Consider the following 461,373-nt stretch of genomic DNA (forward strand, 5'->3'; position numbering starts at 1 on the left):
GCAAATAATTATAATAATACATACAAAAAAATATTATAAAATATTTTAAAAGAGGTATAATAGCTATGTGGAAGTTTATCGTATATGAATATATTAAAATATACATAGAGGTGATCTAATTGCAATTTAAAAAAATACCGTTATTAATAGTATTAACACTTGTGCTTTGTGGTTGTGCAAATGACAGACAAAATCAGATAAGTTTAAGTAATGCAAAGCAAACAAATAGCAGCCTTAAAACGGGAAGTGATGGAAATACAAACTCTAAATCAACTTTAAAAGAGAATAGTCCAAATCTACAGACAAAAACTATTAACTGGTCATGGGCTTATTCACCAAGAGAAAATTCAACATTATTATCGAAATATCATGCTTATGATTTTGGCGAAACTTCTAAAAAAGTAATTTATCTAACTTTTGATGAGGGGTATGAGAATGGTTATACAGCAAGCATTCTTGATACTTTAAAAGCTAACAATGTTAAAGCAGCTTTTTTTGTAACAAAGCCCTATGTAACGGGTTCTTTTAATGGTGCAAAAGATATTGATCTTGTAAAAAGAATGATGAATGAAGGCCATATTATAGGGAATCATTCAGTGCATCATAAATCCATGCCTTCTATAACTAATGAAATGGATTTTAATTCAGAGATTACAGAAAATGAAACTACTGTTAATAACATCCCCGGTTTAAAAATGTCGAAATTTTTTAGACCGCCTATGGGTGACTTCAGTGAACTTTCTCTTTATTACACTCAAAAGCTTGGTTATAAATCAGTGTTTTTTACACTTGCTTATAAAGATTATGAACCTAAGGATCAGCCAAACCCTGAAACGGCAAAAAAAAATCTTTTAAAGCAAACAAAGCCTGGAATGATATGTTTGCTTCATGCAGTTTCAGAAACCAATACAAAAATACTCGACAGTCTGATTAAAGAGTGGAAAAGTCAGGGATATGAGTTTAAAACATTGAATGATCTTCCTTAGAAAATAGCATAGACTTATATAGACATTTTTGGGCTTAGAACTGTTTGAGAAATTAAATGACGATGGAGGGGTGGAATAGTATGAAATTTACAGATTATATATTTGAAGAGGTAAAGGAATTTTGGAATTCATATTTAGAGCATCCATTTATAAAGGAGATAGGAGAAGGTACCTTAGATAAGGAAAAGTTTAAAAACTATCTTATACAGGATTATCTATATTTAAAAGAATATTCAAAGGTATTTTCTGTAGGGTTAATTAAGGCAAAAACTATGGACGAGATGAAATTTTATTATAATTCAATAAGGGGAATTATGGAGGATGAAACGGCTGTTCATATAAAATATTTAGAAGACTTTGGATTAACTGCTAAAGAAACGGAAAAATGTGAATATAAATTAATAACTACAAGTTATACAAGCTATATGCAAGGTGTGGCGCTTACCGGAGATTTAAAGGAGATTGCCCTTGTTGCTATGCCGTGTACGTGGAGTTATAGCTACATAGGCAAATATATTAAAAAGACTTATGGACATAAGCTAGAGGGAAATTTTTTCAATCCATGGATTGAAGAATACGCTTCTGAAGATTTTGAAAAATTCACTAATGACTGGCTGGATTATATAAATAATTTATGCGAAGACATAGATGAGATAGAAAAGAAAAAGTTATTAGCTATTTTTATGAAATCATGCATGTATGAATTAGAATTTTGGAATAGGGCATATAATTAATATTAGATTATAAAATTGGGAAACTTTCCTTCTGAAATGTCGTTAAAGTGAGATTATAAGAGTATAATGTATATATAAGTATAGTTTTAATAAAGTAACAAAATAACTTGTTAAAAAATATTGAATTATTTAGGAGGCAACACATATGTTAAAACAAACACTGAAAGATGATATTATTAAATATATGAAGAGTAGGGATAAGGTAAGACTGACTGCTTTAAGGACTTTAATGGCTGACGTTAAATATAAAGAAATGGATCTGAAAAAAGAACTTTCTGACGACGACTTAGTTGGTATTATTGAGAAAACAATTAAACAATTAAATGAAACTCTTAGTTATGCGAAAGAAGCTAATAAAGAAGATATTATAGCTGAAACAGAAATTGCTATCGAAATGTTTACATTTTATATGCCCAAGCAATTAAGTGACGATGAAGCAAAAATAATTATCAGTGAAGTTATTACCCAAAATCACTTTAGCGGAAAGGGTGACATGGGGAAGGTTATGAAGGCTGTTATGCCTAAGTTAAAAGGAAAGTATGATAGCAGGAAGGTAAATCCTCTTGTGAATCAATTATTGGCATAGGAAAAATGGAGTAATGATACCATTTATTAAAGGTAAAGGCAAATTAGTAATTATGAGTGAGTTTTATCCCATATGTAGGGATAAGATTCACTTTTGAATTTTATTAAGAAAGTATTTTTTTGTGTTAAAATTTATAAAATGGAGTTTTAATAAGTAATGAGTCCTTATTGAATAATCAATTTAAGGGTATAACAATAGTTGATAATACTGGATTTAAATTATATAATAAGTACTAAATAATTGCAAATATAATAGTGTAAACAATTACAATATGATTTATTAACAGGTTAATTAATTCATTGTGATGTTATCTGCCTATAAATATCAAAAAACTCTTAGTAGCAAGTAGTTATCTTCAGGTCATATCATAGTACCCTTGAGGTACTTATTTTTTTTATGTGGAATACCACTTAGAGTCAGATGTAAAATTAATCTTAACGGTAATCTTGCAAAGTAAATAATATTCAAAATATTCAAATTAAAGGTTGTATTCGATATAACCCTAGGTATATTAAGAATTAATTTTCAATTTCAAATGCTTTAAAGCGCCGTAAATCAATAAATATTGAGTAATAAATTAGTCTTAATTTAGTTAAAGACTTACTTGTGATACTTAAAAAGACAGATGTTTATTTGACAAAATTTATTTCAAAGGGTATTATTAGTATATTATAGTAAACAAGGAGGAAATATTATGAATGAAACCATGCAAAAATTTAGGGTGGAAAGCGATTCTGTTGGCTCTAAGAATGTACCTATAGAAGCATATTATGGAGTTCAATCATTAAGGGCGTCAGAAAACTTTAATATTACAGGTAGGAGGATGCACAAAGACTTAATTGTTAGTCTTGCGCAAGTAAAAAAAGCGACAGCTATTGCAAATAATGAAGCTGGATTAATGAGTAAAAAAATCAGCGACGCTATAGTACAAGCATGTGATGAAATAATAGTTGGTAAATTACATAATGAATTTATAATTGATCCTATTCAAGGTGGAGCAGGTACATCGGGTAATATGAATGCAAATGAAGTAATTGCTAATAGAGCAAATGAAATATTGGGTGGTAAATTGGGAGCGTATGATAAAGTTCATCCAAATGATCATGTAAATATGGGACAATCTACAAATGATGTATTCCCAACAGCAGGCAAGATGGCAGCCCTAAAACTTATTCCAAAAACCTTAGAGGAGTTAAGAAAACTTGGTGATGTACTTATTGAAAAGTCTAAAGAATTTGATGATGTTATTAAAATGGGAAGAACTCAAATGCAAGATGCTGTACCTATTAGATTAGGCCAAGAATTCCATGCATATAGCTCAGTAATAAAAAGAAATATTGATAGGTTAGAAAAAGCCAGTGAAGGGCTAAAGAGTGTAAATATGGGAGCTTCTGCTATAGGGACAGGAATAAACGTGGATACAGGATATTTTAAAAAAATCGTGCCAGCAATTAATGATGTTGTTAATTTAGATTTACATCAAGCAGAAGACTTAGTAGATGGGACACAAAATCTGGATGTTTTTGTGGACGTTTCATCAGCTCTTAAAACTTGTGCAGTAAGTCTATCCAAGATATCAAATGACTTAAGGTTAATGTCTTCAGGTCCTAGAGCAGGCTTTGGGGAAATCAATCTGCCAGCAAAACAAAATGGATCTTCAATAATGCCAGGAAAGATAAATCCTGTAATTCCAGAAGTTATGAGTCAAGTATCTTTTAATATTATAGGCAATGACATTACTATAACTATGGCAGCAGAGGCCGGACAATTAGAATTAAATGCATTTGAACCAGTTATATTCTATAACTTATATGAATCTATAGAAACACTAGGTAACGGAGTTAATACCCTTAGAGAAAATTGTATTGCAGGTATTACGGCTAATAGGAAAAGGTGCAAATACTTAGTAGATAATAGTGTAGGTATAATTACAGCGATAGTACCTCATGTAGGTTATAAGGCAGCTGCAAAAATTGCAGCTAGAGCGATTGCAACAGGCGAACCTGTAAGTGAATTGGTACTTAAAGAGAGTATTTTAACGAAAGCACAACTTAATGAAATACTAGATACAATAGCAATGACCGAGCCAGGAATAGCAGCAAAGCATTTAATGGCTATATAAATTATTTTATTAATTAAATGTAAACAATAGTATGCAATTAGGTATTTTTTGTGGTATTATAGTATAGTGAAATTGCAATCATCATGGAATAAAGTAAAGGCTCAGTTAGTTTCGAGGATTGAAACTAGAGATGATCTTAGCATTGCATATACTCCGGAAGTGGCTAAAACATATTGAGTGAATATTAAGAAAACGGTTACCAGTATGCTCCTAAACAAGATTTGGTTGTTTAGGAGCATACTGACATGAAGGGCTCCTTTCGAAATTCATTTTTAGTGTATACCCATCTTGTAAATGTATATGCGCCCAAGGTGGGCGGATTACAGCCATTTCAATATATAAAAATGTGGTATTAATGCTGGCTGTGGCATTTCATAGCCAGCTAATAAAATATATAAAGGAGGGTTTTGTATGAGTAAAAAAAAGGTGAACTTGACAACTAGAATCCTTATTGCTCTATTATTAGGATCAATAACTGGAATTATTGTTTTTCAATTTCCTAATGGAACTTTTAAAAATGCTTTTTTAATAAATGGTGTTTTCCAGTTAGTAGGTCAACTTTTTTTAAGAGGAATAATGATGCTTGTAGTCCCACTGGTGTTTATTTCCTTAGCAAACGGTGCGGCCAGTATGGGAGATGTAAAGAAATTAGGTAGGGTCGGGGGAAAGACTGTAGCTTTTTATCTATCAACTACAGCAATAGCTGTTGCTATTGCGCTAGTCTTAGGTTATTTTATAAAGCCAGGATCAGGGTTAGATTTAACAGCCGTAAAAGCAGTGAAAACTACAATTGCTACCAAAACTCCATTGGTACAAACGTTATACGAAATGGTACCAAGTAATCCAATTTTAGCTATGTCGGAAGGTAATATGCTTCAAATTATTGTAGTTGCTGTATTAACTGGTATAGGCTTATCTTTATTAGGTAAAAAAGGTCAGCCCCTAATTAATTTACTTGAAAGCCTAAATGATTTAATAATGAAATTAGTAGAAATCGTTATGACATTTGCACCTATAGGTGTATTTGGGCTTATAGCTAAAACCTTTGCTACTGTAGGGTATGTAGCTATGATGCCTTTAATGAAATATATTCTTACAATATATTTGGGTCTATTACTTATCTCAATATTAGGATATGCAAGTCTTTTAAAAAGTTTTACTGGGTTATCTATAAAAAAGTTTTACAAAAAATTCTTCCCAGTTATGTCTGTAGCTTTCTCAACAGCTAGTAGTAATGCTACAGTACCAGTGAATATGGAAACATGTGAAAAAGAATTAGGGGTATCAAAGGGTATTGCGGCTTTCACTATTCCATTAGGTGCAACAGTTAATATGAATGGTACTGCTATTATGCAAGGGGTAGCAACATTCTTTGTAGCTCAAGCATATGGCATTCCTGTTACACTAAATATGATGTTAACAGTAGTTCTAACTTCAACTATTGCGTCTGTAGGTACAGCTGGAGTCCCTGGTGCTTCCATTATAATGCTGTCTATGGTATTTCAGGCTGTAGGTCTTCCCTTAGAAGGAATCGGTCTTATAATGGGTGTAGATAGATTGGTAGATATGGGCAGAACAGTTGTCAATATTACAGGAGATGCTATTTGCACTGTTATAATAGCTAAGCAAGAAGGGGAATTAGACGTTGACGTATTCAATAGTGAGAACGAAGAATTAAGTGGCAATGTATAAATAATACAATTTAATAAAAGGGGAAGTATTGAATGAATTATTTTGTAGAAAGTTTAAAACTGCATGAAAAACATACAGGCAAAATTGAAGTAATATCAAAAATAAAAATCCAAACAAATGATGATTTGGCACTTGCGTACACACCTGGTGTTGCAGAACCTTGCAAGAAAATCTATGAAAACGTAGAAAATGTGTATAAATATACATCTAAAGGGAATATGGTTGCAGTGGTTACGGATGGCACTGCTATTCTAGGGCTTGGAGATATAGGACCCGAGGCAGGACTTCCGGTTATGGAAGGAAAGGCTATATTGTTTAAAGAGTTTGGTAATGTAGATGCCTTTCCAATCTGCTTAGACACAAAGGACGTAGATGAAATTGTTCGCACAATACAGCTTATCTCCCCAGGGTTTGGTGGGATAAACTTAGAAGATATTAGTGCTCCAAGATGCTTTGAAATAGAAGAAAAGCTTAAAAAAATATTAGATATACCAGTATTTCACGATGACCAACATGGGACAGCAATTGTAGTTCTTGCAGGTCTTATCAATGCTTGTAAAGTAGTTGGAAAGAAGCTTGAGAATTTAAAGGTTGTAGTAAACGGTGCTGGTTCTGCGGGAACAGCAATATCAAAGCTTTTACTCTCCTCAGGAGTGAAGAATTTAATTGTCTGTGACAAAGTAGGAGTACTTTATAGAGGGATGGCAATAATTGATGATGCAAAAACAGCCCTTACAGAAATAACTAATCCAGAAAATATAAAAGGAAGCTTAAGTGATGCATTAGTAGGTGCAGATGTATTTATAGGGGTTTCTGCACCAGGAATAGTAACACCTGAGATGGTTAAATCTATGAACAAAGATTCTATAGTCTTTGGAATGGCAAATCCAACCCCAGAAATCATGCCAGATGAAGCTAAAAAAGCGGGCGCGAGGGTATGTGGTTCAGGACGTTCAGATTTTCCAAACCAAGTAAATAATGTTCTTGTATTTCCAGGGTTATTCAGAGGTGCATTAGATGTGAGGGCAAAAGAAATAAATGAAGAAATGAAGCTTGCAGCAGCATATGCTATTGCAAATTATATAAAAGATGAAGATTTAAACGAAAACAATGTAATTCCAAGTGCATTAGATAGAGGTGTAGCAACAAAAGTAGCAGAAGCAATTGCGAAAGCTGCAAAAGAAACAGGCGCAGCAAGAATATAACCAAGCGCTGCTAGGATTACCTCTTCATGACCATTGAGAATCATGAATAAATTATAAATGATTTATTTTTTTAATTTAAAAAGATAGTAAAAACTTTATAATAAGGTTTTGCTATCTTTTTTTCTATTAATTTCTTATAGAATTTTTTAGAATAAATCTCCGCCTTATTACATATAATTAGTGGAGGTGGTTAAGTATGTATAGAACTATGGTGTGCAAAACATGTGATAACAATAGAGTACTCATTGAAAAAGTTGGACAGGAACTAAATATCAAGTGCTCAAAATGTGAAAATACAATAATGCAGGCGGTTTACCTAGAGTCTTGGAATGAACATATTGCTAATACATATAAATTTAGAATCGGTATTGATGATGATAGGTTAATTGAGGCGGATATAGTTGAAATGAAAGTTAATAAAGAAGAGCCTCAAACTTCGAGCGAAGAGGGAAAAAAAATTCGGTTAATGTATGTAAAAGAATATGAATTCATAAGGCAACTCCCAGAAGATGAATATGTGGAAATAATCAATTGAAATAGATTGTAGGGGGATGAAAGAGTCGAAGAGCTGCTTTGAATATGAATGTTTATTATAGGGAAAATGAAAAAAAGAGCTCACTAGGGCTTTTTTTGTTTTCAAAACAAATGAATATGGTGATAATATATAATTAGTCTTCATTTTAGTAACTTAAAAATAAATATTGACAGTAAAAGAAAACCTATGGTATTATAAATACAATGCAATACATTACTAAAACGATAGGAATACTAGGAGGGCAATAAATGAAAAAAACATCTGTATTAATTAGTACTTTATTAATAGCAACACTGGGACTTGTGGGATGCGCCGCAAGTAGTAGTAAAAATACTGAATCTAAAGACCTATTATCAAAAATAAAGAGTGAAGGGAAAATACAAATTGGTACTGAAGGAACATACGCACCATACAGCTTCCATGATAAATCAGGAAAGTTAACTGGATTTGATGTTGAAATTGCAGAGGAAGTATCTAAACGTCTTTCCGTAAAACCAGAATTTGTGGAAACAAAGTGGGATGGTATGTTTGCTGGGCTCGACGCAAAGCGATTTGATATGGTAGTAAATCTAGTTGGAATTCAACCAGATAGACAAGAAAAATATGATTTTTCAGAACCATATATAGTTTCAAAAGCAGTACTTATAGTAAACAGTGATGATAACACTATCAAAAAGTTTGAAGATTTGAAGGGGAAGAAATCTGCTCAATCATTAACTAGTAACTTATCTAAAATTGCAAAAGATAATGGTGCAATACTTCAACCAGTTGACAGCTTTAATCAAGCAATTGACCTTTTAGGTTCTAAAAGGGTGGATGCCACAGTTAATGACAGTTTATCTTATCTTGATCTTAAAAAACAAAAACCAGACCTTGCTATAAAAGTTGTTGATGAGGAAGGAAATGCACAGCCAAGTGCATTTATGTTTAAAAAGGGAAATAAAGAATTAGTGGATGCGGTTAATAAAGCACTTATTGATATGAAAGCAGATGGTGCTTATTTAAAAATTTCAAATAAGTGGTTTGGCAGCGATGTATCAAAATAAGAGGGTGATAAGATGAATTTTGATGTGCAAACACTAAGAATATTAAACATAATTAAAGACTCTTTTTTTCCTTTATTAATAGCTGGTATGAAATTTACCATTCCGGTGGCAGTGATTTCTTTCATACTCGGTTCAATTGTGGCTATGGCAACGGCTCTTGCACGTATATCCAAGCATAAATCATTAGTTTTAATATCAAGTTTTTATGTTTGGATAATAAGAGGGACACCGCTTCTCGTACAGTTATTTATAATATTCTACGGATTACCAGCTGCTGGTATAACCATGGGAGCTTTACCGGCAGCAATTATAGGTTTTACATTAAATGTTGGAGCTTATAATTCGGAAGTAATTAGGGCTGCAATTCTATCTATACCTAAGGGGCAGTGGGAAGCGGCATCTTCAATTGGTATGACTCATACTCAGTCGTTGCTTCGTATAATTTTGCCACAAGCAGCTAGAGTATCTGTACCGCCGCTGTCGAATTCATTTATAAGTCTTGTTAAAGATACATCCCTTGCTGCGTCGATTACTTTAGCGGAAATGTTTCAGATTGCTCAAAGAATAACAGCAGTAACATATGAACCACTTGTATTGTACTGTGAAGTGGCCTTTATATATCTATTATTTTGTACTATACTATCTACAATTCAACAGAAAATAGAGAAAAATCTTGAAAAATATGTTGCTAGGTAATTGGAGGAAATTCATGATTAATATACAAAATTTACACAAGAGTTTCGGAAATAATGAAATATTAAAAGGTATAGATTTGCGAATTGTAAGAGGCGAAGCAACTATTATTATAGGACCTTCAGGTTCGGGTAAAACCACACTTCTTAGATGTATGAATTTGTTAGAAATTCCTAACAAAGGGACTATGAGCATTGGGGATAATGAATTAGTGTTTGGTGAAAACAAAAATCCAACTGATAAAGAAGTAATATCACTTCGCAGGAATACCGGAATGGTATTTCAAGGATTCCATTTATTCCCTCACATGACTGTGGTAGAAAATATTATGGAAGGGCTTGTTACTGTACTTAAGCAATCTAAGAAGGCAGCCCATGATAAAGCACTTAAGCTTTTAGATAAGGTTGGGCTTTTAGACAAGTGCAACAGTTATCCTCATGAGCTTTCAGGAGGACAACAACAAAGAGTTGCTATAGCGCGTGCTATGGCTATAGAACCATCAGTACTATTATTTGACGAGCCAACATCTGCACTGGATCCTGAGCTTGAAGCGGAGGTGCTTAAAGTTATGAAGGATCTATCACTTGAAGGTATGACAATGGTAGTTGTTACTCATAATATGAGTTTTGCAAGAGAAGTAGCAGACAATATAATATTTATGGATAACGGAATCATTGTTGACAGGGGAACTCCGAAGGAGTTATTAATTAACACAACTAACCCAAGAATAAAACAATTTTTAAATTTAGTATCTGATTAGAAAATAGATTGTTTGAGAAAAAATAATTTCGACACTAAGAATTTTATTAAGTTGGAGGCGTGAAAATGTTAAATAAAGAAGTTAAAGAGAATCTATTGAGAGAAGGCATTCATGAAGATGCTGTAAGTGCTTTAGATGAAAAGGGAAAGTGCCTATTTGATATAGATAGTACAAGGGATGTATGCTTTGAACTGATTGATGTGGGTGTTAAATTTAGTTGTGAACTAAGTATTTTAGATGATGGATTGTATTTGATAAAAATTTTAAATTAGATTATAGACATAACCATTATTAGGGCTATGTCTATAATAATTATTATGTGTAAAAATTACTATTGGAAATTGACTCCTTCAATTTCCAATAGTAATTTTTGTGTAGGCGTTCTATTACCAGCAAAGCCTACCAACTTACCACTTTTACCAATGACCCTGTGACAGGGTATAATTATAGGCAATTGGTTATATTTATTAGCTTGACCTACTGCCCTTACAGCTTTAGGGTTTCCGATGGATTCTGCAATTTGCAAATAATTCCGCGTTTCACCATAAGGTATATCTCTAAGGGCTTTCCATACTTTTTTTCTGAACTGTGTGCCTTCTATAGATAAAGGTATATCGAAATTTTTCCTTTTACCTTTGAAATATTCGTCTAGCTGAACTATAACTTCCTTGCATAACTCATTATCTTTGGGAATAGCTTCATGTTTTTTCTTGTATTCTATCCAATCTTCTTCAAAAAATTCTACTTTTATAACACCAATCTCATTCACTACTACATGGATAAGCCCAATAGGGGAATCATAAACATCATAACCGATTTTCACAAAACGCCTCCTCAATTGTATAATAGAAACCATAAATAAAATGTAGCATAAGATTCATATTCTGTCCAGTTTAAAGCAATTTTTTTATCATATAAAATGAAAACGTGAATATTAATTTTCTCCAAATGAAAAAGGCCAGACTTTAAGGCGGGCCTTTCAATTTCTTACTCTATATAAGTTTTTTATTAAATATATTAGTTAAATTTAAATTTTCTATTTTACCTTTAATCTCATCTATATCTAAAGTATAGAGTCCAAGTTCCTGCATTATTTTAAAATAGTATTATTACTCCTATGAGTATTCATTTATTAATATTGATTTATCAAAACTTGTTTTTGTAATGCAACATTGAAATCAAGAAAATGTCTAATTGTTGGTTATCAAGTATAAATGCGTAAAAAAATATAATGTGGTAGAATAAATAAAATTTTTAGGGTATGAGTATGTAAAGAGTCCTCTAGTAGGTCCCTTCTGCAAAAGCATTTTAAAAACCGGCCTTAAAAGTTCTTATTTAATAATTAAATAATAGGTACATGAAAACAAATAACAAATCATATTATATTTAGAAGCTCTAGTAGGAGGAACATCTGTGTTTTTCATGAATTGTTTATTAAATATGATTGGAAATATTACATTTTTAACAGCCTATATAACTGGCAGTAGTTCATTCCCTCAACCATTGTGTGAAGAAGAAGAAAAATATTATTTAGCGAGGTTAAAGGAAGGCGATTTGCTAGCTAAAGGTATATTAGTTGAACGAAATTTAAGACTAGTTGCACATCTAGTAAAAAAATATTCCTATCCAGGAAAGGATGTAGATGAGCTAATATCTATTGGAACAGTGGGACTCATTAAAGGCATTGATTCATTTGATACAACTAAGGGAATAAGGCTTGCTACCTATGCTGCAAGGTGCATAGAAAATGAGATACTAATGCTTATTCGTAATAATAAGAAAACAAAAGGGGAAGTTTACCTGAAAGACCCTATTGGCATTGATAAAGAGGGTAATGAGATATCACTTATTGATGTGTTAAGTTGCGATGAAGATTCTATTATTGATATAGTAGAAAGTAAAATACAAATTAAAAAGCTTTATAATAAGATAAACGTAGCTTTAATAGATAGAGAAAAAACAATAATTCAAATGAGATATGGATTACTTGATGGTAACCCTAGAACTCAAAGAGAAATTGCATTGATCTTAGGGATTTCAAGATCCTATGTTTCTAGAATTGAAAAGAGAGCATTAAAGAAGCTTAATAAGGAGTTAAATAGTAGTATAGATATATAGTTGAAGTATAGAATTTTTTAGATACGTATTGTATATTATAGAGTACAGCGTACGAATGAAGTAAGTGATAGTTAATAGCCATTCTCCTCAAGAAAGTGGCTATTTTTACAGTTTGATTTTTAGGACAATTTAAAAGTAAAGCACATTTATATAATAACTAGCCCTTAAAAATCATCTATTTAATTATATTGGAATAGACATAATTTTCTATGAATATTGTTTATAATAATACACATGATAATAGTGTAATTGAAAATGATTATCAAATATAGAGGAGGTTATTATATGTCAAGAAATAGAGTATTGGTTCCAGAGGCTAAGGTTGGATTAAACAAATTTAAAATGGAAGCTGCTAAAGAAGTAGGAGTAAATCTTACAGACGGTTACAATGGAGATTTAACCTCAAGAGAGAATGGTTCGGTAGGCGGACAAATGGTTAAAAAAATGGTTGAGTCTTACGAAAAGAATTTGTAATAAGAAAAGTGGAAGAAGTTAGCCTAGCGTAATTGCTAGGCTTTTTTTGTAAAACCATTTAAATTTGATAAACAGCCCCATAGAAATATGGAAATTGTCAGTTTGCGTGGGAAGAAAGAGAAAATAAATGGTTACACATGGTTTCAAGTAAAGAAGGTATTGCACCAATAAAAGTAAATCAAGATATAAATATATATTCTTTAGAATTGGAAAAAGAGAGTTAAATAAGTTTTCCTATTAATAATGGAAGACAGGTATATTTAGTTCAAATAGAGGGATGTTCGAGTATAAACAGTATTAAGATGAAGGAAAAAGATGCTATGGAAATGCTAGCGTGGTTAATGTGGAGTTTCGTGATTATCCAGCAAATATATCTTTTAAAATTGGACAGAAGGTGATAGAATAAGAACAAACGTTTGTGGGGTGATAAAAGTGGATATAATGAAAAAACTTGAAATATTATCTAATTCAGCAAAGTATGATGCGTCTTGTTCTTCGAGCGGTTCTAATAGAAAGAATACAAAAGGAGGCATAGGTAATGCAGCATCAACTGGTATTTGCCATTCCTGGTCACAGGATGGTAGATGTATTTCGCTACTTAAAATTTTGTATACCAATAAATGCATATACGATTGTAAATATTGTATTAATAGAGCTAGTAATGATCTGGAGAGAACAAGCTTTACTCCAAAAGAAGTAGTAGATTTAACTATAAATTTCTATAGAAGAAATTATATTGAAGGATTATTTTTAAGTTCTGGGGTAGAAAGAAGCCCAGATTACACTATGGAAAATTTAGTGAGAATTTTAAAGGATTTAAGACTGATTCACAAATTTAATGGATATATTCATGTAAAGGCTATTCCAGGCTCTGATCCAAAGCTCATATATGAGGCGGGATTGTATGCAGACAGAATGAGTGTAAATATTGAGTTGCCGTCAGAAAAAAGCTTAAAACTCTTAGCACCTCAAAAGAATAAGGCAGATATATTAAAACCTATGGGACTTATTAAACACAGTATAATAGAATCTAATGAATATAAGAAAAAAGGATTTAAAGCTCCTAGATTTACTCCTGGTGGACAAAGTACTCAGATAATGGTAGGGGCAACTAATGAAAGTGATTTAAGAGTAATTAGTCTTACTGAAGGATTATATAATACTTTTGGGCTTAAGAGGGTGTATTATTCTGCTTATGTGCCGGTGGTGCAGCACGCAAATTTACCTGCTATTCAAAGCACACCTCCAATATTAAAAGAACATAGAATGTATCAAGCAGATTGGCTTTTAAGGTATTATGGATTTAAGGCAAATGAATTATTAGATGAGCAAAATCCGAACTTTGATATAAATTTAGATCCCAAAGCCTTTTGGGCATTAAATAATTTGGATAAGTTTCCGTTAGAAGTAAATAACGCTCCCTATGAAACATTACTTAGAGTGCCTGGAATAGGAGTAACATCGGCTTTAAGAATTATAAAATCAAGAAGACTTTGCAATCTTTCCTATGATAATTTAAAAAAAATAGGAGTAGTGCTCAAAAGAGCTAGATACTTTATAACTTGTAGTGGTAAATTTTATGGAGATAAGGCGATGGAAAGAGGAAGGATCAAAAATTATTTATTAGACTATGAAAGTTTTGATAAGACCACAACAAATGAGCTTGTTTACTCAAAGGAGTGATTTATTTGTTTAGATACATTTATGATGGAAGTTTCGATGGGTTTTTATCTGTTGTATATGATTGTTACTATGATAGAATACCTGAATGCATAGATAGGGTAGATAGATATACTTTTGACATGATATATAAGGACAAGTTTATAGAAACTGATATAATAAAATCAAATAAAGTATCTAAGTCAATACTAGAAAAAATATCAAAAGATGCATTAATTCATGTGTATCAAGCGTTTTTATCTGAGGTACAAAGAATAGAGTTAATATTATTTAAATATATTCAGTTAGGGTTTAAGTTAGGGAGTAAAGTTAATGATTTTCTAACAGATGACATTGTAAATGAAGTACGGAAATATTCTAGAAAAGTTGGATTTGAAGCACATAGATTTTTAGGATTAGTTAGATTTCAAGAATTCAAGGGCATATTGTATGCAGCAATTGAACCTACTTACAATATTCTTGAGCTCATAGCAAATCACTTTAAAGCAAGACTTACAAATGAAAAGTGGATAATTCATGATGTGAAGAGAAAAACAGGTGTAGTTTATGAAAATCATGAATGGATATTAAGGGATTTGAAATTTGAAAAATTGGAAAGTAATGAGAAGGAAGAGTTATTCTATCGAAACCTTTGGAAAGTTTTTCATAAAAGTGTTGGCATACAAGAAAGGAGTAATAAAAGACTACAAATGCAACATATGCCAAAGAAATATTGGGATAATTTAATTGAAATGAAATAGTGTCACTAGTTGCACTATTTTAAATTTCAGTATTTTTAAAAAAAATGTTAACAATCATGTTATAATAGATATAAACACATTATTAGGTTATTGTAATTAAAGGAAGGAACGATGATTATGAAAAAATCAGTAGAATACACAGAAGTTGAAAGTCCTAGCATAAGTATTGAAAGAAAAAAACATATGATGGAAAAAATCTATAAAACACTAGAAGATTTGGGGGCTACCAGTAAAGAAAAAGGTAAAACGAGTAAAGAAATAAACAACTCTATTCCTAAGGAGCCTACAGTTAAAGATATAGATAGTGTGAAAAAAGTCAAGAAAGTACAATTAAATACACCTTCATTTGTAGGTTCACTTGCAGGACTTATGTCTAAATCTCGAATACTTGGTAAAGTATCAAGCGTAGAGAAAAAGGAAGTTAAATGGTACATACTGGGGACTGCAAAAATGATTAATGATATAGATCCTAGAGATATGTAATATTTATCATTTGTTTTTCAGCAATACAAACACATAACCACAATAAAAAACTAAGTCTTAAAAGTTAAGACTTAGTTTTTTTTATGCGAATATATCATTAATGAACATATTGTATTATATTAGCACGTGGAAACTAACATAATTTACACAAAGCTAAATTTAATTTGTCTATCATAAAGTCTACATCATTTTCTGTTATAACAAGCGGTGGCTGGAAAGCTAGCACATTTCTACCTATTCCATTTTTACCTAAAAGAATGCCTTCATCCTTTAATATCTCTAATACAAAGTCAGTTTCTTTAAACGCTGGTTCACCATTTTCTTTTAATAGCTCTACACCTAACATAAGGCCTATACCTCTAACATCATAAATTATTGGGTACTTTTCCTTAAGTTTAAGAAGGCCACTTTTTAATTTTATTCCTAAATTTTCTGCGTTTATACATAAGTTATTCTTTTCAATGTAGTCAAGTACAGCTATAGCAGTACTTGCAGCTACTGGATTTCCGCCTAAGGTAGATGCGGAAGCTTTGGTAAATGTTGCTGCAATTTTATCATTCGTGCAGAAAGCTGATATTGGCATTCCGTTTCCAAGAGCTTTTGCCACTGTAATTATATCTGGAATTATATCATAATGTTCTATGGCAAACATCTTACCAGTTCTTGCAAATCCTGTTTGAACTTCATCAATAATTAATAGTATTCCATGTTTTTCAAGTAGGGTTTTTAATTTTTTGAAATACCACTGAGGTGGAGTTATAATGCCTCCATTACCTTGCACGGGCTCTGCAATTAAAGCAGCAATCTTATCTGGTCCTTTAGCCTCAATTAATTTTTCTACAGATTCTAAGGATTCTGTAGCTGCTGCTTCAATGCTTTTCTCTTTAGCATAAGTATTGGGGACAAAGGTAACACAATCAGAAAGCGTAGGATCTGCCCTCCACATAGGTATTCCTGTAACACTCATAGTTAAATAAGTTCTACCATGTAAGCTATTATTCAATGAAATAAATTCATTTCTGCCTGTGTAAAGTCTAGCAAGTAAAAGAGCACCTTCATTAGCTTCTGAGCCCGTACAGCAGAAAAACGAATGATTAACATCCCCAGGTAATACAGATGAAAGCTTTTCAGCTAGATCAACTATTGGCTGTGTTAAATATATAGTACTTGTATGTTGAAGGGTTTTCATTTGTTCTATTGTTGCATCTAAAATTTCAGGGTTACAATGACCGCAATTAACAACAGAAACTCCTGCAAAAAAATCGAGATATTTTTTACCTTCTGAATCAAATAAATACTGCATTTTTCCACGTGCAATCTGAGGTGGGTTTTTATAAAAATGCTGCGAACAGGGAAAAAGGAATTCTTTTTTCTTTCGAATGATTTTTTCAGGACCTATATAATTACACATTATTATAACCGCCTTCATTATTAAATTGAAATGCTCCAAGAGTAAATCCAGCATTACTAGGACTTAGGGAATGGAATAATTCTTCACATTTGCTTAAGTCATTAATGGCTTCTCTGTAAATGCTTAAAACTTTTCGTAGATTATTAGTATCATAATGACAAGCTTCAATTCTAAAATGGTTTACACCAATATCATTTAGTTCTTTTAAAAAGGGAAGATAACAAAGCTCTTTATAAAGCATCATATGATTCCTGCCATAGTTATCTTGATATATTGGGTGTTCATGTTTTTTTTCATCAACTAAAACTAACACCTTGTTATCAACGTGAGAATTATTCTCGCATATCACAGACTCTAAGACTTTGGTATTCTCATATAAATCATGATCCATATACATAACTGTTGGAGAACCGTGAACTATGATTTCAATAGGAATTGGTGATTTAGCAATGGTCTGTTTAGCGTCTAGCAGTGGGGTCTCTACAGAAAGTGTAGCAACAGATAAACCTTGCTTTTCATAGAAACTAGCCGCATATTGATTATAAATGTTTAAGGAATAATCTCCAATAAGCTCAAGTCCTAAAGATTTGTATTTATGAATAGCTCCTAAATTGGTTACTAATAAGCCATCAAGTCCTAAGTTATTTTTCACAAGTAAATGATTGTATTTTGAAAAATCCTCTTCAAACATCATTTTTGGAAAGCCTAGATATATTTTTGTATTTCCTTTTCCATTTGTTAATTTAAGTATTTCACTCTTGCTAAAAGGAAGGTTTGGCTCAAAAATTTCTCCAGATAAATAAATCGCGTCTACACCGACCTCTATCGCGACTTTAGCTTGTGAATAGGAATTGACTTTTACACTTAGATTAGGTTTCTGTGCTAGAGAAGTTTTTTCATTCAAAAGGGTTTTGATTTGTTCTACCGTTTCTTTACTAATTTCGATTTCTTCTACAGGCTTACTAAAAACTTTACCATGGCTATAAAATTTCCCCGTACCTTCATAGCGTCTATTGATATTTGAGAGCCCTGGTTTTCCAAAGGCACTGCAGGTAGATAAGTCTCTAATGCGGGTTCCATAAATACTTTGGGCATCTTTTTTTCTATCATAGCAAATAGGGTCATCAATATATCTATTTATAGCATCGCTGTAGTAATTAATCATGGTAACTAGATAATCTGCATCTTTCATTCTTCCTTCTATTTTAAAGGAGAGGATACCTGCCTCAATCATTTCAGGTAGATGTTCATACATATACATATCTTTTACAGCCATTGGATATTCTGTATGATAAGCTAGACCATCTTGTTTCATTGTAAAATTCCAACGGCAGGGCTTCATGCAAAGTCCTCGATTACTACTTTTTCCGAAAAGCATGCCACTGTACAAACATTGAGCACCATGGGCAATGCACATATCTCCATGAGCAAAATATTCGAATTCCATATCGGTTTGGTAATGCAAGTTCTTTATGGTTTGTAAATCCATGTCCCTGGACGCAACAATCCTAGTAATTCCACAACCTCGAAGTGCTTTAATAGTCTCTAAGTTGTGGACATTCATCATTACAGATGAATGGATAGTTAGGTTTAAATTTAAACTATTTATTAATTCTAATATGCTAAAATCTTGAATAATTAAAGCATCTGGTCCAGCTTTTTCTAAGAATTTTAGATATTCCACCGCATCTTTTAAATCCTGCTGACTAAAAAGATTGTTTACTGTTACATAAACTTTTTTATTTAAAGAATGAGCAATATTGATTGCTTTTTCTAATTCATCATTTGACAGGTTGTAATCTTTTCGATGCATACGCATATTTAATTTTTTGCCGCCCAAATATACAGCATCAGCACCGCTGTGAATAACCTTTTCAAAAATTTCGAAAGTTCCTGCAGGAGCTAATAATTCTATTTCATTGTTGTTAAAAAATCTACTCATATTAAAGCACCTTCCTTTACTAGTGATGTAGCCTCTTTCTACACTAAGTGAAAAAGAGGTTATATATTATTACAGTGGTATATTATTTAATAAATGAACTATTTGATAAGTCTTGTAATTTGTAATTATTAGTAGTTAGTTTTTTTGCTTTAAGCCAAGTCATAACTTCCTGTAACTCTTTTTCTGGTGGCATAGAAGCCTTTGAATAATTCGGAATAGTTAGTGTGCTTTTTATTGTATCAGGGAAGCCAGCTTCTTTAATTACAAAATCAATATAGCTTTCAGGTTTTTCTTTTTTCAAATATTCAACAGCTTTATTATAAGCTCTATAAAATGATTTTATCTCTTCAGATTTTGAGGATACTGCATCTTTTGTGAATAACATTACACCAGGGTTTATACCTAGTTTATCAGAACTACTCAAAATCTTGCCACCTGCAGAAATCGCAGTACTTGCAAGAGGTTCTGGTAATGTAGCCATATCTAATTTACCATTAGTTAGCATCTCAAGGCGAGTAGGTATTTTTGGTATTGCAACTTTTTTTTGTGAGTTAACATCTATGTTTGAACTTTCTATAATTCTATCTGTTAAGTATTCAATAATAGTATTTTTAGAAATCCCTATGGATTTTCCATCAGCTTGTTCAATTTTAGAAATATTAGAATTCTTTCCAGAGATCAATTTAAAGCTACCTTCTGTTTTTGATGTGATTTTAACATCAAAGTTATTGTCGTTAAAAAATACTACCGAAAGCATATCAGATATTGCTCCATGAATTTTCCCGGTTTGAAGAGCTGTATCCCTATCCGATGCACTTTTAAAATGCTCTAGTTTTACCTGGAAACCTTCTTGCTTAAAATATCCATTGTGCTCTGCTATAATAAGTGGAAGGGAATCTAAATCAGGCATAACACCAATAGTTAGAGTCTTTAGGGATTGTGAACTTGTATCTTTTTTTTGATTGTTAGAACAACCAATGATGCTTATACTCATTATTAATACTAACATAAGTGTTAAAAAAAATTTTTTCATAAAGTGCCTCCAATAATATAATTTTAGAAAGTTTAAAAAAAGTGAAGTATGGATAAAATAATATAAAGCGCTGTAATGAAATGTAAATAACGCAGTTATCATAACACTTATTTAAACTAGTGTAAACAGCTATAGACCCAGCTCGTGGAACATATACATGAACTAAATTAACAAAATACATTATTAATGAACAAATCGCTTTCTTATTTGCTTAGCTAAAATTATTATGATAAAATTTTAACTAAGGAAGTTCAAAATAAATAAAGAATTGGTGATAGTGTTAATAACATATTTAATTTTTTATAAAGTAATATATTTTAATCTAATGTATTAATAATTCTATGGTTTGATATTTATAAACTATGATTTTTATAAAAACAGTCCTATAAAATAATAATTTTAAACAGAAGGGGATATAGTATGAGTGAAAAGAAAAGAATAGCTATACTTGGAGGCGGATATGGCGGAATATTAACCGCGAAGAAACTAGCTAAAAAGTTTAAAAAAGATGAGAATGTTGAAATTACTCTTATAGATCAAAATCCATACCATACATTACTTACTGAACTTCATGAAGTGGCAGCTGGAAGGGTAACGGAAGAATCAATCAGAATTGATCTGAAAAAAATATTTGCAAAAAGAAAAGTAGAGGTTGTACTTGACGAAATTACAGATTTAGATTTTAAAAATAATGTGTTAAAATCTAAAAATAATAACTATAATTACGATTATCTAGTTATTGGTGCTGGCTCCAAGCCAACTTACTTTGGCATAAACGGCGCGCAGGAATACTGCCACAAATTATGGTCATACGAAGATGCTGTAAATTTAAAAGAGCATATCCTTCAAATGTTCAGAAAAGCTGTGAAAGAACCAAACAAAGCAGAAAGACAAAAATTGCTAACGTTTATTGTTGTTGGCGGTGGGTTCACAGGTGTTGAAATGATGGGTGAATTAGGGGAGTGGAAAGAAAGATTATGTAAGGAATTTTACATAGGAGAAGAAGAGGTAACGTTATATTTAGTAGATGACTTGCCTAAAATATTACCTACTTTTCCGGATAAGTTAATTGCAAAAGCTAAGAAAAGGCTTAACAAATTAGGAGTTAAAGTACTAACTAATGCCGGTGTTACGGAAGTTACAAAAGATTGTGCTACAATAAGAAATAATGGTACCATTAATACCTACACGGTAATTTGGACAGCTGGTGTTGAAGGTTCAGATATTGTCAGTAAAATGGATATAGCGCAAAAGGGTAGAAAAAGAATAGTAACTGACGACAAGTTACAATCTTTAGATTATAAAAATGTTTATATTGTTGGTGATAATATCTTCTTTATTCCTGAAGGTGAGGAAAGACCTGTTCCTCAGATGGTTGAAAATGCAGAAGCATCTGCTGAATTAATTGCACATAATGTTTATAGTGATATATTAGACTTAGAAAAAAAATCTTATAAACCTACATTCCATGGTGCAATGGTATGCATAGGTGGTAAATATGGATTAGCAAGCATTGGATCCGGCAAAAAATTCTATAGTTTATCTGGGTTCTTCGCATTATTTGTTAAACACTTTATAAATATTGTGTACTTTATCCAGGTTGCTGGGTTTAACAAATGCTTTTCATATTTATTGCATGAATTTTTCCATGTTAAAGATAATAGAAGCCTTGTGGGTGGACATTTTTCAAAGTCATCTCCAAATTTTTGGCTAGTAGTACTAAGAATATTCGTTGGTTACAAGTGGTTATCAGAAGGGCTTGCAAAATTACCTAAAATAATAGCCGATCCTTCAAAAATATTCTTAATACCTGCTCCAGTAGTTGATGGAGCAACTGCAGCAACGGCTGCGGCAGAAGGAGCAAAGACTGCAGTAGAAGCGGCAACGACTGCAGTGGCATCCTTGCCAGTGCCAGGTTTTATAGGGAAAATGGTTAAATTGTCTATGGATACTTTCTTTTATACAGGGGACGGTGGATTTACGACTTTAGCTTCAGTTTTCCAAACAGGTATGGTAATTGCAGAAATATGCGTAGGATTATTATTGATAGTTGGATTATTTACAGCATTAGCTTCGCTTATGTCAATTGCTATGGGTATAATGATTTGGACTTCAGGAATGGCTCCTACTGAGATGTTATGGTACTTAAGTGCAGGAATCGCGCTTATAGGTGGATCTGGAAGTACTTTCGGGTTAGATTACTATGTATTACCAGTACTTAAAAAATATTGGAAGCGTATAGGATTTGTTAAAAAATCTTATTTATACGTTGATTAACAATTATACATTTAAACAACAGTTATATAATTAAAAATTGAATTTTATAAATCAAATGTCCTTTTAAAAATAATTAAAAGGACATTTGATTTTGTAGTGGAATAATTATAATAAGAAATTAATAGTTATAAAATGAAAAAAAAGATTTTAAAATAATAATTGGACATAGGTGATAAAATGAGTAAGTTTTGGGGTAATTACCCTGATATTGCAGAGGAATTGAAAAGCATTCAGAAAATAATTAAGAACAATGTAAAATCTAGTGAGAAAAAGTTTGATGAAGCTATTTCTCCATTAGTTGACGCAGGAGGCAAGATGTTAAGGCCTGCATTTCTGTTATTAGCAGCAAAATTCGGGGAGTATAACTGTGATAAAATGTATAATTTAGCGGCTGCCATTGAAATGATGCATATGGCAACATTAGTTCATGACGATATTGTAGATGAATCAAAACTGAGGCGCGGCACAGAAACCATACAACATAAATACAGTAAAGAATATGCAGTGTATATAGGTGATTTTTTATTTTGTCAATGTTTTATAATGCTATCTGGATTTGATTATTCTACGGAAAACTTAAGAGATATTTCAAAGGCTATATCTAAAATATGTATAGGGGAAATAAGACAATACAATATCAGATACGCAAGAAACACAAGCCTTAAAAAATATATAAAGATTATATCTGGAAAAACAGCAGCTTTATTTGCTATCAGCTTTTACACTGGTGCAAAGGAATCTAACTGTAGTGAGAAAACTTCAAAATTACTCGGAAGAGTTGGTTACTATATTGGAATGGCTTTCCAAATTATAGATGATTCGCTGGATTACAGTGGAGATGCTAATAAACTAGGGAAAAATCCTCAAAGTGATTTAATAAAAGGGTATTATACACTACCCCTAATATATGCTATGGTAGGGGACAAAGAAAATAGGATTGCTACTATTTTAGATAACTCTTCATTAAGTGATGAAGATGTACGCGAAATAACTATATTAGTTAATAAATACAAAGGAATAGATAAAGCTCAAAACTTAGCGAATAAATATACTAAAAAAGCTTTTGATTATATAGAAAAATTACCTGATTGTGAAAGTAAAGAAATAATTAAAGATATCACACAAAAATTATTAACTCGGAATTCTTAATGAATTCTAGAAAGGAGTCATTTTATGGCTTATAAAGATTTACAGGATTTTATAAATTATTTGAAAGAAAAAAAACTTTTAGATGAAATTGAAATAGAAGTAGATAGTGATCTTGAAATTACGGAGATAGCTGATAGGGTTTCAAAAAAAAATGGTAACGCATTGCTTTTTAAGAATGTGAAAAATTCTGACTACCCAGTATTAATTAATTCTTTAGGAAGCTACGAAAGAATTAACTATGGACTAGAAGTGGAAGATCTTGATGAAATTGCGGAGACTATAATGGATTTTATGGACGTTACTAATTACGTAACGTTAATGAATAAGGTAAAATCTATTCCAAAACTTGCTAGGCTTGCAAGGGTATTTCCTAAAAAAGTCAAAAATGCACCTTGTCAAGAGATAATAGAGGAAGCGGATTTAAGTACACTTCCAATATTAAAGTGCTGGCCAAAAGATGGAGGACGATACATAACACTGCCACTCGTAATAACAAAGGATCCAGAGACTAACCAGCAGAACGTTGGAATGTATAGGCTTCAAGTATATGATAAAAATACCACTGGTATGCATTGGCATCTACATAAAGACGGCAAAGAGATATATGAAAAATATAGGAAGCTTGGAATGAAAATGCCTGTATCTGTAGCCATAGGCTGTGACCCGGCAACTATATATGCAGCAACTGCACCACTTCCAAAAATGATAGATGAAATGATTTTTGCAGGATTTCTTAGAAAATCACCTTTAGAAATTGTTAAATGTATTACCAATGACATTTATGTACCTGCTAATGCTGAATTTGTACTAGAAGGATATGTAGACTTAGATGAAAAAAGACTAGAAGGCCCCTTCGGTGACCATACAGGATATTATTCTCTTGAAGATATGTATCCCGTGTTTCATATTGAAAAGATTACAAGAAAAAAGAATCCAGTATATGTTACAACCGTTGTAGGTAAGCCTCCTATGGAAGATTGTTACCTAGGAAAAGCTACAGAACGGATTTTTTTACCCCTAATAAAGGTTCAATGCCCAGAAATAATAGACATGAATTTCCCTTTAGAAGGAGTATTTCATAATTGTGTAATTGTTTCTATTAAAAAAGCTTATCCAAAGCATGCTCATAAAGTTATGAATGCGCTATGGGGTCTTGGACAAATGATGTATACAAAAATGATTATAGTTGTAGATGAAAATATAGATCCACATGATATTTCAACCGTTGCATGGAAAGTATTTAACAATATTGACCCTAAGAGGGATCTAGTAATTTCAGATGGACCTTTAGATGCACTAGACCATGCATCAAATACTCCTCATTATGGATCTAGAATAGGTATAGATGCTACAAAAAAATGGCCCACAGAAGGACATTTAAGACCTTGGCCAGATGATATAGAAATGTCGGATGAAATTAAGGAAATGGTAGATAAGAGGTGGAAGGAATATGGTATTAAAGAAACTTAAAAAATATGGAGAGTTAGTTATGTTTTCGCATACATTATTTTCACTTCCTTTCGCTTTAATAGCAATGATTTGGGCAGCAGATGGGTTACCTTCAGGTCCTACAATATTTTGGATATTAATTGCTTTGATTGGAGCTCGCAATGGAGCTAATGCTCTCAATAGAATTGTAGATAAAGATATTGATAAAAAGAATCCTAGAACGGCAAGTAGACATTTGCCAAAAGGAATAGTAAAGGATTATGAAGTCTGGGGAATCATAATACTGTGTTTTTCAATCTTTATTTTAGCAGCCTATGAATTAAATGATTTATGTTTTCTATTATCACCAGTGGCGCTTTTTCTTTTTATAATTTATTCCTATACTAAAAGATTTACATGGATATGCCATATTATTCTAGGTATTACTTGTGGAGGAGCTCCTGTGGGAGCATGGCTTGCAGTAACAGGAAAATTTGCGCTCACACCAATTATTTTAGGTGCTGTAGTTACTCTATGGGTAGCAGGGTTTGATATAATTTATGCAACTCAAGATATTGACTTTGATAGAAAGGCAGGTTTATTTTCTATACCTGCTAAATTTGGCCTAAAGGGGGCTTTATACATATCCACCTTGTTTCACTTTATTATGATTTTACTTTTATTTAGCTTATATTTTATAATGCATACAGGTCTTATATATTTATTTGGTATTTTTATAAGTGCTATTTTATTAGCATTAGAACATTATATTGTATCACCAACAAACGAAAAGAAGATGAAAATTGCTTCTTATCACATAAACCAAGTTGTAAGTGTTTTGATATTTGTTTTTACTGTATTAGATATGTTTATATATTATTAGTATAGTCGGAAAACAATAATTAACAATTTCCATATTTAAGTATTAAAAGTGCTTATTTGAATGAAAAGTTATATTTGAATTAATTACGGACATGACAAAAAGACTTTTTTATACACTATTTTAAAAAAGCCGTAGGCTGGTTATTGAATTGAAATTTATTTTAAATTACGCAGCTATATTTTTAAGAGTTGGGAAAATATCGGCAAGGGCTATTAATCTTTCTGATGCCCAAGCATCTATGAAACAGCAAAATGCACCAAGAAATACCCTTGTTATTCTACACCCAACAGAATAAATAATTGCATCTTCAGCATGAAAATTGTTATTTATTCTATCCCAACATCTTTCAGTAGTTGAACGTCTTTTATAAAGAGATTTCCATTGTTTTGAACCTCTTAATATTGGAGTGAAATACCTTGGGTTGTCTAATGTTTTAGTGTAATAAGATTTATTGCTTTTCATAGGACATTTTTCACAGTTTTCACATTGAACTGGGAATAACCATTTATGTCTATATTGTTTACTAATAATTCCCCAATTACGAAGCTGATGTCCACAAACAGTTCCGTGTGGAATAGCATTCTTATCAAGTTTAACAAATTCACTATTTGATGAAGGTTTTGAAGAACGTGAATTTAAATCAATAATAGGATTTATTCCATAATGCATGCATAAAAGATAAAAAGCATTAGCATCATAAGCAGAATCTAAGGCTACAGAATGAAATTTAATTTCAGGATATAAATCCACAAGTTCTTTAAGTGCATAAACGCCAGTAACAGCATCATGGCGTGCCGCGCTAACAAATTTAATATGGATAGGTAGGCTGTAAAAGCTATCACAGGCAGTAAATCCGTGATAGGTATGACCATAGTAATAATGTTCATTAAAGCTATCCCAACCCCAGCTAGCACTGGGGTCGGTAAACTTTCGATAACAGTCACAATGTTCTCCTGGTTTAAGTTTGCAATCACAAACTTTTTTACCGTAAGGCGAAGCCTGTGTTGGCATACAGGTTCCGTCGCCAGCAATATTTAGTTTAGAAGGATCGCCCAAAATACCCATTGATAAAGAAGGAATAACAAATAATTCTTTAAGTATGTTGTTCATTTTGGATTCGCTTCTGTCAAGGAGCTTTGAATTATCATATTTTAAGATTCTTTTAACTAAACGGTCAACTACACCAGACTTGGAGTTATTCATCTTTTGGTTTTTCTTTTGTTTTTTACGTGGTTTACGTTTAATTTTACGCAGTTTGGATTTATTAAGGATCTTATCCTTATGAATCAGCCTATCCATAAAATCATAAAAAGTACCTACACCAGGAATTCGGTCAACATGTATGCCTTCGGCTTTAGAGTCTGAATAGCAAGCGGGTATAAAGCCAGATAAAATTGAATAGAAAGGGTCTGAACGTAATGTTTTTACCCAAGATGATATACTAGTTTCTTTACAATAAGCCATGATAATAAGTGACCTGAGTAATGCTACCGCATCTTTGGGCGGAGCCCCTTGATTAGATTTAGAGTAAGTACTTTCTATTAGAGGGACAATTCCGGTTAGGTCGGTAGACCAGATTTTAGTTATTTGTGAACTACGCTCAAACAAAGTGATTTGTTGATTGGTTTGAATATAGAATTTTTCTAAAAATGTTTCAAGAAAATATTGATATTGAGAATGAGAAACCTTAACAGTTAACATAAAAACACTCCTCGCAAATGAAATAATGTAAAAAAATATACATATTTAATTTTGCGAATTTTTACTAGCTGTCAAGTCTTATTTCACAATGTTTAAGTAAAAAAGATTAAAAGTAATACGAATAGCTTAAATTTTCTAGGTTATTCGTACAATATGAGGCACCACGAATTTTTGAGGTGAAGTTGATTTTTGAGCAAAATGAATCAAGAGTTAGCAGTACCTTAAGAGTTTCCGAGAGTGCACATATTATAATTAAGAGGTGATTTATTTGGGAAGATATATAGTAGGGATTACTGGAGCTAGTGGTAGCATTTACGGTGTACGACTTATAGAAGAACTAATAGAAAAAGATAATGAAGTTTATTTGGTTATTACAGATAATGGTAGAAAGGTTTTAGAATATGAGGTTGAAATTAATTTTGAGGAATGGCTCCAAAATATGAATAAAACCAAAGGAACGCTTAAACTATGTGAAATAGACGATATGTTTTCCTCTATAGCAAGCGGTTCCTTTAAGACTGATGGAATGGTAATTGTGCCATGCTCAATGGGAACCCTTTCAAAAATACGAAGTGGTACTTCCGATAATTTACTAATAAGAGCTGCGGATGTAATTATTAAAGAAAAAAGAAAGTTGATTTTGATTCCAAGAGAAACTCCTCTAAGTTCTATTCACCTTCAGAACATGCTTTTTTTAAGTGATTTAAATGTTAGAATAATACCGCCTATGCCAGCTTTTTATCAAAAGCCTAAAACCATTGACGATATTATAAATATCACTGTGGGGAGGATTCTTGAAAACTTAGATATAGATAGTGATTTATGTCATGAGTGGAGTGGAAATAAATGATAAAAATAAATAATTTAAATGTTTGTTATAAAAATGTAGACAAAAATGTAAAGGCGATAGAAAATGCAAATTTAACAGTGAAAAAGGGGGAAATATGTGCTGTAATTGGCCCCTCAGGGGGAGGCAAATCAACCTTATTAAAAGTTTTAGCAGGAATTATTGTAGACTATGAAGGTGAAGTTTTAATAGATGGAAAAACAGTAGATCCTAAAAATCATAGAATTGGGTTAATACCTCAGAATTACGGACTAGTTAAATGGAAAAACGTAGAAGAAAACATATTTCTTTCAACTAAAATTAAAGATGGCAAGGTGAATATAGATATAGAATTTTATAAAAAAATTCTAAAAGAGTTAAAGCTTGAGGACTTTGTTAAAAGGTACCCCAGTCAGCTAAGTGGGGGACAAATGCAGAGAGTTTCCCTGGCTAGAGCTCTATTATTAAAACCAGATTTACTTTTAATGGATGAATCTTTTTCTGCATTAGATGCTATGACTAGGGAGGATGTTCAAAAATTGTTTTTAGAAGTATGGGAAGAACATAAGGTTACCACCATCCTTGTAACCCATGATATTAAGGAAGCAATATATTTAGCGAAGGACATAGCTGTAATCTCATCGTCTCCAGGAAAAATAGTTGAAGTTATAAGCAATCCATTGTTTGGACGTGTAACTACGGAGGTAGATTTAGAATATATCCATGTAAATAGTCAACTTAGAAAAATTCTTAAAGGGGACGCATAGTAATGAGACTTAAAGAATATAAAATAATTAATTTTGTTATTGCTTTTATCATTATTTTTAGTTTATGGCAAATAATAGCAATGATTATTAGTAAGCCTTTATTTCCACCACCATATGCAATAGTTATAAATATATTTAGAACTTTTCATAAGGATATTTCAATCCATGTTATTTACAGTTTTAATAGAATTATGGTAGGTATATTATTTACATTGGCAATAGGTGTGCCAGTGGGTATTTTAATGGGATACTTTAAAAAAATTGATTTAATATTTTCACCAATTATATATTTTAATTATCCAATACCCAAGATTGCATTACTTCCTATAGTAATGCTTATTTTTGGGTTAGGAGATTTGACAAAAATAGTTATGATATTTTTAATTACCTTTTTTCCCGTAGTAGTTAATATACGAGATGAAGTGAAAAATATTCCTGAAGATGTTTTTTATCCTATGTATTCATTGGGAGCAACAAATTTTCAAATAATAAAAGAAATTGTTTTTCCAGGGATTCTTAAAGCTATATTAACATCTCTTAGGATAGGCATAGGCACAGCAATATCGGTTTTATTTTTTACTGAAAATTTCGGAACTGAATACGGCATGGGATATTTTATTATGGATTCTTGGATGAGAATTAACTATATACAAATGTACTCAGGAATTTTAATTCTAAGTATAATTGGCTTATTTTTCTTTATTATAATCGACATTTTAGAGGGGATATTTTGTCCTTGGATATAAAAATATTAAAATAATTCTCAAGAGTTTTATAATGGACTAGTAAATGGTATACTTGAAATGAGAAGAAGCTCAAAATCGATTTTATTATAATAACCGATATTTACTCCAGAGAAGGTCAAGGGTAATAACAAGAGGGGAGACTTATTTGAAAAAATTATTAGGACTAACTTTAATAATAGTTTTAGCAACTAGCCTAGTGTCTTGTGGTTCTAAAAATATAATTTATAAAGAAGGAATCTATGAGGGAAATGCAGAAGGACATATTGGGCCTATAAAAGTACAAATAGCAACTGACAAATATGAAATAAAAGAAATTAAGATATTGGAGCAACAAGAAATACCAATAATAGCTAATATAGTTTATGAAAAGATCCCAGTGAGAGTCATTAAAGCCAATAGTTCAGAGGTTGAGGTTGTGGCAGGAGCTACATATACGAGTGATGGGCTCATAAAAGCAATTAAGGATGGGTTAAATAAAGCAAAAGTTAAAAAATGACAATATGAGGTGGAGTGTTATTGAAATTACAGTATAGATTAACAATATTTATGAGCATTATAATATTTATCGTGATCGGTAGTATAGGAGTTGTTACTTATTACCAAGCACGAAATTCTGTGGAAACTCAAATGGGAAATAATGCTATGGATTTAGCTGTAACTATTGCTTCTATTGATATAATTGAAGAAACTTTAGCAACCTCAAATGATTATGGAACTGTTCAAAAGACTATAGAAAGTTTCAGAGATAAAACTAGATTTAAATATATTATTGTTATGGATATGAAGGGAATAAAATATTCTTATCCCTTTGGAAATTCGCTAGGCAAAAAATATGCTGATGGTGGAGAAGAACGGGTAATTGCAAAGGGTGAGTCTTATGTATCTAAGGACAGGAATGTGCTGATTTCTGCAATAAGAGCCTTCGTACCCATATATTATAAAGGAGAACAAGTAGGAGCAGTTTTAGTGGGTCTATTAACCGATACCGTGTATGCTGAACTTAGCTTTCATTTATTTTGTTTAAAGATAGCTTTAGTAGGTGGACTTTTAATGGGTATAATTGCCGCAGCCATTTTATCAAATAGAATAAAAAAGAGCATATTTGGTCTAGAGCCAAAGGAAATTGCACTTCTATTAGGTCAGAGAGACTTAATTTTGCAGAATCTTAAAAATGGAATTCTAGCTATTGATAAAGATGGTAAAGTAATACTCTTTAATAAAATAGCTAAGGAAATATTACAACTAGAAGATGAGGATATAGGTAAAAAGATTGTTAATTTTAACTTTAATTATACAGATGAAATGATGGAAGTATTGAGGACTCATGAAGGGGTATATAATCAAGAAATTAAAATACGCCAGAATAGAACCCTTATGTGCAGTCATACTTTATTAAAAAATCATAGAGAAGAGATTATAGGTGTTGTATCCAGTTTTCAGGACTTAACAGAAGTTAAGAATATGGCAGAAGAATTAACGGGAATTAAAAAAATGACCTGTGCCTTAAGAGCACAAAATCACGAGTTTATGAACAAACTTCACACTATTTCAGGACTTATACAATTAGAAGAATATGATGAGGTAATTGAATATATTTGTCATATATCGAAGCTACGAGGCGAAGTTTCTGATATTCTCAATAAAAAAATTAAGAATGCACACATAGCAGGGATCTTACTTGCTAAATATAGCAAGGCAACAGAAGCAAAGATTTCTTTAGAAATTGATTCAAATTCTTATATAGATAAAATTCCTGAAAACATAACAGTAGATGAAATTTGCTCTGTTATTGGAAACTTAATAGAAAATTCTATTGAAGAATTAGTGAAATTTGAAAATGGTAGGATATTTATAAGATTAAATTCTACTAATGAAGCACTTAGAATAAGGATTCAGGATAATGGGCCTGGAATTAGTGAAAATATAATAGATAGTGTTTTTGTTCGCGGATTTACAACTAAAGTTGGAAATAGAGGATTTGGGCTTAGTATTGTAAAGCAAATAATAGATTATGCTGGTGGAGATATAAATATTCTGCAAGAAAATGGAACTATATGGGATATTTTTATACCGATGAAAAGGGGGTAGATGATATGATTAAGGTTCTTATTGTTGAAGATGACCCAATGGTGGCAAAAATCAACGAAAAATTTTTAAAAAAGATAGAGGGATTTACACTATATGATAGCGTTAACTCGATTGAAAAAGCAAAAGAAGTTGTATTAAGAGGGAAACCTGAATTAATATTATTAGATGTTTTTTTTCCTCAAGGGAAGGGTATAGATTTATTAAAGTGGATACGACTCCAAAATTTTAAATGTGATGTTATATTAATCACAGCAGATAGGAACACAGAAACGGTTGAAGAAGCCTTTCGATATGGTGCAGTAGATTATTTAGTTAAACCCTTTATATTCAATAGATTTAAAGAAGCACTTCTTCAATTTAAAAGTAGAAAGAATAGTTTTAAAAACTTTGATAGTATGGAGCAAGGAGCTATTGATAAATATACCATAAAAGAGAATAGACATGTGATAGAATATGATGGGAATATTGGTGACATTAAGGGATTTAATCAATACACCTACGAAAAAGTTTTAGTGGGTATATCTAACATGAAAGATAATTCTTTTACATCAGAACAGATGGCAAAAAATATCGGAGTTTCTAGAATAACTGCTAGAAGATACTTAGATTATTTAGAGAAAGAACAAAAACTTGTAGTTGAAATGGAATACGGTAAAGTTGGTAGGCCTAAGAACAAATATAGAATAAAAGGAGAATATTAGTGTCATCTAAGATGCACTAATATTCTCCTTTTATTATGAGGGTTAGAATTTAAAACCCTTCAGTTTCTAATTTAAAGCCTTCTATAACAATATCCTCATCAATTTCAATAAGTAGACATCTTCTACCGTCCTTATTTTTTACTTGTTTAATTGAATTTAGTTCCTTAGGTGTTAAAGTAATATTTGCAATTTCACTAGTAATTTTAATGGATTTTGCATTAAATTCAGGTACAATATTGTTTATCTTAAAATCATATTCGCTACCACAAGTTTCCTCAAAAGCAGTTTCTATATCGCATATAATCTCTGCACCAGAATTATTAAGGATATTTTTAATATCTTTAGCGCAAAGAGTAGGAGTTTCACCTTCGTCAGCTTGCTCCGCAAATTCGTGGATGTTCGCATAAATATCTTGCATAAGTTCAGGTTTTATTTTATCTCCAATTATAGATTTTAATATATCACTAAAGCAATTTTTTTCATCTTCAGCAGTAAATTTAAAAGCACAGTTAAGAACATTTTCAATAAAGTCTGTGTTTAATTCCTTAGGTTTTGAGGCGTAATATAAAATTTTATTAATATCTGAATACCCATTAGTTAGGCTAGGAAACATAAAGCCTTCCAAGGGGGCATTAAGATTAATAACCGAATCTAGGGCTGAATTTGCTTTAAATTCCTTATCAGTGTAGTCGAATTTTAGGGTTCTCTTTGGAATATCTATTTTGTTTACACTTGCTAGGATAAAGTTAAAGGCTTGGACAGCATCATCGATACTTTCATTTGCATCCATATTTTTGTGGCTAGAGCCTAGCCAGTATTCAGCTTTAATGAAAGTAACCACCACATCAGTTTCATATTTATAGTTAGCCGCAATCTTTTCAATAAGCTTATTAATGTAGCTTTGAATTTCATTTTTATCACTTGATTTTAAAGCACCACCTAAAATTTCTTGAGTATTATTTTCTTCTTCTATATTTTGAACATTCAACTCGAAAATTTTAGTATCAATAGCACCGGTAAGAACTTTCTTAAAATTACCTAAGAACAACTCTTTTTTATCCATATCCATTCTATCAAAGTAATCAAATTCTGAATGAATAACTGGCTCATAATCAATTCGTACATTATCTTTTTTTAGATAAACACTATAAATCTCCTGGATTTTCATCATGCCACTATCTAATTTAAACCCTTTTCTTATGTTTGCCAACTCTTTTTTATTCATCATTAAACCTCTTTTCATTGTTATTTTATAAGCAATTCAAGAAAATATTCTCGAAATCAGTGACTTGTTATTTTCTTTCATATACATAAAATTATACCACAAAATTATGGATTGGAATTATAAAATTTCCTTTGTTGATTAATAATAAATATTGACAAATTATAATTATCATGTTATATTATAAATATAAGAAGCGCAACTTATCATATATTTAGTAAAATCTTTAAACAAACTTGATACCCCCAATAAAATATAATAGAGTGGGGAGAGGTCATAAAAAATATATAGAAACTATACGTAAACTAAGAATTCAAAGATGATTGCCATTGCAATCGGCTAGGAAGCCATTTTATAAATTACTTAGGAATACAAAAGTTAAGTTTAACCGTAATAAAGTAAGTATTAAGATTGTAACACTATACTGATTTATTGATTAAAATTTAAAAAGAAAATATAGTTTAAGGAGAAAAAATATTGTTAAATATATTAAGAACAAATAGAAGTTAGAATCTAATTCGTTGTGAATTAAGGATTCTAACTTCTATTTGTTTGTGTATTAGTATATATATTCTCTGATTTAATTGTTTTCAGTAAACCAGTCAATCAATTTTTTAGCTATGCTTATACTATCAGGTGTTAAAGGTAGTTCAGTAGAACTATACCATTTAGCATGCCCAATTTCTTTTCCGTCTACTTGTATTTCTCCGCTTTCGTATTCGCAAGTAAATCCTATCATTAGAGAATTAGGAAAAGGCCAAGGTTGATTTCCAAAATATTTTATATTTTTTACAGTAATGCCTGTTTCTTCACAAACTTCGCGAACAACACACTCCTCAAAAGTCTCTCCAACCTCTACAAAACCAGAAACTACACTATATAAATCTTTAGGAAATTGATTATTATGAGCAAGAAGTAATTTCCCATCCTTTACAACAGCTACAATTATAGCTGGACAAATCCTAGGGTAATTTACAAGTCCACACTTGGAACATTTTTTAGATCTTTCTCCACCAACGCTCTGAGTTAATGTGCCACATCTGCCACAATATTTATGATCATTATTAAAGCTTACTATTTGTTTAGCTCTCCCAGCTATCCAAAACATTTCGTTAGGTAACTGGTGAGTTAAAGATTTAAGGTCGAGCAAACACATACTGTTTGGGATAATAGCATCTTTATTCATTTCTCCACAAAAGCAATTTTCACCATTTATGGAGCCAAGATATTGAATATTATTTAATTTTAAATCTACTAGATCTCTAATTGTAGGTATTGTTGTTTTATTAGCGTCAGATTTAACTAATAACTCATCCTTGTAAAATAAAAAATAAATATCATTATTTGTTTCAGGTAAAATTGAAGCTACTGAGGGTATAAAAGTTGATATAATTTTATCGTTATGCATTAGTATCATATCTCCAATCTATAATTTTAAATTGTCTAAACAATTAGAATTCATTTTAATTATCATACAATTATATCATACACGAATAATTATTAATATTATAAAAATTAATAAATAAAAAGAATTTGAGATATAACGAAAATAGGTTTACATAATTGTAATTATGTAAACCTACAAAAATGTAAACCTACATTAATAATTAATATTGTAAAAAAGCCGAAATAACAATCTATATATTAGATATGCTTGAGTTTGTAAATTAAATCAAAAATATTGTCAAATAAATAGCATATAGCATTTTTTTATACTTTTAATTTGGTATAATATGAATGTACCTTAATTGTTATTAGTAGGAATACAATTCACTATATTTCAAAAAATAAATATAAGTATAAGGAGGTTTCAATATGATACCAACAGCGCATATTGAAGTAAAAGAAGAAGGAATTATTGCAAAAACAGTCTTAATGCCGGGGGATCCATTACGGGCACAATTTATTGCAGAAACATTTTTACAAAATGTATCCAAATTTAATAACGTACGAAATATATTTGGATACACGGGTACATATAAAGGACGTAAAATTTCTGTAATGGCTAGTGGCATGGGTATGCCTAGTATTGGTATCTACTCATATGAATTATTTAATTTTTATGGTGTAGAAAATATTATACGAATTGGTTCATGTGGTGCTTACACTGCTGATTTAAACTTATATGATGTAGTACTTTGCACTGAGGCTTGGAGTGAATCCACTTATGCAAAAACTCAAAGTGGATATGAATCCGATACAATTGCTGCATCATCTGTTTTAAATAGTAAGTTAGAGAAAACGGCAGAGGATTTAGGCATAAAAATTCATAAAAATAGAGTTCACTCATCGGATGTATTTTATCGTGAAAATTTTGATGAGTATAAGGATATTTATGAAAAGTACGGTTGTACTTGCGTAGAAATGGAATCATTTGCTCTATTCCATAATGCAAATATATTGGGGAAGAAAGCATCTTGTTTATTAACAGTCTCTGATAATTTAGTAACTCATGAGGTGACTACGTCTCAAGAAAGACAAGAAGCCTTTACTAATATGATGAAAATAGCTTTAGAGATGGCTGAATAATAGTCAAGTAGTAAATCTAGTTCCATTCATGCTTAACTCTAAAAAAACCTCAATATAAAATTATTGAGGGTTTTTTAGAGTTAATTTATTATCATATCATTAACTCTAATTTTAGGATGCTATCTTTTAATGTGTATTCATAGGATTCGTTATCTTTCTTCATAGTAGCTGCTATGGAAATTAGATTTTCGTTATTTTGCATTGCTATGCTTTTAGCAATATAAAGTGAATTACCAGTTCCTGAAAAATAAAATATCATAAAATACCTCCAATTAGCAATTACATCATACTTGCCTAATATTAGTAAAATTTCTTTGGTTAAAATTGTAAACAATACATTTCCCAAGGTAATTATATAGAAAGTAGCTACAATTCCTTCAACATATCTTTAAATTTTAAAGATATTAGGCTATAATAAGAAGATACACATTAAAATGAATAATAAGGAGTACAGTATGAGAAAAGTTTATAAGGACCCAAAAGCATTAGCATCATGTTTGAAGGATTTAGTGGATTTTTATTTGGATGATGTTATATCATATGAAAAGTTAAAAGAAAAAATAATGGTATTAGTTAATGCAAATGAGGATAGAATTTATAAGGATGGTAATATATCTTTAAAAATATCTAATATAATAGGTAGTTCCAGAGTAGACATTATTAACAAGGTATTCTCAGAAAGCCAAGATTAATTATGCAGCTATAAGAAATGAAAATAGGTAGCTCCGCAGGAGATGATTTAAGTAAACGTCTTTTTATTTAGATGATGTTACAAATAAAACTAATGATAACCGTACACTGGAGATAAAGTGTACGGTTTTTCACTTGTGGAGTAGGTTACATCCCATTCCGAGGTCGTTAAGCCATCTCATGCGGAGCTATTGTAGCTTCGCAGAAGATGATTTAAGAGAGTAATAAATTACTTGTATATATCTCTCTAAAATTATATAATGGATTAAGATTAAAAATGTTTATATAGTAAGTGGTAGTACATAGATTAGATGACCATAATTTTTTTAGAGGAGAAATTTATGAACTTTGATATACAGAGTAACAAAAGTAAGGCATTTAGCATTTTTCTTGCAGCTATTATAGTTATAACAGAGTTGTTTTTTCAGTTCCCAAGCATGCATACCTTTGCTAAAAGCGGTAAGATGAAGATAATTGTTCATTATGCTAAAAATCCAACCAGTGATTTAAAATGGAACATGTGGTTGTTGACTGATGACGAAGAGGGAAGTAAGTTCGCTTACACTGGCAAGGATGCATTTGGTCAGATATGTGAAGTTAAATTCGATGGTAAATTTAATAAAGTAGGGTTTATAGTACGTACAGACAAAGGGGAAAAGGACGCTGAGGAGAATAGATTTATTGAGAAATTCAATGATGGTGCTATAGAAGTTTGGATTAATGGAGGTGACCCTAAAGTATACTATTCAGTAGCTGAAGCTAAAGCAGGTGCTCCAAAGGTGGTCGTACCTGCTGGAAATGATTTGGATAATTCAGGTGAATTTGTAGTTGCAAAATTAGACGACTTGAATAGCATAAGCATAGAAACAAACTTAGCATTTCAATTTATCGCGCAAAGTACTGAAGGCATTATAGTTAAGGCTGATGGTAAGTCTGTAAAAATAAAAGAAGTAACAAGTAATGAAGTAAAAGATGGTATTACAACAGTTGCAAAACTAGAGCTTAGTGAAAATGTTAAACTAGGTCAAAAACTTACGGTTTCTAAGGATGGTTTTCCGGAAAAGGACGTAGTGCTTGGGGATGTAATGGGAAGTGCTGGTTTTGAAAAAATGTATTATTATGAAGGAAATGATTTAGGTAATACTTATTCTACTAATAAAACAAGCTTTAGGGTATGGGCACCAACTGCAACCGAGGTAAAGCTTGTAACATATAAAAAATGGGATGATAAAATTGGTAATGAATCTAGCATGAAAAAAAGTGTCAAAGGTACCTGGACCTTTGACTTAAATGGAGATCAAAAGGACATATTTTATACTTATAAGGTTAATATTTCAGGAGTTTGGAACGAGGCTGTAGATCCTTATGCTCGTTCTGTGTCAGTAAATGGAGATAAGGGCGCTGTAATTGACTTAAAGGAAACAAACCCTAAAAAATGGAGGCCAAGTGAAAAACCTAATTTTACAAATTTAAATGATGCAATTATATACGAACTACATGTTGGAGATTTTTCTATAGACCCAAATAGTGGCATAGAAAACAAAGGTAAATATTTAGCGTTTACTGAAGCTGGGACAAAGGGAACTGATGGTACCAAGACGGGTGTTGATTATATAAAAGACCTAGGGGTAACTCATGTGGAGCTTATGCCAATATTTGATTATGCTAGTGTGGATGAGACTTCAAAAAAGCCACAATTTAACTGGGGTTACAATCCTAAAAATTATAATGCACCTGAAGGAAGTTATTCAACAGATCCATACAATCCTATCACTAGAGTTAAAGAATTGAAACAAGCAGTACAATCTCTTCACGATAACGGATTAAGGGTAACCATGGATGTAGTTTATAATCACATGTACAATAGCTATGATTCTAATTTCAATAAATTAGTACCTGGATATTATTATAGATACGATAAAGATGGTAGCAACACAGATGAAAGTGGGTATGGAAATACCCTTGCTTCAGAAAATGCAATGACAAGAAAGTTTATTGTAGATTCCGTAATGTATTGGGCAAAAGAATATAATATAGATGGATTTAAATTCGATAATATGGGGCTCATTGATATAAATACAATGAATGAAGTTAGAAAAAAATTAAATAATATAGATCCTTCCATTATCATTACAGGAGAGAGCTCTAATATTGGGACTACTCTTCCAGAAGATAAAGCGGCAATACAGAAAAATACCAGTAAAATGCCTGGAATATCACATTTCAATGATAAAATGAAAGATGGAATAAAAGGTAGCGTATTCGAAGTAAAATCTAAGGGATTTGTTAATGGGAAAACTAATGCGGAGACAGACATTAAAAAGGGAATAGTCGGAGGTATAGATTACTCAAGTGGTATAAAAACTTGGGAAAAAGTTGACCCTGTACAATCTATTACTTATGCTGAGTCTCACGATAATAATACATTATGGGATAAACTTATTTTAACAAACCCAAAAGATAATGATGAAGCAAGATTAAAAATGCACAGAATGGCAGATGCTATAATTCTTACTTCCCAAGGTATTCCATTCTTTCAATCAGGACAGGAATTTTTGAGGACTAAAGGTGGCGATAACAACTCCTATAAGTCTCCTGATAGTGTAAATAAACTTGATTGGACTCGAAAATCAGAAAACATCAACACTGTTAATTATTTCAAAGGTTTAATAGAGTTAAGAAAAGCACATCCGGCCTTCAGAATGTCTTCAGCGGATATGATTAAGAAAAACTTGAATTTTTTAACAGTCCCTGAAAATGTGGTAGCATACGAAATGAACTACAGTGCAAATATGGATACTTGGGCGAATATTGTAGTAGCTTTTAATGCAAATAGAGAAGACACAACCATTAAATTATCTAAGAAAGGCACGTGGAATATTGTTGTAGATGGAGAACAAGCAGGTGTTAAAACTATAAAACAATTTAAAGGTGATTCATTAGTAGTCCCTGCTCTAAGCTCTACTGTAATTTATTTCGAATCAGAATATATTTTTATGACATTAACCTTTTGGATTTATGCTGTATTAATCTTAGCTGGGATTGCTTGCATGATATATGTTTTGAAGGGTAGAAAGAAATCTTAGTATTACAACTTATTGTGTATTTTGAATGGCCCTTATGATAAAATACAAGGGCTCTTTTTTTTAGAGGAGGGATTATCATGATAAATATAGCATTATTTATATCAATTTTAATTATTATTACTATTTTTATTATAGGGTGGCACTTTTCTAGTATAATTATATATCCTAGGGTTGCAAAATATAATTTTACCTATGATCACGAAGTAGAACAAGGGAAAATAGAAATAGAAAAATTTGATAATTTGGAAAAACAAGAAGTATATCTCGATTCCCAGTATGGTTATAAAATTCATGGTTTCTTCTTTCCAAATAACAATGCAAAAAGAACTATAATATTGTGTCACGGAATAACTTGGAGTTTGTATGGCTCTGTTAAATATATGGATATGTTTTTAAAAAGAGGTTTTGCTATCTTTATTTATGATCATAGAAATCACGGTCTAAGTGGTGGGAAAAATACTTCTTTTGGTTATTATGAAAAGTTTGATTTAAAAAAATGCACCGATTGGCTGTTTAATAAATTAGGAAATGATATCATCGTCGGATTACATGGCGAGTCCATGGGTGCCGGCATAGTTCTTCAAAATATTGCAATAGATGATAGAATTAAGTTTTGTATAGATGACTGTGGATATTCTGATGCAGAAGATTTATTTAAACACAGATTAGAAAAAGATTACGGTATAAAGAGATTTCCACTCATAAAATTATCAAGTAAAATCAGCAAAATTCGAGTTGGATGGGACTTCAAAGATGTATCACCTATAACTACTTTGCCTAATGTGAAAACTCCGATATTGTTTATTCATGGTGAAGAAGATGACTATGTACCTACTTTTATGTGTAACCAAATGTACTCAGTAAAGAAGGGCTACAAAGATATATATATTGCACCGAGTGCAGGCCATGCCGAGGCGTATTGGAAGAACAAAGATGATTACGAAAAAAAAGTTGATGGATTTTTAAAAGCTATCAATATTATTTAAAAGGATGTGCTTTAATGTTTCAGCTACCACAAAATGAAAAGAAGTATTTATACACAACTAATTATTCGAGTGATGAAGAAAGCCTATGCAAAATGGAAATAAAGTGCCTCTTTAATAAACACCTTGATGAAAAGCACTTGTTTTCTGATATTTATGTGGATCCATCTAGAAGTCCTTTTATAAAAAAATGCATTTCTATAATGTATACCGGAGAAACAATGAAACAGATTATCGATCAAATTGCTATGGATAAACTTACCGGAATAAATTATAAAGTTGCTTATATCAATGCTACTGATGAAAATATTGGTTTTCATGAGAGGCGTAGGATTGAGTTCGAAATAGGATTTAATATACTAGGAGAAGCTGAAATGAAAAATCCCGAAATTATCTTTGGCATAACAAAAATAGCTAACAAATGGATATTTGGTGAATGTGAGAGCAATGTTTCTGACTGGTTATTGCACAATAAAAAACCTTTTTCTTATTCAAATGCACTAAAGGTGAATGTATGTCGGGCCCTTGTTAATATAGCTGTAGCTAATAATCTAAATTGCAGCGTTGTAGATCCATGTTGTGGCATTGGGACGGTACTAATTGAAGCTATTTCAATGGATATTAATATTAAAGGTTATGAGATAAATCCATACATTGGTGAAAATGCAAAGGCAAACCTCCGGTATTTTGGATATGATGATGTAATAACTATTTGTGATATGAATGATATTGCGAATAAATTTAATGTGGCCATAGTTGATCTTCCTTATGGTATATTTACTCAAATTACGACCGAGGAACAGCTAGCTATTATAAGTAGTACTCGTAGAATAGCGGATAGAATGGTAATAATTACTTTTGATGATATGGAAGAGCAAATTACTTCCGTTGGCTTTCACATAGATGATCGGTGTACGGTGTCTAAAGGGACCTTTAAAAGGCATATATTCATATGTAGTTAATATGGTGAATCATCTCCTGCGGAGCTCTGCAATATAGAACTGTGAGACTTTCCTTCTGAAATGTCTTTAAAAGTAATGTTAAATATAAAACTTCAAAAAATAAAGAGGTGTTAAATATGACAAAAAAAAGCAGTAAAAATAATGATCTTTTATATAATTATAAGGGAACGGCTTCTCCCCAAATATATTCTATATTAATTAATTTGATAAATGAGGATAAGGAAGACTTAGCAAAAGTAGTTATAAAAATTGATTATTTACTAGAATATGCAAGTTCTTGCATAAAGCAACTGGACTTTGATGAAGCAAAGGAAGTTCTAGATAAGGCTAAAAGTAGAATAGATATATTAAAAATGGGAGACGTTAATACGAATCACCTAGAATATTTATATGCTGGAATAGCAAAAAAGGCGAAAAAATAATGTTACACAGGATATTTAACAATAGATATCCTGTGTAGCATTATTTTTTCTCATGAATCCAATAGGATATGTCCCTAGGTTCTTCTTTTTCCTGAAAGCATATCCACGATGAATACAATTGCAGCTATTAGAAGTAATATATGGATCATACTGCCACCAACTCTAAATATAAGCCCTAATGCCCAAAAGAATACTACTATTCCGCCTATCCAACGTAAAACTCCCATATAAAACACCACCTTTCACATTTATATTTATTTTTTAAATTTATTTTAATATTATAATTACCTAAATTCAGATTAAATATGCGAAGTGATTTTAACGACATTTCAGAAGGAAAGTCTCCCACTTCTACAATTGGAAGTTATATGCCCTAACAAATAGAAAACTTCAGTGAAAGTATAAATATCATTCTGAAGTCGTCAATGCATCTTCTGCGAAGATGTTGCAGCTTAGCAGGAGATGATTTAACTCCAGTTCTTGTATAAAAATAACGTATAAATATTTTTTTTATGGCAACCATATTATAGAAAGAGGTGGATACATGGCTAATAAACTTAAAACTACTAATAAACAAATGGCATCTTTAGGAATCAGGAAAAATGAAGTAGGTGATTATGAATATATAAATCCGGATGAAAAAAATAATTCAAAATATAAATCTGTTAAAAAAGAACCCAAGTAATTTAAAATTACTTGGGTTCTTTTTTAAATTTACAAAGTAAAAATACGTATATATGGTATAATTTATTCATATACAAAATCAAACCAATTTTAAAAATATTCACTACTAATCTGTCTGAAACTGTTTAAATTGATATCTTTCTAATCCTTTATGAATATAATGTCAAAGCATATTGGAATAAAAACGATGAAAATTTAATTATTTTTTAGTTTGATGGCGAATACCTTTAAATGAAATTTATGGTTTTAAATTGAATATATATTTATTAAATAAAAGAACTGTAGCAGAGGCTATGAAAGGAAGAAGTATATGTATATAGGTATTGATTTAGGAGGCACTAATATTGCAGTTGGCATCGTTGATGATCAAGGAAACATAAAGTATGAAAAATCATGTGCTACAAGAGTGGGGAGGGACCCCAATGAGATAATAGAGGATATGGTAGTTCTAGTTTTAAACACTTTAGAGGATTTCAATATGCCACTAAAAAGAATAAAGGCTATAGGTATAGGTATTCCAGGCTTAGCTGATAAAAATGGGAATGTAATATTTTGTGTGAATCTTGGATGGAAAAATGTACATTTAAGAGAGATGTTGGGAAATGCACTTAATAAACCAATTTATATAGATAATGATGCTACGGTGGCCGCACTTGCGGAATATGAGAATGGCTCAATGAAGAATTGTAAAAGTAGCTTGATGCTTACATTAGGAACAGGTATTGGTGGGGGAATTATTTTAAATGGTGAAGTATATAGTGGATTTAATGGTATAGGCTCAGAAATCGGACATATGGTTGTTGGTGAAAATTTTTACAATTGCAATTGTGGAAGAAATGGTTGCTTAGAAACCTTCGCTTCATCTACTGCTATAATAAAACATACAAAAAAACTAATTGAGGAAATGAATGAAAGCACTATAATAATAGAAAGGGCAGGAGGGAACGTTAACAATATAGATGCAAAAATAATATTTGATTGTGCTAGAGAAGGAGATATAATAGCAAATTTAGCAGTGAATCGCTTAGTGAAATATCTAAGCATAGGAATACTTAATATAGTCAATTTCATTGATCCAGAAATAATAGCATTAGGTGGCGGTGTTGCAGGGGCAGGCCAATATCTTTTGGATAAGGTTATAAATGAAGTTGCAGCGAACAAGTCTTATTCTGAATTACCTATTGCTAAAATTGTTTTAGCAGAACTAGGTAATAAAGCAGGTATAATTGGTGCAGCGATGATTGCAAAACATGGAACTATTGAATAAACAATAAAATAAGAAAGGTGAAATTAAAATGAGTAAGATTGCACTTATTACGGATAGTACTTCTGATGTTGATAAAGAAACGATTGAAAAATACGATCTATTTGTACTTCCTCTAAGAATAATATATAAGGATAGAGAGTACATTGACAGGGTAACTATTACCCCAAAAGAAGTTTATGATAATTTCGTATATGAGATCCCCTCAACTTCATTACCTTCAATGAATGATATGGAAGACTTGTATTTAAAGCTTGAAGCGAAAGGATATACACATGCCATTGCAGTAGTAATATCTGAAGCGTTATCAGGCACATATAATACATTGAGATTGGTAAGTGAAAATCATCCATCTATAGAAACCTGCGTTTTTGATTCTAAATCATTAACTATTGGCGAGGCGGCAATTGTTGAAGAATGTGGTGAAATGATCAGCTGTGGAAAAGGCTTTGAGGAAATTGTAAAAGATCTTCCTGAAATAAGAAATAGAATCACTGTTTACTATGCGGTGGATACACTAAAATATCTAACTAAAGGCGGTAGAATTGGAAAAGTTTCCGGTACCATAGGGGAAATTTTAAACATAAAACCAATAATATCAATTAATAAAGAGGGCGCATATTATACTTATGCAAAGGCAAAAGGGAAAAAGAAAGCTACAAGTAAACTTGTAGATATTGCAAGAGAAGCTCTTGCAATATCTCCTTGTAAAGTTTGGATTATGCACGGTGGCGCCTATGAAGAAGCAAAGATCTTTTCTGACACAATTGCTGGTCTTCAAAATATTACAAGATTATCCTTTGGAGAAATTAGTCCAGTAGCTGGAGTTCATACAGGGCCTGGATTACTTGGACTTGTGATAGTAAAAGACCCCCTTACTAAAAATTAAAGAGATCTATATTGTTTAATAAAAATACGTTTTAAAACAGAAATTACTAAGGAGTGGTTATGATGGAAATTCAAGATATAATTTCAGGAGATTTTTCTGCATATCCTGAAGAAACACAAATTTTTATGAAAGAATACACTGAAAAACTACGAGAAAATATAAAAGAAGAATTAATAAAGGATATATCATATAAGATGCTTAAGGATATAGATAAAAGTAAAGATTATTTCATAAGTGTTTTAACTGATATATTGGACAATGGATATAAGGGATTTAGTAAATTGTCAACTCAGTCGCTTATAGATACATATTTAGAACGTAAAAATGAAGAAGATTTTTTTATTTTGTTAGAAAAAGTTAATGAACAAGTCTAAAATTATAGTCACTTCTTAAATTTTCTATAAAACAAAAAAACATTAAAATCTTAAGATTTTAATGGATTTTTTGTTTTATTATTTATGATTTATGATTTAATATGATAAGATTTTTATTTTAAAAGAAGAACAGCATTTTAGTACTTAATTGATAATTCTCCACTCAAAGTTGTGTCTTTAGCTTGGTTCCAAGTAGCTTCAATTAAAAGATTTACTTTTAAGCCTGTTTTATAATTAAATGAAATCTCTTTATCATGTACCACATGATAATTTTCATAAACTACTAAATTTTTCCTCGCTTTATCTCTAATTATAATTGTCCATGATCCATTTTTAGGTTGAAAAATTTTTGCTGTAATCATTAAAGTTGACCAAAAAGATGTACTTACCCCAGTTTCATAAAAGCCTTTCCCATCATGGATATTTATTTTAAAGGCTTGCTGAATATTGCCACCGCTGCTTGTTGCTGCTACTTCTGTTAATTCAATATTTTCATTTTTTATATCATTAATTAACTTTTTCATATATTTTCTCCTTTTTATTATTCTCGTCGAATGTTAATTTTCTAACATAAATTCATTATATTTTATTATACGTAGGTATATAAAAAATGTTATTATTAATGTTATTTATTATTTTCAAAGAATTAAATCGTAAAGAATGCTATAATTATATTTTAAATTATATATTGGAATTTACGATTAAAGCAAAAGAAGGTGGAAGTAATGAGTGATAATAAATATTTACCTATTAGTAAGAAAGATATTATAGATAGAGGTTGGACTGAATTAGATTTTATTATAGTTACTGGTGATGCATATGTAGATCATCATAGTTTTGGAACGGCAATTATTTCAAGAGTTTTAGAAAGTGAAGGCTATAAAGTAGGCATAATAGCTCAACCTGATTGGAAGGGCATAGAAGACTTTAAAAAATTAGGCAAACCAAGGCTTGGATTTCTAGTTAATTCTGGGAATATGGATTCTATGGTTAATCATTATACGGTTAGTAAGAAAATAAGAGAAAAAGACATGTATTCTCCAGGTGCAAAGATGGGACTACGACCTGATAGAGCAACAATAGTTTATAGCAATAGAATAAGGGAAGCTTATAAAAGCGTTCCTATTATTCTTGGAGGCATAGAAGCAAGTTTAAGGCGTTTTGCACATTATGATTATTGGAGTGACAAGGTACGAAAATCTATGCTAATTGATAGTGGAGCTGACCTATTAATATATGGTATGGGAGAAAAACAAGTCGTTAAAATTGCAAAAGAATTAAATGAAGGTGTAGATATAAAATTCATTACTCAGGTACCTGGAACATGTTATGTGGTAGATAATATTGAAAATATATGTGACTACATTGAAATAGAATCATATAAAGAAGTCTGCAGAGATAAAAAGAAATATGCACAAGCCTTTAAAATACAATATGATCAGCAAGATCCTATTAGAGGAAATGGTATAATTCAAAAACATTCTAATAAGTATCTTGTGCAAAACAAACCAGAAATGCCCCTTACTAGAGAAGAATTAGATACTGTTTATGGCCTGCCATATGAAAGAAATTATCATCCTATTTATGAAAAGCTCGGTGGAATACCTGCTATAGAGGAAGTTAAATTCAGCTTAGTTAGTTCAAGAGGATGTTTTGGTAGCTGTGCTTTCTGTGCCATAACCTTTCATCAAGGCCGAATTGTGCAAAGTAGAAGTGAAAATTCAATAATAGAAGAAGCAATTCAAATTACAAAACTCAAGGATTTTAAAGGGTATATTCATGATGTAGGAGGGCCTACCGCTAATTTTAGGCGACCTGCATGTGATAAACAATTAAAAGTAGGAGCTTGCATAGATAAGCAATGTTTGCATCCAAGCCCTTGCAAGAATTTAAATGTTGATCATATGGAGTATTTAAATTTACTACGGTCGCTTCGAGAATTGCCGGATATTAAAAAAGTTTTTGTGCGTTCAGGGCTGCGTTATGATTATATTATGGCAGATAAAAATGACACCTTTTTTAATGAACTTATTAAGAATCATGTCAGCGGCCAACTAAAAGTTGCACCAGAGCATGTTTCTCATAAAGTTTTAAAATTCATGGGCAAACCAGCAGGTAAAACTTATGATAAATTCAGGGAAAAATTTTATAAAGCTACTGAAAAAATAGGGAAAAAACAATATCTTATCCCGTATTTAATGTCTAGCCACCCAGGATGTACAATAAGTTCAGCAGTAGAACTAGCAGAATACCTTAGGGATACTAATTACCAACCTGAACAAGTTCAAGATTTCTATCCAACTCCAGGAACACCATCAACAACCATGTTTTATACAGGACTTGATCCAAATACCCTTGAAGAAGTTCATATACCTAAAACTAAAAATGAAAAAGCTATGCAAAGGGCATTGCTTCAATATAAAGATCCTATGAAATATGATTTAGTATTATCAGCTTTAACAGAGGCTAATAGAGAAGATCTCATTGGTTATGAACCTAAGTGTTTAATAAAACCAAGAAGCAAAAAAAATAAGGAACATTTAAATAACACAAATATAAACCCAAAACAACAAAATGGCAAAGATAAAGTGAAAAATATAAAAAGTAAGAGCAAAGATACTCCGATAGATAAAAACTTTAAAAAGAAAAGTAAGCCCCTAAGCACCCAAGACAGAGCAAATTATGGAAGCAGACAAGATAATAAAAATAAGGCAAAGAACAAAAAAAGAAAATAGAACGTTATAATAAATACCTACATCCACGGCGTGGATGTAGGTATTTATTACAATTCTGTTTTAACTATTTTGCTTATACTTTCTTCTTCAACCAGTTCACTTTTACTGAAACCCTTTTTAAAATATCTGATTTGCTTATATTTAATTCCATTCATTTCAAAATCTAAAACATCAATTCTGTCGCCTTTGTAAATAACAGCCTTTTTATTACCTTTTAAAAATATGTGTACTTCCATAGTTTTATTTATTAGCTGCAAAGCAGCTACTCCTTCCTATTTATTTTTGATTTATTAAGGTTTTTGTTTAAGCATTCTTTAAAATTATATATTACTATTTAAATTATAATGCCATTATTTATATTTATCAAGGTTAAGAAGCAACAATTTAATAGAAGACTAGGACCTTCCTTCTGAAATGTCATTAACCATTTAATTATTAATGAATATAATATAAATAAAACTAATGATTCAGATATCTTTTTATTAAAAATTCAATATAGACTTACTTAGAAAAGGAGATAGTACAATGATTTGTAAAGAGTATTTGTTGGATACCAATATAATTATAAAAATGTGGAATAAATATCCTACCTTGCTTGATACTATTGAAAATATGAAATGTATTAATTTTAAAATATCTGAAGATATAGCTGGAGAATTATCAGTGAAAGAGTATGTAAAATTCAATGAAGACTTTGTACTCTCTAATAAATTTTTAAAATTATTAGGGCATATTATTACTAATAATGGTCATGCTTTTATTGAAGAGTGTGTAGGTCGTGATTTTATTAAATATGAGCATAATAAAAGTATATATTTAGTTAATGGAGATAAAATTTCTATAAATGACTATAGTTTAATTGATATTTGCAAGCAGAATGAAGACTACATCCTTGTGACGGATGATAAAAAACTAATTCGAAGCGCAAAAATTATATTAGATTCTTCAAGGGCAATAAACTTTCAAGAATTTCTAGATGAGTTAAGAGAATTAAATGTATTATAATAATACACTAGTATAAGAGGCTGCTCCTTTAGTGGATTACAGCCTCTTATACTATTTTGATGTTCACTTATTCAATGGTTTCTTCTAAATACTGTTTGAATTTAAGGTTCCACAACTTATAGATTTCAGGATTTTCATCACTAACTGTTGATAAAAATTCATCAACTACACCTAAGTTGTTTAGGCCTTTCATTAGATGTCTGGGGTAAATTACATTTTTAGAATAATTATTTTTAGGATCGATTACATTAATCGAAAAATCATCCGTTAAGTATAAATCTTTACACCTAATATCTAGTCTTTTAAATTTAAGCTTCTTAAATTCTGCAATAAGTTTGATTATGTTGAGTGATATTTTTTTGTTTATACCATGCTTCTTGATATACTTATCTAACCGCTCTCCGCTTGCATAATCTCGTACAATGTAGTAAGCACCATGTTCATAAACTTTAGGGAAGTATTTACTTCTTCTAGTTTTTATGAGAATATTATATTCACCCTCACAAACTTTCTTATCTTTAAAAATTTTAATTACTTTTTTGCCTGGAAGCAAATAAACTATTCCATTATGACCCGAACCTAAAAATTCTGATTTTCTAATCATTTTTTCAACCCTACTATTTAATTGAATATAATAATTTTTGTCCTCATTCATATTAGCATCTTCTTTATAAGAGATATTACTATATTATATGATTAAGTCCTGTAAATATTTCCTGAATAAAGATGAATAATATAGGTATTTCATTAATAAAAATAAACTAAGCTAGCCTTGATTAATATTATGTTTAATAATATAATGAGCATAGAATATTTTTAGAAATTAGGAAGTGAAGTTTTAATGTCTGTAACTATAAAAGAAGTGGCTAAGCTAGCCAATGTATCGCCATCCACAGTTTCAAGAGTAATTGCGGATAATCCGAAAATTAGTGACGCCACAAAAGATAGGGTTTATAAAGCAATGAAGGAAATAAATTATCATCCTAATGCGATAGCTAGAAGTCTGGTCAGCCAAACAACAAAGACTATAGGACTTATTTTACCTAATACTGATGAAGATTTATTTGTTAATCCTTTTTTCATTCAAGTTATGAGAGGCATAAGTCACTATGCTCAAAAAAAAGGATATTATATCATGTATGCTTACAGCAGCAATGAAGATCAAGAGGTTGAATACATATCAAGTTTAATGAATAGTAGAAGAGTTGATGGGATTATTTTACCAACAGTAAGGAAGGATGACAAATGTGTTGCTTATTTAAAAGAAGCAGATTATCCTTTCGTAGTAATAGGTAAACCCGAGAGTACCGAAGGGGTCTTATGGGTTGATAATGATAACTTTAACGCTATGTACAATGTTGTTAATACGCTTATACAAAAGGGTGAGAGAAAAATTGCATTTATAGGAGGTTCTCCTATGCTTAATGTAACTATAAATAGATTAGAAGGTTACAAGATGGCTCTTAAAAATATCGGAGTGGAAATAGACGGAAATATGGTACAATTAGGAGAGTTTACAGAAATTAGTGGTTACAATGCTATGAAAAAAATTTTAAATACCTCTACCCCTACAGCTGTTGTCACTACTGATGATTTAATTGCCTTTGGTGCATCCAAAGCTATAAGTGAAATGTCAGAGCGTCATATTTCAATTGTTGGATTTAACAACACGCCACTCGCAGCTTATAGAAAGCCCTCGCTATCTTCAGTGGATATTAATTCTGAAGAATTAGGCTATTTTGCAGTTAAGCTGTTAATAAACAAATTAGAAAACGAAAAAGAGTCAATATACAATTATATTATTGAGACAAAATTAGTTGAAAGGGAATCAACTAAATAACTATAACTTTTTAGGATTATTTTTCATGCGTACTACATATTATGAATAAAGAATCACTTACTCTGTTTTATACCTATGCAAACGCATGTCCTATTTCATAAAATGTCTAACAGCATTTTACAATAAAGTCCGTCATTTTTATATGTGGGTGTTTATTGCCCTAGAAAAAAAGAACTTCAGTTGGAGTATAAATATCCTCCTGACGCCGTTAGTACATCTTAAAAAAGATGTACTGCTCTGCAGGTGATGATTTAATGGATTTTTAAGGAGAGAGATTGATGATGATAAAAGTATTAGAAAACCCAGAATTCACATACTATGGGAATGATTTAGGCGCAGTTTATACTATTGAATACACCACATTTAAGGTTTGGGCACCTACTGCTCAGAAACTTGTAGTAATAGTGTATGAAACTCCCGATGATGACTTAGGACAAAAATATGAAATGAACAAGGAAGAAAAAGGAGTTTGGGAATTTAAACTTAAGGGTGATTTTAAAAATAAATACTATAATTATTTAGTATCAGATGGTTCGGAGGAAAAGGAAACACCAGATATATATACTAAAGGATCAAGTGCTAATGGTGAAAAGGGTATGATTATTGATTTTACTTCTTTAAATCCCCCTAATTGGGATAATCATAAAAAACCTTTACCAATTAATAGAACCGAGGCAGTAATATACGAAATTCATGTTAGAGATTTTTCAGTATCACAAGATTCCGGAATGGAAAACAAAGGGAAATACTTAGCGTTTTGTGAAAAAAACACCAAAACTTCAAAGGGTGTTGTTACAGGACTAGACCACCTTAAAGATTTAGGAATAACTCATGTTCATTTGATGCCTGTTTTTGATTTCAAAAGTGTGGATGAAACTAAGGGTGGATATAATTGGGGATATGACCCTTATTTATATAATGTTCCAGAGGGTTCTTATGCTACGAATCCCTATGATGGTACTGTGCGAATTCGCGAGTTTAAGATGATGGTTCAAACTTTGCATGAAAATGGCATCAGCGTAATTATGGATGTTGTATATAACCACACTTTTACAACTGGTAACTCACCAATGGATATCTTGGTGCCTGGCTATTATTATAGAACAGATGGCGAAGGCAACTATACTAATGGTTCAGGCTGTGGAAATGAAACAGCGTCAGAGAAACCAATGATGAGAAAATTTATAGTTGATAGTGTTAAATTCTGGGCACGAGAATACAAGATAGATGGTTTTAGATTTGATTTAATGGCGCTTCATGACATTGATACAATGAAAGAAGTAACGCTACAAGCAAAAATTATTAATCCGAATATTATTATTTATGGTGAACCATGGACAGGGGGAACATCATCATTACCATCTTCTATGCAGCTTAGAAAAGGTAGTCAAAAGGGTATGCAAGTATCTGTATATAATGATGCTCTAAGAAATGCAATTAAGGGAGATAATGATGGTATCCAATCAGGGTTTGTAAGTGGTAAGGTAGGCCTTGAGGTAGAAATTAAAAAGGGGATTGTTGGTGGCATTCAATATAACAATGAAATATATGATTTCTCGCAAGATCCTGGAGAAACAATAAACTATGTAAGTGCTCACGATAATTTATGCTTATATGATAAATTTGAAAAAAGCAATTCTAATAATACTCCTTTGGAAAGAGAAAAAATGAATAGATTGGCTTTATCTATAGTCCTTACATCTCAAGGAGTGCCTTTTATTCAAGGTGGAACAGAAATACTAAGGACCAAACAAGGAAATCATAATAGCTATAACTCTAGTGATGCTGTGAACGAAATACTATGGAGTAGAAAAGCTGAGTTCCCAGAAACCTATGAATATATTAAAGGGCTAATCTCTTTAAGAAAAAGCCAAAAAGTTATGACCTTAGACAATGCTTGTGAAGTAAGAGAATCCTTGATATTCCTTGATTCGCCTCGCAACTGTGTAGCTTATGAATTAACTTCACCATTCAAAGATGGTTATAGTAAATTAATTATAATTCATAATGCTAACAAAGAAGAAATAAAAATAATTTTACCAGATACTAAAGAATGGACTATTATAGCAAACGAATATGAAGTTGATAAAATAGGGGTAAGTAGAGGCATTAAAACTTGTATTAATGAGGTAAGTGTACATTCTCTTTCTACCTATATATTATGTAAATAATCAATAAAAAGGAAACCTAAAGGTCGTCTTGTTGGATAACCTGAAAATACGTAAGTTTATAATTAATATATACAAAAAACCTGCATCCTTATAGAAATGCAGGTCTTTGTATTTTATTCCAATTCATATGAAGAATTATTCATTACTTTGATATATCACCAAAACCTAAGGCTCTATCTCAATATAAGCTATTGCTTTCTTATTAAACAAATATTTTTTACCCATAGAATTAACTTCATGAGGCCTGGAGTTTTCAAAATTATAAAACCAACTTTTAAACAGATCACATTCAGATTGTTTTAAATCAAATAGTTCCGTATCACCACTAATAAAAGAAATCGTTAACATTATAAACACTCCTTTTTAATTACATTCTCTCTACTAACACATATTCTCTACTTAAAAGAAATTTCCTCTATTTATAGCACTATTTATTTTAAAATATTCATTAGAGATTAAGAACTTGGCAATACTCCATAATATAACTTTAAAGTAAAAACTTATAAATTGTATTTATATAAAAAAAAGAAACCTACACTAGAACGTCAATAGTGACAGATTTGCTTTTTTGTTGTTAGTCTAAACATTCTAAACATTCATTAATTACATCTTCTGTAATTTCAACTAGTTCGTCTTTTCTCATATAAACACCTCCTTGCTATTCTATGAGAGCACATGAAACAAATATTAATTGCTTTGCTTCCTTAGAGTGATTTGAAATACCGCTAAAACAAATTAGGATATGTTATAAGCGTTATCAGTACGTTATTCAACATAATTTTAATAAGGGATTCATTAAGAAATTTCAGAGTGAAAAGGGTAAGAATTTAAGAATTGGAATTTTAAAATTCAGGTCTTCTCTTTTGCTAAGTGTTTTAATGATCCGACTTTGCATGTGTTTGCAGATATTCTATTTTTACTAGGTAACTTTATTATTATATATCATTTCGGTTAAAAATGCAAGGGAATGATATATAATAAAAGTTAAAAGTCAATTTACAATAGTAAATTGACTTCAAACTATTAGTTTTTATTTTGATATAATGGCTTGGACTCTTCCTACCTGGCCATCTTCTAGCATAACCTTTATACCTCTGGGGTGCACTGCAGAGTTGGTTAACAACCTTTTTACTACACCTCTGGTTAGTTTAGTTGTTCTTTGGTCTTTTTTTAATACAACGTCTACTGTAATACCTATTGGTATATTATTTCTTATTTGTCCTCTGTTATCACTTTGTGTATTCATGAGTTTGTAGTCTCCTTCATTAAAATTACTTTAAAGCATATTTTTACTCTAGTAAAGATCGTATTTTTGTAAGCTTTACATACAAATAATACTCTAATTACCGCTTACTTGTCAAAATATATTTCAACCTGTTAATTCTTCTATGATTAGAATATAAATTAAAAGTATAGAATGGTAGACGAATAAAATTAATTTGTAAGGAAACTATATTGTAGAAAATACTTTTTTAAAAAGGAGAAATTGGAATGTTAAAATCGTTACTATTCATACCTGCTAATCTTATAAATCCAATTATATCCTCTGTCTCCATTATAATTGGCGCTATTTTAGGCGGTGTTTTTAGTTGGTTCATAAATAAAAATTCTACTAATATTGCAATTGAGAGGGAAAGCAAAATTGAAAAAGCAAATAGAGATCATCAGAAGCAAAGTAAATCTTTAAGGCTCAGTGAATATGCTGCTATTATTCAATTAGATATATGTACCACTTTATTTCAAAGTTTAAGAATGTTGAAAGAAATTGATGGTAAGAATAAAATTAGTATTTATCCTATACCTATGAACTTTAAATATGCTGAAGCTATTGTAGCTTTAGATAAAATTTTCAGTTTAAAAGAAATGAGCTATATTTATCAATTATATGGAATTATAGAAAAATTGAATAATGATATAAAAGGGTATCATTGTGATGAAATACATTATACATTAATAAAAGGAGATTTTGAGACGTTTATTAAAAAGATTTACGGAAACAATTTCTCAAAAGCATTAGCCTTTGATATCGATAAAGCAACCTATGAAAATTTGTATGATAATGAAATTATAAAACCAGGATATAAAAATGTACTTATTAAGTTAAACAGAATTACTTATTAATTGCTATGTATATGAAAATCTAAAAATATTTTACAGACTAAATGGCATTTTAATAAAAAAGTACTGTTATCTTTCAATATTATATTGAATTTTTACAAGAATTGAGATAAACTGATTAGTAGGGAAAACAACAAGTTGAGTTTGAGTGTAGAAAATAAAAATGTAGAGATTATGAATTGAAACATAAATTCTATAGGATCTAACATTCTTTGATTTGATGCCAAAGGAGGAAAAATTTATGTCAAGTAATAATATTGAAATGATGAAAAAACTTATCGAGGAAAAGAAAAAGAAAAGTTCTGAGCAAAGTGGTCTTTCAAGAGCTGATAAAGTAATCGGAAAATCAAAAAAAGCAGCAAGGAGCACTAAAAAAACTGGTGGTTTATTTGATAAATAGGATTATATTATTAATGGGACATTGTTTCGATAATATATTTATACGATAATACTAAAATTAAATTAGTAATGGTTAAAATAAATGAGCTCTTATTTTTAGAGGCTCATTTTTTATGTTATTATTTTAATACATTAGTTTAAAATCCAATTTGAAATTTACAAATGGAGGAATGTCGTTAAAAATTAGATAGGTAAAAAAATTAACACTTTATTAAGCATACTATTAAGTATATCAAAATATCTATACTATATAAAGAATAAAACGCTATATTCAAAATAGGAGGATTTTATGATATATCTTGATAATGCTGCCACAAGTTTTCCAAAGCCTGTGGCAGTTTATTCCGAAGTGTTAAGATGCATGGAGAATTACGCTGCAAATCCTGGTAGGGGTTCGCATGATATGGCAGTTGAGGCTTCATCTAAAATTATGGATACCAGGCAAGAGCTAAGTGAATTTTTCAACATCCCTAATTTATTAAATATTATTTTTACATGTAATGCTACCCAAGCGCTGAATATAGGGATAAAAGGAATCTTAAAGCCAGGAGATCATGTTATTAGCTCGATAATTGAACATAACTCAGTTCTTAGACCATTAAATTATCTAAGTGGAAAAGGAATAACATTTACTCTTCTTGGTGTAGATGAAAATGGATATTTGAATATTAATAATCTAAAAAAGAAGATATGTAGAAATACCAAAGCAATAATAATAAACCATACTTCCAATGTATTAGGAACAGTTCAAGATATAAGATCAATAGGGGAGATTGCTAAAGGAGCAGGAATAATATTTATGGTTGATGCGTCTCAAAGCGCTGGTGTTATACCGATAGATGTGGCATGCGACAATATTGACTTATTAGCTTTTCCGGGTCATAAAGGATTATATGGTCCCCAGGGAACAGGAGGCTTATATATAAGAGAAGATATAGAGCTTGATTCATTTATACAAGGAGGAACTGGAAGTGAGTCTTTCTCTATGAGGCAGCCTGACTTTTTACCAGATAGATTTGAAAGTGGAACCTTAAATACGCCAGGAATAGCAGGATTATGTGCAGGTATAAGGTTTATTAGAAAAGTGGGAATAGAAAATATAAGAAAACATGAAATTATGTTAGTAGAATATTTAGTAAAAGAATTAAGTAAATTATCTTATATTAAAATTTATGGAGGATGCGATTATAAAAACAGAGGAGCTGTAGTTTCTTTAGCTATAGACAATATAGATGTTTCTGAAGTAGGAGAGTTCTTAAATAAAAAAGGAATAGCAGTGAGAACAGGGTTTCACTGTGCACCTTTAATACATGGAATAATTGGTACAAATCGCAAAGGCACAGTTAGAATAAGTCCAGGATATTTTAATAATTTAGACGATATTGAAAAACTTATTAAAGCTTTAAAAGATATACATGAAAAAAGGCCCTTTTTATAGGGCCTTTTTTATCTGTTATATTATTAGCAACGATCTCCTTCTACTACTAAAGCTGAAAGGGTTGCATTAGTTATAGAACTAGCTAGATCAACGCCAAGAGTTGCAATATTTACAACTACGGAATAGGTACAGCACTCATCTGGACATACGTCACAGTCACAAACAAAGAAGCTGAAAGTATTAGATCCAAGAACCGATAGTACTTCAGAAAAAGTAAATGTAGGGCCAACTGGGATTGGAGCAAATTGATTCTTGCATTGCTTAAATATTTGGAAATTAAGAGTTATAGGTAAACCTACACCAACTGTAATGTTAATATTGCTTGCAAATTCAAACTTAATACATGGATCGCAGAAGTCCTCAGTATTTACAGTAACGGTACTAGCTGTAATATTGTTTGTTGTTAAAACACCACCTAATGCAAGTACTGGCAATGTTACTGATCCTGGACATCCACATTTCAATAAAACTGGAGTTCCTTCTTTTTTGCAGCAAACCTCTTTTTCTTTTCTATTGCAAACCTCTTTTTCTTTTTTGCAACAAACTTCTTTTTCCTCATGACAATTGCATTTTGACATTGAATTCATATATTAATTCCTCCTTAAATTTTAATAATATTTAGTAAAAAGAATTCCAAAAGGACCGTTTATAGTAGCTGAGCATTTTAGAATCCTTATACTATAATATATGAGATAGGCCTATAAATGTTCTAATTATTCGTAATTTTTCTAGAATTTACTTACTCATCATCTTCACATTCATCATCAAATAAAGGTCTAAGCTTTTGATCTGGGAAGAATTTTGGAACTGGTGCGCGATCAAATTTTTCACAAGCATCTTCTTCACATTCCTCTTCACATTGACAAGGTACAGGACAATAACCATATGCAGGAATTAATAATTGAACAATTAGTTCACATTTTACAATAAGATGGAATCCTAAAGTTATATCTAAAAAACTATGACAATCGTCAGCCTTACAGAAAACTCCATCTAAGCATTCTGCCACCAATTCTAGTTTTATAATTTCAGAATCAAGATCCTCGGATTTACCAGGCATAAAGCTAGCAGATATTTGTGCTATTGAATCTGGGCAATATAGTTTTGATATAACCTCTGTACGATTAATTTCAAAAAACTCGCATTTAGTCTCTCCGTTACAATTTATAAAATCTGCATAAAATGAAATTCTAAAACAAACAATCACCTTTTTGTAACTAGGATTTTTCTTTAGTGGGATTTTCTCTACTGATATAAGCTTAAGTTGAAAATCCCTGCATCCTGTAAATACTTTTGGGTTATCAAGGGCGTCACTTCTTAATTCTTCATCTGTATCTACCGTATCTTGTCCGCAAGCATAAACTAAACATCTTTTAATTAGGCACTGGTCAAAAACTTTTGGAACTTCAACGCAAACTAGTTCTGATGGATCAGGAAGGTGCCCTTGTTTGTTAATAATACCAGGTCTTGCAATAAACTCTTCACGAGTAATAGCCATAAATTATCCTCCTTTTATGTTAAGCGATACACGTTTAATTCGTGTTCTCTATATTATATTATGCAGGTGCCTATAAGTTGTGATTAATATATTTTCTAATTAAAATAAATAGTTTTTAAATGTTACTTTAAATTTATATATGGAGATTTAGTACTAAATGAATTAAAAAAGCGTCCTTTTATAGAGCCTTTTTATCTATTACAGTACTAGTAGCAACGACGTTGGGTTTGTACTACTATAGCTGAAAGTATTACATTTTTAGTTGAGCACTAACTGTATAATCAATATCAAGCCTCAGTACCATCTACCATTTGTACTGAGGTTTGATTTGTACATTCACTTATTTATCAGATTCACTTTCATTACATTCACAATCATTATCGAACAAAGGTCCAAGATTTTGATCTGGGAAGAATTTTGGAACTGGTGCACGATCAAATTTTTCGCAAGGGTTTTCTTCAAAGTCTTCTTCACATTCCTCAGGGACTGGGCAATAACCATAAACAGGAATTAATAGTTGAACCATTAGTTCACATTTTACAATAAGATGAAATCCCAAGGTGATATCTAAAACACTTTCGCAACAATCATTTTCACAGAAAACTCCATCTAAACATTCTGCTACCAATTCAAGTTTTACAATTTCAGAATCAAAATCCTCTGATAAGCCAGACACAAAGCTAGCAGATATTTGTGCTATTGAATCTGGACAATATAGTTTCGATATAACTTCTGTACGATTAACTTCATAAAACTCACATTTTGTCTCTCCATTACAATTTATAAAATCTGCATAAAATGAAATAACAAAACAAATTATTACTTTTTTATAACTATGATTTTTCTTAAGTGGAATTTTCTCTACTGAAATAAGCTTTAACTCAAAATCCCTACACCCCGTGAATGTTTTGGGATTATCAAGAATGCCACTTCTTAAGTCAGCATCTGTATCTAGCGTATCTGGTCCGCAATCATAACCTAAGCATCTTTTAATCAGGCACTGGTCAAAAACTTTTGGAATTTCAACGCAAACCAGCTCAGCTGGATCGGGAAGGTGTCCTTGTCTGTTAACAACACCAGGTCTTGGAATAAACTCATCACGAGTAATAGCCATAAATTATCCTCCTTTTATGTCAATGGATACACCTCTAATGCGTGTTCTCGATAATATAGTATGCAGGTATCTACAAGGTGTGATTGGTATACTTGTTTAGTAATACAAATAGTTCCTAGGTGTTAATTTAAAATTATCTAGTACTATATTATGCAAATAATTTATATATTGCCTCTAATATTAATTTTTAGGTCATATATTACTTTGGAATAAAATATAATTTCTATAAGGAGATGAGTAATATGAGAATATGTAGTCCATGTTTATGTTATGATAGTGAAGATCATATATGGAGATTCTATGTAAATGATGATAGGGATTTAATGTACAGTATTATGTATGATGAGAATAAATGGACTAAAGAAACCAAAATTGACAATGAAGTTTTTGATTTCACCGTTAATTTAGATATAGATAACAAAATTTACATTATATATAGTGTTGGAGCTAGCGATCTTAAGTATTGCGAATGGGAACAAAATAAATGGTTTGGAAAAACCATTTATAGTTTTGAAAATGAAGGCTATGAGATGACTGAATTAAATGTTATTACAATTGGTGAACAAATGCATATATTTTTCATTGGCAAAAATAGCATAAAGAAAATCCAATGTTCTTTAATGCATTTGTGCTTAAATAAAAATGAAAGTTTTTTTAATACAATAGATACCATACCATTTCTAAAAGATGTTTTCTGCCATTATCATGTACAGTATTTAGAAAATGGTGATTTATCCATAATATTTATTAAGCATGAAAAAAATGAAATAGTAATTAATTTCGCAGAATACAAAAACAGTAACTGGAGTATTCCAAGAAGATTATATGGTATTATCGGTAATAGCATTAATTTTTGCACATTATTATATTTAAATAAAATAAATATAATGAATCTGTCTAAAGAGGGCTCTTTGCATTTTATAGAACATGTATTAATTGAACCTGATGGAAAAATGAAAAGCTATAAAATTCATGAAAGTTTTGATAAGCCAACCAATCTATTACTAGTTGAAATTAGTGGAGTCCTTTGGTCGATATGGACTGAAGGCAAAAACATTCTAACTTCTTCATATAAAAATCAATGGAGTGAACCCAATAAAGATTATACCGAATTAAACAATGAAATTTCACTATATAAATTTTTATCTTTAAGTAAAAAGCATAGTGATATAAAGTGTAAATATATGCTAGGAACTAATTCTCCAGAAATAAATTTATTATTACCTCAATACAAAGGTAATGACTATAGAGATGACTTCCCAGAACTAAATAAAGTAGCTCCTGAAACTAAATTAGGTTCTGATATGCAAAAAAACAAACTAGATATTCAAGAAGAGATTTTAGTTTTAAAAAAAATTAACAAAGATTTAGAAAAAAAACTAATAGATTTACAAATAAAATATCAGCAAAAACTAAGAATTCTAGCGGAATCAGATAATAATTTCTTTAAGATTTCAAATGCAAAGAAAAAAGCTGAAGAGAAATTGAAAATAATAGCTGAAATACACCAAACTTCTATAAAAAAATTAGAAGTAATGAAAATCGAAAAAACATCTACGGATGTAGTAATAAATGAATTAAAGAATAAATCAGAACAACTTACTAATGAATACGAGGGATTGAAAAAACAGAAAATGTTCAAAGATATTGTTGTAAATGAATTGAACAATGAACTAGAGCGACTAACTAGTGAAAAAGAATCTCTGAAACAAGAACTAAATTATGAAAAAAACTTAGGGATTGTAGATAGAATTTTAAAAAAGAGACCGGTCAGATAGATATCACATCAATAACATATTTTCATATTATGGAGTAGTCTACTAGTTTATCTATTATACAAATTAATTTATTAACTTGATTAGCTAAAAGGGAGATGTTCAAAGCTATGAAAGTAGAAGAAAGTGAATATTTAGTTGTTTACCCAGGTCATAATGTTGCAACACTTTTGTACCAAAGACTTCTAAAGAAATCTTGCAAGGTTGAATTAGTATCAACCCCAACAATAATATCCTATGGTTGCAGTCAATCCATTAAATTTAAAGAAGTCTATATGAATATTGTTAGTGATGAAATTCGAAAGATTAATATAAAAGCAAAAGGTGTGTACAGAATCGTTAAAAATGGAAAATTTGATAGCTACGAAAGGGTCTAGTTTATATCCAAAGAAATTATTAGGATTTGGAATTTCCAAATCCTTTATAATTTTAGCATATTTTCTATTGTTAAAGCATATTTTCTATTAAGAAAGATAAAGGGTGTGATTGAAATAGCTGAAAATATTAGAAAAAGTTTTTATTTTGTTTCAAACATTAAAACTGGAACCTTAACTATAATTGATGGTCTTTGCAATACTATATTAAAAGAAATATCTGTAGGGAAAAGCCCATTTAGATTAGCCTTGAAAGATAACAATACCATTGGCGTTGCTTGTGATATGAGTAATACTATCTCATTTATTAACTGTATTACTGGTGAAATAAAAGAAAATATTATTCCCAATAATGGCAACTTTCAAATTGATACCATAAACAAAAAAATATACGTTTCAAATACTTCTGAAGTCACTGTATATGATATAAACTTAGACAATTTAATAGGTCGCATTAAAGGATTGTCAGCAATTATTGATTTAAGACTTAATAAAGAAGGGTCTAAGCTATATGTATTAGATACATTACTAAAGGAATTAAGAATTTATAGTACAGAAAATTATGGACTTATACATTCATTTAAAAACCTAGGTATAAATCCAACTTATCTTTTAATATCCGAAGATGATAAAACTGCATACATTTCAATGCGAAATAATATATTAAAAATAGATATTAACTCAGAAAAGTTTACTGATTTAACTTTACCTAAGGGATCATTAATTGCTGGAATGATCTTAAAAGACGCTACCTTATACGCATCAAATTTTGGTCTAAACAGAATAGAGTTAATAAATACTAATACTAATGAAGCATATGATTTTATTATTACCTCAAAACCTGAACCTACCAGACTTTTTATAACTGACGACAATACTAAGCTCTTGGTAGCTAACAGAAACCGTGAAAATCATGGCGGGATTGATATAATTGATTTAAAATCTAATTCTGTAATTGGTTCGATTCTGATGAATACACTTAATAGCCAGCCCTATGATGTTATTTCACTGACACTTCCTTATACATATGTTCCACCAGCTGCAATAACTAATTTACAACCAGGCAATCAGATAATAACCATTATAGCAAAAAAAATATTTGCATCATACAATGAAAATCTTAATTTCCCTATCATAAATATAAATTTACCTAAAAATATAAATTCTTCTTATATTTTTGAAAAAATAAAATTTGAACCTGGTATTATTGTAGAGCATTCCGAATTTAGAAGCCTTTTATCTACTACATCTGGTTTTTCAAGTATTAAATTTATTGGAAGAGTTAATTATATAATTGATTATCTTGAAGACAACAAAAATAACAGTATAAATGGATTTTTTGAAAAACCTATAGAAGTTTTTTTAGATATTCCTAAAGACCGTGAATTAAATGAATTTCAACTCAATATTAAAACAATCACTGAACTTACAGATGCTCCAAAAATTCTTCATAATGTTATAAGATTTGGTGTAACTACTTTGATGGAGTTAAATATAATAGGTGACGATGAAATATCTATTATTAATTCGAAAGAAACCCCTGATAATGTGGAAGAGCACTTCGAAGTATTCGATGGTTTTAGCGGCTCAATTTTTCCAGATGACACAGTGTTTACTCTTTAAATAAACATTTCAACATATTTATTCTGCTTACAAGATGGTTTCTGTAATATAAACAGAAGTCATCTTTTTTGGATTACATCAATATATCATTTATAGTGGTTTGATCAGATGCTTTAAGTTTCTGTTATTATAATAATGTGCACCAGCGTGTATTACTTTCCAAAGACAAACCCTTCTGAATTATGTTATAATATTCTAATGTACAGGAGGGGTGATTTTATGAGTAGCATTGCAGGAGAAGGTTGTGAAATATTAGTTCCATTTAATGAAAGAAAACCACTAGCGGAAATAGAACGTAGTCTTATTACAACCTTTAGAAAGCCTATTTGGAGAAAATTCATTAAGGCTATAATAGATTATAATTTAGTTTGCGAGGGTGATAAAATTGCTGTAGCTATCTCGGGAGGTAAGGATAGCCTAATAATGGCTAAATTATTTCAAGAGTTACAACTTCACGGTAAATTTAATTTTGAATTAGAGTATATTGCTATGGATCCCGGTTACCATAAAAATATAAAAGAACTATTAATTAACAATTGTAAACATCTAAATATTCCTGTAAAAATATTTGAGTCAAAAGTTTTTGATATAATTGATAGCATAGCTAAAGATTATCCTTGTTATATGTGTGCAAAAATGCGAAGAGGTGCATTATATGCAAAGGCAAAAGAGTTAGGTTGTAATAAACTTGCCCTTGGTCACCATTTTAATGACGTAGTCGAAACCACTATGTTAAATGTTCTTTATTCAGGAAATTTTAAGACTATGCTTCCAAAATTAAAATCACAAAATTTCGAAGATATGGAATTAATTCGTCCTCTTTATTATATTGAAGAACAATATATTGAGGATTTTACTCAAAACAGTGGTATTTGGCCACTAAATTGTGCATGCATGGTGGCAGCTAAAAAGATAGGCAATAAACGTCATGAAATTAAAGATTTAGTTAAAGAGTTAAAGAAGAATTTTAGTGGTGCTGATAAATCTATTTTTAGAGCGGCACAAAATGTTAATATGGATTCTATCTTAGGTTGGCAAAAAAACGGTGAGAATTATTCGTATTTAGATTTTTATGATGAAAAAGAAGGTTAAAAAATAGTGCTTATTGGCACTATTTTTCAGTTGGTTTTAATTCTTCTATCATAAATTTATCAAAGTAAATTTCCTCTATAAAATTATTTTCATCAAAGGCAGTTTTATGTCTTTTATTGTATTCATTAATATTAGATTTTAGCCAGTACGGTGTTGAAATATCAAATTTGTAACATAACTCTGATATGCACGCTTTTAGATTTTCTTGGTAATTATCTTCTAACTTCGACATTGACACTTCATCCACAACAATTCTATTATCTTTGATTAATTTACCCCAGATTTTTAACATCTTTTCCTCCTTGCTTATCTTTGCATATAGATAACAGCTGTTATCTATTATCCTCTTGGTTTAGAAAATATAATTTGATTGAATGTCCCTTAGAGTCGGATATTTTTTGCTAATCACAAGTTTATCATAAATGAAAGTTAAAGTCATGTAATATGTTATGTCCATAAACATAAATAGTAATACAGTATACTAGCCTATTTATATTTATGTTCCTCAATAATATATTGCAAATTTTTTATCTTAATTGAAATAGTAAAAATTGATTATTTTCTTTGAATATTGCATATACTCAATTTAAGATATCTTAAAAAAATAATTAGATAGAGCGTTTCGATTCTTAAAATAGTTAATCAAATTAATACACCAATATTTGTATGCATTGAGAATAAAACATAGGAGGGGCAACAACATATGATAAATTTAAGTGTAATTCATTATGCATATATAATCATTATTCTAATAATTACAGTTATAATTACACTTAAAAAAGATGTAATACTTCCATGCATTGTGGGCATTTGCGTAATAGGTTATATTTTTACAGGTGATGTTCTAAGTGCTGTTCAGATTATATATAAGGCCGTAGTAGTGTCGGGTAAAGAATTTATTGAAATAGTTGTAGTTATTGCTTTAGTTAATTCAATGTCTAGTTCATTACATGACCTGGGTGCAGATGAATTAATTATAAAACCTATAAGGAAATTAATGATAAATAAAACATTGTCATTTTTTGTTCTAGGAATTACGGTTACTGTAACCTCGTGGTTTATTTGGCCCACACCAGCAATAGTTTTTATAGGTGCTTTAATGGTGCCTGCAGCAATAGAATCTGGATTGCCACCTGTATGGGCCGCAGTTGTTTTATGTTTATTCGGAAATGGAGTTGCTTTATCAAGCGATTTTGTTCTTCAAGCAGCACCATCAATAACCGCTAAGACTGCAAACTTGCCTAATGCATTAGGAATTATTAAAGAATGTCTTCCCTTTTGGGGTATAATGAGTATAGTTACTATAATTTTAGCATTTATACTTATGAAAAAAGATAAAATCTCTAAAATTATGGTTGATGCAAGAATAATTGAAACTAAAAAATCAATACAAAATTATTCAATAGGGATAAAGATAATGGCAATTGTTACCCCTTTATCATTTATAATAGATATCATATTCATTAAAAAATTCAACTTCATAGGTTCAGACTCTACAGCTCTAATAGGTGGTACAGCAGCAATAATAATGATTATTTCTTCTATAATACATACTGATTTTAAAACGTCATTAGGAGAGGTTACTAAATATATTAAAAGCGGTTTTACTTTTGGTATAAACATATTTGCACCAATTATAATTATTGGTGCGTTCTTTTTTCTAGGAAGTGAAGGGACCGCAGTTGATATATTGGGCAATGGAGCTAGCGGCCTTCTAAGTGATATAGGAATATATGCTGCAAGCAAGATACCACTATCTAAATACTCTGTTATAGGCATACAAACAGCAGTAAGTACTCTTCTTGGACTTAGCGGTTCAGGTTTCGCAGGGTTACCGCTCGTAGGCACTTTGGCTAACACCTTTTCAAGTACTATTAATATAGACAAAGAAAAGGTTGCGGCATTTGGTCAAATAATTACCATATGGATAGGTGGAGGAACTATAATTCCTTGGAGTGTAGTTGCTGCAGCAGGAATATGTAAGGTTGAACCCTTTGACGTAGCTAGAAAAAATGTTATTCCTGTTATTTGTGGAATAGTTGCTACTGTGCTACTAGCTATGATAATATTATAGTCTAACGACATTTCAGAAGTCTTTGCCGCGGCACCGCAGGTGATGATTTAACCATTTTAAAAAAATAGAATAATATATTTTAAGGAGAATTTCAAAGATGAATATTCAATGTTTTGGAAGAAAAAAGTGTTTTGACACACAAAAAACTGAACGATATTTTAAGGAAAGAAATATAAAATATCAATTTATAGATTTAAATATTAAAGGACTAAGTAAGGGTGAATTACAAAGTGTGAAACATTCTGTAGGATTAAACAATTTAATTAACACGAAAGCAAAGGATTATAAAAAATCAAATTTACAGCAAATTAGAGGTGAGGAGACCAAAGAAGAAATTTTATTGAAAAATCCTCAACTTTTTAATACCCCTATAGTACGTAATGGAAAGGAAGCCACTGTGGGCTATGTACCAGAGATATGGACAACCTGGGAATAAGGGATATTCAATTAAATAATAAGTCAGTATACTAACAGCTTTGACTTGTTATTTATTTTCATGCCCCTAAATAATATTAAATATGTATTTTAGAAGATATCATTAGATTATCTCCTAAAATACTACAATAACTTATGAATATTAATTGGAATTCGAATGTTTTGATAATCTAGGGATTAATTGTTTAGCTATGATTATAGCTATAATTGCCTTTATAATATCTCCAGGTATAAATGGTATGCAAGCGTATTTAAGAGCTGCATAAAAATTTATATTTTTCCCTAAATAATTCGTAAAAATAAAATAAAAGTAGGGTATCCCCATAAGATACATTACGGAACTTCCTAAAATAACAGAACATATTATTGTAGAAAGAGATTTATTTTTCTCTGTAATCTTGCCAATTACATATGCTACAACAATAAAAGATATTAGAAATCCAAAGGTAGGACTTACTACAGAAGTTAATCCTCCTGTTCCGCCAGAAAAAACAGGTAATCCAATTAACCCCAAAATAACGTATGTGATTTGAGATAGTGCACCTAACTTGGCACCTAATATAAGTCCAGATAAAATAACAAAAAAAGATTGTAGCGTTATAGGAACTGGACCTAGAGGTATAGAAATAAAGCCTCCTACTGCCGTTAATGCAGTAAATAATGCAGTAATTATTAAATCTCGTGTAGATAATTTCAAAATAAATCCCTCCCTAAAAAATTATAAATATGATGTCTGAAACATTGTAAACTCAATTAAATTTATGGTTTACAATGATAATATCATGGATTATTTTGAAAGTCAAACAAACTATAGCTAAGAATTTATTATTCAACAGGAGGGTTTAAAATTGTATTTAATTAGTTTTCTTGAATTTATTGAAATTAAAACAAAATTGGCCAGTATGATACCATTTATATTGGGAACACTTTATTCTTTATACCGATATAAAAGCTTTAATTTGAAAAATTTTATTATTATGGGTATCTCACTATTAACATTCGATATGGCTACAACCGCAATTAACAATTATATTGATTACAAAAAAGATTTAAAGTGTAACAGACATAATCATGAAAATAAAAATGGAATCATAAGATATAACATCAAAGAATCCACAGCTGTAGCTATAATTTTTACCTTACTTGCAATAGCAATTTTCTTTGGGATTCTATTAACTTTAAACACTAATGTAGTTGTGCTCTTAATTGGAATTATTTCATTTTTAGCAGGTATATTCTATACATATGGGCCTATTCCAATTTCACGTATGCCACTAGGCGAAGTATTTTCTGGAGTATTTATGGGATTTATAATTCTATTTTTAGCTTGTTACATTCATATATCTGATAGAAATATAATTTCTATCATGTATGTTAGTAATATGTTAAACATCAGCATAAATCTAGTAGAATTATTTTATATCTTCTTAATCTCCATCCCAACAATCAATGGCATAGCAAATATAATGCTTGCTAATAATATTTGCGATCTTGAAGAGGATATAACAAATAAGAGATACACGTTGCCTTACTACTTAGGTAAGGGGAATGCACTTACCCTATTTAAGACCCTATATTATATTGCATACCTAGATATTATAATTTTAGTTATATTGAAAATTTCGCCAGTTTCAACTTTACTGGTAATTTTAACCATAATACCATTGAATAAAAATATAACATTATTTCACCAAAACCCTATTAAAAGTGAAACCTTCATTTTGTCCGTGAAAAATTTTGCGTTAATGAACATAAATCACATCATATTAGTATTAATAGCGCTTATATTTAATTGGTAGGTATAAAAGAAACTCCCTTAAATAAGAACTATCCATGTTGGATAAGCTTATTTAAGGGAGTTAATAAAACTATAAATATTTCAAATACATTCAATAAAATTCAAAAAATTGTTTATTGACAAGAAACAATTAAACGTATACAATTAGCTTAATCGGTTTAGTTAATCGGTTAAGCTAAGAAGAGGTGATCTATTATATGAGTGGAATTTGCGTACTTGGAAGTTTAAATATGGATATAGTATTAAAAGTAGAAAACATGGCTAAGATTGGTGAAACCATTTTTGCAAAAAGTTTAACTACTGTTCCTGGAGGAAAAGGGGCAAATCAAGCAGTTGCTTCTAAACGAATGGGTTCATATGTCTACATGATAGGCAAGGTTGGATTAGACAGTAATAGTGATTTCTTGCTTAGTAAGCTTTCGCGAGATGGTATAAATACAGATTATGTTTTTAAAGATAATAAAGAAACTACTGGCACTGCTATAATTAATGTTGACTGTGAAGGGAATAATTCTATAGTTGTAGTCGCTGGTGCTAATATGAGTATTAATATAGATGAGATAAAACAAAGCTATTCAATTATAAGAGATTGTAAAGTAATAGTTGCACAATTTGAAACGCCTAGCGAAATGACAATTGAGGCTTTTAATTATGCAAAATCCCAAGGAATTATAACAATATTAAATCCAGCACCAGCAAAAAAAATAGATAAGAATTTGTTGAAATGTACAGATATAATAATTCCTAATGAAACAGAAGCTTATGATATTACAGGAATCTTAGTTGAAGATTTAGGAAGTGCTAAAAAAGCAGCGACGAGTTTTATAGAAATGGGAGTGAATTACGTAATAATAACACTAGGTTCAAAGGGTGCAGCATTAGTAACTAAAGAAAAAGCAGAATTAATTCCAGCAATAAAGGTTGTAGCTATTGACACGACTGCTGCAGGAGATAGTTTTATTGGAGCAGTAGCAAGTAATTTAGGGACGCAAAAATTGAACTATGAAAATCTAAAAAAAGCTATAACTTTTGCTAATAAAGTTTCTTCAATAGTAGTTCAAAGATCAGGAGCACAGCCCTCAATACCAACAATGCAAGAGGTAATAGACATTTACGGTGAAGATAACAATTTGTAGTTGTTATTGCATACAAGGAGGATTAGTCATGAAAAAAACCGCATTACTAAATTCACAAATATCTGAAGTAATATCTAAAATGGGACACAAAGATATATTAGCGATAGGAGACTGTGGTCTACCAATACCGGATGACACTAAAAGAATAGATATCGCATTAATTAAAAATATACCAGGCTTTATTCAAACTTTAAAATGTGTATTAACAGAACTTCAAATAGAAGAAGTAATAGTGGCTAAAGAGACCTTTGAAGTTAGTCCGCATTTATTTAATGAAATAAAAAAAGCAGTTGGAGATGTAAAAATTACATTTATAACTCATGAGGAACTGAAGTCTCAGTTAAAAGAGTGCAAAGCAGTGGTAAGAACTGGTGAACAAACAGCCTATGCAAATATAATACTAAAGTCAGGAGTTGTATTCTAACTATAGATGATTTAAGTAAGTTTAAGGAGGAGATTCAATGACTAACATAAAACCTCTACTTCAGATGAAAAATGTTTCAAAAGCATTCCCAGGAGTAAAAGCTCTTGAAGATGTTAGCTTAGAAGCTTATAGTGGAGAAGTTCTAGCTCTACTAGGAGAGAATGGGGCAGGAAAATCTACTTTAATGAAGATTTTAAGCGGAGTCTATCATAAGGATACAGGAAGCATTATTATCCAAGGTTCTGAAGTAGATATAAAAGGTATAAAAGATGCTGAAAAACATGGAATAGCAATTATTCATCAAGAACTAAGTCTTCTTCCTAATTTAAGTATATGGGAAAATATTTTTTTAGGTAATGAAGGATTTAATGGAATAACAAGGAGAATAAATAAAAAAGAGCTAAAAGAAAAATCAAAAATATTACTTAACGATATTGGTTTCAATATTGATGTGGATACTTTAGTTAAAGATTTGAATGTAGGTGAAAGGCAACTAATAGAAATAGCGAAAGCTCTTTCCAAGAACTCAACAGTAATAATAATGGATGAGCCTACAACTGCATTAACTGATGTTGAAACGGATAATCTTTTTAAAGTAATTACCAAACTTAAAAGTGAAAATATGTGCATTGTGTACATCTCTCATAGAATGGATGAAATATTTAGAATTTGTGACATGATAACAGTTTTAAGAGATGGTAAACATATCGGCGAGGTTAAGACAAAGGACATTACTAAAGACGATTTAATATCAATGATGGTTGGTAGAAAATTAGAAGAACAGTTTCCATACAGAAAATCATCCAAAGGACACACTATCCTTAAAGTTGAAAACTTAAGCTTTGATGAAAAGGTTTGCGATATTAGCTTTGAAGCGAAGAGCGGAGAAATTTTAGGAATATCAGGCCTCATGGGTTCAGGTCGGACAGAAATGGCAAAAACTATATTTGGAGAATATAAAAAATCTTCAGGTAAAATATTTGTTGATGGCGTCGAAGTTAATATTTGTTCTACTAAAGATGCTATTGAAAAAGGAATTTGTTATCTTTCTGAAGATAGAAAAAAAGAAGGTCTTATTCTAGGCATGTCAGTAGGAAGCAATATGACCTTAGCTAACCTTAAAAAATATGAAAATAGAGCTAAGCGCATAAATAAAATAGAAGAAAGTAAGGAAATTCAAGAATATATAAAGAAACTTTCTATAAAGACGCCCAGTTCCCAGCAGTTAATTAAAAATCTAAGTGGGGGTAATCAACAAAAGGTTATATTAGCTAAATGGCTCATGCTTGCACCTGAAATATTAATAATAGATGAGCCAACTAGAGGCATAGACGTAGGGGCTAAAAAGGAAATCTATGACGTTTTAAATGAACTAAAGGCTATGGGTAAATCAATTATTATAATATCCTCTGATATGCCTGAAATACTCGGGATATGCGATAGAATTATAATAATGCACGAAGGCGAAATATCTGGTGAACTTTGTAGGGAAGAAGCTTCACAAGAAGCTATAATGAAATATGCAGTAGGTATAAAAAGTTAACTTTTAAAAAAATAACCCTCACCAAGGAAGGAGTCTATATTGTGAAAAGTAATTTTAAAAATGTAGTTTTAAAATATAAATCTTTAATAGGTCTTTTGATATTATGTATCGTTATATCATTTATTACACCTAGATTTTTAACCATACAAAATATTAAAAATATATTCACTCAAGTTTCGGTAAATGCGGTTATAGCTATAGGAATGACTTTTGTAATTCTCACTGGAGGGATTGATTTATCTGTAGGATCCATACTTGCAGTAAGCGGCGCTGCTGCTGCGAGTATAATAAAGACCACAGGTAACTTGTATTTAGCAATAATTGTAGCTTTAGCTATCGGCTGCGTTATAGGTCTTATAAATGGTATTCTTGTTTCAAAAGGTAGAATACAAGCTTTCATAGTTACACTAGCTACAATGACTATCTTTAGAGGTGTAACTTATGTATATACAAATGGTACTCCTATTTCAGGACTTGGACAAAATTTTTCAGGGATAGGAAATAAGATGTTTTTGGGATTACCAATTCCAGTTATATTTACAATTTTAGTATTTGGAATTGCATTTTATGTTTTAAGTCAAACTAGATATGGTAGATATCTTTACGCACTAGGTGGAAATGAAGACTCAGCAAGATTATCAGGTATTAATACAGGTAAGATTAAAACACTTGTATATGTTATTTGTGGCGCAACAGCTGCCTTAAGTGGCATAATTGTTGCCAGTAGAATAGGATCTGCTTCTCCAAATGCCGGAGTAGGTTTTGAGTTAGACGCTATCTCAGCTGTAGTACTCGGTGGTACTAGTTTAACTGGAGGAGAAGGAAGCGTAATAGGTACAATAATAGGAGCTTTAATAATAGGTGTACTTAATAATGGGTTAAATCTTATGAATGTGTCACCTTTTTATCAAGCAATAGTTAAGGGCTTAGTTATTCTACTCGCCGTAATGGTTGAAAAAAAGAATAAATAAAAAAATGGAGGATGATTTAATTGAAAGAAGTATCAAAATTGCTATCAATATCATTATCAACTGTACTAATTATGGGAACTTTGGTTGGCTGCAGCGCGCCTAAATCCGCAGAGGGTGGAAAGAAAATTGGGATGGTAGTTTCGACTCTTAATAACCCATTCTTTGTATCAATGAAAGAAGGTGCGGAGAAAAAAGCGAAGGAATTAGGATATGAAATTGTAGTCCTTGACTCACAAAATGATGCTGCAAAGGAAAGATCTAATGTAGATGATTTAGTTCAACAAGGAATAAGTGCTTTAATTATTAATCCAACAGACAGCGATGCAGTTGCAAACTCAATAGCAGTTGCAAACGATAACAAAATAAAAGTTATAACAGTAGATAGAAAAGCAAATGGTGGAGAAGTAGTTTGTCACGTTGCATCTGATAATATAAAAGGTGGAGAAATGGCAGCGGAGTTCATACTTGAAAAATTAAACGGCAAAGGAAATCTAGTAGAATTACAAGGTATTCCAGGAGCTTCCGCTACAAGAGAAAGAGGTCAAGGCTTCCACAACATAGTAGATAAAAAAGCCGGTGTTAAAGTTGTTGCTAGTCAAGCAGCAGATTTTGATAGACAAAAGGGATTAACCGTTACTGAAAATATTATTCAATCCACCCCTAAGTTTGATGCAATATTTACACATAACGATGAAATGGCACTAGGAGCTATAAAAGCAGTTAAAGCAGCAAATAAAGATGTTATCATTGTAGGTTTTGACGGTAATGATGATTCAAAAGCAGCAGTTAAAAGTGGGGAACTTGCAGCTACCATAGCACAAAAACCTGCTTTGATGGGTTCAGTTGCACTAGAAAATGCTGTTAAAATAGCGAAAGGTGAAACAGTGCAAAAAGAAGTTCCAGTAGATCTTGAAATTATAAAAAAATAGTAATGAAATATTATTACCCCAATAATAATCTAATATAAAAATTATAACCCAGGGGATTATCCTCTGGGTTATAATTTTATGATATTATAATTATTAAAAGTATACTTTGTGAATAGGTTACTACTATTAGATGCTAGATGTTCAACGATATTTCAGCTTCGAAGAAGATGATTTAATCAATAGCATTATTTACTACAAATCGGAGGATGATTATGAATAATGTAACAATGAAGGATATAGCGGAAATGGCTGGTGTTTCAAAGGCCACAGTTTCAATGGTAATGAATAAAAAGGATTCTAGCATAAGCGACGCAACCAGAAAAAGGGTATTAGAAATTGCTAAGAAAATGAGCTATATTCCTAACTCCATAGCTAGAAGTCTTAGCACTAAGAAATCCGGTACTATAGGAATTATACTGCCAGATATCACAAACCCATTTTTCTCAGAAATGGCGAGAGCTATTGAGGACGAGGCAGAGGGATTAGAATATAATTTAATAATATGTAACACTGATAATGATATTGATAAAGAGCAAAAATATATTGAACTGCTTATAAGTAAACTTATAGATGGCATTATTTTTATGTCTGGAGGTAAAAGTAATGAAAGTATAACCATGCTAAAAAACAATAACATTCCTTTTGTATTGGTTGATAGATATATTGAAGGATATAAAGATGATTATGGGGTATTTTGTTTAAACAAGCATGGTATAAAAAGTGGTATTAAATACTTATATGAAAAGAGAAACCGTAAAATAGTTTTCGTAAAGGGAAGGGAAAATTTAGAAGTATCAAAACAAAGATTAGAAGGCTATATTGAGGGAATGAAGAATTATGGAATATATGATGAAAAGTATATATTTGAAGGAGACTTTAATGTTGAAGGTGGTGTACTAGCTACGCAAAAAATAATTAGTACTTTCCCCAATTTGGATGCTATTTTTTATAGTAACGATATGATGGCACTTGGTGGAATGAAAATTTTACTACGAAATGGGTATAAAATTCCAAGAGATATATCCGTTGTTGGATTTGATAATATCCGTATATCAGAAATTATAGAACCAGAACTTACAACAATAGCACAACCTATTTATAAAATGGGCAAAAAAGCCTGCAGTATTTTAATAGGTGTAATAAATGGTGAGTTACCTATTGAAAAACAAGTTTACTTTGAAACAGAGCTTATTATTAGAGGAACTGCATAGATTTCTGTTTTTATTAAAGACAATAAGTCTTTTTTGTTAAAAACAAGAAGGATATTTTTGCCATCCCCCCGGAAAGGGGGAATAAGCAAATTACTAATCAGGTAATACCTGAAACTGAGCCAGTTCCTGAATGATTACATCCACGTTGATAGGCTTTAAGCCCAAAATATTTAGGTGAGTGGCGAGAATTAATGGTGTTAATATTAGTTTCAAATTTTTGTCCATCACTACTTGAATGGATGACTTCCTCAATATCATGGTCGATACCAAAAGATTATAAAAATATAGGTGGCATGAAACCTTTATAGCTAGGTCTTCACATCTTTATGGAGAAATATAACCTATACTGCTATGAATTCTAATTCTGTTATACTATGATTCTAATAAAGAATAGTTAAAACATATAAAACAGCAACTAATAGAAATACAAGAAAATTGGTACAGAGCAGAAAATAATTTAGTTGGTACAGTATAACTTTTTTATCCTTAACCGCATACAATGATGTGACCAAATGAAAATAGAAAAGTATAATAAGGGGATAAAAAAATGAGTATTAGACATTATGTTTTGTTAGCTACAGATGGATTAATTGACTTACCATTAGATGGAGAATTATGTACTAAAAATAGAAAAGAAGTCTATATTTTTGGGTTTGCAGGTGGACTTTTAGAGGTAGATGGAGTAAAAATAAAAGGAAATGAATATCTAGATTATACAAACCCAGATAACTGGGGGATGCTATTAAGTAAGAAAGGTACAGCTACTATTCCTTCTCCTATGGTTTGGGGAGAGGTAGATGATCATATATATATAACTCTAATTAATATTGGTATGAAATATCTTCCTACTTTTAAAGATTTACACACTGTGCATTTGCATGGTGCTCATGTTGCTACTCAGCTAGATGGTTTTCCTGAAACTTCCTTTGGGGTTCCTATGTGGGAGGCGACTAATCCTCTTACACCACCACCTCAGGCGACTTATTTCTTTCATCCGGAAAATCCAGGAACCTTAATGTACCACTGTCATGTAGAAGCTTCTGAACATGTTCAAATGGGAATGTATGGATCATTAGTTATTTATCCTTCTATGGAAAGCTTGGCTAGAAGCGGAATTACTAAATCTAAATCATCAGGATATTGGAGATTTCACTGTAAAATACAACCTGATATCCCTCAAACTGCTACGAATAGAAATTTTGCTTATAATAATATTCACAGCTATTTCGATAAAGAATATGTGATGCTTCTATCTGATATTGATTCATTGTGGCACGAAAGCGTTCGTGCAGGTATACCTTTTAATGCAGTAAATTTTAAACCAGACTTTTGGTTGGTGAATGGAAGAGCTTTCCCAGATACACTTCTTAAGCATCCTTTGACCCCAATTGTTGGAGACAATCCTAATCTCACGCAAATTAACTATGAATCCTATGTTCATGTGAAAACTAACGAGAAATTCCTGCTTAGAATGACCAATATGAGCTATCAAGTGGTTCCATGGCACATTCATGGTTGGCATTTTATGGTAGTGGGAAAAGATAGTCATCTAAGTCCTTTCCTAAATCTTAGTAAAGATTACGAGCACCTTGACCCTGGATCAGAAGAAATGGGCTTTACGAATACCATTGGGTCTGGTGAAACCTATGATTTAATTCTTATGGCCGATGATAAGAGGGCTCTATACAGAAGATATATTGTGAATGGCCAAGATGGCTTTCCTTCTCTTTGCAGCCAGCTTAGAAAAATACAAAAAATTGATCCTAATGCTATTTTTGGTATTCCAGAAGAGCCAGTAGATTGTGCTGATCCACAGCTAATTAACGATATAGAAATTTGTAATCAGCCTTGTGGTGATCCAAATGATCAGTTTTTCCCACAATTTTATCCAATGCATAATCATGATGATTATAAGGCTACCAATAATGGAGTATATCCAGGTGGTCAGTTAACCTTTATTCAAGCAGACGAGCCAGATAAGGAAATTTTGTAAGGATTTTAGTCTTGTGTAGAAAATATCATTAACTTGAGTTAATTCTTGAATGATTTCCCATGTTTGTATTTCAAAATATGGAATAATCATTTGAAGTATGTCATAAATTGTAATTTATCTTCTTCGAAGCTGTTTATCTTCTTCGAAGAAGATAATTTAATGTAATAAGACAATATTGAGTGTATAGACAATCATTTTTTTTTAGGTATAATATATTGCAGAGTTTAAATCATTAGTAAACATAAAAAGTACAATGCATTGTATGTTTTTTTAAAATCAAATTTGAAGGGTTGTAAATTAATGAATAAAAATTCGTCTATACCGATTTATACCCAATTGGAAGAGGCTATAAAAGAAAAAATAAGAAAAAAGAATATCTTCCTGGTGAAGAGCTTCCAACTGAAAGAGAGCTTACTGAACTCTTTGGTGTGAGTAGAATGACAATAAGACAGACTATTACAAAGTAGAGAATAGCATTAGAAAATAAAGGCCTTGAAGCCAGTGAAATTAAAACTTGTGAAATGGTTCATGAATATATTGATAGTCTATATTTTGAGCTTATCAAATTCCCTAATAAAGTTTTCAATACCTTAAAATTAATATTTGAAAATGTAGTTAGGAATGGTCTGAAATCTCATAAAAAGGATAAGAAAACTGTTTTTGATATTCTTGGAGTATGTTATAAATTAACATCATCGCAGGCTAAAGTTGCAGCATAAAACAACTTGATAAAATTGTAAAAATCCCACTATATACGTGGCTTTTTTTCGTGTACCCTAAAATTGTTTAAATACTAATGTACACTTAAAATTTCAATGGTAAAATATAGTATTTGATGATGACTTACTAATATTCAATATGACTTAGCTTGATGGCTATGTTTCCAGACCCCTAATAGCTATATATTTAAAACCATATATTATAAATAGAATAATGGACGTTCGACTATCATAGTTCTAGTTGGTATATCTCTTTTTATTATTAATCAGTATCTTTAATGTATGCTGTACGTTCATTAAATTTTTTAGTTTCTTCTAATGAACCATAATTAATGTTACTTGTTATCTTAGACATATTAGCACCCTTGACAGCAGTAGCTTGTTCATTACTTAGCTCTTTTATTGAACCGACAGTAAAACCGGTGGATTCATCACTTGATTTTAAATTAGCACCAGTACTGCTGCTGTTCACAGTAGCAGTTGAATTAGTGATTGAACCCTTATCAGTGTCTGATTGCTTATTTAACTTTTTTGTTTCCTCTAAATTATTTTTATTCATAATTTTCTCCCTTCAACTACATAAATTACACTGTATGTATTGTATTCAGCGCATTATTTAGTTTACCCATATTTATAAAATATATTTGAAAAGCTTACTTCATTGTACGGCGATCCTATAGTACAATTCTTAGGGTCTTTACTTCTAAAAGGATATAAAGTTGACTTACGACAAAAGTATGTGGTCATTTTCTGAAATAAATTTTAAATCTACTTTTTATTAAATTGCTTTTTTAGATATGTTGAAATTTCAATTAAAGCCTCATCTGATTTACTCGTAATCTTATTCATTGAGACGAAACCATGTGTAACACCTTCATATCTGGTAGAAATCACATTCACACCTGCTTCTCTTAATTTATTTCCATAAGCTTCACCCTCATCCCTTAATGGATCAAATTCAGCTGTGATTATGAGTGTGTTAGGTAAACCTTTAACGTTCTTAGATAATAAAGGGGAAGCATATTCACTTTTTCTATCTTGTAATCTTGGAGTATATAGCGATATAAATTTTTCAGAGTTTTCCCTAGTAAGATTATAATCCATAGCAAAATATGACCAGGATTTTGTATTTAGTTGATAAATGTTTGTTGATGGATATATTAGTACCTGAGAGGTTATGTGGGGGCCATCTTTATCACGTGCCCTTTGTGATACTACAGCAGAAAGATTGGCACCAGCGCTGTCACCTGCAACACATATTCGGCTGTAGTCCCCATTAATACTTTCAGCATTTTTGTAAGCCCATTGTAGCACATTATATATATCATTAAGCCCTGCCGGATAAGGATCTTCTGGTGCAAGACGATAATTTACAGATACCACTATTGCATTCGAATTTTTTGAAAGTCTTCTGCAAATATTGTCATAGTCATCAATATTACCACTTATCCAACTACCACCATGTGAATAAATTATAATAGGAAATTCATTTCCCCTATCAGGTGTGTATATTCGTACTGGCACCTGATTTGAAGTTGTCTTTATATCCATATTTTTTATATTGGAAAAGCGTATAGGATTGGAACTCCATATTGTTGTTGACTTATGTAAAGCTGAACGTATTTCATATATTGACTTTCCTTTAAGTGAAATTGGATTAATATATGCTTCTATTTTAGACATCATACCAAATATTGTATCAAGCTTGCCATAACCTGTTGTAGCTATACTTTTAATTAAAAAACCGTATATTACAATGATAAGGACAACAGCAGAAAAAACCCACAAAATTCTTTTCTTTTTCATATAATACCTCCACTATAATATTAATCTCAAATACAAAATTATGACCATACAAATTATATTAATAAATTAAATTGGAAATTAATTATATTTAGCGAGTATATATAAGTTATGTCCAATCTTATATAGCGAAAACATGGAGGGTTTTCAGCACCAAGTTTTGAAAATCCAAGAAGATTATAAGAACCTCATCTCTTTGTATTACTAAAAGAGTGGAGTTATTTTAAAAAATCAGAATTATAATTATATTTATAGGTGATGAAAAAACTAAATATATGTTTAAAAAGCCACTAATATTCGAATAAATATTAGTGGCTTACTTTCTTTTGTGTCTAATTATATTAATTCTAACGTTTTTAATATGGGTAGTTTTCGCGGGTAAGGTAAAAACTTATTTAGTTTATGTTAACCTTACTTTTACTTCTACTTCTCGACTGTAGATTTAGATTTGTTAAAACTATTAACTAGTTGTTGTGAAGGTGCATCATAAGGGGATACCCACTTACGGTTTACAGCTAGATCAGTTAATGCTGAATGTCCACCTATAATTTGAGTTAAGCTTGCTGAGTATATTGCTCTTAATTCAGGTGTAGCGCTTGTTAAAGTTGCTGCTAGATATGCATCAGCTGCACTTTTTGCGGACCCAATCATATTTCCAGCTATTACTTCATCATTAATGTCTGTGTTATTTTTTACAATGTTATTTGTTATCATTCCCATATTATTTTGCTCCTCCTGTAACCTGATTCTCATTAATAAATTGTTGAACGCCTTTTATTCTTCCCTCTGTTGCTAAAACCCCATTCTCTGCTTGACTTTTTAATTCTTCATCACTAATTAAATTTTTCATAACTCTTGCTACCGCTAATCCGTCTTTTTCCATACTTAATAAGCCTGTCAAAGATAATAATTCACCTTCTGATAGTTTTCTCATATTAATACCTCCGAATTTATTATTTTATTATGCTAGTATGTGCAATTATAAAATAAATAAACCTTAATTTGTTAAAGGATAAATAATTGCAGTGAGTCTGACTTAATCTCCTAATATAAATAGTATTTTTATAAACAATTCAATTTAAATTACATTAAAATCCACTGTATCTATACTTGGAAGAGTAGATGATACTTATTATCATTCTTTTTCACATTAATATAATGAAGTTCAAAACGATATAAACTAAACCGATTAAAATAACCAATGTCGAATTCATTAAAGAGTCTTTCGCAGTACCATTGTCAATGAGAGTAACTATTACAACTGTACTAGTTATACAAATAAATATAAAATAATTTAAAATCTTATTAATCAATTGTGATTTCAAGTATCAAAACCATATATAAATGGGTAAATATACGGAAATGTAAACAACAGTAAAAATTGAAATTATTATTATATCAGTTAAATTCATAAATCTATTAATATGACTAAGTCCAGAAAATTTGATTATAGAAGCAAATAATATGGTAATAGCAATTCCAATAATAAGAAAAACAAAGCTAGATAAATATCTGCTAATAACTATTTCCTTTCGGCTTACTGGCAAACTGTTAATCATTCTATCAACATCGTTTTTTTTACCAAATCCGCAACTGCTTGTAATTAATGAATTTGCAAATATAGATGGTGTTAAAATATAAATAGATGCAACTCCTAGAAATTGTAGAATACAAATGATAGTAAAATTTAATAAGATTGCTATCATTAAATCCTTAGTACCTTTTTTCTGCATAAGAATATCCTTTACAACTAAGTTAAACATTCCTACCTACAAATGCGTAAAATCGATAACTTGATGCAACTTATTAATATAGTAAATGGGTTTGTTATTATTAAATTGATTCATATTCTTTAATTCTTCTATAAAAAGCATTGTTTTTCATGGCAATAATACCCAAGGATTAATTATTAATGCTTAAACGTTCGTTCCCTCCCTTTTGCTGGGTAAATTTTCATATTAATTTTATGTTAGTTGGAATATAATAAATTATGATTATTGCTAGTCTTATTATATAATATAAAAGAAAGTTGAAAATTAGTATTGAATTTTAACAAACTTTTAATAAGGAGAAAATATATGAATGAAACCATTTTAATTGTAGATGATGAAGAAAGAATTAGAAATCTTGTGTCCATTTATTTAAGGAAAGAACAATATAATATTTTGCAAGCAGAAAACGGCAATGAAGCTGTAAATATATTTAATAAAAATAAAGTGGATTTGATTATTTTAGATGTAATGATGCCTATCATGGATGGCTGGGATGTATGCAAGGAAATAAGAAAAACCTCTAATATCCCTGTTATAATGCTCACAGCTAAATCCGAAGAAGATGATGAATTATTGGGGTTTGAATTAGGCACGGATCATTATATTACGAAGCCATTTGTCCCAAAGCTACTAGTTGCTAAAGTGAAAGCAATTATAAGGCGAACTTACAGCACTGAACCTGTTCTAAAGGAAGGAAATAACTTTGACGGCCTTGTAGTTGATAATTTAAGCCATGAGGTTACTGTAGATAATAGTGAAATATATCTATCCCCAAAGGAATTTGAACTACTAAATTATTTTATACTTAATAAAAGTATCGTATTAAGTAGAGAAAAAATATTGGATGCTTTATGGGGTATTGACTACTTTGGAGATTTAAGAACTGTAGATACTGTTATAAAAAGATTAAGAGAGAAGCTAGGTGAAAAATCTTATCTTATAGCAACCATAAGAGGAGCTGGATATAAATTCGAGGCGAAAAATGAAAAGTAAAAAGAGCATCACTAGAAAGCTTTTCGCTATAACCTCTATAGTTTTTATAGTGTTTATAACTACTAATTTGATAGTACAGTCTGCATTCTTTGAGCAGTTTTATATAAAATGGAAAAAGGATAACCTTGAACATAATCTTGTTAAATTCAAAAGCGAATATTCTTTACTCCAAAAAGATGAAGATAAAATTAATTTAGTTAGTTCTTTTGAAGAAAACAATAACTATAAAATAATTACACGAGATAGATTAGGAAATTTAAAATATCTTACAAAAACAATTGATGAAAGAAAAGACTCTATAAAAGTTAGAATCATGAACCAAATAATGTCATCTGAAATAGAAAATAGCGGTGGTATTAATAAATTTAAAGAAGAAGGAAAAACCCTGATTTTTACTACTGAAGAAACCCCCGATATGGTAGAAAGTGTATCAGGTATATTATATGCTGAAAATAGCGATGAAATTGTGTATGCTTTTGCTTCGCTACAGCCAGTAAATGAAGCAGTTCAAGTTATAAAGGTATTTTACTTGTATTTCTACATAGGTGCCCTAGTTATAACTCTATTTCTTTCTTTAATTTATTCAAGCATGATTGCAAAGCCATTGATAAAAATAACTAAGACGGCAGCTAAAATGGCAAAGCTTGACCTTACAGAAAAATGTGAGGTTAAAAGTGAAGATGAAATAGGAGCTCTCGCGACTTCACTTAACCTTCTATCAGAAAATTTAAATGAAGCATTAACCTCACTTAAAGAATCTAACGTACAATTAGAAAAGGATATTGAGAAAGAAAAGAAACTAACAGAAATGAGGAAAGACTTTGTGGCATCAGTTTCCCACGAGCTTAAAACTCCTATAACCCTTATAGAGGGGTATACACTAGCGTTAAATGATGATATTTTAGAAGGCGCAGAAAAACAATATTTTATTGATGTCATAATGGATGAATCAAGGAAAATGAACAATTTAGTATCAGATATGTTGAATTTGTCTCAACTAGAATCTGGGAATTTTAAATTGATTGAGGAAGTATTTTTTCTTGATGAACTAATAAATCCAGTTACTAAGAAATTTTCATCCCTACTTAATGAAAAAAACATTAAGCTCGAATTAAATTTAATCCAAAATGTAAAAGTAAATGCAGATTGGAACAGAATAGAACAGGTACTAACAAACTATATGACTAATGCAATAAGACATACTTATGATGGCGGATCCATAACAGTAAAAATGATAAATATAGAGGGTGCTATCCGCGTCGAAGTGGAAAATAGCGGAAGTAAAATTGATGATACTGAAAAAAGTAAGATATGGGATAACTTCTATAAAATCGATAAATCAAGGACTAGAAAGCTTGGGGGCACTGGTCTAGGTCTTTCGATAGTGAAAAACATAGTAATACTTCATGGTGGTAGCTGTGGAGTAGAAAACACAGAAATTGGAGTTGAATTTTATTTTATTTTAAAAAAACAATAGTTAGCCTGTAATTATAGCTACTATATTTCAAAAAATGGTATGTAAAATGATTTGCTTTATCGTTACTACTCAGGCAGTCCAATAGTGAATAGCTGAGTAGTAACTATCATTTTACATGCCATTACATATTTAAATTATAATTTTTATAAACTTATTTTTAAAAAATGTACACGATTTGCTCCCCAAGAATCTCCATAAAATATGTTTAAAGCCTCAAAGGTATGATGAGAAATTAAAGGCTGTGAATATCTAAAAGCGGTGATAATCGCAGAGTGAAAAATATTTCCATTATTATCTTCAAAAAAAATCAAATCACCTAATTCAAGAAGGCGAGTATCATATATTTCAAGACCCTTAATCCCTGAAGCCTCAGATTGTTGATTAGTCTTTAAAGACCAATAAAGGGAATTTGCCACAGCCCATGGAACAGACCATGTGTCATCATTTGTACTATTAGTATTAGCCTTTCTGTACCACCAAGGATGTGAGCCATTAAACCTCATAGGTGCTCCACCAGCTAATAGGCACTGAGATACAAAGTTTGCGCAGTCGCCACTAGTCTCATTATTAATAAGAGGGAAGTACCTAAAACTGGGGTTTGGATGCAAGGCATAGGTCATTGCATAATTAACCGCATTTATTCTAGAATATTGATTTGATCTAAAAAAATCCATGTTACACTCCATAAAATTACTATTATTAAATTCTATGATGAAGACAGTGAGAATGTTCATAATAGCCTCCTAAATTAATGTAATTATATTTAATATTTGATATATAAATTACTATTGTGTATAATTAAAATCAATTAGAATATTATAGTAGTTATAATGAAAATATGGGAGGGGGATTATTATGGATTATGGATTAATGATTATTTTAATAATTTTTATTATTTATTATGCTTTTCAGTATAAAAACACTAAAAAGGCTATGAATTTATTGATGATATTTTTCTTTGTTGGATCAGCATTATATAAAACAAAGTATCCTATTTATGATCAGTTACAAGAATTTCAACAAAAAATCTTGAATATAAGTTATATGCTATTTGCATTGATTTTATTATTTATAGCCTATATAAATAAAACAAAGAAGAAAAAAACAAATTAAAAGAACCGTATCCTCAATCAATGGAGAATTTGCTGAATACTACTGATTATCAATAAATGAAGCTGGGTCTTTCATAAACTCATCCAAATTTTCAACTGTTTCCTTGAAAGTTTTCTTAATATCATTTAGCCTGTTCTCAACTTCAATATAACGTTTCTCCAAATTTTCAAGTTGATTATTATGTTGTTTTGTTAAATTTTCTATTGGCTTATATTTGTCCATTTTTTGGTTTGTGGAATCATTTAACAGATAAAATTTATACATTTCGTGTTGAAGTTTTGCCATCTCCTTGGCATAATCTACAATTGATGCATTGCTAGACATGTAGTCACTATTATCAAAAGAATTTTTAATATTATCTAAAATAGTTGAAGCTTCATCATTAGTATAATCTATACTAAAATCAACGTAGTCATTGGTATTTAGTAAAGCTAAAGAATACATTTCATCTGTTTTAAGTTGATGTTGATTATTAGGTACACTATGCCTTGATATTATTGTATTTATAGGATTTAAAATCATACTAATTCCCCCCTAGGTTATAATATTAGTACTCTCGGAAACTCTCAAGCCATTGCTAATTCTAGGTTCATTTTTATTCATATATCAACTTCACCCCAGAATTTCTTCGAGTTTTATATCTTTCGGGTAGCATAGATAGTCTAAGCTATCCCTAGTATTATCGATTTTTTTTAATTAAATAGTTTTAAATAAGACTTGACAGCAGTAAAAATTTCGCAAAATGAATTTTGTATATTATTACCATTTTTCATTTATAAGGAGTGATTTTTATGTTAACTGTTAAGGCCTCACATACTCAATATCAAAATTTTGTTGAAACATTTCTAGAAAAATTCTTTATTCAAAATAATCAAGAAATTACTTTGTTTGAGCGTAGTTCAATAATAACAAAAATCTGGTCTGCCGACCTAACCGGAATTGTCCCTCTAATACAAAGTGCTTATTCTAAATCCAATCAAGGGGCTCCGCCCAAAGATGCGGTAGCTTTACTCAGATCACTTATTATTATGGCTTATTGTAAAGAAACCAGCATATCATCTTGGATAAAGACATTACGTTCAGAACCGTTTTATGCAATTCTGTCAGGCTTTATCCCTGCTTGCTACTCGCCTTTTAAAGCCGAAGGCATAGTTGCTGATCAAATACCTGGCATAGGTACTTTTTATGATTTTATGGATAGGCTGATTCATAAGGATAAAATCCTATATAAATCCAAACTGCGTAAATTGAAACGTAAACCAAGTAAAAAACAAAAGAAAAACCAAAAGATGAATAACTCCAAATCTGGTGTAGTCGAACGTTTAGTTAAAAGAATCTTAAAATATGATAATTCTAAGCTTTCTGACAGAATAGAATCCAAAATGAACAACATACTTAAGGAATTATTTGTTATTCCTTCCTTATCAATGGGCATTTTGGGTGACCCTTCTAAACTAAATATTGCTGGTGATGGAACTTGTATGCCTACACAGGCTTCGCCTTATGGTAAAAAAGTTTGTGATTGCAAACTTAAACCAGGAGAGCATTGTGCTTGTTATCGAAAGTTTACCGATCCCAGTGCTAGCTGGGGTTGGGATAGCTTTAATGAACACTATTACTATGGTCAAACTTATCACGGGTTCACTGCCTGTGATAGTTTTTACAGCCTACCTATCCATATTAAATTTGTTAGTGCAGCACGGCATGATTCTGTTACCGGTGTTTATGCACTTAAAGAGATTGTAGATTTATACCCTGAAATTAAATTCTATTCCGTAGCCTTAGATTCTGCCTATGATGCTAATGCATTTTATCTTTTATGCATGCATTATGGAATAAATCCTATTATTGATTTAAATTCACGTTCTTTAAAACCTTCATCAGGCAGTGATTTTGTTGAACTTGACGATAAGGGCATTCCTCATGGGAAAATTTGTGGACATCAGCTTCGTAATTGGGGAATCGTCCGTAAGGAATTTAGGCATAAATGGTTATTCCCAGTTCAATGTGACCACTGTGAAAAATGTCCTATTAAAAGCAAGAAAATTTATTACACTAAAACATTAGATAATCCAAGATATTTTACTCCTATACTAAGAGGTTCAAAGCAATGGAAATCTCTTTATAAACGACGTTCAACTACTGAAAGGTGTTGGGATAGAATAAACAACGACTTCCATGCTGAAAAAGCGATTATCTATTCCGTTGGTCGCAGAATAACAAGAGTATTTCTTGGTGCATTTTGCTGTTTTATAGATGCTTGGGCTAATGAAAAAGAGGTAACAATTGCTGATATCTTCCCGGTTTTCAAGAAAATAGCTGCCTAATTTATAATCAGTTTTAACTCAATAACCAGCCTACGGCTTTTTTAAAATAGTGTATAAAAAAGCCTTTTTATCATGCCTACTATTAATTCAAGTATAGCATTTCATCCAAATAAATACTTTTATTCCTCAAATATGGGAATTGTTAATTATTGTTTTTCGAGTACACTCATAATATGTGTATTAATGAAAAGTTATAGTAGCGGCTTAAAAGACTTGTACTTTACAGAAAAAAAGTTAGTATGTCTTTGTAATTACTCAACTAGTGGTTTATGTTGAAGATACACTAATATGATGAATCTAGTATAATAAAAGCAATCTGTACTCAAACATCAAGATCAAAACTCCGTAACAAAATAATTTTTTATTCATAATATATGGTGAAAACTATTTTTTATGGAGGATATACATGTACATGTGTCCCTATTTTTATAATATGATGAGATTAAATAAATATATGCAGCAGAACAATGAAATGATGCTTGCTAATACGATGCGATCCATAGCACGAGCTTCTGATGTATCCTTAAATGACACCAATATAAATTTAATTTTAGATTTAAAAAATCATCTCTATGAAATTCCAAAACATTTTCGTAAGTCGACTGATATATTAAGTATACAAAGTAGTAAAGAATTAAATCTTAGTGGATTAAACACATTAAACATTTCAGGTAGTCAACAATTTTCCGAGTATAATCTACCTCTTGTAATAAATAGTCTAGGAACTTCATTACCTATAGCAGTTATTGATTTGAGGCAAGAATCACATGGGTTTATTAATGGAATCCCTGTTAGCTGGGCTAATGCAAAAAATGATGCTAATATAGGATTAACAAAGGATCAAGTGATGTCTGATGAATATAATAAATTAAATAGTATTAAATTAAATGTGCCTATTACTTTTTATAATCATAATAATATAGGTATAGTTCCAAAAAAAGTTGAAGATGAAGAGCATCTTGTTAATTCTAAATCACTATCATATAAACGCATTCCTGTTACTGATGGTAAGATTCCAACAGATGATATGGTTGATTACTTCGTAGAGCTCGTAAAATCACAATCTAAAAATACCTGGGTTCATTTCCACTGTAAACAAGGTATAGGAAGGACTACTACTTTCATGATTATGTATGATATGATGAAAAATGCCCACCAGGTTATGGCAGATGATATTATAACTAGACAATTACTATTAGCATTTGATGAGAGTCATATTAAATCTTTTTATAATAATAATGAAAGAATTAATTTTTTGCGGAATTTCTATAAATACTGTAAGGGAAATATAGATGTTTAATATTAAATGGAGCGACTTTAAAAAAACTCTCAATAGTAGTAATTTTATGAAAAATCCTACAACTCCAACTTATTTATATGTTATTTCTCAAGATACAATGACGCCTTGTGAGCGGACAATGATAGCCACCCTTCAAGGTCTTATTAATAGTCAATCATCTATTCAAATATATACACTTAATTCCTCACAACCAGATTATCAAATATGGCTAGATGATTTAAAAAATAGTTATGGAGTTTTATACGAAAACATCTCAGATCCGTGGCGCTTATTAGATGTATTTAAAGATTATATTGATGGATATGTGCTTTACAATAATAAATCGCTAAAAGATCCTTCAATAAATAATGCTTGTTCACTTGCCTCATTAAATAATTGCATTGCAGTTGATGAAGCTATCCAAGATAAAGTACGCGCCTATGGAATCACAAATATTAAAGGCGACTGCAGAAACACAGATGAAAAATGGGCGTACGTTAATTTATGGGATTCTGGCCTCAATCATTCCATAATAATTGAGTTATCCCCGAGCAAAGATTCCGCCTTAAGAGATTATGGTATAATGACCAAATCCCTAATATTTTATGAGGATAAAATAAATGATACAACTCTTCGCGATAAAATATTTTCATCCATGGAAAAGAACTCCATTTGCTTAGGGTGGGGACCCGATGAATTTATTAATATAAGTACAGTTTCGAAATATGGTATTAGCATGGTTGCTGCAGATTGGTCATATAATTTAACTGTATTAAGTTCATTCCCATCATTACCAATGACTCAAAAAACGTTAATGAACATTCCTAATAAAGAAAATGTTCATAATGTAACATTTATTGTGTCTGATGGAGATAATCAACAGTGGAACCTTGGAACTAATTATGGTTCTCACAAATGGTATGGTTCTCCTTATAAAGGTAAATTTAATTTGGGTTGGTCATTAAGTCCATCTTTATATTACCTTGCACCTACTGTATTTAAATTATATTATGAAAGTGCAGCTCATGGATCTACTAATGATTATTTTATAGTACCACCATCTGGAAATGGGTATATGTACCCAAGTAAATTTGATAAGAATGCTCTCGGAATATATATTAATAGATTAAATGATTATATGAAAAAAGTAGATCAAAAATATATATCAATTATAGATGACTCGTCTTTTTATGACAATGAGCTTTGGGGTAAATTTACTATTAAGTCTAATATACATGGGTTGTTTTATCTTGATTATCATAGGCACGACAATTATCACGGAGAAATTATTTGGTCTAATAATAAACCTATAGTGTCCTGCAGAGATTTACTTTGGGATAATCTTGAAAGTGGAGCTGAGCTCGTAAAAAATATTAATCATAGAGTTGACTCTGGACAAACAGATATTTCCAATTCTAATAGCTACACCTTTGTTTATGTTCATGCTTGGAGCAAAAGCCTTAGTAATATCGAAAGGGTTGTGGATAAGCTAAAGGAAAATCCTAAAGTGGCGATAGTAACCCCTGAAACATTTATGGAATTAATAAAAAAACATGTTAAATAATCATCTTCGACGCTGTACAGATTCGAAGATGATGCACTAACGACTTCAGAAGGGGATTTATATTCCCACTGAAGTTTTCTCTTTGTTATAGTATGTCCTTTGATAAACTTCTGGTATGGATATGGCAACGATTCATGAAAAACCATGGTGCGAGTAAAAATTTTACATATGCCCCTATGTAAGATGTACCCGAGCTATATTATTCATACCCTTATTTGTCTAATACAACATAATTGGTGATGGTTTTATTATTGGGGCTCCATATTTCTTTAGACTGATTGGTGTGTAAATCATAGTAAAATATAGTGTTAAGCTTTTTTGTATATCCTCCATCATTTACGAAAGATTTTGCATCAAGTTTTGTTGCTAAATAAAAAAAACCCTTTCCATCTGCTGAAAATCTTGCATTTTTAATTTCTTGAAATTGCTCCGAGCTTTTAAATACTTGTTTTATTTCTCCTGTTTCTACATTTTGGGTGCAGAAAATATTTTTCTTGTTATGAGCATCATCTAACCACTCCGTACTTATAGAAATTAATAGAAGACTTCCATCTGGTGATAATGATATATTATTCACAAAATCCTTCATTGGCTTACATTCCTTAACCATTTTCCCATCTTCATCATAGATTGTGAAATTATACTGTGATGGTTCCAAAGCAAGTTGACTCTTACTTGCTTTATCCATATTATTTAAACTTTTTGCCTTAGAGTATGTTGCAACTGCTACCATTTTTTTGTCTTTGCATATATCAAAATTTAAAACTTCTATATCATTATCCTGATTTCCAAATACCTTCACTTCTTCTGTTTTTAAATTATAGGAAGCCAATTCAGAGTTCTGATGATTCTTTCTAATAATGCGCATAAATATTTTTGATGTCAAATTATCAATATACAAATATTCAACTAAAACAATGTCATTTTTTTTTAGACTTGTAAGCTGAAGTTCTTTCTGTGATGTTAAATTAAACTTGAATAACTGCGCAAATTTTTTGTTGGGATCCATTTTAGGATAGTATAAATTACCGTCATCTGATAATACATTAGGCATAAAAATTCCCGGAGTAACTTGGGTTTTTAACAAAACAGCCTTCTTTGATATAGTATCCAGCTTGTAGAGACTAATATCTGCATTTTTTTCAAAACAGGAAATAGATACCATTTGAGCTGCATTCTTTGTAATATTTTTATTACTCTCTGAGGCCTTATTCGAATTACATCCAGTAGATAGTAAGCTTAAGATTGAAAATAATGATATGACAATAATCACTTTAAAGTTAATATTTTTAAACATAATACGCTTACCTCCCTAAATTTATTTTCGTTTTTGTATATAATCAGATTGTTAATCAACAATCTTTAGCCAGCTTTCCAGCTGTATTTTCTAACTGAAAATTCCCCCATATTATAATTGAAAAATTCCCTCGCCCTTATATCAATTGATAGTGCATATGGGTTGACATTGAGCCTATGCACATATGATTACAGGCCATTAGCCAAGTCATTGTTAACAATGGCTTAGCATAGGTATAGACTACCACATGTACTCTCAATGTAAATGATACGCTTCGCCAACCCACATTAAAATTCTCAATTGCAAATTAGGGTAGAGGAAAAATTCAACTATAAAGTGGGGGAGTTTTCAATTAGTACATACACCAGCTAAATATATCGAATTTCCTTTTTTATTAATGTATCTTAATAATAGTCTTAGCACGAATCTTCGACATGTTCATAATTAATTATGAACATATTTCCCTTGAAATACTCCGGTTCCAAGAGAAAAGCCAAAGTCTTTAAACGCCTCTGGTCGTAAGTCTAATACATGATTATATTTTCTTAAATTTCCAATATCATTTTTATAAAAATACGCTAGTCTTCCAGTAGATGCACAAGTTAGTCTTATTTGTGTATTCTTTGCACAATTATCAGCATACATATCTGTCGCACAATCCTTATAACCTAATGTATTGTCATACATTCCAATAGCATCCGTATACCATGTAACTCCGCCAGCTGGTGAAGTATATTGAGATGAAGCAGCAGCATATGAACGTGTAATAGCAGAAGCAGTCTTATCGGAATAGATAACCCCGTTGATTGTTATTTTTATAGGCTCTCCTAAACCATCATAATACACTTTCATACCGGCTTGAGGTAAAGGTGTTTTAACGGCAGATGTCGGTACTTTCGATGCTACCGTTTTATCAAGAACAACCTCTTTACCATCTTCACCCTTATAGCCATCTTGTACTAACATCAGTTGAACACTTTTATCATATTCAATTATTGTACCTGGTTTCATTTGAGCAGGAACTGCATTAATTGAAGTACCTACTATTGATTGGGACGCACTACTTGTATTGGTTACGGCTTGTACACCATAAACTGGTAAAAGTGACACCGTCATACCGAGACTTAAAACAATGGTTAGTAATCGTTTCTTCATTAATAATTCAACTCCTAATTTTAAATTTTCCACTAAATATAAATAATCATTTATATTTAGTTGGATTTTTGTAACGGATGTACCAAAGTAATTATATAAGAACAAAATACCAACTTCTACATATCTGTATATAATTAGTATTTTAATTTATTGTAACAATGACCTGATATACTAAAGTTGTAACACTTAGTACTAATAAAATAGTATAATAAAATTAGGAGAGTGGTGTTACAAATGGCAAAAAAAATGTATGATCAAATTTTTAGAGAAAAACTAGTAAAATTAAATCTAGAAAATAGTAGAACTATCCCAAGTCTAATTAAAGAATATGGTGTATCTAGATCAACCCTTAATGTGTGGATTAAAAGCTATTGCGAAGAATGCAAAGAAGCAGAAGAAAAAATATCTCCTAGTGTTTATGAGGAAAATAAATTACTAAAAAAAAGAACTATTGAATTAGAAAAGGAAAATGCTTTCTTAAAAAAAGCTGCGGCATTCTTCGCCAAGGAAATAGACAATTAATCTACCAGTTTATATCTACCAACAATAAGGAATTTGGTGTCAGATGGTTATTACGCCGTTTTGAGCTATCACCCAATGCATATTATAATTATTTGAAATTCAGAAAAAGTATCTATAATGAACAAAAAAAATTAATTTTGAAACATATAGAGAAAATTTTTCACAGTGAAAATGGGAAAATGGGATATAGAATGGTAAAACGCTCATTAGAAAAACAAGGAACTAATTTGAGCTTGTTAACTGTGCATAAATATATGAAAGAATTAAATATTAAGTCCGTTTCATTTAGAAAAAGACCTAATTATGTAAAAGGAACTTCACATAAAGTATTTTCTAATATTCTAAATAGAGATTTTACAGCTGTAGCTAAAAATTTAAAATGGTGTACAGATTTCACCTATATACATCTTTCCAGCGGTAAGATAATGTACAATTGTTCTATTTTAGATCTATATGATAGAAGTATTGTAGCAACTAAGACATCTAGTAATATAACGGCGGAGCTAGCTATTGATACACTCAGTGAAGCCATATCTAATCATAAGCCCCCTACGGGATTAATAATTCATAGTGATCAAGGCTCACAATATACCTCAAAGGCATTCACTTCTTTTTGTGAGAATAAAAAAATGCAACAATCTATGAGTAAAGCAGGTTGTCCATATGATAACGCTCCTATGGAGTCTTTCTTTGGAAAACTTAAGAATGAACATATTAAGCATTACAGTATTAAAGATGCTCTGCATTTAGAAGAGCTAATAAATGACTATATTTTTAGATATTATCATCATAAAAGGCCTCATAGTTCTCTGGGAGGGTTAACTCCTTTTGAGAAAAGATATTCTAAATAATTAATTACACACAAGTGTTACAATTTTGCTTGACCAGGTCACAATGCGTTTAAGCCTAATTAATAAACACATTATACTTGCCATAATAACTTTCTTGTCCAATAATTATTTTCCTTATAATGATTATTGTTGATAATTATGTATTTATTACATTTATTTGATTTTATATGCTCATATTACACCATACAAATATTAAATGCAATATTTACCACGATTACTTTTATAATAACAATAAAGAGAAAGGGAATTAATGAAGTATATGACAATAATGCTGAAACCTTAAAGGATTATAGAAAAACAGATAGAATATATTGGTCAATTTTCTAATATTATTAAAAAGTCTATAAAATCTAATATGGTGGTGAATAAAATAGATTGGAGATCGTTGTCGGATAGGATAGTGGTCTTTTTGGTATTTATAATTTGCTTTCTCTTTTTGAACTATAAGTTTTTTAAACACTATCCCTGTTCTTCTCACTTCCTAATTTATTCATTATGTTATTTAGTTAATATTACTTATAAATTATCATTATAAGCGCAAACAAAACCATTCAATATAATAAAAGTTATATTGAATGGTTTTGTTTTTACTTGTTTTCAAGCCTTTTTACTGATTTTATATGTATTTTTCAAAGATTTCATGTATATTTATAATGTAAACATAAAGTATACATAGTGAAATACATTGTAAACAATGGTATACACGTGTTAACAATTAAAAATTATTTATATTATATAAAAAAATTCAATGATAAATATAAGTAAATCACTAAAAAATCATTGAAACCAAGTATCCTAGGAATTATACTGTTTATATAGCAGCTTCTAAGAAGATGAACAGCTCCGCAGGAGATGATTTAACAAGCTGTAGATAAATTTAGAGTATAAATGCCATTAAGTTATGAAAATAATTAAATTTATTCTACTTATTATAGAAAATACAGGCCTAAGAGAGGAAGTACGAAATGGATGCAATATTAAGCGTAAGAATCAGTGATGAATTAAAACAAAAATTTAATGAGTTAGCTCAGAGTGAAGGAATAAACAATAAGGAATTGATGGAGCAAGTAGTTAAGTATTACGAATTAAATAGAGCAAGAGAAGGGGACAGTACTATGTCCGAAGATATAAAAGAATTACAAACAATAACCAGTAGAATGGCAGATATATACATAAACATAGTAGAAAGAAATAACATTAAAGCCTTAGAGGTAAAAAATATCCATAGAAATGAGTTAATAGACAATAATAAGGAAAATGAAAAACTAAAAGGAGAAATTACATTATTAAAAGAAGACAACAAAAAAATAAGCTCACTGGGAAAAGACCTATCTGATGCAAAGCATATAACTAAAGAATTACAAGAAAATATTAAGAACTTAAAAACCCTTAATAATATGCAGGAAGAAAAAATATTAAGCCTAGCTAATACCAATGAAAAATACATTAAATTCGAAGATGAGATTATAGAGCTTAAAACATCCTTTGATAAATCATTGGATGAAAATATGCAACTTAAGAATGAATTGTTAAGTAAAAAGGCTGAACAAGATAAATTAATAAAACAGATAGATGAATTAAACCAAATAAACAAAAATAAAATAGATGAGCTGCAAATTAAAGCTAAGCAAGATGTTGAAATACAGCGGGAAAGAACAAGCTTTGAAATGGACAAAGAACTTTTAAAATTAAAAGAGGGGCAACAACTCAAAACACAGGAATTACAAGAAAGCTTTAATGAGAAAATTACTAATTTATTAAAAGAAAAAGAGGAAGTGGCGGAAAAATTTAAAAATATGATTTTAGAAATGGATAAAAAAGAAAATGAAGCTAGCGTTATTTCTAATAATAAATAACACAACAACAGAGACTGATATAACCTATATTTTTAAAAGGTAAAATTGAATAAAGAAATAAGAGGTATACTTTACTATAAAATATCCTGCTTCGGGCCTGTAAATAATTTTGTGTAAACAGAATAAAAAGCACTCTTTCTTGGCAATAATTGAGATAAGCTAATTATCAAAGATTGCAAGGAGGAGTATTTTTATGTCAAACATTTTGAAAGATATTTTAAGGGATTATATCAACGAGCAAAAGTTTACAAGTCCAAATGAGGTTTTAACTGCTATGAAAAGTATGTTTAGAGACGTTCTTCAGGAGACATTAGAAGCAGAAATGGATTCGCAACTTGGATATGATAAATATGATATATTCGAAAAACGAACTCCAAACAGTAGAAATGGTTATTCTAAAAAAACTGTAAAATCTGAGTTGGGAGCAGTAGATCTTAATATACCTCGTGATAGAAATGGTGAATTTGAGCCTAAAATATTGCCTAAGTATCAAAGAAATATAACTGGTATCGAAGATAAAATAATGGCGCTCTATGCAGCTGGAATGACTACAAGGGACATATCAGAGCAAGTATGAAATATATACCACATAAAGACAAGAAGGCATTTGCTAAAGATTTGAAAGCCGTTTATGGCTCAGTAAATGAAGATCTTGCACTAGCAAAATTTAAATTTTGCTAAAGAAAAATGGGGTAGTAAATATCCAAATGCAATAAAAAGTTGGGAAGATAATTGGGATAATCTCATAACTTTCTTTGTATTTCCAGATTATATTCGTAGAATTATATATACCACAAATGCTATAGAGAGTCTTAACAGTCAATTTAGAAAAGTTACGAAGACAAAGCTTATATTCCCGAACGATGATAGTCTTATGAAGATGCTATATTTGGCAACTGAAAAGGTAAGTAAGAAATGGACTAGAGTATATGCAAATTGGGACCTTGTTATTAGCCAGCTCAATATATTATTTAGTGAGATCCTAAATGAAGGAGCGTAGCTTTGTGACTCCGTCCCCAAAACCCCTTAAAGTAGATAAAAAAAATTATTTTTTATTTTGTACTGTGACAGTATCTTTTTTAACTCTTGGGGTTGTTTTCTTCTTCTCCAGTTCTTCTAAGAGTGATTTATATTTACTTTGATATTCTTGTATTTCTGCATTATATTTCAATTGGTTTTGATTTAATTTCTCTTGTTGTGCCTTTTGTAGTTCTAATAATGCCTTATCCATCGTTATATTTGCCTTCTCTTTCAACTGTTCAATATCTTCGATATGTTTATCCTTTAATTGCTCTTGACTCTCATTCAATCCGTTAACAACCTTCTCAATGTCTTTTCCTAAATCACTAACAGTAAAAATTTGTCTATAACGCTATTTTTTAACTTCATATTTTTAGATTGAGTATCTGCAAGTGACTTCTTATACTGTTCCACTTCAACTTTATATTGTTTATATTCCTCAAGTATTCCTGTAAGAGGGGTAGTAACCGTAAAGCGTAAATTTACAACGCTAAGCCAGTTATTTACAGTTGGATATTATTATTTGAATATTGCGAGTTAGAATTAATATGTAAAAGTTCTACCTTGAAAAAGTATATAACATCAGTGTAAAGCATTGATATACCTAGGGTTTAATGACTAAATGATAAAGCTCTTATTTTTTTGCTCAAAACAAGTTAGTTAAAGTAGAATTATAGTATTAATAACACTAACTAAGCGAGAGATAAAAATGGCGATAATTCTGATTATGATTTAGTAGATAACATGAGACCTTTGAAAGTAATTTAACATTACTCCGATAATGGGTATAATATTCCTAAAAGTTACGTCAAATTGATAAATTAATGCGTCATATAAAGTATTAATAAACACATGTAAGTGGTAATTTAGTAATTTTAAAAAATGTCTTGTTTTCTATTTTAAAGCATTATATGATGTTTATAGACATCGATGTACTTTATAAAGAAAGGAAGAATTATGAATATAGAAATTGAAAAAACTTTATTTTATAGAATTGCTTATATAAGGCAGGTTGGATCTTATGGGCAGAATAATATTAAAGTAATGGAAAAATTAAAGAAATGGGCTAAGTCTAATGGACTGCTTAATGAGCAATCTATCATACTAGGAATTGCCCATGATAACCCTAAAATAGTAGAACCCGAAAATTGTCGTTATAACGCAGGTCTCGTTATTTCAAATGATTATTGCATTAGTGATGATTATATTAGTGATGGTAACATTCTTGGAGGAAAATATGCAGTTTTTAAAATAAGACATACAGCTGAAGAAGTTCAAAAAGCGTGGCTTGCAATTTTTCCGGAATTATTCAAGAAAGGGTATCAACTGGATGAGGCAAGACCTATTCTTGAAAGGTATAAAACTGAAATGGTTAAAAACCATTTTTGTGAAATTTGTGTACCAATTAACTAAAATTTAGTTTTAATAAATTTTAGGTTATAGAATTTATTAAAATACGTAAGTCTTACGCATTAGTTGTGTCCCATTCTTCATACTTTACATCATAACAGCCACAAAATAGTAGTTCCGTTTTTGATTTATAGTTCATCAAAAATGGAGAATACTGTCTTATGGCTGTTTTTTTCACGAATCGTCTCAATACCCCATATATTTAATAACTGTTTTATTGTATCAGTGTCTTGGGAATATATGTCTTAACCGGGCGAATTTACGCTTTGCGGTTTCTACCCCAATAACATCTCCATCCTAAAGCATTATCAAATATATATGATGCTATAAGTAATGTATTCTTAAATTTCAAATCCATTTATTTACATGCTTATAGCCGTTTTTGGTTCCGTTACTACATATACCCATAGTAGGTTGAAAACAAAAAAACAGATCCTGCTGTAGTGCAGTAGGATCTGTTTCCCTTGGGGGAAGGGGAAATAATTTCATTTGCTTTGGACAAGTTTACTGACTGCTACTAAGATTAAATAGAATGATGAATGCTTAGGTACTTTAATAGATTAGTTTACTTTTGGGCAGTGAGTAGGATTGTCCAAAGCTTCATTTGTGACCTAGAGTAGTGAAAGAGCTTGTGCCACATCGGGTTTTCGTATGAATAATGAAGGAGAAAATATGCTGTGGATCAGCCTTTGACTGCGGAGTCTTATTATTATATTAAGACTGATTTGTAATACATTCAAAGTAAAGAGTCAATACGTTATGTTACATTCAAAATGAAACTTCAAAGGAATAGTCAAAGTGAAAGTAACACAATTACCATTGTGTTACTTTCACTTTGGCAGGTTGTTTACAAACCCAGTATAATTTTTTTATTATACTGGGCTTTTTACATGCAATTATGCGATAGCATTTTGAGTTATGGATAAATTTAAAATAACAACTATGTTCTTAGTTAGAAAATCAAAAAACCTTAAAGATAGCAGGCTAGCTATCTTTTTCATATTCTGCACTGCTGCTGTAAGCAGACACTGCTCTTGCACATTTTCTAATCCACGCATATGGCAATAGCGAAGCCCATGCAGTTGTTTTGAATCTGCGAAGCTTCGCTCTATAGTTTCTTTTCTTCTTCTATATATATTTCTGCCTTTATCTGTTCTGGTGAACTTTACAACATCTTCTTTATACGTTTCCCAAACATGTCTTCTAATAGTTTTAAACTTGCTTTTTGCAGAAAAGCATTGAGCTCTGTTTGGACATATGTCGCAATATTTTGCATTACCAACATATTCTTTATATCCTTCTCTTGTTGTTGTTTTATAATGTAAAGCCCTTAAGTCAGGGCATACGTAAATGTCCTGCTCTTTAACATATTGGAATTTATTTTTTGTGTACATTCCTTTTGTATGTGGAGACCTACGGTATCCCATTACAGATTTTAATTCCCTCTCATATAGTTTTTTACATATAAGATTTGTAGCATAACCAGCATCTGCACCAACATATTTTGTATTAAAATTAAACTTTTTTATTTGCACATCTAATCTATCGATATAAGGATCAACATCATTTATGTTTCCAGGAGTAACATACACATCAGTAATTATATTATGTCTGCTATCGACAGTTCTGTGATCTAAATATGAGAAGCCTTCCGGCTTGCCATCTCTCATCATATATCCACTGTCGGGGTCGGTTGTGCTAACTTTAGTTTCTTTTATTTTGGTAACAGGTTCTTTTTCTTTTAAAGGTTTTTTACCATGGTTTATTCTATCTTCTTCCACTGCTTTATTAAGTTCAGCTACATATTCTTTCGGCGTTTTTTCAACTTCAATTTTCACAAGCTTTCGCTTATTAGCATTTGCTTTTAGGTGTGTAGAATCTGTGTAAAGTATTTTACCGGTTACCATCTTAAGATTTATAGCCTTAAATACTACTTCGTCAAATATTTTTTGAAACACATCTGTTCCTTTAAATCGTCTACGTCTATTTTGGCTAATTGTTGAATGATCTGGAATAGTATCAGTAAGACTTAGCCCTAGGAACCATCTATAAGCCACATTTACTTCAATTTCCTTTACAAGTTGTCGTTCAGATTTTATTCCAAATAAGTACCCAATAAACAGCATTTTAAAAAGTAGAATGGGATCTACGCCAGGTCTTCCATTATCTAAGCAGTAATATTTTTTAGTCAGTTCTCTTATAAAAGAGAAATCCATGTATTTATCTATATTTCTCAAAATATGGTCTTTAGGAACTAAATCTTCTAAATACACCATTTCTAGTTTTTGTTGTGTGAAGTTTTTTTCATTAATCATAATAATGCCCTCCGAATTATAAAGTTTGTATACTATATATATTCGACATTGATGTCCTAAAATCCTTTTTGAATATGAAAAAAACACTCCAATTTTAAATTAGAGTGTTTTACATTTTATGTTTGTCAACGGTCTGTCAAAGTGAAAGTAACACAATTACCATTGTGTTACTTTCACTTTGGCGCTACTTGTTATGTTAAAAATGCAGTTGATTTCTGACATAACAAAAGAGTTCATTACTCATTCATCAGGGCTCCTCGCTTGTCTTATTGTACTTTTCACTTTCAATTATCAAATAAGTTTATATGTGTTGAATTACGTTTGATTGTATTTGCAACATTTCATATATTGCTTTCATTTACCACATATAAAAAGTAGCCTTAATTAATGCAACAAGGGAAATAATTAATGTTTTAAAATATATTTACAAATTTAGAGGGTTTTTGTTATTAATATAGAATCTATTTAATTCACAATAATAATCCTCAAATAATGTAATGGGGGTACCATACTCAAAAATGATATTTCGTACGTTAAGAAAAACATAGCCCATAAATGTAACGATTAAGGCTGTAAAGTGCTTAGTTTAACAATTTAAATCTTTAAGATGTCAATTTCAATATAAATTAAATTTATGATGTCTTAAACAATCAATATTATTCATCAAGTGAGTGGTTATTACTATCATAAATTCACTCCTAAAAAGTGTCCCTGAGAACACAAAATCAATGTACTCCATTTATAATATATCAGATAAAACAATACATTCAAATATACAATAAGGGAAAAGGCGTTAGTTTAATTTGATATAAACCTTTATATATCAACGCTTTATGTTGCTTTTATGAATGTAAGGTTTTGCTTAAAAGATTACATCCGTACATAAGAATTTAAAACTTGAGATTTATAAAAATAATCTGATCTATGAATTCAGCAAGTGAAATAATTACATTTATGTAACTACACTTTCCTTAGCGTACGAAATATCATTTTTGCTGACGATACCCCAACATTATATTTTTCTTTTAATTTCCGGACATTTTATATTGCAATCTACATTCTCAAAGGTTTGAGTCACAAAAAGTTGACAAAGTAGTATATTACTAATATAATACCCATTAAACATATAGGTATTATAAAAAAATTTTAATGAGGTTCACCAGAAAACTGGAGTATGAAATTATTTCTAAATTATAGAAGCTGTTTTGATCTTTTTATTTATATTTTAAACAAATAAATCAAGAAAGGAAATGAAAATATGAATAGGCAAAATTTAAAAGATGAAATGACTCCAAAAGAAAGAGCGGAAGCAATAGCAAAAGGTAAGTCTTATGATAGAATTCAATGTGGACCTAGTATTGGTGATCATGCTGCAAATCTTATAAATGTAAAGGTGTCTGAACTTCATTTTTCAGTTGAAAAATTTTTACAGGGACAAATTGCAGCAAATGAAAAATATGCCATTGAGTCAACCATTATTGGGCCAGGACTTGGAGGAATCGCAGAAGCATTGGGAAGTAAACTTGTTTTCCCTGACCATGGGGCTCCTTATGTTGCAGATTACGCAATAAAGAACTTTTCGGATTTGGACAAGATTTCCTTGGCAGATCCTCAAAAGTCCGGTAGGTTCCCCTTTATTTTACAGACTGCTGAAGCTCTTGTAGATAAGTTAGGAAAAGAAATACCAGTTTCTGTTGGAATTCCAGGACCTTTTACAACTGCAGGAAATCTTAGAGGTACAGTAAATTTCTTACGAGATTTAAGAAAAAATCCAGAATTTGCACATAGGATTCTTAGACTTGTAACAGATACAACTATTGCGTTTATTAAGGAAGTGGCTAAGCGTGATGTGAGCATAGAAATTGATGAACCAACTGCTTCAGGGGCTTTAATAAGTAAGGACATGTTTGCAAAATTTACTTTGCCATATTTAAAAGAGGTTATTGATGCAATTATCAGTTCTGGTAAAAGTGCTCCTTCCCTACACATTTGCGGAAATACAACAAAGATTTGGACACTTATGGCAGATGCCGGGGCAGGCGCTTTAAGTCTTGATGAAACTATAGATTTAAAAGAAGCAAAAAAGGTTATAGGTCACAGAGTAATCCTTGTAGGCAATGTGAAGCCTACAGCCACCATGTATTTGGGTACTCCTCAAGATGTTGAAAGAGAAGCAAAGGAATGTCTTAGAAAAGCTTATGACAGTCCAAAGGGATATATTCTTGCTTTAGGTTGTGGTTTGCCAATAGATACTCCGCCTGAAAATATTCTTTCCTTACGTGCTGCAGCTAGGAAATACGGCAAATATCCATTTGATCCTGAGCTTTTTAGATAAGGGGGGATTTATATGACTATGAAAATTATTGCTTGTGAGGTTATGAAAAAAGAGTTGCTTTCTATAACACCAGTACTTGATGTTGAATTTGAGTTTATATCTATGAATCTACATCTTTATCCTGAAAAACTTAGGAAAGAATTGCAGTGCATAATTGAAAGATCAACAGGGTATTCGAGAATTATTTTAGCTTTCGGCTTGTGCGGTGGGGCAGCTAAGGGTTTGGTGCCCACCCATTGCACTCTAACAATACCTAAAGTACACGATTGTATTTCAATTTTTCTTGATTCAGGTAAATTAAATCAAGGTATTTATGAAAAGAAAACAGGTACCTTTTATTTATCTTGTGGTTATATGAACTCAGAGAAATCAATACTTGCTGAGCACAATCGTATTAAAGATAAATATGGTGAAAAGAAAGCTTTAAAAGTCCTCTCAAGAATGTATGAAGGTTATAACCAGATATTGTTTATTAAAACCGGTTGTTGCAGCGAAAAGGCTGATATTGAACAATCTGGAGAAATAGCAAAACTGCTTAACCTAAGTCATGACACAATTAAAGGAAGTGATACTTTTATTGAACAGATTGTAAAAGGTCCATGGGACAATGATAAATTTATAAATATAAGTCCCGGGGGTATTGTTAAAGAGGATGATTTTAATATTGGTATAAAATAATGCACTAAAAATGGAGGGTATAAAATGTCAGATAATAAAGAAATGTTATTTAAGAAACTAGCGGAATCAGTGGTTGATATGGATGAAGATGTAGCAATAGCTATTTCAAAAGAGGTAATTGCGCAGAAGTATGATGCATTTGAAGCAATTGATAAAGGATTATCAGCAGGTATGGAAAGAGCAGGAGAGCTTTTTGAGGAAGAAGAATATTTTATTCCAGAGCTTTTAATGTGTTCCGATGCAATGTATGCAGGACTTGATATTTTAAAACCACATATAAAAATAGATAAAAATGAAGTGAAACACAAGGTTATTATAGGTGTAGTTGAGGGAGATACTCATGATATAGGGAAAAATCTTGTAAAGATTATGCTTGAGACTTCAGGCTTTGATGTTATTGATCTTGGAAGAGACGTTCCACCTTCAATATTTGTAGAAAGAGCGAAAGAGGAAAATGCAAATATAATAGCACTTTCAACTTTAATGACTACAACTATGGATAACATGGCAGAAGTTATAAGAATTTTAGACAAGCAAAATATCAGGGATAAATTTAAGATTATGATAGGTGGAGGTCCAATTTCACAAGGGTTTGCGGATAGAATTGGAGCAGACGGGTATTCGGTAAATGCAGCAGAAGCTGTAAGACTGGCAAGGAAATTAGTTGCTGCTTCAATTGTAGTCTAATTACTTTTTAAAATTAAAAAGAAAAGAGGGTTAAAAATGGAAGTACTTACTCAAAAAGAAAGATTGCTAAGAGTTTTAAATAAAGAAAAAGTAGATAGGCCTCCTGTTATTTGCCCAGGGGGAATGATGAATGCGGCTATAATAGATGTAATGAAAAAAACCGGGCATACTTTGCCTCAGGCACATAAGGATGGTAAGCTTATGTGCTTGCTTTCAAAGGATGTTCATACTCATACAGGCTTTGAAAACTTGGGGATTCCATTTTGTATGACTGTAGAAGCTGAGGTTCTTGGAAGTAAAGTAGATTTTGGAACACTTGCCTGTGAACCTAAAATTATTACAGAAGTATTTTCTTCCGTTTCAAATGTAGAATTTAAAAATATAAGTGAAATTCTTAAAAACGGACGTGTTGATACCATTATCCAGGCAGGTTATTATATATCAAAGCAAAATGAGGACGTGCCTGTAATTGGCAGTTTGACTGGACCTATAAGTACTGCTGCCTCTATGGTTGACCCAATGACATTTTTGAAGGAGTTAAGAAAGAATAAAGAAGGATCACATAAAGTTATTGATTATGTAACAGATTTTTTAATAGAGTATGCAAAACTTATGATTGATAACGGAGTTACTGTTATATCCATTGCAGATCCTACAGCAACTGGAGAAATACTTGGACCTAAAATGTTTGAAGAATATGCTGTAAGATATTTAAATAAGCTTATCGATGGTATTCATTCTTTGAATGTACCTGTTATAGTTCATATTTGTGGTAAATTAAATGCTGTAAAAAATCTGTTGCCCAATATAAAATGCAATGCTATAAGCACAGATTCACTAGTGAATTTGCGTATTCTTAAAGAAGAGTACCCGTCTCTTACTACTATGGGGAATTTAAGTACCTACCTATTAGAATTTGGTTCTACAGAGAAAGTTGCCAGTCAAACTGAGAAGCTTTTGCGAGATGGTATAAATATTATATCTCCTGCATGTGGGTTAAGTACTTCTTCGTCTCTTGAAAATATATATACTTTTACGAAAACAGTTAGGGAAGGAAGTGTAAAATAATGGTTCAGGTAAAATTTGTTCCGGATAATATAACAATTAGTGTTGAAGTTGGAACTACAATTCTTCAAGCAGCGCGACTTGCAGGGGTAGTAATAGAGTCCCCTTGTAATGCAGCTGTAACCTGTGGTAAATGCAAGGTAAAGCTTGATAACATCTCAATAAAGAATGTAATTTCAAATGGAGTACATCATTTATCCAAAGAAGAAGAGAATGCAGGATTTGTATTATCCTGTGCTACAAAAGTTATAGGGGATGTTTTAGTTGAGGTAACTCGTAAGGAACAAAATGAAAGCTTAAAAATTCTAAATCATGGCAAAAGTTTTGAATTTAAAATTAACCCTATAATTAAAAAGAAGTATTTTGATGATGAAGGCGTAACGAGAGTATATGCAGGGGAACAAATTATTGGAATTGAAGCAAATAATACGGAAAATAAGAAGTTTGGTGTTGTAGTTGACATTGGTACAACTACCATGGTTGCTTCTCTTATAGATTTATTTAATGGAGTGGAAATTAGTTCAACTTCTTGTCTAAATCCACAAGCAATTCATGCACAGGATGTTTTGTCGAGAATAAAGTTTGCATCTGAGAAAAAGGGCTTAAATACCATGTATAGTGGTGTTACTCGTGAAATTAAAAATATGATAAGTGAAATAAGTAAAAATGCAGGTATAGCCAATGAAAATATCTATGAGGTTATTCTAAGCGGAAACACTTGTATGTTACATCTAGCAACAAATATAAACCCTAGTTCGCTTGGTAGGTATCCTTATACTCCTAAAATTTTTGGCGGGAACCATGTTGAAGCGTTGCATCATGACTTTAATATTTCCCCTTTTGGACTAATATATCTTCCACCTATAATTTCTGCTTATGTTGGATCAGACATAACATCAGGTATCCTTGCAGCTAAATTATATGAAAAAGATGGTGTTACACTTTTTGTGGATATTGGGACAAATGGTGAGATGGTTCTAAGTTTAGACGGAGAATTATCTGCGGCCTCCACTGCTGCAGGCCCCGCCTTTGAAGGAATGAATATAACTCATGGCATGAGGGCGTCTAATGGTGCTATAGAGTTTTTCAATATAGAAGATGACGGAAACATAACTGTCAAAACAATTGGTGATGACAAAGCAATTGGAATTTGTGGAAGTGGACTTTTAGACATTGTTGGTGAGCTTGTTAAACATGGAGTAATTAAGAAAAATGGTAAGTTTGTTGATACAGATAAAGAAGAAGTGAAACCTCTATTGAAGGAAAAGATAGTTAAACATGAAGGCAAAACGGTATTTAAAATAACTGATAAAGTTTACTTATCACAAAAGGATATAAGGCAAGTACAGCTTGCAAAAGGTGCAGTTAGGGCTGGAATAGAATTTTTACTGAGGAGTAAAGACATTACGGCTAATAAAGTAGACAAAGTACTGATTGCAGGGTCTTTTGGCTACCACCTCAGAGCAAAAAGTTTAATAAATATAGGTCTACTACCCTTAGAACTTGAAGACAAAATTGACTTTGTCGGAAATACTTCAAAATCTGGAGGGCAAATATTTTTATTAAATAAGTCTTATAGGAAGGAAATGGAGACAGTAGTTAAAAAGGTTGACATTATTGAACTTTCAAACTATGAAGACTTTGATAAAGTTTTTGTACAAAGCTTGAGCTTTAGATAGAGTGAAGAAATAAGTGTTGATAGTGTTAACTAATTTATGTGATAACTAAATATTAGGAGGAATTAATAATGAATAAAGAATATTTAATTAACAAAGGATTTGCTACTAGAGCTATACATGGAGGAAGTAAGGTGGATCAATACGGAGCACTAGCTACTCCAATACATCAAACAGCTACCTTCGTTTTTGACTCAGCTGATCAAGGTGGTAATAGATTTGCAGGAAGAGAAGATGGCTATATTTATTCAAGACTGGGAAATCCCACTAACACAGTTTTAGAAGAAAAACTGGCAATACTTGAAGGTGGAGAAGCATGCATCTCTATGTCATCAGGCATAGGAGCCATAACTTCAGCAATGTGGTCATTATTAAAGGCTGGAGATCATGTAGTGGCATCAAAAACTATTTATGGCTGTACTCATGCATTTTTAAGTCATGGTATTGCAAGATTTGGCGTTGAGGTTACTTTTGTTGATGTTACGAATCTAGAAAATGTAAGAAATGCTATGAAAGAAAATACAAGGGTTGTTTTCTTAGAAACACCTGCAAATCCAACGTTACTCATAACAGATATTGATAAAATATCAAAGATTGCACATGAAGTAGAAAATTGCATAGTAATGGTGGATAATACATTCAGCACGCCATATATACAAAGACCATTAGAACTAGGCGCAGACGTGGTAGTGCATTCTGGAACCAAATTTCTAAATGGACATGGTGATGTAATTGCTGGCTTTGTTATTGGATCTAAAGTATTTATTGATGAAGTTAGATTATTCGGTGTTAAGGATATGACAGGAGCTTGTTTAAGTCCTTTTGATGCATATTTGATTATACGAGGAATGAAAACACTAGAAATTAGAATGGACAGACACTGTGAAAGTGCAATGTATGTAGCTAAATTTTTAGAAGCTCACCCAGCAGTAGAAAATGTATATTTCCCAGGACTTGAGAGTTTCCCACAATATGCATTAGCAAAAAAACAAATGAGCCTTCCAGGAGCGGTAATTGCTTTTGAAATAAAGGGTGGAGTAGAAGAAGGCAAAAGGGTTATAAATGCAGTTGAAATGTGCAAATTAGCTGTTAGTTTAGGCGATCCTGAAACTTTAATTGAACATCCTGCTTCAATGACTCATTCTTCATATCCACAAGAAGAAAGATTGGAAGCTGGTATAACTGATGGTTTAGTAAGGTTGGCAGTAGGGCTTGAAAATGTTAAAGATATTATTTCTGATTTAGATGGAGCACTTAATTTGATTGTTAAATAGTAAGTCAAGATTTATAGATAAACACAGCTCATGACTGTGTTTTTTTTGTTAATTACCAAGACAAGTTTTAGGTGGATAATCTAAATTTTGAGTGTATATAAATTGATAAAAAACAGTAAATCTTTTTTAATAAAAGTAAAAGAGCATACTTTTATTAAAAGTATGAGGCTATACTAGTAATGGTACGAATATAACTTTTAATGTCAAGACAGGAAGTTACTCTTATAATAGCACTGGAGCAGCTACTAATAAGTCAAATACCGTATTTAATAACTATAATAGGGGGTAAGGCAACATAGCCATCAAGCTAAGGGAAGTCTATAAAAATAAAGCCCCCCATTTGTAAAAATGTTATCATTTAAAAGATAACAAAACACATCAATGGGGGTAATTTACAAATGATAGAAGAAAACTTAAAATTGGATAAAGATATGAAACATTTTGCAGCTGAAATTAAAAGATGCTTTTCAAAAGAGGAGATTGAAGAAATAGCTAGAGTAACAGGCTTTGTGAAAAGAAAAGGTAAAATTAAAGCATGGGAATTCGTTTGCTTATGCTGCTTTATGGATGCAGAGGTTGCGAATAATACACTTGTTACCTTATGTACAAAACTTAGTGCAAAAATAGGAATAGTTATTTCTAATCAAGCATTAGATCAACGTTTAAATGAAAGATGTGTGGAATTTTTAAAGAAAATTTTTGAAAACCTGTTGCGCCAAACAATAACAAATAATACTTGCATACCAAGTGTATGGGATGAACATTTCAAACGAATAAGAATACTTGATTCTACTGCTTTTCAAGTACCAGAAAGCTATAAAGATATTTATCCTGGATCTGGTGGCTGCTCTCAAGCTTCAGGTGTAAAAATACAACTAGAATATGAATTGAAATCTGGAAATCTTCTTAATATACAAGTAGGAGCTGGCTCAGGAAGCGACAATACTTTTGGGAGCAAAATAAGAGATACTATCAAATCTGGGGATCTTATTTTAAGAGATCTTGGGTATTTCAACTTTGAAGATTTTTTGGACATAGAAGATAGAGAAGCGTTTTACATATCAAGACTCAAACCTAATATAGCAGTATATATAGAAAATAAGGATATAGAGTACTATAAGAATGGTGCTCCTAAAAAATCAAGCCTTTTTAAAAGAATCTATATTTCTGACATAATGAAACAGATGGGCGAGGGGGACCGTTATGAAATTAAGGATGTCTATGTAGGCAAGGAAAAGACGCTAAAAACAAGGATTATTTTATATAAACTAACAAATGATCAATTGAAAAAAAGAACAGAAAAATCTGTGAAGAATGCTAAAAAAAAGGGTATAGAAAAAAGTAATAATACGATTGAATTATTAGGTATATCTATTTATATAACGAATATTAAGGAAGAAGTTTTAAGTTCAAAGCAGGTTCATGAGTTTTACAGTTTAAGATGGCAGATCGAAATAATATTTAAAACGTGGAAATCCATATTTAGTATACAGGTTGTAAAGTTAGTTAAAATAGAACGGTTTCAATGTCAGCTTTATGGAAAACTTATTTTGCTACTAATAAGCTCTGCTGTAATGTTTAAAATGAGGACTTTAGCTTTAGAAAATAAAGGCCTTGAAGCCAGTGAAATTAAAACTTGTGAAATAGTTCATGAATATATTGATAGTCTATATTTTGAGCTTATCAAATTCCCTAATAAAGTTCTCGATACCTTAAAATTAATATTTGAAAATGTAGTTAGGAATGGTCTGAAATCTCATAAAAAGGATAAGAAAACTGTTTTTGATATTCTTGGAGTTTGTTATAAATTAACATCATCGCAGGCTAAAGTTGCAGCATAAAACAACTTGATAAAATTGTAAAAGCCCCACTATATACGTGGCTTTTTTTGGTGTACCCTAAAATTGTTTGAATACTATTGTACACTTAAAATTTACCATTAAAATTTATCAAAATAAATTTCGATGGTAAAATATAGTATTTAATAATGACTTACTAATATTCAATATGGCTTAGCTTGATGGCTATGGGGTAAGGCAACAATTCGTCAAAAAACAGCCACAAGACAGTATTTCCCATTTTGATGAATTATAAATCAAAATCGTGACTACTATTTTGTGCCTATTATAACGTAAAAAAAGAGAATTGAGAACTAATATATAACCATTGTTTGAAGTCCATCCTAATAAATTCTTTTCAATCTGGCAGCATATATCTTTTGTGTTTAATACAATTAAATTTAATGATAGAGAATGCTTCTTTAAGTCTGTACTCATTAATGTCATGATGAATGGATAAAATAGGTTCTAAATGTGAATCATTCTTTGAATTACTTACAAATGAATTGCTATTTTTCGGGCGTGTAAATTATTTTGTGTATACTCTTTCTATAGGCAAAAAATCGATCTATTAATTTTTGTAAAATAATGTTATTTAAAGTCGATTAAAGTTTTTTATCTATTCTACGAATATAATCTGGAAATACAAAGAAAGTTATAAGATTATCCCAATTGTCTTCCCAACTCTTAATAGCATTTGGATATTTACTTCCCCATTTTTCTTTTGCAGAAATTAAATTTTCAAGCGCAAATTGTTAAAATCATGCCATTTTATAAAGCAAGAATGTGGGGTGGGGGGGACCGGCTGGTCAATGAATTCCACTATGTTGGGCGAAGTATATAATGTTGTGGCTTTAAAGAATCATGCAGATTGTGAAATCCCGGAAATGAAAATGACATTATCTGAATTATATGAAGCAGAGCCAAAATGGTTTCAATGTAATACCAGTGAGTTGCCTGTTCGTGTAAATATTTTAGATCCAATTGATGATTTACCAGTGCAGATCCATCCGGGTGATGAATTCGCAAAGAAATATAATAATGGAAGAGGAAAGCCAGAGGCCTGGGTTATTTTAGCTAGGGGTAGGGCTCGCAAAGCGTAAATTTACAACGTTAAGCCAGTTATTTACAATTTGACACTATTATTTGAATATTCCGAGTTAGAATTAATAGACAATAGTTCTAACTCAAAAAAATATATAATATCAATGTAAAGCTCTTATTTTTTTACTCAAAACAAGTTAGTTAAAATGCAGTCATAGTATTGATAACGCTAACTAAAACAGTAATAAAAAATATATATTAGTTAATGTGAAATTTAAGAAAAACATTAAATTAACACGAGTATATTTAATATGGGGTAGCATACGCAAAAATGATATTTCGTACGTTAAGGAAACTAAAATGCCATAAATGTAAATACTTTACTCGTTAATTAACGGTAATAATAGTATAATTAAATAAATGTTTTGTGTCGCAACAGTAAAATATTGCGTCTTAGATAATAAAATAATAATTAATCATATGGGAGGTACAATGGAAAAAGTAAGAGGTAGATGGAGTAAAAAACAAACAGATGAAAAAGTGCTGTCTGTACTTAGCAATATTTGTTCTATAAGCATAATAATATTTGTATGTACGCAGATTTTAGGTGTTTGGAAAATTGAAACAGATGTATTTGTTCCATTGTTGGGTGTGTCAATGTTAATTCAAGCCATTCAGTATTGGAAGAAAAATAAAGAGGTTGCTAAAGGTCATTTATTGGCTGCGATACTTGCTTTGGTGTTTTCAATTTTTGAATTTATAATAAAATAAACTCAAATTTGTAAAATGGATTGGATTAGCGAAAGTAACACAATAGTAATTGTGTTACTTTCACATTGGGGATATTGTTTATTCCTTAAAAATTTCAATTTGAATGTTACATAACATGTTGATTCTTTACTTTGAATGAATTACTAATTGATATTAGTATAATAATAAGACTCCGCAGTCAAAGGCTGGTCCACAGCATATTTTCTCCTTCATTCTTCATACGAAAACCTGATGTGGCACAAGCTCTTTCACTGCTCTAGGTCCCAAATGAAGCTTTGGACAATCTTATTCACTGCCCAGAAGTAAACTAATCTATTAAGGTGTCTAAGCTTCAATCTTTCTATTTAGTCTTAGTAGCAGTCAATAAACTAGCCCAAAGCAAATGAAATATTCCACCTTCCCCCAGGGGAAACAGGTCCTACTGCAATGCATTAGGGCTTGTTTTTGTCTTCAAACTACTAATATTTAAAAAAATCCACATAACTTAAAGATAGAACCTCGCAACCCTCGGGTGAAAAATGGACAGGTTTCTCACCTCAGATTAGCATATCAGTGACTTTTGCTTCATGTATTTAGAGTTTCAATAAAATAAATTCATAATAGAGGGCAAAAACTCGTCCATTTTTCACGGCAAATAGACAGGCTTACCCGCCACTTCGTACCCCAGTAGCTGGGCTAGTCCATTTGCCAGCATCCTACAAGTTTAAAAAAAATAACTAGTTATCGTGTTTTCCTTCTTGGATATCGAAATATTATTATAGTATATATATTTTATAAAACCTTATTATAATAATTATTATATTTTATATCTATAGTTACTAATAGTATAGCGAATTTAGAAGGACAAGGTCTGGGCACGTATACCGTCACCCAAAAAGAACAAGCTTTATCATAAGACTCTCTAAGCGTACCATGGTTTTCGTCCCTCAACCACTGGTAAACTAAGAGCTTCTAATGATAAAGCTGGTCCTTTTTTTGGTACCCGACGGCGTGCATCGATTCTAATTAGATTTTAATTAAATTTAATTCAATCATTCTATATAAATAATCAAAAAAACTAAGTCTGCGCACGCATCTGTAGTTTAATCATACCTTTAAATCTAAATACGTCTATTGCCGGTGGACAAGCCCAGGGCTGGTCCACCTTGAACAAGTTGTGATTAACCTACAACTTGCACAAGGTGGCTAGGTATTTCAAATATATGTGCGTAGTATTGTTTACATCTGATACGCATGTAATTTATATGAATGAGATAATAAATATTTTTATTGCTATTTTAGTTAGTATTATCAATATTATAATTGTATTTTAACTAACTTGGGTTGATGCGTAAAATTATAAGCTGTGATTTAAGTGCAAAGAATAAAAGGGCTTTTAAGGCATATAAATGGGTTGAGGTGATATTCGTGGGAAATTTATATGTTGAAGAGTTCAATCCTAAGAGAAAAAAGTATTATTACAATAACTGTACTAAAGATTTTTGTTATAAAACTAAGAATGGTATATGTTCATTTGATTTAACCGAAGACGAAGTAAGGTCGATTCCAACCGAAGAATATCCAGGAAAGGATAATGTTAATTATTGCAGAAATATTTATAAATCTTTAATAAAAAACAGACAACAATATCCGATATATATTAGTAGCAATAAGTGTGATCACTATACATTTAATGATGGTCAACATAGAACATGTATCGCTAACAAAAAAGGACTAAAATTAAAGGCTGAGGTATCTCAAAATGATGAAATTTGCCATGTGTGCTATAGAGAGAATAGCATTCAAAACTCTATAAGAAGTGTAGAAAATATGGTAAAACAAACTACTCCCAGAAAAACTATATTTGATAAAATTAAAAAGATAGATCCACAAAGTAATTTCCAAGGCAGTCTAGATAAATGGAAAAAGGATTTGAGTGACTATCAATTAGAAAAAGAAAGAGACTTTAGGGAATTTTAAGCATAAAAACAATGATATCTTTGGTATAGTGACTTTATTATTAGTTATGTTTATGAAGAGTAAAGAGCGAAAGATCATTACTAAAGTAGTTTATTATGAAGGAATTTTATATTATTATAATAGTGCATTGTAACAAGGGCAAAGGATTCGGAACTTTCCTATATGGGGTAGAGCCAACATTTCCGACAAAATCCACGCTAAGACACAAAATGGATAAATTCTTTATAATTCTCCCACTATAAAGAATAGTGATTTTTTGCTCACAATGGTATAATTTATTTATATGTTGTTGCGAAATTTTAGATTAAAGTGTAGCAACAGTGATATAAAATGAAGATAATTAATCGAGCGTGGGGGATTTAAAAATGAAAAAAATATGTACTCAATGCCAGACTGAAATGATAGAGAATTTTAAAGTTGAATCTTTTGGTGGAATTACAATTTCAAAAAAAGGCAAATTTTTTTTGAATACAACGTATGGTACACCCAAAGCAGCGGTTTGTCCTAATTGTGGCTGTGTAATTTTTTATATTGATAACTATAAAGACGTTGTTAAGTAACCATATATAATGGTGGAATACATTAACGTTTTATATAGTATCACAAGGTTATAAAACGTTCTATAAATAAATCTAAAACTATAAGGAGCTTATAGTTAGTTGTATAATAATCCCTGATATTAAGACGCATCTGTAAATTCTCGCGACACAAGAGTAACTTAAGTGAAACAAAGGTTATTTGTATTTTGAGGAGGGGAAGTAAATTGAAACTAACGGAAACATGGTACAAACATATGTGGGTATATTTACTGTTAATATTAGTTGTGCTTGGAATCATTGTAACCATACAATATACCATTGATATTCGCAAATCATATGAAAATCTTAATCATTATGATGTTAAAACCATTGATACTGAATATGGTAAAATGAGTTATATGGACGAAGGTTCCGGTGAAACAATAGTCATATCCCACGGTATCTTTGGTGGATACGATCAAGGCTCTGTATCTTTAAAAAGCCTTATGGGAAATGATTATCGAAAAATAGCTCCATCACGTTTCGGTTATCCTGGCTCTGATTTACCCTCTGAACCAACACCGAAAAATCAAGCAAAAGCATTTTTAAGCTTACTAGATCAGCTTTCGATTCAAAAGGCATATATTATTACCACATCTGCCGGAGGTGCAGCAGGAATCACGTTTGCCATTGAATATCCCGATCGTGTCAAGGGGCTAATTTTACTTTCATCTGGAGTTCCTACTACAAAAAAGACACGTGAAGAAATAAAAGGCATGACGGGTCCGCCTGCAATAATCGTTAATGATTTCCCAATGTGGCTTTCAACAAAGTATTTCGGCTTTGTTTTTAAATCTATGTTTGGATCCGATATTAACAATGATATATACAATACCATGCTACCTGTAGAACCACGTAAAAACGGAATAAAGGCTGATGGAACAATAACGAATTTAGACATGGATATTAATTTTGATGATTATAAAGTTGAGAAAATAACAGTTCCTATTTTAGTGGTTCAATCAAAAGATGATCCTATGGTAAAATATGAGGATACTCTGTTGAGGAAGCTACAAAATTAGCAAGGCCCGTAAGCTATGATTATTTTGATTTGTTGGACAGTAGATATAATCAGCTTCGTAAATATACACCTATTTTAGTTAAGTATCTAAAGTAAAGTTTGATTCAACCAATCACGCATCAAAACCCTTAATTGAAGCTGTAAATATATTAAATAATATGCATGAGAATGGAAACCGAAAAGTTCCTGAAGATGCTCCAACGAATTTTATATCTAAACGTTGGAATAAATATTTATATGAAATAGCAACACTTAGTGAACTTAAAAATAGATTACGTTCTGGAGATGTTTCTGTTGAAGGAAGCAAGAATTTCAAAGATTTTGAAGAATATCTTATACCACATGATGAATGGAACACTATTAAAAAAACAGGGACAAGACTTGCAGTAAACCTAGATGTTAGAGAATACCTACAATAAGAATAGAATCGTTGGACAGTAGATTAAAGTGGTTCTCAGAAAATTTTGATACATTAGAGGGTACACCCTCTATAAGAGAAGGAAATATAACCAATTCCCTTATAATGGGCAAAACGGGTTCTTATTCAAGGCGGAATGCTTTAGCCACTTCATTATGATAAATGGGAATAATTGAAAAAACTATTTTCATATTAGACTAGATAACTAATAAATCACTTAGAAGGCGTATTCAGAGAGGCCTTAATAAAGGAGAAGCTATGAATGTATTTGCTAGAGCTATATTCTTTGGTAAGCGCGGAGAATTTAGAGAAAGAGAGTTACAGGATCAGCTTCAAAGAGAAAGTGCTCTAAATATTTTAATTAATGCGATAAGCATTTGGAATACAATTTACTTAAAAAAGGCTATAGACCATTTAAAACAGAATTATACATTTGATGAAAGTTTGCTTAAACATATATCCCCATTAGGATGGGAACATATTAACTTACTTGGAGAATATAATTTTGATGTTAAAAATGTTCTTGAATCGGATGAATTGAGACCATTGAATATTAATAATCCATAAAATGGCTTAGAATGGGTAAAAAGTCAACTTTTTATCCATTTAATTCCTTAACGTGGGGTTTGTCGGAAATGTTGGCGCTACCCCCTATAAAGAATTGCAAATATACTTAATTTATGGTAATTACGGTATAGTTAAATATATGTTTTATTAAGTTGTATTAAAAATCGAGAAAAAAAGTCAAGGCAAGAGACTGAAAAAAAGTTAATATGAATATATCAGCTGATGAGGGTTAAGTATTGAATTATATTGAATTAAATATTGAAACAAGTTTGAACTACAAAGGGTTGCTAATGAAGCCTGTATGTAACTTGCTGGTTTATATAGAATTTTTTATTCTCTGGTCGGATACACAATTAAGGAATATATTCAGTTTCATCAAGAACAATTATTTCACTTGAAAAAGGACAGTATAACCCCTCAATTATGCTTGCATATAAAATAGCTTCCGTTTTCAACACCACTATTGAAAAATTATATTGTTTAAAGGAGAATTTAAAAAATGAAGAAAAAAACATATAATAAAAAGAACTTTTGGAGTGGTATAATATTTTTATTCTTAGCAGTAATTAGCATTCCAGATACAATTACGCGGTTTAATACTTTGAATGCTTTAAGAATTACCAAGTCTATTATATTGGATATTTTTTGTATTCTATTTGGAGTTACAGAAATATGGAAAGGTTTGAGTAGCAGATGTACAAAACAAGATGTTCAAAATGATGATGAAAGAGTAAATTTAATTAATATGAAATCAAAAACCAGTGCTTTTAATATTACACTGATCATTTGTGTTACTTTTTTAATACTATCAATGGTTGTATGGGGAGTAACAAAAAATGATATTTGTCTCGGCATTTTCAGTTGTTTCGGCATCATTTTTGCGATTATGATGATTGCTGAAATAAGTAGTTATTTTTATCATGACAAGCGGAATTAATTTTATAATTGGGTACTTCATTAGGCCAATTTTTTTTGAAAAAGATATAAAGAGAAGCAATGAAAAAGAGGAATTTTCTAGTATTAAAACGGTAAAGTCAAATTTAGACCAAACTGAGGTTTCAAAGCGAGATATATAAATGTTGATTTCTAAGCGAATTTGAATAGTAGTTAATTTATGGTAACAATATTACTATCAAAGAATACACTGAAAATGTTATATCATAAAAATTCATCTTATCTTACTGATCTATAATAGATAAATAATTTGTACTAAATATTATGATCATACTTTGTATTAATATGTGTCAGCTAGATCATTCCTGCCTTTTAATACATCCTGCTGTATAATCTGTAACACTTTTTCAGACTCTTCAAATATTGGACTGTGGGCAGATTCCTTAAAAAGATAAAATCCCTTTGCAGGTGCACCAAGTTTTTTAAGATAAGCTTCCGACATCGAATAGTTTACCGTATAATCATATATTCCCGAAAAGAAATATACCGGAATATCAAGTTTTGTTATCTTGTTACTCAAATCCGTTCTGTAAAGCTCCTCGTTTAAAACAGTAGAATTTGAAAATGCTTTTCCACGCCATATATTAATTTTTTCTCTCAAGGTATATTCGCGATTCTGCATAACTGGCATAAAAATTCCGGTGACTACTGATTTCATCTTATGCGTTGTACCAATTCCTGCTCTATGCATCACATTATCCCTTATTTTATTGTATGCATCTGGCAGATGATCTATTGTTTCAATAGGTATTGCCTGAAGCTTCTTTACAGTTTTTTCATACCTGTTACCTTGTAGTACTTAAGCATATATTTATATGCAATTTTTTCCGATTCCATTTGATTTGATATTTGTCCGACACCAATATAAGCATGGTATAACTCATATGATTTTGCCGCTGCCTCTATAGCTATGTATGAACCCCATGAGTGTCCCATAAGGTATATTTTATCTTGTCCAAACCGTTTACGCAGATAGTTCGTTACTTCTATTGTGTCAGATACAAACTGTTCTGTTGTCATTGTTTTTGCTGAGATATCACTGCTATAGGACAAACCCGCGCCACGCTGATTCCACCATACTACCGTAAAATATTTCTCAAGTCCCGTAGGGTATGCTTCGGTAAGTGGATATTCCGGCATACCAGGGCCTCCGTGAACAAAAAGCAGTACTGGATTTGATGCATTCTCACTTTTAATAATCATTCCCATCTTAGCTCCGTTAATTTTAACATAAACTTTTTCCGAAATACTCCCCTCTATAACATTCCCATTTTTATCTAGTAATGGGTTCACTTTCCCAGGACTTTGTATTAATAAAATAACTGCAAGTGCAATGAGACATAAAGTAATGGCAGAAATTGAAATCAACATTATTTTCCCCACCTTTCGTGCTAAAAGTCTACCAAAAGAAGTACTTGTTTCGTGGCTTTCCATTTTGACGATTCCTTTCATTTATATTAATTTAAGTGTCTTAAATTAGTAAAATATACAGGCACTAAATGTTAAAATGATATTTTGCATTTGTATAATGTTTACTTTCACTTTATTTTTCAGTAATATTACTGCAAACGCAGTATTTTATAACACCTTTAGGACAATTATCAATACTTTAATTTTAACATATAAATGAAAATAAGGATAATATAAACAATTAAAATAAAGAAATTAGTAGTATGTATAAATTAACTCATCCACTTTAAAAAACAGTAATTTATGGTTCATAATGGTATAATTGACTTAAAATTATTGCATGATTTGAATTACTAAAAACAAAGTGTCATAATTTACAATATCTAACGTGTTTGTACTATTTAAGTGAATTGAGAATCAAATTATTTTATGTTGAAAGAGTGGTGATTCATATGTCCATTAGTATTAGAAAAAAATTTCATGACTTAGTAAATAAGGCAGAATATAATAGCTATGAAAAAACAGTAGAACAAATAAATCGTCTTAGATTTGATTCATTGGATAATACTGAATTTCTAAATAAATCACATGGGCTCAGGAGTAAGCTTTTAGAGGATACATCTATGGATGACATAAGTATAGAAGTCTTTGCACTTACAAAACAGGCGGTTAAAAGAGTACTAGGACTCATTACTTACGACGAGCAACTGATTGCTGGCATAGCTATGCATAATGGAAGATTAATAGAGATGCAGACCGGTGAAGGAAAAACTTTAGCCGCGGTGTTCCCCGCAGTCTTAAATGCACTTACAGGTCGTGGATGTCATATACTGACCTTTAATGATTATTTAGCGCGTAGGGATGCAACTTGGATGGGACCTGTATATGAAATGCTTGGATTAACTGTGGGGTTCGTACAGGAAACTATGAAACGGCCTGAAAAACAAAGAGCTTATGGTTGTGATGTTACATATGTAACTGCCAAGGTAGCTGGATTTGATTATTTAATGGACTCACTTTCTTATAAAAAAAGTGAAATTGTGCTACGTCCATTTAATTTTGCCATAATAGACGAGGCAGATTCCATAATAATTGATGAAGCCAGAATACCATTAGTTATTGCAACAGGAGGGAACGCTGCTGATGATACTCTTTGTTTAACAATGGAAGCTCTAAGAAAACTAGAGCCTGAAGTTGACTATGAGAAAGATGAAGTTAAAAGGAACGTATTTTTGACTAATAAAGGACTACTTCGAGCAGAAGCTATGCTTAATTGTGAAAATTTATATGCAGAAGAAAACTTTAAATTATTAAGTGAAGTACACAATATTCTTCATGTAATTGCTTTATTGAAGAAGGATATAGACTATATTGTAAGAGACGGTAAAATTGAAATGGTAGACGAATTTACTGGACGCATCGCTGAAAACAGGCTTTGGCCCGATGGAATTCAAGCAGCCCTTGAGGCCAAGGAGTGCCTTAGCCATAAGTCAAAAGGACGTATAATGAATCAGATAACTTTGCAAAGTTTCATTTTGCTTTATAAAAAAATTTCAGGGATGACCGGTACAGCAATGGACTCATTGAATGAAATCAGCGAGATGTATGACATGGAGGTGATAGTAATTCCACCACATATTCCTTGCAATCGAATTGATTATCCTGATGTAATATTCACGCACAAAAAAGCCAAATGCAAAGCTTTGAGCTCGGAAATCAAAAGAGTACATGACACAGGACAGCCTATTTTAATCGGCACTTGTAGTGTAGCAGAATCAGAATATTTGGCTGAAGAATTAAACAAAATAGGAGTTAAATATAAAATTTTGAACGCAAAAAACGATGAACTTGAAGCACGTATTATTGAACAAGCAGGTACTCTTCATGCAGTTACTGTTTCAACTAATATGGCTGGCAGGGGTGCTGATATAAAACTTGGGGGCCCAGATGGAGCTAATAAAGATAAGATAGTTTCCCTTGGAGGATTATATGTTATAGGTACGAATAGGTACGAAAGTATTCGCATTGATAAGCAGCTTAAAGGAAGAACTGGACGTCAGGGTGATATCGGCATTTCAAAATTCTTTATAAGCCTTGAAGATGACCTCATTAAAAGATATGGTATCGATGAAATATTACCTGTGGCAATTAAACCTTCTATGCAAGAAGAACCTTTGATTAATCCTAAGATAGCAAGTAAAATAGAACACGTTCAGATGATTATTCAGGGCCAGGATTCTGATTTACGTAGAGAATTATGGCAGTATTCCTTTATCATAGAAAATCAGCGACTTGTTGTTCACCAAAGGAGAATGGAAATAGTATATGATATTTTACCTTTTAATATATTAAGCCTGGAAAGTCCACAGCTATTTACAAAATTAATTAACTTCTTTAGTGAAGACACCATAAAGGAACTTGAAAAACAAGTAGCACTATATAATATCGATGAAGTTTGGGCTGATTACCTCGCTCATGTAGAATATCTTAAAGAGGGAGTAAAGTTACGTATACTAAGGCTTAAAGATCCGTTGCAAGCATTTCAAATAGAAACAGCTGGCATATTTCAGACGATGCAGCAAGAGATACAAACGAGAATTTTACAAGATTTTGAAACGTTAGATTTATCAACGCAGGGACTCATTAACTTAAAAGAACGAATAAAGCCACCCTCTTCAACTTGGACTTATCTTGTTAATGACAATTCACTAATGGATCCACTTTCTTCATTATTTATTGGTAAGGCAATTTCATCCATAGGAATGTTTCTTGCCTTACCAATTCGATTTGGAACTTTGATTTATAGAAAAATTTTCAAAAATAGCATTTTAAATGAAAAAAGTTAATCACTTTAAAGGTGATTAACCCAGACCGTTGACAAACATAAAATGTAAAACACTCTAATTTAAAATTGGAGTGTTTTTTTCATATTCAAAAAGGATTTTAGGACATCAATGTCGAATATATATAGTATACAAACTTTATAATTCGGAGGGCATTATTATGATTAATGAAAAAAACTTCACACAACAAAAACTAGAAATGGTGTATTTAGAAGATTTAGTTCCTAAAGACCATATTTTGAGAAATATAGATAAATACATGGATTTCTCTTTTATAAGAGAACTGACTAAAAAATATTACTGCTTAGATAATGGAAGACCTGGCGTAGATCCCATTCTACTTTTTAAAATGCTGTTTATTGGGTACTTATTTGGAATAAAATCTGAACGACAACTTGTAAAGGAAATTGAAGTAAATGTGGCTTATAGATGGTTCCTAGGGCTAAGTCTTACTGATACTATTCCAGATCATTCAACAATTAGCCAAAATAGACGTAGACGATTTAAAGGAACAGATGTGTTTCAAAAAATATTTGACGAAGTAGTATTTAAGGCTATAAATCTTAAGATGGTAACCGGTAAAATACTTTACACAGATTCTACACACCTAAAAGCAAATGCTAATAAGCGAAAGCTTGTGAAAATTGAAGTTGAAAAAACGCCGAAAGAATATGTAGCTGAACTTAATAAAGCAGTGGAAGAAGATAGAATAAACCATGGTAAAAAACCTTTAAAAGAAAAAGAACCTGTTACCAAAATAAAAGAAACTAAAGTTAGCACAACCGACCCCGACAGTGGATATATGATGAGAGATGGCAAGCCGGAAGGCTTCTCATATTTAGATCACAGAACTGTCGATAGCAGACATAATATAATTACTGATGTGTATGTTACTGATGTGTATGTTACTCCTGGAAACATAAATGATGTTGATCCTTATATCGATAGATTAGATGTGCAAATAAAAAAGTTTAATTTTAATACAAAATATGTTGGTGCAGATGCTGGTTATGCTACAAATCTTATATGTAAAAAACTATATGAGAGGGAATTAAAATCTGTAATGGGATACCGTAGGTCTCCACATACAAAAGGAATGTACACAAAAAATAAATTCCAATATGTTAAAGAGCAGGACATTTACGTATGCCCTGACTTAAGGGCTTTACATTATAAAACAACAACAAGAGAAGGATATAAAGAATATGTTGGTAATGCAAAATATTGCGACATATGTCCAAACAGAGCTCAATGCTTTTCTGCAAAAAGCAAGTTTAAAACTATTAGAAGACATGTTTGGGAAACGTATAAAGAAGATGTTGTAAAGTTCACCAGAACAGATAAAGGCAGAAATATATATAGAAGAAGAAAAGAAACTATAGAGCGAAGCTTCGCAGATTCAAAACAACTGCATGGGCTTCGCTATTGCCATATGCGTGGATTAGAAAATGTGCAAGAGCAGTGTCTGCTTACAGCAGCAGTGCAGAATATGAAAAAGATAGCTAGCCTGCTATCTTTAAGGTTTTTTGATTTTCTAACTAAGAACATAGTTGTTATTTTAAATTTATCCATAACTCAAAATGCTATCGCATAATTGCATGTAAAAAGCCCAGTATAATAAAAAAATTATACTGGGTTTGTAAACAACCTGAGTTAATCACTTTAAAGGTGATTAACCCCAACAATTTTTTCCGCAAACGCATTGATTTTTTCTTCTGATAATTCGTATACACTAGTGGTTACATTATAGTTTTGAATTCTAAAGGGGTGCTTAAATCCATAAGAATATACTTCTTAAGAGCTTCCTTAAGCTTTTCCTTAGGATCTTTATCTGATGGTGTTATGGAATCCTTATTCTTAAAATAATAATAATATATAATAGCTGGGGAATATTCTATTTTGTAACAAAACAATGAAAGAAGAATAATATAAATGGTAACTATTATTTTGGAGGTACTTATGTACGACTATCGTTGTAAAGACTGTGAAAATATTGGACAAAATATGCCAATGGCAAATATGCCTATGGCAAATATGCCTATGGCGAACATGCCTATGGCGAACATGCCTATGACGAACATGCCTATGACGAAAATGCCTATGATGAACATGCCTATGATGAACATGCCTATGATGAATATGGCCATGATGAATATGTCCATGATGAATATGGCCATGATGAATATGCCTATGATGAATATGCCTATGATGAATATGGCAATGCATGATGAAGATGATGAAGATTTAAAAAGCATGTATCCTAAGATCTATAGAATGATATATCCCATGGTAAAAAAACATTGTGATATGATGGAATCCAAGTATGGCCCAATGTATTGCCCTAGTAAGGATGAAATGGAGCATATGTGTAAAGAAGTATCTGACAAGTGCGAAAAACATTATAGGGATGACGATGATAATGATGATGAGGATATGAGGGACACACGCCGTCAAGGCAGAAGAGGTCCGATTCAAGATTTAACCAGAATACTGTTTATCAGAGATTTACTTGGACGAAGGAGAAGAAGAAGACGGGGAAGAATGTTTCATCATGGATATTAATACCTAATTTGTTAAAATCCTTTTGCTATACTTTATGAATACATTTTATAAATTTTTTAACCCTACGTAAAGGGTATACCTTTACGTAGGGTTATTCGTTTTAACAACAAACTATCGTTTCTATTTAAATTATGAGATATGTAATGTGATAAAATAGAAGAAAGATAATACTTACTAAGTATATAAAGGAGATTATACACAATGAAAATACTATTTGTTGAGGATGATAGAATAATTGCATCAGGGCTTTGCTACTCACTGACTCAAGAGGGATATTTTGTTACCCATTGCTTGAATGTGGAATCAGCAAAAACTATGCTACATAAAAATAGCTTTAACCTGGCAATACTTGATTTATCTCTTCCAGATGGAAGCGGCTACGATATTTGTAAAGCAATCAAGACAAAAGAAGATATACCAGTAATATTTCTAACGGCAATAGATGATGAGGTCAATGTAGTTATGGGTCTTGATATGGGAGCAGATGACTACATAACAAAGCCATTTCGTATAAGAGAGCTTCTCTCTCGGATTAAATCTGTACTTCGCCGATATGACAAGACAGAGTTTGCAAAGACACTATTCGAGTTTAGTGGTATAAAGATAGACACAGCGCAGGCAAAAGTATATAAAAGAGAGCAGGAAATTATATTAACCTCTCTTGAGTACAGATTGCTTCTAATCTTTGCAAATAACCAAAGGCAAGTTCTTAGCCGTAACCAGCTTTTAGAAGGTCTATGGGATTTTGCCGGGGATTTCGTAAATGACAATACATTAACCGTGTATATTAAACGTTTGCGGGAAAAGATTGAGGATGACTGCCAAAAACCAAAAATTATAAAAACAGTTCGTGGAATTGGGTACAAGGGAGGCGATTAATATGCTACGTAGCAAAGAAATAAAGATATATATAACTCTTTTAGCTTCAGTTTTAATAATAGGATCTGTTGCCTGTTTTTTTGTTAAGATAATTGCAGGAATTATAGCACTTTCAGCTTTGCTTTTAATGATTGTTATATCTTTCATATTTACTAAATGGAGATATAAGCAATTAGAGAAATTATCTGAGTATCTAAAGAGAATTGCAGGCGGGGAATATGCTCTTGATATTAGAGATAATGACGAGGGCGAGCTTAGCATACTTAAAAGTGAAATATATAAAGTAACTGTGACCCTATGTGAGCAAGCTGAGCTGTTAAAGAAAGACAAGCTTTTCCTTGCGGATTCAATTTCTGATATTTCTCATCAGCTTAAGACTCCAATAACCTCAATGTTTGTTATGACTGAGCTGATATGTGATAAAACCCTTCCCCAGGATAAACGCCAAGAATTCACGCAAAATATTCGGTCACAACTTGAAAGACTTCAATGGCTTGTTGCGTCACTTCTAAAGTTATCTAAGATTGATGCAGGTACAATTGAGTTTAAAAAAGAGAATGTAAATGTACGAGAGCTTATCAGTAGGGCTATCCAGCACCTGCTAATCCCTATGGAAATTAAAGATCAAACCCTTGAAATTAGCGGTGATGAGCATACTAATTTTATTGGTGATTTTAATTGGTCCTCAGAGGCTGCTTCAAATATAATAAAAAATTGTGTTGAACATACACATTTAGGTGGAAATATAGGTGTTAATTTTTGTGAAACTCCAATATATACAATGATAAAAATATTCGATAATGGTGAGGGTATCCATAAGGAGGATTTACCACATATATTTAATCGGTTTTATAAGGGTAAAAATGCTCATGATGACAGTATAGGTATCGGACTTGCCATGTCAAAAATCATTTTACAAAAACAAGGTGGTACAATTGAAGTTATTAGCGAGAAAAACAAAGGTACAAAATTTACTATAAAGATTTATAAAAGTGTTGTGTGACAAAATCGTCACACAAATAGTCACTGTAAAGTCATATTAGACAGATATACTAAGGTTATAAACTAATAGAGGAGTGAGCAGCAATGGAGATATTAAGAGTAGAAAATCTGTCTAAAATATATGGCAAAGATGAATCAGCCGTAAAAGCTCTAGATAATGTGTCTTTTTCTGTTAATAAAGGTGAATTTGTTGCAATTATTGGACCATCAGGGTCAGGCAAATCAACACTTTTGCATATCTTAGGAGGTGTAGACACACCAACTACTGGTAAGGTTTTTGTAGAGAATACTGATATTTACGATCTAGACGAAACAAAGCTTGCCATATTTAGACGCAGGCAAATCGGTCTTATCTATCAATTTTATAATTTAATACCAGTTTTGAATGTGGAGGAAAATATTACCCTACCGCTACTGCTTGATGGACAAAAGATAAAAACCGGGCAACTAGATGAGATAATTAGCACGCTAGGTCTTGATGATAGGTTAAATCATCTTCCAAATCAGCTTTCAGGCGGGCAACAGCAACGTGTATCAATAGGAAGGGCATTGATTAATAACCCAGCGCTCGTACTTGCAGATGAGCCTACAGGAAACCTTGATAGCAAAAACAGTGGAGAAATAATAGAACTTCTAAAACAGTCAAATAAAAAATACCATCAGACCTTAATAATAATCACTCATGATGAACGCATTGCTTTGCAGGCAGACCGAATAATTTCAATTGAAGACGGGCGAATCGCAAAGGATGAGGTGATTCGAAGATGAATATCATAAATGCTTTGACACTTCGTCACATGAAATTAAATAAAAAGCGTACTATTGTTACAATTATTGGTGTTATATTATCAGTTTCTATGATAACAGCCATACCTACCTCTGTGATGTCTTTCCTTAGTATGATGCAGCAAAATACCATAGAGGATACAGGAAATTGGCATGTACGCTATAACAATTTACGCAGTGAAAACATTAATGTAGTGATGAATGATAAAAATACGGCAAATGCAGCTCTAAGCAGGAATATAGGATATTCAAAGCTTGAAGGTTCTAAAAATAAGAATAAACCCTATCTTTTTATAGAAGAATATGATAAGCAGGGCATGGAAAGCTTTAATTTAGATTTAGTTAAGGGTCGTCTCCCTAAAAAATCAAATGAAATAGTCATATCTTCTCAGATTTCAGAAAATGGTGGAGTGGCATATAAGGTCGGTGATGTGCTTAAATTAGATGTTGGAGAGCGTTATGAAGATGGAAATAAGGTAGCCCTTGGACAGGATTGTAGCTTCGAAAATCAAAGCAAAGATAAAAAAGGTGAAAAATTTATTGAGAAATATAAAAAAGAATATACTATAACAGGAATTATAAGTAAGCCCAACTTTGAACCCTACTGGTCACCGGGATATACAGTGATTCCCTATCTTGATAGAAAGGAGCTTGCGCCTACTGACACTGTTAATATGTCGGTAGTTTGGAAAAATGTGAGCAAAAAAGTAAATACACAAGCAAATGAGCTTTCAGAAAGAATAGGGGTTTCTGGTGATAGTAAAATCTATAATAGTGAGCTTTTAAGGTACTATGGAATTATTAATGATGTTTCACTCGTAACTCTAGCTATTCTTGCAGGTATAATGATAACTATTATCATTATAGGTTCCGTAGCTCTTATATATAATTCTTTCGCAATTTCACTATCGGAGCGTAGTCGTCATTTACGAATGCTTGCAAGCGTAGGCGCAACAAAAAAGCAAAAGAGTAAATCAGTATTTTTTGAAGGCTTTGTTGTTGGGGTTATTGGGATACCTATAGGTGTGTTTTTGGGGACAGTAGCAATGGGTATAACTTTTAAGATTGTGCAACCATTAATAGAAGGCTTCGGAATAGTTGTTAAATTAAAACTTGTAATATCTCCTGGTGCAATACTCGTGGCTATATTACTTTCTATTATTACTATTTTAATATCAGCTTACATCCCCGCAAAGCGTACCTCCAAGATATCGCCTATTGATGGTATACGTCAATCACGAGACATCAAGCTCACCGGTAGGGTTGTGAAAACATCTAAACTGACAAGGTTTATATTTGGATTTGAAGCAGAGCTTGGGCTTAAAAACTTAAAGCGCAATAATCACCGATATAAAGCTACAATATTTTCGCTGGTTATTAGTATTGTCATGTTTTTATCAGTTTCATCCCTCTCCTTGATGTCTCGAAAATCAGCAGAAAGTGCAGCTAATATTATTCCTTATGATCTTAATGTGTTTGTATCTTCCTCTGGCACATCGCAAGAGAAGAAGAATTTTTTTAATGCCATAACAAAGGTGAAGTATGTGGATGAAAGTATTATCGACCAAACCATGAATGATGTTGTCGTAGATGTTAAAAGCGGTTTAATTCCAGATGAAATTAAAGCGAATATTGAACCAACTAATAAAGAAAAAAAGATTGAAACATATGAAACACATTTTCAAATAAAATCTATTGATGAGATAGCACTTAAAAAATATGCTAAAGAAACGGGAACTGATATTACTGGTTTAAAAGATATTGAAAATCCCTCTGGTATACTCATTAACACTGTGTCTATCAAAGCGGACAATAAATACAAACGTATGAACCGCTTTAGTATTACGCCAGGAGAAAAATTGAAACTTACTTATCCGGTAGATGATAAGATTAATGAATATAGTGTTTTGTTAGAAATAGTAGCTCTTGCAGATAAGACGCCTATTGGTGAAACCATGTTAACTAATATAGAAGAACCTATGATTATAGTATCAGAGAAGGTATATGCTAGTATACAAGGGAAGCTTCCAAAAATATCCGAGAATGACAATGTTGATATGTTTATTAAAAGTTCTAATCCTACAAAGCTTGTGGAAAGTATTAAGGAATATCAAAATAATACCTCAATTGCAAGTGTGAATATTATTGATTTTACAATTCAAGATAAACAAAACAGGCAAATGCGGATTTTTATCCAGGTATTTTTATACGGCTTTATAGCAATTATTACCGCTATTTGCGTAGCCAATATTTTCAATACCATATCAACTAGCATATCTCTGCGTAGACGGGAATTTGCAATGTTTAAATCCGTTGGAATGACACCAAAGAGTTTCAATAAAATGATTAATTATGAAAGCTGGTTTTATGGAATTAAGAGCTTACTCTATGGACTTCCAATTAGTTTTGGAATGATGTACTTGATCTACAGAGTTTTGAAAGATTCATTCGATCTCCAATTTGCTGTTCCATGGGGTAGTGTTATTGTCACTATAATTGCTGTATTTGCAATTGTCCGTTCAACGATGATATATGCAAGTTCAAAGATTAAGAAAGAGAATATTATTGAGGTATTGAAAACAGAAAATATATAATATGGTTAGTAATAAAAAACAATTTACAAAAGAAGTGTTTTAGAGATTAGTTTTTAAATTAAAATTTTAATTTAATAGTAAATATTAATATTAAAATGGGGGGCAAGATATTTTTATGATAAAAAGTTTTATAATATCAATGATAACATCAATTTTTCTAATAACTATTTTAAATGTTTTCTTAAACAATAATAGTAAGAGCCTTAAAAAAAAAATAGGATGGCAACATTACTTTTTTGGATATCTTTTCATATTATATCTTATGGTTTCGTTAACAGCAGTAGTAGGATTTCCTTCTTTGAGCCAATTGCAAAGACTTTCAAGATTAAACGAGCCAATGTTTAATCCTATTATAAATTTAGTACCTTTTAACGATGGAATTGAAATTTCATCTATACTTAATATAATATTTTTTATGCCTTTTGGATTTTTATTGCCAACATTATGGAAAAAGTATAGAAAATTATTGCCGACATTATGTACTGGATTATTATTTTCAATAATTATTGAAATTGGTCAATTGTTTGTTGGATATCGTGCATCAGATATTAATGATTTAATAATGAATACCATAGGAACTATTTGTGGTTGGATTAGTTTCAATATTATTAGCAAGATTTTTCATAAACTTGCTAATAAAACAGTAGTTGAAATTTCTTCTAATGATAGTATGACTATTAAATTAGAACCTTATCTATACATTGCGATTGCAATTATAAGTACATTTTTAGGTTGAAGAAATAATTAATTATGAATGTTTTTCTAAAAAGCTAGTTTTGAGGTTAGCATCTCCTGGCTGGCTTTTTAATATTGCAGCACCGCAGGTGATGATTTAATTCACAAGAAAATTTTTCTTATAGTGTAACTTTTTATGAACTTATACGTGTAAGAAGTATAATAAAATAGTTAAGCTATGTTTTTTTCGCAAAGAGGTGATGATTTGATTGATGATAATACAATAATGGATCTAGTCAAAAGTGGTAATAAAAAAGCTTTTGAGGAGATTGTTATTAGACACAGATTAAAGGCTTTAAGGTTTGCACAGAAATATGTAAAAGATGAATTTATATCAGAGGATATTATACAGGATAGTTTTGCTTTAATCTATATAAAAAGAATGGATTATAACACTAAATACAGTTTTAAAACATTCTTATATACAGTAATAAGGAATAAGTGCATCGATTATCTAAGAAAACAAAAGCCTGTAAATATTGATGATATAAAGCTACGGACACCTTCCGCAGAGGATATTGTTATGAAAAATGAAGACAAATTATTTGTAACAGAATTATTAGGTAAATTAAATAAGGAATATAAGACTGCATTGTACCTTTATGAATATGAGGATATGTCCTATAAGGATATTTCAAAGATAATGATTAAGTCTGTAGGTCAAGTGAAAATTATTATTTTTAGAGCAAGAAAAAAACTACAAAAACTTGCTAAGGAGGAATATAGATGTTAAAAGATGAAGAATTTCTAAGCATAATGTGGCAGAGGGTTGAAATATTTGAAAATGAGCAATTGGAAATAGAAAGAATTTTAATAAGAGATAAGGAAATTAGAAAAAAACAAACTTTTGTCTATTTGACTTTAATTGTAATGTTTATAGGAATTTCAGTTCTCTCTTTGTTTGTTTATATTGATATATCTATAATTGCCATTTTATCATTCATTACTCTTTTATCGTCAATGGATTATGAATCTAAATTAATAAAATTTACGCCAGTAATTAATTAGGAGGTAGGAATCATGCAAATTAATATAAATAATTTATCAAAAAATTTTAGTGCTAAGAGCGCATTAAAGGATGTTAATTTAACAATAGATCAGGGAATGTTTGGACTGCTTGGAAGAAATGGAGCAGGCAAAACCACTTTGATGAGGATACTAGCAACTCTGCTTAATAAAAGTAGTGGCGAAATCAGCATTTGTGGAATAGATATTTTAAAAACTAAAGAATTAAGAAAACTTATTGGATATCTTCCTCAGGACTTCTCAGTTTATCCAAATCTATCCGTTTATGAAGCCATGGATTATTTAGGAGTTTTATCAGAGGTTCCCTCAAGTGAGAGAAAAAAAATAATTCCAGAACTTTTAGAAAAGGTTAACTTGTTAGATTGTAAAAAGGTAAAGGTTAGGGCTCTGTCTGGCGGAATGAAAAGAAGACTTGGAATAGCTCAAGCACTTTTGCATAATCCAAAGGTTTTAATAGTCGATGAGCCAACCGCAGGGTTAGATCCAAAGGAGAGAATTCGATTTAGAAACCTTCTTTGTGAACTAGCAAAGGATAAAATAGTTATTCTTTCAACACATATAATCGGAGATATTGAGGCTACCTGCAAAAACATTGGAATATTAGACAATGGGAGCCTTATATTTAAAGGAACTGTTAATGAATTAAAAAGCAAAGCAGAAGAAAAAGTTTTTTCTATGAACGTTAACCCCGCTGAATTAGAAAAAACAAAGCAAAAATATGTTATAACAGGTATGGTTATGTTAGGGGACAGTATCTCCATTAGGGTTATTTCAGATGTTCCTCCAAGCGATAATGCACAAATCTGTGAACCCAATATTGAAGATTCGTATATGCTTATGATTGGAGGGATAGATAATGTTTAATCTATTTTTAAAGGAGTGTAAGCAATTAGGTAAGAGTTTGATTTATATAGTTTTTATTTGTATCGCCATAGTATTTTATAATACCCAATACTTTTCAGAAATAAAAGGAAATGATCCACAGTATCAAGGAAGTGCTTTGATAAAGCCTTCTTATGTTCAAGATGTTGAAAAGTACAATAAAGAGAATGATGGGTATCCTTATGGATCTACCTTTAAAGAGATACCAGAACAAATTATTTCTAAATCAACATCAATGATGTATGGAGAGCATATGCAAGGAACATACTCATCCTATCCACATAGCTTGTTTAAAAATGTTAAATTAGATAAGGAAGACACGAAAAAGATAGAAGAAATTTTATGTCAAATAACAGGAAAATCTCTAAGCGAGTTAGACAAATTGCATAAAACTGAAAAATGGAGTGAAATACATTTTAGCAGCAGCTCAAAAGACTATGCTAGCTTTAAAGTATTAATGGAGGAAGCTAATAATATAATAGGAGAACAATCTAATTATTCAAAAGAAAATTTAAGAAGATTTGGCGTTAGACCAATAACATATGAAGAAGCTATGAAAACTTATAAAGATTTAATAGATAAGGATAAGATTACAAATGGTTTTGCAAGGATATTTTGCGACTTTATGGGAATCGTAATGGGCTTATTTCCGGTGTTTGTTGTAGTATCTTTTATTAGGAAAGATAAAAAAAGCAATATGAAACAAGTCATTTATAGTAGAAGAGTAAGCTCTACTAAGTTAATCCTGTCGAGGTATAGTGCCTTAGTTATAATGATGATGGTTCCAATTTTCTTACTTGCAGGCGTCTCAACACTTCAGGCCGTCAGTATTAGTGGAAAACTTAATTTAACGGTAGATTATTTTGCGTTTTTTAAATATTCAATAGGATGGCTTATGCCAACGCTTATGGCAGTAACTGCGGTAGGGATGTTTTTAACCCTTCTTACAGAAACAGCAATAGCTATTCCAGTTCAAATGATTTGGTGGCACTCCTCTATATTTAAAGGTGCCTTAATTGGAAGTTATGGTTTAAGTAAATTAACGATAAGATTCAATACAATATATGAGAGAGATGAATTTGTTTCTATTATAAATAATATATTTTTAAATAGAATGTTCTTTATATCGCTATCGGCAATTTTCGTGATTGCATCTATTTATATATTAAATCTAAAGAGAATAGGAAGGATTGATTTTTATGATAAGTATTCGAAATGTTTTACAAATTTCAAAGGTAAATTTAAGAATAGCTTTTCGAAATAATATATTGCTATCAGTTATGTTATTAATTTCAACTCCCATAATCTTTAGCATTACCAACTTGGATTTTCCAATGGCTGCACGAATATGTGAGCAATTTATTGTAATGATTGGAGTATTAATTCTAGTGCCAATCTTTACACCGGAGGAAGATGGAAATATAAAAGAGACAATAAACACAAAGGCTATTTCTCCTATATTGGTTTATATAATAAGAATACTAATATCAGTAATTTTATTAGTATCACTAATAGCATTATTTGTTAATATATTGATTTATCTTGGTGGAACCTTTACTTCAGGAAGGTTAATAATTGGAACATTTATATCTGCATTATTTCTAGGCGGATTAGGGTTATTTGTTGCTACCCTTACTGAAAATGTAAGCATAGGGTATATGATATCAATAGTTTATTTTGTCTTTGATATCATGACAAAGGGTAAATACACAAAGAACTTGTGTATATTTTCTTTAATGAATAATAGCTTTAAAGAAAAGTATTATCTGCTCGTATCAGCAGTAGTGCTAATAATTTTATCATTATTAGTTTATTGGATTAAGAATAGTAGGGGCGTCGCCAACATTTGAATTTGTTTCTATTATTTGTTTATTGGACATTAGGAGCAGGATGCATTAACTCCTCAAAAACCTCCAGAAAATAAAGTTATTAGAATCTTATCTAAAGTAGGATTTGGAGGGAATATAGTTTTATTTATATGCTCTATATTAATTATTATTGGATTTGGTATTATACCTTAATAATTAAGTGACATAAAAAAGGTGTTCATAATAAATTGATACAAATTTATTATGAACACCTTTTAATTTTTGATATAAATAAAAATAATATAAATTTGAAACTTTATTCATTAATTATGTGTATATAATAGAGAGAATTATTTTAATTTTTAAGGACATTTCAGAAGGAAAGTCTCCCACTTCTATAAGTGGGAGTATAAATCTCCTTCTGAAGTCGTTAATGCATCTCCTGCGGAGATGTTGCAGCTCCGCAGGAGATGATTTAAGGTAGAAGCCGGAGGGGATGTTGTGGAGATTGAAAAAAAATTAATATCGAGATGCAAAAACTATGACAAATCCTCCTTTATGGAACTTTTTAAGATTTACGAGCGGTATTTGTATAGCATTTGCTATAGTTACACTCAAAATGAACAGGATTCTCTTGATATTGTACAAGAAATTTATATAAAAATTTTTAAAAATATATCAAGTTTTGATGAGACAATGCCTTTTCGCCCCTGGTTACGAAGGATTTCAGTAAATACTTGCATTAACTTTAAAAGAAATATTAAAACCAACGTCATTTCATTAAATTATGAATATGCTAATAAACTTTGTTTAGAAGATACTATTGTTTCTGACTACAATTTAGAAGAGGAAGTTGAGAAAAAGGAGTTTAAAAAGATTATTGAGGCTGGACTTAAGAACTTATCTGATAATTATAGAATGGTAATTGCATTAAGATATTTTGATGATCTGAGTTACTTGGAAATTTCAGAATTGTTAAATAAACCACTTGGAACAATTAAAACGGACTTGTATAGGGCTAAAGCGATATTAAAGAAACAACTAGAAAGTGAGATGGAGGCGTAATTATGTGCTGTAAATTTGATAAGGAACTGTTATATGCTTTTGATGATAAGACAATTGAACCATTGGAGAAAATATTCATTGAAGAGCACATAAAATACTGCACTGACTGTCAAAAAGACCTAAAGCTAATAACTATTATTAATGAAAATATTAAAGATGAGCTAAGTCATATTGAATTTCCTGATAAACTAAGCATAATTTCACAACTTGTTGCAGAAAACTGCATATCCGAAATGGACAGTATTAGCATTAGGATGAAGGTTCACAATATTATTGTGACATACAAGGGCATACATAAGGTTATAACAGAATCAAGCGGAGCATATAAACATAATCCATATAATAATTTCATAAGTAATAGAATTGATGCTACTTTTAACTATGTTAAAACACCTGTAAAACATATGATTAAAAATAAGATAAATGAAATGAGTATATTAAAAAAATTAAAATTAAAAGTAGGTTAGACAGCTAAAGCAAAAGGAGGTGTAAGCTTGTTTGTTTTATTTTCAATAATAAAAACACTACTTTATTTATTAATCACTATATTGGGCTTGATTTTATTGTTTATAATAATACCACTTGAATATGAATTCAATACAAAAATTGATGAAAAAATTAGGGCAGATGTAAATCTATCATTTTTTAAAAAATTTTTAAAGATGATGGTGGCATATGAGGATAAAGAAACATTATTTTTAATAAAGGTGATGGGATTATGCATTATTAGAAAAAAAGTTAAGATGTCTAATAGAAAAAAAGAAAATGAAAAGGTAAAACTAAAAAAGAAAAAGAAAAAAAATGTTGATTTTAATATAAAGGATTATATCCAAGGGGCATTCATAAATGACTTAATTAATTACTTTAAAGATATAATAAATATTACTAAACCAAAAAGAATCAAAATCAATGGCATTTATGGATTTGAAGATCCTTCATTAACGGGTATAGCTTGTGGAATCGTCCCTTTAGTACCAAGTCTTATTCCTACAAGCGATATTAATTTGCAACCAGTGTTTGATGATGAAATAATTGATATTTATTGTGAAATTCATGGCGAAATTTCTTTATTGGCAGCTACAATAAGAACACTTAAATTCGTTCTTAAGAAAAATAATAGAGGGAAAATATTTAAAAATTTAAAAAAACCTGAAACTTATTAATAATTCATGTGTATTGTTAAGTATAAAGTTAATAATGATTGCGTAATCAATAAATACTTAAATTTAAAATATTAGGAGGATTAAGTTATGATAAATATTCCAGAAAATACCGAAGCATTATTCTCAAACCTTGAAAAATTTTTGAAAACAGAAACAGTAGTGGGGGAGGCAATAATCATAGGAGAAACAACACTCATACCACTTATTACGGTTTCATTCGGATGTGGAACTGGCGGTGGCACAGGTAACTCTACTAAGGACGGCGAGGGTTCTGGTGGAGGACTTGGAGCAGGAGCTAGAATAACCCCAACTGCTATTTTAGTTATAAAAAATGGAGAAGTAACAATGCTTCCTATAAAGGGTAAATGCAATCTTGAAAGTCTTATTGAAATGGTACCAGAAATAGTATCTAAAGTAAGCTCAAAAATGGGATGTTGTAAGAACAAAAAAGAAGGGTCTGAAGATGATACTAAAACGGAAAAAGAGTAATTAAGTATTATTAAATTCATTTTTAAAAAGCATCTATAATATATTTATAAATGCTTTTTTGTATTGATAGAAAATATTTAATAAATTTATATATAATTTTATTAAATATTTGAAACTTATATTAATATTCTGTATAATTGAATAATTACACAATGGTAATTTAAGGGGAAGAGAGCTAGCCGTTTATGAGAAAATTTAACAAAGTATATTTAGGTATTATTTTAGGTGTTATAGTCGGTGTTATAAATGTTTTACCGATGATTTTGCAGAAAGTAAGTTACGATGCTAATATATCAACTTTTTTAACTTGGATTATAGTTGGATTTTTTATTTCAACAACAAACTTAAAGATCCAAGGAATTTTAAAAGGAATTATTATTTCTATACTTATATTTATTCCATCAACCGTATTTGTAATAGAATCTAATTTAACAGGTGCAATTTGGATTATAGTAATGACATTAATTTTCGGTAGTTTATTAGGATATTTAATTGATAAACTCGGTGAATAGCAGTCCATATTTTTCTTAACATTTAAATTAAGGGAGGGAGTCGAAATAGAAATATTAACTACTAATAGATTGATATTAAGGGAGTGGAAAGAAAATGATAGTGAAAATTTATACGAATATGCTAAAAGTGAGCTAGTTGGTGCTAATGCTGGCTGGCCAGCGCATAAAAATGAAGAAGAAAGTAAAGAGATAATAAAAATGTTTATTGAAAATAATGACACCTATGCTGTTGTTTTGTAATCAGTAAACAAAGTTATTGGTAGTTAACATAATGAATAGAAAAAAGGAGTTTAGAATTATGCTGAATTTACGCTACAAAGGATATGCAATGGCTATAGTCGGTGCGATTTTGTGGGGGATTTCTGGTACTGTTGCACAAAAACTTTTTCAAAACGAAGGATTTCAACCTGGCTGGCTAGTAACAGTAAGAATGATAACATCAGGTGTACTATTGCTCTTATTCGCAAGTATTAAAACTAATGGACAACATAAGGTTTGGTCTGTATGGAAAGACTCCTCTAAACGATTACATTTGATTATATTCGGGATAATTGGGATGCTCGGAGTACAATATACTTATTTTATGTCCATCAAATCAGGTAACGCTGCGACAGCCACTTTGTTGCAATATTTAGCTCCGATATTTATAGTCGCATATTTGGCAATACGATTAAAAAAAGTCCCAAGCCCAAAGGAATTTATTTCAGTTGGTTTAGCTATTTTGGGAACATTTCTTCTTGTGACTAACGGCACGGTTGATAGACTTACTATTTCGTTACCTGCCATTGCTTGGGGAGTTGGGTCAGCAATTGCCCTTGCCTTTTATACATTATATCCACATAGTTTGCTTAAGGAGTGGGGGGCTGTGATTGTTGTAGGTTGGGGTATGCTTATAGGCGGAGTTGGGCTGAGTTTCATAAACCCGCCATGGAATATACAAGGTCAAATTTGTCTTTGCTTTCTAGTTTATTTGTTGGATTTGTGGTTTTATTCGGTACACTAATTGCCTTTTATTTGTACATAGCTAGTTTACAATATATTGCACCTACTGAAGCTAGCTTATTGGCAAGTGCAGAACCTTTATCTGCTACACTTGCTTCTATATTTTGGTTACATGTTCCTTTTGGATTGTTTGAAGTAATCGGAGGAATGTGTATTATATCTACAGTAGCAATTTTAACTTTAGGGTCTAACACTAATAAAAAACCCTTATAAGAAAAAGAAAAAACCAATTATAAAAGGTTATGTTTTAAAAAACAAAAATATTGTATAATGTTGTATAGAATGATCGTTAAGAAATTTTTAGTGGCAACTTTTTATTGTGAGAGGGGTATAAAAATGATAAGAGAAGCAGTAGAAAATGATTTGATTGATATTTTAGAAATTTGTAATGATGCCATATTAAATACAACAGCTGTCTATGATTATAAAGTTCACACAATTGATGACAGAAAACAATGGTATGAAAAAAAGAAGCAAGAGGGGTATCCAATATTAGTAGTTGAAGAAAATAATAAGGTTATTGGATTTGCTACATTTGGGCCATTCAGAGCATGGCCTGCATATAAATATACTATTGAACACTCTATTTATGTTAATGGTAACTGTAGAAACAAAGGCATAGGAACACTACTAGCTAAAGAACTAATAAGATTTTCCAATGAAAGAGGATTTGCAACCATGGTGGCGGCTATTGATGACTCAAATGAAAAAAGTATCAAAATGCACGAAAAATTAGGATTCGAGTATTCAGGTAAGATAAATAAAGCTGGATTTAAATTTGGGAAGTGGCTCAATCTTGTTTTTTATCAATTAGAGCTTAAAGGCCCTGAAAACCCAATAGATGGTTAGTGTGTAAGTTTTATAATAATTATAAAATACATAGAGAGTAGGAAATAGAATGGCTGCAATGATATGAGAGCAATTTATTGTAATAATTGGAGTAGTAATTCTAGTGCCTAACTAATCAAAAATTCATTTAGACAAAGCATCTATATTAATTTATAGATGCTTTTTTGTGTTAACAAAAAAAATTTAAGTAAAACTTGATTAGTTTAATCACATATATCTCGCAAAATATAATCTCTTTATTGAAGAAACTAAAAAGCGGAACAAGAGCATACTAATAATGGAACAAATTTAATCAAACAAATAAATAAGGTATCAAAAATAATTATTAACAAAATTATTTTCCAACTACGACTTAAAATATCCTTTGCTCAGAAATACTTGTATGTTATTTAAATCAACAAGTAGAAAAAACCAATTAAGGTTACTATACGGGGTAGCGTCAACATCATAATGAAGTATTTTATGATGTTAAATTTTTATTAATGATACCACATTTGGGGAATTTGATTTGCTATCATTCGATATATGGAATATAATGAAACAAGTATTTTAACGATACTTCATTATATTTCTAGGGGGACTACAAAGAGAGAATTTCAGTGTAGGGAGCAATTAACAGGAAGCCATTGGCAAGACCATGTCTACATTAAGATGTGTAGCTACTATTACTTAGACTCTTGGATAAATCTTCTCAATTTAATTTTTAAGTTTGTCACAAGTATCCATCTACTTTATAATTTACTGAAAGTGAGTAATATAATTATGTAGCTGGAAAAACAGTAAAAAATAAGGGAGCGAAAATTAATTTTATGAATATTATTAAAACTGCAATTATAACTATAATAATATCATTTATATCTGGATTACTATTAGATTATTATAGAAATTTAGGACCTAGAATATTATGTAATGTACGAAATGGTAAACCTATAAAAACGGATGGCAAAGAACATTGTACATACATTATTACTGTTAAGAACCCATCAAATAAAACAATTCATGAGTTAACTATAAATATACAGGGTTCACAAACTAACTTAAAGAGTGCGGGTGCCACAATAACAAAAGGTTTAAAATTTGATTCTTCAATAAAGGATAACATTTTAGAGGTTTATATCCCTTTTATAAGTAAGGGTGATGAGTTTTCAGTTACAGTATATGTAGAAAAACAATCTAATTACAATAATAAGCCTATTATTGTAATCAGATCACCTGAAAATTTTAAGGAGATAGACTCTGTAGAACAAAAGGGAATACTATCATTTTTGTTTAATATACCTAAAAATGTAAAACAGGTAATCTTTAAGGCAGTGAGAAAGAACGAGGCAATAGTTCCTAATGAAAAAGAAGATTTTACAGCGGTTATGAATAAGGTAACAGGCGCTGAAAAAACAATAAATAAAGAAAATAGGGAAGCGCTCTCTAGAAATAAGAAAACTAGTAAGAATAAAAAAGCAACGATAATTATTGCAACAATTATTTTAGTTATAATTGTTGGGGTTTTAGGAAAACTTTATTTTAAAGGGACATCTCCTAATGTAAAAACTCCCGTTACTAAACTATCCACAGATGAAAAAAAATCAACTGGAACTCCAGATGAAAAAGAATCACCTGTAACTCCAGATAAAAAAGAATCACCTGGAACTCCAGATGAAAAAGAATCAACTGTAACTCCAGATGAAAAAGAGTCAACTGGAACTCCAGAGGAAAAAGAACCAACTGTAACTCCAGACGAAAAAGAACCAACTGTAACTCCAGACGAAAAAGAACCAACTGTAACTCCAGACGAAAAAGAACCAACTGTAACTCCAGATGAAAAAGAACCAACTGTAACTCCAGACGAAAAACAATCAACTGTAACTCCAGGTAACTAGTTAGCTATGATGTGATAATGGAAAAAATCGATATATCAGAAATTAAAATAAAAGTATTGGAACGTAGGCCAGTATAACTTAGCAATTGTGAACTGAGCCCAATTAAGAGGGCCTAGAAACCCAATAGATGATTTAATATAATCAAAAATACTCCATAATAATTTACGGAGTATTTTTCTACTAATATTACACTATTTAAGATAATATTAATAGAAAAGAGGATCTAATTTTTTTTATTTCTCGCTATGAAAACAATAATATTCACAGCAGATAATCCTACTAAAATGTATATTGCTCTAGCAAGGAAGGGAACAAATCCAAAGATAAGACTAACTAAGTTAACATTTAACAATCCTAAAAGTCCCCAATTTAAAGCACCAATCAATACAAACACGAATGAAAGTTTGTCGATAATACTAAGCTTATACATAATTACCCCCAGACTAATATAATTATTCTATTTGTATAAATTATATTATAAATATAATATTTTAGAACTGTTTAATAATTTCTTTAAAGCGTATATAATGTTATGGTATATAAATTTATATACTAAAAAATAATTTGGAAAGTACAAATCAAGTATACGAACATTTTCATTACTTTCAACACTATTGTATGTTATAATATGAATGAAATTTGTTTTATATTTAAAATTGTACGTATGGAGGCAGAATATGAGAAATTCTTATAATACACCATTAAATAGTAGATATGCATCAAAAGAGATGAGTTATTTATTTTCAGATGATATGAAGTTTAGAACATGGAGAAAGCTTTGGGTTGCACTAGCTGAAGGTGAAAGGATATTAGGAATCAATATTACAGAATCTCAAATTGAAGAGCTTAAATCCTATGTAGATAATGTGAATTACGAAGTGGCTGAAGATAAAGAAAAAGAAATACGACATGATGTAATGAGCCATGTATATGCATATGGGGTTCAATGTCCTAATGCGAAGGGTATTATTCATTTAGGGGCTACTAGCTGCTATGTAGGCGATAATACAGACTTAATAGTCATGAAAAAGGCTTTATTTTTAATTAAGAAAAAATTAATTAATGTAATTAGTAAATCTTCAGAATTTGCATTAAAGTATAAAGATGTTCCTACACTAGGTTTTACCCATTTACAGCCAGCTCAATTAACTACTGTAGGTAAAAGGGCAACCCTATGGATTCAAGAATTAATAATGGATCTAGAAAATTTAGACTTTGTAATAGATAGAATAAAGTTACTAGGGGTTAAAGGAACAACTGGAACTCAAGCGAGCTTTATGAATCTATTCGAAAATGATGAGAAAAAGGTAAAAGACTTAGATAAATATGTAGCGAATAAAATGGGTTTTGAAGATACATATCCCGTTACTGGTCAAACTTATTCTAGAAAAGTAGACTCTATAGTATTAAATACTTTATCAGAAATAGCTCAAAGTGCATATAAATTCAGTAATGATTTAAGGATACTTCAAAGCATGAAAGAAGTGGAAGAGCCTTTTGAAAAAAATCAAATTGGATCCTCTGCAATGGCATACAAAAGAAACCCTATGCGTTCTGAGCGAATTAGCTCTTTATCAAGATATATTATAGTGAATTCATTAAATCCTGCTATAACAGCTGCAACACAATGGTTTGAAAGAACATTAGATGATTCAGCTAATAAGAGAATATCCGTAGCTGAAGCTTTCTTAGCACTTGATGGAGTATTAAATTTGTATATGAATATAGCCGGAAATATGGTAGTATATGAAAAAGTAATTACTGCTCATGTAAACCACGAGCTTCCATTTATGGCTACAGAAAATATCCTTATGGAAGCTGTTAAAAGGGGCGGGGACAGACAAGAACTTCATGAGAACATTAGAGTTCATTCTATGGCTGCAGCAAAACGCGTTAAAGAAGAAGGCTTAAATAATGATCTTATAGAAAGAATAATAAATGATGATAGTTTTAGGATGTCAAAAGAAGAGATATTTGCTGTAATTGACCCGATTAAATTTGTAGGTAGAGCTCCAAGTCAAGTAATAGAATTTATAGATGAATATGTAAAACCAATAATCGAGGCCAATAAAGATGCATTAGGAGTAGAAACTTCTATAAACGTATAATCCTTAGTATTGGATAGAAATTATACTATAAAAAGCTATCAGTGATGCAAACAAAACTGATAGCTTTTTTAGTTTAACGACATTTCATAAGGAAAGTCTCCCAATTCTATAACTTTCGAAGAATAAAATTCAAATTGTATGTGGAAATAATAAAAATAATAAAAACATTTATTTATTTTTATTATTTTAGAAAAATCAGGATTTTGCTCCCCCTCTTGTAGTATAATAATGTCGTGAAATGTAAGTTTCACGACATTATTATGATTTTTGGAGGTACTTATGAAATCGAATATAAATACTATTTATAACAATGAACTCCCACCGTTTCTAAATGATTATCTGAATTATTTATCTACTATTAAAGGCTGTTCTAGTTCTACTGTTGTTGCTTATACTGCTGATTTATCATTGCTATTAAAGTTCTTAAAAATGTACAAAGGTCTAGTCTCTTCAGAAAATGCTCTACCTCTTGAGACCATTATAATTAGTGACCTAACTTTAGATACATTAAGAACTCTTACATTGCGGGATTTATATGCCTATATCTCCTATCTTGGGAAATATAGGGCTAATGGTAACTACGCTAAAGCAAGAAAAATTGCATCTATAAAGTCCCTATTCAAGTATTTAACCACTAAGGCTAAAGTGCTAACTATAGACCCGACAATAGATTTAGAGTCACCAAAACTTGGTAAAAGAAGTCCTGTTTTTTTAACATTAAGTGAAAGTAAGGCACTACTCGACGCTACAAGCTCTAGAGATAAGCATTCTATTCGCGACCATAGTATTATTACATTATTCTTAAATTGTGGTATCAGGCTGTCAGAACTTTGTAGTATAAATATATCCGATTTTAAAGATGATACATTATCTATTATTGGGAAAGGAAATAAAGAACGAACCATTTATTTGAATAAAGCTTCATTGAAATCAATTTATAAATATTTGCCTATTAGAAATACGAACATAGATAAAATTCATTCTGAAGATAAGGATGCCCTTTTTATAAGTGGTAAATATGGAAGAATTAATAAACGCACTGTGGAGAGAATTGTAAAAAAATATATAGGTAATGCTGGACTTAATAAAGATAAGTATACTCCTCATAAATTAAGACATACCTCCGCTACCCTTATGTATAAATATGGAAATGTAGACATTAGAAGTCTACAAGAAATATTAGGCCATGAAAATATATCTACCACCCAAATATATACTCATGTAGATAATGATAAATTAAGAAATGCGGTTAAGTCAAACCCACTTTCTGATGAATAAAAAAAAGTATATATTACTATTAATGCATTCACTTCGCTAAGAACTACTAATTTTTTTTAATTAATCTGCTAAAAAATATAAACTCACTGTCGCTCAAACATATATTTTTCTTAACGCATATTTATTGAAAATAAAATAAGAAATTCTAAAGATTGTTCAAATGCATTATACGTAATATATACTTTTTTTGCGCATAAAAAATATGCAATAGATTTTAACTATTTCTCTATTTACTTTTAATACTTATATTTTTTTTAGTCTTATAAGTCCAGGAAATTCTTCTTGAAGTAATCCTGAGTTATCATCTTCATTTTCAAGTAGCTCTTTTGCCCCGTCTATGTCATCTATAAATTCCCAAACCTCATTGTTTTCAGGTATGAACTCATCTTTATGTAGTTTTAAAAATTCATCGCTGGCTACCACTGAGTCATAATCTTCAAGTTTTGGTAGTTCATCATCTTCATTTTCATCATTATCTACTTCTTCCGATAAATTAATTTCAGAGCTGTCATAAAGAACTTCTTCTACCTCTTCAATCTCATTATCCTCAAAAACTTCATCAATTTTTATAGCTTTTACATCGTAACCTTCCATTTCTAAACATTTACCGCAATTATTACATTTTTTATTTGAATTTAATTCGCAGACTTCACATTCTCCACAACTATTACAAATTTTCTTATTATTAAATATACAATTTTTAGTCATACAACACCCCGATCTATTTATTTCGAATACTTTCATAATAGACTATTATAGCAAATATATTTTCAACAATCAAACACTAACACTCTTTAAATGATGACTTATGTATTCTCACATAATAATATACAATTTTTCACTTGTACTAATTCCTATAAAACAGAACGTAAGTTTGATGTTTTTACATTTATATGGTATAATTATACTATGAATGGGAGGCGTTTACATGTTAATTGAAAAAAAAGATAAACAAAGTGAAATATATAACTTTATAAAGAAACAGGTTCAATTAAAAGGATATCCACCTTCAGTCAGAGAAATATGTGATGGCGTAGGATTAAGATCTACCTCGACTGTTCATGGGCATTTAGCAAGATTAGAAAAAAAGGGATATATCCGTAGAGACCCTACCAAGCCTCGTGCAATTGAATTAATAAAGGATTCTGTCATAAGAAAAGAACTTATAGATATCCCTATTATAGGGAAGATCACTGCTGGCAAACCAATACTTGCAGTTGAAAATGTTGAGGATACATTTACACTTCCTTTAAATTTCACTAAAACCAATAATGAACTATTTATGCTTAAAGTTTCTGGTAGCAGCATGATTGAAGCAGGAATATTGGATAAAGACCTTGCTATAATTGAGAAAATCAATACCGCTAAAAATGGCGATATAGTTGTAGCTCTTATTGATAATGAAGCAACTATTAAAAGATTTTTCAAGGAAAAAGATCATATAAGGCTTCAGCCAGAAAATTCAACTATGTCCCCTATCATAGTTGATGACTGTGCAATTTTAGGCGTACTTGTTGGTGTTTACAGAAAGTATTAAAGATTCACTTTTAAAGATTTTATGGAACAAAAAAATCCTGCAATGAATATATCAATTGCAGGATTTTTTTATTCTATTACTAAGTCATAAATATTTACTTTCTAGTTCAAATAACTCTTGAAAGTGCTATTAGTATTCCAATTTTAGCATGATCAAACGTTAATCCACCCTGTAAATATGCTATATAAGGCTCTCTTATTGGAGCGTCTGCAGATAATTCTATAGATGCTCCCTGAATAAATGCACCTGCTGCCATTATAACCTTATCTTCATATCCTGGCATGTCCCACGGCTCGCATTGAACAAAAGAATCAATGGGTGACCCCTCTTGTATACCCCTACAGAAATTAATTAACTTTTCCTTATCATTAAATTTAATTGCTTGAATTATATCACTTCTTTTATCAGTATACTTAGGAAGAACTTCAAAACCTGCAAGTTCCATAATTCTTGCACAGAAAATAGCGCCCTTCAATGCTTCCATAGCTATATGTGGTGCTATGAATAGTCCTTGATATAAAGAACGCATAACTCCAAACGTAGAACCACATTCCCCTCCTATTCCAGGAGTTGTTAGTCTGTAAGACGCTTGTCGTACATATTCTTCTTTACCTGCAATATATCCACCTGTAGGTGCAATTCCACCACCAATATTTTTTATGAGTGATCCAGCAACTATATCTGCTCCTCCATCTGTAGGCTCCGTAACATCAATAAATTCACCATAACAATTATCTACAAAACAAATCACCTTTGGATTTATAGCTTTTGCAGCTTTTATAATATCATCTATTTCAGAAATTAATAATGCTTTTCTCCAGCCATATCCAGTAGATCTTTGAATATGAATTAGCTTTATTGACTTATCTTCAATTAATGTCTTTTTCATTAGATCAATATCAACTTTAGAGTTATCGTTTAATTCTAATTGTTTATATTTTACACCATAATCTTTTAATGAGCCTATATCCTCCTTAGCATTTATACCTATTATATTAAGAAGTGTATCATAAGGTGTTCCGCATACCGACATCATGGTATCATTAGGTCTTAAATTACCAAATAAGGCTGCTCCAATTGCATGTGTTCCATTTACGAAATGCGGCCGAACAAGTGCACTCTCACAATTGAAAATTCTTGCATATACTTTATCTAATGAATCTCTCCCAATATCGCCATAACCGTATCCAGATGAATTTGTAAAATGACATTCGCTAATTCGTTCATCTTGTAGTGCTGTCAAAACTTTAAGTTGATTAAACTCTCTTATTTCATCAAGAATTTTAAACTCCTCTTGTACATCTTGTATTGCTATATCATAAAGTTCTAGCGTTTTTGAACTTATTTTATACTTCTTTTGAAGGTATTCTTTTGTTATATCTATCATGATTCCAGGTCCCCTTTGTATTATGTATTTATTTTAAATGCCTTAATAATAGTAACATAAATAATACCGATGTAGAATAGTTTTATTTATATATCACTTATATTCGTAGGCCTTTAATTGTCTCTTTCTATACTATTGTATCACTGCAGATGATGATTTAACTTCTTCAATAATTTCTTCAACAGTTTCCTCTAATTCTTCACCCACTTTTTTATATTCAATTTCAAATTTTTCATTTTGATTTTTCATAAAGTACATTAACGCATAATAAGTAGGCTTAAATTTATCCTTTAGATTAAATTCAGTTTCATTAAATAGTTTAAATAAGGAGTTGTATTGTCTTTTAGCCATTAGAAATATTAAATATTCATTAATACACCTATTATCTTTATCTGTATTATTAGCTATTTTTAAAAATAAATGAGCTTTTTGTAAGGATTCTTCTATTAGATCATTACAAAGTAAGGTTTCCGATAAGATATAAATGGTGTTAAAATCATTTTCTTTTTTTTCACTTTTGTTAATTAGTTCCTCTTTATTGCACCAGCTTTCAAAAAAATCCACAAGCCATTTCACCTGCTGTTTTTCTTTTTCTCCCCCAAATCTCATCATGTACCATATGTTAAAAAATCGTTCGTTTATTTGGTACATATAATTTTTCTTATTTACAGGTATTTTATTTATTACTCCATTCTTTTCTAATTGATTTAGCTGAGCGGATACTTCTTTGCTTTGCATTCTTATTTTGTCTGCTATTTCTTTTGTGGTTATGGCATCAAAGCGTAAAGCTATAACATCAACAATTTCCTGTTGCACTGGAGATAACCTATCCATTGTGTGTTTATAAAGAGGTGTTTCTCTATCTATTAATATATCTAGTATTTTGAATATGGGTTCGTTGTCAATATTTAAAATATCAAAAAGTAATACCATTATTCTTGGCACCCCACCTGTTAACCGCCTTAAAGCTTCTATTTTTCCACTGTTACTTTTAACTATCTCATTTATACCATTCTTATTAAAAATTTCACCTAACTTTTCGAAAAATTCCGCAGTTTCTTCTGAATTTAACCCTTCTAATTTTATCAGCTTAAAGAAATTATAGAAGGGCTTCTTATAATCAACCGTAAATTGTAAAACTTCTGAAGATGCTCCTATAATTCGAATTTCAGCAGAAGTTAAGAGAATTTCTCTAAGTTTTTGCTGCTCATAGATTTTAAACTTCTTTAGAATATCTTCAATGTTATCTATTAAAAGTATTAATTTTTTATTTTGTTCTTTAAGTTTTTTCTCAAGTATTTTAAAGCATATATCTTCGTAGTCTTCTACCTCTGCATATTTATCCATTTCATCATAAAGCCCTACAAATTCATCATTTTCCATTTCAAGATTTGCAGCTGTTACCTCCCAAAGTTTAAACAGTCTTCGTATACTGTATTGCTCCTCAGGAAATATAACAGGAATAAACTTTGCTTTTAACTGCTTATCTCCTTTTATTTCAAAGTATAATCTTTTTAATAAAGTTGTTTTACCATAGCCTGTTTGACCTTCTATGATATAATGCTGCTCTGGATATTTCATGTCAGATTTTTTTATATCTTTAAAAATCTTTTGAAATTCTTTTTTCCTTATTACAAATCTATCAACTAATTCTTGATGCGATAAATTATTGGGATTATAAAAACTTAAACTACTAATTTGCATTTTTTTTACACCACCACATTCTTAATATAGGAGAGGTAAATGTATATAATTTTTCCTCCTCATCATTATTTATATATCCATCATCAATAATAGTATTTAAGAGATCTTTATATGTTTCGCAAAGATTATATTTTACAGCTAAATCATATATTTCGTTATAAGTTATCTTCTTAGCTTCTGTTATAGCTATTATGTTTAATACTTCTATAATAAACTTATAATCATTATTTTTGTACACCTTAAGTCTCTCATGCCAACTACTAAATTTATTATTTTCCTCTATCATACGTTTAATTGCTATATCAACCGATTTATTATATATAGGACATATTTGATCTTCATCATAAATATCCTGAATTTTATCCATAGCAAGTTGAATATAAAAAGGAATTAACCACTTAATTTTATGTAGCATATGGTCTATAGTATCATTATCCATAGTAAAATCAAGCCCTTTAAGTAGTTCATTTATAAGACTTTTTCCTTCTGATTCACTTAGTGGAGTGACTTTTAATATATCTAGATCATTTATAAACTTTGAAGAATCCATTCGTCTTGCAATACCCTCGAGGCTTATGGAACCTGTATATATGAATTGAAATTTATTATTTATATTACTATTTTGTCTTAATGCTCTATTACTTTGAAGAAGATGAACTGCATATGTAGTGCCTTCATTTTGTTGAATATTTTCTATTGTTTGAGCAAATTCATCTATCATTATAATTAATTTGTGCCCTTCTAAATCAATAGATCTCATAATTTCTATGAACTTTTCATAATAATTTAATTCAATAGTTTTAGTAAACTTAACAGAGTCTATGCCTACTTCGTCAATACTTTTAAAAATATTTTTAGCTAAATCTTTAATTGAATTTATTACTTTATCTCTTTTCTTTATTGAATCACAATTTAAAATGGCCTTTACGATCTCCTTATAATACTTATTTTCGTTATACACGGACTCTGTAATTACATAGATTATATAGTATTTATCCTTTGGATTATCTTCTATATACCTCATTAACGATGTTTTTCCAACCCTTCTTGGAGCTGAAATTATAATACTACTAGCTGAATCAATTTTTCTCCATAATTTGTTTATTAAAATAGGCCTTTTAAAAAAATTTTCACCTCGTGCAGCTTGCCCTGTTGTAATTTTCATAATTAGCACCTCCGCCATTCCTTATATTTACAATTATATCTAACAAAAAATATTTTGTCAAGTATTTTAACAAAATATTTTTTGTCATAATTGGTGGAACCATAAATAGTGACGGGAATGGATTTTTATCTGTTTTAGAAATTCAAAATTATTTATTAGCATAAAGATTATTTTGCCTTTAACATATCATAGGTTAAAATTATTTCATTGCGCTTCCACTTTGATTTTACATGTAATTTGTTGTCCACTATTTTAATATCACAATTCCAGAAGTAAGTTTTCATCCATAGCTTACCAGGCATTGGCTGCCAACCTTTTTCAGGATTCATTTTAAATACAATTGCATCCATACTTTTATTTATTGAATAAACGCCACCCATTATACCTTTAACCTCATCAACACCGATTGAAAAGTGTCCCTTAACTTCTGTATTATTCTTTAATGATATTATATTGGGTATAGCAGGCGAAAAAGATATTCGCATTTCACTATTACTATCTTTGATTGCTACACTTTTTATTTCACTATGTCCATTATTTTCAATAGTTGAATAAATACAATTATCTACCCTTATCTCTTCTACATCCTTAGTAACTTCTACAGGTTCCATAATATCCATGTAATCATTATTCAACTCTTTAATATTATTAAAATATGAATACCTAGCCAAATAAACCCTTTTAAAATTGCATAATGGAAAAAGTTTAACAGGCTTTAGATTTTTCCCATTAATCTTTACAAATATCGCTGTACCCTTTTGCTCCACCATATTAAATTTTTTTAAGTAAATAACAGGAAACTTATCTGGATTTTCGCTCATATTTCCCACTGGAGCAATAAGTCCAAAACTATCTATTTTATTTTTATTCTCCTTTATTTTAAATTCTATGCTTCTTTTTTCACTATCTTTAAATGATAGATAAACATCAATCCCCTTTTCAGTAGCCTCAAAATGAACCTTTATTGAATCAATTTCATTTAAGGTTACCTTATTCAATAAAGACGTGTAACTATCAGCATTAATCTTCAATCCAGTTGTATAGTAAATATCGGTTTGAGCTTTCTGCCCTGCCATAAGTACAATATAATGTATAGAATTCTCCTGTTTCACCTGCTGCAATTCTATACATTTATACCTAGTGTCTCCCTGGAAATCAATTAAACAAAGCTTCTCAATTAGTAATTGCTCATTTTTAAATTTTATTAGAGGATAAATGTATTTATTGTTTTCTTCTTCATAAATAGAAGGATTATTTTTTTTATTTCCCAAGTATTTTACTTCGTTAACGGGGTTATTTTCAGGAACCATAAAGATTGGACAAATTTTCGAAATTAATTTTCCTATCACTTTTAAACATCTCCTTTGAATTTTTCAGATAAAGTAAAATTTTAATTCATAAAGTCAAATTAATTGTTATTAATTAGTAATTCATATAGTTGTTTAAGGTTTGAAAGTATCTTTATTTTTATTTCCTCCTTATCTTTTATAAAAGTCCGATTATAGATCCATTTACATACTTCCCCATGCAAATAACTATGTAATATGTCGCCAATCAAGCTTGCTTTTTCTTCTGAAATTTTATTGTTACTTGATTTCATAATGCCAGCGGTAAATCCTTGACTTGGCATTTCCAATATTTTAATAACTTCCTTGGAAGGTGTTCCACCTATAGATTTAAGCCATATCAATTCATACCAACCAGGATGATTCATGGAAAAATCAATTATATTAGACAAAACCAAATAAAAATTTTCTTTCGGATTAGTCTTACTGCTTATACCGTTGTCTGCATAGTCCATCATCATAATAAGTACTTTTCCAAGCGATTCCCAAAATATATCATCTAGGCCGTTGAAGTAATTATATAAATTGGTATGAGCACAACCAGTCTTCTTAGCTATATCTCTTAAAGTTACATCCTTTCTTCCATGGCGTTCATCAATTAGGCTTAATGTGTTTTCTAAAATTATTTCTTTAGTTACACGATTTTTATTAGTCTGCATTATATCTACTCCATTCTTATTACCTATGGTAATTAAATTTAGTAGTATAATATCAAAAATAACTTTATATGTCAATAGGATTCACAAAAACAGCAACTCTAATAATAATCAGGACGACACATAGTCTCCACTTCATTGATATATCAATAATGTGGAGACTAGTACAGGAAACGGAAAGCAGTCCTATTTCGCAATTTAAATTAATTTGTCTTTGTTTTCTTCGATACTAAATTTATTATAAAATCATTAAACTTGTCCGGTTCGTTTCTCCATGGCTCGTGCCCTGAGTGTTCAAACCAAATGAGCTCTTTAGAAGGTGCTTTTAGTGAATTGAAATACTCCTCAACCAATGATGGTGACGCGTTGACATCGTGTCGACCTTCCATAAAGTACACTGGAACATCTAACTTTATAGCTTGTTTACGTAAATCTAAATTGTATAACTGAGGATAGACATGATTAAAGGTAGTAATCAAACCATGAAAATAATTTGCTTTATCATATAAACCATATTCAGTACCTCCAATTTCACCAAATGTATTATATCCTGCTCCCTCAATTTCAGAATTTTTTGTCATATGTTTACTCAAATACTGTGAGAGGGTAGAAAATTTCCAAACTACATCTTTACCATGGTATGGTGGCAGGCCTTGATTTTTCATTTTTTCAATTTGTTTTGTATCTCCGCTATCTTTTGCCATCTTGAGCACTAGTTCATACATACGGACATCGGTTTCAACGAATTCAACCATCTGACCAGTACCAATAAATGCATGATATAGTTCTGGGTAACGTTGCACAAGCAATATACCTAGTGCACTCCCCCACGACTCACCAAGTACATATACCTTTTCTTGTTTAAATCTCTGGCACAGATACTGTGTTAGTTCATATCCATCAGAAATGTATCGCTCAGGGGTAATTAATTTATTAGGTACAGCATTAGTTGACTTACCCGCCCCTGGTTGATCCCAGTTAATAACCACATAATTATCTTCAAGTTTTTTTAGTTGAATTCTGGTTGCGGCTAGCTGTGTTCCACCGGGTCCGCCAGCTAGAAAAAGTAGCACCGGATTATTTCTATTTTTTCCACGAATAGTTATCCACTGATCACTGCCACCTAGATTTACTTTCTCTAAGGTAGCAATACTACCCACTAATGGTTTGCCATTGTCCCCAAGAATAGGTGGAGTGTATGCCATCCACTGGCTGAATATCACCGAAACAACATTTACAGATACTAATATTATTATTACTATCAACTGACTGCGTAGTTTCAAAAGCCAAGGGGTTATTCTTGATCTTGTACGTGTATAAAGAGCAATAATTAATGTAATCAGAATTGAGATAAAAAGAGTTAATATTGCTACAACCAAAGAAAGTATCAATATTAACGCAAACCCTAGCTCTATGGGGACAGTTTTCATAGTAGCCATTAGATATGGACGTATAGCAATAATATAGAAAGCTATTATAACTGCTGTGATTAATGGTAAAAGAAAACGTAGATGAAGCAACAAATTGGTTTTCCCCCCGCGAAAAGTTGTATCTTTTTTAAACAATAATTTCATATCATTCTCCCTTCTATAAATATTTAGTCTGTTTTTTTCAAATAACTTTAAATCTTTATTTCTTACCAAAAATGGAAAACAGCCCCCTTTAGTATCCCTTGCTCTTACTATAACAAGGTATACTTAACTGAGACTGTTTCTAATCTTAAATCCATCTTAAATTTTAGGAATATTAATAATATACTCACACCCACAGTTGACCTCTGTGTTTAGACAAATGCTACCTCCATGTGTTACAATGATTTTTTTAACTATGGCTAGTCCGAGGCCTGTGCCACCTGTTTGTGAGTTTCTTACACTATCTGCGCGTACAAATGGATTAAATATATCTTTTGCAATTTCTGAAGGTATTCCAATTCCATTATCCTTAAAGATAATAACGACTCCATCACCCTGCTCAAATAAGCTGATCATTAAGAGTGTTCCTTTGGGATTATATTTTACTGTATTAGAAACAAGATTTTGGACTACTCTATTCATCTGCTTTAAATCAATGTCAATAAAGATTTCTTTTTCTGGTATCTCAAAATCATATGTAAATTGGGCCTTATCAAAGGTAGTTATAAAAAAGCCTATTTCTTCCCTCATATATTCACATATATCAACTCTGGTTTTATTCAATGAATATTCTAAGCTTTCCATTTTAGACAGCTCAAATAGGTCAGTAACTAAATTGTTTGCTCTTAAGCTATTTTCACATATTACTTTCATGTATGTACGGTGTTCTGCTTTTGATAAATCAGGTTTGTTATAGCTAAACTCTGCATAACCCATAATACTTGCAAGAGGGTTTTTAAGATCATGAGAAATATTAAGTATAAGCCTTTTACGGTTTTCTTCAGACTGTTTTCTAAGATATATTCCCCGTTCAATTTGTTCTGCCATTTCGTTAAATATATATTCTAATTCTCCAAACTCATTTTTCAAATTAAGCTCAACTCTTGAAGAATAATCTCCATCTTTCAATCGAGAAGCACTGTGACAAAGTTTTTTTAAGGGGTTTATAATGCTTATAGATGATAGCTTTGAATATATCACAGTGCATATTGCAAGCAGTATTGAGTAAAACAAAATAACAGCAACAATAACACCAACTACTCCCTGTTTATCAACGGAATTGTATTCTTTGTTATATACTAAATGCAAATCAATTCTAATAGAAGTGGGAAACGTCACTACCAGCCAAAAATGCTTCTTAGAATTGTATTCAATACTATAGCTATAACGTCTTTCAATACTTTTACTCTTCATCAAAAAATCAGTGAACTCCGCTGTGGTGAGTTTATCTTTTGCCATAGTGTTAAGACCTGCAGAATATGCAACTTCATAATCGGTGTTAATTACCTGTACACCGCCACCGTTATCAATAACATGTGCTACGTCAATCCTTTTATAATCATCCTTCATTAGGCTTTCTGCAGTATAATTATTCTTAACAAGGGTCTTTGATATAACATCGTTTGCAAAACCTAAAAGCATAAGTGCAAATAGAGCTATCATTATGGAAATAATAAACATGAGGACATAATTTGCTAAGAATCTGCTTTCTATTTTTCTGTTCATAGGCTAACCGAGCTCTGTTTATGAAACTTGTATCCAATACCCCTAATGGTTTTGACATATTCCGGATTTCTTGGATCAGTCTCAATCTTATTTCTGATATGACTTATATGCACCATGATGGTGTTATTGTCACAATAAATATCCTCATCCCATACTGCCTTGTATAACTGCTTCCTGGTAAAAACCCTTTCCGGATTCTCCATAAGGTACTTAAGCAACATATATTCTTTTGCATTCAGTACCACCAGCACATCTTCTTTATATACGCAGCAGGCATCTTTATCCAAGCACAAATTGCCATACTTTATTTTGGAGAAGGCGTGTGGCTTTTGGGACGAATATTCAAGGTTTCGCCTAAGCTGTGCACTAACTCTTGCAAGCAGTTCTGGCATACTAAACGGCTTTACTAGGTAATCATCAGCACCAATCCCAAGTCCTAAAATCTTGTCCATATCATCACCTCTAGCGGTTAGAAATATGACAGGAAGATTGCTTGTTTGACGGATTTTTCGTAGCAGATTGAATCCATCCAGTCGTGGCATCATAACATCGAGGATGGCAAGATCAATAGCTTTGTTTCGTATGATTTCTAAAGCCTCTATGCCATCCTTTACAGCAAATACAGAGTATCCCTCTTGCTCAAGCTCTAACTTTAAAAGGATTCTGATGTCCTTTTCATCTTCTGCGATTAATACATTCAAAAAACCACTTCCTTATTGTATATTTTATTTTGCAAACTGATATCAACCACTATTCCTCCTTAATTAATGCCTACCTTTAAACAAAATAACTTTTATGTTTCCTCAATCTACATTTACGCTTGTTCAACAAGCAATTTAATATTTTCTTCCGTTAAAAGCAACCCATTTTGTATACTCTCGAGCTTTTCTTTCAGTGAACCTATTACATTCTCTACATTGTTTGCAACACAATGTACACTATCTAATGATTCACAGATTTTTGATTGTACAACCCAATCAGATATAAGACCATCAATAAAATAATCTGCAAATGTTTCGAAAGAACCAATATTTATATCTATATTCATTATTAAATTCACATCGGATAATTCATTTTGAAATCGTATCAATGCAATTTTTGTATTATTTGCATATTCCTTAGCTTCATCAATATGTGAGTGCTTAGCTGCAGTTGCAAGTAAGCCTCCCCCTAGTATATCCCATGTTCCCCAGCCTTCAGCACTTTCAAGAGAATTTTTTACACGTCCAAGTTCAATTTGTACCGCCTCACCTGACGCAATTGCTTCCTTCAATTCTTTCTTCTGTGCTTCAAGGTCAGCTAGGTTGTCTATAAGTTCAAGTAACTTTTGAGATTTACCATCATTTAACCGCAGTATAAACTCTTCTTTGTGCTTCAATACAGTTTCATATTCACACTCTACGCCAAGTAGACTGTTTAATGAAGCTTTATAAGATACAATTTCCTTCTCTAATGCTAAAACTGATTTACAACACTCATCATACTTTAACCTAGCAGAAAGCAACTCTTGCCTCTCTTTTTCAAGCTGTTGATGTTTGCTCCCGAGTATCGAATAAAATATACTGGTAATACTTAATGATTCAAGTTTTTTAACATCCTTATCTTCATCTTTAAGAATATTTTCGAGCTCTATCTTTCTATCTAATTCTTTTTGTAATACTTCCCTAGTCTGGTTAACCGAACTTTGAAATTTCTTTTTTCTCAGCAATTTTTCTTTGACATTTATAAGTTCCCTGTTAAGTTCTTCAAACATACTAAACTTCCTTTCTCCATATAAATTTTTTGTACACAATAAAATACAATACGACGCAGATGTCAACAAAGGTTAAATTTTCGGCTTCGAAGGTTATGATTTAACAAAACAACAATGATGCAGTGGATCCAAAACTGCCCATAATTAACATTACCAATATTAATGCTATAGCATTTATAATTATCCCTAATTTTGCCAATCTATTAGATTGTATTTTTAGTGATATAGAAGCTAAAACGCCACCTATTATACTTATAATAGGTGTTATGAACACTATTAGTCCCCCTGAATTTTGAGACGGTATTATTTGAAAAATACCGTTTAATATAAGCATAATCATAGTTAATGATATACTTATAGAAGTTATAGCAAATACTTTACTAATAGCTTTCATATAGTGTTTATTTTTCATTGAATTATCTCCTTTATCACAAATATTTACTCAATTACTTTTGGATGTTTCAAAAAAACTCATTTTCTTATCCTCCTCATAGGGATTACATAAATAATCTTTACTTCGCTGTTTTTTACCAGTGTGACGCACTTTAAGAACATTACGACATAACTAAAGCTAAAAATCATGCTAATTTTATTTGATTCTATAAATCGGAAATTATCATTTGCTTCTTAAATTCTCCATTCTTTGATTTATGTTTTTCTCGAATTCTTCATCCGTAAATTTAGGGTCTCTCGTATTTCTCCATATTGAGCAAGGCACCTCACCAAAAGCAGAACAATCACCATATTTGTGGTTATTGATAGCACATTCATAAATAGCACATGCCTTTCCTTTTTCGCTATGAAAAACCATGCCTTTGATTTCATTACATCCATTACACATAGTTCCATAGCAACCACAGCTACTGCATTCAGTACCACAGTAACTAAAGGTACTTATTTCTCAAATCCTCCTCTTTTATTTCTTTATCTTTTTTTTTGGTTTCGGTTCGGGTAATTCTTCATACATAGCTACTACCATTTGTTTTAACAACTCACTATTATCGATAATATCTACAGGCAACATTGGCTTTGCACCCTCATATGGACTCTCTAAAATGATATCAGGCATATAATGTTTACTTGCTTCAGTAATTTTTACCATAAAGCCTGTTCCATAGATTCCACCAAATATTCTGCCTTTATAATAGAATATGTAACCACCCATCATAGGTATAGAGTTTATATCTTCCAATCCCTCTAATTGCTCCATTATGTATAAAGCTAATTCTTTGTTTGCCATATTACCCCCCCCCTTACAAATTTCGATTTATGGTGTTGTTGTAAATAATTCATATGTGACGCATTATTTTACACTTGCGACACAAGTCTTACGAAGATTATAACATTATTTTACATAATGCTACATACATTTATATATATATCTATGCACAAAATTATTTTATGCTTATATTACTAAATAACCATTAAAAAAACACCAACAATTATGTCAGTGCTTATATAAAGATTTAAATATTCATTAATAATTAATTTAATTTTCTTCCTGATTCCCAAATTGACTATTATAAAGTTTTTCATAGAAAGCACCCTTTTTCATTAACTCATTATGGGTTCCTTGTTCTATAATATTTCCTTCATCTATAACCAATATTAAATCTGCATTACGAATAGTTGAAAGTCTATGTGCAATAACAAAGCTAGTTCTTCCTTTCATTATATTCCTCATAGCTTTTTGAAGTAATATTTCTAATCTAGTGTCAACTGAACTAGTTGCTTCATCTAATATTAATATTGCCGGATTTGATATTATAGCTCTTGCTATAGTCAAAAGTTGTTTCTCTCCTTGAGATATGTTAGAAGCCTCTTCATTTAGAAACATGTTATACCCTTCTGGAAGTGTTTTAATAAAGTGATGTACGTTAGCTATTTTAGCCGCTTCAATAATTTCTTCCTTGGTAGCTCCAAATCTACCATACTCAATGTTTTCAAAAATTGTTCCATTATATAGCCAAGTATCCTGAAGAACCATACCGAATATAGAACGTAAATCTTCACGTTTCATATCTCTAGTATCCACTCCATCTATCTTTATAGCTCCCCCTTGAATATCATAAAATCTCATTAATAAATTTATTAATGTTGTTTTACCTGCTCCTGTTGGACCTACTATAGCAACCATCTGACCACTTTTTATCTCTGCGTTTAAGTCCTCAATTAAAATTTTATCTCCACTATATCCAAATTTTACATGTTCAAAAGTAACATTTCCACGTACATTCGCGAGCTTTATAGAAGAGGCTTTATCTGGAATCTCCTCCTTCTCATCTAATATTTCAAATACACGTTCAATTGCAGCAAATGCTGATTGTATTGCAGCAGATAATTGCGTTACTTGAGAAATTGGTTGATTTATTTGCCAGATATAACGAATAGATGCTTGAAGATTACCCACTGTCATTATTCCATTTATAGCATATGTTGCGCCAAGAATCCCAATGGCTGCAATTCCTAAATAACTTACTAATGAAACTAATGGAGACATTATACTTGATATAAATTGCGCCTTAAATCCAGTATTAAAAAGTTCTTCATTAATATTTTCAAAGTCTTTTATAGCATCTTCTTGCTTTCCATACAGTTTTATTTCATTAAAACCAGTATATATTTCTTGCACTTTACCATTCAATTCGCCCAAAACATTTTGCTGTTTATAAAATAAATTTTGTGATTTACTAACTATAAATTTTGACACTAAATAACTTAGCGGTATTATAAGTATAGCTAACAATGCAAGTTTTATATTAATTGTAAACATCATCGCAATAGCTAGAGTTATTGCCAATATTGAATTTATAACTTGGCTAAAACTCTGTTGAAGTGCATTAGAGATAGTATCTATATCATTTGTTATGCGGCTCAACATATCCCCATAGCTATTTTTATCAAAATAACTTATAGGTAATTTTCTAATTTTACCTTGTACAGCATTTCTTAAATCTTCCATAGTGTTTTGAATAGAATTAGTTAACAACAAACTTGCTGCATATGTTGATAATGTTCCAAATATATAAATAAAGGCCAATATTCCCAATACCCTTAAAATATAATTAAAGTTAACTGAAGCTCCTTTTACACCTTTTGCTATATTCACAACATCTTTGGCAAGACTAGTTGTAATTAATCCCTCTATTTTTGGAGCAATAGCAGTAAAAATAGACGCTACTACTATAAATAAAATTGCGCCAATAAGTGCTCTCCTATATGGTTTTACGAAGGGAGAAATTTTTCTCATATTATCCGTTAACTTTTTCATTGTTCCAGTTCCTCCTTTGTAAGTTGGGATGATGCAATTTCATAATAGATTTCGCAGGTTTTTAGTAATTCTTTATGAGTTCCTATTCCTACTATCTCGCCTTCATTCAATACTATAATCTTATTAGCATCAATTATTGATCCTATCCGCTGTGCAACCATTAAAACTACGGAATCTCTAGTTTCGTCCTTTAATTTTTCTCTAAGCATTGCATCTGTTTTAAAATCTAAAGCGGAAAAGCTATCATCAAAAATATAAATTTCAGGCTTTCTAACTAATGCTCTTGCAATAGATAATCTTTGCTTTTGGCCTCCTGACATATTAGATCCACCTTCACTTATTAATTCTTCAAATTTTTTATGTTTACTATTAATAAAATCATAAGCCTGAGCTACCTTAGCAGAATGTTCAAGTTCCTGTTTATCTGCAGCATCTTTACCAAATTTAATATTAGTACCTATACTGCCAGTAAACAACAATGTTTTCTGAGGTATAAACCCCATTTTTTCACGTAGTGCTTTTAAATCATATTCTCTCACATCTACGCCATCTATCTTTATGCTACCTTTTGTAACATCATAAAATCTTGGAATTAAATTAATTAACGTACTTTTCCCACTGCCTGTACTTCCTATAAATGCAACTTTTTCTCCTTTTACTGCTGTAAAGGATATATCACTTAAAACTGGAATCTCTCCATCTGGATAGATAAAGGTAACATTATCAAACTCCACAATCCCCCTAATAGCTGTATTTTTAACACCATATTTCGGATTTTTAATAATAGGCTCTTCATCTAACATCTCATTAATTCTATCAGCTGAAATTTGTGCTTTTGGATACATGATAAACATCATTGAAAAAAGCATAATTGAAAACATTGCATGAAACAAATATTCTATAAATGCTACCAGTTGTCCAACTTGTAGCGTTCCTACATTTATCATTTTGCTAGAAACCCAAAAAATAGCGAGCACTGCTAAATTCAACAAGAAAAAGAAAGTTGGCTGAGAAATTGCCATAAGCTTATATAACTTCTTAGATAGATTTGTATAGTCATTGTTAATTGCTTCAAATCTTTGATTTTCATGATCATCGTTACCAAATGCCCTAATTACTCTCGTTCCAGTTAAATTTTCTCTTGATATTCTATTTAATTTATCTAATTTTTTCTGTTGTTTTTCTGATATTGGATAAGATATCTTAGATATAATAATTACCCCAATCACTATGAATGGCACCGTTATTGCTAATACTACAGACAAATGTAAGCTCGTTCTTATAATCATTACCAAACTTACAATAAACATAACTGGTGCAAGTAATGCTGTTCTTAATAATGTATTTGTAAATTGTTGTAATTGAAAAACATCATTGGTTGTTCTGGTTATCATTGATGATATCCCAAACTTATCATATTCACTATGTGAAAATTCCTGAGATTTTTTAAAAATATCGTTTCTTAAATCTCTAATCATACTAGTAGAGATTTTTGAAGAACAGTACCCTAATAATATTGTACCCATGGCTCCAACTATAGATATTCCTACAATTATAATCCCCATATGTTTTGTATATTCTATATCCTTATTAGCTATTCCTGTGTCAATCACTCTAGCCATTATTGTTGGAATTCCTAATTCCACTAATGCAAATCCAAAAACTGATATTATATTCAGCACTAGAAGCAGTTTATATTTTTTTATATATTTTAATATAAGTTTCATTCCTTGTATTCACTCCTTTTTTAAGTACACTTGAAATCTGGTTGCAATAATATTATAATAAAGTATACAGTTACCGTATAGTCAAGAGGAGTAATTAACTATGAATGAAAAATTTAATAAATATTGAAGAACTTAAAAAAATCTACGTCATTTATGGTGCGGATCACCTTTGATAATCTTATCTTTTATTTAAACAAAAAGTGAGAACCACGCTCTTTATCGTATAACTTATCTTACTAGTCTTAAATTCACTAAAAAATTGTTATAATTACAGAAACAAAGATTACGAATATTACACTTAGAATTAACAAAATTGATTCTCCTTTTTTGTTATTAATATATGAGTCATACCCATTTGATATGCTCAAGATACCAAATAATAGTAATTCAATTGGCATTATAATTTTTATATTAATCATATTAAATAAACCTAAAAGCGATAATATAATAACTATTGGTCCAGTAATTTCTACTCACGACCTATAAAAAAAATAAGCGTTTATAATAAATCCTAAGCTTGTTTTTAAGTATTGGCACTTAATTTTTTATGTTTAAATTTATACACTGCTAAAATTAAAATCAGTATTATAATTACAATAATTGTTACATAATCAAAATATAAACTGAAAACCAAGTTACTAATTTTTATATCGAAAAGTAAAAAATTGTTAGATTCACCTGTTATGAAACTATAAAAATCTACTACGAAATGTAACCCTATAGGCAAATATAAAGATTCTGTTATTATATACAAATACCCCAATAGAATTCCCATAATAAATACAACAAATAGGGCATGAAATTGTTGATAATACTGCGTATGAAATATTGTGAATATTAATGAGCTTATTATCAGAGCAACGACTTTCCCTTTAAATTGCATTAAATGCTTTAAAATAATACCCCTATATAATATTTCTTCAGTAAAACCGACTATTGCACAAGTCACGAATGCACTAATAATAGCTACAATAATCTCATTTGTAGGGTAGAACATAAACCCTATACCTTTGAATTTTACAATTTTCATTACACTCAAAATCAACACCCCAGCGAAATACATTAGCGTTCCTATGCCAATACCTATAAATAACTGTTTAAAACTATTTTGTTTAAACTTCATGTCAATAAAATCAAAACTAACTCTGCCATTATTGTACTTTTTAATAACAAAATACTGGCCGATTAATATACTAATTTCTAAGCCACTATAATTTATAAAATTATTTTCAAGCAATTTAAGCCCAAATTTTCTACTAATAAGTGTTATTACATACCATACAAATGCAGCTAAGATAATATTTACAAAAGATACTGCTACGATTTTTAAATTTCTATTTAACCTTCTTCATTTTAACCCCTACTTTAATTTACTCGTATTTAATTAAACATATCATTCTTATTAAGCGTCATAACTATAAAACCGAACAATTCAATGTTTGTGTTTATGATTAGTGTTTTACGTTCATAGCATTCCGATAGTAGTACATCTAAGAATATTTTTGCATAAATGCAATATTTACTTACTTATTTCATAGTAATCCATAGTATAAGTCTCTTCAAAGCCACATGATTTATAAAGATTTAAAGCATTTTTGTTTTTTACAGACACTTGAAGCATAATATCCTTTGAGGTTTTCTCTTTCAATTTTTCTATTGATGAGAGTAAAATGTCTCTCCCATAACCATTACCACGGTATTCTGGAAGCACACCAAATCCATAAATACCTCCTACACCATCACATATTTCTAAACGAACTTTTCCTATGATTTTATTATTAATTTCTGCTATATAAGTAATTGCGCCACATTTTTCTTCTTCCTCAAACATACAAATATCCTCTTCTTTGAATTCCACATTTGAATATATATAATCCTGCACTGCAATTTCTTTTGCATCCTTATTTGTAGTTTTTCTTAAAACTACATCATGCGCTATTGTATTTTGTTTTAATTTATTTCTTAAAAACATCTCATATTCAGAGTTATCAAAGCTGGCACCTGTGGATTTAATAAATTCCAGTCCAGACCTAGAATTATTATCACTTAGCAAAAGCATTTTTGTTGCATCGCCTCTTCTCCATTCATCTTTAACTAAAGAAAATAACCTTTTAAATACACCCATTCTTCTATACCCGGGGTGCACCATACCATTTACTTCTAGTACAGCTCCCCCAAAGTTACATATACCAGCATAACCTATAAGCTTATCTCCATCATAGTACATGAATTCACTAATTTTGCTTAAAGTATCAATCTTTCCTTCTGCCCTGCTTAGCTTATAATCAATCTCTAATTTTAGTTTTACTCTATCCATTTCTAAACAAATCCCTTGAAGAGCATATATATCTTCATAGTCATTTTTATTTAATCTTTCTCTTAATCTTATATAGGGACTTTTTATTTCTCCCATAATCTATATCTAACCCCTTTTTATTATTTATTAGTAATAGTTAATACTATATATTTGCACCATCATTTTCTCTTACAGTTGTTTATGACGAACCTTAAGAATGATTTGTCTTAACTGTTAATTGATATGGATAATGCTCATTTTAAGAATATGCCTTTCTTATTTACTTGCAGTTCATTTGATAATAGATGAATGAATAATTCTTCAATAGCAGCGGTACTTGCAACCATACAAATTATATACATCAGCACATCTGATTGGGAAAAAGCAAGTGATAGTGGGAATGTAAATAGCACAAGCCCTGTAATTTTATTCCCATAAGTATGAAGTATCCCAAATGTTTTATACTTTACAAACACCACTATCATTGACACTACTCTTACTATTCCGATGATAACTATCCAAACAATGATTTGAACTGTTGGATTTATAATTGAATTAATAATTGGATATAGTACAATTGTCAGTATCACAACCATTATCAAATCTGCAACAGAGTCAAGTTTTTCACCCAATTTACTTCCGGTATCTGTTTTTCTTGCTATATATCCATCAAAAACATCGCTAATTCCACAAACGAGATAGATTGCGAAGAACACTATACTTAATGGTTTTGCCACAAGTAATGTAATGGAAAAAAATATTCTCGCAATTGATATATAATTTGCTATTGACTTCACTGCATCACCTCTTAAAATATAAATTAGCCTTGCTTCTTATAAGAATATAAGTTTGACATACCCCCGTTATTCTTTAAGAATTCTTGCTGTTGTTTATGACGAACTTTATGAAAATCGGACTTAACACAACCACACATTATGCTCATGCTCTTACCATATTAAATACTTTAAAATCACAAAACATATCCCTGAAATAACAATCGACCCAATTACTGATATTACACTCCCCTTTAAGAAACCGATAAAATGGAATTTATAATCTTTGTACGCTTTATTTCCCTCACTCCCAGGAAGTACAATAAACTTCGGCTGCCAAGTACAAAAAATAAGCCAGTCCATCACGATTAAATCAAATATATTCCAACACAGGCACACTATAAGTATATGGCAAAAGATTACCCAATAACTTACTGAATTTTTATGATATGTATATATTCCACTCCAAAATATAAAAGCTACAATTAAAAGCATCGTTATTGTTTCAAACATATATGCAGCTTTTTTATTTGTAAATGGAGGAAGATTAATAACATCATGTAGTTCTTTCGGATAATCTTGTAGAAATAAATGAGGCCACTTTATTTCAATAAATGTAACCGTACTGCTCCACATAAGTGCCCAAATTAATCCATGTATCAATGCTGTTCCCAAATTCACTAACATACACATCCTTTCATCTTCACATTATAGGCATATCCTGTCCAATTCATCTAATTTCTTTAGTAATTCTTACAATTGTTTATGAAAAACTTTATGGAAATTGTGTACTAATTAAAACTAAATATTACGCTCATTTGTTAAAATTGTTGTCGTTATTTTTCTGTGATTTATAGTTTGTAATACTACAACAAAAAATGGTAACGCTAGAAAAAAATATAGTAACTGCAGGCCACATTGTCATTCCGTTAATTCTTGAAAATACAAGGTTTATGGAAGTAATAATAAGTGAAAATACAGAAAGAATTAGTGTTATTTTTGCACTTTTCGTATTAGCTTTCATTTGAATCTCCTCCTATACACAAAATACCAATAATCCTCATTATACAGTTTTTTATGATTGATGCGCTTATTCTTACATATAATAATCAAATCTGCTACAAATGTTCCTAATAAAGAAATGAAAGTATATATAAAACAATAAATTAGAAAAATTGAACCCATTACAGTAAATGTTTCAATCAAACAGCATATAAAGCTAATCAATAAAATAATCGCCCTTTTTTTTACTATAAGTTCTAATCCTAAAGATAATACAAAAACTAATAATGGATATGTGAATAAGAGCATTCCCATTGGGTCATTTTAGTTTTCTTATATTCTATATAGAATTAAGAAACTTTACTGCTTCATCCATTGCTACTCTGGAACATTTCCTTTTATAAAAATTCAAAAATGCATGTTTTGCTTCAGGATACTCCTGTTTACTTAGCATTAATAACTTATAATTCACCTTATATTTACTTAATTCTTTAGCAAGTTCAACAGATTGAGGATGTATAATATCTACTTCACCTGTACATATGAAAGCTGGAGGAAATTTTTTATTAATGTAAAATATTGACGAAGTCAACTTGACTCTTTTTTTATATAAATCCAAATCCTTACCTAAAAAACTTTCATTTTGTATTTTTATAATCGGAGAATTAAGCTTATCTAAATCGCTAATATTATACACTCCATAAAACAATAAGATACCTTTTATAACATCAATTGAAATTACTTTTTCAATATTAGTAATTTTTTTCAAGTCTTCATTCTCTAAAATCGTTACATAATGACTTATCAAATGTGCACCTGAGGAATCTCCTGCTAAAAATATTTTTGTTTTATCTCCACCATAAATTTCAGCATTCTTTTCAACCCAATTTATTGCACTGGCTATATCTTGAATTTGTATTGGGTAGCTGTATTTTGGTGCTAATCTATAATTAATATTAAATGTTAAGTATCCGTCCTTAGCAAAGCTTTTACATATTCTTGTATAACTATTTTTATTGCCACTCATCCATCCTCCACCATGAACATAAATGATTATTGGAAACATCCCGTTACCATCTGGCACTGCAATATCCAATAATCTAATACTATCCTGATCCTCAACATATTGTATATTCGTAATAAACTTAAATATATGAGGAGGATTATTATTAAAAATAAATTTTTCACCTATCAGATTCATAACATTATATTGCCATTTTATTAAATAATATTTCATAAATTTCACTCCCAACCTATATAAAAATATTTAACACCTACTAAAGCCATATCTCCGCTATTCTAACTCTTTATAAAACATGACTTTCAGTTGAATACTATATTACCTACATTTATCAATTTAGTATTCATTTTTCAAGTTTCACATTATAGATATAATTTTTTTTCATAACATTTGCTCTAATACCATAATTCAACAAATGAACTTAATTACCTTTAAATTATATAAGTTTCGAATATTTTATGAAACTATGTGTGCTAATATTCTCAAGTCCTAAATAATCACATGCTAATTTAAATTGCTTTTATATAAATATTAAAGCAGCAAACGAAATAATAGAAATTAGAGTGTAGACCTCGTTTTGGGAGTGCGGAGTACGTACTTGAATATCTTGGAAGATACACTCATAGAGTAGCTGTATCTAATCATAGGATTGTAAATTTAGAAAATGGCTATGTAACATTTAAGTGGAGAGATTATAAACTTCTTCTATAAATTACTACTTATATTTTTCTATCATACAAACACATTTTGACTTCATTTGAATATATATAATAGGGTAACATAATAATTTTTGGAGGAACAATATGAATCAAATGTACAATATGGAAGAACCCATGATGCCGTGGAGGATGGCACCTGCACCTATGCCTAATATGCCAAACATGCCAAACATGCCCAATATTCCTATGCCCATTATGCCTATATCTAACAGTACTATGCCTATGACTATGCCTGAGCATATGCAAATGATGCACATGCATATCATGATGCAAATGTATATAACTATACAAATGAATACTATGAAAATGATGGATAAAATGAATAAGATGGATAATATGGATAAGAAATAAATGCAGGAAAAATTAATAAGTATGTAGTAGTTAAAATTAGAAAAGCATGAGTCTTAAACTATACTTATGCTTTTCTAATTTTTGTAAAATATAAATATTACCACATCCAGATTTTATTCTTTATTTACACAACATTTACACCCAGCATATTCCCTATATTTTCATTTTTAACAATTAATTCCACATATCGATTCAACCATTATTTTCTTTTGAATTCTTTTTTGTTAAGAGCCTAAACCCAATTTATATTACAATAAATTAAGCTACTATATTACGTAATAAAAAAGAAGCCAAATTTTTAAGCTTCTTATTATTCTATATTTATTTTATTATTCTTCTTAATAATCCTTTTTCTTAATAATTCTTTTTCCTTAATAAAAAATTCTTCTTCTGTTATAATTCGTTCATCTAATAATTCTTTATATTTCATAATTTCATCTGTTACAAATTCCAATAACATTAAACAATCACCTCATTTAATTTTTTTCAGAACGAGGTACAACACACTCTTATTTATAAGCGTCTCATAACTCATTCGTTTGTCATTATATTTCTTTAGCATTATATATTTTGTTTTCAGTTAAATTATAGTCTTAATAATTTATTTTGCTATCGATTTAAATAATACTGTCTGTTCTTTAATACCTTTCTCAGCTGCAAATCTTTCAATACTTGATGCACCAAAAAAACCATCTATTCCTTCTGTTCTTTCAATTACATATGTAGCATCTTCTGGTTCTGCAATTGGTCCCCCGTGACAAATCACCATAATATCTGAATTAACTTCTCTACCGGCTTTAATAATAGCTTCAATCTTCTTAACACAATCATCTAATGTAAGAGCTGTTTTTGCTCCAATTGTGCCTTTGGTAGTCAAACCCATATGTGCGACTAAGATATCTGCTCCTGCTGCTGCCATTGCTTTTGCTTGATCTGGATTAAATACATAAGGAGTCGTAAGCATGTCTAATTCATGTGCTGTTCTAATCATTTCTACTTCTAATCCATATCCCATACCTGTTTCTTCTAAATTTTGTCTGAATACACCATCAATTAAACCTACTGTTGGGAAATTTTGAACTCCATTAAACCCTTGATCCTTTAATTGTTTTAAATATATCTCCATAACTCTAAAAGGGTCAGTACCACATACCCCTGCTAAAACTGGTATGTTTTTTACAACAGGTAATACTTCTGAACCCATCTCAACCACAATTTGATTTGCATCACCATAAGATAATAATCCTGCAAGTGATCCGCGGCCTGCCATTCTATATCTTCCAGAATTATATATAATTAGCATATCAGCTCCGCCAGCTTCGCTGCTTTTAGCAGTAATACCCGTACCCGCTCCTACTCCTAATAGTATCTTTCCATTTTTAACTTCACCCTTAAACTTTGTAATAATTTCTTTTCTCGTCATTTTATTCATTTATAATTCCTCCTATTTATTCATTAACGCTATTAATTTTTGTGCTGCTGCTTCTGCAAATACTACATCATTAATCTCGCAATCCATTTCAATTACTTCTACAATGTTTCTGCTCACACCATTTCTTAAGGTGTCAAATAGCATCTTATCTTCTTCTACACCATAGAACGATTCACCTTCTACATCAATGGTTGATATGCCTCTAAGCGGTAAAAATAAAGCAGTTTTCTCTTTCGCCATATTTAATTTCTCAACAAGTTTCCTCCCGATTGCTTCATTTTCTCCTACAGTTGTTCTCATAAGTGTCACTGTCGGGTTGTGCTTGTAAAAATTACGTCCCGCAAACTTTTTTGGTATTGTATCGTATGGCCCAAAGTTGCACATATCAAGTGCCCCTACTGATACAACCTGTGGAACATGATTTTTACTTGCTGCCTCTAAACGATGATCCCCTGCATTCAAAACTCCACCGATAACTTCATCTGCCCACTCTGTTGTTGTAAGATCTAATACTCCTTCAATAAATCCAGCCTCAATAAGTGCTTCCATCGATTGTCCACCTATACCTGTTGCATGGAACACAAGCACTTCATATCCTCTATCCTCAAGATATTTTCTGGCTGCCGTTACACATGGAGTTGTTACCCCAAACATAGTTGCAGCAATCAATTTTTTTTTCTCTACTACTTTTATGCTTTCAAATTTAACCATACCTGCGATTGCAAATGCTGCATTTGCAAAAATCTTAGTTGAAATTGAATTAAGCCCTGAAACATCTACTACGGATGGCATCATAACAATATCACTTGTTCCTACATATGGAGCAGTATTTCCCGATGCTACTGTAGATACCATAACTTTTGGCACCCCAATAGGAAGTGCCCTCATAGCTGGTGTGACTAGCGAAGTTCCTCCACTACCTCCGAGGGATATAATTCCATTAAATTTACCTTCTTTATATAATTTAGGTACTAATTTTTCCATACCTTTTGATAATATTTCAGTTGCTAATGCTCTGTCCTTTTTATCAACGAGAGTTTTAATGTCTATGCCTGCTGCCTCTGCTACTTCATTGTTTGATACATCTGGTTTAAATGTTGACTTAAACACACCTGTGTGAATCGTAAAAGTACTTAACCCCAAACTTTCAATCAATTCTTTTAAATATAAATACTCATCACCTTTCGTATCAAATGTTCCTGCAATTGCAACTGTTTTCAATTTTTTAGCCCCCTGTACAACTTTCGTTTTATCTATCCTTCACAATACTAGATAAATGATTTTAAGAATGTTCTCATTAAAAAACGGTATGATTTATTACAAATTAATCATACTGCCATAGCTTCTTACCGTAAATGCTTTTATGTCTTATGTTTTTGTGCTTATGTATTTTTTTTAGATTTATATTGTTTTGGAGACAATCCCTTATATTTTTTAAACATTTTGCTAAATTGTGCATAATCATGATAACCGACTAATGATGCTAACTCTGATAACTGGATATTTTCTCTTTCTAAAATTTCTACTGCTTTATTTATACGGAATTTAACTATATACTCTGGAAAACTGCAACCAACTTTCTTTTTGAATAGACTGCTTAAGTAACTCCTAGATACATGCGCTACTATAGCTAAATCTATAAACGAAATATCATTCATATAATTTTCAGAAACGTATTCCTGCACAAATCCAACATAATCATAGTGTTTTGTAACTCCATCCAACATCTTAATCATTAAATCATCTTCATTCAGCTGCCCTGCTATTTTAAAGGCTTTTGTTATATTTGTAATCGCCTTTTCTGATGGAATTCTCTCAAATGCAGACCCACCTATATATCCCATTAAGTTTTTATTACTACTATACATATACTGAATATCAATTGGTGTCTTTACAGGGCCACCATAAACCAACTTAATTACTTCTGGCTTTAATTCATTACATTTATTAAATATCTTGTCCACTTTAACCTTTGCGGCTTCCAGAGAGAATACTTTTTTTGCCCCTAATAACCCTCCTCCCGTTAATCCTAAATGTGCACAAATTATATCAGCTCCAGCATCAATCATCTGAGCTGCTTGTATCTCGTCAAATACAAATGCAACTGTAAACATATCTTTTTCATGGGCTATTCTTATTGCTTGCACTTCAATTAGATAATGCTGTCCATTGTCTTTTAGAGCCTCGCTAAATTGACCGTCAATTAGTCCAACTGTCGGGTAATTATTAATACCAGAAAAACCCATGCCTTTTATTTCACCTATGTAACTATCTATGTTTTTAGTAGGGTCTGTTGCATTAAGGCCAAAAATAATAGGTATGTCAGTTACCAAAGGCATTATTTCTTTAGAAGCAAAGTCCATTACCATATCATTGCTATTACAAAACGGTAAAAAACCTGCTAGTGAGCCCCTCCCCATTTGGCGAAACCTACCTGAATTTAACATCAAAAGAAAATCAGCCCCACCCTGTTTGGCATATGTTGCCGTTATTCCTGCACCTGCAGCTACCCCAATAATATGATTACCCATTTTTATTTGTGATTTTAAATTTTCTAGTATTTTTTCTCTCTTCATGCTTTCTAAGCCCCTTATTTTATTCATAATTCATTTTTTTGTTCATATTTTCTCTTCAAAAATAATCCTTGCAGTCCTGAACCTTATTCTATCTTCATTATACTACAAATTTTATCATTTTATCTTTATTTTACCTTTAATTTCTTTGTTTTACCTATAATATCTTTTTTTGCTTTTATCCATATTTAACGACATTTCAAAAGGATAGTATCCCACTTCTATAAGTGGGAGTATAAATCACTTTGCTAATAAAAAAGATAGCAAAACTTTAATACAAAGTTTTGCTATCTTTTCTTATTATGGCATATATATTTTTTTTATTAGCATCAAACATCACTCCACATATGAGGTATATGGTAAGATAATTCAATTAAAATAGATTACACTAAACTTTTTTAATCCCTAATAAATAGTTTTTACTTATAATAAGGAAATATATTAATTATTCATTACACCTTATTCTTTCAATTACAGTTTCACCGTGTAGTTTTCTTTCTACAATATAAGTTATAACATACTGAATTGCTATAAATCCTATTGCTACTGCAAGTATTGATCCAATTGGTAATCTATATATAATGTGTTCATTACCGTCTTTATTAGCAAGGTAAAATAAATACCCTAGTGACACTCCTCCTGTAATAGACATTATTAAGCTTATTACAGAATAGTACATACCTTCAATTTGAAGCATAGCTCTCAACTGAGCGTTTGTAAGTCCTGCTGCTTGCATCATTGCTAATTCTTTTTTTCTAGCCATTATGCTTGTAATCATTGTATTAACTAAATTAATAACCCCAATTAAGCCAATGATACCAACTAAGCTCATACTAGCAATTTTCATTCCTAGCATATCCTTTTCCTGTTTTTCTTTAAACTCTTTTTTAGATGAAAATGATATTCTCTCATTTTTAGAGGAAAGTTTTTTTATAGATTTTTCCACACTTTCGTATTTAGCCTCTTCAATATTTATTGATATTCTTGCTATTCGCTTATCATTAATATTTCTATCAAAAGTTGCTTCATGGACTATAAGAGTTGGTCCCATATGACGAAATGGTAATTTTTCAGGTAACTTGTTAAATGATCCACCAACTATAAACTCTTTTTCAATATCTGAATCTGACGCTTTATCATGAACCACAACTTTTACTTTGTTTCCAACTTTTAAATTATTATATTTGTAACTAGTATCCTCTAAATCTCTTTTAACTAATATTATGTTTTTATTTTTCATATCACTTATTGATAATTTACCATCAACCATATATTTTTTGCATTCTTCAAGTGAATTCTCATCATATCCATATAAATCGCAATGTTTTCCATCTGTATATTTTGGTAAATTATGCTTAAAAGTAGTAACTTTTTCTATCCCATCTATCTTTTTAATATCATTTAATATTTTTTTATCTAGTGGGTCATCTCCTATATCACCATAAGTGCCTAAAGCATTAACACTAGTAAGTTCAATATCTCCTGATACATAAGTATCTACCAATGTATCTAAATCAATTACATTAGCCATACTTGAAAATAATATGATTAAAACTCCTGTTAATGATATAGATATCACTGTGACTATTGTCCTTTTTTTGTTTCTCCAAAGATTTAAATATGCTAATTTTTTTAAGCTTATTATTTTCTCTCCCTTTCTTTTCTTTTTCTTTGAACTAATTTTTACACCACTATATCTTATGGCTTCTATAGGCGATATTTTAGAAGCTATTTTACTAGGCTTTCTTAGAGAAAGTATAATTGTGATTAAGCTAATAAAAGTTGCTATTAATATAATAAAAATTGAGGTTTCAACTTTTATATATGAATCCGAAATAAAAACTAAATGTCCTACACTAAAGCTTAAAATGTGTCCAAGTATAATACCTAATGGAATTCCTAGGAGTGATAGCATTAAACCTTCTTTAAACACTAACTTTCTAATTTGTTTTTTAGTTGCTCCAAGTGCGGATACAAGTCCAAATTCTCTTATTTTAGTTCCTATATGAATAACAAAAATGTTATTTATAACAAGTACACATGCAGCTATTATTACAATACATATAATGGCTGAAACCATCATAATATCATGTTCAACTCCCAGTGCCTTTAAATATTCCTCATTTACATGTACATTCTTATTATCAATACCCAAATCTTTTGCTACACTATATATCGTGTCTTTAATATTAAATCCTTTTACAGTAAAATCCGCCTGTAAATCAATATCCTTATTCTTTACATGCTTAAGTATATATTCTTTTGATACAAGAGATACAGCAGTGTTCCTATTTTTTTCTTCATCACTATCATTTAAAATTCCACAGAGTACAAATTCTCCTTTTCCTTCATAGTGTGATTTTAGCTGTTTATTACTACTGCTATAATGAATATTTATTTTTTCTCCTATACTACTTTTTACTCCCATTTCTTCTAACATCCATTTTGGCACTGCTATTTCATTTTCTTTTTTAGGAAAAGTACCTTCTATAATTTTCTCATTATTATTTTTCGCATAAATTGCATCATTATAAGATAATCTTAATAAATTTGGTGCAAACCTAATGTCTTGATAATTTCCTAGCTGAATGCTTTCTCCTACTTCTTTAACATTTTTATGGTTTTTTAAAATCTCCAAATTTTTAGTTGAAAGATGACTAAACGTAGCATGACTATATCCTACTTGTTTTACTACTTTATCTACATTCATTTCATGCATACTATAGGTTAATATGCTTATTGCAGTAATAAGACATGTGGATAAAATTATAGAAATCATAGCTACTAAGTTTATTCTTTTATTCATTTTCAGGTTTTTTTTTGAAAGATTTGATAAACTATTCATTTACAAATCCCCCTTTTATCTTACCATCCTCAATTCTAATAATTCTATCTGCCATTTGTGCTATTTTATCATCATGAGTTATCATAATAAGTGTTTGGTTATACTTCTTAGCAGACATTTTCAATAAATTTATTACTTCCTGTCCTGTTTTAGAGTCTAAGTTTCCAGTTGGTTCATCTGCAAGTATAATTGCTGGTTTTGTAGCAAGAGCTCTTGCTATTGCCACTCTTTGCTGCTGACCTCCTGACAATGCATTTGGTAGATTGTCTTTTTTATCATATATCTTAATAGTTTCCATTAATTCTTTTATATAATCTTTATCTACGACTTTATTATCAAGCCCTATTGGAAAAGTTATATTTTCCCAAACATTTAAAACTGGAATTAAGTTAAACGCTTGAAACACAAATCCAATCTTTCTTCTTCTGAAAATAGCAAGTTTATCATCCTTCATAGAATAAATATCTGTGCCATCAATAATAACCTTTCCGGACATTGGCGTGTCAAGTCCACCAAGCAAATGTAGTAGAGTACTTTTTCCTGAACCTGAAGTTCCAACTATAGCTACAAACTCACCCTCTTTAATGGATATACTAACATCATCTAGCGCCTTTACTAGATTTTCGTCTTTACCATAATATTTTTTTAAATTAACTGTTTTTAAAATTTCCATATTTGTTATCCCCCTATATTTTGAAGTTGAACGTGGGAAATTGAAAGTTAAAATTTAAATTTATTCACTCTTAACTTTTAACTATCAATTGTCTTCTGTCATCTATATATAAAGAATAACATTATTTTCTTTCAATACGCTTTCATACTAGCTAACACTTTTGTAAGAAAAAGTTAAACACAGTACCTTCTCCTTGCCTTGAAGTTAATATTATACTTCCACCTTGAATTTCAAGTATTTTTCTTGTTAAATATAACCCTACACCACTACCTTCTTTTACTTGAACGCCCTTTGATTTTCCCCTGTAAAATCTTTTATAAACATCACTCATTTCATTTTCTGATATACCAATTCCGCTATCTTCAATATCTATTCTAATAAATGATTCCATTTCGATCATATCTACAGATATCTTTCCACCTTCATTTGTATATTTTACTGCATTTTCTAAAACATTAAATACTGCTTCCTTTGTCCAATTTGTATCGTGATCTATAAGCATGTTTTTGAAATTTCCAATAATTATTTCAATATTCTTTTCCTCTGCTTTAAAATAAATTTCATTAATAGCTTTTAAGATAGTATTTTTTAAGTCTTCTCTGTGCATTTTAATATTTATCATACCTACTTCGAGTCTTGACAACTTAACTAGTGATCCAACTAACCATTCCAAGCTATTAATATCACTTTCACTTCTAGTTAAAAACTCTATTCTCTCACTACTGCTTATATCGTCCTCTAATAAAATTTGATTGAAAAGCTTAATAGATGATACTGGTGTTTTTAATTGATGTGAAATATCAGTTACTAATGATTTTATATTTTCTTTTTCTGCCTCAAGCGTAGTTATATTACTTTCAAGTTTCTTACTCATTTGCTTAAATTGAAAATTTAGCCTAGATAAAATACCCTGGTCATAATCATTCATATCGAAAGAATAATTATCCTTCATGATTTCATCCACAGCTAAAGAAAAACTATCTATCTTGCGAAAAAAATATTTTATTGTGAACCACAAGAGAGCAATAACAATCATAGATATTACTACTATTATTATTATGTCATAGGTTATTATATTAAAAAAATATTCTTTTTTCACCTTATCGTAGGCTATGGTTGAATCATCATGATATCCGTATTTTGCAAGTATATCTTGTCCACTTTTATTATATTTATCATCACTTTTATCAATAACGGCCTTTACAATTTCAACTTCATTTTCTGGATACATACTAGTAAGCGTACCAACCATTGTTTGATTTATCTGAAACTGACTATTATAAAGTTTATTTATAAAATAATATTGCGAACCTAAAAATATTGTACCCATTATAAATACACTTATCATTACTATTACTGTAAGCTTCTTAAATAATGGCTCTTTTTTTATATCTACAGACATTTTTTACACTCACCTACCCACATATACCCTACGCCTCTCACTGACTTTATATATATTGGATTTGAGGCATCATCACCAATTTTTTCTCTAAGTCTTCTTATATTTACAGCTATAGTATTTGGGTCTATAAAATCCCCATCAATATCCCACAATTCATTTAAAAGCTGCTCCTTTGTAAGAATTTGCTTAGGATTCATAATTAAGTATTTGAATAATTTCAGTTCTGTTTTACTTAAAAATATTTCCTCTAGATTTTTTAATATCTTCATATCCTTAAGATAAAAAACTATACCTTGAGACATAATCTTTTCTTCTCCTTTTTTCACACAATTCCTTCTAATAAGAGCATTTATCTTAGACAAAAGCACCATAAAACTAAACGGCTTTGTAATGTAGTCATCAGCACCCATGTCTAGACCTGTAACTATATCTACTTCCTCATCGCAAGCTGTTAAAAATATTACTATAGCATTACTTTTTTTTCTGATTTCGCAGCAAAAATCAAATCCATTTCCATCTGGAAGCCCTACATCAAGTATAATAAAATCAATATTTTCATTATTAAAAATCTCTCTTGCCTCTTTAATACAACTAGCAGTAAATACCTTCATTCCTTCTCTGCTTAGCTAAAAACTAATACCTCTATTCAATGATTCGTCATCTTCAACTAATAAAACCTTTACCACATTTCCCGCCACCTTATTTATCTATGTAATATTTGTACTTTCTTTAATATTTAAGTTAACAAATCTTGATATCATTTTTGTCTCCATTACTTTATGGTATATTGTTTATATTAGTAAATAAGCCTAAATTAGACTTTATTTATATACTAAATATAACATAAATTTCAATTATAAGAAATATTCTGTACCTTCTACACCTCAAAGAGATAAAAATTGAAAATATTATAAGTATATATTAGCTAATGTAACTTCTTTGAGAAAAATATTAAAATAACACGAGTATTTTAAATATTCTCCTGGATTTATCGTTATTTTGGCTATATTTTCTTAACATAGTAAATTTATGATTAATGGTTACTACCCCTTTTTCAGCAATAATGGAAACAAATGATAAAGAAAAACTCATAGAATTCATTCAAGAAAGCGGTAAGAGTAGTAAAGAGTTTATGGGAATCCTCATGGGTGATTATGAATTAAACAAGGTAAAAAGTGAAAATGAAACAGTTAAAACCTTACTTGCAGATAGTCAGGCAAGAAAAATAGATCTTGAGAATAAAATAATATCCAAAGACATCGACGTTGATACCCTAAAAATAAAACTTGAAGTTTCAGCTGTGGAAGCTCAAAAAGAAGTAACGAGAATTTCTGAATTGAAAGAATTTGAAAAGGAAAAAGCACTACTACTGTAAGAGAAGTCTAATAAAAATATATTAGAATACCAGAAGCAGGCAGAAGAATATATAAGAGAGATGCAGAGACAAAACCCATATTCATTTTAAAGAGGGTATTTTTAAAAGGCTCTTTTTTTTAAAATGTCATTGACATATGGTCCATTATAATTTTAGTTTAGTACGCCTTTTTTTTTATTGTTATTTACAAATGTACTAATAATTATTCATTATGAATTACCTAAATTGAATAACAATTTATAGTTGATTTTATATTGTTGCTGTGAATAAGAATTACCCGCTCTACTGGATAAATCCATATATACTCTATTTAAAAATTTATGGTATTATTAGTATAATTAAATAAATATTTCATGTTATACTCGTAAAATAAAACGTAATAAAGTTTATTAATCTAACTTTTATGGAATTGGAGGAATATTAATGTCTCTTGAGAGAAATAAAGATAGCAGTATAACTATTCTAAACAATAATGTAGTAAAATTAACAGATGATAAATGGGAAGAAAAATTCCAACAGGCGTTGCAAGAATATGCTAAATTAGTGACTGCATGTGCCCATACATTTAAGGAAACAGAGCAATATTTTTTAGAGCAGTGTGATGCGCTGCCTCTAACCTCAAATGATAGGCGTATGAAAAGTTTTCAATTAAATGTGATTATGAGCCATTTTAAAGATAAACTGGAGCATAAAGCACCAAGATTTTCATTTGATATGACAGACGAGGAAATAGAAAAATGGGATAAAGAAGAAAGTGCTATGCGTCAGGAAGCAGAGAATTCTTCTCCTCAACAGTTTGGACTTAATATTCATGGATACTATTTACCTCATACAAAACGTAATGAGGTTTTTTATGAGCAGGAGTATCAAGACGTACAAGAATTTATGGAACTTACAAATCAAGATGCTAAGAAAATAAAAATGGAGGATATTTGTTTCTTCTTTGAGGAAACTACGGGAGATTATCTTTTTAGCTGCGGTGGATGTAGTCTCATTTATCAAGTGATAATTTTTATAGGTATAAGTGAGGATGATATTGAAAAACATACTCAACGTTTCTTAGGATATATCAATGCAATGCTTAAAATGGGATATTTGCCTGATTTGATTGAAGAACAATAAATTTTCATATTTAAGATTAGTTCATATTTTTCATTAATGATACATGTATGTATCGTGATTCTACGATACATGTATCATTGTAAAATTATTATGCAACTGAAAATTCTTATATCATAAAACTAATAAAATGAGATGGTGCTACATGTACTTGGTAAGTTCCTGTTTAGCAGGAGTTAATTGTAGATATGATGGGAGAAATAGTGAGAATAAAGTTATAGTTGGGTTGCCTACTCAAAGACCATGTTGTGAGATTGTCATATATGAAAGTGACAATAAAAAAGTAATTAGTAAAGAGGGGCAAGATTTTACTAAAGAGTTTATTGAAGGTGCAGAAAGGGCTTTAGCAATTGCTAAAGTCAGAGGTATCAAAAGCAATACTACAACCTAAAAGTCCTTCGTGTGGTTGTGAACTTATATATGATGGCACATTTTCTGGGAAACTAGTAAAAGGAAATGGTTTAACCGCAGAACTATTAATTAAAAATGGAATTGAAGTGTATACAGAAAATCATTTAGATAAATTATAATAGTCGTCTTATTCTTATATAGTACATCAATCGTGATTCTGCGATACATGAATAATTGTAAAAAATAACGTACAAACCAACATATTCGAAAATAATATTAACTATAAGGGAGAAAACTGAAATGATAGAGCAAAGAAAAGAAGATTGTTCGGGTAACGTAGAATGTGAACAGATATATAAAGAGAAAGATTACAAACTAATTTTAAGAAAAGAAACTCAACATTTTATAATTTATTACACTGAAATAGATAAGACATGTATAGATAAAGTTTCAAATGTTCTCGAAAATAGTTACAATAGAATTACAATTATTTTTAATGAACAACTTAAAGAGAAACTGACTATTGAGATTCATTCAGACATTAATCAGCTTCATATTGCTTTAGGATTTCCCAATGCACCTGATTGGATAAGAGGAGGGATTGGGGTAGACAAAATTGTAATAGCATCTCCTTTAAATCCACCACCTGGTTCACAATTTGATAACGTAGTAAATACAGCTGTTCATGAGTTTGTGCATATAATAGTAAATAAAATAAATAATCATACGCCCAGATGGTTGAATGAAGGAATTGCATGTTACGAAGCAAAAGATAATAATGAAAACTGGATAAGGAAAACAATTAATGAAGGTTTAGTAAACAGTACGATTCCTACACTCAATGATTTAGATACTGGAGATGATTTTGAAACATTTTTCAAACGCAACGGGTATCAATATTCATACACAATAGTAGAATCAATAGTTGAAGAGTTTGGTTATGGTAAGTTATATAATTTAATAAAATCACCGGATAACGTTATAGGCATTTTTGGCATAACAGAGGAGCAATTGCAAAATAAATGGATTGAGTATATTAAAAAGAATTATCTACTAACCTAAACATGAAAGATTTTCTATTTTTTATTACTTAATAATGTTTGGATACCATATATATTTATTAGTTCCTCTGCACATGATGCACTTCAAAGAACAACACCACTAATATATCATACTGTTTTCTACGTTAGTCGCAACAGTAGTTTATTACGAAGTAAATATTATTAATAAAATGTGAGTATGGAAGTGATAAAATGATAAGGCAGATAGAAAGAGATGAGATTAAAGTATGTGTACAAGTAATCAGAAAAAGTTTTGGAACGGTAGCACAAGAATTTAGTCTTACAAAAGAGAACTGTCCAGGGAATGCAAGTTTTATGAAAGATGAAAAATTATATAAGCAGTATGATGAAGGTCGACCAATGTTTGCTTACCTGGATAATGGTATCATTGTAGGTTATTTTTCGCTTAGCAAGAATGATGGTGGGAGTTTTGGACTGAATAATCTCGCTGTATTGGTAGAATATCGCCATAAAGGTTATGGCAGAGAAATGATTATTTTTGCAATGGATAAAGCCCGCGAAATGGGAAGTAATAAAATGACTATTGGAGTAATTGAGGAAAGTACGAAATTAATGAATTGGTACAGTGGTTTAGGATTTATACATACAGGTACAAGAAAGTATAAACATTTACCTTTCACAGTGAGCTTTATGAAAATTGGACTTTAGGCTTCTATAGTAAGAAATACTACAAATATATATAATATTTGATTAGTTCGGAATATTCTTAAATAGTTCATCAATTGTAAATATACGGTATAAGTAAAATAATATTTTAATGCGAATTAGTTGGAGGGGGATGTTGGCGTGATTCAGATTAATAAATTATTGGATAATGAACAAAAATCAAATACTACAAATTCTATATTGAGAAAATTTACTATGGTAAAGACTTTAGGTGATTCACATCCCGATAAACATTATAAGATAACGAGTGAGTTTCATAAAAATGTTGAATTCTACCCTTTAGAAGAGATAAAATCATGAAACGTATTTTTATTTTCACATTAATTATAGGCTTATTAATATTAATTTTCAAACCTTATGATGATGAATTCACAGGACTTCTACACATGAATATGATATTTTCTCTGTTGACATAAACGGAAAGAACTTAAAGCAACTTACCTTTATTAAAGAGTATCAAATAAAAGATTTAAATATCACAAAAGATGGAAACACTTTAATCTTTAACAGGTCTGATGAAGTAGGAAATAACATTTCCACAATTTCATTAAATGCTTTAAACAATCCAATTTCAATTCTATCCATAAAAGATTATGGAACAATTGAAGAAAATGACACAATTGGCGATATAAAATTATCGCCCGATAATAATTCTATTGCTTTTTCAGCTGTAGCTAAAAGTCTTAGCCCCTTTGAATATGAACTGTATACTATGGATATTAAAACGAGAAGAGCTAAACAATTAACTAATCTAAGAGTATCTGAAAATAGTCCTACTTATTATCATAAGAGCGATAAACTTTTATTTTTTAAGTATACAAACTGGCCTGATTCACCTCCTGCATACGAACTATATTTAATTAATACAGATGGTACTAATATGAATAGAATTAGTATAGATATACCGTTAACTACTTATGACTAAAGTCACTAGTACTTAGTATTATAAAATTGCTACCACTACTATCTTTCAAACCATTCAAATTCATAAGTTCATTAACTGTCATGTTAAATGATTTTGATATAAACCATAGGGTGTCTTCTTCCTACACAGTATAAGTATCTTAGCTACGATCGCTAGCTAAGATACTGCATACCATGGATTTAACCTCCGTTAAAGGAAAGTTTTGTCCTGGACAGGAAGTATCTCTTAACTCCCTATGGCATTTTATAGTGCTTATTCTGTATTTGTTACACATGTAATGAAAAATTAGAATCCATTTTCCACTAACCATTTCATAATGCTTTCTTCCCTTTCCTTAATATCGTCATGCTGCGCATCGTATTTACGCATTTTGTTCTGTGCAACAATATTTCCATCTACCATATACAATATTCTTTCGGTTTTTGATGCCACCTTTACATCATGCGTAACGAGCATTACGGTTGTTCCTTTTTTATTTATCTCTGCAAGAATTGACATAATCTCTGTTGCCGATTTGGAATCTAATGCTCCGGTTGGTTCATCTCCAAATATGATATCCGGATCATTTATAAGTGCTCTGCAAATGCCGGCTCTCTGCAGCTGTCCACCAGATGCCTGGGTGACATTATTATCTGCAAGCTTTTCAATTCCTGTCATTTTAAGTAGTTTTTTTGCGTTTTGATATACCACATTTTTATCCGCATCTTTTGATACAAAGGCAGGAAACATAACATTGTCAATCACTGACAGATTCTTTAAAAGATTAATATCTTGAAAAATAAATCCCATGTTATTAAGCCTAATCTTCGCCAGTTCTTCTTCTTTTAGTCCAACCATTTCACGTCCCTTAAATTTCACACTACCAGAAGTAATTCTATCCATACCACTTACATTATATAGCAGTGTTGACTTCCCGCTTCCAGATGGCCCCATGACCGATACGAATTCACCTTTTTCTATCGCAAAGTTTACATCCTTTAAGATATGAAGCTCATTATCTTTCCATAATTCTACTTTTTTATTATATAGGAAACAGCTTGCGGAAACCGCTGTGGATAACATTCTAGCTAAAAAATAGATAGAAAAAATCAGATAAATATGAGATGATTAAATCATGAAAAAAAATAAGATTACTATAAAACAAATATTTGAAGATAATTATCCAGAGTTTTGGAAATTGAATAAAGAAAAGTATCCTGAAAAGATGAGAGAACATATGAATATCGAAGTAATGAAAATGATAGGATGTGGAGATATTTCATTAGGTTTTGTTGCGTATATATGCTTAAAATGTTTAGAAGTATTTAAAATAGGATTTACATGCAAAAGTAGATTTTGCAGTAAATGTGGGAAAAAGTACATAAGTGAATGGGTAGAAAAACAAGTAAACAAGATTTTAGATGTACCACATAGACATTGTGTGTTCACAATACCCGCTGAGTACAGAAAATATTTTTTCTGGAATAGAGAGAGTCTTAAAGACCTGCAAGACATGGTGTATGAGGTTATAAATGAGTTTGCAAATGGTGTAAACTATAAAAATAGAGAAGAATATCAAAAGAAGAAAAGGAGCAAAAAAGGAGGAGTACTTTGGCAAAGTGGAATGATTGGAGTAGTTCATGCATTTGGAAGGAATATAGGATTTAACCCTCATGTGCATGCATTGGTTCCAGAAATAAAAACAAGGAGTAACGAAGTTAAAGATATGTGCTTCTTCGACTATGAGTATTTTAGGAAGGTATGGCAGTACAAATTAATAAATTATATGATTAGTAAAAATCCAGAGAAAAAAACAGAGTACTTAAAAATGTTCAAAGATTATCCAGATGGATTTTATATAAATGCAAAATCAAGAATGAAAAGCGCAAGAGGTGCAGCAAGATATATCGGTAGATATTTAGCAAGGCCCGCGATAGCAGAATATAGAATACTTAGTTATGATGGGAAAAATGTAACGTTTTGGTATAAGAGTCATGAAACCAATGAAAGAGTAGAAGAAACAGTTACAGCGCAAGTATTTGTAGGTAGATTATTAATGCATATTACCCCTAAATATTTCAAGATGGTTAGACTATACGGAGTATATGCAGGCAGTATAAGTGTAAAAGTTCGGAAGTGTTTTGGTCTTTTGCAATACATAAAAAGTGGTCTTAAGGCAATTCAGTTCACACTAAAAATAAATTGGAAAAAGGAAACAAGAAAAATGACTTATAGAGAATTAATGATTATTAATTTTTCCAAAGATCCGAGAAAGTGTTTAAAATGCGGCCAGCTAATGGAATTGTGGCAAATATGGCATAGAAAGTATGGGTATATATATGATATGGGAACGTATTAAAAGAATTTTTAAAGGTAAAGTGAATGAGGATAGCATACCATTTCGACCACAAGAACGTGATAAAATGATACTTTTTAAATGTAAAAAATGTGGGTTTGAAGAAGAAGTGCCTGACTTTGTTGCGTTTGAATGTTATACGCCTGAAGAATATGACAAGAAAAGTGGTAGTCCTATTGTTTTGTGTATAGAATGTGGTTCAGATATGATAATTAAGAGGTGATGCCACACTATTTGTGGAGCATCACTTTAATACTCGACCGTAGGGAGATTTTGTTCTTCATACTTCTTGCTTCTAATATATTGCTCATATATATTCCTCCAATGTAAAATATTCAAATCAAAGTCTATATCCACAGAGGCACCCCGGAATGCCTTATTTTTCGGCAGTTCTAACTTCTTAAACCTACAGATAAATCATCTTCTACTGTTACTGTGCAGCACACAGATATAGTAACTCCAACTACTACAATCAGCACTAACGGACATAGCAGTAAGGTCTGCCATGCAACATTAACAAATTGAATTCTTGCAGCTCCCATAGAGGACATTGCCATACTTACAAGAAACTCCCCTAAATAACCAGAAGCCAGCACTCCAAGTATGATTCCCAATATCAGTACCATCAAAGTTCCTGCCATATATTGATGTTTAATATTTTTAGAAGTTAATCCCACACTTCGCATGATTGCAATCTGGGACATATCCTTTGCCAATAACATCTTAAGGAATAATACAGTTACCAATGCAACAATTATTAATGCAATTGCGATTCCGCCTATAACAATTGTGCTCATCTGATCAATGATATTTCCAAGAGTCTGCCCAGTATATTCTTTGATATCATTTACCTTCGCAGAATCATAGGTATTCTGATAGTAGTCCATTTTCTTTCTAATATCAACGCCGGTCGCCACATCCATGTTTACAATATACCAAAGAACGGCATCTTCATTTAAACCAAGACTAGTATCCGACTTTGCTGTTTTCCCACCATTTGTAATATCTTGATAAATACCACATACTTTCATAGTCTTTTCTGTCCCGGCAACCTTTACTACTACTTCATCTCCCACTTTCTTGTTTAATCCGTCTTTTGACGCATTTGCATAGGAAAGTGCGATTTCTCCTTCACCCTTCGTTGCTCTCCCTTCCACATAATTTAATGGAAATAGGTCAAAATCTCCGGTTTCAATATTAATATAGTCCCAGGAACCTTTAGCATTTTTGACCTGGTAGGAACATGTTATGTAGGCAGCATGCTTTTCAATATCCGAATCTTCCTGCAGCTCTTCCTGCAGCTTTTCAAAATCTTGTGTAATCGTATCTGTCTTTCGAAGATCGATTCTCATGTCGCATTTTCCTATTCCCATGTATGTGGAAAATGACCGTGAATTCATGGTGTTATACATATTTAACGGAAGAATTACAATAACCGTACATACGGCGAAAATAAAAATCAGTAACCTGTATAACTTGAAACGCTTCCATACATCCCTAATTCCCATGTAAATATTGGTGCGCAGGAATTTGTTCTTAAGCAATGGAAACCTGTATTTTCGGTTCTTTCCACGCTCCATGATATCTGTTCGCAAAGCTTGCACCGCAGAAATCTTATCGATTCTTTTCAGTACTTTCTTGCAGTACATCACAATCATGAAATATACAAATAATGGAGCTATAAGAGATAGTACATATTTTAAGTTTCCTGATAAATCCGAAGATATATAAAGTCTCATATTACCGTTAAACAGATTTACCACTACAAAGGAAAGCACATAGCCTATTATACAGGCTACCACTGACATAACTCTGTATTTGGTAATATACACCTTCTTTATATCCTTTTTGGATATTCCCATTGCTTTCATAACACCGATTTCTCTTAAATCTTCATCAATCGTTGCCAGAAACGTAAGTCTGATACAGACCGAGGATATAATAATCATCAAAATACTGATAAGTATAATTACCATCGCAACTGCCACATCTGACATAGCAGCAAACACCATAAATATCTTTGCTCCGACTGTAGGACCGTTTGCCGGAAGACCTGCGACCATATATGCAGTCAAAGCAGCCTGAGAATCCCCGTTTTTATTAAGTTTAAATTCGATAAGATATTCCAGTTCCCCTACCTGTTTCTTAAGCATTTCATCATAGTTCGCCTGATTAATAACAAACCGTTTCGAAGAAGTAAGGGAAGAGTTCATCTCATAATCTCTTGCATAATCTGAAATGACAAACTCTTTCAGGTATCCTTCACTTTTCACCGTAATCGTATCACCTATTTTTAAGTCATGTCTTTCCATGAAATAGATGGGAACCGCCACTTCACCTTCCTTTACATTCAGCTTTTCATTATTCAGATTTAATATAAAATCAAATTTCTTATTCTGTACAACAAATGAAATATCCTGTACTGTTCCAGCCATCGTTTCATTTTTACCTAAAAGGATATCATTTCCACCGAAATTTAGAAGAACCATCGTCTCCTGCATCGCTATATTCTCACGTTGCTTTTCTGTAAATTTATCTATTTCTGCCTGGTCATATTTTCCGGAATGCATCTGCGTAATGTCAGATGGGACTGCACATTTCTGAAGTTCCGACATCGACTGAACCAGATTTGCAATGATATTTGTTGCACTAGCTGCCAAAATAACTGCCATGGTTATAAATACAGACACTGCCACAGTTATGATTTTCTTCCTGCCGAAATCATTCTTTACAATTTTAAAAAACATTATTTTTTCTCCTTCCGACTATATATCTTTGCTTCGCAAGCTCTCATCATTGAAATGATTGTTATTCATCCAAACTACCTTCTGCTTCTTTCTGCGAATCCATTTCACGGATAGTCTTTGATTTAGAAACAATAAGTGCTGTAATTACAAGGCCTAGTCCGGCAAGAATTAGTAAGAATCCGATTCCTCTTGTTTCACCAGTTCCTATGACTTTTCCAACAGTATCCGCCAGCACACCGCCTTCTACCAGTGCCGGATTAAATACATAATCTGCAAGAACACCTGCCAAAACATAAGCAATTACATATCCCAGCTGTGAAATCAAAGAAATAAGTCCCCATGCTCTACCCTGTTTCTCATTATCAATGGATTTCCTTATGAGAACATCAATACTTGTAGTTGCATATGGTAGCGAAGCAAAGAATAAAAATCCAGAAATAATAATGACGGTCATGCTTGTCGTTGCACCAAATCCTGCCATAGTAATACCAGACACAATAAAGCTTGCCACCATGACATTTACATATTTGCTCTTTAAGATTCCACCGCCAATCATGATACTGGATACCATCATACCGCAGGCAACGACTGTCTGCAGAATTCCTGTTGTTTTCTCACTGGTAAAGGATAAAATCATCGGTTTTGACAGCACCTGAATAAATCCCATATAAAACATTAAAACGGAAACAAGTACAATTAACAGCATGACTCCTTTAGCCTGGAGAATAATCAGCCATCCTTCTTTTAAGTCCCTTAAAAAATTCATTTCTTTCTTAACTTGTGACTTTACCGCAAGAGATTTTCTTACGGAAAAGATTGCAACAACCGTTACAACAGAAGTGGATAGGTTATAATTAGTTGTACAATAAATATTCGGACATGGTATAATATAAAAATATGAGAAAGAGAGAGTGGTTTATATCATGGGGAGAAATGGGAAAAATTATACTGAGGAATTTAAAAAACAACTAGTAGCACTTAGGAATAATGGTAAGGTTATTGCAGAAATATCAAGAGAATACGGGGTGGCTAAATCCACTATTAATAAATGGGTTGCAGATTATAGTAGTACTGGATCATTTAAAGCAAAAGATAATCGCAGCGATGCCGAAAATGAGTTGCTTAGATTGAAAAAAGAAAATGCTAGATTAGAGATGGAAAATGATATTTTAAAGCAAGCAGCGCTGATAATGGGACGAAAATAGAACTTATTTTAGCAAATAAGTATAAATACAGTATTAGCGCAATGTGCAGAGCACTAGGCATTCCAAGAGGGTTAGTTTACTATAAACGTAAAGAACGCAGGTTTAATTCAGAGTTAGAAAATGCAATTATAAAGATTTTCAAAGATAGTAAAAATAACTACGGTACAAGAAAAATAAAGGTTGAGCTATCCAAGATAGAAATTCAGGCATCAAGAGCTAAAATAGCATGCATAATGAAGAAATATGGACTAGTATCAAATTATACTATTAAACAGTTTAAAATACATAAATCTGGTTGTAACAATGATAAAGTTGACAACATCGTTAATAGAGATTTTCAAAATAGATCCAATCTAGATGTTGTTGTAAGTGACCTAACCTATGTAAATGTTGCTGGAAAATGGCACTACATATGCCTTCTTATAAATTTACATAATAGAGAGTTAATAAGTTACTCTGTGGGCAAGAATAAGGATGCTAAGCTTGTATATGAGGCCTTTATGAGGGCAGATTGTAATCTAAGCAACATAAATATATTCCATACAGACAGGGGCAACGAATTTAAAAATAAGATTATAGATGAGGTTTTAGAAACATTTAAGATCCAAAGGTCACTTAGTAAAAAAGGCTGTCCATACGATAATGCAGTTGCAGAAGCAACGTATAAAATAATAAAAACAGAATTTGCATATGATAGAGTATTTAGCAGTTTTGAAGAATTGGAACGAGAGTTATTTGATTACGTAAACTGGTATAATAACCATAGAATTCATGGTTCGTTAGACTATATGACACCAAAGGAATATAAGGTTAAGATGTCCGAATAAAGTTTGTACAAAAAAGTATTGACAATCCAGTTGCTACAATTACCATTGTTGTTACAGGTATTATTCTATAGGCTAGTGTCTTTTCACTTGATGTAATTGATAGATAATATCCTACTGTCAATAATACTATGCATATAATTGACAAAATAATAGATGATTTTGGTTCTGTTTTTGGTTTTTTAGTTCCTTTAAGTAATCTTAAAACCATATCTTCTTTTATAACAAATGAACAAAATATTGGAATTACTATTCCTATCAATATAAATGCAATTAAAGTAATAATCATAGCTTTTACTGGAATATAAAATCCTAGTGCATTAAATCCTAATAATTTTCCACTAACTGCTAATAATATTTTTGAAAATACTATTCCCACTATTATCCCAACTACTGCTGATACTGAACTAATTATTATATTTTCAATACTTATAATCCTCTGTATTTGTTTTTTTGATGAGCCTATAATATAAAGTATTCCAAATTCTTTATATCTACTTTTTAAAAATACACTTACTGAGTAAAATACAAAGAAGCATAAAAACAAGTATGCAATTACAGTTGTAACATAAAGTGTATTTCTTATGTTATTAGGTAATTTAAGCTTCACGAAGTCAGGATGAACTATAATCATAGTAAAAGAGAATAATAGTGTCGCTGATATGCTACTGCTTAAAAAGTAAGCGAAATAACCTTTTATATTTCTATACACATTTTTAGTGTCAAACTCTCTAAAATTCATTAGTTATCACCTCCCATTAGTGCAAGTACGTCAATAATTTCCTGGTAAAATTGTTTCCTGCTATCTCCCTTATAAATTTCATTATATATTGTTCCATCTTTTATAAATAGAATTCTATTACAATAACTTGCTGAAAATGTATCGTGAGTTACCATCATTGTAGTTACTTTTTCATCTTTATTTATTTTTTCAAATAATTCCATTACATTTTTAGCAGCTTTTGAATCCAAGTTACCAGTTGGCTCATCAGCAAGTAATAGAGTAGGATTATGTATTAATGCTCTTGCAATAGCTGTTCTCTGAGCTTCTCCCCCTGATATTTCAAAAGTTCTCTTATTAATTAGATTCTCTATTCCAAGTATCTTTGCTATTCTATTAAGTTCCTCATCCTGATCTTTAACTAGTACTCCATCTAATGTTAGTGGAAGTACTATATTTTCACCAACTGTTAAAGTATCTAACAAATTGAAATCTTGAAATACAAATCCTAATTCTCTCCTTCTAAATAATGCCAAATCATCTCCCTTAAGATTTAGTGGATTTTTATCTTTTATTCTTATTTCTCCTGATGTTGCCTTATCTACTGTTGAAATCATATTTAATAATGTTGTTTTGCCACTTCCTGATGGGCCCATTATTCCAACAAATTCTCCTTCTGCTATGGCGAAACTTATATTATCCAATGCACTGAATGTTATTTTATTACCATATACCTTGCTTAAATTCTTTACATCTAAAATCTTCATATACTTAGTCCTCCTATTATATTAGGGTGATTATGTTAAGGTGATAACCTTAGTTAATACTAGTGCTCCAAGTAAAATCCCTACTACTATTCTATATACTGCAAATACTTTCATTGGCTTCTTTTTTAAGTACTCAACAAATTTTTTCATAACAATTAAGGACACTATGAAAGCCACAACAAATCCAGCTATTAATGAAATCCATAATGTTAGTGTCATTATAGAATAATCAAATTCAAATAAGTCCTTACCTGTTGCCCCTATCATAGCTGGAATCGCTATGAAAAATGAAAATCCTGCCGCTATCGGTGTTGATAATCCTGCAATCCATCCACCCATAATCGTAGATGCACTTCTTGACATTCCTGGCCACACACAAAGAAGTTGTAATATGCCAATTTTTAATGATTGTACAGGGGTTATGCCATCTATACTAGCTACTTTATGCTTCCTATCTGCAAATTTCTTTTCGATTATCAGTAGCAATAATCCACCAACTATAAATCCTACTATAACAGCTTCTGGTTTAAACAATAATTTTATTTTATCGTAAAATGTTACTCCTACAATAGCCATGGGACTCGATGCTGTAACAACATTAATCCCAAATCTAAATCCCTTTTTTCCCTCTCTTCCTCTAGTAAATATAAACTTAAAAAATTCTATTATACTTTCTTTAATCTTCTTCCAATACAAAACAACAACTGCCATTATTGCTCCAAGTTGAATTACAACTTCAAACATCTCTACGAATTTCCCTTCAAACCCAATTGCCCATCCAATTAATATCATATGACCTGTAGAAGATACTGGGATAAATTCAGTTACCCCCTCTACTATTGCTATTATGATTGCTTTTAATAAAAATATTATATCTATGTCTTATCACTCCTCGTATAATGTAGTTGTAATCATTGATAATAAATCAGTCATAATAACTACGAATGTTATCACTAATCTCTTATCTAATATTCGCAACTCATAATTTTACTTTGTTTAATCTTGTCTCAATTCTGATTACTGATTACTGTCAATTACCAATATTGGATACTAGGAACCAGTTAGTCCACAATGATATAATATCTCCTGAATAGAGAAGATAGATGTTTCACTCCTGAGCGGTAAGTAATTACCAATACTCGTAAAAAAGCGTATCATTCCATCAGTGAGTTTTCTGTGTTTTAGCTGGTTGGGTTTCCAATTTTGGAACTACCCGTGTCACAAACGAGGTTACAGCCTCATTGATAGAAGTGGAATCTTTATTCTATCTCACTTTTACAAAAGGAGATGTTATATATGTCAAAATACTTAAATAGTCTTGTAGTAGGCATTGATGTTGCTTCTGAATTCTCTTTTGCAGCATTCCTTGCGCCTGACGGCAGTAAATATCGGAAGCCTTTTAAAATCTTCCATACTGCTGAGGGTTTTAAATACTTTATTGAGCAAATAAAAAAAGCAGAAGAAGAGTTTTCCACAAAGCCTGTGTTCTTTATGGAGTCCACAGGCGTGTATCATCTAACTCTTTTCCACTTTCTAAAGGATAACAATTTCGAAACCTTTGTTATCAATCCTCTTGTTACTAATTGTAACAAAAATAAAGACATTAGGAAAGTGAAAAATGATAGAAATGATGCATTATCTATCGCAAGTTTAGGAAAATTTGAAGATATCAAGGTATCATCCGACTCTGACATCAACATTCTCACTTTAAAGCTATTAGTACGCGATTACTATAAGCTTATTGATACTAGGTCAGTATTTAAAAAGAAACTTAGTAGTTCTTTGTGCATAACTTTTAATGGATATCAAAATGTATTTTCTAATACCTGTGGATTAGTTTCAATTAACATATTGAAAAAGTATCCTAATCCACAGGCAGTTATTTCAGCTCCAAAGCAAGATATTATAGATATTTTGATTAATTCCAGAAAGGGTATTAAGTGGGCTGAAAAAAAATACACTAAGCTCATAGAATCGGCTGAGAATGCTCAATTTGTTAGTTTAACATCACCATGGTTATCAGTTTCTATTACCACTTCTATATCTATCTACGAGGCCATTGATGGTGAAATAGCTACGCTTTTAGCAAAGATTGAAGGGTTCATAAACAGTGATCAAATGTCTCCTGCTTTTCGTAAAAATATATTATTACTAATGTCGATACCAGGTATTGGATATAATACAGCAATAACAATATTAGCCGAAATTGGTGCCATTGATAGATTTATCACGCCTAAGCAGCTTGTTGCTTTCTTCGGAGTTGATCCTGCTGTTAATGAATCAGGTAAGTTTAAGGGCGATAGAGTTAAAATATCCAAACGTGGTACAAGGTTTGGTAGACGAGCTCTATATGCTGTTGCCTTAGCTTCTATTAGGATGAAGCGTAATGGAGAAGCTACTAATCATATTTTACTTAAATATTACAAAGAAAACTTAAAGGGCAAGAAGGCAAAAGTAGCTTTAGTAGCAGTTATGCACAAGCTTATCAAATATCTATTTGCGGTTTTAAGAAATCAACAAGAGTACCAAATTAGAGACCCTAAATTACACCAAAAGATGTTTTTAGAAAATAAAACTGTTCTAGCTGCCTAATTAACTATACCACCTCCCTTTTTTTACCATCATTCGTGTTTCGAAATGGTCTTTTTGTTGAGCCTAAAATTAAACTAAATAAATTTCAAATTAATAGTTGACTTTAACTAGCTGGTCTTACAAACTAATTATTACTTTATATATAGTTTATAATAAAAATGTATAAGGTACTATCTGCAAAGCTTACAGGAATGTGACATGGTTGTAAGCTTTGCAATTATTAGTTGTTGCAGCTCCGCAGGAGACAATTTAACACCCTAAAAAAAGCATATAAAATAATATTATTTTATATACTTCCATTCACATATTATAGAAATCCTATTTTCTTCGAGTTTTGATATTATAACTCCATTCATCTTTTCCATTAAACTTTTTACAATAGACAGCCCTAGTCCTACACCATTTCCCGTTCTCACCTTGTCTGCCATATAGAATCTATCAAACATATGTAATACATCTTTTTCATCAATGCCTATACATATATTTGAAATTTTAAAAATAACTTTAGCATCACATTCTTCTAATTTTATTTCAATAACTTTCTCAGCATATTTTAATGTATTAGATAGCAAATTATCTATTATTCTCTCTAGACTATCCTTATCCCCCATTATGAAAATTGGCTTATCCGAAATGCTTATTTTTGGTTCTATCCCTTTGCTCTCAAAAGATTCATAAAGTGATAAAATTTCGTCACGTACTATATTAGTTAAATTTACTTTTGTCATCTCTAATTCATAATCTTCAGTCTCTATTGAAGCTAACTCAAAAAAATCATTTATAAGAACATTTAATTTATTAGTTTTGTTTTCAATTATCTCTAATGCCTCTTCTTTACCTATGGTATTCTGCTTAAGAAGTTTTAAATATCCTATTATTGATGTTAAGGGGGTCCTTAAATCATGAGACATATTAGCTATCCCTTGTTTTAATGTATTTTCAAACATTACTTTTTCTTGTTCATTTCTTCTATAAAGTTCTAAATATTCATTAATTTCAAAAGCTAAATCTTCTATATATTTATCAGCTATTTCAGTATTAACTTTTTTATTGGTTTCTCGTACTCTAAAGTTTTTAATTTGCTTAGTTATAGCTCTTATTTCTCTTTTATATAAATGTAACTTAATAAGAGCTACTGTTGAAATTAATATCATAAAAACAATCATTAAAATAATAGCTAAATACATCTCATTTCTCCTACTCATATAATAAAATTTTTACTTATCTTTTACTTAATATCTTCACGCCCTACATAGAACATACTCACTCCAATTGTTATAATAAAAGTTAAAAGTGATGAAATTACCCCAAGTATAATCTCTTCTTTAGGTGCAAATCTCGATATTGCCCCTCGCCCAGCAACATAAGGAAGAATATATGCACCTATATTTGAAAAAGACAATTGAAGACTCAAAAAGAATATAACTGGTGAAACAAATGTACAAAGAGCACTCTTTGTTATCATAGCAATCATAGCAATTATGCATATTGTTGCTGCATTATACATTATTCCAACAATAATTACTCTGGTTAAATATAAAATAGCACTTAAATTTAAGACTTCACAAAATCCATAAATTGTTGAAACATGTATAACTAAAATTGTTGTATAAATTATTTCTAAAAATAAACAAGCAATTATAAATACTATTAATTTACTTAATATAACCTTACTTCTCGTATATCCATAACTGAAACTTTTACTTATATTATTATTCTTAAAATCTTTAGCAATAAATTCTCCGCCTAATAATGCAAATATAAAACTAGTATATATAATATATTCGAATGCGTATTCTATTGAAGATGATCCATTCATAAGAAAATTAAGATGTACTTTCTGCAGTCGTTGTATATCCTTATCCCATACAGTAATTAAAAAAAATGAAAGCAATATCGCCATAAATATCATTCCAATAAAATATCTGCTTTTTCTTAATTTATAAAATTCTCCTCTAATTAGATTACTCATTATCTTCTCCTCCAACTAACTTAGTAAAATAATCCTCCAGAGATTCACCCATTTGCATTATTTCTTTAACTCCTATGTTATGTTTAGATAGAGCCATAGTAATCTTTTCTCCATCAAATTCATCATATATTCTTATGATATTATTTGGAAAAACTTCAAAATCTTTTATTCCAATCTCATTTTCTAAAATAACTGAGACATCCGAAGAATCATTTACTTTCAAATGAAGATAAGTTCTACATTTATTTGAAAGTTCATTAGCCGTCATTACATCAATTAATTTTCCATCATTTATAAAACCATATCTATTGGAAATGTGAGTAAGTTCAGATAACATATGACTTGATATTAAAATAGTTGTTCCTCTTTCTTTGTTTAATTTAAGTAAAAGCTCTCTTATTTCTTTTATTCCAATTGGATCTAACCCATTCATGGGTTCATCTAAAACCAAAAATTCTGGTTCACTTAATAAAGCCATAGCAATTCCTAGTCTTTGTTTCATTCCTAATGAGAAATTCTTGGTTTTCTTTTTCGCTACATCCTTAAGTCCTACTAAATTTAAAGTCTCATTAATACATTTGTTTCCTGGAATTCCTCTTTGAATTTTGACAAGTTCAAGATTTTCATCCGCAGTCATATTAAGATAAAGAGCTGGTGATTCTATTAATGTACCAATTCTACTTCTTTCCTTAATAATCTCTTTCTCCCCACTATGTCCAAATAGTTCAACTTGTCCATTGTTAGGTATAACAAGACCTGTAAGCACTCTAATCATAGTTGTTTTTCCAGCACCATTTTTCCCTATAACTCCATATATATCACCTTTTTTAATATTTATGGACAAATCATCTAAAACTTTGTGATTACCATATGTTTTTGTAATGTTACTAGCTCTAATTACATACTCACTCATTTTTATTACCTCCTTATGAATCATGCTTTTATCATAACTAATGTTTCATAAGAAAACTTTGCTAAAGTCTTTCAAAAGTCTTAATTTTTCTTAATTTATACCCCATTGCCCAAATTGTTTCTATGTAATCTTCACTATTATTTGCACTAGATAGCTTATTTCTTAATCTACTCACATGTACATTTACAGTATTATCATCACCTAAAAATTCTTCTCCCCATATACTTTCAAAAATATTAGATTTACTGTATACCTTATTGGGATTAGTTAATAATAATTCTAGTAATGCAAATTCTTTTGCAGTTAACGTAACTATAGTTTGTCCCACTTTTACTTCTTTACTTTCTGTATTTAAACTAATATCTTTATAATGCAAAATATTATCTCTATTTTTCTTTCCCTCATCGGTGAAAAATTCTAAATATCTTCTCAAATTACAATTAACTCTTGCAACCACTTCATCTGGATCAAATGGCTTACAAATAAAATCATCAGCCCCACTTTCTAATACTTCTATCTTAGTCTTTTTAGATGTTTTTGCACTTACTACAATTATTGGAGCTTTTGTGATTTCTCTAATTTTTAATATAGCTTCTTCTCCACTAATCCCTGGGATCATCAAATCTAATAAAATCATATCCCACCGTTCATTTTCTACACACATTAAAGCTTCTGTCCCTGAAAAAGCTGCGCGAGCTCTATAACCCTTATTTTCAAGAATACTACAAAGCAATTTATTAATATCATTTTCATCTTCAACTACTAAAATCTTAGCTCTTTTATCCATATTCCACCCCATTATAATCTATATCTAAAACTATTTTTCATTTTATAAATCTTATTGTAACCACTGTTCCTTCATGCACAGTAGATTCTATCGCTATTGCATGGCCTAAATTTACACACACCTCTTTGGCTATATATAATCCCATACCCGTTGATTCTCCATAGCTACGTCCATTCTCTCCAGTAAAGAATAGGTCAAATACCCTTTTAATATCTTTCCTTGGGATTCCTATTCCCTCATCAATAACACTTAATTTAATTTCTTTTCCATTTTTCAATGCCTTTATAATCAATTCTTTTCCCGTGCCTTTTGAATACTTTACACCATTAATAATAAGTTGATCTAATACAAATTTTATCCACTTCACATCACTATATACTTCAATATCTTCATCTATTTCTACTCTAGGAATTATTCTATTTTTTATGAAAAGCTTCTTTTCTTCATTTACTGTACCAAGAACTAACTGCTTCAAAAAAATTTGCTCTGCTACAAAATCCTTTTGGAAAGAATCTATCCTTGCAAAATTCATTGCCATATTTAAACCTTTATTTAATTTATTAACCTCTTCTTCTATACCTAGCGCCTTTTCTTCTCCTGCGTATTCTTGAAGGAGAAGTTGTATTACAGAAAGAGGTGTCTTCATTTGATGTACCCACTGATTTATAAAAGTTAAATGCTCATTATGATTCTTATTACACTTTTGTATTTCAGCTTGATATAAATTATGTTGCTTCTTTAATATTCCAGAAATGTTTTGACTCAAATCCGAACTATCAAGTTCCAAAAAAGCATCATTTAGACAATTTAATCCATTTCTTAATAATTTGTATAACTGTCTATTTTGATAATACCTAAAAGCTAAAAAGCATACCAAAATAAATGTATTAAATACCAGTATATAAATGATTTCACCAAACTCTATAAACCCCATAATATTACAATACATAACTGTAAGAGCTAAACTTAATAAATATGTAAAAACATAAGCTCTATTATCCTTTAAAAATAATTTCATATTATTCCACTACCAGGTTTTATTTAATCTATAACCTGCTCCTCTTATAGTCTCTATGCCCATATCTATTCCTAAAACCTGCAACCTCTTTCTTATTCTACTAATATTTACGCTTAGGGTATTTTCCTCTACAAACTCAATATCATCCCATATTTTTTCTAAAAGGAAATCTCTACTAACTACCTTAGGATACTTTTCCATAAGGCATTCTAGTAGTACTCCTTCCCTTTTAGTGATAATTAATTTTTCACCATTAAATTGTACTTCTGACCTTTCTGGGTAGAACTTAAGACTATCGACCTCAACTATTCTTTCCTCTACCTTAGGTGCATAATCTCCAAAAGCTCTTCTTATATGGCTTTTTATCTTTGCAATAACAACATCAACATAAAAAGATAGGAATAGGTAAGACTTTGAAGTTATCTCCGCCTTTTCCCCTCCTCCACACAGTGCTTGCGACTTTCACCGCACACTGCGTTCCATCAATATTTATTACTTATTTATATCACGTAATTTCCAACAAGTTTACGAAGTATATTAATTTTAACCAAACCTATGCTATCAAGCTTTATCTTATTTTTAAGTCTTTCTATTGCCTCTTCTTTTTCTTCATGAATTAGCTCATGAACGTATCTATTTACATATGTTAAGTTATTGTAGTTGTCTTTTCCACCTTTGTTTTTAGGAATTCTACGATGAGCAACCATACTAATTTTCTTTAATGTTGCTCCCGACACTCCACATTTCCCATTCTGCCCTATATATAAGGATATTCTATTATCGTTATATTCTAGGGTTTCATTGATTACATTGTTATCCATCAAGAACTTAATGGCTTCGCCATGGTCTTTTTTCAGCTTTTCATGGATTATACTTCTACCTTCTTCAGTGTAATTGCATGTTTTGGGTGAAAAATTCTTTGCATACTTAAGCTTAACTCCATGTAAGGGAAAGATTGTTATCCCTGCAATAGTTATTGTTTTACAGTTATATCTACTATAATTTTTTTTATAGGCTTTACTTATTATATTTGGACTACCTCGTATACTTCTTGTGCCATTATATAGGTTCTTTTTAACTAAGAAAGATATTTCACTAAAATCTAAGCTAACATTTGTTGCTACATTGTAATAGTTATGCCACCCTAGTATTTTACTATTTAATTTATTTACTGCTTGGCCAGAGGGGTTTTTTCTTATGTCTTTAACCATTTTTTTAAATGTTTTTATTATTCTAGCACTTGCTTTGTCACTAACATGAGTTTTAGCAATTCTTTTGTTTCTATTAACCCTAACTTTTAATTTAAATCCTAGAAAATCAGAGTAGTTCTTTCTTAAATTCACAACCTTTGATTTTTCAGGACTAATATCTAGGTTAAGTCTTTCTTTAAGCCATTGCTTTACTGCCACAAATACCTTTTGTGCAGTTTTAGCATTTCTACAGAAAATTTTAAAGTCATCTGCGTATCTAACGATATACATTTCCTTTAAGTTGGTATTCTTCAATGCACGTATTTTATTGCTATTATCTGAGTATCTATAATAGGTCTGAAAATACTCCCATTGATTACACATCCACCAGTCTAGTTCATTTAATACCACATTAGAAAGTAACGGTGAAATTACCCCTCCTTGCGGAGTACCTTTGTTAGGAATTCCTATGCCATCTATTTCAGCTTTAAGGATTTTAGATATTAATTTAAGAAGTTCTTTATCTTTTATCCCAAGTGACCATAATTGCTTTAATAATTTATTATGGTCTACGTTATCAAAGAAACCCTTTATATCAATATCAACTGCATAATGTAACCCAGCTCTGTTAGTAAGAAACATACATCTAGCTATGGCGTGTTTCGTACTTCTATTTGGTCTAAAACCATAACTGTGAGTATAGAACTTTGCTTCGCATATAGGCTCTAATACTTGTTTTATACATTGTTGCAGATGCCTATCTTCTATAGTTGGAATACCTAGAGGTCTTATTCCTCCGCCTAGCTTTGGAATTTCTTTTCGCCTTACTTTATGTGGTGTAAACTGTTCTAATCTGTTTCTAACATACTCAATTATAGTTTCAATGTCTTTTTTAGCTATATCTATAATTGTGTTTGAATTTATTCCTGGTGTTTTACTCCCTTTATTCTTTTTAATATTTCTGTAGGCTAATAAAATGTTCTCTTTTTTCAGTATTAGTGGTACTAGATTTTTAAATTCTTTTCCCTCTTTACTAAGCTTATATAAATTATCTTGTATTGCTTGAGTATTATAATACTCATTATTTCTTAGTTTCTGATTTTTCTTATACTTCATCTGTCTTGTTGTCATTAGTCAGCATTCATTCCTTTAAATTCTTGGTTTAAGGTTTATGCTTCTCTTAGTCTTACTCGAACCTAATGGACTTACGTAATATATCTTTTCTTAAATATTAACTTGTGGCTGTCCCTCCACTAACTTTCGTTAACTTCAACGGTACTGTGCCACTACTTTCACTGATATTAAAGCAAGTTATAACTATCGTCTTTCCTTGCTACCACTTCATAGAAAATAAGTCCTCCATGTTACCAGCTTACCACGTTCCAATAACTTTATCCTTACATATACCCTTAGGTAGCTCCTCTAGTCCTGTCTGTAACATACTGCCTGTAACAGTATAAGGATTTTCATACCAAACAATCTTACTCATCCTCACAGACACTACAACTTAGGTAGTTGAAGTATTTCTACCCCCTCATCATTTAGAACCTTACATTCGGAACTTTGTCAGTCTCTTATATTTAGACATTCTTACCATAGGTATTTTATGGACTCCCGACCTATCATACACTCGACCACCTCTGGTTCGCTTTTCCATAACTTCTTACGAAGTCATTAGGGTGTACTCTCAGCCGACTTCACCGAGCTTATAACAACTTCACTCTTCTTAGTAAAGATGCTATTCGGAGTATCAGAGAAAGCCCTTCGAGGCGTTACCCTCTCATTTGACTTTTCAAGTTATTAGTTCTTAGATAGATTTGCTATCTAGGCAATATTTTTAATATTGCAACGTGTCGCACGTTTGGTTATATAATCATCTGCGCCACTCTCTAAAGCCATAACCTGATCCATTCCACTATCTCTTGCAGATATAAATATTATAGGAATCTTTGATTGCTGCCTTATCTTTCTGCACCAATAAAATCCATCAAATTTAGGTAAATTAACATCTAATAATACTAAGTCTGGATTACACTCGTTAAAGCCTGTCATTATTTCTTCAAAGTTTTTTACTACTGTTACCTCAAACCCATACTTAGCTATGTATTCTTGTAATAAAGTACTTATTGATAAATCATCCTCTACAATATATATTTTGTATTTCATATTTATTTCTCCCTAATTTAACAAATTCAAAATTATTTTCAACGACATGCTTCTAAACCATATTTCTACAAAGTACCCTGATTACCCTTCTAAATTTGTAGAAAGAAGTAAAAAACATAGTAATCTCACTTTGCAAAATCCTCTTATAGCCTTAGAATAAGCCACACATTTTTATGGGGAATCATGACGAAAAAAAGGTTTTGGTTAAGCTTGTAATGTAAATCTCTTACGTATATAATAAATCTATACGGTTTAGGTATACATTCGAAAAAAATTCCAAGTATGGTTAATGCAGTAAAACATATTGATTAGATGTATTCCAAATGTAAAAATAATTGGAGGAGTTTGATGAGTTTTGCTTGCAGCAGCTCAATGTTGTGGTTTTACAGATTTCACAAAGCAACATTTACAAAACCGTATTAATTAAAGGGGGGTATATTTATGTTTTTTAAGACTAGGCAGCAACATGAAAATTTGAGGACAAAGATCAGAGAATTTGCAGAAGAGGAAGTTAAACCTATTGCATTTACCTTGGATCAGGAAAATAAATTCCCTATGGAAGCAGTTAATAAGTTAGGTAAAATGGGAATGCTGGGGATCCCATATCCAAAAGAATACGGCGGAGCAGGTCTGGATGTAATGAGCTATGCAATTGCCGTTGAAGAATTATCAAGAGTGGATGGTGGTACAGGCGTAATTCTTTCCGCTCATACATCTTTGGGCACCTACCCAATTTCTGCCTATGGAACAGAGGAGCAGAAACAAAAATACTTAGTGCCACTCGCAAAGGGAGAGAAACTTGGTGCATTCGGTCTTACCGAAGAAAATGCTGGTAGTGATGCTGGCGGTACGGAAACCATTGCCGTACTCGATGGTGATAATTACATTTTGAATGGTGAAAAAATCTTCATAACAAATGCTGGTAAGGCTGATATTTACGTTGTTTTTGCAATTACTACGCCGGATATAGGTATTCGTGGTATAAGTGCATTTATTGTGGAAAAAGATACAGAGGGCTTTACCTTCGGTAAGCATTACGACAAGATGGGTATTAGATCATCTGCAACTGCAGAGCTAATATTCAATGACGTGAAAGTCCCTAAGGAAAATCTACTAGGAAATGAAGGTGACGGGTTCAAGATTGCTATGGCAACTTTGGATGGTGGTCGTATCGGTATTGCAGCTCAGGCTCTAGGAATAGCTCAAGGCGCGTATGAAAATGCTTTAGAGTACTCAAAAGAAAGGGTTCAATTTGGTAAACCTATTTGTCAGCAACAGATTATCTCTTTTAAGTTGGCAGATATGGCGACAAAACTTAGAGCAGCTAGATTACTTATTTACAGTGCAGCAGAGCTTAAAGAAAATCATGAGCGTTACAGTATGGAAGCTGCTATGGCGAAACAATATGCTTCAGATGTTTGCCTTGAGATTGTAAATGACGCACTTCAAATATTTGGTGGAAACGGCTATTTGAAAGGTATGGAAGTTGAGCGTGCTTACAGAGATGCTAAAATTTGCACAATATATGAAGGAACTAATGAGATTCAACGTGTCGTTATCGCTGCTCACATCATAGGCAAGATGCCGAAAAACAAGAATACAGGTAAAGCTACTGAACGTGGACCTGCAACAGGTTATCGCAGAAAAGTGATTTTCAAGGAAGGAACTGCGAGTGAAAAAGTAAATGCACTTGTGGAAGCTCTTAAGGCTGATAAATATGATTTTACAGTTGGAATTCCAATGGATACTCCTATAACTAAGGCTGAAAGAGTAGTCAGCGTAGGACTAGGTATAGGGGAAAAAGAAAATATGAAGCTTATAGAAGACTTGGCAGTTCAAGCTGGTGCAGCTATAGGATCTTCGCGTCCAGTAGCTGAAACACTTAAATATTTACCACTCAATCGTTATGTTGGTATGTCTGGTCAAAAATTTAAAGGAAATCTCTATATTGCTTGTGGTATTTCAGGTGCAGGTCAGCATTTGAAGGGCATAAAGGATGCTGCCACAATAGTTGCTATAAATATTGATCCCAAAGCGAAAATTTTTAAGAACTCTGATTACGGTATCGTTGGCGATTTAATGGAGATATTACCATTACTTACTGCTGCTTTAGATAACGGAGAAGCAAAGAAAGATGCTCCACCAATGGTTAAGATAAAGTCAGCTACTCCTAAGAAAATTGTTCCAACCTGGAAACATTATGTATGTAACGGATGCGGTTATGAATACGATCCTGGTATGGGTGATCCCGAAGGCGAAATAGCTTCAGGTACTCTCTTTGAAAACATACCTGAAGGGTGGACTTGTCCATCTTGTTATGAAGAAAAAAATATGTTTATAGAAGTCTGATTTTTATAATAATTAAATTTAATAATGTGTTTTTAGTATAAAGGAGGATTATATATATGTATTGTGTTAGAAATATAACTGAGGATCTTTATTGGGTTGGTGGAAGCGATCGTCGCCTTTCCCTTTTCGAAAACATTCATCCAATTCCACGAGGAGTTTCTTATAACTCATATTTGCTAATGGACGAGAAGACAGTACTCTTTGATACAGTAGACTGGTCAATTTGCCGTCAGTTCCTTTTGAATATTCAATCAATCCTAAAAGGCAAGCCTTTAGATTATATGGTAATTAACCATATGGAACCTGATCATGCAGCATGCATTGAAGAGATTATTCTTCGTTATCCTGATGTAAAGATTGTATGCACCCAAAAAGCTTCCTTGTTCATGCATCAGTTCGGTTTCGCTATTGATGGCAAAATAATGGAAGTTAGTGAAGGAGATACAATGTCCTTTGGAAAACATAACGTTACATTTGTAGCTGCTCCAATGGTACATTGGCCAGAAGCTATGGTGACATTTGATACTTACAATGGTGTATTATTTTCAGCTGATGCCTTCGGTTCTTTCGGCTCATTAGATGGTCAGCTGTTTAATGACGAAATGAACTTTGACCGGGATTGGATTGACGATGCCAGAAGGTATTATACAAACATTGTAGGAAAGTATGGTCCTCATGTTCAGAATCTTTTAAAGAAGGCGGGCACTCTCGACATCAAGATTATCTGCCCGCTACATGGACCGGTATGGCGTAATGATTTGGGGTACTTGTTAGATAAGTACGACAAGTGGAGTCGATACGAGCCTGAGGAAAATGGAGTAATGATCGTTTATGGAACAATGTACGGCAATACGGAGGCCGCTGCAAGTGACCTAGCAACAAGGCTCGTGGAAAAGGGAATGACTAATGTGGTTATGTATGACGTTTCAAAAACTCACGTCTCCTATTTGATTTCTGAGACATTCAAATATAGTCATGTGGTTCTTGCCTCTGTAACCTACAACTTGAAGATTTATCCACCGATGCTGAATTATATGATGGATATGAAATCATTAAATCTTCAAAAACGTACTTTCACTCTTATAGAAAATGGCTCATGGGCCCCTCAATCCGGCAAATTGATGCGTGGACTTTTGGATGAGATGAAAGAAATGACTATTTTAGATAATGAGATGTCATTGAACTCCAGCATGAAAGAAGATGATGCGGATTCAATGGATGCCATTGCAGGCAGCATTATCGAGTCAATGAAGTAATTTTAGAAAAATATAAATTTAGGACCTGCTCATGGATAAAGTTCATGAGCAGGTCCCTTTTGGTATACATGTTACTATTAAATTTATATTTGTTTTTTTATATAATTTATCAGTAAGATTAGGCATGCATAACTAATCTTTATTGCATACCTAAACTTCTCCCTCTACTAGTTGTTTAAAATTTATACTTTCTAATTCCGCATTTAAATTCTTTTGTACTTTTGTCATAGCTCTATGCACAATGCATTCACCACTTCTATTCAAATTACAAAAGCTTGGTTCAATTACGCATCTATTAACACATATTGGACCGTCTATTGCTTCTATAACACCTTTTAATGTTATTTGTTCTGGCAATTTGTTTATAGCATAGCCTCCCTTGACTCCCCTGTAAGATTTTAGAATATTTGCTTGTATAAGCTTTCCTAAAAGTTTTAAAAGAAATCTTAGCGGTATACCCTCTTTTTCTGAAATTACTTTTGCCTCTATCTTTTCACCATAGCCTAATTTGCATAAGTAAATTACTACTCTAAGAGCGTAATCTGCTTCTTGTGTTATTTTCATATTATATTTCTCCCTAAAGTATATACATTTGGTATAGTTTTATCTTAAAACGTTTACCCTATTTTGTCAATAGTTCTTGATGTTTTTCATACTAATTAAGTTTCAGAGTAACATTGTTATAACCAATACACCATTTATATAAAAAATTATGATATTATATAAATAAAAGTGTTATCTGCACACAGCAGGCTAGGAGATATTATGGAAAATAAGGGCAATATTTATGTAGTTTTAGGTGTATTATGTGAAGTCTATTTTATAGGAACTATAATATTTGGCGGGAGAGTAACTTTTGCAGAATTTTATCTAGGCCTCGGAGTATTATTAATATCACTAGGATTAATTAAACGGAAAAGTAAACGGGAATATATTTTAATAAAACCAGGAAAGATTAGAACAGCGATAAAAATATGCTTTTTTATGGGACTAGCTTCTTTTGTATTTATTGAAGGGTGCATAATTCAATCAGCTATATCAAAGCATAGAGAAAAAACAGATTATCTAGTTATTTTAGGGGCTGGTATTAGAGGAGAAGTTCCTTCAACGGCACTTTATCAAAGGCTTTATGCCAGTTTAGAATATATTAAATTAAATCCTAATGTTAAGGTAGTGGTTTCAGGTGGAATAGGTCCTGGTGAAACTATTACGGAAGCAGCGGCTATGAAAAGATTTTTAATAAAGCATGGAGTGGCAAAAGAACAGATAATACAGGAGGAAAAGTCAACCGATACTTTAGAAAACTTTAAATTTACAGCAGCGCTTTTAAAAGGATTAGATAAAAAAGAAAATATAGAAGTAACTATTGTTACAAATAATTTCCATATGTTTAGAGCTAAGTTCTTAGCAGAAAGGCAGGGATTAAAAGTATATGGGTATCCTGCCCCACTTCATCCAATTCTGGTGCCTACTTGTTTTGTTCAGGAGTATTTAGCAGTAATAAATTCATTTATTTTTGATAGATAATTATGGGCTAAGAATTTTTAAATCTTTTTTTCTTTAAAGATATTTTTAATGGCATAATTGTAAACTAGATGGGGTGGTGACAAAGTGAAAAAAAAATTTGTTGTAATTTTAATAATGATTTTTTTAATATTAACTTGTGCTTATATATATTCACCTTTTAAATCCATCATTAATGAATATGTTTTTAGCATCTTTAAACCCAAATTTATAGTATCTGAAAATTTTCCAAAAATTGATAACAATAAAAACGGAGTAGCAGATGCATTAGATATAGTTAATGGTGCTAATAATGAAGTTCTTAATAAAACAAAATATATAAGTAATTATTATAATGGTGGCTATCCACCTGAAAAAGAAGGGGTATGTACCGACGTAATTTGGCGAGGTTTTAAAACTGCTAACATTAATTTAAAAGACCTTATTGATGAGGACATAAAAAGCAATATTAAACTTTATCCTAGAGTAGATGAAAAGCCAGACCCTAATATTGATTTCAGACGAGTGCCCAATCAAGATATATTTTTTAGTAGGCACGCTCTAAGTTTAACCACCGAAGTTAAATCTAGGAATGCTGAAAATTTAAAAGAATGGCAACCTGGTGATATTGTGGTATTTACTAAGGGGTATGAACATATTGGTATTATTTCTAATAAAAGAGATAAAAATGGTATTCCTTATGTCATTCATAACACCAAACCTCATGCTAGTATACTGAAACTCTATTACTTTACATCTCCTATACACGGTCATTATAGATGGAAATTTGATTAAATAATTCATATTTAAATTAAGTATACTGATTTAAAATTATATTTAGTTTCCCTTTTATGCATGCAATTAACTCAAAAGGTTTTTTGATAATTGCATGTTTACTATATGTAATAAAGTAATCAGAAAAAAAATCAATATCATGTTTTGAGATATTCCCATTCAAAAATCCTGAACCATCTTCTTGTTTATTCAACTCAATATTTGGCCATTTTGCAGATTGATATTTTTCTACACCTTTATTAGTTAACTCCACATATAATTCAAATGTTTCTTTAGTATCATTAAGGATTGAAAAACGGTTCTTTAAATTAATATTAGACATGTCGATAGTATCGGTTTTTTCATCAAGTTTTACAGACTTTATACGGTCACACCTAAAGACTCGATAATCTTCAGTTAAAAAGCAATAAGATGGACAATACCACATTCCTTCATTTGCATAAATACCAATTGGTTGAATACTTCTATTGCTGGTTTTCTCATTTGTCACATAGTTAATTATAATAACATCTTGCTTTATTGTTGCATCTAATAATTGTCTTAAAAATGGAATTTCCTCTTGTTGATGTACTGACAAAAAATCAACACGGTCTTTTATTCTATCTATCGTATCTCTAATATCTCCAGAAAGATTTAAATAAAATTTCTTTTTTATTGATTCATACTCACTGTCAAATGGGAGAGAAATATAATATCTTAATGCATGAATAGCAAAGAATATAGATATAGCCTCATCATCAGTAAATGTGATGGCAGGAAGAATTCGTTCATTTAAGACTTGATAGCCCCCATGTGGACCTACTTCTGAATACAATGGTACACCCATTTCGCCCAATTCTTGCAAATCTCTCAAAATGGTTCTTTTAGAAACCCCAAATTCTTGTGCTAATTCCCGAACCGTAAATCTCTTCTTTCGATTGACCATCATAATCATTTCATTTAATCTTTTTGCTTTAGACATATATACCTCCCAAAAATAACTATGACATAGTTTGTCACCATTATAATATATAATAATAAATAGAGCAATGAATAAGGATATTTGCTTTTGTAGAGACTAAATTTGAATTATATTAATCCTTATAAAAATTTACAAAGGAGATGTTTAATTATGTCATTAAAAGTCAGCCCTTTTATTCAGATAATGGATGGAAAAGCAAAAGAAGCAATTGAATGCTTCTAAGTATAGTTAAGTCATAATGTTGTACCGGTATGGCATATCAATAAAACAAATAAAACTATAACCAACCATGATAATCTTTACCTTTAAATTCAAAGAAACTTTTTGTTATAGACTTGTAATATCGTATATTCTTTTCTCAAAAGCAATTCTTTTACTTTTGTCATCTAAATAAATTATGCCACAATACTGAAACCCGCTTTTCGAAAGCAACTTCTGCATAGATATGTTTTCTTTATGTGTATCTATTCTGATACTGTATACACCCTTATTCAAACAAATTTTCTCTATATTTTTGATAATTACAGATGATAATCCTATTCCCTTATAATTAGAATCAACAGCCACTCTATGAATAACTGCATATTTATCATTACTGGCCCATTCACCATTATAAATAGATCCATAGTTTTTTTCTTCGTCAAAAGTAACTGCTACAGTACCAACTACGTTGTTATCCTTTAGCAAGACGTATCCATTTTTATTGCTAATATCATTCATTACCACTTCAACGTTAGGATAATTATCCTGCCATTGATTAATCCCATGTTTCCTAAAGTAATCTTGTGCTTGCTTAATAATATTCATTATACTGTTAACATCTGCTTCAACTGCTTTTAAAAATTCCATTTTAATTCTCCTTCGCATTATAGACGCAATTCGCCTAATTCGTCTGATTTCTTAAGTGATTTTTACAAATGTTTTAAGATTCATGTATTAATACCACTTATATTGGTATTCCAAAGCAAATAATAGTCCCATTTAATGAAGATTCAATGCAATTTATAAAGCCACCATGCGCCTCAACAATATATTTAGAAATGGAGAGACCAAGACCGGAGCCGGGAATATTTTGATTTCTGCATTTCTCGGCTCTGTAGAATTTACTAAATATATAAGGAATATCAGCTGAGGATATCCCTATTCCGGTGTCTTTTATGTATACATTAAGATACCTACCAGTGTTTTCAAAATATATTGAGATGGCTCCATCTTCTCTTGAATACTTAATACTATTTGAAACTAAATTGTACATTACTTGAGAAAGTCTTTTCTTATCACCATTTAACAAAAGGTTAGGTATTTTATCAGGGAAAATAAAATTAATTTCCTTGCTAGTTATCTCTACAGATAAATCTTCTAATATATCCTTAAAAAAATCACCACAATAGAACTCAACTAATGATATGTCCATTTTATTAAGCTCTGCCTTTGAATGCTCTAGTATATCCTCTAGAAGCTTAGATAACATTTTCACTCTATTTAATATTATTGTACAATATTTTTCAATACCTGCCTTATCTTTAACAATACCATCCTTAATACCTGACACATATCCGTGAATGGCAGTTAGAGGGGTTTTAATATCATGAGATAAGCAAGCTAAAAGCTCCTTTTCACTTACCTTTATTGATATTTCTTTTTCCTTTGAAAATTTAAGTTCATCTCTCATAGCTTCAAAATCGTGGCAAAAAAGACCCATTTCTGTATCATAGTCATAATGAATCTCATATGTGAAATCACCGTTTAAAATTCTTCGCGCACTTTCATGAAGAGAATCTAAAGGCAATAAAATATCCTTTTTCAATAAAATATAAGTGAGGATTATCAGTATAACTATTTCAGATAAAGCGATGATAATAGGTAGTACATCTATAAATGTAACTAGCTTGGGTGAAGTAGATAAAAAGTCCTCCTTAGGAATTAAAAAAATTGCTGTACCAACTTGAGTACTATTTATAATTAGTGGAGTAGTATATTTAATTAATCCCGGCTGGGCTAAAGAAGCTTTATTATCGTACTCCATAAATTCATTTAAATTAGATACAGCATCTTTTTCATAAATACTTATAGAAGAGTACAAGACCTTTCCATTTAAATCTATAACAGCATAAGGGAAATCAGTTTTCAAAGGAAATTTAGAATTATTACTTACTAATGTTTCTTCTACACTTATTTTTATGGAACTTGTTAAAAGTCTTCCCTTATTAACTGTAGGATAAAAGCTGTTTTTATTATATATAAGATTTGTTGAATAAATAATTACAAATGCTACTAATACAATTACAGATAAAACGAAAACTTTTACTTTCAAAGCTATGCTTTGCCTATTCATCTATTGCTTCCTCCCATTTGTAGCCAACTCCCCAAACAGTTTTAATAAAATTAATATTTTTCAAAGAAAATTTCTCGCGAATTCGGTTTACATAAACAGCAACTGTATTTAAATCTCCAAAGTCGCTTACTCCCCAAACATTATCATAAAGCTGCTGCTTAGAGAATACTTGACATGGATAATCAGATAAAAAATCTACTATTTCAAATTCCCTGGAGGTTAAGTGAATCTCTTTCTTCATAAAGGTTACTTTATAGCTTTTACTATCTACCGCTAACTTACCAAACTCTTTTATTTCAGAAGCATACTTCTTTGAAGGATAATCATCTTTTAATGGAATTGAAAAGGTTTTATATCGCCTAAGATGAGCTTTTATTCTAGCTATTATCTCCATGGGGGAAAAAGATAGGAATAGGTAAGACTTTGAAGTTATCTCCGCCTTTTCCCCTCCTCCACACAGTGCTTGCGACTTTCACCGCACACTGCGTTCCATCAATATTTATTACTTATTTATATCACGTAATTTCCAACAAGTTTACGAAGTATATTAATTTTAACCAAACCTATGCTATCAAGCTTTATCTTATTTTTAAGTCTTTCTATTGCCTCTTCTTTTTCTTCATGAATTAGCTCATGAACGTATCTATTTACATATGTTAAGTTATTGTAGTTGTCTTTTCCACCTTTGTTTTTAGGAATTCTACGATGAGCAACCATACTAATTTTCTTTAATGTTGCTCCCGACACTCCACATTTCCCATTCTGCCCTATATATAAGGATATTCTATTATCGTTATATTCTAGGGTTTCATTGATTACATTGTTATCCATCAAGAACTTAATGGCTTCGCCATGGTCTTTTTTCAGCTTTTCATGGATTATACTTCTACCTTCTTCAGTGTAATTGCATGTTTTGGGTGAAAAATTCTTTGCATACTTAAGCTTAACTCCATGTAAGGGAAAGATTGTTATCCCTGCAATAGTTATTGTTTTACAGTTATATCTACTATAATTTTTTTTATAGGCTTTACTTATTATATTTGGACTACCTCGTATACTTCTTGTGCCATTATATAGGTTCTTTTTAACTAAGAAAGATATTTCACTAAAATCTAAGCTAACATTTGTTGCTACATTGTAATAGTTATGCCACCCTAGTATTTTACTATTTAATTTATTTACTGCTTGGCCAGAGGGGTTTTTTCTTATGTCTTTAACCATTTTTTTAAATGTTTTTATTATTCTAGCACTTGCTTTGTCACTAACATGAGTTTTAGCAATTCTTTTGTTTCTATTAACCCTAACTTTTAATTTAAATCCTAGAAAATCAGAGTAGTTCTTTCTTAAATTCACAACCTTTGATTTTTCAGGACTAATATCTAGGTTAAGTCTTTCTTTAAGCCATTGCTTTACTGCCACAAATACCTTTTGTGCAGTTTTAGCATTTCTACAGAAAATTTTAAAGTCATCTGCGTATCTAACGATATACATTTCCTTTAAGTTGGTATTCTTCAATGCACGTATTTTATTGCTATTATCTGAGTATCTATAATAGGTCTGAAAATACTCCCATTGATTACACATCCACCAGTCTAGTTCATTTAATACCACATTAGAAAGTAACGGTGAAATTACCCCTCCTTGCGGAGTACCTTTGTTAGGAATTCCTATGCCATCTATTTCAGCTTTAAGGATTTTAGATATTAATTTAAGAAGTTCTTTATCTTTTATCCCAAGTGACCATAATTGCTTTAATAATTTATTATGGTCTACGTTATCAAAGAAACCCTTTATATCAATATCAACTGCATAATGTAACCCAGCTCTGTTAGTAAGAAACATACATCTAGCTATGGCGTGTTTCGTACTTCTATTTGGTCTAAAACCATAACTGTGAGTATAGAACTTTGCTTCGCATATAGGCTCTAATACTTGTTTTATACATTGTTGCAGATGCCTATCTTCTATAGTTGGAATACCTAGAGGTCTTATTCCTCCGCCTAGCTTTGGAATTTCTTTTCGCCTTACTTTATGTGGTGTAAACTGTTCTAATCTGTTTCTAACATACTCAATTATAGTTTCAATGTCTTTTTTAGCTATATCTATAATTGTGTTTGAATTTATTCCTGGTGTTTTACTCCCTTTATTCTTTTTAATATTTCTGTAGGCTAATAAAATGTTCTCTTTTTTCAGTATTAGTGGTACTAGATTTTTAAATTCTTTTCCCTCTTTACTAAGCTTATATAAATTATCTTGTATTGCTTGAGTATTATAATACTCATTATTTCTTAGTTTCTGATTTTTCTTATACTTCATCTGTCTTGTTGTCATTAGTCAGCATTCATTCCTTTAAATTCTTGGTTTAAGGTTTATGCTTCTCTTAGTCTTACTCGAACCTAATGGACTTACGTAATATATCTTTTCTTAAATATTAACTTGTGGCTGTCCCTCCACTAACTTTCGTTAACTTCAACGGTACTGTGCCACTACTTTCACTGATATTAAAGCAAGTTATAACTATCGTCTTTCCTTGCTACCACTTCATAGAAAATAAGTCCTCCATGTTACCAGCTTACCACGTTCCAATAACTTTATCCTTACATATACCCTTAGGTAGCTCCTCTAGTCCTGTCTGTAACATACTGCCTGTAACAGTATAAGGATTTTCATACCAAACAATCTTACTCATCCTCACAGACACTACAACTTAGGTAGTTGAAGTATTTCTACCCCCTCATCATTTAGAACCTTACATTCGGAACTTTGTCAGTCTCTTATATTTAGACATTCTTACCATAGGTATTTTATGGACTCCCGACCTATCATACACTCGACCACCTCTGGTTCGCTTTTCCATAACTTCTTACGAAGTCATTAGGGTGTACTCTCAGCCGACTTCACCGAGCTTATAACAACTTCACTCTTCTTAGTAAAGATGCTATTCGGAGTATCAGAGAAAGCCCTTCGAGGCGTTACCCTCTCATTTGACTTTTCAAGTTATTAGTTCTTAGATAGATTTGCTATCTAGGCAATATTTTTAATATTGCAACGTGTCGCACGTTTAGTTATATAATCGTCAGCGCCAACTCCGAGGGATAATATCTTATCAATATCTCCACTTTTAGCAGAAAGCATTATTATAGGTATTAGAGAGGAACTCCTAATGATTCTGCAGATTTCGATGCCATCCACCTCGGGAAGCATTATATCTAAAACAATAATATCCGGATTAAAAGAATTAAAAACAGAAAGTGCATTTCCTCCATTATCACAATAATCAACTATAAACCCTTCACTCTTTAAATAATCTTTTAATATATTTCTAATATCGATATCATCTTCAATGATAAGAATTTTTTCATTTGCCATAATTACCCTCCAAATGCTTTATAATTACATTTTACCATAAAAATATAAAAAAGAGAGTTTACCACCCTCTTTCTTTCAAAAATTCAAATATTAAGACCTCTCTATTTTCATGATCTGCTTTAGAGAACTTATCTAACTCAAGTTCGCCGTCTATTCTACCATCCTTTAGATATACTAATCTGGAAGCACGAGCAGCGGCCTTTAAATCATGAGTAACCATAACTACTGTTTGACCATTATTATTTAAGTCCGATAATATGTCTAGAACCTCTTCTCCCGCAGTGGAGTTAAGTGCTCCTGTGGGCTCGTCCCCAAATAGTATTTTAGGAGAAGTGATTATAGATCTTGCCACTGCTGCCCTTTGCTGCATACCACCAGAAATTTCCGATGGATATTTTTCCTTAGCATCTTTTATACTAAGGGTTTCAAGAAGCTTTAAGGTCTTCTCATTGACTTCTTTTTTATTTTTATTTACTCCATAACCACAATAAGCTATGTTTTCAAAAACCGTTATGTCCGGCAGTAAATTTATACTTTGAAATACAAAGGATATATCTTTCTTTCTAATTGATGAAAGTTCCTCCTCCTTCATTGAACTAATATCATTGCCTAAGAGATTAACACTGCCACTAGTAAGTGAGTCCATACCACTTAAAGTATATAATAATGTAGATTTACCAGAGCCTGAGCTTCCCATAATTACAGTAAAGTCCCCTTCATAGATGTCTAAACTTAAATTTTTTATCACATTAAGCGCAGTTTTACCTGTGACAAAGGATTTGCAAAGGTTATTAGCTTTTATAACTGATTTTTTCATCAAATCACTCCTCCATTAATTCAGTAGGCTTAGTATTTTTTATAGAGTTGCAGCATATAAGTGTTGTTACTAATATTAAAATAACCATAATGATTATTAGTAGTAACATTGTTACTGGAGATATTATTAACACATCTAATTTACTAACTGCTGCAGCGATCATAGGTCTTGCTAGCGTTAAATTAAATATGATAGTTATCATGGTGCTAAATAATGTTAATGTTAATATCCTATATAGATATCTGTTTCTTATTTCTTTAGATGTAAATCCTAGTGCCTTCATTATTCCAAAGTTTCTTCTATTATCCCTAATATTCATTATGATAATGTTTAATATCGTTATTGAACAAAATACTATAAATACCACAATTAATAAATTGGTAATAGGGAGTAACATTCCAGGAATAGGGGCTATTGCGGTTTTAATTGATGGGTGAATATCACTGGCATCTAAATTAGGATATCTATTATTAATTTCTTTCTTAAACCCTTCTATATCAGTACCAGCTTTAAGGTTCACAAAAATTTCACTACCTATAAATTCAGGAATCTCCTTTTCTATCACAGAATTTAATATTCTTATACCATATCCATCGCCCTGCATTGAATTATAAGACCCTGTTATTAAATAGGATGTTTTTTTATTGTTTATTGATAGTTCTATATAGTCTCCTATAGATAATCCTGCATCTTTTAGTATTTTTAAAGAAACAGATACTTCTTTAGAATTTTCAGGATTATGCCCCTCAATGATAGTAAACCCTAAAGAGCTCTTATAGGAATTCATAACAAACACATCGTACACTGTACTCTTTATGGGATATTTTTTAGTATCAAGTTCTACTACACCTGATAGAATCATAGATCCATAAACATAATTTTTAATCCTATTGTCTTTCTTTACCTCATTCAAAATCTCCTTTAAAACTCCTGCTGGGCTACCAGCTAGTGGAGCACTGATTGTTACTTCACTTTTAGGTGTTCCAAACCAAATAGCAGCATTTTCCTTCATCTTTGATATAGTCACATTTAAATTACCAAAGAGCAATACTAAGGTTAATGATAAGGTTAATGTTAAAGTGATAAATGCGGTAACTTTTTTATATTTGAAAATATCGTTTATTGCTAAGGCTAATGGAGATATATTATTTTTAATAAGCGATTTTGTTAACTTTTTTCTTGAAGAAGTAACACCAGTTCTAATCGCTTCTACAGGGGTGATTTTATTAGTTTTTCTAATTACAAAATACAAATTAATAATTACTACTAATGTAAATATAATTATTGTAGCCAAAATAACAGAAACATTAATACTAACAACTTGGAAATCACCAATATACTTTAAAACTTTAGCGGCGGTGTAATTTAATATAGGAATGCTACACAAAGCTCCAAGTGTACTTCCAATAAAAGCAATTGTTGAGTAACCTGTAATATAGAATCTAAGGATTTCTCTTTTAGAAAAACCAAGAGCTTTGTATATTCCAATAGATTTATATTCTTTTAAAATATTATTCCATATAATAAATCTCATAAGAAACACTGAAACAATAAACACTAAAATTGAAGCTAAAGTTGCTACACCACCTATCATAGAAGGAGCCGAAGTGGCGCTTAACATTAACATTTCACTATCAACAATAAATCCACCAACTTTTACAGTAGCTGTCAAATCCTTTTCTACATTAGCTACATTCGTCCCACTTTTAACATCTATAAATATTAATGATGTTTTCCTAAAAGATGAAAAATCCTTTGCACTATTCTTATTAGTATATAAATTAATTGCACCTACAAGAGAAGAGGGTTGAAGAGAGTCATTAATTAAGGAAGAAACCTTTAAAGTGACATCTTTAGATTTTGTTTTAAATGTTAAGCTATCTCCAAGGTGAATATTATTATTTTCTGCGAGCATCTTAGTAATCCACACTTCACCTTCTTTAGGACAACTGTCATTGCTTGATGAACTACCCTTATTTAAACCAAATGGAAGATTTTTTCTATCTTCTATGGGAACAACGTCATACATTGAAATCTTTAAATTTTCACCTTTGTGATAAAGGTCGTTTCCAGATATGAAAGCCTCAATAGCGTTAACATCCTTAACCTCTGAATTACTTTCGCCCCACTTAAGTACATCATTTGTAGCACTTTCATAAGCGTTATAACAAACTATATCGTAAAATTTATCATTAGAGTAAAATTTATTAACATACCCTTGAATAGAGGTTAACATGGACAAACTACTTGTAAATATTAAAGAGGATAAAAATAATAACACTCCTATTAAAAAACATTGGAGTTTTTTCTTTTTCAACTTTTTAAGCCACATATAAGCACATCCTTTCCTTAATTCTATAATACATAAGAAAGGTTAAAGAAAAATATTCAAATTATTAATGAAATCTTACAATAGTATTTATTCAACAAATATTTCACCCGACTACCTCAAAATTATAAATGAATATCTGAAAGTTCCACTTTTACGCTTTCATTTTTGCTTGATATTTTGTTACTATGTATCACATTTTCATGGGATATATTTCTTGAAGGAATCTTAACTAGGCCATCGTTAAAATATCACCATATATTACGATTTATTCATATACTTGTCACTGGGTTTAATATGAAAAGGAGCCCTTAGGCTCCTTAATTGGTTTGATACGATAAGCTATTAAATTTAATCTAATAGCTTATCGTATTCATTTAGTAGTTCATCTAACTCTTGACTAAGTACTACTAATTTGGGATCAGTTAAGATTTCTTTTTCATCCATTAACTGATGCAATAAAGCTCTGTATTTTTCAATTTTTTGTGATATTTCATCCAATTGTGTCATAATGTCCCTCCTTTCTCCACCAATTATAGCGAAAATTGGTAGAGGTTTGTCTGCCATTATGTAACACCCGTATTTTAATGTAAAAGAAAAGACACCCTTTCGAGTGTCCTTAGTTGTGACTGACTATTTTCCAAAATCGAACTACCATTGCTCCCCTTGACATGGTCAAGCAAAATTGTAACACTTGTGTGTAATTAATTATTTTGTGATAATTAAATTTCACTTTTTATTTCATCAATTAAGCAACATATTGATGATCCCAGATCACTCCCCCCTTTTTACTTTCTTAACTAATAACTGTAAATATGGCTTTTCTTACAAAACAGTAAGATAACTTTTTTATTTGTAAGTGGATCGACATGGAGTGTTAGCAGCTCGTGGAGTATACTATGGTTATAGTGATGAGAAAAAAAATTCAGGGGGCATATTATGGCTGATGAAGTATTAAAAATCGAAAAACTAAAAAAAGTGATTGGCAAACGTACAATCGTTTCAGATATTTCCATTGAACTTAAAAAAGGAGAAATATTCGGTTTTCTAGGACCTAATGGAGCTGGAAAATCCACTACTATTAAGATGATTGTAGGATTATCCAAAATTACTGAGGGAAATATCTATGTAGGTGGATGCTCCGTAAACGAGGATTTCAAAGGTGCAATGCGTAACATTGGGTGCATAGTTGAAAATCCGGATATGTATAATTATATGTCTGGACTGGATAATCTTAAAATATTCGCTAAAATATATAAAGATGTAGATGAGATTCGAATCAATGAAGTTGTGAAAATTGCAGATCTCGAAAGGGCAATAAATGATAAGGTGAAAACTTACTCTCTGGGTATGAAGCAGCGTCTAGGTATTGCCCAGGCATTACTTCACAGTCCAAAACTTCTTATACTTGATGAGCCTACAAATGGTCTTGACCCAGCTGGAATTAAAGATCTGCGTGAGCTACTTCGAAAGCTTTCATCAGAAACTGGTCTTACGGTGCTTGTATCTAGTCATATACTAGGTGAAATGCAACAGATGTGTGACCGTGTTGGTATAATTAATAAGGGGAAAATTATAACGGTAAAATTATTGAAGAACTCCTTAACATGTCGCAAAATGGTGAAAAACTGTTCTGATATTAGAATCTGATAATAATGAAAAGGCAGCTTCACTTCTAACAAGCGTTAATATAAGTAACAGCATCTTGGAAGGTGGATTACATATTGAAACAACCAAAAATCGTGTTCCAGAAGTAGTTACAACATTAACTTCTGCAGGCATAGCTATTTTCGCTATGGACAGACAAGTGATTCAATCACTTGAAGATGTATTTATGAAGCTTACAGGGGAGGAAAAATAACATGGGGAATTTTTTTACACTTATTTCACTAGAAAATACAAAACTTTGGAAAAGACTTTCTACAAAAGTAATGTTACTCATAATGATTGTAATTGTAATAGCTGCAACGGGTATTTGTAAATATTACAATGTATCTCATAATATTTCAACCACTACAAAAGTTTCCGAAAATTGGAAGCAGGACTTACTGATAAATCTTCCTGTAAAAAAAGCTGCTCTAACGCAAATTGAAAAAACAGATAAAACGTCACCAAGCATAGGGAATATGGAAAAAAGCATAGCTGAAGATGAATATAGCATTATTAACAATATCAAGCCAGAATCCAAAGACAGCATTTGGACAAGAATCACAAAGTTTGATATATACGTTCCATACAGTTTAATTATTTCACTTCTTTTAATAATATCATGTTCAGCCTTAGTTGCAGGTGAATTTTCTGAGGGTACAATAAAAATGATGATATCACGCCCATATAAACGGTTTGAAATTCTTACTGCAAAACTAATTGTTACATTACTTTATGGTCTTGTACTTTTAGTAACAACATTTTTGTTAAACTTTATATTGTTGGGTATATACTTCGGCTTCAACGGCATGGGAACTAAGGAAATGATGTGGACGAGTACCAAAATAATATATATACCTGCCGCACTGAAAACAATTATTATTTATGGCCTTAATTTTCTTACTGTGCTTGTGTATGTATTAGTAGCTTTTGCACTTTCAATAATATCTCGTTCCCGCTCAATTGCAACCGGATGCTCTTTATTCTTGCTTTTGGCTGGTAGTTCTATGGTGCAAATATTCTCATCCTATTTCAGCTGGGGTAAATATCTTCCTTTTGGATTGTCTGATTTTACTTACTTTATTGTTAACGGATCATTCGTCGTTGGTACAACACTTGCATTTGCTATTGGCGTATCCGCTATATATTCTGTTATATTCTGCGCTGCAGGTTATTTAGTTTTTGAGAAACGCGATATTTAACGAAATTTCAGAGGGAGAGTCTCCCTCTTCTATAAGATGGGGTTACGGACTATAATAAAGAAAAAACTTTAGTGGGAGTATAAATCTCCTTCTGAAGTCGTTGATATTACAGCACCGCAGGTGATGATTTAACTGGTAATCATATTCTACCTAGATTCTCCTAAAAAGCTCTGATTTTCTTAAGAAAATCAGAGCTTTTTTAATAACCACCATGTTCTGCTAATGTTAATATTGCAGCTCCGCAGGAGATGATTTGATTATTATTTATTTAGATATTATCTCTATACCATCCTCAGTTACAAGAAGTGTATGCTCCCATTGTGATGAAAGAGATCCATCAGCTGTAAGCGCTGTCCATCCATTATCTTCATCTATATATATTTTATGACTTCCGCCATTTATCATTGGTTCAATCGTAAATACCATTCCTGGTGCTAAAATCATACCTGTTCCTCTAGTACCAAAATGAAAAACAAATGGATCTGAAGTACATCTAAAGGTACGTCTTTAACCTGTCATTTCACGTAGTTCATCGTGCTACAATCTTTTCAGATGCTACACTCACTTAAGCTTGAAAGCAACGTTCACTGCATGAACAACTAAATATGTTCACTTTTGTTTGAAATTATTTAGATTTTTTAAGCAGTTTAGTAGCTCCTATATTAGTATTAATCTATTATTTAATAGTTCCACCATGAAAAAAGCACTCATATACCGACCTATCATCAAAATAAATTTCCTCATATCCTTGAAACCATTTAAATTCACCATTAACAATGCAATGATATTTATATTGTCCATTTTGATATACCATAGGTCCACGATATGGATTTTCTTTTGGTACTAAGCTCAAGGCTTCTTTTAAAAAGTTTCCTGAAAATCCTTCCTCTATAATTCTGCCTGTATAATTCATTGACCAAAATGGAATATCATCCTTCCATAAAGCCTCTTCTCCTGCGAATTGCCCTCCCCTAAATAGGTATCAATATATTTTAGATTTCCTTCTACATACTCTAAATCATGTGAATTAGGTCTTGAAGATTGGATCTCGGCACCCGTTCCTGCATATGTAGATCTCTTTGCTGTACATAAAAATTCTATTATTTTTTCATTTATAGAAGCAACTTTATTCTCTTCTATACATAAACGGCAATTTTCTTCATAATCATTAACTAGTTTATCAATACTCACTTTAAAGAAATCACTTAATGCAATTAGTCTTGCAATGTCAGGATATGAATTTCCAACTTCCCACTTTGCAACTGCCTGTCTTGATATACCTAGCATTTCAGCTGATTTTTCTTGCGATAATCCTTTTTCTTTTCTAAGAATTTGCAATTGTTCCTGAAAACTCATTTTTAATCACCCCTACATAAGTCTACTAATAAAACACCATATTGCTACCAATTAAACATAACATTTTTGTCAACTAGAGGTTGCCCTTAAATTTTAAAACGCTTTAATTAAATCATACTACAGTACTATTATAAAATATAGTTGCATTCACAACTATATTGCTCTATTATATAATTAGTAGGAATTGCAACTAATTTAGGAGGAATACGACAATGAATGAAAATAAGAACTCATTAGGAAGGTGGATTTCTCTTTTGCATAGACATGGTCATGTATACGTGGGAAGGCAACTTAAGCAATATAATATAAGTAAAGGTCAGTATACATTTTTAAATGCATTATATAAAAAAGATGGAGTACGTCAGGAACAATTATCAGATTACCTTAAAATTGATAAGGGTACCACAGCAAAGGCTATAAAAAAGCTAGAAGATGATGAGTATATCATTAGAAAAATAGATGCAAAAGATAAAAGAGCATATAATGTTTATCTTACTGAGAAAGCATTGGAACTAAAACCTATGGTTAGAAAAGCCATGATGGATTGGATGGATATTTTATTCTCAGGATTTAGTGAAGATGAAAAGAAAACCTCCTTAGCACTACTCGAAAGAATGGGAGAAAATGCCACAACTTACACACATGATTATTTTAACAATGATGCAGTTCATTAGGAGATGATAAAAACAAACATAACGTTTACTACTAAAAGGATTATCAACAGTAACTTTCATGCTCTTACACATAAAATTATAGATATTTTTGGATGGGTCAGTGTCTTTCTTTAATAGGTACCTGGACACAAAATATAGGGCAATCCTGGCTAGTACTTTCTCTAACAGGATCTCCATTTTTACTTGGACTTGTCGGAGCAATGCAGTTTTTACCCATAACCTTTTTCTCATTGTTTGCTGGGGTACTAACTGATAAGTTTCCAAAGAAAAAAATACTGATTTTCACTCAGAGCGTATCGATGATATTAGCTTTTATATTGTCTGCATTAGTATTTACAAATACGTTAAAGTATGAACATTTAATCGCTTTGGCTTTATGTCTTGGATTTTGTAATACTTTAGATATGCCAACTAGGCAAGCCTTTAATGTTGAAATAGTAGGAAAAGACGATTTAATGAATGCCATTGCTTTAAACTCAGCCACTTTTAATTTAGCAAGAATTATTGGACCGGCTATTGGAGCTCTACTTATGGGATATCTCGGAGCAGGATGGTGTTTTTTATTAAATGGTTTTAGCTTTATGGCAGTTATCTATGGTCTGGTTCATATTGAAGCAATCAATTATGTTAGAAAGAAAACTTCTGAAAAAGGCATGCTTAAAGAAATATTGGATGGCCTTAAATATATAAAAAGCAAATCTATATTACTCGAAACCTTGATATTAATTAGTATTATGGGAATATTTGTTTTTAACTACAACGTTCTAATACCTGTATTTACGAAAACCGTACTACATATGCAGGAAAAAACCTATGGAATTTTACTATCTTCACTTGGAGCAGGTTCTCTCATTGGAGCACTTCTCATGTCTTTCAAAAGTAAAAATGGTCCAAATAAAATTCTTATGATTGGTAGCTCTATTGGAATTGGCATAATGTTAATTTTTACAGGCATAAGCAATTTATATTATTTTACTGCCTTAAGTTTAGCTGTAACAGGAATATTTAATATGTTTTTTTCCACCACCGCAAATTCCATGTTACAACTAAATTCTAAGGATGAATACAGAGGACGAGTTATGAGTGTATATTCACTTGTATTTGCTGGATTCACCCCTCTTGGAAGTCTTCTTTCAGGGTTTGTGGCTGAAAAATACGGTGCTGACACTTGTTTCATATTATCAGGTATTTCTGCAATAATATTGATATTGTTACTTGTTACCTGGGCTAAACTTAGAGAAAATGGTAAAGTTGCATCCGTATAAATTAAAGCTATTGCTACTTCCTTTTCTAGCATTGTTAAAATAATTCTACTATGCTAAAATTATATTAACAATAATTTAATAAAAAAAAAGAGGTGAATTGTTTATGGCAGCATACTCAACTGGTGAAAAACCTGGAAATGGTAAATATGTTTGTAAAATTTGCGGTCAAAAGGTAGTATTAGATGATAATACCGATACTTTACCTCCCTGTCCTAAATGTAAAAAAACAAATTTTAGGAAATTTTAATATAAAATAATGGTACAATATAATCAAAAAGACAAGCCCTTGTGTGGGCTTATTTTTTTCTTGTAACAACCTATGCATTTATTAGCATGTATTATTCTACAATAGAAATCTTATAACTATATGTAAACTCTTCTCCAATAGTTAATGAAATCGAGCCCTCTTTATCTTTAAATTCACCAGTAAAATCTTCATAATCTGCATGTCCAAACCAAGGTTCTATGCATAAAAATGGTGCTCTGCCTTTTGGTGACCATATTCCCATGTAAGGGAATCCCTTAAATTCTACTGATACTGACTTTTCATGATTTTTTGATTTTATAGTTATTTTATCAGATTTCAAATCATCAAATACTAAAGCATCATCTTTAAATAACTCTTTTGATAGTATCATGATATCAGTATCCTTCAAACATTCTTTTCTCTTATGTGAAAAATAAGCATCTTTAGTTAATTCCATAATATCACTTGTTTCTTTCTTATTAAATTCAAGGTAATAATCTTCTAATTTTTCATTTTTTTCAATAGGACACATAAATGCAGGATGTGCACCAATTGAAAATGATATATCCTTATTATCTAAATTTATAACATTATACGTTACTTTAACTGTATTCTTTTCAATTGTGTAATTAATAAGTAAAGAAAATTTATATGGATATCTTTTTATAGTATCCTCAGAATATTTTAGTTCAAAAGTAATTGAATCATTAGTTTGTGATATAAATCTAAAATCTGATATCCTACCTAATCCATGAGATGGCAATTCATATAGCTTTTCATCAATTTTATATTTTGAATCAACTAACTTTCCGACTATTTGAAATAAAATTGGTGAATGATATTTCCAATAGTTTGGGTCTCCATTCCACAGATACTCTGTTCCTTCTTTTTTTGCAGTTATTGAATGTAGTTCAGCACCATGAGCGCTAGCCGTTATTTTAATTGTTGAATTTTCTAAAGAATAAATCATCAAAAACACCCTTTCATTATTTACTTTACATAAAGCCGCATAAGCACATCCTTTAGCCTTAGGACTTCCATTAATTAGTAATACTTTCATCTTTACAACTAATTTTATATTAAAAATAACTATCAACTACTAATATACATCAGTATAACTATAAATAGTAGAATGAAGAACAAAATCTCCCTACGGTCGAGTATTAAAGTGATGCTCCACAAATAGTGTGGCATCACCTCTTAATTATCATATCTGAACCACATTCTATACACAAAACAATAGGACTACCACTTTTCTTGTCATATTCTTCAGGCGTATAACATTCAAACGCAACAAAGTCAGGCACTTCTTCTTCAAACCCACATTTTTTACATTTAAAAAGTATCATTTTATCACGTTCTTGTGGTCGAAATGGTATGCTATCCTCATTCACTTTACCTTTAAAAATTCTTTTAATACGTTCCCATATCATATATATACCCATACTTTCTATGCCATATTTGCCACAATTCCATTAGCTGGCCGCATTTTAAACACTTTCTCGGATCTTTGGAAAAATTAATAATCATTAATTCTCTATAAGTCATTTTTCTTGTTTCCTTTTTCCAATTTATTTTTAGTGTGAACTGAATTGCCTTAAGACCACTTTTTATGTATTGCAAAAGACCAAAACACTTCCGAACTTTTACACTTATACTGCCTGCATATACTCCGTATAGTCTAACCATCTTGAAATATTTAGGGGTAATATGCATTAATAATCTACCTACAAATACTTGCGCTGTAACTGTTTCTTCTACTCTTTCATTGGTTTCATGACTCTTATACCAAAACGTTACATTTTTCCCATCATAACTAAGTATTCTATATTCTGCTATCGCGGGCCTTGCTAAATATCTACCGATATATCTTGCTGCACCTCTTGCGCTTTTCATTCTTGATTTTGCATTTATATAAAATCCATCTGGATAATCTTTGAACATTTTTAAGTACTCTGTTTTTTTCTCTGGATTTTTACTAATCATATAATTTATTAATTTGTACTGCCATACCTTCCTAAAATACTCATAGTCGAAGAAGCACATATCTTTAACTTCGTTACTCCTTGTTTTTATTTCTGGAACCAATGCATGCACATGAGGGTTAAATCCTATATTCCTTCCAAATGCATGAACTACTCCAATCATTCCACTTTGCCAAAGTACTCCTCCTTTTTTGCTCCTTTTCTTCTTTTGATATTCTTCTCTATTTTTATAGTTTACACCATTTGCAAACTCATTTATAACCTCATACACCATGTCTTGCAGGTCTTTAAGACTCTCTCTATTCCAGAAAAAATATTTTCTGTACTCAGCGGGTATTGTGAACACACAATGTCTATGTGGTACATCTAAAATCTTGTTTACTTGTTTTTCTACCCATTCACTTATGTACTTTTTCCCACATTTACTGCAAAATCTACTTTTGCATGTAAATCCTATTTTAAATACTTCTAAACATTTTAAGCATATATACGCAACAAAACCTAATGAAATATCTCCACATCCTATCATTTTCATTACTTCGATATTCATATGTTCTCTCATCTTTTCAGGATACTTTTCTTTATTCAATTTCCAAAACTCTGGATAATTATCTTCAAATATTTGTTTTATAGTAATCTTATTTTTTTTCATGATTTAATCATCTCATATTTATCTGATTTTTTCTATCTATTTTTTAGCTAGAATGTTATCCACAGCGGTTTCCGCAAGCTGTTTCCTATATAATAAAAAATTAAAAATAAAAGTAACTTCTTTGTAATAACTCTCTATCAAAAATCAGTTATAATGTACTTAGTTGCAACAAAATATGTATTAATATACGGATTATAGTCGAAAAACAATAATTGTAAGGAGAGGTGCAAAAAACATGAGTTTAAATATTATGTCAAAAGCAAGCAAAAAAAGAAAAAAAAGGTTAAGAACAACCTTGATTATAGTAGGAATAATTGTGTCTCTAATAGGAGTCCAATTAATTATTATGTATTCTACTATATCAAAATACGACTTAAAGATCTATCCCGAGGTATGGGTGGAGGATATAAATTTAGGTGGCATGACTAAGGATGAAGCGAAAAATGCTATTATTAAAAATCGTAATAATATTATTGCCAAAAAAGATATAACAATAAATCTTAATGACAAACACTATACCGTCCATACATCAAAACTTGGAATAAAACATGATTACAATGTTGTCATTAATAAAGCTTACGATATTGGTAGAAAAGAGAATTTATTTAAAAACTATTTTGCTATAACGTCTCCTGGCAAGCGAACTTTTGATGTTAAATATACCTACAATTATGCCATTCTAGATACCCTACTTAAAGATATTGCTAAGGACAACAATAAAAATGCAATAGATGCAACTATTTTCAGAAACAATTCAGGTCAATTAGTTATAACTGAAGATGAATATGGTCTTAGTGTTGATTCTGCCAGTTTAAAAAAAGCTATAATTAACAAAGTTAATAATATTGAAAAAGATCAAAATTTAGTAATCGAATCTAAATTAAAAAAAGTTGAACCTAAAATTAAAGAAAATGATTTAAAATGTATCAATGCTCAAATATCTAGTGTTACGACTAACTTTAGAAATTCAAATGAAAATCGTTCAGAAAATATTAGAGTATCTTCTAATTCTATAAATGGGAAGCTACTTATGCCAGGAGATATTTTTAGTTTTAATGATATAGTAGGCGATAGAACTATTGAACGAGGCTATAAAACATCAAAAGAAATTATAGGCGACAAATATGTAGATGGCATAGGTGGTGGAGTATGCCAAGTTTCAACTACACTTTATAATGCAGTACTTAGAACTAATTTAACATCTGTAGAAAGATATCCGCATACAATGCATTCTAGCTATATTGGTGCAGGATTGGATGCTACAGTTGCCTACGGCTCTCTCGATTATAGGTTTAAAAATACTACTTCTTATCCTATATATATAGAATCTGCAGTACATAACAAAAATGTAACATTTAGTATCTACTCAAATTCAATTCTTAACAATAAAAAATATGATATTGTTAATGAAATTGTAGGAAAGAAAGTAAATGTATTTAGAATAACATATGAGAACGGTAATCAAGTGTCTAAAACCTTTCTTTATACTGATAAACTTTCATAGAAAATATTAACATTAGTTGGACAACCTACCTTTCCTATGAACTGAACCCCTAAAAATGGTCATTGCGAAATCCCCACAATTGTAGGATAAGAAAACTATAATTGGGGGGATTTTTATATTCAAGGCAAATTTTCTCTAGACAAAGCTTTTCTTTTTTTAATTTACTCTATATCTAATCCTATTTTCTTAATATCCCTAATTAATTCCGACATTTCAATGTTTATTATAATTCTATAAAAAATTTAAAGACCCTTTAATATTATCATTTAATTTCGGTAAATAAAAAAACATCTAAGCAGATGTTTTTTGCTTATGATTAAGACCACAACACACAAAATTATTTACACAGTAAGACAATGGAATACAAATACAATTAGAATTATTAATAACATTATTAATGCAAATAGACTTATTAATAACACACGGAATACTTTTCTTATATGATAAATCCGCCTTTGCTTTTTATATCTTTTATAAGAAAGAAGTTTATCATCATCTATAAAACAATTTAGGTCATTAAAGAGAATTATATTTTTCATTTTTTCTTGTATTAATGATTTAAATTTGTCTTCATTTCTAACTTTATCATAAATGGAATGTTCAATTTCTTTGTAATCAAAATTTAAAGGCTTTTTATCTAAAAATATTTTGAAATTTTCATAAAACTCTATGTAGTTATCCTCTATAAGATTTATTTCTGCTAATATTTTATACAAACGATATTCATGAGCGTTTGTATTTATACCTTTTAAGATATATTCTTTTGCTTGTGAAAAATCTCCCTCTATCCTAAGTAAATTAGCGTAACTTATACAAGCAGTACAATTTCCAGGATTTATTTCCAATGATTCCAACAGGTTGCTACCTGCTTTATCATAATCTTTTAGTTTAATATATGTTGATCCTAAGTGAGCATATATAATGCTCTTGTTATGTCTATATTCAAGTGCTCTATCAAAACTTTCAATAGCCTTATCATACTGTTTCGTCCGATAATAAAACAACCCCAAAGATAAATGCGTCATACTAGACTTAGGCTTAAATTTAACTGCTTTTGAAAAGTATTTAAAGGCTATACTATATTTTTTAACTGCACAAAAAAAATCACCCATTAATACCATATTTATATCTGGTATTTGAACAACTCTAATAGAATCTGATAAATCGTGTAAAGCATCAATATATCTACCCATTTTCAAATAACAATTTCCTCTATAAACATATCCTTTAGCCCTTTTTACTTTACCATGACTGTCAATAATATTTGAATAAATATCTATTGCTTTAATATTTTCACCTTTATCTGAAAAATTTGCTGCCTTTTTTAATTTATTTACAAAGGTAACATGCATGTATATTTTTATAAAAATTTCAACTACTACTGCTATACAAATAAATAAAACAAACTTCATTTTTTATCACCTTTTATCACTTTCAATTTTATGTTGTAAATTTTCTATATTAAGTCCTTGGACCATAGTAATAGTCTGTTACATATGCAACAACAATTATAAATTAAAAAGGTTATGATAAAAAGTGATTAGTATATCATCTTTTAAAATAACCTCATTCTTAGCTTTTACCCATTTTATATAGCTTTATTATTGATAATATTGCTAGTATTATTAATAACACAACTGATACTATCTTTATATAATAAATACTTTTTTGCTTTTTATATCTTTTATAAGAAAGAAGTTTATCATCATCTATTAAACAATTTAGGTCATTAAAGAGAATTATGCTTTCCATTTTTTTTTCTATTAATGATTTAAATTCATCCTCATTTCTAACTTTATCATAAATAGAATCTTTAATATATTCGTAATCGAAATTAAAAAATTTTCTATCTAAAAATGTTTTAAAATTTTTATAAAAATCTATGTAGTTATTCTCCATAAGATTTATTTCTGCCAATGTTTTATATAAACCATATTCATGAGCGTTTTGTTTTATGGCTTTTAAAGCATAATTTTTTGCTAGTAAAGAATCTCGCTTCATCACGTGAAGATTAGCATAACCTACACTGGATTGTCAATACTTTTTTGTACAAACTTTATTCGGACATCTTAACCTTATATTCCTTTGGTGTCATATAGTCTAACGAACCATGAATTCTATGGTTATTATACCAGTTTACGTAATCAAATAACTCTCGTTCCAATTCTTCAAAACTGCTAAATACTCTATCATATGCAAATTCTGTTTTTATTATTTTATACGTTGCTTCTGCAACTGCATTATCGTATGGACAGCCTTTTTTACTAAGTGACCTTTGGATCTTAAATGTTTCTAAAACCTCATCTATAATCTTATTTTTAAATTCGTTGCCCCTGTCTGTATGGAATATATTTATGTTGCTTAGATTACAATCTGCCCTCATAAAGGCCTCATATACAAGCTTAGCATCCTTATTCTTGCCCACAGAGTAACTTATTAACTCTCTATTATGTAAATTTATAAGAAGGCATATGTAGTGCCATTTTCCAGCAACATTTACATAGGTTAGGTCACTTACAACAACATCTAGATTGGATCTATTTTGAAAATCTCTATTAACGATGTTGTCAACTTTATCATTGTTACAACCAGATTTATGTATTTTAAACTGTTTAATAGTATAATTTGATACTAGTCCATATTTCTTCATTATGCATGCTATTTTAGCTCTTGATGCCTGAATTTCTATCTTGGATAGCTCAACCTTTATTTTTCTTGTACCGTAGTTATTTTTACTATCTTTGAAAATCTTTATAATTGCATTTTCTAACTCTGAATTAAACCTGCGTTCTTTACGTTTATAGTAAACTAACCCTCTTGGAATGCCTAGTGCTCTGCACATTGCGCTAATACTGTATTTATACTTATTTGCTAAAATAAGTTCTATTTTCGTCCCATTATCAGCGCTGCTTGCTTTAAAATATCATTTTCCATCTCTAATCTAGCATTTTCTTTTTTCAATCTAAGCAACTCATTTTCGGCATCGCTGCGATTATCTTTTGCTTTAAATGATCCAGTACTACTATAATCTGCAACCCATTTATTAATAGTGGATTTAGCCACCCCGTATTCTCTTGATATTTCTGCAATAACCTTACCATTATTCCTAAGTGCTACTAGTTGTTTTTTAAATTCCTCAGTATAATTTTTCCCATTTCTCCCCATGATATAAACCACTCTCTCTTTCTCATATTTTTATATTATACCATGTCCGAATATTTATTGTACAACTAATTATAACCTATCCACACAAGCTGAATAATTTTCTGGCTCTATATCCCATGATTTAGATAGGTTTTCACTAGCTTTATCATACTCTTTTAGTTTAATATAGGTTAGTCCTAAACTAGCATATATTATTGTCTTGTTTCTTTTGTTGTTTTTACAATTTAGTGATGTATTAAAACTATCAATAGCTTTATTATACTCTTTCGTGCGAAAATAAAATATCCCTAAAGCTAAATGCGTTCTACTAGACTTAGGCTTAAAGTTAACCGCTTTTGAATAGTATTTAAATGCTCTGTTATATTCGTTAACTGCACAAAACAACTCACCCATTAAACCCATATTTATCACAGGGAGTTAGACAAGTCTAATTGATTCTAATAAATCGTGTGAAGCATCACTATATCTACATAGATTTAAATAATGCATTCCTCTAGAAGCATATCCAATAGATCTCAATATTTTAATAGGACCAACAATAATATTTGAAAAAGCATCAATTTTTATCTTATCATCATCTTTGTCTAAAGAATATTTTATCTTCTTTGATTTATTTCTAAAGATAACTTCTTTAAGTAATATTATAAAAATCCCAATTACACAACTATATAATACAAAAATCATTTCTTATCACCCTTCATTAAAGTTAAATACCATAATACATTTATTATACACAATATATATAATGTTGTAAATTTTTCATGGTAAGCATTTAGAAAAAAAGTAATAGTATGTTATATCTCCAAAAATACTTATATATTTAATTAAAATTACCAACATTAGTGTTTTTATAACAATTATATTTATGGTTCTATTACCGAAAAACCAAATGTATTTAGAGCTATAAATGTTGTAATGGCAAGCATAATTGGCACTGTACTCCGAGTAGTTTATGATGTCCGAATGGAAGATGTTTATAAACAATAAAAAAAACAGTTAGAAAAATTCAGATAAATATGAGATGATTAAACCGCTAGATCAAGAATAAAACTTAAAAAGCAGAATAAGTTAAAACATCAAATATAGAAAATCAAAATATAATTGTAAATAAGAAAAAGCCTAGCGGAATTGCTAAACTTTTCTTGTCTTAAATATTATACGTATAATGCTTTTAGCCAATTACATTTGTTTGTTTTTTCAGTTTCTATCTTTGTTCCTTCAAATTCCATCTTTAGTAATGTCATTTCTTTTTTAAATTCCATTAACCCCATAGCTATTAACACACTACCTATAACTCCTACTATAACATCTGACCCCATATGATTTTTTCATCTCCTAAAACATCTCATAATTTTAATCTATGTTAAAACTATACTATGATATATAAAGGCTTATCAACTTCTCAAATGGGTGGTTAATACGTTTACTTAGGTAAAATCATTTAAAATGATCTTAATTGCTATTATAAACTGAGATTGTGAAAAAATACTTTCACGAGGTTAAATGCCTCTTTTTAAAAAATTCAATAATTTTATACCATGAATCCATCTGCATATATGCATTTCCTTCTAATGTAACACCAGTAGTAAAAACAAGTCTTGGTGCTAATCTCATACTGGCTGTTTCACCATAGATTACAGATACAAGAAAGGCTTCAGAATGCTTACTTTAGGCTGGTCTGTTGGAAATACTTTTCTTCCTTTAGCTTTTACATTGTTAATCCCTGAAAAAGAGAAAAATCGTATATGTCCAATGAATCCAACTACATACAAGTGGAGCAACCGCTATAAAAAAATCACCAGATGTAATGATTGACCTACTAAAGCAAGCAGTATCTTATGCCATACCTGGAACCTATGTTTTGTTCGATAGTTAGTTCACCTATCCGAAAACTTTAATAAGAATTTTGGAACTTAAATTTCATACAATATCTATGGTTAAAGCTATGCCAAGAGCTTACAAAGGCAGAGAACCAATTTTTAGATAATTTAATCCCTTATACTTGAAATTTATGTTATAATTAGTATTTAAATGAACTATAATTTAGTTAACACTTGTAAAAATGACTGAATTTACTTTTATTTATTTAAAAATATTAAATGAGGTGAACTATGAAAGATTATAAGGAGAAATCAAAACAAAATTTCAATATGCAAGCTAAGGTATATGATGAAAGTAATTATAGCAAGTATCCAAGAGAATGTTATCCTAACGTTATAAAAGTATTATCTGAAATAGAGTTTGACACTATCTTAGACTTAGGATGTGGTACAGGCAGTGTTTTAGCTTTATTATTAGAACAAAAGCCTAATATACATGCTTATGGGCTGGATTTATCAGATGAAATGCTAACAATCGCAAGGCAAAAATTAGAAGAAAAAGCAGAACTAATACAAGGTGATTCGGAAAATCTACCTTATAAAGACAATAGCTTTGATGTAGTGATATGTACGGAATCCTTTCACCACTATCCTAACCCATTAAAAGCTTTAGATGAAATTCATAGGGTATTAAAACCACAGGGTAAATTTATTCTTTGCGATACGTGGATGTTTACTCCAATAAGGCAGATTATGAATGTTTTTATTAAATTCAGTGATGGCGGTGATGTAAGAATATATTCAGAAATTGAAATCACAAAAATGTTTGATCAAAGCAATTTTAGAAATATTAATTGGAATAAATCAACAAAATATACCTATATATGTATCGGCGAAAATAACTATAACAACTAAACTATAATTTAAATCCATTCATTATATACATAAATAATATATTAATAACCGAAGCCATTATAATTACTGAATATAATACTTTCCATCTGAGTAAGAGTTTATTTTTTATCCAATAATTAATAATATATATACTGGAAATAATTGTGAATATAAATGAAAGGTAACATATTATTCTTATTAGAGGTATTATTGTATGAAAAACAATACTTGTATCTGCTTGCATGGATTTTATACACATAATTCCATTTAAAACAATATACATAATCATAAGAAAACTCAATATAATTACTACACTTTTAGAAATAACTACCTGTTTATCTTTAAGTTTTCTGTTTGTAAATAAAGATATAAAGATTACTATAATTGATATAAGAAAAGCTGCTAATCCTGCTATTACTGCATAAAATAAATAAATATTTATATCAGGTATTTTTTCAAAATCAAAGCTTAATATTGAAAATATCATTTGATTGTTTTTTTCACTAATCTTACAATAATCATTTTCTTCTTTACTATAAAAAATGCCATTACCTATATACTGATAATTTATTTTATCATTGCCATAACTAAATGTAAGCTTCCCTTTATTATCACATTTAATCTTAGAGTTCGCTGCTATACATTTTATTTTTGTTAAATCGGTATGTGGATATGAATCCATCGCATACATACCATTTATTTTTTTAATATCCATATCAAAAGGTACATTAGTATTTAATGCATCTTCTTTTTCCCCTCTATTAATTTTTGTAGTAAAGAATTCATAAATTTTATTAGCAAATTCATTACATACATTACTACTGTCTTTCGAATCTGTATTCAAACTAATAAATATGCCTATATTTTTTTCTGGCATAATACTTAAAAGACTGCTGAAAGATGGAAGATATCCATTATGCTCAATTACCTTATGACCATTTCTTATATTTTCATAAAATCCTAATCCATAACCTAATAGCTTTTCATCGCTTGAATAATTACGTTTGTGCATCTCCTGTGCAGTACTTTCGTTTAGTATTCTAACCCCATTGTATTCTCCATTATTAAGATGCATAATCATAAATTTTGCCATATCTGAAGCTGTCGCACACACTGCCCCACTTGGATGATCACTACATAATGTATATGCTGCATCTAAAAATTCGCCTTTTTCATATTTATACGGTCTTGACATATTACCTATTATACCTTTATTTAACCAATATGATGAATTTTCCATTTGCAGAGGCTTTAGTATATAGTCAGTAACATACTTATCAATAGTCATACCAGATGCTTTCTCAACTAAATAACCTACTAGTGCAAACCCATGAACACTATATTGCCAATAGCTCCCTGGTTTTGTGATAACTGGTGGAAGATTTATTTTTAAAAATTCTCCCAAGGGTTCAACAGAATCATAAAATTTATCACCTGTACTTTTATAGTAAAGTGGCAATCTATCATCAAGGCCTGCAGTATGAGTTAACAAATTTCTAAGTGTAACTGGTTTTGAAAAATCATTTTTAATTTTAAAATCAGTTAAATATTTATTTACATCCTCATCTAATGACAATTTTCCTTCATCAACCAATTTCATAGCTGCAGTTGCTGTGATTAGTTTTGAAATAGAAGCAATTTGAAAATCTGTTTTGTCTGGATCTACAGGTATTTTTTTCTCTAAATCTGCGTAACCATAACCCTTCTTAAAAAACACCTGACCATCCTTTACTACTGAAACAGTTACTCCTGCTACCTTATACTCATCTAAAACCTTCTTCATATACTCGTCTGACATTTGTTCAAAAGCTTGAACTGATTGGTCAGAGGATTCCGCTAAAGCAATATTTGTACTAAACAAAGGAATTAAAATAATAACTGTTACTAATAAGCATATAAACCTACTTAATACTTTCATACTATTTCTCCTCACCATACTTTAAACTTCTTGATATATACATAACATTTTGCCTAATTGTTAAAATGGATTACCAACATCTAACAACTATTAGTATATAGATTATCTCTTAAAATGTATTTCAGTATTTCTTAACTTTTTCTTACGATTTCTATATAAAATGTAAGCATAAATTTGATACTCCAATCAATTTTTATGCTTTTACATTAACTATTTTCCAATAAGACTTAACAGTTAATATATAATATATTAAATAAATCAGAGTATATACTCCTACAGTTAAAAGAACGGGATATACTAAGCTTGAGCTAAGTACAATTTGCAGAATTGTTAATGCAATAATGCTATGTGTTATTCCAATGACTAAAGGTAGTGCGAATATAAAAACCATTTGCCTTGCTATAGAAATTCTTATTTCTGATTTTTTTACACCAATTTTTTTTAGTATATCGTATTTGTCCTTATCCTCACTAGCCTCTGATAGCTGTTTGAAGAATATTATACTTCCAGTGCATATCAAAAACACAAAACCTATAAATGAAGCTAAAAATATTACAATACCCATATTAATCATGGTATCTCTGTAACACTGATAATTTGAAGTGAGTGCTTCTTTACTACCTAATGCTGTTTCTATTTCTCCTGTCAGCTTTTTACTTTCTTTCTGATTTTCAATATTTATAAACCTCCTTTTTATAACTTTATCTTTATCATATAATTTATTGTAAACCTCATCCATTACAACTACGGTATCTTGCATATATGAATCATTTATATCAAGTGGATTAGTTAAAATCCCCTCTTTAAAATCTTTTATTTTGAAGGGAACTGTTCTATCCTTTATTTTAAGTTCTATATTCTTCCCAACGGGATTCTCCATCATCTTATCTGAATACATACGCATAAAAAATAATACTTCATCTGAATTTAAAGATATATTATAATCTATTCCTCTTGCTTTTGATAATTCTTTCATAGTACTTTCTGATATAACAAAGGATTTTGAATTTGTTAATGGATGCATTTTCATCTTGGATATCTCAGGCCATTTACTATCTATAATTAAAAATTCGCTATTAGTAGAACTTTTAATTTTATTATTCGGATGTTTATTTATGATCCGATCAATTTGTTCATCTAACGTTTTGCCATTGCTCTTATAGTCATAACTAAATGGGGTTAATTTATTTATACTATTTACTTGATCATAATAAAGCGATGCTGCGGTTCCCATAGCCGTAATAGTTGTTGCACTAAGCACTGCAATAGTAGCTAAAGATCTTCCATTAGCTTTTATTCTATATAAAAGCTGAGAAGTACCTATCATATTTAAGCCCCTAAAATATTTAACCTTATTTTTCTTAGAAAGCTTAATAATAAATACTATAAGTGAAGAGAAAAACATATAAGTTCCAATAACTGTACTAACTAATATAACTAACAATTTAGATAAATTATCAAATTTATAGGTTAGTGCCATATAATAACCCGTCCCAATAAAAATTATTGAAAGTAGAGCCAATATTAGTGAAGCTTTTGGCTGCTTCTGTGCCACCTTCTCTGATTTAAAGAGTTCTATGAGCTGAAATCTATAAATTAGTGTATATGAATGCACGGATGCTATAATAAATATCACTAAAAATACTATAATTGTGCCAATAATAGCCTTTAACGATATAGCAAATTTAACATTTACATCAAAGCTCATAATATGAATTAAAATCATTACAAATAATTTTGAAAATAAGGTTCCTATTAATATGCCTGCCACAAGTGCCAGCGCTCCCATTACTAGATTCTCATAAAATAACATTCTTCCTATCTGCTTTTTCTTTACTCCAAGCATGGAGTATAAAGCTACTTCCTTTTTTCTTTTTTTAGTAAAAAATGAATTTGAATACCATATAAACATAGCTACAAACACTGCTATAACAATGGAAGCTGCATTAAAAGCAGTACTTACTTTCATAGAACCCGCCGCTAAGTCTGAAACCTGTTTATTGTACTCGATGGAGGTAAAGGTATAATAAATCATTATACAAAATACCATGGATACAAAATATATTAAATAGTTATGAAAATTTCTCTTAATGTTTCTAAAAGTAATATTAAATAAATTCATCTGTATATCACATCCTTTCTAAGTTAAATTGATACTTCATCGAAGTTCCCGCCTAAGGCAGCCAATACATCTAGTATCTTTTTAAAAAATTCTTTTCGTGACGTTGTGCCCTTGACAAGCTCTGTAAATAGCGAACCATCTTTTATAAAAATTATTCGTTTGCAATAGCTGGCAGCAAAGGCATCATGCGTTACCATCATAATAGTAGCCTTTTGAGTTTCATTTAAATCACTTAAAGATTGTAAAAGTTCTGTGGAAGATTTAGAATCCAATGCACCTGTCGGTTCATCGGCTAGTATAATCTTGGGTTTAGTAATAATAGCTCTGGCAGCAGCGGCTCTCTGTTTTTGTCCCCCAGATACCTCATAAGGATATTTATTAAATATATCCTTTATACCTAAAGTAGCTCCTATAATACTAGCCCGTGCTTCAATATCTTTTATGTTTACTCTAGCAAGAGCTAATGGAAGCACCACATTTTCTTTTAATGTTAACGTATCGAGTAAATTAAAATCTTGAAATATAAATCCTAATTTGTCTCTTCTAAAAGAAGCTAACTTATCTTCATTCATTTTTGCAAGATCTTCCTTATCAATAGTTACTACTCCTGAAGTTGGTTTATCTATAGTTGATATAATATTTAATAATGTAGTTTTTCCTGCACCTGAAGGCCCCATTATTCCAATAAACTCCCCTTCTTTTATTTCAAGGTTTATATCATTCAAGGCAGTGTAAACATTCCCCCTTGCGCCGTAAACCTTTTTCAAATTTCTCGCAACTAATACATTTTCCATTTTTATTTCCTCCTTAAATCATCCTCTTCGAAGCTGCAATATTAACGACTTCAGAAGGAGATTTAGATTTCTACTGAAATTTCTCTTTGTTGTAGTATATGACCCCCACTTATAAAAGTTGGAGACTTTCCTTCTGAAATGTCATTAAAACCCTTTCGCTGATTACAATTCTATTTTATAACAAATCTAATACCCAATCCATTGTGTAACATTACAAAGTCCATTCTAAACTTACATTGTTGTAAGTTTTAAAAAAATAGGGCTACAAACCAATTCTTAGTTTGTAACCCTATAATACTCTATAAGCTTTGGAAAATGAACTGTTACTCTAGTAAATTCAGAATGCTTTGATTCAATAGTTATATGGTGACCAAGCTTTGTAGCAAGATTTTTTGATAGATAGAGTCCCATACCTGTGGCTTTAAAATCATCCCGTCCATTATATCCAGTAAATCCTTTGTCAAAAACCCTATTAATATCCTCAGATTTTATTCCAATTCCATTATCTTGGATAATAAGCTGTTTTTCATTGTGCTTTAATACTCCACTAATTTTAATAAGTCCATCGCTTGTTGTATATTTTAATGAATTTGATAAAATCTGATCCAAAATAAAGAAAAGCCACTTTTTATCTGAGTCTATAGTAAATTCTAAGTCACTTAATTCTATTTTTATTTTTTTACCTATAAACTCCTTTGCATGTTTTTTTACAACCCCAACAATTAGACTATGCATATTTATTTCATTTATTAAATAGTCCTTTGAAAAGCTATCTAATCGTGAATAGTACAATGCTTGTTCAACGTAATTCTCTATATGATCTATTTCATCCTCTAAGTTACTTAAGGTTTCCTCCTTAGACTTGTACATACTGTTCTCTATAACCAATCTACATGCAGAAATAGGCGTTTTTATCTCATGAACCCAGGAATTTATAAAGTCTACATTTTCTTTTTTTCCTTCATGTAATCTATCTGTTTTTAAATTGAATTCTTCGTTAACTTTCATAAGAATTTCTCCATATAGCCTTTGTTCATAATTTAATGGCTTAGGCAACGAATTAATAATATTTTCTTTCTGGTTATCTATAATACATTTAATAACATTATAATATCTTCTATTTTTTAAATACTCAAATATTAAGTAAAGTATAAACATAATAAACCCTACTATATTGATATAGGCTATATCGCCAACACTTATTTTTACTTCATTGTTAAAATACACCACCAAAGAAATAAATAGCATCAATATAAAATAAAACAAAATTAAAAATATCCTGTCCCTTAAAAAATTTCTAAATCTCATAGTATTGTATACCCTTGCCTTTTTTTTGTTTTAATTAAGTCTTCTAGTTCAATATTCTCTAATTTTTTACGCAGTCTATTGATATTCACTGTAAGGGTATTATCATCAACAAAACTTTCATCCTCCCAGAGACTTCTCATAATTTTATCTCTGCTTATTAAATTGCCATTATTTTTCATAAGTAGATATAGAATGCTAAATTCATTTCTACTAAGTTCTACTCTCTTATCTTTAAAAAACACGCTATTATCCTTCATATTTAAAACAATGTTTTTATACTCAAGCACATTAGTCTGCGCATCTGCGTAGGAATATGTTCTTCTTATCAATGCATTTATTTTGGCCATCAATATTTCTAAGGAAAAGGGCTTTTGAATAAAATCATCTCCTCCCATATTAATTGCCATTATTACATCCATATTATTATTCCTTGAAGAAACAAATATTATGGGAACCTTTGATATTTCTCTGATTTTATAGCACCAGTAAAAACCATCAAAATAAGGAAGGTTTATATCCATAAGAACTAGATGTGGAGAGTATTTTGAAAACTCGATAAACACATCATTAAAGTTCTCAATGGCTTTTCCATCAAAACCCCATCTCATTACATTTTCAAGCAATATTTCTTTTATCCTAATATCATCTTCTACTATCATTATCTTAAACATGTGAAAACCTCACTTTAAATATAGAATTGGATTCTTCTCCATTATACTATAAAATGGGTACCGACATATTTATGTATTCACCATAAAGTTTAAATTATATAAGTAATTAAAAAATATTTATTTAACATAGTATTAAATTTGCTTTCTATTAAATTGCTCTTTTAGATATGTTGAAATTTCAATTAAAGCCTCATCTGATTTACCCGTAATCTTATCCATTGAGATAAAGCCATGTGTAACACCTTTATATCTGGTAGAAATTACATTCACACCTGCTTCCTTTAATTTATTACCGTAAGCTTCACCGTCATCCCTTAATGGATCAAATTCGGCTGTGATTATGAGTGTGTCAGGTAAATCTTTAAAATCCTCAGATAATAAAGGCGAAGTATATCCACTTTTTCTTTCTTCTAAACTTGGAGTGTATAGGGATATAAATTTTTCAGAGTTTTCCCTTGTAAGATTATAATCCATACCAAAATACGACCAAGATTTAGTATTTAGCTGATAAATGTTTGTTGATGGATATATTAGTACCTCAGAGATTATGTGTGGGCCACCTTTATCACGTGCCATTTGTGCAACTACTGCAGAAAGGTTGGCCCCAGCACTGTCCCCTACAACACATATTCGACTGGAGTCCCCATTAATACTCTTAGCATATTTATAAACCCATTGGAGCACATTATATACGTCATTAAGACCAGCTGGGAATGGATCTTCTGGCGCAAGACGATAATTTACAGATACAACTATAGCCCTTGAATTTTTTGAAAGCTTCCTGCAAACATTGTCATAGTCATCAATACTACCGCTAATCCAACTACCGCCATGGGAATAAATTATGATAGGCAATTCATTCCCATTGCCGTCAGGCGTATATATTCGCACTGGCACTTGATTTGAATCTGTTTTTATATCCATATTTTTTATATTGGAAAAGGGTATAGGTTTGGATTTCCATATAGTTGTTGACTTATGTAATGCTGCACGCATTTCATATATTGATTTTCCTTTAAGTGAAATAGGATTAAAATGTTCTTCTATTTTTGACATTACACCAAATAATGTATCAAGCTTACCATCACCTGTTCTAGAAAAGTTTTTAATTAAAAGAAAACAGTATATTGTAACAATCAAGACAATAGCAGAAAAAATCCAAAATATTTTTTTCTTTTTCATTCAATACCTCCACCATTAACTTAACTATTTACAAAATTCATTTTTATTTATGATTGGTACCAATCCTATGCAGTACTATGGATGGATTAATAACTAACTAAACTCATTGATATATCCATAAGTTAATATCACGAATAGATAGATATGTTAATCGCCTTTGTATTTTATAACGACTATATTATATTACCCTATTCAAATTTTGTTTATACTGACCATATAATGAAGATAGGTTAATAATTATATGGAGTGAGCGTATTGGATATTTTATTTGAACATCGTTTAGTTACCAATTGATATTGGAAAGTTAATAGTTGTTTTATAGCTTTCTACATTTAAGCTAGTTGCAACTTTGATAGTTAATCAAACAGTAGCAGAATAATTTAAAGGGCAGTCTCTTAGGAGATTGCCCTTTTTGTTGTTTTATAATTTCTTTAATAAGGTGTTGGATAATCATAATCATAATCGTAATCATAATATGGATAAGGATAAAGATATAATGGAAAAAAATCAAAGACACCAAAAAGTCCACCACCGTGACCGAAGTTACCACCATGTCCAAAATGTCCACCGCCCCCTCCGTGACCGTGTTGTCTTACAGGAAAGTCTTCATCTTCTTCTCTTTCTGTTGGATTACTCATAGACATTTGTCCCATCATACCAGTATAATCCATAGGTTGTTGCAACATAAAAGGGCGAGGTTGATATGTTGGTTTACTATCTTTTATTTTTTCTTCCAAAATAAATCCTCCTAAATAAATTCTATGATATTATTATATTCACGGGATATGAAAGGGTACCTACCAGCAAAATTATTGATTGTTGAAAAGGATACATTATCATATTATGCCAATATCTTAATAGAATTGATGTATAAATAAAATACTGCATTAGGACGAATGCCCAATGCAGTATTTTATTGGAATTGCCTTTGTAAAATATAATTCCAAGGTGACTTCCTTCCATTGCTAAAACTCTAGTTTCGGCTTGCTTTATTTAATCTTCATCGCTTATTAGATTTTTCATAGATGTAAGGGATAATAATTCTCCTTCTGATGTTGTCTCATATTAATACGTCCGAAATTATAAAATTGCACTACGTTATATTATGTGTAATATAAAATTAATTAACTAAAAAAAACTATTTAAAACAAAGTGGTTCCTACCATTTATAAAAACCATACTCACTATAAAATACAATTTCCTCCACTTGATCATCGATTAGATCCCATTTGATTAATTTCATATATGGCATCACTTTAATCTCTTCAGCTTTTTTATATCCATAATTTATATTTATCCTCTTAATCTAATACTTAGTTTATTTTTTACCTGCAGCTATAATAGCTTCTGAACGTTCATTAAATTCTTTTACATCTTCTGAAGTGCTAGAATTAATATTATTAGTCATAGTAGACATATCAGCGCTTGGATCGTCCTTGGATGCATAAGATTGTTCATTACTTAGCACTTTTACTGAACCAACCTTAAAACCAGTTGATTCTTTACTTGATTGTAATGTAGCACCACTAGTGCTACTGCTTACATTAGCGTTTTTATTATTCATAAGTATTCTCCCTCCAAATATATAAGTTACACTGTATTAATAAGTGTATACTATAGTTTACCCAATTCTATAAAATATAGTTTTAAAATAGTTATTATTATATAATACAATTTTAAGTGTTTTATCGTCGCGAATCTCACAAAAACCAGGAACTCCATTTTTAATTAATTTAAAAGTTTTATTGGTAATATTTTTTTAATATATTTGACAGATTACGTTTTATTCAGTAAAATATAATTGATAATGAGTATCAATGTCATACTGAGGATGTTTAATAATATGATTGATTACGCTGATATTAATAAGGAAAATAAGAAATAAACTTTTGAGAATATAAAATAATTTAGGAGGACTTTATGGAGTTAAATGAAATAATAAATAAAATAGAAGCATTTGGGACCCCTCAAATAAAAAATGTATTGTCTAATCATGGAATATGCGAACCGTTCTTTGGAGCTAAAATAGCTGATTTGAAAAAGTTAGTTAGGTTTGTAAAGAAAAATGATGATTTGGCGAAAGAATTATATAAAACAGGGATTTATGATGCTATGTATTTAGCGGCATTATCTATAAATCCTAAAAGTATGTCAAAGGAAGAACTAGAAGGGTGGATAGATAAAGCTTATTGTTATCCAATTGCAGAATATATAGTTGCAACTGTAACCGCCGGAAGTGATTATGCAATAGAACTTGCAAAGGAATGGATAACATCTGAAAATGAACTGATTGCAGCTTGTGGTTGGAGTACATATAGCATTTATATATCTGTAGCAGAGGATAATCTAATTGATATTAATGAAATAGAATATCTTTTAAATAAAATAGAAGCAAATATACGGAATGAAAAGAATAGGGTTAAATATACTATGAATGGGTTTGTAATAGATGTTGGAACTTATATAACAGAATTAAATGAGAAAGCATTAAAGGTTGCTATTAATATAGGTAAAGTTAATGTTTTAATGAATAAAACTAGTTGTAAAGTGCCACTAGCTAAGGAAATTATAGAAAAAATGATTAATATGGATAAAATAGGCATTAAAAGAAAGAAATATATTTGTTAGGGATTTAGCTCAAAATAATTAAAAAATAGCAACCAAGTGAAGGAAGAGACCCTCACCTAATAAATTTGGCATAAACAAGTAAAAGAAGAAATTAAATATCCATTTATTGAAATTTATGAATGTAACACGATACTGTTGAGTTACATTCATAAAAACTACTTTTTATTTTAAAAGTTGTATTGTGGTTATTGGCCCGACAATTCCATCTGATTTTAACTCTCTTGAAGTCTGAAAATGCTCAACCGATACTAATGTGTTCAATCCAAAATATGAATCAGATCCAGTTTTACCACAACTAAATCCTAATGCAATAAGTCGCTGCTGTATCCACCTTACAAGTTCATTATGGGCGCTTCTAGTAACAAATACCTTAGCTACAACCTCATTAGTATGTGTACCTTTGATGCCATCTTCAACAAGCTTGTCGCCGTTTTTATCTTTTAATCCGACTAAGTTGACAGCATGTTGAAAATCTTTTACAACAATATTTACAGGTACATGTGAGATTGAATTAATATAAATAAATATATCAGATTTAAATTCATTTAAATCAACAGGTCCATTTATTCCGTCTACTCCCCCTGAGCTTGAGTATTGAAATCCTATATAATTAATTACATCGGGCTTTGCTACTCCATAATGAGCCACCCACAAAGGAATATCTTTAACTGAGCTATTTAAATTGTTTGTGTAAAAATAATCTCCTGTATAAATACATACTTCCTTATTATTCGATATTAGATAATCCGCGAACAGTCTTACATTAGAGCTTGTCTTAGTTACCGTTTGCCCTAATGCCACTTCTACATCTATAGCGTATTTACAATCGGATGAAAGCCCTTCTATAACACTTAGAAAATGTTTTGCTTCTAATATTGGATCATTTGCTCTTAAAAAATGATAAAACCCAATTTTAAGTCCTGCTTCAATTGCTCCACTATATTGTGATTGTAACAGTGGATTTTTATAATTGATTCCTTCCGTGGCTTTAATATAAACTATTTCTATTCCACTGTTTTTTACTTTTTTTAAATCTACATTTTGTTGGTAACTAGATATATCTATTCCTTTCATAAAACCCATCTCCAATTTTAATCATTTTCTCGTAACAATATATGCTTCAACCCATATCTTTGATAACGCTCAGGTGTTTATGATATTTTTAGGTAACAAAGGAGTATCTTGCTGGTGAAAACTTCTCTGATATTTATTGTCCCCTGCCATTGCAGACGCTATCTCAAGCTGTAATTTAAGATATAGGATAAGTTGTTTAATTTCATTGTAGATAACTTTTAATTTATATTGTCTTTCTTTTATTGTTGTACGTACGTCCCCTGCCATATAGCTTAGTAGCTGTAGTATCAAATCAGCAATTAAACTTTCTATACCTTTCATATCCACAATACTATCCTCAATTACCTTTAAAAGTCACACTATTTTTAAGTTCATTGTAACTTATTGTACTTGCAATTATATATAAAGGTCTGTCTTTACTCTCATCAGATATTCTTCCAATATATTGCCCTATAATAGCGAGAAGGCAAAACATAATGCCAAACATAATTAAGTTAATGGAAAGTATTAGACCTAAATTTAATATATTGCTTTGGTTAAACAGTGAGGTTGTAATACTACTAATTAATAAAATAATACCTATTAAACCTGCAAATGCTCCAAAGTAGCCCGTAATCATTAATGGTTTATAAGAGAAAGAGGTTATCCCATCAAAAGCTAATTTCATCATTTTATTTAGAGAATATTTTGTTTCACCAGCAAATCTTTCTTTACGTACAAATTCTACAAAGGTTTGTTTATATCCAACCCAACTAACTAAACCTCTTATATACCTATTTTTTTCTGGTAGTGAATTTAGGGCATCACATACTTTTCTATCTATAAGTCTAAAATCTCCAGCATCAACTGGAATATCAATACTCGTCATGCTTTTTAGTAACCTATAGAAAGATTTAGCAGTAAATTTCTTAAAAAAGGTTTCACCCACTCTCTTAACCCTTTTGCCATATACAACCGCATAGCCTTCTTTCCATTTTTTAATCATATCTAAAATAGCTTCAGGTGGATCTTGAAGATCCGCATCTATTACAATAATAGCATCACCTAAGGCCTTATTCATTCCCGCAGTTATTGCAGCTTGGTGTCCAAAGTTTCTCGAGAAATTTATAAGTTTTATACTCTTATCTTTTCTACATATATTTTCTGCTTTATCCCTAGTTGAGTCACTACTTCCATCATTAATAAATAAAATTTCATGATTTTCAAGTGTTCGATCCATGACTGATTTTAATCTTTTGTAACTCTCATTTATAACAAGTTCTTCATTATACAAAGGCACTATTACAGAATAAATAATTCTATTACTCATTATTATCATTCCCTTCACTTTAATTATTTAATGTTTCTCCATAATTAAAATTATAAGGGCAAATTGTATCAGCAGTATCAAATTAATATGTGAACTTTATGTGATAAGTTATATAAAAAGGCTACCTAAGAAAGGCAGCCAGTTACTGTTGGGGTGGTTACTACTATATTAAATCGTTTTTAAATCCTTTACCTCTTACCTCTGAAGCATCAACTATTATCATAAAAGCATTATTGTCTATTTCTTTAATTATTAATTTTAATTCGGGGATCTGATGGAGTGCTACTGTACAAAATAATATTTTTTGATGATTACCAGTATATGCACCTTCTCCATATAAAAAAGTAACTCCTCTATGCATTTTATACAAAATTCCACTACAAATTTCTTTTTCTTTTGTAGTAATAATAAGAACTAATTTTTGTTTTTTCATTCCATGAATTATTCTATCGGTAACTTCAGCCGTTATATACATAGAAGCTATAGTATACAACGCGCTAGTTACTCCAAAAAAGAAAGTACCGATACAAACAATTATCATATTAACACAAAATGATATTTGTCCTATATTAAAGTTATCATGTTTTACTTTTATTAAAGCTGAAACAATATTGGCTCCTCCTCCGGAACCGTGATTGCTGAATATTATTCCTATGCCAATTCCATTTAACACTCCACCGTATAAACATAATAGTAACGTATCGTTTGTGCCAATCAGTTCTTTTAAAGGAGCAGTTAAAATTAAGAACAAAGAAAATGAGATTATACCTATAATTGAAAAAATAGTAAATCGTTTGTTAAGATATTTATAACTTAGTATTAATAACGGAATATTTAATAATAGTATAGTATATCCAGCAGGAAATTTAAATAAATATTGGATAATTAACGATATACCAGTTGCACCACCACTTAGAAGTTTGGCTTTGGATATAAACAAATTAATTCCGAGTGAAGATATCAAACTTCCCAGTAGTATAAAGAAGATATTCTTAATGATATTTTTGTTTATATAATTAAACATATTGTTTCCTCCTCCAGAGTAAAGCTATTTTTCAGAGTCTATAATAGTCTTTAACATGAAAACTTTATGAATTAATCATATAGACCTTCTTGTTATAGTGTGTCATAACAGTATCATTATATGAATTAAATGTAAATAAGAATAAAAAACCACCATGTACCTAATACAGTTCTACTGCATAGTAAATGGTGGATTAAAACTAGATTTTTTTTTGTTTTATGGCGTTATCCTAATACATAAGTTTGTTATTTTGCAGTATCGGCAGCTTTTAAATCATATAACTCTTCGGAACTTCCACCATCAGGTTGCTGATTTTTTGAATTTGTAGAATCTTTCCATTCACTCTCTTTAACGATTTTACCGGCCTTTTTAGCCCAGGTCATGATTTCGTTACTTGAGCCGCCAACTTGGCCGCCTATCATTACGTACCTAACTTCTCCTTTATTCACTAGGGATTTAAACTGAGCGAGTGTTATTGCCTTATCAGTTCCGAAAAAGCCCCCTGTCATTACAGATTCATCAGTTTTAAGTATTATATCTGTTGCATTTCCATTGGTAGATGATGTAACTAGGATATATTTTTCAGTTGTTTTATGACTTGTAAGGAATTCTATTAATTTTGAACTACTAGTATTATTAGAAACATTCATTTTTGAATCTCCCTTTTGAGAACTAGAGATTAAACTAAGTCCTGCAGATGGGAAAGTTCCAGACATAGTGTTAAATATAGTAGTTCCAGACCAAATTGTAGGTGTTATTAAAATCCCTGTTATAGCAGTAGCTACTAATAGCTTTTTTAACTTTATATTTTCGTTTTTTATCTGTTTAAGAATAACAAGTATAATCGATGAAACAAAACATAAAACGGACATCGAAATCATTAAAATCTTAGTAATACTTGAGGTATTGTAAAAATAAGATAAAATTAGTAACTGAACTAATCCATCTACAACAAGTGCTAATGGTAAAATCCAAGATTTCAATCCAGCCTCTTTATGAAGTTCCCACATAGACACAATTCCGATTCCGGCGAGTGCTGCGATTGGTGGAGCAAGCATTGTTAAATAATAAGGATGAAATAAACCTGTTGTGAAGCTGAAATATATAAATTCGGGTAGTAACCACATTGACCATAAAATTAAAGCTAGTTTTTTCTTGTTATCAAAAGCAGGTTTAAGTTTTTCTTTTATTGCAGCTGCTATAAATCCTAAAACAGCAATAGGGAATAGCCAAATTATTTGATCAGACATACTATTGTTAGAAAACAATCGTGTAATGCTAGATCGTTCACTGCCACCCATGCTACCGCCGCCAGCATTTCCTCTTTGAGACTGACCGTTTTGACCGACATCACCCGTTGGCATCGTGCCACCTTGACTACCATCTGTAGGAGGGGTGCCACCTTTTCCATTATCTGTAGGAGGAGTACCACCTTGCATTCCTTTTTCAGCGGTTTTATCATTGGTAGTGTTTTTTGAAGCATCTGTGACTACATCATTACCAGTTGGAGGAGTTCCACCTTGGGTTTTACCACCACCCATACCACCGGTGGTACTACTTCCAATTCCAAGCCTTTCGAGTCCATTATGTCCAATTATCAGTTCTAATTCTGAATTATTTGTGCTACTTCCCACATAAGGTCTGTTTGCAGCAGGTATTAAATCTACTACAATAGCCCAAGAGAATGAAAAAACAAGTAGAACCAGCGTTCCTGAAATAAGATGAATTAACCTCTTTTTAAGTGAAACTGCCTTTGATAAAAGATATGTTATATAGATAGCTGGAATCACCATATAAGCTTGAAGCATTTTTATATTAAAACCAATACCCACAATAGCTAAACTTAAAAGAAGATATTTAAGTTTGCATTTCTCAGCTGCTATAGAAATAGCCCAACATGCGAGTAGTAGAGTTAAAACAAGCAAGTTATCGCAAGTATTATTTCTGCTCAATGCAACGAAAACTGGGGTTACTGCAAGAAATAATGCTGAAAGAAGACCAGCTGTAGTTCCAAAGGATCTTTTAACAATAATATATATTATTAAAACGGAGATTACTCCTGCAAGAGCCTGTGGAAGAAGAATGCTCCATCCACTAAATCCAAAAACTTTAGCAGAGATTGCTTGAACCCAAAAACCTAGAGGCGGTTTGTCAATACTTACAAAACTAGTTGGGTCAAAAGATACGAAAAAGAAGTTTTTCCAGTTCATAGTCATACTTTTTACACCAGCAGCATAATACAGATTTGAATATCCCTCTATGCTTAAGTTAGTAAAATTTAATATTCCAGACAATAATAATATTAATGATAATAAAAGTTTTTCCTTTGAAATTTTTAATTTACTCATTTTAATTTGCCCCCTTTTTAGAATAAGTATTAGCCATAATAACAGGCATGCTCGTAATTGATTTGAGATTATATATTTCTGCTGGCTACTTTATTAAATACCCATAGCCTATAAAACAAAAAATTTGTTATTTGAGCCACAAATGTGACAATTATTTTAGATATATATATGTTAATACTTAACCTCTTTACTAAAAAATTCATTGTTATAAGGGTTATAATAAGCGAAATTAGGTTAACTACAATAAATTGAAAAAGTTCATGACTAGTTTTTTTATTGGAATTATTTGTAGAAAAAGTCCATTTTTTATTAAGCACAAAACTGTTAGCAACTCCAAAGCTATACCCGATTATCTGGCTTGCAATGTAATTTAGGCCAATTAATCCATGAAACAGTGTAAATATTAAAAAATCTATTAAAGTATTTGCTATCCCTACTAGTGAAAACCTGGATATATGCTTGAGCTTTCCATTTAAAATATAATTTATAAAGTTATTTAATGTTTTGATATTTTTTCACCCCCATTTTATTTCAATATAAATTTACTATTATTTGAAACGTATAGTACGAATATCTCGATATATAAGATTATAATCATCAATTGTAGTATCAGTATCAAATAATTGTGTGAGCTTTATGTGATTGGGTGTAACGCACAAAAAGCAATCAACAGTTCTGTTGATTGCTTTTATTTATAGACGATATTTAATTGAAAAACTAACACCAATATCCCTATTTGTAACCTCTATTTCACCATTGTAATACTTTATAATTTTCTTGCAAATAGCAAGGCCCAGACCAAATTTACCAGTCTTATCTTTATAGAAATTATCAAAAATATGAGACAAATGTTCACCAGGAATATTAGGCCCATTGTTATATATGCTGATTACTGCAAAAGCACCTTCTTTTTTTAAGCTTACGCATATTTTACTCTTAGCGTATCTAATGGAATTATCTAATATGTTTTCAATAGAAACCTGTATTTTATCCACGTTTCCATATATAATAGCTTCCTCAATGTTTAAATCCCACTTAATATTATTATTAATTAATTCGAATCTCTTTATAATATGGATAAGTAAGCGATGTAAATTAATATCTATACTCTCAAAGTTATTCTCTAAAACATAATCAAGGGTATTTAAATATAATATTTGTTTAACTTTTTTTTCTAGGCTCAAAGCTTCATCTCTTATGATTTCAGCATTTTTCTCAACTGATTCCACATATACACCGTCAATAATAGCCTCAGCATGACTCATAATTACCATAACGGGTGTTTTTAAATCGTGAGATATACTCTGCAGGAACATTTTTTCCTCTTCGTCAGTACGTTTTAATTCTTTTTGCATCATATTCATCGAGTTTGCGAGTCTTCCAATCTCATCTTCATTTTTAACATTAATAGGATTACTCCAATCTTTATGTGCTATTCTAACCGTATAATTTTCAAGTTCTTTAAGTGGTTTTGAAATATAATTTGCAACTAATTTAGAAGTTAAAAAACCAATAGCTATAAATATGCTTCCTACCCAAATCACCATATAAAGCAAACTATTATCTTCGATTTCAGGCATGTAGGTTATTAAATATGACTTTCCAGACCTTTCATATTGGATTGAACTTATTATGAAAATAAATTTTGTGTTATTGTATGATTCTTTAAATTGTTTTTGATTAAGAGTGCCTGGTGTAATAAAGCTTGACATCCATAGTTTAATATTTTTATCATTTACACTAAAAGGTACGCTAAGATCTTTAGGATCACCTGGTGGCAAACCTCGCCCTTTATTTATATTTATAATCTCAGGGTTATTATTTTCATGCACATTAACAATATAATAATCGCTACCTAATAGATTTTTCATCTCTTCAAATCTATTAGGCTGAGTAAAATTATTAGTCTTTAACATATCATGTGATACTTTTAAATCTTGAATTTTACCTTTTTCATTTATGGTTTTAAAAGTAACGAGATATAAAAATGAAATGCTAGAAATTATTATAAGTATTATGATTGTAAATGTTGTCCATATTCTCATGGTTAGTGATTTAAATTTTCTCATGATTTGTACACTAGTTTATAGCCATACCCATATACAGTTTCTATGGTGAATTTATCTATCTTTTTTCTAAGTCTTCTTATAACGTCGTCAACTACTCTATCTGAACCGAAGTAATCATCGCCCCATACAGTATCTAATATTTGTTCTCTAGACACTAAATTGTTTTTGTTTTCAATAAAATAATAGAGCAGTTCAAATTCTTTTTTAGTTAAAATAACCTCTACAGTTCCTATAAAAACCGTTCTTTGTTTCTTGCTAATACAATATCCTGCCATATTTAAGTGATCACTTATTTGAGTGGCATCCCCTTTAGATATTCCATAAATTCTTTCTAAAAGTTTATTAGTTCTAATAATAAGCTCTCTAGGTAAAAATGGTTTTGATAAATAATCATCGCTGCCTAGCTCTAGTCCCACCACGCGATCAAGCTCTTCATTTCTTGCAGACATAAAAATGACAGGTGTATTTTTATTGTAAGATTTAATAGCTTTAATAATTTGATAACCATCAATATCTGGAAGCATTATGTCTAGTATCCAAAGATCTGGTGAATCTTCAATCTTTTCTATTGCAGAATTACCATTTGAAAAAGTAGTTACGGCATAACCCTCACGTTGTAGATATTTTTCCAGCAAAAGATTTAAACTTATTTCATCTTCAACAAGATATACTTTCTTTGACAAACGTATCACCCCCGACTTATTGTGTACTAAATTCTATAGTTTATAAAAACACTTAAATTAACTGCATCCCATATATACTCATTAGATTATATTCTATCATATAATTCTCAAAACATTTTAAATTATTTATGTGAAAATTATGTGTTTTGCAAAAAACAGTTATGAAATAATTATTCGTCTTTCTTCTAAAAAAATTTAGTATTCTGTGAAAAAAGCATTACTAAATGTGAATTAAGGGGAGCATATCATTTGTCTTCCCTTAAAAATTTTCATATTTTGACTATTCTTAAACATACCTAACCTATATAAATAGGTAAAATCATATTGTTTTACTTTTTATATCGGTGTTTTATCTTAATTTGCTTTGTCTGTACACCTTCATAAGATATGAATATATACACTAATAAGAGAAATAATAAATAAAAATAACGTTCCGTAATAATACATTTTTATTGATATATTTAAATGTACGTGCTAAGGTGTTAAAGTAACAGATACAAATTAATTTTACCTTTTATATAAATTTGATATCATTTAAACAGTACTCTAATTTTGTAGTACAGATAATTGTTTAATTAAAGATAAAGAGGAGTGATATGCAGTGGCAGAGAAAAATAAAAGAGAGATGTTTTCTACAGGATTTGCAATTTTTTTTGCAACATTAGGTTCAGCCGTAGGTTTAGGTAACATATGGAAATTCCCTTATTTAATAGGGTCTAACGGTGGAGGAGCTTTTCTCTTAGTATATCTTTTATGTGTTGTATTAGTTGGTATTCCCATTATGGCATGTGAATTTTACATTGGAAGAAAATCAAGAAAAAATGCAGTCGGAGCTTTTAAAAAATTAAATGCTGCTAAAGGCTGGAAAACTATTGGATTAATGGGGACATCTACAGCATTTCTAATAGCATTTTTTTATAGCTGTGTTGCAGGATGGGTTTATTCCTATGTATTCAAAGCAATAAAGGGCGATTTTAGGGGGGTTACTTCTAGTACTGCTTCGGCAAAATTCATGTCAACCTTAATTGGACCACTGTCTCCAATAGTATGGCAATTTATAGTTCTCATCGTAGTTTCAATAATCTTAATTGCAGGAGTTAAAAATGGAATTGAAAGAATAACAAAGACACTTATGCCTGTATTATTCATACTAATTATTATATGTGGTGCAAGGGCATTAACACTTCCAGGTGCATCACAAGGATTAAAATTTTTATTTCATGTGGATTTTTCACAATTAACTGGACGTGTTATATTAGCAGCTCTTGGTCTAGCCTTTTTCAAACTGTCCCTCGGAATGGGAACAATGATTACTTATGGAAGTTATTTTACACCTGATAATAATATGATAGCAACTTCAGTTAAGGTTGCTTTATCTGACTCACTAATTTCAATATTGGCAGGAATTGCAATATTCCCAGCCGTATTCTCTTTTGGTCTAAAACCTAGTGAAGGTCCTGGTCTTTTATTTATGACTATACCACTTGTATTCTCAAAAATACCTTTTGGCAGTGTATTATTAGTCGCATTTTTCTTTTTAACTGCAATAGCCGCTACAACAGCACTAATATCTATGGTTCAAGTCCCAGTTGCGTATTTTACAGAAGAAAAGGGTATGAGTAGAACGAAAGCTGTGTTATTTACAACAAGCATAATGATGGTGTTTGGAATTCTCGCAACATTATCGGCTCATCCCACGAGTGCCCTTGCTAATATTCATATAATAGGCCAGAGAGGATTTTTCGATACCTTTGACTACTTATCTTCAGATATATTACTTCCAATAGGTGGGCTTTTAATAGCGATTTACGTTGGATACTTTACTAAAAAGGAAGATTTCAAACTAGAACTATCAAATCAAGGAACTTTAAATAACGATTCTGTGTTAAACATTATATATGTATTTATTAAATTTATATCACCAATCCTTCTTTTAATTATTTTCTTAAATTCTATAGGAATAATTAAATTTTAAATAAAAATATTTATTAACAAACCACTTCATTACTGAAGTGGTTTACCTTTCACATCTATGCCACTAATTTGGTTTTCAACCTTAATAACATCAACTACTGTGATGCATTTCTTCGGCTAATTCCAGTTCGTTATCAATCTTTTCAAATCTATTTACCATTTTACCATCAACTTCTTTTTTCTCTAAAAACATACTTAATGGTCTAACCCATATTCCTCTTTCTCCATAAAGGGCCTGATAAACCACCATATCTTCACGCGTTTCTGAGTGTTTTGCTACATAAAGCACTAAATACTCATTGCCTTTAAAATGTCTATATTTTTTACCGATTACAATATTATTTTCATTCATTAATACATACCTTCTTTATAGAAATATATTTTTTAGGCTTTAAATCTTCCAACTTATTATCTCTTCTAAATTGAAATGAGTGAGTTTAATTCCATGCTTGATCTGAAGACATTACTACCACTCCCTCATTTTTCTATTTTTCACGCTTAATAAATATTTGTTTTTTTATAAAATTTAAGTTTAATACGTAAGTTACCATTAGAATTATAGACATACTTAGCTTACTTCATTATACCCGCTTTTCTTACCTTATGTACTCAATACTTTCTACAGTATTACCTTCTTCTTGCCAATTTAAAAACATCCTCAATATATCACTAATAATTTCCTCAGGAATCGTTTTCGCTCATTTATAGATATATAACAAATCGAGTAGGAGCTAAATAATTAGTTTATTTAGCGACCTCTCACACCACCGTGCATACCGTTCGGTACACGGCGGTTCAATAAGAATTAATGTTTTAATAAATATGTCTCAGATATAGAAACTAATCCTATATTTTTAAGGTATTTATTGGTCAATGTTTTGTTTAATATAGGGCTATTGGATGTTCTCCAATAGCTCTTCCTTGTGTTTGTATATTGCCAGGCTTTATTCTTGTTCAAGCCTAATTTAACAAGGTTTTTATATTTGGTTTTAATCTTTTTCCATTGTTTCCAAAAACACATTCTAATCCTTCGCCTTAACCATTCATCAAGTGTTTTGAGAATGCTTTTAATATCTGCGATAGCAAAATAATTTACCCATCCAACTATCACTTGCTTAAGTTTCATAAATCTATATTCCATGCTCATCGCATTACTTCTTGAAGTTAATTCCTTTAGCTTTGCTTTGAATTTACTTATAGGTTTTTGAGGAACTCTCATTCTGTATTCACCTTTTGCTCGGTAAAACGAAAATCCTAAAAATTTAAGTTTCCAAGATCTATCTACTGTACTCTTTTCTTTATTCACTTTAAGCTTTAATTTTTCCTCAATAAATCTTGTAATACTCTTCATTACTCTATTTGCTGATTTCTCACTTTTAACATATATATTAGCATCATCAGCATACCTACAAAAGTTTAGTCCTCGCTTTGTTAGTTCTACATCAAGTTCATGTAACATTACGTTACTCAATAATGGGGACAAGGGTCCACCTTGAGGTGCTCCTTCTTCAGTATTCATAAATACCCCATTTATCATCACTCCACTTTGTAGATACTTTCGTATCAGAGAGATTACTCTACTATCTTTAATATCTTCCGATAGTATCCTTATTAATTTATCGTGATTTATCGTATCAAAGTATTTAGAAAGGTCTATATTTACTGTCCATGTATGTCCAGCATTAATATATCCCCTACATTTTTCAACAGCTTGCTTTGCACTTCTTAAAGGTCTAAAACCATAGCTATTATCTGAAAATTTGTTTTCATATATTGGTATTAGAACTTGTGAGATTGCTTGTTGAACAACTCTATCTACTACAGTAGGTATTCCAAGTAGTCTTATTCCCCCATCAGGTTTGGGTATTTCCACCCTTCTTACTGCTTGAGGTCTATATCTGTTTTCCAGTAATGATTGCCTTAATTCTTGTCCATGCTCTTTTAGGTGTTGTAGAAGTTCATCTACCGTCAACCCATCAATACCATGACTTCCTTTATTTGCTTTTACTCTTTTATATGCTTTATTCATATTATCTCTCGACGATACTTGTTCGAGTAAATCATTACCGTATCTATTCACATCGTTTCTTCCTTCTTCTGACATAGGAGAAATACTATGCACTTCTACGTTACCTTTAAGTTCCACTTTATTCTCTCGTAGAGAGCCTTCTTTATGAAGTTGTCTGCTTTCATCATATTTCTTCGTATCTTTCAAAATTTCAAAACCTCCTATTGTTCAGTCCTTCCCACGCTAACGCGTTTAGCATGGTACTATGACGTCTGCTGACTTCTGATAGTTCAGCCATACATCACTGTATAGTTTGTTATTTCTAAATTCATATCCACAACTTACCTATCAGATCTCCCCGGGTAAGAACGCAATCTTTCACTCCATCTATCTGCTACATTTACATCGCCTGTTTCGAATAGTTTTGGGCTTCATTTTGTATTGCAAACTTACCCACAAGCATATGCCTTATATGTAGTTTCTGTTCGTCAGACCAGAGTTTCGCCGCCAACTTCCTTCAGATTCCACCTCGCGGTGGACACCCTTGTCTTAAGCTATGCGCTTGGCACTATTAACCCGCGCTAGGGACTTTCACCCATTAGATTGCGCCCATGCCGGGCTCACAATAAAAGCCCTATGTCTGCATTTGCAGACATAGGGTAATTTTAAAAAATCATCTAAATCATAATTTATTTAGTGTTTTCAGCATAGGCATTATCCCAAGTATTCAAGAATACATAATCTTTTGCATCTTTTTTATTGTTATGTTCTTTACTTTCTGCAATTTCCCCAATAGGAGTCATTGCAACTACTTTGTAATTTTGTGGAATGGCTAATGCTTTTTTTATAATATCTTCATCAATTGCAGCAATCCAACAAGTTCCATAACCCTCATTAGTAGCTGACAAAATAAAATGCTCCATAGCAATGGCACTATCCACTAAATAATACTCTCTGTTTTCAACTTCTCCAGAAGCATCTGGCTTTGCTACTATAACCGCCGTCATTGGAGCATCTAATATTGATTGTGCTGCTGAATTGTCCTTATTCATTATAGATTTAGAAATTTGTTCTAGTTTGTTTTCTTCATCAACTAAAATAAATTTGTATGAAGTATTATTTTTCCATGAAGGGGACATCATAGCTGAATCAATCATTTTTGTTAATTTTTCTTTATTTACTGGGGTATTCTTAAATTTTTTAATACTTTTTCTACTTTTGACTACATCATAAAATTCCATATAACACACTCCTTTAATTATAGTATGTGTAATCGCTCCATAAATAATGTAGTTGTTTCACCTAAAATTTTAAAGATAGAATTAAAAAAAGAACAAAATCTCCCTACGGTCGAGTATTAAAGTGATGCTCCACAAATAGTGTGGCATCACCTCTTAATTATCATATCTGAACCACATTCTATACACAAAACAATAGGACTACCACTTTTCTTGTCATATTCTTCAGGCGTATAACATTCAAACGCAACAAAGTCAGGCACTTCTTCTTCAAACCCACATTTTTTACATTTAAAAAGTATCATTTTATCACGTTCTTGTGGTCGAAATGGTATGCTATCCTCATTCACTTTACCTTTAAAAATTCTTTTAATACGTTCCCATATCATATATATACCCATACTTTCTATGCCATATTTGCCACAATTCCATTAGCTGGCCGCATTTTAAACACTTTCTCGGATCTTTGGAAAAATTAATAATCATTAATTCTCTATAAGTCATTTTTCTTGTTTCCTTTTTCCAATTTATTTTTAGTGTGAACTGAATTGCCTTAAGACCACTTTTTATGTATTGCAAAAGACCAAAACACTTCCGAACTTTTACACTTATACTGCCTGAATATACTCCGTATAGTCTAACCATCTTGAAATATTTAGGGGTAATATGCATTAATAATCTACCTACGAATACTTGCGCTGTAACTGTTTCTTCTACTCTCTCATTGGTTTCATGACTCTTATACCAAAACGTTACATTTTTCTCATCATAACTAAGTATTCTATATTCTGCTATCGCAGGCCTTGCTAAGTATCTGCCTATATATCTTGCTGCACCTCTTGCACTTTTCATTCTTGATTTTGCATTTATATAGAATCCATCAGGATAATCTTTAAACATTTTTAAGTATTCTGCGTTCTTCTCTGGCTTTTTACTTATCATATAATTTATTAATTTAAACTGCCAAACTTTTCTGAAATATTTGTAGTCAAGGTATTCCATCTCCTTAACTTCATTGCCTTTTGTTTTTATTTCTGGAACCAATGCATGGACATGTGGATTAAAACCTACATTCCTTCCAAATGTATGCACTACTCCTATCATTCCACTTTGCCAAAGTACTCCTCCTTTTTTACCCCTTTTCTTTTTCTGATACTCTTCTCTATTTTTATAGTTTACACCATTCGCAAACTCGTTTATAGCCTCATATACCATGTCTTGTAAATCTTTTAAGCACTCCCTATTCCAGTAAAAATAATTCCTATATTCAGCTGGTATTGTGAATACACAATGTCTATGCGGTACATCTAAAATCTTGTTTACTTGTTTTTCTACCCATTCACTTATGTACTTTTTCCCACATTTACTGCAAAATCTACTTTTGCATGTAAACCCTATTTTAAATACTTCTAAACATTTTAAGCATATATACGCAACAAAACCTAATGAAATATCTCCACATCCTATCATTTTCATTACTTCGATATTCATATGTTCTCTCATCTTTTCAGGATACTTTTCTTTATTCAATTTCCAAAACTCTGGATAATTATCTTCAAATATTTGTTTTATAGTAATCTTATTTATTTTCATGATTTAATCATCTCATATTTATCTGATTTTTTCTATCTATTTTTTAGCTAGAATGTTATCCACAGCGGTTTCCGCAAGCTGTTTCCTATATAATAAAAAAATATACTCATTATTTTTTTAGTATACTCTTATAAATTTCAAAATAATTTTTCCAAAACTTCTCTATAGTAAAATTATTTACAACAATGTTATATAACTTTTCACCCTTTATGTTTAAATTGCTCTTATCTAAATATGCTTCTTTCATAGCTTTATAAATATTTTCGTTGTTTTGATTCTTCACTTTATACCCGCTGTCTTCGCCTAATATACTTTGTAAGTCGCCCACTTCAGTATAAATCAAAGGTTTCTTTACAATTGCTGATTCTAAAACCGTTAAGGGTGGTGCTCCACCCTCGCTTAAAGAAGCTAAAACACTAACATCAGAGGCGTTTATATAGTCTATTGGATTAGAAACATTTCCGGTCATTATAACTTTATTTTCTATTTTTAGCTCCACTATTAACTTCTCTAGTTCGGATTGTAGCTCACCATCACCAACTAAAAGCAATTTTACATCATGAAATTCAATAGTAAGTTTTCTAAATCCCACTATAACTTCTCTATGATTTTTTATAGGATGTAATCTCGCAACCATAATATATACAAAATCATTCTTCTTTAAATTCAAATTATTTCGTATATCTTCTGTTGGCGTCACAATACTAATTTTCTTTATATCTATACCATTATTTACAACTGATTTACTTCCTTGAATATTTTTTTCTTCTAATAAAACCTTCAAATTATTTGATACACAAATATAATTATTAAAGCTCTTTAGACCCTTAATACTCAGGGGAGTAAAAATAAAATATTTCACTTTATTATTAAGGAAATCATATCTAAAATCACTGTGAACTACAGCTACTGTAGGTACGTTTAATTTGCTTTTTAAAATTAAATGCATTAGGAACGGCATTGCTCCATGGAAATTTACTAAACTTATCGAATTGCATCTTATAAAATTCACTAGCTCAATATTATTAAGCTTCTTACTAAAAAGTTTGTAGCTAATATCCATAACTCTAACTTTTGAGTAAAGTGGACCTTCTCCCAAGCAACCGACTATATTCTCAAATTTGTTATTGTATTTACTGCATATGTTTAATACGTGTTTTCCACCACCACCATTATCATTTCCTGATATGACATGCAAAACTTTAATATGGATCCTCTCCTTTACTTCTCTGATGTTAATAACAATTATTTACGTTTATACTTGTCCTTTATTACCATTAAAATAAACTTAGGTATAGATGATAATCTTTTAATTCTAAATGGTTCTTTCGCAACTCTGTATAACCATTCCATGCCTATATTTATCATCCATTTAGGTGCACGTTTAACATTACCAGCTATAATATCAAAACTTCCTCCAACTCCCATAAATACTTTGCAAGGAAGTCTGTCCATATATTTCGCTATAAATACTTCTTGCCTTGGGCATCCCATAGCAACAAATAAGACTTGTGGACTAACTTTTTCTATTTCTTTTAATAGTTCTTCACAATTGTCCATTTCGAAATATCCATCATGACTCCCTAAAATATTTAATTTGCGATATTTAGTTCGCAGATTAATATTGCACATATTCACTGTTTCCTGGGTGGACCCTAACAAATATATTCCTTGGCTTTCTTTTTCACATTTTTTTACTATACAATCCATAAGTTCTACACCAGCAATTTTTTCTTTCACCGGTTGTCCTACAATTTTAGAACATATTACTGTACCAATTCCATCTGGAATAATGATTGAATTTTTACTAGTGAAATTTTCTAACAATAAATTATTTTGTAGCCCACTAAAAAGAACTTGTGGATTTCCTGAAACAATATGTACCTTTTTAAAACTGTTTATGTTTTCAAACAATTCTTCTATGGTATCATTAAAAATTTCGAATTGAAAAATTCTTGTTATCATAAATAAAACCCCTCCAAATTAACAACTCCCTAATAAGCGCCGTCTTTCTTAAACACAGATACAACTGTTAAGAAGATAATTTTTATATCTAATTGGACTGAAAAATTTTTAATATAATTCAAATCATAAGTAACTGTTTTCCCTAGTTCGATTTCTCCTCTTCCACTAATCTGTGCAAGTCCAGTAATTCCTGGCAAAACTAAGAGTCTTTGGTAGTAGCTTTCGGGATAATACTTAACTATCTCTGGTATTTCAGGCCTAGGGCCTACAAGGCTCATTTGTCCAAACAAAACATTGAAAAATTGTGGAATCTCATCTAGGCTGTTGCACCTTAAAAATTTTCCAACCCTTGTTATTCTAACGTCCGACTTGTCTTGAAACACAAAATTCTCCAAATCAAACGGATCTATATTAAGTTCTATTTTGCTTTCAGCTTGAGCTATCATAGTTCTAAATTTATAAATATTAAAGTTTTTTCCATCTTTACCTACCCTAACCTGCTTAAATACAGTTGCTCCTTTTGAATCTAGTTTAATAGCAATAATGATAATTAAATATATAGGCAATAATATAATTATACCTATAAAAGACAATGTAATATCCATTAATCTCTTAAGTCCAAATTGAAGCTTCTTATTCTCAATATGCGCTTTTTTATCTATATTTATCATATTGCGTTAACTCCTACTTTCTGATGAATATTTAAGCGTCCCCCTGTATTTCTAAATTTCTTCACCAACTTATATATTCAAATTATTTGTTGATGCGTTTAATAAACTTTCAGCTGTAGCTACTATAAACCAAAAATATGTTGTAACTTTAGGCACAAAAAATAGATTGTCTGATAAATTCATAAAATAGAATGCTACCATCGATGCCAATGCACCCATGTAAAAAGCTTGCAAAAATTTGTCATCTGTTATAGTAATTAATTTTTTCAATCTAATAAGCACTGTTATTAAAATTACTAAAAGAGATGTTATTCCTATTATGCCCAATTCACTTTGAGTCTTTAAATAAGAACTATGTGTAGGATATCTTGTATACGAGTTGTAGCTTAGGCCTTTATACTTATTAATATATTCGTTATACCTACTGATATAATTACCATTACCAACTCCTAGAATTGGATGTTCCTTAATCATCATTAGAGCCGTTTTCCACAATTTAATTCTAGCCACATTTTGTCCATTATTTGTTAAATCCTTAACTGTATCAAGAACCGCCGGACTAAATAAAGCCAAAATACCTACCCCTCCAAAAACTACAATTAATTTTAAACTATATAGCACACATAAAACCGCTGCACCGATACAAACGCCTAATAAAACATTTCTAGAATAAGTCATAAGTATATTTAGAAATATTAGAATTGATATTATTCCATACATACTCTTTAATTTTTTATTTTTTTCATAAATTGTTAGCATTACTAATGGAAAAATAATTAAAATAAGAAAACCCGCATATGCATTAGGATTTTGCATTGTTGCAGCAATCTTACTTGCTCTATATCCATAGGAGTATTTCACAATAAACCTTTTATCTAATCCAATTATTGTAAAGTATTGAATTATACCAAAAATACTCAAGACTCCTGATGTGAATATAAAGCATCTCAATAAGTTTTTCACTAATTTTTTTGTATTAAATTCATACTTAATTATAAAAAATATAAATACATATGTTAAAAATCTTGCGCTTTCGCTTAATGCTAATCCCTTTTCTAATGCATAAAAGGTTGATAATAACATAATACCCAATAACATCACTATGCAAATACTTAAAGTACTACTAAAGAAGTCTCTAATCCCATAAAGAAACCTTCCCCTCGTATCCCTATTAAAAATCAACTTTATGAGATATAAGCACATAATTATTCCTAATAAAATATCTGAAACAGATACTCCTTTTAAATTTGTTCCCTCTTGAATCAGAGGCATTATCACTATATAAGCACACATTAAATAATACAAAATACTACACTTAGCTTTCATTTTTTACACCTCTTTATAGACTAATATTATAATTTTTATAAATTCATCAATATTTTTTCTAATTTTCTTGTTATATCCTCTCTAGCATAATTCTCCATAACATAAGCCCTTCCATTTTCACCCAACCTATTTCTAAGCTCCATGTTATTATATAACTTTAACACCGCTTCTGCAATTTCTTTTGAATTTTCTGGTTCTACTACAATTCCTGCATTTGCACTGTTTATTAGTTTAGCCGCTTCACCCTGTACTGGTAAAATAATAGGTATTTCTGAAGCTAAGGTCTCAAACATTTTTGAGGGTAGAGCACCTTTAAAAAGTTCTAACTTCTTTAAAGGAATTATTGCAGCATCCATAGAAGCTACTATTTTAGGCATATTTACCTTTGGCTGAAGAGGTAAAAAGGTAACATTTTTTAATCCTTTTTCTTTTGCGATATTTACAAGATCTTGTTTTTCCGGACCATCACCTACAAAAACAAATTGAATGTTTTTTTCCTCTTTTACTATCTCTGCTGCATTTATTATAACTTGTAGTCCTTGTGCAAGTCCATGAATACCAGCGTAACATAGTGCAAACTTATTTTCTACTCCAATTTCACTTCTAAAGGTTTCATCCCTATTTTCACTTTTAAATAGCTTTGTATCAACTCCATTAGTTAGCAGATGTACTTTGTTTTTATCAAATCCTCTACCGACTATATCATCAACTATTCCTTCTGTTTGACAAGTAACAGCTACTGCACGTCTATAACAAAATTCTTCTAACCATACAGACATTTTAATGAATAACTTATTATGAAGCATACCTAATTTTATAGCTGATTCTGGCCATAAATCAGATATGTTAAAAACAAATTTAGCTTTTTTAAGCTTAGCTATTACATACCCTGAAAAGCCTAGAAACAGTGGTGGAGATTCCGTTATTACTACATCCTGCTTATTTATATGAATAGCCCCCTGAAGTACAGAAGAAAAAGTAAAAGATAAATAATTTCTTAATCTCTTAGTAAAACTCTTAGATTTTGTAGCATAAATACTAGTTCTAATTATCTTTATACCTTCAATTTCTTCTATGACCACCTTATTACCTTTATAATCATCAAAAATCTCCCCTCTAGGGTAGTTAGGCATTGCTGTTAATATTGTAATTTCATGGCCAAATTCCTGTAATTTTTTAGCAAACTCAAAAATTCTATTTTGAGGTGCCCCCACCTCTGGGGGACAGTACTGAGTTAAAAATAAAATACGCATGTTTTCACCTCTATTGTTTGTTTATAATTTTTAAAATTTTCTCTGCAGCATGGCCATCTCCAAAAACATTTTGCTGAGATTTATTTGGCATAAAATTAACTATGCCCTCTAAAATCTTAGTTTTATCAGTTCCAACAATAATATTCCATCCATTTTCTACTGTTTCTACCCATTCTGTTTCTTCTCTCATAGTAATACAAGGCTTATTCATAAAGAAAGCTTCCTTTTGAACCCCACCACTGTCTGTAACAATCTTTTTGCAGTACATTTCTAAACTGATCATGTCTAAATACCCAACTGGGTCAATTATCTTTATATTATTATTAAATTTCAAATCATAATCATCCATATATTTTTTTGTTCTTGGATGTAGGGGTAATATTATTTTTTTGCCGCTCTCATTTAATGCCTCACTAATATTTCTTAATCTATTTATATCATTAGTATTTTCTGCTCTATGTATAGTAGCTAAAATAAATTCTTCCTGGTATAAATTAAGTTTCTTCATAATCTTAGATTTTTCTTTTGAAATCTTTAAAAAATTAAGGGTCGCATCATACATTACATCCCCTATATTATGAACACCCTTAGTTATGCCCTCAGTACTTAGGTTTTTAACCGCTGAAGTTGTAGGTGCAAACAGATATTTTGAAATATGATCTGTTAAGATTCTATTTTGTTCCTCCGGCATATTCATGTTAAAGCTTCTAAGTCCCGCTTCTATATGTGCTACTGGAATACGTAACTTACTTGCACAAATTGCTCCAGCAAAGGTTGAGTTCGTATCCCCATAAACTAAAACCATATCTGGCTTTTCTTTTATATAAATTTCTTCGAGTGCTATTAACATCGTACCAGTTTGCATGCCGTGTCCACCTGAACCTACTTCTAAATTATAACTAGGCTTAGGTATTTTAAGTTCTTCGAAAAAAATCTTTGACATATTTTCATCATAATGTTGACCTGTATGTATTAAAATTTCTTCATGCTCATTTCTAATTATATTCGATACTGCAGCTGCTTTTATAAACTGCGGTCTTGCTCCTACGACTGTTAATATTTTCATATAGACTCCTGACTTTTAATAAGTTTTTTTAATAAAGTTTTTTATAAAAATTAGAATTTCACTTCCTTTTCAAATCATCATTTATAAACTTTCTATAATACTCATCAGTTCTCTAGTTAAATTTTCTCTGTTGTACTTTTTAACTTTTTCCCAATGAATATCTAACTTTTCCTGCGTGCCTTTCCAAATGCCATAGGATTTATATATAACTGCTTTAATTTCATCTATTTGTTGAGGATGACAACAAAATCCTGTGTTCGTATCAAGTATTAAATCTTTAGCAACACCGTCCGGTACAATGCCTATAACAACCCTTCCACTTCTTATGTACTCAAATATCTTTCCTGTATATACGCCTTCGCTTCTTTCAAAAGCTCCTATAATTAGAAGCGCTGCTGAAGAATTTTCTAATTCCTTCAAACTTTCTTTATGGGGCAAATATGATATAAATTCAATAACCTTATCATATTTTGCAAGAAAAAACGTAATATCTTCCTGGGCATCCTTGCCTATTTGCCCGACAAATCTAATGATAAGCTCTTCAAGTTTTATTTTTTTATCCTCAATAAGCCTATCTATAGCTATTAAGAAATTCTTTGGTGATATCTTCCCATACAGGGTTCCATTATAAGTTATAATATATTTGGGCGGTATCCTATCTATATTATAATCATCAAAATCATCCTCATCATATCCATTAGTAATTATTTTAAATTTATCTGACCTCTGATTTTTATATCTATCAATAAAATCATCTATTATAGGTTTACTTACAGATATTACAACATTCGCTTTTTCAATAACTGTCGTCTCCATCCTTTCATTTTTTCTCTTAGCATAGGGCGTGTAATCTGTGAATGGGTTAGTTACCCATTGGTCACGAAAGTCAGCAATCCACGCTATGTTAGATTTTTGCTTTAATTCACAAGCAATTAAATGCGCAGTATATGGTGCTGAGGTAGAATATATTATATCAATTTTTTCTTCCTTAATTATTTTAAGTCCTAATTCTACCGCATCTTTTTTCCATGAAATTTTATCATCCGGTATGTACATATTTCTATAAATACTTAATAAGATTTTTTTTATTTTTCTCTTAACTTTAGATTTAAGTGTAATTTCAGAGGTTATTTTTATTATATCCTCTTTATTTTCAACCTTCATGGTTTTGACATGGGTTATATTCCTATTAGCAATAGTGTTGACAATAAAATTATCTCTTTGCATAGCCCTAAATACCTTTATTCCATCCGTTGATTCAGCTTTCAAAGACTCATCCTTTATAGTGCTCTTTTCATTATTTACAGTAAGCACGTTTACGTTGTATCCAAATTTCTTTAGAAACTTAGCAAATTTTAAAGTTCTCTGAACTCCTGCACCTCCTAGTGGTGGGTAAACATAAGCTACAATTAATATGTTTTTCATTATTAACACCTCTCATTGTCCTAAACTTAACTAACAGATTTCCCTTCTGAATATATCATTAATATCATCACTACAGTAAAAACAAAAGCAGGCACTACACTTATTGGATCTTTTGAGGCCATAAAGGATTGACCTGTAATATTACCATAAACAAAAAGACATAAAAGCCCAATAATTCCTGGCCATTTAAATTCCTTGAAATCTTTCTTATTAGTTTTAATTATACCCAATACTGACCTTATTAAGCTGCTTAGCCAAGCTAACATAAAAGTAAAAGTAAATACAACTCCAAATTCTGTAATTAAATTAAGAATTATATTATGAGCATCTATGTACATTTTTTTAGAATTCCCACCATATTGTAAATAGTAATATTTAAAGTGCCCTGGTCCCACACCGAAATAAAAGTGGTCATTTATCATTTCAAAAGCTAAAGCCCATATTGGTCTCCGACTTTTAGTTTGCTCTATTAATTTTTTAAGCACTCTGGCATTGTTGCTAACAAGGTCTTCTATGCTGTTTATCTTTATGCCTGTTGCAATTTCTTCCACCTCCCACCTATGCATAACATTAAATGTCATGCAAGAAATCACAACTATAGAAATTAGTATATATTTTTTCCAATTCTTTATATCAACTATAATTACAATAAAAAAACACATAGCTAATGTTAGGAGAATTCCTCTTGATTTTTGAGTACTAAAATTAATTATTTGAATTAATAATAAGAATATATATACTTTATTATGTCTCCCTGATAGCTCTTTATTTATAGCATATAACAATATAAAAGGCATTACTATTATAGTGTATCCAAGCATGAAATTGCTACCTAAGACCCCATAGAGATGCTGATTATTGCCGCGTACAATTAAATTATATAAAGTTACTATTATATCTGGTATTGATGATAACGTAACTCCAATACATAAATAGCGCAATATATCTTTGTAAAACTCTTTATCGCTTTTCTTACAGCAAAGCATACCTACGCTATAGATCATCATTGAAACTATGTTAAGTAGCACTAGCTTAAATGATTCTAAAACATGAATACTTCGCATAGAAGATATAGTCGCTAATAATAACAATATAATATAGAGTACACTTAGCTTGGTGTATTTAACCGTAAGCTTTGAAAAATCAAATCCTCCATATTTAAATTCGCGAGCCATATTTGTTAAATATATAGCAAAATAAGCTAAATATACCACTTCACCTATCCCAGCTATATTTAACCTATTCATAATATACAACGCCATAGGTATTATTGGTATTGCTACCGCGTAAACTAAACTTGTGGTAACAAAATCTTTAAACATTAAAATCAAACTACAAATTACGAACAAGGTTACAAATATGCTACTTACGAACATGAGCACATTTGATGTACCCATCTTTATAAACAACCCTATTTCTATAACAGCATATAATATTAGAATTATGTGAATATACTTTTTCAAATAATAGTAATACTCTTTAATCTCTTGCGTTAATTGCATTTTTATCCTCCTACATAGTTTCTGATATTTTCAAATGACAAGTGCATTGCAAGCTAGAATATACCATTACTATTTACTAACCTTCTCAAGTGTTTTATATATATCATTCATGATTTTTGCATTGTCAAACCAATTATACCTCTCCCGGACTAATCTTCTTGCATTTTTTGAAAATTCCTTCATTTGATCTTCATTTTCAATGATTTTCATAAGTTTTAATGTTATATCATAACTACTCTTTTGCTTGATTACAAAACCGTTATAGTTATTAAAAATTATCTCTTTTAATCCACCTACATCTGTAGTTATTATTGGCCGTCCACACGCACAGGCCTCGACAGCTGAAACTCCAAAACTTTCACTTAAGGATGGCAGACATACTATATCCATCTTGTTTATGTATTCAGGTACTTTTTCATTATCTATTTTACCTGTAAATGTAACCTTAGAATTTAAATTTAATTTCTTTACTAAAGACTCAAGCTCTAATTTTTGGGTACCATCTCCAACAATTAAAAGTCTTAAATCTTTGGTTCCGCTGTATTTACGTATAAGCTCTGAAAATCCCTCTATAAGATAATTTAGTCCGTATATTTTTTCTAAGCCCTTAATAGCACCTATGGTAATATAACTACTATTTAATATGGGTGTACTACATTTAAATTTATCTAAATCTACACCAAATGGGGTTACTACTACCTCTTTGTTGTAGTATTTTTTTGTTTCCTCAGCCATATTATAACTTGTAGAGCAAACTTTATCCGCTCCTTTTAATATATACTTAAGTAGCAATTCTTTAGCTTTATTATCTTTAGGGAACTCATACACATCGCTACCCCAAACAGATATTACAAATGGATGGAAATTGCACATTCTCCCATAAAGTCCATAGCTAGTAGCATAGTGACTGTGTAATATATCTGGATTAATGTCTTTTACTAATTTTTTAATTGATTTAATTAATAAAAAATAACTTAACTTATTTGTACCTATAGTTCTTAACACATGCAAATTTACATTGTTTTCATACACATAATCTGTTTCTCTCATCGAAATTATATGAATCTCATTACCAAGTCTCGCAAAATATTGAACCCATTTTCTTGTATGTATACTATGTGCATCTGCTAAAAAGCAAATTTTTCTCATAAATTTCCTCCTGTTCTTTTACACTATTTAAGTATAATTAAGAATCTTAGAAAGTTATCTTTAATTACTCATTCTTTATTGTTTCTAAAAGCTTCTCAGGAGAATTTACTATAATATTTATTATCCTCTCTGTTACTTTTCCATCCAACTTATAGAAATTTTCATGGATATACTTTTGCATGTCGTGGTTTAGTGTCACGTCACCTATATTTATTTTAATCATACACTCTAAAAGCTCATTTTCATCCTTAACTCCAAAGGATACCCCCTCTTTAACAAAACCACCAGCATCATTATATTTAGGGATTAATATACATATAGAAGGTTTATTAATAAGTGCCGCTTCTACAACTACTGTAGAATGTACGCTTACTACCAAACCACTCCATTTAATTAATTCATACAAATCTCCATCCTTCATTATTTTACAGTTTTTAATGTGGAACTTTTCCACCATAACTTCATAAAATTCAAAATTCAAATCTACAGGATGAAGTTTTATAATTAATTCGTAATCTTCCTTCATTAAATTTAATGCCTTAAATAGCATTAAGGTAGCCGGTTCAAGTAAATCCCTAAAATATTGAGTGGCATAAAGTATTCTCAGTGTCCCATTTTTTTTAGACTTTTTCAAATATCCATTTTGAACTAAATTGTCTGTTCTTACTTGACCAACTACATTAACATTTTCTTTATTATATACATTTGTATGAGATATCAATAATTCTTTATACTTTTCCCCCCAGACAAATGTATTACGTGGCACCAACAAATCTTTATACTTTGAATTAATTATGTAAGTAGATGAGGTTTCATTTATTATTCCATGTTGCACAGCATAAGTATCTATATTTAACTTATTTCCTGCGACTATAAAGCACCTTCCTCTGTCGCCTTCTCCTGCTACTAAACATTTTTTAATTTTCAACTTTCTAATAGTTTTTCCTGCCATTAATAGTTCATATAAATAAGAAAGATAACTCTTTCTTAAATCATTCATCACAAACCCTAAAAGTATATTTTTAAGATCAAGTTCATTTAAGCGAAAATCTAACTTATCTAAATAACTTAAATTATCTACCAATAAGTTATTATTTACATTTTTCTTAGCTTTAAGCCTTTTGTATAAAATAAATAATTCAAATGGCACAAAATTTTCATGACAATTTAGGGTCTTATCTATGATGTATTTATTGTTTAAGAGTTGAAAATTTAAAATATTATAAGTTTCTTTTAATTTATCTATAACTTTCCCTAATTGAGTGTCATAATAACCATTGGTATTGCCTTTAACTAAGTTTAAACTTGAAGCATGCGAAATAATCAAAAATGGCTCTTTATAATTTCTCTTATTCATTAAAAAGTTTTCAAATGTAAATTTACAATAATTCCCTATCCCCCTGATAAAACGTCTAGTTAACTTACCTTTACTTATAGCTTGAATATTTTTTCCACTATGAATTCTCTCACATTTAAGGTTGAATACCTCTACACAAACCTTTTCCATAAAGTCATCATCTGTTTTTACTTGTATTTCTTCATTCGTTTTACACTGAGCATTTCTTATAACCATAATACAGAAAATCAAACCATTTAATTTTCTATAAATAGTGGGTCTACTAAAAATATATAATGGTATATCATCATATAAATATAATTCTTCAAGCTTTAACCCGTTAACCTTTTGGTTTTCTAAATAAGTTAAATACTCAAAAGCTTCCTTTTCTACGTTTATATTTCCTATATATTCAAATAAATTCACAACTTTTCTATCTATTATCAGTTCTTTTTTTTGTGCTGTATAGATTAATTTAACCATTAAATCATCTCCTGCGGAGCTGCAATATCGACGACTTCAGAAGGAGATTTATACTCCCACTTATAGAAGTGGGAGACTTTCCTTCTGAAATGTCGTTGAATCATCTCTTTTAACTCATTTTTGCATTAACTTTCCACTAATTTTTTTCATCTGATATCCTAGTACAATTAATGTTGCTATTAATATTCCATATCTCAAAACCCAATTGTTTTTCACTATAAAAAATATTATACTACTAAGTACTATGTATAAAATGCCATATGCAAAAGGTTTAAACGTATAAATTCTTACGTCAAATATGCATAAAGATATATAATAATGATATAAAAACAATAAGATATACGATATTATCGTTGTCCACGCCCCTGCAACTGCACCATATCTTGGAATTAAAATGTAATTTAATATACCATTTGTTAAAGCTGCAATTAGAGTTCCTAGGGAAAGGAACTTTGTGTTTTTAGTATAGAATTCAATATTAGCTGGTATACTGTATAGAAATTGAAAATAATATCCTATTATGATTAATGGAACGTAATCTAATCCTTTGTAAAATTTTTTTGTACCCATTAGTTTTCCTATTTCAGGAGATATAAATATAAGTATAAAACCCATGATAGAAAATAACATAATATAATATTTAATTTTCAGCTTTATATCATCATAATTTTTTTCTTTCATATTCTCATAAAACCAAGGTACCCAAGCCTTATTACACGCCAACCATACAATATACAGTATCATTCCAATTTTATATGCAAAGGTATATATTCCTGCAGCGCTAGACCCTATCATACTATTTATCATAACCGTATCCACAGACTGTAAAATTACGCCTGATAAAAGATGTACAATTGCCGGTATAGATATGACTAATCCATACTTCCAGTATTCGAAACTAATTAGTTTTTTGCCTTTTTTCATAGCAATTACATATAAAACTGTACCGTAAATTAAAGCTACAATAATTAAAGAACCAATCCTACCATAATACTTATCACTTTTAATATTACTTATGAGTATTATAGCCAGAATTGTGTTTATAATAGCACTACTTATTGATATAAGTAAATATTTCTTATATTTATATTCAGCATTTAATTTGGCATTAGAAAAATCCACGATAAATCCAAAAAAACCTTGAATAATAAGGAAGATGACTAATATAGAATTTAAATTAATAATAGAAGATATTTGCTTTTTAAACACAAATCCAATTATAAGCCACATAATAGCAAATAGTGTGACTAAAAAAAGTATAGATGAAGCATACTCATCATATCTTTCCTGAAAATCCACTTTGGCATTATTAACTGTAGCCAATAGCCCTAATGTAATTATAGTTGTAAAAACGGAAAGCCATGTGGTATATACCCCAGTTATTCCATAATCACTAGTACTAAGTAACCGCGTAAAAATAGGCATAGTTACAAATGAAATGCCTTGAACAAAAAAGGTCCCTATAGTAAACCAAATTCCACTTCTCACCAATCTGCTTTTGTACAATTTCTTTATAAAATCTATATTCATATTATCTCCTATCCACCTTACCAATATATCATAAACCTCCACTAAAGCGGCTTAATTAATGACTTTCGCCCTTAAATGCAAATAAATAACAGAGTTATTTATTGCATTCTTTTATTATTTCACATACCTTTGCAATGTCTTCTTTTTTAAGTCCAACAGAACTTGGAAGATTTATTCCACGCTGATAAAGCTCATTTGTAACACTTAAATCCCCATGTGTACAAGTTTTATATGGAATCATATCATGTATAGGCATAAAGAATGGTCTTGCTTCTATCTTTTCTTTATTCAATTTTTGTATAAGCGCGTCGCGAGTTATACCATACTTTTCCTCAATTAGGATTGAGTATAACCAGAAACAATTTTCTACATTCTCTTTTTCTATAGGTAAGGTAATTCCTTTAATTTCACTTAATAGTTCATTGTAATATGCCGCATTTTGTCTTTTGATTTTTAAATATTCTTTAATATTTTCAAGTTGAGCCACTCCAAATGCAGCCAAAAGATTTGGCATTCTAAAATTATATCCTATTTCTGAATGATAGAATGCTTTATTTTCAGTAACTACTTTTGTTTGAGTGGATAAAAATTTCGCTCGTGCGCCATATTCTGAATTATTAGTTACAAGCATTCCACCTGCTCCAGTAGTTATAATTTTGTTCCCATTAAAACTAAAACTGCCTATATCCCCTATGGTACCTGTCATTCTGCCATTAAAAGTAGATCCTAATGATTCAGTTGCATCTTCTATAACAAATAGATTATGTTTTTTAGCTATTTGAATTACTCTATCCATATCTACAGGATGGCCATAAATATGTACTGGCATTATAGCCTTTGTTTTAGGTGTTATTAATTCCTCTATCTTTTCTGCATCCATGACAAAGGTATCTCTACATACATCTACAAATACAGGCTGTGCTCCTACGTATTTTATAGTGTTAACTGGAGATATAAAAGTTAAAGATGGAACTATAACTTCATCTGCGTATCCTATTCCAAGGGTTACTAACGCTAATTGAAGTGCTGATGTACCATTATTTGTGACAACTGCACTTTTGCTACCTACATATTCACTAAATTTTTCTTCAAATAAATTAACATAACTACCTACTGAAGATACCCAATTAGTATCTATACAGTCCTTAACATATTTAAGTTCGTTTCCTCTAATTTCTGGTATACATAAAGGTATCATAACAAAACCCTCCCACTTTTTAAACATTATTCTTTTGCTAAATATTATATATGTCTGTCTTAAAATGTTGCATATTATTTTTTATCCAATCTACTGTCACTTCAAGACCTCTGTCTATAGTGTAATTAGGCTTCCAGAGCGTTAATTCCTTTATTTTAGTATTATCAGCCCATAATCTATTAACTTCGCTGTTTATAGGTCTTAACCTTTCATCATCGCAAATAATTTTTACATCCTTACCTATTATACTTATTATTTTTTTAACTGTTTCTCCTATAGTTATCTCGTGATTTGAACCAACATTTATAACCTCACCAATAGTTTTTTCACTTTCTGCTATTTTTATGAATGCCTGGGCAGTGTCCAATACAAAGTTAAAGTCTCTAGTTGGAGTTAGGCTTCCAAGCTTAATTTCTGTTTTCCCTGCGAGTATCTGTGATATTATTGTTGGAATTACAGCCCTTGCGGATTGTCTTGGTCCATAAGTATTAAATGGTCTAATAGTCGCTATAGGCATATTAAAACTTTTATAGTAACTTTCCGCCATTTTATCTGCTCCTATTTTTGATGCTGAATATGGAGATTGACCCTGCATTGGGTGTTTTTCGTCAATTGGTACATAAAGTGCTGTTCCATAGGTTTCACTAGTAGATGTGTGTACAATTTTTTCTACCCCATATTCTCTACAAGCTTCTAAAACATTAGTAGTACCTTCCACATTTGTTCTTACATAGGCCATAGGCGATAAATAAGAATACGGGATTGCAATGAGAGCCGCAAGATGAAACACTACCTCTTGTCCTTTGATAATTCTTTTCATTCCATCATATTCTCTTATGTCTCCAGTAACAACTTTAATACTTTCTTTTACTGACTTATCAAAAGTATCAATCCACCCCCAGTTATTAAATGAATTATATTGAGCCATGGCTGTAACATCTGCTCCAAGTTCCACTAATCTTTCTGTTAAATGGCTTCCTATAAAACCTTCTGCACCTGTAACTAAAACTTTTTTCCCTTGCCAGTTCATTTCATCTACTCCTTTTCTTATAGTTTAAAATATTTGTGAATATCCGTGTTGGCCTTTTTATAGTCTTCCATTCTGCCTATATCTTTCCAGTATTCAGTTATCTCATAAATACCTGACGTACAATCATTGTTAATTGCATCTTCTATTAAATCGGTCATATTATAGACTTCGTCTTCATGTATGTACTTTATAATTTCAGGATTAACAGCATATACTCCACCATTAATGTGAAATTTATATGTAGGCTTCTCTTCTACAGACTCTATAAGCATATTATCAGTGACTAAGACTCCATAAGGAACGTTAATTTCATAATCTCTAACACCTACAGTTATATTAAAGTTGTTTTTCATATGATGATTTAAGAACTTATCAAAATCAATTCCTGTTAATATATCTCCATTTATAACTATGAAAGGTTTTGTAAATCGTTCTTTTACTAATGCTATTGAGCCTGCTGTTCCTAGTTTTTTAGTTTCTCTAATGTATTCTATGTTTACATCAAATTCTTTTCCATCTTTAAAGTGTTCCTCTATCATTTTCCCTTTGTAATTAAGAGAAATAATAAAGTTCGTAAACCCATATTCTTTAAATTGTTCTATTATAAGCTCCAAGATAGGTTTATCACCAACTGTTAGCATAGGTTTAGGTAGTGATTCAGTTAATGGTCTTAACCGAATACCCAAACCTCCTGCTAAAATAAAAACATAATTTTGCTTTTTATCATAAGATAATATATCATCTAAAAAATATAAGTCTATGAGTTTTTTATTTTTATCAATAACAGGTATCTGTCTTATCCTTTTCTTAAGCATATACTCTTTTGCTTTCTTTTTACTATACTCTTCTGTAACAAATTTAAAATCCTTAAAATATGTATTCTCTATATCCTCATTTATACTGTGGCCTTTAAGTATAGCACGACGTATATCCCCATCTGTAATAGTTCCCACTAATTCATTATTTTCATTTACAACTAAAGCTCCCCCAGTTAAGTTTTTATCTATAACCTTCATAGCTTCTTTTATACTAGAATCCACTCCTATACAATAATTATCAATTGGAAATTTCATAATATCACCTGCACTTTATAATTTTCGATGGAATTCCTACAGCAACTACATTATCTACTATATTTTCAACAACCACAGCTCCTGCTCCAATAATTACATTATTCCCTATATGCACTGATTGAATTATAGAACTCCCCATACCTACATGGGTATTGCGCCCTATGCTAACCCCGCCAGCTAAACAAGCCTTAGGTGAAATATGTGTATTCCTTTGTAGCTTGCAATCATGTTCAATTACTGCACCGGTGTTTACTATGCAATTTTCTTCTATGTAAGCTCCTGGATTAATTATGGCTCCAGGCATTATACAAGTTCCTCCTGCAACATTTGCATAAGATGAAACCATTGCATCCTTATGTATAAGTACAGGTATACTAAATCCTATAGCTTTTAAATTATTATATATCTTTTCGCGAGTTAAAATGTTTTGGAGTGCACCAACACATACAAATGCATTTTTTACACCAGTATTATATAATTCTTCTAAAATGCTATCATCGCCTATTATAGGTATATCTAATACAAATTTATCGTAGTTATAATCTTTATCAGTTACACCCACAATATTATATCTAGAAACACTTTTTATAATATCTATAATAACCTTGCAATGGCCACCTGCACCTACAAGTACAATTTTCTCCATAATGTCACCCCTAACTATCAACTAATAAGTTATCCTTTTTTGTATAAGTTCCCTATCTATCTTTATCTCACTTAAAATTTGTGCTATTTTACCACTTGCATTACCATCACCATAAGGGTTTGTGCAGTTTTCTAATTGCTTCTTAAAGTTCTCATTGTCTATTGATTTTTTAATGCCTGCTTTTACAGCTTCCTTTCCATAAGGTACGTCTATTATATTGAGTGCTCTTAGTCTTCCGTCCTGCCTTGACCCTATGTTTACTACAGGCAGTTTAAAGCTAGGTGCTTCAATTATACCTGACGATGAATTTCCTATCATTACCTGAGCTATACTTAAAAAACTTAGGTACTCTATTTGACTTAAATTTCTAAATACTTTTAAAAATGGATATTTCGCTCTATACTCCTCAATAACCCTTATAATTTCGCGTCCTCCATTATCACTGTTAGGGTATGAAACTATAGTTTGATATCCAAGTTCTACAACAGCATCTAATGTTTCTCTTACTTGCCATTCCACCATGTCTCTTTCTGTAGTTACTGGGTGCTGAGTCATTAAAAATATCTTATCATCTTTTAATTTAAATTTTTCTAGCATTTCTTCCCTTGATAAATATTTTGCTTTCACAATATAATCAAGTCCCGGCGCTCCTACTACAAAAATATTTTTTTCCTTTTCGCCCAATTTAAGGATTCTTTGCATACTGTCCTCATTTGCTGGAAAATGAATATGAGAAAGTTTAGTTATAGCGTGCCTTACGGATTCATCTACTGTTCCCGTTACTTCTCCTCCATGAATGTGAGCCACAGGAATATTCATATGAATAGCTGCTGTTGCTGCCGCCAGCATTTCTCCTCTATCACCTAGTATTAATACTAGATCTGGTTTTATTTTATCAAAGCTTTGAGCCATACCTATAATTGAAAGTCCTATAGATTTAGCCATTGCCGACCCTGTATCAGAAGCTAAAACAGTTTCAAATTTATCTGATACTACAAAGCCATCTTTTTCTATTTCATTTATAGTCATGCCAAATTCAGGACATAAATGCATTCCACAAACGATAAGCTTAAGATCCAATTCTTCATGCTTTTGAATTTCTTTAAGAACATGATAAAATATACCATAATCTGCTCTCGTGCCCGTTATAACTGCTATTTTTCTTTTCATATTTACTCTCCAATTCTATAATTGCATATTCTATGTACTCATGTTCTATGTACTCATGTTCCATGTACTCATGTTCCATGTACTCATGTTCCATGTACTCATGTTCCATGTGCTCGAAATAATTTAGCTAATTTTTATTCCACCATGTTTAAGGATATTTGCTCATCAATTTTTATATCTCTATTAGTTTTTCTCCCAACAATATCAATGTAGACTTTAGGCGGAAGTCCAGTTCCTGGTCTTTTATAATCTAAGTCCGAGAATCTTATACTCTCCCCTGCTTTTATATATCTAACTGCGACTATACTTTTTCTAGCTGCCTTCATGGTATCAACTTCACTAAAATTATACATTTTAATTCCAGTTCCGAGTGCTATTTCTACATCTCTAATCGCTTTAACCATCTCTTTTAGCTCTATTGGATTCAGAGAAGCTTTATGATCTGGTCCTTCCATACTTTTGTCCATTGTAAAATGCTTTTCTATTATATTTGCTCCCATAGCCACTGCTGCAATAGGCACTGTTATTCCTTCAGTGTGATCGGAATATCCAGACACAATTTCAAAAGATTTTTTTATGGTATTCATTGCATTCAAGTTAACACTTTCTAATTTAGCTGGATAATTTGAAGTACAGTGAAGCACTGCTATTTCTTTATTACCCAGGAAATTTATTACATTTATTGTTTCTTCAATTTCTGAAAGTGTTGCCATGCCAGAAGATAAAATTATAGGTTTATTAAATCTTGCTATATGTTCTAAAAATGGAATATTAGTTAAGTCTCCCGAACTAATCTTAAAAGCCTCCACGCCTATATAGGCTAAAAAATCAGCGCTTTCAAAATCAAAGGGTGTAGATAAAAACATAATTTTCTTATGTATACAGTATTCTTGTATTTCTATGAAACTTTCGCGCGATAGTTCTAGTTTCTTTAACATATTAAACTGTGAGTCACTTTTGCCTATGTTGTCCTTTTGATATTCAGCCATTTCTGCATATCCAGTAACTAATTTCTCTGTAATAAATGTTTGAAATTTTATGGCATCGGCCCCTGCAAATACAGCTTTATCTACCATATCTTTTGCTATATTTATGTCTCCATTATGATTAACCCCAGCCTCCGCTATAATAAAAGTTGAATTTCCATCGCCTATAGCCTTATTTCCTATCTTAAACATGAATACTCTCCTCTATTATCAGCTCTACAAGTCTTGCATCGAGCATCGTGTCAATATCTATGGAGCTTTCCTTGTTCATTACATAAGGGATTGTGTTTTCATCAACAAATTTTTTTTTGTTAACTAACATATTATTTGAATTTATATATAGTGCACCATTAAATATATAAAAAGTAGGTAAGTCTTGCCTTCTGAGATTTGTTCCTTCAAAACTTATAACTTCTTTTAGCTTTTCATTTTCTATGCTTCTCATAAGTACAGGATTTTCGCTAGCTTCACATACACTTACTAAAGAAGTACTTTTACTCTCAATAAGCTTTTCTATAGCTTCATCCAGGTGCTTAAACGTTCTTAATGGAGATGTGGGTTGCAATAATACTACGTAATCAAAACTTACATTATTTTTTTTGTAAAAATCTATTGAATGTATAACTACGTCTATGGATTTTGAAGTATCATTTGATAGTTCTTCTGGTCTTAAAAAAGGTACCTTAGCCCCATATTGCTGTGCTATAACCTTAATAACCTCACTATCTGTTGATACAATTAATTCATCTATATATTTAGATTTTTTTCCTGATTCAATTGTATAAGCTATAAGTGGTTTACCACTTATAGCCATAATATTTTTATTTGGTATACCTTTCGAACCACCTCTTGCTGGAATAATAGCTAGAAACTTCTTATTCTTATACATAATTATCACCTTTTGCTTCCTTTTATTGATTTTTAAGCAATTGATCCTCTGGTACAGATCGAAGCACTTTAGCTGGATTACCAACTACAATTTTACCTGCTTCCACGTCTTTTGTGACCATACTACCTGCTGCCACAAAACCATCTTCATGTATAACAATACCTGGCAGGATAACTGCTCCTGCTCCAATTCTACCACCTTTTTTTATAGTTACCCCTTTGAATTTTCCAAATCTTTCTTTTGATCTGCCTGCATAATTATCATTAGAGGTTGTAACACAAGGCGCAATAAATACATAATCCTCAACTTCTGAATAAGCTGTTAAATACACATTAGTTTGTATTTTGCAATTAGAACCAACCTTACAGAAATTTTCAATAGTTGCTGCGCGGCCGATAATTGTTTTTGAACCTACAATTACATTTTCTCTTATTACAGCAGTGTCAGCAATAAGTGTTTTTTCTGCAATTGCGCATCCACAATAAATAATCACTCCTGCCCCTATAATGCAACCTTCACTTATTTCAGCTGGAAGCAATTTTTCTTCACTTTTGAATATACTGTTTACTGATCTCATAGGTTGTTTACCTATTACCGTATTATCATCTATTCTAACATTATCTGCTATAACAGATCCTATGTGAATAACTACATTACTTCCTATAATACAATTTTCACCTATTACTACATTATCTTCTACTACCACAAAATGTCCCATTGTTACATTATTGCCAATTTTGCTTTTTTCTGAAACATAATTCATAAAAATACCCTCTTTTCATATAATATCTTCAAAATTATTTTTTCATTTCGAGTGTTGAGAAATCCCCCATTGGAAATTTAACTGGAAGACCTGTAAGTCTTGATTTATAAGCTGCAAGTATAATAGACATACCTTTTTTTCCTTCTTCGCCATTTATAAGCGGTTCTCTATGCATATTTATAGCATCTATCATATCTTTAAATAAGGGGGTATGTCCGAAGCCATATACTGAATCTGGATTTCCCTTTTGCTGCGTTAATATTTCCTGCTCAGTATCCTTATTATCAGCAAATCTCCAAGTTTCTATTGAATTAACTGCAATGCCTCCGATAGAAACAGTACCAGTTTCACCAAAAATGCTCAATGTTTCTTCCAAGTTTTTAGGATATACACAAGCCGATCCTTCAACTATACCTATAGCTCCATTAATAAATCTTATAATTATTGCCCCAAAATCCTCACTTTCTATATCTCGAAGGAAAGTACCACACTGAGCATAAACCGTATCTATTTCTCCACCCATCATCCATTGTAATAAATCAATATTGTGAATACATTGATTCATTAAAGTACCACCATCCAGGTTCCATGTTCCTCTCCAAGGTGCTTGCGCGTAATATCCCATATTTCTATTCCAAAGAATCCTCGCTGTTCCATTAACTAATTTTCCAAACCTATTTTCTTCGACTGCAGCTCGTAGTTTTCTTATTGGCTCATTAAACCTATTTTGGTGACTAACACAAAGCTTTACATTATTTTTTCTTGAACATTTAATCATTCTATCTGCATCTTGAGTAGATAATGCCATTGGTTTTTCAACAATTACATGTTTCCCACTATTCATGCAATATATAGCTATTTCTGGATGATACCCACTTTCAGTAGCTATAGAAACCATATCAATATCAGCTTTCTCAAGCATTTCTTTATAATCTATATAAACTTTTACATCTGAATTTTCACCTATTGCTTCTATATAGTCATCTCTTTTGGAGGTAGCATTAACTTCTAACGCATCGCAAACTGCTACAAGTTCAATTTCTGCTTTATTTTGTGTTATGGCCTCCACGTGTTTGTATGCTATTCTTCCACATCCTATTATTGCAATTTTTAATTTTTTCATTTAAACCCCTCCTTGCAATTACTCTTAAAGGTGACTTCCTAGGATTTTGGCATGCAATATTATAAAATATTTTACAATGCTCGCATGCATTATTTAGAGTTTATTTATCTTTTCTCTATTATTTACAACATGCTTTGTAGCATTTCTAGTATCATATAGTAAACTAGCTTCTTCCACAATTTTTTCATAATTATAACCACTATGATCTGTGGTTATTACTACTATATCCGCATTTTTTATTTCATATTCCCAAGTTACAGATACATATTCTTTACCCTTGTGTGTGAATTTTTTAATAAATGGATCATTTATAATTATATCCGCACCATTTTTTTCTAATTGATCAATAACCTTTAGTGTTGGTGATTCTCTCACATCATCTATGTCTTTCTTGTAAGCTACACCCATAAGGAGAACTTTTGCTCCGTTTAGTGCCTTTTTATTACCATTTAAAAGTTTCATAACATTTTCAAGCACAAACTCAGGCATATAATCGTTAATTATACCCGACGCTTCTATTAATTTTGTATGATAATCATACTCTTTTGCTTTCCACTCTAGATAGAATGGATCAAGTGGTATACAGTGTCCACCAATCCCTGGGCCTGGGTAGAATGGCATAAATCCATAAGGCTTAGTTTTAGCTGCATCTATTACTTCCCAAACATCTATATTCATCCTTTTACACAGAATAGCCATTTCATTAGCTAGTGCTATATTTACATTTCTAAAAGTATTTTCAAGAATTTTTTCCATTTCAGCCACTGCTGGAGAAGACACTTCCAATATTTCTCCCTCTAGTACACTTCTGTACAACATTCCTGCTACTTCAGTACAATTAGGAGTACATCCTCCAACTACCTTTGGGGTGTTTTTTGTATTAAACTGTTTATTCCCTGGATCAACTCTCTCTGGAGAAAATGCCAAGAAAAAATCTACTCCACATTTTAAACCTGATTCTTCAAGTATTGGTTTTAGTACTTCCTGCGTTGTTCCTGGGTATGTAGTGCTTTCGAGTACTACTAACATCCCCCTATGTAAATACTTAGCTACACTTCTAGTTGATTCCACTACATATGATAAATCCGGTTGCTTATATAAATCTAGTGGCGTAGGGACTGCGATACACACTGTATCAACATCCTTAACAAAGCTAAAGTCTGTGGTAGCTTTAAGTTTTCCTTCTTGTACTAATCTAAGTAAATCTGAATCTACAATATCACCAATGTAATTGTGTCCCTCATTTACCATTTGAACCTTTCGATCTTGAACATCAAACCCTATTACTTCATATCCTACTTTAGCCTTTTCTACAGCTAATGGCAATCCCACATAACCCAAGCCTACTACACCAAGTTTAGCTGTTTTATTTTTCAATTTTAATAATAACTCCTCTTTAAATTGAAACATTTTGTTACCTCCTATAGCCTTAGATCATATGATTTTGACAAATCTTTTATCAACTGCTTCATGGCTACATTTTACCACATTATAAGTTCCTACCCAAAACCTCTCAATATATTTTTTATAATAGCATATACTATATTTCATCATATAATATTTTACCCCAAATATTTCTATTTGTTCAATCTATGGGAGTTTATTAACTATTTATTTATAATTTCTTAAAAATTAAGTAATCTATTTTCTAATAAATTTACTTGATTCATCCCCCATACTGAGCGCACCAATCGAGTAGGAGCTAAATAATTAGTTTATTTAGCGACCTCTCACACCACCGTGCATACCGTTCGGTACACGGCGGTTCAATAAGAATTAATGTTTTAATAAATATGTCTCAGATATAGAAACTAATCCTATATTTTTAAGGTATTTATTGGTCAATGTTTTGTTTAATATAGGGCTATTGGATGTTCTCCAATAGCTCTTCCTTGTGTTTGTATATTGCCAGGCTTTATTCTTGTTCAAGCCTAATTTAACAAGGTTTTTATATTTGGTTTTAATCTTTTTCCATTGTTTCCAAAAACACATTCTAATCCTTCGCCTTAACCATTCATCAAGTGTTTTGAGAATGCTTTTAATATCTGCGATAGCAAAATAATTTACCCATCCAACTATCACTTGCTTAAGTTTCATAAATCTATATTCCATGCTCATCGCATTACTTCTTGAAGTTAATTCCTTTAGCTTTGCTTTGAATTTACTTATAGGTTTTTGAGGAACTCTCATTCTGTATTCACCTTTTGCTCGGTAAAACGAAAATCCTAAAAATTTAAGTTTCCAAGATCTATCTACTGTACTCTTTTCTTTATTCACTTTAAGCTTTAATTTTTCCTCAATAAATCTTGTAATACTCTTCATTACTCTATTTGCTGATTTCTCACTTTTAACATATATATTAGCATCATCAGCATACCTACAAAAGTTTAGTCCTCGCTTTGTTAGTTCTACATCAAGTTCATGTAACATTACGTTACTCAATAATGGGGACAAGGGTCCACCTTGAGGTGCTCCTTCTTCAGTATTCATAAATACCCCATTTATCATCACTCCACTTTGTAGATACTTTCGTATCAGAGAGATTACTCTACTATCTTTAATATCTTCCGATAGTATCCTTATTAATTTATCGTGATTTATCGTATCAAAGTATTTAGAAAGGTCTATATTTACTGTCCATGTATGTCCAGCATTAATATATCCCCTACATTTTTCAACAGCTTGCTTTGCACTTCTTAAAGGTCTAAAACCATAGCTATTATCTGAAAATTTGTTTTCATATATTGGTATTAGAACTTGTGAGATTGCTTGTTGAACAACTCTATCTACTACAGTAGGTATTCCAAGTAGTCTTATTCCCCCATCAGGTTTGGGTATTTCCACCCTTCTTACTGCTTGAGGTCTATATCTGTTTTCCAGTAATGATTGCCTTAATTCTTGTCCATGCTCTTTTAGGTGTTGTAGAAGTTCATCTACCGTCAACCCATCAATACCATGACTTCCTTTATTTGCTTTTACTCTTTTATATGCTTTATTCATATTATCTCTCGACGATACTTGTTCGAGTAAATCATTACCGTATCTATTCACATCGTTTCTTCCTTCTTCTGACATAGGAGAAATACTATGCACTTCTACGTTACCTTTAAGTTCCACTTTATTCTCTCGTAGAGAGCCTTCTTTATGAAGTTGTCTGCTTTCATCATATTTCTTCGTATCTTTCAAAATTTCAAAACCTCCTATTGTTCAGTCCTTCCCACGCTAACGCGTTTAGCATGGTACTATGACGTCTGCTGACTTCTGATAGTTCAGCCATACATCACTGTATAGTTTGTTATTTCTAAATTCATATCCACAACTTACCTATCAGATCTCCCCGGGTAAGAACGCAATCTTTCACTCCATCTATCTGCTACATTTACATCGCCTGTTTCGAATAGTTTTGGGCTTCATTTTGTATTGCAAACTTACCCACAAGCATATGCCTTATATGTAGTTTCTGTTCGTCAGACCAGAGTTTCGCCGCCGACTTCCTTCAGATTCCACCTCGCGGTGGACACCCTTGTCTTAAGCTATGCACTTGGCACTATTAACCCGTGCTAGGGACTTTCACCCATTAGATTGCGCCCATGCCGGGCGCACAATAAAAAAAAGCCAGTTTCACTTGGCTTTTTACTAATACTCTCTATTATAGATTATTACTACATTTATTATAAATTTCTTTAAAAGTATCGTTATCCTTAATAGTTAGGAGATATTTCATAAATGCTTCTTTAAGATCATCTCTTTTAAGTGCATATTCTACATTTGCTTCTAAAAATCCTTCTTTATCCCCTACATCATATCTTCTGCCCTCAAAATTATAAGCATACATATTTTCCTCTGCTATTAAAGTTTTTAAAGCATCTGTAAGTTGAATTTCTCCACCCTTACCAGGCTTTGTATTTTCTAAAATATCAAATATTCTAGGTGTTATAATATATCTTCCGAGTATTGCTATGTTTGATGGTGCTTCGGATGCGTTAGGCTTTTCAATAACATCTTCAACCTTATAAACTCTATCTTCTACTGAAGTTCCATTTACTATGCCATATTTGCTAACTTCACTTAAAGGAACCTTTTGAACTCCTAAAATTGAAGTTTCATATTTGCCGTAGCAATCTATGAGTTGTTTTAAACAAGGTACTTCACTATCCACCACATCATCGCCGAGCATTACAGCAAAAGGTTCGTTCCCCACAAAGGTTTTTGCACAACCTATAGCATGACCTAGTCCTTTAGGTTCTTTCTGACGTATGTAGTAAATGTTTGCCATATTAGATATATCCCTAACCATTGTTAAGGTATCTTCCTTACCGTTCTTCTCTAATTGTTGTTCAAGTTCAATCGACTTATCAAAATGATCTTCGATTGCTCTTTTATTTCTTCCTGTTATAATTAATATTTCCTCAATCCCAGACGCAACCGCTTCCTCTATAATATACTGTATTGTTGGTTTATCAACAATTGGTAACATCTCTTTTGGTTGTGCCTTTGTTGCTGGTAAAAATCTTGTACCAAGCCCCGCTGCTGGAATTATAGCTTTTTTTACTCTCATAGTTTTTCTCCCCTCAAATAATGCATTTCTATATTTCAACCTTATTTCTCAAAATTCATTTGATAAAACTTAAAAATGAAATTTTTCCTTTTTCTTTTTTAAGTTTTATTTCTAAGACTTCCAATGAGGAAACATTATTAATAATGTTAGTTTGATTTTCAGCAATCCAGTTATATACAGCTTGATTTTTACGTTTTATAATTGCATAAGCTTCTTTTATCTTCGTTTTTCTTCTCGTAATATTATGTCCGTCACTACCCATCAAATGTATCATGTTCCTTTTTACAAATTCTTCAGCTGTTTTTTTAACTTCCTTACCATAATCACCTAATAAACTACCAGAATTTATTTGCATCAATACCCCTTGGTTAATTAAATTAATAACTAAATCATAATTTTTCATAATCCTAAGATTTCTCTCTGGATGTGCTAAAATGGGTTTTGCCCCAAGTAACATTAATTCATAAAATACATCTTCAGTGTACAGAGGAAACTGCCCCATAGGAAGCTCAATAAGTAGATATTCCGAGTCGTTAATTCCCCAAATTTTCTTTTCTTTATAGAGTTTTGGCAAATCGGGGTGCATATAAATTTCTAGTCCAGATAAAATGTTAATATTAAGATTTTCTTCTCTAGCTGCTAAAACTAATCTGTCTAGTTTTTCAATATATTCCTCGTGACTAAATTCAAATTCTTCAGTTATAAAATGAGGAGTAGCACAAATATATTCTACACCTTCACTATCTGCTGTTTTCAACATTTCAATGGACATGTCTAAGTTTTTTGATCCATCGTCAATAGCATATATTATATGACTATGAAAATCTATCATAAATTTACACCTTTTAAATCTTTAGTTTTCATTTCCATAATAGCCCTTATAATATTTTCCATAATAACCGCTTACAGATTGAGGAACTTTATTAAATACAACTCCCAGTATCTTTCCACCAACCTTATCAATCAATTGTTTCGCATCTACCAATGCTTTTTTTTGAGCTTCACCATATGAAGCTACAAAAATCACACCATCCACTATTGTAGATATAATTTGTGCATCCGTTACCGCAAGAACTGGTGGTGCATCAATAAGAACTAAATCAAATTCACTTTTTAGCACTTCAATAAAGTCCCGCATTTTTTTACTTCCTAATAATTCTGCTGGATTTGGGGGCACCGGACCACTAGTTAGTATAAAAAGATTATTAACAGTTGACTTAACAACACATTCCTCTTTTTTCACACCTTGAACTAATATATTTGTTAATCCTACAGAATTGGTAATTCCCATTTTCTTGTGGATTGAAGGTTTTCTAAAATCACAATCTACAAGAATAACATTTTTACCACTTTCAGCCATAGTTATAGCTAAATTTGACATTACTGTACTCTTACCTTCTCCAACGCCAGATGAAGTAACTACTATGGATTTATATTCTTTATCCAAGGAAGAGAATTGAATATTTGTTCTTAATGTTCTAAAAGCTTCTGCCGTTCTAGATTTTGGATTTCTTAATGTTACTAATTTTTTTAACATATTCTCACCCTCCTATTTTTTATCTTGAGTTAAAGGAATAATACCTATAACTGGTAACCCAGTTAATTTTTCTATGTCCTCTTGGCTTTTTACAGTGTTATCTAAGTACTCCAATAAAAATGCTATCCCAAGCGAAACCATAAGTCCAATAAAAAATGCAATTGCTATGTTTAACTTTGAATTTGGACTATCTGGTCTTGTAGGTTGTAGTGCTTCATCTAAAAGCTGTACATTATCCACTTTTTTGACATCGTTACTTATGTATTTTAATGACTTCGCTAACTGATTAGCAATGTTCATAGCTTCTTTGGGATCCTTAGATTTAACTGTTATCGTTAAAAATTCAGTATCTCCTTTAGGTGCTACTGATATCATTCCTTGAAGCTGATTAGGCTCTATATTTAACTTAAGTGCTTTAATGACATGTTCTGAAACTTTTCGTGATTTAGAAAATTCACTATAAGTTTTGACTAATTTTTGATACATAATTACATCATTATAACTATCCTGCGGCGCCGCAGATTTACTTTCTGGTTTTCCAATTATTACCGATATATCAGATTTATAACTAGGTGTAATAACAAAATAGCTTAAAACCCCACTAAGCACCGTTGCTCCTATTGTTACTAAAATTACTAACAGTAACCTCTTTTTTATAATATTAAAATACTCCACTAACTCCATTATTTACCCTCCGCCAATTGATTTTCTAGTTGCATTACAATTTCATCTTGTGGATCTATTTTTTTAGCCATATCTAAATGTATTCTCGCCTGCGCAAAGTTTTCAACATTTAAATAACACATAACAAGATTTGTACATATCTCTATAGACTTTGTAACCTCAAATGCTTTCCTAAAATATTGAATAGCTGCTTCGTAATTTTCAAGACAAGCATAGTTAATACCAAATTCATTTACTACCTCTATCAAATCGTTGTCAATTGCTTGTGCTTCGTTTAAATAGTATATAGCCTTCTCATAATTTTGTAAATTCCTGTATGCTACAGCAGTGTGATAATATATATCTGCTCTATCTCCTAATTGTTCCATTAAAGGAATAAAAATTTCAAGTGCACCTTTAGGGTTATTAGATACTAAATCTTTCGCTTTTTGAAAATTTGTTATGGTTTCCAAATCGTTTTTAAGTTCAATAACCGCTTCCGTTTGTTCTCCACCAATTATAGTATAATTGCTTATTGCTATTAATGCTAATTCATGTTTACTTTCACTATTTAAAACTAGCGCCTCATATAAATATGGATTACTGTAATTAGTGATTTGTTTAGCTTTTTCTACAAGTTTTAGTTGCTCATCCTTGAATATACTATTTGTAGCTCTTAATTTATCAACTAACAAAAAAATCTTATCGTAATTATCTTTATTTTCTTCTATAGTTAACAATCCTTTTAAGAAGATAAATGCTTCTTCGTACTTTTCATTCTGAATTTCTTTAAATATCACGCCCTTAATAAATCCTATTGAATTTGGAATAGTATTTATAATTTGTTTATACTCTTTATTGTATTTAAAAAGTTCATCTGCTCCTAAAACATAGAACATCCCTTCTATAAATAGATTAACTGGTATATTATCGAAATCTTCTTTATTCTTTACTTTTTGGATTATCTCATTAGTTCTCACTGGGAAATATATGTCCTCTAAAATCACAAAATCATTAATTTTGCTGTCTTTTTTTATTTCTAGAAAAAGAAGAACTGATAATTTTTCAGAAAAATATGTTTTAATATCCATGATTACACCTTCCTACTGGTTTAAAAATTTATGCTACAAATGTTACTATTAATAATAATAGTATACTGAGGTTGTTTTGTAAACCATATAAAATCATAAAAATGAAAATTATGGTTTTATATGCATTTAATAACTAACTACGATACGTTTTTAATTTATGCCTGCTTCATCAAATATTGACATAACATTTTCTTTTAGCTCAGTTATTTTTTTATATGTATTCTCTAATGAATTCCCTTTAACAGATAAATAAATTTTCATTTTTGGTTCAGTTCCAGAAGGCCTAACTACAAACCAAGAACCATCCTCTAAGACAAACTTTAATACATTTGATTTTGGCAATTTAATTATTTTTTCTTTATTTGTGATTAAATCCACTTCTAAACCAGCTCTATAATCCATTTTTTTTATAATTCTGTTATTACCTATTAAGCCATTCATTGAATGTCTTAAATGGTCTATTATATTACCTATTTTTTCTGCACCATCTTTTCCAGCAAGTTCTATTGAAACTAAACCCTCCTCGTAGTATCCATGTTCTTTATAAATATCCATCAAAGCATCATACAAACTCATGCCTTTGTTTTTATAGTAGAGTGTCATTTCACAAATTAGCATTGCAGCTATTACTGCATCTTTATCACGCACAAAATTTCCTGCTAAATAACCAAAGCTTTCTTCAAAACCAAATATAAATTCTTTTTCACCCGCATTTTCAAACTCTTTAATTTTTTCTCCAATATATTTAAATCCTGTGAGTACATCTAACACTTCAACATTATATTTTTCCCCAATACTCTCTACCATATTTGTAGTAACAATAGTTTTTATTACTACGCCATTTTTAGACAATCCATTAGTTTCACTTAATGAACTTAAAATATAATTACTTAATAATACACCTGTCTGATTTCCTGTAAGAACCTTATACTTTCCTTCTTTGTCTTTAACTACTACTCCAATCCTATCGCAGTCAGGGTCCGTACCAAAAATAATGTCAGGATTAATGTCTTTTGCCATAATAAGCGCCAATTCAAATACCTTTGGTTCTTCTGGATTAGGATATGGCGCCGTAGGGAAATTCCCATCTGGCATTTCCTGTTCTTTTACAACAAATACATTATCATATCCTAATTCTTTTAAAACTCTCCTCACAGGTACGTTTCCAGATCCATGAATAGGAGTATAAATTATTTTTAAATCCTTGGCATATTCCTTAACTAGGTCTTTTCTCATAGTTAAATTTTTAACCTTATCAATGTATGATAAATAAAGATTTTCTCCAATTATTGTTAACATTCCATTGGTTTTAGCTTTATGAAACTCCATAGTTTTAACCTTAGAAAAATCTTTTATGCTAGCTGCACAATTTATAATTTGGCTTGCAGCTTCATCAGTGACTTGTCCACCATCATCTCCATAAACCTTATATCCATTGTACTCTTTAGGATTATGTGATGCTGTAATAACAATACCGGCTTTACTTTTTAGTGCGCGTACAGCATAAGATAAAATTGGAGTTGGTGTTAATTGTTCAAATAAATTAACGAAAATACCATTACCACAAAGAGTTTCTGCAGCAGCTATTGCAAATTCCTTAGACATATTTCTTGAATCATACGCTATGCTAACTGATATATTCCCCTTATATCTTGAGTTCAAATAATCTGCTAACCCTTGATTAGCTTTACCTATGGTATGTATATTCATTCTGTTTGTTCCTGCTCCAATTACACCTCTTAATCCCCCTGTACCAAACTCTAAATCCTTGTAAAATCTATCTTCAATTTCTTTTTCATCTACTAATTGCTCTAGCTCTTTCTTTAATTTCAAGTCTATCAAATTAGAATTAATCCAACTTTTATATTTTTCTTTGTACATTTTATATTACCCTCCTTATATTCCCCTGAGGAAGCAAACAATTATTATCTTCCTTTCTATTCCTCCTAATCTATCTTTAGTCTATTATATTATACTATCAATGCATTACAAATAAAAGGCATTTTTTACAAATAACCCACTTTTTCATGTTTTCAATTACTGTATTTCTACTAAAAAGCTTAATTGCCTAGCATTTACGACATGATTATCTTTTATTTGAAGATTATAATTGCATTTATATATCTAATCATTTATAATTATAAATTGGCTGAATGAATATACTATAAAGAACAGTTTTAAAAATTTGGAACATTTAAATAAATAGCCTAACATACTGACTCGTTATTTATTTAAATGTTTTCTAATATAAATTCTTTTGAAAGGGGTGTATAGATTGTATAGATTAAATCAAAATGAAACTCCACTATTTGATGCTCTAATGGAATATGTAGACAGAGAAACCTTACCTTTTCACGTACCTGGGCATAAAAAAGGAATAGGCGCTGATGAACAATTTAGAAATTTTATGGGGGAAAACCCTTTTAAAATTGACGTTACGGTTTTTAAACTTGTTGATAGTTTTCACCACCCAACTGGACCTATCAAAAAGGCACAAGAATTAGCAGCGGATGCTTATGGTGCTGATGCATCATTTTTCTCAGTACATGGAACTTCTGGCGCTATTCAAGCTATGATAATGTCTGTAGTTGGATCTGGTGATAAAATCATTGTACCTAGAAATGTACATAAATCCATAACTGGTGGTATCATTTTATCAGGTGCAGTTCCAGTTTATATGCAACCAGAACTAGATAAAAAAATAGGTGTTGCTCATGGAGTTTCCCCAGAGACAGTGGAAGAAACCTTAAAGAATAATCCTGATGCAAAAGCTGTACTTATAATTAACCCAACATATTATGGAGTTTCCACTGATATTAAGAAAATTGCAGATATTGTTCATGAATACGATATTCCTTTTATAGTTGATGAAGCTCATGGCCCTCATCTTAATTTTAATAGCAAATTACCAATGTCAGCAATGGAAGCTGGTGCAGACATCTGTGCTCAAAGCACTCATAAAATTATAGGTTCATTAACTCAAAGTTCAATGCTACATGTTAATTCAAAGCGTGTTAACCCCGCTAGAGTTAAACAACTAATAAACCTAATGCACACAACGTCACCTTCCTACATCCTAATGGCATCACTGGATTGTGCTAGGAGACAAATTGCATTAGAGGGCACTCAGCTTTTAGAAAAAACTATTGATTTATGTAATTATGTAAGAAATGAAGTAAATAAAATCCCAGGATTTTATTGTTTTGGAGAAGAGGTTTTAGATGGTTTTGGTGCTTACGCTTTTGATCCAACTAAAATAACAATAACTTGTAGAGATTTAGGAATAACTGGTTATGACTTGGATATGATTTTATCTAACAAATATCATATCCAAATGGAATTATCTGATCTCTATAACATATTAGCAGTTGGTTCGTATGGAGATACAAAAGATGGAATGGAGCAATTACTTCAAGCTTTAGTAGAAATAAGCAATGAGTACTATGGCAAAGGCACAATAAAATCTGATTTTATTGATATTCCTAGTATTCCAGAGCAAGTCCAAATTCCACGCGAGGCTTTCAACAGCGTAAACACTGCTGTTGAAATCAAAAATAGTGTTGGTATGATAAGCGGAGAATTCTTGATGGCTTATCCACCTGGCATTCCAGTACTTTGCCCCGGTGAGAGAATAACTCAAGAAATCGTAGATTATGTTGAAAAATTAAAAAACACTGGATTATATGTTCAAGGAACTGAAGACCCTGAAGTTGAATATATAAAAGTTGTTAGAGAAGAAGATGCTGTTTATATAACTGTTGAATAGAAGAAAAAGAACTCCTAATTTAGGAGTTCTTTTTTCTTCTATTCAATTTTACCCTATAATCAACATTTGCTTTTTCAATAGTTCCTAAATACTTAAAATATTCAGTGTCTTGCATTTCACTTATTTTTTCACAGGTATTAACTGTTTTAATAAAATACTCCATAACATGAATTATCTTTTTTAAGGGTTCAGCTAATTTTTGATTAAACCTAATGGACATTTGTTTTCTCTTATTTTCGGAAGTTCTTTTAATATTTTCATAGCATCCACTTGCAGAATATACCAATCTTATCTTTTGTAAATTTATGCTTAAGGCGTCTCTGTATGTTGGCAATAATTCTTCCAACATATGCTCATTAATATATTTTTTCTCCTCTTTAAATTCCTGAGATTTATCCATAAGTTGTTTTAAAGTTTCATTATTCTTTTTTCTAATATCAGGCAATTGAATAACAATTTGTTTTACCTGTTCTGAGTCCACAACTCCTTCTTTAGCTAATAACTCTAAACCCTCAGCCACTAATTTATACTCTTTCTTATCCTTTTCAACTGTAGATTCATCTTGAAATGAATTAACTATGCATGCTCTGTTTTCTGTATTATAAAATATTTCTGAAAAATAAGCTAATTTCGCTAGTCTTTCTTGTAAAGATTTTTCAGTAGCAATTTCATTTTTTTCATTAATATAAAGATATCCCAAATTTTCTTTACGAAAATTCCCGAACAATTTCTTAGAAAATACAATCTCTCTATATAATATATTATTATATTCTAAAGGGGTAGAGATCCTAACTACTTCACCTTTCTTTGTATATTGCTTTATATGCTCTAATATTTCTTTAGATGCTAGTGTGTATATTGGCATTTTTATTCCTCCTTTGTTTTCTCATTTACGATTCTAAGGGCTTTTACAAATGTTTTTGCCAATTTAACGACATTTCAGAAGGAAAGTCTCCTACCTCTATAAGTGGGAGTATAAATCTCCTTCTGAAGTTGTCAATTCATCTTCTTCGAAGCTGTGCAGCTCCGCAGGAGATGATTTAATCTAATAACAGAAGTAGGGAATTAAAAAGGTCACAATATTTCAGTGACCTTTTAATATTTAATATAAAATTCTATCATTAACATTTTGTATAGATTTACACCCTGTAAGCACCATAGCTGATTTTAATTCACCTCTAAGGTAATCAATATAAGATTTTACGCCTTCAGCCTTGCCTCCAAATGATGCGGTTACAAATGGCCTCCCAATAAGTACCGCGTCTGCACCTAGTGCTAGCATTTTAAGTATATCTGCTCCACTTCGAACTCCACCATCAGCTAAAATAATTACTTTACCCTTAACTTCCTTCGCAATTTCCGTAAGAACATCTGCTACACCCGGAGTTTGGTCTAATACTCTCCCACCATGATTTGACACTACAATTGCGGATACCCCTGCATCCACCGCAAGTTTTGCTTCGTCTGCTGTCATTATCCCTTTTAAAATAAATGGAAGCTTCGTTGATTCAACAATTTCTTTAATCTCTTCTACGGTTTTAGGCATAACTGGTTTGCCATGAAGTGCTAACGTAATAAGACCGCAAGCATCTATATCCATACCTATAGCAAATGCGCCTGCTTTTTCTGCTAATTTAATTTTTTCTATAACGTTTGCATTTTCCCAAGGTTTTATTATTGCAATGCCGTTTCCACCCTGTTTCTCTAATTCACAAAGATTAGTTGTAAAAAAAGAATCTACAGCAGTATCTCCCACCATTGGAATTATACCCCCCTCAAGGCATCCGCTAATAACCCAAGATATATATTCTTCTTCACTAAATTTACCACCCATGTTTAAAGTAGTTCCAGATACGGGAGCTGCAAATACAGGTATATCCATTTTTCTTCCAAATAATTCTATGGAAGTATCTGGATTTTTTGCATCATGTATAGTTCTCATATTAAGTTTATAAGCTGCCAGTGACTCTATATTAATTTTAAAAGCATCCCCTGTTCCTTTTCCGCCCATTCCAGGTACCTCTCCAGCACAAGCTACTCCATTACATATAGGACAAACTCTACAGCTTTTGTTTAAATTCCCTCTAGCATCTTTTAAAACATCTTTATAATTCATTTTATTTCCCCCTTAGTTATAATCTAAATCATCTAGATTTTCTTCTGTAAAAACTTTTATACCCCTGGATAATAATAACTCCGCAGTAACTCCATTACCTTTTTTTTTGGTTCCACTAAAAGTTCCATCGTATATTTGGGGAGTTCCACAAGAAGGACTTCGTGCTTTTAAAATAGCAATACTAGCTCCAACGTTTTGTGCAATTTCAAGAGTTTCATAAGCCCCTTTTATAAACTTTGCAGTTACATCATCATCCTCTGGTCCAAGAATTCTAGCTTTACCTTCTAGCACATCTCTACCATTCCCGTTTACAATTTCATGAGGAGCCCTAGGGGTTTCTTGTCCCCCTAACTGTTCTGGGCAAACAGGCATAACTTTTCCTTCTTTCAATAGTTTAAGCACCCTTAAATCTAAATTGTTGCCACCATTATATTTACAATTAACTCCACATAAACAAGCACTTGCAATAATCATATCGTAACCATCCTTTATTTTAGTTCTACTACAGTAACTCCACTACCGCCTTCACCGTAATTTCCCAATCTATATGTTTTAACATGGCCATGCCTCTTTAACATATCTGTAATAGCTTTTCTTAAAACTCCTGTCCCCTTGCCATGAATAATTGTAGCTTCTTTAAGTCCTCCTAAACAAGCTTCATCTAAATATTTATCAACAGTATAAAGAGCTTCCTCCGAATCCATACCTCTTAAATCTACAGAAGTTGACACACTTCTTATATTTAGCTTCATTTCTCTCTTAATTATCTTTGCCTTTTTCTTATCTTCCTGCGTAAGCTTTGATTCTCTCAGATCACCCACTTTGACATTTATCTTCATAATACCAGCTTGAACCTGCACCTCACCCTTTTTATCAGGTTTTGAGATTACAATAACCTTTTGGTTAAGAGATGGTAAATATACTTCCTGACCTTGTTTTACATTTTTTAATTTTTCTCCTAGTTCGTCATTGCTTTTTTCTACATGTCTCTCTAATGTTTCAATCTTATTTTTAATTTTCATTCTTTCCTCTTCAAGCTTTTGCCTTGCTTCAGAGGAATATCCAAGTTTTTCAAGTTGTCTCATGTTTTTAAGAATGACATCTGATTCTTCCTTGGCATCTTTTATAAGTCTCTTTGCTTCCCTTTGAGCTTCATACATTGTATTTTCTCTAATGTTTTCAAGTTTATATAATTTTTCCTGGTATTTGTCTTTTAACTTACTAGCTTCTAGCTTCAAAGCTTCAGCTTCCCTAGCATCACGCTCTGCCTTTATGCTCTTTTCTTGCAAACTTTGAACTAATTCTTCAAACTCTAATGTATCTTTAGAAATATTCTCTTTTGCATTTTTAATAATGTAATCTGGGAGACCTAGTCTCTTAGATATATCAAAAGCATTTGATTTACCTGGTACTCCAATTATCAGTCTATATGTTGGGCTTAACGTGTCTACATTAAATTCTACAGAAGCATTTTCAACCCCTGTAGTTTTTAAAGCATATCCTTTTAATTCACTATAATGGGTAGTCGCAACTACTTTTGTACCTCTTGCCCTTAAATTTTCGAGAATCGAAACAGCAAGTGCTGCTCCCTCTGTAGGATCTGTTCCAGCTCCTAATTCATCAAATAGAGCTAGAGATTTTATATCTGCTTTTTCAATTATATTTACTATATTTTTCATATGGGAAGAAAAGGTAGATAAGCTTTGCTCTATGCTTTGCTCGTCACCTATATCTGCGAAAATCTCATGAAAAAAGCTTACCATGGACCCTTCTCTAGCTGGAATTAAAATCCCACTCATAGCCATTAACTGAATTAAGCCTACAGTTTTTAAAGTTACTGTTTTACCCCCGGTATTGGGTCCTGTTATTACTAGTGAAGTAAATTCTCCTCCTAAATAAATATTACTAGGTACTACAACCAACGGATCTATCAAAGGGTGCCTTGCTTCAATTATATCTATTACTCCCTCTTCATTAACCCCTGGAATAATAGCATTAATTTCTATTGCATACCCTGCCTTTGCAAAAATAAAATCTAATTCCCATACTATATTTGCATTGTTACCAACAATATTTATATTTTCATATATCTTATAGGATAATTCAGCCAAAATTCTTTCAACCTCAGCCTTTTCCTTTAGCATAATTTCCTTAATTTCATTATTTAGGTTCACTAAACTCATTGGCTCAATGAATAGTGTAGCCCCTGAAGAACTCTGATCATGCACAATTCCTGGTACACTACCTTTATGTTCTATTTTAACAGGAATTACGTATCTATCCCCTCTTATAGTATAAAGGCTTTCTTGAAGATATTTTGCATTTGATCTAACTAGTGAAGTTACCTTATCTTTTACTGAAGCATTTTTCTCTTTTAAAGATTTCCTTAAGCTAAAAAGCAAACTACTAGCCCTATCAGAAATTTCTTCATCACTAATTATTGCTATAAAAATTTCATCTTCTAATTTTTTCATTGGGACAATCCCAATACATATATCTTCTAAAACTCTAGAGGACTGCTCATCTGACTTGTTACCAACATAATTTTGAAATAATCTAGCACACCTAAGCATTTGCGCTATCCTCAAAAGCTGCGTTGGCATAAGTGATGCTGCTTTTGATGCCCTTATTATTGCAGATCGAACATCATATATACCTTCAAATGGTGCACTTCCTTTTTTTGATAAAAGCAGTAGTGCCTCATTAGTTTCCTGTAAGTGTTCTTTTACTTCATAAATATTAGTGTAAGGCTCCAAACCCTCTATAAGGTCTTTACCTGCCGTAGTGTGCGTGTATGCTTTGATTTTTTCTTTAATTTTATAGTATTCTAAAACCTTTAATGATTTTGTATTCATAATAATTCACCATCTTTCCTTTGTTAAAAAATTTAAAAGCCTACTATTATTTATTCGACTCCTCTTTTATAGTGCCCTCTAGTATAATTTTTAAATTCTCCTTGCCATTCTTTATTGATATAATTTCTAAGAACCTCTATAGTTTCCTCATAATTTTCATGGATAAAATCTAATCTAAAAGAGGAAATATTATTTTTCTTGATTTCATCCATATTTGAGATCAAATTCACAGGCACATTGTTATAAATATAGCTTCTACAATATTTGTCAGTATCAATACTAAATTCTGCGCCCATTCTATCTTTAAGTGTATAGAATCCTTTGATGCATTTCTCTTTGCAGGTATTATTATCACTCTTGTTTCCAAAAACGCTTCCTATAGCACAATATTCACTAACCATAAGCTCATATTTTCCGTAAATCATAATTTGCAGTGGCAAAGAACTTTTAGTTGCAATTTTCTTGATTTCCATTTGGTTTAACTCAGCACTAATACAAGTTCCCGTTAGAAAATCCTTGTAAAAATCTCCTGCATAGCTATTAAAAATATTCAATTTATAATCCCCAATTACAGTTATTTTTTTATTAAATCTACTAATTATTCCTAGATTAGCAGTAATAATACCTTTTAATTTACCTAAGTTATTCTCAATAAATTCACAAATACTTTCAAATTCTTCTTTGATAATATTGGGAACCTTAAAATAAATATTTACATCATACTCATTAAAGATGATGTTACATCTTCTCATAAAAGGATTTATAGCAATATTATCAAAGCCCATTTCAAGTACCGCCTTTAATTGCTCTTCATTTGTTACATATATAAGTGTCTCAGGTATAATGTTATTTTTATTCTCATTAAATTCTAAATAATTCTTTTCTCCCTGTAGGCTAAGTCCTTTATTGTAATTAATCTGCACATTATTTTTTTCTCTTTTATATTTTGCTATTATATAATTTTGAACGTCATCTATTAATTCTCGCCTAACTAAATTCAATGTTGCCATTGGCACAAAACCTTCTTCAAAGCTTTCAAAATTCACTTCATTTATTTTGAAAGGAGTATCTCCTGTTTTAGATAGATTTTTGGTTATACGTTCTCTTTCAAGTGGTTTATTTAAAGCTTCTTGAACAATATCTCCCTTAACATTAAAGCCTTTTCCCATATAACTTGTACTTATGCTTAAAGGCTTATTTGTGGCGAACTCAATCGAAAGATTTATTTCTATTTTCCTCTTAAATTTATCCTTATACCTATTTGAAAGATCATCCATTAACTTAACATCAGAAATTTTGTATAAAAAGTCTCCAGCTTTAAATTTAGCTGGTTTTAATAAAACTCTATCGGAGGTCACTGCATTTTCGACCTCTATTCCATTCTTTATTATTTTTGAAATAGCAAACCCATCCTCTAAAAACATTACACCATCTTTTAATGCTACATTCTCTAAAAGTGTTACTGACAAGTCATCATTTGCGATGCCTATTGGTAGCCCAGAATTTTTAGGCACTTTATATGCCATCATATCTTTTCCTTTATTACCATATAGGTAAGCTTTTGAAAATCCTTCTCTATTAAATAATTGTGTTAAAACTTTAATATCCTTATCTAATTTTTGTATTTTATTATTACAAATATTGTCCAGCGCTCGTCTATATATTTCCACAACACCTGCAACATATTCCGGTTTTTTCATCCTTCCTTCAATTTTTAGTGAAGACGTGCCACTTTTAGCTATATCTTTTAAGTTTTCTATTGTACAAGTATCTTTAGGGCTTAAAAGGTATGCCTTATACATTTTGTCAGTGTTTTTATCTGTTAGTGAATAAGGTAATCTGCAGGGTTGAGCACATCTGCCCCTGTTTCCACTCCGCCCTCCAATAATACTACTCATAAGACACTGTCCCGAATAACATATGCATAAAGCTCCATGAACAAAAACTTCTGTTTCCACTTTTAAAGTGTTAGATATGTAATCAATTTCTTTTAAACTAAGCTCTCTTGAGAGAACTATCCTAGTAAATCCCATCTCTTTTAAAAACAAGGCAGCTTCGCCATTATGAATCGTCATCTGTGTGGACGCATGAAGCTCAAAATCAGGAAAATTATTTCTTATTAAGTATATTAATCCTGTATCTTGAACAATCAGTGCATCTACTCCTACACTATATAAAAAGCCTACATACTCCATAATTTCTTTTAATTCGTTATCCTTTAGTAATGTGTTTAAAGTAACATATACTTTAACTCCATAAATATGACAGTAATCTACTGCCCGATCGAGGTTCTCATTATCAAAATTAAAAGCATAAGCTCTTGCTGAGAATTTACTTCCTCCTATATAAACTGCATCTGCTCTCATTTGCACTGCTGCATATACGCTTTCCATACTTCCAGCAGGGGCTAGTAATTCAATCTTTTCCATTTACATCTCTCCTAATTAGTGTTGTAAGTCTTATTATACAGTAAATGTTGTCATCAATACAACAAAACCTCCACTGGATTTCCAGTAGAGGTTTCAATACTTATTTAATTATAATAGACTTAAGAAACTTCAATTCATTAAAATTTTATGATTGTAATTTCCAAACATATTCCCCTAATTTATTAATATATCCAATTCTTTTACCTAATTCAACTCTTGCAATTCCACCAATAAATTCATATGCTTCTTCAAAACTTGGCTCTATAACTATTTCCCCAACGCAATCTATGTAACCCCACTTTTCTCCTATTTGAGCTGCTATTAAACCTTCACTCATAATATCTACATCTTCAAACTTAGTGGGTATTATAATGCTTCCATTTTTATCAATGCAACCATATTTTTCATTCTCACAAATTACAGCTATGCCTTCATAGAAACTATCTGCCCATTGAAACTTAGGTTTTATAATAAGCTCGCCGCTGCAATCTATATAGCCGTATTTTTCCCTCATTTCAACTGGTGCGAGTCCATCATTGAACTCCCCACAAACATTATATCGAAGGGGTATAATTATTTCTCCCTTATTGTTTATATAGCCATACTTTCCATTAGCGCAAACAGATGCCATCCCATCGTTAAATGCATGGGCATACTCATAGATCGCATCTATTATAACTTTTCCATATTTATCAATATAAGCTATTCTACCACCTATTTGCACTGCTGCTAATCCTTCACTAAAGTCGCCTGCATCTAAAAAGTTTACCGGCACTATTTCCGTACCTTCAGCATCTATATATCCCCACATATATCCATTCTTTACTGCTGCTCTTCCCTCCATAAAGTAGTTAGCTTCATCATATTTAGGCTCAACGATAATTTCACCGTTTAAATTAATATAGCCTTTCTTTCCTTCCAACTTTATTACTGCAGATCCTTCGCTAAACTGCTGAACTTCATCATATTTAGGTTCTATTACAACCTCTCCAGCTTTATTAATAAAGCCATACTTTTCCTCTATTCCAATTATGGCTAGTTCGCCTTCAAACTCCTCAGCATAATTATATTTACATTCTATAACTACATTGCCTTCCTTATCTATATACCCATACCTTTTTTTTGATTTCACAGGATATAATGTTTTCTCATTCTTCATACTATAACTTCCTTTCTTATATATATTTATAAAATAATGCTCACAGGACAATGATCCGATCCTAAAACATCATTTAAAATATTAGCTTCTTTTAATTCACTTACTAACTCCTCAGTTACAAAAAAATAGTCAATTCTCCATCCTACATTTTTTTCTCTAGCCTTAAATCTATAACTCCACCAAGAATATTTGGTTTCTGCCCCGTGGAGATATCTAAAAGTATCAACATAACCATATGATATAAATTTATCCATCCAAGCTCTCTCTACCGGTAAGAACCCTGAATATTTTTCGTTTGCTTTTGGATTTTTAAGATCTACTTCTTTGTGTGCAGTATTGTAATCCCCACAAATAATTAATTTTTTCCCTTTTAGTTTAAGCGTCTCACAGTAGGAGAGCAGTGCATCATAAAAGTCCATTTTATAATTTAACCTTTCTTCGTCTCTCTGCCCATTAGGAAAATATATGTTAAATAGAGTAAACTTTTCAAACTCAGTTATTAATATTCTGCCTTCACTATCAAATCTTTCTATTCCAATACCGTACGTAACAGATGTCGGTTTTTCCTTAGTGTAAGTAGCTACACCACTATACCCCTTTTTCTCCGCACACGAAAAATATGAGTAATAACCTTTTATATTTTTAAGCTCCTCAACTATTTGGTTTTCTTGGATTTTAGTTTCTTGAACACATAAAATATCTGGCTGTTCTTCTTTAATCCATTCAATAAATCCTTTATTTTTTATAGCTCTTATGCCATTTACATTCCATGAATAAATTTTCATAAAAAAACCTTCCTTCTACAGTTATTTCATACAAGTGCATTACCTATATAATTTTCATATATTCTTTATTTAATATATCATATTATTGAATATTATTGAATTATTTATTTAGCTATGCCTATCAACAAGTATTATATCCTAATTTCACTATATTTAAAAATTGCCTTTTAGTAAAAATACACATAATTACTATCACCTTTATGATTAAATCTGAATATTATTATAATGAAAGGGGGTTTATACATGAATTCTATAGAAAGATATGTTGGAAGCAAAGAAGATTTTTACTTTTTCCTAAAAGATGAAGTTATAAGATTATTCAAAGACAAACTCAAAATAGACGGAACCCGTGTTTTAATACCTGACAATGAAGAATTAGATTATGAATTTAAATTTGTTAGGGACGAAAATTATGGTGATTTCTCAATTAAAGTTAAATGGGGACAAAAACCAGAAAAAAATGAAGATTTTCAAGAAAATTCCCAAGAAAATTTTCAAGAAGACTCCGAAGAAGATTTTCAAGAAAATTCTGAAGAAGATTCAAAAATGATTATAGATAAACATTTCACCATGAATAACTATTAAATTATTTATCAACTAGCATGTTTATATAAAATTTTTCTTTTCCTCAACTTAACGACTTCAGCTCCGCAGGACCTGATTTAAGCAAATTCATTATTTTTTGATATTTAATAAAAGCACTATATTGTATATTTACAATATAGTGCTTTATTACATATTATTGAAACTTTAAATTTAAGCAGATAATTTATCTTTACTGTCCGTCTTAACATTTTTCTTTAATCTAACATTGGGTTCAGTCGGCAATTTAAATAATGGTATGAATCTATCTAGTCCTGTTATAGTAAGTAGTAATAATGAACCTACCGCTACCATGGCCATAAAGTTATATTTTATTATATCAAGAGGTACAAACTTGTGAAGTGGATAAACTGATGAAGCTATACCAATATAAAAAGCTATATATACATGCCATGGAATAAGCTGTGACCCAAATACACCAAGTGCATCACCGAAAGTAGCATTTCTTAAACGTAATGTATACATATCTTCTTCGCTACCCTCTACGTTATCTTCAAGTAAATTTTTGATTATTGGTCCAACTGTTACTATTTGTGCCATTTCATCTGCTAATGCAGCATTACCTAAAATTGACAACATTCCATTCCAAAACATAAGTTGGCGTACATTTTTTGAAATTTTAGAAACTAATCTTGATAACGGAGCAAATGCATTCATTTTACCCATGATACCTCCAAAGGCACCAACCCACATCATCATGACAATAACCCATGAACCTGCATCTGCAAAACCTATTTTCATTAATCCTAAAAATTGAGGTACAGATTCTACTGTTCCTGCTGTCAATCCAAGGATTAAAGATGTTATTATTCCAAGCCCTAAACATGCAAGTGTTGGAAGTCCTTTAATTGCTACTACAAGTACAACCAATAATGGAATTACCATATAATATGGAACCCCGGTTTTAACTTGATTTAAAAGTTCAACTGCTGAAGGTCTAGCTTTTTCAAGTGATACCCATACATCTTTTGGAATTTTATCTATTGCATCCGCTGCATTACCAATTACTGTTGGAAGTCCCATTCCAACGCTTACAGCATAGAAAATAATTGCAGTTATTCCTAAACATAAAAGTGACCATACTCCTTGATGCTTTATTCTATCAATAACCTCAACTTTTTGAATACCTGAACTTACGACAGTTGTGTCAGAAATAAGCCCTATATTGTCTCCAAAGCAAGCTCCACCAGCAATTGCTGCTGTAGTAAGCAATAAATTTCCTCCTACTATATGGTTTAGCCATAAAAAAATCGGAGCACAAGCTGCAAAAGTTCCCCATGAACTACCGGTTGCAACTGAAAGCACTGCTGTTACCATAAATCCTGTTACAGCTACAGTTCTAGCTGTTAATCCAAGTGTTAATGAAAAATTAATTATTGATGCACCCACTCCTGTTGACATAAAAGCCTCTGCCATTGCATAAGCTGCCATCAATATAAAGAAAACCAATTGCATTTCTTTTACGTTATCCACCGCACCATCAACAATGTCATTAAATTTAAATTTACATACTAATGATGCTATTATAGCTGCGTAAATAGTTGCAATTGGTGCCGCAAGTAATGCATCCATTTTAGACATCATGAGTCCTGCCATTAAAAATACTGGTGATAATTTTAGTAAAGCGTTTAAGAAGCCAATCATGTATAAGTCCCCCTTTTTTGATTTCGTTTACATAAATAATAGATATGTATATAATATATAATGTACACACTTTCTTGTGTACATTATATATTATATATTATATTAGTTCAATTGTTTTTTATTTAGTAATTTAATACATATATATATATATAATATAGCAGGTTATGTTATAATTAAATTAGATTTTTTAATCTTATTATAAAACGAATATATTAAAATTAAGAGGTATAAAATGAGCTTTAATAAATTCCCGAAAATCTTTAAATATATGTATAAATTACATCGTAGAAACTTTAAATTGTACTTCAATCCCATTAGTGTGCCATCGTATGAGCCCGTAGTAACAAATTCTATTCATTGGGTAGGCCATGCTACTGTAGTTATTAATTTAAGTGGTAAGGTTATAGTAACTGACCCTGTAACTAGTATATATCTTGGTCAATTAAAAAGATTAGTTAAACCATCTTTAAACTTAGCCTCCATTAATATTGATTATATATTGCTGTCTCATGGTCATATGGATCATATGAATTACTCCACTCTAATGAAACTAAATAAAAGTGCTATAATTATTGCTCCTAAAAACCTAAAGATTCCTTTAAAACTTTTAGGGTTTAAAAGTATAATTCTTCTAAACAATGATGAGACGTATAATGATAATCACATAAAAATAAAGGCTTTAAAAGCAAATCATGATGGTAGACGTTATCCTTGGGGAGCTGAAGCTGAGAGCAATTCCTATATAATTGAAAGTAGTTCAAAAAAGATTTTTTTTGCTGGTGATACTGCATATACTGATACATATAAAAATTTAATAGCAGATGTTGCTATCATGCCTGTAGGCTGCTATAAACCTGATGAGTTTCAAGAAATGCATTGTACTCCTGAGCAGAGCTTTAAAATGTTTAAAATGACAGAAGCTAAAATCATGATCCCAGTTCATTATAAAACCTATATTTTAGCTCAGGATGAAGATGAGGTTACCTGTGATACTTTAAAAAGAATAAATGATGGAAGCATAAAAATTATTGATATCGGTCAAACTGTAAAATTGTAATGATTTAAACAAAATAAAAAACAGGCACTAGAACTTTCAAATAAGTCTAGGCCTGTTTTTTTATAAACAAGAAGTTATATTTATGATATCTTTAATTAATTAACTATAACTTGTTAATCCGGCAGATAGATAAATCTTAAAATAAATAACGCTGCAAGCACATAAACTATTGGATGAACTTCTTTCCTTCTTCCTGTGCTAACCTTAAGTATAGGGTAAAATATTATTCCCGCCGCTATACCATTAGCTATGCTATAGCTAAAAGGCATTATAGCCATAGTAAAAAAAGCTGGAAGTGCTTCTGTAAAATCATCAAAATCTAATTTAGTAACTGCACCCATCATAAGGACTCCGACCATTATAAGCGCAGGTGCTGTTGCTTCTGGTGGCACTATCCCAACTATACCTGCAAAGAATAAAGAGAATAGAAATAAAACGCCTACCACGCAAGATGTTAACCCAGTTCTTCCTCCTTCAGCTATGCCCGCAGTAGATTCAACATAAGTTGCCATAGTGGGTGTACCAATACAGGCACTTATAGTTGTTGCGATAGCATCTGATAAGAGCGCTTTTCTCATATTTCGAACTTTTCCATTTTCATCCAACATCTGGGCTTTTTCTGCTGTTCCAACTAAAGTACCAATTGTATCAAATAAGTCTACTAAACTAAAAGTTAAAACCACCATAATTATGCTAGTTATCGCTCCTATAACACCTGCTCCTCCAGCTCCTAAAAGACCCTTAAAGTCAAAAGCCATAAAAGTTGGAGCAATGGATGGTGGTGTACTTAAGAGCTTTATTCCAGCTAAATTTGTTATACCCATAGGTATTCCAATTATTGTCGTTGCGATTATTCCAATAAGCATAGCTCCTCTTACATTTCTAGCCATTAAAATTGCTGTTATAATTATACCGATAATTGTAAGAGCAGCGTGTGGATTTGTGAATTCACCAAAACTTATAAGAGTTCCTGGATTCGGAACTACTATGCTTCCAGTTTTAAAACCTATCAACGCAATAAATAATCCTATACCACCGCAAATAGCTATCTTGAGATTTGCTGGTAGCGCATCTACTATTTTTTCGCGTATTGAAGTAACCGTAATTATTATAAATAAAATTCCAGAAATAAATACAGCTGCTAAAGCCTGATTCCAAGTATAGCCGAGTGTTAAGCATACACTATATGTAAAGAAAGCACATAATCCCATACCTGGTGCAATTGCAAAAGGTAAATTTGCATAGGTACCTATTAATATAGTACCAATTCCAGAGCCTACACATACTGCTGTAAAAATTGCTCCTACCACAGGGTCATTTGTTGCTGTAAAAGCTGCAGCACCATCACCCTTTATTCCAGGAAGATTCATACCACTAAACTTTAAAATATTAGGAATTACTAATATAGTATATGCCATAGTAATAAAGGTAGTAACACCCGCTAATATTTCGGTCCTAACGTTTGAATTATTTTCTTTGAGCTTAAAAAATGATTGCAAAAATGATTTCATGCCATTTCCTCCTTGGTAAAATATAATGTTGAATTTATAAATCCTTATTAAGCAAAAAAAAATGCCCATGGATAGGATTAATCCACGGGCATTTTTTCAGTAAAAATCTTTACTTATAGGATTAATCCATAGTTAGAAGGTTAATGGCCTTCTAGTAGAAACTCTTGAACCTTATTATCAAGATTATACGGATTATTATTATTCGTTTTTCAAAATAATAACATTCATTTCTACATAAGTCAACATTTTTTTCGTTTTTTCACTAAAAATCCCAATATTATTTTCCCATAGCAAGATACTACTTAATAAATTTATTCAGTTAAATCATCTCCTGCGGAGCTGCATTATTAAACAAATAAATCTTCAATTTCATTTTGGCTCATCTGAGAAAGAAATAATTCTGCTCCTGTTTCATCATTAATAACGCTTTCAACAATTTCTTTTTTCTTTTGTTGCAACTTAAATATTTTTTCTTCTATAGTCCCTCTTGCTATTAATTTTATCACCTCTACTGTCTTCTTTTGCCCAATTCTATGAGCCCTATCTGTAGCTTGAGACTCCACAGCCGGGTTCCACCAAGGGTCAAAGTGTATTACCATATCTGCACCTGTAAGGTTTATACCTGTACCCCCAGCTTTAAGAGAAATTAAAAATACCTGTGTGTCTCCTTCATTGAAGGTTTTTACCATTTCTACTCTTTTTTCAGCCTTAGTAGAGCCATCTAAATACATGTACCTTATCTCTTTAGGATCTAACCTCTTAGAAATGTTTTTAAGCACCCTAGTAAATTGAGAAAATATTAATATTCTATGACCTTCTTCTAAGCTATTTCCTAAAATTTCATCTAGAGCTTCCATTTTACCGCTACCCCCAACATAGTCCTCTATAAAAGTAGAAGGGTCGCAACATATCTGTCTTAGCCTTGTTAAAATTGACAGTACTTTAAACTTGCTTTTATTAAACCCTTTCGCCTTAATATCTTCTTCTAGTTCTCCCTTTGCATCCTTTAAATAGGCTAAATACACCTTTTTCTGCTGCTCCGTCATTTCTACTGAAATTCTACGTTCTATTTTAGAAGGCAAATCTTTTGCAACCTCTAATTTAGTCCTTCTAAGTATAAATGGTTTTACATGATTATTTAGTTCTTGTAGCGCTTCATGACTTCCATCCTTCACAATTGGCGCTTCGTATTTTTTTGAAAAAGCACTATGATTTAAAAGATAACCTGGCATTATAAAGTCAAAAATTGACCAAAGCTCCGTAAGAGAATTCTCAATAGGCGTTCCTGTAAGTGCGAATTTACTTATAGCATTTATACTTTTCACAGAATGTGCATTTTGCGAATTAAAATTCTTAATATACTGTGCCTCATCTAAGAAACAATATCTAAATTTTATCTTTTGATAGTCCTCAAGGTCTCGCCGTATAAGTGCATATGATGTAATAATCACATCAGTCTCATCAATGCTTTGTTTTTGCTGCACTCTTTGACTTTTATTTCCGGATATTACTATACAATTTAGTGATGGTGCAAATTTTTCTATTTCATCCTTCCAATTGTATACAACCGACGTAGGGCATACTACCAGGGATGGTTGCCTATTTTCATTTTCCTGCACTTCTGATTGAATAAATGCTATAGCCTCAAGTGTTTTACCCAGCCCCATTTCATCCGCTAGTATCCCTCCAAATCCACAACTTGCAAGCGTTTTTAACCACTTAAACCCTACCTTTTGGTAATCTCTCATTATACTATCTAAGGTTTTAGGAACTATTACTTTCAATTCTTTAATATCCTTAACAGTATTAACTAGGTCTCTAAATTTTTTATTTGTATCCACAAAATCCATTTGTTCTCGTTTTAATTTTTCTTCTATATATATGGCATTATATTTTGAAAGTAGAATTTTATTCTTCGCAATATCGCTATCCTTTATATTTAGATACTCTATCATTTGAGCAACTTTTAATAAATTATTTGAATCTAATAAAACAAAACTGCCGTTTTTAAGCCTATGATACTTTCTTTTTTCTCTTAAAGCTGAGAAAACATTACTAAGTTCAGTATTATCTACCCCCTCAATGCTAAAGCTGAATTCTAAAAGATTATCCTTATTAAGCTTTATATTCGACTTATATCCGGCATTTCCGTGCACCTTAATCTTCTTGAATTCTTCAGAATAATATACCTCCGCCACTTGCTGAAGCTTTTCCAGTCCTGAAACTAAAAACTCTAGGAACTTTGCTTCATCTCGAATATCAAACCCCTTATTTGTACTAACAAAACCAAACTCAAGAAATTGATTTATGATACCCATTTCCTTCTCTATGTCTCTTATAAGTACTCTTCCCTCTTGTGCTTTGTTTTCTTTACTATTAAAAGGATTTATCTCAACCTCTCCATACTTGAAAGTTATGAACACCTCTACATTTTTAGACTTTTTTTCAAAATGAACAACTGCCTTAAGCTCTTCTATATAAAATTCTTTTTCTAATGATGTGTCTATGGCAACTCTATCACTTATCTTGTTTAAAGTTGGAAGTACAAATGATGCTACATCATCTTTCTCTTGTTCATAAAATTCTATGCAATTATTATTTTCCTCTTTAAATCTATTATAAAAAGGTAAATATGCGTCCCTTTGAGCAATAGGTGGCCGGTATATTTCACCTTTATAGAAAAAGAATTCCCCATCATTGCTTATTGCAATAGGCATATCTTCTTTTTGCTGAAGTATAAATTTACTATCTTCTCTATTGATTTCGAATTCTAAGGGCATGGTTTTCTGCCTTATGTGTACATTAGTAAACGTTTCGCCTTTTATTACCACAGTTAGATCCCTATTGTATAAGCATTTAAATAACCTTTTAACCATGCTATCTGTAAAATAAGCTTTTTTACCAGACAGAAATTTCACTGTATTTCCCTTATATGTATTTGCAGCCCCAGCCACCGCTTCAAGTTCACTCGCTTCTTTGAAAAGTTCTATGATATTTAAATCACCTTCTTTAAATGAGTGCAAATAGGGATTGTATGTAAATTTTTTCCCAAACTGCATCGACTCAAAACTTTTATTATAGCAAATAAAAAATTCTTTTATGTTTTTAACTACGTATTGCTTATCCTCTCCAACCTTCAGACTCACAAAAGATTTTCGGTTATCACTATTAGGATCATGCTCATATTTTACATCTACATTTAGATATGATTTTGTCCTTTGATCACCATTTATACTTTTAGTTATTTGTTTAATTAAACTATTTGTTTTAGCCATTTTTTTTGCTTTAATAATTTCGTCTTTCTCATAAAAATACTTTAATAATGTAGCCACTACATGCTTGCACATGCTCACCTCTCCATAATAACTATAACAATCATTACATTGACAATGATAACCTATAAAAGAATTACTATTATTAAAACTTGTGTCTACTTTATACCGAGTGAAATTTGTTGACTCCACATCTGAAGTTATCTTAGTTTCCTTGTAATCTTGTCGCTTCTTTATTTCTATATCAATATGCTTAACCTTATTACTTAAATAATACTCTGTTCCACTTTTATAAGAATCTTTATCACTGTATTCTCGTATAATCTCTTCATTAATATCAATCAAAAGTTTCACCCCATCGAGTTTTTTCTATTTTATATATATTATAAATTCCAGAAGGTGTTACCATTATATACTATACGCACACCCATATTTTTCAACCAAATAAATTCAAAATACATTGTAAAAAAGCACACTCAAAGGATTAAATGAGCGTGCCAAAATTTTTACATTTATATTGTTTAATAATAACGAATATTTTTACATTTTTTGAACATTAATAGCTTGAGGTCCTTTAGGTGCATCTACAACATCAAATTGCACTTCTTCTCCCTCATGTAAATCCTTTCTTGGCCCTTGTTCTTTTATTGCTAAATGATGAACAAATACATCCGCGCCTTCTTGAGCGGATATAAATCCATATCCTCTTTCAACATCATACCACTTTACTATACCTGTTTTCATATATTTCCCTCCTTGTCCTTCTCTGAAGTACAAAATAATTCAGAGTTTAAATATAGTATTAACTATAAATGTCTAACTAATACTTTTTATTATGCCTAACTTCTTCATCTAACAATATAATTATTAACATTATTTTAAGAAAAAATATACAAAAAAATAACCCCAGCAAAATAAACATTATGCTAGAATTATTTATATTCATTATGGTAATATATTTGGCTGAGATGGCAGGATTTGAACCTGCGGATGCCAGAGTCAGAGTCTAGTGCCTTACCGCTTGGCTACATCCCAATAAAAAAAAGTGTTAATGGTGACTCCTAGGGGAATTGAACCCCTGATCCCACCGTGAGAGGGTGGTGTCTTAACCGCTTGACCAAGGAGCCTTATTAGTAATTAACACTACGAGATATAGTATACTTCATTATGTAGTATAAGTCAACTATATATATAATAAATTTCTAATTAATTATTTATTTGGATATGACTTAATAAAATATAGGGTATACAGCTTTGCTGCACACCCTATCTAATTTTAAATTATAAGTTTTTTTCGTATTGTTCTACCATTAATTTAACCATTTGTCCACCAACTGAACCACATTGTCTTGAAGTTAAATCTCCATTATAGTCCGTAAAGTTTACTCCTAATTGGTTTGCTGTTTCCATTTTGAATTTGTTTAATCCTGCTTTTGCTTCTGGTACTAAGCTCCTGTATGCCATACTATGTGCCTCCTTTAAGTTGATTTTTTTGTTGTACTAATATAATGTACTTATTTAATATATTTTATAACAGCGTTTTGATGGGAACAAAGTTAAAAAAAGTATAGCAAATAATTTCAATACTTTTAAATACTATTTTCTATAAGAATCATTGAGGTTATCATTTGTTTTATATACTTTTCAAAATTTCATTAATATCTTCACTGACTTTTATTCTATTCTCATATACCCATTGTTCATCAAAATTCAACTTAAAAACTTTTGAGAAGGAATAATAAATATTTATTTTCTGGTAGTAAAGTTCTAATTCATAAAGATCTTCTAATAGACGCTGTGGTTTTGAGATAATCTCTCTTTTAGCTATAAACAATTCATCTACATAGTTTAAAAATGCATTCATCATCTTATCATTAGATACATCAAAAGGAATTTTTAGCAGTCTCCACTGAACTTCTTCTTCCAATTTATAACTTTTTAAATTATCTAATACCACCAAATACTCGCTTATATCCATTTTTCTATAAAAAGGTGTTTTTTCTTCTTTTGTACTCCATAACGCTAATTTTTCTCTAAGAGAAAGAGAACTGATTTTTAATATAGCTTCACTTGGACCTATTACTCCTTCTTCTATAATTACATCACGCGCTTCTAAACTTTCTCTTATAAAATCTTGAGTATTACCATAAGATGCTACATATCCAACCTCATATATCCCTTTTCTACCTGCCCTTCCCGCAATCTGTTTCACTTCTTGAGAAGTTAAATACCTTATCTCATTACCATCGAATTTTTTAATTTCCATAAATATTATTCTTTTTATAGGAAGATTAACTCCCATACCTATTGCATCAGTGGATATTAAAATTGTGCTTTCCTTGTTAATAAACTGATTGTACTGTTTTTTTCTAACTTCTGGCGGTAAATCTCCATAGATTAAACTTACTTTTATACCTAGGTTTGAGTAATGATAAGCTAGTTCTAACACTTTCTTCTTCGAGAATGTAACAAGTGCATCACCTTCCTCAATACTTTTATATACAAAAGATTTATCTTCCATCACAAGAGGAAGATCTCTTTTATACTCTATAATCTCGTACTCCTCATCGCAATCCTCTATTATTTTTACAAGTAGTTCTTTTGCATTCGTTGCGCCACAAATGTGTACCTCTTTACTTTTCAATCCTAAAACAGCTCTTGTCCAAGCAGCTCCCCTCTGGTCGTTATCTATCATTTGAATTTCGTCTATAATACCAACTTCATATTCCTCATTTATATTTAATTTTTCTATAGTACAGCATACATGAGCCGCATCATTGCATTATAGGTTTTCCCAGTATTAGTTTCACCTAAATGGAGATAAAATTTTCTCTTGAATTTTCTTGATCCCTCATATTCATTTTTAGGATTAGATGGAAACACACGATCAAACTCACTAGATATAATCTCAGGAATATGCTCCGTTATTAACACACTTATAATTCCTGATTTTAAATAGCTTTCACCCTTATTCTTTAAGATGTTCTTAAAATTAAAATTTGTATTATTTTTCTTGTTGTAGTCCTCAACAAGCCTTATTGATATATATTTAAGTAATGCTGAATAATTTTCATGAACTCTTTTATAGTCTTTAAAATTTTCTTTCTTAAACTCATTTAATTCCTTTAGTTTCTTTCTTACCGCAGCCTCATGTTCCCATAGTGCATTTGACTTAGTATGCTTTACTATTTCTTGAATCTGAGCAAACTGACTTTTTACTTTTTTAAAATTCCTGTCTAGTGCTCCCTGTTTCATTTTGTTTCCTCCAATATTGAGTCGTTATCATAGTATTTTCTCACAACTACGCATTTATCATACGTTCCTTAGGTACATAAAAATAAAACACCCAACTTAATTACTTTTAAGCTGAGTGCTTACCTTATAATGTTTGTAAAATGACTTTCTTTATTTTATTGAATTTTACTGATGTGACTATATCTTTTGTCCTATTTTTAGGTAAATCAACAATTATTTCTTTCTTTATAGTTGCTGGTTTATTTGATAATACATATATTCTATCAGATAAGAATATCGCTTCTTCAATATCATGAGTAATAAATATTATGGTAACTCTTAGCTCTTTAATCACGTCTATTAGCCAATAGTGCATCTTTGCCCTAGTAATTGCATCAAGTGCACCAAAAGGTTCATCCAATAGCATAATATCAGATGATGACATATATGTTCTAAGTAATGCAGCCCTCTGCCTCATTCCTCCTGAAAGCTGAAAAGGATATTTATATTCGAAGCCAGCAAGTCCAAATGTTTTAAAATGACTAAGCGCCTGAGCTCTTGCCTCTTTTTTAGATTTTCCTTTTATAACAAGAGGTAGCGTAGTGTTATCTACAATATTTTTCCAGGTAAGTAGTAAGTCCTTCTGATGCATATAACTTACTTTTTTAAATCTACCACAGCATTCCTCTCCGTCAATTATAATTTTACCCGCATCTTGATGTAAAAGACCTGATATAATATTAAAAATTGTACTTTTACCACTTCCACTTGGGCCCAGTAAACTTATAAATTCATTCTCTCTTGCATAAAAAGAAACATCCTTTATTATATTCATACTTCCAAAAGTTTTTTTAATATTTTCTACTCTTAATTTTTCATTATTAGTTTGGTAAGTACTCATTAGTAAATGCCTCACTCGCCTTCATATCTTTTCCTATAAGCTTTTTATCTAAAAGAAATTTGGTGTAATTATTCCAAACTGATTCTTTCATTATGCCCCATTTTTGAGCTTCAGCTTTATATTGATCCTTTAAATATTTTTGACTTGCGACGGCAAGATCTTCATCTGTCTCCGGTGCATTTTTCAGTAAAACCTTAGCACTTTCCTCAGGTTTTTCCATGCTGTATTCATATCCTTTTGTAACTGCCTTTAAAAATTTCTTTGCCGTTTCGGGATCCGCTTTTAATTTGTTCTCATTAGCTATAATTACTGGAGTATAATAATCTAAATCTTTATTTAATTTTCCAATATCAATATAGTCAATAGGAATATTTTTAAGCTTTGCTTCTATTCCTGTCCATCCATAAAATACCCATTCAATATCAATATTTTTCTTAGTTACAGCAAAGAAATCTTCTGATCCTGCATCCACCATCTTTAGTTTCGAAAAATCTGCATTATCTTTTTCCATAACCGCCTTTAATATTGCATTTTCAGAAGGAGATCCCCATCCACCATAGGTTTTGCCTTCAAAATCCTTAGGAGATTTAATGTTTTTTTCCTTAGGTGCTGCAAACCCAGAAGTATTATGCTGAATAATAGTGGCTATAGCTTTTATCGGAAGTGGATCTTTAGCAGTTCTAGCATAAGTTACATCTTCTTGATAGCTTACGCCAAAATCTCCTTTGCCCGCTGCAATTAAACTTGCAGTACTCCCCTGCGCTGGCTGAATAATTTGAACGTCAAGTCCTTCTTCTTTAAAATATCCATTATCTTTCGCTACATATAATCCAGTATGATTAGTGTTTGGTATCCAATCTAAAATAACAGTAACCTTTTTTAAGGTATCTTCCTTCTTTACATCTTCTTTTTTCGCAGCACAACCCACAAATAAAACCGTAGTCATTGAAACTGTTAATAATAATGAAATTACTTTCTTTAGCATAATTTTACCTCCAAATAAAATAATATGTCCTATATAAATTTAGTCATCGTTATCCGCTTTATTTCTAGTCCAAGGAGTAAAAAAATATTGTATTAAGTATAAGAGTCCAAATAGTCCCATGCTTAGCATTACAATAATTATAATTACTGCAAAAACTTTATCAAGTGCATATGAATTTTTAGCTCTAATCATATATACCCCAAGACCCTTATCTCCTCCAAGCCATTCTCCAATAACTGCCCCCATAATACTATAGGTTGCTGCTATTCTAAGGCCCGAAAAAAAATTCACAGTAGAGGCTGGTAGCTTCACCATGGTGAAAATTTGAAACTTACTAGCCCCCATAGTCTTTAAAAGGTTTACCATATCCGCGTCTACTGACTCTAATCCATCAATCAAACTAACAACTATAGGGAAAAAGCACACTAACACTACTACAATAATCTTAGGTAATATTCCAAAACCAAACCATATTATGAAAAGTGGCGCTAGGGCAATAATTGGAACAGTCTGAGATACTACTAAAATTGGATATATGCATTTTTTAATAATTTTTACATTGTCCATTAAGATAGCTAAAATTAGTGCAATCAAAATTGATATTGCGAATCCAATCAATGCTTCATATAAAGTCGCATAAATATGCTTAGTAATGCTTGGAACTATATTCACCAAGGTAATAATAATAATATCTTTTGGTGAAGGCAATATGTATTGTGGAACCTTCCACCTATCTACAGATATCTGCCATATAAAAAGAAATATCAATTGAAAAACTATAGGAATAAGCTTATTTTCTATATTTATATACTTTTTCATTCATAGTCACGCCTTCAGCTTTATAATCGATTTTCACTATAGAAACAACCCTAGATGCTCCATGCTCTACACAAATCTCTTGAGCCTTTTTTACTATATCTAAAAGCTCATCCATTTCGCCTTCCATAGTAGTTTCCATTGGCCCTACCTCATATTTCACTCCGCTAGCCTGAATATACTCTATAACCTTGTCCACTACCGGGTAAATCCTTTCCTCTGCCACCACTGGTATAACTTGAAGACTTACATTTACAACTGACATTTCAATTCCTCCTTAGAATATTATTAAAGTAAAATAAACCCTTTGCTCATATTTAAGCGAAGGGTTCTATAATCGTACAACTTTGCACCATTTATATAGTCATATTTGAAACTAAATTCAAATCATATTTTCCCTCCGCTGGCATTATCCAATTCAGGTTATAAGGGTCGAAACTTAACTGTTTCTTCTCAGACAAAAATATTGACTCCCCTAGTTTTTAATATTAAATTACTTTACACATATATATTACCTAAAATTTCTTATAATGTCAAACCATTAAAAAACGCATCTTTTAATCAGTGCGTTTTTCAATTCGTATTATCCTCAAACTTTTTAATATATTCCTTAAGTTCATCTATCTGTTTTTGCAAATCCTTATTACTATTCTTCGAATTACTATTCTTCGAATTACTATTTCCATTATCTCCAGATTGATTTCCATCCTGCGATTCAAGATTTTGAGTCTGAGCTGCAATTATCAAAATGCTTTGCGCCAAACCGGTTAAAAAATTGCCTAATGCATTTTGTTGGTTAACATTAAACTTAGAAGCAATTATAATCCCTATTATTGTTGCTAATATAGCCAATTCAGAAGGTGTGAATTCTTCTAACTTTTTCATACATTGCCTCTTTTATAAAATCACTATAATATATAGTATTCTTTTCATAGAAAAAAGTGTAACTAAATATTATTTTTTAAATCTATGACGTGAAGATATATTTATTCATATATTACTCATAAAGGAGTGGTATATATGAATATTTACAATAATAGAAAATTTGCAGATATTGTGTTCGAAGGTGGCGGAGTTAAGGGCATCGGTCTTGTAGGCGCCTTAAAAACATTTGAGAATGATGGATATAATTGGAAAAATATTTCAGGAAACTCTGCTGGATCTATTATAGCTGCACTAGTTGCAGTAGGGTACTCTGCTGATGAGATAAAAAAATTAATGCTACAGCTAGACTATACAAAAATTACTGATAAAAGTCATTTTAATATGCCTATATTCTCTGATGCTTACAATCTACTTTTAAAAAAAGGCATTTATAAAGGTGACTATATAAAAAATTGGATTGATGAAGTTTTATCGTATAAACTTAAGCTTGCAAATAGAAAAAAAGTAACCTTTGGAGATTTGATTATTCCAGGGGAAAAAGGTATTCTTCTAAATAATAACAAGTATAAAAGAAAATACAAACTGCATATTATAGCAACGGATATAAGCCGTGGAAAGATGCTAATACTACCAGAAGACATTGCGGAATACGGGATAAATCCTGATGAACTTGAAGTAAGTCTGGCAATAAGAATGAGCATCTCTATTCCCTATTTTTTTCACCCTGTAAACTTATATAATATAAATACTAATAAAAAGTCTCTCATTGTTGATGGCGGTGTTTTAAGCAATTACCCAGTTTGGCTTTTTGATGTGAATGGCGTTCCTCTCTGGCCAACCATCGGTTTTAAACTCGGAGGAAACAAAGAAATACGGGAACATAAAATCACAAATATCTTAAATTTCACTAGCTCAATTATTGAGACCATGCTAGAAGCACAAGATGATATTCATATAAGAGAAATGGATTTCTTGCGTACTGTAAAAATCGATACTCTTGATATTAAAACCACAGATTTTAATATTGGAAATAAAAAAATTATGGAGTTATATAATTCTGGTGAAGTTTGCGCAAAAGAATTTCTTAAAGATTGGGAAGATAATTATAAAAAGCATAGAATCTTTAGAAGTAATTCTTTCAAATAACAATCGTTGATAAAAACACTAATGGAAAACTTGAAATTATGGGAGTACTAATAACTATGTTTAACAGCAGAAAAACCATTGCTAAAAATATCAGAGGAAGTCTTATAGAAGTGTTTGGAGATAAGGTTTTTGATAGTGTTATTAGAGTTGATAGTAAAATAGAGTACAGTCAAGATGCTCAGTCACCAGTAATTTATTTTAATAATAAATGCGATTCTTTCAATGATTACATGAGCTTAAGTAAGGAGATTTTAAATTATGAGCAAAAATAATAACAGTGGAAGCAAAGGGATTTTAAGTGGGCTTAAAAATATTAATTCTAAAGAAGTTAAGAATGAAAATTCTTTAGAACTTAAGAATTTATATTCTTCGGAGGATAATAATGAGGAAGATACTTTATCTGTAAAAAGAAGCTTCGCACAAAAACCATCAACAGTAAGAAAGCTTCAAGGATTAAAACCTATGTATGATAATATCAACATAACTTTTAATCAAATAGTAGATGAAGCAATTAACAAATTATATGAAGAAAAAACTAAATAAATATTTATAAAAACATTCTAAAAAAGACACTAATGTGTCTTTTTTAGAGTAATGAAATTATTCGAACTTTACAAATCAATGGAGTTATTTCTTAAAAAACTCCATAAGGGTACAATGTTTATTAAGACGGTTTGTAATACGATAAATCAAATAATGTATTAAGGCACTGGAATGTTTATTTTTATATTCAATCGCAGTCAAAGGATAGTGCACATTAGTTTTTCTCTTTAATGATTCACATGAAAACCTGATGTGGCACAAGCTCGTTCGCTGCTCCTAATATAGGTTTAAATAAAATGGAATTAGTAGCCAGTAATCTAGTCTAAATAAACTAACTTACCCAGATTATTAAGTTTTTTTGCTATTTTTCTGTGATATATTTAAAATGAAAACGTGGTTTTTTTAATATTAGTATTATTTATAATACATTGAACGTAACAAATCAATATATTATGTTACATTCAAATTGAAAAAATTAAGGAATAGGCAATAGCCACAAAGTGAAAGTAACATAATTACCATTGTGTTACATTCACTTTGATTTTCATAATTAAGGTTAGTAGGTAATTTAAGAATATTATGAATCTATAGAGAGTGATTTATTATAATTAACAACCATAAAATTTTAGATATTTTTCGATATTTGATTTTATATATTCGACATTGTGATGACCAGGGAATATATTGTTTTGAGATTTTATTCCTTTTTCTTTCAATACTTTATGTAAAATTGAACAGCCTTCATAAAATTCACCTTCATCCTTATCACCAGCATCAAGATAAATATCAATACTAGAAGAAATATTGTTGTTTTTTACAATGTATATTGGATCATATTTCTCCCATGCACCAATGTTTTTATAATATAGTTTAGCATCTTCTTCAAGTTTCAGTTCCAAAGCAGGCATATGTCCGCCTACTTTGGAAAACATATCTTGATGCCGGAATATATTATGAAGAGCTACATAACCACCAGCAGATGCCCCTCCTATGTATCTTCCTTTTCTATTTTTTATAGTGTTGGATTGTCAATACTTTTTTGTACAAACTTTATTCGGACATCTTAACCTTATATTCCTTTGGTGTCATATAGTCTAACGAACCATGAATTCTATGGTTATTATACCAGTTTACGTAATCAAATAACTCTCGTTCCAATTCTTCAAAACTGCTAAATACTCTATCATATGCAAATTCTGTTTTTATTATTTTATACGTTGCTTCTGCAACTGCATTATCGTATGGACAGCCTTTTTTACTAAGTGACCTTTGGATCTTAAATGTTTCTAAAACCTCATCTATAATCTTATTTTTAAATTCGTTGCCCCTGTCTGTATGGAATATATTTATGTTGCTTAGATTACAATCTGCCCTCATAAAGGCCTCATATACAAGCTTAGCATCCTTATTCTTGCCCACAGAGTAACTTATTAACTCTCTATTATGTAAATTTATAAGAAGGCATATGTAGTGCCATTTTCCAGCAACATTTACATAGGTTAGGTCACTTACAACAACATCTAGATTGGATCTATTTTGAAAATCTCTATTAACGATGTTGTCAACTTTATCATTGTTACAACCAGATTTATGTATTTTAAACTGTTTAATAGTATAATTTGATACTAGTCCATATTTCTTCATTATGCATGCTATTTTAGCTCTTGATGCCTGAATTTCTATCTTGGATAGCTCAACCTTTATTTTTCTTGTACCGTAGTTATTTTTACTATCTTTGAAAATCTTTATAATTGCATTTTCTAACTCTGAATTAAACCTGCGTTCTTTACGTTTATAGTAAACTAACCCTCTTGGAATGCCTAGTGCTCTGCACATTGCGCTAATACTGTATTTATACTTATTTGCTAAAATAAGTTCTATTTTCGTCCCATTATCAGCGCTGCTTGCTTTAAAATATCATTTTCCATCTCTAATCTAGCATTTTCTTTTTTCAATCTAAGCAACTCATTTTCGGCATCGCTGCGATTATCTTTTGCTTTAAATGATCCAGTACTACTATAATCTGCAACCCATTTATTAATAGTGGATTTAGCCACCCCGTATTCTCTTGATATTTCTGCAATAACCTTACCATTATTCCTAAGTGCTACTAGTTGTTTTTTAAATTCCTCAGTATAATTTTTCCCATTTCTCCCCATGATATAAACCACTCTCTCTTTCTCATATTTTTATATTATACCATGTCCGAATATTTATTGTACAACTAATTATAACCTATCCAGTGTTGAAAGTTTTATCGGTTAAGGGTATTATCTCTTTTATAAAGTAATCTTCGTACATCCCTAAATTTGTGATTCTATTATTATCTTCAGGATTAGGTACTTCTTTACATATTAAGGATGAATTTACTCCACGGCTGTTTTCAATTCTTGGACATACAATTATCATAGGCTATAAATGAGCGAAAATGATTCCACCAATTTCCATATATCAAAAAAAGAAAAACATTTATACATTCTCCTGTTATAATTAAGTCACTACACAAAATACAACTAAGGAGAAAACATAAATGTTTAATAACTCAATTGTAACAAAATCATCGACAATATACAAATTTTTAATTGAATTAAAGATAACTCTTTATCTCACAACTCCTCAAATTCATCATCTAATATTATTTATAAATTCTATGGTGACAAAAGGCTACTGTGGAAAAGTAACCGACGTTTCAGATTTTATGCCGGTTAGGCATAGGACTAATATTGGAAAGTTTCTATCGGAGAGTCCATGGGACGAAAACTTTGTTGAAAAAGCCCTAAAAAAACGTGTAATTATGAGAATATGGGAGACGTCTAAAACAACTGGTAAACCTATTTATGTTGTAATAGATGACACTATTTCGGAGAAGACTGTGCCCTCGTCAAAGGCTAAGAAACCTACTGAAAAATGTGGATTCCACCATTCTCATTTAAAAGGTAAAACAGTTTATGGTCATCAATTAGTTACCGTTATGTTACTGTGCGATACACTTGTGATGCCATATACTATGGCGATATACGACAAAGAAAATATGAGTAAAATCCAAATGGCAATTGAGTTTATAAAATCATTACCCAAACCAGTAAATGAAGGTTATGTTTTATGTGATAGTTGGTATAGTAATAAAAAATTGTTCGCAGTTTCTAAAGGATCAGGCTACGCCTATATTGGTGGTCTAAGAACAAATAGAGTGATATATCCAAAAGGTCGTGAAAAACTTGGAATTAAGCTTAATCATATGTGCGAGATATTAACTAAGGATGATGTCGACCTAGTCAAAGTTGGCAACAATGAATATTTTGTCTACACATATAGAGGCAAGCTTAATGATGCAAATGATTCTTTGATAGCTCTTTGTTGGCCTAAAGAGGCTCTATTTAAACCTGGTTGCTTAAGAGCATTCATAAGTCTAGATACTACTATTACTACTGAAGAACTCCTAAATCACTATAAATTTAGATGGCCAATTGAAACCTTTTTTAGAGAAACTAAAAAACATCTTGGTTTAAATCATTACCAAGTAAGAAGTAACCGAAGTATAAACAGATACTTCTTGCTGCTAATGATTACCTACGTATATTGCGAATTGGAAGTAAGCAATGGCACGTTAAATTTTAACGTTGGTATTAAGAATGCAAGAAACCAATCTAAAAAAGAAAGGGTATCTTGGATCTTTAATCAAGCTGACCTAGGAAATTCTCTTGAAGCTATTTTTAAAACACTAAAAATAGCTTAGGACAATTGACATTGATTTATAATGGAATAATTTGTTATAAAATTCGCTCGTTTATAGTCATAGGTTTAATTTCTCCATCTTTTATCATTTGATCAGATTTACTGTTTATATCCAATTCGAACATTATATTTTCATTTCCATTTCTTCCATGTAGAAAATATAATACAGGTAGAGAAGTAAACCTATTATAATCTTCAGGTAAATACACCAACATTGGCATTTCTTTACCAAGTATATTGCTATAAAAGTTTACTTTTTCAACTTTTGATTTATTCATTTTTATACCACCTAATTTAGTATTTTTTTAAACTTTATTTCTACATCATATAATATCATTACGCAATAAAATATTTATCTAATTATACTATTATTGTAGTAATCTGGGCATATAAAAGTTAAGTAAATACAAATACAACAAATGCTATGAAATCATATTTCATGGCATTTGTTGTATAAAGTTCGCGTTTTGTCAGCTTAAAGTTCGTTTATTATTTAGTGAGATTATGAGACTAGTCATATAGCCAAAGTTCGTGTTTAGCATAAATAACGAACTCTGACTATATTTATTACGTATTTTACGAAAGATACTAAATAAATTAATTGTAAATTATGCTGATTTAGTGTGTTCCATATAAAAAGTTGCTCAGCTTTAAACGATCAAAGGGCATTCAATATAATAAATGTTATATTGAATGGTAGTATATTTACAACCTAGGCTAACACCCTTAATATTTCTTTAGGGTCATTTAGTGATTGGGTATGAAGTTTAATATCTCCTTTACTTTATTCTCATCTTAAAACGTTTTCTATGGCGTATATTTGCTATTCTATTTTAGAATTTCTTAAGGAGAATTATTTAGTTAAATCATCTCCTGCGGAGCTGTAACATCTTCATAGAAGCTGAATTAACGACTTCAGAAGGAGATTTAAACTTCCACTAAAGTTTTATTTTTGCTAGGGTAATTAACTTCAACTTATAGAAGTGGGAGACTTTCCTTCTGAAATGTCGTTAAATTTAACTTGATTGATTAACAACCCATATGAATCAATGGTTTACTCAATAAACTGAATGTACATAATAATTAGGGTTAGCGTTAATATTTTCAATAAAATCCACGTTAAAGAATTGTTGGATTTAACCCAGTATAATTCGTCGCAGTCAAAGGCTAGTCCACATCAGTTTTTCTCCTTCATGCTTCATACGAAAACCTGATGTGGCACAAGCTCTTTCTGGTGTTAGTATAATATTGTAGACACGGAAAGCCGAACACATTAAAATATAAATAAGATAAGGATGTGTTTATAAATAAATCACTAAATGCACTGGGGATAACTATTAGTTTAAAAAGAACACAAAGATTGATGAAAAAATTGGGGATAAGATCTTTAATAGTAAAAAAATATAGACCAACTTCATCTAAAGATAAAATAATAGGTCATGCTATGTCTAAATTCATTGATACTACATTAGCCCTACAGGCTGTTAAAAATGGTATACAGCTACAAAAACCAACTAAGCATCTAATACTTCATAGCGATTTGGGATGCCAATATACAAGCTCCGCTTTTAAAGAATATATAGAGAGCACTAAAATTATTAAACACTCATTTAGTGCCAAAGGTTGCCCATATGATAATGCTTGCATTGAATCATTTCATGCCTCATTGAAAAAAGAAGAAGTTTACCATGTTAAATATTTTGATTATGACGCTGCAAGATTAGGAATATTTGAATATATAGAAGCTTGGTACAATATAAAAAGGATACATAGTAGTATTGGATATATTACTCCTCAACAGTGTGAAGATTTGGCTAAAAAGGCTTCATAAAAAGTTCGACTTTTTTTGTCTAAGATATTGACATAGATCCAATAAAATACCTAAAGAAAAGGTCGGAACAGATGACTATAGCAACCTAATATTGCTGAACCATCACGTACATAAACTTGTTCATGTAGTTGTAGAAGACACAATTAATAAATATATGGTAAATCTCACTCTTGATGAAAAGGCTCTTAATAAGATTAATTCACTTAGACAGAAAGTCGGAAAATTCTAAAATTCTTGATGGAACGCCGTATGAAGTGAAAGTTTCACGTACGGTGTGGACTGGGGAAAAGGTAACGATAATTTCAAAGCCTTACCTATCAGTATCTTACTCACTGCATATTAATATTGTTTAAAAAAAGTATAATTAGCAGTCAGTAAACTAGTCCAAAGCAAAAAAATATAACCCCCTATCCCAAGGGGTAACAAGTCCTGCGGTGATTCCGCAGGACTTGTTTTTTTCTTCAGCATATCATTAGTGTATAGGTTTCATTAACCAGCTAACGGTTTTCTCATAAAATAGCTAATCGTAAGTTTTTGACCAATGCTTAAATTTTTAATTCACTGTTTTAATAAAAACACGAGCTTTGTTATATAGAACACTATCGCATTTATTTTATTGAACAATACTAGGAATCTAAAAGTGCGCTAAGCTTAATAATAATTATCGTTTTTAAGCTTAGTTGTTTTTTTCTTTGTTCATAAATTTAGTCACAGTTCAAATTATGTGATATTATAATTATGAAGAAAAAAACGAGGTGAGTTCAATGAAAAAAGTATTATTAACCGGCTCTAATGGTTTCTTAGCATCAAGATATTATACCTATTATAAAGATAAATACGATATAATTCCATTAGGACATACAGACTTAGATATAACAGACGAGAGGAAATCCTTAGAAATTATCCAGAAATTCAAACCTGATTACGTGATACATACTGCTGCCATCGCTGATACAGGTTTGTGTGAAAGAAATCCAGAACTTTCTTATGAAATAAATGTAAAAGGTTCAATTAACATTGCTAAAGCCTGTAGTTTAACAAAATCTAAATTAATATATTTAAGTTCCGAACAAATTTTTAATGGTAATTTTGAATCTGGACCATATAATGAAAATCACACTCCAACTCCAAATACCATTTATGGGAAACATAAACTTGAAGCTGAAAATGAATTAAAAGGAATTATTGATGAACTATGGATTTTAAGACTTACTTGGCTATTTGGATTCCCAGAAAAAAATTGCAGGGTAAATTCTAATATACTATGGAATGTTGTATCTTCTATTTTAAAGGATAAAAAAATGAAATTACCCTCAAATGAATTTAGAGGAATGACCTATGTTTATGATATAATAGCAAATTTTGATAAGATTTTTACTCTTCCATACGGAACTTATCACACTGGAAGCGAAAATAACTTAAGCACTTATGATATAGCTTTTCTCATATTAAAAGAAATTGGCTTAGATCATAAAGCAGGTAATTATTTAGAAAAAGATACCGAAAAATACAAAGAACATCCAAGGGACTTACGAATAAGTAATAGTAAATTGAAGAATTATGATATTGTTATGCCTAAGACTGAAGATGGCATTAAAAAGTGCCTTAAAGATTTCAACTATTAATTATCTACTAAAGTAGCTTTATCTACTAAAGTAGCTTTATCTACTAAAGTAGCTTTATCTACTAAAGTAGCCTTATCTACTAAAAAACACGTAACAGGTGGGATTCACCTGTTACGTGCCTTATATTTAAAAGGGGTATTCTGCCACCTCTAAGGATGTCTTTACATTTCTTTTTTTATACCTCGGCTTAATGTCTTTTCATAATCTATAAATTCATATACATCATTTTGGAATAAATCACTAAAACTTTTAAGTTCTTCTAAACTTAAATCTTCTATAGCCTTATGTTTTTTTTCACAATTTATAACTATAGCACCTATAACTCCATGGGCATCTCTAAAGGCTGCTCCTTTGCTTACAAGATAATCTGCAGCTTCCGTAGCATTTAGAAAACCTCTTTTAACTGCGTTATACATATTGTCTTTTTTAATTTTTAAAGTACTCAGCATTTCATTCATAACCTTTAAGCATTTTAAAACAGTGTCAACTGCATCAAAGAAAGGTTCTTTATCTTCCTGCATATCTTTATTATAGGCAAGTGGTATCCCTTTCATAGTGGTAAGGAGACTCATTAAATCTCCATATACTCTTCCAGTTTTCCCTCTTATTAGTTCTGCTGCATCTGGATTTCTTTTCTGTGGCATTATACTACTACCTGTGGAAAATTCATCGCTAATTTCAATAAAATTAAATTCTTTAGTACTCCATAAAATGAACTCTTCACTTAATCTACTAAGATGCATCATTATTATAGAAAAATGTGATAAAAGTTCTAATAAATAATCTCTATCACTTACTCCATCCATAAAATTATCTGCAGGTTTTTTTAACCCTAGCTCGCTTGTTGTAAAATTCCTATCTGTATCATAGGTTGTTCCTGCTAGCGCACAGCATCCAAGAGGATTTTCATCCATAATCTCTGTAGCACTTATAATTCTTTTCTTATCTCTACTTAGCATATTAAAGTACGCCATAATGTGCTGTTTAAAGGTTACCACCTGAGCTCTTTGCATATGTGTATAACCTGGCATTATAACCGCATTATCATTTCCAACTTTTTCAATAGTGTTTAAAATAAGGTCTAAATTATCAATAACTTCTAATGCTTTATATTTTGAATATAACCTCATATCCACTGCAACCTGATCATTTCGACTCCTTGCTGTATGGATCTTTTTACCTACATCCCCTACAAGTTTTGTAAGCTGTATTTCCATAAAACTGTGAATATCCTCATAATCACCTTCAATTTTTAGTTTTCCTTCTTGAATATCTGAAAGAATAAAATTCAGACCATTAACTATAGTCACGCTTTCCTCATTTGTTAAAATACTACATTTAGCAAGCATTTTAACATGAGCTATGCTGCCCATAATATCTTCATAATATAATCTTTTATCAAAGCTTAGAGAACTATTAAAGTCCTCCATAAGCTTGCTTTCTTTTTCCTTAAATCTTCCACCCCAAAGTTTCATATATTTCACCCACTCTTCCTTCGTAAATTTTGTAATTTTTCTTAGATACTATTTAAATTTTTATATGCTTTAATTTTGCTTGGTAATGAAAATAAGTTTATAAATCCCTCTGCATCCTTATGATCATATAAATCACTTGCTCCAAAGGAAGATATACCCGCGTCGTAAAGAGCATTAGGTGATTCTTTACCCGCTGACATGATATTTCCTTTATAAAGTTTTAGTTTAACAGTCCCTGTCACCGTTTCTTGAGTCTTATCTACAAATGCATCAAGGGCCTCCCTCATAGTACTAAACCAAAGTCCATTATATACTAATTCCCCATATTTTTGTGATACTAAGTATTTAAAGTGGAGTGTATCCTTGTCTAAAGTTATTTCCTCTAGTTCTTTGTGTGCCGCATAAAGTACAGCACCACCAGGAGTTTCATATATGCCTCTTGATTTCATTCCCACAAGTCTATTCTCGACTATATCTATAACTCCTATTCCATTTTCTCCACCAATTTTATTTAATGTTGAAACAACATCTATTGGCTCGAGTTCAATGCCGTTAATTTTGGTCGCAATTCCCTTTTCAAAATATATCTCTACATAAGTAGGCTCATCTTTAGCTTTTTCTGGAGGTGTAACCATAAGATACATATCTCTTTTATGCTCATTATTTAATTCTTCAATATCTCCACCTTCATGACTTGCATGCCATAAGTTCTGATCTACTGAATAGATTTTTTCCTTGGTAACTGATATTTCTATGCCTCTAGCATTAGCATAATCTATAGCATCTTCTCTTGATTTTATATCCCAAATTCTCCAAGGAGCAATAACCTTTATAGAAGGATCAATAGCTGCTATCCCAACTTCAAATCTAACTTGATCATTTCCCTTTCCGGTACATCCGTGACATATATATTTTGCCCCTTCTTTATGAGCGATTTCAACAAGTTTTTTAGCTATTAATGGTCTTGCAAATGCTGTGCCCAATAAATATGTTCCTTCGTATGCAGCATTCGCTTTAACTCCTTTAAACACGTATTCTTTTATGAATTCATCTGTTACGTTCTCAATATATATTTTTTGCGCTCCTGAACTTAAAGCCTTTTTCTCAATTGCCTTCATATCATCTTCTTGCCCAACATTAATGCAAGCTGCTACAACGTCCATATCATAGTTTTCCTTAAGCCAAGCTATTATTATAGAAGTATCTAATCCTCCTGAATACGCTAAAACCACTTTTTCTTTCATTTTAATATCCCCTTTCGATTTTGTTTCTTTTATGTTTTAATATATTTTTTATAAAATAGGTTATGCCTAAAGTATTTTATTTAAAAATTCCTTAGTCCGTTGCTCTTTAGGATTATTAAAAAATTCTTTTGGCGTTCCCTCTTCTACTATTTTTCCTCCATCCATGAAAATTACTCTATCTGCCACTTCCTGGGCAAACCCCATTTCATGAGTTACGACAACCATAGTCATGCCTTCTTTTGCAAGTCCCTTCATTACTCCTAAAACCTCTCCAACGAGCTCTGGGTCTAAAGATGATGTAGGTTCATCAAAGAGCATTATGTCAGGTCTCATAGCTAACGCTCTCGCTATAGCCACTCTCTGTTTTTGTCCTCCTGATAACTTCGATGGGTAATCATCTACTTTTTCTTTAAGACCTACCTTTTCTATAATTCCCGTCGCTCTCTTTAAAACTTCTTCTCTCGCCTCATGCTTAACGGTAATTGGAGCCTCTATAACATTTTGTAATACAGTCATATGATGGAACAAATTAAAGTTTTGGAATACCATTCCTACTTTTTCAATGGTGTTTCTCATATGCCTTTTATTTTTAATATCCAGCTTTTCTCCTTCAATGAAAACTTCTCCCATATTAGGCTGTTCGAGATGATTTAAACACCTTAAAAATGTGCTTTTCCCTGAACCAGAAGGCCCTAGTATAACTAGTACTTCTCCTTTTTTAACTGTTACATTTAAATTTTCAAATACTGTTAACGAGCCAAATTTCTTAGTTAAATTTTTAGTTTCTATCATATACATTCTGTATCACCTCTACTAATATACTGACAGTCTTTTTTCATAATATGAAAATACTGTAGTGAAAATTGTTGTCATTAAAAGATACAAGCATCCTGTTATAAAGAAAGCTTCCATAGGTCTAAAGCTCGAAGCATATAAAAGCTGCGCTGATCTCATAATTTCAACCATTGCTATAGTTGACACTAAGGAGGTATCCTTAAGCATTGTTATAAACTCATTACCTACAGATGGAATAATTATTTTAAAGGTTTGAGGTAACACCACTCTTTTCATAGTATCAAAATAAGTGAACCCGAGTGACCTGCAGGCTTCAAATTGGCCCTTATCAATTGAAAGTATTCCACCCCTTATTATTTCTGCCATGTATGCTCCTGCATTTAAGCTAAGTCCTATTAACGCTGCCTGAAAAGATGTAAATTTGATAGCTAAATAGGGCAAACCATAATAGAAAACAAATAATTGAAGCAGCATCGGTGTCCCTCTAAAGATCCAAGTATAAAAACCTGCTACAGTAGCCATTAACTTATTTTTTGAAAGCTTTAGTAGTGCTGTACCCATACCTATTAAACTTCCAAATACTAATGATATAAGAGTTAATTCCATAGTCATTAAACTTCCTTGTAATAATACCGGAAACATATCCTTTAAAACATTTATATCCATTCTTGTTCCTCCTAGCTATTTCTTATATGCGTCAAATCCAAACCATTTTTGCGAAAGCTTAGATAATGTTCCATCTGCTTCAAGTTCATTAAGTGCCTTTTGCACAGCTGTTCTTAATTCTTTATCTTCCTTTTTAAATCCAATTCCAATAGGTTCTTCACTAATTTTGTCAGTTAAAACCTCATACTCACCTGATTTTTTTGACACATAATATCCACCGACTTGAGCATCCATAATTACTGCATCTACTCTTCCTGATGATAATTCTTGGAAGGCTTCTGTAATTTTGTCATACTTTTTAACTTCTTTTAACCCTTTCATTGCAGAAGCTGCAGTATCTCCTGTAGACCCTAATTGACAAGCTGCCACCTTACCCTTTAAATCTTCCAATTTCTTTATTTTTGTATTTCCTTGTTTTATAGCCGCAACTTGTCCACCCATTACATAACTGTCTGAAAAATCTATACTTTCTTTTCTCTTATCCGTGATACTCATAGCTGAGAGTATTACATTAAATTTTGATGATGTAAGTGCCAAAAGTATTCCATTAAAATCTGTAGTAGTATACTCTGTTTCCACCCCTAATTTTTTCCCTATTTCATTTCCTAAATCCACATCAAATCCTACTAAATTATTTTTAGAATCTCTAAACTCCATCGGAGGATAAGAATCATCTAATCCTATAGTTAATTTGCCCGCTTTCTTAACCGCTTCTAAAGAATTAAGTTTTTCCTGTTTTTGACCACATCCCACAAGTAATACACCCGCTATAGTAACCGTTAATATAATTGACACGATCTTTTTCACTTTATCACTCCCCCATTTATAATTGCACTTATGAATATTTATGCATATACATGTATAGCATTTATTTTTTCTTACTTTTTATTGTTTAGTTGTTTTTAACTCTTATTATTGGTTTTACTGGTTTGTTTTTATTTATTATATGTTAATTCTCATAATAATGCAATACTTTTTTCTTATTATTTTATTCATTTTATATAATATTTATACAAGATATATAATAAACCCTTGCCAAACTAATTGATATTACTCATTTTTAGCAATATACACTTTTCGTTATAGCACAAACTAAAAAAAACACGTAACAGGTGGTATTACCTGTTACGTGTTTTTTTATAACTATTTTTTTCTAATCTACAATATTAAATACTCCTAAATCTGCACTCACAATATCTTTCTTCATAAGTTCCACAACTGCCTTTGCAGTATCCAATGAAGTAATAACTGAAATATTACTTTCAATAGCTGTTCTTCTAATTCTAAAACCATCTGTTTTCGAATCATTTCCTTTAGTAGGTGTATTTATCACTAAATCAACCTGCCTTTTCTTTATCACATCAATGATATTAGGGGCTCCATCCGTGATTTTTTTAACACCTAAGGCATCAATCCCATTATTTCTTAATAACTTAGCCGTACCTTTCGTCGCTATAAATTTATAATTCAATTCATTAAACTCCTTTGCAATATGCAAAAACTCTTCGTAATCCTGCGGATTTATCGTTGCCAAGATAACTCCTTTTTCTTTTTCAACCTTCATTCCAGACGCTACAAACCCTTTATATAGAGCTTCTTCAAAGTTTCTTCCTATTCCAAGCACCTCTCCTGTGGATCTCATTTCCGGCCCAAGGCACACCTCAACCTCTGGAAGTTTTTGAGTTGAAAATACCGGAACCTTAACTGACACCAACTCCGCTTCTTTATAAACTCCATTACCATACCCTAAATTTTTTAATTTTTCTCCCAGCATTACCCTTGTGGCAAGCTCTACGATCGGCACTTTGCTAACCTTACTAATGTACGGAACCGTTCGGCTAGCTCTTGGATTAGCCTCTATTATATACAATTCACTTTTAAATTCTATAAATTGAATATTAATCATGCCTATCACTTCGAGTCCTATTGCTATCTTCTTAGTGTATTCTAATATCTTTTCTTTTATAGCATATGATATATTTCGACTTGGATATATTGTAATACTGTCTCCAGAGTGAATTCCTGCTCTCTCTAAGTGTTCCATAATGCCCGGTATTAATATTTCCTCACCGTCACAAATAGCATCAACTTCTATTTCTCTACCCAATAAATATCTATCTATTAAAACAGGATTTTTCTTATCTTTATCAAATGCATTCTTTAAATAATGCTCCAATTCTTTTTCCGAATAAGTTATTTCCATTCCCCGTCCACCTAATACATACGACGGCCTAACCAAAACCGGATAACCTATGTTTTCAGCCTCTTCTAATCCTTGTTTTAAATTCCAAACAGCTTTCCCCTTTGGTCTATTTATATTTAACTCTTCCAAAAGCGCATCGAATTTTTCTCTATCCTCCGCTACGTCCATTTGCTCAGGCTTAGTTCCATATATAGATATGTTTTTTTTCTTCAAGAATTTAGCAAGTTTAATAGCGGTCTGACCTCCAAATTGAAGTATAACCCCATCAGGATTTTCTTTTTCAACAATATTAAATACTTCTTCTTCTGTTAATGGTTCAAAATATAATTTGTCCGAAATATTAAAGTCCGTACTTACTGTTTCCGGATTGTTATTTACTATTATAGTTTCAATCCCCAACTTTCTAAGAGCAATTACACTATGAACAGATGCATAGTCAAACTCAATGCCCTGCCCTATCCTTATAGGCCCCGACCCTATTACCATAACCTTCTTTCTATCACTTATCTCTACCTCATCATATTCATCATAAGTCGAATAGTAATATGGTGATAATGCTTCAAATTCCCCTCCGCATGTATCTACCATCTTATAGACAGGTTTAATATTCCATATATTTCTCAGCTCATAAATTACATTTGGATTCACCTCTAATAAATCCGCAATACCTTTATCCGAAAATCCCTTTTTCTTTAATAAAAGCAACCAATCTTTATTCATACCTTGCACTGACGTCTTTTTTATCTTTTCCTCTTCATCCACTATCCACTTAATTTTATTTACAAAGAGTTTATCTATTCCTGTAATTTCCGAAACCTTTTCCACCATATAATCACGCCTAAGCATTTCAGCCAAATGAAATATTCTCTCATCATCAGGAGCCATCACCCTTTTCTTTAATTCATTTAAACTTTTTAGCGCTAGGCAGTCGTATTGCAATGAATACTTCTCTATTTCTAAAGAGCGAATTCCTTTTAGTAGAGCCGCTTCAAAATTGCTTCCAATTGACATTATTTCACCTGTAGCCATCATCTTCGTACCTAAAGCCCTATTCGCACCCTCAAACTTATCAAAAGGCCATCTAGGAATTTTAACTACCACATAATCCAGCGAAGGTTCAAAACAGGCATAGGTTTTTTGCGTTACTGCATTTTTTATCTCATCTAGTGCATATCCTAGCGCTATTTTCGCCGCTACTTTAGCAATAGGATATCCCGTAGCCTTCGAAGCTAGCGCAGACGATCTACTCACCCTCGGATTAATTTCTATAACTGCGTACTCAAAACTTTTGGGATCAAGCGCAAGTTGAACATTACATCCACCCTCTATTCCTACACTATTAATAATATCAATAGATGCACTTCTAAGCATCTGGTATTCTCTATCAGAAAGAGTTTGGCTTGGCGCTACAACAATACTATCTCCAGTATGTACTCCTACAGGATCTACATTTTCCATATTACATATGGTGATGCAATTGCCATTTCCGTCCCTCATAACTTCATACTCTATTTCTTTCCACCCTTTAATACTCTTTTCTAAAAGAACTTGCCCTATAGAGCTTAACTGCAATCCCAGCTCTAGGATTTCAATTAGTTGCCCCTCTGACTCGGCAATTCCACCCCCACTTCCTCCCATAGTATATGCAGGTCTTACAATTACGGGATATCCCATTTCACTTGCAAATCTTAATCCTCCTGCTATATCTGTAGCAATCGCGCTTTCCACTACCGGTTGATCAATTTCCTGCATAAGATTTCTAAAAAGTTCTCTATCTTCACCTTTTTTTATCGCTTCTATCGAGGTTCCAATTACTCTCACATTATATTTTTCTAAAATTCCATTATCAAATAGTTCAACCGCTAAATTAAGTCCCGTTTGCCCGCCCATACCTGCAAGTATACTGTCCGGCCTCTCCTTATCAATAACCTTCTCCAAAAATTCTATAGTTAAAGGTTCTATATAAACTTTATCAGCAACTTCTTTATCAGTCATTATAGTTGCCGGATTACTATTCACAAGTACAACTTCTACACCTTCCTCTTTCAACGCTTGACAAGCTTGCGTTCCAGAATAATCAAATTCCGCCGCTTGCCCTATTATTATCGGCCCTGACCCAACTACTAATACTTTTTTAATGCTTTTATCTAATGGCATACGAATCCCCCTATATGTTATTTCTTCTTAAATTCTATTTATGTATCCTAATTTCATTAGTTCTTAACTTTCCTTCTCAACTTTCAGTTTTAAATATCTAACCTATATCAGCGACAGAAATTTATCAAAAATAGCATCTATATCTTTAGGCCCCGGACAAGCCTCCGGATGGAACTGTACGCTAAGTATCGGTAGTTTTTTATGTCTCATTCCTTCTATCGTTCCATCATTTACACTTACATGCGTAACCTCCATATCTTCCGGCAGTTTACTCACATAATATCCGTGGTTTTGCGATGTAATATAAACCTTATTCTCTTCTACATCTTTAACTGGATGATTACACCCTCTATGACCAAACTTAAGTTTTTCAGTTTTTCCGCCAAGGGCTAACGCTAAAAGTTGATGCCCTAGGCAAATTCCAACTATAGGTTTTTTACCTATAATCTCTCCCAACATCTTGATCACTTCTTGCAAATCCTCCGGGTCCCCAGGTCCATTCGATAAAAATACTAGATCAGGGTTAAGCTTTAATATTTCTTCCGATTTCTCGCATGCAGGAAATATTGTTAATTTGCAATTTCTCGCAATAAACGAGCGAAGTATATTTTCCTTTATTCCAAAATCTATAATAGCCACATGTCGTCCCGTGCCCTCAATCGTGTAGCGCTCTTTCGTTGTAACTTTCATCACCGCATCGTTATTATTAAAACTCGCAAATTTTTGATTTATTTCAATTTTAGTAAGTTCCTTTGTAGCAATAATACCTTTCATGGTCCCGTTATTTCTAAGTATTTTTGTTAATGCCCTTGTATCAATTCCTTCGAGTCCTATTATTTTATTTTGTTTAAAGTATGCTTCCAAATCCATTTCGCATCTAAAGTTATTAGGATAATCACATTTTTCTCTAACAATGAACCCCTTTACCTTCGGATACTTTGACTCTACATCCTCCAAATTAATTCCATAATTCCCGATGAGCGGATACGTCATTGTCACTATTTGTCCATAATAAGATGGGTCCGTTAAAACTTCTTCATATCCAGTCATACCCGTATTAAAAACTACTTCCCCAACATTTTCTTCTAAACACCCAAATATATCGCCTTCAAATATTATTCCATTCTCTAAAATCAACTTACCCTTCATACTAAATCCTCCTTAGTAAAACTAAAAATTTTCTCTAATTAATAAAAGACATCTATGAATATTTATTCATTTTCATGCATATTATATGTTTTCTAATATATATATATGTTTTCAAAGTTACTATTAGCCATATTCCCCATACATACTGGCTTAATTCTATTTATTATATATTTTTTTTTATAATATTGCAATGTTTTTTCTAATTTTATTATTCATTTAGTATAATATTTATGCACAATAAAAATCAAGTGCTTTCCATATTAATTGGTTTTGCTCATTTTTATTAAAAAATCATTATGTTTTTTCAATAAAATAAAGGATAACAGAGAGATTATTTAAATAATCTCTCTGTTATCCTTTATTAATATATTAATAGCATTTATTAACAAAATAGAAAATAAATCTATAGTATTATTCTTAATATTATTAATTGTGTTATATTTAATAGTATTAAATTCAAAATTGACAGAACAAAAAACACATGCCATAATTAACTATACTCCTTCCTAGTCTCACAGGACTAATTTAAAAGTGTACTTTACTTTTATTTGTAATTTTTATGTTTTATAATTTCTTTCTATTTTAATTTAAATTTTATTATTTGTCAATGTATAAATGTAATTTTAGGTTGCAAGTTTATTCATACTTTATAACTTATTCTATACATCTATCACTAATTCTAATTCACTAAACTATATCTACCCTACAGAATAAAACAGGAGGCAACAGTGTGCAAAAAATAGGAATGAGAAATATAAAGACTGCAATTTCAGTTTTTTTATGTATAATTATACTAAGAGCTTTTCATAATACATTTCCCTTTTATGCATGTATAGCTGCTGTAATAACAATGCAAAGTGCTGTACATGATTCCTTTACTGCTGGTAAAAACAGAATGATTGGTACTATTGTAGGTGCAATTTGGGGATTAATATTCACACTTATAAGTCCTAACAATGTATTTCTTACCAGCATTGGAATAATATTCGTAATTTATTCTTTGAATCTTCTTAATAGAAAAAAGTCTATTATAATTGCATGCGTAGTTTTTTTAGCAATAATGACGAATCTTAAACAAGGCACTCCTCTATTTTATAGTTTAAGTAGGGTTGAAGAAACTCTTATCGGTATTTTTGTATCAGTTTCAGTAAACTATCTTATATTCCATCGTAAATACTTAGATAACTTACATAGGGATGCAGAAAATCTAACCCATAATGTTTTTATAATTTCTAAAGAGATGATTAATTTCAATACAGATATTAATCTTTCTAGTTTAAACATCCAAATATCCAAATTGGAAAAATCATTAGACTCATACTTAAGTGAAATACAAAGTGAGAATGTTGAAAGCCACCATATACTTAAAATTAACAAAGTCATAGATACTTCTAAAACTGCTTATAATCACCTAGTTATACTAAAGTCTTTAACCTTTACGCCTTCTCATTCTAATTGTTATATCAACGAGAGTAACTGTATTAGAATAAATGAATTATTTAATGAAAATATGTTTAGTTACCCGTACATTAGTAATGATATAAACATAGTATTTAACTTTCACCTTCAAAATTTAATTGAAACTTTAACTATTTCAAAAAAAATATACTAAAAAGACTACTTAAAAACATAACTTACTAAGTGTATCTCGTGTTTTATTCAAATTATTTTATAAGCAAAGCCGTACTATATATACACAATACGGCTTTACTTAATTTATAAATCTGTCTTTGTATAATAAACAATACCTAATGCACCAGGTCCAACATGAGTTCCTATTACAGGACCAATTGGAGCTATGTCTATTTTTTTTCCTATACATTCTTCGACTTTTTTTGCAAAAGCCCGTGCTCCTTCAACATCATTTATGTGATGAATCATTACCTCTCCAAGTCCATGTTTTGTTATGTCCTCAATGAATTTATCAATCATAGTTTGTATTGCACGTTTTTTAGTCCTTACTTTATTAAATAATTCTGTTTTTCCATCCACTACGGTAAGAATAGGTTTGATTTGAAAAATAGTACCTAACAGTGCACTTGCACCACCTATTCTGCCACCTTTTTTTAGATACTCTAAATTATCAGGAATAAACATAAATCTACTTCTTTTTATATTGTTTTTTACTATATCAACTACTTCATTTATTGATTTTCCTTGTTGCGACGCAATCGCCGCTGTTAAGGCTGCAAAGCCTAATTGCATGCAATTGGATCTAGAATCTATAATCTCAATTAGTGCATTTGGGTAGTTTTCAAGAATCATACTTTTTGCAAGGCATGCATTTGAATAAGTTCCACTCATGTCTGAAGAAAGGAAAACACCAACCACTTCATTATTATCTCTTACCTGATTTTCTATCATATTGTACATTTCCACAAGCGATGGTTGTGATGAAGTAGGAATACTTAAGTTCTTATCTAGTTTTTCGTAAAAACTTTCATTTTCAATAAGGGTTTCTTTGAACTCCTTATTTCCAAAAATAACACTTAATGAAACTATCGAAATATCATATTTTTTCCTTAAATCCTCACTTATATATGAGGTACTATCAGTGACTATTTTTACCGCCATTATACATCCCTCACTTATTAATTTTAATTATATTATACTACAGTCTTGTTCTAAACAAAATCAATCTTTATATTACATTATAAACACAATAACTGTAATATATTTCACAAAATATTAAATTACTTTAAACTCCTACAAATAGCACTCAGATACCTCTTAATATGTTATAATTATAATATAAAAAGTAGGTGGTGTAAATAATTTAGTAAACTGTGTCAGTTGATAAATAATTTTTAAAATTAAAGCTTTGATAGAATCAATATAAAATAAAGGGAGGTGCTGCAAAAATATAGGTTACCCGATAAATTTCTACCTATATTGGCAAGCAGAAAAATATGAATAAAGAGGACCTAGTAAATAATGAAAATAATGAAAATAATGAAATTATAAATAATTTGTATTCAAACAAAAATATTCCTGAAAAACCTGACTCTAAAACTGACAATAGTGAAGTTGCTAAGTTAAAAGATGATGAGGAAAGTGAAAAATACATAAAAGAAATGCATGAGTTAGCAGACAAAAACGAGTTTAAGAACAATGCGGTTGTTTTAGGACTTGGTATAGTTATAGTATCTATAATTATATTTTCTATTTTTATGAACACCTCATTCATGAAACCCAAAGCAGATGTAGCTACCATTAAATCAGTCCAAAAAAACCCCAATGCTAGCCCATCTACTAAAGCTCCTGAAGTTACTGAAACTACTAAACCTGACACCATTAACCCTACCGTAACTTCAACTAAAATTTATGAATATTTAAATATAGACGCAAATAGAACATCTGTCCTAAAAAAAGCAATTACTTTAAATAGTGGAAATCAAAAGGGTGTTACTGTATGTCTCTTATCAGAGATTTTGAGAATTAATTCCATTGCTATCCCTGCGAATACAACAACAGTAAAGGGATTAATGGAATCTTTAACTTCTATGGACTGGAAAAAGAATACTGACTTCACTAAATTAAAAAAAGGTGATATATGTTTCACTACAGATATGCCAGAAAGTCCTGGTACGCCTTCCCATGCCTATGTATTTATGGGTTGGGTAAAAGATGGTAAAACTGATTATGCCTATGTATGTGATGGTCAACTTGAAGTATTTGATAGTATACTTCATAAACGAAATCTATCTGTTACAACTACAACAAAGGATCAATTTAGCTTTTTTCTTAGAAAATAAAAAATAATACCTCAGGGCACCCTGAGGTATTATTTTTTATAATTTTATTTCTTTTATAACAGCGCCATCTAAATCTTTTATTTGAAATAAATCATCTTTGAGTATTGCATAAGAATTAGGGTTATTTTCCTTAGGTAAAGATACCGAGCCAGGATTTAACACATATATTTTATTGTGTTTTTTAGCTACAGGGACATGCGTGTGTCCAAATACCATAACATCATTTTCACTTAGTTCGGGCAAATTATCCTCATTATATATGTGCCCATGAGTCAAAAATAATCTTCGATTATTGCATAATATTATAGAATAATCAGACATCATAGGATACTCAATAATCATTTGATCCACCTCACTATCACAGTTCCCTCTAACAGCTATTATTTTATCTTTATATTCGTTTAAGAGACTAGCTACTAATTGTGGATTGTAATCCTTTGGCAATTGATTTCTTGGGCCATGATATAACACATCTCCTAAAAGCACTATATAACCCGCTCCCTCTTCTTTATACCGCTCTATAGCCTTTTTAAGATAGTATAAAGAACCATGGATATCGGAAATAAAAAATATCTTCATCATAACTTAGCTCCTTTCAAATAGATTAATTTTCATGCTTTATAATTCCTATAGCTACTCCTAAAATGTATGTATCTTCACTATCTACTACAATAGGCTGATATTTTTCATTCTCTGGCATAAGTAATATTCTATCTTTGTTTATAGAAAGTCTCTTTAAAGTAGCATTTCCGCCTATGTCAACTGCTACGATATCCTTATTATTTGCAGCTTGTTCCTGCCGTATTACTACATAATCTCCATTATTAATGTGAGCCCCAATCATACTGTCACCTTTAACCTTTAAAATGAATGGGTTTTTTACTCCCTTTAACCAATATTTCGGGATATAAAATTTACCTTCCATTTCAGAATTAATAAGCATAGGTTCGCCTGCTGCTATATCACTATACACGGGTAGCTCCAATAATTCCTCATTTATATACTCATAGTTGCCTTTTTCATCATTTACTATAATATCTGATCTTCTACTATAATCCCTCATAAACTCATATGCTCTGTTATGTCTTATATCACAATACTTAAAGTTCTCAAGTGAATTAATATCCAAGTTTTTGCTTGTTATTTCATCACACTTTTTTTGGAGCTTTTCTTGTGTTTTATAGTATTTTTTGAATGAATAAGACTTTACTTTTTCTCCTAGCGGTTTAGTATTAACTCTTTTGCCTTTCATCATCCATGAATTAGAATTGTGTGGTCTATCCACATCAAGAAGAAACACCATGTTCGAATAAGATTTTTCATTAAATAATGCATTAATAAAATCCACTTGTATCTTAGTTAAATTATTACTTTTGTCAATTATGATATGAGAATACCTGCCCACTGTAGTCGTTTGTGCCATTCGCAGAGCATATATATTAATATCTTCATTGTCAACTAAACCCTCTGATTTAAGCTTTTCATTATACGTGATCATAAGTTGAAATATTGCTTTCCTAGCAGTTGAATTTTTAAGAATTCTTTGAGGTCCTTGTCCTTTTTCGCATTTTCTTCCTCTTCTATTTACATGCAAATACAAATCAGCTTTTAAGTAATTGCAACTTTTTATCCACTTTACTTCTTCTATAAAAAATTGAGCATAATCTGTATGTAATATTCTTAGTCTTGGATAAATATTTTTAATTTCTAATATGCAATCTTTCATAATGCTATTTTTTTTATCATTATGAAAGATTATTTTATTTTTTAATTTATGCTTGTTTTTATATTTAATAAAATATCTATGTAAAATACTTTCTAATGTAACCACATGAAAGTTTCTTTCACTATTAGAAAATAGACTTAAATAATCTAACCTAGTTTCTTCTTCTGCTCTGTTATATATATTTTCAATATAATTTATGTCTTCATCCTTAGATGCTAACATTAATATTTTATCCTCTTCATATAAACAATAGTTATTTTTTAAATAAAGACTTCTATAAATGGCTGCTGTCGTTTTACCTGAACCTTGAATTCCTCTAATTAAGCTATATCTTGAGGGTTTGATATGAATCATTTTTTGTTGCTCTAAACTTAATTCCATTTAATCGCCTCCACTGTAGACATACTAATAGTATACAATAATAATAACCTGAAAGTAAAATTTTTATGAAATTGTAACTTCAAAATGTCGTGAAGATATATTTATGGGAATATTAATAAAAATTACTAATTATGTAACATTAGATTCAAGAATATCTACACACATCTACTGAGCATACTAAGTTATATATTAATCTATCTAAATAAAATAAACTAGAGGTGATTGTTCTGAAAGGAAAGATGTTAAGTATTATTGTTTCTTCAATGTTTTTTGTTAACTCTTTTTCAAGTGTTGCTTATAGCAAAGATTTAGGCAATATTTCAATTAAAGACTCAAACAATGGATATTATAATAATCAAGGTTCAAAAACACCTAGCATAGTAAATTTTTTCAAAAGTGTCTTTAGTATTACTAAGGCCTATACTGGATTAAGCACTAAAGAATATAATTGGTATTTCCAACCACGTAATGACAATAATCCACCTGAGGGACCTAAAGAAACCAAAGGCTTTATATCAAAGTATGGATGTTATCATTTAGGAGATACATCGAAAAAGATATTATATCTAACTTTTGATGAGGGTTATGAAGCTGGATATACCGCTCCAATTTTAGATGTTTTAAAAAAGCATAATGTAAAAGCAGCATTTTTCGTTGTAAAACCCTATATTACTTCTAACCCAGAATTAATTAAAAGAATGGTAGCCGAGGGGCACTTAGTATGCAACCATAGTAATCACCACCCTTCAATGGCTTCTATAAAGGATGAAGATAAATTCAAAAAAGAATTATCTGATGTAGAAGAAGCATTTGAAAATATTACTCATAAAAAGATGTCTAAGTATTTTAGACCTCCGATGGGGAAATATAGTGAGTTATCCTTACAATATACTCAAAACTACGGATATAAAACCATATTCTGGAGTTTCGCTTATATGGATTGGCTTACTGACAAACAACCATCCCATGAAGCTGCAAAAAAACGTATTATGCAAAGAACCCACAATGGTGGAATTATGTTACTACATGCAGTGTCAAAAACCAATGCTGAAATATTAGATGATGTAATTACCGAATGGGAAAGCAAAGGCTATGAACTAAAAAGCTTAGATGAATTGCCTGCTAAACATTAAAAAATTATATATTTTCTATAACTTAAATTAAACCCTATATATATAGATAGGGTTTAATTTATTTTTTATAAAAAGGACTATTAAGATGAGGCTGATGCTGAAATGTCGTTAAAGCTTTTTATATAACATTTCTATATGTGGAATGTTATCTTCCAAATATACCTCAGAAACCCTCACAAACCCTAAACTCGAATAAAAATTTATTAAATACTCTTGTGCTCCAATCCTAATTGCCTTCTCATTTAAATTATTCTCGATAAATCCTATTGCTCTTAGCATCATTTGTTTTGCTAAACCTTTACCACGATATTTTTTATCAGTTAAGACCCTTCCTATAGATATCTCATTATAAGAAACACCTTTTTCTAAAATCCTTAGGTAAACAATGATTTGCCCATTTTCTTTTGCAAATAAATGATAAGATTTATTATCTTTACCATCACACTCCTCATAAATGCATTGCTGCTCTATAACAAAGACTTCACTTCTAAGTTTTAAAATTTCATATACTTCTTCACCACTTAGTTCATTAAATTTTTTTATTTCCCAGTTCATACTTCTTAACCCTCCTTTTCTTCATGTTATCTTTCTAATAATTTCTTTGTGTATTCATTATTGATATTATAATAATGTTTTACGCAAAGATTTTTATTAATCCTATTACTAATAAATGTACTGGATAAAAAGCATAAAAAAAGTATTTTAAATCTTTACCCTTCTTATCATTATACCTAAATATAAAAATTAATGCTAATAGGGATAATGCTTGATTAAACCAAACTAGCTCTATTGTCGTTACTGAAAATTCGTACATATAGAATAATATTTGTGATGCATTAAATAATACATATACACCAATCTGAGATATAATTGTTTTAATCTTACTATCTCTAAAAACGTAAAATGCAAGAAACATAGCAACTCCATAAATTCCGTAATCCGCATGAAACATTTCAGTTGTTAGTCCCATTGCTACTGCAAATACTATTTTACCAAATTTAGACTCACTTTTATCTCATTTATCTATTACCAATAATCCATATGCTAATGTAAAGAAAATATTTAAATGTGGATCTGGACTTCCTATAAAAAATCTTACAAAATCAGAGAAACTCTGTATACTAAACTGTTCCCCAAAAGCTAATGAAAATTGTATTTGTGATACAACTGCAAATATTAATAATCTTCGTAAAGATTTAGAAAATGATTTTGTTTTAGAATATCCTACAACAATTAAATAAGCGAATATAGGAAATGATAATCTCCCTATCATTCTTAGAATTATAACCTCTGGGAAAAGTGCTGCCCCTACTTGGTCAATTAACATTAATAAAATTGCAATAACTTTTAACATGCTGGTTGTCATCAATCCCCCCATAATTAGTTTTTCATTTAACGACATTTCAGAAGGAAGTCTCCCACTTCTATAAGAGGGAGTTACATACCCTAACAAACAGAAAATTTCAGGGGGAGTATAAAGCCCCTTCTGAAGTGTTAATTTATCCTCTGCGAAGCTATGCATCTCCTATGGAGATGTTGCAGCTCCGCAGGAGATGATTTAACTATATTTATAAATGATACCATTTATTTCATGTTTTTGCATTACTATATTTTTAACACTACTAGTCTATAAATGAGCGAAAATGATTCCACCAATCTCCATATATCAAAAAAAAAACATTTATACATTCTCCTGTTATAATTAAGTCACTACACAAAATACAACTAAGGAGAAAACATAAATGTTTAATAACTCAATTGTAACAAAATCATCGACAATATACAAATTTTTAATTGAATTAAAGATAACTCTTTATCTCACAACTCCTCAAATTCATCATCTAATATTATTTATAAATTCTATGGTGACAAAAGGCTACTGTGGAAAAGTAACCGACGTTTCAGATTTTATGCCGGTTAGGCATAGGACTAATATTGGAAAGTTTCTATCGGAGAGTCCATGGGACGAAAACTTTGTTGAAAAAGCCCTAAAAAAACGTGTAATTATGAGAATATGGGAGACGTCTAAAACAACTGGTAAACCTATTTATGTTGTAATAGATGACACTATTTCGGAGAAGACTGTGCCCTCGTCAAAGGCTAAGAAACCTACTGAAAAATGTGGATTCCACCATTCTCATTTAAAAGGTAAAACAGTTTATGGTCATCAATTAGTTACCGTTATGTTACTGTGCGATACACTTGTGATGCCATATACTATGGCGATATACGACAAAGAAAATATGAGTAAAATCCAAATGGCAATTGAGTTTATAAAATCATTACCCAAACCAGTAAATGAAGGTTATGTTTTATGTGATAGTTGGTATAGTAATAAAAAATTGTTCGCAGTTTCTAAAGGATCAGGCTACGCCTATATTGGTGGTCTAAGAACAAATAGAGTGATATATCCAAAAGGTCGTGAAAAACTTGGAATTAAGCTTAATCATATGTGCGAGATATTAACTAAGGATGATGTCGACCTAGTCAAAGTTGGCAACAATGAATATTTTGTCTACACATATAGAGGCAAGCTTAATGATGCAAATGATTCTTTGATAGCTCTTTGTTGGCCTAAAGAGGCTCTATTTAAACCTGGTTGCTTAAGAGCATTCATAAGTCTAGATACTACTATTACTACTGAAGAACTCCTAAATCACTATAAATTTAGATGGCCAATTGAAACCTTTTTTAGAGAAACTAAAAAACATCTTGGTTTAAATCATTACCAAGTAAGAAGTAACCGAAGTATAAACAGATACTTCTTGCTGCTAATGATTACCTACGTATATTGCGAATTGGAAGTAAGCAATGGCACGTTAAATTTTAACGTTGGTATTAAGAATGCAAGAAACCAATCTAAAAAAGAAAGGGTATCTTGGATCTTTAATCAAGCTGACCTAGGAAATTCTCTTGAAGCTATTTTTAAAACACTAAAAATAGCTTAGGACAATTGACATTAATTTATAATGGAATAATTTGTTATCAAATTCGCTCGTTTATAGTACTAGTATTATTAATGTTAAAAAATCCTGAACTCTTTGAGCTCAGGATTTTTTACTTTTTAGGTCCTTTACTTAATCTTTATATATTATAATAAATATAGTGAACTTATTAATCAATATTTGCGTTAAAGGATTGCTAGGAGTGATTATTATTGGATGAACTAGAACTTATTAATAAAGCTAAGGATGGAAATAAAATCGCGCTAAATTCTCTTTTAAAAGATAATTACAATATTTTAAAAGGCTATGTTATTAAAATGGTAGGAGACCCACACTTAGCACAGGATATTATTCAGGATGCATTGCTTAAATCTGTGATTAATATAAATAAGTTTGAGCCTAGAGCAAAGTTTTCTACCTGGCTCATAAAAATAGCCACTAATGTTTACAGGGATTATTTAAGAAAGAATAAGTCCTTTAAACTAGTCGAGGAAAGTTTAACTGATAAAGGTAAACAGGTGGAGGATATTGTAATATCAAATTATGAATATAAAGAGATAATGAAAATAATTTTAAAACTACCCTATGAGAAAAGGGCTGTATTTATTTTAAAGCATTATTATGGTTACAAATATGAGGAAATATCAGAAATTTTAGGATGTCCCCTTGGAACAGTTAGATCAAGGCTCCATAATACAGTGAAATATATAATAAGTGAAATTGAAAGGAATGGGATTATGTAAATGAAGGATTCTGATAAAATTAAAAACTCTTTAATTGATGAATTTTATAATGAAGCTCATGAAAAGGTTGATAAAAATACAAAGTTTAGTGACGATTATAAAGAATTTAAAAGTGTCCTTAATTCCACAGCTAATAAAATGGACGTTTTAAATGAAGATATATTTGATTTTGATATAGATACATTAAACATAATAGAACAAGGAGAGTCTATAAGAGAAAAGAGAAAGGCCAATAAAGAATTCATTTTGTTTATATTATCATCTTTTATAATTCTTTCTGTATATGCTATAGCCATCAGTATCTTAGGTCCTAAGATGCTAATTATTTCACAAATTTTTATTATTACCATTATTCCTTGGATAATAATACCTGTTTTAGCAATCAAAAGAAGGGGGAGTGAAGGTTAATAGTGATTTTAAATAATAAACTAATTATAGTGATTGCAATAGCTATTCCTATCTTATTAATCCAAGGAGCTTGGGTATTTTGTGATGCAAGAAGACGTAAAGAAAAATATTATTGGCTTTGGGGCATTTTTGCACTGATTAATATTCCAAGTAGTCTTCTTATTTATTTATTAGTAACACGAGTAATATTAAAAAATAAAAAATAAAAAAGAACAAAATCTCCCTACGGTCGAGTATTAAAGTGATGCTCCACAAATAGTGTGGCATCACCTCTTAATTATCATATCTGAACCACATTCTATACACAAAACAATAGGACTACCACTTTTCTTGTCATATTCTTCAGGCGTATAACATTCAAACGCAACAAAGTCAGGCACTTCTTCTTCAAACCCACATTTTTTACATTTAAAAAGTATCATTTTATCACGTTCTTGTGGTCGAAATGGTATGCTATCCTCATTCACTTTACCTTTAAAAATTCTTTTAATACGTTCCCATATCATATATATACCCATACTTTCTATGCCATATTTGCCACAATTCCATTAGCTGGCCGCATTTTAAACACTTTCTCGGATCTTTGGAAAAATTAATAATCATTAATTCTCTATAAGTCATTTTTCTTGTTTCCTTTTTCCAATTTATTTTTAGTGTGAACTGAATTGCCTTAAGACCACTTTTTATGTATTGCAAAAGACCAAAACACTTCCGAACTTTTACACTTATACTGCCTGCATATACTCCGTATAGTCTAACCATCTTGAAATATTTAGGGGTAATATGCATTAATAATCTACCTACAAATACTTGCGCTGTAACTGTTTCTTCTACTCTTTCATTGGTTTCATGACTCTTATACCAAAACGTTACATTTTTCCCATCATAACTAAGTATTCTATATTCTGCTATCGCGGGCCTTGCTAAATATCTACCGATATATCTTGCTGCACCTCTTGCGCTTTTCATTCTTGATTTTGCATTTATATAAAATCCATCTGGATAATCTTTGAACATTTTTAAGTACTCTGTTTTTTTCTCTGGATTTTTACTAATCATATAATTTATTAATTTGTACTGCCATACCTTCCTAAAATACTCATAGTCGAAGAAGCACATATCTTTAACTTCGTTACTCCTTGTTTTTATTTCTGGAACCAATGCATGCACATGAGGGTTAAATCCTATATTCCTTCCAAATGCATGAACTACTCCAATCATTCCACTTTGCCAAAGTACTCCTCCTTTTTTGCTCCTTTTCTTCTTTTGATATTCTTCTCTATTTTTATAGTTTACACCATTTGCAAACTCATTTATAACCTCATACACCATGTCTTGCAGGTCTTTAAGACTCTCTCTATTCCAGAAAAAATATTTTCTGTACTCAGCGGGTATTGTGAACACACAATGTCTATGTGGTACATCTAAAATCTTGTTTACTTGTTTTTCTACCCATTCACTTATGTACTTTTTCCCACATTTACTGCAAAATCTACTTTTGCATGTAAATCCTATTTTAAATACTTCTAAACATTTTAAGCATATATACGCAACAAAACCTAATGAAATATCTCCACATCCTATCATTTTCATTACTTCGATATTCATATGTTCTCTCATCTTTTCAGGATACTTTTCTTTATTCAATTTCCAAAACTCTGGATAATTATCTTCAAATATTTGTTTTATAGTAATCTTATTTTTTTTCATGATTTAATCATCTCATATTTATCTGATTTTTTCTATCTATTTTTTAGCTAGAATGTTATCCACAGCGGTTTCCGCAAGCTGTTTCCTATATAAGAACAAAATCTCCCTACGGTCGAGTATTAAAGTGATGCTCCACAAATAGTGTGGCATCACCTCTTAATTATCATATCTGAACCACATTCTATACACAAAACAATAGGACTACCACTTTTCTTGTCATATTCTTCAGGCGTATAACATTCAAACGCAACAAAGTCAGGCACTTCTTCTTCAAACCCACATTTTTTACATTTAAAAAGTATCATTTTATCACGTTCTTGTGGTCGAAATGGTATGCTATCCTCATTCACTTTACCTTTAAAAATTCTTTTAATACGTTCCCATATCATATATATACCCATACTTTCTATGCCATATTTGCCACAATTCCATTAGCTGGCCGCATTTTAAACACTTTCTCGGATCTTTGGAAAAATTAATAATCATTAATTCTCTATAAGTCATTTTTCTTGTTTCCTTTTTCCAATTTATTTTTAGTGTGAACTGAATTGCCTTAAGACCACTTTTTATGTATTGCAAAAGACCAAAACACTTCCGAACTTTTACACTTATACTGCCTGAATATACTCCGTATAGTCTAACCATCTTGAAATATTTAGGGGTAATATGCATTAATAATCTACCTACGAATACTTGCGCTGTAACTGTTTCTTCTACTCTCTCATTGGTTTCATGACTCTTATACCAAAACGTTACATTTTTCTCATCATAACTAAGTATTCTATATTCTGCTATCGCAGGCCTTGCTAAGTATCTGCCTATATATCTTGCTGCACCTCTTGCACTTTTCATTCTTGATTTTGCATTTATATAGAATCCATCAGGATAATCTTTAAACATTTTTAAGTATTCTGCGTTCTTCTCTGGCTTTTTACTTATCATATAATTTATTAATTTAAACTGCCAAACTTTTCTGAAATATTTGTAGTCAAGGTATTCCATCTCCTTAACTTCATTGCCTTTTGTTTTTATTTCTGGAACCAATGCATGGACATGTGGATTAAAACCTACATTCCTTCCAAATGTATGCACTACTCCTATCATTCCACTTTGCCAAAGTACTCCTCCTTTTTTACCCCTTTTCTTTTTCTGATACTCTTCTCTATTTTTATAGTTTACACCATTCGCAAACTCGTTTATAGCCTCATATACCATGTCTTGTAAATCTTTTAAGCACTCCCTATTCCAGTAAAAATAATTCCTATATTCAGCTGGTATTGTGAATACACAATGTCTATGCGGTACATCTAAAATCTTGTTTACTTGTTTTTCTACCCATTCACTTATGTACTTTTTCCCACATTTACTGCAAAATCTACTTTTGCATGTAAACCCTATTTTAAATACTTCTAAACATTTTAAGCATATATACGCAACAAAACCTAATGAAATATCTCCACATCCTATCATTTTCATTACTTCGATATTCATATGTTCTCTCATCTTTTCAGGATACTTTTCTTTATTCAATTTCCAAAACTCTGGATAATTATCTTCAAATATTTGTTTTATAGTAATCTTATTTATTTTCATGATTTAATCATCTCATATTTATCTGATTTTTTCTATCTATTTTTTAGCTAGAATGTTATCCACAGCGGTTTCCGCAAGCTGTTTCCTATATAATAAAAAAGTATATATTACTATTAATGCATTCACTTCGCTAAGAACTACTAATTTTATTTTTAATTAATCTGCCAAAAAACATAAACTCGCTGTCGCTCAAACATATGTTTTTCTTAACGCATCTTAATTAAAAATAAAATAAGGAGTTCTAAAGCTTGCTTCAATGCATTATGCGTAATATATACTTTTTTTGCGCACAAAAATCGGAATAAAAATAAAATGAACTTTTTGATATTGATTACGTTAAAGTTATGAAAATATGAAAAGGGGGAATAGAATATGTTTGAAGGAATGGCTTTACTCGATATAATAAAATTACTTGCACCTGTAATTATACTAGAGGTAGTTCTTGTGGTTTTCTGCTTATATAGATTATCGCGAGACAGAACAAAATTTTTACCTAAGTGGGTATGGGCATTAATTATAATTTTCATTCAATTAATAGGTGCCATAACTTTTTTATTAATAGGAAGAGAGCGTGAATAAGATGATTAAAGTGGTAAATATAAATAAAAAATATGGAGACTTTGAAGTTTTAAAGAATATATCCTTTGAAATAAAAAAGGGAAGCATATACGGATTTTTAGGTCCTAATGGAGCAGGAAAAACTACAACTATGAATATACTTTCAGGGTTAATTGATTTTAATAGTGGAGAGATATATTTAGATGGAGAAGATTTTAAAAAGAATAAAAGACAATTATTAAGAAAAGTGGGGTATCTTCCACAAAATCCTGTTTTCTATAATTACATGAATGCTGTTGAATATCTGCACTTTATTGGTGAAATAGCTAGAATGCCCCAAAAGAATATAAGGGAGAGAACTACAGAGATTTTAAAAATTGTAAAGCTCAGCTCGGTAGCAAAGAGAAAAATAGGACAATATTCAGGTGGAATGAAGCAGCGATTAGGAATTGCAGTTGCACTCTTTAATAAGCCAGAAATAGTTTTTTTAGATGAGCCAACCTCTGCACTAGACCCTGAGGGAAGAATGGAAATATTAGAATTTATTAAAGACTTGAAGTCAAATGGAACCACTGTTTTTATCTCAACTCATATTTTGAGTGATATAGAAAGGATTTGTGACGAGGTAAGTATTTTGGATAAGGGGCTAATACTCATATCTGATAATTTAGAGAGTTTAAAGAGTAAGTATATTCAACCTATATTCGATATTGAGTTTGAAAAACACTGTGTAAACTTAGATAAAATTCTTTTAAACTTTAAGTGGGTGGAAAAAGTTTTGATAAATGAAAATAAGGCCTCTATCTATGTTAATGATTTAGATGTTGCTAAATCTGAACTTTTAAAACTACTTGTTAAGGGAGAAAATAATATTTTATCTTATCATTTAAGAAAAAGTAATCTTGAAGATATTTTTATAAGGCTGGTGAATAAAAATGACAACCTTTAAGGCGTATTTTAAGAAAGAAATAATGGAATCCAAAAGACAATATAAATATATAATACTTGCTGTAGGAATAATTGCATTCGCTATTTTAGATCCATTTATGTTAAAATTACTTCCAAAAATATTAGAAAAGCAATTACAAGGAGATTTAAGTTCACTTTTTATTGCTACTCCTAAGAGTGCGATTAATAATTATATTAAGGATCTTTTTCAAATTGGAAACTTATTCATAATATTCACATTGGCAAGTACTTTAAATGATGAGATAAATGGCGAAAAACTTGTGTTTCCATATTCTAAGGGAAGTAAGCCAATTGGCATAGTGCTGGCTAAAATAATTCATTATACCATTGTAGTAACCATACTAACCTTTATAGGATTTTTAACTTGTTCTTATTATGGAGGTATTTTGTTACAAGGGGAATAGGCTAGTTTATCAGGTATTATGATCTCTGCTCTTTTAATGTCTGTATACTATTTTTTCAATATTGCTTTGGTAACGCTTTTTAGTAGCTTTGTAAAAAAAGGCGTAACTGCTGGTTTTATAACCGTTATGATAACTTTTTTAAGTGCTGCACTTGTAAAGCTAAATACAGTTGGAGAGTTTATGCCATACAAATTGGTGGAAGGAGCAAATTCATTTACACTAGATAGCTATTTATACACCATAGAATTTTCAGTTGTATGTAGCATGCTTTTTATAATAATTACTATCTTTAGGATGAACAAAGTCGAGGTAATTTAATCATTACTTTATGAGATCCAAATAAAAACATTTTGAAACTTATAAGTGAAAAGGAGAATCGCCATGTTAGTCCCAATAGATTGTAAAAAAGTAATCGCCTATATACCAGATAATCCAGATTTATATGAGCATTTAACAGGTATTCAATACTTGAATTTTATCTCTGATATTTTTGAAGTTGGAAAACAAGAGAGAGAAGAACGCATGTGATAAAAGAAACTGAATAAATCAGTTTCTTTAAAAAAGTTCCATTTGATCAATTTCTTCTGCATCAATTGCTACTTCTTCTAATTTAAACCTTGACGCAACTATAGTTTCTATGTATTCTTCCCCTTTTATATGCTCTGATTTTAAATACTTTAACCCACTTTTAAGCTTTGATGGTACTAAATCCAGCACATATATATTGTCAAACCTATTTAATACAGATTCTCCTCCTAATCCAGACAAACAAATAAGTTGTGTATTACTCTTTTTAGCTATATCCATAAGAGGTTTTAATAAATGTTCTGCATTAGTTTGTGCAAAAGGGTTATCCATTATGATAACTTTTCCGTCTTCGTTTCTTGAAAATATATCTGTTTCATCTCTTCTCATGTAAGATAGCAGGCTTGATAATATTACAAATGCTGAAAGGAATCCTTCTCCCCCTGAGTTTAGTGCAATTTCATTCCACCCTAATTGAATTTGTCTATCCTCTTCTATTTTATACAGTTTAACTTCTATATTGCTTATGGATACAACTTCATTGTAAAGTTCACGGGTGTTAATGCTCTTTGATATTAAGTCTTCTATATTTTCATTGTTTTGAAGTCGTTCTATTGCTTTTATAGTAAGACCTTCTAAAAAGTCATTAACTCTTAATCTATAAAGCTCGCAGCTTGTATCCCACTCTGGAAGCTTTATACTGAGCATTTTCACATATTTATCTCTTATTTTTATTGAAGAGTTATTATCAATTTTCCCTAAATTAGTATGTACTTCTAGCACATATTCGTAAATACTTTGGGCTACATTATCTTTTTCTCTAGTTATTAAATCAATATCTGCTTGGAGTTTTGCCATTAATGCCTTATGCGCATCTAGTGTTATATTTAAATTTTCTATTACTATATCTGGCTTATCTATACTTTTTTCAAAAGTTTCTAATGACTTTTTAAAGAAATCATCATTTAAAAATACTGGTTTTCGTGATACCCTGTTTATTTCATTACTGAGGGTAAGACTTTTCTTTGCTTCTTCTTCTAATGAATATCTATAGTCCCTTTGAAGCTCTCCTCTATATTTGTTAAGTCCTTGAATTGCAATATCAACTGCAAGCTCCTCTGTTATAACAAAATCCTTAAACTCTTCTAAAGTAGATAAATTGCTTTCAAGCTTTTCTACAGTTTTTACTGATAATATTTTCTCCTTTTTAACCTCTTCTAATTCATGACCTTTTTCAAAGGTTCTTTTATTAAAATCTCTATCCAATATTTCTTCTCTTGCCTTTGGATTTTCTTTGTTAAATTCATCTTTAATTCTTTTATAAAGATTTTCTATGTTAGTATCAATTTTAACAAAAGCTTTTTCTAATGTCTGTATGTTATAATTAATTTTATCTAAATCACCCTTAAGATTCTTTAATTCTCCTTTTATTTCTTCTTCTTTAAATCTATCATAAGTCACTTCTCTATATTCAATTTCATTTATAGAATATTCTTTACCTTTAGCTATTAGATCTTCTTCTTTTACTTTAAATCTTTCATTTGCATCTCGGAGACTTTCTTCTAAAAGCTGAATATCCGTGGATATTTCCCTGGTTAAGCTATCATATCTAGCTTCTAAGTCTTCTATATCCTTTTGCAAAATTTCACCTTGATTATATTGATTGTACTTATTGAAATTTTCATGAATTTTTTTAAGTTTTCCTAATAAATCTCTAAATCCATCTTGAAGATTTGACAGTGAACCTTCTAAGTCGATTTTATTTTTTTCTTTAATTTGTTTATCATTGTTAAGTCGTGCTATATTTTCAGAAATCTCATCCAATTTTTTCTTATCAAAAGCATATTTTTCATAGCTTTTTACCAATAAATTAAAATCTTCTATTTCCCTTTTCAGCTTGGGTAATTCACTTTCTTCTATATTTGTTATTTTGTTTGTTTTTTGTAAAATTTTATTTGTATCAGTTATAGTATCGCGAAGCTTATTAAAAGTGTTTTCCTTTGAAATTAATTCTTGGCTTTTTAAACCTAAGTTCTTTTCTAAGTTTTCATAAATTTCTTTATCCAAAACAGAAAACTGAACCGCACTTCTATTTGTTTCATAAAACTCAATATCACTTGTTTTTCGATCTAATATTCCCTCTAATGAAGTTATTTCACCTTGTTTTTCACTTAATATTTTTTTTAGTTCTTGCTCATTTATAAGATTATTATTAAAAGATAAATAAAAAGTGATATCATTTAAATTGCATAAGCTATTAACTTTTTCACTAGACTTATTAGTTAAACTCTCCCTTTTTACTATAGGAATAGGATTTGACGTAAACACTCCAAGATCTTCCTTATGAAGCTTTATTAAATCCTCGTTTTCCATAATTAAAGAAAATGGAAGAAATGGATTATCCTCTATGAATTTTATATTTTCTGCTTCACTATAATTGTTTTTCTTAAGCCAATCCATACCATATATAATGTTTATATCTCTTTGGCGAAGCTTTTCTTCCATGTCCCTTGGAATTTCTAGAGTTCTCCCAGTTTGAAGTTTTTTCTCCTCTTGCTTTCGTTTGTTTAATGCAATAATGAATTTACTTTCTTCTTCTTTTAAAACTCTAATTTTATTGTTAAACTCATTTATTATATATTCTTTATCAAAAAGCTTCATCTCATCTACATCTATGTATCTTATAATTTTCTTTCTATTTTCTATTTCTTTAAGTAACTTATTTTCCTCGATTTTCATATTGGATATTTCATTAATAATATTACTTATTTTTTTTGAAATATCATCTTTTTCTCTTTCTTTAATCTTAACCTCAATAGATTTCTCCTCATGTAACCTTTTACTCTCAGCAATATCCTTTTCTTTTTTATTTAAACTTTCACTATATAATAGCGTTTCCTTATTTATAAAATCATCATTACAATATCCCATTAAGTTTCTTTTAAAAGCTCTTTTATATCTGTTGTTGAAATTTTCTTCCTCGATAGAAAATGAATTTATATTACTTTGAAGCCCTCCCTTCACTATGCTCTTTTGTTGAAGCTCCTTATTAATTTCATCTATTCGGTTTTTTGATTCATCTATATTTATTTTTGTATTCTTTATATTTTTCTCGTTTTCTTGTAAAAATTTTGAAGTCGCCTTTTCTTTACCTTCATAATATTTCTTTAAAGTGAATCCCGTATTGTCTCTTTCTGGTTGTAAATCCTTACTCTTTTCCTTTGAAACTTCTATTTGATTTTCATATTTTTGAACATCTCTTGAGGCTTTAACATACTCCCCATATATCTTTGAGCACTCGAGTATCCTCTGCTCCTTTTGAAGAAAATTTGTTTTTTCATTAATATTTGAACCTTCTTCTGCAGCTATTCCTTTATCTACATTTATTTCCTTAGCCTTACCGCAAAGTTCATAAACCTCTGACGATATCTTTTCATATTTGATTTCCACAATATATGATTCTATTTGTGATATTTTAAACTCTAGTCCGTCTTTTTTATGCTCTGCAACGCTTAAACTATCTTCTAAATATTTTATAAGATTAGCTATTTTATTTTCTAAACTTTTACTATGAGATCTATTGTCCATAAAATCTTCTGCCGCAACTAATATTTCCCTTGCACATAAATTAAACTCTTCTATAGCTTCTTTTTTTTCTATTTTAGACTGATTATATCTATACTGATATATGTACTTTTTAACTATTTCACTGAAATTCTTTATTTTATCCTCATCTTTATTAATCTTATCTTCTACAGCTTTAATAAACCACTTCTCCACAAGCCCTGATACATTTTTTGCTTCTTGAAAAAGTTCTGATAACCCTGATTCTTTCATATTAATCTTTTTTATTATGCTTTCCCATTCTTTATTATTTATCTTATACTGCCTTAAATTATCAAAATAATTTTTACTCTGCGCATGTGCAGTCATATCAAAGTAATTAAAGTTTATATTCTTATCTTTTTTGAGCTCCTCAAGTAACCTTTTAGTCGAAGTAAAACTCTTGATTTTCTTAATATTCTTTTCAATTTCAACTGCTGGAAAATTATAAATATCATATTTACTATTACCCCTATACTCATGTATAAAAGTTATTATATCTAAATCCTCACCTGAATCATCATCAGACGAAACCAATCTTTTTCTAATCATCATACCAATAAGCACATACCCCACACCGCCATCGAGCATCCACTCTGTTAAAATATAGCTTGGTGATGTTTTAGTAAAATAGCTTTTAAATGTTCTATCTTTTAAATCCCTATACCTCTTATTCACAAAAGGAGCCATCATTAGCTGAACCATTACAGACTTCCCCCCGCCATTTCTAAGACTCAAAAGGGTACTCTCTCCACCTAGTTCAAATATTTCATCATCTATCTTCATTGAGTTATTATTATAACTAAAGTTTACAATCCTAAGGGCATTTATTTTACTCATTAATTTCACCCCCAAAAGCTTTAACTACTCTTTCATAGTTATTTTTATTTAATATGTTCCAATCCATAAAGTTATCAAGCTTTGCAGTTGTAATTATCATGTCATCCGCCTGCACATAATTTATAAGTCCTTGATTTTCTAAAAAATTAAGTATGGTGTATATAAACCCTTCCTTAGTAGTTTTAGAAGTAGTTTGCTTATCGGAACTTTTAAGTGCTTCAAAACGTTCTGAAATATTAGTATAGGCAATACCCGTTTTGCTTTGAAACTCTTCAAAATTTTCTTTTTCGGTACTCTCTTTTAATCTATTACTTATTATATTTAATAACTCTCCACCCTTTAAAAAATCTCTACATTTACTTGTTCTACTCTTAGAACCATAGAACTCAACTAGCATAGTAAGTATTACAAACTGTGATAGGTAGTAGTCCTTGTCATTGCAATTAGACTTACACAGTTCTTTTTTAAGTACACCCTTAGAGTATCCTAAAAAATCATTTTCCTCACTCGGTATAAGATATATAACTCCACTGTACTTTTCCACCCTGCAGTCACAATTTTCTCCTTGTCTTTTCACTAAATTCATTATCTGCTCACTTTCAGAATACATTCTAAATAGATCTTTTTCCTTTTCTTCTGAAAGTTCTCCCATTTGAATTAAATAGTAAAATATTTTGTTACTAGTATTTATATCCTCTATATTGTACATAACCTTACCTCACTACCTTTCTATCTCAAAACACACATCTGAGCATTTAACAGTTTTAACTATACCTTTATCACTTGGAAGTCCATAAAATTTGATTTTTTCTTCACTATTAATTATTTTGGAAATATAAATGTTTTTAATATCTCTAAGCTCAATATTCTCGCACATTAAGTCTAAAATAGTTTCATTTAACTCAAATTCGAACTTTTCTTTTTCTGATATTGTTTCTTCCTTTTCTTGTTTTAGCTCTGCTATATCAATATGCTTATATTTTAAAAGTTCAATTATTATTTCCCTAAATATCTCAACGGTTGGTATTAAAACTTCTTTACTGCTAGGGTCCTTTTTAATCTTATCTGATATTTCTTTAAGGGATACTTCGCCTTTTTCAGAGGTAAATTCTAAAATAAATTTTAAGGAGCTTTTGTATTTCGCAAGTTTTAGTTTTGCTTTTTCTCTTTTTCCCTTAAGCCAATTACCTTCCTCAAAAGATACCACTTCATCTTCTTCAATTTCTTTTACCTTTATAGTTTTCTGGTACTGTAAACACTTATTAATGTTATAAAATTTATTAATCGGTGCTCTATATAGTGGTCTTAAAATAGAATCAATAGCCTCTAGCTTTGAACTGTCGCAAATAATCTTGTCATATATATCCGTTTCTATATTAAATCTCTTTATAAGTGACATAGATGCCATTTCCTCTAGTTCTTTTGAGTAAACACTTTTAAAATCAAAATGAGTGTTTAATATCTTTTGCTGTTCTTCAATTGCGCGACCAAGATACTGCTCAATTATTCCTAAGAATTTTAGATTTTCAAGTTCCTTATCACTAAGCTTTTTAACGTTTATGTCCCACTCGCTAATCTCTTGTATTTTAAGGTTAACCATATTTCTATATTCATTAAATTTCTTTCTTGTTGCATTTAAGGAATCCATATTACCTTCTAATAATTGTCTATATTCTTCCACAGAATAGTTAAGAGCATTTTGCCTAATTCTCCGCGTTGCATCATGCATCTTCTGAAGTTGTATTCTAAGAAGATTAAATATATTTTTAATATCATCTACAGCCTTATCATAACTAGCTTTTTCAAGATGAATCTTAAATATCATTTCATGTATGGTGAGCTTCATATAGCTTTCAATTTCTAAAGTAGATAAAAGAAGCGAATAACCATCATCCGTTAAATAATAAGAAGTCCTCTTTACCACATCGTCAACATAAACTATCTTATTCCCAACGAAACTTATGTATATGTCCGTGTATCCCCCTTTTCCAAAGTCAAATCCTTTAAAATACATGGCCTTTCCTTCATCACACAGCACTATAGTTACTATAAATTCACCCAAATCCGTGCACTCTTCATAGCTTAGTGGTTTTTTAAAGTACTTCATATTAATATCATCAATAAAACTCCCTATACTATCCTTAGTACAGTATTCATCCTTCAATGACTCCTCCATGATGTAAATCATTACTGCAAAAATTAAATTTATGTACTCATGAGTTTCCTCAAATCCATAATTCTTCCATGTATTCTTAAACATACTATTTTTACAAAGGAGAACGTAGGCTCCAACCTTCTTCATTCTTATATCAAAATCTTTAAGAAAATCTACCCGCATTTTTTTAATTCCTCCTATTCACGCTTCTAAAAATCCCCAATATTCAATATTTCTTGAGGTATATATTTATTTGAGCTAAGTATATTCATTATAACATCTCTATACTCCTGCGTAAATTCTCTTAAAAATATTTCTCCTATATTTCTATTTTGACCTTCTTTTGTATCTGGCAAACTTATATTTTCCTTAATAAATTTATCTAACATAAATTCATATCCTTTAACAAAAGATTTTATATTAAAATTTCCTTTGAATATTTCATATAACCCCTCATAAATTATTATTCCCTCATAATCCAAATCTCCAAGATATAAAATTTCATTATCCTTATGCAAAAGATAGGGCTCAGCGCAAAGCTCAAAATCTTTAAATGTTTTATATATATTTTTCCCTCCACCATATATTAATGTGAAGATTTCTTCACTAAATATTGTGTTATTCCCTTTTATAAGATGTTTTCTCATACTGTAAAATGTATCTTTGTTTTCAATTATTAAAATCTTTTGTGGTGAGTTTTTGCTATAAGAATAATAAGAAAGAGGCTGCGTAGTGTCGTAAATATTTAAAAATTTTTCAGATAAGTTAAGATTTCTGAGTATCCTTTTTCCGCCTTCTCTATTAAGGAACTTCTCTCTTTCCCAAATTTGAAAGCTTCTTTCATTAGCTGCTACTTCTGTATTCAATAAATCTATTCGCTCATCAAGAAACCTACTTAAAGAAAGAATGAAGTTCCTGTCTTCTTTATATTTACCAATGTTTTTCATATAATAAGTTTTGTCTAACCGGACATTAATACCATATGATAATTCTTGTGTATACTTAGAATTTTCTTGTTTCGCGTCTATAATTGTATACCTATTATATAACCCTGGTTTCTTACCATTTAGATTGCTACTTTTTATTGGTAATATTACTTCTTCATTAATTAAATTCCTTACTACCTTTGCTAGTTCCATATAATCTTCTATATTAAGATATTGTTGCAACTCATCAATATCTATTCTTTTTTTGTTAAAATCCCTTAAATTCTTCATTGTTTTCTCCCTACCTCATCGCAAACCTGGTTGCATCCACCGAATTCACAATATTTGCACTGCGTGCCATATAGTTCACTATTAAAATCCAAACTAAAATTATAATTATCTAATGAACACGTTATCTCCATAATTTTTTCTTCTTGAATTCTATGATTACTCTCTGAATAATTAATAGTAATTATATCATCTTTAAACTGAGGTTGCCAAAAATTCATACTTATATTTTCTAGGGGTATATCTTTATCAAATATTTTCAAAGAACTCTCTCCTAATATGTACATATAAACAATAGTTTGCATTCTTTTACATACTTCTTTATAGTCAAGTTTTCTATTTTCGGTCTTCCAGTCCCATATTTCTATTTTGTTATTCGGTTTAATAATTATCAAATCATACTTTGCCTGAATTCTTATGTTTTCTTTTCTCATTTTTATTTCATATTCAGTAAAATATGTATTTTCATCTAAAACAGCAAATTTTTCTTTTAAGGAATTGAACCAATTTATTAAATCCGTATTACTATTATCTATACCAACAGGGATATTTGAAAAATATCTTTCACAGATAAGATGAAAATCGAGTCCCATGTTCATATTTTCATAATAATCCTCATTATCTATTGAATCCTTTTTCCACCTAACATTATCTAAATACTTGATTTTGAATTTTAAAGGGCATTTATCAAAAGTGTTTAATAAATTTTGACTATAGTAAACGTGATTTAATTTTCTAATATCTAACATTTACCATCACCCCTTTGGCTGTTTATGTAGTTTTGAAGCACATAAAAGTACTCTGAAGGTTTACTTTCATTCCATTTACCTTCATTACACTTAGCTGCCATTAAAATCAAATATTCTTTAGCTCTTGTTATTCCTACATATAAGAGCCTTATTTTTTCATTTATGATCTGTATTTTGGCTTCCCCAATTGGATCTTCGCAAATATTATTACCAAGAATTTTTGCAATTTCAGCTTTACAAAGAACTGTGGGATTTTTAAATTGTTGTTTCAAGTAATAGTACTCCCTAAATTTATCTGTTGTCATATATGGGTATTGGTAAGCTGTTATACTTAATATAAATACACAATCCCATTCCAGTCCTTTAGCCTTATGACAAGTAGAAACTGTTATTCTATCTGAGGAAGGTTCATATCCTTCTAGGTCATAAATTATACCTGAAATATGATTTAATATACCGTTTTTTTCATCTAGCAACTGATCCACTATATACTTTGAGCAAAATTCACTATCATCTTTTGATAGAAGTCTAATATACGCTGCAACTGCATCTGCCATCGCTCTATCCTCAAGACTAAAATTTAAAACATCGCTAATATGCAAAATCAGTCTATCTAAATGTGTTTGTGGATATTGAAATATTATTTTAATCTGCTGCATGCACTTTATAAATTCTTGATACACCTTTGAATCTAATATTTCGCGAGGAATATCTTTCTGATCTATGACTCCACCACCTGGGTACATTAGCTTTTCTACTTTATAATCTTGTATGAAATCAAACAACCTTTCACTTTCTTCGTTGTTATCTTCTATAAAGACATTCTTCACTAAATCTTTGAATTTAAAACTATCATGTGGCTCTGAAATAAACTGCAATATATATCCTAATGTAAATGCAGCCTTACATCTTTTATCTGATTTATTTGACAATTCATCACACTCTATATTTAACACTCTGAGTTTATCCGCTATTTCTTTAACTTGATTATTATACGGAACTAATATTGCACAGGTTTTATTAGGATATTTTTCTTTGAATTTCATTGTTAGCATAGTAGCTTTATTAATTTCATCCTGATTTGAACTACAAATTATAGTGCTTATTCCGTAATTGTCAACATCATGCTTTTTTATTTTGAAAAATTCTGGTACTGTTTTAATTTCTTGCTTTACTAATGCACACCTACATTTTTCTTCTCCATGATGATTATTGGTATGCTGAACTAATTCGTTTGCTAAATCAATAATATGTTTTGTACTACGGCCCGCCATATACATGTCAAACTTTTTATTTGCATTATCACAAAACTCTCTAAAAAATTTTGGATCTGAAGATGTAAATGTACCTGTTATACTTTGATTAACATCCCCTACCCTAACTAAGTTTCCATTTTTTTCAGAAATCAAACCCAATATTTTTCCCTGAATTAAATTAGAGTCTTGGCACTCATCTTCAAATACAAAGGTATATTTCACATTTAATTTTTCACGAAGCACATTATCAGTTTTTAAAAGCTTATATGCAAAAATTAACAAATCGTTATAATCTATATATCCCTCTTTTTTTAGAGTTTTAGTGTATGAATCATAAATTTCAGCTATATGCTTTAAAATACTGTCTTGGTTTAAATTTTTTACTTCATCTTTTAACTTTTCTGGAGAAATATCATTTATCTTTAATTCCCCAATAATTGTATCCACCGTCATGAAAAAATCATTCCACCAATCATTTTGTTTTCCTGCGTATTTATTTAGGGATTTATCTAATATCATAGCCTTAAATATATTTTCTCCACCGTTTCTTCTCCAATGCATAATGCACTTATTTAAATATAAGCTTTTATTTACATCATCTAATATTTTAAATTCTTCATTAACTCCCACTACATCTGGTCTATCTTTTAAAATCTTTAGCGCTAAACTATGAATAGTCATAACTTCATAATCATTACTTGCTGTTATCCCCTTATTTTGTAAAACCATTGAAATTCTATGTTTAAAGTTATTCACTGCACTATTCATAAAAGTAACTATAAGTATTTTCCCAGGTTTATGAATTTTATCTTTTATAAGTTCACATACTAGATTGCATATTATGAAAGTTTTCCCTGCTCCTGGAACCGCTGGAACTGCCATGGTTCCTCCTCTATATTCCATTATAGGCAATTGATCATCCCTATAACTTATTTTTACCTCTTCATTACTCATATCCCCTATCATAATTTTCACCTCTTCCGCTTAAGATTTCTACAAGGATATCCGCAAATATACTTTGTTGTTCATATCCATTTAGACAATACTCACTGCCATATATGTATAATTCACCCCTACATTTTCTTAAAAGGCCATCAACAACGGACATTAAAATTCTATATATATTATTGTTTTCTGTTTCCTGCGTATAGATATCATTAATATCCCAATTACTTCTTAACACATAATAATTTGATAATTCCTTTACATTTCTTGAGCACCACATATTACTGTTAATATCTGCCCATATCTGAACCACGCTACTTAAATTTGAAGTTAAATATGTATATGGTGATGTGAAAACTATACTATTCTCTAGTAATAGCATTTCTTGTATATCATTCAACGAATAAAAATCTTTTCCATCACGCCTTATAAATTCTATAAATCTCTCCTCAGATGACTTCCCTTTAAATTGTAATTTATCTAAAGTATTTACGAAGCTTTCACAGTTTTCATATATACTTATATAGTCCCCTACATGTTGTTTAACTTTTGGTATAATTATAAACACTTCTAAGAATGCTTTTCTAAAAAATTCTCCTAGTGGTATATTGCGTTCCAAGTTACTTTCTTTATAATCACCTATCCATTTTTTTAATTCATTATAATTACTTGCGACCTCACTGCCTACTCTATCTTGGACCGCTTTACTAATATCTCGCATCTCTCCACTCGCATTTACTAAATGAGAAAATAGCGAGCTCCTAATTATATCTAGCTGTAACATAAAAGAAAAAAAGTTTTTATAATCTTCACTTGTTAATCTTATGCTTGTATAAGAATTGCATAATACTGCTAATATAATTAATGGATGTAAATATTCATTGTCAATAAATCTATATTTTTTAGAAGTTTCCATGACTGATATACCTAATTCTTTTGTTTTTTTCTGTAGTTCATGAGAAATAACAAAATCATTAAATGGACATATTACAGCTATATCCTTAGGTTTAACTCCCTGATTTACTAGTTCTTCAATTTTAAATGATATTTTTTCAACCATTTCGCATCGAAGCTGTGAAGTCAAATCTATATAAACTGGTAGGTTGTCACTTATTTTCTCCTCTTCGTAATTATTATGTGCCCTGTTTTTTATTGCCCTCGAAAAATCAATAAATTCATCATTACAGCAAAAATGCTCATCTAAAGTAACTTCATCATATTCAATATTTAATTTTTCCTTTAGATAATCGTAATTAGCCCCATAATAACTACAAAATCCACCATTTGGGTTGTAAAACAAGTATGCCTTGTCTACGTTATTAATAAGCTTAAATATCAGCTGCATCTCTGCTGGTGAAGCCTGATCTATATCGTCTACTATAAGATATTTTATATTATTCATATTAAAGTATCTTGCATCTTTAAGTAAATACTTATTATACAGATAAAAACACAATCCATAATCTACAACACCACTTCCCAATAATTTTGAGATATAATATTGAATTACTTCATCCAATTGATTATATGTTTCTTTTGCACAAAAGTCCTTTACCTCTAGTGAATTATATAGCCTAGTTCCTATTTCATTAAAAGGCACTAATGATAGTGCAGCATTATTTATGTTAGAAATCAGATCTGAGGCTATTTTAGAAGAAGTTGATGTAATATCTATAAAGTACCCTTTAGATGTTCTAAAATGCTCCACTAGTGCTTTCATAGCATAATTTGTAGCATCAAAAGATGCGAATTCAGGTTTCAACAAACTAATTTTTAATTCCTTGCAATTTTCTACTACATATGGCCAATAAAGTGATAGCTCTTTTCTAATAAATCCATAATAAGAGTTTTTTCGAGTCTCACTGGTCATATTAAAATCCATCTTTCTTGTCCATGTTATATTTTGATATTTATTCATAAATAAGCATAATATATTTGAACTTTTTATATTTTCATTTTCTATCATATTCTTATATTTAGAAACTGCCATAGTTGTTTTACCACTAGCAGATTTCCCTTTAACTAGGATGCATCGGTGGATAAAATTATTTTCATTTATTTTGTTGTAGACTTCTGCATATTTCATAGTATCACCTCCATATAATCCATATTTTATATTTTACCATATTTATTATGAATTAAACAAAAGCAAAAATAAAAGAGAACAATTCTGTTCTCAATGTTTAATCTTTTTAATTTTTTGTAATAATAGACCAATCTCCATTATTGTCTTTTGAAATATTTATATTTACTATGTCATCTTTATTAAAATTAGACGTAAATTCTTTGCTACAAGTACTCTTGTTGTTTTTATCTTCAAATTCCACTTTATAAGTACAATTTTCTTGTACACCCATATCGAAATAACAATGCTGGTTAGTCTTAAGATGACTACCTATTATATTAGTTTTATCAACTCTATGAATTACTATATCACTAATAATTTCTGAACTTTTATTTCCTATAATTAGATTGTTTTTTGTGCCTTTTTCACCGCAAACAGATATTGAGATTGTGATAATTATGCAACCCAGTAAGATTAAATGTGGTATTTTTTTCAATTTAAAACACTCCTTAAATTAAAATTAGAAACATCTCCACCATCTATTAATATATTTTTTTCTGACATGTCGTTAAATCATCTCCTGCGGAGCTGCTCATCTTCGAAGAAGATAAATTAACGACTTCAGAAGGAGATTTATCTTCTTCGAAGTTTTCTCTTTGTTATATTATGTAACTTCCACCTATAGAAGTGGGAGACTTTCCTTCTGAAATGTGTTAAAACTGGCTATAAATTTCATTTAGTATATCTATTAACGTATCCTTATCAACACCTATATAATGTGCTTCTATAATTATTTTCTTCATATTTTCTTTTATTTCTCTCATCTTTTCTTCACTCATGATGGGTTTAAAATTTTCTACTACAAAGGTTCCTTTTCCTCTTAAAACTTCAATTGCCTTCATTCTTTCCAGCCCATTATACGCTTTGCTTATAGTATTAGGGTTAATTGTTATAAGCGATGCAAGTTCGCGTACAGAAGGTAGCTTATCTCCTGGCTTTAATATTCCTTTTATTATATTTTCCTTTATTCTCTCAATAATCTGTTCATAAATAGGTTTACCACTTCTGCTATCGATATTTATCAAGGTTTCACCTTCTCTCGGATAATTAACTCTTCACTGTGCGTACTGCGTGTACTATTTGTTGTAGTTCACTATAAATATAATACTATATACTTATATTGTCAAGTACGAATAAAACTAAAGTAAAAAACAGTAAATAAAAATTTCAATACATATTGACATTTTGTAAATTAATGTTATTATTATGCCTAGAGTAACTATGTATAGATTTGCTAGGTATAAATTATGCCATTAGCTCGATATAAAGGAGGCAGAAAAATGTCAATAAACAAGGAACTTTTAAAAGGAAGTACGGTAATTCTTATTCTAAAATTAATTAATAAAAAACCAATGTATGGCTATGAGATGATAAAAGAAATGGAAGAAAAATCAAAGGGTGTATTTACATTAAAGGAGGGGACTCTTTATCCAATTCTTCATACCTTAGAGACAAAAGGATTGGTAGAATCATATTGGAGTGAGGGTTCTGGAAACCGCCCTAGAAAATACTACAGGATAATGGATGAAGGTAGATTATCTTTAAAGGAAAAAGAAGAGGAATGGGCAACTTTCCGTTCTACAGTTGATAAAATATTACAGGGGGCTATCTTATGGGCGTAGGAGATAATTCTAAAATTAGCGAATATATAGATTATGTATGTTCTTTTGTAAAATATAAAGAAGCTCATAAAGAAATACAAGAGGAGTTATCATCACACATTGAGGATATCGTAGATGAATATTCTGAAAAGGGAATATCACAAGAAGAATCAGTAAATAAAGCTGTTAATCGAGTGGGGGATGGCATAACCGTAGGTAAACAGCTAAATATAGCACATAAGGGAACGCCAGATTGGATTACATTAATTTTAACTATATTACTCGTAAATACAGGCGTTGCATTGATGTATCTTATGCAATATAAAAGTTCATACAGAAGTAGTGATTATCTATTTAATCACAGCTTATTATATGCTGCTATTGGTACCATATGTATAGTAGTATTATATTTCTTTGACTATAGAAAACTTCAAAGGTATTCGAAACATATCTTTGTAGGCATGTGCTTATTATTTATCTTATCATTTTTTATAAGCAACCCTATAAATGGAAGTCTTTTTATTAGTGTAGGAAGATTCACATTTGATATTAAAGCAATTAGTTTATATGTATTTATAATTGCACTTGCAGGTATATTCAATAACTATGACTGGAATAAAAAAATGAATTTAATTAAAGCTGTAGGGTATTTAATTATTCCAATGCTTTTAATGCTGGCTGCTCTAGGATTAGGTTACTGTGGAATTTATTTTATTGCATTTATAGTTTTAGCACTTAAATCTAATATGAAAAAAAGATATGCAATTTACATTTTTGCATTTAATACTATTTGTTTGCTATTTTTTTTTGTATCAGAACCATACAGAATAGCTAGATTTATGGGCTTTTTAAAACCCTTCTTTGATCCAGAAGGAGCTGGATACTTAGGTGTACAAATGTATAAGATAACACATACGTCTGGAATTTTCGGGCATGGATTTTCTGCAAATAAAGCACTATTACAACTACCTGTTATGGAATCAACATTGGTGTTTAGTTATATAGTACACACCTTTGGTTGGCTAGGAGCTGCGGTTATTATTTCTATTATTGTTTCCTTCATATGTAGAATTCTACATATTTCAAAATATGTAAGAGATAATTATGGCAGATTACTTATTAGCGGACTAATTAGTATATTTATAGTTCAATTTGCAGCAAATATATTAATGAATGTAAATATATTTCCTGTTATAGGAATTGCACTTCCTTTTATAAGCTATGGAGGTTCTTTATGCCTTGTTAATATGATGTCTATAGGTATCATTATGAGTGTGTATAGAAGGAGAAGTTTATCTAATTCATAAGCTCCCATTTTATAAATAGGATAAAAACTAATGAATGTAATTCAACTACTGTAAACTGCTCCCTGTCAAGTAGGCAGGGAGCAGTTCACTATTTGTATTACATTCATTAATTGTTATAACAAACATAATACATTGTTTATATCCATAATTTTATTCACCCGAAGCATTAATAATAGAATTACCCGAAGTTGTATTTATTTTTATTGTTTTATTTCCATTACCTACAGTACCTTTTATTTCATGTTTGTCAGCTTCTCCTGTTACCGTTATAGGAAAATCATTTTTAAGATTACCTGATGTACTGTCAAAATCTAATTTAAATTCCGACTTTTTAGGAAGTTTTAATTCTACATCTCCTGAAATAGTATCTATATTAATACCATTATCAAAGTTTTTATAATCAAACTTGAAACAACCCGAAACTGATTTTCCTAATATATCTCCTGTAACATTTCCTATTTTTGTATCCCCCGAAGTTGTCTTAAATCCATTCTTCTTACTTAATAAAGATTTTACATTTACTTTACCAGAAGTACCCTCAAATATTGTTTCATTAGCTGTTAATAAGTTTATCTTAGCATCTCCTGATACTGTATCAAATCTAAATTTATCCAACTGTACATTTCCTATAATAGCATTTCCTGATGTTGTATTTATTTTTAAATCCTTTTTATAGTTTTCCGGAACATATATATCTAAATTTATTTTTGTGTTTATATTTATACCAAAAATTTTACCTGGATATTTAATTAAAACATCTAGATCATCCCCATTTAAATTTGCCTCTAAATGTGGTGCTGACTTTTTCGAATTTGAATTACCATAAAAATGAACTTTTATTTTATCTTCTTTGGTAGTGATAATGTTAACGTCTGTGCTTACTGTTCCTACATTTATGGTTTTAATATTTCCTTTACTAAATTCCTTTGTAGCATCTATATTAAACTTATCATTAGATGTACTGTTCCCTTGTATTATATCATTGTTAGATTTTATAATACCTACTTTATACTCAAGCACGTACCCTACTCCTCCTAGTATTATTGAACACATAACTACAATTATCAACCATTTTATAACCTTTTCTTCATTAAACTTTCTCATAGTCTTGCTCCTTTTTACCATTAATTATTTTGATATTTGTTTTCAAATATTTAATAGTCACTTTATATAGCCATTTGGTTAGATGTTTACAGCCTATAAACATTAAAGATCCTAAAGCACTAAGGCCTATACCAATTGCAATACTTATTATCCAATTTACATCCATGGATATATACTGTGGAAATATTGGTTTAAGAAATGTCCCTAAAACTACCCCGATTCCACTCATTGCGAACCCAAAAGCTGTTGCATACAATCCTATGAGCACTCCAACAATACCTATAAATGGCCCTAACAATATTATATTAAAAAAGCCTAATCCAACGGCTGCAATTACAGCTCTACCAATGTCCCCTGAAGATTTTGTATTTTGTGCTTTCTCAATCATATAATTTGCTCTTAACTGTTTTGCAATAGTTCTAATCTCTCCAAGAGATAGGGCTATGTCTTCTTCACTTCTTCCTTGTTCTGTGCCTATAGTAAAATATTCATCATAATCAGTTAAAATATCTTGTTTTTCTTCTTCAGGAACTTTAGGTAAATTTCTTGAAAGTTCTTTCATAAATTGATTTTTATTCATATACTCATCTCCTATTTCTGTTCTATTTTTAAAACTTTGCTCACTGTGATTACAAAATCTAACCACTCATCTTTTAGCTCTTCTTTTGTATTCTTACCAAGTGTTGTAATGCTATAATACTTCCTTGGTGGGCCTTCTTGTGATTCCTGAAGATAAGTAGTTACAAATCCATCACTTTTTAATCTCCTAAGCAAAGGATATATGGTTCCTTCAGATATATCTATATCTTGTGAAATTTCATTTACAAGCTCATATCCGTAGCAATCTCTACCATCAAGTACAGATAACACACATAATTCAAGAACGCCTTTTTTAAATTGTACATTCATTAATTCACCTTCTCTTAGATTATTTTCCTTTATTATATACTAGCACACGCTATTATACATTGCAAGATACCGATTAAAGTTTGTTACCGTTTTATACTTAGTACATATTAAATTATCTCATGCCTATATCACTTACCCATAAGTTCCATATACTATAATTAGTATATATAGTTTTTAAGGGGGTTATTATTATATTTAAAACAATAAATTTATGTCACCCCAGAAAAGCCTTAGTAGATAGAATTAATAATGCTATCTTCAAAGCAAAACTAAAAGATATTAAATTTAACACATATCCAGCCATAATAGGTTGTATGGTAGGATGTATATTGCTAAAACCAGATTACGTATATGCTAAAGACACTGTACAGGAAAGTACAGAAGTCATTAATTTTTTATCTAAACTAGGACCACCGACATTATTTACAGCAGTAGAAATTTATAAGGTAAGATCTTACATTAAAAATTTAAAATCACACTTACATGAACCGTCCACATCACCATAATTATTTAAAACAAAAGAACATTCCATAATTAGTCCAACTAATTATGGAATGTTCTTTTTACTCTATTTCAACCAAACTTTATTTATATTTTTGGTTTATGTAATGATTGATACTAAAATGATAGGAGATTCCTTTACTTTTTATAGAATTTCTTAATAGTTTCACAAACAAATTCTACTTCTTCCTCAGTTATCTCTGGGTATATAGGAAGTGCAATGATATCATTTGCTATTCTTTCAGATACTGGGAAATCACCTTTTTTATATCCTAAGTATTCAAAACATTTTTGAATATGAAGCGGTATTGGATAATAAATACTATTTCCTATTTCATTAACTTTTAGATATTCGCAAAGTTCATCTCTTCTTTCGGCTAATATATTAAATACATAATACACCGGCTTTTGATTTCCTTTAATTTTAGGTATTTTAATAAACTCACAATCTTGTAATCTATCTATATATAATTTTGCAATATGATTTCTCTTTTGAATTGCTTCGTTTATATATTTCATTTTCACTTGTAATATAGCCGCTTGAATTGAATCCAATCTTGAATTATATCCAATGTAATCATAATGATACTTCTTAGAAGCCCCATGAACCCTGTACATTTTAGTAATACGTGCTAAGTTTTCATCGTTAGTTACTAACATACCAGCGTCGCCATAAGCTCCTAAAGTCTTGGTAGGAAAGAATGAGAAAACACCAAAGTCTCCTATTGTACCTGCATGTCTAAAGTCTGATCCATTCCCTTTCCATCTCATACCAAACGATTCCGCAGCGTCTTCTAAAACCTTCAAATTATTTCTACTGGCTATGTCCATAATTTTATCCATATCACCCATTTGTGAAAATAAATGAATTGGGATAATTCCTACGGTATCCTTTGTTATTTCTTCTTCTATTTTGCCTACATCTATACTAAAAGTTTCTTCATCAATATCTACAAATACAGGTTTTGCCCTATGCTTTGCAATGCAAGATGTAGACGCTAAGAAAGTAAAAGGTGAAGTTATTACTTCTTTCCCATCTTTAAAACCTAGTATATCAGAAGCCATTACTAAGGCATCTGTACCCGATGCAACACCAATTGCATATTTAGCTCCAGTAAATTTTTTAACTGCTTCTTCGAAGTCAGTTACCTCTGTGCCTAGCATCGATATTCCTCTTTCCATAACTCCTAGAACAGCATTGTTAAATTCCGACTTTTTATTAGTATATTCTCTTGTAGATGTATAAAATTTAACCTTCATAATAGGACCTCCTTTTATATAGTTGGCAATGTCAGTTAAATTTGAGCTTTATCCCATTATCTCTTCTACGCATCTTATTACTTTTTGCACCACATACTCTGCATCTTCTAACTTAAGCGTTGAGTATACTGGAAGTGTTATTTCATTTGCATATTGATTATATGCATTTGGATAATCCTTTATAGAATACCCAAGATTCTTATAAAGTGTAAACATTGGCAAAGGTGTAAAGTGAACATTTGTAGCTATGCTTATATCTGCAAGTTTTTGTATTACCTCATCTCTTTGTATCTCATTAATTCCTTTTACTCTTAAAGGATATAGATGATATGATGTCTCTCTATTTTCATCCTTTATAAAAGGAATAATCGCCCACTGTTTAGTTTCAAGAGCTTTGGTATACACATTAAAAATATCTCTTCTTTGCTCAATCATTCCTTCATATCTTTGAAGTTGTGAAATCCCTATAGCTGCACTAATATCTGTCATATTACATTTCATCCCATCTGTTATGATATCATATTTCCAAGCTCCTGCTTTCATCTTAGCAAATGTATCCTTTGACTGACCTTGATAAGACGTTATTTTAAACTCTCGCAATAAATCTTCCTTCCCCTTAAATTTATTATCATTAAAAACAATTGCTCCCCCCTCTGATGTTGTTAAATTCTTCACCGCATGGAACGAAAAAACATTAAAATCAGCCTGTGTTCCAACTTTGTTTCCTTTGTATATTGCTCCAAATGAGTGAGCTGAATCTGATATAAATATAATATCTTCTCTATTTTTTTCCCTAAGTACTTCTTTTATAGCATCATAATCTACAGGAAGCCCTGCAAAATCCACAGTTATTATAGCTTTCGTTTTAGGTGTAATTGTCATACCTAATTTTTGCTCATCTATTAAAAAACTGCCTTCTTTAACATCTACAAAAGTTGGCTTAACTCCCCTATGGATTATTACACTTGCTGTAGCTGTATATGTATAAGGTGTTGTAATAACTTCGTCACCCTCGCAAATGTTATAAACCTTTAATATAAGTTCTAAGCCTGCACTTGCACTTGAAAGTGCTACTGCATTATTTGCATGACAATACTTAGCAATTTGATCTTCAAATTCCATAGCCTTAGGCCCACTTGTAATCCACCCTGAATCTAGCACCTCCATTACAAGCTTTTTTTCTGTATCAGTTATGTCTGGAGGTGAAAAAGGAATATTCCTTATTTTCATTCATATCCTACCCTTCAAATTAAATTTTATTTTAATGTTTAACTATTCTAATTTATTTTTACTTAAATCTATAATTTATTCACAAGAATTTGCAGATATAAATCACTATAATTACTAAATGTCGTTAAATCTATTTTATCATAGTACTGCAGTATTCTTAAGGTAACACCTACTTTTTTTAAAAATTCATCAGTAGTGAAAAAAAATGCGATTCATTATTTTTCAATGTGATCACTTCTATATACGGACGCCATATGATAAAATATACTAACTATTTTCTCTATAATTATATTATATATTATCTTACGTTATACATTAATTTCTTAAATATTAAAACAACCTTTTAAAAATTATTATACATTACTACCAATAAAAAAACTAAGTGATTATGAATTTATCTTCCATAATCACTTAGTTTTCATTAAATCATCACTTTTGCAGCTACAATATTAAAGCATTTCCTGCGGAGTTGCTCATGTTCTTATAATCTGAATTAAAATATCGTTAACATTTTCCAATCAATTCTTTCCTGTCAACATTAGAATTATATATTAGCCCAAATAGAATTAATAAGCCACCAATAATTTTCCCTTTTGAAATAAAACCCATTCTGAAATAATCAATAAGTATACCAGTAAAAAGCTGACCCATAAATATCAGCAAAGTAGTATAAATAGTAGGAATTTTAGGAATTACAATGTTCGAACTTGCAACAACTATTACTCCTAGTAACCCCCCTAAAAAAGCCCATGCTGGTATTGTAGTGTAACTACTAAGTGATGTGTTTACAGTGGTTTTCACTATAACTATAAGTAATATGGTACTTAATAATCCTACAATATAGTTTATAAGGGTTCCTTGAAAAATCCCTATTTCTTTAGCTAGATGTGAATTTACAATCATGGATATTATAGTAATACAGCCACATAAAATTGCTAAAATTATATACAACATATTTCCCCATCTCCCATTTAATATATTATCATTGTGACTAGCCCTAAAAATATTATAAAAAAACCGACAACTTTTTTCTTTTTAAACTTATAAATATTTAAACCAAATAGGCCATAATGGTCTATAAAGCAGGCTAATACTAATTGTCCAAATATACCTAATGATAAAGTTAGAGAAGCGCCAAGTAAATTGAAGCATAAACTATTTAAAAACACCATAAAAACTCCTATGAATCCACCGCTAAACAAATATAATGGAATGTTTTTGGGAATCTTAAACTTTTCTTTTTTAAATAATAAAACAGTAATAACAGCAATAAGTCCAACTATGTGAATTATTAATATTGATACATACTGATCTGTATAATTTGCTAAAATCCCATTAAAAGTCACCATTATAGCAATTAATATACCTATAAATACCGCAGATGCTTTATACATTTAATTTCCTCCACTCTTTAATTTGTTCATATGTCCCTTTTATAAGGGTACCATAGAAATTAAAAAAACACACCATTTCCAATCTAAATACAAGTGCATTAGAAAAACTTGCAGGGGATTTATACGAATAAAGGGTATATATTTATATATAAATATATACCCTTCTTGCATATATTCCTATAAGCTTATTCACTTATAATATTATATACCTTTTATTCCCAAATGGAGCTGCACAGATGATTATTAACTTAACTTCAATTAGTTCATTATTATTTATAAAATAGCAATGCTATCTATTCCCATTCATTTTACCCTTTAGTGCCTTAACTCTCCCATTTACATAATTTATAAGCTCACGCATATTGTCTTTTATTTCAGTTGGGGCACTAGTAACCATGGTAATTATATCTAATTTATTACCTTTTATTTCTTTGGCAACTTCATAAGCTAAGCACTTATTTTTCATTTTCCAATATGTAATGTTAAATTGATCTGCTTGGCGTTTATTATAATATCCTTTTTCAATACCAAATTGAAATAAATCTGCTGCTGATTCTAATTCCTCTAAATCTTGAACATCTAAAGTCTCATTCACTAAATCTTGAAATGTTTTCATTATAGCTCTCCTTTTTAACAAGTAATATTATTGATAATTTATATAATACTTAATATTACCTAGTTGTTTGTTTTTTTTAAGTTACCTTGACGAAATCTTTCCCACAACTTTTATATTTTAACACATATTAAAGAGTATTTAAATTGTATTTAAAAACAATTTTATAACTCTATGTTTAATCTATAACATTAAGATATATATTATCGCGTGAAGCTCACATGACTGAAGTCACATGCTTCTAAGATTGCTCTTAGATTTTCCCACATCATTGTCCTCGTTACCTACTAACTCCATGGGTGTTAAATTTCGGATACTTCCTACCCGCTTTGTTTATATTATATTAGCAAACTTCTTCTATATCTCACTTACTGTTGCAGCGAAATATGAAGGTCTTCATAAATGGCCTCCACATAATTTCTTCTTTAGTATTATTCCATATTCTTTAATTAATAATCTAGCCGATACTCCTTTTAATGCTTTCATTATATCAGGAATATATTGTTGAGTAATGAATTCTATTAATAAATGAATATGGTCTAAGTCACCACTCATTAAAACTACAGTAAATCCATTATCTTCAGCCATTTTATACGCTATCAAACAGAAAACTTCAGTGGGAGTATAAATATCCTTCTGAAGTCGTTAATACTTCAGCTCCGCAGGAGATGATTTAATATAAAAATGAGGTGGATAATTAGATTATCTACCTCATTTTGCATTCTATAGTATTAAGTACTATTTGTTTGCTTTTTCTACCCTAATTGTTTTTCCCTTTATTGTCCCGTTTTTAAGGGCTTCTAATACTAACTTGCCTTTTCCAGCCATGATATCTACATGAGAGAAACTATCTTGAATATCTATAATACCTATATCCTCAACACTAACACCCTCAATATTGCAAATAGTTCCTACAATATCTACATTTCTTATTTTTTTCCTTTTACCTGCACTGATATATATTTTCATTATATCGCTACTAAAATTAGATGCTTTAGTCTTTTTAATAATAGGCTTGGCATCATTTTTTTCATAAAATGCTTCCCTATATGGCTCAGACTCTTCCTTTGATGGAATTGGTTTTTTAGGTATCTCCATACCAATATAGTTTTCTATGTTTTGTAAAAATCTTTTTTCATGACGCGTTGTAAAAGTTATAGCTTTTCCCTTTTTGCCTGCACGTCCTGTTCTTCCTATTCTATGCACGTAATTTTCTTTTTCTAAGGGTAAATCATAATTTATAATATGAGTTATATCTTCTACATCAATACCTCTAGCAGCAACATCCGTAGCCACTAGAAATCTAAATTCACCTTTTTTAAATCTTTCCATAGCATCTAATCTATCATTTTGAAGTAACCCTCCATGTATCTTAATACATGAATAATGGCGATTTTTCATTTGATTTGTTATTGCATCAACATTTTCTTTTGTTCTACAAAATACTATACATGAATCTGGATTTTCAACATAAAGCGTTCTCTTAAGCAAACTGAGCTTCTTATCTTCCTCTACTTCATAGCAAACTTGATCAATTTTTTCAACGGTTAATTTTTCAGGGTTTATTTCTATTTTAACAGGATTCACCATGTATTTCATGCAAATTGCTTCAATAGATTCTGGTATTGTAGCTGAAAATAACATAGTAACTCTATTTTTAGGAACAGCTTTGATAACCTCTTCTACTTGTTCTATAAATCCCATGCTAAGCATTTCATCTGCTTCGTCTAATATTAAATATTTTATCTTATCTAAATTAATAGTTCCTCTTTCAATATGATCTAATGTTCTTCCTGGCGTACCTACTACTACGTGCACTCTTTGCTTTAACTGTTTCTTTTGCATTTCTATAGGTTGTTTACCAAAAACAGCTACGGCTCTAATTTTCTTATATCTACCTATTTGTGTTATATCCTGGCTCAATTGAAGAGCTAGTTCTCTAGTAGGTGTTAATACTAATGCTTGAGGCTCTGTTTCCTCTATATCTGCACTTTCACAAAGTGGAATAGCAAAAGCAGCTGTTTTCCCACTACCTGTTTGTGATTTTACTATGATATCATTACCTTTTAGGGCTATAGGTATTACCGCAGCCTGAACCTCTGAAGGATTTTTATATCCTAAATTATTAATTGCTTTTAATATTTCTTCACTAATATTAAATTCCTCAAATTTTATGTTACTCATTTTAACTTCCTTTCTTTTGTTCCATATATAATTTTTAAGTATAACTTAAATATATTTTCAACTCATAAGTTTATATTATACCATGTTTAAGCTTATAATTTCTATTATAAGTTTTAATATTCGACAAATTTATTTATTTGCATGCGACTAGTTTTAATAAAAAAAGAGATAATGAAGATTAAATCTTCATTATCTCTTTTTATAGTTACATAGTTATTTTACTCACATGGAAATAAATAATTAGCTGCAATACGTACGTCTACTTCTTCTGGCTCTTCAATATCATCTGGAAGTACAAACACAAGTTTACGTCTAATCGTACCACATTGATTGCATTCATCCTCTTTACATAGTATTGTAGTAAACCCTCTAAAAGTGATTATTCTACCAGCATTATCATATATAATGCATGCAACGGCTACTTTTTTGCCAAAACATACGCCATTCACTTGTATTCTTACAGTTAATAATTTTGCACCATGTTTCTCTATATTTACTGGATCTGCATTAATAGAATGACATAATTCACATTCACATTTGTTATTATTATTTAAACAATCTGATTTACAATTTCTTTCATCTTTACTCATTTAATAAAACTCCTTTTTGTGTAAATTTAAAATGAGACGATACACACTAATACCGAGTTATAAGTTATTCATAATTTTTATAGATACATATATCACTAAAATATATTGCGGACATAAGTTTTGTGCGTTGATATATGTACTAATAAATCGGATTCATAGTTGAATTTATCATTATTATAAATTTACAATTTGTTTTATTAATGAGCTAAATATACTATATACTTCATATTTTTTATTATACTATACTATATTCAATGGTGTAGATATTGGTTAACAAAAATCACAAATTTTTAAGGAAATTTTTCTTAAAAAAATAACAAAATAACAAAATAGTAATTAATAAGCCCTTAAGGAGTTATTAATTACTATTTTGTTATGGCAAAGCGAAGCTTACTTGTTAAGATTAGCTTACTTATTAAGCGAAATAATTCTAGCTATATTTTCACTAGCTCTTTCAATATTTTCTGGACCCTTTTCAAGTGCCTTATCAATTGTTTCAGCTTCTGATAATATGCCTATTATTGAATTTATTCCATGTTCATATAAAGCCTCTGTTCCATCACCTATTCGTCCTGCAAATGCAATAACAGGTATATTATATCCTTTAGCTATTAAAGCCACTCCAAGAGGTGCTTTCCCATAAAGTGTTTGTCCATCTATGCTTCCTTCTCCAGTAAATACATAATCTGCATCTTGCATTTTCCCTTTGAGATTAGTATGCTCCATAACTAAATCTATCCCTCTTTTAAGTTCTGCGTAGAAGAAAGCAAGAAGTCCTGCACCTAGTCCCCCTGCCGCTCCTGCTCCAGGAATACTTTCAATATCTAAGCCTAACTGTTCTTTTATAATTTTTGCATAATGACTTAAATTATCATCTAAAATTTTAACCATTTCGCCTGTTGCACCCTTTTGTGGTCCAAAAATATAAGAAGCCCCATTTTTGCCTGTTAAAGGATTAGTAACATCACAGGCTACTTCGATCTTAGTACCTTTTAGTCTCTTATCTAGTCCATTTAAATCTATCTTATGAAGAAGATTTAAATATCCACCGCCTAAATTAATCTCTTCATTATCCTTTGTTAAGAGCTTTCCACCAAGTGCTTGTATCATTCCCGCACCGCCGTCATTTGTGGCACTACCGCCTATTCCTATAATCAGATGGTTAACTCCTGCATCAAGAGCCGCTTTAATTAATTCTCCCGTACCATAAGTTGTAGTCAAAAGAGGGTTTCTTTTTTTACTAGGCACAAGATGCAACCCACTGGCGCTAGCCATCTCAATTACTGCTGTTTTTTTATCTCCAAGTACTCCAAATGTAGCTAGAACTTCATCACCAAGTGGCCCTTTAACCAGCTTTTTGTATAGTTCACCTTCTGTTGCATCTACAAGAGACTGCACCGTTCCTTCTCCACCGTCAGCCATTGGAACCTTCACACATTCTGCATGTGGAATGATTTTTTTGATTCCTCTCTCCATTGCTTTTGCTGCTTCTTTTGCTGTCATACTTTCCTTAAATGAATCTGGTGCTAACACAAATTTCATATATATCTATCCTTTCCAAAGTGAATTACTAATTTAAGCCTGTGAGATATTCTTTATTATTAATTGTTACGATCAATTACTTAGAGTTCTATTTCATTATTCCAAATATTATAGTTGACACTAAAGTCATAGTTAACCCTACTAATGATTCATATGGTATAAGTTTTAATCTTTCCTTCATATCAATAAATATACTTCCACCTGTTGCATGAAAGAAACTTCCGTGTGGAAGATGATCTAAAACCGTTGCTCCACTATGAATCATTGCTGCCGCTGAAAGAGGTGAAATTCCCAGTTCTAATATAGTTCCACCAAATACTGTGCTTGCTACTGCAGTACCAGATGTAGTTGATGCTGTAGCCGCAGACATTAATATTCCCGCTATTGGCGCTAATGCATATGCAGGAAGGCCCGAAGCATTAAGTCCTTGAACAATTACGTCTTTTAACCCAGAATTAGCTATAATTCCTGCAAGAGTTCCTGTACCAATAAGTAAAATAGCTACTCCACTCATTTTTGTTAACCCAACAATTGAGTATTTATTTAAGTTTTTTATTTTTCCCATAGCAAGAGCACCGACGGCCCCTCCGATTGGTAATGCTATTAGTGGATCTATACTAATTTTGAATAAAGGTCTAAGAGAAAGTAATACTATAGCAACTAGTGGTCCAACAATTGCTGATGAAAAGCTTGGTTTTTGCTCAACTTCACTATCAACTTCACCTTTTTCAACAAAACTTCCTTTTTTAATTAGCTTTTTCGCTATTATGCATGTAACAATAAGCCCAAATACTGCTGGCACTATACCTGCTGCCATAACTGATGTTAATGGCACTTTAAATGCATCCGCTGCTGCTATAGCATTAGGATTAGGAGACATAATATTTCCTGCTTTTCCCCCACCTATCATAGCAATAAGAATCGATGATTTAGATAAATTAGCACGAATGGCAATAGACATCGCTATTGGTGCTACTGTAATAACTGCTACATCTACAAAAACTCCTACAGATGTCAGTACTAAAGTTGCGAGTGCTAGTGCTACTAGAGAATTATTTTCTCCTATTTTATCTACAATAGTTTCTGCAATCTTTGCAGCAGCGCCAGATTCTATAAGGACTCCTGCTAAAACTCCGGCAGTAAGTATTCTAAGGATTGCTGGCATGATACCTTTTGCACCATCAATCATAAATACTACAGTGTTTGTTAGTCCTGCTCCACCCACTAGACCACCTATTAGTGCACCTAATATAAGGGCATATGCTGGATGAACTTTTTTAATTATTAAAAAAATTGCTAATATAAGTGCAATAATTGCGCCTAATGCGGTTACTTGCATATAAATTCCTCCTCTGTTGTTCTCTATCTATATAGTAAACGAATTCAAAAAAATAAACATTAGGCATTTGTTTAATAATCAAACTATAATTTTTATGCATCTGAACAATTATAGTTTGGATAAGATATATGCAGTATATAATTGGAACAAATCAATAAAATTTTTTGGGTTTTTCCCAGTAACTTCCTCGACCTTCTCTAACCTATAATTCAATGTATTTCTATGAATATGAAGTTCCTCAGAAATTTTATTTACTTGTCCATTCATATTTATATAAGTACTTAATGTTGAGAATAAGTTTAATTGATTCTCAGCTTCTAAATTCTCAATTATTTTTTTCATATCATTATTTCCTTTAAAACTTGATAACAATGAAATAAAGGCTATATCTTTGTATAAATAAATTTTTCTTTTGCTTTCAAGTTTTTTCCCAATTCCAAGTGCCTTCGTTGCTTGCTTAAATGATGTACCGAAAATATTTTCACTATATCCTACTCCTATTTGAAAGCAACACTCCTCTTCTTTGCATAAGAACCTTTCTAATCTCTTAGTAACAAACCTATCGTAATACATAAAAGTTACTATAGTTGATGGATTTAATTTCAAATAAAATTCATCATTTCTTAAAAAATTCATTAGTTTACTTTTTACTTTCCCAATGGAGTCCTCCCTAAAAGTTAAAACCACAGCTACCCGGGGAATAGATACATCAATTCCCAAAGAATCTCCTCTTTCTTTAAAATCCTGAGTATAGTCATCGTTTAGATAAATTAATTCATATAAAAACTCCTCTTTTAGCTGTTCATTAATTTTTCTTTGAAATAAAACATACTCCTGATTTACTAAAAGTTCCGCAGTTATTCTAACCAACTCAACAAAAGGACGAACCTCCTTTGGCACACCTGAAATCCCTATAACGCCAATGATTTTGTCTTGAAAAATTATTGGCGTATTTACTCCTGGTTTTGTACATAATCCACCTTCTGAAATTTCAATCATCTTTTTATTAGAAATAGCTTCCATAGCCCCCTCATGCAACTCATAAAGTCTATTTTTATCTCCACTTCCAATAATCATTCCCTTATCATTCATTATATTTACGTTATATGGTATTACATTCATCATTCTATCCACTATACTTTGTGCTTGTTGCTCTGTCAGCGTAATCATATGTTTATCACTCCTTTCTTAAAATATACTGATATTAATATTTTACACCAATTTTCAATGTTATTCTAAAATTAAGATCTAAAATTTAAATTTCTAATGTAATTTTAATGTTCTACTAATAAATCTTTAATCCTCCAATCTTATAATGAAAACATAGAAAAGAAATAAAAACGAGGAGGAATTAAAATGTCAATAAATTTGGAACAAATTGATGAATTAAGAAAAAGAGCTAATGTAAGCTATGAGGATGCTAAAAATGCCTTAGAGCAAAGTGCCGGAGACCTTATTGAAGCTTTAGTATATCTTGAAAATCAAAACAAGATTAGGTCGGAGGATACCCCTTGCAGTGAAAGCATTTTTTTTAAAGAGGTAAAAAAACTTATTAAAAAAGCCAATGAAACGAAATTAATAGTTAAAAAAAATGATGCTGTAGTATTAAATATATGTGTAACACTAGCCATTATATTAACTATAGCAGCTTTCCCCATAGTAATTGGAGCATTAATATTAGCCTTAGCAACTAATCATAAAATAAGAATTCAAAAGAAAAACAATGAAGATTCAGAAGCAAACAAGATTTTTGATAAGATGTCTGTTGCTGTTAATAAGGTAACTACAAAAATTACCGAAGAAATGAAAACTGAATAAGGAACACAAAAATAACCTACGTTTTATCAATGTAGGTTATTTTTTAAATAGTAAAATTTAAAATATGGAGTTAATTGCCTGTAATTATATATGAAATAATATATAATAAAGCTATTAATATAATATATTTTGGAGGTAAAGTCTATATATGAGCGGGCAAAAGATTTTAATAATTGAGGATGAAATAAAAATAGCTCGGTTTCTTGAGTTAGAATTAAAATATGAGGGTTATATTGTTGAGCAATGTCATGACGGACGTGAGGGTTTAGATAAGGCCACTAATGAATTTTTTGATCTCGTAATCCTTGATGTTATGTTGCCTTCCTTAAATGGCCTTGAGGTATTAAGAAGACTTAGACAAGTGTCAGCAGTTCCTATTATAATGCTTACTGCGAAAGATGAAATAATGGATAAAGTTATGGGCCTTGACACAGGTGCCGATGACTATATGACTAAGCCTTTCGCTATTGAAGAATTACTTGCAAGAATGAGAACAGCGTTAAAAAAGACACTTGCATTCAATGAAAGCAGAAATATATTGTCTATTGGAGAATTGACCATAGACTTAGATCAACATATGGTTACCTTTAAAGATAACTCTATAGAACTAACTAAGACAGAATTTGATTTACTTAAATACCTAATTGAAAATAAAAATATTGTCCTTACAAGAAATAAGATTATAGATATCGTATGGGGATATGAATATATGGGTGATACTAATGTAGTAGATGTATACATTAGCTATTTAAGAAGTAAAATAGATGATAGATTCAGTAAGAAATTCATTTATACAGTGCGAGGGGTGGGATATCTTTTAAAAGATGAATAATTTGAAATTTATCTTTAAGGTTATATTACAATGTTTCCGATTTTTCTTCAACATAATAACAGTAATACTCAGTTTTATACCAGGGCTATTAAAAAAACTAACTTACAAAATTCATAAACGTTTAAGATTTTCAATTAGTTTTAAAATGACCGCAGTATATACTCTTATTTTTTCTGTTACGATGTTCCTGTTAAGTGTTGGTTTAATTATAGGCTTTAGATTCTATCTATTGAATGAATCTAAGGGTGAGCTTACTAAATATAGTACAATAGCTATTAATTATGCTAAATTAGGCAAAGGTCCTCAGGACATCAATGTTGATATTTTTTCTAATATAAAATATGTAACGTTCAGTGTTTTTGATGAAAGTGAAACTCTTCTTTATTCTACTGAAAAAGATAAAAAGAATCTTTCTTTTCATGAAGATAGCTCACCTTTTCCTTTTACTAATAATTTAAATCAACAATCTGTTTCTGTTACTACTAAACTAGATCTTAATAATGAAATTATTTTCCTTCAGTTTTCTAAAAATCTAGATAAGGAAAATGAATACGGGGGTATTTTTACTTCAATTATTTTCATCATAAATATATTTTCTTTAATTATTACATTAGATGTTGGCTCTAAAGAAAGTAAAAAAATGCTTCTCCCTATAAAAAACATGACAAAAGCTACAAAGGCAATTTCAATTAATGCCTTGGAAACGAGAATAAATGTTAGCAATTCTCACGATGAGTTAAAGCATCTAGCCGAAAACTTTAATGAAATGCTGGATCGTATTCAAAATTCCTATGAAATACAAAATCAATTTGTTTCAGATGCCTCCCATGAACTCCGAACTCCCATAGCCGTTATAAAAGGCTATGCAAATATGTTATACCGTTGGGGAAAAGATGACAAAGCGGTATTGGAAGAATCCATAACAGCTATTAAGGGCGAATCTGAAAATATGCAACAATTAGTAGAAAAGCTTCTCTTCCTTGCAAGAAGTGATAAGAATACTCAAAAAGTTTCCAAAGAAGAATTTTATATCAATCAATTAGTAGATGAAATTATAAAAGAAACAAAGCTAATTGACGACTATCATGAAATCTCAACTAATATTAATGAAGAGACATATATTTATGCTGATAAAAATTTATTAAAACAAGCATTACGAATTTTCATTGATAATAGCATAAAGTATACCCAAAGTGGTGGTAGTATAAAGTTAAATAGCTACGTTAGAAAAAATAAATTAATAATTGAAATTATTGATACGGGAATAGGTATTTTTAAAGAAGATCTCCCCTACATTTTTAATAGATTTTATAGATGTGATAAATCAAGAGCAAAAGAAAGTGGCGGAACAGGACTTGGCTTATCTATTGCGAAATGGATTATCGGTGAGCATAACGGCTCCATTGTAGTAGAAAGCAAACCTAAAATGGGAACAACTATAAGAATTGGACTTCCACTAAAAAATAAATTATAACATAAAAAAGAGATGATACTCACATTACTACAATTAATTGTATAATTCAAAAAGCGGCAGTTCACTTTCATGTACTGCTGCTTTTTTTGTATATTAGTTGTAATAAACTTCTCAAGATTGGCTTTTAAAGTTTATCTGATTAATTAATTAATTTTATAATTTTATAATTTTATAATTTTTTATTTTTTAATGAGTTAACGCATCAATACCTGACGCTAATGTTAATTACTTTGTCGTATTCATGATCAATTCATCATTTATCATAGCTATCTCCACAAATTTCATAGCTAAATCTTCGAATCTTACTTATAAATGTTTGAGCTCTTGTTTGTATGTTAATTATATCACAATTTTATGATAGTTGTAAATAGTTTTTATGATTTTTTTTACATATTCTATTATGTAGTGATAACAAACAACCTCTTACAATTCTTTAAGATCCTCTGAAAACGATTATATACTCCGGGTTTATTCTAATTAACATCGAATTTTTTTCATCATTATTAATTTATGCCAAAACGAAAGTATGTTATCTTTTAAACAAAGTATCCTCTTTTTTCATTTAGCTTAATGTGTGTTATATTTCTTTTACAAAAAACCATATTTCTAAAATTTTATAAAATAAAGCCCTTTATATTTGTATTTTTTCTTTTTTTGTAATGAAATCCTCTAAAACATGCAAATATTTATTCAATTGTATGTATATTGTTTTACATACACTATGATTATGTGATATGATTAAATTTGAGTTTATTATAAAATCTATTCAGATATTATATTTATTTAATAAGATGTTTTTAAGGAACGTTTAAATATTGTTTATAACTTTTGAAATATGGGGATTTATCTCATTAGCAAATTTTTATACCTTTACTTAATACGTTTTTACAATAGTAATTTATCTTCGCTATTGTACTATTATTGCTATAAAATTATGCTTATTAAAATATATTAAAAAATATCAGTTAGTAGAGATGTCTTAATTTATATTCAAATTTATAACTATATTATATGAGGAGTGATATTATGCAAATAAGATTAGGCTACGTGGCTACTGCCTTAAAGTCAGCAAAGATAACTTCTGCTAGCACAGTAACTTTTTCTACATATACCAAACAATCGACGGCTAGAGATAAGCTTGAAAAGCTACAAAAGGTAGCTGTATCAAACGTTAATGATTTGCATAAAATTCTAGAATACGTTGTAAAAAACAATGTCCACTTTTATAGAATAACTTCTGCTTTAATCCCTTTAGCAACTCATCCTGAAGTTACAGATTGGGAGTTTAGAAGAATTTTAAAAATGGATTTTGAATGGCTTGGAAATTTTATTAACGACAACAATTTAAGAGTAGATACTCATCCTGATGAATCTAATGTCATAAATAGTTCTAAGGAAGAAGTAATAAAAACTACTGCAAAAAATCTACAGTTCCACGCTAATCTTTTTAAGGATATTAACTATCCATTAGGAAAAATGGTATTACACATTGGTGGTAAAGAAGGCGGAAAGCTCGCTGCTACAGAAAGATTCTTTAAGAATTTTAATAACTTACCAAAGGAAATAACACAGTTATTAGTATTTGAAAATGATGATAAAAGCTTTACTACTAAAGAAGTATTAAACATATGCAAAGAAATAAATGTACCTATGGTACTAGATGTACATCATCATAACTGCAACAACGGTGGTGATGAACTAGAACCTATGTTGAAAGATATATTTTCTACTTGGGAAGGTGAACCTTTACCACCAAAAATACATTTTTCGAGCCCAAAAACTAGTGAAAAAGATAAAAAGCATGCTGATAATATTGATGCAGCATCATTCATCGAGTTTATTGAAAAATGTATTCCTTTAGGAATAGACTTAGATATACTAATAGAGGCAAAACAAGCAGATTTGGCCTTCGATCAACTTTTAGAGGATGTAAGGGTTTTTAAACCTGAGTGGACTTGGCTTGATAATAGTACCTTAGAATTTCAATAAAATAGATTTATAAAAGAGAAGATTTTAACAATAGAAATATTGTTGAAGTCTTCTCTTTATGTAAAATTATTTACATATCTTAGTGGGCTTTTATTTATAAAAACAATTCTTAATGAAAATAATTGTTTACATATAATAATTTTAATGCTATTATTATAGTAAATTCGTTGAACAGGAAGAGTAGTTAAAGCCATGCAAATTCAGAGAGCTGAGGATAGTGTAATCTCAGTATTGATAACTTTAGTGAATGGACCTGCTAGAAGTAACCCGAAATCAAATTTTGAGAGTAGTAGTTACCGGATGCCCACTGTTAAAAGGGCTAGAGCATTTCAGTGCTCGAATTATAAGATATGCTTAGTTTTTTCGTAGCATAATTTAGGTGGTACAGCGAATATCCTTCGCCCTAATACAGGGCGAGGGTTTTTTTTATTTTAAATAATAAAGTAAAGGTGGTGGTTAATTTGATGTGCTGAAAGATATTTGCTTTTAAAATAATAATAATAAAGCCTTTAACTCTAAATTATTTTGACAAGGAGCTGTTTTTTATGAAAACAAATAAACTAATAATAACTTCTCTATTACTTGCAATAGGTCTTATATTGCATCAAATTATACCAGGTATCTTTTTAGGAATGAAACCAGATCTTTTATTAGTATTTATGATTTTGTCCCTAACATTAACTAAAGATTTTAAGATCACCATTATTACAGGAATAGTAGCAGGTATTTTAGGTGCCTTAACTACTACTTTTCCAGGTGGCCAACTTCCTAACATTATAGATAAGGTTATAACTTCAATAGTTGTATACGGATTATATAAGAATCTCAATCCTAATTCTCCACTTAAATTAGGGTGTATTTATTTTCTCGGAACTATAATAAGTGGAAGCATTTTTCTTGGTTCAGCTCTTATCCTATTTGGCTTACCTGCACCCTTTTTAATACTCTTCGTATCTATAGTGCTTCCTACTTCAGCGATTAATTCTTTCATTGGATTTTCCCTACATAAACTTATTATAACTAACCCAGCAATTAAGAGTTTATTTATAAACTTTTAAATCATCTCCTGGATCGCTACAACAGCGACCCAGGAGATGATTTTTCTATTTTGTTACAACTATAAAGATACTAGGACTTATTTTTGTTTTGGATAGTATTCTTTAAAAGCATCTTCATAATCCTCTGGTTTATGGAATTCTTGAACTTCACTTGTAAAAGTTTTTTTATCTCCATTTTGCTTTTCTTTTCTCACTTCTCTATTCTTATCATTACCCAAAATAACATCTCCTTTTGCTTATTTTGATATCGAAACACTTATTGTATTTTCTAACTATTCTTCATATAGTATTTACAAAAATAAATTAATTATATGTTTTTAAGTGATTTTTTTTTGAAACACTCCTACATTAGTACTTTGCCAGTTTTTAGCATAGCTTAATTTGTCGCTTAATGTTACAATATGGTTATTGAATTGCCAAATCTCCTAAATGGAGAACGGGGGATTTCCTTATGGGGTGAATCTCTTATCTAGAGTAGGGTGCCTTTAACCCGAATCCGTCAACTAACCTCATAGGCATACAAAGGATGACTCGTTATTATTAAATTAAATTTAAAAACTACACTATTAGCGTTAACCTTAGCTTTAGTAAGTAGCAGCTCTGTATATGCTGCTTCATATACAGTTAAATCAGGTGATACATTATATAGTGTCAGCAAGGCTTATAACACAACTACGAATATTTTAATGAAAGATAATGGACTTTCAAATAGCACCATATATTCTGGACAAATACTAGATGTAACTAAAGGAGCCTTATATTTTTTTGATGATTCTGTAACAAATGAGTGGTTAACTTCAAAGACAGTAGCTACTTCCGTAGGCAATTTAACTTTTGCTTACTAATGAATGTATTTTGAGTATTTATTAAATATAGAAAAACAAACTTCCACTATCTTGTGGAAGTTTGTTTTTTATCATGCACATACTCTTTATATATTTTAGTTTAACAATATTTTAGTTATATATATAACTAAAATATTGTTAAACTAATCAAAAAATGTAATGAACAACAATAAACACCAAAAGTGCTTTTATAATTGCTCATTACATTTTTAGACTATTAGTCTCTCAAAATTAAACAGAGAATTAGGTACGATTAATTACAATAGATATTGTGCATCGACCGAAGTCAATACATCTACTCCCTAGAAAGGAGGTGATCCAGCCGCAGGTTCTCCTACGGCTACCTTGTTACGACTTCACCCCAATCATCAATCCCACCTTCGGCCGCTGGCTCCATAAACACCTAAGTGTTAGGTTACCTCACGGACTTCGGGTGTTACCAACTCTCATGGTGTGACGGGCGGTGTGTACAAGGCCCGGGAACGTATTCACCGCGACATGCTGATTCGCGATTACTAGCAACTCCGGCTTCATGTAGGCGAGTTGCAGCCTACAATCCGAACTGGGATGAGTTTTTGAGTTTGGCTCCACCTTGCGGTCTTGCATCTCTTTGTACTCACCATTGTAGCACGTGTGTAGCCCTAGACATAAGGGGCATGATGATTTGACGTCATCCCCACCTTCCTCCCGGTTAACCCGGGCAGTCTCACTAGAGTGCTCAACTTAATGGTAGCAACTAATGATAAGGGTTGCGCTCGTTGCGGGACTTAACCCAACATCTCACGACACGAGCTGACGACAACCATGCACCACCTGTCACCCTGTCCCGAAGGACTTCGCCCATCTCTGGGTTATGCAGGGGATGTCAAGTCTAGGTAAGGTTCTTCGCGTTGCTTCGAATTAAACCACATGCTCCGCTGCTTGTGCGGGCCCCCGTCAATTCCTTTGAGTTTTAATCTTGCGATCGTACTCCCCAGGCGGAATACTTAATGTGTTAACGGCGGCACCGAGGTTCGACCCCCGACACCTAGTATTCATCGTTTACGGCGTGGACTACCAGGGTATCTAATCCTGTTTGCTCCCCACGCTTTCATGCCTCAGCGTCAGTTACAGTCCAGTAAGTCGCCTTCGCCACTGGTGTTCTTCCTAATCTCTACGCATTTCACCGCTACACTAGGAATTCCACTTACCTCTCCTGCACTCTAGACACCCAGTTTCAAATGCAGCACCCAAGTTAAGCTCGGGTATTTCACATCTGACTTAAATGTCCGCCTACGCATCCTTTACGCCCAGTAAATCCGGACAACGCTTGCCACCTACGTATTACCGCGGCTGCTGGCACGTAGTTAGCCGTGGCTTCCTCCTCTGGTACCGTCATTATCGTCCCAGAAGACAGAACTTTACAACCCGAAGGCCTTCATCATTCACGCGGCGTTGCTGCGTCAGGGTTTCCCCCATTGCGCAATATTCCCCACTGCTGCCTCCCGTAGGAGTCTGGACCGTGTCTCAGTTCCAATGTGGCCGATCACCCTCTCAGGTCGGCTACGCATCGTCGCCTTGGTGAGCCGTTACCTCACCAACTAGCTAATGCGCCGCGGGTCCATCTCAAAGTGGAAGTTTCCGAAGAAAAATCCTTTGATGTCTAGGTCATGCGACCAAAACATATTATGCGGTATTAATCTCCCTTTCGGGAGGCTATTCCCCTCTTTGAGGCAGGTTACCCACGTGTTACTCACCCGTCCGCCGCTAATCAACATCTCCCGAAGGAGACGAATCATCGCTCGACTTGCATGTGTTAGGCACGCCGCCAGCGTTCGTCCTGAGCCAGGATCAAACTCTCAATTTAAAAGTTTACACTTTTTTAGTTGAAATGATTAATCTGCGACAACCGTTAAGTTGATTCGCAAGCTCATTACATACTTTTAGTCTTACGACTAAATTTTACTTTATACTAAAGTAATTAACTGGTTTAACGAAATATTATTTCGCTATCTTTACCTATTTCTCTGTTTAATTTTCAAAGACCAATTTACGTTATACATTCGTCAACAAGTGACTACTTTTACTATTCTATCAGTTAAAATTGTACATGTCAACACTTTTATTTGTTTTTAGATATTTATATGATTGATTTATGATAATGTCTTACTATACCACATTTGATTATGTCCCAAATATGAAAACATTGTATAATAAACCTCATGACTAGAAATGAGGTGCCGATAATGAGAAAGGTGAATTTAACTATGGAAGAAATAGATAAGTACTCTACTATAAAAAAATTAGTAGAAACAGATGGAAATAAAAAGCGAGCAGCTATAGCTCTCAATTGTTCAGTTAGGCATATTAACAGAATGGTTAAGGGATATAAAGAAAGTGGAAAGGAATTCTTTATTCATGGTAATCGAGGGCGGAAGCCCTCACATGCCCTCACTGTTAATACAAAGCAGTTAATCCTGGATTTATACCGTACCAAATACTCTGAAGCCAATTTTACTCACTTTTCTGAATTACTAAAAAAACATCACAATATAACGGTTTCTACTAGCACTATTCACTCTATCCTTATACAGGATTTCATCCTGTCCCCTAAGGCGAAGCGTGCTACAAGAAAAAGGATCAAGGCAGAATTAAAAGAACTACAAAAAACAACTAATTCTATTAAAGAAATTGCTGAAATTCAAAGTTCCATAATTGCTGCCGAGGATGCACATCCTAGACGTCCAAGATGTGCTTATACAGGTGAAATGCTTCAAATGGATGCTTCGGTACATCTTTGGTTCGGTAATGAAAAAAGTCAGTTGCATATCGCTGTAGATGATGCCACTGGCGCTATTATGGGGGCTTATTTCGATCCACAGGAAACTTTAAACGGATACTATCATGTACTACACCAAGTGCTTACTGACTATGGTATTCCCTACATGTTATTCACTGATAGACGTACTGTATTTGAATATAAACAAAAAAAATCCCCTTCAGTTGAAGAGGACACATTTACACAGTTTAGCTATGCGTGTAAACAATTGGGTATAGAAATTAGAACCAGTAGTGTTGCACAAGCCAAGGGACGCGTAGAAAGAATGTTTCAGACGTTACAATCACGCCTCCCCTTGGAAATGCGACTAGCTGGTATAAACACAATTGAGCAAGCAAACGAATTCTTAAACTCCTACATAAAAGAATTCAATGCTCAGTTTGCATTACCTGTTGATGATATCAAATCTGTCTTTGAAATGCAACCAGATAATGAAAAAATCAACTTAACTCTTGCCGTATTGACTAGTAGGAAGGTAGATAACGGAAGCTGTATCAAATTTAAAAAGAATTACTATTTACCTATAGATTCCAATGGTCATCCTGTACATTATCGCAAAGGAACATCTGGAATGGTAATTCAGGCATTTAGTGACGAGATTTTCTTGTGTGTAGATGAAAAGGTTTATGCGCTAGATTTATTACCAGGGCATAAACTTTCCTCTAAGAACTTTGATTTAGTTGTTCCAAATGACCAACCTAGAAAACGCTACATACCACCAATGAGTCATCCTTGGAAACAAGATTCTTTTGAGCGGTATCTAAATAAACAGGCTCACCGCAGCGATAATGTAGCATAGGAACACTAAAAATCTGTTCATTTTAGATCTTTGAAAAAGACAATCTTCTAAGGTTTATTAAGTGAACCCAAAACATATCTCAATAATAGATTAAGAAACTGGCCAATGGAAGCAAAAGCTAATAAAATCAAATTGACAAAAATAACTGGATTCCCATTCACTAGCTACGCTAATATAAATGGAAGGATTCTTGCATACCCTCAAAAACAATTTTTCAGTTTTAATGACATTTCAGAAGGAGATGCTTTAATGCATCAAAAATTATAAGCCTACGGCTAAAAGATATTTAGGAAAGATTTTAGGAGAAATTTCAAAGTAACTAAATAATCTTATATCCAGTTTGCACAACATGCATTAGGTAATCAAAATCAATGTAAAAGCACCAGAAAAACTGGTGCTAATGTTTTAAATATTTTGGGACATTTTCAAAAATGCTTGACACACTTTTATTTGTTTTTAGATATTTAGCAACATTTTATAAACAAAGCCCCTACTTTTATAAGTGATATAATGACATTGATAATTGTCATTATCCCTAGAGATGATTGTTACCAAAAAGAAAAAGAAGCTTATAAAGCTTCTTTTTTAACATATATATTTTATTACTTTTATAGACCTAATTTAGCAACTACTTTTTCCTTATCAAACCCAACCATTTCTTCTCCATTTATATCTATTACCGGCACTGATCTATAGCCTTTTTTTATAAGTGCTTTTTTTGCTTCTAAATTTTCAGAAATATTATGCTCTATATATACAATATTATTTTCTTCGAAAAACTCCTTAGCCATATGACAAAATCCACAAGCATTACTTGTATAAATCTCAACTTTATTCATAAATAACCTCTCCTTTATTCTTGTTCTTTAACTTAAATTTCATATAATTAAACTTATTTTTATAGTAGCACCTTTCTTTTCTTAAGTCAATAATATTAGATGCCAATATTTACAATAATTACTAATTTATATCAATAATATTATTTAATTTATTAATATGTTTTCTTTATTTTATATTTACATATATTATTTATAATATTATGATAGTCTTAACACTATATGTTAGTGACAAAATAATTTATAATTATTTTATATTTTAGTAACTACAATAATAAATAATAGGAGGTAACCGATAATGATGAAATTGTTAGAAATAATAAACATGGCAAAAACAGAACATAAATTGTGCAAAGAAGAAATCATCTCTCTTTTAAGTTGCAATGATGTAGACCAAGAACTATTTGATGCAGCTGATGAAGTTCGGAAAAAATATTTAGGTGATGACGTTCATCTTAGAGGTCTTATTGAATTTACCAATATATGCAAAAGAAATTGTCATTACTGCGGACTCAGACGGGATAATAAAAGTTTAGTTAGGTATAGATTAACGCAGGAACAAATTTTAGACTTTGCCACTAAAGCTAAGTCTTTTGGCTATAAAACAATAGTGCTCCAAGGTGGTGAAGACGATTATTACACAAGTGATAGACTTATCAAAATAATAAAGGGCATAAAGGCTTTAGATTTAGCTCTAACTTTAAGTGTAGGTGAAAAAACTTATGATGAATATAAAGCTTTTAGAGACGCTGGTGCTGATAGATATCTTCTAAGAATTGAGACAACGGATAAAAACCTATATGAAGATATAGATCCAGGCATGAGCCACGAAAACAGACTGAATTGCTTAATGACTTTAAAAGAATTAGGCTATGAAGTTGGAACTGGTGTTATGGTTGGTCTCCCAAACCAAACTATAGAGTCATATGCGGATGATATATTATTTTTCAAAGAAATAAATGCTGACATGCTAGGTATAGGTCCTTTTATTCCAAATGAAGACACACCACTTGCAAATGCCAAGGGTAAGGAGCTAACTATGGCACTTAAAGTTATGGCTATAACCCGTTTACTCCTACCAGACATTAATATACCTGCGACAACTGCTATCGAGTCCTTAAACAAAAACGGAAGACTAATGGCCCTTAAAAGCGGCGCCAATGTAGTTATGCCTAATGTTACAGAAGGAGAATACAGAAAACATTATGCACTGTACCCAGGTAAAATATGTACTGGGGATACTCCCGCTCATTGTCGTGGATGCATAACAGGTAAGATTAATAGTATTGGAAGAACCATTTCAACTAATTATGGATTTAGAGGAGATCAACCTACTAAGTAATTTTACAATATAAAAAGAGCCCTAGGGCTCTTTTTTAACGAAATGTTTTTTTAGCTTCTTTTATTGCTTTGTTATTAACTGGTTCCCCTTCCGCATCCACGATTCCAGGCTTATTATGTTTTTTATTTAAATCATGCTGTATATTCATTTTTGTAGCTTTATTTGGCATTAAATCATCTCCCCTTTCTAAGATTATATTATCCTAGAAAGATAGTTTTTATTCTATACTTTTAATATTTGAAATTTCAATATATTAAAGTATGAACTTCTGTACTATTCCATCTAATTTAGCTACAATCTTCTCAAGATTTTCAGCAGTGTTTGATATTTCTTCCATAGCACTAGTTTGCTCTTCCATAGATGCAGATATTTCCTCCGTTGAAGCGGCAGATTGTTCTGATATTGCTGACATTCCTTCTATAGATTGTAATACTCTATCTTTATTTTTATCAACATTATTGATATTAGAACCCAATGTGTCAATTTGAGCAATCATATTAGCAATAGCTTCTTCTATGCTATTAAAAGATTTTTGGGATAGCGTCATAGCCAAATTTGCTTCTTTATTAACACTTGCCCCCTTATTTATGTTCATTGTTACTTTAGTGATTTCTCCTTGAATTTCACCAATCATATTTGTAATTTCATTAGTAGCTTCTGCAGTTTTTTCTGCAAGTTTCCTTACTTCCTCAGCTACTACTGCAAATCCTTTTCCAGCTTCCCCAGCTCTGGCTGCCTCTATAGCCGCATTTAACGCCAAAAGATTTGTTTGTTCTGCTACCGACTGTATAGTGCTTATTATTTTTCCGATAGAATTTGATTTATTCTCAAGCAAAGATATATTTTCAACTACTTCTTCATTGGACTTGTTACTTTCCCTAAATTTTTCAGTAAGTACCTTCATAGATTGTAATCCTTCTGTATTTACTAATTTAGTTTCATTAGAATAATCTTTTAACAGCGCTGAACTATTTACGGCAGTATTAATTTCTTCTGCAAGATTTGACAATTCACTAGCACCACTTTGCGCATCCTGTACTTGATTTGTTGCACCCTTTGCTAGCTCCTCAATTGCTACCGATACCGCTTCTATAGATTTCACAGTTTCATCCGTAGCAACAGCCATATCTTTTGAAGACTTAAAAACCTCCTGAGAATTTTCTTGCAAATTAATAGTGATCTCCCTCAATGAACTTCTTAAATCAACAACTGATTGTGCAATAACTCCTGTTTCATCTTTATATTTTAAAATTCTTTCATAATCCCTATCATCAGTTAAATCAAATTTTCCTGTTTTATCCAATAGTTTGCTTATAATTAAAATAGGATTGGAAATCTTTTTGCTAAAATAAAATGCAACAATTACAGATAATGTAATAACCGCAACAGCTAAAATTATAAAATTAATTACACTTTCAGAAAAAGCTTTGCTTGAAACAGTTTTTTCATTTGCAACAAATTTGTCTATATCATCAATATAATTTCCTGTGCCAATAACCCAACCAAAATCTTTAAATTCCTTACTATATGATCTCTTTGGTAATGGTTTGTCTTCCCCGTCCTTAGTAAACCAATAATCTGAGTATCCCCCTTCTTCCTTTAATCCATTTGCAATAATTTCTTTTATTAAGTATTTTCCTTTTACATCCTTTAAATCATATCTACTTTTACCTTCAATCTCTCCACCAAGGAGTACCACATTTACTCCTTCAACAGTATCTATCCAAAAATAACCACCTTCACCATATCTCATTTCACGTGTTAAATCAGCTCCAAGTTTCTTAGCCTGCTCTAAAGTCATCTCTCCACCTTGATATTTTTTACTAATTCCCTCGAGCATAGTTATAACATTTTCTACTTGATTTTTGATTTTTTCATCATAACCTGTCCTAACAGTGGTATCAATTGTTATAATAGCATTGTTACTAAGCACTGACATTCTATACATTGCCATGCCTCCAATTAATAGAGCTGTCAATAGTACAACTAAAACATTTAAAGCTATTATTTTTGCACTTATTTTTTTCATCGAATATCGCTCCCTTATCTTTAATTTTTTTTAATTTGTTCATATCTTTTTATAATTGTAGCCGTTACATTAATTATCGTAATTCTTTTGCAACCCTTTAGGCATATTATTTGCAACCTTGCGCTAGCTTAAGTCATCACCTGCGAAGCTGCAATATCTTCGTAGAAAATGCATTACCAACTTCAGAATTAGTAAATGGAGTAATAGATGTAATTCTGTAAACAAAATGGAAAAGAACTGCTCAAGTTAAACTTAAGCAGTTCTTTTCAATCTTATAAAATACTCTATTATCGAATAAAGTTCATGAATATTTTTTCTTCTCTTTCTGGTGCTTTAATATTTTCTTTTCCATTTTCAACTAATTTCATAAGCCATGCCATATTCTTCCCAAGCACTCTCATAATTTGCACCCCTTCTTCATCTTGTAATGCCTCACCGGTGCTTGTACCGTGAATAACATTCCAATAATTTGAAGTTGGCATTAACATTTCCGAATAATTAATATAATTGTTTAGCTGATTAAACGTTGGAATCCCACCAGAACGCCTAACAGCAACAACAGATGCACCAACCTTATGTCTTAGCATTCCTTCATTATTACCTATAACATAGAAAGCTCTATCTAGAAATGATTTCATAGTTCCTCCCATTGATGCGTAATGTACAGGCGAACCTAAAATTATTCCATCCGCTCCATTCATTTTTTGAATCCACTCGTTAACATCATCACCTGGAAGCACACATTTTTCATTTTTATTTTTTGCACATTGATTACAAGCAATACATCCTCTAATTGACTTGTTACCTACATGAATGATTTCCGTTTCTATTCCTTCTTTTTCAAGTTCATTTGCAACCATTTTTATTGCATGATAAGTATTTCCTTCTTTATTGGGACTACCATTAAAAGCTACAACTTTCATTTATGCTACCTCCTAATTTCATTTTCCGAATAAAATATTTTGTTATATCAATTTATATAAATTAATCTCTGACTGACTTTCTTGTAAATCTTCAAATTGGGGAACAATACTAGTGAAATGTTCTGAGGTATTATGACTCTTAATTACATCTTCATTTTCCCACTCTTCTATAAATGTTAATATATTGCATTTATTAGTGTCTTGATATAAATTGTACGATATATTTCCCTTTTCTTTTCTGCTTTCTTTTATAAGTTTTTCTGCTAAACCCTTGAATTCTTCTACTTTGGCTTGTTTAATCGAATTTTTTGCGACTATAGTAATCATTAAAATTTCCACACTCCTTGGCATTAAATTAAATACATTTCTACTTGAAAGTATACGCCATTAAAAAACATAGGACAAGTACGCACTTTTTTGTAAGGTAACTTACCAAAAGGTATGAATTGCTGCATTTCAAGTGCTCTTCACCATATTTATTTCCATGTGAATTGATACTAAAACTCAAATAGTATATAATAATATTTATTTATTATGTTTTCATTTGATTGATTTATATAAGGTGGGTGTAAAAATGATTAGCTATAATGGTAAGCAATACGTTTGTAATATAGATCTTGGAATGGAATTAATTAGAGGAAAATGGAAAGCTGTAATCTTATGCCATCTAAATGATGGTCCAAAGAGATTTTTAGAACTTCAAAGGATAACCTGCGGTGTTAGTCAAAAAGTTCTTAATGAAAAATTACAGGAACTTCAGAGGGATGGTTTAGTAAAAAAAATTATTTACCCCGAAGTTCCTCCTAAAGTAGAATTTCTACTAACACAAATTGGGAAAGACCTTTTTCCCGCATTAGAAATGATACAAGATTGGTCAATTAAGAATTTTCCTAATACAAATTAATTATTATACTTTAAAAACTGTATTAAAATAGTATAGCCTCTTACATTACTAGGAAAGGCTATACTTTCTTTTAAATTCATCAATTAATTGTATAAAAAAGTATTGATTTCTACAGCCACCTAAAAAAAATGTATTCACTTTAGATATAAATGTTATTAACCATATTCTGTGCATGTCTGTTGTTTTATTACTTTAATGAATTTTCAATAGCCTTTAAATATGCTTTGGAAGTTACTGTTGCCCCTGAAATAACATCTACATTTAATCCCACCATCCCTCAACTTAACCATTGTTTATTAACTGTGCAAATTTATTAATATTTTCCTTTGAAAGCGTTGATGTATCCTTATTAGTTTTACTAATCTTCTTAATAATAAATCTTTCAAGGACATTCATTTTTTTAAATATGAACTCTCCTCCGAAGTATTGTGTTGCAATTGCATCTGTTAACAATTCTTCGGGAAAAGATGTGTGTATCTGTTTTTCTGCAATCTCATTTTCACTCATACAACAAATAAAAAATCCAAGTTTCTTCTTTTTTAATGCACTGATATTTTTTAAACAAAACGCATTTACTTCCTTTTGAATTCTTCCCATGTAGATTGACCCGCCGATAATAATGTTATCAAACAAAATTATTTCCGGCATACTTTCCTTTTTTATGTCTACAATTTTCACTTCACCATGTAGCTTATCCTTTAAAAGATTGCTACATTTTTCTGTGCAACCATGTTTAGATGCATAAATAATAACTGTTTTCATACTTGCATCTCCCCCTTATTTTAATAATCCATTAATAAGAATTTCAAAATGATGATTTATAAGTCTCTCTTTTTGTTGCTTAGTAATATTTTTTTCTAATATTAATCTAGAAACAAGACCATGAGTCGATGTCCATATTATTTGTGCAGTAAGCTCAATATCCATTTTTCTGAAAATGTTTTTTTTAATCGCCAATTCTACTAACTTACAAAGCCCTTGTATACTTTTTCTTTCCTTTGAAATACCTTCCTGCAGCATATTTACTTTCTCTTGTATAGTTTCAATATCATTCATTAAAACAACCCTAAATTGCTGTGGATTTTCTAGCATAAGTTCAATATAAGATCTCATCCCATTTACTATTGTCTTATCTGGGTTTTCAGTATCTATAGGAATCTCACTTATAATTTTTAATATGTTTCCATACCCTTCCGCTACAACAAAAGATACTATTTCAGCCTTATCCTTAAAATAGTGATAAATAATACCTGGAGAATACTCAATTCTACTAGCAATCTTACGAATAGATAAATTTTCATAGCCTTCTTCCACTAATATATCATTTGTGGCATCTATTATTTTTTTTCTTATGATCTCCTTTTCTAATTGTCTTCTTTCTGTTATTCCCATAACCCCTCCAATAATTAATGTTTTATTAATCACTGTAATTATATTAAACAGCGTTTAATATAATTTTACCATTGTCTTGATTACAAGTAAATAGATTGAAACATATAATTTTTGCGTAATGACGATCCAAAGATATTTGTAGAACTTCAACGAATAGCTTACAGAATCAGCCAAAAATAGCCTCTCCCATTATTAGGAAAGGCTATACTTTGTTTTAAATTCATTAACTAATTGTATAAAAAGCATTTATTTCTACAAAGAAGCTATTACATTGTACACTCCATCTTCATTATTGCTTCCTGCAATAAAGTTAGCATGTTTTTTCACATCTTCTGGAGCATTCTTCATTGCATAACTATAATGCGCTGCTTTAAACATAGTCAAATCATTATAATAATCTCCAAAAACCATTGTGCTTTTTTGATTTATTTTAAATTTTTCTTGAATCATATTTATAGCCTTTCCTTTACTTATACCTTTGTTCATTATATCTATCCACTTGTCGCCAGATACAACAAATTCAAGCTTATCACTCAAATTCTCCTTTATATAATCCACTATAGATGGTTTAACTCCATCAGTCATATAATAAGTAATCTTATATATTGGATTTTTTATTTCGTTAAAAGATTTTAATATTACCACAGGCACCTCAAAAGATGTAAAGTTATTCAACATATCTTCTGATGGATTTACTATATATGCCTCATTTTCTCCAGCTAAAAATAATTCCTCTCCTAGCTTTGGATTTAAATTCACCACAGAGTCTATTTCTTCTCTATCAATACTGTTTGAATACAACGTCTTACCCTTGTTATTATACTTAACAAGGGCTCCATTATGAGCAATAAATATCATATCAGTATTCACCTTTTCAAAATTTTTGCTCAGTTGAGAATAAAATCTGCCACTCGCTGCTGCAAATTTTATATCCTTATCATTAAACGCATGTATTAAATCAAATATTTTTTCATTTATATTTCCATTGTCATTTAATAAGGTGCCATCCATATCTGTTGCGATGAGTTTTACCATAAGCTCTTCCTCCTTTGTAATATTCAACTTATTCTTTAATAATAAAAATGAGCTATAAACGAACTAATGTCCATTTATAGCTCATAAATATGCTTAAATTTTCATTAAAAGCGTATTTTCATTATATCATCACTTTGCATATATTGTTTGTGAATTCTACCGGATCATTAATCGGTAATCCTTCAATAAGTAGTGCCTGATTATATAATATATTGGTGTATAAATCTAACTTAACTTTATCTTTATCGAAAGACTCTTTAAGTACTTTAAACATATCATTATTTATATTTATTTCTAAAACCTTATCTGCTTTTATGTTTTCATTGTTAGGCATAGAATTTAATGTTTTTTCCATTTCTATTGTAAGGTCACCATCATTTGATAAACATACTGGGTAGTTCTTAAGTCTTTTTGATGCCCTAACATCCTTAACTCTACCTGCTAAAATACTTTTCATATGTTCAAATAATTCTTTATTGTCTTTTTCATCAGTGCTAGAAGGATTTTCTTTTTCATCTACTTCTATACCTAAGTCACCACTTGATACAGATTTAAACTCCTTTTCTTTGTACTTCATTATCATTTTCACAGCGAATTCGTCTACCTCATCCGTGAAATATAAAATTTCGAATCCTTTATCTGATACCATTTCAATTTGTGGTAATTTTTCAATTCGCGCGTTTGATTCTCCAGAAGCATAATAAATATATTTTTGATCTTCTGGCATTCTAGAAACATATTCATCTAAAGTAACATTCTTTTTCTCCTTTGATGAATAAAACAACAATAAGTCTTGCAAAACATCTTTATTACTTCCAAAATCGCTATAAATGCCATACTTCAATTGTCTTCCAAATGCTTTATAGAATTCTTCATATTTTTCTCTTTCGTTTTTAAGTAAACCATCTAACTCATTTTTAATTTTAGTTTTAATGTTTTTAGCTATAAGTTTAAGTTGTCTATCATGTTGCAGTACTTCTCTAGATATATTAAGTGACAAGTCTTCTGAATCAACTATTCCTTTTACAAAACTAAAATAGTCAGGCAATAAATCTGCACACTTATCCATAATTAAAACGCCACTTGAATATAATTCTAAGCCTTTTTCATATTCTTTTGTATAGAAATCATAAGGCGTTTTTTCTGGAATATACAAAATTGAATTATAACTTACAACACCATCAACACTAATATGGATATGCCTTGCTGGTTTATCAAATCCATAGTGCTTTTCAGCGTAAAAATTGTCATAATCTTCATCAGTAAGTTCGCTTTTGTTTTTTCTCCATATAGGAACCATACTGTTTACAGTCTTTTCCTCAACAAAGTCCTCGTACTCTGTTTCACTACCTTCTTTAAGTCTTGACTGACTTATATCCATTTTAATTGGGTACCTAATAAAATCCGAGTATTTCTTTATAATAGATTTTAGTGAGTTCACATCAAGATATTCATCAAAATTATTATCTTCTGTATTCTCTTTTATTTTAAGTGTAATTTCTGTTCCAACAGTATCTTTTACGCAAGTTTCTATAGTATAACCCTCTGCACCATTAGATTCCCACTTGTAAGCTTTATCACTACCAAAAACTCTACTTATAACAGTAATATTATCTGCTACCATAAATGCAGAATAAAATCCCACTCCAAATTGTCCAATTATGTCGTACCCATCTTTTATTTCATTTTCTTTTTTGAATGCTAAAGAGCCACTTTTAGCTATAACTCCTAGGTTATCACTAAGTTCAGCTTCTGTCATTCCAATTCCTGTATCAGAAATTTTTACTGTTCTGGTTAACTTATCACTGGCTATTGTAATGTAATAGTTATCTTTATCAAAAGTCAATGAATTATCTGCTAGTGTCTTATAATAAATTTTATCAATAGCATCACTAGCATTAGAGATAAGTTCTCTTAAAAAAATATCCCTATGAGTATATATGGAATTTACCATCATATCTAGAATTCTCTTAGACTCCGTTTTAAACTGCTTTTTTTCCAATTAAAATTTCCCCTTTCGTACCAACTATTCTTATTTTTTATTTTGTTAGCACTCTATGTTATCGAGTGCTAATGTTAGTTATAAAATACACCTTTTTTTATAATTTGTCAATGTACATAATGTATTGTTATACATATTATATTATTATCTAACTTGCTGCATCTAGTATTCTGTTCATTTGTACTTATAATGGTTTATTAAAAAGAAATCTTATTTTTGTGGTATAAGTAAGTCTTTCTCTAATATATGATTAATGAGCCAATCATTTAAAAAAGTTAATATTCCCATTATAGCTTCATCTTGGTTTTCATCAATTTTATTTAAATTTACCTCCTCTATTTTTTTAATAAAAAATGCATGGTCGATTTTTTGGGTAAATAATCTTTTATAATTTATACTCATCATATATTCCTCTTCATCGTTAAAATGATAAACTGTATACTCTTTTAATTCTTCAATTACTCCAACTATTTTATCATATTTATCCGTATCATATTTATCCTTCAGTAACTGATAAGCTCTTTCTCCTATTTCAAAAAGTTTTTCATGTTCTACATCGATATGCTCAATACCCGTTTTATATTTTTCTTTCATCTCAAACATTTATTAATTTCCTCCTAATTTGACTCTCCATTTTAAATATAGATAATTTATTGTTTTGAATTTAATCTTATATATCTATATTACTTTATTTGAATTCATTTCACAATAATAATTTCCATATTATCCAATTCTAAATGATTAAATACTTTTTTTATTTTTCTGTGGCTAATTAACTAATATAGGCTGAATAAATAAACTGTTGAGTCATCAACAGCTTTTATTCCGTGTTAAATTATTTGGTTAGCGATATCTCATTTGTATATATTTCTATAATATTGTTTACTACATCGTCAATTTCTCTAATATTCATGACCTCATGGTCACAATATTTTTTATAAAATTGCCCTCGTTCCTCAAACAATGTGTAAATCTTAGATGGATCCTTTGCAAGTAATGGACGAACCTCAGTCTCTATATCTGTAGCTATTAGCTCAATAGGACGGTTGATGTAAATTATAATTCCATTTTTCTTTAGATTTAAAATATTTTCATGTCTTTTAATCACTCCACCACCAGTTGAAATAATTACGGAATCTTTTTTAGATAACTCCTCAACTGCTATAGCTTCTATGTCTCTAAATCCAGCCTCACCATTTTTAAATATTTCAGTAATAGTAAGCTTTGTACTAGCTTCAATATATGTATCTATGTCTATAAATGCCATTTCTATCTTTTCTGCAATCATTTCTCCAATAACACTTTTACCACAACCGGGCATTCCAATTAAAACTATATTTTTCATCTTCTAATTTTCTACTCCCTTTTCTAGTTCATCATAAATTTCATCAATTATAATCTTTGGAATTTTAATATCATTCCAGATTTCCTGGGCAGCAATTGCCTGACCAACTAGCATATAAAGACCATTAACTGCTTTTAACCCCGTCTCCTTCGCATAATTTAAAAATAGAGTTTTCTTAGGATTGTAGATCATATCCACAGCGGCTCCAAATTTACCGATATGTTTCTTTTCAATTGGGGAATTGTCCAAATTAGGATACATTCCAAGTGGTGTACAGTTTACCACTATATCTGACTCTTTAAGTCCTTGAATTTCATTATAAGAAATCAATTTACAATCACTAAATTTGCTGTTTTCCTTAAGCCTTGGTATATCCCTTGTAACTACAGTAATTTCAGTTATTCCCTTATTTAATAAATACGTAGCCATAGTAACTGCTACTCCACCATTACCAAGTATTGTTGCTTTTTTGTTTTTCACCTCAATATCATACTTATTGAAAAGCATTCCAATTCCAAAGTAATCCGTATTGTATCCAATAGTTTTGTTTTCCTCAAACTTTAGGGTGTTTACAGCTCCTATCGCTTTTGCTTCTATGCTAACCTCATCAAGAAATTCCATAACTTTAATTTTATAAGGAATAGTTACATTAATACCTCTGGGTTTAATAACATTAAACCCAGCCATTGCTGCTTTAAGATCTTTGCTTTTAAATTCGAAGAGATGATAGTAACCCTTCATATTCAATTTATTAAATACCCTTGAATGTATTTGTGGAGAAACACTATGTGCTAGTTTTTCTCCAAGTAAACCATATAACTCTGACATAACTCTCCCTCATTTCTTAAATAAAAGTTACTAACATAATTTATTCAATATCAATCATTCCACTTTTATAACTGCCCAATATCTTAAAATAACGACTATTCTTTTTAATTAACTTAATTGAAGATATAATTTTATCTTCATCTATACCCCCCTGGAAATCTATGTAAAATAAATATTCCCATGGTTTATCCTTTATTGGTCTAGATTCAATTTTCAAAAGATTTATATCGTTTTCTGCAAAATGCTCTAAAACATGATAGAGTGAACCCGCCTTGTGGGTAGTAGATAAAACTAAGCTTGTTTTATTGCTTTCGCTAGTTGACTCCATCTCTTTGCCAATAACAACAAACCTAGTCATATTTGATGCATTTGAATTTACATTTTTCTGCAAAATCTCAAGATTGTATATTTCTGCTGCCTTAGTGCTAGCTATGGCTGCCAAGGTTTTATCCTGTCTATCTTTAACTAACTGCGCACTTTTTGCAGTACTGTTATAAGGAACTAACCTCCACTGCTTGTAGCCTTTTAAAAATTCCATACTTTGCTCTAATCCCTGAGGGTGAGAATAAACCTCTTTGATATCATCTAATGTTGAGCCTCTAATTCCCATTAAGTTTTGACTTATTTTAAGATATTTTTCCCCTGTTATATAAAAATTATATTTATTTAGAAGGTCATAAACCTCAGATATTGCCCCTGTGGAAGAATTTTCTATAGGGATAACGGCATAACCTATTTTCCCATATTCTAATTGCAAAAATATATCTTCAAACTCGCTTATTGCTTTTGCATGCACATTTTTACCGAAATATACCTTTAAAGCTTGTTCGCTAAAGGAACCTGTTACGCCATAAAACCCAACAGTTTGCTTTTTATAAGTAGCCAAAGCTCCATCACTGTTTAAATTTTTGTTTTGAAACCCTCTACTTATTCCCATAACGGATTTTAAAAATTCTTCTACCTCTAAAAACAAATTTTGATTTTTAACTAAGTCTAAATTCTTCTTTATAACTATTTCTTCTCTAGCCTTATTTAAAACTTCCATATGATTATTTTTTTTATATTCAGCTATCTTTAAAACTACTTCCATACGATTTTCAAATAACGAAACAAGGCTAGAGTCAATTTTATCAATTTCATTTCTTAAATTATCTATATCAAAATTATCTAATTTACTCATTAAAACACATCCTTCTGAAATATACTTAAATAAAATCTAAAATGCTCATTGCAGCGCAAGCTTCAATTACTGGTAGTGCTCGCAAGACTATGCAAGGGTCATGCCTGCCTGTAACAGATACTTCTGAATTTTCACAAGTCACCATATCAATGGTATCTTGAGGTTTTGCAATAGAAGGTGTTGGTTTCATTGCTACTCTAAAAACTATAGGCATTCCATTAGAAATACCCCCATTAATTCCACCATTATTGTTAGTTTTCGTCGCAACACTACCATTTTTCATGTAAGGTACATCATTTGCTACGCTTCCCCGAAGTTTTGTTATTTCAAATCCCATTCCAAATTCTACACCCTTAACTGCAGGCACAGAAAATAGTAATTGAGCTAAATTACTCTCTATAGAATCAAAGAATGGTTCCCCCAGTCCACAATGCACATTTAATATAGTAGCTTCAATTATACCTCCAACCGAATCTGTTTCGTCCTTCGCCTTTAATATAATGTTCTTCATTTCTTTTCCCTTTGGATCATCAAGTACAGGGAAATCTTTCTTTAGAATATCTGCTAATATATGTTTCTTTAAATTAACACCATCAAAATAACTATCAAACACATTCCCAATACTTAAAACGTGACTTCCTATTTCGATTCCCTTACCTGCAAGTATTTGTTTCGCAACAGCACCTGCAAAAACAAGTGGTGCTGTAATTCTTCCTGAGAAATGACCTCCACCTCTATAATCGTTAAAGCCTGAATATTTAACCTTTCCTGTGAAATCTGCATGACCCGGTCTCGCTAAATCCTTTAACTTATCATAATCCTTCGAATTTTGATTTTCATTAAAAATAACGCTGCAAAGAGGTGTCCCTGTGGTATATCCATTAAAATATCCACTTAGTATTTCAAATTTATCTTCTTCTTTTCTTTTAGTTGAAAATTCATCGCGTCCTGGAGCGCGTCTTTGCATTTCACTATTAATAAAATCCATATCAAGCTTTATACCTGGCGGTAATCCATCAATAATTATTCCTATCCCTCTTCCATGAGATTCTCCAAAGATAGAATACTTTACTTTTTTACCCCATTGTCCGCTCATTAACTTTTCCTCCTAACCTCTTAAAATCATCATAAAACTCTGGATAGGATTTTTTCACTGCCCCACTATCCTCGATTGTGAGCTTCTGCGTGCATCTAATTGAAGCAATTGCCATAGCCATAGCTATCCTATGATCATTCCAACTGTTTACAATTCCGCCCTTTAGCCATGGTTTACCATGAATTAGAAGTGAATCCTCTCTTTCAATAACCTCTGCTCCAATTTTATTTAGCTCTGTTGCTATAGCTTTTAATCTATCAGATTCTTTTATTCTAACTCTAGCAGCATTAATGATTTCTGTTGTGCCATCGCTTAAAGCGCCAAGCACCGCAGCTATTGGTACAAGGTCAGGGCATTGTGATGCATCAATAACGGTGCCTTTTAAATCTGATTTTGAAGCACTTATAATACCATCTTCAATAGTAATCTTTCCGCCCATTTTTTTAATTATGTCCAATATTACTCTGTCCCCTTGAAGTGATTCCATATTTAAATCAATGCATTCAATTTCTCCACCTAAAACACCAGCGGCAAGGTAAAATGCAGCTTGAGAAAAATCGCCTTCAATTCTATAATCTCTTTTCACGAAGTGTTGATTTCCTTTTATTTTAAATTCTCTATAATTATTATTTTCTACCTTTATCCCAAATTTATCTAATACATCTAAAGTTAAATCTATGTACCCGATAGATTCTATTGACCTAGTAATTTTAATCGTTGAATCTCCATTTAATAGAGGCAGTGCATAAATAAGACCAGTAATAAACTGAGAGCTTACATCTCCTCTAAGTTCAAAAATTCCAGGTTTAAGGGTCCCGTCTATGGTTAAAGGAAGACAACCATTGTTAGTTGTGTACTTTATATTCTGCTTATCAAAAATTTCATAATAAGGTTTAAGTGTTCTTTGTACTAGTTTAGACTTTCCTTTAAAAATTATTTTTTCTCCAGTTAGCATGGCTATAGGAATTAAAAACCGTAGCGTTGATCCACTTTCATTGCATTGTAGCTCACTTCCCAAAGTTCCACCGCATGCAATCTGAATCTTACCTTTTCCACATACCACAAGATTGTTTGGGAATTGTCTAATCTTAACTCCAAGTTTCTCCATTATTTCACAAGTAGCTATTATATCCTCAGACATACTAATATTATCAATCTCACATTCACCGCCACTTAATCCTGCGGCTATAACTGCTCTATGAGATAGGGATTTTGAAGGCGGAATTTTGACTTTTCCATTTAAAGAAAAAGGTTGGATCATAACTGACTTCATCACTAAACACCTCAATTCAATATAGTTTATTCAAGAATTTTTTGCAGATAGCCCTTTATCTTAGCTTCATTAATTTTTTCAATAAAACTATTACCGATGGATTCTATTAATATGAAATTCATAGATTCTCCAATATTTTTCTTATCATGACTAATAGTCTCAATTATATCTTCACTTTTTATTTCAGGCAACATCCAAGGCAAATTATACTTAATTAAAATCTCTTTTATAGCACTTGCTGTTCCAGTTTTAGTCACTCCTAGCTCTTCTCCTAGTTTTGTTATAGAATACATTCCCATTGCCACTGATTCTCCATGGGAGTACACTTCAAAATTAAAGAATTTCTCAATTGCGTGACCGATGGTATGACCATAGTTTAATAACATTCTACCTCCAGTATCCTTCTCATCATCTTCAACAATAGCGGCCTTAATACTAAGGCAAGTATAAATGATTTTATCTATCTCTTTTAAAAGGGCTTCTTTGTTTTCACAATTCATTAATGTATAAAATAGCTCACTATCTTTTATTGCTCCATATTTTATAACTTCACCCATTCCATCACTTAAAAACCTGTCATTAAGTGTTCCAAGCAGTAATGGATCAATAAAAACTGCTTTAGGGCTATAAAAGCTTCCAACAAGGTTCTTTCCACGAGGAAGGTCTACTGCAACCTTACCACCTACGCTACTATCTACCTGTGAAAGTAGTGTAGTTGGAATTTGTATGAGTGGAATCCCTCTTAAAAAAGTTGCGGCTGCAAAACCAGTCATATCTCCCACAACTCCACCACCTAAGGCAACTATAATATCTCCTCTGTTTATCTTAAAATCTAAAAGTTTGTCATACACCTCTAAAAGAGTTTCAAATGACTTGCTTTCTTCACCAGCTTTTACAACAATTTTAAAAGTTTCAAATCCCGACCCTTTTAATGAGCTAATGACCTGTTGCCCATAGAATTCATTAACATTAGAATCTGTTACTACAGCTATTTTTCTTCCTTTATATATCTTCTTAACTTCTGCTCCAATTTCCCCTAGTAATCCATTCTTAATGTATATTGGATAACTTCCGCTAGAAGCTTTAACTTCTATACTATACACCTTGGCCTATCTCCTTTCTCTTATTCGTTGCATCCTAAAATTATTCTATTTTGTGTTTTTGCAACTGCTCTTAAGGAATTTACAAGAGCCTCAAATTTCTCTGGTAATAATGATTGTTGTCCATCACTCAATGCATTAGTAGGATCGTTATGAACCTCAATTTCAAGGCCATCTGCTCCAACTGCTATAGCTGCTTTTGCAAGTGACTCTACTAACCACCATTTACCAGCGGCATGACTTGGATCCACTATAACTGGCAAGTGACTAAGCCTCTTAAGCACTGGAATTGCACTTAAATCTAAGGTGTTTCTTGTGAACGTTTCAAAGGTTCTAATTCCTCTTTCACATAAAACTACATTTTGATTTCCTTCAGACATTATGTACTCCGCAGACATAAGCAGTTCTTCAATTGTTGCACTCATACCTCTCTTTAAAAGTATTGTCTTATTACATCTCCCTACTTCCTTTAAAAGATCAAAATTTTGCATATTTCTAGCTCCAATTTGAAGCACATCAGCGTATTGCGATATTTTCTCAACTAATTCAACACTCATAACTTCAGTTACTATTGGAAGCCCCGTTATTTTTTTTGCTTCTAATAATATCTTTAGACCTTCTTCCTCCATTCCTTGGAAACTGTATGGAGAAGTTCTTGGCTTGTAAGCACCTCCTCTTAGAAAATTAGCTCCTGCTATTTTTACATCTTTTGCAATAGTTATCAATTGCTCCTCACTTTCAACAGCGCAAGGCCCTGCAATTATCGCTAGTTCTTTTCCACCTATTGTTCTGTTTTCTACCTTTATTAATGAATCATCAGGATGAAAAAGTCTATTAGCTCTTTTGTAAGGAGCTTGAACTCTCATAACATTATCAACACATTCCTCTGCTTCAATCTGGCCTGCATTTATTGAACTTGTGTCTCCAACAATCCCTAAAATGCAACAGTTTTCTCCCTGTGTAATAAAGATGGCACAACCTAACCCCTCAAGTTTTTTCTTAATATTCATAATCTGTTCTTGTTTTGCAGTTGATTTCATTACGATTACCATTTAAAATTCCTCCTAAAATATTATTTTGATCTTAGTCTTAATAAATCATTTAACTTATAAAAAATTATAAAAAAAGAAAGACCCCTTATAATGGGTCTTCCTTTTAAAAAAGGAGAACCCCTATAATGAGTCCTCCTTGCGTACAGACTTAGTTTACTTTCTATAAATCAGCATACGCTGGTATCATAGTTTTATTACTAAACTCATTATTTAAAAAAACCATATATTTTTTTTTGCACAAAAAGTAACTAACGCTAAAATAACGATAGCCCCAGCTAAAATAAAAATATACTTTTTTATTGATTTCCTTAATAATGATATTTTTCATAATAATAACACCTCACAAAAGTTTAAATTAATATCTGCAAATTCTTTAATGTTTAAATGATATAACATGTTAACATGTTTGTCAATGGTCTATTTCTCAAAAATTATAGGAACATAAGTTGATAACTAATTACCAACTTATGTTCCTATAAAAAAATCTCATCTTTACTATTCTTCAGATAAACCCCATAATTCTTGTTTTGACGTTGAAATAGCCATTGCTCCTGCGCTAATTGATTCCATTATATCCTTCTTATTTTGAATCAATCCCCCTGCTATAATTGGTACTCTCACTGCACTTCCTATATTTTTAATAATCTTACTTGCAACCCCAGGCATAACCTCTACAGCATCTGGGATTACAGATTGTATATTTCTTATTCCCGTTTCTAAAGCCAAAGAATCTACTGCAAATATTCTCTGTATAGCGCAGAATCCTAGCTTTCTCCCATTTTTTATATTTGTTGCCCTTGTAGTTATAATTCCATAAGGTTCTCCACATTGTTTTAGAAAAAGCAGCCCTGCATAATCTGCCTTTAATCCTTCTATTAAGTCCACATGAACAAATACTACTTTGCCCGCCTCTTTAAGGTCCTCACATGTTTTCTTTAGATTTATTATGCTCCCATATAAGACAAACACAATATGAACATTACTAAGAATCACTTTTTTTAAATCCTGCTCATTTCGTATGGCTGCAATAACTGGGTTCTCTATTAATAATTGTTCTAGGTTTTCCAATGATGTACCCTCCAAAAATTTATTTAGGTTTATAAGATATAATTAATTAAATACTATCACATTCTCATTTCTCATTCAAGCAAATTCACATCATTCTGTTGTTGTTTCGAAATTATGTGGTAAGTTGTAAAATGAAATGACCATAGAACAAAAAATAAAGACTCAAGAGAAAAAATCTTGTACAATGTTAAGTGACTAAACCAACACAAGTACAGGAGGATTTCAAATGAGTCAATCAAATTTTATCACAGAGAACAAAAAAGGTAAACACCTAACATATGAGGATCGTATAAAGATAGAGACATTATACAAAATGGGGCTAAATTCAAGCTGTATTGCGGAGCAAATAGGTGGACGTTCAGAGCGTACAATAAGGCGTGAAATTGCTAAAGGAATAGTAGAATTATTGAATAGTGATTTAACCACTCGAATGGAATATAGCGCAGAAATTGGGCAGTCAGAACATGACAGACAAGGCACAGCAAAAGGGCCTGCATTGAAAATAGGGAAAGATCACAAATTGGTGAAGTACTTAGAAAAAGCCATTGGTAAATATGGCGAATCTCCGTATGCAGCTATTCAAAATATAACAAATAAAGATCTACAATTCGAAACAACTATTTGCTTCAAAACTGTGTATAACTATTTGGATAATAATTTATTCTTAAACATAAGTAACAAAGATCTGCCTGTTAAAAAGAATGCCAAAAAGAGAAACTATAAAAAAATAAGGCCGGCGTATAACAATACCAAAGGGACAAGCATATCAGAAAGACCTACAGCGGTAGCTGCACGTGATGAGATAGGGCACTGGGAAATGGACACCGTAGTAGGAAAGCAGGGTACAAAGACTGTATTAATGGTGTTAAGCGAAAGAGTAACTCGCAAGGAGTTAATCTTTAAAATACCTTCTAAATCACAGGTCGCTGTTGTGAAGGAATTGGACAAATTGGAGCGTAAAATGGGAATGGCATTCTCAAAAACATTTAAAACAATCACCTGTGATAACGGCTGTGAGAACCTTGATTTCGAGGGTATTGAGACCTCAGTAAGGAATAAACAAAAGAGAACTAAAGTATATTATGCCCATCCATATAGTTCATGGGAACGAGGCACAAACGAGAATATCAATAAAATGATACGACGATTTATCCCAAAAGGTGTGGATATTTCAGCATTCTCTAAAAAACAAATTATGCAAATACAGCACTGGATCAACAATTATCCAAGAAGGATTTTTAACGGTCTATCTGCTAATATGATGGAACGGAAAACCATTACAACTTAACATTATATTTTTCTTGAAAATTTCGGACATTTTATATTGCAATCTACAGTTTCGAAATTATGTATGTTTTAATTGGGACTTGTACTTCTTTAATTATTATGTTAGTATGTACTTAAATAAGTAAAGGCGGAGAAAAGAGAGCCTTGATGTATGGGTATTTTATACCTATTAATCAAGGTTCTCTTTTTATTTGCATTTAGGAGGTAAAAGGATGTTTGACGTAACTATTATTGGTGCTGGCATCATTGGCTGCTCAGTATCAAGAGAGCTATCTAAATATAATTTAAAAACATGTGTTATTGAAAAATCTAGTGATGTTGCTTCTGGTACAACAAAAGCAAATAGTGCAATAGTGCATGCAGGGTATGATGCTAATCCAAGTACTATTAAGGGAAAATTAAACGCAAAAGGTAATGAAATGTATACAAAGCTTGCAAAGGAATTAGATTTCCCATTTAAGAGGAATGGATCATTGGTTCTGTGCTTTGACGAGAAACACATGAATGATCTTAAAGAATTACTAGAACAAGGCGAAAAAAATGGAGTACCTAATCTAGCTATTCTTGATGGAAATCAAGTTAGAGAAATGGAACCTAATGTAACATTGAGCTGTGTCGGTGCATTATATGCTCCAACAGGAGGAATTGTTTGCCCATATGAAATGACTATTGCTATGGCTGAAAACGCATACACCAATGGCGTGGAATTTGAATTTGGAACTGAGGTCCTTAATATAGAAAAAAAACAAAGTTGTTACGTTATAAAAACTAATAAAGGCGACATTGAAACAAAAGTAATAATAAATGCAGCCGGTTTATTTTCGGATGAAATTAATAATATGGTAAGCAATAACAAATTTAAAATACTTCCCAAGCTAGGAGAATATGTATTATTTGATAAAGCTTGCGGAGATTTAGTTACAAAAACTATTTTTCAACTTCCAACTAAACTTGGAAAAGGAGTTTTAGTTACTCCTACTGTTGATGGTAACCTTCTAATTGGACCTAATGCTGTAGATCAAGATAACAAAACTGATCTTAGTACAACTCGCGAAGGCATCGATGATATCGTTTTAAATGCTCAATTAAGTATCCAAATGCCACTTCCTATGAATATGGTTATAACTTCTTTTGCAGGGAATAGATCCAAATGCGAGGGAAATGATTTTATAATTGGGGAAGCAGAAGACGCTAAGAACTTTATTAATGTAGCAGCAATTGATTCTCCAGGTTTAACTAGTGCTCCAAGTATTGCTGCAATGGTAGCTGATATAGTAACAGAAAAATTAGCACCGCAGGAAAATGTAAAATTCAACCCTATACGAAAAGGTACAAGAAAATTTAGAGAAATGTCAAACGATGAACGAAAAAAAATAATCAAGGAAATACCTGAATATGGAACAATTGTTTGTAGGTGTGAAACTGTAACAGAAGGTGAAATTATAGACTCTATAAGAAGACCTCTTGGAGCAAAAACACTTGATGGAGTTAAAAGAAGGACAAGAGCTGGAATGGGGAGATGCCAATCGGGCTTTTGTGCAACAAAAGTTGTAGATATTCTTTCAAGAGAACTTAATATACCACGATGCGCCATTACAAAATCAGGCGAAAATTCTATACTGCTCACTGGCAAAAATAAACAATCTTTATAAATTGGAGGAATATATATGCAAGAATATGATTTAATCATAATTGGTGGAGGTCCAGCAGGCCTTGCAGCTGCAGTTTCTGCAAAGGATCAAGGGATAAACAGCATTTTAATTATAGAAAGAGATAATCAATTAGGTGGTATTCTCAATCAATGTATTCACAATGGTTTTGGTCTTCACACCTTTAAAGAAGAACTTACTGGTCCTGAGTATTCACAACGGTTTATTGACAAGGTTATTGCACTTAATATCGAGTATAAACTAAATACCATGGTTCTAGATGTAAATGATAGTAAACAAGTTACTGCTGTAAATACAGAAGATGGTATCTTGGAGCTTCAGGCAAAAGCAATTATACTTGCAATGGGATGCAGAGAAAGACCAAGAGGCGCTTTAAACATACCAGGTGCAAGATGCGCAGGTATTTATACAGCTGGAACAGCTCAAAAATATGTTAATGTTGAGGGTCTAATGCCAGGAAAAGAAGTAGTAATACTTGGTTCTGGAGATATCGGACTTATAATGGCAAGACGAATGACCCTCGAAGGTGCAAAGGTAAAGGCTTGTGTAGAACTAATGCCTCATTCAAGTGGGCTTAAGAGAAATATTGTACAATGCTTAGACGATTTTAATATTCCTTTAAAATTAAGCCACACTATAACAAATATACATGGGCATGATAGACTTTGCGGAGTTACTATAGCTCAAGTAGATGACCATAGGAAACCAATAAAGGGTACTGAGGAATACATTGCTTGTGATACATTACTCTTATCTGTTGGCCTTCTACCCGAAAATGAACTTTCTAGAAAAGCTAATGTTAAACTTTCCAGAGTTACTGGGGGTCCTGAGGTAGATGAAAGCATGCAGACGAGCATTTCTGGAATATTTACCTGTGGCAATGTGCTTCACGTTCATGATTTAGTAGATAATGTAACCACTGAAAGCTACACTGCTGGTAGAAATGCTTCTGATTATATAAAAGGAATTCACCATGCCGGAAAGAGTATTGAGATCTTCGCGACAGACGGAGTTAGGTATACAGTACCAAGTACTATCAATCCTGAAAACATCGATAACATAATAGATGTTAGATTTAGGGTTGGTGAGGTACATAAATCTGCTTATATATCTGTTTATTTCGATGATGTGCGCGAAATGCATTTAAAGAAAAAGATTCTTACACCAGGCGAAATGGAAAGCGTTAAATTAACTAAAGCAGTTTTTGATAAATATAGTAACTGTAAAAAGATTACCATAAAGGTAGAAAAGGAGTAGTTAACTATGAGTACAAGGGAATTAACATGCATAGGCTGTCCAATAGGTTGTGCTCTTGTGGTAGCGCTTGAGGGCAAAGAAGTTATTAGCGTTAAAGGAAATACCTGTAAGCTCGGAGAAACCTACGGCAAGAAAGAATGCACTAATCCAACAAGAGTCGTTACATCCTCTGTTTTAGTTTCAGGTGGGGAAAATGAGATACTTCCTGTTAAAACTGAGAGAGATATTCCAAAGGATATGATTTATGACTGCGTAAGATCATTAAAAAATGTTATAGTAAAAGCTCCTATTTCTATAGGTGATGTGGTTCTAGAAAACGTACTTGACACCGGAGTGAATATTATAGCAACTAAGAACGTTAAAGTGGTCTAATAGTATTACTTTAATAGTATATTAGTAATAGTATATAACCCCTTCTTCTATAAGAGGGGGTTTCATACTATAATAAAGAAAAAACTTCAGTGAGAGTATAAATTTCTTTCTGAAGTCGTTGATACTGCCGCTGCGCAGGTGATGATTTAACATTAACAACTAATCCAATAATAATTCACGATATTATATTAATTAATATCATGTTTCCATAAATCATTAAGTAAACGATTACTATTAAACCGAAAAAGGAGTGTACAAATTATGGCTAAGTATGTAATGGCACTAGACCAAGGAACAACAAGTTCAAGATGCATTTTATTTAACAAAGAAGGAATTATTGCAAGTGTAGCTCAAAAAGAGTTTACACAAATATTTCCGAGTCCAGGTTGGGTTGAGCATGATCCTATGGAAATTTGGGCTACTCAATTAGGTATGGCACAAGAAGCTATGGCTAAAATTGGTGCCACAGCAAAAGATATCTCCGCTATTGGTATTACTAATCAAAGAGAAACTACAGTGGTTTGGAATAAAAACACTGGAGTACCTGTATACAATGCAATTGTTTGGCAATGTAGAAGAACCGCTGGCATGTGTGATGAATTAAAGACTGTAGGCTTTAATAAAGTAGTACGCGATAAAACTGGACTTATACTTGATGCTTATTTTTCTGGAACAAAAGTTAAATGGATACTTGATAATGTCGCTGGTGCTAGAGACGAGGCTGAAAAAGGTAACTTAATATTTGGTACTATTGATACATGGTTAATTTGGAAATTAACAAATGAAAAGGTTCATGTAACAGATTATACAAATGCTTCAAGAACACTTCTATACAACATTCATGAATTGAAATGGGACGATGAAATACTTAGTACTTTAGATATACCTAAATCAATGCTTGCAGAAGTAAAACCATCAAGCTGTGTTTATGGATACACCGATAATTCAATATTTGGTTCTCCAATTGCAATAGCTGGCGCAGCCGGTGATCAGCAAGCTGCCCTGTTTGGACAAACTTGTTATCAAGCTGGAACGGCTAAAAATACTTATGGTACTGGTTGCTTCCTATTAATGAACACTGGTGAAAAAGCAGTTGATTCCCACAATGGTTTACTTACAACTATAGCTTACGGCATTAATGGCAAAGTTAACTACGCTCTTGAGGGCAGTGTATTTGTTGCAGGTGCAACTATTCAATGGCTAAGAGATGAATTAAGAATGATAAAGACCGCACCTGAATCAGAGGAGTATGCCTGTGCTGTTGAAGATACAGATGGTGTATATATGGTGCCAGCATTCGTTGGACTTGGTGCTCCATATTGGGATCCATATGCAAGAGGAACAATAGTTGGTTTAACTCGCGGAACTAAGAAAGAACACTTTATACGAGCAGCACTTGAATCCTTAGCTTATCAGACAAATGATGTATTAAAAGCTATGCAAGAAGATTCAGGTATTACACTTAAATCATTAAAGGTGGATGGTGGTGCATGTGCTAATAACTTCCTAATGCAGTTTCAGTCAGATATATTAGCTGTTCAAGTTGACAGACCAAAAGTAATTGAAACAACAGCGTTAGGTGCTGCCTATTTAGCAGGCCTGGCAGTTGGATATTGGAAAGATCAAGAGGAAATTGCGAAAAATTGGGCACTATCAAGATCCTTTGAACCAAAAATGGGAGAAGAAAAGAGATTAGAACTTTTAAAAGGATGGCATAAAGCTATTGGAAGATCAAGAAATTGGTCAAAATAAGGAAAATAAAGCTATAATATGATATGATATGAAATGTATTCAAATATAGATGCAATGCAATACATTTCATTAATAAAGATATTCGAAAATTAGGGGGAAAATAAAATGTCAACAAAACTATTAGCTGAATTTTTTGGTACTATGATACTTATTCTTTTAGGAGACGGTGTAGTTGCAGGCAGTGTATTAAACAAAAGTAAGTCTCAAAATAGCGGATGGATTGTAATTGCATCTGGTTGGGCAATGGCCGTTATGTTGCCAGCGTTCATTTTTGGTGCAATAAGCGGTGCTCACTTTAACCCAGCACTTACTATTGCTTTAGCTGTTGCCGGAAAATTCCCCTGGGCGCAGGTGCCTGGTTATGTTATAGCCCAAATGTTAGGAGCTATGGCTGGAGCTACACTAGTATGGCTTGCATACTTAGAACACTGGAAGGCAACAGATGACCAGGATGGTAAACTCGCAGTATTTTGTACAGGACCAGCAATTAGAAAGTATTCTTCAAATTTTTTAACCGAAGTAATCGGAACATTTGTATTGGTTTTTGTTATATTAGGTATAGGTGGTGTTACAGCAGCTGCAGGATTACCAACATTTGTTGTTGGAGGATTAATTTTGGGTTTAGGACTTTCCTTAGGTGGACCAACGGGATATGCAATAAATCCAGCAAGAGATTTAGGACCAAGAATTGCTCATGCAATATTACCAATAGCCGGTAAAGGAGATTCTGATTGGGCGTATTCATGGATTCCAGTACTTGCCCCAATAGTTGGAGCAGTACTTGCAGCATTAGTTTGGGTAGCTGTATTTTAGTAAATCAGGTAGTCGTTAACTTGGAACACATAAATTCTCAATAAACTAAATTAAAAGTTTACATGTAAGCCGTAAGTATTTTCATCTTATGACTTCCATGTAAACTTTTTTATTTGTAAAATATATTAACTTTGTAAGTATAAATTATTTTAGATTAGCTTATTTATCAAACTTTGTTAAATAAGCAGATAGCTCTTTTAATCCATTTATTAATATATCTGAATGCGAACAGTATCCTAACCTAGCATGACCCGGAACATCAAAACGATTGCCTGGGACTAAAAGAACTCCTTTTTCTTTTAAAATATCTATGCAGAATTCTTCAATATCAACAGGTATATCTAATTTTATAAATGATGTAGAAACATATTTCGGAAACACTAATGAAACACGAGGTTCTTTTTTAATCCATTCCTTAACAATTTCTAAATTCGTATGGATAATTTTTTTATTTCTATCTAGGACTAATTCTTTATTTTTTAACACATGAACAGCTAGATAATCATCAAAAACACCTGCGCAAATCATAGTGTAATCACGATACTTTCTAAATGAATCTGCTAATTCTTTATTGCTAGCAATCCAACCAACACGTATTCCTGGAACTGAATATGTTTTTGATAGACTGTTTGTAGAAATCCCTTTATCATATAAGTCTACTATTGATGAAACAGAAATGTCAGAATCTAAAGGTTTATATACTTCATCAACTAAAATGTAAGCACCCACAGCATCCGCAATCTTAACTATTTCTTTTAGAAAGTCATCATCAAAAATAGTTCCAGTAGGATTGTTTGCATTATTCAAACAAATTAATTTTGTATTTGGACGTATTAATTTTTTTAATTCATCTAACTTAGGTAGCCACTCATTATCTTCATAAATTTCCCAAAACTCCACTTCAGCACCAAAAGACTTTGGAATCTCATATAATTGTTGATAGCTAGGATGCATGGCAATCACATGGTCACTAGGTTCAATTAATGAATATAATGCTAATAAATTTGCGCCAGTTGCTCCATTAGTTTGTAGAATATTTTCAGCTGGAACATTTTTATATAATTTACTAACCTCTTTTTTAAACTCTGGGGACCCTTCTATCCATCCATAGTTCATTTTTGTTTTTAATAGTCCATGGAAAAATTCCTCTGGAGTTGTCCCATCTATAGATATTATTTCTTCTAATGAAAATGAAGCTATTGAGCTTCCTGCTATATCATAGATAGCATCATTTTCCCAAACATTTAACCATTCCTCAACGCCAAAATTTGCAATTTTCATATTAAAGACCTCTTTTCAACAATTTAAATAGTAATTTTACCTATTGTTAATAGATAAATAACATATATTGATCCAATAACAATTAAAGAAGTTAATATAAATTGGTTTTTTGTTAATAATTTCTTTTCACCATTTTCTTTTCTAGCAATTACAAAAAATGCGATTCCAGGAATATAAGCCAAAAGGCAAAGCAGAGTATAGTTTAGTCCTGAAACTAGAATTCCCCAAATTTCAAAAATCACTGTAATTAAACCTATGATTATTTGTTTTATTTCACCTTTTTTATGTCTGTCGATATAAGATATTTTAAATTGATACATTCCAACGAATAAATAACATATTAATATTGCAGCAGTACCCATGGAATAAGCAAACTGATATGCTTTATCTGTAAATAATAAAGTGAAAATAAATAATTGAGTTAAAGCCGCCGTGATAATTAAAGAAAAAGTAGGCGCACCAGCTTTATTTACTTCACCAAATTTTTTCGGCAGTAAGTTTGCACGTGCCATTAAAAGAGTGGTTTCAGCTGGTAACATCGTCCACGATAACCATGAACCTAAAATTGAGATTATTAAACCTATGTTTATGAATGTAGCTCCCCATGGCCCAACAATATCTTTTAAGATATAAGCCATTGTAGGAGTTGGTAAATTTACTAGTTGCTCTTTACTCATAAGACCATAAGGAATCATAGAAGCTAAAAAATAAATAATTAATAGGCCTAATAGTCCAAGAACAGTTGCCCTGCCTGCTTCAGATTTCTTATTAGCACGAGAAGATAACATAGAGGCCCCTTCTATACCGACAAAAACCCACATCATTACCATCATACAACTTTTAACTTGCACGAATATATCTGATATCTTAAAATTAGTAGATATGTTTCCCCAAAAATGATATGTAAATAAATCCACCTTAAAAGCTATAATACCTATTACTATGAATAAAAAGATTGGTATTAATTTAAATAAGGTAACTAGTGTATTTATAACAGCGGCTTCTTCAACTCCTCTATTAACTATGTAAGTAAGTAACCATATAAAAACACTTGCACCGATAATTGATGGTATATTATGACCATTTCCAAAGACAGGAAAGAAATAGGAAAGTATACTCATAAGCATTGTGGCAAAGGCTACATTGCCAAGCCAAGATGATAACCAGTATCCCCATCCACTAATAAAACCTCCAAATTTTCCAAACCCATCTTCTGCATAGCTGAATATGCCATTTAATTCAGGCTTTTTTAATAATAAATTGTTAAAAGATAACGATAACATTAAAACACCAAAACCAACAATTATCCATGCAATAATTGCAGGTCCTGCTGCTGCACCAGATACTAAATCACTAGATATACTAAATATACCAGCACCTATTGAGGACGTAATAACTAATGCTGTTAGTGAAAACAACCCTAGTTTTTTTGATCTATCAGACATTTTATAATCTCCTTTTGATTAATGTATTAGCCATATTTTAAATTGGTGAGAGCAATAATATTGCCCTCACCAATTAATTTTATAATTATTTTAGGCTAGTTTCCAAGTGTAGCAACCATAATTGCTTTGATTGTATGCATTCTGTTTTCTGCTTCATCAAATACTATAGAATGTGTACTTTCAAATACTTCATCTGTAACTTCTAAACCTTCAAGACCATATTTTTCAAATATATCTTTACCTACAAGTGTCTTTAAATCATGAAAAGCTGGTAGGCAGTGCATGAATTTAACGTTTTTGTTACCTGTCTTATTAAGCATTTCCATATTAACTTGGTATGGCCTTAATAATTCTATTCTTGATGCCCATACTTCGTCTGCTTCGCCCATAGAAACCCATACGTCTGTGTAGATTACATCTGCATTTTTAACTCCTGCATCCACGCTATCTGTAATAGTAATTTTTGCTCCTGTTTCTTTAGCAATTTCATTGCATTTTGAAACTAATGCTGTTTCTGGGAATAAGCTCTTTGGTGATACTATTCTAAAGTCCATACCCATTTTAGCAGCACCAATCATCAATGCATTTGCCATGTTGTTTCTTCCATCTCCAGCATATACAAACACAATGTCGCTTAATGGCTTGTCAAAGTGTTCTTTTATAGTTAAAAAATCTGCAAGAATTTGTGTTGGGTGGTCTTCAGTTGTTAATCCGTTCCATACTGGAACTCCTGCATATTTTGCTAGTTCTTCAACTATTTCTTGGCCATATCCTCTATATTCTATTCCATCATACATTCTTCCAAGAACTCTAGCTGTATCTGCTACAGATTCTTTTTTGCCAATTTGAGTTCCTGTAGGTCCAAGGTAAGTTACATGAGCCCCTTGGTCTAGTGCTCCTACTTCAAAAGCACATCTTGTTCTTGTAGAACTCTTTTCAAATATTAGCGCAATATTTTTACCTTTTAATTTCTGTTGTTCTGTACCTGCATACTTAGCTCTTTTTAAATCTCTAGCTAAATCTAAAAAGTAGTTTATTTCATTTGGAGTAAAGTCCATCAAAGTTAAAAAGTTTCTGTTTCTTAAGTTAAACATAATAAATTCCTCCTAATATTGTTGTTTTTATAAGTTATCTCTATTTAGTGGCATACTCATACATCTTGGGCCGCCTCTTCCTCTTGAAAGTTCGGCACTTGGCATTGTGAGCACTGTTACACCATGTTTTGATAAAATTTCATTTGTAACATAATTTCGTTCATAAGTTATAACTTTTCCTGGTGCAATAGCTAGAGTGTTTGATCCATCATTCCATTGCTCTCTTGCCGCTACAATAGCGTCACCACCACCACATCTTATTAAATCAACTGAAGGCACATTTAATGCAGATTTTAATACATTTTGCAATATATCTTTTTCTTGCTTAATATTTAATTCTCCATTGACACCTTTTGTAATTTCAAAGACATTAAGTGGTCCTTCTATCTCTGGATGTATTGTAAATTTATCATAATCAACCATAGTAAATACAGTATCAAGATGCATAAATGCTCTGCTAGATGGAATTTCTAGTACTAATACTTTTTCAAAAGTAGTATGTATTTCAAACAAATTTCTTGCTACAACTTCTATAGCTTCAGGTGAAGTTCTTTGACTGCATCCTATTGCAAGGGTTGTGGCAGATAATATAAGTTCGTCCCCACCTTCGATATTATTTGGGAGGCTTCTATCATACCAAAGTGGCACTTCATTTTGTTTGAAAGAGCTATGATATTCATGAATAAATTCTAGGAACAAAGTCTCACGTCTTCTAGCTTCAGTTTGCATAGTATTTATAGTAATACCATTTCCAATTGAAGCACCTGGATCGCGAGTAAAGTAAAGATTAGGCATAGGATCTAAGTAGAATGGATACTGGGTTCCTATTAATCCTCTTAGAGAATGAATCTCCTTAACAGCTATTTCGTTTTTTCTAACACCAGCCATAAGTATATCAATCATTTCTCTTGTAGGCTTTGACATTAAATAATCATAAAGAGATTTATATATTTCTTTATTACTAATGTGGCTTTCATGTAAAAACTGTTGTAAAAATATTTTTTTTGTTTGATCCTCATTCAAAGCCTCTGTAACAAGTTCTTCTAAATAAAGAACTTCAACATCGTTTTCTTTTAATATTTTTGCAAATATGTCATGTTCTTTTCGCGCTACTTCTAAATAAGGAATATCATCGAAAAGTAATCTTTCAAGAAGATTTGGCACTAAATTTTCTATTTCTCTACCGGGTCTATGTAGCATTACTTTATTAAGTTTTCCTATTTCAGAAGTTACATTTATAAATGATTCCATTTAACTTGGCCTCCTATTCATTTTTATTTATACTATCATTATAAAGTGTACGATTTTATAAGGGAACCCCATTATTTCACTGTAATTGCATATATATCTTGATTATTAGCTTTGCTCCTGAATTATCACTATATGGTTATGAAAATCTCTATTTTGCGCAATAATACTACATACATCTCCTCTTGATAAGTTAAAACGTCAGATTGTTTGTATATATATTCGCAATTATCTAATTTGCTATGCATAATAATAAAACTAAAGTATAAATATTCATTCAACTTATTTTTGGTTATTTATACTTATAAATGTGTTTAATGATTTTTGTTAATAATTTGTTCATAATTCTGTTAAGATTTTACCATCTTTGTATATGGAAGTCAACCGCCAATTTTTTTTATAAATTAAAAGCTTAGGATTGTTTTCACAATCCTAAGCTTTATTATCATTTATATGTGTACTTATAATTCATTATCTCATTGTAAACAAACGAGGTTCCTGTAAGTAATCTTGAACAATCCTAAGAGATTCACCAAACCTTTGATAGTGAACAATTTCTCTTTCTCGTAGAAACTTCAATGGATCTAATACATCAGGGTCATCTGCCATGTTAATTAGATATTCATAAGTGGCCCTTGCTTTTTGCTCTGCTGCTAAGTTTTCTGTTAGATCAACAATTGGATCCCCTTTTGATTGAAGATAAGAAGCATTAAAGGGTACTCCTGAAGCACTTACAGGGTATACTCCTCTACCATGATCTACATAATAGCCACTCATGCCTCCTTTTTCAATTTCTTCAAGACTGGCACCTTTCATTAGCTGCCTAACCATAGCACCTACCATTTCTAAATGGGCCAATTCTTCCGTACCAATATCAGTACATGTTGTTATAGCTTGAGGCGTAATCATAGAAAAGCGCTGACTCAGATATCTTAATGAGGCACCTAATTCACCATCCGGTCCGCCATATTGAGTAATAATAATTTTCGCCATTGCAGGATTTGGATTTTTAATTTTCACTGGATACTGTAAAAACTTATCGTATGTCCACATAAATTACATATCCCCCCTTTCAAGTTTGAAATTAGCATCAGTTTCCCAAGGCCATGGATTATTTATCCACTGCCATGGATAAGGGCTCAGCGAGTTGTCAGACAACATTCCGTAATTCATCTCATAGCTTTCTCTTAATCCTCTTGATTCCATCACATAAAAATTATATTTTGCAAGAGCCTCTTGATCCATTGGATGGGTATTAAGAAACAAACCTAGGTCATCTTTCATAAATTCTGAAGCAACAATTAGTTTTAAAAGTTCCATTTTAGTCTTCATAAGTTCTCCCCTTTTTACTTGATGCAAATGGACTATTTTTTTTGTTTTCCCCCTCAAACGGACTATAAAGTTCTGGGAAAGCAGTTCCTCTTTTAAGTGCTTCTAAAGCCGCAAAAATCGTGCAAAGTTTTTGGTACGGAACGTAAGCTGCGGCTAATCTAACATTTTCTATTATAGTTTCTTGTGGAATACAATTACTCATTGTTGGGCAGTTTGTTTTTTTTCTCATTTCATTCTGTTCCAATTTAATCCTCCATATAATATTGTTGAGTACATAATATTATATTCACGAATTTAAAAATGTGATAATTTTCTTTTAATAAATTATTGACTTTTATTGAAATTGTGTATACTATTTATAATGAATGTAAAAACTTCTAACCACCTTAAAATTGGTTAGAAGTTTTTTTAAGGTATACTAATATTAAGGAAGGCAAATAAATGCATTTGCCATGGAGGTAAAAATGGGTAAGAATCAAAGTGTTAAAGGTAATTTTATTTACAACAACATAGAGAAAATAGGTAAGAATTTTATGTATAAAAATCTTGAGAGAAGCAATTGTTATAATAGTGATTTTTCAAACTCCAATTTTAATTTTGTAAATTTTAGAGGTGCGCATTTTAAATCATGTGTGTTTTTTGAGTGTACCTTTAAGTGGGCCGAATTTATTGGAACAAATCTAAAAGGCAGTGATTTCAAAAATACTATATTTGAAAATACTATATTTGATTCTGTGAATCTAGACGGTGTTGATTTTAAAGATGCGGAATTTAAAAATACTATATTTTTGTCAACTGATGTTACAAAAGCTAAGAATCTTAGCATTAAAAACTCAGACATCAAAATCTTTGATGAAATGCCACAATTTGAAATTAGTGAGGACCTTAGAATAGCTATTCTAGATGCAATGAAAAATAAATATGTAAAGGCTGCAAGGGTTCTAGATACAAAAGATGGTGGCATTAACATGATAAATTTAACAATATTATTAGAGAACTTTGATGAGGATACCTTAATTAAAGGATTAAATATCATTAAATCCAATTTAAATTGTGATTTTCACACATTAAGTTATATAATTAAGTTTTTAAAAAACAATATGTAATGTAATTTATAAAAAAATTTACAATGACATCAACGGACGTAAGGAGTACATAAGATGAATGGGCGATCACATCAAAAAATAGCGATATTATCATATGCTATAGTAGCAACAATACCTTTAATTAATTCAATGCCAATATTCAACAATAAATATATACATGTTCCAATGGGAATAAGCATTATTGGCCTTGGAACTGCCTCTCTGGCGGGATTACTTGTTGATGCAGATAGTCATAATAGTAAGATAAACCAAATGAACCCACTTACAGGCACAAGTACTAAAGTAATAAATAGTATGGAAAAATCATTAAAGTTATTATTAAAATTATTATTAAGTATTGGACTTGGGACACTGATTTTGTGGTATTCAAAAACTATTGTACAAGAGTTAACAATGATAAAATATATAGGTAAATATGCTGAGATATTCACATATTTTATATCTTTCCTTTTTATAGTTTTAGGAATCACCAATGATAGGTATTATAAAAGGATTCCTATCATTGGTTTAGTTTATAAGAAATTATCAGCCACAATAAGTAAAGGAACAAATAATTTCAAAAGGTCGACCATGCTTGTAACTTATATTGGTTCGAGTGCAATTTTAGCAATGTATAACGTTACTAATTTAAACGATGCATTTATTTATCTTATTTGTATTTTATTAATTTGTATAGCAATATTCCCCCACAGAACATTTTTGCACTCAATAGAAGGCGTTACTATTTTTACTATTTCAGCTTCATATGTATTTAATAAATTAGGCTATGAATATTTAACGGGATGTTTTTTCGTTGGATATATAAGTCATATTTATTGGGCTGATATATTTACTAAAGAAGGAGTACCAATACTTTCAATACCCAGGTTTATTGCGCAGTTATTGAAAAAATTAGGTATTCATAATAAATTTGTTAATATATTAGAAAAAATAGGTAAGTTTAAACTTAAGTTCCCACCGCATATTACCACAGGCTCTGATACTGGAAATTTATTTGAAGTAATATATATTGTATTATTATTTGTAGTAGTCGTGATAGGTTTCAATGTTTATGGTGGAGAATTCAGAGTAATATAAGTAAAATATATCCCCTTTTTAAGCACTAGCATGGATTTTGGGATACAATTAAATATATACAGATGGAAAAGTGAGAGGAGAGATTCTATGAAGTTTATTGCTGATTTACATACCCATACTATAGTTAGTGGCCATGCATATAGTACTTTAATGGAGAATGCGAAATATGCTAGTGAGAAAGGTCTTGAGATATTAGGAGTTACAGATCACGGTCCTAATATGCCAGGGGCTCCCGACCCTTGGTATTTTGAAAATTTTAAAGTGCTGCCAAGAGAATTATACGGTGTTAAAATGCTTTACGGATGTGAAGCTAATATAATTGATTATGAAGGTAATCTTGATATACCAGTAAATCTACAAAATGTTCTTGACATAATGATAGCAAGCATGCATGAACCTCTAATGGAAGGTGAAAAGAGTGCAGACTTAAATACAGCTACTATTTTAAAAGCTATGGATAATCCTTATGTGAATATTTTAGGACATATGGGAAATCCTAAATTCCCTATACATGCGGAAGAAATCGTAAAAAAAGCAAAAGAAAAAAATATACTAATCGAAATAAATAATAGCTCTTTTGTAACTTCAAGAAAAGGCAGTGACAAAAACTGTCTTAAAATTCTAAAACTTTGCAAAGAATTTGGAGTAAGGATTATTGTAAACAGTGATGCTCATTTCTGCTATTCTATAGGAAATTTTAGTGTTGTAGAAAAACTACTTAGAGATATAAATATGCCTGAAGAACTTATTATTAATACTAATAAAGAAATGTTATTATCATTTCTTAAAGAAAAAGGTAAAAATATATAATACAGTAGCTAAAATCATTAAACAGACATAAATAAGACTGTTCAAAAAGTTCTTACCATTTACAGAGATTGGAAGCTTCTAGAAGCTTCCAATCTCTGTTGTTTTTAATCCTCTTTCTTAACTATTAGCATATAATCATTTTTTATAACTCAAAGTTTAACGACATTTCAGAAGGAAAGTCTCCTACTTCTATAAGTTGGGTATAAATCTCCTTCTGAAGTCGTCAATTCATCTTCTTCGATGCTGTGCAGCCCCGCAGGAGTTGATTTAATATATACATATTATTTTATAACCTCATCCTTGCTTTGTTTCTCATCTTCCAAGTCTTCAAAGGCCCTCTCCATTGCAATTCCTACGTCACCTACAGATTCATCATGTGCTTTATCCAATGTTTGCTTAATTTCATCTCTTTTAGTATTTGTATCTTCTTCAATATCCTCTTCAATATCTTTTGCATTACTAATAATAATATTTTTTATTTCGCCACAACAACTTCGAACGAACAAACCTGCAATAGCTCCTCCAATTGCGACACCTATCACTGCTAAACTGTTAATAGGGCAAACCCTTTGTTTTCTTTTTTTAAATTTATTTTTATTTGATAATCTGTCTAAAGAATTCATACAACAACCCTCCTAAATATAATAAATATTTTAAAATATTTATTATATTATTTCCCCATTATTATAAAAAAATTCAGTTAATGAATAAGAATAAATATGTAAATATATACACACACTAAAGAAAATGAGGTGCTATAATGAATAAAAAACTAAGTCTTATAATGTTTAGTGGAGAATATGACAAAGCTTTAGCTGGATTAATACTGGCAAATTCAGCTAAAGAATTAGGAATGGAAGTATCTATGTTTTTCGCCTTTTGGGGCCTGCTTTTATTGAGAGATCCAAATATAAATACAAGTGAAGGTAAGTCTTCGCTAGAGAAACTTATGGGTGCAATGACTCCAAAAGGTCCAGATGAATTACCCCTTTCCACCATGAATTTTAGTGGTTTCGGAAAAAAAATGCTTGAAGCTATGATGAAGGAAGACGGAACACCTACCCTTTCTAAATTTCTAGAAGGTGCTGTAAAAAAAGGTGTTAAGTTTTATGGATGTAAGCTTTCAATGGAAGTTATGGGCCTTAAAAAGGAAGAACTCATTCCAGAACTTGAGGTAATTGAGGCTAAGGACTATCTAAAGGATGCTCTCGAATCAGATATACAATTATTCATATAAGGGTAAGTGCATAAATAAACTGGCACCTATAGGGTAAGCACATAAAAAAGTGTTTACTCTATAGATGCCAGCTTACTTAGGATTTACTTCCTTATTGCTAGAATAAAGCTCCACTAAAGCCATTCTCATGACTGCCCCTGTTTATTTAGAACTTTGGGCTTTGGGCCAATCTAAGAATATTGAAAGTAATCCGCAAACTATCATTAAATAAGAATATATTGAAAAAGGAATAATTTGAATAGGTGATATCTTCCCAATTGTTGCTGCTAATAGCATTTGCCCTGCATAAGGACTTACGCCTTGAAACCCAGCCGAAAATATATCTAGAATACTTGCTGCTCTTATTGGACTAACCCCATATTTCTCTGACAAATCCTTTGCGAGTGGTCCTGCCGTAATAATAGATATTGTATTATTTGTTGTAGTTATATCTAGCAAGCTTACTAGTGCAGCTATTCCTATTTCTGCTCCTTTTTTTGTTTTAACTTTAGATGCTAAATTTTCTAGTAGATACTCAATCCCCCCATAATAATGCATAAGGCCAACCAATCCGCCTACTATAATAGATATCAGTGCTAAATCTTCCATCCAGCCCATCCCTCTTTGCAATATTGCAAACATCTCAACTATATTAAAACTACCCATTGCAAGTCCTATTATTGATCCAGTAGCTATACCTATTCCTAAAACAACCATAACATTTAGGCCGATTGCCGCACTAGCAATAATTGATATATATGGAATTATTCTAACTAACGAGTATTCAAGTGCTTGCAACTGAACATTTCCACCAGATAGAAAAGTCAATATTATTACAGTAATAACAAAAGCGGGTAAAATAATTAAACCGTTTGATTTAAATTTATCTCTCATTTTTACTCCTTGCGTTCTTGTAGCTGCAATTGTTGTATCTGAAATAAAAGATAGATTATCCCCAAACATTGCACCACCGACTACAGTTCCTAATACCAAAGGTAATCCCATACCCGTTTGCGATGCTATACCAACTCCTATTGGCGCTAAAGCTGTTATAGTTCCCATTGAAGTGCCCATAGAAAATGATAAAATAGAACAAACTATAAATAAACCTGGTAACATCATATTGGCTGGTAAAACACTTAATCCCATATTTACTATGGAAGTAACAGCACCCATTGCATCTGCAATTGAATAAAAAGCGCCTGCCAATATGAATATAACTACCATTAACATAATAGTAGGTTCTCCAGCCGCTTTCGCAAATATATCAATCTTGTCGGACAACGATGTTTTCTCTCCTTTTTTATCCAATAATAAAGCAAAAGCAGTAGCAAAAACAAATGCTAGCAATAATGGCATACTAGAGAAGTTTCCCGTTAAAATACCAACCCCCATAAACAATATTAAGAAAAATACCAAAGGTAATAACCCTATAAAATTAGTTCTTTTTTCCATTTAATTTTCCTCCTAAGTATAATAATAATTATTCTTTCATGTTAAATCATCGCCTTAGTCTGTTCTAAAGCTTTTGTTTAGATATAACCATTTATTTTGTATATCTTTTTACTATTCTATCATTTAATTTCGTTTATTTCGATGTATTTTGATATATTTAAGTGTTTTTTTATGTTTTGTTTAAATAAACACAGCCTTTAATAACTTTTACTATATTAAATATTCATATATTGTTATTATATAGGTATCTCTATCATATACTTGTCAAAAATGAACAAAAATCATATAGAGTAATATTTAAGTTTAAGTTTAAGTTTAAGTTTAAAATATTATAATAAAGGAATAGGTGGAAAATATGAAATTACAATCATTTAAATTTAGGGTAATAATCTTTGCTATTCTTTCTGCTATAGGGATAGGAATAATGGTTAATTCTACAATGAAAAATAGCAGTGTGATTGTATCGAGCAATAAAAACGAAGAAATAAAAAAGCAACAATTAAAAGAAAAAGAAAAAGAAAAAGAAAAAGAAATAAAAAAACAGCAACAGATAAATCAAAAACAAGAAAACTTAGAAAAGATATGGAAGAAAGGGTATGATGAATTTTTCGATAAGAAATATAAGCAAGCTATTGAAACGGAAAGACAAGTCATAAAAGATGATCCTACTTTTTATAAAGCATATGCTGTAGAAGGAATTGCCTTAGCTTACAGTGGAAATTTTGAAAAAGGTATGCAACAAATCGATCAATCATTAAAACTTAACCCTAATTATGGATATGCAAGATTTAATAAAGCACTAGCCAATGAATTATACGAACACTATGATGAAGCTATCACATGGTATAAAAAAGATTTAGAAGTAGAAAAGTTTGAATGGAGCTATTATGGTATAGCTAGTATCTATGGAAGAAAAGGTGATGTTAATAATACCGTCAAATACTTAAAACTAGCTATTGATATTAATCCAAGTGTAAAAAATAATGCAAAGAATGAGGAAGATTTTGATAATGTACGTAATCATATGGAATTTAAGGAATTAATAGAATAACTTTTCTTTGCCATAATACTAATAATAACCACCGGCTAAGATGCAAACAGCATCTTAATCGGTGGTTATTATTAGTATTTTACAGTCGACTTTGTAATATCTAAAACATTGAGAACTTCAAAATAAATGCTGCGAATACTATTGATACCATTGAAAGTAATTTAATCAATATGTTTATGGATGGACCTGAGGTATCCTTAAATGGATCTCCTACAGTGTCACCAACAACGGCAGCTTTATGACAATCCGATCCTTTTCCACCTAGGTTTCCGGCTTCAATATGCTTTTTAGCATTATCCCAAGCTCCACCTGAATTTGCCATCATAATAGCAAGTACAAAACCTGTTACAGTTGCTCCTGCTAATAATCCTACTACGCCATTTACACCTAAAAGTAAACCAACTACTATTGGAATAGTAATAGCGAGTAATGCTGGCATAATCATTTCCTTTTGAGCTGATTTTGTACAGATATCAACACACCTTGCATAGTCAGCTTCTGCTTTACCTTCCATAAGACCCACTATCTCTTTAAATTGTCTTCTAACTTCTACTACTATAAGTTGTGCTGCCGTTCCTACTGCATCCATGGTGAGTGCTGCAAATATGAAAGGCACCATTCCACCTATAAATAACCCTATAAGAACCTGTGGATTTAATACTGACAAATTAAAAACAAAATCCAAATTTTCTTTTTTTATAATTATTTCCACTTGATCTCTATATGCTGCGATAAGCGCAAGAGCAGTTAAAGCTGCAGAACCTATAGCAAAACCTTTTCCTGTAGCTGCCGTAGTATTTCCTAAAGAATCAAGAGCATCTGTTCTTTCTCGTACTATAGGCTCTTGATGAGTCATTTCTGCAATACCACCAGCGTTATCTGCCACAGGACCATAAGCATCCGTAGCAAGTGTTATACCTAGTGTACTAAGCATACCTATTGCAGCTATTCCTACACCATATAACCCCATATTGTAATCTGCTGATCCTCCAGCAAAATAAAAACTAGTTGCTATAGCCACAGCTACTATTACAACAGGAAGAAAAGTAGACATCATTCCAAGTGAAAGACCACCTATTATAACTGTTGCTGCACCAGTTTTTGTTGTTTGTGCTAGCTTTTGGGTAGGCTTGTATGTGTCTGAAGTAAAGTACTCTGTACAAAACCCAATTAAGTTACCTGCTATAAGACCACTTAATATTGCAAAGTAAACTCCAATGTGATCCCATCCAAGTACATTCCAGACTAGGAAGAAGGTAGCTATTGCAATTATTGCAGAACTAACGTAAACACCTCGTCTAAGAGCTGATAAAAGACTTTTTTGCTCAGCTTTCTCCCCTGATTTAACAAAGAAGGTTCCAATAATAGATGCAACTATACCTATAGCTGCTATAATCATAGGAATTGTAACACCTGAAACTCCAAGTCCAGCTGCTACGGCAAGAGCAGCAGTAGCTACTATTGACCCAACATAGGATTCATATAAATCTGCACCCATACCAGCTACATCTCCAACATTATCTCCAACGTTATCCGCTATAACTGCAGGGTTTCTTGGATCATCCTCAGGAATCCCTGCTTCAAGCTTACCAACAAGATCTGCACCTACATCTGCAGCTTTAGTAAATATACCTCCACCAACACGTGCAAATAATGCCATGGCACTAGCTCCCATTCCACATGTAATCATTGCACTTGTTATATTTTGAATTCTTATACCCGCTTCTAAATCTCTATAGAAAAAATCCAATAAATAATAAAATATACTAACATGAAGAAGTCCAAGACCTACAACGGTAAGTCCCATTACTGCACCGCTTGAAAAGGCAACATTTAAAGCACTATTAAGACTTTTCCCAGCTGCATGTGTAGTTCTAACATTTGCACGGGTGGCAATTTTCATCCCTATAAAGCCTGAGAGCCCTGAGAAGAACCCTCCACTTATAAATGCAAAAGGTGCAAACAAGGTAATAAACCCAAATGCTGCAAGTATTCCCAATATTGCAAACATAGCCGCAAAGAAAATAATCACTCCTGTATACTGTCTTTTTAAATATGCATCTGCACCATTTCTAATAGCAGCTGCAATTTTTTTCATCTGCTCGGTTCCTTCATCTTCTTTTAGTACTTTAGCTGCAAGATATCCAGCAAAAGCAAGGGCTAATATGGAACAAGCTGGGGCTAAAATCAATAAATTCATAATAATTCCCTCCTAAGTATTTTAGTAATAGCATCTTTATTAATATTACAATATTGTATTATTATACCATGCTATAAACTCAGTTGAAAGCTTTAAGATATCATCAAGTTTTTTTCTACTACTTTCCGCCAAAATTAAATGTTCTTGCAGTTTACTTCTCATATATTGCTTTTTGAAAATCATTCGTACACCTAATTTATCAGTATATATAAAAACCCTCAAACCCTAATTTAACAAGTTTTTGAGGGTTTCAAACCTTGAGTATTAATTCCACTTATATAGTTCACTTATTTTAATAGATATACTCTTGCTTCATAAGGTTTAAGGTTAATTTCATCTATGGACTCAGTCTCTACAATATAATTTGAAATTAGAAGATCTTTATGTTCATACTTTATATTGTTGGAAAGAGCAAACTTAGCAATATTCTCACAGAAATTACATATTACTAAAAGAGTCTCATTTTTAAATTCTCTTGTATATGCATAAATATCTTTGTTATCCGCCAAAATCAAAGTATATTTTCCATATACTATTATTTCATTATTCTTTCTTAGTCTTATAAGTTTTTTGTAATAGTTAAAAATAGAGTTTTCATCTTCGAGTTGCGATTGCGCATTAACATATTTGTAATTTGGATTTACCTTGATCCAAGGAGTTCCATCAGTAAAACCTGCATTTTTTTTGTTGTTCCACTGAAATGGCGTTCTTGCGTTATCTCTACCCCTTTTATAAATAGAATCCATAATCTCATCATGACTTTTTTTACCACTTTCAGTAAAATCTCTATATGCATTTATGGTTTCAATATCTTTGTAATCATTAATGCTATCAAATTTCACATTTGTCATACCTATTTCCTCACCTTGATAAATGTAGGGAGTACCTTGCATCATATGAAGAAAGGTTGCTAACATTTTTGCAGATTCAATTCTATATTTATTATCATTTCCAAAACGTGAAACCATTCTTGGTTGATCATGGTTATTTAAATAAAGACTATTCCATCCTTTAGCTTCAAGTTCATTTTGCCATTTTGACATAATAGTTTTAAATTCACTCAGATCAAATTTTGTTTTGCCCCATTTCCCTTCTGGTCCATCTCCTACACTCATATGTTCAAATTGAAACACCATATTTAATTCATTCCTATCTTCACCTACGTATTCGATAGCTTGCGCAGGTGTTACATCTGGCGTTTCGCCAACAGTTATAATATCATACTTACTTAATACTTCTTTATTCATTTCTTGTAAATAATCATGAACCTTTGGATGATTTTTGCTGAAATTACCTGGATCTGCATAGTTATTATCTCCATTAAGAATACCGTCAGGATAGCTTTGATCTTTTCCAATCATATTAATAACATCCATACGAAAACCATCAATTCCTTTTTCTAGCCACCACTCCATCATACCAAAGATTTCTTTTCTTAGATTTTCGTTTTCCCAATTTAAATCTGGTTGTTTTTTCGAAAACAAGTGTAAATAATACATTTGTGATTGAGGGTCTAATTCCCAAGCAGAACCACTAAAGCACGATCCCCAATTATTGGGAGGCAAGCTATCTTTTGCGTCCCTCCAAATGTAATAATCCCTATATTTATTTGTTTTAGATTTCTTACTCTCAATAAACCATTTATGCTCATCAGAACTATGATTTACAACAAGATCCATCATTATCATAATTTTTCTATCATGAGCTCGTGATAGCAATAAATCAAAATCCTCTATGGTTCCAAATTCTTTCATTATCCCCTGGTAATTACTTATATCATATCCATTATCATCATTAGGTGATTCATAAACAGGCGACAACCATATTACATCAATTCCAAGTTCCTTAAGATAATCAAGTTTTTCTATTATTCCTCTTAAGTCTCCGATTCCGTCTCCATTACTATCTTTAAAACTTCTTGGGTAAATCTGATAAACTACACTTTCTTTCCACCAATATTTATTCATAAACTCTCCTTCTTTCTATTGTTTTATAACTTCCTTAACTTTTGGTAACAATACCCGTATAGTATGGCTTGTTTTTGTCTTTAAGTTCCTAGCAATTGCATTTAGTCGATATCTAATTTACTTTACCACATTTTACCACGTAAATGTAAATTAGTATATATTTTTTACTTGCTATAAAAAATATTTCATGAAAATTAAATTTATTTAGATAAAACAAGCTTTGATATAGCAACTATTAATAATAATCGAGTAGGAGGCTAATCATTATTTGATTAGCCGACCTCTCACACCACCCTGCATACCGTTCGGTACAAGGTGGTTCTATAAGAACTAACAAGTTCTAAGATAATATTTCGTTATACTGATTAGACCTAGACTTTCTAGGTCTTTATCTTTATATGCAATATTCATAATTGGACTCTTGGATATTCTCCAATAACTTCTTCGTGTATTTGCATATTCCCAAGACTTTTGTTTTGATAGCCCTCTCTTTTTAAGTTCCTTGAATCTCGTTCTGACCCTTTTCCATTGTTTCCATATACAGAGGCGTATCCTTCTCCTTAACCATCGGTCTAGCTCTTTTGCTATAGTTTTCATATTAGCTATTCTGAAATAATTTATCCATCCTCGAAGTTTCTGATTCAGTTTTTGGAATCTCCATTCTAGGCTTTTCCCATTACTTCTTGAAGTTACTTCTTTGATGTTTTTCTTAAGTTTTTCTATAGCTTTCGGGTGTACACGTACTTGAATTCCACCTTTGCCATTGTAAAATGAAAAACTTAAGTATTTCAGTTTCCATGGCCTAGCTACCTTACTTTTGTTTAGATTTATTTTCAGTTTCAGTTCTTCCTCCAGAAATTTTGTAACTGACCTCATTACTCTTTCCGCAGATCGTTTGCTCTTAACGTAGATATTGCAATCATCTGCAAAACGACAGAACCTTAATCCACGCCTTTCCAGTTCTTTATCCAATTCATTTAGATAAATATTACTGAGTAGCGGACTACATGGACCACCCTGCGGGCATCCGAGGTCTGTTTCTGCGACCACTCCGTTTATCATTACACCTGATTGTAAATATTTCCTTATTAATCTTAATACCTTTTTGTCATCTAAATCCTTGGATAGGATGGACATGAGTTTATCATGATTTACAGTATCAAAATACTTAGATATGTCAATGTCAACGACCCATTTATAACCGTCGTTGATGTGTTCTTTACATTTTTCAATCGCTTGGTGTTGACTTCTTCCTGGTCGGAATCCAAAACTTGTTTCTGAAAACTTTTCCTCGTAGATTGGTGTTAACACTTGGGCTATCGCCTGTTGTACTACCCTGTCTACTACCGTAGGTATTCCTAGAAGTCTTTTCCCACCGTCGGGTTTATCTATTTCTACCCTACGGACTGGCATTGGGGTATAACTTTCTTCTATTAAATCCTTTTGAAGTTGGCTGTTGTTACGTTTTAGGTATTCTAGTAGTTCATCTACTGTCATTCCATCCACGCCACTACTTCCTTTATTTTTCTTCACCTTTTTGTATGCTTTGTTCAAATTGCCACGATGAAGAATTTGCTCCATTAGGTTATTAGTATCTCGTTTCTTGTCGTCTCTTCCATTCCTTGACGCCGAAGAAATACTCATCACTTCTATGTTATCTTGGATTTCCAACCCTACCTCGCATAGATAGTCTTCATTATGAAGTTTTCTGATTTCTACATATTTCTTTGAGTTCTTCAAAATTTTCAAAACCTCCTATAGTTCAGCCCTTCCCAAAATATTTATAAATATTTTGGTACTATGGCGTCGGCTGACTGCTCATGATAAATCTTATTTCAACCATGTATCGAAATACATCTTAACATGTCCATGAGCTCTCCCCGGGTAAGAACGCAATCTTTCTCTCCATGTATCTGCTACATTTACACAGTATATTTTTTTTTTGAATAGTTTTGGGCTTCAATTTGTTTAGCAATTTTACCCAGTATACCATGCCTTATATGTAATTTCTGTTCGTCAGACTGGAAATTTGTCTACACCTGCCTTCAGATTCCTCGTCGCCGAGGACACCCTTGGTGTTCAACTATGTGCTTGGCACTATCAACCCGCACTCGGGACTTTCACCCGTTAGATTACGCCCATGCCGGGCACACTAAAAAAAAAGCTCTTGATTTTAATCAAGAGCTTTTACTGAATTTCTTTCTGCTACGCTAAGTACTTCGTTCATACTTCCAGTTCTATAGCCTAACAAATCAAGGGTTACATATTTAAAACCAATACTTTTCAATTCGTTTCCAACTTTATCCATCATTTCAATATTGAAAAATTTATTTCTTTCTTCAACATTAACCTCTACCCTTGCTATATCTCCGTGGTGCCTTACCCTTATCTGTCTGAACCCTAAATCCAATAAAAACTGTTCGGCTCTTTCAACCATACTTAGTTTTTTCACCGTTATCTCATTGCCATATGGAAATCTTGAGGATAGACATGCAAATGCTGGCTTATCCCAAGTAGGTACACCAAATCTCTTTGACAGTACTCTTATATCATTTTTCGTAAATCCAGCATCCTTTAATGGGCTAATAACTTTTAATTCCTTAGCTGCCTTCATTCCCGGTCTGTAATCGGAAGCGTCATCAGCATTAGAACCATCTAAAACCGCATTAATGTTATTATCATCAGCAACTTTTCTAATCTTTGAGAAAAGTTCTTTTTTACAAAAATAGCACCTATTAACAGGATTTTTAGCAAATCCTTCAATTTCTAATTCTTCCGAAATTATGACTATATGCTTTGCTCCGATACCTTCAATATATTTAACAGCTTCCTTAAATTCTCTTTCCGGGTATGTTGATGACTTTGCCGTTATTGCTATAACCCTATTCCCCAAAACATCAGCTGCTACATTTAAAAGAAACGTGCTATCAACACCCCCTGAATACGCTACCGCTACACTTTCTAAATCTTGAAGAATCTCCTTTAACTTTTGAAATTTCAAATCTAATTCCATATTTCATCCTCCTATTCTTATAAGACTATTACTATTTACACTAAAAATATATCACTATATTTAATTTACCATAATATTTAAGCAATAGCATCTTTTTTCTTTGGAGTTTCAAGTTTATGTCCTGAGATTTTATTTATTATTACAGCAATTGCTCCGTCTCCAGTTATGTTGCAAGCAGTACCAAAACTATCTTGGGCTACATATAGAGCTATCATAAGCGATGTCAATGTTTCATTGAATCCGAGCATACTTTGAAGAAGTCCAAGTGATGCCATAACAGCTCCACCAGGAACTCCAGGAGCCGCTACCATTGTAACTCCTAATGCTAAAATAAATCCAAAGAAAGTTCCAAAACTATAATTCATACCATTTAACATCATTATTGCAAGAGAACAACTTACCAAAGTTATTGTACTACCTGAAAGATGTATAGTTGCACAAAGTGGAACTACAAAGTCAGCTACTCCATCACTTACTCCATTTTTTTTAGTTTGAGCAAGAGTAACAGGAATAGTCGCTGCAGATGATTGAGTTCCTATAGCTGTTAAATATGCAGGAATCATTTTCTTAATTAATCTGAATGGATTAGCACCTGCTATGCTTCCGGCAACTACATATTGAAGAACAATTACTATAATGTGAAGTAAAATAACTAAAATGAATACTTTTGAGAATACTTTTAATATAGATTCAACTTGACCAGCATAAGTCATATTTGCGAAAGTACCCATAATGTATATAGGTAGTAGTGGAATTATTATTCCAGAAATCAGTTTAGTTATAATTTCTTGGAATTCCTTCATAACACTCTTTATGGCAGTAGATTTTATTGCAGCAATTCCTATCCCTATTGTAAATGCAAGAACTAAAGCAGTCATTACATCCATTAAAGGTAGTATTTTAAATTCAATAAAGGCTTTAGCAAGCCCACTCTCACTACTACCAAAATTTGATCCTAGTGCTCCAGGTTTTAAAAACATTGGAAGAATAGTAATATTTGCAAAGTATGCTATCGATCCGGCAATTATAGTAGAGGCATACGCTATTCCTGCAGTTAAAGCTAGAATTTTACCAGCCCCACTACCAAGATCACCTATACCAGGTACTATAAATCCTATAATTATAAGCGGTATAGCAAAACCTAAAAATTGACCGAATAGTCCATTGAATGTTGCAAAAACCCTAATCCCTGTTCCTGGAAGTATTTTTCCTAAAATGATACCTAGTATGATAGCAATAATAAGTCTAGGAAGTAATCCTATTTTTTTCTTTTTCACTGTTTTTTTCATTTTTATTCCTCCTTATAAATAAACGCCTTAATTTGACGTTTAAATTTTACTTTTAATAATTACTTTCATAAATAATGCATTTTTGTTATAGTTTTATTATAGTTCTTCTATGGTTATCTCACAACCATTATTTTACTTTTCTTCCTGTTCTTTAAGTTTATATTCATAAGAAAGATAAAGTTCTTCTAGTTTAGTATCCAAATATATAGGAGCTATTTTAACTTGTGTTATGTTCCCAAGCTTATTTAAATCCTCAAAGAATTTTTTGATTCTATTTTCTATCATCTCTATATTACTAAATTTAACCTTTTCAATTATAGAATCACACTCATCATTAAAAATCCTAAGGACTAATTTAATCATATCCTCTGTCATATCCCCAACTAGTTGATTGCCTTCTTTTATACTTCCATTAACAATCCACTGCTTAAATTCTATAGCTTCCTTAGATTTGATCATCTCAATTTGCTTTTCTCTTATATCCTGAAGCATTGTAGAACATTTTTCTGAATTCATTAAATTATATTCAGATTTATAAACTCCAAAACTTTGCATTAAAATATCATCATCTAAATTTATTATTTGAGACTTTAAGCTATCCACACATGTTTTTATATCGTTATATTCTGCATTAAGTTCCTCAATGGATTTTGTTTTAGTTTCAATTAAAACTTCATATTCATTTGATTTCTGTTCAATTTCATTAGCTTTTAGTTTGAACATATCCTCATATTCTTTACTTTTCATTTCAATAAAGTCATCATACTCTGTTGATTTATCTTCAAGTTCTTTATCTTTTAACTGGATTAAATTATCGTACTCTTTACCTTTGTTTTCAATTAATCCATCGTATTCTGCTGATTTATCTTCAAGTTCTTTACCTTTTAGCTGAATTAGATCATCATATTCTTTACTCTTGTTTTCAATTATGCCATCGTATTCTGCTGATTTATCTTCAAGCTCTTTACATTTCAGCTTAATTAAATCATCATATTCATTCGATTTTTGTTCAAATTCTCTAGACTGATACACAGCTTGATCATTATATTCTGTTTTAAGTTCTTGTATGTCTTTTGTTTTTGTTTTGATTATATTATCATATCCTTCGAGCTCTGCTTCAAGTTCTTTAGTTTTAGATAAAATTTGACTCATTCCCATTTGAGTTGGAGTTAATTTTATATATTTTAAATTTTTATTTTCCTCGATTAGTTTTTCAACCTCAGATTTATATTGCTTCGCATTTAAAGCATCTTTAATAGACGTAAGTATTGCCATTGAAAACCCTCCTATTTCTTTATTAATTTACATTATACCACAAAAAATTCACTCGTAAATATAGTAATAAGTCAAATTTTAGCTCAATAATTACCAAACTATTAATATTTTCCTGATTTTATCCTTATGTATACTGTAGCTCACTACCCTAAATATAAAAAATGCACCTATTTCTAGGTGCATCATCTTGTTATATAATCTCTAACTTGTCTATACACAACCATAGATAAAATTATCATCCTTTGACAGCACCGTCAGTAAGACCCCCTACCAGATACTTTTGGATAACACCAAACATAATAAATATAGGTATTAAAGCAATAACAGAACCCGCTGTCATCATACCCCAATCTATATCATATTTCCCGATAAAAGCATTAATCCCTGTTGGCAGAGTTTTAAGGCCTTCACGGCTTATAAATAGTGTGTTGAAGAATAATTCATTCCAGGCTCCCATAAAAGCAAAAACAAAAGTCGCAATAATACCTGGTTTCATTACAGGAAGTATTATTTTTATCAATGCTTGTATCCTTGAACATCCATCAATCATTGCAGCTTCTTCCAAAGTATAAGGTATTTTTTCAAAAAAGCCCCTTATCATCATAGTACAAAAAGGGATGTTCAGAACTATATAAATTATTATTAATCCAAGAAGATTATTTATAAGGCCTAGTTTTGAAAAAAGTATAAATATAGGCACTATAATCGCTGCCACAGGAACCATCTGAGTTGCAAGGAATAGAAATAGGGTAAGTTTTTTACCTGCAAATTTAAACCTTGCTAGAGAATACCCTGCAAATAGTGATATAATCAAAGTCCCTATTGAAGCAGTAGTACCTACAATCACACTATTTTTAAAGTATACTGGAAAGTTTGTAGTTTTTAATATATTTTCATAATTTTCTAAAGTAAAATGTTTTGGAAAGTATGTTATAGGTATGGTCACTATCTCCTTAACTGACTTTACCGATGTAATAAATATCCAGATGATAGGAAAAGTCATAAAAATAAAGAATACTACCATTAAAGAGTATCTCAATGCTCTGATTAATTTATCTTCCTTGTTCATTAAAAATCACCTGCTTTTTCAAATTTCGTAATTGATAGATAAAGTATAGTATATATGAGTAGTATTACTAAAAATATGACACTTAGAGCTGATGCCTGCCCAAAATCAAGGGCTTTATATGCTTTAAAAATAATATAAGAAGCCAGATTATTTGATGAATTCAAAGGCCCACCATTTGTCATTATATATATAATATCTGCAAAGCTAAATATCCATATGACTCTAAGCAGCAAAGTTGTAATGATAGTGGGTTTTATGTATGGCAAAGTTATTTTGAAAAATTTTGCTACTTTTCCTGCACCATCTATTTCTGCAGATTCGTATAAAGTCAACGGTATTGACTGAAGTGCAGCCAAAATCATTATGGTAAAAAACGGTATACCATACCAAATATTTGCCACTATTGTGCTTGGAAGTGCAGTATTTAATTGTGCCAAGAATGAAATAGGCTCTTTTATTAAATGTAATTTAATAAATATATCATTTATAACTCCATATTGCCCATTAAGTAACCATTTCCATATAAGTCCTATTAAAAATCCAGGTACTGCCCAAGGAGCAAGGACTAAGGCTTGATATAAGCTCCTAAATTTAAATTTTCTATTTAGTAGCAGCGCCAAAATTAACCCAAATGTAAACTGGAAGCTTACCGAACCTGCAACCCACCAGAATGAATTTTTTAAAATCTTCCAAGAATCTTTTTCTGCCAGTATTGCTTTGTAATTTTCAAGGCCATTAAAATATATGTTGGGATCATTTAGTCTGTAATGATAGAAGGAGGTTGCTATCCCCTTTGCAATTGGATACCCAATAAAAACAAACATTAATACTAATCCGGGCATTATATATAAATAAGGCTCAATATTCTTTTTCTTAACACTGTTTATAACTCGTTTTTTTGGTGTTAATGATTTTCTAATATCCAAACTACTCCCTCCTATAAAGAAGAATGGAGAATTTCTCCATTCCTATTGATTTAATACTATTATTTTTTATTGTATTTTGCATTTGCATTTTCTAAATACGTAGATATATTGTTCATAGTTTTTTCTGCAGTTTGCTTTTTCAAGAGATATGACTGAAGTTCTTGCCCAGCAATCTTTCCTGTAAATTCTCCCCATTCTGGCAAATATTCAGGAGCACTGAACAATACTGTATTCGAATCTTCTAAAGTATTTGTATATGCAGAAATATAACCTTTTTTTAACTCAGCGCTATCAGCAGGTACTTTTGTTGCAGGAATAACTGAGTTTTTAACACCCCATTTAAGGTTAACTTCAGGGCTCATCATATAAGAAATAAATTTCCAAGAAGCTTCTTTCTTATATGACGCAGATGTCATTGAGAACCCAATGTATCCTCCTTGTAAATATCTCTTGCCATTAGGACCTACAGGACATAATCCTGTTTCAAATGTTCCTTTGTCCATTTTTGTTTCACATGATTTTATTACTTCAGAGTCCTGTATGATTAGGGCTGTATTACCTGATGTGAATGCATCAACTGTTTCTGCATATCCCCAGTTAAGAGCATCCTTTGGGGCAGCCTTTAGATACATATCAGTGAATTTCTTAAATGTTTCAACGGATTCAGGTTTTCTAAATACACATTTACCGTTTTCATCAAAGTAATTTGTGAATCCTCCATTAGTCATAATGAAGTTCGACATAAGGGTCCAGCTTCCCGCTCCTCCTCTGAAGGAATATCCATACCTGTTTTTTGATTTATCCGTGATTTTTTCTGCAGTATTAAAGAAATCCTCTGTTGTTTTTGGAAGATCAACACCTGCGGCTTTAAACCAATCGTTCCTATAATACATTGACTGGAAATATAAACTATGTGGAACGACATACAATGTGTCTTTGTATGCTTTACCAAGCTTAAGGCTTTTCTCTGTCAAGGTATCTTTTTTGTCCCATTTATTATAATATGGTCCTAAATCTTCAAGCTTTCCGGTTGCACCGATTTCAGAAACCCAATTTGCAGCCATTTCCATTACATCTGGCAGTTGATTTGCAGCTGACATTGTAATGATTTTATCATGGGCTTGTTCCCACGGCTCAGAGATTAGTTCCACTTTTACATCTTTATTCTTTAATTCAAAATCAGATATAAGCTCTTTTACAAATTTAGTCCTCTCAGGACTGGTTAGAGTCTCCATAAACTGAATAGTTGTTACCTTTGGCTCAGTAGATTTACTGCATCCGAAAAAAGACATGGAAGCAATCATAACAAATGCTAAGGTTATTGATAACTTTTTCATTATTCTTCATCCTCTCTTTTCATAAATTTCGATTTCTCCCTCATCATATTAACTCATGTCTTATAATCTATATTCGACCACAATAACCAATATCATCTTTTATGTAAATATCTTCCTAAAATACATAAATTAGTTTGCTGCGGATTAAACTCTAATCAACAAAAAAATAAGAATAAGAAAAACACTAAGGCTTAATAACTTTAGTGTTTTTCTTACTCTTATTTGAATTTTATTTGCTAATTTTTCTAAGCTATTTTAAATTTATTAAAAGTTCTCCAGCCTTTACCTGTTGTCCTTCTATAACATTAATTGACTCAACCACACCTGTTACACTGGTGCTTACCCTTGTCTCCATCTTCATAGCCTCCACTGTCATTAATGGTTGATTTTCAGTTACTGTATCTCCTTCTGCTACAAGAATGGCTAAAACAGTTCCTGGTATAGGTGCTCCGATTTCTAAAGGATTTGATGAATCTGCCATTTGTGGTCCTTGGAAATCTTGCAACGCTTTATTGTTTCTATCCTTTATTTTTATTTCGCGTCTATTTCCATCCACCTCGAAAACAAGAACTTTGTTACCTTCTAAATCCAAGCTACCAATGTGAAGCAACTTTATCATATAAGTTTTCCCATCAGCAATTTCGACTTCGCAGGTTTCACCCTCATTGAGCCCGTGGAAATACACATCACTTCCGATTCTACTTAAATCTCCAAACTCCTTAACATATTTTATGTAGCCATCGAATACCTCAGGGTATAATGAATAGCTTAATATATCTTTTTTATCTGGAGCAATATTAAATTTCTCTATTAAATGTTTCTCTATCTTGCTAAAATCCTCATCAGGAAGTAATTCACCCGGTCTACATGTAATTGGTTTCTCACCCTTTAAAACTAATATCTGAAGTTTCTTTGGAAATCCTCCCATTGGTTGACCCATCATTCCTTTAAAGTATGATACAACTGAATCTGGGAAAGACATATTGGTTGCTTTTTCATATATATTTTCTGGTGTAAGGTCATTTTGAACCATAAATATTGCAAAGTCTCCAACCATCTTAGAGGATGGAGTTACCTTTACAATATCCCCTACCATTTCATTTACTTCTTTGTACATTTCTTTAATTTCATTAAATTTATGTGAAAGTCCAAAACTTTCTACTTGTGGTTTAAGGTTAGAGTATTGACCTCCTGGAATTTCATATCGATAAATTTCAGCGGAACCAGAATTCAACTCTGATTTAAATTGGTCATAAACTGGTCTTACTGCATCCCAATAATCTGAAATTCCCTGAATTCCTTTGAGTTCTATCCCAGTATCCCTGTCGGTATTCTTAAGCGCTGCAACAACTGAGTTTAAAGCTGGCTGACTTGTAAGCCCTGACATACTGTTAAAAGCAGTATCTACAATGTCAACGCCTGCTTGAGCCGCCATCAAAACTGTAGCAACTCCATTTCCTGTAGTATCATGGGTATGAAGATGAATAGGCATTCCTACTTCTTGCTTTAGTGCACTTATTAGCTTAAACGCAGCATGAGGTTTAAGCAGTGCTGACATATCTTTTATTCCTAAAATATGAGCACCTGTTTTCTCAATTTCCTTTGCTAGCTTAATATAATAATCCAAATTATATTTATCTTTTTTATCATTTAAGATGTCTCCTGTGTAACAAATGCAAGCTTCTGCAACCTTACCACTTTTAATAACTTCATCTATTGAAACTTCCATTCCTTTTAGCCAATTTAGAGAATCGAAAATTCTAAAAACATCAATGCCTGTAGCTGCAGATTCTTTAATAAATTCACGAATTATATTATCCGGATAATTCTTATAGCCTACCGCATTTGCTCCACGTAACAGCATCTGGAAAAGCACATTAGGAATTTTCGATCGTAGTTCTGTTAATCTTTCCCAAGGAGATTCATTTAAAAAGCGATATGCTACATCAAAAGTAGCGCCTCCCCACATCTCAAGAGAAAACAAATCTCCTCCATAAACAGAGGTAGCACTTGCTATCTTTAACATATCCTTTGTTCGCATTCTAGTTGCCATTAAAGATTGATGAGCATCTCTCATTGTGGTGTCTGTTATTAGTAATTTATTTTGATTTTTAATCCATTTTAAAAGACCCTCTGTACCCTGCATATCTAAAATCTGTTTTGTCCCACTAAGTTTATTTGGCATTATGATTTTAGGAACTACCGGCACATCATAAAGCTTTTTAATGCCACTTACTTCATTCACCATTTTATCTCCAATGAATTTTAGCACTCTACCTTCTTCATCTTCCTTAGGTGCAATGGATATTAATTCTGGATTTTCTTCAATAAAATTTGTATTACATTCGCCCCTCAAAAAAGTAGGATGATTTAATACATTAATTAGAAAACCTATATTAGTCCTTACACCTGTAATTCTAGTTTCCTCCACGGCTCTTATAGATTTCCTTATAGCATCTTGAAAAGTTCTAGACCATGATATGTTTTTTACCAAAAGACTATCATAGTAAGGGGTAATTACCGCCCCAGCAAAACCATTACCGCCATCTAGCCTTATTCCAAAGCCAGAACCGGTTCTATATTCTTCTATTTTCCCAGTATCCGGTGAAAAATTATTAGAAGGATCCTCTGTTGTTATCCTGCACTGAATAGAATATCCTCGAAGCACAACATCTTCTTGAGACGAAATTCCTATTTTAGAGGAATTTAAAGCGTAATCTTCTGCTATAAGTATTTGGCTTTGAACTATATCAATACCTGTTACCATTTCTGTAACGGTATGTTCAACTTGAATTCTAGGGTTCATTTCTATAAAATAATGATTTCCATTAGTATCTACTAAGAACTCCAAAGTTCCAGCACTTCTATAACTTACTGATTTAGCTATTTTTAAGGCATCATTGCAGATTTCATTTCTTTTTTCTTCTGATATTGAAAAAGCTGGGGTGTACTCTACAACCTTTTGATGTCTTCTTTGAATAGAACAATCTCTTTCAAATAAATGAACAATATTACCAAACTTGTCTCCAAGAACCTGTACTTCTATATGTTTAGACTTTTCAAAATATTTTTCTATAAATAAATGATCAATACCGAAAGCTTTCTTTGCTTCACTTTTAGCACTTCTATAAGCAGAAGCTAATTCGCCTTCATTTCTTACAATTCTCATGCCTCGTCCGCCGCCGCCAGCAACTGCCTTTAGCATAATAGGATATCCACATTCCCCTGCGAGTTTCTTTGCAATGTCTACTGTTTCAATTTCTTTTTCATAACCAGGTATCGTAGGAACTCCTAATGATTTTGCCACAATTTTGCATTTAATCTTATCTCCAAGTTTATCCATCATTTCAGCTGTAGGTCCAATAAATTCAATACCTGCTTTAGCACACTTTTTCGCGAATTCAGGGTTCTCTGATAAGAATCCATACCCTGGATGAATTGCATCTACACCTTTTTTAAGCGCAATACTGATTATCTCCTCAATATTTAGATATGCCTCAACAGGACTTCTGTTTTTTCCAATTAAATAAGCTTCGTCTGCCTTAGTTTTAAAAAGTGAATATTTGTCTTCATTGGAATAAATTGCCACCGTACGAATCCCAAGTTCATTACAAGCTCTAAAAATTCTTATAGCAATTTCGCCTCTGTTTGCTACTAGTACTCGTTTAAATTTTTTCACGTTTGTTACCCCCTGTTTTAGCCTTTAATCTACTTCATTATTCATAAGAATACAGGATTTTTAAAAAAAATGCAATAAAATAAATATTATATTGCAATAGTCTCCCCTATCCACTCAATTACTTACAGATGACACCTGTAAGTTATCTCCATCCTAATCTAAATATTAACTAATCTTAATTTTTCAATAAATGACTTAACAGTGTCTTCATTTGTAGCCAATAATGTTACTAAACGGATTGCAGAATTATCCGCATCAATTTTTTATATTTTTAAGTTTCTGTATCTATTGTACGCTGCCATTATTTCTTGCTTTCGCGCCATGGCTAAGTTTCCACTTCCACCTTTTAATTTATCCATGGATATTAACCCATTTTTCTTTATTTTACAAATTATATCATCAACCATACTTTCAAATCTTAAGCCCTTATTCATAATATTTACCTCTGCCCATTTCATAATTGTGCCTATAGCATTTACTTGTTCACTATCAACTATTTGCTCTACAGCTCTTAAATCTATGTCATCTCTGTTTATACACAATATATTGAGCCCCATTGTTTTGATTTTAACTCCCCTTTCTCCTTGTGAAATAGTTCCGGCTTTAACTACTCTGTTAAATGAGATATCTATTTTTAAATTTCTTTCGTTAATTCTTTTTGTAATATGACCACTACTTAGCTTTTTAGCCTTTTTTGTGACGTCCTTGGCCTCATAATTATCAAGCTGCACTACAGAATCCGCTACATCAAAAAAATCTCCAGAGCTTCCTACTACCATTATTGTTGAAATACCTTTCTGGTTATATAAAGATCCCACTATTTCAATAAACGGTGTGATTGGTTCCTTTTCTGTGCAAACTAATTTTTGCATTAAATCATCTCTCATCATGAAATTAGTAGCTGAAGTATCTTCATCTATTAAAAATACCTTAGCGCTGCTTTCTATCCCCTCAATAATACTCGCCGCTTGTGATGTACTCCCACTTGCGTTCTGCGTAGAGAATTCTACAGTGTCTTTCCCGTTAGGTAAGTTACTTATAAATAGTGATATATCCGTTTTAGTGACGCATCTACTATCTTCTGCCCTTACTTTTAAAGCTGATTCATCTGTTATAACAAACTCGCGACCATCACCTTCAATATGATTATAAACTCCAATCTCTATTGCTTTTAATAATGTTGATTTACCATGATATCCTCCACCTACTATAAGCGTTATACCTTTTTTTATTCCCATTCCACAAATTTTGCCACGGCTCTTTGTATTAAACTCTACTTCTAATTCCTTTGGTGAGGCAAATACCATGCCAGCTTTTAATGCTTTTGTAGATATTCCACTTTCTCTCGGCAGCATTGATCCATTGGCTACAAATGCAACTAGCCCTCTACTTGCAAGCGACCTTCTTATATGCTCTTGATCTTCTACTAAATTTACTCTGCTTATTAATTTTTCACTATTAATATTTTTATATATTAAAGTTCTCTCTACAATATTTGGTATAACATTATACAAAATTTTCTCAAGCTCTCTTGATAAAACGCTTCTTCCTCTCGCTGGAAATCCAACATAAAACCTTGCTTCTATTTTATCCTCATCTATAATTATTGAAGTTCTATTTAGTATCTCTTGTGGACATTTGCTTATAGCTATTAATCCACTCTTCCCAGATCCAAAAACTTTTACGCAGCACTTATTTATATTAGAATAAAATTCTCTTGTTAAATAATCAGCTACTGCAATATTTTTTATTTTATTATCAAAAGTCTCCTTTGGAAATTTAGCAACCCTCTGATTTACTATTACCCTAATTCTTGATGGTGATGCAAAAGGATCACCTTGAACATGATCTATGCAAAGTGCAAAACCCCCAAAATCATACTCTCCCTCTAACTCCTTGTACAACCTATAACTTTTCCCATCAATTCTAGCTAGTTCTTTTTTTAACAACTCCAAACTTTTCATTAAACTCTCCTCTTATTCTTTATAAAGTAAATTTCACTTTCTTATAATATAAAAAAGCTACTAAACTATGGATTTTTTGTTTAGTAACTTATAATCTACAATACAATGTCTTATTAATTAATACACCTATATTAATTATACACATCTTTATTTGTTGCATCAATAATCATGTAAAATTCGATAAAAATAGTTATTTTTTTCATAAATTAAAAGGAGGATTATACCCCTCCTTTTTGATTTAAATCTCGTATTCTACTATTTCTTCTATAATATCTCTAAACTTTATAGTTCTATATTTAGTGAAATTAAGCCATTTATTTGCAAAAATATCGTTAATGCCTTTTTCGTAATCAGCGATATAGTCCAATAAATCTTTATCAGCGCCTATATTGATACCAAACCCATTTTCATTAATAGTGACTACGGCCTCATAAGAATACTTATCTATTGAGATAACATCCATTAACTTACCAGCTCTTATTTTAGCAACAATGCTAGCATTTAATACTATTACATCGAAGTTTTCTTTAAAATCATAACTTTGTCCAAGGAAAGGTACATTATCACAAATATTATATTGCACGACTTTTGACAAGTTCTTTTTAACTTCTGCTGTTTTAATATCATAATAATATTCATCAAAACAATTTATTGGAATCTTAATTCCATCTTTAATAAAGCTAGTCACCGTTACTTCATCAGGATCAATAGCGCCCGAAATAATTCCACCACCACTTACATCATAACCATCCACTATTACAAATCTACCAGTGTTTTGGTTATCTGAAAATTTATCAAAGCATATATTCTCCTTTGTTTTTATAGTAACTTCAGCTACATCATTAGTTTTTGCCTCAAGTGCATTTTCGTAAGTACTTAAAGTAGTTGCATCTATAACTTTATTAAACGATACAATTTCACATTCCACTTCTTGAGTTACAAGCTTTATCTTATATTTCCTACCTTTTACAAAATTGCTTTTCCCCATCCAAAATATATTGGTCTTAAAAATATTTGAGACAATAGGTGTATTTTTTTTATGAGAGATTATTTCTCCTCTTTTATTAAAAAATTCATCTTCAAAAGTAATACCTACAGACATACCTGCACTTACAGTTTTTACATTATCTTTTTCTACAAAATATTCAATAGTTTTAACTTTTGTAGTTTTATTTTCTGGTGAAATAAGAATCTCATCCCCAATATTAAGTGTACCTGCCTCTACTCTTCCTGCAATTATTCTCCTATTATCAAACTTATATACATCTTGTATAGGTAATCTTAGAGGTTTTGCTTCGAGGCCTGTTTCTTGGGTAAATAAATCTAATGCTTCAAGCACAGTTTCTCCCTTATACCAAGATAATTTATCGGATTTTGAAGTTAAATTTTCACCGTAAAATGCTGATATAGGGATATAACTCATAGGGTGTACATTTAGATTATTTAAAAAAGCATTCATTTCATTTTTTATAACATTAAATTTTTCCTGACTATAATCAATAAGATCCATTTTATTAACTACAACGCACACCTGTCTAATCCCTAAAAGAGAAAGTATATAACCATGTCTTTTAGATTGTTCTTGAATTCCTTCTTCCGCATCAATTATTAAAAGTGCAGCTTCAGCGCTGGCTGCCCCTGTGATCATGTTTTTAAGAAACTCTACATGTCCTGGAGCATCTATAATTACATAATCCCGCATGTCCGTATGAAATTGAAGAGAAGTTGTATCGATTGTTATTCCTTGTTTTTGTTCTTCTTCAAAAGCATCTAATAGGTATGCATATTCAAATGGTTTACCTTTTTCTTTAGCAATTTTTTTAACTCTGTCTATTGCACCTTCTGGCAATGACTTTGTATCATAAAGCAATCTTCCAATTACTGTAGACTTGCCGTGATCTACGTGTCCCACCGTAACTATTCTTAATACTTCTCTTGTATTTTCCATTAGTAATAAACCCCTCCCTTACATATACCCATCTTTACGAAGCTTTTGCATTGCGTAAGCATCCTCTTTATCTTGAGCTCTACCTGCGCGTTCACCTGTTGTAGTGTTTTTTAGTTCTTCAATAATTTCATCAATAGTCGTAGCCGTAGACTCTATCTTACCAGTACACTCAGCGCAACCAAGACTTCTATATCTTTTGCCGTCTTTAGCAAAATACAAATCTATAATTGGTATATTTTCTCTCTGTATATAAGCCCATATGTCAATTTCACTCCAATGAAGTATTGGATGAACTCTAATATGATTCCCCTTTGGAAAATCAGTTTTAAATTGGTCCCAAAGTTCTGGTGCTTGATTAGTATAATCCCATTCTGAATCCTTATTTCTTTCACTAAACACTCTTTCCTTTGACCGCGAACCTTCCTCATCACTTCTAATTCCTAGAATTAATCCATCAAATTCATACTTTGTAACCACCTGTTGAAGGCCATCTGTTTTTAGTGCCTTGCAGCAATTAAGTCTTCCGCAGTGTGGCCCCATACCATTCTTTATAGCTTCCTCATTCGTGTGTACTATAAGGTCAATATTAAACTCTTTAGCAATTTTGTCTCTATATTCAATCATTGCAGGTATTTTATGTTTGGTATCTACATGAATAAAAGGAAAAGGACAATGTCCAAAAAAAGCCTTCTTAGCGAGCCACAACAGTACTGTTGAATCCTTTCCAATTGACCATAACATCCCAAGCCTACCTAATTTTTTATAGGATTCTCTTAATATAAAAATACTTTCTGCTTCTAATGTATCTAAATGATCCATAATTTTACCTCCCTAATATTTGTTAGCCTCTGCTACATTTGTTGTAATAATGATTTCTTCACTATTTGGTCTAAACATGTGCCAATGAAGAAGATTTTTTTCTTTTTTTGTATTTAAATAAGTTCCTTTGCCTCCAATATCTGCTCCAAGATAATAATTTATAGCCATAGCAGGACATTCTTTAACGCAAGCACAACATCCCCAACACTCCTGTGGGTATTCTATAAAAGCTTTTGAGTCATTCTTTTTAAATATAAGATTTCCCGGGCAAACGTCCATACATTTTCCGCAACCCACACATTTTTGTGGATCTATTTTAATGCTCATAAATTTCATCTCGCTTTATTAAATTTCTAAAAACAACTTTAACCTTTCCATCTTTATATATTGTGTTGATATATTTAAGTAAACCATCATCTTTATATGGAAAATCCGCATTATCTCCATAGCATTTCCAGAGGGTTTCTTTTCTTTTTAGAAGATGAACTATTAAAACTTTGCAAACATATAACCTATCTATGACTTCAAATATTTGCAAAAGTTCTCGCATGTCCTTGGCCCTCAAATCCTTTGAAAGCACTAAAATCTCATCTATTTTACCACTTGCAATTCGCAATTTTGAAGAATTAAAAACATAGTTTTTAGATATACCACCTGCATATTCATCCATTACCTTTTGCATAGCCTCTTCAACAGCATTTATAGAAAACAAACTGTCATTATCTTCAAGAAAAGTTTCTAATAATTTAGCTTTAGATAAAATTTCTTCTTCCTCTATTAATTTATTTTTCTTGTTTTTTATAAACTTCGTTGCGGCATCAGCTGCAATTTCACCTTCGACAAAACAACCAGTTACATATTTTTTAGGGCTTCCCCCTGCCACATCCCCAGCTGCATATAATCCTGGGATAGTAGTAGCTCGTTTTGTATCCACCCAATAACCGCTAGCAGAGTGACCACCTACTATATAAGGTTCTGTACCTTCTATCTCCAAATTTTCTGTACTAGGCCCCAAACCATCTTCAATCCACTTTAAAGTCTGTGCTGGAGCCATATTAAGATATGCCTTGTAGAGTTCTTCCTCTACTTCCTTTGAAATGCCCTTAGTTTTCAAATAGCAAGGTCCTAAGCCTTTTTTATTTTCCTCTACAGTTGCAAATAATCGTGTAATAGTTAAAGGTCTCCCATAGTTTTGCACATACTCCGTATCGTAAGCATTAATTTGCTTAGCACCAATACCTTGAGCCACAGTGCCTGTAGGTGCTATGGTGTCCTTACATCTAAGCGCAATAAACCTCATTTCAAAAGATGTCATCTCAGCGCCTGCTCTTATTCCCATTGCATACCCTGCTCCGGTATTAAAAGGTGAATACCACATCTTATGTTTAGAAAATCCAGGATTATTAGGTTTATAAAGGCCTGAAGCTCCACCGGTGGAGCAAATAACTGCCTTTGCATAAATCACATAAAAAATATTTTTTTCTATATGGAAACCATAAGCACCTATAACCACTTCATCTTTAACAATGTAATCTATTATATTTACCTTGTTTAAAACCTTTATGTTTTTCTTTGAGTTAACCTCATTTGCAAGAAGAGGTTTTATATTTTCCCCATTGATTTTAATGCTTCTTTTGCCACGAGTAACATATTGGCCATGTGAATCCTTTAAGATTGTAAGCCCTAGTCCCTCCATATTTTTTGTAACTTTGTTTAAATTTTTAGCAATAGAATATACCAGGTCTTCCCTTATTATTCCCTCAGCTTCATTTTTAACATAATCTACGAAGTCATCTGGGGTATATCCTTTGTTAATATAGGCATTGATTGCATTAACTCCTGCCGCTAGACATCCGCTTCTTTTTATATTAGCTTTGTCCACTACTAGAATGCTTATGTCTTCTCTCTTAGTTAAAGTAAGTGATGCATAACATCCGGCTGTGCCTCCACCAACAACTAATATATCTGCTACCAAAGTTTTCATTTCTAGCTTCATCTTAACCTCCTAAACTATAGCTTTAAATAATCTAATATTTTATCTACACATTGATCTATAGTTTGCTCTTTTGTATTTATCACAATTTCTGGGTTTTCTGGATTTTCGTAAGGTGAAGTTATTCCTGTAAACTCTTTAATTTCACCGAGTCTCGCCTTTTTATATAGATTTTTAGGATCTCTTTTCTCACATTCGCCAAGTGGGCAATCTACAAATATTTCAATGAAATCTTCACCAAGGGTTGCTCTTACCATTTCACGGTTTTCTTTAAGTGGGGATATGAAACAAGCAATAGTTATTAGTCCTGCATCTACAAATAGCTTTCCAATTTCACTGATTCGCCTAATATTTTCACTTCTATCCTCTATAGAAAATCCAAGATCTGAATTTATGCCAAGGCGAATATTATCACCATCTAATAGATAAGTTGACTTTCCTAGATAATCTAATTTTATCTCTAAAGCGTTTGCCACTGTAGACTTTCCAGAACCTGATAACCCAGTAAACCATAATAACTTAGATTTTTGTGTAAGTGTGGTTTCTCTATGCCTACGGGTTACAACCGTATTATGCCAGGTTAGATTTTCTGCACTCATTTAACTTCACCTCCATCAATTTTTAAAAACTAGACCCTATCAAGACCCCAAATATGTCTCATACTTTTCTCTAATCTTGAAAAAACAAGTTTATCAACAAATAACCCAAGAATTATTATCACTATCATTACTGCTACAACCTGGCTAATGTCTGCTAAATCTCTTCCTACCATTAGTACTTGACCAAGCCCCTTTGTAGACGAAAGCATTTCCCCAGCCATTAGGGCCCTCCATGCAAAGGACCATCCCTGCTTTAATCCACTAACTATATCCGGCAACGCTGCCGGCAGGATTACCTGAGTATAGATCTTACTACCCTTAGCTCCCATCGTTCTTGCAGCTCTTATATATAAGGGATTAACATTTTTTATTGCATAATTAACTGATATTGCCACCGCAAATGTGGAACCAATTGCAATTACAAAAATAATCGAACTCTCACTAAGCCCAAACCATAAAATCGCAAACGGCAACCAGCAAATACTTGGCAATGTCTGAAGGCCTAAAATTAATGGGCCCAGGTTCTTTTCTAAATATTTAAATTTAGCAATTGTGAGCCCAAGAGTAACTCCAATTACTACTGAAATAAAATATCCCACTAGTATTCTCTTTAAACTTGCAACAATGGCTATCCCTATAGTATTATCCTTTATTAGAACTGCCAGAGTCACAAAAACATCTATAGGTGATGGTAACGTATAAGGCCTCCAAATTCTTAGAATATCAACTCCTACTTTATAAATCGCCTCCCATATTAATATTAGAAGAATATAAAACAGAATTTTCTTCAATATTCCAATCACCATCGTATTCTGCTTTTGCAACCTTCTCCACCTCCTCTTTTAATGCTTTCATTATTTTAGATGTGTAATAAGCAATATCACAACTTTCCATCTGTCTTGGCCTTGCAAGCTCTATAATAAATTCCTGCTTTATTCTACCTGGATTTGCTGCCATCACTACAACTCTATTGGCCAAATAAACTGCCTCTTCTGCGTTGTGAGTAATAAAAATGATGGTTTTTTTTGTATTTACCCATATGCGTTGCAATTCTTGTTGTAACATCATTTTAGTCTGACTATCAAGAGCCGCAAAAGGTTCATCCATTAAAAGTATTTCACAGTCAAGAGATAGTGCGCGAGCGAGTGCTACTCTCTGCTTCATTCCCCCCGACAGCTCATAAACATAGGAATTCTGGAACTTTGAAAGATGAACCATTTTCAAATAATGTAGTGCCTTCTCGTATCTAACTTCCTTAGTCACACCTGCCATTTTCATTCCAAACTCTACGTTATCAATTACCTTAAGCCATGGGAATAATGCAGCTTCCTGAAACATCACTGTCCTATCTGGTCCCGGCCCAGCTATCTCATTACCATTAAGTATAACCACGCCCTTAGTGGCCTTTTCAAGTCCTGCCAAAATATTTAGCAGTGTTGATTTCCCACAACCAGACGGTCCTAGTATACATACGAAGTCGCCCTTTTTTATCTCTAAATTAAAATTTTCAAGTGTGCTTGTTTTTTTATGTTTTGAAACAAATTCTTTGCTTACGCCCTTAACAATAAGACTCAAATTTATCACCTCTTTTATTTGATTTGATCTTGCCCTTTTTCTTTTAAAACTTTATTCAAAATACTAAGATTAAACAACGCCTTAGTATCTGGCTCTAATTTTAAGAAGCCTGCATAAATTGAATATTTAACAAAATCAATTACTGAGTCCTTTTCCGGATTATTTGTAATTGTTAATCTCTTAAAAGCAGCATCTAAAACATCATTTGGTATTCCTTTTTTAGTTAATTCAGTAATTTGTTTGTTTACTATTTCCTTAGCATTATCTGGATTTTTATTAATATAATCAGTTACTTCTACATGATTTCTTATAAAATTTTCAACAATTTGTGGATGCTGCTTTAAAAATTCAGTTCTAACAACTACTACAGCAGTAGTATATTTTCCTTTTCTAAATATTTCTTTATAATCTAAAATAATATTTGCTTTCGCCTCTTTAATAAATCTTGAACCCCATGGTTCTGGCACTAAGGCTGCATCTATATCCCCTTTTTGCATCAGAGATAAAATATCCGCATTTGCTGCTTGCCTTACTTCCACGGTTCCACCCTTTGTCGTGTCTTTAAGCCCATTCGCAGATAATATATTTCGAAGTGTTATATCTTGTGTATTACCAAACTGTGGAACTGCGATTTTCTTGCCACTTAAATCTTTTATATTTTTAATAATTGTTCCTTTTTTAGATACAAATATTGCTTCTGCGTCGGTTGCCCCTGCAATAATCTGAATGTCGCCTTTGGACTTTGCATATCCATTAATAGCTGGACCAGGCCCTATATATGCTATATCAATAGCTTCTGCAAAAAGTGCTTCTATTTCTGCTGGCCCTGCATTAAATAATCTCCAATCTATCTTGTTTTTTCCACCGACGGCCTTTTGAAAACTTCCCTGTGCGCGTCCTACAAGAGCTTGTGAATGAGTTATGTTTGGAAAATACCCAACTCTAAGATTAACATTATCATTTCCTACTTTTTTAGATGAACATCCTGCTAATCCCCCAAGTATTAAAATACCTATGAATAATACCATTGAAAATTTAAAACTCTTTGAATTTTTCATTTTATCTCTCCTTATTTAAATCCCCACTTTTAACAACATTTCAAAAGGAAAGTCTCCCTCTTCTATATATTTTATATAAGTATATATTCCATTTCCTATAATGTCAATAGGTTTACTATGTTTTATAGAAATGTCTTCCACTTCTATAAGTGAATGGATACAATTAAGATGCATACTATAACAAATAAGATGCATACTATAACAAATAAGATGCATACTATAACAAATTGAAAACTTCAGTTGGAATATAAATCTCCTCCTGAAGTTGTTAAACCCTTCGAAGCTGCGCTAGTTATAATTTAATTGATAGCAAAGTTTTTTATTCAATACGTAGTTTCAATAACTACGTATTGAATTATTTATATTCATATGATATATTATTAATATATATAAATTAGCTCAATCAATTTATACGATTATAATTTAATTTCATGGAGGTATATTATGGAAATAAAAGATAGTTATATTTTTATAGCATTTGGTGATTCTATTACAAAGGGAATCATTTATGATGATGAAAGATCTAAATACGCAACTTTAAAAGAAAACTTTACGAGCATCATTGAAAATAAAATAAAAGGCCCAGTATATAATGCTGGTAAATTTGGTAGTACCATTATGA

The 461,373-nt window shown here is 31.1% G+C and carries 425 protein-coding genes, 2 tRNA genes, 1 rRNA gene, 17 pseudogenes, 3 riboswitches and 1 other annotated feature (1 of these 449 cut by a window edge); of the genes and pseudogenes, 182 read left to right on the forward strand and 263 right to left on the reverse strand.

Annotation, left to right across the window (positions count from 1 at the left end; all coding sequences use genetic code 11):
- Positions 1-119: 119 nt before the first annotated feature.
- The 11 genes from ACWJKP_RS10695 (at position 120) to ACWJKP_RS10745 (ending at position 10,631) form a co-directional block, all read left to right on the forward strand.
- Positions 120-986, forward strand: coding sequence for a polysaccharide deacetylase family protein (locus ACWJKP_RS10695; RefSeq protein WP_165413532.1), 867 nt, complete (start codon positions 120-122; stop codon positions 984-986).
- A gap of 80 nt (positions 987-1,066) precedes the next feature.
- Positions 1,067-1,720 (forward strand): thiaminase II, encoded by a 654-nt coding sequence (gene tenA, locus ACWJKP_RS10700; protein WP_462961173.1) that lies wholly within the window; start codon positions 1,067-1,069, stop codon positions 1,718-1,720.
- A 145-nt stretch (positions 1,721-1,865) separates the two neighbouring features.
- Complete coding sequence (locus ACWJKP_RS10705) at positions 1,866-2,306, forward strand: GatB/YqeY domain-containing protein (RefSeq protein ID WP_165413534.1); 441 nt, start codon at positions 1,866-1,868, stop codon at positions 2,304-2,306.
- Positions 2,307-3,000: 694 nt separating this feature from the next.
- Entirely contained in the window at positions 3,001-4,428 is a 1,428-nt protein-coding gene (locus ACWJKP_RS10710; protein ID WP_224578944.1) for an aspartate ammonia-lyase, read from the forward strand.
- A 411-nt stretch (positions 4,429-4,839) separates the two neighbouring features.
- Positions 4,840-6,120 carry a dicarboxylate/amino acid:cation symporter gene (locus tag ACWJKP_RS10715; RefSeq protein ID WP_165413535.1) on the forward strand — a complete coding sequence of 427 codons (1,281 nt, stop codon included), beginning with the start codon at positions 4,840-4,842 and terminating at the stop codon, positions 6,118-6,120.
- A 32-nt stretch (positions 6,121-6,152) separates the two neighbouring features.
- On the forward strand, positions 6,153-7,325 hold the full coding sequence (locus ACWJKP_RS10720; protein WP_165413536.1) for an NAD(P)-dependent malic enzyme: 1,173 nt from the start codon (positions 6,153-6,155) through the stop codon (positions 7,323-7,325).
- A gap of 196 nt (positions 7,326-7,521) precedes the next feature.
- A complete protein-coding gene (locus tag ACWJKP_RS10725) occupies positions 7,522-7,860 on the forward strand; it encodes a hypothetical protein (protein ID WP_165413537.1) in 339 nt (112 codons plus the stop codon).
- A 248-nt stretch (positions 7,861-8,108) separates the two neighbouring features.
- Positions 8,109-8,906, forward strand: coding sequence for an amino acid ABC transporter substrate-binding protein (locus ACWJKP_RS10730; protein ID WP_165413538.1), 798 nt, complete (start codon positions 8,109-8,111; stop codon positions 8,904-8,906).
- A gap of 12 nt (positions 8,907-8,918) precedes the next feature.
- Positions 8,919-9,602 carry an amino acid ABC transporter permease gene (locus tag ACWJKP_RS10735; RefSeq protein ID WP_165413539.1) on the forward strand — a complete coding sequence of 228 codons (684 nt, stop codon included), beginning with the start codon at positions 8,919-8,921 and terminating at the stop codon, positions 9,600-9,602.
- A 13-nt stretch (positions 9,603-9,615) separates the two neighbouring features.
- Positions 9,616-10,359: an amino acid ABC transporter ATP-binding protein gene (locus tag ACWJKP_RS10740; protein ID WP_165413540.1), complete on the forward strand. Its 744-nt coding sequence runs from the start codon at positions 9,616-9,618 to the stop codon at positions 10,357-10,359.
- Between the two features lie 65 nt (positions 10,360-10,424).
- Positions 10,425-10,631 (forward strand): hypothetical protein, encoded by a 207-nt coding sequence (locus ACWJKP_RS10745; RefSeq protein WP_165413541.1) that lies wholly within the window; start codon positions 10,425-10,427, stop codon positions 10,629-10,631.
- Between the two features lie 59 nt (positions 10,632-10,690).
- On the opposite strand, the gene ACWJKP_RS10750 is transcribed toward ACWJKP_RS10745, so the two are convergent.
- The gene (locus ACWJKP_RS10750; RefSeq protein ID WP_202881879.1) at positions 10,691-11,197 is read right to left on the reverse strand and encodes a methylated-DNA--[protein]-cysteine S-methyltransferase; all 507 of its coding nucleotides are present in this window, start codon (positions 11,195-11,197) and stop codon (positions 10,691-10,693) included.
- Positions 11,198-11,781: 584 nt separating this feature from the next.
- Here ACWJKP_RS10750 and sigK point away from each other — a divergent pair.
- The 6 genes and pseudogenes from sigK (at position 11,782) to ACWJKP_RS10780 (ending at position 15,854) form a co-directional block, all read left to right on the forward strand.
- Positions 11,782-12,477 carry an RNA polymerase sporulation sigma factor SigK gene (gene sigK, locus ACWJKP_RS10755; RefSeq protein ID WP_263492467.1) on the forward strand — a complete coding sequence of 232 codons (696 nt, stop codon included), beginning with the start codon at positions 11,782-11,784 and terminating at the stop codon, positions 12,475-12,477.
- A gap of 285 nt (positions 12,478-12,762) precedes the next feature.
- Positions 12,763-12,951: an alpha/beta-type small acid-soluble spore protein gene (locus ACWJKP_RS10760; RefSeq protein ID WP_165413544.1), complete on the forward strand. Its 189-nt coding sequence runs from the start codon at positions 12,763-12,765 to the stop codon at positions 12,949-12,951.
- Positions 12,952-13,037: 86 nt separating this feature from the next.
- A pseudogene (locus ACWJKP_RS10765) lies at positions 13,038-13,283 on the forward strand (pirin family protein); the annotation flags it as partial.
- A 100-nt stretch (positions 13,284-13,383) separates the two neighbouring features.
- Positions 13,384-14,634: a putative DNA modification/repair radical SAM protein gene (locus tag ACWJKP_RS10770; protein WP_165413545.1), complete on the forward strand. Its 1,251-nt coding sequence runs from the start codon at positions 13,384-13,386 to the stop codon at positions 14,632-14,634.
- A gap of 5 nt (positions 14,635-14,639) precedes the next feature.
- Complete coding sequence (locus ACWJKP_RS10775; RefSeq protein ID WP_165413546.1) at positions 14,640-15,371, forward strand: TIGR03915 family putative DNA repair protein; 732 nt, start codon at positions 14,640-14,642, stop codon at positions 15,369-15,371.
- 117 nt (positions 15,372-15,488) lie between these two features.
- Positions 15,489-15,854, forward strand: a complete 366-nt coding sequence (locus tag ACWJKP_RS10780) for a hypothetical protein (protein ID WP_165413547.1) — start codon at positions 15,489-15,491, stop codon at positions 15,852-15,854.
- Between the two features lie 133 nt (positions 15,855-15,987).
- Here ACWJKP_RS10780 and ACWJKP_RS10785 read toward each other — a convergent pair whose 3' ends face one another.
- The 3 genes from ACWJKP_RS10785 to ACWJKP_RS10795 form a co-directional block, all read right to left on the reverse strand.
- Positions 15,988-17,265: an aspartate aminotransferase family protein gene (locus ACWJKP_RS10785; protein ID WP_165413548.1), complete on the reverse strand. Its 1,278-nt coding sequence runs from the start codon at positions 17,263-17,265 to the stop codon at positions 15,988-15,990.
- Positions 17,258-19,207, reverse strand: coding sequence for a peptidase U32 family protein (locus ACWJKP_RS10790; protein WP_165413549.1), 1,950 nt, complete (start codon positions 19,205-19,207; stop codon positions 17,258-17,260). The genes ACWJKP_RS10785 and ACWJKP_RS10790 overlap by 8 nt, the downstream gene beginning before the upstream one ends.
- An 82-nt stretch (positions 19,208-19,289) precedes the next feature.
- The gene (locus ACWJKP_RS10795; protein ID WP_165413550.1) at positions 19,290-20,240 is read right to left on the reverse strand and encodes an ABC transporter substrate-binding protein; all 951 of its coding nucleotides are present in this window, start codon (positions 20,238-20,240) and stop codon (positions 19,290-19,292) included.
- Between the two features lie 420 nt (positions 20,241-20,660).
- Here ACWJKP_RS10795 and ACWJKP_RS10800 point away from each other — a divergent pair, with 420 nt between their 5' ends.
- From ACWJKP_RS10800 to ACWJKP_RS10815, 4 genes are all read left to right on the forward strand, one after another.
- Positions 20,661-22,517 carry an FAD-dependent oxidoreductase gene (locus ACWJKP_RS10800; RefSeq protein WP_165413551.1) on the forward strand — a complete coding sequence of 619 codons (1,857 nt, stop codon included), beginning with the start codon at positions 20,661-20,663 and terminating at the stop codon, positions 22,515-22,517.
- Between the two features lie 177 nt (positions 22,518-22,694).
- Positions 22,695-23,666, forward strand: coding sequence for a polyprenyl synthetase family protein (locus ACWJKP_RS10805; RefSeq protein ID WP_165413552.1), 972 nt, complete (start codon positions 22,695-22,697; stop codon positions 23,664-23,666).
- A gap of 24 nt (positions 23,667-23,690) precedes the next feature.
- Entirely contained in the window at positions 23,691-25,136 is a 1,446-nt protein-coding gene (locus tag ACWJKP_RS10810) for a menaquinone biosynthesis decarboxylase (protein ID WP_165413553.1), read from the forward strand.
- Positions 25,117-25,977 carry a UbiA-like polyprenyltransferase gene (locus ACWJKP_RS10815; protein ID WP_165413554.1) on the forward strand — a complete coding sequence of 287 codons (861 nt, stop codon included), beginning with the start codon at positions 25,117-25,119 and terminating at the stop codon, positions 25,975-25,977. The genes ACWJKP_RS10810 and ACWJKP_RS10815 overlap by 20 nt, the downstream gene beginning before the upstream one ends.
- Before the next feature lie 165 nt (positions 25,978-26,142).
- Here the strand turns inward: ACWJKP_RS10815 and ACWJKP_RS10820 are convergent, their stop codons facing one another.
- A complete protein-coding gene (locus ACWJKP_RS10820; RefSeq protein WP_224578784.1) occupies positions 26,143-27,678 on the reverse strand; it encodes a transposase in 1,536 nt (511 codons plus the stop codon).
- A gap of 268 nt (positions 27,679-27,946) precedes the next feature.
- Between ACWJKP_RS10820 and ACWJKP_RS10825 the strand changes: the two genes are divergently transcribed.
- The 6 genes from ACWJKP_RS10825 (at position 27,947) to ACWJKP_RS10850 (ending at position 32,806) form a co-directional block, all read left to right on the forward strand.
- Positions 27,947-28,528, forward strand: coding sequence for a UbiX family flavin prenyltransferase (locus tag ACWJKP_RS10825; protein ID WP_165412783.1), 582 nt, complete (start codon positions 27,947-27,949; stop codon positions 28,526-28,528).
- Positions 28,525-29,271: an ATP-binding cassette domain-containing protein gene (locus tag ACWJKP_RS10830; protein WP_165412784.1), complete on the forward strand. Its 747-nt coding sequence runs from the start codon at positions 28,525-28,527 to the stop codon at positions 29,269-29,271. The genes ACWJKP_RS10825 and ACWJKP_RS10830 overlap by 4 nt, the downstream gene beginning before the upstream one ends.
- 2 nt (positions 29,272-29,273) lie before the next feature.
- Positions 29,274-30,017, forward strand: a complete 744-nt coding sequence (locus tag ACWJKP_RS10835; protein WP_165412785.1) for an ABC transporter permease — start codon at positions 29,274-29,276, stop codon at positions 30,015-30,017.
- Positions 30,018-30,162: 145 nt separating this feature from the next.
- Positions 30,163-30,513, forward strand: a complete 351-nt coding sequence (locus ACWJKP_RS10840) for an FMN-binding protein (RefSeq protein ID WP_165412786.1) — start codon at positions 30,163-30,165, stop codon at positions 30,511-30,513.
- Between the two features lie 20 nt (positions 30,514-30,533).
- On the forward strand, positions 30,534-32,105 hold the full coding sequence (locus ACWJKP_RS10845; protein WP_462961174.1) for an ATP-binding protein: 1,572 nt from the start codon (positions 30,534-30,536) through the stop codon (positions 32,103-32,105).
- Between the two features lie 5 nt (positions 32,106-32,110).
- Positions 32,111-32,806, forward strand: a complete 696-nt coding sequence (locus tag ACWJKP_RS10850) for a response regulator (RefSeq protein WP_165412788.1) — start codon at positions 32,111-32,113, stop codon at positions 32,804-32,806.
- A gap of 49 nt (positions 32,807-32,855) precedes the next feature.
- Here the strand turns inward: ACWJKP_RS10850 and ACWJKP_RS10855 are convergent, their stop codons facing one another.
- Together ACWJKP_RS10855 and nudC are read right to left on the reverse strand one after the other, a co-directional pair.
- A complete protein-coding gene (locus ACWJKP_RS10855) occupies positions 32,856-34,031 on the reverse strand; it encodes a DUF4317 family protein (protein ID WP_165412838.1) in 1,176 nt (391 codons plus the stop codon).
- A gap of 577 nt (positions 34,032-34,608) precedes the next feature.
- On the reverse strand, positions 34,609-35,436 hold the full coding sequence (nudC, locus tag ACWJKP_RS10860) for an NAD(+) diphosphatase (RefSeq protein WP_165412789.1): 828 nt from the start codon (positions 35,434-35,436) through the stop codon (positions 34,609-34,611).
- 407 nt (positions 35,437-35,843) lie between these two features.
- Between nudC and deoD the strand changes: the two genes are divergently transcribed.
- On the forward strand, positions 35,844-36,557 hold the full coding sequence (gene deoD, locus ACWJKP_RS10865; RefSeq protein ID WP_165412790.1) for a purine-nucleoside phosphorylase: 714 nt from the start codon (positions 35,844-35,846) through the stop codon (positions 36,555-36,557).
- A gap of 91 nt (positions 36,558-36,648) precedes the next feature.
- Here deoD and ACWJKP_RS10870 read toward each other — a convergent pair whose 3' ends face one another.
- Complete coding sequence (locus ACWJKP_RS10870; RefSeq protein ID WP_224578941.1) at positions 36,649-36,816, reverse strand: hypothetical protein; 168 nt, start codon at positions 36,814-36,816, stop codon at positions 36,649-36,651.
- 196 nt (positions 36,817-37,012) lie between these two features.
- Here ACWJKP_RS10870 and ACWJKP_RS10875 point away from each other — a divergent pair, with 196 nt between their 5' ends.
- The 5 genes from ACWJKP_RS10875 (at position 37,013) to ACWJKP_RS10895 (ending at position 42,700) form a co-directional block, all read left to right on the forward strand.
- Positions 37,013-37,249, forward strand: a complete 237-nt coding sequence (locus tag ACWJKP_RS10875; RefSeq protein ID WP_165412791.1) for a TIGR04540 family protein — start codon at positions 37,013-37,015, stop codon at positions 37,247-37,249.
- A 339-nt stretch (positions 37,250-37,588) separates the two neighbouring features.
- The gene (pulA, locus tag ACWJKP_RS10880; protein ID WP_202881865.1) at positions 37,589-40,333 is read left to right on the forward strand and encodes a type I pullulanase; all 2,745 of its coding nucleotides are present in this window, start codon (positions 37,589-37,591) and stop codon (positions 40,331-40,333) included.
- A 77-nt stretch (positions 40,334-40,410) separates the two neighbouring features.
- Positions 40,411-41,319, forward strand: coding sequence for an alpha/beta hydrolase (locus tag ACWJKP_RS10885; protein WP_165412792.1), 909 nt, complete (start codon positions 40,411-40,413; stop codon positions 41,317-41,319).
- A gap of 14 nt (positions 41,320-41,333) precedes the next feature.
- Entirely contained in the window at positions 41,334-42,278 is a 945-nt protein-coding gene (locus ACWJKP_RS10890) for a TRM11 family SAM-dependent methyltransferase (RefSeq protein WP_165412793.1), read from the forward strand.
- A 116-nt stretch (positions 42,279-42,394) separates the two neighbouring features.
- Entirely contained in the window at positions 42,395-42,700 is a 306-nt protein-coding gene (locus tag ACWJKP_RS10895) for a hypothetical protein (RefSeq protein WP_165412794.1), read from the forward strand.
- Between the two features lie 74 nt (positions 42,701-42,774).
- Here the strand turns inward: ACWJKP_RS10895 and ACWJKP_RS10900 are convergent, their stop codons facing one another.
- Positions 42,775-42,927 carry a lmo0937 family membrane protein gene (locus tag ACWJKP_RS10900; protein WP_165412795.1) on the reverse strand — a complete coding sequence of 51 codons (153 nt, stop codon included), beginning with the start codon at positions 42,925-42,927 and terminating at the stop codon, positions 42,775-42,777.
- A gap of 317 nt (positions 42,928-43,244) precedes the next feature.
- Here ACWJKP_RS10900 and ACWJKP_RS10905 point away from each other — a divergent pair, with 317 nt between their 5' ends.
- The 4 genes from ACWJKP_RS10905 to ACWJKP_RS10920 all read left to right on the forward strand — a co-directional run bounded on the left by ACWJKP_RS10905 (position 43,245) and on the right by ACWJKP_RS10920 (position 45,911).
- Complete coding sequence (locus ACWJKP_RS10905) at positions 43,245-43,385, forward strand: hypothetical protein (protein ID WP_165412796.1); 141 nt, start codon at positions 43,245-43,247, stop codon at positions 43,383-43,385.
- A gap of 309 nt (positions 43,386-43,694) precedes the next feature.
- Positions 43,695-44,651 (forward strand): ROK family protein, encoded by a 957-nt coding sequence (locus ACWJKP_RS10910; RefSeq protein ID WP_165412797.1) that lies wholly within the window; start codon positions 43,695-43,697, stop codon positions 44,649-44,651.
- A gap of 28 nt (positions 44,652-44,679) precedes the next feature.
- The gene (locus ACWJKP_RS10915) at positions 44,680-45,537 is read left to right on the forward strand and encodes a DegV family protein (protein WP_165412798.1); all 858 of its coding nucleotides are present in this window, start codon (positions 44,680-44,682) and stop codon (positions 45,535-45,537) included.
- Between the two features lie 59 nt (positions 45,538-45,596).
- Positions 45,597-45,911, forward strand: a complete 315-nt coding sequence (locus ACWJKP_RS10920; protein WP_165412799.1) for a hypothetical protein — start codon at positions 45,597-45,599, stop codon at positions 45,909-45,911.
- Between the two features lie 137 nt (positions 45,912-46,048).
- On the opposite strand, the gene ACWJKP_RS10925 is transcribed toward ACWJKP_RS10920, so the two are convergent.
- On the reverse strand, positions 46,049-46,435 hold the full coding sequence (locus ACWJKP_RS10925) for a hypothetical protein (RefSeq protein ID WP_165412800.1): 387 nt from the start codon (positions 46,433-46,435) through the stop codon (positions 46,049-46,051).
- A 201-nt stretch (positions 46,436-46,636) separates the two neighbouring features.
- Between ACWJKP_RS10925 and ACWJKP_RS10930 the strand changes: the two genes are divergently transcribed.
- On the forward strand, positions 46,637-48,646 hold the full coding sequence (locus ACWJKP_RS10930) for a YgiQ family radical SAM protein (RefSeq protein WP_165412801.1): 2,010 nt from the start codon (positions 46,637-46,639) through the stop codon (positions 48,644-48,646).
- Positions 48,647-48,693: 47 nt separating this feature from the next.
- On the opposite strand, the gene ACWJKP_RS10935 is transcribed toward ACWJKP_RS10930, so the two are convergent.
- Positions 48,694-48,882, reverse strand: coding sequence for a hypothetical protein (locus tag ACWJKP_RS10935; RefSeq protein ID WP_165412840.1), 189 nt, complete (start codon positions 48,880-48,882; stop codon positions 48,694-48,696).
- A 289-nt stretch (positions 48,883-49,171) separates the two neighbouring features.
- Here ACWJKP_RS10935 and ACWJKP_RS10940 point away from each other — a divergent pair, with 289 nt between their 5' ends.
- Positions 49,172-49,651 carry a PIN domain-containing protein gene (locus tag ACWJKP_RS10940; RefSeq protein WP_165412802.1) on the forward strand — a complete coding sequence of 160 codons (480 nt, stop codon included), beginning with the start codon at positions 49,172-49,174 and terminating at the stop codon, positions 49,649-49,651.
- A 67-nt stretch (positions 49,652-49,718) separates the two neighbouring features.
- On the opposite strand, the gene ACWJKP_RS10945 is transcribed toward ACWJKP_RS10940, so the two are convergent.
- A complete protein-coding gene (locus tag ACWJKP_RS10945; RefSeq protein WP_165412803.1) occupies positions 49,719-50,306 on the reverse strand; it encodes a protein kinase in 588 nt (195 codons plus the stop codon).
- Positions 50,307-50,492: 186 nt separating this feature from the next.
- Here ACWJKP_RS10945 and ACWJKP_RS10950 point away from each other — a divergent pair, with 186 nt between their 5' ends.
- Positions 50,493-51,491 carry a LacI family DNA-binding transcriptional regulator gene (locus tag ACWJKP_RS10950; RefSeq protein ID WP_165412804.1) on the forward strand — a complete coding sequence of 333 codons (999 nt, stop codon included), beginning with the start codon at positions 50,493-50,495 and terminating at the stop codon, positions 51,489-51,491.
- Between the two features lie 278 nt (positions 51,492-51,769).
- Complete coding sequence (gene pulA / locus ACWJKP_RS10955) at positions 51,770-53,662, forward strand: type I pullulanase (protein WP_165412805.1); 1,893 nt, start codon at positions 51,770-51,772, stop codon at positions 53,660-53,662.
- A 165-nt stretch (positions 53,663-53,827) separates the two neighbouring features.
- Here the strand turns inward: pulA (ACWJKP_RS10955) and ACWJKP_RS10960 are convergent, their stop codons facing one another.
- Positions 53,828-54,010 carry a hypothetical protein gene (locus tag ACWJKP_RS10960; RefSeq protein ID WP_165412806.1) on the reverse strand — a complete coding sequence of 61 codons (183 nt, stop codon included), beginning with the start codon at positions 54,008-54,010 and terminating at the stop codon, positions 53,828-53,830.
- 682 nt (positions 54,011-54,692) lie between these two features.
- The gene (locus ACWJKP_RS10965; protein ID WP_165412807.1) at positions 54,693-54,908 is read right to left on the reverse strand and encodes a YwbE family protein; all 216 of its coding nucleotides are present in this window, start codon (positions 54,906-54,908) and stop codon (positions 54,693-54,695) included.
- Between the two features lie 245 nt (positions 54,909-55,153).
- Between ACWJKP_RS10965 and ACWJKP_RS10970 the strand changes: the two genes are divergently transcribed.
- The 3 genes from ACWJKP_RS10970 (at position 55,154) to ACWJKP_RS10980 (ending at position 57,617) form a co-directional block, all read left to right on the forward strand.
- Entirely contained in the window at positions 55,154-55,783 is a 630-nt protein-coding gene (locus ACWJKP_RS10970; protein ID WP_165412808.1) for a hypothetical protein, read from the forward strand.
- Between the two features lie 238 nt (positions 55,784-56,021).
- Positions 56,022-56,180 (forward strand): hypothetical protein, encoded by a 159-nt coding sequence (locus ACWJKP_RS10975; RefSeq protein ID WP_165412809.1) that lies wholly within the window; start codon positions 56,022-56,024, stop codon positions 56,178-56,180.
- 288 nt (positions 56,181-56,468) lie between these two features.
- A complete protein-coding gene (locus ACWJKP_RS10980; protein ID WP_165412810.1) occupies positions 56,469-57,617 on the forward strand; it encodes an aminotransferase class V-fold PLP-dependent enzyme in 1,149 nt (382 codons plus the stop codon).
- Positions 57,618-57,640: 23 nt separating this feature from the next.
- On the opposite strand, the gene ACWJKP_RS10985 is transcribed toward ACWJKP_RS10980, so the two are convergent.
- The 3 genes from ACWJKP_RS10985 to ACWJKP_RS10995 all read right to left on the reverse strand — a co-directional run bounded on the left by ACWJKP_RS10985 (position 57,641) and on the right by ACWJKP_RS10995 (position 60,229).
- A complete protein-coding gene (locus ACWJKP_RS10985) occupies positions 57,641-58,204 on the reverse strand; it encodes a DUF4489 domain-containing protein (protein ID WP_165412811.1) in 564 nt (187 codons plus the stop codon).
- Positions 58,205-58,356: 152 nt separating this feature from the next.
- Positions 58,357-59,115, reverse strand: coding sequence for a hypothetical protein (locus ACWJKP_RS10990; protein WP_165412812.1), 759 nt, complete (start codon positions 59,113-59,115; stop codon positions 58,357-58,359).
- Positions 59,116-59,455: 340 nt separating this feature from the next.
- Positions 59,456-60,229, reverse strand: coding sequence for a hypothetical protein (locus ACWJKP_RS10995; RefSeq protein WP_165412813.1), 774 nt, complete (start codon positions 60,227-60,229; stop codon positions 59,456-59,458).
- Positions 60,230-60,471: 242 nt separating this feature from the next.
- Between ACWJKP_RS10995 and ACWJKP_RS11000 the strand changes: the two genes are divergently transcribed.
- From ACWJKP_RS11000 to ACWJKP_RS11015, 4 genes are all read left to right on the forward strand, one after another.
- Positions 60,472-62,007, forward strand: a complete 1,536-nt coding sequence (locus ACWJKP_RS11000) for a coiled-coil domain-containing protein (RefSeq protein ID WP_165412814.1) — start codon at positions 60,472-60,474, stop codon at positions 62,005-62,007.
- 107 nt (positions 62,008-62,114) lie between these two features.
- Positions 62,115-62,381 (forward strand): putative Se/S carrier-like protein, encoded by a 267-nt coding sequence (locus ACWJKP_RS11005; protein WP_165412815.1) that lies wholly within the window; start codon positions 62,115-62,117, stop codon positions 62,379-62,381.
- 105 nt (positions 62,382-62,486) lie between these two features.
- Complete coding sequence (locus ACWJKP_RS11010) at positions 62,487-64,001, forward strand: YncE family protein (protein WP_165412816.1); 1,515 nt, start codon at positions 62,487-62,489, stop codon at positions 63,999-64,001.
- A gap of 219 nt (positions 64,002-64,220) precedes the next feature.
- Positions 64,221-65,093, forward strand: a complete 873-nt coding sequence (locus ACWJKP_RS11015; RefSeq protein WP_165412817.1) for a tRNA 2-thiocytidine biosynthesis TtcA family protein — start codon at positions 64,221-64,223, stop codon at positions 65,091-65,093.
- A gap of 19 nt (positions 65,094-65,112) precedes the next feature.
- Here ACWJKP_RS11015 and ACWJKP_RS11020 read toward each other — a convergent pair whose 3' ends face one another.
- Positions 65,113-65,385 (reverse strand): hypothetical protein, encoded by a 273-nt coding sequence (locus ACWJKP_RS11020; RefSeq protein ID WP_165412818.1) that lies wholly within the window; start codon positions 65,383-65,385, stop codon positions 65,113-65,115.
- Positions 65,386-65,796: 411 nt separating this feature from the next.
- On the opposite strand from ACWJKP_RS11020, the gene ACWJKP_RS11025 reads away from it, so the two are divergent.
- Both ACWJKP_RS11025 and ACWJKP_RS11030 read left to right on the forward strand, forming a co-directional pair.
- Positions 65,797-67,167 (forward strand): TRAP transporter large permease, encoded by a 1,371-nt coding sequence (locus ACWJKP_RS11025; RefSeq protein WP_462961175.1) that lies wholly within the window; start codon positions 65,797-65,799, stop codon positions 67,165-67,167.
- Positions 67,168-67,264: 97 nt separating this feature from the next.
- Complete coding sequence (locus ACWJKP_RS11030) at positions 67,265-67,603, forward strand: arsenate reductase family protein (protein WP_165412820.1); 339 nt, start codon at positions 67,265-67,267, stop codon at positions 67,601-67,603.
- 141 nt (positions 67,604-67,744) lie between these two features.
- On the opposite strand, the gene ACWJKP_RS11035 is transcribed toward ACWJKP_RS11030, so the two are convergent.
- The gene (locus ACWJKP_RS11035) at positions 67,745-68,299 is read right to left on the reverse strand and encodes a biotin transporter BioY (RefSeq protein WP_165412821.1); all 555 of its coding nucleotides are present in this window, start codon (positions 68,297-68,299) and stop codon (positions 67,745-67,747) included.
- A gap of 151 nt (positions 68,300-68,450) precedes the next feature.
- Here ACWJKP_RS11035 and menA point away from each other — a divergent pair, with 151 nt between their 5' ends.
- The 7 genes from menA to ACWJKP_RS11070 all read left to right on the forward strand — a co-directional run bounded on the left by menA (position 68,451) and on the right by ACWJKP_RS11070 (position 75,614).
- Positions 68,451-69,401 carry a 1,4-dihydroxy-2-naphthoate polyprenyltransferase gene (gene menA / locus ACWJKP_RS11040; protein WP_165412822.1) on the forward strand — a complete coding sequence of 317 codons (951 nt, stop codon included), beginning with the start codon at positions 68,451-68,453 and terminating at the stop codon, positions 69,399-69,401.
- Between the two features lie 196 nt (positions 69,402-69,597).
- On the forward strand, positions 69,598-70,536 hold the full coding sequence (rbsK, locus tag ACWJKP_RS11045; RefSeq protein WP_165412823.1) for a ribokinase: 939 nt from the start codon (positions 69,598-69,600) through the stop codon (positions 70,534-70,536).
- Positions 70,537-70,564: 28 nt separating this feature from the next.
- On the forward strand, positions 70,565-70,960 hold the full coding sequence (gene rbsD / locus ACWJKP_RS11050) for a D-ribose pyranase (protein WP_165412824.1): 396 nt from the start codon (positions 70,565-70,567) through the stop codon (positions 70,958-70,960).
- 37 nt (positions 70,961-70,997) lie between these two features.
- Positions 70,998-72,503 carry a sugar ABC transporter ATP-binding protein gene (locus ACWJKP_RS11055; RefSeq protein WP_165412825.1) on the forward strand — a complete coding sequence of 502 codons (1,506 nt, stop codon included), beginning with the start codon at positions 70,998-71,000 and terminating at the stop codon, positions 72,501-72,503.
- Positions 72,504-72,544: 41 nt separating this feature from the next.
- A complete protein-coding gene (locus tag ACWJKP_RS11060; protein ID WP_165412826.1) occupies positions 72,545-73,474 on the forward strand; it encodes an ABC transporter permease subunit in 930 nt (309 codons plus the stop codon).
- Between the two features lie 20 nt (positions 73,475-73,494).
- On the forward strand, positions 73,495-74,403 hold the full coding sequence (rbsB, locus tag ACWJKP_RS11065) for a ribose ABC transporter substrate-binding protein RbsB (protein WP_224578940.1): 909 nt from the start codon (positions 73,495-73,497) through the stop codon (positions 74,401-74,403).
- Positions 74,404-74,615: 212 nt separating this feature from the next.
- Positions 74,616-75,614, forward strand: a complete 999-nt coding sequence (locus ACWJKP_RS11070) for a LacI family DNA-binding transcriptional regulator (RefSeq protein WP_165412827.1) — start codon at positions 74,616-74,618, stop codon at positions 75,612-75,614.
- A gap of 97 nt (positions 75,615-75,711) precedes the next feature.
- Here the strand turns inward: ACWJKP_RS11070 and ACWJKP_RS11075 are convergent, their stop codons facing one another.
- Complete coding sequence (locus ACWJKP_RS11075) at positions 75,712-75,879, reverse strand: Tn3 family transposase (protein ID WP_165412842.1); 168 nt, start codon at positions 75,877-75,879, stop codon at positions 75,712-75,714.
- 282 nt (positions 75,880-76,161) lie between these two features.
- Between ACWJKP_RS11075 and ACWJKP_RS11080 the strand changes: the two genes are divergently transcribed.
- On the forward strand, positions 76,162-77,607 hold the full coding sequence (locus tag ACWJKP_RS11080) for a multicopper oxidase domain-containing protein (protein WP_165412828.1): 1,446 nt from the start codon (positions 76,162-76,164) through the stop codon (positions 77,605-77,607).
- A gap of 335 nt (positions 77,608-77,942) precedes the next feature.
- Complete coding sequence (locus tag ACWJKP_RS11085; RefSeq protein ID WP_224579199.1) at positions 77,943-78,074, forward strand: GntR family transcriptional regulator; 132 nt, start codon at positions 77,943-77,945, stop codon at positions 78,072-78,074.
- 514 nt (positions 78,075-78,588) lie between these two features.
- Here the strand turns inward: ACWJKP_RS11085 and ACWJKP_RS11090 are convergent.
- The 5 genes from ACWJKP_RS11090 to ACWJKP_RS11110 all read right to left on the reverse strand — a co-directional run bounded on the left by ACWJKP_RS11090 (position 78,589) and on the right by ACWJKP_RS11110 (position 81,892).
- Entirely contained in the window at positions 78,589-78,885 is a 297-nt protein-coding gene (locus ACWJKP_RS11090) for a hypothetical protein (protein ID WP_165412829.1), read from the reverse strand.
- A gap of 209 nt (positions 78,886-79,094) precedes the next feature.
- Complete coding sequence (locus tag ACWJKP_RS11095) at positions 79,095-80,132, reverse strand: alpha/beta hydrolase (protein ID WP_165412830.1); 1,038 nt, start codon at positions 80,130-80,132, stop codon at positions 79,095-79,097.
- Positions 80,133-80,552: 420 nt separating this feature from the next.
- The gene (locus tag ACWJKP_RS11100) at positions 80,553-80,849 is read right to left on the reverse strand and encodes a spore coat protein (protein WP_165412831.1); all 297 of its coding nucleotides are present in this window, start codon (positions 80,847-80,849) and stop codon (positions 80,553-80,555) included.
- A gap of 1 nt (position 80,850) precedes the next feature.
- Positions 80,851-81,063, reverse strand: coding sequence for a hypothetical protein (locus ACWJKP_RS11105; RefSeq protein WP_165412832.1), 213 nt, complete (start codon positions 81,061-81,063; stop codon positions 80,851-80,853).
- A gap of 394 nt (positions 81,064-81,457) precedes the next feature.
- Positions 81,458-81,892 carry an ABC-2 transporter permease gene (locus tag ACWJKP_RS11110; protein WP_165412833.1) on the reverse strand — a complete coding sequence of 145 codons (435 nt, stop codon included), beginning with the start codon at positions 81,890-81,892 and terminating at the stop codon, positions 81,458-81,460.
- Between the two features lie 315 nt (positions 81,893-82,207).
- On the opposite strand from ACWJKP_RS11110, the gene ACWJKP_RS11115 reads away from it, so the two are divergent.
- Together ACWJKP_RS11115 and ACWJKP_RS11120 are read left to right on the forward strand one after the other, a co-directional pair.
- On the forward strand, positions 82,208-82,894 hold the full coding sequence (locus tag ACWJKP_RS11115; RefSeq protein WP_165412834.1) for a response regulator transcription factor: 687 nt from the start codon (positions 82,208-82,210) through the stop codon (positions 82,892-82,894).
- Positions 82,884-84,371, forward strand: a complete 1,488-nt coding sequence (locus ACWJKP_RS11120) for a sensor histidine kinase (protein ID WP_165412835.1) — start codon at positions 82,884-82,886, stop codon at positions 84,369-84,371. The genes ACWJKP_RS11115 and ACWJKP_RS11120 overlap by 11 nt, the downstream gene beginning before the upstream one ends.
- 143 nt (positions 84,372-84,514) lie before the next feature.
- Here the strand turns inward: ACWJKP_RS11120 and ACWJKP_RS11125 are convergent, their stop codons facing one another.
- Positions 84,515-85,045 (reverse strand): amidase domain-containing protein, encoded by a 531-nt coding sequence (locus tag ACWJKP_RS11125; RefSeq protein ID WP_165412843.1) that lies wholly within the window; start codon positions 85,043-85,045, stop codon positions 84,515-84,517.
- A 181-nt stretch (positions 85,046-85,226) separates the two neighbouring features.
- Here ACWJKP_RS11125 and ACWJKP_RS11130 point away from each other — a divergent pair, with 181 nt between their 5' ends.
- Entirely contained in the window at positions 85,227-85,484 is a 258-nt protein-coding gene (locus ACWJKP_RS11130) for a hypothetical protein (protein ID WP_165412836.1), read from the forward strand.
- 39 nt (positions 85,485-85,523) lie between these two features.
- Here the strand turns inward: ACWJKP_RS11130 and ACWJKP_RS11135 are convergent, their stop codons facing one another.
- Positions 85,524-86,006, reverse strand: a complete 483-nt coding sequence (locus ACWJKP_RS11135; protein WP_165412837.1) for a hypothetical protein — start codon at positions 86,004-86,006, stop codon at positions 85,524-85,526.
- 269 nt (positions 86,007-86,275) lie between these two features.
- Between ACWJKP_RS11135 and ACWJKP_RS11140 the strand changes: the two genes are divergently transcribed.
- Both ACWJKP_RS11140 and ACWJKP_RS11145 read left to right on the forward strand, forming a co-directional pair.
- Positions 86,276-87,811, forward strand: a complete 1,536-nt coding sequence (locus ACWJKP_RS11140; RefSeq protein ID WP_224578683.1) for a transposase — start codon at positions 86,276-86,278, stop codon at positions 87,809-87,811.
- A 535-nt stretch (positions 87,812-88,346) separates the two neighbouring features.
- Positions 88,347-90,654: pseudogene (locus tag ACWJKP_RS11145) on the forward strand (GxGYxYP domain-containing protein); the annotation flags it as partial.
- Positions 90,655-90,865: 211 nt separating this feature from the next.
- Here the strand turns inward: ACWJKP_RS11145 and ACWJKP_RS11150 are convergent.
- Both ACWJKP_RS11150 and ACWJKP_RS11155 read right to left on the reverse strand, forming a co-directional pair.
- Entirely contained in the window at positions 90,866-91,951 is a 1,086-nt protein-coding gene (locus ACWJKP_RS11150; protein ID WP_165414937.1) for a hypothetical protein, read from the reverse strand.
- A 444-nt stretch (positions 91,952-92,395) separates the two neighbouring features.
- A complete protein-coding gene (locus ACWJKP_RS11155) occupies positions 92,396-93,106 on the reverse strand; it encodes a hypothetical protein (RefSeq protein WP_165414936.1) in 711 nt (236 codons plus the stop codon).
- A gap of 225 nt (positions 93,107-93,331) precedes the next feature.
- Between ACWJKP_RS11155 and ACWJKP_RS11160 the strand changes: the two genes are divergently transcribed.
- From ACWJKP_RS11160 to ACWJKP_RS11175, 4 genes and pseudogenes are all read left to right on the forward strand, one after another.
- A protein-coding gene (locus ACWJKP_RS11160; RefSeq protein WP_165415075.1) for an IS3 family transposase occupies positions 93,332-94,479 on the forward strand; the annotation gives its coding sequence in 2 pieces (ribosomal slippage) (positions 93,332-93,578 and positions 93,578-94,479; 1,149 coding nt in all).
- A 965-nt stretch (positions 94,480-95,444) separates the two neighbouring features.
- Positions 95,445-96,335, forward strand: coding sequence for a hypothetical protein (locus ACWJKP_RS11165; protein WP_165414940.1), 891 nt, complete (start codon positions 95,445-95,447; stop codon positions 96,333-96,335).
- A gap of 274 nt (positions 96,336-96,609) precedes the next feature.
- Positions 96,610-96,909, forward strand: a pseudogene (locus ACWJKP_RS11170) (transposase); the annotation flags it as partial.
- A gap of 138 nt (positions 96,910-97,047) precedes the next feature.
- Positions 97,048-97,335: a transposase gene (locus tag ACWJKP_RS11175; protein ID WP_411955895.1), complete on the forward strand. Its 288-nt coding sequence runs from the start codon at positions 97,048-97,050 to the stop codon at positions 97,333-97,335.
- A gap of 45 nt (positions 97,336-97,380) precedes the next feature.
- Here the strand turns inward: ACWJKP_RS11175 and ACWJKP_RS11180 are convergent, their stop codons facing one another.
- The gene (locus ACWJKP_RS11180; RefSeq protein WP_165414939.1) at positions 97,381-97,644 is read right to left on the reverse strand and encodes a hypothetical protein; all 264 of its coding nucleotides are present in this window, start codon (positions 97,642-97,644) and stop codon (positions 97,381-97,383) included.
- Positions 97,645-98,312: 668 nt separating this feature from the next.
- On the opposite strand from ACWJKP_RS11180, the gene ACWJKP_RS11185 reads away from it, so the two are divergent.
- Positions 98,313-98,768 carry an AraC family transcriptional regulator gene (locus ACWJKP_RS11185; RefSeq protein ID WP_165414938.1) on the forward strand — a complete coding sequence of 152 codons (456 nt, stop codon included), beginning with the start codon at positions 98,313-98,315 and terminating at the stop codon, positions 98,766-98,768.
- Between the two features lie 893 nt (positions 98,769-99,661).
- Here the strand turns inward: ACWJKP_RS11185 and ACWJKP_RS11190 are convergent.
- Positions 99,662-101,080 carry an IS1182 family transposase gene (locus ACWJKP_RS11190; protein ID WP_224578694.1) on the reverse strand — a complete coding sequence of 473 codons (1,419 nt, stop codon included), beginning with the start codon at positions 101,078-101,080 and terminating at the stop codon, positions 99,662-99,664.
- A 1,258-nt stretch (positions 101,081-102,338) separates the two neighbouring features.
- On the opposite strand from ACWJKP_RS11190, the gene ACWJKP_RS11195 reads away from it, so the two are divergent.
- The 7 genes from ACWJKP_RS11195 to ACWJKP_RS11225 all read left to right on the forward strand — a co-directional run bounded on the left by ACWJKP_RS11195 (position 102,339) and on the right by ACWJKP_RS11225 (position 110,636).
- Positions 102,339-103,415, forward strand: coding sequence for a uroporphyrinogen decarboxylase family protein (locus ACWJKP_RS11195; protein ID WP_165414837.1), 1,077 nt, complete (start codon positions 102,339-102,341; stop codon positions 103,413-103,415).
- A 12-nt stretch (positions 103,416-103,427) separates the two neighbouring features.
- A complete protein-coding gene (locus ACWJKP_RS11200) occupies positions 103,428-104,093 on the forward strand; it encodes a DUF1638 domain-containing protein (protein WP_165414838.1) in 666 nt (221 codons plus the stop codon).
- A 24-nt stretch (positions 104,094-104,117) separates the two neighbouring features.
- Positions 104,118-104,780: a corrinoid protein gene (locus tag ACWJKP_RS11205; protein WP_165414839.1), complete on the forward strand. Its 663-nt coding sequence runs from the start codon at positions 104,118-104,120 to the stop codon at positions 104,778-104,780.
- Positions 104,781-104,816: 36 nt separating this feature from the next.
- Positions 104,817-105,848, forward strand: coding sequence for a uroporphyrinogen decarboxylase family protein (locus tag ACWJKP_RS11210; protein WP_165414840.1), 1,032 nt, complete (start codon positions 104,817-104,819; stop codon positions 105,846-105,848).
- Positions 105,848-107,524, forward strand: coding sequence for an ASKHA domain-containing protein (locus tag ACWJKP_RS11215; RefSeq protein ID WP_462961176.1), 1,677 nt, complete (start codon positions 105,848-105,850; stop codon positions 107,522-107,524). The genes ACWJKP_RS11210 and ACWJKP_RS11215 overlap by 1 nt, the downstream gene beginning before the upstream one ends.
- A 68-nt stretch (positions 107,525-107,592) precedes the next feature.
- The gene (megL, locus tag ACWJKP_RS11220) at positions 107,593-108,795 is read left to right on the forward strand and encodes a methionine gamma-lyase (protein ID WP_165414842.1); all 1,203 of its coding nucleotides are present in this window, start codon (positions 107,593-107,595) and stop codon (positions 108,793-108,795) included.
- 398 nt (positions 108,796-109,193) lie between these two features.
- Positions 109,194-110,636 carry an IS4 family transposase gene (locus ACWJKP_RS11225; RefSeq protein WP_268064188.1) on the forward strand — a complete coding sequence of 481 codons (1,443 nt, stop codon included), beginning with the start codon at positions 109,194-109,196 and terminating at the stop codon, positions 110,634-110,636.
- Between the two features lie 617 nt (positions 110,637-111,253).
- On the opposite strand, the pseudogene ACWJKP_RS11230 reads toward ACWJKP_RS11225, so the two are convergent.
- Positions 111,254-111,382 (reverse strand): annotated as a pseudogene (locus tag ACWJKP_RS11230) (transposase); the annotation flags it as partial.
- 63 nt (positions 111,383-111,445) lie between these two features.
- On the opposite strand from ACWJKP_RS11230, the gene ACWJKP_RS11235 reads away from it, so the two are divergent.
- The 8 genes and pseudogenes from ACWJKP_RS11235 to ACWJKP_RS11270 all read left to right on the forward strand — a co-directional run bounded on the left by ACWJKP_RS11235 (position 111,446) and on the right by ACWJKP_RS11270 (position 117,928).
- Positions 111,446-111,736: a hypothetical protein gene (locus ACWJKP_RS11235; protein ID WP_224578928.1), complete on the forward strand. Its 291-nt coding sequence runs from the start codon at positions 111,446-111,448 to the stop codon at positions 111,734-111,736.
- A gap of 433 nt (positions 111,737-112,169) precedes the next feature.
- On the forward strand, positions 112,170-112,448 hold the full coding sequence (locus ACWJKP_RS11240; protein ID WP_165414670.1) for a hypothetical protein: 279 nt from the start codon (positions 112,170-112,172) through the stop codon (positions 112,446-112,448).
- Between the two features lie 1,407 nt (positions 112,449-113,855).
- Positions 113,856-114,407, forward strand: a complete 552-nt coding sequence (locus ACWJKP_RS11245; RefSeq protein WP_224578930.1) for a hypothetical protein — start codon at positions 113,856-113,858, stop codon at positions 114,405-114,407.
- A gap of 365 nt (positions 114,408-114,772) precedes the next feature.
- Positions 114,773-114,967 carry a hypothetical protein gene (locus ACWJKP_RS11250; protein WP_462961177.1) on the forward strand — a complete coding sequence of 65 codons (195 nt, stop codon included), beginning with the start codon at positions 114,773-114,775 and terminating at the stop codon, positions 114,965-114,967.
- Between the two features lie 203 nt (positions 114,968-115,170).
- Positions 115,171-116,007, forward strand: a complete 837-nt coding sequence (locus ACWJKP_RS11255; protein WP_224578932.1) for an alpha/beta hydrolase — start codon at positions 115,171-115,173, stop codon at positions 116,005-116,007.
- A pseudogene (locus tag ACWJKP_RS11260) lies at positions 115,995-116,991 on the forward strand (Tn3 family transposase); the annotation flags it as partial. The gene ACWJKP_RS11255 and the pseudogene ACWJKP_RS11260, both read left to right, overlap by 13 nt.
- Before the next feature lie 360 nt (positions 116,992-117,351).
- Positions 117,352-117,510: a helix-turn-helix transcriptional regulator gene (locus ACWJKP_RS11265; protein WP_165414676.1), complete on the forward strand. Its 159-nt coding sequence runs from the start codon at positions 117,352-117,354 to the stop codon at positions 117,508-117,510.
- A complete protein-coding gene (locus tag ACWJKP_RS11270) occupies positions 117,491-117,928 on the forward strand; it encodes a hypothetical protein (RefSeq protein ID WP_165414672.1) in 438 nt (145 codons plus the stop codon). Before ACWJKP_RS11265 ends, ACWJKP_RS11270 begins: the two co-directional genes overlap by 20 nt.
- A gap of 297 nt (positions 117,929-118,225) precedes the next feature.
- Here the strand turns inward: ACWJKP_RS11270 and ACWJKP_RS11275 are convergent, their stop codons facing one another.
- Together ACWJKP_RS11275 and ACWJKP_RS11280 are read right to left on the reverse strand one after the other, a co-directional pair.
- Positions 118,226-118,636: a hypothetical protein gene (locus tag ACWJKP_RS11275; protein WP_224578935.1), complete on the reverse strand. Its 411-nt coding sequence runs from the start codon at positions 118,634-118,636 to the stop codon at positions 118,226-118,228.
- A 74-nt stretch (positions 118,637-118,710) separates the two neighbouring features.
- Complete coding sequence (locus ACWJKP_RS11280; protein WP_224578938.1) at positions 118,711-119,379, reverse strand: alpha/beta fold hydrolase; 669 nt, start codon at positions 119,377-119,379, stop codon at positions 118,711-118,713.
- Between the two features lie 428 nt (positions 119,380-119,807).
- Between ACWJKP_RS11280 and ACWJKP_RS11285 the strand changes: the two genes are divergently transcribed.
- The 23 genes from ACWJKP_RS11285 to ACWJKP_RS11395 all read left to right on the forward strand — a co-directional run bounded on the left by ACWJKP_RS11285 (position 119,808) and on the right by ACWJKP_RS11395 (position 141,426).
- Complete coding sequence (locus ACWJKP_RS11285; protein ID WP_462961178.1) at positions 119,808-122,201, forward strand: preprotein translocase subunit SecA; 2,394 nt, start codon at positions 119,808-119,810, stop codon at positions 122,199-122,201.
- Positions 122,202-122,358: 157 nt separating this feature from the next.
- Positions 122,359-123,792: an IS1182 family transposase gene (locus ACWJKP_RS11290; protein ID WP_224578724.1), complete on the forward strand. Its 1,434-nt coding sequence runs from the start codon at positions 122,359-122,361 to the stop codon at positions 123,790-123,792.
- Between the two features lie 365 nt (positions 123,793-124,157).
- Complete coding sequence (locus tag ACWJKP_RS11295; RefSeq protein ID WP_165412996.1) at positions 124,158-124,760, forward strand: hypothetical protein; 603 nt, start codon at positions 124,158-124,160, stop codon at positions 124,758-124,760.
- Positions 124,761-124,961: 201 nt separating this feature from the next.
- The gene (locus ACWJKP_RS11300; protein ID WP_165412995.1) at positions 124,962-125,639 is read left to right on the forward strand and encodes a response regulator transcription factor; all 678 of its coding nucleotides are present in this window, start codon (positions 124,962-124,964) and stop codon (positions 125,637-125,639) included.
- Position 125,640: 1 nt separating this feature from the next.
- The gene (locus ACWJKP_RS11305) at positions 125,641-126,642 is read left to right on the forward strand and encodes a sensor histidine kinase (protein WP_165412994.1); all 1,002 of its coding nucleotides are present in this window, start codon (positions 125,641-125,643) and stop codon (positions 126,640-126,642) included.
- Between the two features lie 83 nt (positions 126,643-126,725).
- Positions 126,726-127,409 (forward strand): ABC transporter ATP-binding protein, encoded by a 684-nt coding sequence (locus ACWJKP_RS11310; RefSeq protein WP_165412993.1) that lies wholly within the window; start codon positions 126,726-126,728, stop codon positions 127,407-127,409.
- Positions 127,406-130,021, forward strand: coding sequence for an ABC transporter permease (locus tag ACWJKP_RS11315; RefSeq protein WP_165412992.1), 2,616 nt, complete (start codon positions 127,406-127,408; stop codon positions 130,019-130,021). Before ACWJKP_RS11310 ends, ACWJKP_RS11315 begins: the two co-directional genes overlap by 4 nt.
- 115 nt (positions 130,022-130,136) lie before the next feature.
- Positions 130,137-130,757: a VanZ family protein gene (locus tag ACWJKP_RS11320; protein ID WP_165412991.1), complete on the forward strand. Its 621-nt coding sequence runs from the start codon at positions 130,137-130,139 to the stop codon at positions 130,755-130,757.
- Between the two features lie 204 nt (positions 130,758-130,961).
- Entirely contained in the window at positions 130,962-131,489 is a 528-nt protein-coding gene (locus tag ACWJKP_RS11325) for an RNA polymerase sigma factor (protein ID WP_165412990.1), read from the forward strand.
- Complete coding sequence (locus tag ACWJKP_RS11330; protein ID WP_165412989.1) at positions 131,483-131,764, forward strand: hypothetical protein; 282 nt, start codon at positions 131,483-131,485, stop codon at positions 131,762-131,764. The genes ACWJKP_RS11325 and ACWJKP_RS11330 overlap by 7 nt, the downstream gene beginning before the upstream one ends.
- A 12-nt stretch (positions 131,765-131,776) precedes the next feature.
- Positions 131,777-132,646 carry an ABC transporter ATP-binding protein gene (locus ACWJKP_RS11335; RefSeq protein ID WP_165412988.1) on the forward strand — a complete coding sequence of 290 codons (870 nt, stop codon included), beginning with the start codon at positions 131,777-131,779 and terminating at the stop codon, positions 132,644-132,646.
- Positions 132,639-133,928, forward strand: coding sequence for an ABC transporter permease (locus ACWJKP_RS11340; protein ID WP_165412987.1), 1,290 nt, complete (start codon positions 132,639-132,641; stop codon positions 133,926-133,928). The genes ACWJKP_RS11335 and ACWJKP_RS11340 overlap by 8 nt, the downstream gene beginning before the upstream one ends.
- A gap of 70 nt (positions 133,929-133,998) precedes the next feature.
- On the forward strand, positions 133,999-134,514 hold the full coding sequence (locus ACWJKP_RS11345) for a hypothetical protein (protein ID WP_462961179.1): 516 nt from the start codon (positions 133,999-134,001) through the stop codon (positions 134,512-134,514).
- 459 nt (positions 134,515-134,973) lie between these two features.
- Complete coding sequence (locus tag ACWJKP_RS11350; RefSeq protein WP_165412985.1) at positions 134,974-135,537, forward strand: RNA polymerase sigma factor; 564 nt, start codon at positions 134,974-134,976, stop codon at positions 135,535-135,537.
- A 2-nt stretch (positions 135,538-135,539) separates the two neighbouring features.
- Positions 135,540-136,004, forward strand: coding sequence for a zf-HC2 domain-containing protein (locus tag ACWJKP_RS11355; protein ID WP_165412984.1), 465 nt, complete (start codon positions 135,540-135,542; stop codon positions 136,002-136,004).
- Positions 136,005-136,031: 27 nt separating this feature from the next.
- Positions 136,032-136,700, forward strand: coding sequence for a DUF2953 domain-containing protein (locus ACWJKP_RS11360; RefSeq protein WP_165412983.1), 669 nt, complete (start codon positions 136,032-136,034; stop codon positions 136,698-136,700).
- 87 nt (positions 136,701-136,787) lie between these two features.
- Positions 136,788-137,189 (forward strand): GerW family sporulation protein, encoded by a 402-nt coding sequence (locus ACWJKP_RS11365; RefSeq protein WP_165412982.1) that lies wholly within the window; start codon positions 136,788-136,790, stop codon positions 137,187-137,189.
- A gap of 185 nt (positions 137,190-137,374) precedes the next feature.
- Positions 137,375-137,701, forward strand: a complete 327-nt coding sequence (locus tag ACWJKP_RS11370) for a hypothetical protein (protein ID WP_165412981.1) — start codon at positions 137,375-137,377, stop codon at positions 137,699-137,701.
- 69 nt (positions 137,702-137,770) lie between these two features.
- Positions 137,771-137,941, forward strand: coding sequence for a hypothetical protein (locus ACWJKP_RS11375; protein ID WP_224578922.1), 171 nt, complete (start codon positions 137,771-137,773; stop codon positions 137,939-137,941).
- Between the two features lie 31 nt (positions 137,942-137,972).
- Positions 137,973-138,704 carry a DMT family transporter gene (locus ACWJKP_RS11380; protein WP_318038332.1) on the forward strand — a complete coding sequence of 244 codons (732 nt, stop codon included), beginning with the start codon at positions 137,973-137,975 and terminating at the stop codon, positions 138,702-138,704.
- Complete coding sequence (locus ACWJKP_RS11385; protein ID WP_318038331.1) at positions 138,629-138,916, forward strand: DMT family transporter; 288 nt, start codon at positions 138,629-138,631, stop codon at positions 138,914-138,916. The genes ACWJKP_RS11380 and ACWJKP_RS11385 overlap by 76 nt, the downstream gene beginning before the upstream one ends.
- 123 nt (positions 138,917-139,039) lie before the next feature.
- Positions 139,040-139,552, forward strand: coding sequence for a GNAT family N-acetyltransferase (locus ACWJKP_RS11390; RefSeq protein ID WP_165412980.1), 513 nt, complete (start codon positions 139,040-139,042; stop codon positions 139,550-139,552).
- Positions 139,553-140,361: 809 nt separating this feature from the next.
- Positions 140,362-141,426, forward strand: coding sequence for an Mtc1 family protein (locus ACWJKP_RS11395; RefSeq protein WP_165412979.1), 1,065 nt, complete (start codon positions 140,362-140,364; stop codon positions 141,424-141,426).
- A 223-nt stretch (positions 141,427-141,649) separates the two neighbouring features.
- On the opposite strand, the gene ACWJKP_RS11400 is transcribed toward ACWJKP_RS11395, so the two are convergent.
- Complete coding sequence (locus ACWJKP_RS11400; protein ID WP_165412978.1) at positions 141,650-141,856, reverse strand: DUF378 domain-containing protein; 207 nt, start codon at positions 141,854-141,856, stop codon at positions 141,650-141,652.
- Between the two features lie 247 nt (positions 141,857-142,103).
- Here ACWJKP_RS11400 and purB point away from each other — a divergent pair, with 247 nt between their 5' ends.
- A complete protein-coding gene (gene purB, locus ACWJKP_RS11405; RefSeq protein WP_165412977.1) occupies positions 142,104-143,534 on the forward strand; it encodes an adenylosuccinate lyase in 1,431 nt (476 codons plus the stop codon).
- 279 nt (positions 143,535-143,813) lie between these two features.
- Positions 143,814-144,812 (forward strand): tyrosine recombinase XerC, encoded by a 999-nt coding sequence (locus tag ACWJKP_RS11410; RefSeq protein WP_165412976.1) that lies wholly within the window; start codon positions 143,814-143,816, stop codon positions 144,810-144,812.
- 243 nt (positions 144,813-145,055) lie between these two features.
- On the opposite strand, the gene ACWJKP_RS11415 is transcribed toward ACWJKP_RS11410, so the two are convergent.
- Positions 145,056-145,520 carry a hypothetical protein gene (locus tag ACWJKP_RS11415; RefSeq protein WP_165412975.1) on the reverse strand — a complete coding sequence of 155 codons (465 nt, stop codon included), beginning with the start codon at positions 145,518-145,520 and terminating at the stop codon, positions 145,056-145,058.
- Positions 145,521-145,740: 220 nt separating this feature from the next.
- Here ACWJKP_RS11415 and lexA point away from each other — a divergent pair, with 220 nt between their 5' ends.
- The gene (gene lexA / locus ACWJKP_RS11420) at positions 145,741-146,349 is read left to right on the forward strand and encodes a transcriptional repressor LexA (RefSeq protein ID WP_165412974.1); all 609 of its coding nucleotides are present in this window, start codon (positions 145,741-145,743) and stop codon (positions 146,347-146,349) included.
- A gap of 106 nt (positions 146,350-146,455) precedes the next feature.
- On the opposite strand, the gene ACWJKP_RS11425 is transcribed toward lexA, so the two are convergent.
- From ACWJKP_RS11425 to ACWJKP_RS11525, 21 genes are all read right to left on the reverse strand, one after another.
- Positions 146,456-147,736, reverse strand: a complete 1,281-nt coding sequence (locus ACWJKP_RS11425) for a methionine gamma-lyase family protein (protein WP_165412973.1) — start codon at positions 147,734-147,736, stop codon at positions 146,456-146,458.
- Positions 147,737-147,868: 132 nt separating this feature from the next.
- The gene (locus ACWJKP_RS11430) at positions 147,869-149,440 is read right to left on the reverse strand and encodes an ATP-binding protein (RefSeq protein ID WP_165412972.1); all 1,572 of its coding nucleotides are present in this window, start codon (positions 149,438-149,440) and stop codon (positions 147,869-147,871) included.
- A complete protein-coding gene (locus ACWJKP_RS11435; protein ID WP_165412971.1) occupies positions 149,430-150,605 on the reverse strand; it encodes an ATP-binding protein in 1,176 nt (391 codons plus the stop codon). Before ACWJKP_RS11435 ends, ACWJKP_RS11430 begins: the two co-directional genes overlap by 11 nt.
- 167 nt (positions 150,606-150,772) lie before the next feature.
- On the reverse strand, positions 150,773-151,954 hold the full coding sequence (locus tag ACWJKP_RS11440; protein WP_165412970.1) for a hypothetical protein: 1,182 nt from the start codon (positions 151,952-151,954) through the stop codon (positions 150,773-150,775).
- 59 nt (positions 151,955-152,013) lie between these two features.
- Positions 152,014-152,610 carry a TetR/AcrR family transcriptional regulator gene (locus ACWJKP_RS11445; protein WP_187351423.1) on the reverse strand — a complete coding sequence of 199 codons (597 nt, stop codon included), beginning with the start codon at positions 152,608-152,610 and terminating at the stop codon, positions 152,014-152,016.
- A 200-nt stretch (positions 152,611-152,810) separates the two neighbouring features.
- Positions 152,811-154,181, reverse strand: coding sequence for an alpha/beta fold hydrolase (locus ACWJKP_RS11450; protein ID WP_165412997.1), 1,371 nt, complete (start codon positions 154,179-154,181; stop codon positions 152,811-152,813).
- 156 nt (positions 154,182-154,337) lie between these two features.
- Complete coding sequence (locus ACWJKP_RS11455) at positions 154,338-155,744, reverse strand: HAMP domain-containing sensor histidine kinase (RefSeq protein WP_165412968.1); 1,407 nt, start codon at positions 155,742-155,744, stop codon at positions 154,338-154,340.
- Entirely contained in the window at positions 155,741-156,445 is a 705-nt protein-coding gene (locus tag ACWJKP_RS11460) for a response regulator transcription factor (RefSeq protein ID WP_165412967.1), read from the reverse strand. Before ACWJKP_RS11460 ends, ACWJKP_RS11455 begins: the two co-directional genes overlap by 4 nt.
- A gap of 113 nt (positions 156,446-156,558) precedes the next feature.
- Entirely contained in the window at positions 156,559-157,497 is a 939-nt protein-coding gene (locus tag ACWJKP_RS11465) for a hypothetical protein (RefSeq protein ID WP_165412966.1), read from the reverse strand.
- 100 nt (positions 157,498-157,597) lie between these two features.
- Positions 157,598-157,909: a hypothetical protein gene (locus tag ACWJKP_RS11470; RefSeq protein WP_165412965.1), complete on the reverse strand. Its 312-nt coding sequence runs from the start codon at positions 157,907-157,909 to the stop codon at positions 157,598-157,600.
- 204 nt (positions 157,910-158,113) lie between these two features.
- A complete protein-coding gene (locus ACWJKP_RS11475) occupies positions 158,114-158,338 on the reverse strand; it encodes a hypothetical protein (protein WP_165412964.1) in 225 nt (74 codons plus the stop codon).
- A 75-nt stretch (positions 158,339-158,413) separates the two neighbouring features.
- Positions 158,414-158,737, reverse strand: coding sequence for a TfoX/Sxy family protein (locus tag ACWJKP_RS11480; protein ID WP_165412963.1), 324 nt, complete (start codon positions 158,735-158,737; stop codon positions 158,414-158,416).
- Between the two features lie 249 nt (positions 158,738-158,986).
- A complete protein-coding gene (locus ACWJKP_RS11485) occupies positions 158,987-160,768 on the reverse strand; it encodes an ABC transporter ATP-binding protein (RefSeq protein WP_165412962.1) in 1,782 nt (593 codons plus the stop codon).
- Complete coding sequence (locus tag ACWJKP_RS11490; RefSeq protein WP_165412961.1) at positions 160,765-162,495, reverse strand: ABC transporter ATP-binding protein; 1,731 nt, start codon at positions 162,493-162,495, stop codon at positions 160,765-160,767. Before ACWJKP_RS11490 ends, ACWJKP_RS11485 begins: the two co-directional genes overlap by 4 nt.
- 523 nt (positions 162,496-163,018) lie before the next feature.
- The gene (locus ACWJKP_RS11495; RefSeq protein WP_165412960.1) at positions 163,019-163,732 is read right to left on the reverse strand and encodes a CPBP family intramembrane glutamic endopeptidase; all 714 of its coding nucleotides are present in this window, start codon (positions 163,730-163,732) and stop codon (positions 163,019-163,021) included.
- Between the two features lie 282 nt (positions 163,733-164,014).
- Entirely contained in the window at positions 164,015-164,908 is an 894-nt protein-coding gene (locus ACWJKP_RS11500; RefSeq protein WP_462961180.1) for a GNAT family N-acetyltransferase, read from the reverse strand.
- 137 nt (positions 164,909-165,045) lie between these two features.
- Entirely contained in the window at positions 165,046-165,588 is a 543-nt protein-coding gene (locus ACWJKP_RS11505; RefSeq protein ID WP_165412958.1) for a CDP-alcohol phosphatidyltransferase family protein, read from the reverse strand.
- A 150-nt stretch (positions 165,589-165,738) separates the two neighbouring features.
- Complete coding sequence (locus tag ACWJKP_RS11510) at positions 165,739-166,251, reverse strand: hypothetical protein (protein WP_224578920.1); 513 nt, start codon at positions 166,249-166,251, stop codon at positions 165,739-165,741.
- Between the two features lie 127 nt (positions 166,252-166,378).
- Positions 166,379-166,588: a hypothetical protein gene (locus ACWJKP_RS11515; protein WP_165412956.1), complete on the reverse strand. Its 210-nt coding sequence runs from the start codon at positions 166,586-166,588 to the stop codon at positions 166,379-166,381.
- A complete protein-coding gene (locus tag ACWJKP_RS11520) occupies positions 166,585-166,881 on the reverse strand; it encodes a DUF2651 family protein (RefSeq protein ID WP_462961181.1) in 297 nt (98 codons plus the stop codon). Before ACWJKP_RS11520 ends, ACWJKP_RS11515 begins: the two co-directional genes overlap by 4 nt.
- A gap of 25 nt (positions 166,882-166,906) precedes the next feature.
- Complete coding sequence (locus ACWJKP_RS11525; RefSeq protein ID WP_165412954.1) at positions 166,907-167,803, reverse strand: alpha/beta hydrolase; 897 nt, start codon at positions 167,801-167,803, stop codon at positions 166,907-166,909.
- A 348-nt stretch (positions 167,804-168,151) separates the two neighbouring features.
- On the opposite strand from ACWJKP_RS11525, the pseudogene ACWJKP_RS11530 reads away from it, so the two are divergent.
- Positions 168,152-168,286: pseudogene (locus ACWJKP_RS11530) on the forward strand (transposase); the annotation flags it as partial.
- A gap of 104 nt (positions 168,287-168,390) precedes the next feature.
- A complete protein-coding gene (locus ACWJKP_RS11535; protein ID WP_165412953.1) occupies positions 168,391-168,657 on the forward strand; it encodes a hypothetical protein in 267 nt (88 codons plus the stop codon).
- Positions 168,658-168,967: 310 nt separating this feature from the next.
- On the opposite strand, the gene ACWJKP_RS11540 is transcribed toward ACWJKP_RS11535, so the two are convergent.
- From ACWJKP_RS11540 to ACWJKP_RS11575, 8 genes and pseudogenes are all read right to left on the reverse strand, one after another.
- Positions 168,968-169,117 (reverse strand): hypothetical protein, encoded by a 150-nt coding sequence (locus ACWJKP_RS11540; protein WP_165412952.1) that lies wholly within the window; start codon positions 169,115-169,117, stop codon positions 168,968-168,970.
- Between the two features lie 141 nt (positions 169,118-169,258).
- Positions 169,259-170,089 (reverse strand): phosphoenolpyruvate hydrolase family protein, encoded by an 831-nt coding sequence (locus ACWJKP_RS11545; protein ID WP_165412951.1) that lies wholly within the window; start codon positions 170,087-170,089, stop codon positions 169,259-169,261.
- 12 nt (positions 170,090-170,101) lie between these two features.
- On the reverse strand, positions 170,102-171,310 hold the full coding sequence (locus tag ACWJKP_RS11550) for a Tm-1-like ATP-binding domain-containing protein (RefSeq protein ID WP_165412950.1): 1,209 nt from the start codon (positions 171,308-171,310) through the stop codon (positions 170,102-170,104).
- A 161-nt stretch (positions 171,311-171,471) separates the two neighbouring features.
- Positions 171,472-172,665 (reverse strand): phosphoenolpyruvate hydrolase family protein, encoded by a 1,194-nt coding sequence (locus ACWJKP_RS11555; protein ID WP_165412949.1) that lies wholly within the window; start codon positions 172,663-172,665, stop codon positions 171,472-171,474.
- A 442-nt stretch (positions 172,666-173,107) separates the two neighbouring features.
- Positions 173,108-175,507, reverse strand: a complete 2,400-nt coding sequence (locus tag ACWJKP_RS11560; RefSeq protein ID WP_165412948.1) for an ABC transporter permease — start codon at positions 175,505-175,507, stop codon at positions 173,108-173,110.
- Entirely contained in the window at positions 175,500-176,180 is a 681-nt protein-coding gene (locus tag ACWJKP_RS11565; RefSeq protein ID WP_165412947.1) for an ABC transporter ATP-binding protein, read from the reverse strand. The genes ACWJKP_RS11560 and ACWJKP_RS11565 overlap by 8 nt, the downstream gene beginning before the upstream one ends.
- A 151-nt stretch (positions 176,181-176,331) precedes the next feature.
- Positions 176,332-177,582, reverse strand: coding sequence for a sensor histidine kinase (locus ACWJKP_RS11570; protein WP_165412946.1), 1,251 nt, complete (start codon positions 177,580-177,582; stop codon positions 176,332-176,334).
- Positions 177,573-178,268, reverse strand: a pseudogene (locus tag ACWJKP_RS11575) (response regulator transcription factor). Before ACWJKP_RS11575 ends, ACWJKP_RS11570 begins: the two are co-directional and overlap by 10 nt.
- Positions 178,269-178,645: 377 nt before the next feature.
- Here ACWJKP_RS11575 and ACWJKP_RS11580 point away from each other — a divergent pair.
- From ACWJKP_RS11580 to ACWJKP_RS11610, 7 genes and pseudogenes are all read left to right on the forward strand, one after another.
- Positions 178,646-178,957, forward strand: coding sequence for a hypothetical protein (locus ACWJKP_RS11580; protein WP_224578919.1), 312 nt, complete (start codon positions 178,646-178,648; stop codon positions 178,955-178,957).
- A 423-nt stretch (positions 178,958-179,380) separates the two neighbouring features.
- Positions 179,381-180,079 (forward strand): hypothetical protein, encoded by a 699-nt coding sequence (locus ACWJKP_RS11585; protein WP_165412944.1) that lies wholly within the window; start codon positions 179,381-179,383, stop codon positions 180,077-180,079.
- A gap of 142 nt (positions 180,080-180,221) precedes the next feature.
- Positions 180,222-180,606, forward strand: a pseudogene (locus ACWJKP_RS11590) (2-thiouracil desulfurase family protein).
- Positions 180,607-180,727: 121 nt separating this feature from the next.
- Positions 180,728-181,489, forward strand: coding sequence for a peptidase MA family metallohydrolase (locus tag ACWJKP_RS11595; RefSeq protein ID WP_224578918.1), 762 nt, complete (start codon positions 180,728-180,730; stop codon positions 181,487-181,489).
- Positions 181,490-181,680: 191 nt separating this feature from the next.
- Positions 181,681-182,157: a GNAT family N-acetyltransferase gene (locus ACWJKP_RS11600; protein WP_165415010.1), complete on the forward strand. Its 477-nt coding sequence runs from the start codon at positions 181,681-181,683 to the stop codon at positions 182,155-182,157.
- A 138-nt stretch (positions 182,158-182,295) separates the two neighbouring features.
- Positions 182,296-182,475: a hypothetical protein gene (locus ACWJKP_RS11605; protein ID WP_165415011.1), complete on the forward strand. Its 180-nt coding sequence runs from the start codon at positions 182,296-182,298 to the stop codon at positions 182,473-182,475.
- A 412-nt stretch (positions 182,476-182,887) separates the two neighbouring features.
- Entirely contained in the window at positions 182,888-183,100 is a 213-nt protein-coding gene (locus ACWJKP_RS11610) for a TolB-like translocation protein (protein WP_165415012.1), read from the forward strand.
- Between the two features lie 285 nt (positions 183,101-183,385).
- On the opposite strand, the gene ACWJKP_RS11615 is transcribed toward ACWJKP_RS11610, so the two are convergent.
- Positions 183,386-184,162, reverse strand: coding sequence for an ABC transporter ATP-binding protein (locus ACWJKP_RS11615; RefSeq protein WP_165415013.1), 777 nt, complete (start codon positions 184,160-184,162; stop codon positions 183,386-183,388).
- Between the two features lie 52 nt (positions 184,163-184,214).
- On the opposite strand from ACWJKP_RS11615, the gene ACWJKP_RS11620 reads away from it, so the two are divergent.
- Positions 184,215-185,438: an IS91 family transposase gene (locus tag ACWJKP_RS11620; protein WP_224578775.1), complete on the forward strand. Its 1,224-nt coding sequence runs from the start codon at positions 184,215-184,217 to the stop codon at positions 185,436-185,438.
- Positions 185,419-185,658, forward strand: coding sequence for a hypothetical protein (locus tag ACWJKP_RS11625; protein WP_165415064.1), 240 nt, complete (start codon positions 185,419-185,421; stop codon positions 185,656-185,658). The genes ACWJKP_RS11620 and ACWJKP_RS11625 overlap by 20 nt, the downstream gene beginning before the upstream one ends.
- A 169-nt stretch (positions 185,659-185,827) precedes the next feature.
- Here ACWJKP_RS11625 and ACWJKP_RS11630 read toward each other — a convergent pair whose 3' ends face one another.
- Together ACWJKP_RS11630 and ACWJKP_RS11635 are read right to left on the reverse strand one after the other, a co-directional pair.
- Complete coding sequence (locus ACWJKP_RS11630) at positions 185,828-188,182, reverse strand: FtsX-like permease family protein (protein WP_165415001.1); 2,355 nt, start codon at positions 188,180-188,182, stop codon at positions 185,828-185,830.
- A 61-nt stretch (positions 188,183-188,243) separates the two neighbouring features.
- The gene (locus ACWJKP_RS11635) at positions 188,244-188,756 is read right to left on the reverse strand and encodes a hypothetical protein (protein ID WP_462961182.1); all 513 of its coding nucleotides are present in this window, start codon (positions 188,754-188,756) and stop codon (positions 188,244-188,246) included.
- Positions 188,757-189,105: 349 nt separating this feature from the next.
- Between ACWJKP_RS11635 and ACWJKP_RS11640 the strand changes: the two genes are divergently transcribed.
- Positions 189,106-190,214, forward strand: a protein-coding gene (locus tag ACWJKP_RS11640) for an IS3 family transposase (protein WP_165415076.1) whose coding sequence is annotated in 2 segments (ribosomal slippage) — positions 189,106-189,352 and positions 189,352-190,214 — 1,110 coding nt in all. Because the reading frame shifts where the segments join, the coding sequence is not laid out codon by codon here.
- Here the strand turns inward: ACWJKP_RS11640 and ACWJKP_RS11645 are convergent.
- Genes ACWJKP_RS11645 through ACWJKP_RS11655 form a run of 3 tightly spaced genes read right to left on the reverse strand, consistent with a single transcriptional unit; the run spans position 190,198 to position 192,578 of the window.
- Positions 190,198-190,953: an FtsX-like permease family protein gene (locus ACWJKP_RS11645; RefSeq protein ID WP_462961183.1), complete on the reverse strand. Its 756-nt coding sequence runs from the start codon at positions 190,951-190,953 to the stop codon at positions 190,198-190,200. The genes ACWJKP_RS11640 and ACWJKP_RS11645 overlap by 17 nt on opposite strands.
- Positions 190,953-191,699, reverse strand: a complete 747-nt coding sequence (locus ACWJKP_RS11650) for an ABC transporter ATP-binding protein (RefSeq protein ID WP_462961184.1) — start codon at positions 191,697-191,699, stop codon at positions 190,953-190,955. Before ACWJKP_RS11650 ends, ACWJKP_RS11645 begins: the two co-directional genes overlap by 1 nt.
- A 30-nt stretch (positions 191,700-191,729) precedes the next feature.
- On the reverse strand, positions 191,730-192,578 hold the full coding sequence (locus ACWJKP_RS11655) for an undecaprenyl-diphosphate phosphatase (RefSeq protein WP_462961682.1): 849 nt from the start codon (positions 192,576-192,578) through the stop codon (positions 191,730-191,732).
- A gap of 417 nt (positions 192,579-192,995) precedes the next feature.
- Here ACWJKP_RS11655 and ACWJKP_RS11660 point away from each other — a divergent pair, with 417 nt between their 5' ends.
- Positions 192,996-194,291 carry an IS110 family RNA-guided transposase gene (locus ACWJKP_RS11660; protein WP_165415057.1) on the forward strand — a complete coding sequence of 432 codons (1,296 nt, stop codon included), beginning with the start codon at positions 192,996-192,998 and terminating at the stop codon, positions 194,289-194,291.
- A 281-nt stretch (positions 194,292-194,572) separates the two neighbouring features.
- On the opposite strand, the gene ACWJKP_RS11665 is transcribed toward ACWJKP_RS11660, so the two are convergent.
- The 8 genes and pseudogenes from ACWJKP_RS11665 to ACWJKP_RS11700 form a co-directional block, all read right to left on the reverse strand.
- Complete coding sequence (locus ACWJKP_RS11665) at positions 194,573-195,478, reverse strand: sensor histidine kinase (RefSeq protein WP_165414948.1); 906 nt, start codon at positions 195,476-195,478, stop codon at positions 194,573-194,575.
- Between the two features lie 41 nt (positions 195,479-195,519).
- Complete coding sequence (locus tag ACWJKP_RS11670) at positions 195,520-196,263, reverse strand: ABC transporter permease (protein ID WP_165414949.1); 744 nt, start codon at positions 196,261-196,263, stop codon at positions 195,520-195,522.
- The gene (locus ACWJKP_RS11675) at positions 196,256-197,176 is read right to left on the reverse strand and encodes an ATP-binding cassette domain-containing protein (protein ID WP_165414950.1); all 921 of its coding nucleotides are present in this window, start codon (positions 197,174-197,176) and stop codon (positions 196,256-196,258) included. Before ACWJKP_RS11675 ends, ACWJKP_RS11670 begins: the two co-directional genes overlap by 8 nt.
- A gap of 61 nt (positions 197,177-197,237) precedes the next feature.
- Complete coding sequence (locus ACWJKP_RS11680; RefSeq protein ID WP_165414951.1) at positions 197,238-197,963, reverse strand: response regulator transcription factor; 726 nt, start codon at positions 197,961-197,963, stop codon at positions 197,238-197,240.
- Positions 197,964-198,000: 37 nt separating this feature from the next.
- Positions 198,001-198,981 carry a sensor histidine kinase gene (locus ACWJKP_RS11685; RefSeq protein WP_165414952.1) on the reverse strand — a complete coding sequence of 327 codons (981 nt, stop codon included), beginning with the start codon at positions 198,979-198,981 and terminating at the stop codon, positions 198,001-198,003.
- Between the two features lie 9 nt (positions 198,982-198,990).
- Positions 198,991-199,389, reverse strand: a pseudogene (locus ACWJKP_RS11690) (winged helix-turn-helix domain-containing protein); the annotation flags it as partial.
- A 92-nt stretch (positions 199,390-199,481) separates the two neighbouring features.
- Complete coding sequence (gene ltrA, locus ACWJKP_RS11695; RefSeq protein WP_224578720.1) at positions 199,482-201,302, reverse strand: group II intron reverse transcriptase/maturase; 1,821 nt, start codon at positions 201,300-201,302, stop codon at positions 199,482-199,484.
- 693 nt (positions 201,303-201,995) lie between these two features.
- Complete coding sequence (locus ACWJKP_RS11700) at positions 201,996-202,337, reverse strand: response regulator (RefSeq protein ID WP_263492352.1); 342 nt, start codon at positions 202,335-202,337, stop codon at positions 201,996-201,998.
- A 441-nt stretch (positions 202,338-202,778) separates the two neighbouring features.
- On the opposite strand from ACWJKP_RS11700, the gene ACWJKP_RS11705 reads away from it, so the two are divergent.
- Positions 202,779-204,686 carry an acyl-CoA dehydrogenase family protein gene (locus ACWJKP_RS11705; RefSeq protein ID WP_165414760.1) on the forward strand — a complete coding sequence of 636 codons (1,908 nt, stop codon included), beginning with the start codon at positions 202,779-202,781 and terminating at the stop codon, positions 204,684-204,686.
- A gap of 56 nt (positions 204,687-204,742) precedes the next feature.
- Positions 204,743-205,942, forward strand: a complete 1,200-nt coding sequence (locus ACWJKP_RS11710; RefSeq protein WP_165414759.1) for an FprA family A-type flavoprotein — start codon at positions 204,743-204,745, stop codon at positions 205,940-205,942.
- Between the two features lie 150 nt (positions 205,943-206,092).
- On the opposite strand, the gene ACWJKP_RS11715 is transcribed toward ACWJKP_RS11710, so the two are convergent.
- The gene (locus ACWJKP_RS11715; protein WP_165414758.1) at positions 206,093-206,506 is read right to left on the reverse strand and encodes an RrF2 family transcriptional regulator; all 414 of its coding nucleotides are present in this window, start codon (positions 206,504-206,506) and stop codon (positions 206,093-206,095) included.
- Positions 206,507-206,707: 201 nt separating this feature from the next.
- Here ACWJKP_RS11715 and ACWJKP_RS11720 point away from each other — a divergent pair, with 201 nt between their 5' ends.
- Complete coding sequence (locus tag ACWJKP_RS11720; RefSeq protein ID WP_165414757.1) at positions 206,708-207,469, forward strand: YdcF family protein; 762 nt, start codon at positions 206,708-206,710, stop codon at positions 207,467-207,469.
- 84 nt (positions 207,470-207,553) lie between these two features.
- Positions 207,554-208,240, forward strand: coding sequence for a DUF1287 domain-containing protein (locus tag ACWJKP_RS11725; RefSeq protein ID WP_224578917.1), 687 nt, complete (start codon positions 207,554-207,556; stop codon positions 208,238-208,240).
- A 16-nt stretch (positions 208,241-208,256) separates the two neighbouring features.
- On the opposite strand, the gene ACWJKP_RS11730 is transcribed toward ACWJKP_RS11725, so the two are convergent.
- From ACWJKP_RS11730 to ACWJKP_RS11770, 9 genes are all read right to left on the reverse strand, one after another.
- Positions 208,257-209,201, reverse strand: coding sequence for a helix-turn-helix transcriptional regulator (locus tag ACWJKP_RS11730; RefSeq protein ID WP_165414756.1), 945 nt, complete (start codon positions 209,199-209,201; stop codon positions 208,257-208,259).
- Positions 209,202-209,528: 327 nt separating this feature from the next.
- A complete protein-coding gene (locus tag ACWJKP_RS11735) occupies positions 209,529-210,050 on the reverse strand; it encodes a GNAT family N-acetyltransferase (RefSeq protein WP_165414755.1) in 522 nt (173 codons plus the stop codon).
- 97 nt (positions 210,051-210,147) lie between these two features.
- Complete coding sequence (locus ACWJKP_RS11740; RefSeq protein WP_165414754.1) at positions 210,148-211,536, reverse strand: HAMP domain-containing sensor histidine kinase; 1,389 nt, start codon at positions 211,534-211,536, stop codon at positions 210,148-210,150.
- Positions 211,529-211,930 (reverse strand): winged helix-turn-helix domain-containing protein, encoded by a 402-nt coding sequence (locus ACWJKP_RS11745; RefSeq protein ID WP_224578916.1) that lies wholly within the window; start codon positions 211,928-211,930, stop codon positions 211,529-211,531. Before ACWJKP_RS11745 ends, ACWJKP_RS11740 begins: the two co-directional genes overlap by 8 nt.
- Before the next feature lie 116 nt (positions 211,931-212,046).
- Positions 212,047-213,867: a group II intron reverse transcriptase/maturase gene (ltrA, locus tag ACWJKP_RS11750; RefSeq protein WP_224578720.1), complete on the reverse strand. Its 1,821-nt coding sequence runs from the start codon at positions 213,865-213,867 to the stop codon at positions 212,047-212,049.
- A 693-nt stretch (positions 213,868-214,560) separates the two neighbouring features.
- Positions 214,561-214,905: a response regulator gene (locus tag ACWJKP_RS11755; protein WP_224578915.1), complete on the reverse strand. Its 345-nt coding sequence runs from the start codon at positions 214,903-214,905 to the stop codon at positions 214,561-214,563.
- A 58-nt stretch (positions 214,906-214,963) separates the two neighbouring features.
- Complete coding sequence (locus tag ACWJKP_RS11760; protein WP_165414713.1) at positions 214,964-215,722, reverse strand: ABC transporter ATP-binding protein; 759 nt, start codon at positions 215,720-215,722, stop codon at positions 214,964-214,966.
- Positions 215,723-215,726: 4 nt separating this feature from the next.
- Positions 215,727-218,054: an ABC transporter permease gene (locus tag ACWJKP_RS11765; RefSeq protein WP_165414712.1), complete on the reverse strand. Its 2,328-nt coding sequence runs from the start codon at positions 218,052-218,054 to the stop codon at positions 215,727-215,729.
- A gap of 348 nt (positions 218,055-218,402) precedes the next feature.
- Positions 218,403-218,561, reverse strand: a complete 159-nt coding sequence (locus tag ACWJKP_RS11770; protein WP_165414711.1) for an aspartyl-phosphate phosphatase Spo0E family protein — start codon at positions 218,559-218,561, stop codon at positions 218,403-218,405.
- Between the two features lie 429 nt (positions 218,562-218,990).
- On the opposite strand from ACWJKP_RS11770, the gene ACWJKP_RS11775 reads away from it, so the two are divergent.
- From ACWJKP_RS11775 to ACWJKP_RS11785, 3 genes are read left to right on the forward strand one after another with little or no spacing between them, the layout of a single operon-like run.
- A complete protein-coding gene (locus tag ACWJKP_RS11775; RefSeq protein ID WP_165414710.1) occupies positions 218,991-219,701 on the forward strand; it encodes an ABC transporter ATP-binding protein in 711 nt (236 codons plus the stop codon).
- Positions 219,702-219,756: 55 nt separating this feature from the next.
- On the forward strand, positions 219,757-219,912 hold the full coding sequence (locus tag ACWJKP_RS11780; protein WP_165414709.1) for a hypothetical protein: 156 nt from the start codon (positions 219,757-219,759) through the stop codon (positions 219,910-219,912).
- Position 219,913: 1 nt separating this feature from the next.
- The gene (locus ACWJKP_RS11785; RefSeq protein WP_165414708.1) at positions 219,914-220,900 is read left to right on the forward strand and encodes an ABC transporter permease subunit; all 987 of its coding nucleotides are present in this window, start codon (positions 219,914-219,916) and stop codon (positions 220,898-220,900) included.
- A 264-nt stretch (positions 220,901-221,164) separates the two neighbouring features.
- Here ACWJKP_RS11785 and ACWJKP_RS11790 read toward each other — a convergent pair.
- Positions 221,165-221,383: pseudogene (locus ACWJKP_RS11790) on the reverse strand (M24 family metallopeptidase); the annotation flags it as partial.
- 193 nt (positions 221,384-221,576) lie between these two features.
- Positions 221,577-222,256 (reverse strand): annotated as a pseudogene (locus ACWJKP_RS11795) (DUF5680 domain-containing protein).
- 212 nt (positions 222,257-222,468) lie between these two features.
- Here ACWJKP_RS11795 and ACWJKP_RS11800 point away from each other — a divergent pair.
- From ACWJKP_RS11800 to ACWJKP_RS11810, 3 genes are all read left to right on the forward strand, one after another.
- Positions 222,469-222,930 carry a MarR family winged helix-turn-helix transcriptional regulator gene (locus ACWJKP_RS11800; RefSeq protein ID WP_165414707.1) on the forward strand — a complete coding sequence of 154 codons (462 nt, stop codon included), beginning with the start codon at positions 222,469-222,471 and terminating at the stop codon, positions 222,928-222,930.
- A 92-nt stretch (positions 222,931-223,022) separates the two neighbouring features.
- Positions 223,023-224,195 carry an MFS transporter gene (locus tag ACWJKP_RS11805; protein WP_165414706.1) on the forward strand — a complete coding sequence of 391 codons (1,173 nt, stop codon included), beginning with the start codon at positions 223,023-223,025 and terminating at the stop codon, positions 224,193-224,195.
- 103 nt (positions 224,196-224,298) lie between these two features.
- Positions 224,299-224,442, forward strand: a complete 144-nt coding sequence (locus tag ACWJKP_RS11810) for a zinc ribbon-containing protein (RefSeq protein WP_165414705.1) — start codon at positions 224,299-224,301, stop codon at positions 224,440-224,442.
- A 91-nt stretch (positions 224,443-224,533) separates the two neighbouring features.
- Here the strand turns inward: ACWJKP_RS11810 and ACWJKP_RS11815 are convergent, their stop codons facing one another.
- The 3 genes from ACWJKP_RS11815 to ACWJKP_RS11825 all read right to left on the reverse strand — a co-directional run bounded on the left by ACWJKP_RS11815 (position 224,534) and on the right by ACWJKP_RS11825 (position 227,079).
- The gene (locus tag ACWJKP_RS11815) at positions 224,534-225,412 is read right to left on the reverse strand and encodes an aldose 1-epimerase family protein (protein ID WP_165414714.1); all 879 of its coding nucleotides are present in this window, start codon (positions 225,410-225,412) and stop codon (positions 224,534-224,536) included.
- Positions 225,413-225,635: 223 nt separating this feature from the next.
- Entirely contained in the window at positions 225,636-225,875 is a 240-nt protein-coding gene (locus ACWJKP_RS11820) for a hypothetical protein (protein ID WP_165415064.1), read from the reverse strand.
- Positions 225,856-227,079, reverse strand: a complete 1,224-nt coding sequence (locus tag ACWJKP_RS11825; protein WP_224578775.1) for an IS91 family transposase — start codon at positions 227,077-227,079, stop codon at positions 225,856-225,858. Before ACWJKP_RS11825 ends, ACWJKP_RS11820 begins: the two co-directional genes overlap by 20 nt.
- A gap of 235 nt (positions 227,080-227,314) precedes the next feature.
- Here ACWJKP_RS11825 and ACWJKP_RS11830 point away from each other — a divergent pair, with 235 nt between their 5' ends.
- Positions 227,315-228,583 carry a VanW family protein gene (locus tag ACWJKP_RS11830; RefSeq protein WP_165414983.1) on the forward strand — a complete coding sequence of 423 codons (1,269 nt, stop codon included), beginning with the start codon at positions 227,315-227,317 and terminating at the stop codon, positions 228,581-228,583.
- Positions 228,584-228,924: 341 nt separating this feature from the next.
- On the opposite strand, the gene ACWJKP_RS11835 is transcribed toward ACWJKP_RS11830, so the two are convergent.
- The 7 genes from ACWJKP_RS11835 to ACWJKP_RS11865 all read right to left on the reverse strand — a co-directional run bounded on the left by ACWJKP_RS11835 (position 228,925) and on the right by ACWJKP_RS11865 (position 233,362).
- Positions 228,925-229,995: a tetratricopeptide repeat protein gene (locus ACWJKP_RS11835; protein ID WP_165414984.1), complete on the reverse strand. Its 1,071-nt coding sequence runs from the start codon at positions 229,993-229,995 to the stop codon at positions 228,925-228,927.
- Between the two features lie 160 nt (positions 229,996-230,155).
- On the reverse strand, positions 230,156-230,587 hold the full coding sequence (locus ACWJKP_RS11840) for a hypothetical protein (protein ID WP_462961185.1): 432 nt from the start codon (positions 230,585-230,587) through the stop codon (positions 230,156-230,158).
- A 52-nt stretch (positions 230,588-230,639) separates the two neighbouring features.
- A protein-coding gene (locus ACWJKP_RS11845) for an IS3 family transposase (protein ID WP_165415076.1) occupies positions 230,640-231,748 on the reverse strand; the annotation gives its coding sequence in 2 pieces (ribosomal slippage) (positions 230,640-231,502 and positions 231,502-231,748; 1,110 coding nt in all).
- A gap of 69 nt (positions 231,749-231,817) precedes the next feature.
- Positions 231,818-232,150: a tetratricopeptide repeat protein gene (locus tag ACWJKP_RS11850; protein WP_462961186.1), complete on the reverse strand. Its 333-nt coding sequence runs from the start codon at positions 232,148-232,150 to the stop codon at positions 231,818-231,820.
- Between the two features lie 15 nt (positions 232,151-232,165).
- Entirely contained in the window at positions 232,166-232,432 is a 267-nt protein-coding gene (locus tag ACWJKP_RS11855) for a hypothetical protein (protein ID WP_165414986.1), read from the reverse strand.
- A gap of 470 nt (positions 232,433-232,902) precedes the next feature.
- Positions 232,903-233,067 (reverse strand): hypothetical protein, encoded by a 165-nt coding sequence (locus tag ACWJKP_RS11860; RefSeq protein ID WP_165414095.1) that lies wholly within the window; start codon positions 233,065-233,067, stop codon positions 232,903-232,905.
- A gap of 172 nt (positions 233,068-233,239) precedes the next feature.
- Positions 233,240-233,362, reverse strand: a complete 123-nt coding sequence (locus tag ACWJKP_RS11865; protein WP_462961187.1) for a hypothetical protein — start codon at positions 233,360-233,362, stop codon at positions 233,240-233,242.
- A 497-nt stretch (positions 233,363-233,859) separates the two neighbouring features.
- On the opposite strand from ACWJKP_RS11865, the gene ACWJKP_RS11870 reads away from it, so the two are divergent.
- Positions 233,860-234,483: a class I SAM-dependent methyltransferase gene (locus ACWJKP_RS11870; protein ID WP_165414096.1), complete on the forward strand. Its 624-nt coding sequence runs from the start codon at positions 233,860-233,862 to the stop codon at positions 234,481-234,483.
- 1 nt (position 234,484) lies between these two features.
- Here the strand turns inward: ACWJKP_RS11870 and ACWJKP_RS11875 are convergent, their stop codons facing one another.
- The 8 genes from ACWJKP_RS11875 to ACWJKP_RS11910 form a co-directional block, all read right to left on the reverse strand.
- Positions 234,485-236,380, reverse strand: coding sequence for a serine hydrolase domain-containing protein (locus ACWJKP_RS11875; RefSeq protein ID WP_165414097.1), 1,896 nt, complete (start codon positions 236,378-236,380; stop codon positions 234,485-234,487).
- Between the two features lie 193 nt (positions 236,381-236,573).
- Positions 236,574-238,349 carry an ABC transporter permease gene (locus tag ACWJKP_RS11880; protein WP_224578913.1) on the reverse strand — a complete coding sequence of 592 codons (1,776 nt, stop codon included), beginning with the start codon at positions 238,347-238,349 and terminating at the stop codon, positions 236,574-236,576.
- A 176-nt stretch (positions 238,350-238,525) separates the two neighbouring features.
- A complete protein-coding gene (locus ACWJKP_RS11885) occupies positions 238,526-239,296 on the reverse strand; it encodes an ABC transporter ATP-binding protein (protein WP_165414099.1) in 771 nt (256 codons plus the stop codon).
- A 276-nt stretch (positions 239,297-239,572) separates the two neighbouring features.
- A complete protein-coding gene (locus ACWJKP_RS11890; protein ID WP_224578912.1) occupies positions 239,573-240,304 on the reverse strand; it encodes a sensor histidine kinase in 732 nt (243 codons plus the stop codon).
- 296 nt (positions 240,305-240,600) lie between these two features.
- Positions 240,601-241,275, reverse strand: a complete 675-nt coding sequence (locus ACWJKP_RS11895) for a response regulator transcription factor (RefSeq protein WP_165414101.1) — start codon at positions 241,273-241,275, stop codon at positions 240,601-240,603.
- 132 nt (positions 241,276-241,407) lie between these two features.
- Entirely contained in the window at positions 241,408-242,457 is a 1,050-nt protein-coding gene (locus ACWJKP_RS11900) for an alpha/beta hydrolase (RefSeq protein WP_165414102.1), read from the reverse strand.
- A 431-nt stretch (positions 242,458-242,888) separates the two neighbouring features.
- Positions 242,889-243,194 (reverse strand): hypothetical protein, encoded by a 306-nt coding sequence (locus tag ACWJKP_RS11905; RefSeq protein WP_165414103.1) that lies wholly within the window; start codon positions 243,192-243,194, stop codon positions 242,889-242,891.
- A gap of 581 nt (positions 243,195-243,775) precedes the next feature.
- Entirely contained in the window at positions 243,776-244,021 is a 246-nt protein-coding gene (locus tag ACWJKP_RS11910; RefSeq protein WP_165414104.1) for a hypothetical protein, read from the reverse strand.
- A gap of 356 nt (positions 244,022-244,377) precedes the next feature.
- Between ACWJKP_RS11910 and ACWJKP_RS11915 the strand changes: the two genes are divergently transcribed.
- Positions 244,378-245,085, forward strand: a complete 708-nt coding sequence (locus tag ACWJKP_RS11915; RefSeq protein ID WP_165414105.1) for a DNA alkylation repair protein — start codon at positions 244,378-244,380, stop codon at positions 245,083-245,085.
- A gap of 162 nt (positions 245,086-245,247) precedes the next feature.
- Here ACWJKP_RS11915 and ACWJKP_RS11920 read toward each other — a convergent pair whose 3' ends face one another.
- The 8 genes from ACWJKP_RS11920 to ACWJKP_RS11955 all read right to left on the reverse strand — a co-directional run bounded on the left by ACWJKP_RS11920 (position 245,248) and on the right by ACWJKP_RS11955 (position 253,592).
- Positions 245,248-246,159, reverse strand: coding sequence for a GH25 family lysozyme (locus ACWJKP_RS11920; RefSeq protein WP_165414106.1), 912 nt, complete (start codon positions 246,157-246,159; stop codon positions 245,248-245,250).
- 69 nt (positions 246,160-246,228) lie between these two features.
- Positions 246,229-246,486 carry a hypothetical protein gene (locus ACWJKP_RS11925; protein WP_224578911.1) on the reverse strand — a complete coding sequence of 86 codons (258 nt, stop codon included), beginning with the start codon at positions 246,484-246,486 and terminating at the stop codon, positions 246,229-246,231.
- Positions 246,487-246,496: 10 nt separating this feature from the next.
- On the reverse strand, positions 246,497-247,468 hold the full coding sequence (locus tag ACWJKP_RS11930; protein WP_165414107.1) for a glycosyltransferase family 2 protein: 972 nt from the start codon (positions 247,466-247,468) through the stop codon (positions 246,497-246,499).
- 163 nt (positions 247,469-247,631) lie between these two features.
- Complete coding sequence (locus ACWJKP_RS11935) at positions 247,632-248,492, reverse strand: YitT family protein (RefSeq protein ID WP_165414108.1); 861 nt, start codon at positions 248,490-248,492, stop codon at positions 247,632-247,634.
- A gap of 245 nt (positions 248,493-248,737) precedes the next feature.
- The gene (locus ACWJKP_RS11940; protein ID WP_165414109.1) at positions 248,738-250,840 is read right to left on the reverse strand and encodes a glycosyltransferase family 39 protein; all 2,103 of its coding nucleotides are present in this window, start codon (positions 250,838-250,840) and stop codon (positions 248,738-248,740) included.
- Between the two features lie 68 nt (positions 250,841-250,908).
- Positions 250,909-251,349 carry a GtrA family protein gene (locus tag ACWJKP_RS11945; protein WP_165414113.1) on the reverse strand — a complete coding sequence of 147 codons (441 nt, stop codon included), beginning with the start codon at positions 251,347-251,349 and terminating at the stop codon, positions 250,909-250,911.
- Between the two features lie 183 nt (positions 251,350-251,532).
- Entirely contained in the window at positions 251,533-252,909 is a 1,377-nt protein-coding gene (locus ACWJKP_RS11950; RefSeq protein ID WP_165414110.1) for a sensor histidine kinase, read from the reverse strand.
- Positions 252,906-253,592 (reverse strand): response regulator transcription factor, encoded by a 687-nt coding sequence (locus tag ACWJKP_RS11955; RefSeq protein ID WP_165414111.1) that lies wholly within the window; start codon positions 253,590-253,592, stop codon positions 252,906-252,908. Before ACWJKP_RS11955 ends, ACWJKP_RS11950 begins: the two co-directional genes overlap by 4 nt.
- Before the next feature lie 625 nt (positions 253,593-254,217).
- Between ACWJKP_RS11955 and ACWJKP_RS11960 the strand changes: the two genes are divergently transcribed.
- The gene (locus ACWJKP_RS11960; protein ID WP_165414114.1) at positions 254,218-255,567 is read left to right on the forward strand and encodes a sodium-dependent transporter; all 1,350 of its coding nucleotides are present in this window, start codon (positions 254,218-254,220) and stop codon (positions 255,565-255,567) included.
- A gap of 90 nt (positions 255,568-255,657) precedes the next feature.
- On the opposite strand, the gene ACWJKP_RS11965 is transcribed toward ACWJKP_RS11960, so the two are convergent.
- The 33 genes from ACWJKP_RS11965 to ACWJKP_RS12125 form a co-directional block, all read right to left on the reverse strand.
- Entirely contained in the window at positions 255,658-255,918 is a 261-nt protein-coding gene (locus ACWJKP_RS11965) for a DUF1653 domain-containing protein (protein ID WP_165414112.1), read from the reverse strand.
- A 453-nt stretch (positions 255,919-256,371) separates the two neighbouring features.
- Entirely contained in the window at positions 256,372-257,781 is a 1,410-nt protein-coding gene (ltrA, locus tag ACWJKP_RS11970; RefSeq protein ID WP_224578726.1) for a group II intron reverse transcriptase/maturase, read from the reverse strand.
- Positions 257,782-258,263: 482 nt separating this feature from the next.
- Positions 258,264-258,815 (reverse strand): nitroreductase family protein, encoded by a 552-nt coding sequence (locus tag ACWJKP_RS11975; RefSeq protein ID WP_165415073.1) that lies wholly within the window; start codon positions 258,813-258,815, stop codon positions 258,264-258,266.
- A 146-nt stretch (positions 258,816-258,961) separates the two neighbouring features.
- Positions 258,962-259,201: a hypothetical protein gene (locus tag ACWJKP_RS11980; RefSeq protein WP_165415064.1), complete on the reverse strand. Its 240-nt coding sequence runs from the start codon at positions 259,199-259,201 to the stop codon at positions 258,962-258,964.
- A complete protein-coding gene (locus ACWJKP_RS11985; RefSeq protein ID WP_165415065.1) occupies positions 259,182-260,405 on the reverse strand; it encodes an IS91 family transposase in 1,224 nt (407 codons plus the stop codon). The genes ACWJKP_RS11980 and ACWJKP_RS11985 overlap by 20 nt, the downstream gene beginning before the upstream one ends.
- 109 nt (positions 260,406-260,514) lie before the next feature.
- Positions 260,515-261,603, reverse strand: a complete 1,089-nt coding sequence (locus ACWJKP_RS11990) for a glycosyltransferase (RefSeq protein ID WP_224578910.1) — start codon at positions 261,601-261,603, stop codon at positions 260,515-260,517.
- Between the two features lie 47 nt (positions 261,604-261,650).
- Positions 261,651-262,370: a WecB/TagA/CpsF family glycosyltransferase gene (locus tag ACWJKP_RS11995; protein WP_165414072.1), complete on the reverse strand. Its 720-nt coding sequence runs from the start codon at positions 262,368-262,370 to the stop codon at positions 261,651-261,653.
- A 29-nt stretch (positions 262,371-262,399) separates the two neighbouring features.
- The gene (locus tag ACWJKP_RS12000) at positions 262,400-263,041 is read right to left on the reverse strand and encodes a sugar transferase (RefSeq protein ID WP_165414071.1); all 642 of its coding nucleotides are present in this window, start codon (positions 263,039-263,041) and stop codon (positions 262,400-262,402) included.
- A gap of 69 nt (positions 263,042-263,110) precedes the next feature.
- Positions 263,111-264,367, reverse strand: a complete 1,257-nt coding sequence (locus ACWJKP_RS12005; protein ID WP_165414070.1) for an O-antigen ligase family protein — start codon at positions 264,365-264,367, stop codon at positions 263,111-263,113.
- 35 nt (positions 264,368-264,402) lie between these two features.
- Positions 264,403-265,620: a glycosyltransferase family 4 protein gene (locus ACWJKP_RS12010; protein ID WP_165414069.1), complete on the reverse strand. Its 1,218-nt coding sequence runs from the start codon at positions 265,618-265,620 to the stop codon at positions 264,403-264,405.
- Positions 265,621-265,630: 10 nt separating this feature from the next.
- Complete coding sequence (gene wecB / locus ACWJKP_RS12015; RefSeq protein ID WP_165414068.1) at positions 265,631-266,686, reverse strand: non-hydrolyzing UDP-N-acetylglucosamine 2-epimerase; 1,056 nt, start codon at positions 266,684-266,686, stop codon at positions 265,631-265,633.
- A gap of 81 nt (positions 266,687-266,767) precedes the next feature.
- Positions 266,768-268,111, reverse strand: a complete 1,344-nt coding sequence (locus ACWJKP_RS12020; RefSeq protein WP_165414067.1) for a glycosyltransferase — start codon at positions 268,109-268,111, stop codon at positions 266,768-266,770.
- A 26-nt stretch (positions 268,112-268,137) separates the two neighbouring features.
- Complete coding sequence (locus ACWJKP_RS12025) at positions 268,138-269,613, reverse strand: O-antigen ligase family protein (protein WP_165414066.1); 1,476 nt, start codon at positions 269,611-269,613, stop codon at positions 268,138-268,140.
- Between the two features lie 69 nt (positions 269,614-269,682).
- A complete protein-coding gene (locus ACWJKP_RS12030) occupies positions 269,683-270,762 on the reverse strand; it encodes a glycosyltransferase (RefSeq protein WP_165414065.1) in 1,080 nt (359 codons plus the stop codon).
- A 64-nt stretch (positions 270,763-270,826) separates the two neighbouring features.
- Positions 270,827-272,581 carry a hypothetical protein gene (locus ACWJKP_RS12035; RefSeq protein ID WP_462961188.1) on the reverse strand — a complete coding sequence of 585 codons (1,755 nt, stop codon included), beginning with the start codon at positions 272,579-272,581 and terminating at the stop codon, positions 270,827-270,829.
- A 114-nt stretch (positions 272,582-272,695) separates the two neighbouring features.
- Positions 272,696-274,111: a lipopolysaccharide biosynthesis protein gene (locus tag ACWJKP_RS12040; RefSeq protein WP_462961189.1), complete on the reverse strand. Its 1,416-nt coding sequence runs from the start codon at positions 274,109-274,111 to the stop codon at positions 272,696-272,698.
- 94 nt (positions 274,112-274,205) lie between these two features.
- Complete coding sequence (locus tag ACWJKP_RS12045; RefSeq protein WP_165414062.1) at positions 274,206-275,309, reverse strand: LegC family aminotransferase; 1,104 nt, start codon at positions 275,307-275,309, stop codon at positions 274,206-274,208.
- Positions 275,310-275,346: 37 nt separating this feature from the next.
- Positions 275,347-276,339 carry an NAD-dependent 4,6-dehydratase LegB gene (locus ACWJKP_RS12050; protein WP_165414061.1) on the reverse strand — a complete coding sequence of 331 codons (993 nt, stop codon included), beginning with the start codon at positions 276,337-276,339 and terminating at the stop codon, positions 275,347-275,349.
- Between the two features lie 17 nt (positions 276,340-276,356).
- The gene (locus tag ACWJKP_RS12055; RefSeq protein ID WP_165414060.1) at positions 276,357-277,412 is read right to left on the reverse strand and encodes a nucleotidyltransferase family protein; all 1,056 of its coding nucleotides are present in this window, start codon (positions 277,410-277,412) and stop codon (positions 276,357-276,359) included.
- A 4-nt stretch (positions 277,413-277,416) separates the two neighbouring features.
- Positions 277,417-278,058 carry an acetyltransferase gene (locus tag ACWJKP_RS12060; RefSeq protein ID WP_165414059.1) on the reverse strand — a complete coding sequence of 214 codons (642 nt, stop codon included), beginning with the start codon at positions 278,056-278,058 and terminating at the stop codon, positions 277,417-277,419.
- A gap of 21 nt (positions 278,059-278,079) precedes the next feature.
- Positions 278,080-279,228: a UDP-N-acetylglucosamine 2-epimerase gene (gene neuC / locus ACWJKP_RS12065; protein WP_165414058.1), complete on the reverse strand. Its 1,149-nt coding sequence runs from the start codon at positions 279,226-279,228 to the stop codon at positions 278,080-278,082.
- 134 nt (positions 279,229-279,362) lie between these two features.
- On the reverse strand, positions 279,363-280,406 hold the full coding sequence (gene neuB, locus ACWJKP_RS12070; RefSeq protein ID WP_165414057.1) for an N-acetylneuraminate synthase: 1,044 nt from the start codon (positions 280,404-280,406) through the stop codon (positions 279,363-279,365).
- Positions 280,399-281,103 (reverse strand): acylneuraminate cytidylyltransferase family protein, encoded by a 705-nt coding sequence (locus tag ACWJKP_RS12075; RefSeq protein ID WP_165414056.1) that lies wholly within the window; start codon positions 281,101-281,103, stop codon positions 280,399-280,401. The genes neuB and ACWJKP_RS12075 overlap by 8 nt, the downstream gene beginning before the upstream one ends.
- 22 nt (positions 281,104-281,125) lie before the next feature.
- Positions 281,126-281,866: an N-acetyltransferase gene (locus ACWJKP_RS12080; RefSeq protein ID WP_165414055.1), complete on the reverse strand. Its 741-nt coding sequence runs from the start codon at positions 281,864-281,866 to the stop codon at positions 281,126-281,128.
- 34 nt (positions 281,867-281,900) lie between these two features.
- Positions 281,901-282,989, reverse strand: a complete 1,089-nt coding sequence (locus tag ACWJKP_RS12085) for a Gfo/Idh/MocA family protein (protein ID WP_165414054.1) — start codon at positions 282,987-282,989, stop codon at positions 281,901-281,903.
- 93 nt (positions 282,990-283,082) lie between these two features.
- Complete coding sequence (locus ACWJKP_RS12090; RefSeq protein WP_165414053.1) at positions 283,083-284,399, reverse strand: nucleotide sugar dehydrogenase; 1,317 nt, start codon at positions 284,397-284,399, stop codon at positions 283,083-283,085.
- Between the two features lie 366 nt (positions 284,400-284,765).
- Positions 284,766-286,175 (reverse strand): group II intron reverse transcriptase/maturase, encoded by a 1,410-nt coding sequence (gene ltrA / locus ACWJKP_RS12095; protein WP_224578726.1) that lies wholly within the window; start codon positions 286,173-286,175, stop codon positions 284,766-284,768.
- A gap of 463 nt (positions 286,176-286,638) precedes the next feature.
- Positions 286,639-287,547 (reverse strand): UTP--glucose-1-phosphate uridylyltransferase GalU, encoded by a 909-nt coding sequence (gene galU, locus ACWJKP_RS12100; protein ID WP_165413617.1) that lies wholly within the window; start codon positions 287,545-287,547, stop codon positions 286,639-286,641.
- A 55-nt stretch (positions 287,548-287,602) separates the two neighbouring features.
- The gene (locus ACWJKP_RS12105; RefSeq protein ID WP_165413616.1) at positions 287,603-288,379 is read right to left on the reverse strand and encodes a tyrosine-protein phosphatase; all 777 of its coding nucleotides are present in this window, start codon (positions 288,377-288,379) and stop codon (positions 287,603-287,605) included.
- Positions 288,380-288,400: 21 nt separating this feature from the next.
- Positions 288,401-289,084 carry a CpsD/CapB family tyrosine-protein kinase gene (locus ACWJKP_RS12110; RefSeq protein WP_165413615.1) on the reverse strand — a complete coding sequence of 228 codons (684 nt, stop codon included), beginning with the start codon at positions 289,082-289,084 and terminating at the stop codon, positions 288,401-288,403.
- A gap of 12 nt (positions 289,085-289,096) precedes the next feature.
- On the reverse strand, positions 289,097-289,768 hold the full coding sequence (locus tag ACWJKP_RS12115; protein WP_165413614.1) for a YveK family protein: 672 nt from the start codon (positions 289,766-289,768) through the stop codon (positions 289,097-289,099).
- Positions 289,768-290,838, reverse strand: coding sequence for a tetratricopeptide repeat protein (locus ACWJKP_RS12120; protein ID WP_165413613.1), 1,071 nt, complete (start codon positions 290,836-290,838; stop codon positions 289,768-289,770). Before ACWJKP_RS12120 ends, ACWJKP_RS12115 begins: the two co-directional genes overlap by 1 nt.
- A 150-nt stretch (positions 290,839-290,988) precedes the next feature.
- On the reverse strand, positions 290,989-292,719 hold the full coding sequence (locus ACWJKP_RS12125; protein ID WP_165413612.1) for a phospho-sugar mutase: 1,731 nt from the start codon (positions 292,717-292,719) through the stop codon (positions 290,989-290,991).
- A gap of 394 nt (positions 292,720-293,113) precedes the next feature.
- Here ACWJKP_RS12125 and ACWJKP_RS12130 point away from each other — a divergent pair, with 394 nt between their 5' ends.
- Positions 293,114-294,604 carry an aminotransferase class I/II-fold pyridoxal phosphate-dependent enzyme gene (locus tag ACWJKP_RS12130; protein WP_165413611.1) on the forward strand — a complete coding sequence of 497 codons (1,491 nt, stop codon included), beginning with the start codon at positions 293,114-293,116 and terminating at the stop codon, positions 294,602-294,604.
- Positions 294,605-294,623: 19 nt separating this feature from the next.
- Here the strand turns inward: ACWJKP_RS12130 and ACWJKP_RS12135 are convergent, their stop codons facing one another.
- The 7 genes from ACWJKP_RS12135 to ACWJKP_RS12165 all read right to left on the reverse strand — a co-directional run bounded on the left by ACWJKP_RS12135 (position 294,624) and on the right by ACWJKP_RS12165 (position 303,948).
- Positions 294,624-295,469, reverse strand: a complete 846-nt coding sequence (locus ACWJKP_RS12135) for a hypothetical protein (protein WP_165413610.1) — start codon at positions 295,467-295,469, stop codon at positions 294,624-294,626.
- 237 nt (positions 295,470-295,706) lie between these two features.
- The gene (locus tag ACWJKP_RS12140) at positions 295,707-296,720 is read right to left on the reverse strand and encodes an alpha-hydroxy-acid oxidizing protein (protein WP_165413609.1); all 1,014 of its coding nucleotides are present in this window, start codon (positions 296,718-296,720) and stop codon (positions 295,707-295,709) included.
- 12 nt (positions 296,721-296,732) lie between these two features.
- The gene (locus tag ACWJKP_RS12145; protein ID WP_165413608.1) at positions 296,733-297,194 is read right to left on the reverse strand and encodes a 2-thiouracil desulfurase family protein; all 462 of its coding nucleotides are present in this window, start codon (positions 297,192-297,194) and stop codon (positions 296,733-296,735) included.
- Between the two features lie 14 nt (positions 297,195-297,208).
- Positions 297,209-299,575, reverse strand: a complete 2,367-nt coding sequence (locus ACWJKP_RS12150) for an endonuclease MutS2 (protein ID WP_462961190.1) — start codon at positions 299,573-299,575, stop codon at positions 297,209-297,211.
- Positions 299,576-299,625: 50 nt separating this feature from the next.
- Positions 299,626-302,004, reverse strand: coding sequence for a U32 family peptidase (locus ACWJKP_RS12155; protein WP_462961191.1), 2,379 nt, complete (start codon positions 302,002-302,004; stop codon positions 299,626-299,628).
- A 145-nt stretch (positions 302,005-302,149) separates the two neighbouring features.
- On the reverse strand, positions 302,150-303,163 hold the full coding sequence (locus ACWJKP_RS12160) for a WG repeat-containing protein (RefSeq protein ID WP_165413605.1): 1,014 nt from the start codon (positions 303,161-303,163) through the stop codon (positions 302,150-302,152).
- Positions 303,164-303,189: 26 nt separating this feature from the next.
- On the reverse strand, positions 303,190-303,948 hold the full coding sequence (locus ACWJKP_RS12165; RefSeq protein WP_165413604.1) for an exodeoxyribonuclease III: 759 nt from the start codon (positions 303,946-303,948) through the stop codon (positions 303,190-303,192).
- Positions 303,949-304,191: 243 nt separating this feature from the next.
- Here ACWJKP_RS12165 and ACWJKP_RS12170 point away from each other — a divergent pair, with 243 nt between their 5' ends.
- A complete protein-coding gene (locus ACWJKP_RS12170) occupies positions 304,192-304,533 on the forward strand; it encodes a hypothetical protein (RefSeq protein ID WP_165413603.1) in 342 nt (113 codons plus the stop codon).
- A gap of 171 nt (positions 304,534-304,704) precedes the next feature.
- Here the strand turns inward: ACWJKP_RS12170 and ACWJKP_RS12175 are convergent, their stop codons facing one another.
- A complete protein-coding gene (locus tag ACWJKP_RS12175; RefSeq protein WP_165413602.1) occupies positions 304,705-306,195 on the reverse strand; it encodes a Na+/H+ antiporter NhaC family protein in 1,491 nt (496 codons plus the stop codon).
- 232 nt (positions 306,196-306,427) lie between these two features.
- Between ACWJKP_RS12175 and ACWJKP_RS12180 the strand changes: the two genes are divergently transcribed.
- Positions 306,428-307,252, forward strand: a complete 825-nt coding sequence (locus ACWJKP_RS12180) for an MBL fold metallo-hydrolase (protein ID WP_165413601.1) — start codon at positions 306,428-306,430, stop codon at positions 307,250-307,252.
- A gap of 113 nt (positions 307,253-307,365) precedes the next feature.
- Here the strand turns inward: ACWJKP_RS12180 and ACWJKP_RS12185 are convergent, their stop codons facing one another.
- From ACWJKP_RS12185 to ACWJKP_RS12240, 12 genes and pseudogenes are all read right to left on the reverse strand, one after another.
- Positions 307,366-308,763 (reverse strand): NCS2 family permease, encoded by a 1,398-nt coding sequence (locus ACWJKP_RS12185; RefSeq protein ID WP_165413600.1) that lies wholly within the window; start codon positions 308,761-308,763, stop codon positions 307,366-307,368.
- A gap of 109 nt (positions 308,764-308,872) precedes the next feature.
- Positions 308,873-308,974, reverse strand: a riboswitch (purine riboswitch).
- Between the two features lie 136 nt (positions 308,975-309,110).
- The gene (locus ACWJKP_RS12190) at positions 309,111-312,377 is read right to left on the reverse strand and encodes an SNF2 helicase associated domain-containing protein (protein ID WP_411955894.1); all 3,267 of its coding nucleotides are present in this window, start codon (positions 312,375-312,377) and stop codon (positions 309,111-309,113) included.
- 198 nt (positions 312,378-312,575) lie between these two features.
- Entirely contained in the window at positions 312,576-312,779 is a 204-nt protein-coding gene (locus ACWJKP_RS12195; protein ID WP_165413599.1) for a cold-shock protein, read from the reverse strand.
- Between the two features lie 216 nt (positions 312,780-312,995).
- Positions 312,996-313,070 (reverse strand) — tRNA-Gln (locus ACWJKP_RS12200).
- A gap of 17 nt (positions 313,071-313,087) precedes the next feature.
- Positions 313,088-313,162 (reverse strand) — tRNA-Glu (locus ACWJKP_RS12205).
- 154 nt (positions 313,163-313,316) lie between these two features.
- A complete protein-coding gene (locus ACWJKP_RS12210; protein ID WP_165413598.1) occupies positions 313,317-313,499 on the reverse strand; it encodes an alpha/beta-type small acid-soluble spore protein in 183 nt (60 codons plus the stop codon).
- 169 nt (positions 313,500-313,668) lie between these two features.
- Positions 313,669-315,290 (reverse strand): annotated as a pseudogene (locus ACWJKP_RS12215) (helicase-related protein).
- 124 nt (positions 315,291-315,414) lie between these two features.
- Positions 315,415-316,170: an ABC transporter ATP-binding protein gene (locus ACWJKP_RS12220; protein ID WP_165413596.1), complete on the reverse strand. Its 756-nt coding sequence runs from the start codon at positions 316,168-316,170 to the stop codon at positions 315,415-315,417.
- Positions 316,151-317,158 carry an ABC transporter substrate-binding protein gene (locus ACWJKP_RS12225; RefSeq protein ID WP_165413618.1) on the reverse strand — a complete coding sequence of 336 codons (1,008 nt, stop codon included), beginning with the start codon at positions 317,156-317,158 and terminating at the stop codon, positions 316,151-316,153. Before ACWJKP_RS12225 ends, ACWJKP_RS12220 begins: the two co-directional genes overlap by 20 nt.
- 36 nt (positions 317,159-317,194) lie before the next feature.
- Positions 317,195-317,974, reverse strand: coding sequence for an ABC transporter permease (locus ACWJKP_RS12230; protein WP_165413595.1), 780 nt, complete (start codon positions 317,972-317,974; stop codon positions 317,195-317,197).
- Entirely contained in the window at positions 317,946-318,236 is a 291-nt protein-coding gene (locus ACWJKP_RS12235; RefSeq protein ID WP_165413594.1) for an MTH1187 family thiamine-binding protein, read from the reverse strand. The genes ACWJKP_RS12230 and ACWJKP_RS12235 overlap by 29 nt, the downstream gene beginning before the upstream one ends.
- 112 nt (positions 318,237-318,348) lie before the next feature.
- Positions 318,349-318,458: riboswitch (TPP riboswitch) on the reverse strand.
- 86 nt (positions 318,459-318,544) lie between these two features.
- Entirely contained in the window at positions 318,545-318,856 is a 312-nt protein-coding gene (locus ACWJKP_RS12240) for a hypothetical protein (RefSeq protein WP_165413590.1), read from the reverse strand.
- Between the two features lie 135 nt (positions 318,857-318,991).
- Between ACWJKP_RS12240 and ACWJKP_RS12245 the strand changes: the two genes are divergently transcribed.
- The 3 genes from ACWJKP_RS12245 to ACWJKP_RS12255 are packed head-to-tail and all read left to right on the forward strand — an operon-like array spanning position 318,992 to position 320,545.
- The gene (locus ACWJKP_RS12245; RefSeq protein WP_165413593.1) at positions 318,992-320,002 is read left to right on the forward strand and encodes a patatin-like phospholipase family protein; all 1,011 of its coding nucleotides are present in this window, start codon (positions 318,992-318,994) and stop codon (positions 320,000-320,002) included.
- Positions 320,003-320,058: 56 nt separating this feature from the next.
- Complete coding sequence (locus ACWJKP_RS12250; RefSeq protein ID WP_165413592.1) at positions 320,059-320,274, forward strand: ParA family protein; 216 nt, start codon at positions 320,059-320,061, stop codon at positions 320,272-320,274.
- Entirely contained in the window at positions 320,261-320,545 is a 285-nt protein-coding gene (locus ACWJKP_RS12255; protein ID WP_165413591.1) for a hypothetical protein, read from the forward strand. The genes ACWJKP_RS12250 and ACWJKP_RS12255 overlap by 14 nt, the downstream gene beginning before the upstream one ends.
- Before the next feature lie 608 nt (positions 320,546-321,153).
- On the opposite strand, the pseudogene ACWJKP_RS12260 reads toward ACWJKP_RS12255, so the two are convergent.
- From ACWJKP_RS12260 to ACWJKP_RS12270, 3 genes and pseudogenes are all read right to left on the reverse strand, one after another.
- Positions 321,154-321,567, reverse strand: a pseudogene (locus ACWJKP_RS12260) (alpha/beta hydrolase); the annotation flags it as partial.
- A 28-nt stretch (positions 321,568-321,595) separates the two neighbouring features.
- Positions 321,596-322,704 (reverse strand): IS3 family transposase gene (locus tag ACWJKP_RS12265; RefSeq protein WP_165415076.1). Its coding sequence is split into 2 segments (ribosomal slippage): positions 321,596-322,458 and positions 322,458-322,704, totalling 1,110 coding nucleotides; the frame shifts between segments, so codons are not numbered across the junction.
- Between the two features lie 82 nt (positions 322,705-322,786).
- A pseudogene (locus ACWJKP_RS12270) lies at positions 322,787-322,957 on the reverse strand (alpha/beta hydrolase); the annotation flags it as partial.
- A gap of 118 nt (positions 322,958-323,075) precedes the next feature.
- On the opposite strand from ACWJKP_RS12270, the gene ACWJKP_RS12275 reads away from it, so the two are divergent.
- Positions 323,076-324,281, forward strand: coding sequence for an IS701 family transposase (locus tag ACWJKP_RS12275; protein WP_224578714.1), 1,206 nt, complete (start codon positions 323,076-323,078; stop codon positions 324,279-324,281).
- 52 nt (positions 324,282-324,333) lie between these two features.
- On the opposite strand, the pseudogene ACWJKP_RS12280 reads toward ACWJKP_RS12275, so the two are convergent.
- A pseudogene (locus ACWJKP_RS12280) lies at positions 324,334-324,558 on the reverse strand (alpha/beta hydrolase-fold protein); the annotation flags it as partial.
- 1,019 nt (positions 324,559-325,577) lie between these two features.
- Here ACWJKP_RS12280 and ACWJKP_RS12285 point away from each other — a divergent pair.
- Entirely contained in the window at positions 325,578-326,111 is a 534-nt protein-coding gene (locus ACWJKP_RS12285) for an integrase core domain-containing protein (RefSeq protein ID WP_165414194.1), read from the forward strand.
- A 764-nt stretch (positions 326,112-326,875) separates the two neighbouring features.
- Entirely contained in the window at positions 326,876-327,736 is an 861-nt protein-coding gene (locus tag ACWJKP_RS12290) for an SDR family oxidoreductase (RefSeq protein ID WP_165414195.1), read from the forward strand.
- Positions 327,737-327,897: 161 nt separating this feature from the next.
- Here ACWJKP_RS12290 and argH read toward each other — a convergent pair whose 3' ends face one another.
- The 7 genes from argH to ACWJKP_RS12325 all read right to left on the reverse strand — a co-directional run bounded on the left by argH (position 327,898) and on the right by ACWJKP_RS12325 (position 337,425).
- Positions 327,898-329,211 (reverse strand): argininosuccinate lyase, encoded by a 1,314-nt coding sequence (argH, locus tag ACWJKP_RS12295; RefSeq protein WP_165414210.1) that lies wholly within the window; start codon positions 329,209-329,211, stop codon positions 327,898-327,900.
- 41 nt (positions 329,212-329,252) lie between these two features.
- Positions 329,253-330,455 carry an argininosuccinate synthase gene (locus tag ACWJKP_RS12300; RefSeq protein ID WP_165414196.1) on the reverse strand — a complete coding sequence of 401 codons (1,203 nt, stop codon included), beginning with the start codon at positions 330,453-330,455 and terminating at the stop codon, positions 329,253-329,255.
- 66 nt (positions 330,456-330,521) lie between these two features.
- Positions 330,522-331,253 (reverse strand): amino acid ABC transporter ATP-binding protein, encoded by a 732-nt coding sequence (locus tag ACWJKP_RS12305; RefSeq protein ID WP_165414197.1) that lies wholly within the window; start codon positions 331,251-331,253, stop codon positions 330,522-330,524.
- A gap of 15 nt (positions 331,254-331,268) precedes the next feature.
- A complete protein-coding gene (locus ACWJKP_RS12310) occupies positions 331,269-331,916 on the reverse strand; it encodes an amino acid ABC transporter permease (protein ID WP_462961192.1) in 648 nt (215 codons plus the stop codon).
- A gap of 15 nt (positions 331,917-331,931) precedes the next feature.
- Entirely contained in the window at positions 331,932-332,723 is a 792-nt protein-coding gene (locus ACWJKP_RS12315) for an ABC transporter substrate-binding protein (protein ID WP_165414199.1), read from the reverse strand.
- Between the two features lie 346 nt (positions 332,724-333,069).
- Positions 333,070-336,276, reverse strand: a complete 3,207-nt coding sequence (gene carB, locus ACWJKP_RS12320) for a carbamoyl-phosphate synthase large subunit (RefSeq protein ID WP_462961193.1) — start codon at positions 336,274-336,276, stop codon at positions 333,070-333,072.
- 102 nt (positions 336,277-336,378) lie between these two features.
- Positions 336,379-337,425: a carbamoyl phosphate synthase small subunit gene (locus ACWJKP_RS12325; RefSeq protein WP_165414201.1), complete on the reverse strand. Its 1,047-nt coding sequence runs from the start codon at positions 337,423-337,425 to the stop codon at positions 336,379-336,381.
- A 730-nt stretch (positions 337,426-338,155) separates the two neighbouring features.
- Between ACWJKP_RS12325 and ACWJKP_RS12330 the strand changes: the two genes are divergently transcribed.
- Positions 338,156-339,037, forward strand: coding sequence for an FUSC family protein (locus ACWJKP_RS12330; protein ID WP_165414202.1), 882 nt, complete (start codon positions 338,156-338,158; stop codon positions 339,035-339,037).
- Between the two features lie 104 nt (positions 339,038-339,141).
- Here ACWJKP_RS12330 and ACWJKP_RS12335 read toward each other — a convergent pair whose 3' ends face one another.
- On the reverse strand, positions 339,142-339,999 hold the full coding sequence (locus ACWJKP_RS12335; RefSeq protein WP_165414203.1) for a DegV family protein: 858 nt from the start codon (positions 339,997-339,999) through the stop codon (positions 339,142-339,144).
- A 335-nt stretch (positions 340,000-340,334) separates the two neighbouring features.
- Here ACWJKP_RS12335 and ACWJKP_RS12340 point away from each other — a divergent pair, with 335 nt between their 5' ends.
- Complete coding sequence (locus tag ACWJKP_RS12340) at positions 340,335-341,180, forward strand: hypothetical protein (protein WP_165414204.1); 846 nt, start codon at positions 340,335-340,337, stop codon at positions 341,178-341,180.
- 36 nt (positions 341,181-341,216) lie between these two features.
- Here ACWJKP_RS12340 and yfcE read toward each other — a convergent pair whose 3' ends face one another.
- Complete coding sequence (gene yfcE, locus ACWJKP_RS12345; protein ID WP_165414211.1) at positions 341,217-341,759, reverse strand: phosphodiesterase; 543 nt, start codon at positions 341,757-341,759, stop codon at positions 341,217-341,219.
- Between the two features lie 25 nt (positions 341,760-341,784).
- A complete protein-coding gene (locus ACWJKP_RS12350; RefSeq protein WP_462961194.1) occupies positions 341,785-343,287 on the reverse strand; it encodes a LexA family protein in 1,503 nt (500 codons plus the stop codon).
- 239 nt (positions 343,288-343,526) lie between these two features.
- On the opposite strand from ACWJKP_RS12350, the gene pdaA reads away from it, so the two are divergent.
- On the forward strand, positions 343,527-344,420 hold the full coding sequence (gene pdaA, locus ACWJKP_RS12355; RefSeq protein WP_224578909.1) for a delta-lactam-biosynthetic de-N-acetylase: 894 nt from the start codon (positions 343,527-343,529) through the stop codon (positions 344,418-344,420).
- A gap of 108 nt (positions 344,421-344,528) precedes the next feature.
- Here the strand turns inward: pdaA and ACWJKP_RS12360 are convergent, their stop codons facing one another.
- A complete protein-coding gene (locus ACWJKP_RS12360) occupies positions 344,529-344,975 on the reverse strand; it encodes a GNAT family N-acetyltransferase (RefSeq protein WP_165414206.1) in 447 nt (148 codons plus the stop codon).
- A 79-nt stretch (positions 344,976-345,054) separates the two neighbouring features.
- Positions 345,055-345,942 (reverse strand): annotated as a pseudogene (locus ACWJKP_RS12365) (TraX family protein).
- A gap of 220 nt (positions 345,943-346,162) precedes the next feature.
- Here ACWJKP_RS12365 and ACWJKP_RS12370 point away from each other — a divergent pair.
- The 4 genes from ACWJKP_RS12370 (at position 346,163) to ACWJKP_RS12385 (ending at position 348,722) form a co-directional block, all read left to right on the forward strand.
- Positions 346,163-347,368: an IS701 family transposase gene (locus tag ACWJKP_RS12370; RefSeq protein WP_224578714.1), complete on the forward strand. Its 1,206-nt coding sequence runs from the start codon at positions 346,163-346,165 to the stop codon at positions 347,366-347,368.
- Positions 347,369-347,577: 209 nt separating this feature from the next.
- Positions 347,578-348,108, forward strand: a complete 531-nt coding sequence (gene sigY, locus ACWJKP_RS12375) for an RNA polymerase sigma factor SigY (RefSeq protein ID WP_165415047.1) — start codon at positions 347,578-347,580, stop codon at positions 348,106-348,108.
- Positions 348,109-348,516, forward strand: a complete 408-nt coding sequence (locus ACWJKP_RS12380) for a hypothetical protein (protein ID WP_165415046.1) — start codon at positions 348,109-348,111, stop codon at positions 348,514-348,516.
- 2 nt (positions 348,517-348,518) lie between these two features.
- Entirely contained in the window at positions 348,519-348,722 is a 204-nt protein-coding gene (locus ACWJKP_RS12385) for a hypothetical protein (RefSeq protein WP_202881903.1), read from the forward strand.
- Between the two features lie 60 nt (positions 348,723-348,782).
- Here ACWJKP_RS12385 and ACWJKP_RS12390 read toward each other — a convergent pair whose 3' ends face one another.
- The 4 genes from ACWJKP_RS12390 to ACWJKP_RS12405 all read right to left on the reverse strand — a co-directional run bounded on the left by ACWJKP_RS12390 (position 348,783) and on the right by ACWJKP_RS12405 (position 351,819).
- Positions 348,783-349,022 (reverse strand): hypothetical protein, encoded by a 240-nt coding sequence (locus ACWJKP_RS12390; protein ID WP_165415064.1) that lies wholly within the window; start codon positions 349,020-349,022, stop codon positions 348,783-348,785.
- Complete coding sequence (locus ACWJKP_RS12395) at positions 349,003-350,226, reverse strand: IS91 family transposase (protein WP_224578775.1); 1,224 nt, start codon at positions 350,224-350,226, stop codon at positions 349,003-349,005. The genes ACWJKP_RS12390 and ACWJKP_RS12395 overlap by 20 nt, the downstream gene beginning before the upstream one ends.
- Before the next feature lie 149 nt (positions 350,227-350,375).
- A complete protein-coding gene (locus ACWJKP_RS12400; RefSeq protein ID WP_165415064.1) occupies positions 350,376-350,615 on the reverse strand; it encodes a hypothetical protein in 240 nt (79 codons plus the stop codon).
- Entirely contained in the window at positions 350,596-351,819 is a 1,224-nt protein-coding gene (locus ACWJKP_RS12405; RefSeq protein WP_165415065.1) for an IS91 family transposase, read from the reverse strand. The genes ACWJKP_RS12400 and ACWJKP_RS12405 overlap by 20 nt, the downstream gene beginning before the upstream one ends.
- 372 nt (positions 351,820-352,191) lie before the next feature.
- On the opposite strand from ACWJKP_RS12405, the gene ACWJKP_RS12410 reads away from it, so the two are divergent.
- The 5 genes and pseudogenes from ACWJKP_RS12410 to ACWJKP_RS12430 form a co-directional block, all read left to right on the forward strand.
- Positions 352,192-352,398, forward strand: a complete 207-nt coding sequence (locus ACWJKP_RS12410; protein WP_165413517.1) for a PLD nuclease N-terminal domain-containing protein — start codon at positions 352,192-352,194, stop codon at positions 352,396-352,398.
- A gap of 1 nt (position 352,399) precedes the next feature.
- Positions 352,400-353,326 carry an ABC transporter ATP-binding protein gene (locus ACWJKP_RS12415; protein WP_165413521.1) on the forward strand — a complete coding sequence of 309 codons (927 nt, stop codon included), beginning with the start codon at positions 352,400-352,402 and terminating at the stop codon, positions 353,324-353,326.
- The gene (locus ACWJKP_RS12420) at positions 353,313-353,750 is read left to right on the forward strand and encodes a hypothetical protein (protein ID WP_165413516.1); all 438 of its coding nucleotides are present in this window, start codon (positions 353,313-353,315) and stop codon (positions 353,748-353,750) included. Before ACWJKP_RS12415 ends, ACWJKP_RS12420 begins: the two co-directional genes overlap by 14 nt.
- Positions 353,751-353,876: 126 nt before the next feature.
- Complete coding sequence (locus tag ACWJKP_RS12425) at positions 353,877-354,068, forward strand: hypothetical protein (protein WP_224578907.1); 192 nt, start codon at positions 353,877-353,879, stop codon at positions 354,066-354,068.
- 72 nt (positions 354,069-354,140) lie between these two features.
- Positions 354,141-354,269, forward strand: a pseudogene (locus tag ACWJKP_RS12430) (ABC transporter ATP-binding protein); the annotation flags it as partial.
- Positions 354,270-354,305: 36 nt separating this feature from the next.
- On the opposite strand, the gene ACWJKP_RS12435 reads toward ACWJKP_RS12430, so the two are convergent.
- From ACWJKP_RS12435 to ACWJKP_RS12475, 9 genes are all read right to left on the reverse strand, one after another.
- Positions 354,306-358,718 carry a coiled-coil domain-containing protein gene (locus ACWJKP_RS12435; RefSeq protein ID WP_165413514.1) on the reverse strand — a complete coding sequence of 1,471 codons (4,413 nt, stop codon included), beginning with the start codon at positions 358,716-358,718 and terminating at the stop codon, positions 354,306-354,308.
- Entirely contained in the window at positions 358,711-359,427 is a 717-nt protein-coding gene (locus ACWJKP_RS12440; RefSeq protein ID WP_165413513.1) for a DUF6063 family protein, read from the reverse strand. The genes ACWJKP_RS12435 and ACWJKP_RS12440 overlap by 8 nt, the downstream gene beginning before the upstream one ends.
- Before the next feature lie 12 nt (positions 359,428-359,439).
- Positions 359,440-361,056 (reverse strand): hypothetical protein, encoded by a 1,617-nt coding sequence (locus ACWJKP_RS12445; protein ID WP_165413512.1) that lies wholly within the window; start codon positions 361,054-361,056, stop codon positions 359,440-359,442.
- Between the two features lie 26 nt (positions 361,057-361,082).
- A complete protein-coding gene (locus ACWJKP_RS12450) occupies positions 361,083-362,090 on the reverse strand; it encodes a Wadjet anti-phage system protein JetD domain-containing protein (RefSeq protein ID WP_165413511.1) in 1,008 nt (335 codons plus the stop codon).
- Positions 362,087-362,836, reverse strand: a complete 750-nt coding sequence (locus ACWJKP_RS12455; protein ID WP_165413510.1) for a PD-(D/E)XK nuclease family protein — start codon at positions 362,834-362,836, stop codon at positions 362,087-362,089. Before ACWJKP_RS12455 ends, ACWJKP_RS12450 begins: the two co-directional genes overlap by 4 nt.
- Positions 362,830-365,058, reverse strand: coding sequence for an ATP-dependent helicase (locus tag ACWJKP_RS12460; RefSeq protein WP_165413509.1), 2,229 nt, complete (start codon positions 365,056-365,058; stop codon positions 362,830-362,832). The genes ACWJKP_RS12455 and ACWJKP_RS12460 overlap by 7 nt, the downstream gene beginning before the upstream one ends.
- Positions 365,039-367,123: a UvrD-helicase domain-containing protein gene (locus tag ACWJKP_RS12465; protein WP_165413508.1), complete on the reverse strand. Its 2,085-nt coding sequence runs from the start codon at positions 367,121-367,123 to the stop codon at positions 365,039-365,041. The genes ACWJKP_RS12460 and ACWJKP_RS12465 overlap by 20 nt, the downstream gene beginning before the upstream one ends.
- Positions 367,124-367,229: 106 nt before the next feature.
- Positions 367,230-367,598 (reverse strand): hypothetical protein, encoded by a 369-nt coding sequence (locus ACWJKP_RS12470; RefSeq protein ID WP_165413507.1) that lies wholly within the window; start codon positions 367,596-367,598, stop codon positions 367,230-367,232.
- A 217-nt stretch (positions 367,599-367,815) separates the two neighbouring features.
- The gene (locus ACWJKP_RS12475; protein ID WP_462961195.1) at positions 367,816-368,187 is read right to left on the reverse strand and encodes a GntR family transcriptional regulator; all 372 of its coding nucleotides are present in this window, start codon (positions 368,185-368,187) and stop codon (positions 367,816-367,818) included.
- Between the two features lie 255 nt (positions 368,188-368,442).
- Between ACWJKP_RS12475 and ACWJKP_RS12480 the strand changes: the two genes are divergently transcribed.
- Together ACWJKP_RS12480 and ACWJKP_RS12485 are read left to right on the forward strand one after the other, a co-directional pair.
- A complete protein-coding gene (locus ACWJKP_RS12480) occupies positions 368,443-368,784 on the forward strand; it encodes a PadR family transcriptional regulator (RefSeq protein WP_165413505.1) in 342 nt (113 codons plus the stop codon).
- Positions 368,775-370,070 carry an FtsW/RodA/SpoVE family cell cycle protein gene (locus tag ACWJKP_RS12485; RefSeq protein ID WP_165413504.1) on the forward strand — a complete coding sequence of 432 codons (1,296 nt, stop codon included), beginning with the start codon at positions 368,775-368,777 and terminating at the stop codon, positions 370,068-370,070. Before ACWJKP_RS12480 ends, ACWJKP_RS12485 begins: the two co-directional genes overlap by 10 nt.
- Before the next feature lie 150 nt (positions 370,071-370,220).
- Here the strand turns inward: ACWJKP_RS12485 and ACWJKP_RS12490 are convergent, their stop codons facing one another.
- The 14 genes from ACWJKP_RS12490 to ACWJKP_RS12555 form a co-directional block, all read right to left on the reverse strand.
- Positions 370,221-371,174 (reverse strand): DUF4097 family beta strand repeat-containing protein, encoded by a 954-nt coding sequence (locus ACWJKP_RS12490; protein ID WP_165413503.1) that lies wholly within the window; start codon positions 371,172-371,174, stop codon positions 370,221-370,223.
- Positions 371,161-371,754, reverse strand: a complete 594-nt coding sequence (locus ACWJKP_RS12495) for an HAAS signaling domain-containing protein (RefSeq protein WP_165413502.1) — start codon at positions 371,752-371,754, stop codon at positions 371,161-371,163. The genes ACWJKP_RS12490 and ACWJKP_RS12495 overlap by 14 nt, the downstream gene beginning before the upstream one ends.
- A gap of 11 nt (positions 371,755-371,765) precedes the next feature.
- The gene (locus ACWJKP_RS12500) at positions 371,766-372,083 is read right to left on the reverse strand and encodes a PadR family transcriptional regulator (RefSeq protein ID WP_165413501.1); all 318 of its coding nucleotides are present in this window, start codon (positions 372,081-372,083) and stop codon (positions 371,766-371,768) included.
- A 639-nt stretch (positions 372,084-372,722) separates the two neighbouring features.
- Complete coding sequence (locus ACWJKP_RS12505; RefSeq protein WP_165413499.1) at positions 372,723-373,844, reverse strand: DegT/DnrJ/EryC1/StrS family aminotransferase; 1,122 nt, start codon at positions 373,842-373,844, stop codon at positions 372,723-372,725.
- A 48-nt stretch (positions 373,845-373,892) separates the two neighbouring features.
- Entirely contained in the window at positions 373,893-375,068 is a 1,176-nt protein-coding gene (locus ACWJKP_RS12510) for a DegT/DnrJ/EryC1/StrS family aminotransferase (RefSeq protein WP_462961683.1), read from the reverse strand.
- Positions 375,069-375,578: 510 nt separating this feature from the next.
- Positions 375,579-376,028, reverse strand: a complete 450-nt coding sequence (locus ACWJKP_RS12515) for a DMT family transporter (protein ID WP_165413497.1) — start codon at positions 376,026-376,028, stop codon at positions 375,579-375,581.
- A 17-nt stretch (positions 376,029-376,045) separates the two neighbouring features.
- The gene (locus ACWJKP_RS12520; protein ID WP_165413496.1) at positions 376,046-376,468 is read right to left on the reverse strand and encodes a DMT family transporter; all 423 of its coding nucleotides are present in this window, start codon (positions 376,466-376,468) and stop codon (positions 376,046-376,048) included.
- Positions 376,469-376,757: 289 nt separating this feature from the next.
- Complete coding sequence (locus ACWJKP_RS12525) at positions 376,758-377,084, reverse strand: hypothetical protein (protein WP_165413495.1); 327 nt, start codon at positions 377,082-377,084, stop codon at positions 376,758-376,760.
- A gap of 393 nt (positions 377,085-377,477) precedes the next feature.
- Positions 377,478-377,684: a transposase gene (locus tag ACWJKP_RS12530; RefSeq protein ID WP_165413494.1), complete on the reverse strand. Its 207-nt coding sequence runs from the start codon at positions 377,682-377,684 to the stop codon at positions 377,478-377,480.
- Between the two features lie 135 nt (positions 377,685-377,819).
- Positions 377,820-379,265, reverse strand: a complete 1,446-nt coding sequence (locus ACWJKP_RS12535) for a DEAD/DEAH box helicase (protein ID WP_165413493.1) — start codon at positions 379,263-379,265, stop codon at positions 377,820-377,822.
- A 218-nt stretch (positions 379,266-379,483) separates the two neighbouring features.
- Positions 379,484-379,855, reverse strand: a complete 372-nt coding sequence (locus ACWJKP_RS12540) for a hypothetical protein (protein WP_165413492.1) — start codon at positions 379,853-379,855, stop codon at positions 379,484-379,486.
- Between the two features lie 408 nt (positions 379,856-380,263).
- The gene (locus ACWJKP_RS12545) at positions 380,264-381,397 is read right to left on the reverse strand and encodes a glycerate kinase (protein ID WP_165413491.1); all 1,134 of its coding nucleotides are present in this window, start codon (positions 381,395-381,397) and stop codon (positions 380,264-380,266) included.
- Positions 381,398-381,485: 88 nt separating this feature from the next.
- Complete coding sequence (locus ACWJKP_RS12550) at positions 381,486-382,736, reverse strand: GntP family permease (RefSeq protein WP_263492350.1); 1,251 nt, start codon at positions 382,734-382,736, stop codon at positions 381,486-381,488.
- 108 nt (positions 382,737-382,844) lie between these two features.
- Complete coding sequence (locus ACWJKP_RS12555) at positions 382,845-383,906, reverse strand: CdaR family transcriptional regulator (RefSeq protein WP_165413490.1); 1,062 nt, start codon at positions 383,904-383,906, stop codon at positions 382,845-382,847.
- A 186-nt stretch (positions 383,907-384,092) separates the two neighbouring features.
- On the opposite strand from ACWJKP_RS12555, the gene ACWJKP_RS12560 reads away from it, so the two are divergent.
- The 5 genes from ACWJKP_RS12560 (at position 384,093) to ACWJKP_RS12580 (ending at position 389,907) form a co-directional block, all read left to right on the forward strand.
- Positions 384,093-384,554, forward strand: a complete 462-nt coding sequence (locus ACWJKP_RS12560) for a DUF4342 domain-containing protein (RefSeq protein WP_165413489.1) — start codon at positions 384,093-384,095, stop codon at positions 384,552-384,554.
- 148 nt (positions 384,555-384,702) lie between these two features.
- A complete protein-coding gene (locus ACWJKP_RS12565) occupies positions 384,703-385,386 on the forward strand; it encodes a response regulator transcription factor (RefSeq protein ID WP_165413488.1) in 684 nt (227 codons plus the stop codon).
- A 229-nt stretch (positions 385,387-385,615) separates the two neighbouring features.
- A complete protein-coding gene (locus ACWJKP_RS12570; protein WP_224578905.1) occupies positions 385,616-386,860 on the forward strand; it encodes a HAMP domain-containing sensor histidine kinase in 1,245 nt (414 codons plus the stop codon).
- A 1,026-nt stretch (positions 386,861-387,886) separates the two neighbouring features.
- The gene (gene uvsE, locus ACWJKP_RS12575; protein ID WP_165413486.1) at positions 387,887-388,849 is read left to right on the forward strand and encodes a UV DNA damage repair endonuclease UvsE; all 963 of its coding nucleotides are present in this window, start codon (positions 387,887-387,889) and stop codon (positions 388,847-388,849) included.
- A 158-nt stretch (positions 388,850-389,007) separates the two neighbouring features.
- Positions 389,008-389,258, forward strand: a binding site (T-box leader).
- Between the two features lie 136 nt (positions 389,259-389,394).
- Positions 389,395-389,907, forward strand: a complete 513-nt coding sequence (locus ACWJKP_RS12580) for a tryptophan transporter (protein WP_165413485.1) — start codon at positions 389,395-389,397, stop codon at positions 389,905-389,907.
- Positions 389,908-389,984: 77 nt separating this feature from the next.
- On the opposite strand, the gene ACWJKP_RS12585 is transcribed toward ACWJKP_RS12580, so the two are convergent.
- Positions 389,985-390,125, reverse strand: a complete 141-nt coding sequence (locus tag ACWJKP_RS12585) for a hypothetical protein (RefSeq protein WP_165413484.1) — start codon at positions 390,123-390,125, stop codon at positions 389,985-389,987.
- A 186-nt stretch (positions 390,126-390,311) separates the two neighbouring features.
- Positions 390,312-390,440: riboswitch (cyclic di-AMP (ydaO/yuaA leader) on the forward strand.
- Positions 390,441-390,593: 153 nt separating this feature from the next.
- On the opposite strand from ACWJKP_RS12585, the gene ACWJKP_RS12590 reads away from it, so the two are divergent.
- Positions 390,594-390,752: a hypothetical protein gene (locus tag ACWJKP_RS12590; RefSeq protein ID WP_411955880.1), complete on the forward strand. Its 159-nt coding sequence runs from the start codon at positions 390,594-390,596 to the stop codon at positions 390,750-390,752.
- Between the two features lie 306 nt (positions 390,753-391,058).
- Here the strand turns inward: ACWJKP_RS12590 and ACWJKP_RS12595 are convergent.
- Positions 391,059-392,598, reverse strand: a 16S ribosomal RNA gene (locus ACWJKP_RS12595).
- A 400-nt stretch (positions 392,599-392,998) separates the two neighbouring features.
- On the opposite strand from ACWJKP_RS12595, the gene ACWJKP_RS12600 reads away from it, so the two are divergent.
- Positions 392,999-394,369, forward strand: a complete 1,371-nt coding sequence (locus tag ACWJKP_RS12600) for an ISNCY family transposase (protein ID WP_462961669.1) — start codon at positions 392,999-393,001, stop codon at positions 394,367-394,369.
- 105 nt (positions 394,370-394,474) lie between these two features.
- Positions 394,475-394,636: a hypothetical protein gene (locus ACWJKP_RS12605; protein ID WP_165415094.1), complete on the forward strand. Its 162-nt coding sequence runs from the start codon at positions 394,475-394,477 to the stop codon at positions 394,634-394,636.
- A 341-nt stretch (positions 394,637-394,977) separates the two neighbouring features.
- Here the strand turns inward: ACWJKP_RS12605 and ACWJKP_RS12610 are convergent, their stop codons facing one another.
- The gene (locus ACWJKP_RS12610; protein WP_165414326.1) at positions 394,978-395,208 is read right to left on the reverse strand and encodes a glutaredoxin family protein; all 231 of its coding nucleotides are present in this window, start codon (positions 395,206-395,208) and stop codon (positions 394,978-394,980) included.
- Positions 395,209-395,503: 295 nt separating this feature from the next.
- Here ACWJKP_RS12610 and hydE point away from each other — a divergent pair, with 295 nt between their 5' ends.
- Positions 395,504-396,547, forward strand: coding sequence for a [FeFe] hydrogenase H-cluster radical SAM maturase HydE (hydE, locus tag ACWJKP_RS12615; protein ID WP_165414327.1), 1,044 nt, complete (start codon positions 395,504-395,506; stop codon positions 396,545-396,547).
- Between the two features lie 34 nt (positions 396,548-396,581).
- Here the strand turns inward: hydE and ACWJKP_RS12620 are convergent, their stop codons facing one another.
- The 4 genes from ACWJKP_RS12620 to ACWJKP_RS12635 all read right to left on the reverse strand — a co-directional run bounded on the left by ACWJKP_RS12620 (position 396,582) and on the right by ACWJKP_RS12635 (position 399,826).
- A complete protein-coding gene (locus ACWJKP_RS12620) occupies positions 396,582-396,716 on the reverse strand; it encodes a hypothetical protein (protein ID WP_263492348.1) in 135 nt (44 codons plus the stop codon).
- Between the two features lie 84 nt (positions 396,717-396,800).
- Positions 396,801-398,576, reverse strand: coding sequence for a methyl-accepting chemotaxis protein (locus ACWJKP_RS12625; protein WP_165414328.1), 1,776 nt, complete (start codon positions 398,574-398,576; stop codon positions 396,801-396,803).
- A gap of 287 nt (positions 398,577-398,863) precedes the next feature.
- Positions 398,864-399,499, reverse strand: a complete 636-nt coding sequence (locus ACWJKP_RS12630; protein ID WP_165414329.1) for a flavodoxin family protein — start codon at positions 399,497-399,499, stop codon at positions 398,864-398,866.
- 42 nt (positions 399,500-399,541) lie between these two features.
- Complete coding sequence (locus tag ACWJKP_RS12635) at positions 399,542-399,826, reverse strand: putative quinol monooxygenase (protein ID WP_165414330.1); 285 nt, start codon at positions 399,824-399,826, stop codon at positions 399,542-399,544.
- A 247-nt stretch (positions 399,827-400,073) separates the two neighbouring features.
- Between ACWJKP_RS12635 and ACWJKP_RS12640 the strand changes: the two genes are divergently transcribed.
- Complete coding sequence (locus ACWJKP_RS12640) at positions 400,074-400,403, forward strand: winged helix-turn-helix transcriptional regulator (protein WP_165414331.1); 330 nt, start codon at positions 400,074-400,076, stop codon at positions 400,401-400,403.
- 187 nt (positions 400,404-400,590) lie between these two features.
- Here the strand turns inward: ACWJKP_RS12640 and ACWJKP_RS12645 are convergent, their stop codons facing one another.
- From ACWJKP_RS12645 to ACWJKP_RS12710, 14 genes are all read right to left on the reverse strand, one after another.
- A complete protein-coding gene (locus tag ACWJKP_RS12645; protein ID WP_165414346.1) occupies positions 400,591-400,677 on the reverse strand; it encodes an FMN-binding protein in 87 nt (28 codons plus the stop codon).
- Between the two features lie 8 nt (positions 400,678-400,685).
- A complete protein-coding gene (locus ACWJKP_RS12650; RefSeq protein ID WP_165414332.1) occupies positions 400,686-401,165 on the reverse strand; it encodes a flavodoxin domain-containing protein in 480 nt (159 codons plus the stop codon).
- Positions 401,166-401,180: 15 nt separating this feature from the next.
- Positions 401,181-401,795 (reverse strand): TetR/AcrR family transcriptional regulator, encoded by a 615-nt coding sequence (locus ACWJKP_RS12655; RefSeq protein WP_165414333.1) that lies wholly within the window; start codon positions 401,793-401,795, stop codon positions 401,181-401,183.
- A 252-nt stretch (positions 401,796-402,047) separates the two neighbouring features.
- Entirely contained in the window at positions 402,048-402,830 is a 783-nt protein-coding gene (locus ACWJKP_RS12660; protein WP_165414334.1) for an HAD family hydrolase, read from the reverse strand.
- A 121-nt stretch (positions 402,831-402,951) separates the two neighbouring features.
- Positions 402,952-404,832 (reverse strand): molecular chaperone HtpG, encoded by a 1,881-nt coding sequence (htpG, locus tag ACWJKP_RS12665; protein ID WP_165414335.1) that lies wholly within the window; start codon positions 404,830-404,832, stop codon positions 402,952-402,954.
- Between the two features lie 210 nt (positions 404,833-405,042).
- On the reverse strand, positions 405,043-405,435 hold the full coding sequence (locus ACWJKP_RS12670) for a bacteriohemerythrin (protein WP_165414336.1): 393 nt from the start codon (positions 405,433-405,435) through the stop codon (positions 405,043-405,045).
- Between the two features lie 232 nt (positions 405,436-405,667).
- Complete coding sequence (locus ACWJKP_RS12675; RefSeq protein ID WP_165414337.1) at positions 405,668-406,177, reverse strand: shikimate kinase; 510 nt, start codon at positions 406,175-406,177, stop codon at positions 405,668-405,670.
- 3 nt (positions 406,178-406,180) lie between these two features.
- Positions 406,181-407,005, reverse strand: coding sequence for a shikimate dehydrogenase (gene aroE / locus ACWJKP_RS12680; protein WP_165414338.1), 825 nt, complete (start codon positions 407,003-407,005; stop codon positions 406,181-406,183).
- Positions 407,006-407,045: 40 nt separating this feature from the next.
- A complete protein-coding gene (gene pheA / locus ACWJKP_RS12685; RefSeq protein ID WP_165414339.1) occupies positions 407,046-408,185 on the reverse strand; it encodes a prephenate dehydratase in 1,140 nt (379 codons plus the stop codon).
- 25 nt (positions 408,186-408,210) lie between these two features.
- A complete protein-coding gene (aroC, locus tag ACWJKP_RS12690; protein ID WP_462961196.1) occupies positions 408,211-409,281 on the reverse strand; it encodes a chorismate synthase in 1,071 nt (356 codons plus the stop codon).
- Positions 409,262-410,554 (reverse strand): 3-phosphoshikimate 1-carboxyvinyltransferase, encoded by a 1,293-nt coding sequence (gene aroA / locus ACWJKP_RS12695; RefSeq protein ID WP_165414341.1) that lies wholly within the window; start codon positions 410,552-410,554, stop codon positions 409,262-409,264. The genes aroC and aroA overlap by 20 nt, the downstream gene beginning before the upstream one ends.
- 26 nt (positions 410,555-410,580) lie before the next feature.
- Positions 410,581-411,657, reverse strand: a complete 1,077-nt coding sequence (gene aroB / locus ACWJKP_RS12700) for a 3-dehydroquinate synthase (protein ID WP_165414342.1) — start codon at positions 411,655-411,657, stop codon at positions 410,581-410,583.
- Between the two features lie 20 nt (positions 411,658-411,677).
- Positions 411,678-412,706 (reverse strand): 3-deoxy-7-phosphoheptulonate synthase, encoded by a 1,029-nt coding sequence (aroF, locus tag ACWJKP_RS12705; RefSeq protein WP_165414343.1) that lies wholly within the window; start codon positions 412,704-412,706, stop codon positions 411,678-411,680.
- 495 nt (positions 412,707-413,201) lie between these two features.
- Positions 413,202-413,774: a glycerol-3-phosphate responsive antiterminator gene (locus ACWJKP_RS12710; protein WP_165414344.1), complete on the reverse strand. Its 573-nt coding sequence runs from the start codon at positions 413,772-413,774 to the stop codon at positions 413,202-413,204.
- 226 nt (positions 413,775-414,000) lie between these two features.
- On the opposite strand from ACWJKP_RS12710, the gene ACWJKP_RS12715 reads away from it, so the two are divergent.
- The 6 genes from ACWJKP_RS12715 to ACWJKP_RS12740 all read left to right on the forward strand — a co-directional run bounded on the left by ACWJKP_RS12715 (position 414,001) and on the right by ACWJKP_RS12740 (position 420,925).
- Positions 414,001-415,062 carry an IS30 family transposase gene (locus tag ACWJKP_RS12715; protein WP_224578705.1) on the forward strand — a complete coding sequence of 354 codons (1,062 nt, stop codon included), beginning with the start codon at positions 414,001-414,003 and terminating at the stop codon, positions 415,060-415,062.
- A 211-nt stretch (positions 415,063-415,273) separates the two neighbouring features.
- On the forward strand, positions 415,274-416,713 hold the full coding sequence (locus ACWJKP_RS12720) for an FAD-dependent oxidoreductase (RefSeq protein WP_462961197.1): 1,440 nt from the start codon (positions 415,274-415,276) through the stop codon (positions 416,711-416,713).
- Positions 416,714-416,728: 15 nt separating this feature from the next.
- Positions 416,729-417,988: an NAD(P)/FAD-dependent oxidoreductase gene (locus ACWJKP_RS12725; protein ID WP_224578903.1), complete on the forward strand. Its 1,260-nt coding sequence runs from the start codon at positions 416,729-416,731 to the stop codon at positions 417,986-417,988.
- 6 nt (positions 417,989-417,994) lie between these two features.
- On the forward strand, positions 417,995-418,360 hold the full coding sequence (locus ACWJKP_RS12730; RefSeq protein WP_165414916.1) for a DUF1667 domain-containing protein: 366 nt from the start codon (positions 417,995-417,997) through the stop codon (positions 418,358-418,360).
- Between the two features lie 261 nt (positions 418,361-418,621).
- Entirely contained in the window at positions 418,622-420,112 is a 1,491-nt protein-coding gene (gene glpK, locus ACWJKP_RS12735) for a glycerol kinase GlpK (RefSeq protein WP_462961198.1), read from the forward strand.
- A 105-nt stretch (positions 420,113-420,217) separates the two neighbouring features.
- Positions 420,218-420,925, forward strand: coding sequence for an MIP/aquaporin family protein (locus ACWJKP_RS12740; RefSeq protein WP_165414918.1), 708 nt, complete (start codon positions 420,218-420,220; stop codon positions 420,923-420,925).
- Positions 420,926-421,084: 159 nt separating this feature from the next.
- Here ACWJKP_RS12740 and ACWJKP_RS12745 read toward each other — a convergent pair whose 3' ends face one another.
- From ACWJKP_RS12745 to ACWJKP_RS12775, 7 genes are all read right to left on the reverse strand, one after another.
- Positions 421,085-422,206, reverse strand: coding sequence for an aminotransferase (locus tag ACWJKP_RS12745; protein ID WP_165414919.1), 1,122 nt, complete (start codon positions 422,204-422,206; stop codon positions 421,085-421,087).
- A gap of 23 nt (positions 422,207-422,229) precedes the next feature.
- On the reverse strand, positions 422,230-423,651 hold the full coding sequence (gene arcD, locus ACWJKP_RS12750; RefSeq protein ID WP_165414920.1) for an arginine-ornithine antiporter: 1,422 nt from the start codon (positions 423,649-423,651) through the stop codon (positions 422,230-422,232).
- Between the two features lie 95 nt (positions 423,652-423,746).
- Complete coding sequence (gene argF, locus ACWJKP_RS12755) at positions 423,747-424,745, reverse strand: ornithine carbamoyltransferase (RefSeq protein ID WP_258280591.1); 999 nt, start codon at positions 424,743-424,745, stop codon at positions 423,747-423,749.
- Between the two features lie 27 nt (positions 424,746-424,772).
- Positions 424,773-425,996 carry an arginine deiminase gene (gene arcA, locus ACWJKP_RS12760; protein ID WP_165414512.1) on the reverse strand — a complete coding sequence of 408 codons (1,224 nt, stop codon included), beginning with the start codon at positions 425,994-425,996 and terminating at the stop codon, positions 424,773-424,775.
- 468 nt (positions 425,997-426,464) lie between these two features.
- Positions 426,465-427,046, reverse strand: a complete 582-nt coding sequence (locus tag ACWJKP_RS12765; protein ID WP_165414511.1) for a manganese catalase family protein — start codon at positions 427,044-427,046, stop codon at positions 426,465-426,467.
- A 3-nt stretch (positions 427,047-427,049) separates the two neighbouring features.
- Complete coding sequence (locus ACWJKP_RS12770; protein ID WP_165414510.1) at positions 427,050-427,325, reverse strand: spore coat protein CotJB; 276 nt, start codon at positions 427,323-427,325, stop codon at positions 427,050-427,052.
- Positions 427,315-427,569 carry a spore coat associated protein CotJA gene (locus ACWJKP_RS12775; RefSeq protein ID WP_224578901.1) on the reverse strand — a complete coding sequence of 85 codons (255 nt, stop codon included), beginning with the start codon at positions 427,567-427,569 and terminating at the stop codon, positions 427,315-427,317. Before ACWJKP_RS12775 ends, ACWJKP_RS12770 begins: the two co-directional genes overlap by 11 nt.
- Before the next feature lie 220 nt (positions 427,570-427,789).
- On the opposite strand from ACWJKP_RS12775, the gene ACWJKP_RS12780 reads away from it, so the two are divergent.
- The 3 genes from ACWJKP_RS12780 (at position 427,790) to ACWJKP_RS12790 (ending at position 430,318) form a co-directional block, all read left to right on the forward strand.
- Positions 427,790-428,431 carry a pentapeptide repeat-containing protein gene (locus ACWJKP_RS12780; RefSeq protein ID WP_165414509.1) on the forward strand — a complete coding sequence of 214 codons (642 nt, stop codon included), beginning with the start codon at positions 427,790-427,792 and terminating at the stop codon, positions 428,429-428,431.
- Positions 428,432-428,485: 54 nt separating this feature from the next.
- A complete protein-coding gene (locus ACWJKP_RS12785; RefSeq protein WP_165414508.1) occupies positions 428,486-429,508 on the forward strand; it encodes a metal-dependent hydrolase in 1,023 nt (340 codons plus the stop codon).
- 87 nt (positions 429,509-429,595) lie between these two features.
- The gene (locus ACWJKP_RS12790; protein WP_165414507.1) at positions 429,596-430,318 is read left to right on the forward strand and encodes a phosphatase; all 723 of its coding nucleotides are present in this window, start codon (positions 429,596-429,598) and stop codon (positions 430,316-430,318) included.
- 281 nt (positions 430,319-430,599) lie between these two features.
- Here the strand turns inward: ACWJKP_RS12790 and ACWJKP_RS12795 are convergent, their stop codons facing one another.
- Positions 430,600-430,941, reverse strand: coding sequence for a hypothetical protein (locus ACWJKP_RS12795; RefSeq protein ID WP_165414506.1), 342 nt, complete (start codon positions 430,939-430,941; stop codon positions 430,600-430,602).
- 137 nt (positions 430,942-431,078) lie between these two features.
- On the opposite strand from ACWJKP_RS12795, the gene ACWJKP_RS12800 reads away from it, so the two are divergent.
- Complete coding sequence (locus ACWJKP_RS12800) at positions 431,079-431,555, forward strand: DsrE/DsrF/DrsH-like family protein (RefSeq protein ID WP_165414505.1); 477 nt, start codon at positions 431,079-431,081, stop codon at positions 431,553-431,555.
- A gap of 141 nt (positions 431,556-431,696) precedes the next feature.
- Here the strand turns inward: ACWJKP_RS12800 and ACWJKP_RS12805 are convergent, their stop codons facing one another.
- The gene (locus ACWJKP_RS12805) at positions 431,697-432,989 is read right to left on the reverse strand and encodes a Na+/H+ antiporter NhaC family protein (RefSeq protein WP_165414504.1); all 1,293 of its coding nucleotides are present in this window, start codon (positions 432,987-432,989) and stop codon (positions 431,697-431,699) included.
- Positions 432,990-433,344: 355 nt separating this feature from the next.
- Between ACWJKP_RS12805 and ACWJKP_RS12810 the strand changes: the two genes are divergently transcribed.
- Positions 433,345-434,040, forward strand: coding sequence for a tetratricopeptide repeat protein (locus tag ACWJKP_RS12810; RefSeq protein ID WP_165414503.1), 696 nt, complete (start codon positions 433,345-433,347; stop codon positions 434,038-434,040).
- A 100-nt stretch (positions 434,041-434,140) separates the two neighbouring features.
- Here the strand turns inward: ACWJKP_RS12810 and ACWJKP_RS12815 are convergent, their stop codons facing one another.
- From ACWJKP_RS12815 to ACWJKP_RS12910, 20 genes are all read right to left on the reverse strand, one after another.
- Positions 434,141-436,240, reverse strand: coding sequence for a sodium-translocating pyrophosphatase (locus tag ACWJKP_RS12815; RefSeq protein WP_165414502.1), 2,100 nt, complete (start codon positions 436,238-436,240; stop codon positions 434,141-434,143).
- Between the two features lie 45 nt (positions 436,241-436,285).
- Positions 436,286-436,423: a hypothetical protein gene (locus tag ACWJKP_RS12820; protein WP_165414501.1), complete on the reverse strand. Its 138-nt coding sequence runs from the start codon at positions 436,421-436,423 to the stop codon at positions 436,286-436,288.
- 104 nt (positions 436,424-436,527) lie between these two features.
- Positions 436,528-438,207 carry a glycoside hydrolase family 13 protein gene (locus tag ACWJKP_RS12825; RefSeq protein ID WP_165414500.1) on the reverse strand — a complete coding sequence of 560 codons (1,680 nt, stop codon included), beginning with the start codon at positions 438,205-438,207 and terminating at the stop codon, positions 436,528-436,530.
- Positions 438,208-438,537: 330 nt separating this feature from the next.
- Entirely contained in the window at positions 438,538-439,947 is a 1,410-nt protein-coding gene (ltrA, locus tag ACWJKP_RS12830) for a group II intron reverse transcriptase/maturase (RefSeq protein WP_165415056.1), read from the reverse strand.
- A gap of 433 nt (positions 439,948-440,380) precedes the next feature.
- Positions 440,381-441,220 carry an ATP-dependent sacrificial sulfur transferase LarE gene (gene larE, locus ACWJKP_RS12835; RefSeq protein WP_165414475.1) on the reverse strand — a complete coding sequence of 280 codons (840 nt, stop codon included), beginning with the start codon at positions 441,218-441,220 and terminating at the stop codon, positions 440,381-440,383.
- Between the two features lie 77 nt (positions 441,221-441,297).
- Positions 441,298-442,509 (reverse strand): dicarboxylate/amino acid:cation symporter, encoded by a 1,212-nt coding sequence (locus tag ACWJKP_RS12840; protein ID WP_165414474.1) that lies wholly within the window; start codon positions 442,507-442,509, stop codon positions 441,298-441,300.
- 132 nt (positions 442,510-442,641) lie between these two features.
- Positions 442,642-443,784, reverse strand: coding sequence for an SNIPE associated domain-containing protein (locus tag ACWJKP_RS12845; RefSeq protein ID WP_165414473.1), 1,143 nt, complete (start codon positions 443,782-443,784; stop codon positions 442,642-442,644).
- Positions 443,785-444,019: 235 nt separating this feature from the next.
- Entirely contained in the window at positions 444,020-444,853 is an 834-nt protein-coding gene (locus ACWJKP_RS12850; protein WP_165414472.1) for a carbohydrate ABC transporter permease, read from the reverse strand.
- Positions 444,853-445,779: a carbohydrate ABC transporter permease gene (locus ACWJKP_RS12855; protein ID WP_462961199.1), complete on the reverse strand. Its 927-nt coding sequence runs from the start codon at positions 445,777-445,779 to the stop codon at positions 444,853-444,855. The genes ACWJKP_RS12850 and ACWJKP_RS12855 overlap by 1 nt, the downstream gene beginning before the upstream one ends.
- 59 nt (positions 445,780-445,838) lie before the next feature.
- Positions 445,839-447,116 (reverse strand): ABC transporter substrate-binding protein, encoded by a 1,278-nt coding sequence (locus ACWJKP_RS12860; RefSeq protein WP_165414471.1) that lies wholly within the window; start codon positions 447,114-447,116, stop codon positions 445,839-445,841.
- A gap of 250 nt (positions 447,117-447,366) precedes the next feature.
- Positions 447,367-450,795 carry a pyruvate carboxylase gene (locus tag ACWJKP_RS12865; protein WP_165414470.1) on the reverse strand — a complete coding sequence of 1,143 codons (3,429 nt, stop codon included), beginning with the start codon at positions 450,793-450,795 and terminating at the stop codon, positions 447,367-447,369.
- A 263-nt stretch (positions 450,796-451,058) separates the two neighbouring features.
- Positions 451,059-452,759, reverse strand: coding sequence for an ABC-ATPase domain-containing protein (locus tag ACWJKP_RS12870; RefSeq protein WP_165414469.1), 1,701 nt, complete (start codon positions 452,757-452,759; stop codon positions 451,059-451,061).
- A gap of 238 nt (positions 452,760-452,997) precedes the next feature.
- Positions 452,998-454,707 carry a sulfate adenylyltransferase subunit 1 gene (locus tag ACWJKP_RS12875; RefSeq protein WP_165414468.1) on the reverse strand — a complete coding sequence of 570 codons (1,710 nt, stop codon included), beginning with the start codon at positions 454,705-454,707 and terminating at the stop codon, positions 452,998-453,000.
- 18 nt (positions 454,708-454,725) lie between these two features.
- On the reverse strand, positions 454,726-455,526 hold the full coding sequence (gene cysD, locus ACWJKP_RS12880) for a sulfate adenylyltransferase subunit CysD (protein WP_462961200.1): 801 nt from the start codon (positions 455,524-455,526) through the stop codon (positions 454,726-454,728).
- A 12-nt stretch (positions 455,527-455,538) separates the two neighbouring features.
- Positions 455,539-455,853, reverse strand: a complete 315-nt coding sequence (locus tag ACWJKP_RS12885) for a 4Fe-4S dicluster domain-containing protein (RefSeq protein ID WP_165414049.1) — start codon at positions 455,851-455,853, stop codon at positions 455,539-455,541.
- Positions 455,843-457,522: an adenylyl-sulfate reductase subunit alpha gene (locus ACWJKP_RS12890; protein ID WP_462961201.1), complete on the reverse strand. Its 1,680-nt coding sequence runs from the start codon at positions 457,520-457,522 to the stop codon at positions 455,843-455,845. Before ACWJKP_RS12890 ends, ACWJKP_RS12885 begins: the two co-directional genes overlap by 11 nt.
- Before the next feature lie 14 nt (positions 457,523-457,536).
- Complete coding sequence (gene cysC, locus ACWJKP_RS12895) at positions 457,537-458,118, reverse strand: adenylyl-sulfate kinase (RefSeq protein WP_165414047.1); 582 nt, start codon at positions 458,116-458,118, stop codon at positions 457,537-457,539.
- A gap of 29 nt (positions 458,119-458,147) precedes the next feature.
- A complete protein-coding gene (locus ACWJKP_RS12900) occupies positions 458,148-458,924 on the reverse strand; it encodes an ABC transporter permease (RefSeq protein WP_187351447.1) in 777 nt (258 codons plus the stop codon).
- Complete coding sequence (locus ACWJKP_RS12905; protein WP_165414045.1) at positions 458,854-459,693, reverse strand: ABC transporter ATP-binding protein; 840 nt, start codon at positions 459,691-459,693, stop codon at positions 458,854-458,856. Before ACWJKP_RS12905 ends, ACWJKP_RS12900 begins: the two co-directional genes overlap by 71 nt.
- A gap of 14 nt (positions 459,694-459,707) precedes the next feature.
- Positions 459,708-460,751, reverse strand: a complete 1,044-nt coding sequence (locus ACWJKP_RS12910; RefSeq protein ID WP_462961202.1) for an aliphatic sulfonate ABC transporter substrate-binding protein — start codon at positions 460,749-460,751, stop codon at positions 459,708-459,710.
- A 444-nt stretch (positions 460,752-461,195) separates the two neighbouring features.
- On the opposite strand from ACWJKP_RS12910, the gene ACWJKP_RS12915 reads away from it, so the two are divergent.
- Positions 461,196-461,373: the beginning of an SGNH/GDSL hydrolase family protein gene (locus tag ACWJKP_RS12915; protein ID WP_165414043.1), read on the forward strand. The gene runs 539 nt beyond the window's last position; only the first 178 of its 717 coding nucleotides appear in the window; the start codon lies at positions 461,196-461,198; the stop codon falls past the right edge of the window.

It is taken from the genome of Clostridium sp. CM037 (genome assembly GCF_055081095.1).

Coding starts and splice junctions, on each gene's coding strand:
- ACWJKP_RS12890 (WP_462961201.1), bottom strand. CDS start 457,522: ATGAAGCTAGAAATGAAAACTTTGGTAGCAGATATATTAGTTGTTGGT.
- ACWJKP_RS12810 (WP_165414503.1), top strand. CDS start 433,345: ATGAAATTACAATCATTTAAATTTAGGGTAATAATCTTTGCTATTCTT.
- ACWJKP_RS10940 (WP_165412802.1), top strand. CDS start 49,172: ATGATTTGTAAAGAGTATTTGTTGGATACCAATATAATTATAAAAATG.
- ACWJKP_RS11610 (WP_165415012.1), top strand. CDS start 182,888: ATGGATATTAAAACGAGAAGAGCTAAACAATTAACTAATCTAAGAGTA.
- ACWJKP_RS11580 (WP_224578919.1), top strand. CDS start 178,646: ATGGAAACAAATGATAAAGAAAAACTCATAGAATTCATTCAAGAAAGC.
- ACWJKP_RS11885 (WP_165414099.1), bottom strand. CDS start 239,296: ATGGAAAATGTATTAGTTGCGAGAAATTTGAAAAAGGTTTACGGCGCA.
- ACWJKP_RS12155 (WP_462961191.1), bottom strand. CDS start 302,004: ATGGAAAAGATTGAATTACTAGCCCCTGCTGGAAGTATGGAAAGCGTA.
- ACWJKP_RS11025 (WP_462961175.1), top strand. CDS start 65,797: ATGATAAATTTAAGTGTAATTCATTATGCATATATAATCATTATTCTA.
- ACWJKP_RS10985 (WP_165412811.1), bottom strand. CDS start 58,204: ATGAATTCAATGTCAAAATGCAATTGTCATGAGGAAAAAGAAGTTTGT.
- ACWJKP_RS11740 (WP_165414754.1), bottom strand. CDS start 211,536: ATGAATAGGCAAAGCATAGCTTTGAAAGTAAAAGTTTTCGTTTTATCT.
- ACWJKP_RS11820 (WP_165415064.1), bottom strand. CDS start 225,875: ATGATATGGGAACGTATTAAAAGAATTTTTAAAGGTAAAGTGAATGAG.
- ACWJKP_RS10900 (WP_165412795.1), bottom strand. CDS start 42,927: ATGGGAGTTTTACGTTGGATAGGCGGAATAGTAGTATTCTTTTGGGCA.
- ACWJKP_RS11775 (WP_165414710.1), top strand. CDS start 218,991: ATGGCTGATGAAGTATTAAAAATCGAAAAACTAAAAAAAGTGATTGGC.
- ACWJKP_RS11140 (WP_224578683.1), top strand. CDS start 86,276: ATGTTAACTGTTAAGGCCTCACATACTCAATATCAAAATTTTGTTGAA.
- ACWJKP_RS12410 (WP_165413517.1), top strand. CDS start 352,192: ATGTTTGAAGGAATGGCTTTACTCGATATAATAAAATTACTTGCACCT.
- ACWJKP_RS12115 (WP_165413614.1), bottom strand. CDS start 289,768: ATGGAGTTAGTGGAGTATTTTAATATTATAAAAAAGAGGTTACTGTTA.
- ACWJKP_RS11860 (WP_165414095.1), bottom strand. CDS start 233,067: ATGGGGTCAGATGTTATAGTAGGAGTTATAGGTAGTGTGTTAATAGCT.
- ACWJKP_RS11510 (WP_224578920.1), bottom strand. CDS start 166,251: ATGTTAGTGAATTTGGGAACAGCATTGATACATGGATTAATTTGGGCA.
- ACWJKP_RS12055 (WP_165414060.1), bottom strand. CDS start 277,412: ATGAAATTTCCAATTGATAATTATTGTATAGGAGTGGATTCTAGTATA.
- ACWJKP_RS12005 (WP_165414070.1), bottom strand. CDS start 264,367: ATGAAAGCTAAGTGTAGTATTTTGTATTATTTAATGTGTGCTTATATA.
- ACWJKP_RS11430 (WP_165412972.1), bottom strand. CDS start 149,440: ATGCAAATTAGTAGTTTAAGTTTTTATAATCCCAATAATTTATCGCAT.
- ACWJKP_RS11965 (WP_165414112.1), bottom strand. CDS start 255,918: ATGAATGAAAATAATATTGTAATCGGTAAAAAATATAGACATTTTAAA.
- ACWJKP_RS10800 (WP_165413551.1), top strand. CDS start 20,661: ATGAGTGAAAAGAAAAGAATAGCTATACTTGGAGGCGGATATGGCGGA.
- ACWJKP_RS10975 (WP_165412809.1), top strand. CDS start 56,022: ATGTCAAGTAATAATATTGAAATGATGAAAAAACTTATCGAGGAAAAG.
- ACWJKP_RS12730 (WP_165414916.1), top strand. CDS start 417,995: ATGAGTACAAGGGAATTAACATGCATAGGCTGTCCAATAGGTTGTGCT.
- arcD (WP_165414920.1), bottom strand. CDS start 423,651: ATGTCTGATAGATCAAAAAAACTAGGGTTGTTTTCACTAACAGCATTA.
- ACWJKP_RS11155 (WP_165414936.1), bottom strand. CDS start 93,106: ATGAAGAAACGATTACTAACCATTGTTTTAAGTCTCGGTATGACGGTG.
- ACWJKP_RS12795 (WP_165414506.1), bottom strand. CDS start 430,941: ATGAATTCTTTAGACAGATTATCAAATAAAAATAAATTTAAAAAAAGA.
- ACWJKP_RS12825 (WP_165414500.1), bottom strand. CDS start 438,207: ATGAATAAATATTGGTGGAAAGAAAGTGTAGTTTATCAGATTTACCCA.
- ACWJKP_RS11235 (WP_224578928.1), top strand. CDS start 111,446: ATGAATTCCACTATGTTGGGCGAAGTATATAATGTTGTGGCTTTAAAG.
- ACWJKP_RS11730 (WP_165414756.1), bottom strand. CDS start 209,201: ATGTCTAAAGCAAAAAGATTAAATGAAATGATTATGATGGTCAATCGA.
- ACWJKP_RS12715 (WP_224578705.1), top strand. CDS start 414,001: ATGAGTCAATCAAATTTTATCACAGAGAACAAAAAAGGTAAACACCTA.
- ACWJKP_RS11390 (WP_165412980.1), top strand. CDS start 139,040: ATGATAAGAGAAGCAGTAGAAAATGATTTGATTGATATTTTAGAAATT.
- ACWJKP_RS11940 (WP_165414109.1), bottom strand. CDS start 250,840: ATGAGTAAATTAAAAATTTCAAAGGAAAAACTTTTATTATCATTAATA.
- ACWJKP_RS12520 (WP_165413496.1), bottom strand. CDS start 376,468: ATGTATAAAGCATCTGCGGTATTTATAGGTATATTAATTGCTATAATG.
- ACWJKP_RS11805 (WP_165414706.1), top strand. CDS start 223,023: ATGGGTCAGTGTCTTTCTTTAATAGGTACCTGGACACAAAATATAGGG.
- ACWJKP_RS12415 (WP_165413521.1), top strand. CDS start 352,400: ATGATTAAAGTGGTAAATATAAATAAAAAATATGGAGACTTTGAAGTT.
- ACWJKP_RS11195 (WP_165414837.1), top strand. CDS start 102,339: ATGAATAGGCAAAATTTAAAAGATGAAATGACTCCAAAAGAAAGAGCG.
- ACWJKP_RS11765 (WP_165414712.1), bottom strand. CDS start 218,054: ATGTGGCTTAAAAAGTTGAAAAAGAAAAAACTCCAATGTTTTTTAATA.
- ACWJKP_RS11890 (WP_224578912.1), bottom strand. CDS start 240,304: ATGAAAGTTAACGAAGAATTCAATTTAAAAACAGATAGATTACATGAA.
- tenA (WP_462961173.1), top strand. CDS start 1,067: ATGAAATTTACAGATTATATATTTGAAGAGGTAAAGGAATTTTGGAAT.
- ACWJKP_RS12040 (WP_462961189.1), bottom strand. CDS start 274,111: ATGAATATAGATTTTATAAAGAAATTGTACAAAAGCAGATTGGTGAGA.
- ACWJKP_RS11745 (WP_224578916.1), bottom strand. CDS start 211,930: ATGGAGATAATAGCTAGAATAAAAGCTCATCTTAGGCGATATAAAACC.
- ACWJKP_RS12000 (WP_165414071.1), bottom strand. CDS start 263,041: ATGATAAATATAGATAAAAAAGCGCATATTGAGAATAAGAAGCTTCAA.
- yfcE (WP_165414211.1), bottom strand. CDS start 341,759: ATGAAGATATTTTTTATTTCCGATATCCATGGTTCTTTATACTATCTT.
- ACWJKP_RS11995 (WP_165414072.1), bottom strand. CDS start 262,370: ATGATAACAAGAATTTTTCAATTCGAAATTTTTAATGATACCATAGAA.
- ACWJKP_RS11875 (WP_165414097.1), bottom strand. CDS start 236,380: ATGAAAGTATTAAGTAGGTTTATATGCTTATTAGTAACAGTTATTATT.
- argH (WP_165414210.1), bottom strand. CDS start 329,211: ATGAAACTTTGGGGTGGAAGATTTAAGGAAAAAGAAAGCAAGCTTATG.
- ACWJKP_RS10835 (WP_165412785.1), top strand. CDS start 29,274: ATGAGACTTAAAGAATATAAAATAATTAATTTTGTTATTGCTTTTATC.
- ACWJKP_RS11225 (WP_268064188.1), top strand. CDS start 109,194: ATGATAGAAGAAAACTTAAAATTGGATAAAGATATGAAACATTTTGCA.
- ACWJKP_RS11675 (WP_165414950.1), bottom strand. CDS start 197,176: ATGAGTGAGTATGTAATTAGAGCTAGTAACATTACAAAAACATATGGT.
- ACWJKP_RS12460 (WP_165413509.1), bottom strand. CDS start 365,058: ATGATAGGGGATATGAGTAATGAAGAGGTAAAAATAAGTTATAGGGAT.
- ACWJKP_RS11490 (WP_165412961.1), bottom strand. CDS start 162,495: ATGAAACTTATATTAAAATATATAAAAAAATATAAACTGCTTCTAGTG.
- cysC (WP_165414047.1), bottom strand. CDS start 458,118: ATGAGTGCAGAAAATCTAACCTGGCATAATACGGTTGTAACCCGTAGG.
- ACWJKP_RS11980 (WP_165415064.1), bottom strand. CDS start 259,201: ATGATATGGGAACGTATTAAAAGAATTTTTAAAGGTAAAGTGAATGAG.
- ACWJKP_RS11365 (WP_165412982.1), top strand. CDS start 136,788: ATGATAAATATTCCAGAAAATACCGAAGCATTATTCTCAAACCTTGAA.
- ACWJKP_RS12050 (WP_165414061.1), bottom strand. CDS start 276,339: ATGAACTGGCAAGGGAAAAAAGTTTTAGTTACAGGTGCAGAAGGTTTT.
- ACWJKP_RS10730 (WP_165413538.1), top strand. CDS start 8,109: ATGAAAAAAACATCTGTATTAATTAGTACTTTATTAATAGCAACACTG.
- ACWJKP_RS11215 (WP_462961176.1), top strand. CDS start 105,848: ATGGTTCAGGTAAAATTTGTTCCGGATAATATAACAATTAGTGTTGAA.
- ACWJKP_RS11585 (WP_165412944.1), top strand. CDS start 179,381: ATGTCTCTTGAGAGAAATAAAGATAGCAGTATAACTATTCTAAACAAT.
- ACWJKP_RS12010 (WP_165414069.1), bottom strand. CDS start 265,620: ATGCGTATTTTATTTTTAACTCAGTACTGTCCCCCAGAGGTGGGGGCA.
- ACWJKP_RS10870 (WP_224578941.1), bottom strand. CDS start 36,816: ATGATATTTTATTTTTCAGGAACTGGTAATTCACTTTATATTGCTAAA.
- ACWJKP_RS12105 (WP_165413616.1), bottom strand. CDS start 288,379: ATGATAGATTTTCATAGTCATATAATATATGCTATTGACGATGGATCA.
- ACWJKP_RS11105 (WP_165412832.1), bottom strand. CDS start 81,063: ATGAGAAAACTATCAGAAGGTGAATTATTATCTTTGACAGGCTTATTA.
- ACWJKP_RS11670 (WP_165414949.1), bottom strand. CDS start 196,263: ATGAGTAATCTAATTAGAGGAGAATTTTATAAATTAAGAAAAAGCAGA.
- ACWJKP_RS11485 (WP_165412962.1), bottom strand. CDS start 160,768: ATGAAAAAGTTAACGGATAATATGAGAAAAATTTCTCCCTTCGTAAAA.
- ACWJKP_RS12250 (WP_165413592.1), top strand. CDS start 320,059: ATGTTTAACAGCAGAAAAACCATTGCTAAAAATATCAGAGGAAGTCTT.
- ACWJKP_RS12075 (WP_165414056.1), bottom strand. CDS start 281,103: ATGTATAAGAATAAGAAGTTTCTAGCTATTATTCCAGCAAGAGGTGGT.
- ACWJKP_RS10885 (WP_165412792.1), top strand. CDS start 40,411: ATGATAAATATAGCATTATTTATATCAATTTTAATTATTATTACTATT.
- nudC (WP_165412789.1), bottom strand. CDS start 35,436: ATGCATAACGATAAAATTATATCAACTTTTATACCCTCAGTAGCTTCA.
- ACWJKP_RS11500 (WP_462961180.1), bottom strand. CDS start 164,908: ATGGGAGAAATAAAAAGTCCCTATATAAGATTAAGAGAAAGATTAAAT.
- ACWJKP_RS12340 (WP_165414204.1), top strand. CDS start 340,335: ATGAATAAAGAGGACCTAGTAAATAATGAAAATAATGAAAATAATGAA.
- ACWJKP_RS11625 (WP_165415064.1), top strand. CDS start 185,419: ATGATATGGGAACGTATTAAAAGAATTTTTAAAGGTAAAGTGAATGAG.
- ACWJKP_RS12910 (WP_462961202.1), bottom strand. CDS start 460,751: ATGAAAAATTCAAAGAGTTTTAAATTTTCAATGGTATTATTCATAGGT.
- ACWJKP_RS12090 (WP_165414053.1), bottom strand. CDS start 284,399: ATGTTTCAATTTAAAGAGGAGTTATTATTAAAATTGAAAAATAAAACA.
- ACWJKP_RS12545 (WP_165413491.1), bottom strand. CDS start 381,397: ATGAAATTTGTGTTAGCACCAGATTCATTTAAGGAAAGTATGACAGCA.
- ACWJKP_RS12020 (WP_165414067.1), bottom strand. CDS start 268,111: ATGAAAAACATATTAATTGTAGCTTATGTTTACCCACCACTAGGAGGT.
- ACWJKP_RS12840 (WP_165414474.1), bottom strand. CDS start 442,509: ATGAAAAAAACAGTGAAAAAGAAAAAAATAGGATTACTTCCTAGACTT.
- ACWJKP_RS12175 (WP_165413602.1), bottom strand. CDS start 306,195: ATGATTGGCTTCTTAAACGCTTTACTAAAATTATCACCAGTATTTTTA.
- ACWJKP_RS11950 (WP_165414110.1), bottom strand. CDS start 252,909: ATGAGAAAATTTAAATCACTAACCATGAGAATATGGACAACATTTACA.
- ACWJKP_RS11760 (WP_165414713.1), bottom strand. CDS start 215,722: ATGAAAAAATCAGTTATAAAAGCTAATAACCTTTGCAAATCCTTTGTC.
- ACWJKP_RS11960 (WP_165414114.1), top strand. CDS start 254,218: ATGTTTTCTACAGGATTTGCAATTTTTTTTGCAACATTAGGTTCAGCC.
- ACWJKP_RS12800 (WP_165414505.1), top strand. CDS start 431,079: ATGAATAAAAAACTAAGTCTTATAATGTTTAGTGGAGAATATGACAAA.
- ACWJKP_RS10935 (WP_165412840.1), bottom strand. CDS start 48,882: ATGGAAGTACACATATTTTTAAAAGGTAATAAAAAGGCTGTTATTTAC.
- ACWJKP_RS12210 (WP_165413598.1), bottom strand. CDS start 313,499: ATGGCATACAGGAGCTTAGTACCAGAAGCAAAAGCAGGATTAAACAAA.
- ACWJKP_RS11645 (WP_462961183.1), bottom strand. CDS start 190,953: ATGAATTTTAGAGAGTTTGACACTAAAAATGTGTATAGAAATATAAAA.
- ACWJKP_RS12745 (WP_165414919.1), bottom strand. CDS start 422,206: ATGAAAATTGCAAATTTTGGCGTTGAGGAATGGTTAAATGTTTGGGAA.
- ACWJKP_RS12550 (WP_263492350.1), bottom strand. CDS start 382,736: ATGCAAGTAACCGCATTAGGCGCAATTATTGCACTTATATTAGCAATT.
- ACWJKP_RS10735 (WP_165413539.1), top strand. CDS start 8,919: ATGAATTTTGATGTGCAAACACTAAGAATATTAAACATAATTAAAGAC.
- ACWJKP_RS11090 (WP_165412829.1), bottom strand. CDS start 78,885: ATGAATAAAAATAATTTAGAGGAAACAAAAAAGTTAAATAAGCAATCA.
- purB (WP_165412977.1), top strand. CDS start 142,104: ATGAGAAATTCTTATAATACACCATTAAATAGTAGATATGCATCAAAA.
- ACWJKP_RS12325 (WP_165414201.1), bottom strand. CDS start 337,425: ATGAAGGGTAAGTTGATTTTAGAGAATGGAATAATATTTGAAGGCGAT.
- ACWJKP_RS11810 (WP_165414705.1), top strand. CDS start 224,299: ATGGCAGCATACTCAACTGGTGAAAAACCTGGAAATGGTAAATATGTT.
- ACWJKP_RS11455 (WP_165412968.1), bottom strand. CDS start 155,744: ATGAACAGAAAAATAGAAAGCAGATTCTTAGCAAATTATGTCCTCATG.
- ACWJKP_RS11920 (WP_165414106.1), bottom strand. CDS start 246,159: ATGAAAGGAATAGATATATCTAGTTACCAACAAAATGTAGATTTAAAA.
- ACWJKP_RS11200 (WP_165414838.1), top strand. CDS start 103,428: ATGACTATGAAAATTATTGCTTGTGAGGTTATGAAAAAAGAGTTGCTT.
- ACWJKP_RS12335 (WP_165414203.1), bottom strand. CDS start 339,999: ATGGCGGTAAAAATAGTCACTGATAGTACCTCATATATAAGTGAGGAT.
- ACWJKP_RS11320 (WP_165412991.1), top strand. CDS start 130,137: ATGATAAAAAGTTTTATAATATCAATGATAACATCAATTTTTCTAATA.
- ACWJKP_RS11555 (WP_165412949.1), bottom strand. CDS start 172,665: ATGAAGAGAGAAAAAATACTAGAAAATTTAAAATCACAAATAAAAATG.
- ACWJKP_RS12505 (WP_165413499.1), bottom strand. CDS start 373,844: ATGAAGGTTAAATTTTATACATCTACAAGAGAATATACTAATAAAAAG.
- ACWJKP_RS11400 (WP_165412978.1), bottom strand. CDS start 141,856: ATGTATAAGCTTAGTATTATCGACAAACTTTCATTCGTGTTTGTATTG.
- ACWJKP_RS11895 (WP_165414101.1), bottom strand. CDS start 241,275: ATGTTTAAGATAATGATAGTAGAAGATGATATTAGGATAAAAGAAATA.
- ACWJKP_RS12780 (WP_165414509.1), top strand. CDS start 427,790: ATGGGTAAGAATCAAAGTGTTAAAGGTAATTTTATTTACAACAACATA.
- ACWJKP_RS12495 (WP_165413502.1), bottom strand. CDS start 371,754: ATGAATAAAAATCAATTTATGAAAGAACTTTCAAGAAATTTACCTAAA.
- ACWJKP_RS12805 (WP_165414504.1), bottom strand. CDS start 432,989: ATGGAAAAAAGAACTAATTTTATAGGGTTATTACCTTTGGTATTTTTC.
- ACWJKP_RS10950 (WP_165412804.1), top strand. CDS start 50,493: ATGTCTGTAACTATAAAAGAAGTGGCTAAGCTAGCCAATGTATCGCCA.
- carB (WP_462961193.1), bottom strand. CDS start 336,276: ATGCCATTAGATAAAAGCATTAAAAAAGTATTAGTAGTTGGGTCAGGG.
- ACWJKP_RS12565 (WP_165413488.1), top strand. CDS start 384,703: ATGAGCGGGCAAAAGATTTTAATAATTGAGGATGAAATAAAAATAGCT.
- ACWJKP_RS12125 (WP_165413612.1), bottom strand. CDS start 292,719: ATGTACAAAGAAAAATATAAAAGTTGGATTAATTCTAATTTGATAGAC.
- aroC (WP_462961196.1), bottom strand. CDS start 409,281: ATGAGCGGACAATGGGGTAAAAAAGTAAAGTATTCTATCTTTGGAGAA.
- ACWJKP_RS12815 (WP_165414502.1), bottom strand. CDS start 436,240: ATGAATTTATTGATTTTAGCCCCAGCTTGTTCCATATTAGCCCTTGCT.
- ACWJKP_RS11280 (WP_224578938.1), bottom strand. CDS start 119,379: ATGGAAAGCCACGAAACAAGTACTTCTTTTGGTAGACTTTTAGCACGA.
- ACWJKP_RS12140 (WP_165413609.1), bottom strand. CDS start 296,720: ATGAATTATAAAGATGTTTTAAAAGATGCTAGAGGGAATTTAAACAAA.
- ACWJKP_RS12605 (WP_165415094.1), top strand. CDS start 394,475: ATGGAAGCAAAAGCTAATAAAATCAAATTGACAAAAATAACTGGATTC.
- rbsK (WP_165412823.1), top strand. CDS start 69,598: ATGAGTGGAATTTGCGTACTTGGAAGTTTAAATATGGATATAGTATTA.
- ACWJKP_RS12625 (WP_165414328.1), bottom strand. CDS start 398,576: ATGAAAAAAATAAGTGCAAAAATAATAGCTTTAAATGTTTTAGTTGTA.
- ACWJKP_RS12310 (WP_462961192.1), bottom strand. CDS start 331,916: ATGGATATAAATGTTTTAAAGGATATGTTTCCGGTATTATTACAAGGA.
- ACWJKP_RS11630 (WP_165415001.1), bottom strand. CDS start 188,182: ATGTTTTTTAAAATTGTAAAGAATGATTTCGGCAGGAAGAAAATCATA.
- ACWJKP_RS11055 (WP_165412825.1), top strand. CDS start 70,998: ATGACTAACATAAAACCTCTACTTCAGATGAAAAATGTTTCAAAAGCA.
- ACWJKP_RS12480 (WP_165413505.1), top strand. CDS start 368,443: ATGTCAATAAACAAGGAACTTTTAAAAGGAAGTACGGTAATTCTTATT.
- ACWJKP_RS11855 (WP_165414986.1), bottom strand. CDS start 232,432: ATGATTTTTGTATTATATAGTTGTGTAATTGGGATTTTTATAATATTA.
- ACWJKP_RS11310 (WP_165412993.1), top strand. CDS start 126,726: ATGGAGATATTAAGAGTAGAAAATCTGTCTAAAATATATGGCAAAGAT.
- ACWJKP_RS11735 (WP_165414755.1), bottom strand. CDS start 210,050: ATGGAATTTTTAAAAGCAGTTGAAGCAGATGTTAACAGTATAATGAAT.
- ACWJKP_RS12135 (WP_165413610.1), bottom strand. CDS start 295,469: ATGCCAATATACACACTAGCATCTAAAGAAATATTAGAGCATATAAAG.
- ACWJKP_RS12370 (WP_224578714.1), top strand. CDS start 346,163: ATGTTTAATAACTCAATTGTAACAAAATCATCGACAATATACAAATTT.
- ACWJKP_RS10945 (WP_165412803.1), bottom strand. CDS start 50,306: ATGAATGAGGACAAAAATTATTATATTCAATTAAATAGTAGGGTTGAA.
- ACWJKP_RS11540 (WP_165412952.1), bottom strand. CDS start 169,117: ATGTTATTGGAATTTGTAACAGATGAAATTATGAAATATAAAGAATTA.
- ACWJKP_RS10995 (WP_165412813.1), bottom strand. CDS start 60,229: ATGGCTATTACTCGTGATGAGTTTATTCCAAGACCTGGTGTTGTTAAC.
- galU (WP_165413617.1), bottom strand. CDS start 287,547: ATGAGAGTAAAAAAAGCTATAATTCCAGCAGCGGGGCTTGGTACAAGA.
- ACWJKP_RS11305 (WP_165412994.1), top strand. CDS start 125,641: ATGCTACGTAGCAAAGAAATAAAGATATATATAACTCTTTTAGCTTCA.
- ACWJKP_RS10725 (WP_165413537.1), top strand. CDS start 7,522: ATGTATAGAACTATGGTGTGCAAAACATGTGATAACAATAGAGTACTC.
- ACWJKP_RS10720 (WP_165413536.1), top strand. CDS start 6,153: ATGAATTATTTTGTAGAAAGTTTAAAACTGCATGAAAAACATACAGGC.
- ACWJKP_RS11165 (WP_165414940.1), top strand. CDS start 95,445: ATGGATGCAATATTAAGCGTAAGAATCAGTGATGAATTAAAACAAAAA.
- glpK (WP_462961198.1), top strand. CDS start 418,622: ATGGCTAAGTATGTAATGGCACTAGACCAAGGAACAACAAGTTCAAGA.
- ACWJKP_RS11270 (WP_165414672.1), top strand. CDS start 117,491: ATGAAGAAAAAAACATATAATAAAAAGAACTTTTGGAGTGGTATAATA.
- ACWJKP_RS12885 (WP_165414049.1), bottom strand. CDS start 455,853: ATGAGCATTAAAATAGATCCACAAAAATGTGTGGGTTGCGGAAAATGT.
- ACWJKP_RS11815 (WP_165414714.1), bottom strand. CDS start 225,412: ATGATTTATTCTTTAGAAAATTCAACAATTAAAATAACGGCTAGCGCT.
- ACWJKP_RS11715 (WP_165414758.1), bottom strand. CDS start 206,506: ATGAAAATAACACAAGAAGCAGATTACGCTCTTAGAGTAGTAATTTAC.
- arcA (WP_165414512.1), bottom strand. CDS start 425,996: ATGGAATCATTTATAAATGTAACTTCTGAAATAGGAAAACTTAATAAA.
- ACWJKP_RS11115 (WP_165412834.1), top strand. CDS start 82,208: ATGAATGAAACCATTTTAATTGTAGATGATGAAGAAAGAATTAGAAAT.
- ACWJKP_RS10760 (WP_165413544.1), top strand. CDS start 12,763: ATGTCAAGAAATAGAGTATTGGTTCCAGAGGCTAAGGTTGGATTAAAC.
- ACWJKP_RS11465 (WP_165412966.1), bottom strand. CDS start 157,497: ATGTTTGAAGAACTTAACAGGGAACTTATAAATGTCAAAGAAAAATTG.
- ACWJKP_RS12770 (WP_165414510.1), bottom strand. CDS start 427,325: ATGAAGACTAAAATGGAACTTTTAAAACTAATTGTTGCTTCAGAATTT.
- ACWJKP_RS12045 (WP_165414062.1), bottom strand. CDS start 275,309: ATGATACCTTTATGTATACCAGAAATTAGAGGAAACGAACTTAAATAT.
- ACWJKP_RS11370 (WP_165412981.1), top strand. CDS start 137,375: ATGAGAAAATTTAACAAAGTATATTTAGGTATTATTTTAGGTGTTATA.
- ACWJKP_RS12450 (WP_165413511.1), bottom strand. CDS start 362,090: ATGAAGAATTTAAGGGATTTTAACAAAAAAAGAATAGATATTGATGAG.
- ACWJKP_RS12390 (WP_165415064.1), bottom strand. CDS start 349,022: ATGATATGGGAACGTATTAAAAGAATTTTTAAAGGTAAAGTGAATGAG.
- ACWJKP_RS11700 (WP_263492352.1), bottom strand. CDS start 202,337: ATGAAATACAAAATATATATTGTAGAGGATGATTTATCAATAAGTACT.
- ACWJKP_RS11480 (WP_165412963.1), bottom strand. CDS start 158,737: ATGGCAAACAAAGAATTAGCTTTATACATAATGGAGCAATTAGAGGGA.
- ACWJKP_RS12305 (WP_165414197.1), bottom strand. CDS start 331,253: ATGTATATGATAGAAACTAAAAATTTAACTAAGAAATTTGGCTCGTTA.
- ACWJKP_RS10915 (WP_165412798.1), top strand. CDS start 44,680: ATGAGTAAGATTGCACTTATTACGGATAGTACTTCTGATGTTGATAAA.
- aroF (WP_165414343.1), bottom strand. CDS start 412,706: ATGGTAATCGTAATGAAATCAACTGCAAAACAAGAACAGATTATGAAT.
- ACWJKP_RS12500 (WP_165413501.1), bottom strand. CDS start 372,083: ATGAATGTACAATTTAAAAAAGGCGTTCTTGAATTATGTGTGTTATCT.
- cysD (WP_462961200.1), bottom strand. CDS start 455,526: ATGGATCATTTAGATACATTAGAAGCAGAAAGTATTTTTATATTAAGA.
- ACWJKP_RS11240 (WP_165414670.1), top strand. CDS start 112,170: ATGGAAAAAGTAAGAGGTAGATGGAGTAAAAAACAAACAGATGAAAAA.
- ACWJKP_RS11900 (WP_165414102.1), bottom strand. CDS start 242,457: ATGAAAAAGAAAAAAATATTTTGGATTTTTTCTGCTATTGTCTTGATT.
- ACWJKP_RS11545 (WP_165412951.1), bottom strand. CDS start 170,089: ATGAATAAAATGACGAGAAAAGAAATTATTACAAAGTTTAAGGGTGAA.
- ACWJKP_RS11720 (WP_165414757.1), top strand. CDS start 206,708: ATGGAAAATAAGGGCAATATTTATGTAGTTTTAGGTGTATTATGTGAA.
- ACWJKP_RS12245 (WP_165413593.1), top strand. CDS start 318,992: ATGAATATTTACAATAATAGAAAATTTGCAGATATTGTGTTCGAAGGT.
- ACWJKP_RS10810 (WP_165413553.1), top strand. CDS start 23,691: ATGGCTTATAAAGATTTACAGGATTTTATAAATTATTTGAAAGAAAAA.
- ACWJKP_RS12525 (WP_165413495.1), bottom strand. CDS start 377,084: ATGAAAACATTTCAAGATTTAGTGAATGAGACTTTAGATGTTCAAGAT.
- ACWJKP_RS11110 (WP_165412833.1), bottom strand. CDS start 81,892: ATGTTTAACTTAGTTGTAAAGGATATTCTTATGCAGAAAAAAGGTACT.
- uvsE (WP_165413486.1), top strand. CDS start 387,887: ATGCAAATAAGATTAGGCTACGTGGCTACTGCCTTAAAGTCAGCAAAG.
- ACWJKP_RS11520 (WP_462961181.1), bottom strand. CDS start 166,881: ATGGGAATGCTCTTATTCACATATCCATTATTAGTTTTTGTATTATCT.
- ACWJKP_RS10960 (WP_165412806.1), bottom strand. CDS start 54,010: ATGTTAACGATTTCTTTTATTAGTGGTGATACGGAACTATTTGATTTA.
- ACWJKP_RS11870 (WP_165414096.1), top strand. CDS start 233,860: ATGAAAGATTATAAGGAGAAATCAAAACAAAATTTCAATATGCAAGCT.
- ACWJKP_RS12350 (WP_462961194.1), bottom strand. CDS start 343,287: ATGGAATTAAGTTTAGAGCAACAAAAAATGATTCATATCAAACCCTCA.
- ACWJKP_RS11095 (WP_165412830.1), bottom strand. CDS start 80,132: ATGAAAAAGAAAAGAATTTTGTGGGTTTTTTCTGCTGTTGTCCTTATC.
- ACWJKP_RS11770 (WP_165414711.1), bottom strand. CDS start 218,561: ATGACACAATTGGATGAAATATCACAAAAAATTGAAAAATACAGAGCT.
- pulA (WP_202881865.1), top strand. CDS start 37,589: ATGAACTTTGATATACAGAGTAACAAAAGTAAGGCATTTAGCATTTTT.
- ACWJKP_RS11450 (WP_165412997.1), bottom strand. CDS start 154,181: ATGAAATTATTGTTTAAAAAAGATACAACTTTTCGCGGGGGGAAAACC.
- ACWJKP_RS12630 (WP_165414329.1), bottom strand. CDS start 399,499: ATGAAAGTTGTAGCTTTTAATGGTAGTCCCAATAAAGAAGGAAATACT.
- ACWJKP_RS11300 (WP_165412995.1), top strand. CDS start 124,962: ATGAAAATACTATTTGTTGAGGATGATAGAATAATTGCATCAGGGCTT.
- ACWJKP_RS12230 (WP_165413595.1), bottom strand. CDS start 317,974: ATGAAAAAGTATATAAATATAGAAAATAAGCTTATTCCTATAGTTTTT.
- ACWJKP_RS11150 (WP_165414937.1), bottom strand. CDS start 91,951: ATGTTTAAAAATATTAACTTTAAAGTGATTATTGTCATATCATTATTT.
- ACWJKP_RS10715 (WP_165413535.1), top strand. CDS start 4,840: ATGAGTAAAAAAAAGGTGAACTTGACAACTAGAATCCTTATTGCTCTA.
- ACWJKP_RS12670 (WP_165414336.1), bottom strand. CDS start 405,435: ATGTTTGAGATGAAAGAAAAATATAAAACGGGTATTGAGCATATCGAT.
- ACWJKP_RS11290 (WP_224578724.1), top strand. CDS start 122,359: ATGATTAATGAAAAAAACTTCACACAACAAAAACTAGAAATGGTGTAT.
- ACWJKP_RS11135 (WP_165412837.1), bottom strand. CDS start 86,006: ATGATTTTAAATCCTATAAATACAATAATATCAAGGCATAGTGTACCT.
- ACWJKP_RS11445 (WP_187351423.1), bottom strand. CDS start 152,610: ATGCAGACTAATAAAAATCGTGTAACTAAAGAAATAATTTTAGAAAAC.
- ACWJKP_RS12030 (WP_165414065.1), bottom strand. CDS start 270,762: ATGAGAAAAATTTGCTTTTTAGCAGATGCACATAGTATACATACAAGA.
- ACWJKP_RS11910 (WP_165414104.1), bottom strand. CDS start 244,021: ATGAATAATAAAAACGCTAATGTAAGCAGTAGCACTAGTGGTGCTACA.
- ltrA (WP_224578720.1), bottom strand. CDS start 213,867: ATGACAACAAGACAGATGAAGTATAAGAAAAATCAGAAACTAAGAAAT.
- ACWJKP_RS12485 (WP_165413504.1), top strand. CDS start 368,775: ATGGGCGTAGGAGATAATTCTAAAATTAGCGAATATATAGATTATGTA.
- sigK (WP_263492467.1), top strand. CDS start 11,782: ATGAATTGTTTATTAAATATGATTGGAAATATTACATTTTTAACAGCC.
- ACWJKP_RS11295 (WP_165412996.1), top strand. CDS start 124,158: ATGTACGACTATCGTTGTAAAGACTGTGAAAATATTGGACAAAATATG.
- ACWJKP_RS12195 (WP_165413599.1), bottom strand. CDS start 312,779: ATGAAAACAGGTATAGTAAAGTGGTATGATGTTGAAAGAGGATATGGA.
- ACWJKP_RS10705 (WP_165413534.1), top strand. CDS start 1,866: ATGTTAAAACAAACACTGAAAGATGATATTATTAAATATATGAAGAGT.
- ACWJKP_RS12240 (WP_165413590.1), bottom strand. CDS start 318,856: ATGAAAAAGTTAGAAGAATTCACACCTTCTGAATTGGCTATATTAGCA.
- ACWJKP_RS11800 (WP_165414707.1), top strand. CDS start 222,469: ATGAATGAAAATAAGAACTCATTAGGAAGGTGGATTTCTCTTTTGCAT.
- ACWJKP_RS11680 (WP_165414951.1), bottom strand. CDS start 197,963: ATGGATAAAAGAGCTAAGATTTTAGTAGTTGAAGATGAAAATGATATT.
- ACWJKP_RS12420 (WP_165413516.1), top strand. CDS start 353,313: ATGACAACCTTTAAGGCGTATTTTAAGAAAGAAATAATGGAATCCAAA.
- ACWJKP_RS11275 (WP_224578935.1), bottom strand. CDS start 118,636: ATGCATAGAGCAGGAATTGGTACAACGCATAAGATGAAATCAGTAGTC.
- ACWJKP_RS10920 (WP_165412799.1), top strand. CDS start 45,597: ATGATGGAAATTCAAGATATAATTTCAGGAGATTTTTCTGCATATCCT.
- ACWJKP_RS10930 (WP_165412801.1), top strand. CDS start 46,637: ATGAGTGATAATAAATATTTACCTATTAGTAAGAAAGATATTATAGAT.
- ACWJKP_RS12725 (WP_224578903.1), top strand. CDS start 416,729: ATGCAAGAATATGATTTAATCATAATTGGTGGAGGTCCAGCAGGCCTT.
- ACWJKP_RS11285 (WP_462961178.1), top strand. CDS start 119,808: ATGTCCATTAGTATTAGAAAAAAATTTCATGACTTAGTAAATAAGGCA.
- ACWJKP_RS11930 (WP_165414107.1), bottom strand. CDS start 247,468: ATGAGTAATAGAATTATTTATTCTGTAATAGTGCCTTTGTATAATGAA.
- ACWJKP_RS10890 (WP_165412793.1), top strand. CDS start 41,334: ATGTTTCAGCTACCACAAAATGAAAAGAAGTATTTATACACAACTAAT.
- ACWJKP_RS10905 (WP_165412796.1), top strand. CDS start 43,245: ATGGCTAATAAACTTAAAACTACTAATAAACAAATGGCATCTTTAGGA.
- ACWJKP_RS11250 (WP_462961177.1), top strand. CDS start 114,773: ATGAAAAAAATATGTACTCAATGCCAGACTGAAATGATAGAGAATTTT.
- ACWJKP_RS11755 (WP_224578915.1), bottom strand. CDS start 214,905: ATGGCAAATGAAAAAATTCTTATCATTGAAGATGATATCGATATTAGA.
- ACWJKP_RS12555 (WP_165413490.1), bottom strand. CDS start 383,906: ATGATTACGCTGACAGAGCAACAAGCACAAAGTATAGTGGATAGAATG.
- ACWJKP_RS11470 (WP_165412965.1), bottom strand. CDS start 157,909: ATGAAAAATAAACACTATATGAAAGCTATTAGTAAAGTATTTGCTATA.
- megL (WP_165414842.1), top strand. CDS start 107,593: ATGAATAAAGAATATTTAATTAACAAAGGATTTGCTACTAGAGCTATA.
- ACWJKP_RS12360 (WP_165414206.1), bottom strand. CDS start 344,975: ATGAACTGGGAAATAAAAAAATTTAATGAACTAAGTGGTGAAGAAGTA.
- ACWJKP_RS11315 (WP_165412992.1), top strand. CDS start 127,406: ATGAATATCATAAATGCTTTGACACTTCGTCACATGAAATTAAATAAA.
- ACWJKP_RS12820 (WP_165414501.1), bottom strand. CDS start 436,423: ATGATTTTCAAAAAGCAATATATGAGAAGTAAACTGCAAGAACATTTA.
- ACWJKP_RS12655 (WP_165414333.1), bottom strand. CDS start 401,795: ATGGGAATAACAGAAAGAAGACAATTAGAAAAGGAGATCATAAGAAAA.
- ACWJKP_RS10830 (WP_165412784.1), top strand. CDS start 28,525: ATGATAAAAATAAATAATTTAAATGTTTGTTATAAAAATGTAGACAAA.
- ACWJKP_RS11785 (WP_165414708.1), top strand. CDS start 219,914: ATGGGGAATTTTTTTACACTTATTTCACTAGAAAATACAAAACTTTGG.
- ACWJKP_RS12860 (WP_165414471.1), bottom strand. CDS start 447,116: ATGAAAAAGTTATCAATAACCTTAGCATTTGTTATGATTGCTTCCATG.
- ACWJKP_RS12620 (WP_263492348.1), bottom strand. CDS start 396,716: ATGCCAAATAAAGCTACAAAAATGAATATACAGCATGATTTAAATAAA.
- ACWJKP_RS11570 (WP_165412946.1), bottom strand. CDS start 177,582: ATGTCTGTAGATATAAAAAAAGAGCCATTATTTAAGAAGCTTACAGTA.
- ACWJKP_RS11015 (WP_165412817.1), top strand. CDS start 64,221: ATGAGTAGCATTGCAGGAGAAGGTTGTGAAATATTAGTTCCATTTAAT.
- ACWJKP_RS11475 (WP_165412964.1), bottom strand. CDS start 158,338: ATGTGTAATGGATGTAATGAAATCAAAGGCATGGTTTTTCATAGCGAA.
- larE (WP_165414475.1), bottom strand. CDS start 441,220: ATGGAATTAGATTTGAAATTTCAAAAGTTAAAGGAGATTCTTCAAGAT.
- ACWJKP_RS12150 (WP_462961190.1), bottom strand. CDS start 299,575: ATGAATACAAAATCATTAAAGGTTTTAGAATACTATAAAATTAAAGAA.
- ACWJKP_RS12060 (WP_165414059.1), bottom strand. CDS start 278,058: ATGGAGAAAATTGTACTTGTAGGTGCAGGTGGCCATTGCAAGGTTATT.
- ACWJKP_RS12875 (WP_165414468.1), bottom strand. CDS start 454,707: ATGGAAAATACAAGAGAAGTATTAAGAATAGTTACGGTGGGACACGTA.
- ACWJKP_RS12785 (WP_165414508.1), top strand. CDS start 428,486: ATGAATGGGCGATCACATCAAAAAATAGCGATATTATCATATGCTATA.
- ACWJKP_RS10740 (WP_165413540.1), top strand. CDS start 9,616: ATGATTAATATACAAAATTTACACAAGAGTTTCGGAAATAATGAAATA.
- neuC (WP_165414058.1), bottom strand. CDS start 279,228: ATGAAAAGAAAAATAGCAGTTATAACGGGCACGAGAGCAGATTATGGT.
- neuB (WP_165414057.1), bottom strand. CDS start 280,406: ATGTTTAAGATAGGAAATAAGGCTATAGGCGATGGAAATTCAACTTTT.
- ACWJKP_RS12120 (WP_165413613.1), bottom strand. CDS start 290,838: ATGGATATTAAAACATATTTTTCTGAAAAATTATCAGTTCTTCTTTTT.
- ACWJKP_RS12845 (WP_165414473.1), bottom strand. CDS start 443,784: ATGGCAATACTTACGTCTATTAAAGATGCTTTAAATGCGAAGCAATAT.
- ACWJKP_RS12160 (WP_165413605.1), bottom strand. CDS start 303,163: ATGAAGAATGAGAAAACATTATATCCTGTGAAATCAAAAAAAAGGTAT.
- ACWJKP_RS12145 (WP_165413608.1), bottom strand. CDS start 297,194: ATGATTATTGCAAGTGCTTGTTTATGTGGAGTTAATTGTAAATATAAT.
- ACWJKP_RS12275 (WP_224578714.1), top strand. CDS start 323,076: ATGTTTAATAACTCAATTGTAACAAAATCATCGACAATATACAAATTT.
- ACWJKP_RS12080 (WP_165414055.1), bottom strand. CDS start 281,866: ATGAATTATGTTTCAGAAAAAAGCAAAATTGGCAATAATGTAACAATG.
- ACWJKP_RS10795 (WP_165413550.1), bottom strand. CDS start 20,240: ATGAAAAAATTTTTTTTAACACTTATGTTAGTATTAATAATGAGTATA.
- ACWJKP_RS10820 (WP_224578784.1), bottom strand. CDS start 27,678: ATGTTAACTGTTAAGGTTTCTCATTCTCAATATCAATATTTTCTTGAA.
- ACWJKP_RS11515 (WP_165412956.1), bottom strand. CDS start 166,588: ATGAAAGCTAATACGAAAAGTGCAAAAATAACACTAATTCTTTCTGTA.
- ACWJKP_RS12435 (WP_165413514.1), bottom strand. CDS start 358,718: ATGAGTAAAATAAATGCCCTTAGGATTGTAAACTTTAGTTATAATAAT.
- ACWJKP_RS11020 (WP_165412818.1), bottom strand. CDS start 65,385: ATGTTAAAAATCTGGGGTAAATTAATCAAAGATAATAGAATTGTTGTG.
- lexA (WP_165412974.1), top strand. CDS start 145,741: ATGTTAATTGAAAAAAAAGATAAACAAAGTGAAATATATAACTTTATA.
- ACWJKP_RS12490 (WP_165413503.1), bottom strand. CDS start 371,174: ATGAGAAAGTTTAATGAAGAAAAGGTTATAAAATGGTTGATAATTGTA.
- ACWJKP_RS11595 (WP_224578918.1), top strand. CDS start 180,728: ATGATAGAGCAAAGAAAAGAAGATTGTTCGGGTAACGTAGAATGTGAA.
- wecB (WP_165414068.1), bottom strand. CDS start 266,686: ATGAAAATATTAACAGTCGTAGGAGCAAGACCGCAGTTTATAAAAGCA.
- ACWJKP_RS12720 (WP_462961197.1), top strand. CDS start 415,274: ATGTTTGACGTAACTATTATTGGTGCTGGCATCATTGGCTGCTCAGTA.
- ACWJKP_RS11415 (WP_165412975.1), bottom strand. CDS start 145,520: ATGACTAAAAATTGTATATTTAATAATAAGAAAATTTGTAATAGTTGT.
- argF (WP_258280591.1), bottom strand. CDS start 424,745: ATGTTTAACTTAAGAAACAGAAACTTTTTAACTTTGATGGACTTTACT.
- ACWJKP_RS11830 (WP_165414983.1), top strand. CDS start 227,315: ATGAGTTTAAATATTATGTCAAAAGCAAGCAAAAAAAGAAAAAAAAGG.
- ACWJKP_RS12560 (WP_165413489.1), top strand. CDS start 384,093: ATGTCAATAAATTTGGAACAAATTGATGAATTAAGAAAAAGAGCTAAT.
- ACWJKP_RS11125 (WP_165412843.1), bottom strand. CDS start 85,045: ATGGATTTTTTTAGATCAAATCAATATTCTAGAATAAATGCGGTTAAT.
- ACWJKP_RS11525 (WP_165412954.1), bottom strand. CDS start 167,803: ATGAAATATTATTTAATAAAATGGCAATATAATGTTATGAATCTGATA.
- pdaA (WP_224578909.1), top strand. CDS start 343,527: ATGTTAAGTATTATTGTTTCTTCAATGTTTTTTGTTAACTCTTTTTCA.
- ACWJKP_RS11335 (WP_165412988.1), top strand. CDS start 131,777: ATGCAAATTAATATAAATAATTTATCAAAAAATTTTAGTGCTAAGAGC.
- ACWJKP_RS11620 (WP_224578775.1), top strand. CDS start 184,215: ATGAAAAAAAATAAGATTACTATAAAACAAATATTTGAAGATAATTAT.
- ACWJKP_RS12675 (WP_165414337.1), bottom strand. CDS start 406,177: ATGAAAAATATAGTTTTAATTGGAATGCCCGGTTGTGGTAAAAGTGTT.
- ACWJKP_RS11880 (WP_224578913.1), bottom strand. CDS start 238,349: ATGAAAGTAAGTACTGCTTTTAATGCAGCTTCCATTGTTATAGCAGTG.
- ACWJKP_RS12025 (WP_165414066.1), bottom strand. CDS start 269,613: ATGCAATTAACGCAAGAGATTAAAGAGTATTACTATTATTTGAAAAAG.
- ACWJKP_RS11380 (WP_318038332.1), top strand. CDS start 137,973: ATGAATAGAAAAAAGGAGTTTAGAATTATGCTGAATTTACGCTACAAA.
- ACWJKP_RS10710 (WP_224578944.1), top strand. CDS start 3,001: ATGAATGAAACCATGCAAAAATTTAGGGTGGAAAGCGATTCTGTTGGC.
- ACWJKP_RS12790 (WP_165414507.1), top strand. CDS start 429,596: ATGAAGTTTATTGCTGATTTACATACCCATACTATAGTTAGTGGCCAT.
- ACWJKP_RS12290 (WP_165414195.1), top strand. CDS start 326,876: ATGAAAAAAGTATTATTAACCGGCTCTAATGGTTTCTTAGCATCAAGA.
- ACWJKP_RS12035 (WP_462961188.1), bottom strand. CDS start 272,581: ATGGTTAAATTAATCTATACAGCACAAAAAAAAGAACTGATAATAGAT.
- ACWJKP_RS10875 (WP_165412791.1), top strand. CDS start 37,013: ATGAGAAAAGTTTATAAGGACCCAAAAGCATTAGCATCATGTTTGAAG.
- ACWJKP_RS12185 (WP_165413600.1), bottom strand. CDS start 308,763: ATGAAATCATTTTTGCAATCATTTTTTAAGCTCAAAGAAAATAATTCA.
- ACWJKP_RS11535 (WP_165412953.1), top strand. CDS start 168,391: ATGAATCAAATGTACAATATGGAAGAACCCATGATGCCGTGGAGGATG.
- ACWJKP_RS11710 (WP_165414759.1), top strand. CDS start 204,743: ATGTATTGTGTTAGAAATATAACTGAGGATCTTTATTGGGTTGGTGGA.
- ACWJKP_RS10850 (WP_165412788.1), top strand. CDS start 32,111: ATGATTAAGGTTCTTATTGTTGAAGATGACCCAATGGTGGCAAAAATC.
- ACWJKP_RS12440 (WP_165413513.1), bottom strand. CDS start 359,427: ATGTACAATATAGAGGATATAAATACTAGTAACAAAATATTTTACTAT.
- ACWJKP_RS12445 (WP_165413512.1), bottom strand. CDS start 361,056: ATGCGGGTAGATTTTCTTAAAGATTTTGATATAAGAATGAAGAAGGTT.
- pheA (WP_165414339.1), bottom strand. CDS start 408,185: ATGAGTAAATTAGATAATTTTGATATAGATAATTTAAGAAATGAAATT.
- ACWJKP_RS10790 (WP_165413549.1), bottom strand. CDS start 19,207: ATGAGTAGATTTTTTAACAACAATGAAATAGAATTATTAGCTCCTGCA.
- ACWJKP_RS11005 (WP_165412815.1), top strand. CDS start 62,115: ATGAAAGTAGAAGAAAGTGAATATTTAGTTGTTTACCCAGGTCATAAT.
- ACWJKP_RS12580 (WP_165413485.1), top strand. CDS start 389,395: ATGAAAACAAATAAACTAATAATAACTTCTCTATTACTTGCAATAGGT.
- ACWJKP_RS12165 (WP_165413604.1), bottom strand. CDS start 303,948: ATGAAAATTTATTCATGGAATGTAAATGGCATAAGAGCTATAAAAAAT.
- ACWJKP_RS12640 (WP_165414331.1), top strand. CDS start 400,074: ATGATTAGCTATAATGGTAAGCAATACGTTTGTAATATAGATCTTGGA.
- ltrA (WP_224578720.1), bottom strand. CDS start 201,302: ATGACAACAAGACAGATGAAGTATAAGAAAAATCAGAAACTAAGAAAT.
- ACWJKP_RS12590 (WP_411955880.1), top strand. CDS start 390,594: ATGAAAGATAATGGACTTTCAAATAGCACCATATATTCTGGACAAATA.
- ACWJKP_RS12660 (WP_165414334.1), bottom strand. CDS start 402,830: ATGGTAAAACTCATCGCAACAGATATGGATGGCACCTTATTAAATGAC.
- ACWJKP_RS11100 (WP_165412831.1), bottom strand. CDS start 80,849: ATGGGAATGATAACAAATAACATTGTAAAAAATAACACAGACATTAAT.
- ACWJKP_RS11385 (WP_318038331.1), top strand. CDS start 138,629: ATGGAATATACAAGGTCAAATTTGTCTTTGCTTTCTAGTTTATTTGTT.
- ACWJKP_RS11850 (WP_462961186.1), bottom strand. CDS start 232,150: ATGGGTTTAATGGGTGAGTTGTTTTGTGCAGTTAACGAATATAACAGA.
- aroE (WP_165414338.1), bottom strand. CDS start 407,005: ATGTCAGAGTTATATGGTTTACTTGGAGAAAAACTAGCACATAGTGTT.
- ACWJKP_RS12380 (WP_165415046.1), top strand. CDS start 348,109: ATGAAGGATTCTGATAAAATTAAAAACTCTTTAATTGATGAATTTTAT.
- ACWJKP_RS11355 (WP_165412984.1), top strand. CDS start 135,540: ATGTGCTGTAAATTTGATAAGGAACTGTTATATGCTTTTGATGATAAG.
- ACWJKP_RS11975 (WP_165415073.1), bottom strand. CDS start 258,815: ATGGAATTTTATGATGTAGTCAAAAGTAGAAAAAGTATTAAAAAATTT.
- ACWJKP_RS11070 (WP_165412827.1), top strand. CDS start 74,616: ATGAATAATGTAACAATGAAGGATATAGCGGAAATGGCTGGTGTTTCA.
- aroA (WP_165414341.1), bottom strand. CDS start 410,554: ATGAAGTCAGTTATGATCCAACCTTTTTCTTTAAATGGAAAAGTCAAA.
- ACWJKP_RS11340 (WP_165412987.1), top strand. CDS start 132,639: ATGTTTAATCTATTTTTAAAGGAGTGTAAGCAATTAGGTAAGAGTTTG.
- ACWJKP_RS12515 (WP_165413497.1), bottom strand. CDS start 376,028: ATGTTGTATATAATTTTAGCAATTTTATGTGGCTGTATTACTATAATA.
- ACWJKP_RS12870 (WP_165414469.1), bottom strand. CDS start 452,759: ATGAAAAGTTTGGAGTTGTTAAAAAAAGAACTAGCTAGAATTGATGGG.
- ACWJKP_RS11665 (WP_165414948.1), bottom strand. CDS start 195,478: ATGTATTTAGCTATTATTTTAATGATTGTTTTTATGATATTAATTTCA.
- deoD (WP_165412790.1), top strand. CDS start 35,844: ATGATACCAACAGCGCATATTGAAGTAAAAGAAGAAGGAATTATTGCA.
- ACWJKP_RS11080 (WP_165412828.1), top strand. CDS start 76,162: ATGAGTATTAGACATTATGTTTTGTTAGCTACAGATGGATTAATTGAC.
- ACWJKP_RS11935 (WP_165414108.1), bottom strand. CDS start 248,492: ATGTTTAATTATATAAACAAAAATATCATTAAGAATATCTTCTTTATA.
- ACWJKP_RS12535 (WP_165413493.1), bottom strand. CDS start 379,265: ATGAGTAACATAAAATTTGAGGAATTTAATATTAGTGAAGAAATATTA.
- ACWJKP_RS10785 (WP_165413548.1), bottom strand. CDS start 17,265: ATGTGTAATTATATAGGTCCTGAAAAAATCATTCGAAAGAAAAAAGAA.
- ACWJKP_RS12465 (WP_165413508.1), bottom strand. CDS start 367,123: ATGAAATATGCAGAAGTCTACAACAAAATAAATGAAAATAATTTTATC.
- ACWJKP_RS10815 (WP_165413554.1), top strand. CDS start 25,117: ATGGTATTAAAGAAACTTAAAAAATATGGAGAGTTAGTTATGTTTTCG.
- ACWJKP_RS11345 (WP_462961179.1), top strand. CDS start 133,999: ATGGCTGCACGAATATGTGAGCAATTTATTGTAATGATTGGAGTATTA.
- ACWJKP_RS10980 (WP_165412810.1), top strand. CDS start 56,469: ATGATATATCTTGATAATGCTGCCACAAGTTTTCCAAAGCCTGTGGCA.
- ACWJKP_RS11410 (WP_165412976.1), top strand. CDS start 143,814: ATGAAATCGAATATAAATACTATTTATAACAATGAACTCCCACCGTTT.
- ACWJKP_RS10925 (WP_165412800.1), bottom strand. CDS start 46,435: ATGAAAAAGTTAATTAATGATATAAAAAATGAAAATATTGAATTAACA.
- ACWJKP_RS12395 (WP_224578775.1), bottom strand. CDS start 350,226: ATGAAAAAAAATAAGATTACTATAAAACAAATATTTGAAGATAATTAT.
- ACWJKP_RS10990 (WP_165412812.1), bottom strand. CDS start 59,115: ATGGCTATTACTCGTGAAGAGTTTATTGCAAGACCTGGTATTATTAAC.
- ACWJKP_RS11435 (WP_165412971.1), bottom strand. CDS start 150,605: ATGAAAATTACAACAGGGCAAGCTGCACGAGGTGAAAATTTTTTTAAA.
- ACWJKP_RS11615 (WP_165415013.1), bottom strand. CDS start 184,162: ATGTTATCCACAGCGGTTTCCGCAAGCTGTTTCCTATATAATAAAAAA.
- ACWJKP_RS10780 (WP_165413547.1), top strand. CDS start 15,489: ATGAAAAAATCAGTAGAATACACAGAAGTTGAAAGTCCTAGCATAAGT.
- ACWJKP_RS11000 (WP_165412814.1), top strand. CDS start 60,472: ATGAGAATATGTAGTCCATGTTTATGTTATGATAGTGAAGATCATATA.
- ACWJKP_RS11395 (WP_165412979.1), top strand. CDS start 140,362: ATGAATATTATTAAAACTGCAATTATAACTATAATAATATCATTTATA.
- ACWJKP_RS12235 (WP_165413594.1), bottom strand. CDS start 318,236: ATGTCAGTTGTAAATGTAAGTCTTCAAGTTATACCAGTGGTGGCAGAG.
- ACWJKP_RS11425 (WP_165412973.1), bottom strand. CDS start 147,736: ATGATAGATATAACAAAAGAATACCTTCAAAAGAAGTATAAAATAAGT.
- ACWJKP_RS11835 (WP_165414984.1), bottom strand. CDS start 229,995: ATGAAGTTTGTTTTATTTATTTGTATAGCAGTAGTAGTTGAAATTTTT.
- ACWJKP_RS12255 (WP_165413591.1), top strand. CDS start 320,261: ATGAGCAAAAATAATAACAGTGGAAGCAAAGGGATTTTAAGTGGGCTT.
- ACWJKP_RS12085 (WP_165414054.1), bottom strand. CDS start 282,989: ATGAAAAAATTAAAAATTGCAATAATAGGATGTGGAAGAATAGCATAC.
- ACWJKP_RS11865 (WP_462961187.1), bottom strand. CDS start 233,362: ATGAGATTAGCACCAAGACTTGTTTTTACTACTGGTGTTACATTAGAA.
- ACWJKP_RS12540 (WP_165413492.1), bottom strand. CDS start 379,855: ATGAGTAAAGATGAAAGAAATTGTAAATCAGATTGTTTAAATAATAAT.
- ACWJKP_RS12610 (WP_165414326.1), bottom strand. CDS start 395,208: ATGAATAAAGTTGAGATTTATACAAGTAATGCTTGTGGATTTTGTCAT.
- ACWJKP_RS12765 (WP_165414511.1), bottom strand. CDS start 427,046: ATGTGGACATACGATAAGTTTTTACAGTATCCAGTGAAAATTAAAAAT.
- ACWJKP_RS11130 (WP_165412836.1), top strand. CDS start 85,227: ATGGATTATGGATTAATGATTATTTTAATAATTTTTATTATTTATTAT.
- ACWJKP_RS11985 (WP_165415065.1), bottom strand. CDS start 260,405: ATGAAAATAAATAAGATTACTATAAAACAAATATTTGAAGATAATTAT.
- ACWJKP_RS10745 (WP_165413541.1), top strand. CDS start 10,425: ATGTTAAATAAAGAAGTTAAAGAGAATCTATTGAGAGAAGGCATTCAT.
- ACWJKP_RS11210 (WP_165414840.1), top strand. CDS start 104,817: ATGGAAGTACTTACTCAAAAAGAAAGATTGCTAAGAGTTTTAAATAAA.
- ACWJKP_RS12300 (WP_165414196.1), bottom strand. CDS start 330,455: ATGAAAGAAAAAGTGGTTTTAGCGTATTCAGGAGGATTAGATACTTCT.
- ACWJKP_RS11190 (WP_224578694.1), bottom strand. CDS start 101,080: ATGATTAATGAAAAAAACTTCACACAACAAAAACTAGAAATGGTGTAT.
- ACWJKP_RS12400 (WP_165415064.1), bottom strand. CDS start 350,615: ATGATATGGGAACGTATTAAAAGAATTTTTAAAGGTAAAGTGAATGAG.
- ACWJKP_RS12635 (WP_165414330.1), bottom strand. CDS start 399,826: ATGATTACTATAGTCGCAAAAAATTCGATTAAACAAGCCAAAGTAGAA.
- ACWJKP_RS12650 (WP_165414332.1), bottom strand. CDS start 401,165: ATGAAAACAGTTATTATTTATGCATCTAAACATGGTTGCACAGAAAAA.
- ACWJKP_RS12645 (WP_165414346.1), bottom strand. CDS start 400,677: ATGGTGGGATTAAATGTAGATGTTATTTCAGGGGCAACAGTAACTTCC.
- ACWJKP_RS12900 (WP_187351447.1), bottom strand. CDS start 458,924: ATGGTGATTGGAATATTGAAGAAAATTCTGTTTTATATTCTTCTAATA.
- ACWJKP_RS12110 (WP_165413615.1), bottom strand. CDS start 289,084: ATGTTAAAAAAATTAGTAACATTAAGAAATCCAAAATCTAGAACGGCA.
- ACWJKP_RS12425 (WP_224578907.1), top strand. CDS start 353,877: ATGATAACTTTTTTAAGTGCTGCACTTGTAAAGCTAAATACAGTTGGA.
- ACWJKP_RS12220 (WP_165413596.1), bottom strand. CDS start 316,170: ATGAGTACTTACCAAACTAATAATGAAAAATTAAGAGTAGAAAATATT.
- ACWJKP_RS11185 (WP_165414938.1), top strand. CDS start 98,313: ATGAATATAGAAATTGAAAAAACTTTATTTTATAGAATTGCTTATATA.
- ACWJKP_RS11330 (WP_165412989.1), top strand. CDS start 131,483: ATGTTAAAAGATGAAGAATTTCTAAGCATAATGTGGCAGAGGGTTGAA.
- ACWJKP_RS10970 (WP_165412808.1), top strand. CDS start 55,154: ATGTTAAAATCGTTACTATTCATACCTGCTAATCTTATAAATCCAATT.
- ACWJKP_RS12455 (WP_165413510.1), bottom strand. CDS start 362,836: ATGTTAGATATTAGAAAATTAAATCACGTTTACTATAGTCAAAATTTA.
- ACWJKP_RS10805 (WP_165413552.1), top strand. CDS start 22,695: ATGAGTAAGTTTTGGGGTAATTACCCTGATATTGCAGAGGAATTGAAA.
- ACWJKP_RS10965 (WP_165412807.1), bottom strand. CDS start 54,908: ATGAATACACAAAGTGATAACAGAGGACAAATAAGAAATAATATACCA.
- ACWJKP_RS11650 (WP_462961184.1), bottom strand. CDS start 191,699: ATGAAGATTTTAGATGTAAAGAATTTAAGCAAGGTATATGGTAATAAA.
- ACWJKP_RS10855 (WP_165412838.1), bottom strand. CDS start 34,031: ATGAATAAAAAAGAGTTGGCAAACATAAGAAAAGGGTTTAAATTAGAT.
- ACWJKP_RS11565 (WP_165412947.1), bottom strand. CDS start 176,180: ATGGAAATTTTAAAAACAGTTAATTTAAAAAAATATTATGGTAAAGAC.
- ACWJKP_RS11825 (WP_224578775.1), bottom strand. CDS start 227,079: ATGAAAAAAAATAAGATTACTATAAAACAAATATTTGAAGATAATTAT.
- ACWJKP_RS10910 (WP_165412797.1), top strand. CDS start 43,695: ATGTATATAGGTATTGATTTAGGAGGCACTAATATTGCAGTTGGCATC.
- ACWJKP_RS12600 (WP_462961669.1), top strand. CDS start 392,999: ATGGAAGAAATAGATAAGTACTCTACTATAAAAAAATTAGTAGAAACA.
- ACWJKP_RS12405 (WP_165415065.1), bottom strand. CDS start 351,819: ATGAAAATAAATAAGATTACTATAAAACAAATATTTGAAGATAATTAT.
- ACWJKP_RS10895 (WP_165412794.1), top strand. CDS start 42,395: ATGACAAAAAAAAGCAGTAAAAATAATGATCTTTTATATAATTATAAG.
- ACWJKP_RS12850 (WP_165414472.1), bottom strand. CDS start 444,853: ATGAACAAGGAAGATAAATTAATCAGAGCATTGAGATACTCTTTAATG.
- ACWJKP_RS11030 (WP_165412820.1), top strand. CDS start 67,265: ATGAATATTCAATGTTTTGGAAGAAAAAAGTGTTTTGACACACAAAAA.
- hydE (WP_165414327.1), top strand. CDS start 395,504: ATGATGAAATTGTTAGAAATAATAAACATGGCAAAAACAGAACATAAA.
- ACWJKP_RS11660 (WP_165415057.1), top strand. CDS start 192,996: ATGTCAAAATACTTAAATAGTCTTGTAGTAGGCATTGATGTTGCTTCT.
- rbsD (WP_165412824.1), top strand. CDS start 70,565: ATGAAAAAAACCGCATTACTAAATTCACAAATATCTGAAGTAATATCT.
- ACWJKP_RS11600 (WP_165415010.1), top strand. CDS start 181,681: ATGATAAGGCAGATAGAAAGAGATGAGATTAAAGTATGTGTACAAGTA.
- ACWJKP_RS11705 (WP_165414760.1), top strand. CDS start 202,779: ATGTTTTTTAAGACTAGGCAGCAACATGAAAATTTGAGGACAAAGATC.
- ACWJKP_RS11915 (WP_165414105.1), top strand. CDS start 244,378: ATGGAGTTAAATGAAATAATAAATAAAATAGAAGCATTTGGGACCCCT.
- ACWJKP_RS11120 (WP_165412835.1), top strand. CDS start 82,884: ATGAAAAGTAAAAAGAGCATCACTAGAAAGCTTTTCGCTATAACCTCT.
- ACWJKP_RS11560 (WP_165412948.1), bottom strand. CDS start 175,507: ATGAATAGTTTATCAAATCTTTCAAAAAAAAACCTGAAAATGAATAAA.
- ACWJKP_RS12180 (WP_165413601.1), top strand. CDS start 306,428: ATGAGCTTTAATAAATTCCCGAAAATCTTTAAATATATGTATAAATTA.
- ACWJKP_RS12740 (WP_165414918.1), top strand. CDS start 420,218: ATGTCAACAAAACTATTAGCTGAATTTTTTGGTACTATGATACTTATT.
- ACWJKP_RS12170 (WP_165413603.1), top strand. CDS start 304,192: ATGAATTCTATAGAAAGATATGTTGGAAGCAAAGAAGATTTTTACTTT.
- ACWJKP_RS11205 (WP_165414839.1), top strand. CDS start 104,118: ATGTCAGATAATAAAGAAATGTTATTTAAGAAACTAGCGGAATCAGTG.
- ACWJKP_RS11685 (WP_165414952.1), bottom strand. CDS start 198,981: ATGAAATTATTTTTAAAGGATAATAGAGCTTATGTTTTTACATATTTA.
- ACWJKP_RS11635 (WP_462961182.1), bottom strand. CDS start 188,756: ATGATGGTATCCAGTATCATGATTGGCGGTGGAATCTTAAAGAGCAAA.
- pulA (WP_165412805.1), top strand. CDS start 51,770: ATGATGATAAAAGTATTAGAAAACCCAGAATTCACATACTATGGGAAT.